Below are 461,373 nucleotides of genomic sequence, written 5' to 3' on the forward strand. Positions count from 1 at the left end.
CAAGAACCTCCTTCAGATAGAGGAGAAGTATTTAAGATCAGATCAGGAAAACGATATCACCAGAAGCTCTACAAACTAAACTGGAGTACGCAGAACATGACTGCAATTCGTCAGAATGGTGTATACATAATTGTTGGCGGAAGCGGTACTGTAGGAAAGATTATTACTCATCAATTGATGGAAAAATATGAAGCAACAGTAGTGTGGATTGGAAGAAGTGAAGTAACCTCAGAAAAGGTGAAAACAGCTATGAAATCGTTTGATAGATGTAAGGGCAATTTAGAATATATGCAAGCAGATGTAACCGATCTGGAAGCCATGCAGGAAACTATAACATCTATAAAACAGAATTACACTACTATAAATGGAGCTGTTTTTTCTGGAATGGTCTTCAACTTTGAAAATTCACTAGATCAAACTACAGAAGAAGAGTTTAGATCTATTTTTGATTTGAAAGCTCAAGGGAGTTGGGTTTTCTATACAGCTCTGAAAAATGAATCCCTTGACTTTATGTGTTATTTTTCATCGGGACAAGCCTATTCTTTTTCAGGCGCATCTAAGCTTTCTGCTTATGCCAGCGGTATTACATATGCTGATAGTTTGGTACACTCGATAAGGAGAGAATCAAAATTTCCAATAGGGATTATCAACTGGGGGTTCTGGAAATCCTCATTAGATACCATTGAAGGTGGTAATGAAGAAATTTTGACCGATAATTTTGAAGCTCTTGAAAATGATGAAGGTTACCAATGCTTCGAACAATTTATAGGAGAACTTTGTAATGAAAGAATTCATCAAGCCCTATGTATGAAAGCATCACCTCCTATTAAGGCATTGATGAATTGTGATCAGGATGAATTTATCTCCTATATGGAAAAATCAGTATTGCCTTCAATACAACTGTCTGCTAAAAACATTGAAATTCCGAAAGAAAAAATTGATAGATTAAAAGACGAAGAAGAAAAAAGCGAACTTGAAGATTGGCTTCTTCAATTGTTATATTGCCAAATAGAACAATTAATAAAGGCAAATTATCAGGAAAAAACACTGAAAATTTCTGACTTACGAAAACGATGTGGAGTCGTGGATAAATATACTTCCTGGTGGGATAATTGCCTTCAAAGGTTTAATCAAAATGGGTATATTCAGTTTAAAAATGGAACTATTAGTTCTCTGAAAAAGACAAATACCAAAGAAGTATGGAACAAATGGGAAGTTGAAAAAGAAAAGCATTTACAAAATCCTGATCGAAAAGCTTGGGTAACCCTTGTGGATAATTGCCTGGAAAAATTACCAGAAATTTTAACTGGCAAAGTTTTGGCAACAGATATTATATTCCCTAATGCTTCGATGGAAAAAGTCGAAGGAGTATATAAAAATAACTTACGATCAGATACCTTCAATGAAATAATAGCCAATGCTGTTGCTACTTACGTACAACAAAAACTGCAATCTAATCCGGAAGCAAAACTTAGAATCCTGGAGATTGGTGCAGGGACAGGAGGAACATCGGCTATTGTTTTTTCAAAATTACAACCCTTTAAAGCGTCTATAGATCAATATTGCTATACAGATCTTTCAAAAGTGTTCTTTTTTCATGCAGAAGAAAAATATTTGCAGGACAATCCATACATACATTGTCAGCGATTGGATATAGAACAACCCATAGAAGATCAGGATATTGAAGCAGGTTCATATGATTTGGTAATTGCAACCAATGTGCTACATGCAACACGTGATATACGGCAAACCTTACGTAATGCTAAAGCTATACTGAATTCAAATGGATATTTGTTTATTAATGAATTAAGTACTCCGGCACTTTTTAACCATCTTACTTTTGGATTACTAGATGGATGGTGGCTTTTTAAGGATGCTGATCTTAGGATGCCCGGAAGCCCTGGAGTAACATCTGCGGGATGGCAGAAGGTTTTAGAAGAAGAAGGTTTCCCTATGGTATTGTTCCCCGCCGAGGAAACACATAATCTAGGGCAACAGATAGTTTTGGCTCAAACTGATGGTGTAATAAGACGTAAAATATCAGTAAAAAAGAAACAGAAAGGACCTTCTACTCCTCCTATTCTTGAAAAAAGCAAACCAGAACAACCTAAAAAGAAGATATCAGATTCAGTACAAAAATCAGGTTTTGCCTCAAAACCATTACAAGATGTTTCAGAATATACTCGAACAGTAATTTTGGATAGTTTATCAAAAACTTTGAAAATTTCTCTTGCGAGTATTGATTCGAATATAGCTTTTTCAGATTATGGAATAGATTCAATTCTAGGGGTAAGTTTTATAAATCAAATTAATGAAGCTCTTTCTATTTTATTAAATACAGCAATTATATTTGAGCACTCTTCGGTAAATCGTTTAGAGAAACATATTGTAAATACGTATCAGGAACAAATAAAACCTCGTATACCCAAGCAACAAGATATTACACCTCTAGAAAATAAAGAGGAAGTGTCAGAGATCCATGAGAATAAAGTTATTGCACCTGTTAACTTAACAGGAAATAGGTTCAATATCAATGAAAAAGCTTTTTTGGGACCATCTTCAGAACAAAGAGAACCAATCCTATCTGAGATTGCAGTGGTAGGAATATCCGGAATGTTCCCTAAAGCAGATAATATTGAAGAATTTTGGCACAATTTGGAGAATGGAATTGATGGTGTGAGCGAGTTTCCTGGTTCTTACCTGGATCAAAGAAATTACTATAGTACTACAAAACAACCCGGTAAAACCCGATGTAAATGGGGAGGAATATTAGAAGAAAGAGATTGTTTTGATCCTTTGTTCTTTAATATTTCTCCGAAAGAAGCAGAATCTATGAATCCGCATCAGAGATTGATTCTTCAGGAAAGCTGGAAAGCAATTGAAAATGCTGGATACAATCCTAAAGATTTTTCTGAAACTCAAACAGGGATTTACATTGGTGCCGAACCTACAGGATATACAGGAGAAACTTTCACAGGATACTCTGATGCTATTATCGCTTCTCGATTATCCTATATTTTAAATTTGAAAGGTCCTTCCTTTGTGGTTAATACTGGTTGTTCTTCTTCTGCAGTAGCTTTGCACTTAGCTTGTGAAAGTTTAAGAAATAAGGAAACGGATTTAGCACTTGCGGGAGGAGTAAACGCTTGTTTGGATCAAAATGTGTTAATCCGACTCGATAAAATTGAGATGTTATCACCAAAAGGTCGTTGTTTTACCTTTGATCAGACTGCCGATGGCACTATAATGTCAGAAGGAATAGGTATGGTAGTATTGAAACGCCTGGAAGATGCAGTAAAATCAGGAGATAAGATTTATGGTGTTATTTCAGGGTCTGGAATTAATCAAGACGGTGCAAGTAATGGTATAACAGCACCCAATGGGGCTGCGCAGGAAAAACTTATAGTAGATATTTATAATAAGTTTAATATCGATCCGGAAAAGATCAATTATGTCGAAGCACATGGTACCGGAACAAAACTCGGTGATCCTGTAGAAACAAATGCTTTGGTAAGAGCTTTTCAAAACTTTACAGAGAAAAAAGAATTTTGCGTAGTTGGTAGCGCTAAGTCTTATGTTGGGCATGCTGCAGCTGCTGCAGGTGTTATTGGACTAATAAAGGTGTTATTGTCTTTGCAAGAGAATAAAATACCTAAGTTGTTAAACTTTAAAACCATCAATCCTCTTATTGAATTTACCGATTCTCCTTTTTATATCAATACAGAAATTATAGATTGGAGTCCATTAGAAGGAATACCCCGAATGGCGGCAATAAACTCTTTTGGACATAGTGGAACCAATGCGCATATAGTTGTAAAAGAATATTTGTACCCTGAAAAACAAAATACAACCAGAAAAAATATTCCGGTTATTATTCCACTTTCTGCGAGGACACCTGAACAGTTATCACAAAAAGCTATTGACTTATTGAGGTTTATTAGTTATCAAAAAGAAAAAGGGCAAATAACCAAAAGGGTAAACTTAACAGAGTTAGCATATACCCTTCAGGTGGGTAGAGAAGCTATGGAAGAACGTTTAGGGTTTGTGGTAAGTTCTATAGAAGAACTAGTCAAAAAACTTAAGGCTTACATTAATAGAGAACGTTCTGTTAAAAATACCTGGATAGGACAGGTTAAGCAAAATAATGAAATTCAAGACTTGTTTAGCGTTGATACAGATCTACAGCAAATTATTGATAAATGGTTTACCGAAAATAAGTTGTCCAGCTTAACAGATCTATGGGTAAAAGGGCTTAAGTTAAATTGGTATAAATTGTACGAAGGAGAAATAGTCAATCGAATTCCTTTACCTTCATACCCTTTTGCTAAAGAAAGGTATTGGCTAAATACGTCAAAAAATGAAGAAAGTATAAAGAAATCAGAAACTTCGGTTTCAATTATACATCCTTTATTACATCAAAATACTTCTGATCTAAGCCAACAATGCTATACAACTGCTTTCAACGGTAAGGAATTTTTCTTAAGAGATCATAAAGTAAATGGACATAAAGTACTACCGGCAGTAGCCTATCTCGAAATGGCTCTGGCAGCAGTTAATCATGCATCAACCATTTATCAAGAAGGATATATAGTTGAACTACAAAATGTAGTTTGGCTAAAACCGCTATATGTTGATGCAAACAAACAGGCTTCTATAAGCTTATTTGACAGTGAGAATAAAAGTAGTACTGAAGAAAAAATTGATTTTGAAATTTATAGCAACGATACAAAAGCACAGCATCAGCAAGAGAAAATACATTGTCAGGGGCAAGCAATTTTCATAAAGGGTGAAATCTCTATCAAAAAGGATATTAATCAGCTTAAAGCACAAATGTGTGAAGGTATTATCGAATCTCATACGGTTTATAGTTCCTTTAAACAGATAGGAATGGATTATGGCCTTTCTCATCAAGGGGTATCGGTTATTTATATGGGAGCAGAACAACTTTTGGCACAACTTAGCTTACCTGTAGAGGCAGAAACCGATCATAATCAATTCACCTTGCATCCCAGTGTAATGGATAGCGCTCTTCAGGCATGTATAGGTTTAATGGTGGATGTAGATAACCTGCCATCCAGACCATTACTACCTTTTGCACTGGAATCTGTACATATAATTTCTAAATGCACTTCCCTAATGTACGTATGGGTACGCTATTCTCAGGGTTGTAAACCCGGAGATAGAGTGATTAAACTAGATCTGGATCTGTGTGATCAAGAAGGAAATGTTTGTGTACAGATACTTGGATTTTCATCTCGGATTTTGGAAGAAAAAATAGATAACACTTCTCAGGGTACATTACATAATCAAAATTTCGATGATAGTTTTTATAGCGATGTAATTGAGAAAGTTTTGAATAATGAAATCTCAGTAGAGGAGGCGGCAAAGCTAAATTGATCTTTGAGATAATAAACAAACATTAAGGGATTTTTTAAGATTACTTCACCTCCCTAAAAGAATAGTTAACAACATGTAATGCGAGAACGAAGCGGTAGTAATGGTTTCTGTTTTGTAATGTTCTTATTTCTAATTAATTAATAAAATTTAAACAAGTGAAATTTGAATTATTAAAAATATATCAGGATGTTTCCAGTGGGAAGCTTACGCAAAAAGAAGCGTTAGAAAAAATCAAAGTTGTAAAGCAGCAAAATGCAGAAGAAACCAGAAGTGTGCTGTTGGCAAAATTTGATTGGACACCAGTTGTATTGGATGTCTCTTCTAACGACGAAATAGAATATGAACAATATCATTTGATTTTATGTGAAATATCACATTTAAAAGAGAAGCATATTAATAGTTCACTTTCGCCAAGTAAGGTTTGGAGTTTCTCGGTAGACCAAAAACAAAACATTTCTGAGAGATTTAGCGAGTATGCTCTTTCCTGTTTTGAATTGATTCAAAATATACTAATCAACAAACCAGAAGGAAAAGTACTGATCCAGTTGGTTGTACCTAATGAAGGAGAGGATATAATTTTAGCGGGGCTTTCCGGATTGTTGAAAACTGCTGCTTTGGAAAACCCGTTACTAGTTCCTCAACTTCTTCTTATTGATCCGAAAGTTCAAGCAAATGATCTTGCATTACAACTGAAGGATAACCAATCCAATCCAGATGATCAATTGATAAAATATGAACAAGATATCCGATATGTTTTAAAGAGAGAAGAAATACATGCCATAGAAGTACACCCCAAAATAGCCTTTAAAGATCAGGGAGTTTATCTGATCACTGGCGGTATGGGAGGTCTAGGTCTTTTATTTACCAAAGAGATTCTTAAACAAACCACACGATCCAGGATTATACTAACAGGGCGTTCTGTATTGACTCCCGAAAAGAAAATACTTTTAGAAGAACTTCCTTCTCGCAACAATGAAGTAGAATACTATCAACTAGAACTAGATAATGCAAAAGAAGTTAATAAAGTTATCTCCGATATTGTTAAAGAAAAAGGAGGATTAAATGGTATTCTGCATTGTGCAGGGATGACTTCTGACAATTTTATAATAAAAAAGACTAGTGAAGAATTTATCAGAGTATTATCTCCCAAAGTAAGGGGGACGTACAATTTGGATCAGTCCAGCAAGGATATAGATCTGGATTTCATGGTATTGTTTTCTTCGGTAGCTTCTCAATTGGGAAATGTTGGCCAGTCTGACTATGCAGCTGCGAATGGTTTTATGGATGAGTTTGCGATATATCGTAATCAAGAAGTTGCAAGGGGACATCGTATAGGGCATACCCTATCTGTCAATTGGCCATTGTGGGAAGAAGGAGGAATGCAAATAAATAGAGAGAATCAAGAAGTATTACGTAAAAAATTTGGAATGTATCCCATGCCTGCAACTACAGGAATAGATGCATTTTATAAAACCTTAGAGTTAGGTTATGGGCAGGCTTTGGTAGTAGAAGGTAACTCAACCCAAATACGAAGAACATTTCTTGAAAATCGAGAAGAGAAAGCAAAACCTGTGTTAGCATCATCACATAATGGACAACAAGTAGTTTCTACAATAAATACTGAAAATCTTCAAGGAAAAACTGAAAAATACTTATGTGATCAATTTGCTATTTCATTAAAACTAGCCTCCCATAAAATAGATCCTAACGCACCTCTTGAAAAGTATGGTATTGACTCTATATTGGCAATGAGTTTGACAGATCAACTGGAAAAGACTTTTGGCTCTTTACCTAAGACGCTATTTTTTGAATATCAAACCATTCATGAGTTAGCAGAATATTTTAGTAAATCACATGCTTCACAGTTATCTAAGCTTTTTATGCTTGGAAAGAAATTTCAGGAAAAAGAAATAGAAAAAACACCTAAGAAAGAGACAGGAAGTAGTAGTAAAATACGATTAAACCGTAGACGTAGAATCGTAACTCCAAAGGGAACAGATAAATTGATTGAATCTGACCCTATAGCGATTGTAGGTTTAAGTGGCCGTTATCCCGAGTCAGAAAATATAGATGCCTACTGGAAGAATCTTCGGGAAGGCAAGGATTGTATTACAGAAGTTCCCAAAGATCGATGGGACTGGCGTGATTATTATAGTGATGATCGTACAGAAGCAGGCCGTCATTATAGTAAATGGGGCGGTTTTATAGCAGGAGTAGATGAATTTGATCCAAGGTTTTTTAATATATCGCCACGTGAAGCAACTTCGATAGATCCCCAGGAGCGTTTGTTTTTAGAACATGTTTGGATGGCAATAGAGGATGCTGGATATACTCGGTCGAGTTTACAGATCCCGCATAAAGATGGATTGCCTGGTCAGGTTGGGGTATATGTTGGGATGATGTATAGTGAGTATCAGTTGTTTGGAGCTGAAGCAAGTATGCAAGGTAATCCGATGTCCTTATCGGGTAGTTATGCAAGTATTGCCAATCGAGTATCGTATTTTCTAAATTTACATGGCCCCAGTATGACGTTGGACACGATGTGTTCTTCCTCATTGACAGCGATCCATTTGGCTTGTCAGGATCTAAAGGAAGGACGTACAGACTTGAGTATTGCAGGAGGGGTTAATGTTAGCGTTCATCCTAATAAATACCTGATGCTAAGTACAGGTCAGTTTATTTCCAGTGAAGGTCACTGCCAGAGTTTTGGAGAAGGTGGAGATGGCTATATTCCCGGAGAAGGAGTAGGTACTGTTATCTTAAAGCGACTTTCCGAAGCAAAAAGAGATGGCAACCATATTTATGGAGTAATAAAAGGTAGTTCCCTTAACCACGGAGGGAAGACCAATGGTTATAGTGTTCCCAATCCTAAGGCCCAGGCAAGTGCTATTCGTCAGGCATTGACAGCATCGGGTACAGACCCTCGACATATTAGTTATATCGAGGCTCATGGTACGGGTACTAAACTAGGGGATCCTATTGAGATATCTGCCCTTACCAAAGCATTTGAGGAAGGTAATGATGTTATTAAGACGGGATATTGCCAGATTGGTTCTGCCAAGTCCAATATAGGACACTGCGAATCTGCCGCAGGTATTGCCGGTTTAACCAAGGTATTGCTACAGATGCGTTACCGCCAGATTGTTCCGTCGTTACATTCAAATCGTTTAAACCCTCATATAGATTTTGATAAAACTCCTTTTATAGTTAACCAGGAACTCCGCGACTGGGATGCTCCTATACTAGATGGTAAGGAATTACCTCGAATAGCAGGTATTTCGTCCTTTGGAGCAGGAGGATCAAATGCTCATTTGATTATAGAAGAATATATAGATTCAGATATACTTTCCTTCAATGGATCAGGATCAGATTTTATGATCCCTTTATCAGCCAAAAAGCCATTGCAATTAGAACAAAAGATAAGAGATCTGCTGGATTTTATCCGTTTTTCGATTGCATCAGGAGATTTCCTTGATCTGGGAGCTATGGCGTATACCTTTCAGGTAGGTCGGGAATCGATGGATGAACGTGTTGGTTTTGTGGCTAGCTCTATCGATGAGTTGACTCAAAAACTAGAATCTTACCTGAAAAGTACAGATAATATAACAGGTATTTATCGCGGTCAGGTAAAACGTGACCAGGACTCACTTACGAGTTATGCGACAGGAGGTTTGGACATCGAACAAATGGTTCAACAATGGATAAAAGATAGAAATTATTTATCTTTAATAGAGGTATGGAGCAAAGGTCAGGATATTGACTGGCAGGAGTTGTATGTAAATACCCATCCCAAACTGATCAGCCTTCCTACCTATCCTTTTGCCAGGGAGCGATACTGGATAGATATAGTAGATACTAAAGCATCTGTAAAGGGTAAGGTTACCTCAGCGCTTCACCCATTGCTACATCGTAATATTTCTGATCTATCATATCAGGTTTATAGTTCAACCTTTAGAGGGGACGAGTTTTATATCTCTGGTTCTCAGGATCGAGAACTTCCAGTATCGGTGTATTTAGAAATGGCTCGGGCTGCGATAGCGGATTCCTTACCGAATAAGGAAAAATCTACTACCATTGAGTTTAGAGATATTGTTTGGACAGGCCCGTTATCTATCCAAAAGGATTTACGAGTAGATATCGCTTTGTTACCTCAAACCAAAGACATTATAGATTTTGAGATCTATGGCCAGGAAGGAGAAGAAGAATTGATCTATTGCCAGGGAAGTAGTATTGTATCTACTGAGTCATCTAAGGCTATTTTGGATATAGCTATGCTTAAGAAGCAAATAGGTAATGAAGGAATAAGAAGTGCTTATGATCTTCCTTTATCAGAGGTTGTGAGTGTATATCACAATAGTACACAATTATTGATACAGTTAACTCTTCCAGAATCATTGCCATTAAGTGAAGAGACATATAGATTACACCCAACGATGCTAGAGAATGCACTTCAGTTGGGAAGTCGATTATTTGCTGGAGATCATCAGAAGGTATTACCTATGGGAATAGCTTCCTTAGAGGTAATTGATAGTTGTACCCGTGAGATGTTTGTTTGGCTTCGTCCTTCAAATCAAGCAGGTACTCTAGATATCGACTTGTGTAACAAACAAGGCGAAGTATGTGTTCAAGTTCGTGGAGTGGGCTATGAGGGAGAAGTTAAAATTCTGGAAGAAGCACTTGTTAGGGAGTACGAAGTATCCGGGGTATCATTACCTCCTAAAGAAGTAGATATGCTACCAAAAGAACTTCCGATTCCCACACGAGTTTTGCATACAACAGATGATACTATTATTTCTTCAAGAGAGGATTTTGATAAAGTATCAGTTTCTAAACCTGCTAATATCTCACTCAAGTCACTTAATGATATAGATTCTGAAGATATACCCCCGAGAGTAACACCCAAAGCACAGTTTACCCTTGACCATACTGCTGGACATGCATTAGAAGTATCTAATGCTTCAAAGGCGATCTCTTCTATAAAATTATATGATAGGAGTCAGGGAGTTTACAGTCTTGATATTGATACAAAAACAGGCAATACACTTTCTAAAGAATTAATAGAAGAATTGGTGCATAGTCTTGATTATGTAAAAACCCTTCCGTTGTTAAAAGTATTGATATTAACAGGCACGGGTGAAACGTTCCTTCAAGGTGATCGGGAGGCTTATAATGAATCTATAACTCAAGGGCTTTACCAATCTATAGTGTCTTTTCCTTATCCAATAATAGCAGAGATGCAGGGAGATGCCATGGGATCAGGTTTCTTACTGGGAGCTTTATGTGATTTTATGGTTTGTAGTGAGGACTCGCGATATGGTTATACAGATATAACAGTTGGATTGTTTCCTGCTAGGAAAGAAGAATCTTTGTTTGGTGAGCGTTTAGGAGATGTGCTTTCCAGAGATTTTTTATATCGTTTTGGAGTATCAACAGGGGCTGCTTTGAAGAAAAGAGGTTGGAGTGTTCCGATTGTTACTTCTAATGAAGTGCACCAATATGTAGAAGATCTAGCCTTATCATTGAGTGAAAAGCCTGTAACTTCTCTTGGATTATTAAAGCAGCATCTTGGTCGTGATCTAGAGAAGCAAGTAGCAGGATTAAAGCAGGTAAATACTTTTAAGGCAGAAGATAAATTCACAGGATCTGATAATGTGGTAACCACCCGATCCAAATACATAGAACTGGAGTCCCCTATAGAGGGAGTGCTCACAATCAGGATAGCTACAGGAGATAAAAACTATAAACTAAAAACCCTTATTTCCGGTTTAGAGGATATTTTAAATCAGTTAGAAAATACATCGGCTTATAAGGTTATTGTACTTAGCAGCGCAGCCAAAGACTTTTTAAGGGTATCTAAATTATCAAATTCAGTATCGTCTATTAAACAACTTCAAAACCTACTGATTAATGCTCCTGTTCCCGTGATTGCAGCTTTTGAAGGAAATGCTACAGATATAGGTTGGTTACTAGGTCAGTGTTGTGATGTGTGTATCTATCATACCGAAGGTATATATTCGGCTTCGGGGCTAGTTGGAGTAGCAGAAATAGGTAGTTTATCACTTCCGTTTTTTGTTCGTGGGTTAGGAGATTACCTGGCTCAGGAGGTATTGCTTACCGGTAGGGAGTATAGTGGTTTGGAGCTACAACAGCAGAGAGGTTCTGTAGTGCTTTCAGCAGATCCGATTATAGAGGCCTTAGATCAGGCTGGATATTGGTCATCGCTACCTATTGAAGTTATACGAGATTGGAAAAAGGCTCAGCAGACGATATTAAGATCAGTATTAGATAAGTTACCAATCTGGATAGAAAGCGAAGAAGTAGGTTCAACCTCATTACCAGAGGTAGTAACAGCAATAGGATTAACATCACAAGTTATAAAAGCTACTGTTCATCCAGAAGGAATAGTGGAGATAAAGATGGAAGACCGAGAGGCCAAGAATATGTTTTCAGATGCCTTTATGGAAGGAATGATAGAGATCTTCGATCATATAGCCGCATCTTCCATATACAAGGTGGTGATCTTAACAGGATATGACAGTTACTTTGCATCTGGTGGTACCAAAGAGAGTCTATTGGCAATCCAGAAAGGTAAGGCTAAATTTACCGATACAAAGATCTTTCAACTGGCACTGGATTGTAATATTCCTGTAATTGCATCAATGCAGGGCCATGGTATTGGAGCAGGATGGTCTATGGGTATGTTTAGTGATTTCCCAATATTAAGTAGAGAAAGTCATTATGTGAGTCCTTATATGAATTACGGATTTACTCCCGGAGCAGGTGCAACACTAATTTTTCCGAAGCGTATAGGTTATGATCTTGCGCGTGGTACATTGCTAACGGGAATAGAATATCCTGGAGAGGAATTAAAGAAAAAAGGAGTATCCTTACCGGTTGTTTCCCGTAGAGAGATTGGAGAGTTTACATTTACATTGGCCAGAGAATTAACGCGCAATACCCGTGATAGTTTAATTGCCTTTAAGCATCAGATGACTCGTGATGTCAAGGGGCATATAGAGGATATATGCGCACGAGAACTGACAATGCATGATGAGACTTTTGTAGGCCGTTTAGATACTCTAGCTCTAATAGAAGATAACTTTAAAACGGCATCAAGTACAAAAAATCAACAACTCATTAAAGAGAAACCAGTTTTATCTTCAGCTAAAAATACACCACAAGGTAAGTACACACTACCTATGGTTATCAATAAGCTCAAATTATTATTGGTCGGGGAGTTACACCTGGAAGAAGACGAAATTGAAGAGGATAGTCAGTTTGTAGATCTGGGGTTAGATTCTATTGTTGGGGTTACCTTTATCCGTAAGATCAATGAACTATATCATATTTCATTACAAGCTACTATCGTTTATAGTTATTCTACACTTTCAGCTTTGAGTGCTTATGTGTTGAAAGAAACTAGGGAACAAGAAAAAGAAGTTGTTGTATCAATTGAGTCATCAGTTTCTACTATTACTTCAACTAACACAGTACTTAGCAATGAAAGGCGATCAAATATACTATCAGATTTAAGACAATTATTAGCCAGGGAGTTACACCTGGAAGAAGAAGAGATTGATGAGGGCAGCCAGTTTGTAGACCTGGGACTGGACTCTATTGTAGGAGTTACTTTTATCCGTAAGATTAATGAAATGTTTGGTGTTTCATTACAGGCAACTATTGTATATAGCTATGCTACATTATCTGCATTAAGTGAGCATATACAACAAGAATTAGGAGTTCAAGTAGAGGAAGTGAGCAGTCCGACTGTTGATTTTCTACAGAAAGAAAAAAGAAGACAGCTAAAACAGATCGTAAGAAAAGAACTTAGCTCGTGGCGAAAAGATACTTCATTGCGCAATACTTCATTAAGAACAGATAAAGGTATTTCAGGAGGCATAGCTATTATTGGTATGTCTGGTCAGTTTCCCAAAGCAGAAAATGTTGATGTATTCTGGCAGAATATAGCTGGAGGTAAGGATTGCATCAGTGAGATACCTGAGGGACGTTGGGATATTGATAAATACTATGAAGATGGAGACGCTGTCCCGGGAAAGACCTATAGCAAATGGATGGGAGCACTGGAGGGGTATGACTTATTTGATCCTATGTTTTTTAATATCTCACCAGTAGAGGCCGAAAGTATGGATCCGCAACAGCGGTTGTTTTTACAATCCTGTTGGCATACTATAGAGCATTCAGGTTACAATCCACATGCATTTTCAGGTAGTAAATGCGGGGTATATGTCGGATGTGCTTATGGGGATTATCAAATGTTATCAAGAGAAGATCAATTAAGTGCTCAAGGTTTTACAGGAGGTTCTACTTCAATTCTGGCGGCTCGTATTTCTTACTTTTTAAATTTACAAGGTCCTTGTATATCAATGGATACAGCCTGTTCTTCTTCATTAGTAGCTATTGCCAATGCATGCGATGCCCTGGTATCGGGTAGTATTGATGCTGCTTTGGCTGGAGGAGTTTACGTAATGGCTGGTCCGGATATGCATATTAAAGCAGCGCAATCCGGTATGCTTTCTCCAGATGGTAAATGCCATACTTTTGATCAGCAGGCCAATGGTTTTGTACCTGGCGAAGGAGTTGGAACGGTTATGCTCAAAAGAATAGAGGATGCCGAAAAAGATGGAGATAATATCCTCGGAGTGATCAGAGGTTGGGGCGTTAACCAGGATGGAAAGACCAATGGTATTACAGCTCCTAACACAGAATCACAAACCTTGTTAGAACAACAGGTATATAATCAGTTCCAAATAGACCCAAATAATATCCAGTTGATAGAGACTCATGGTACTGGTACGAAGTTGGGAGACCCTATCGAAATAGAAGGATTACGTAAGACCTTTAAAAAATATACTCAGGAAAAAGAATATTGTGCCTTGGGTTCAATAAAGAGTAACATAGGACACTGTTTAACCGCAGCCGGAGTAGCAGGGGTTATTAAGGTACTACAATCCTTAAAACATCAGCAGTTACCACCCACTATAAATTTTGAACAGCTAAACGAACATATCAATCTGGATGATAGTCCGTTTTATGTAAACACTAAACTTAGAGACTGGAAGGTTGAAGAAGGTCAGCAACGGCAAGCGGCGATCAGTTCTTTTGGATTTAGTGGTACTAATGCACATTTGGTATTAGAAGAATATGTTCCTGAGCCTAGGATAGCAGATCAAAAATCGGTTCAGGTTGTTAGACAAGATGAAGCACTTATGATCCCGTTATCAGCCCGATCAGAAGAACAGCTACAACAAAAGGCATCTGATCTGTTAAGTTTTGTAAAAGAAAAGAAAGGATCTCTAAGTTTGTTAGAGATATCATATACCCTTCAAGTAGGCAGGGAAGCTATGGAAGAACGTCTTGGACTTATGATAAGTGAGGTGAATCAACTAATAGAAAAACTTCAGGATTACGTCCAGGGTAAAGAGAATATCAATGGTGTATATCGAGGGCAGGTAAAACGAAATAGAGAAGGTCTGCGTATCATCAGCAATGATGATGATATGAAAGAAACCATTATAGATAACTACATAAATCAAAGGAAATTATCGAAATTACTGGATTTATGGGTTAAAGGCCTGGAGTTGGATTGGAACAAACTTTACGGAGACCATAAACCTAATCGTATCAACTTACCATTGTATCCATTTGCCAGAGAACGGTACTGGGTTGATAGTGTTGAAGAAAAGAATAGTTATGCAAATGGGATCACAACATCATCCATTTTACATCCATTATTACATGCAAACACTTCAGACTTTAGTAAGCAGAGTTATAGTGCAACATTTAGCGGAAAAGAATTTTTTCTAAAAGACCATCAGGTTTTTAACCAGAAAGTCCTTCCAGGAGTGGCATATCTCGAAATGGCCCGCACTGCTATCGAAAAATCTATACCTTCACCTATAAAATCTACCATTTTAGAGTTGAACAACATCATTTGGATTCAACCTTTTGCTATAATAGATGAGAAGAAACAAATAAATATCGCCCTGTTTTTAGATGATTCGAATTCTGAACAGTACCCGCAAATAGATTACGAAATCTATAGTCATAATAAAGAAGAAGACATCATACATTTTCAAGGGAAAGCGGTTTTTAGTAATCAAACGATTCTAGAAAAAATAGATATTGATCAACTTAGAGATCAAATGACAGTTGGAAAGTTAGCACAAAACAATATTTATAACGCTTTTGCCCAAATGGGACTTCAATACGGACTCGCACATCAGGGGATACAAGTAATCTACCAAGGGGAAAGACAAGTACTGGCCAACTTAACCTTGCCAGAAACAGCTAAAAATGAACAAAATAATTATCTGTTACATCCTAGTTTAATGGATAGTGCTCTGCAGGCCACTATTGGCTTATTTCAGAATCTGGATCAAATTCCAGAGCAACCATTACTCCCTTTTGCACTAGGGTCTTTACGTATAATCTCTGCTTGTACCCCAGAAATGGTGATCTGGGCACGGTATGCTAAGGATAGTAAACCTGGAGATAAACTTATTAAAGTAGACCTTGATCTATGCGATCAGGAAGGAAATATATGCGTGCAGATTAGAGAGATGGCTTTTCGTGTTATGAAAAATGAGAAAGAGCCAATGAATACAACAACTGGTGATTTATTGAGCATCACTATTAATGGGACATCAACTTTTAATGATGTCTATTATCAAAGCCTTATCCAAAGCGTATTAAATAAAGAGCTTTCTGATGAAGAAGCTGTGGAATTAGTTTAACACTGAATTTTCGAGAAAAATTTGAAAGAAAAGATGAAGGAAAACCTAAAAAAAATATTCCAAGATATTTCCAAAGGAAAACTTACGCAAACTGAAGCATTAGAAAAAATTAAAACTATAAAGTTACAAGAACAAGGTAAAGTTATAGGAACAATGCTCTCTACTCCGGTTTGGAGAAAAGATATGTCAGTATCTGAAGGTGAAATACAATATACTGAGCATCATATCATTTTTTGCGAAATACCTCAGTTAAAGGAAAATGAAATAAAAGAGCTACTTCCAGATTGTCATTTTGTACGTTTATCCTCAGGAGAAGATCAAAGTATTGCCGACCGATATGAACGTCATGCTATGTCGTGTTTTGACTACCTCCAACAGATACTTTCTAATAAACCTCAGGGCAACATATTGATTCAGATAGTCATAGGTAATGACGTAGAACAGGTTGTTTTTATGGGGCTTTCGGGCTTGTTACAAACGGCTACTCTTGAGAATCCAGTACTGAAAGGGCAAATCATACGTACTCAGCTTGATATAGAGGCAAAAGAACTTTCTTTACAGCTTCAAGAAAATGTATCGAGTTTTGATCATCAGGTTAAATATGATCAGAATATCCGTTATGTTTTGAAAAGGGAAGAAATACTGGCGAGTGATGTAAGTCCTAAAATAGCATTCAAAGACCGTGGCGTATATCTTATTACCGGAGGTATGGGAGGTTTAGGTATTTTATTTATCAAAGAAATCCTAAAACAAACCAGTCATTCCAGAGTTATTGTAACCGGTCGTTCTGCATTGACTACAGAGAGAAAAGCAATTCTTGAAGCATTGCCGATACGTAACAATACAATTGAATATCGACAATTGGACTTAAGTAATTTAGAACAGGTAAACCAACTTATAATTACGATATCCAAAGAGTATAAACAATTAAATGGTATTCTCCATTGTGCTGGTATGACCTCTGATAATTTCATTGTTAAAAAGACAAGAGATGAATTTGGTAGTGTACTCATTCCAAAAGTAACAGGTACTTTCAACCTGGATCAGGCTAGTAAGGATATTGACTTAGACTTTTTGGTGTTGTTTTCTTCTGTGGCATCGCAAATAGGCAATGTAGGTCAGGCAGATTATGCAGCGGCTAATGGATTTATGGATCAATTTGCTGTGTACCGAAATCAGTTGGTTCAAAAAGACCAACGACAGGGACACACCTTATCTATCAACTGGCCACTATGGCAAGACGGTGGTATGCAAATAGATCAGGCAAGTCAGGAGGTATTAAAACAAACTATGCAAATACAACCGATGGAAACCATTGTTGGAATGCATGCATTTTATTGTAGTCTGGAATTAAACCAAGATCAGGTCCTGGTAATAAAGGGTGATTTATCTCAATTACATAACAATAAAAAAATAGATCAAAAGATTATAAATTCTCCAATGATTACCAACAACGGTCATAGTGATCTTTTTGAAAAAACTGAAGATTACTTGTGTAAAGAATTCTCTTTACTATTAAAGTTGACTTCTCGTAAGATTGACCCTCAGGAACCATTAGAAAAATATGGTATCGACTCCATACTAGCAATGAAATTTACAAGCCAGTTAGAGGAAACCTTTGGTGCTTTGCCAAAAACACTATTTTTTGAATACCAAACTATTAGAGAGCTTACAGAATACTTTGTGAAATCATATCAGCATCAACTAACCGCGCTTTTTGATTCAACACCAGGTAATAACATTAGTATTGAAAAATTGGCCGATATTAAATCTGAAACCGATGAACGAATAGCGCATAAACTGATTTCTGGTAAACGCTTTAGTCGTTCTCGTTTAACCAATTCTATACACTCAGTTCCTGCAGATTCTGTTGCTATAGTAGGTTTAAGTGGTCGTTACCCGAACTCGGTTGATATAGCTGCATATTGGGATAATCTTAAAGAGGGCAGGGATTGTATTACAGAGATTCCTAAAGACCGCTGGGACTGGCGAGCGTATTACAGCGAAGACCGTAGTAAAAGTGGTTATCATTATAGTAAATGGGGTGGTTTTATAGAAGGAGTAGATGAATTCGATCCAAGATTTTTTAATATTTCTCCCAGAGAAGCCGCATCAATCGATCCCCAGGAGCGTTTATTTTTACAACATAGTTGGATGGCGATTGAGGATGCAGGATATACTCGCTCTAGCCTACAGATACCTCGTAAAGAAGGACTGGCAGGTCAGGTAGGAGTTTATGCAGGTGTGATGTACGGAGAATATAATCTATCCGGAAGCTTGGCCAGTATAGCTAACCGTGTTTCTTATTTTTTAAACCTTCATGGCCCTAGTATGACGTTGGATACGATGTGTTCTTCTTCACTAACTTCAATTCATTTAGCGTGTCAGGATTTAAAGGAAGGCCGTACAGATTTAGGGATTGCAGGTGGAGTTAATGTAAGCATTCACCCGAATAAATACCAGATGCTTAGTTCTGGTCAGTTTATCTCGAGTGCAGGTCATTGCCAGAGTTTTGGAGAAGGAGGGGATGGTTATATTCCTGGCGAAGGAGTCGGAGTTGTGGTTTTAAAAAGATTATCAGAGGCTAAGCGGGATGGGAATCATATCTATGGAGTGATCAAAGGAAGTTCACTTAACCATGGGGGTAAGACCAATGGTTATAGTGTTCCTAATCCTAAGGCTCAGGCGAGTGCTATTACAGAGGCACTTAAAATATCAGATACTGATCCTCGTCATATTAGTTATATAGAAGCTCATGGTACAGGTACAAAGCTTGGGGACCCTATTGAGATAGCCGCATTATCTAAGGCGTTTGAAGGAGATCAAACTGAAAAAGATAAGGGTTATTGTTTACTAGGATCAGCCAAGTCCAATATTGGGCATTGCGAATCAGCAGCAGGTATTGCAGGTTTGACTAAAATAGTGTTACAGATGGCACATGGTCAAATAGTTCCATCGTTACATTCTAAGCGTTTAAATCCTCATATTGATTTTGATAATACTCCCTTTATTGTAAATCAGGAGTTAAGGGATTGGGACCCTCCTGTAGTAAACGGTAATGAATTACTTCGTGTCGCAGGTATTTCCTCATTTGGAGCAGGAGGTTCTAATGCTCATATTATTCTAGAGGAATACATTAATGTAGATCGTCCTGTTCTAAATACTGATCAAGTTATTGATGTAGGAATTGTTTTATCGGCACGTACCTCTGATCAATTGAAACAAAAGGCAGTTGACCTGTTAGGTTACCTTGGTATGTCTGATCAGGAGAGTACTGATATTGACTTGACTTCGATGTCTTATACCTTACAAATAGGTCGGGAGGCGATGGATAAGCGTTTTGGCCTTGTGGTGAGTTCGATAGTTGAGTTGAAAGAAAAACTAGAATCCTATCTTGATGATACGAAAGAAGTAGAAGGAGTGTATCAGGGTGAGGTCAAACGAGATGAAGATTTTTCTGAGTTAGCTGCTGATACAGTGATTCAAGAATGGATATCAGATAAAAAGATAGCTAAGCTATTAGACGTTTGGGTAAAAGGTTATGTTATGGATTGGCGCCAATTGTATGGTGATGTACTTCCTGGACTGATGAGTCTTCCGACATATCCTTTTGCCAGAGAACGTTATTGGACAGCTGTTAGTGATACCGCATCACAGGTAGAAAATAATACAGCAATCTCAGTATTGCATCCTTTAGTGCATAGCAATACTTCAGATCTTAAGAATCATAAATATAGTTCGACTTTTAGAGGTGATGCATTTTTTATCTCGAGTTTATCTACTGGTCATAAGGAAATTTCGGTAGCTGTTTATTTAGAAATGGCTCGTGCAGCAATTGCAGAAGCATTACCCAAAGAAAAGACTCCACATTTTTTGGAGTTTAGTAATACAGTTTGGTCAGGTCCTTTAATTTTTAGAGATGATATAGAAGTGCATATCGTCTTATTTGAGCAAACAGAAGAAAGTGTTTGTTTTGAGGTGTATAGTGATATTGAAGGGAAAGAAGTAATTTATTGTCAGGGAGAGGTTATATTACATAATGAGCTTCCTTTAAAAACATTAGACATCAAGGCTCTTAGAGCTAAAATGAAAAGAAGTGTATTGTCTTCTTCCCGCAAGAACATAGCTTCCATTTTTCAGGGAGATAAGCAATTATTGGCAGAGTTAAGTTTACCAGAAGATTTGCTTTCAGAAGAAGAAGTTTATGTTTTACACCCAGGTATCCTTAAGGAAGTATTACAATCTGGCTTATTGTTATTTTCTCGTACAGCTTTAGAACCTACTGGTATAGATTCTTTACAAATCAAGAGTAGTTGTGTCGCTAATATGTGGGTATGGGCTCGTTATAGTTCTGGTAGAGCAGATGCTTTAGATATCGATTTATGTGATCAAGAAGGTAATGTATGTGTACAGATGTACGGGGTTAGTTACCAGGAAGTGATTCACGACTTTATAGAGGAAACTTTTAGTCAACAGGAAGTAGTAAAACCATCGTTAGATTTAGAAGAAATTCAGCGATCGCCACGAGAACTATCAATACCGATTCCTTCAAAGATAGTATTAGAAAATTCAGAAGTAGAAAAGTTCACAGATAGTATATTAGAAAAACCAACTCAAATTTTATTAGTTACTCCAGATACTTTTGGTATAGAAGAAATGAAAGATTCTGTGTTGGATAAAACAACTACCACTCTTTCTGATATAATACCTTATAATAATCAGAGAGGAGAACTTACCAACGCTTCATTAATTAAGTTATTTGATCACGATAAAGGGTTGTATTCACTAGTTATATCTGCACCTGATAAAAATACGCTTTCTTCAGATTTGATTTCAGAATTGGTAGAAGCATTAGCATATGTAAAGGAGATTTCTTCATTAAAAGTATTGTTATTGCGTGGTGGTAATGTGTTCTTACAAGGAGACAGAACATCTTATAATGAATCAGTAAGATCAGGATTATATCAAGCTATAGCATCTTTTCCTTTTCCGATAATTGCCGAGATGAAAGGATCTGCTATTGGAACTGGATTTCTGATAGGTGGGTTGTGTGATTTTATGATGTGTAGTGAAGAGAGTAAGTATTCTTTTACAAATTATAAGGAAGGATTTTTTCCTGGTCTAGAAGAAGAGTTATGGTTTAAAGAACGATTTGGAAATGCTCTTGCTCATAGCTTTCTATATCAATCTGAAGGATTAACAGGCAAGGCTTTACAAGAACAAGGATGTGGTTGTCCCATTCTTGTATCGGATCAGGTAAGTTCTTTTACAGAGAGTTTTGCATTAGATTTTTGTGAGAAATCAAAGGACGCTCTGCAGCTATTAAAGCAACATTTGGGGCGTAAGCTATTTACATTGACAGAACAACTGGTTGTAGTACCTACAATACAGGTAGAAAGTACAGTAACTACAAAACCACAACTTACCTTTGATTCAAAGTATTTGAAGTTAGAAGCCGATACAGATCATGTATTAACAATTACATTACATACTAGAGAGAAGAACTACTCGCTAGAAAATATTATTTCAGGGTTAAATACTATTTTTACTCAACTAGATAAAGACAATTATTATAAAGTGATTGTTCTAAGTAGTGATATTGCTGATTTTGTTTCAGTATCTGATTTGGAGGGTTCGAAGGAAGTCGTTTTAGAATTTCAGGACTTGATTCTAGAATCTCCGATTCCCATAGTTGCTGTAATAAATTCTAATGCTAAAGATATCGGCTGGTTGATCAGTTTATCTTGTGATGTTTGTATTTACCATGCACAAGGCGAGTATTCTGTATCAGGTCTTATAGAAGTTCCTGAGCTGGCAATGCGATCAGCTATGTTATTTAGTCATCGGTTAGGACGTACTATGAGTAAAGAATTACTGCTGGCAGGTAAAACCTATACTGGTACTGAGTTACAAGATCAGTTAGGTTCATTGATTGTAACAGATGATGTTTTTTCAGAAGCATTAAATCAGGTATCAAGGTGGGTGAAGTTACCTTTAGAAGCTATACGGACTTGGAAAAATGAACAAATTTCAATACAGAAGAAAACGATAGAAGAGTTACCGGTTTGGTTTGAGGAGCAAACAAAAACTTCAGAGTTATTACCGAAAACTATAACAGACATTACTCTTAGCACAAAAGCTATAAAAGCAAAGAGTTATCCAGAAGGTATTGTTGAGGTTACGATGGAAGATCGGGAGGCAAAGAATATGTTTTCAGATGCTTTTATAGCAGGAATGATAGAGGTGTTTATGCATATTGCAGAACACCCTTCTTATAAGGTGGTGGTATTAACAGGTTATGACAATTATTTTGCATCTGGAGGTACCAAGGATAGTTTATTGGCGATCCAGGAAGGGAAAGCTAAATTTACAGATACCAAGATTTTTGAATTAGCTCTAGACTGTAAGATTCCGGTGATCTCGGCGATGCAAGGTCATGGCATTGGAGCAGGTTGGTCTATGGGTATGTTTTCAGATTTTGTTTTGTTTAGTGAAGAGAGTCGTTATGTAAGCCCATATATGAGATATGGATTTACTCCTGGAGCAGGAGCTACTTTGATCTTTCCAGATAAAATAGGATATGATCTTTCTCGGGAGACCTTATTGAGAGGAGTTGAATATTCCGGAAAAGCATTACAAGATAAAGGAATGTTTTTCCCCGTTTTTCTTAGAAAAGAGATCCATTCAGCAGCACTTGTACTAGCTCGACAAATAGTAAGATATTCTCGCAAAAATTTAGTTGCGATCAAAGATCAATTGACAGTGCATCTTAAAAAACGATTGGAAACAACGTATAGTCATGAACTGGCAATGCATGAAAAAACATTTGTAGGAAGACAGGATACTTTACAACAGATTGAGAGTCATTTCTATCAAGATCGTACAATTTCGAAAGAAGCTATTAATGCTACAGAAAAATTACCTTCTGTAAATATTGAAGATACTGTTTCACGTACAGATGTATTACCAGATATTATCTCAGATCTCAAAAAACTACTGGCTAAGGAGTTACATTTATCAGAGGATGAGATTGATGAGAATAGCCAGTTTGTAGATTTGGGGCTGGATTCTATTGTAGGGGTAACCTTTATACGTACCATTAACGAAAAGTATGCCCTTTCTTTACAAGCTACTATTGTGTATAGTTATGCTACACTGGCAGCATTAGGGACTCATATTAAGGAAGCATCAGAAAAACAGGGAATATCTGTAAGTAGATCAGTGACATCAACAATCACAGATATACCCAAAAAAGAACCAGAGGCAAATACTCAAAGTATATTTCCTAATATTCTTTTAGATTTAAAGAAACTACTGGCCAAAGAGCTACATTTATCAGAAGATGAGATTGATGATAATAGTCAGTTTGTAGATTTAGGATTAGATTCGATTGTAGGAGTAACTTTTATACGTACCATTAACGAAAAATATGGGCTTTCACTACAAGCTACCATTGTCTATAGTTATTCAACTCTGAGTGCTCTTAGTGATCATATTCAGGATGAAATAAAACAACAGGGAGTACTTATAACAAACTCTACTGTTGCTACTGATATCCCAGAAAAGGTTTTTCAAAGTGATATTCCAAAAGCAGTTAAAGGTAGACGTCTTACATCTTTACGCAAAGGTTTACAAGGAAATGCTAATCAATTCACAAAATCATCCTCTCGATCACAATCTATTGCAGTTATAGGCATGTCGGGTCAGTTTCCAAACGCAGGTGATGTAGAATCATTTTGGCAGAATATTGCTCAGGGAAAAAATTGTATTCGTGAGATTCCTAAGAAGCGTTGGGATATTGAAAAGTATTATCAGGCAGGAGAGGCTGTTGCAGGCAAGACGTATAGCAAGTGGATGGGAGCTTTAGAAGGCTATGACCTTTTTGATCCAATGTTTTTTAATATATCTCCTATTGAGGCAGAAAGTATGGATCCACAACAGCGATTATTTTTAGAGGCCTGTTGGCATACGATAGAACATGCAGGATATAATCCGCATGTATTTTCGGGTAGTAAATGTGGGGTATATGTAGGATGTGCAGCCGGAGATTATCTTCAGCAATCAAAAAAACATCAATTGAGTGCTCAGGGATTTACTGGTGCTGCCGGTTCTATTTTGGCATCACGAATTTCCTACTTTTTAAATTTACAAGGGCCTTGTGTCTCTATAGATACTGCCTGTTCCTCTTCATTAGTAGCTATTGCTAATGCGTGTGATGCTTTAGTATCTGGTAGTATTGATTCCGCTCTTGCAGGAGGCGTCTATATAATGGCGACACCTTCTATGCATATTATGAGTTCACAATCTGGTATGCTTTCTCCAGATGGTAGATGCCATACTTTTGATCAGCGAGCCAATGGTTTTGTACCAGGCGAAGGAGTTGGAGTGGTGATGCTAAAAAGGTTAGAAGATGCAGAAAAAGACAACGACACTATTTTGGGAGTAGTACAAGGATGGGGTATTAACCAGGATGGAAAGACTAATGGGATTACGGCTCCTAATACAGAATCCCAAATACAATTAGAACAACAAGTGTATGATCAATTTGATGTAGATCCGAATAATATTCAATTGATCGAGACGCATGGTACAGCTACCAAACTGGGAGACCCTATTGAGGTAGAAGGGTTACGTAGGTCTTTTCAAAAATATACCGAAGAAACAGCATATTGTGCCCTGGGATCTGTAAAAAGCAATATTGGTCACTGTTTAACAGCAGCCGGAGTGGCTGGTTTTATTAAAGTGCTACAGGCTATGAAGTACAAACAGTTGCCACCTACTATAAATTTTGAACAACTAAACGAACATATTAACCTGGATGATAGTCCTTTTTACGTAAATACAGAATTAAGAGATTGGGAGGTTAGGGAATCACAACAACGTCAGGCCGCAATCAGTTCTTTTGGATTTAGTGGTACCAATGCGCATTTGGTGATGGGTGAATACGTTTCTCAGAACCAGGAAGCGGTTAAACGACCTGTTCAGGTCATTACACAAAACTCGGATTTTATAGTTCCTTTATCAGCCAAATCTGAAGAACAGTTAAAACAAAAGGCTTCAGATTTATTGGAGTTTATTAAAAAGGAGAAGGGAGAGTTAGATTTGATCGATATGGCGTATACTTTACAGGTAGGTAGAGAAGCGATGGAGGAACGCCTTGGTTTTATGGTGAGGGATATCGATCAACTTACAGAAAAACTTCGAGCTTATAGTGAGGGAGAGGATTCTATTCGTGGTGTCTATTTGGGACAGGTGAAGCGCAATAAAGAAGGTTTACAAATCATTAGTAATGATGATGAGATAAAAGAAACCATTGTAGATAACTATATAAGTCAAAAGAAACTATCGAAATTACTGGATTTATGGGTTAAAGGTCTGGAGTTAGATTGGAACAAACTCTACGGAGACCATAAACCTAAGCGTATTAACTTGCCGTTGTATCCATTTGCGAGAGAGCGGTATTGGATTGAAAAAACGGTTGATGATTATAAAAAAGAGAATAAAAAAGCTCTAGAAGTACTTCATCCATTAGTACATAAAAATACTTCAGACCTTCGTCAGCAAAGCTATAACACCATATTTGATGGTGAAGAATTTTTTATCAGAGAAAATAAGATTCAGGGTGATAACGTCTTACCGGGATTAGCTTGTTTAGAAATGGCTCGAGCAGCTATGATATTGGCAAATGCTCCCCAGGATGAATCTGCAGTAATTGAATTACACCATGTTTTGTTTACAAAACCAATTGTGATTGAAGAAACAAAGGAAGTTAGAATAGCATTGTTTGCAGGTGAGCAAATAGGTGTTGAAATTTATAGTACTGAAGAAGAACAAGAACTATATTTTCAGGGACAAGTTACGTATAGTCATCTAAATGAACCTGCTACACTTGATATTTTGCAACTCAAAGATGAAATGAAACAGATTGCTCTGAAACCTAAAGACATATACACAGATCTATCGAAAAAAGGATATGTGTACGGTTCTACTCTTCAGGGAATCTCAAGTATTTATCGAGGAGATAATCAATTATTAGCAGAAGTAAGCATACCACTTCTAGAAGAAAATGATCAAAAAGAATTTGTACTCTATCCTTCGATCATAGAAGGAGTGATGCAGGCATGTATTGGTTTAGTTACTGATATCGAATCTCTAAGTCAACCATTATTCCCGACCTCATTAGACGCTGTACGTATACTATCTTCCTGTACGAAGGAAATGAATATTTGGGTACGCATTAAAGATATAAAGACGACTAATCACGTACTAGATATTGACCTTATCGACCGGCAAGGGAATATTTGTATAGAAATGAGAGGGCTATTCTTACAGAGTCTTGACGAAATAAACAATACTTCCGAAAATGTAGAAAAAGCGATTGAAGTATACCAAGACAAGTATGATACTGCTGTTCTACAACCAGAAGAAGTATCTCAAAGTTTATTTTTTAAGGAATATTGGAAAGAGCAACCTCTTACTTTAGGTAATTCATTAACTAATAACAAGCAGATTATCATTTTTGCAGATAAAGAGTTTAAAGAGAGTATTGTAAATACCGATAATACTAGTCAGTTTGCAAAAGCAATTTTTGTATTTCAAGAACAGAAATACGAAAAAATTTCTGAAAACTTTTATCACTGCCGCCTCAATAATGTATCAGATATTCAAAAAGTGCTTAAAGATGTAAACGATAAAAGTAATAAGTCTATTGGGCTAATATATACTTGGGCAAAAAATAATAAAGAAAAAGGGATTCATGCATTGTTTAATGTATTTAAAGCCATTAAAAGATTTGATAATCCCGTTGATATTACATTAGTAGGTAACTATGACCCTTTATCTGTAGAAACATGCTGGGATTATTCCTGGATAGGCTTTGAGCGTTCCCTAAAATTGGTATTGCCTAATTCAAAGATATCATTACTTTATACAGATTCATCCGGATGTACGCCTCTGCAATTATTAGATGCCATACAACATCCTGGAGTAATTTGGTATAAAGATCAGCAAAGGTTTGAATTATCGTATAGGCCATTTAATCTTAGTGATACTACAAAAACACCAGTACTCCATAAAAATGGCAGTTATTTAATTACCGGAGGTGTTGGAAAACTAGGGTTTGAGTTGGCGCGTTATTTGGCTAAAGAGTATCAGGCAAAATTGTTACTACTTGGTAGAAGGCCATTAGTCTCTGAAATTCAGGAAAAGATTGATCAATTAAAACAAGAAGGAGCCAAAGAAGTTTACTATTATTCTGTTGATATTAGTAATAGAAAAGCAATAACGTCCTGGGCAAAAAACCTTCCTTTTAATTTATCAGGGATTATTCATGCAGCGGGAGTTGAAGGTTCTGAGGTTTTCTATGAAAAAACAACAAAAAGCATCAATGAGGTACTTCAACCTAAATCTAAGGGAATAATGGTATTAGATGAAATACTAAATGAACAACCTCTGGATTTTGTGTGTTATTTTTCATCATCAGCTGCTATGTTAGGTGATTTTGGATCTTGCGATTATGCAATAGCAAATCGTTTTCTAATGGCTTATGCTTATTATCGTGAGCAGAAAAACCAAAATAATGGAAAATCGGTTGTTATAAACTGGCCTTTTTGGAAAGATGGTGGCATGGGCAAAGGCGATTTTGAGCAAGCTGCATTTTATCTTAAAAGCAGTGGCCAGGAGGTACTCGAAACATCAGAAGGAATAACAATATGGAATGACATTATCCAATCTAATCAAACGCAAACACTGGTACTTAAAGGTAAACCTAAACGTGTTGAACAATTCTTAGATCGTACCTACGCAACTGAACCACTTGATCAATTATCATCGAATATTCAAAACCAACATGCTCACATGGGTAAAGGATGGAAGGCGCAATATCAAGACCTTTCACTACAAGAATGTATTTATGCTGATCTTATCAAGCTTGTATCTACAAGTCTGAAAATACCTTCAGAAAAACTGGACGGGGTGACTAATCTGGCAGATTATGGCTTTGATTCTATTAGTTTAACAACATTTGCAAAAGAACTAAGAACACATTTTTTTATTACAATAACTCCTGCTGTATTCTATAATTATTCGACTATTAAGAAGTTAAGCGATTACTTCGTTCAGGATTATCATAGTCACTTAGAAGAATTTTATAACAAACCACAGAATAAAGTAATTGAGAGGCAACAGGTAGATACGAAAAAACCAGTATTAAAGAAAACCGCAATCCCAAAACGCTTCTTACAAACTAAGTCCAAAGATACGTCATACTTTTCGAGCTCAGCTCAGGAACCTATTGCTATTATAGGGATGTCGGGACGTTTTCCAGGAGCCGATACAGCAGATCAATTATGGGAAATGCTAGAAAAAGGAGAGAGTGGTATTAGCGAGATTCCTTTATCCCGCTGGGATTGGCGTGATTATTTCTCAAAATCGAGAGATTCAGATAATAAAATCAGTACTAATAAAGGAGGTTTTATTAACAATGTGGATGAATTTGATCCTTTGTTTTTTGAAATTACACCTAGAGAAGCAGAAGCTATGGATCCCGGTCAAAGGATGCTTTTAATTGAAGCGTATAAAGCAATTGAAGATGCTCAAATTGATCCTTCATCACTACGGGGAACCCCGGTTGGTGTTTTTGCAGGAATGGAAGAAAGTCAATATAGTTCACTTATTTCTGATGAACAAGGAGTTGGTAATAGTGGCAATGCCATGATATCTTCCAGGTTGTCATACTACCTCGATTTACAAGGGCCTGCAATTGCGACCAATACAGCCTGTTCTTCAGGATTGGTAGCCATGCATCAGGCAATCACGAGTTTACGAAACAGAGAATGTGAATCAGCATTAGTTGCTGGTATCTCTTCTTTGATTTTATCGCCAGAATTCTATGTTAAGATGAGTCAGGCAGGAATGCTCTCACAAGATGGTCAATGCTATAGCTTTGCTAAAAAAGCTAACGGTATTGGTGCTAGTGAAGCAGTTGTAGTGCTTATGCTAAAACCCTTATCAGCAGCCATTGAAGCAGGTAACCCTATTTACGGAACCATTAAAGCCAGTGGTATCAACTTTGACGGGAAAACTAATGGAGTTACCGCACCTAGCGGTAAAAGCCAAGAAGCACTAATCAAAAATGTTTATACCAATTATGATATCAACCCTCGGGACATTTCACATATTATTGCACATGGTACCGGAACAAAATTGGGCGACCCTATTGAACTAAATGCCTTAAATGATGCCTTTAAAAAACTCATTGAAGAGCGACCAGATTCAAAACAAACGACTAATTGTGCGATAACTAGTTGTAAAAGTAACCTGGGGCACACAATGGCCGCTTCAGGATTGGTAAGTGTGGTTAGTCTGTTAAAAGGACTACAGCATAACAAAATACCTGCTACTATTAACTGTGAGGATGAAAATGATTATATAAGCTGGGAGAACAGCCCGTTTTATATTAATAAGATCACCAGAGAATGGAAAAAAGAAGAAGATAAACCTCGTATGGGAGGTATAAGTTCCTTTGGACGTAGTGGTACTAATGCTCATGTAGTCATTGAAGAATATACAACACCAATGACTCCTCAATTTTCTTCTGTTGTGCACCCCAGTGAAGATGCACAAATTATGATTGTTCTATCAGCTAAAACAGAGGAACAACTACTACAAAAAGTTAGTGATCTGTTAACTTTAATAAAAAATCCGGATCAAACTATTGATCTGCTTTCCATAGCTTATTCCTTACAGGTAACCCGGGAAGTTATGGAGATACGCTTAGGGTGTATTGTAAACTCTGTTGAGGAGTTGGTAGATAAACTACAGGCATATCTTAATTCAGAAAAAAATATTGAAAGCTTTTACAGAGGAGAAGCAAAACACTATGATACCTCGATATCCATATTTAATTCAGATACCGATTTACAGGAAACTATTGATAAATGGATAGCGAATAAAAAACTTTCGAAAGTACTCGAATTATGGGTTAAAGGTCTTGAGTTGGATTGGAAGAAACTCTATGGAGAAGTTAAACCTAAATGCATCGGCCTACCCAAATACCCATTTGCCAAAGAGCGATATTGGATCAAAAAAACGACATCAAAGCATGTAATAGAAAATACACCTGTAGCAATTAATAAGAACTATGAAATCATAGAAAATCTTGTTGATCAGATTGAAAATGAATCCATTGCAACAGATCAAGCTATTGGCTTACTAAAGAAATATAGCACATATTAATAAATACTTAAGATAAATTGATTATGCAAAGTATAAATGAAACCATCATACCCTTGTTAAAAGAAGAATCATCTACCATAATAAAAGGTGAAAATGGAATAACCACAATAACTTTTTATAAAGGTGACCAAGCGCACGCATCTATTGCTCTACGTGACCGATTAAAAGAAATTATCCATGGTAATCCTTGGTTGGCAGGACGATTGGTGAAAAATAGGAAACATAAAAATTTACAACTTGCATATCCTTCAGGGGCTATACCAGATGATGTAATAGAACGAATTTTCTATGATAATCCTTCTGATATTAAAATCGGATCTGAAATAAAATATGAAGAATTATTTAACATATCTAAACCAGCAATAGTAAACAAAGGAGTAAAATTAATTAACAAATCTGATCCTGTAACCAAATTAACCATTGTTCCTGATCAACATTCTCAGGGGAAAGGATTTGCCCTTATTTTTTCAATTTCTCATGTGGTAGCTGATGGATATACGTATTATAAAATCTTTAATCAACTGTTTACCGATAAACCAGTAGAACAATTGGAAGCAAAACGAAATCAAGAAGCTGCTGATAGGGTGACTGAAGTTGTGGGCCAAAAATCATTTAAGTTTTTTCATTCTGCACCATTTATTTTAAATTTAGTAAAAGGAGCCATATTTGGCAAAAAGACAAAATGTTATGGGTTTTATGTAGAGTCCGAAAAAATCAATATAGCCAAAAATCAAGCTAAGGAAAATTCATCAGTAGTAGATTATGTTTCAACCAATGATATCCTTACTTCAAGCTTTGCAAAAGTGATTAATTCACGAATTTGTATTATGGCAGTTAATTTGAGAAGCTGGATTAAAGATATTGGTAGTGATGATATCGGAAACTATGCAGGAGGACTTCTGTTCGATGATGATACAAGTTACCATCCAGCTAATATTCGTAAGGCTTTTCAAGCAGGGTTACCTGTTACCGCTAATGTAAAACCCCTTCCCAAATTTTGGGAAGCGTTACGATGTAAACTTGGTTTGATCAGTAGTTGGGCCGATTTTCAAGAAAGCCATGATTTAGAAAAATGTGAACAATTATTTCATATTCCTTTATATGAAGCTAAGAAAGCTTTTCCATTAGACTCTGCAGTAGTGTTCAAAGCCAAACCAGAACAATTGGCAGTTATATATTTTTCGAAAACAGTAGAGCGAAATAAATTTTTGTCGAATTGTGAAATTGATGACACCATCTCATCTAAAATTTTCGATTAAAAAACGCTTACGGGCCTTTTTTCAATAGCATCTTAAAACCTTTTAACCCACTTTATGCATAGCGGGTTTAATCAATAGCCAGTACTATAATGATTGATTTCATAGAATATATAGTTTTAGAATTGAAGAGCAAGAGACTTTCAAAAGCCAATGCTCTGGATCTTATTAAACAATTTAGTCACCATACAGTAAGTTGTGCTAACAAAGATGTCATACATCCTTTGTTACATAAGAATACATCCGATTTAAGCCAGCAAAGTTTTAGTACAATATTTAACGGGAAAGAGCTCTTTCTGAAAGATCATGTGGTTAAAGATCAAAAGGTTTTACCTGGAGTTGCCTATTTAGAAATGGCTCGAATGGCCCTTAGAAAAGCTTTACCTTTTCAAGAAGAATCAATTGTTGAATTGCGCAATATTATATGGGCTCAACCAATTATAGTTCAAGACCCTAAAGAAGTCACTATTGCTTTATTTGCTGATGAAACCGAAATAGGTAATGGACAGATAAATTATGAAGTTTATAGTACAGAACCTGAAACAGGAGAAGGTGTCAAAGAAACGATTCATTGTCAAGGGCAGGCTGTCTATATCAATACTTCAAAACCTGTACGACTAGATATTGATAAGCTCAAGATGAGAATGCAACAAGGAGAGCTAAAATCAACACCTATTTATGCTGTGTATTCAAAATTAGGATTGAATTACGGGCCGACTTATCGAGGTATAAAAACGATATTTCAAGACAATGAACAATTACTGGCACAATTAGAGTTAAATGAGATTGCCGAATCAAATTTTAATGAGTATGTCTTGCATCCAGGTTTGATGGATAGCGCGTTGCAGTCTGCTATTGGCTTATTTGGAGGTTTAGATCAAATCCCCGATAAACCATCATTACCATTTGCTCTGGAGTCGCTAAAGGTTTTTTCTGGTTGTACCGAAGAAATGTTTGCATGGGTTCGATATGCAAAAGGAAATAAATCTACAGATAAAATTACCAAGCTCGATATAGACCTATGTAATCAAGAAGGGGAGGTTGCTATACAAATGAGAGGATTTTCTTCACGTATGCTTAATGAAGATTCGGTGACCAAAGAAGCCACTGTAACAGAAAAAGGAGTCTTATATGGAGCTCCTGTTTGGCAAGTGACAAAAGATATGAAGCCTTTCAGCCAAAATGGAACAGATGTAGTGAAGCACCGATATGTTTTTCTATGTGAAGTTCCCCAGGTAGATACAAAACAACTGGAATCTCTTCTTACTTCCAGTAAAGTGATACCTCTGCAAAATACTCAACAAAAAAATATAGCAGAACGATTTAGCGAATATGCACGAATTTGTTTTGAACAGCTTCGTATTCTGCTAAATGATAAACTTCAGGAAAAAGTGTTCATTCAGATTGTAACCACTAATAAAAGTGAGCAATCTATGTTTACTGGTCTTTCTGCCTTAATTAAGACTGCTACCCTTGAAAATCCTAAGTTAACCGGTCAGGTTATCGTTACTCATCCAGAAATAACAGCAGAAGAACTGATATTACAATTAGAGGAAAATCAAAACAAGACTCAGGATACAATTATAAAATATGAACAAGAAACCCGAAAAGTTCTGCGTTGGAAAGAAATACCGGTAGTGCATAATGAACCCAAGATCGTTTTTAAAGATAATGGGGTATACCTCATTACAGGAGGGTTAGGAAATCTGGGGAGAATACTTGTTAGAGAAATTTTAAAACAAACTCAGAATGCCAAAATCATTGTAACAGGTAGATCTGAACTTACAGAAGAAAAACAAACCTTGATAGATAAAATGGGAGGTAAGGCTGGTCAGCTGTCCTATAAACAATTAGATGTTGTAGATCTTAATAAGGTAAAACAAATCGTTACTTCAATAAAAAAAGAATATAAAGGGATTCATGGTATCATTCATAGTGCAGGAATGATTTCAGATAACTTTATTCTAAAAAAGACATCAGAAGAGTTTAGCAAAGTTCTTGCGCCTAAAGTTTTAGGAACCTATAATTTAGACGAAGCCAGTAAAAATATTGATCTTGATTTTTTGGTTTTATTTTCATCAATATCCTCTATAACCGGCAATGATGGTCAGGCAGATTATGCCACAGCCAATGATTTCATGAATCAGTTTGGGGTTTACCGTAACAAACTGGTTGGAACCAAACAACGATCAGGGAAAACTATGACCATCAATTGGCCCTTATGGGAAGAAGGGGGAATGAAAATTGATCAGTCGAAACAAGAAATGTTAGAACAGAGTACAGGGATGTTGCCTATGTGTACTGAGACTGGTGTGCATGCATTTTATAGAAGTTTTGAGCTAACACAAGATCAATTACTAGTTGTAGAAGGCAATGTAGAAAAATTACATCAGACATTATTTGATGATAACACTTCTGAAACCTCTTTGTCTAGTAGTATTACTTCTGAGAAAAAAGAATCAGTTGTTGAAATGGATGAAGGAAACCTGGAGGAGACAACCCAGAATTATATCAAAAAACAACTTTCTGAATTGTTCAAACTTCCACCTCATAAGATTGACTCACTTGCCCCTTTAGAAAAATATGGTATTGACTCTATCTTGGCAATGAACCTCACCAATCGGTTAGAAAAAACTTTTGGTTCTCTGCCAAAAACACTCTTTTTCGAATATCAAACGATCCATGAGCTTACAGATTACTTTATAAATTCACATCCAGGAAAACTGGCAGCGCTCTTTACTTCTGGATCTAAAAAAAATAGTCTGGAAAAAAATAAGGATATATCTATTGCTTCGCCTATCGGCACACGATCAGAACAGGGAAATTCAAGAGGTATTAAACGTTCACGGAAGATTGAAATTTCTGTTGATAAAAAAAATAATGTTGATACAGATCCCATCGCAATTATAGGTTTAAGTGGTCGCTATCCAAAGGCTACTAATATTGAAGCATACTGGAATAACTTACGTGATAGTAAAGATTGTATTACAGAGGTACCAAAGAATAGATGGGACTGGCAAGAGTATTACAGTCCAGATCGTAGTAAAAGTGGATATCATTATAGTAAATGGGGAGGATTTATTGATGGTGTTGACGAATTTGACCCTTTATTTTTTAATATTTCGCCGCTCGAAGCAGAGATACTGGACCCTCAGGAACGATTATTTTTGCAACATACCTGGATGGCCATAGAAGATGCGGGTTATACCAAAGCCGGTTTGCAAATACCACACAAGTTTGGGCAGCCAGGACAAGTTGGTGTGTATGCAGGAGTTATGTATAGTGAATATCAACTCTATGGGATCGAAGCCAGTAAAAGAGGGCATCGAATAGGAGTGCCCGGAAGCTATGCCAGTATTGCCAATAGAGTATCGTATGTGTTAAATCTTCATGGACCTAGTATGACGGTCGATTCTATGTGTTCCTCATCATTAACAGCAATTCATTTAGCATGTCAGGATCTAAAACAGGGACGAACCAGTTTGGGAATTGCAGGAGGAGTCAATGTTAGTATCCATCCCAATAAATATACGGTGATTAGTGCGGGGCAATATATTTCAAGTGAAGGGCATTGTCAAAGTTTTGGAGAAGGAGGTGAAGGCTACATCCCAGGTGAAGGTGTGGGTGTGGTAGTATTGAAAAAATTATCTGAAGCCGAAAAGGATGGAGATCATATCTACGGTATTATTAATGGTAGTACCCTTAATCATGGAGGTAAGACCAATGGGTATAGTGTACCTAATCCAAAGGCGCAATCTAATCTCATAAGTAATGTATTAAAAGAAACAGACACAGACCCTAGACGTATAAGCTATATAGAAGCACACGGAACGGGAACCAAACTAGGTGATCCTATTGAAATATCAGCCCTAAGTAAGGCATTTAAACAAAGTACATCTGATGTTGGATTTTGTTTACTGGGCTCTGCCAAATCCAATATAGGTCATTGTGAGTCAGCAGCTGGTATTGCCGGACTAACCAAAGTATTACTGCAATTAAAACACCAACAAATAGTTCCATCACTACATTCAAAAAATTTAAATCCTAATATAGATTTTGAAAAGACACCATTTATTGTCAACCAAACATTAAGAGCGTGGGAACAACCCATAATTAATGGTACCCCACAACCTCGGATAGCTGGTGTTTCATCCTTTGGTGCCGGAGGAGCAAATGCACATATTATTGTTCAAGAATATGTAGCTCCGGCAAAAGTAAGCCAGCCTAAGATTTCTATTGATTTAGATTCAAAAGTAATTGTTCCTTTATCAGCCAGAACGCCAGATCAACTTAAACAAAAAGCTCTTGATCTTCTCGATTTCCTTCAGAAAGAAAAAACAAAAAAACAAGAACAGGCTATTGAATCGATTGACCTTACCGAAATGGCATACACGCTACAGGTAGGAAGAGAAACGATGGATATGCGACTTGGTTTTATGGTAAACTCAGTTGAAGAGTTGATCCAAAAGCTTAAAGCATATATTAATGGCGAAAAGAATATTGAAGACACATATCAGGGGCGTACAGATCAAGATAAAGACACTTTATTAGTATTTAATGCAGATGTAGATTTTGAGCAAACTGTAGATAAATGGATTGCTCGAAGAAAACTGCCTAAACTTCTGGATTTATGGGTTAAAGGCTTGAACTTGGATTGGAATAAATTCTATGGAGAGCATAAACCTAAACGTATAAGTTTACCTGTGTACCCTTTTTCTAAGGATAAGTATTGGATCGATGTAAAAATGAATAATCAAAGTATGGTTGATGGAAAAATCACATCGGTACTACATCCTTTACTACATAGTAATACCTCAGACCTTAGCAAACAGAGTTATAGCTCTATCTTTAGTGGCGAAGAGTTTTTTCTTGCCGATCATCAGGTAAAAATTAAAGAAGGTAAGGTAAGCAAGGTATTACCAGCAGTAGCTTACCTCGAAATGGCACGAGTGGCAGTAGAGAAAGCCACTCCTGTTAAAACAAGATCAGGTATTCTGGAACTTCATAACACCGTATGGGCTCAACCACTCGTAGTAGAGAAAGATAAGCAGGTAGAAATAGCTTTGTTTATTAAAGGTGAAAACCAGATTGATTATGAAATTTATAGTAAGGATAATGAGGAGGAAATTATTCACTGCCAGGGAGTAGCTAAGTATAGCACTTATTTTTCACCCGAAAAATTGAGTATAGAACAACTCAAAGGACAAATGAATAGAGGTAGCATGGAAGCAGCTAGCTTATATTCAATATTTAAGTCTATGGGACTTGTTTATGGTCCTGCTTATCAGGGAATCACTAAGATTTATCAAGGAGAAAAACAACTCTTGGTACAATTAAGTTTACCATCAGTTGTTAAAACAAATCAGAACGATTACTTGTTGCATCCGAGTGTAATGGATAGTAGTTTACAAGCTGCTTTTGGTTTGATAGATGATTTGACCACTATTCCTTCACAACCTTCGGTACCTTTTGCTTTAGAGACTATACGAATAATATCTGCTGTTACCGAACACATGTTTGCTTGGGTTCGTTACTCAGAAGGGAGTGTGGCTACCGATACCATTACCAAACTAGATATTGATATATGTGATCAAGAAGGAAATATATGTGTTCAAATGGAAGGACTTTCTTCCAGGCAATTAAGCGAAGATACTATTGATTTAAAAAATAAAGATATCGGAATTTTAATGGCTAAACCTTTATGGAAGAGCTATAAAATGCCTCAGATATCAGAAACTATCGAAGCTGAATTTGCAGAGAAACATATTATTCTGTGTGAAATGTCTGATATAGAAACAAGTCAGTTTGAAACATCAATTCACAATAGCCATTGTATACAACTTGAAGCATCACAAAAAAATATAGCAGAGCGTTATACAGATTATGCTTTAACTTGTTTTGAATATGTTCAAACAATACTAAAGAATAAACCCAAAGAAAAGGTCCTTGTTCAAATTGTAATTACCGATAACAAGGAACAAGCACTTTTTTCAGGATTATCGGGATTACTAAAAACCGCAGCTCAGGAAAACCCTATGCTAACAGGTCAAATGATCCTCACAAAATCAACTATACAGATAAAAGAGCTGGTAGAACAACTTCATAAAGCAGCAACAATACCAGAAGAATCCATTATAAAATATGAGAACAACACCTCATATATTTTACAATGGGATGAAGTAAAAGCAAATAAGGAGAACAGTAAACCTGTATTCAGAAATCAAGGTATTTACTTGATTACCGGAGGCTTCGGTGCTTTAGGAGTATTGTTTGCCAAGGAAATTTTACAACAAGCCAGAGAGACAAAAATCATAGTAACCGGGCGCTCTGAGCTGACAGAGGAAAAGCAGATAATTTTAAATGAATTGCACTCGGGCACTGGTCAGGTTGAATATCAACAGTTAGATCTTAATAGCTTGAAGCAAGTGGAAAAGCTCATAGCTACAATTAAAAAGGAAAACGGGAAGCTTAATGGTATCATCCACAGTGCAGGTATGATATCAGATAACTTTATCCTAAAGAAAACCAATGATGAATTTTGCAAGGTGTTAGCTCCCAAAGTTACAGGGACTTATAATCTGGATCAAGCCAGTAAAGATATAGATCTTGACTTCTTAGTATTGTTTTCATCATTATCAGGTGCGATGGGAAATCTGGGGCAATCGGATTATGCAACAGCAAATGCTTTTATGGATCAGTTTGCCAGATACCGTAACCAATTGGTGGATCAAAAATTAAGACAAGGACATACTCTTTCTATTAATTGGCCATTATGGGAAAGTGGAAATTTGAGTATTGCTCAGAAAAATATTGAAATGCTCTGGCAAGAAACAGGAATATCTCCTATGCAAACTTCATCAGGTATCCAGACTTTATATCGTAGTATGACCTTACAAGGTAATCAGGTTTTGGTGATGGAAGGAAATGTTAAGAAAATGCGCTCAATCTTGCTTCCTAATCAAGCCCATAAGGTAGAACAGCTGTCAGACGTTGCTAGTAATCAAAATGTTGAATCTTCAAAAACCGCTACGGTAGATTCAAATACACTTTTGGATAATACCATAAACTATCTTCGAAAACTGTTTGCAGAGGTTTTAAAAATTAAGACTCAGGAACTCGATCCAAAAGCTCCATTAGAGAATTATGGTATTGATTCTATACTCGCTATGAGGTTAACCAACATACTTGAAAAAACTTTTGGCTCTCTTTCTAAAACGTTGTTTTTTGAGTATCAGAACATAAAAAGCTTAGCAGAATTCTTTGCCAAGACCTATCCTCGAATTATTCAGGAACGTACAGGGATTCAACAAACCGTATCTTCATCAATACAGGATGCAATCAAAAAAGAATCACCGGTTTCTCCAACGTATTCAAGTAATCGTTTCTTTAATACCACAACCAACATTCAGAAAGAAGTTGCTATTGTAGGATTAGGAGGTAAATATCCACTGGCAGAGAATGTGGAAGAATTTTGGGAAAACCTCAAAAATGGTAGAGATTGTATTACAGAAATCCCAAAGGGACGTTGGGATACAGATCGTTTTTTCGATCCTAAACGCAATCAAGTAGGAAAAAGTTATAGTAAATGGGGAGGGTTTATTTCTGATGTTGATAAATTCGATCCGTTGTTTTTTAATATATCACCAAAAGAGGCTGAATTAATTGATCCTCAGGAACGACTTTTTATCCAAACTGCATGGCAGACTATTGAGGATGCCGGGTATAGTAAAGAAAGTATCTCTACACTAGGACGAGTTGGTGTATATGTTGGTGTTATGTATGGGCAATACCAACTCTACGGTGCAGAAGCTATGTTGGCAGGTAATGCTGTGGTTCCGGGCTCATCTTATGCATCAATTGCAAATAGAGTTTCTTACTTTTTAGATCTACATGGACCCAGTATTGCTTTAGATACTATGTGTTCGTCATCTTTAACGGCCATTCATCAGGCTTGTGAAGAAATACGGAAAGGTGAAATAGAAGCAGCCATTGCAGGAGGAGTTAATGTTTCTATACATCCCCATAAATACCTTATGCTAAGCCAGGGTAATTTTGCTGCTAGTGATGGCAGGTGCAGAAGCTTTGGAGAAGGCGGAGATGGATACGTTGCAGGTGAAGGCGTTGGAGCTGTTTTACTCAAATCTTTGGATAAAGCTATCGAGGATGGTGACCATATATATGGTGTAGTGAAATCCAGTGTAATTAACCATGGAGGAAAAACCAACGGTTATTCTGTTCCAAACCCTAATGCACAGGGTGATTTAATTCGGGAATCGCTTAAAAAAGCTAAAATTGATCCTTCGACATTGGGTTATATTGAAACTCATGGTACAGGTACGGCATTAGGAGATCCTATCGAAATTACCGGATTAAATAAAGCTTTTGGAGAATCAATGCTACAAAAACAAGTTTGTCCGATAGGCTCTGTTAAATCAAACATCGGGCATCTGGAATCAGCAGCAGGAATAGCTGCAGTTACTAAAGTATTACTTCAGTTGAAACATAAAAAACTAGTTCCTTCTTTACATGCAACTACATTAAATCCAAATATCAATTTTAAAGAATCACCTTTTTATGTACAACAGGAATTAACACCCTGGAAAGATTATGAAGGACATCCCAGACGTGCCAGCATAAGCTCTTTTGGTGCGGGAGGTTCGAATGCACACCTTATTATAGAAGAATATAATAATAGTAATAACAAGAAAACCGAATCTTACTACAATAGACCACAATCGTTTGTTCTTTCTTCTAGAGATAAAAATACGCTTTTGAGGTATGGTAAGAAGATGGCAGACTTCCTTAGAAGAAACAAAAATATTGAACTAGAGGAGTTGGTATACACTTCACAGATAGGAAGAACACCAATGAATGAACGCCTTGTGATCGTAACTACCAGTATAAATGAGCTTATCGAAAAACTGGACCAATGGTTATCCATACAGGAAACAGAAGATGATACATTATTAAAAAGAAGTGCAGATGAGTTGGAAGGTGTATTTTATGGAAACATTAAGAATGCTTCATCCGACACCGTTACCTTATTGGAAGGAGAGGAAGGCAAAGCTTATCTGAAAGTGATTATGGAAGCCCGTAATCAGGAAAAATTAGCTAAACTATGGATATCAGGAGCAGATATTGATTGGTCTTTGCTCTATCAGAATGTTCGGCCAAAGCGTATTTCTCTTCCAACGTATCCTTTTGCTAAAGAACGATATTGGATTACTAAACCTGTATTTCCTATAGCTACCAATTCATTAGGAATACAAGAAAGTAATGCAGAGAACACATCTGAAGAAGAGAAAAAGAAATTACATTATAGCACCGAATGGATTGAACAGAATCTTGATGTGTCTGAAGAAAAATCTCCCGAAAATGGTTTCATACTAATTCTGGATACCTCAGATGAACTGTTCCTTGCTCTAAAAAAACAATCACATCAATATTCCGAAGGAAACACCTATATTTTGTTAAAACCCGGATCCGTTTTTGAGGAAATAGAACCATCTGTTTTTACTATTGATCTTCAGAAGGAAGAACATTTTAAACAACTTGTAGAGCACCTTAGTATAAAAGGACAGCTTCCTTATCGAATTATTCACAATGGTATAGAAGCAGGTAGTTTAGATAAAAAAGAAAATATAACTCATCAACTCAACAATAGTATGTACACTCTATTTAACCTATGCAAGGTTTTAATAGAACAAAAACATCAGATTCCGCTTCAGATTTTATCAATTTTCTTAGGAGATACAAACTTAACTGTTCCATGCAATGCTGCGCTAGGGAGCTTTTTCAAAACCTTAGCTCTAGAGAACCCTTACTATAAAGGAAAGATTGTTGAGGTTAAGGATAGTAAGCAAATCTCTATAGTAGAGAAGATTCGTATGATTAGGAATGAATTCAGTGATGAAAACTGGAGGAGGAATGAAATTCGTTATGATCTCCGAAAAAATGAACAAACCTATGTTCGTTATGTAAAGGAACTAGCTCAATTTACTAATATTGAGAATAATATAAATCGTATGCCATTAAAGCAGAATGGTGTTTATATTGTATCGGGAGGCTTAGGTGGATTAGGTCTTATTGTTAGCGAGTATTTAGTTAAAAATTATCAGAGTAATTTAGTTCTTTTTGGCAGATCTCCTCTCAAAGCAGCACAAAAGGAAAAACTCGATAGACTTAAAGTTTATGGTTCTAAAATCCTATATCTGCAAGCCGATGCGTCAAAATTAGAAGATGTAGAGACCATTGTAAAAACAGCAAAGACCAATTTTTCACAAATCAACGGAGTGATTCATAGTGCAGGGACTAACCAGGATTCGTTTATTCTCAAAAAATCTAAAGAAGAGATAGATAGAGTATTAGCTCCCAAAATTTATGGGACAATTAATTTGGACTTTGCTACAAGAGACGAAAACTTGGATGTCTTTATCATGTTTTCTTCAATTGCAGGTGTATTGGGTAATATAGGACAATGTGATTATGCTTATGGAAACCATTATCTCAATTCATTTGCAGAAAACAGAGAAGTCTTGGTAAGAGAACAAAAACGCTATGGAAAAACATTAGCTATTAACTGGCCATATTGGGAAGAAGGAGGGATGCATATTTCTAATGAAGAAGTTACTTTGATCCAAAAGGAAACAGGTCTTTGTCCTATACCTGTAACAGAAGGTATACAATTTTTTGAAGAGTTTCTGTTATCCGATATATCTCGGTGTATTCCACTATATGGTTTTCCTTCCAAAATCAAGATGTATATTGATCAGACGGCTAAAAAAGCTGAGAAAAATAAGCAAACTCAAGCTACTACAATAGATACTAATACTCTTTTCGAAAATACAGTAGAATATCTTAAAATATTGATCGGAAAAGAAATTAAACTTGATCCAAACCGAATTGATCCCGAAGAACATTTTGAATCTTTTGGTATCGACTCTATAAGTATTAACCAGATAAATTTGAGCCTTGAAAGAGATTTGGGTGATTTGCCAAAAACGTTGTTTTATGAATATTCTACAATAGAAGAATTGGCTACATATTTAATCCGGGAGGATCACGAGACGTTAATCCAATTTCTGAATATAGAAGATTCGACAAACGTATCAAGTAATCACGTTAAACCACTATATGAAACGAAAATACAGAGAGAACCTATAAGAGAAAGCAAACAGGAAATGAAGAATGTAATTGATACACCAATTGCATATGAGGATTCAGAACCGATAGCCATTATCGGAGTGCATGGAAGCTACCCTCAATCTGAAAATCTAGATTCATATTGGGAAAGCCTGAAACAAGGGAAAGATTTAACAGATCTAGTCCCTAAAAGCCGATGGGATTTTGAAGAATTTTATCATGAAGATCCAGAGAAAGCATCTGAAGGGAAAATTTATGGTAAGTGGGGAGGTTTTATAAGTGATGTCGATAAATTTGATCCTCATTTTTTCAATATCACTCCAGAAGAAGCCAGGATAATGGATCCGCAAGAGCGACTTTTTTTACAATCTGTTTGGGCTACTATAGAAGATGCAGGGTACACAAAAGAAAGCCTGAAAAAACGATACCCTAAAGCCAAAAGTGCAAATGTAGGAGTTTTTGTGGGCGTTACAACAAACACGTATAACTTGTTGGCATCTGAGGAATGGATTAAAGGAAACACGACTCCTAGTGCACACCCTTGGTCGATTGCTAATCGTATATCCTACTTATTCGATTTTAACGGACCTAGTATGCCTGTTGATACAGCTTGTTCATCTTCTTCAGTGGCGATACATCTTGCATGTGAAAGCTTGAAGAAACAGGAGTGCCAGGTTGCTGTTGCTGGTGGTATAAACTTATATTTGCACCCTTCTAAATATCATTCATTATGCAAGAATCGAATGGTATCTCTAGGAGGAAAATGCCATAGTTATGGTAAAGGTGATGATGGTTTTGTTCCTGGTGAAGGAGTAGGATCGGTTTTATTAAAACCACTTAGCAAAGCCATCGAGGATGAAGATCACATATATGGCGTACTTACAGGAAGTGCATTTGATCACAGTGGTAAGTCGAATGGATATTCTGCTCCAAATCCTAATGCCCAAGCAAACTTAATAGAACATACTCTTCAAAAGGCTCAAATCCATCCAGAAACTATCGGTTATGTAGAAGGACATGGTACAGGTACACAGCTGGGAGATAGTCTTGAAATTGTGGCTTTAACCAATGCATTTCAAAAACAGACCGTTCAAAAACAAGTTATTGCTATTGGATCGGTTAAATCTAATATTGGGCATCCCGAGTCTGCGGCAGGAATTGCAGGTGTAACAAAAGTATTGCTGCAAATGAAACATCAACAGCTGGTACCCACAATTAATTCTGATGAAGTAAATCCAAATATTAACTTCAAAGAATCACCATTCTATCTTCAACATAAGCTAACGCCATGGGAATCTCCCTTGGGTTATCCTCGTAGAGCACTTATAAATTCGTTCGGAGCAGGAGGAGTGAATGCATGTTTAATACTAGAAGAATATAGAAAAGTAAAAGAGGTATATTCCAAACAAGGACCACACCTTGTCATATTTTCTGCAAAAAATGAAGAACGTCTTCAGGAATATGCAAATCGAGTACTTAATTATATAGAAAAAGAAGAGCAAGTGAATCTTGCAGATTTATCTTTTACCTTACAAGTTGGCCGGGAAGTGATGTCAGAAAGGTTGGCAATTGTTGCTTCAAACAGAGAAGAGCTTATAATTCGATTGAAAGATTGGAAGCAACAAAATGAACCGAACTATATTTTTTGTGGTAAACTGAATCCTAACCAAAGAAGAAAGAAAACTCTTAATAGAGAAGAGGAGTTTCGTTCTCTATTTGAGAGGAGTGATCTGGATAAACTTGCACAATTATGGGTTGACGGCGTTGAAATAGATTGGGAAAGGTTATATACTCATGATAAACCCAATCGGATATCACTACCCACTTATCCTTTTGCCAAAGAAAGATATTGGGTATCAGATCGAGTAATTGAAGAAAAGAGAACGGTAACCGAACCTGTAAATGCTCAACTACACCCTTTAATTTCATATAATTCATCTACATTAAAAGAAGTTCGTTTTAGTTCATGGTTATCCAATAGCGAGTTTTATGCATCAGATCATCAAGTTAATAAAGAGAAAATCTTTCCAGGTTCAGGTTTTATAGAAATCGCCAATATTTCAGGAAACCTGGCAGGAGAACAAAAGGTTAGCAAAATTAAAGATATTGTGTGGGCTCACCCATTAAGTTTTAAGAAAGGTTCGCAGTTTATTAATACATTATTAAAACCTAATGGTATTGGTACCGAATTTAAAATTACGTCACTTGATGATGAAAATGAACAAATAGTGCATTCTGAAGGGAAGTTATTTTTCCAAAGCGGTAATAAACATTCAGTCGATATTGAAAATATTTCAATACAAAAACTTAAAGAACAATGTCCAGAACCTCAGGATGGTTCATACTACTATACTATTTTTAACCAAGTAGGTTTTAATTATGGCTTAGCATTTAAAACCATTCAGGAATTTTATATCAACGAATCCTTTGCTTTATCTAGGTTGAAATTAACAGATCATTTATTAATCGATTCTGATCAATTCATTCTCCATCCTTGTATTGTTGACGGTGCTTTACAAACTGTTGCTGGATTGATTGGGCAGATGGAATCAGCAACTCCGCATGTACCATTTGCAATTGATGAAATAGAAATATTTCGCTCATTACCTCATACTTGTTATGCCTATGTAGAACACGTAGAAGAAGAGGGCCGGTCTCAGGCAAGTGTCAAAAAGTTCAATATAAAAATTATCAATGAAGCAGGAGATGTTTTAGTTAAGATTAAAAATTTTTATGTGAGAGCATTTAATAAGGTTGATGCTGATCAGGATAATCTACATACCGATCAAGTTATAGAATCTAATAGTATGGCTTTCGAAGTAAGCTCATAATATGGATGGGTTGTGAATTCAACAAAATCATAAAACTGTTGTAATAAAAAAAACACAAAAGGTATCCCAGTCACACAAAGGATTTCTTTTAATAAACATAATTCAATCTTTCTAACAGGAGAAAAGGGTTATGAACTATATATATAATTAAAAACTCACTAAAATTTCCATTATGAAGGCTATTAAAGAAGGTTTAAAAGTATTATCCAGAGGAACTTGTGGTACAGCATTTTGTTCTCTGTTAAATAGCGAGTATGGTGTTCCTAACGAAATAGCAGAGATTGCGGCATCTCCTTTTGCAGGAGGACTATTGAATAGAGGATACCAATGCGGAATGATCGGAGGAGCTGTTTTGGCTGCCGGAGCAGAATCATACCGAAGGAATGAAGACACAGGAGAAGCAATAGCAATGGCTATAACAGCTACACAACATCTGATGGAATCCTTTAAAAAAAGAACAAATACGATAAGTTGCCGTGATATTACAGATATGGATCTTACTGGTAAATTAGCACCTCTAAAAGTATTGTTTACGGGAAAAGCATTTGGTTGTATGAAGCTGGCAGGAAGATGGGCTCCAGAAGCAATTAAATCAGCAGATGAAGGCTTATCGGATGAATCTGTAAGTTTCTGTCCAGGGTCGGTAAGTTGTGCATCTGAGGTGGTCAGAAAAATGGGAGCTACAGAAGAAGAAATGCTTATGGTAGCAGGATACGCCGGAGGTCTTGGTTTAAGCGGAAAAGAATGTGGAGCGCTAAGTGCTGCGATTTGGTATAAAATGGTGGATTGGATAAAAAAGAATCCTGGTAAATCACCATCGTCATTTGATGACCTGGAGACCAAAAAGATGCTGAGAGCGTTTTATGTGCAAACAGATTCTGAAGTATTATGTAGTAAAATTACAAACAAAGAGTTTAAGGATATAGATGATCACTCCGAATATATTAAGAATGGAGGCTGTAAGAAGATCATCGATGCACTTGCTGCACTATAATTTAAAATATAATTGCCATGCTAAAACAAATATTGAACAAGCGAAATATTTATTTCGATCATAACGCAACGACCCATATAGCACCATCTGTAAGAAGTATAATGAACCGGGTATTGAAATCTTATTGGGGAAATCCCTCATCGGGATATTCAAAAGGGAAAATGTCTGCACAAATTATTGAAAAAGCTCGTGAACAAGTTGCTGCCGCGATTGGAGCTCATTCACATGAATTGTATTTTTCTAGTTGTGCAACCGAATCCAATAATGCGTTATTGAAAACAATAAGTACTCATTTCTATCCTGATAAAAACAAAATAATATCTACACCAATTGAGCATCCATCGGTGATTGAAACTCTAGAGTATTTAAAGACCAAAAATATAGATGTTCAATATTGTCCTGTAGATAGTTCTGGCCGTGTATTGCTTAAAGAACTCGAAGCTATGATAGATCATAAGACTTCTATGGTTTGTTGTATGTTGGCAAATAATGAAATCGGAACGATTCAGGATATTAAAAAAATATCTGAAATGGCCAAGGTTAAAGGCGCTTTGGTTTTTTCTGATTGTGTGCAGGCATTAGGCAAAATCCCTATAAACGTGAAGGAACTAGGAGTCGATTATGCTACATTTTCTGCTCATAAGCTCTATGGCCCTAAAGGGATAGGTGCCTGGTATGCCAAAATTAGCTGCCCCTTAGAACCTTATATTCATGGAGGACATCAAGAAGAAGGAATGAGAGCGGGTACAGAATCCATTCATAATATCGCAGGTTTTGGAGAAGCATGCAGGCATGTAAATAAACTTGTATCTCTTTCAATAAAAAATGAGCCTCTTAAAAAAACATTCATTAATGAATTGAAAGCAATAAAAAGTGATGTAATTATTAATTCTCCAATAGATAACTGTTTGACAAATACTATTAATTTAACCTTTCCTGGTATTGGCAGTGGCGACTTAATGAAATCACTGGATTATAAAGGAATTGCAGTTTCTTCTGGCTCTGCATGTAGTACATCATCTAACAAACCTTCTCATGTTTTGAAAGCAATAGGCTTAACAGATGATGCAGCACAGGAATCGATCAGGATAAGCTTTGGATCGAAGACAAAACACAAACATATCAGATACGCTTTAAAGGTGATAAAAGAATATATTGAAGAAATAAAAAGCGAAAAATTAAACGCATCTGTGAAGATCAATAGACCGGATCTCAATTATAATAGATAAAGATATTCACTTGGATAAAAAATAAAATAGTGCATTAAAAATTTTGAATGATTATTTAATGTAAAGAAATGATTAAATTTTTAATGTAATAAAGAAGTGTTTACACTTAGTCTCAATTTTATAACTAATTTGTAACTAAGTGATTATTAAAATTTAAATGTGTAAAAATGTATAAGTCTGAAAAATTTTGGGATAAAAGTGCTACTGGGTATGATAAGGAAGAAATGAAAGATAAGAAGGTGCGAATTAAAATTCTTCAAAAAATCAAAAGGTATCTCAAAAAAGAGGATAATGTTTTGGATTATGGATGTGCCACAGGAATATTAGCCAATGAAATTGCTAGTAATGTTGATAAGGTTTATGGCATTGATATATCATCTGAAATGATCCGAATTGCCCAAAACAAAGCCAATGAGTTACATATTCAAAATGTAGATTATTTGCATACTACAATATTCGATAAAAACTATAAGTCAGGAGATTTTGATATGATATTGGCAGTGTATATGCTTCATTTATTAGAAGATTTGCCCAAGGTTTTGGAAAGAATCTATGAATTGTTAAAACCGGGAGGGATGTTTATTTCTGTAACACCTTGTTTGGGGAAAAGATCTCTTGCTGGTATTGGGCTATCACTTGTTAGTAAAACCGGATTAATCCCAAAACTGAAAACATATACTGTTTCAGAATTAGAAAATTCAATAAAGAATACAGGTTTTGAAATTTTTGAAACCGAATGTTTGCACCGTAGAGGACGGCAACATTTTATTGCAGTAAGAAAGAACTAAAAAGCTTAGTGTTAAGAAAATTATTTAAAAATAAGAACAGATTAAAAATCAAATAAAACGAGGTTCAAATGGAAACAACTATGTACAACGAGTATGGATCATCAAACGTTAGCCAGCTCAAACAAGAAGAAAATGGTATGCAAAAGGGTAATGAATCAGAAACAGCATTTGCTGAGCTGGAACGCGGAGTGCATGCAGCGCTAGAAACTTATTCCAACGTACATCGTGGGAGTGGACACAATTCAATGGTATCTTCTCATCTATATGAGCATGCCAGGGACATTGTTTTAGAGTATATGGGACTTAACAAAGAAAGATATATTGTCATTTTTTGCTCTTCCAAAAGAACAAATGACTTAACATCTCAACTTAAGTCAGGGAGCTATCAATTTCTGACAAGTAAAGAAGTAGGTTTGCCGTTAGGTATAACTGCAGTGGTAGTTGGGAAAAAAGCGTTACCTAAAGGCAGACCATCAGAATGTGGTGGTGGAACAGCCAGACTTGTTGCTGCAGATTGGATAATCTGGAATAACGGGCCAGACAAATTTGAGGCAGGTACTCCAGCCATTGTTAATGTTATTGCGTTTAGCAAGGCACTTCTCTTAATGAAACAATATGGAAAAGATATCTTTAAGAGATTATCTCAAAAGGATCTTAGTGTAAATGAATTGATATATAAGGATGAGTTGGAGAAATACTCTGGACTAGAACTTATGAAGGAACTTAAAAAAACTTTAATAGGACGAGGTATGATTGTACCGACTATGGAAGGTGAGAGACGATTCGTAAATCTGGATAATAGTGCCAGTACACCTACGTTTACCCCAATTTGGAACACATTTCGTGAGGCATTACGTCTACCAGAGAAAAAAAGACAAGAAGTAGTACAAGAAGTAAAAACTATTTGTAGCGAAATCCTCGGGGCACCTCTCGAAAACTATGATATTATTTTTACCAAAAACACTACCGAATCTATCAACCTGGTATCTGAAAATCTGATCAATAATCCTGAAAATAATATTGATCCAGTAGTACTGATTTCTCTGCTGGAGCATTCTTCTAATGATTTGCCATGGCGTATGATTTCCCAAAACTCCCTGATCAGGTTAGGAGTGAATGAAGAAGGTTTTATAGATTTAGTAGAGCTGGAAAAAAATCTACGAGAATATAATCTGGAGTATAAGTATGCAAAGAAGCGTATTAAAATTGTTGCTCTAAGTGGTGCTTCTAATGTTTTAGGGTCATGTCATAATATCAAGGAAGTAAGCTCGATTGTTCATAAATATGGTGCAAAACTTCTGGTAGATGGTGCCCAGGTAGTTGCTCACCTTAAGGTTGATATAGAAAAAGAAGGGATCGATTATATGGCTTTTTCTGCTCATAAAGTATATGCCCCATTTGGTACCGGAGTATTGGTAGTTAAAAAAGGATTACTCAATTATAACCTGAATGAGAAGAAACGTATCCAATTGTCTGGAGAAGAAAATATAGGAGGGATTGCTTCATTGGGTAAAGCGCTTGTGCTTTTACAACGTATTGGTATGGATGTAGTTCATAAAGAAGAACAAGTATTGACTAAACGAATATTAGATGGGATGTCAAAAATACCTGGACTTACCGTTTTTGGGGTAAATGATTCTAAATCCCCTCAATTTAATGATAGGATAGGAGTTATTGTTTTTGAGACAAAAGGAATTTTGCATAACAAGTTAGCAGAAGAGATGTTCAGGAAAGGAGGTATTGGTGTACGATATGGTTGCCATTGTGCCCATTTACTGGTTAAGAAAATAACAGGTATTAGTCCTGTCCTTGAGCAAGTACAACGTGTCGTTTTAACGGTAGCTCCAAAGACCCAATTACCTGGAGTTGTTAGGGTTAGTCTTGGAATAGAAAATACAGAAGAAGATGTAGATATCTTAATTGAGGTATTACATAAACTAATTCAACAAATCAAAGAGAAACCTAGTGGGGCGCAAAAAAAGGCAAACTCCAAAGCAGAAGCCGATTTCCAGAAACAGTTGGATAATTTCTCTCAGGCAGCGGCTCAAAAAGTTTATGCTTAGTTGTTAAGATGAACATTAATATTCATGAATAGGAAATAATAACCTTATCCCAAAACATAATCTGGTTTTGGAGAATTCCTAAATTCCTAGGATTCAAATTTTATTTACAAAAATTTCATTAGATATGCAGAGGCAGGATTTTGTTTACAGATCCCGATAGCCTTATTCATATCAGATCATCATGTCAGTAATTCAATATTCAGGATAGATATCAAGAAAAATAAATGATCTTGAGTAACTATCTGGGAATTGACATTGATAATCGAGACTCAATGTTCTATTGATCAAATGATGGTCGATTCACACAAAAACTTAATTTTTAACCATTTAATAATAGAAAAATATATGCGTATAGCAGGAATTGAAGCAATGAATGTCTTCGGAGGCACAACATTTTTGGACGTAGAAAAACTTGCAGAATATCGTAAATTAGATACATCTCGTTTTAAAAATCTTCTTATGAAGGAGAAAACGGTGGCATTACCCTATGAGGACCCAGTCACTTTTGGAGTAAATGCTGCTAAGCCTCTTATAGATGCGCTTAGCCCGGAAGAAAAAGATCGAATCGAACTGGTAATCTCATGTACAGAATCGTCCTTTGATTTTGGGAAATCAATGAGTACTTATTTTCATGAAATTTTGGGCTTGAACCGTAATTGTCGTTTGTTTGAATTAAAAAATGCATGCTATTCTGGGGTAGCTGGTTTTCAAATGGCAATCAATTTTATCTTGTCTCAAACTTCACCTGGGGCAAAAGCTCTGGTAATTGCTACAGATGTATCTCGCTTTATGATAGAAGAAGGTGGAGATGCACTCACTATGGAATGGTCATTTGCAGAACCTAGTGGAGGCGCTGGAGCGGTTGCTATGCTGGTTAGCGAGAAACCTCATGTGTTTCAGGTAGATATTGGTGCTAATGGCTATTATGGTTATCAGGTTATGGATACTTGTAGACCTACTTCAGATGGTGAAGCCGGAGATTCTGACCTGTCATTACTTTCTTATTTGGACTGTTGTGAGAATTCTTTTTATGAATACCAAAAACGTGTTCCCGAGGCAGATTATGCCAAGACTTTTAGCTACCTAGCCTTTCATACTCCTTTTGGAGGAATGGTCAAAGGAGCACATCGTAATTTAATGCGTAAAGCAGTGAAAGCAAAACCTAAGGAAATAGAAATGGATTTTGAGAATCGAGTAGTTCCCGGGTTGATCTACTGTCAGCGTATTGGTAATATTATGGGAGCGACAGCGATGATGTCACTCGCTAGTACGATTGAGAATGGCAGTTTTGATGCACCACAAAGAGTAGGATGTTTTTCTTATGGGTCAGGCTGTTGTTCTGAGTTTTTTAGCGGTATTGTAGGCGAAAAAAGCAAGGAAAGTATACAGAAATTTAAGATCAAAGAGCAATTTGATAAAAGGTATGAATTAAAAATGGATGAATACGAAAATTTACTGGTAGGAAGCAATGCAGTAAAATTTGGTACACGTAATGTAAAATTGGATACTGATTTTATTTCTCAAGCCAGAAAAACACTTGATAGAGAGACACTTTTTTTAAAAGAGATTAAAGAATTTAAAAGAGAATACGAATGGATATCATAAGTAATGCTACATCATACGAGACTATAAAAACCAGATTTGAAGGGGATATTTGTTTTATTCAAATCGATCGTCCAGAAGCTAAAAATGCAATTAATAATAGACTGATCGAAGAGTTTACAAATGCACTTGATCATTGTGAAGAGTTGGCAAAAATTGTGGTTGTCGAAGGTTCTCCTGAAGTATTTTGTTTTGGAGCAGATTTCAAAGGGATTCAACAAAGTCTTGAAAACGGAACTCTGCACCAGGAACAAAACCCAGAACTAATGTATAATCTATGGCTAAAACTATCCTCAGGCCCATATATTACTATTGCACATGTTAGAGGGAAAGCTAATGCCGGTGGAATGGGTTTTGTTTCTGCCTGCGATATAGTTCTCTGTGAAGAGAAAGCAGTATTCAGTTTGTCAGAACTTCTTTTTGGACTGATGCCTGCGTGTGTTTTGCCTTTTCTGATCCGACGAATAGGATTCTCAAAAGCACATTATATGACATTAATGACTCAACCTATATCGGCAAAGGAAGCATATGACTGGGGATTAGTAGATGCATATGGCGAGAATAGTAAAAATCTGTTGAGAAAACATTTATTACGACTACGCCTGCTTTCTAAGCAGGGAATAGCCAGTTATAAGAGTTACCTGAATAAATTGAATGATTTTCCAGATACTTCTAAATCACATGCTCTTGCAGCAAATATTGAAGTGTTTTCTGATGAAAGCAACCTGAATAAAATTGCAAGATTTGTAAAAACGGGGCAATTCCCTTGGGAAGAAGGGTAAATGCACATGGGGATATAATATCCGGTAAGGTTAGCTATAGAATCGGATTTACTCAAACTATTTAAACCTTTTAAAAACCAAACCCAATTAGTTTTCTGGATGTGATTTTAAATGATTTTGATACATCGTTAACGCTATGAAGAAACCAAATTATTATTAATTTATTTTTTAGAGAGAAGTATGAAGAATTGCTCCAACTTCACCAATAATATTGTAATTAGTATTATCATCTCATTTATAAGTATTACATATGTTTATGGCCAGATTCCCATAGAAAATGATAGCATAGTAGACAGTGAGGATTTTGATATCATTGATATGGAATCTACTATGATTGAAGAAAAAAAAGGCTCTCCCTCATGGGTTTCGGATATGTTTAGTGCAATGCGTTTGGGTATACAATATGGATTTACTTATAAAGTTGAAAAACCGGATAAAATCATGAATAACCGGCTTTCATTTCGACTAGAATATTCTAAATCTTTTATGGATTACCTTTCACTTCATATAGACACAAAAATGTTTGCCTTTCTCAAAAATGATCATAGGATTCGGGATGAAAAGGATATAGTATTTGAAGGAAGAACCAGAGAGGCTTATTTGCAAACTAGTTTTAATAAAACAAGTATCAAAGCCGGAATTCAGATAGTCGTATGGGGAGAATCAGATTATGCAATTGTTACTAATGAAATAGGCCGTTTGGATTACCGGGAACCATTAAGCCTCAATATGGATGACCTTAGGATTGGGCAACCCATGTTAACGGTAGATCAATATTCATCATTTGGATATTGGAGTGCATTTTTTGTGCCTTATCCCGAATTTAACGAACAACCTAGAAAAGGAACAGGGTATTATTATGATCCTTTTGACGGGAAAGTTGAGTATCTAAAGGAAAAACAGAAAGGAAATTTTTTTGAGTATGGTTTACGATGGAGAAAAACCTACGGAAAAAGTGATGTTAGTATTATGGCGGCCAGTTTGATAGATAATCAATATGCTTTACGAATGGTCACTCCTGATCTTATTGCCAAAAGTAAGCATCGGTTTTTTATGACTGGTGTCACCCTAAATCGAGCAATCAATAATTTACTCGTTAAGGGCGAAGTAGCTTTAAAATCCCGAAAAACATATAACAATGCATCGTTTCAGATTATAAAGAAAAATGCTCTGGATGCTTCACTTGGTGTTGATTATTCCCCTAACAGTACTTTTACATTAAGTATGGAAGCAGTAAATTACCATATCATGGATTGGTCTAACCAAATCCAGGGAATGCCTAGAAACAACTACATAATCCTGATGGCCTTGAGCAAACAACTAATGAAAAATGATTTATCTTTTAGTTGGGCTTCTATGTATAACGGGCCTTATACTAATTTTTTTAATGTAGTATCAGCTTCTTACAATTGGAATGACCATATCACTCTAAATTTTGATGCACTCATTCCTATAGTAGACGATAATAGAAGTGGTTTTTACCCGTATCGTGATCAAAAACAAGTTGCTTTTAGGATTTTATATCAGCTTTAATGGCTTATGGTAAATACTACATGATGCTTTCTTGGCTATAAATAAAAAGAAAAACTGAGGCACTATAGATGTATAATATCTAACCAGGTAATCAGAAGGTTTTTAAGATTTTCTATTAATACTAGTTGTACAGAAAATGCAATGGGTTAGGAAACCCTTTCATTAAAATAAAAAAATCAAATGAATAAACAGATTATATGTATGTTCTCTGGCCAGGGTTCTCAATACTACAAAATGGGTAAAGAACTCTATGAACATAATGAACAATTTAGATATTGGATGGATCATTGCGATGAGATGATTTTTCCGTTACTAAATACTTCTTTAGTTGATGTTTTATATAAAGGAAAAAGAAAGAGTGAACCTTTTGACGATATTCTTTATACTAACCCTGCTATATTGAGTATCCAGTACAGTATGTTCAAATTACTGAAAGAGATGGGTGTTCAGCCAGATTTTCTTTTGGGGTATAGTATGGGGGAGCTTCATGCTGCTGTTGTTTCGGGTGCCATTTCTTTAGAGGACGGGATCAGAGTGTCGGTTGATATCGCTAAACTTACTCATGAAAGAACCCAACCTGCAGGTATGTTGGCCATTATGGAATCAAAAACAATAATGACCCGCTACCCAGATCTTTTTCATAACTGTTGGCTTACGGCAGAAAATTTTCAAGAGAACTTTGTTGTGAGCGGTTTACCTCATGCCATACAAAACCTTCATCAAAACCTAAATAAAGAAAATATTATATCACAAATATTACCGGTTAAATATGGATTTCATACTAAGCTTATAGACCCAATTGAAGAAGCTTATACACACATTTTCAGTAATATTAAGGTAGTACCTCCAAAAATTCCGGTGATATCGTCCTTGCAAGCAGGAACAGTTCGGGAACTTAACGGGGATTACGTATGGAAAGCAATCCGTTATCCTGTTAATTTTGAGCAAACCATAGAAAGAATACTAGAAACTGGAGATTATACTTTTATAGATATGGGACCTAGTGGAACTTTATCAACCTTTGTTAAATATATACTTCCTTCAGATTCAGATTCTATTTCACTACAAATGATAAATCAATTTGGAAGTGATCTCAATGTCATTCAAAAGTTAAGAACCTGTTTATGTTAGTAATCTACTGTAATACACATTTTTCAGAAGTGTTTACAGAAAGTATTTTATAAAGAATAATAAGAAAAGGTGCTGTACCCAAGTGGATTAAGGGGAAGGTCTGCAAAACCTTTATTTCAGTGGTTCGAATCCACTCAGCACCTCTTAAGAAATTTTTATCTATATGTTTTGAAGTTCGAAACTATGACTTACACAAATGGCGCTGTACCCAAGTGGTCTAAGGGGAAGGTTCGCAAAGCCTTTATTTCTGTGGTTCGAATCCATTCGGCGCCTCTATAAATGCAAAATAGAGCACATTAATTTACACATCAATGAAATTTGAAAATCTGATAATGAATGTTGGATATACGGATACTGGTTATAGCGGTATAGTACAGGTTGTCATATTAAGAATGACTCATATGTCTATGGTAAACTATAGTTATTTAGTGGTTGACCATATTAATAACCAGGCTGTTATTGTGGATCCGGCCTGGGATATGAGAAAGGTAGAGCAGGCTCTGGAGAATACCAAAACTGTCTTAAGTGGGATTTTACTAACCCATTCTCATCTTGACCATATTCATTTAGCCAAACCACTTGCAGAAAAATACGGTTGTCCCATATGGATGTCAAACGAAGAAATTGCGTATTCTGGTTATTATGCTCCACAATTAGAAGGCATTACTATAACACCATGGTCAGTTGGCCAAATACAGATCGAACCTTTATTTACTCCGGGTCATACACCTGGTGGTATGTGTTATCTAATAGGAAACAGTCTATTTTCTGGGGATACATTATTTGCTGAAGGTTGTGGCTTATGTTTTGACGTGCAGGGAGCACATAAGATGTTTGATAGTATCGAACATCTAAAAAAAAGAATTGCACCAAATACACTCATTTTTCCGGGTCATAGTTATGGTAGATCCCCTGGTCAGGAATTTTCGCAAGTATTGAAGCATAATATATATCTGCAATTTAAAAACAAAAATGATTTTACTGCATACCGTTTAAGAAAGGGACAGAATAAGTTAAACTTTTTTGATTTTCAGTAAGGTAAAATCTCAAACTAAAAAGAAGTGTATAATATTTAAATAAATAATAGAAATTATGTCAAAAGAACATGTTTTTGAAGTAGTAAAAAATGTAATTATAGAAGTGCTTCCGGATATAAAACCGGAGCAGGTTCACATCGAAAAAAATCTACGAGAATTGGGTGCTAATTCAATTGATAGAATGGAGGTAGTTACCATGTCGATGGAAGAATTGGATCTGAAAATACCTTTAATGAGCTTCGCTCAAGTAAGCAATATTCAAGGTATGGTAGACGTATTGGTAGAGAATTATGCAACATCTGTAGAAAGTAATTAATGTCGCTAATAATATTGCCAATAAGAGTATTTAAAACGAATCTAATCATTTTGATTTGTGACTAAAAAAATAGACAATGTTGACAACAAATAAAGTTGGAATTACTGGTATGGGAACAGTTTCTTCGATAGGTAATGATGTTTCTACATTTTGTAACTCCTTAAGGAGTGGAAAATCAGGTGTTAAAAAAACACCTACTATAGAAGAACCAAAAGTATCTGTTGATATTGCTGCTAAGATAGAAGGGTTTTCCTTCTCTGACTTTGTAGATCGTTTTCAAAATGTATCAGAAGAGAAATGCCAACATGCCAAGCGGTTAGGTAGAAGAGCCCCTTTTGGTATCCAAACGTCTATTGTTTCTGCCTTAGAAGCGTGGTTTAGTGCCAGACTACATGATAATAAGCCTTTACCAGAACGAGTAGGGCTGATTGTTGCAGGACAAAACAGTACTCAGAATTATCAATATGACCTAATTTCAAAATTTAGGAAAAATCCAGAATATCTTTCTCCTCGATATGCTCTAGAATTTTTGGAGACCAATCAAGTTGGAGTCTTGAGTGAGTTATTTGATATTAAAGGAGAAGGATTTAGTGTGGGAGGAGCATCTGCTACCGGAAATGTAGGTATTATAAAAGGATATCAACTTGTTCGTGCAGGTTTGGTTGATGCGTGTTTAGTGACCGGTGTTGTTGCTGACCTTTCGCCTATGGATATTCAAGGTTTTATTAACATTGGAGCTATGGGAGGTAAGAAATATTTAGACCAACCAGAAAAAGCTTGCCGTCCTTTTGATTCGCAACATGAAGGTTTTATTTACGGACAAGCCAGTGCCTGTGTAATTCTAGAATCTGAAATAAGTGCTAAAAAAAGAGATGTTCCATTTCTGGCCGAAATCAAAGGTTATGGATTAAACCTTGATAGCAATAGTGCTGCCAATCCAAGTGTAGATGGTGAAGCAAAGGCGATGCTTTCGGCATTAAATCAAGCCGGGTTATCCGTTTCAGATGTTGATTATATAAATACTCATGGAAGCTCTTCTCCCTTGGGAGATAAAACCGAAGCAGAAGCTATTAGCAAAGTTTTTAAAGATCATACTTCTGGTTTGTGGTTAAATTCTACTAAAGGGTTAACAGGGCACTGTTTGTATTCGGCAGGTATGGTAGAGACCATTGCAACAGTAGAACAAATGCGACAAGGGTTTTTACATCCGAATAAAAATCTGGAAATCCCAGTTTGTAACAATTTACAGTTTTGTGGTGCAGAGGCTATGGATTATCAGACCAATGTGACAATGAGTAATTCTTTTGGCTTTGGCGGAATAAATACTTCGATCGTATTAAAAAGAGGAAAAAATTAAGATTTATAAACCTAATATAAAAAAACAAGATAAAAATGAAGAAAACATATGTATTTCCCGGTCAAGGTTCGCAGAGAAAAGGAATGGGAGAGCAACTTTTTGATGAGTTTCCTGCGTTGATAAAGAAAGCAGATAAAATATTGGGATATTCTATTAAAGAACTTTGTTTAGAAGATGCAAATGATCAGTTAAATCAAACACAATATACTCAGCCGGCATTATATGTTGTAAACGCTTTGTCTTATCAGAAGAAAATTAAGGATGGAGAAAAACAACCAGATTTTTTAGCAGGCCATAGTCTTGGTGAGTATAATGCATTGCAAGCAGCGGGTGTGTTTAGTTTTGAAAGCGGCCTTAAACTGGTTAAAAAGAGGGGAGAACTTATGAGCCAGGCCAAAAATGGAGGGATGGCTGCTATTTTAAATTCTTCAGAAGAAAAAATTCAGGAAATACTAAAGGATGCAAATCTAACCACTATTGATATTGCGAACTTAAATGCTTCTTCTCAGATTGTCATTTCTGGTCTAAAAGAAGATATTGAAAAGGCGCATCCATTTTTTGAAAAAGCAGATATCATGTTTATACCTTTAAATACCAGCGGAGCATTTCACTCCCGCTATATGAAAGAAGCAGCTGCCGAATTCGAAGAATTTATAAAGAAAACAAGATTCTATAAGCCAAAAATTGAAGTAATTGCTAATGTTACTGGGAAACCTTATGCACATGGTAATGTAGGTAAACACCTAATAGATCAGTTATCCAACAGTGTAAGGTGGTCCGAAAGCATGACATATTTGTTGCATCAGGGAGAGATGGAGTTTGAAGAACTGGGAGTAGGCGATGTACTGACCAAATTGATTGGGTATATCAAAAGAGATTTTGCAAAAACTGTTAAGGAAAAGACCAGTAAAAAGGCAGAAGTTGATCAAAAAAAGCGCTCTAAAACAATATCCAGCGGTTCAAAGAAAACGACCAAACCGATTAAAAAAAACAAATCGGTAACAAAAGTAGCAAAACAAAAGAAAATATCAGATCCTACTAAGCTTGTAGAGCAATGGAACGAAGTTTACCCGGTAGGAACACCAGTATTCTCAGACTTTTATGAAAATGAACTGGAAACCAGGTCAGAGGCAGTAATATTGTTTGGCCATCGAGCGGCGGTATACATCAAAGGATATAATGGATATTTTGATCTAAGAGAGGTAAAACCTGTTCAAAGCAGTTAAATGAAAAATAAATTAATATTTATTTTTTTAGATGGAGTTGGCTTAGGAGAAAATGTGAAATCCAATCCATTTACCAAAGCTTTTATGCCTACACTGTTTAACCTGGTTGGAGAGAAATTAACCAATACCACAAATGTTGTTAAACAAAATTTCCTGGTGAGAGGAATTGATGCTTGCCTGGGAATTGAAGGAATACCTCAAAGTGCGACGGGACAAACATCTTTATTTACCGGGTATAACGCTCAGGCATTTTTAGGACATCACTTGATGGCATATCCAAATGATCAATTGATTGCAATGATCAATAAAAGATCAATTTTTAAATACGCCAAAGAGAATTATATCAAAAGCATTTTTGCTAATTCCTATACCGATGGATTTTTCAAATCTTTTGATGAGGATTCTTCGAATTATAGCGTAACTACACGCTGCGTATTAGCTGCCAAAAATAATTTTAATACGATGAATGACCTTGTTGAAGGCAGAGCTGTACATTGGGATATTACCAACCTTACTTTACAAGATACGCCCAACAATAAGATACCTTTGATAACTCCATTTATAGCCGGAGAAAATTTAAAGAACTTAACAAATGACTATGATTTGATTTTATATGAATGTTTTTTACCGGATTTAATAGGGCATAGAAAGGATATGAATAAATCCATCATGTTTTTGGAGATGTTTGATGAATTTCTTCGTGGAGTAATTCATGATAAACCAGAAAATATTCATGTTTTAATTACCAGTGATCATGGGAATATTGAAGATCTTTCCTTCGGCGGGCATAGTAAAAATGAGGTTCCTTTTATTTTTATGGGAAAAGAAACACATCATTTTTTAAAAGTGAAAGCTATTGATGAACTATTCGAGACCATATTTTCAAAATTATTTGATACGGCTTCTATTACTAAGTTTGAAAAGATTTGAGAATGCATTCTATAGATATTTTTTTTACATCTTTTAAAGAACCACTAGAGCACAGTCTTTTTTCGGATTATCTATCCTTGCTACCACCAGATTTAAGGAAAAAAAACTCACAATACCTTCGTTGGCAAGATAGACACGCACATTTGTTTGGTCGATTGCTGTTGATTGAGGCATTAAAGAGTTGTGATATAGAAAACAACATTTGGGACCTTATTGCTTATAGTGCACACAAACGACCATATTTAACCTTGAATGGATATGATTTTAATATATCCCATTCTGGAGATTATGTGATTTGTGCAATAGGAAAAAATATCAGGCTTGGTATTGATATTGAAGAACACCGAAGGAGAAACCTAAAAGATTTCAGGAATTTAATGACTGCAGATCAATGGGGTGAGATTAACAATGCAAGTTGCCCGTTAAACGAGTTTTATAAATATTGGACCATTAAAGAAAGTGTGATTAAGGCAGATGGTCGAGGGTTTTATATCCCTCTTAATGAACTTGAAGTAAAGAATAACACTGTTTATTTTGAGGATAAATTATGGTTTGTTAACGATTTTGCATTTACTAAAGGGTATAGTGTAGCATTAGCTACTAATCAATCATCAACATTTAATCTGCAGGCTATCAATTTTTATACCTCTCATATGGTTTAGCTTGATTTATAACATTTACAATTTCAATCTTTTGATCATATTTTAATCTCGCGATAGCCTTTTGTTTTTTTAAGAGATAAATAAGGTAATTATATACAAGAAAACAATGGTAGCGATCGCCTCTGCAATGTGTCACTGGCAGAAGAATCACACTTACAAGTTAGCTTGGCTAACAAATTAATTAAAAACTAATTCAAATTAAATTATAGATTATGGATAAGAACGAAAACGACATTTTTGATTTGATAGCTACTCACGTGGCTGATATCTCATTGGACATAGCTGATGGCCCTATTATACGTTCTTCAATGTTATCTCCTCTTGGAATGGATTCCATTGGTAGAGCAGAACTAATTGCAAGGATGCTCGAAGAACTATCATTGACAGCTTCGGCAAGAGAATTTTACAAAGCCAATAATCTTGGCGAACTTGCAGCGTTATTTGTAAATAAGCTGAAGGAGCAGTGAATCCTGTTAGTTGATCAAGATTAATAATTGAATACTTTTGATCAGAAACCGGAATTGATATTTTTAACTAAAGGCTTTCAAAAGCTTTTAGATATATCTATATGTTTTTTGTTTTCGCTTTGTATTTTTGTGCAAAATTAGAAAGACCAGTTAGTCGTGTTTTTTATTACTTATTGAATATTTATACTTATTAAAAAAAGTTTTATAGGAAAAAAAATAGCTCATGTATTTGATAAAAAGTAAAGTAAGATTGGCAGGTTTGTTATTTATAGCAGGTATGGTTGCAGGGGTTTTTAGTGTAGCACCATCCATTGATTCTACAAAATATTTAACAGAAGCTGCAGCAAATTCTAATAATGTAATCATAGATGCTTTCTTTCAATTTATGATGTCGCTTGCATATTTAGGAATTGCAATTTTATTATACCCTGTAATCAGAAGGTTTGATGGTAGTTTAGCAATCGGCTTTTTTAGTTTTAGGATAATTTCGGCAACACTCGTAATTTTTGGAACCATATTATTATTGTCCATATTAGCATTAAGTCAGGAGTTTGTATATAATTCACCTCAAAGCTCTCCAGATTTAAAAGCATTAGGAAATGTATTCAAAATTATGCGAGATTATATAAATCATGTATTTATGGTTCTGGTTTTATGTATAGGAAATTTTATGTTATATGTTTTATTAGTGAAATCGCGACTAGTGCCTCGTTGGCTTTCGGTTTGGGGGGTATTAGGTACATTGTTGTCTGCAATAGCAAGTATTTTGATTTTATTTCAGGTTATTGAAATTATCACAGCCGAATACTTAATTTTAAATGTTCCGACTGCAATATTAGAATTGATTCTAGGGATATGGCTAATAGTAAATGGGTTTGATAAAAGAGCATGTGCAGAAACGCACTAGTAAAGAAAATATTAGAAAGCACAAAAGACGTATAATAATTTTATAATATATCGCAAGTATATCTTTTTGAATTAGAGTTTTAGCTTTGTGTAAAAAGAATTCTATTTCCTTCGTACTACCAATCCGAAAGTTTTCTTAGAAATTTAAGGTATTGTTTTCTATACGGTATGTACTAAGTGGTAAGAGTCTCTGTTTGTGGAATTAGCTTTTTTTTATCTATCATGGCTACTGTAACCGTTCCTTTTGCAAAAAGTGTATCACCATTATATGCCTTTATTTTTAAACAAGAAGCGGATCCCATAGTCCAGTCTAATTCTCCATGTAAATATACTAATGTCCCAGGGACAACAGGGGTAAAGAATTTAACCTTATATTCTCCAAAAACGCCTATTTTAGCAGAGTTTATCTTATAGTTAATAGGTTGTTGTTGTTCCCAATCCTGATTACTTAATTGCACCAATAAACCACAGGTTTGCCCCATAGCTTCGGTTAATAATACACCTGGAAAAATTGGTAACTCTGGAAAATGCCCTTGAAAAGCGGGCTCTCCAATACCCACAGCTTTTATGGCGATAATAGATTTCCCTTTTTCATACTCTATTACCTGATCGACTAACTGAAAAGGGTATCTATGTGGTAATAATTTTTGTATTTGATAATTCTGTAATACTGCCTTTTTCATTAGTTGTATTTTTTAATAAGTGTTACTACTGTGTACCCTGTTTTATCTATAGTCGCAACAATTGCATTTATAGGAGTTATTTCAATACCTTCTGTTTGAATGGTTCTTTTTATGAAGTATCCTTTTGCTTCTTTTAGTTGCTTATTGAACAATCCTATAGCGTATAAAATACTCGTTAACCCACCAGCATTATCACCGTTTCCATATACCATTTCTGGGAAAAATAATTTAGGTATCTCTCCTAATGTTTTACTAATTTCTGAAGACAATGTAACTCCATCTATATTGTGAGCTCCAGAGCCCACCATGATCATGTCTATATCCGAAATAGTAAGTCCGTTATTGGTGATTAATTCTTGAATTAAGAAAGCTAATAAGTTTTCGTGTGATTGTTCTTTGTAACTTTGTCCTGAAATAACTCCGACTATAATCCCAAAGATTGATTGTTCATTCTCTAAAGCAGTCTCTACTCTTTCTAAAGCTATAGAAACCCCATATTCGTTAGCGATAGGCAATTTGGTTTCTCTGTTTTCCCCTTCTCTAATTGCCTTATGATATTTAGATATTGTTTCTGTCGAACCCACTATGGCGCAATCAACGATACCTTCTTTTAAATGCATAGAAGCAATATCAATAGCTTGAATTGCACTACATGTACCTCCGTTGATAGAAAAATTTGGTCCGGTAATTTTAGTTTGAATTGCCATTTGCGAAGCTGCGGCATTAGCAATTGTATTTGGTGTGCTCATCGGACTTACTAATTCTGGTCCATCATGCTTAGCGACTAGATCAAAAACAAACCCATCTTCAATGTTGGATAATTCGGATCCATCATATAAGCCTACTCGATCTTTATTCAATTCAACGACATCATTTACTTTATTCTGATAGATACATTGAAATGCCAAGTTACAATACATTTTAGTTGCTTTACTAAAATAACGAAACCCTCTTTTCCCTAAGAACCCATCTGGATCATAGGTATCCATTTTGGTTGTCGGCAAATTTTGATCAATTTTATTGTAGAATGTTTCTATCCCACTTCCTAAAGAAGAAACATATCCTAGCCCTACTATTGCAATATCTTTATTACTCATTATTTATTCTAGTTTGTTTAATTGTATTGACTAAAGATTAAGCTACAGATGTTTCCTCCAAAAGCAAATGAGTTACTCATGATATTGGTAATTTTTGTTTGCTTTATATCTTTATTATTTAAGTCTATTGAAATAGGGAAAGACTCATCTGTTTTTTCTGTATTCTTTGTACTTGGAATGATCTGTTCTTGTAATGACAATACTGCCGATATTCCTTCAAAAGCGCTTGCAGCTCCCATACAGTGGCCAATTACCGATTTTAAACAATGAATAGGTATATCTGTCAATTTTTCTCCGAAGACTTTATACATAGCATTAACCTCATGAGAATCGTTGGCTTTTGTTCCTGTTCCGTGAGCACTGATATAGCTAATATCGTCTATAGTTAATCCACTATATTCAAGAGCTTTCTTCATGGCTAAGGCTGCTCCATTTCCATCAGGGTCTGGAGCGGTTGGGTGATAAGCATCACAACTTAATCCGTATCCAGAGATCTCTCCATATATTTTTGCTCCTCTTTCTAATGCATGTTCTAATTCTTCTAAAACCATGATTCCAGCTCCTTCTCCAACTACCATTCCTGATCTGTCTTCTGCAAAAGGTTTGATGTTTTCTTTGGTCATTGCTCCTAATCTGTAAAATATTGTGTAGCAGGATCTTGTAAACGGATCCGAACCTCCGGCCAGCATAACTTTAGAACGTCCTTCTTTAATCATTGAGAAAGCTGTTCCAAAAGCATAATTTCCTGCTGTACATGCTGTTGGGATTACCATATTTGTTCCTCCAAGATTACAAAGTTTAGCGACCATAGAACTCATTTCTATTGGCCTGAAATACGATAACATTTTCTTTGCATCTGTCGATAATTCTTCTTTTTCATTTTGAATACCAAAAGTATCTATAGTACGCTCTACAATGTCTTCTGTTCCGTTAGTAGTTCCTAAGATTATTCCATACCTGTTTGGATAATCTATTTTTTCTGAAAGACCAGCATCTATTAATGCCATTTTAGAAGCTTTATATGCATACTCTACAGATGTACTATATGAAGATATATCTTCTTTACATGTTAATACATCCTCACCAATAACCTCTGCAGATAATGAATTACCTTTAAATCTTGTACTATCCAATTTGGTTAAATGACGTATGCCTGTATTCTTCTCTTTTACGTTTTTCCAGAATTCCTGAATGTTAGATCCGATTGGGCTCACAACACCTAAACCGGTAATTACTACTCTTTTCATAATGCTTTGTTTGAAATTGTAATGTTTTTATTAAGTTGTTATGCGGTCAATCCTCCGTCTATAACAAGAGTATGGCCTGTAATGTAATCGCTAGAAGGAGATGCTAAAAATTTAACAGCATCAGCAACTTCTTTTGATTCTCCCATACGTTTCATAGGAACTATGGTATTTATTTTCTTTTTAGCTAATTCTGGCATGGCATTAACCATTTCTGTTGCAATAAATCCAGGTGCTACAGCATTTATTTGTACGCCAAAAGAAGCAAACTCTCTGGCTAATGTTTTTGTTAATGAGATAATTGCAGCCTTAGAACTAGCATAATTAGCTTGCCCCTGACTTCCTTTTAGCCCAGAAACCGATGAAATATTGATGATTTTTCCTCTCCCTCTTCGAATTGCTTTATTTCCAAAAGCTTTAGTCATATTAAAAACGCCATTTAAGTTAGTATTGATAACATCATTCCAATCTTGTGGTTGCATTCTTAAAAATGCTCTATCTTTTGTAATCCCCGCATTATTTACTAACCCATAAATCTCTCCCATATCTTCTTCAATCTCAGGAATTAATTGTTCTATGTCATCATAATTCCTAACATCTAGTTTATAGCATTTAATTCTTGAATCATTGTTTCCTAAAGTGTTTACTATTTTCTCTGCAGAAGTTTGATTATTATTATAAGTAAAGGCCACTTTTGCGCCCGATTTGTAGAACTTTTCAACTATTGCTTTACCAATTCCTTTACTACCACCTGTTATTAGAAATAATTTGTCTGTTAAGTCGTTTTTCATGCTTTAATTTGAGTTTTAATAATGTTTGGTTAATTGGTCAAACAAATAGGTTGATCCTAGGTCATTTCTTTATAAATTTATCTGCGCTTTCTAATTATACAAGTTCTTTTAACTTAACTTGGCATGCATAAAACCTTGACACATTGCAGATTCATATCCAGCTCCTGAAGCCCATGTTCCAACGAACTTTAATCCTCTTACTGGGGATTTGGATAAGAACCGCATGTTGTCGTTTGGCGAAATTTTATACCCGAAAGCCGAACCTTCTGGAGAATTTGTATATTTTTTGTTCGTTTTTGGCGTAGAACTTTCCTTATAAAGAATATGTCCTTCTAATTTTGGGAAGTATTGGTAAGCACGTCGAATAATACGCTCCTGAATACGCTCTTTTTTTGACAAATATGCTTGTTCTTCTAGTTCGAACCAGTCACTCTTATAATCTAGGACAATGAGTTGGATGGTTCTTCCACACTCAGGATCCATCTTATGGTAATTGGTAACACTTAAACTTAATTTATCGTAACGTTCGTCTGATTCTTTTTCTTCTGGAGTTAATATGTCGCCTTTATCACTTACAAGAATGTACTCTTCTTTGGTAAAACCTAATTCTTCGGGGTCTAGATCTGTAATGATGTAAACACAAAAATGCCCCCATCCAAATTTTAGATTCTGAAGCTTACTTTCGAAAGCTTCTTTTTCAGAAAATTCAGGTAACATTTTCATTACGTTATGTGGAGAACATGTTGCCGTAACGGTTTTGGTAACAAAATGATGTTTTCTGCTATTTACCCGAGTTATTTCACCTTCTTCATTAAGTTCAATTTGATGTACGGTATCTTTAAGAGATACATATCCACCTCTTTCTTTAAACTCTTTTAATAGAACGTTTGAAAGTGATTGTGCTGTACCTAATACATATCCAGGTTTTGTACAAAAAGCAGCATATAAATAGTGTAAAAAGTAAACAGCGTTGGCTTCATTAGCATGTGTCCCTAAATACATTGATATAGCACTTAAAACTTCTATTAAATGTTCATTCTGAAAGTATGATTGGAAATATTGTTTAACTGTAAGATTTTGAAGCTGTCTGGTTTCTGGAAGTAAATTCCTGTTTAATTGATATTCACCTAGAAGCATTCTTACAAACATATAGTTTTGATAACCAATAGTATTGATGTCATGAAAAAAATGATCAAGACTCTCTTTTTCTTCAGGAAATTGTTCATTGAGATATATCTTAATGCCTTTGATGTTTCCAGGAATATGGTAATATTGCCCTTTTACATGAATAGAAAACAGCTCATCAAAATACTTGAAATCTAATTTATCCCAAAGATCTATTCTTTCAAATACATCTCTTAGATTAGCATTTTTACCAAGACCTGTTATTTTGTGTTGGCTACAATCGAATCTATATTTTCGCTTGTTACGCACAAAACTGGTAGCATATCCTCCGGGATAAATATGCCCTTCTACAATAGCGACATTTTTCTTTTTTTCTAATAAGGTAATGCCATATATCAACCCAGTTAAACCAGCACCAATAATAAGTTCGTTGACTTCTTTTGTTTTTACGACTAATTCTTTACTGATCATTTTAATTTCTAATTTATTGGTCTTAGTTTACAGACTATAATTGTTCTGTAATCATATTAGCAATCCTTTTTGGAGTAGTCATCTCTTGTAACCTCTCTTCAGATAATTTTACCTTGAACTTTCTCTCGATCATTACCATGATTTCTAATCCTCTTAATGAATCAACCCCTAATGTATTTGGTAAGTTAACATCTGGAGTAACGTCTGCTACGTCACATTCGGCAATAGGTGCAATAATTTCGGCGATTTCGTTTAATAAGTTTTCCATGATTTCAATTTTATATTTAATTTTCATATTCTATCTTCTGATAATGAAGAAACACTTAAGTTTTGTTTCTTATACCTTAATAGGTAACTGATTAATAATTAGATGACATTATCAGAATCACAAGATGATAGAAGTAATAATGCTAAGAGTTTTTACTAAAAATCTCGTGATATATGTAGTATATGATTTGATTTAAGTTGTAAACTTATTTCTTTTTCAAAATACTTCTTCCCCCTGTTTACAGTGAAATGACGTTTGATACATATTGATTAAAAGATTTATAATTGATTTCATCGGTGATTAATAGTAAACGGATTTGACAAAAGAGCATGTGTAGAAATGCACGAATAAAGAAAATGTAAGAAAGTAAAAAAGATATACATAGGAGTTTTGTAATATATATTCCACATTTTGAATTTGATTTAAGCTTAAACTTTACGCGAAAAAGCATAGAAAATTAACATTTAATAATACGATAGAATGTTGAAGTAAGGTATAATCTTCGGATAAAAAGCTCGATACTAGTCACGACTTTAATACTATTTTGTCTATAAACCTCTATACATACAATATGTATAGAGGTTTTCTTTGTTAGAGTTTATAGTACCAGCTTTTTATATAAATTCAGTATAGATCTTTGATTTTTAGAATAGTAACATGCCAGATGTAGATTCTGCTCTACTAGTTCTTCTAATTTGACAGTATATTTTTTACTTGATACCAGTAAATTTTTTTTAAAAAACAGGATAGAATATTTTTATTTATAATCATTCTTAATAGATTTGCGGCACGTACATTATATTTATTTAGAATAAATAAATATAATTTTCTAAATCTATCAATTATAATAAATGAAAAATCAATTACTTATCATTTTAGCATTGCTATTATCAACCTCTTTTTCTTTTTCACAAAATGGAAGTATAAAAGGTACAACTGTAGATAACACTCAAGCTGTGGTATCAGGAGTTAATATTATCATTAAAAACTCAACTCAAGGAGTACAATCTGATGAAAACGGAGCTTTTGAAATCACAAACGTTGCAGACGGGGATCATATTCTTGTTGTATCCTATTTAGGATTTAAGACAAAAGAAATTCCTTTTACTATATCTAATAATGAAACCAAACAATTTGATGCCATTATCCTATACGAAGGAAATGAAATTTTAGCCGAAATTATAATAGAAGGAGAGCGAAGAAATAAATTTTCAAGAAAAAAAACAGCCTATGTAGCTAAACTACCTTTAAAAGACTTAGAGAATACTCAGGTTTATAGCACAGTTACTACAGATTTGTTAAAATCACAGGTGGTAACAAACTTTGAAGATGCATTAAAAAATGCAGTTGGTGTTGAAAAATTATGGTCTTCTACAGGACGAGGCGGAGATGGAGCCGGATATTATTCTTTACGAGGGTTTTCGGTACAACCTCAATTGGTTAATGGAATACCAGGTCTTACAAACGGAACTATTAATGCAGCGAACATTGAAAGAATTGAAGTGGTAAAAGGCCCTTCTGCGACACTATTTGGTAGTGCCGTAACTTCATACGGAGGACTTATAAATGTTGTTACCAAAAAACCATATATAGGTTTTGGAGGCGAACTTTCTTTTACATCTGGAACCTATGGTTTTAATCAAGTAAGTGGAGATATTAATACACCATTAGATAAGAATAATAACATTTATTTTAGATTGAATACATCTTATGCCACAGAACAGAGTTTTCAAGATGCTGGTTTTAGAAAATCTTTTTTTGTAGCCCCGTCACTATCTTATCGTGTTAATAATAAATTATCCTTTTCGTTTTATGGAGAAATTTCACAGGCAGAACAAACCAATCCTATGTTTTTGTTTTTGAATAGAAGTGCACCGACTCAAGCGAATAACTTAGATGAATTAGGATACAATTATAAATTATCATTTACTAGTAATGAATTAACCTTAGAAAACCCTACGCAGAATTATAGGGTAGAAATGGATTATAAGCTTTCTGATACTTGGCAATCACAAACCGTATTGTCAAAAAGTTCAACATCTACAAAAGGATATTATTCTTATTTGTTTGATTTTGGAGTTTTGGGCAATGATACTTTTTCTCGTTTTATTAGTAAACAAAATTCCAATACTCAAACAACAGATATTCAGCAAAACTTTATAGGAGATTTTAAATTGGGATCAATTAGAAATAGAGTTGTTTTGGGTATCGATTATTTTAACTCGACACAAACCAATAATAGTAGCGGCTTTGCTTTTTATGGAAATATAACTCCTGAGGGAGGTTCTAGTGGGGATAATCCTTTTACACCAAATGTAGAGACTGATATATATACATTATCATCGGCTAGTGTAGATGCCGCACTCGCATCTCAGGGAATCGCTAATATAAAATCTAAATCACATGTATATAGTGCTTATATTTCTGATGTTGTTAATATTCTTCCATCTTTATCGGCTATGGTAGGTTTACGATTAGACGTATTCGATAATGAAGGAGATCTTGCAAACTTTGAAGATGATTATGATCAAACGGCTTTCTCTCCAAAATTTGGGATTTTATATCAACCTATAATGGATAAATTATCTGTATTTGCTAATTATCAAAACGGATTCACTAATGTAGCACCTGCTTTAGTAGGAGATCCGGATGCTGGGCCACAGACGTTACGAACTTTTGATCCAGAGCAGGCTAATCAATTAGAATTTGGTGTTAAGACTAATTTGTTTAATAATCGATTAAATGCTTCGGTGAGTTATTATGATATTAAAGTAAAAGATCGTGTTATTACAGATCCAGCTTCACCTTTCAATAAAATACAAGGAGGAGAAGTAGAAAGTAGTGGTTTTGAAATTGAAGTAAACGCTAGCCCTATTGACGGCCTTAATATTAGAGCAGGCTTTAGTAATAATGATAGTGAAACCACAAAATCTGATAATGCAGAAATATTAAATCGTAGACCATTAGAAGCTGGCCCTGAGACGCTTTATAACTTTTGGACGAGTTATGAATTTCAAAATGGTAAACTAGATGGTTTTGGACTGGGCTTAGGCTTCAACGGTGCGAGTGAGCGCTTTGCAATCAACTATGCATCTACCGGAGAGTTTATTCTTCCGAGTTATACTGTTACTAATGCTTCTATTTTTTATCAGGCTAAAAAATATAGAATTAGCCTAAAATTGAATAATGCATTTAATAAAGAATATTACAAAGGTTGGTCAACTATAACACCCCAATCTCCGAGAGCTATATATGCAAATTTAATATATAAGTTTTAAAATAATCTAATAGAAAACCACTCTAAATATTTTATTTAGAGTGGTTTGGTTTATAAAAATAGAATGATAACAGTTAGTATATTATTAATTTTTTTTGGTAGTTTTTTATTATACCATACCTCAGAAAAGGGACTAATAAGCTATGATTTACCTGCTGAAAAATGGATCCAATTAAACAGAGTCATTTCAAAGGTGATAGCGGTTGTATTTTTATTGACTTCATTGATTATTATCGTTGTCTCTTTTGGAAGAACATCGGGGATACTGTTTTGGCTTTTTTTGATGATGATGATTTTAGGATTAATCATCATTATGGCTCCATTCAAAAAAGTAACATACAAACAGATTTCAGTTTTATTTTTAGGGCTATTAATACTTGAATTAATATTATAAATTATGCCAGCAAATCCAAAATATTTAGATAAATCTCCCTGGCAACAATTTGCTAAAATTTCGGCAGGAATTATAGGAGGCTATATCATTTCTGCATTATTACATATGTGTTTACCACTTTGGTTGCCTAATCCACATGAGATTTTAATTACCTCGATATTTACGTTGTTCATCGTTTGGTGTGCACTTCTAATTGTTCCTTTTTTATTTAAAAATGGATGGAAAGCTTGGTTGCTATATATAGTAATAGCCATAGTATTGTTTGGGATATATTATTTAGGAAATCAAAATAACCCTTTTTTATAATGAGTAAGAGAAATCATAATATATTCTTTAATACACATACTGTGAGCGGTATTGTGATTAGTGTCGCTTTATACATTATATTTTTTGCGGGTGCATTTGCTTTATTTAAAGAAGAAATTGCAATATGGGAAGAAGGAAAATCCATAGGTCATGTTGAAAGAAGTGATATTGATTATGATAGAATATTAAAAACACTTGATGAGCAATATCAATTAACTGGTAGAGATTTACAGCTTAACTTTGGAGAAGATCGTGACCATATTTATGTTTTTATGGGAGCGAGTAAAGACTCGTTGGCATCAGAAAAAGGAAAACAGTCTAATTATTTCTATGTTGATATTAATTCTATCGATACCAAAACGTATCCAGAGCAATATAGTTTGGGAGAGTTTTTATATCGATTACATTTTTTTGCACAACTACCTTCAATTGGGATATATCTAGCTGGTTTTGTAGCATTATTTTTCTTATTTGCTATCGTTACCGGAGTTATTGTTCATTGGAAAAAAATCATTCCTAATTTTTATACATTTAATCCAAAAGCAGTTTTAAAACGTGTTTGGGTAGACGCTCACACTGCTCTTGGAGTAATAGGGTTACCTTTTCAATTCATTTTTGCAGTTACCGGTGCCTATTTTTGTTTAAGTATTTTAGTATTGCTGCCTGCTAATACCTTATATAATAATAATCAGACCAAACTGATGGAGGATTTACGTCCCGAACGAAAAACGTACGAGTGGATTGCTAGAGCAGAAAAAGAAATCCCTAGTTTTAATGCCTTTTCGAAAAAAACAACAAATGATCAGACCGATCTTCACCTAACAAGAGGTATTATAAAAAACTATGGTGGCACCAATATGAAATATGTTTTAATTGGTGAATATGAAGATAATAAACGTTTTATTGGTACGAGTCGCACTGTTCTTGACGTCTTCTCGGGAAAAATAGAAGAACAGAAAAGCCCAGATAAAACAGTTTACTCTGAAGATTTTCAACGTACTATAAGTCGCTTACATTTTGGAGATTATGGTGGGATCCCAATGAAAATTATCTATTTCATTTTAGCAATGATAACGTGTTTTGTTATTATTACCGGAGTTTTAATTTGGATTGAGGCTCGTAATAAAAAGAGCATGACAATTAGCCAAAGATTATATACTGCTAGAGTGGGTCACATTTATTTAGCTATTTGTTTGTCAATGCTTCCTGTAACTGCACTAGCATTTTTATTTGTCAAATTTTCGAATGGCTATTTTGAAGATAAGCAAACTGCGATCTATTACTTCTATTTTATTATATGGTTGATCGCTATTTTCTTTTTTCGATTTAAGAGAGATAATTATGCTACCAATAAATATAGTTTGTTACTTGGAGCCATTTTTGGATTTCTGATCCCGATTAGTAACGGAGTTATATCAGGAAATTGGATATGGAATACGTTTAATCAACATCAATTTGAAATTGTATTGGTTGATGTTCTGTGGGGCATAATTGCTTCAATTTCACTTGTTTTTTACCTTAAGATACAACCAGAAGTAAAAGCACAAAGTTCCTTTGATAAAAATCAGATAGATTATAAAAATATTTCAGCTTTAAAAGCTGAAGAAATTAAAAAAGCTAAAGCAAAACAAAATAGTAGCAATGATATAGAAGCTACTAAATTAGATATAAAAGACGAAAATCATAATTCGATAACCATGAGAACAAAAATTATCATATTGTGGATATTTATTATCCTTGGATTTATATTTCATCACATATATGGATTAGCTAATGTGTTTTTTAAAGAATCGGTGCTTATCGAAGGTTCAACCGGAGAAACACCTTTTTGGGCACATCAGTGGCGTATTTTAATGGAAGGATTGGCCTTCTTATTTGCAGTAATGACTGTGCAAGTATCTAAAAAATGGTTTAGATGGATTTCATTTATTTGGGGAATTATTGTAGCCTTATTTAATGTATATCATGTTATTGAAGCTATTATGCATGAAGCAGCTAACTATTCTGAGATTTTCATATTACTCTTAATGGCAGTTGCGAGTATCTTTCTGGTTATAAATTTAAATAAGTGGAAAAATATTCAAATAGCATAAAATGGTTTCTCAATTTGCAGAAGTAGCAAATGTAGGTGATCAACAATAAAAAAAACCTGGAATTTTTCCAGGTTTTTTTATTCCCGAATTCCTGAATGTAATATAGCCCAAACTGGAGTATATTCTGAACTTGAAGAATTTGTAATTTGTTGTATATCATTTCCATCTATTTTGGTAATAAATAAATCAAAATTATTAGTTGCTATATTAGTAAAGACGATAGCCGAACCGTCGGGAGACCAGGATGATTTAAATCTCCAATACATATTACGATCTTTATAATAATTGTACCTATTGTATGTACTTTGTAGTGTATTGGTTAGATTAATTTGATTTGTACCGGTAATATCCATTCTGTACAGATCTAAATACCCATTTCTATCCGAAAAAAAAGCAATATATTTTCCATCAGGAGATACTGATGGTGCAAAATCATTTCCAGATATATTGTTAGTTAAATTTGTAACTTTTTTACTTTTTAAAGCGATACTGTAGATATCGTTTACACCGTTTTTATTACTATAGAAAATTATATAACGACCATCTGCCGACCATACAGGAATTCTGTTTTCTTCACTCATATTTTTGGTAAGTATTACTTCGTTTTTTCCATTTTTATCGGCTATAAAAATATGAGTGTTTCTTCCAACATTTTTTTCATAAACGATCATATCTCCTTTTGGAGAAAAAACACCATTAGTGTAGTAGCTTGACGAATGACTGAATTTTTTTGTAGAGGTAGTGGTAAGATCATGGATAGCCAGTTTCCAACCACCATAACGATAGGTGTTAAAAAGAATTGTTTTCCCATCTGGTGAAATATCGGGGTTATATTCTCCCATCCCAGATGAATAAGGAATAACTGTTTTTTCGCTAGAATCGTTTGGATCGATACTTAATATAGACCACCCTCTATCATTGCCTTGTTTTCTGGCAAAAAGAATTTTGGATTGAGAATATCCTACAATAGTTATTAAACAGAAAAGAAAGGTTGTTTTAAGTAAATTCATTGATTTTAATTCTCTATTTTTTAAGTAGCAAGTTATCTAACTCTTCAGTATAGGTGTCAATTATTTTATATTGTACATCTATATTCAAACTCTTTAATTTTTTAACTATGTTTTGTTTTACTTGTGATGCATTTTTATCTTTTTTAGTGTAAAACAATCGTATCGGGATTTTTAGTTGTGTCAATAGAGTATATTCTTTATTGTTATAATGCTCCCAATAATTACTAGAGAATAGTGTAAGAGAGGCTGGGGGAGATTCTAAGGCAGTGATATATGTTTGAGCAGGAATACAACCATCTTTATATCCTATAAAATGAATTTTTTGATGTTTTACTTTATAGTTTTTCTTTACGAATTTTAAAAAGTCGTTAAAACCATGATGAATTGGATGACTTAGCCAATCTGGTTCGTTAATAGGAACTTTTGGGACAATAATTATAAAATCATAATTTTTGTGATTCATCCACAGGTTATTTATCGACCAAATCGCTTGATCGTTTTTAGCATCAACAGATGCGAATGCTACTGCTGTATTATATGCTTTGTTGTTATCATAACCTTCGGGAAGTAGTACCGTATATTCAAATGTAATACCATTAAATGCTTTATATCTTTTAAATCCATAGGTCTGTGCAGATAAAAAATTTGTATTTACAAAAAGTGCTACTATGAATATTAAAAATGCTTTCATTTTAAGTTTTTAAGAATGTGAGAACCTTGTTTCACAACAAAATTATAGAAGATGCACTTCTAAAAAAACCGATTTGTGATGAACAGTTGATGATGTGATGGTTGGTTAATTTGGATCATTTTTTTATACCGTATAAAGCAAATTATCACAAAGTTAACGGTCTGTCACAATCTTCTTTCGAAGGGCATATTCCTGTGATAATTTTACATCCGTAAATAAATTATAAAATCATATTTAAAATGTTAAACGGTAAATCTATCAACATGAAAACATTAAAAATTAATCTATGGTTTGTCACTGTTTTACTATTGACAACTTATAGTTATGCGCAGGCTGTGGTAACCACTCCTAAGCGAAGTCCTAGAGCCGAGTTTAGCCAAACTTTTGGTATAACGAAAGTTACTATTGAGTATGGAGCGCCAAAAGTAAAAGTAGCAAGAGGAGACAGAACGGGTAAAGTTTGGGGTCAATTAGTACCTTTTGGATTGCAAAAAATAAATTTTGCTGGTAAAGGAGAAATCCCATGGAGAGCAGGAGCTGATGAGAACACGATTATTACCTTTAGTACAGATGTTAAAGTAGAAGGTAAAGATTTAAAAACCGGAACGTATGGTTTGCATATGATCATTAAAGACGAGAAAAATGTTACAGTGATATTTTCTAAAAACACGAGTTCATGGGGGAGTTTTTGGTATACTCCGAATGAAGATGTTTTGCGGGTGGATGTAGAAATGAGAGACAATGCATTTCATGATGTGTTGAATTATAGTGCAACCAAATTAGATACCAAACAAGCCGAATTTTCTCTAAGTTGGGAAAACAAACAAATCCCCTTTAATGTTAGTGCAGATACGCCAGTATTGGTAACCGATAATCTAAAAGATGAGTTGAGAGGACAATTTGGTTTTGGGTGGAAAGGTAAATTCCAGGCCGCTCAATATCTTACAAGAGTAAACCATGAACCAGAATTGGCATTACAGTGGATAAATGAATCTATTGGAGTGCAGAAAATGTTTCAAAATTTAAGTTTAAAAGCTAATATTCTGTTTCAACAAGGGAAAATAAAAGAAGCTATGCCTCTTTTGGATGAAGCTGCAGACATGGCAAATAATAATCAATTAAATGGATTAGGATATGTACTTATGACTAATAAGCAGTTGGATAAGGCGATATCTTATTTTGAGTTAAATGTAAAACGAAACCCTAAAGATGCAAATGTGTATAATAGTTTGGGTGAAGCATATAAAGCTAAAGGCCAAAACAAAGAAGCCCTTAAAATGTTTAAAAAGTCGAATACGTTAAATCCTCCAAAATTTGTAAAGGATAGTAATGATCAATTTATTAAAGAATTACAAGGAAAATAATTGAATTCTAGAGAATCCAATTTGCTAGAAATTCGTTGATGACAGTGTTATCTAGAGTAGCCGGCAGAAATAATATCTTTTTTGATATCATATTCTTTATTGGCATAGCATAATTTAGAATATCCAATCGAGATCTTATCTGCTGGCTTTATAGTATAAGCTCTTACCATTTCATTTGTGGGATTACCAGGGAAATTAAATGAAGCTTTTACAGCCAAATCAATAGTTTTATCGGTAGTATTTAATAAATACATAGCATCACCGCATTTATTTGCTTCCTTTTCAATTTTTAAAAAGGAAATTGCCTCTTGACCATACAAATCACCATGTGCATCAAAACCACCATTATTGTTATCGTATAGTAAATGGTAAATGTCAATATAGGTTAATTCACTAATATCTTTTGAGTTAGAATTTTCCGAAGCATTTTTTTCATTCTTGCAGCTATGAAATAGTATTAAGAAAGAAGATAAAAAAAAGAAAACTTTTAATTTCATAAAGCGGTAATTTCTATTAAACAAATTTTTATAATAATATATAACTACTTTTAAAAGGAATTTCTAATAACAAATGTATAATTTTTAATTTTGGCGTTTCGTTTTTTAAATCATAAAAACCTTCCTATATCTATAAAAAAGATAGTTTTAGCCGCATTGGCCGTAAGCCTGTTTTTTATTTTAAAAGCGTATACGAATCATTTGATTAATCAATTCAATTATCCGTTTAGCTGGATATTAATTTCTTTAAAAATAGGTATCGCATATTTACTTTGGGTAGGTTTGACACCGCTTGTATATTCTCTGGTAAAAATGCTACAAGATAATAGTACAACTGTTCTATATAAGATTTTAATGTTTACAACAGGTTGTATTGTATTAGCTGTTTTTCATCAAATTTTGAGTTCACGAATAGATGATTTTATAAATTACCTTAATAATGGTTATATGAAATCTTTTTTTGGCCGTAATAGTATAACAGTACTTGTTGTAGGAAGTTTCTCAAGTTTTATAGAATTGCTTGTGATTATTGCTTCTTTTTTAGCTTTGGATTATCAAAAAAAATATATACGAAATCAAAAAGAATTAATTGCGGCACAGTTAAATGCATTACGAATGCAATTGCAACCACATTTTTTGTTTAATACTTTACACTCTATAGCTGCGATGATAGATATTGATACTAAAAATGCACAAAAAATGTTAAGTAAACTAGGTGGTTTATTGCGTAATGTATTAGAATATGATGCAGAACAAATGGTAACGGTTGTCGATGAATTAAACTTTATTAAAAATTATTTAGATTTAGAACAAGTTCGTTATCAAGACAGAGTAACCATAGATTATGATATTTCTGATGATGTTTTGGATATAAAAATTCCGAATATGATTTTTCAGCCTTTAGTAGAAAATGCTGTAAAATACGGGATAATGCCAACGATCGATGATGGTAAAATAGTCATTACAATTAAGCAAGAACATTGTAAAACGTTACAAGAAAATGCTTTGGTTTTGCAAATTACAAATACGTATAATTCTAAAAGTACTATAGAGAAACCAATAGGTACAGGAGTTGGATTAGTGAATATTAGAAAAAGATTGCAGCAATTTTATCAAAATCGTTTTGTGTTTACATCATATTTTCAAACTAAAGAATTATATGTCGCAAGAATCACAATACCAATTATTACATAGTTATGAGATTACGATACATGATTATAGATGATGAATATTTAGCCAGACAGCGTTTAATTAAGTTGTTAGAAAATTTTGAAGATATTACATTGGTTGGAGAGTGTAGAAATGGAAATGAGGCAATAGAAAAAATTACATTAAAAGAACCCGATTTAATCTTTTTAGATATACAAATGCCAGATATGAATGGGTTTAATGTTATTTCTAGATTGCAACATAAGCCTTATGTGATATTTACTACAGCATATGATACTTATGCATTAAAGGCCTTCGAGATAAATGCTGTTGATTACCTTTTAAAACCGTTTGATGAAGAACGACTACATATTACTTTAGACCGAGTTTTTGAGCTTAAAAAAAGAAAAAAAGCATCAAACTTAGAAGATAAGATTAAAAAACTGATCAGTAATTATGAGTCTAAATCTTCTGATTTCTTAAATGAGATTATAATCCATGAAAAAGGCAGAGATGTCGTCATTAGGATAGATGATATCATCTATTTCAAAAGTGATGGTAATTATGTGCAAATTATTACGCAAGACAAAAGGTATCTGCACAGAATAACAATGAATGCTTTATTTGATAGCTTAGATACATTTCAGTTTTTAAGGATTCATCGTTCTCTAATTGTCAATAAAATATATATAAAATCTTGTAAGTATGCCAATAATAATGAGTATCTGTTAAAGCTAAAAAACAATGAAGAACTCATCTCTTCAAGGTCATATAAGCCTTCGATTTCTGATTATTTATCTACATTAGAAACATAATTTTCTTCCTGTTAATAACATTTTTAATAACTCATTTTTATTAATTTAAAAGGAGAAGTTTCTACTCTTATCTTTATAAAAGATAAAAAGGTCTTTTAATAGTGTAATAATGAATTTTTATGATTTTCATATAGTGCTTCAGGAAGTACCAGGGGAAATAAGTATATGTTTTAGTATTTCTGGATGCCCTTTAAGGTGTAAAGGATGTCATTCGCCTTTTTTATGGAAAAAGGGGAGTGGAGAAAAATTAACTAAAAAAAAATATGAAGATATACTCGATAGGTATTCTGGATTTGCCACCTGTGTTGTTTTTATGGGAGGAGAATGGCACAAAAAGGAATTGATAAATTATCTGAAATGTGCTAAAGCCAAAGGATATGAAACCTGTCTTTATACAGGATTAGAAGAAGTAGATGATAAGATTTTAGTTCAATTAACCTGGATTAAAACCGGAAGGTGGAACCAATCTCTGGGAGGATTAGATAGCGAAACCACCAATCAAGAATTTATAGAAGTAAAAACCAATAAACGACTTAATTACTTATTTATTAAAAATTAAAAACTCATGATACGACTTTCAGATGATCAAATAGCAAATAAAATTGATTTTATAACCCATTATTTGGATTCTACAAATGCAGCAGATGGATCCAAAGTAGATGCTAATGCCAATGTGACTTCAAAAAACATTGCGACAATGGAAGCAGAGTTAAATAAAGATATTAATATACAAGTAAATAGAGCCCTGGTAAAACAAAAAATAGCTACTCTGTTTAGCGATGATCTGGCCGAAGAATATTCCAGACAGATAGAATCTCATGAAATTTATGTGCACGATGAGACTTCATTAAAACCATATTGTGTTTCTATAAGTATGTATCCATTCTTATTAGACGGACTCACAAAATTAGGAGGCGAAAGCAAAGCTCCAAAACACCTCGAGAGTTATTGTGGTGAGTTTGTTAACCTTGTCTTCGCAGTAAGTTCTCAGTTCGCCGGGGCATTAGCTACCGTAGAGTTTTTGATGTATTTTGATCATTTTGCTGTTAAAGATCTTGGAGAAGATTATTTACAGACCCACGAAAAACGTATTGCGAATCATTTACAACATGTAGTTTATGCGGTTAATCAACCCGCTGCTGCAAGAGGTTATCAATCCGTATTCTGGAATATTTCTCTATATGATGAAGCCTATTTTAATAGCATGTTTAGTGATTTTGTATTTCCCGATATGACCAAACCAAAATGGGAAAGCGTAAAAAAATTACAAAAATTCTTCATGAAATGGTTTAATAAGGAGCGAAAAAGAGCCGTACTTACTTTTCCTGTAGTTACTGCCGCAATGCTTGTAAAAAATAACGCTCCTGTCGATAGAGAATTTACCGAAATGTGCGCACAAGAATTAAGTGAAGGAAATTCTTTCTTTATTTACCAATCCGAAAATGCAGATAGCTTAGCATCTTGTTGTCGTTTACGAAATGAAATTAGTGATAATACCTTTAGTTATTCTTTAGGTGCAGGAGGGGTAGCAACAGGATCTATAAATGTAATCACTCTTAACATGAATCGGCTGATTCAAAAAAAGACTGATATTGTTGAAGAAGTACAAAAGATTCATAAATACCAGGTTGCTTACAGAAAACTTATAGACGAATATAATGAAGCGGGATTATTGCCTGTTTATCAAGCAGGCTTTATAGCATTAGACAAACAATTTTTAACAGTAGGGATTAATGGTATGGTAGAAGCCGCCGAGAGCCAGGGAATCGAAGCAAGCAATAACACTACATATAAGAATTTTGTGAATACCTATCTAAAAGCAATTTATCAAGAAAATAGAGCAGCAAAAGAAAAATATGGATATATGTTTAACACAGAATTTGTTCCTGCTGAAAATCTGGGGATAAAAAATGCAAAATGGGATAAAGAGGATGGATTATTTGTCCCCAGAGATTGCTATAACTCATATTTCTATGCAGTCGAAGATAATAAAGTAAATTCTCTGGATAAAATAATGTTACATGGTAAAGAAATTATACAATATCTGGATGGCGGCTCTGCACTTCATCTTAACCTTGAAGAGACTCCCAACAAAGACGGATTTATAAAACTAATTCATGCAACAGCTGCTGCAGGATGTAACTATTTCTGTTTTAATATAAGAATTACAATATGTAATGAATGCTCACATATAGATAAGCGCACTTTGTTTGTATGCAATGACTGTGGTTCTCACAATGTAGATCATGCCACCCGGGTAATAGGATATTTAAAACGAGTATCTAATTTTAGTTCTGATCGACAGAGTGAACATCAATTAAGACATTATCATACGCAACATGCGAAACCTAATTTGGTTAATAAAAGAATTGAAGTTTTGACAGAAAAACAACCAGAATATGAAATTGATCGACATGCTTAAAATATAGAAGTTATTAAAACATGATAATTGTCATATTTAGTTCTGATTCCATTAGTGATTTTTGACAGATATATGTATTAGGTTTAATACTATTATTGGTAGCATGATGCTATAGTTCCAATACATATGAATTAACCGGTACTAAACTTAATTCGTTATAATGAAACTACATTCATTTCACATTCCTGTAATGGGAATAGGCTTTACTATTGATACTCCATTAAAAGTTTCTCACCTGGGAATAGATTCTGTTATTTCATTGGTTGATGACATTCTATTAGAAAAACTAAGAAAGATGTATTGTGATACATTCGAAATGCCATATAATGAAATCACAGAAAGTATAGAAGATTTTAGAGCTAAGAGGATTACTTCTTATCTTAATTTGATGAATGATCTTGCAGAAAGAAAGTTTAATCAACTTAAAAATATTACAACAGAATGTAGTAATGAATTGAAACAATATTTCAATATTTTACCAGATACTTCAATACTAAAGCAGCGATTTAAAGGGTTAGCATCCAATGATTTCAATTTTAAAGGGATCAAGGATTTAATAGAAGCCAATTTATCGATGGGCAGTATTGATGTAAATATCATGACCAAAGTTGATAAAGAGAACTATCAAAAAAAAGAGAAACTATCTTCTAAGTACAATGATGCTCATGCAGCACTTAGAGGATATGCCAATAGCGATTTATCTTCATCAGTAATACTTTCTGCAGGAATGAACCCCAGATTGTATAGTTATATGGAAGAGTTTGAAGATTTTTATCCAAACGAGAACGGAGAAATTAAAAAGAAAATAGTTTTAAAAGTAAGTGATTATAGGTCTGCGCTGATACAAGGGAAATTTTTGGCGAAAAAAGGATTGTGGGTTTCAGAATATAGAATCGAATCCGGACTTAATTGCGGGGGTCATGCATTCGCAACAGATGGATATCTTATGGGGCCAATATTAGCTCAGTTTAGAGATCAGAAAGAAGAATTGATTTCTGAAATACATAAGATTATAGCAGAGGTATGGTCTCGTAAAAACCGACATGTTCCGCAATCTCCTTTACCTGTTAAAATCACAGCCCAGGGTGGGGTGGGTACAGCAGAAGAGCATCAGTTTTTATTAGAGCATTACAAGGTAGATTCAGTAGGGTGGGGAACTCCATTTCTTTTGGTACCAGAAGCAACAACAGTCGATAATAGTACATTAGATAAATTAGTAAAAGCCAAAGAAGATGATTTATATCTAAGTGATATCTCTCCTTTGGGAATACCATTTAATAGCCTAAAAGGAAATACAAAAGATCAGGAAAAGTTAACTTTAGTAGAAAAAAACAGGCCTGGTAGCTCATGTCCTAAAAAATTTGTTGCTCTAAATAAAGAATTTACAGAAAAAGGGATATGTACAGCATCACGACAATATCAACATATAAAAATCAAGGAGCTGGATAAAAAAGGTCTTTCTCAGGAAGATTATCAAAGAGAATTTGATCAAATCACAGAAAAATCATGCACCTGTGTTGGTCTGGGAACTTCTGCATTACTGAAATATAACTTAGATACTAAAGTTGAGGGAGAAGGAGTTTCGATATGCCCCGGACCCAATATGGCCTATTTCTCTAAAATTATGAGTTTAAAAGAAATAACAAGCCATATTTATGGAGAATCTGATGAGGTTGTGCGAGCAGATCGACCTAACATGTTCATAAAAGAACTTAACATTTATATAGATTATTTAAAAGATAAGCTTGAAGAAACAAGGCATTCTATAAATGATAAACAGAAAAAATATTTGTCAGTATTTGTCAAAAACTTAAAAGAAGGAGTTTCTTATTATGAAAACATTTTTGGAAGTATAAAAATAGCTTTTGAAAATTCTAAATCTCAAATTTTAAATGATTTGGATAATAGCAAAACGACTTTAAATCAAATAAACTCAGAAATTGATGATTTGTAAATGATATCTAGGTAAAGCTATTATTTTAGATCAAATCCTTTTAAAGAAATTACGGTTCCTTCTACTTCAATTTCCTCAACAAGTTTAGAAATCGTTTTATCTCTAAATTCATTTAATATTTTTTTCTTGAATGGAGATACGGTAGAATGTACAGGACATGGATTTTTATCGCTGCATTTTGATAGCCCTAAAAAACATTTATCAAATTTATGGGTACCATCGATGCAACAGATAACATCCCAAACTGATTTCTCTTTATTTTTTTTATCCAGAAAAAACCCACCCCCAGGACCTTTAGTAGAGGAAACCAACTTATTAGAGGTTAATTGCCTTAATAATTTGGCCAAAAAAGGTTGAGGAGTCTCTAATTCTTCGGCAATTTTTTTTACTCCTATTTTATGAGTCTCATCAGAGTGTATTGCTAGATAAAGGATTGCTCTTATAGCATATTTACAAGCGTTAGATAGCATAATAGCTTTTTTTTAGATCAAATATAATAAAAAAGATCGTTTTGTCTTTTTTGTGACTTTTATCATATTTTTCTTCTTGTAATAGGAGCTATATTTGCCGCATGAAAAGTACGGTAATTCTATTCGTTGCTCTCCTGATGCTTATCAAGCCTCTTTGGCCAGTAGGAGAGTATATCATGAATTATGATTACATCGTAAAAAACCTCTGTATAAATAAAGATAGGCCTAGATTAAAGTGTGATGGTAAATGCTATTTAAAAAAACAATTAGCCAAAGAATCCGACTCAGAAAATAATCCATTCAAAGACAAAAAATCTAAGAATGAGATTCAGCATATTGTTTTTTTTCAACTATTACTTGATTTCGATTTAAAAAATGAACCAGAAAACACAGTTGAGAACAATTATAAAACTACACAAGAAATAATTTCCAAATTACTTATTACAGATATTTCTCCACCTCCAGAGTTTGGGTAATTCAATATGAACTCATTTGTACTTTTTGTTTTAAACAAAAATTTAAGATTTTTTGCCATGATGAATCCTTTTTTGAGAAGCATAGCTATAGCTAGGTTATGAAAAAAAGTAAAAATTAAAGTGAATAAGAAAAATTTGCAGCAAAAAATAAAAGCTTACATGAGTTCAACGAGTGTATGGGTTATAAAGGTATAGTATACCTCAATCATGTGTACACAAACTTATTTATATGTTGAATTATTTCTAAAATATATTCTAATGAAAACCAATATTGGTGTGACCTCTTTGTATAGGATTTTGAGGGCACCGTTTAAAAGGGTAAATATGCTATGGTATATCCTGCTTTTTCAAATTACCCCCGGTTGGGTTAATGCCCAGGAAGAAATCCTAAACAAAGAGCCAGATACTATTATGCCTATCAATCTGGAAGAAGTGATTTTGATATCTGCCAGAAAAGAATTGGATTATCAAAAACAACCCAAACCATTATCGTCGTTAGATGAATACCTGGAGCTTTCACAAAAAGTGAGTATGATAAAACGAGGAGCCTATGCTTGGGAACCTGCGCTAAATAATATGACATCAGAAAGACTTTCTGTTACTATTGATGGGATGCGAATCTTTGGTGCGTGTACAGATAAAATGGACCCTATTACCTCTTATGTAGATGTATCCAACCTTGCTAAAGCCCATGTTGCATCGGGACAACAAGGATCAGAATATGGAAACTGTATAGGAGGCGCAATAGATCTGGAGTTAGATAAAAGCAATTTTAGAGAAACAGGATTCAAAGCAAGTTTAGAAGATGGATTCGAAACCAATAACCAATTAGTGGTTCTGGGGGCAGAAGCCAATTATTCAAATTCTGATTTTTATGTAGATGGAGATATCATTTATCGCAAAGCGGAAAACTATACCGCAGGAAATGGAGAAGAAATCAATTTTTCTCAATATACAAAGTATAATGTTTCTGTTAATGCAGGGTATAAGATTGATAAAAACAAGGTACTTACAGCAACTGCTATTTATGATGAAGCACGAGATGTAGGGTATCCTGCATTACCCATGGATGTTTCTTTGGCACGTGCAATTATTGCATCTATAGGTTTCGAACAAAATACTATAGGTGTATTTAGCGATTGGAAGTCGAAAGTGTACTTTAATAAAGTTACTCATGTGATGGATGATTCTCAAAGACCAGATGTACCTATTCGAATGGATATGCCGGGATGGAGTGATACATATGGGTTTTTCTCTGAAGTGAATTTGAAAACCAAAAAACAACACTTTTTGATGAAATGGGACGGATTTTACAATAAATCTCTTGCAGAAATGACAATGTACCCCAATAATCCCAATGAGAACCCTATGTTTATGCTTACTTGGCCTGATGTACGAACTTGGAATACAGGTTTATATGCTGAAGATAAGATCAGTTTTAAAAAAAGTTCTTTAAAGCTATCTGCGAGATTAGCTGTGCAAAACAATACTATAGCTGATGATTTTGGACTTAACAGTCTCAGAATCTTTTATCCAGAGATGGAAGAATCCAAAACACGTTTTCTTAAAAGTGCTTCGCTGCAATATCATAAACATTTAGAGCCTATTCATATCAATGCTGGACTGTCTTATGGAGAACGAGCACCATCAGTATCAGAAGGATATGGATTTTATCTTTTTAACAGTTTTGATAATCACGATTATATTGGTGACCCTAACTTAAAAAATGAACAATCTATAGAGACTAATGCTAAAATTTCGTTAGAAAAATCCAAATTAAAAATTGCTCTGGAAGGAAATATTTTTCGAATGCCTAATTACATTATTGGTGAGGTAAATGAATCGCTTAGTACTATGACAATTGGTGCTGATGGAGTAAAAATATATGAAAACCTAGAGTATGCCGATTTGATTAATGTGTCTTTGAGTACAGAATACAAAATCATACCAGAACTTGGATGGTCTGCTTCGGTATCCTACCATCAGGGAAAAGATGATACCAATCGCAATTTGCCTTTTATAAGTCCTATATCGTATCGATCCGGGATTCAGTATAATAAAAGGAGTTTTTCAGGAGAAGTTACCATGAAAGGTGCTGGAGATCAAATAAATTTTAATCCAGAATTTGGAGAAGATAAAACATCGGCCTACATCATTTTTTCTCTAACTCTAGGAAAAACCTTTTACCTAAATAACGATGTGGTATATGCCAAGGCAGGTGTAGAAAATATTTTTGATGAATACTATTCAACGTATACAGATTGGAAAAATGTTCCTCGAATGGGGCGTAATTTCTTCATCACATTTTCATACAAAGTCAATTAAAAAAACATAATTAAAAATAAACAAATGAAAACCATAAAATTAATTTTTACAGTAATCATACTTTCAACCATTTTTGTCTCATGTAGTTCTGATGATGACGAAATGATAGTAAATCCTATGGAAGGATTTAACCTGGTAACTTCTTTTGATGCTAACAATCATTCTATAGAATTGTATTCTAAGAAGAACGATTTTAGCATTGGATATAATGAAGTGTACATACGTATTAAAGATATGGCGACAAAAAATTATGTTTCTCTATCCGAAATTTCTTGGATGCCTATGATGCATATGACACAAATGGAACACTCTTGTCCAAAATCTACCTTGACTGTTACCGAAGACAAGACGGTTTCTAAAGGGTTCTTGGTTTTTCAAATGCCAGGCAATGCAGATGAATATTGGGATCTTACCATTACCTATAAAATTAATGGAGAAGAATTCACGACAAAGAAAACCATAGATGTAATATCACCGGCAGATGGTAAGCAAAAAGTAAACACATTCATGGGTAGTGATGGTACTCGCTATATTTTGACTATGACTGGACCGGTAGATCCAAAAGTTGCAGTAAATGATTTTAGTGCGATGCTTTTTAAAATGGAAAATATGATGACTTTTCCTGTAGTAGAAAATTATAAAATTACAGTAGATCCTCGAATGCCTAGTATGGGTAATCATAGCTCGCCAAATAATGAAGATTTGAGCTATGATGGTACATCAAAAATGTACAATGGAAAATTATCACTAACCATGACAGGGTATTGGAAAATTAACTTGAAATTATTAAACGAATCTCAAGAAGTACTAAAAGGAGAAGACGTTACCGCGGATAACCTTGAAAGCAGTTTATTTTTTGAAATTGAGTTTTAAATTTCTCTTTTCTTTTTATGAAATGAGCCATAACAATAGAGTGAATACCAGCCGGGATGTTCAATGGTGAATTCCATATGACAATTAAAAAACAATAAAAAAGAACAGATGAAAGGCCACTCGAAAGAGAGGCCTTTTTTATGATATATAAATGTGCTGTATGGTGAAATAACATAAAAAAGACTTTTTTGTCTTTAATTATGACTTTTGTCATAGTATTCATATTCAAAGACCTCTATTTTTCGCGATGTAATGAATAGTATTGTAAAAGTGGAGTTAAAAGAAAAAATAAACAAAATAAAAGAAGAAAAAAATGCTGTAATCCTTGCACATTATTATCAACGGCCAGAAATACAAGAGGTTGCTGATTATGTTGGAGATAGTTTAGGACTATCCCAAAAAGCAGCAGAAATTGATGCAGATATTATTGTCTTTGCAGGTGTGCACTTTATGGCAGAGACTGCGAAAATCCTTAACCCTGCAAAAAAAGTAGTTTTACCAGATTTAACCGCCGGTTGCTCATTAGCAGATTCCTGCCCTCCCAATGCATTTGGTTCTTTTGTAGCATCATATCCTGATCATATTGTGATTACCTATATCAATTGTTCGGCAGAAATTAAAGCAATGAGTGATTTGGTTTGCACCTCTTCTAATGCACTTAAAATTGTAGAATCGGTACCAAAGGATACCCCTATTATTTTTGCTCCGGATAAGAATCTGGGTAAATACATCATAAAACAAACCGGTAGAGATATGTTGCTTTGGGACGGTAGTTGTATAGTACACGAAGCATTCTGTATCGATAAATTATTGGATTTGTATCAAGACAATCCTGGGTCGGTAATTATAGCACATCCAGAATCTGAAGAGCATATTTTGAAAACCGCAAAGTATATAGGCTCTACTGCCGGAATGATAAACTATGTAAAAGAACATCCAAAAGAGAAATTTATAGTAGCTACAGAGGCAGGTATTTTACATGAAATGAAAAAGGAAGTACCAGATACAATCTTGATTCCGGCTCCGACCGAAGAAGATAACACTTGTGCTTGTAGTGAGTGTAGTTATATGAAGGTGAATACGCTTCAAAAATTGTATGATTGCTTGCTTAATGAAACCCCCGAAATAAATGTAGCCGAAAATGTGAGACAAAAAGCATTAACTCCAATTGTTCGAATGTTAGAACTTTCCAAATAAAAGGATGATGATATCGGTAGATTATTTAGTAATTGGATCAGGTGCAGCTGGATTAACTTTTGCAGTTAAAATAGCAGAAAAATTTAAAGATAAAAAAGTTTGTATAGTCACAAAGGCAGATGATGACGAATCTAATACAAAATATGCCCAGGGAGGTGTAGCTGTTGTATTAGATACCGAAGAAGACTCTTTTCAAAAACATATACAAGATACTTTGATTGCCGGTGATGGTTTATGCAATCCTGAAGTAGTTAAAATGGTCGTTAAAGAAGGTCCCAAAAGACTTAACGATCTAATACAATGGGGTGCTAATTTTGATTTAGATTATAATGGGAATTTAGACCTTGGTAAAGAAGGAGGACATTCTGAATATCGTATTGTTCACCATAAAGATATTACAGGTCGCGAAATAGAAACAGCATTACTAGCTCGTATTCATCAATTGCCAAATGTTAACATATTGAGTCATCATTTTGCGATCGATCTGATCACAGAACACCAATTACAAATACAAGATCACGAAAATATTTCTTGCTATGGAGCTTATGTTCTGAATCAAAAAACAGGAGAAATAAAAACGATAAAAGCTACAGTAACATTATTAGCAACAGGAGGCATTGGCAAAATATATGGTCATACTACTAATCCGGTTATAGCAACAGGTGATGGCATTGCGATGGCATACAGAGCAAAGGCAAGAATTAAAGATATGGAATTTGTTCAGTTTCACCCAACAGCATTATACGAGGATAAAGATGGGCAATCGTTCTTAATATCTGAAGCAGTAAGAGGTTTTGGTGCATATTTACGAAGTAAGAATGGACATAGGTTTATGTTAGATTATGACTCAAGAGGAGAACTTGCTTCCCGAGATATAGTCTCAAAAAGTATAGATAACGAACTTAAAAAATATGGGGATTCTTGTGTTTATTTAGACTGTACACATCTTCAGATAGAGGATTTTAAAAAACATTTCCCCACAATTTATAAAAAATGCACAGCTAATCATATTAATGTAGAAAAAGATTGGATTCCGGTAGTTCCTGCATCTCATTATTTATGTGGCGGTATTGAAGTTGACAAAAATGGAATGACATCTGTTCAGAATTTATTTGCCTGTGGAGAATGTTCCAGAACAGGCTTGCATGGAGCAAACAGGTTAGCTTCAAACTCTTTGTTAGAAGCTTTAGTATATGCGCATAACAGTTACAAATACCTATGTTCTAATGTTGTACAATCGGTTTCAATATCTATTCCTGATTGGAATGACCAGGGAACTCATGTCAATGAAGAACACATTATCATAAAACATAATACCAGGCAATTACAGGCCTTGATGAGAGACTATGTAGGTATTGTACGTAGTAACCACCGTTTGATAAAAGCAAAAGAACATTTGGATTTAATGTATAGAGAAGTAGAAGAACTATATAAGGATTCGAAGATAAACACAGCATTATGTGAATTACGAAACATGATTAATATTGCACACTTGATTATTGGACAATCTTTAGAAAGAAAAGAAAATAAAGGAGGATATTTTAATATAGATAATAGTGCTTTTCCAGAAATTACAGAAATACAGAACCCCCTAATATAGTATGATATGACGAATGAATTAATTAAAAAAAGTATAGCCAAAGGGATTTCCTATACAGCATATGTTGAACTAATGAATCGTCTTGTTGAAGAAGAAAGTACAACAGGAATAGAACAGGTTAAGCAACGTATAGACTTTACCAAATTAAATACAAGTAGAATACGAAGGCTTGATAAGACTCTTGTCATACCAGAGCCATCCAAACAAGTTTTTCGAGATATGAAAGAAAAACAAACCTGGCTTGTTCTTATAGAAAGTTGGTGCGCAGATGGAGCACAAACCATTCCTGTTTTAAATAAAATAGCAGAAGCTTCACCTGCAATTGATTTGAAAATTTTATTACGAGATGATAATCCTGAGTTTATGGATCTTTTTTTAACAAACGGAACACGCTCTATACCTAAACTAGTGATAGTAGATCATAATAGTAACGTTTTAAATACATGGGGTCCAAGATCACAAGTAGCTACTAATATGGTTCTGGCTTACAAAAAGGAAAACGGAAAAATAGATGACACTTTTAAAAAATCTCTACAAGTTTGGTATAATAAAAATAAAGGAGAAGCTATTATTAATGACCTTGTGAATATAGTTGAAGACTCACTTACGTTAGAAAAAGATTTTGATAAATAGATCTTGCTTATTGATAAAAAACTTCCGGAAAATCGTTTTTCCGGAAGTTTTTTAAATGGTATTAATCTTCAACAGAAGACTTTGATCCTTCTACAATCCTCTTTTCCATTTCTATTGCTTTTGGAAATAAAATATTATTCTCTAGATGGATATGTAAATGTAAATCCTTTTCAAATTCTTCTAACATTGAAAAAGTAACATTATAGGTATTACAAGCATCTTCGGGAGGAGTATAATTATTCGATAACCCTGAAATTTTACGAAACCGTACTCCTTCGTTATCGTGTTCCTGCATCATCATCGAAATAGGATTCTCTACAGTTCCAAAATGTGGAGGTTGCACGTTATGATTTTGTTCCAGGTTTTTCACCATTTTTCTAACAAAAGGAAATAGTATAATTTCCTCTTTTTTCATATGTTGTGCAAGTTCACCAGAGGCTTCACTAAATAGAGTATGAATTTCTAGCAACTCTGGATGGCGCCCTCCATGTACTTTGCAGAGTTTTTCTAAATACTGACGTAGTATCGGGATCTTTTCCTCTACATAACGGTGATGTTTCTTTTCTATATAATCTGCTAATAGATCAAGTGGCCAGGATTGATAATCAATAACAATATCATCTTTTTGAGTTAAAACGTCGTTCAAATTCTCTAGAAGGGTTTCAACTTCAATTCCGTTTTTGTTGCAAACCTCTTCCAATGTTCTATCTCCTCTACAGCAAAAATCAATTCCATATTTTGAAAAAACGGTAGCAGTTCGATAATCTTTAGCAACGAATTGCCCTACCTTGGTTTTTATTAGTGTATCCATAATTTATTTATTTAATGTTTTTTTATTTTTTAATGTTAAATCAAATACAAACCAACAAATGGTTACCATACCAATTGCAAAAATGATATCCCCTATAGATCGTAACCATTTTAGGATGATCATTCCCGGATGTTGCATAAACTCGGCAGAACGAGCATACCACATTCCATGTTCTATACTTTCAAGTGCTTGCCATACACCCATAGGTAATAAGCTTAATAGTGCCATAGCTAATAATCCAATATTTAAAGACCAAAAGGAGATTTTTAGTAATTTTTCATTCCAGTGTACATCCCTATAAAGGCTTCTTAGAACAAATAACATTAACCCGATCCCTAAGGTTCCGTATACTCCATATAAAGCAGTATGACTGTGAAGAGGTGTAGTATTTAATCCCTGTACATAATATAATGCAATCGGCGGGTTGATGATAAAACCAAAAATACCTGCCCCAAGAAAATTCCAAAAGGCTACAGCAACCATAAAATATATGGGCCACTTATAATCTTTAAGCCAACGTGTTGCTTTAGACAATTTGTAATTGTGATATGCTTCGTAACCAATAAGTGTAAGAGGTACGATTTCTAGTGCACTAAATGTTGCTCCCAAAGCCATTACAGCAGTAGGAGTTCCTGAAAAATAAATATGATGAAAAGTTCCTAAAATTCCACCAGATAAAAATATTATAGTGGCAAACAATACATTGTGTATTGCTGTTTTTGTTTTTAGAAGTCCTAATCGTACAAATAAAAAGGCGATAACCACAGTAGCAAAAACCTCAAAAAAGCCTTCTACCCATAGATGTACAACCCACCATCTCCAATATTCGGCTATTGCCAGATTGGTTTGTCTACCCCACATAAGTCCTGCTCCGTAGAACATAGCTATGGCAATACAGGATATCAAAAACATGATAATGAGATTTTTTTCTTCGGTTTTTTTCTTCAATACAGGCAATAGTGGTCTGGCCATTAAGGCTAACCATAAAAATAACCCTATAAGTAGAAAAATTTGCCAAAACCGACCCAGATCAACATATTCATACCCCTGATGACCAAACCAAAAGTTTTCTACGAGATTTAGTTTTTGCATTACCCCAAGCCATTGTCCAAACATTGAACCTGCTACAATAATTAAAAGAGCAATAAATAGAAAATTAACACCAAATACTTGAAATTTTGGATCTTTACCAGATATCGAGGGAGCAATATACAATCCTGTTGCTAACCACGCAGTAGCTATCCAAAAGATAGCCAATTGAGTATGCCAGCTACGAGTAACCGAGTAGGGTAGAATCTGATCCAAAGGGATGCCATAAAAGCCATCTCCTTCTACACCATAATGTGCAGTAACAATACCTAACAACATTTGCACAACCATAAGAAGGCTTACTACCCAAAAATATTTTTTTACCAGGTGCATAGAAGGAGTTATTCCTTGTCTTAATAAAGGATCTTCTACTGGAGCAGGAATATGTTCATCTTCTCCCGATTTCACATGATAAAATACCATTATTCCGATAGACATAATCAAAAGAACAATACTCACTCCCGACCAGGTAAATAGACTTTTGGTAGGCACATTACCCACTAATTCTTCTGCAGGCCAGTTATGAGTATAAGAAATATTCTCGTCTGGTCTTTGTGTAACTGTTGCCCAGGTCGCCCAAAAGAAAAATGCATTCATTTTTTGCATGCGTTCTTCATTTTTAATAGTATTTTTTGGGATAGCATAGTCTGATCGTAACTGATCAAATTTGGGATCATCGGTAAACAAACCTTTATAGTAACTGCTTAAATACTGTATTGCCCGAATCCTTTCTTCTGAAATGGTGATCGATTTATTTGTTTCATTATACGTATTAGCTCGTAGGTCTTTTTGTAATCGCACCTTTAAAGCAGCTTGTTGCTCTGCATTTATGAGCTTATAGTTTGCATTAAAATCTCTTTGTGCGTAAATATCTAAGATAAATAGGGCCTCTCGATGAAGCCAGTCTGCTGTCCAATCTGGAGCGACATAAGCACCATGCCCCCAAACTGACCCTATTTCCTGCCCACCAATACTTTGCCAAATATTTTGCCCATCTTTAATCTGAGAATTAGTAAAAATAATATCGCCACTGGGCGAAATAATTTTGTCGGGTATGGGTGGCGCTTTTTGATAAATCTCGTAACCGTAATACCCTAATACACTAAAGGAGAGAAGTAATACTGCTGCAAGTCCCAGCCATAATTTTTTTTCTTTTTTCATGAGATAGTAGTTAAAATTTTAATTCGGACAATTTTATCCTATTTAATAATAAATTTTTTTAGGTTCTTAAATATGAAGCTCCGGATTTGATCCCAAGAGCTAATTCTTCGAGGTTGGTGGATTCCAACATTTTCTTTAATTCTTCTCTTACTGCAGCAAATTTATGATGAACAGGGCATGGATGATCTTCTGAGCATTTATTAAGACCCAGACCACAGCCAATATAAATACTATCCCCATCTATGGCATCAACAATTTCTGCAAGTTGTATGGATGCTATTTTATGTTTTTCTATTTCGAAACCGCCAGTGGCACCTTTTACAGAATTAACTATATTGTTTTTAGCTAGTTTTTGAAGAATCTTTGCAGTAAATGCTTCTGGCGAATTAATTTTGGCAGCGATATCTTTGAGACTTACTCGCTCTCCTTGATAAGATTTTAAGGCGATAAAAATAGCAGCTTTAATTCCGTATTCGCAGGCTTTCGAAAACATTCTATTCAAAAATTGGTTACACTGCAAAATTAGCAATTATTTAATTAGGATAAAAGTATCCGAATTAAATAATTGCAAAACTTTTATACTTAGATTTTAATAAAAGATTAATTAGTCCGAAAATATGATATTTATCATATTTCATGTGCTATAGTAATTCTTATTTTTACAAAATAAAAGACAAAAAAGTCTTTTATTAAAAGTTAAATAGTAAGAATATGAAATCAAAAAAATCATTTGTATTGTTATCTAGTACAGGATTGTTTATAGGCGCCCTATTAATGATCCTATCTGCCTGCTCACAAAATAAGGAAGCAGAGGCAAAGAATTACCTGGGGGCAGAAGGTATTCCTGTAAGTCAGGAAATGATTGCCGAATTAACTTCACCTCCTAATGTTCCCGGACCTACAGGAAGAAGAAAAGCGAAGAAACTCATAGTAAATATGGAGGTCTTAGAAGAAGAAGGAGAGATGGCAGATGGTGTAAAATATGTGTATTGGACATTTGGAGGTTCGGTACCAGGAAGTTTTATAAGAACAAAAGTTGGGGATGAAGTAGAGTTTCACTTAAAAAATCACCCAGATAACAAACTACCCCATAATATAGACTTACACGCCGTAACGGGCCCAGGGGGTGGTGCAACTTCTTCTTTTGTAGCTCCTGGACACGAAGCTCAGTTTTCTTTTAAAGTGCTAAACCCGGGCTTATATGTATACCACTGTGCAACAGCTCCGGTAGGAATGCACATCGCTAATGGGATGTATGGGTTAATACTTGTTGAGCCCGAAGAAGGCCTTCCTCCGGTAGATAAAGAATATTATGTAATGCAAGGGGATTTTTATACCAAAGGAGAGAATGGAGATAGAGGATTGCAGCCTTTTGATATGAAAAAAGCTGTAGATGAAGATGCAGATTATGTGGTTTTTAATGGAAAAGTTGGCTCGTTAACAGGCGATAATGCTATTACAGCAAATGTAGGAGAAACCGTTAGATTATATGTTGGTAATGGGGGACCAAATCTTGTATCATCTTTTCATGTTATTGGTGAAATTTTTGATGTCGTTAGGGTAGAAGGAGGTGATCTTATTAATACCAATGTGCAAACTACTCTGGTTCCTGCAGGAGGTGCAGCTATTGTAGAATTTAAAGTTGATGTTCCGGGAACCTTCATTTTAGTGGATCACTCTATTTTTAGAGCCTTTAATAAAGGTGCTTTAGGAATGCTCAAAGTGCAAGGCGAAGAGAACAAGAAAATCTATTCGGGTAAAGAGGAAGAAGGAGTGTACCAACCCGAAGGAAGTGGAATCCAGGAAATGCCTATTGATAAGGATGTTGTACAAACCGAAGAAACGGCAAAATCACTTCAAGAAAAAATGGAGTTTGGTAAAGCCACCTATATGAGAACTTGTTTTGCATGTCATCAAGCCGAAGGGCAAGGAATTCCTAATGCTTTTCCACCTTTGGCTAAATCAGATTATCTAAATGCTGATCTAAATCGTGCAATTGATATTATTTTACATGGAAAAACAGGAGAAATAACTGTAAATGGTGTAAAATATAATAGTGTGATGACTAAACAGGATTTAACCGATGAAGAAGTGGCCAATGTGCTTACTTATATATATAACAGTTGGGGAAATTCTAAAAAAGAAGTTACACCTTCAACAGTTGCTAGTAGAAGAAACGCACATTAAAAATTGGAATAAATGACAACCTCTCCTTTAAAAATAGTTTTCTTTTTTGCTATGTGTATAGTATGTACATTAAATAGTGTTATAGCACAAACAGAAAATATGGTTACTGTTAAAGGAGGGGTTTATATTCCTTTATATGGAGTTGATTCTACCGCTGTAAAAGTTAATGATTTTTTAATGGATGTTTATCCTGTATCAAATAGTGAGTTTTTAGCATTTGTTAAGAAATATCCACAATGGAAACGTAGTCACGTAAAACGTTTGTTTGCAGATAAGAATTACCTGGTGCTTTGGAAAGATGATAATACGTTAAGTGATCAATTGAAACCTAATTCTCCTATAACAGGTATTTCTTGGTTTGCTGCCAAAAAATATTGTGAGTGTCAGGGAAAAAGACTACCAACTATTGACGAGTGGGAATATGCTGCAATGGCAGATGATAAGACCATAGATGCAAGAAAAAAAGAAACCTATAATCAATATATTTTAGAATGGTATGAAACCCCTAAATCTTTTAACAATAGTATAGGATCTACTTTTAAAAATTACTGGGGTATATATGATTTACATGGATTGGTGTGGGAATGGACACTGGATTTTAATTCTGTATTGATATCGGGAGAATCTAGAAAAGATGTAGATAAAGATAGTAATCTGTTTTGTGGCAGTGCAGCGGTTGGAGCTTCAGATTTAATGAATTATGCAGCGTTTATGCGGTATGCTTTTAGAGGTAGTATGAAAGCAAATTATGCAGTAAAGAATTTGGGATTTCGTTGCGTAAAAGATATTGATATAACTCCTTAGATTCATAAGATAAAACTCAAGTACATAATGTATGTTAAATCATCAAATATGATTAAAATGAATATCATAAAAATTTTACTATTAGGAATAATTATTGTGTTGGGCTCTTGTAATAAAGAAAAAAAACAAGAAGAAGTTGCTGTGTCAGAATCCAGATCCAAAGAACACAATACTTCTATTTCTGAACTTTCGATCTACAATTTACCTGCTATCTGGACCACGCAGGATAATAAAAAAATAGAACTCAAAGAACTAAAAGGAGATGTTCTTGTAATGGTAATGATTTATACCTCCTGTAAAGCAGCCTGCCCAAGATTGGTTGCCGATATGAGAGATATAGAAGCTCAAATTCCAGAATCTAAAAAAGAGAATGTTAAACTCTTATTAGTAAGTATTGACCCAGAGACGGATACCCCCGAGAGGCTTAAAAAATTCTCTATTGAGAACGAAATGGAATCTGATCAATGGCTGTTTCTTAGAGGTACTAAATCAGATACCAGAGAATTTGCAGCAGTTCTGGCTGTTAATTACAAAAAAATATCACCAATGGATTTTTCACACTCTAATATCATAAGCGTTTTTGATCAGGGAGGAGAGCTAGTACATCAACAAGAAGGGTTGGGAGTAAACAATAAGGAAACTGTAGATAAAATTATTGAGCTGGCGCATTAATTAAAAAAGAATATGGTCTTTTACCCCTTACTATTTAAGAATTTTCTGAAAACAAAAAAATAAAAGACTAATTTGTCCGAAAACATGACTTTTATCATATTTATGTCCCCGTCCCATACCTAATTTTGTCTTATATAATCAAAATAATATTTCTCTTAAGAAATGAATTTTTGAACAATAATCTTAAATCTATTAAAATGATTAGACTAGACAAATTGATACTCTTATTTGCTGTTACTTTATTGATAAGTTGCGGAGGAAAAGAAGAAAAAAAGGAAGAACAAATTAAAATAGGAAAAAGTACAACAACTCAAAAAAAAGAAACCAAACCTGTTTCTACCGGCGTTCCTGCATCAAAAAAAGTTGATCTCACAAATAAAGGAGTAGGGCCAATCAAGAGTTTAGTATTAGATGCCACCATCGATGAAAAAATGGCTGCTCAAGGAGCCGAACTTTTTAAGACAAAATGTACTGCTTGTCATAAAACTCATAAGAAGTTTATCGGACCAGCTCCTGTTGACATTTTAAAAAGGAGAACCCCAGAATGGGTGATGAATATGATTCTAGATCCTGAAAAAATGATTAAAGAAGATCCATTGGCTCAAGAGCTATTAAAAGAACATAATGGTTCTCCTATGGCTAATCAAAGCTTAAAAGAGGAAGAAGCCAGAGCTATTTTAGAGTACTTCAGGACATTGAAATAAAAGTAATATACCAAGTGTAGATGATAGCCATACAATAAGAAAATGTCTTAGAGATATTTTAAAAGAAACTATTGTTTAATAGGTAGAAATAACGAAACGAACTACTTGTCCCGATGAAAATCAGGAGCTATGTAAAACCCCATTGATCTATATCAATACTCGTCTGACCATTTAACATAATCAATATAAACGCATGAAAACAACTAAAGTAACTTTTTTGATTTTATTATGCTTTACTTTCTTGTTAAGTTGTAAAACTGAAACAAAGAAAGAACAAGTAGATTCTGCTACTAAAAGCGCAGTTACAGAAGGAACCGAAGAGAAACAAGGACAAGCATTTATCCAGGATGATGAAGCGACTCCTAATGTACTTAATATTGCTATTGGTTCTAAAGATCATACTACATTGGTAGCAGCTGTTCAGGCTGCTGGTTTAGAAAATGCCTTAGTAAATGCAGGACCCTTAATGGTATTCGCTCCTACTAATGAAGCATTTGATGCATTACCAGCCGGAACAGTAGAAAATCTTTTGAAACCAGAAAATAAAGATGCATTAGCGAATATTCTAAAATACCATGTAACGCCTGGTAATTATTCAAAAGATTTTTTGAAAAAATTTAAGAAACTAGGTCAATCCAATGGTGTCGATGTAAAAGTAACTAAAGACGATAGTGATGTTTTTATCGGAGAAGCCAAAATTATAGCAAGTATTCCTGCTGGTAACGGAATAGTACATGTTATTGATAAAGTATTACTTCCTCCATCTAATTAATGAACAAATAAAAACTGATCTGGATCAGCACAGATTTGACCTCTACAACAATAAATATAAACCAGATGAAACAAATATCTAAAATACTCTTTATAACAGCAATACTTAGCTTGATGATAAGTAGTTGTGCCAATGTTAATAAAGATAAAAAAATAACGGATGGAGCTTTGGGCTCTAATGCCGCAGAAAAAGTCTACGTCGCTCCCGGAGAGCATGACGAATTTTATGCATTCGTCTCAGGGGGATTTAGCGGACAATTATCAGTATATGGACTTCCGTCAGGAAGACTATTTAAAGTAATTCCGGTTTTTTCACAAGACGCAGAAAAAGCCTGGGGATATAATGAAGAAACAAAGCCAATGCTCAATACCTCTTATGGTTTTGTTCCTTGGGATGATGCTCACCACCCTGATATATCACAAACCAATGGAGAAGTCGATGGACGGTGGGTTTTTATTAACGGAAACAATACTCCAAGAATTGCAAAAATTGATCTAAGCACTTTCGAGACTACAGAAATAATTGAAGTGCCTAATAGTGCCGGTAATCATAGTTCTTCTTTTGTAACAGAAAATACAGAGTATGTAGTAGCAGGAACTCGTTTTTCTGTGCCCGTGCCACAAGAAGATATCGCTATCAAAGAATATAAAGGAAAATTTAAAGGAGCTGTATCTTTTATTAGTGTAGATCCTGATCATGGAAACATGGAAATGGCTTTTCAGATTTTACTGCCAGGTTTTAATTATGATCTAGCGCATCCAGGTAGAGGAGCTTCACATGGTTGGTTCTTTTTTACTACATATAATACAGAAGAAGCAAATTCTTTATTAGAAGTAAATGCATCTCAAAATGATAAAGACTTCATAGCTGCAATCAATTGGAAAAAAGCAGAAGAATATATTAAACAGGGAAAATTTAAGACGATGCCGGCTAATTATGCACATAATGTATATGATGAGAAAACACACACGGCTACCTCTACAATGAAAAAAGAGGTAAAAGTATTAGATCCTGCAGAATGCCCGGGGTTGGTATACTTTTTACCAACACCAAAATCACCACATGGTTGTGATGTAGACCCATCGGGAGAATATATTGTGGGTAATGGTAAACTTTCGGCCGACCTTACAGTGCACTCGTTTAGTAAGATGATTAAAGCTATAGAAAATAAACAGTTTGATGGTGACGCATACGGAATTCCGATTATTAAATTTGAAGATGCACTGGCAGGTGTTGTTTCTCAAGCTGGTCTAGGACCATTACATACCGAGTTTGATGGTAAAGGAAATGGATATACCACTTTCTTTATTTCTTCCGAAGTAGTAAAATGGAAACTAGGAAGTTGGGAAGTAGTAGACAGAAAACCTACATACTATTCTGTAGGTCACTTGATGATTCCCGGAGGAAACTCTAGAAAACCATTTGGGAAATATGTACTGGCGATGAATAAGATAACCAAAGACCGTTATTTACCAACCGGACCAGAGGTTACGCAATCAGCACAGTTATATGATATCACAGGCGAAAAAATGGAATTACTATTAGATTTCCCAACTATTGGAGAGCCACATTATGCTGCTGGTATCACAGCAGATCTAATAAAACCTCGCTCTAAAAAGATCTATAAGTTAGAAGAAAACGAACATAAGTATGCTATTAAAAATAATGAAAATGTAAGAGTAGAACGTGACGGAAAAGAAGTACACGTATATATGACTATGATTCGAAGCCATTTTACTCCAGATAATATAGAAGGGATTAAAGTAGGAGATAAGGTCTATTTTCATGTCACAAATTTAGAACAAGATTATGATGTACCACATGGAGTGAGTATGATCGGAGCCAATACTTCTGAACTATTAATAATGCCTGGACAAACAGAAACTTTTGTTTGGGAACCTAAGCAAGTAGGAGTCTGGCCATTCTATTGTACCGATTTTTGTTCGGCATTACATCAAGAGATGCAAGGATATGTAAGGGTATCACCAGCATCATCTAATATAGAACTTTCTTGGTCTCTAGGAGAAGATTAATTTCTAATGCTACCAGGAAGGAGATAGATTAGTTATATTTCCAAAAAAGCGAGAGGACAAAACCCCTCTCGCTTTTAAATCAACTTAAAAAGATTGTTATCATGAAGAAGAAATCAAGATTATTAATGCTTGTAGGAGTATTGCTGCCTTTATTTCTGTTTGTATTTCCTCTTTGGAATATTACATTAGAAGCTCCTCAATATCCAACCCCATTAGGAATGGATATCTATATCAATGATTTCGCAGACATGCATCCTCATGATATTAAGAATATCAATTTGATGAATCATTATGTTGGGATGAAATACATTCCCGAATCGATTCCAGAATTCAGGATTTTTCCTATCGTGATTATAATAATGGCTGCTTTAGGTACTGTATTAGCTTTTACAACAAACTATAAATGGTTTTTGGGGTGGTTTATTGTAATGGCTCTTTTAGCTTTGGCAGGAATCTACGATTTTTACCTTTGGGAACACGACTATGGCCATAATTTGGATCCAAAAGCAATAATGAAATTTACTAATCCAGATGGGACTGTTATGGGGTTTCAACCTCCTTTATTCGGAACTAAAGATATTTTAAATTTTAGAGCGCATTCATACCCTCAACTGGGAGCCTATTTTTTAGCTGTAGGAATGGCCTTGACCTTTATTTCTTATTTCGTAGGAAAACGTGAAAAAACTTTAAAAGCCCAATAAAAATGGAAAAACATAACGTTAACAATATCGTCTTTTTTATTTTGATGATCGTGTTTTTTGGCTCGTGTAATGTTCAACCAGAAACAATACACTATGGAGAGGATAATTGTCATTATTGTCGAATGACTATTGTCGATAAAATTCATGGAGCAGAGATTGTAACAAAAAAAGGCAAGGTGTTCAAGTTTGATGCTGTAGAATGTATGGTAAATTATTCTGCAGAGATAGATAAAGAAGAGGTGTCACTTTACCTTTCTAATCACTACGATGCTCCAGAAGAATTAATTGATGCGACACAAGCTACTTTTTTGATAAGTAAAAATATATCGAGTCCCATGGGAGCATTTTTAACTTCATTTGAGAATGAGTCGAGTGCAAAAAAAGTGAAATCTGAAAAAGGAGGAGATGTATTTACCTGGGAAGAACTTTTAAAACACCTAAAACATTAAAATAGGAATATATCTATTAGGTGACTACCAGATAAAAATACCTTATCCCGATGAAGACTAGAAACTGTTCTAATTCTATATTGGTTAGTCTGAACACAAATCTAACCTACAGGGAAAACAAAAAAATAAATAGATGTTTCAAATCAGAAAAATACTATTTCTGGCAATCTTTCTTCTACCCGTATTACTTTTGGGCAAGACTATAAAGGTCTGTAATTCCTGTGAAATAAAGACAATTAAAGAAGGTGTCGCTATAGCCACAGCACTTGATACGGTAGTGATAAAAAAAGGAAAGTATAATGAATTTGATATTGTGATCGATAAACCTTTGACATTATTGGGTGAAAACTATCCCATAATTGATGGAGAACTAAAAGGAGGAATTATAAAAGTGGTTTCTGATAATGTTACTGTAGATGGGTTATTCATTATTAATGTGGGTACTAGTTATACAGAAGATTATGCGGCTGTTCGAGTGGTGAAAAGCCAAAATTTTTTGATACAAAATTTGGTGTTAGAAAAGCTGTTTTTTGGGATTTATATAGAGAAATCAAGAGATGGCAGAATTTTTCATAATAAGATTATAGGTGATGCAGTAGAAGAGTACAATTCGGGTAATGGCATACAACTATGGTATTCTCAAAATATAGATATAGAAAATAACATCATTACACATGTAAGAGACGGGATTTATCTTGAGTTTGCCAATGATTGTAGAATAAAAAATAATATAAGTTCTAATAACTTACGATATGGGTTGCATTTTATGTTTTCTAATAATGATCTGTATGAAAACAATACGTTTGAGAATAATGGGGCAGGTGTTGCTGTAATGTTCTCTAAGAAGATAAAAATGTTGACGAATACGTTTAAAGAAAACTGGGGAACAGCATCCTATGGTCTTTTGTTGAAAGAGATCAATGATGCAGAAATAACAGGGAATATTTTTAAAGAAAATACAATAGGAATTAATATCGAAGGCTCTAATCGAATTAGGTATACCAAAAACAGTTTTATAAAAAACGGTTGGGCTATTAAAGTACGTGGTGCATGTTATACAAATATATTTAGCAATAATAATTTTATGTATAATTCATTTGATGTTTCTTATAACAGTAAACTTAATGATAACAAATTTGATAAGAATTATTGGAGTGGGTATACAGGATATGATTTGGATAAAGACGGTATTGGAGATGTACCCTACAGACCAGTAAAACTATTCTCATATATTGTAAATCGAACCCCAGAAACGATTATCTTAATGAGGAGTTTGTTTATTGATATGATTGATTTTTCTGAAAAAGTTTCCCCTGTATTTACTCCTGATAATTTACTTGATAATTATCCCTTAATGAAAAGCAAGAATGATTAAAATTGATAATTTACATAAGAATTTTGGAAAGAATCAGGTACTTAAAGGAGTCGATCTAGGTATTACTGAAGGTGGGATATTTGCAATACTAGGACCCAATGGATCTGGTAAAACGACATTAATTAAATCTATTCTTGGGATGGTTATCCCAAATAAGGGTAATATTTTTATTGATGACACCCCAATTAAGAAAAGCTGGAAATATCGTCAGCAAATAGATTATTTACCACAGATAGCTAATTTTCCTGCAAACTTAACTGTAAAAGAATTGATTAGGATGATCAAAGATTTACGAAATAAACCCGGCGATGATGCTACATTGATAACCTCTTTTCAATTAACCCCTTTCCTGGATAAAAAACTAAGTAACTTGTCTGGGGGGACAAAACAAAAAGTAAATTTAGTATTAACATTAATGTTTGATAGCCCATTAATCATTCTAGATGAACCTACTACAGGACTTGATCCTATTGCTTTGTTAGAGTTAAAAAAAATAATACAAAAAGAAAAAACAAAAGGAAAAACAATTTTGATTACTTCTCATATCATGAGTTTTGTTGAAGAGGTTGCTGATGAAATTGTTTTTCTTCTTGAAGGTAAAGTGTATTTCAAAGGAAATATTAACACCTTAAAAGAAAAGACGAAGGAAACCGATTTCGAACATGCGATTGCTAATCTGCTAAAAGAAAACAATGCTTAAGATTTTAAAATATAGTTTTTACGACCTTATCCGTAGCCGATGGAGTTATGTATACCTGCTTTTTTATTTAGCATTGGGATTTGTATTATTATTCCTGAATAATGATTTGTCTAAAGCCGTAATCACTTTGATGAATGTGATTATCATTCTTGTTCCTCTTATCGGAACCATTTTTGGAGTAATGTATTATTATAATTCTAAAGAATTTACAGAATTGCTTTTGGCACAACCCATTAAAAGATCATCTATATTTCTTGGGCAATACCTGGGGGTAGCACTTTCTCTTTCTATGAGTTTGATAATAGGGCTAGGGTTACCATTTGCTATGTATGGTCTCTTTCAATCGAATACGATTTGGGAATTTTTATTACTTCTCATTACAGGCACATTTTTGACATTAATTTTTACTGCACTGGCATTTAACATTGCGCTGTATAATGAAAATAAGATAAAAGGATTTAGTTATGCTATTTTACTTTGGTTATTTATGGCAGTAATCTATGACGGTCTTTTTTTAATGTCATTAATCATGTTTGAATCATATCCATTAGATAAATTTTCAATAGGAGTAACCTTATTTAACCCTATTGATTTATCCAGGATTTTGATCTTATTGAAACTTGATATTTCTGCTTTACTAGGATATACTGGTGCTGTTTTTCAGAAATTCTTTGGTACTAATTTAGGAGTAATTTTATCTTGTATTGCACTTTCTATTTGGGTATTTTTACCTACATTCAACATCTATAGAAAATCTAAGAAAAAAGATTTTTAACGCTAGATTTATTGTACTGAAGAGACTGTTGCATGATAAATTCAAAACGAGACACCATGATATCACTCGCCTTTTTTCTATTGGCAGCTGCACTTGGTGTTTTTTTAAGATTTTTATATGTTTTTGATATATCTGTAGACTATAGGTATATTGTACATACTCACTCTCATATTGCATTATTAGGATGGGTGTATATTGGTTTAACAACGTTGCTTTACAAATTGTATTTGAGGAAGAGTAATGTTGGTAAGGGATATAGGAATATTTTCTGGTTTACCCAATTTACTTTATTAGGAATGTTGTTTAGCTTTCCTTTTCAAGGATATGCATTATTCTCGATAACTTTTTCTACACTTTTTCTTTTCGCTTCGTATGGGTTTACCTGGTTTTTTATTAAAAATGTACCCGAGAAGTTTAAGAATACAAAATCCTATAAATGTATAAAGATTTCTTTGTGGTACATGATTATTTCTAGTATTGGCCCCTGGGCATTAGGAGCGATAATGAGTACATTAGGAGCAGATTCTATCTGGTATAGACTAGCCATTTATTTTTATTTACATTTTCAATATAACGGATGGATGATACTAGCCTTATTTGGGTTACTAATTTTTATTCTTGAAGATCAAAAAGTAAGTATCTCTAATAGTGATTTTAATGGCTTCTTCTGGGCAATTAATCTTGGGATTGTTTTAAGTTTTTTCCTTTCGGTATTATGGACTAAACCGGCAAGTATTTATTATATTTTGGGAGGAATAGGTAGCCTACTTCAGGGTATAGCATTTTTGATATTTATTAAACTACTAATGAAATCAAGAATGGTATTGAGTACTGTGTTTTCTGGTTTTCAAAAAAAATTATTGAGAACAGTAGGTATTCTATTACTAGTTAAGTTTTTGCTACAGATAGCTTCTGCTTTTCCATATATTGCAAACCTGGCGACTACTATTGTAGATTTTACCATTGCTTATTTACACTGGACTTTTCTGGGAGTAGTAAGTATTAGTTTATTTGTATTCTTAGACTATTTTAAACTTATTAAGATTCCTAAAAAAGGATATTACATCTATCTTTTTGGGTTTGCTCTCACAGAAGTATTAATTTTTTATAAAGGGGCAGTTATTTGGCTTGATTTTATTTTTTTCGAACACTATTTCGTTGCACTTTCAGTAGCGAGTATTGTGGTCTTGATTGGTATTGGTTCTCTTTTTATCGCCAATTTAAGATTGGTTACAAAAAATGACAACTAGTTTATAGTGTGTTATAGAAGTCAAAGATTTTGAAATTTGATATTATTCTTGAAACCTATTGCTGATTACTTTGTCAATGGTGCTTTTAATCATATCGGCATATTCTTTATCTGCTTCTTCAACTCTATAATTTATATCTGTAGCGTCTACTCCTGTAAAAAATTTGGCAAAAGATAATCCCACCATATACATTCCTTCAATAGAAAGGTGAGTATTATCACTGTTTCCTGCATATAATCGATTATATAAAGCTTTATCTGTAGTAGTGTCATCCAGATATATCTGATATACTACAGATGCTACATCTACAAATTGAATCCCGAGTTCATTGCATAATTTCTTAGTTTCTTTAAGATTTGTTTCGTAAGTGTCTTGACGATTTTTTAGAGACCAAGGGTGATAAATAACGGGGATACTTTTTTCATCCCGAATTAGATCTATAAATATTTTTCCGTAAGCTCTGAAATCTTCAAGATGATCAGAGGGCTCATCTAGCATAGGCTGGAGTACTGTAACAGTATGTTGCTCTTTGATAGCATCAATTTCATAAGTGTCTCCTGGACTATCGGGATTAGGAGGGTTATCATATCCATAATGCCTTTTTAAGGAAGCACCTCCTCTGATAGATTCTACAAAACCATTATTCAAGTTTAGTTCATTGTAAATTTGTTGTAAATGATATTTTACGGCCCCTTTTTTACTTTCACTATCATCACCCCACCTGGGACCAAAAGGATGTGTCAGGCTATTACCAACAAATAAGATATCTGCCGGAGCTTCAAGAAATACTGGTTCTTTAATAGAAATAGTAATGTTTGCCTTAGTTTCTGTATTATCCTTTTCTTTTGCAGTAACGTTTAATATGTATTTTCCTATTGTACCATTATTATACACTATGTTATTCTCCGAGGTACGGGTAAAATTTTCCTCGGGAGTAACTGTATACGTAATAGAATTTCCATCTTTATCTCTATCAGGGCCAAGAGTTATTGTCAAATCTTTATTGATATGAACACTTAAAAACTGATTTGTAATTAGAGGTTCTGCCTCATTATTATCCACTTCTTTGAAAACCAAGTCATCAATAGTCTTTTTTGAGTCTTCTAATATTATGGATGCATTGGCATAAAACTGAACTTTATCATTTTCATAAAACCTGACTTCTAACTTATACTCTCCATATGGGATTTTGGTTAGGGTACCATTAAAAATATGGGTGACATGGTCTATATTAAAATCAAATGTGTTTTGATAAATGTCGTTGGTAATTACTGCAGTTGCTTTTGATATCAAAAATCCAGCATCAAATATAATTTTGTTGTTATGAACAATATCTAATGTTGCTTCATTGATTACTTGTTGAGAATTATCATCGTTACTACACGCAAATGATAAGACAAAGCAAATAGTGAAAAAAGACAATTTTATTTTCATTGTATTTGAACTAGGTTAGTGCTATAAACTAGGAATCTGATTTGGTTCTAATTCAATGATGTATGCATTACTGTCTTCATCTCTTCCGGCAAACCATGTGCTTGTAAATATTATTTTGGTAAAGTCTCTATTTACAGATCCTTTTGTTTCTGCCCAGTAATTTTTACCAGGGAATTTTGCATGATCTCCGTAAGTGTTCGAGATATTTAATATTCTTCCGTCTTGTTTTAATTCTATAGCTATGAGTTTATTTTGTGCCCATCCATTTAGTGGGTTTGCACTTGAATAGGTAGATAATAGTGCCCACCCTGGTTTATTGAAAGCTTTTAAAGAATAATGATTGGCAGCATTAATTGGTTTGTCACCACCAGAATTATATTGGTACAAATGGTTAAACTCTGTTTTTTGATTAGCTTGTATGTCGTACATAAAGATTTGACCTTCATTGTCCTGGTAATCTGCAGCTATGTATACATCATGTCCATTAGGGAGAATTCCTAAATCAGAATGCTCAGAGGTTCTATGCAATTGCACATAAGAAGAAAAATCTCTTGTATAGGCACGTGTTCCTACGCCATTTTGTGTACTAGAAGGAACTATATAATCCCCAGAGGGAGACATACTCACATGATCTGGTTTATCTCCATAATCTGCTTTGTCCAAATAGCCTACAATAGCATTCTCTTGTTGATCATAAACGATTAACCCCAAAAAATAAAGGTCATTACCAACTACTTTTTCTATCATCAAACCTCGATACCTTCCATCTTTAGAGCTGGTTCCTTCGGCTTTTGTCCAGGCAGCTGCTGCATCTGGCCATATCTGTTTTACCGAGGTTAAACTAGTATTACCATTAATAGAAGCAACATTTGTAAGATCTATTATTGTTTTAACTTCATCGGTTACTATATTATGTTCATAAAATTTAAGACCAATTCCGTTCAAATCTGTGTAAATAACTTTATTAGGATCCGTAAGGTGCCAGTCTATTTCACAATCTGAAGCAGGACCTTGTAGTTTTTTATAATGACTTCCGTCTATATTGTATACATGATAAAACCCATCTTCAGCATAAATTAAAATTTTTGTATCATCAATATTAAAAGACTGCTTTCTAGAATATTCATTAACCATAAAGCTTGCGCCAGCACCATCTTGTGATGGATTGGATAATCGTCTTACCGTTGTTTTATAATGAGGGCTTGTATATGATTCGCCGGGTAATAAAACAGTAGGGAAGTTAGGATCAGATTTTGGATCATAGAAATCATAGCCTTCAATTAGATCAAAACTAGTACTTTCTGCTTCTTTTACAGTAATATTAATTTTGGCAGTTATAGGGGTATTTATACCATCTGTAGCAGTCACATTAAGAGTTTCGACACCTACTTGACCAGACGTATATTCAATACTATTTTTTTCTGATGTAAAAGTAATTTTAGAATCTGGGGTTACTGTATATGTTAGTGTGTTGCCAGATGAATTTTTAAGATCTCCCAGAATGATTTTTTTAGATTCATTTTGAATCGCTGTTATGTTTTGATCTTTAAGCCTGTATGAATCGGTATTTCCGTTAATAGGAGTATCATCATCTTTAGAACTACAGGATAAAAGTAAAAGGGCTAATAAAGGGTATATTAATATTTTCATAATTATGGGGGTATGTATGAGTAGGCAAATTATTATTCTAATACTGTAATCTATACCCTGTTTTCAGTGAAATTGATAAACTTCAATTTAATGTAGTTAGTGAAGTCTGAAAAATGTAAGAGGTTTAATACAAATCCATATTTTAGATCCGCCTACAAAATAACTCTTAATGCTTTGCTAAAGTTTAGTTAAGCGAGAAAAAGTACATTAAGAAGAGCAAAAAAGTGCAATACTAATTCTTCTTTAGGGCCATACTTTTGCCCCAGTAATTAATTACGATTTAATTAAAATTTTAACCCTTAAAACCTTTTCTGAAATGAAAAAATTAATGTATTGCTCAATCTTTATTTTATCTCTATTTTCTTTTATTGCTTGTGACAAAGACGAAACTGAATCCGTTGAACCTACAAATGTAATAGAGACTGAAACAAGTATTCTAAACCAATTAGAAACAAACAACCTTAAATCAGAGTCGTCAATTACCCGAGCTTCTTCTATAGATGGTCAATATACTATTAAAGGATGTGATGGTGGTCCTGGTTATGGTTTTTTTACCGTTAGTACAGTAAACGGGAGAGTGCAAGCTAGAGGTCAATTTGATTTCATTTATTTTACTATATACGGAAGATTAAATTCTGAAGGTAATTATGTATTTAACTGGCAGGAATCTGCGCTTGATAATGATCCAAGAACAGGAGTTAAATCAACTCAGGTAGGTATGTATATTAGTGCAGACAGATCAATAACTCGCGGATGGGTGAGAAACATTAGGTTTAATGGAGAAATAGAGATCACAAATCGTTATTGTAAGTAATTCCTAAAAGATTTCTATTATATATAATATGTAAAAGGCACCTTTTTTAAGGTGCCTTTGTGCGTGTATACGTTTCCCTGCTTAAAGAAAACTATAACAATTAGACTTGAAAAACTAGAGTAGTATCATTATCAAAAAACACTTTTGTGTCAGTTCCGAAAAATGAAACTGAGACCTAATAGATATATAAAAACTAAATATTGAAAATGCTCTTCGAAAGAAAAAAATTGATAAATAAAAGAAAAACTCAGGAGAATGTTCCTGGGTTTTTTTGATTTTGGTAGTTGCTTGTGTTTCAGAATTTCTTAAACTTTTGATAAGAATTTTTCATGTATTTCTTCGTTCTTGTATTTAGTTGTACATTAGTCCCACACCTCAAAACCTAAAATTATGTCAGAGTTTTGGCTTTATATAAAGCTGGGTTTTGGTCACGTGCTAGATTGGCATGCTTATGACCATATTTTATTTCTAATTGCGCTAACAGTAGGGTATACTTTTGATAACTGGAAACGTATTTTATTACTGGTTACCATATTTACAATAGGACATACATTGTCTTTATTCCTGGCAGCATATGATGTAGTATCAGTAAATTCGAGATTGGTAGAATTCTTGATTCCTGTAACCATTTTGATTACAGGATTGTTTAATGTATTTACTGTAAAGAATACTTCAAAAAACAGTAAAATAGGAATCTTATACGGAGTAACTCTTTTTTTTGGATTAATTCATGGATTAGGGTTTTCTAGTTATTTTAGAGCAATTAGTAGTAATGTGAATTCTAAAATTTTACCCTTAATTGAGTTTGCATTAGGGGTTGAAGTTGCACAGATTGTTATTGTTTTATTAGTTCTTATAGTTAGCTTTATATTTCAGACCTTTTTTCGATTTTCAAAACGAGATTGGATACTTGTTGTTTCTTCTATTGTAATAGGGATGGTAATCCCCATGCTTATTGCAAATAAAATTTGGTGAATAAGTAGTGATTAAGGTTGTATTTGCCACATCGTAATAATATATTCGTACTTTGATTGTTATCAATACACTAGTCATTCTATTTTATGTCAAAAAAAAAACAACTGAAGTACGATAAAGCCTATCTAAGGATTGCAAGAGAATGGGGAAAGTTATCTCATTGTGAAAGAAAAAAAGTTGGTGCGGTTATTGTAAAGGATAGAATGATTATTTCAGATGGATTTAATGGAACCCCAACAGGTTTTGAGAATCCATGTGAAGACGAAGAAGGATATACAAAGTGGTATGTATTGCATGCAGAAGCAAATGCGATTTCTAAAGTAGCTTCTTCTACTCAATCATGTAGAGGAGCAACATTATATATTACATTATCACCATGTAAGGAGTGTAGTAAATTGATTCACCAGGCAGGAATAAAACGCATAGTGTATCAAATAGGTTATAAAGATGACTCTGGTTTGCAGTTTCTTGCTAAAGCTGGAGTAGAAATAGAACAGATTACGGATTTAGAAGAATAATGGGATATTCAAAAAAATACTTGCCTTTGTTTTTGGGTTTGGCTGTAGGAGCCGGAGTATTTTTGGGGAGTAAACTTGATTTTAGCAACCCTTCGGCAAAGCTATTTTCTTATAACCCCAAAAAAGAAAAACTAAATAGGCTTATTGATTATATAGATTATGAGTATGTAGATGAAATCAATACCGATAGTATTGTAGAAGTTACGGTAAACAGAATATTAGAAAATCTGGATCCTCATTCGATATATATCCCATCAGAAGAACTTGAGGGGATTACAGAAAATATGCAAGGAGATTTTATTGGTATAGGGGTGAGTTATTATCCCTATAGAGATACAATATCTGTAATTAATACCATAAAAGGAGGACCGAGTGAAAAATCGGGAATTAAGGCAGGAGATAGAATATTAATGGCAGATAGTGATACTTTGTATGGAGAACGTTTAATAAGAGATGGATTAGCAAATAGATTAAAAGGAGAGCTAAATAGCCAGGTACAACTTAGAGTATATAGAAAAGGCAAAGGAATATTTGATGTAGTTGTAAAAAGAGGGCGTGTGCCTATACAAAGTGTAGACGCGGTCTATATGTTGGATGATAAATTGGGGTATGTAAAAGTAAATCGTTTTGCAGAAACAACGTACAAAGAATTTAAAACAGCATTAGATAAACTAATAGATGAAGGAGCCGAAAATATGGTGATTGATCTTCGTGATAATGGAGGAGGGTTTATCGCACCGGCGCTAAAAATGGCAGACGAATTTTTGAAGGATGATGTGCTGATTATGTTTACCAAAAATAAAAAAGGAGCTATCGAAAATAACTTTGCTACCAATAAAGGAAGTTTCGAACAAGGAAAAGTTTATGTGTTAATCAACGAAAACTCTGCCTCTGCCAGTGAAATTTTTGCAGGAGCAATTCAAGATAATGATAGAGGAGCTATCGTTGGTAGACGTTCTTACGGAAAAGGTCTCGTGCAAAGAGAAATGGCATTAGGAGATGGTAGTGCAATACGATTAACAATTTCAAGATATTATACACCTACCGGGCGGTCGATACAAAAACCATATACCAACGGAAATAAAGAATATTTTAATGAGTATATGGAGCGATATAAAAATGGAGAATTGCAGAATGCCGATAGTATTCAGGTAGCAGATTCTTTAAAATTTAAAACTCCTGGAGGTAAAATTGTTTATGGAGGTGGAGGTATTATACCAGATATATTTGTTAGTAAAGATACAACACGTGTTGGTGAAACATTAGATTATATGTTACGTTCTGGCCGTATGGGAGGATATGTATTTGAAGAACTAGATAAAAACAGGTCGTATTATAATGATTTATCTGAAAATGAGTTCGATGAAAAAATTAATATAGACGATACTTTTGCTGAAGATTTTTTAAAGTATTCTAGGCAAAGAGGGATAGAAATTGAGTTGAAGAATTATGAAGATCAATTAAAAAAATATTTGAAAGCGATAATGGCGCAACAATTATTTGGAACTGGGGCTTTTGAAAGAATTATAAATAAAGATGATGCAATGATTAATAAAGTATTATCACTTTCTAAAGAAGAATAACTTATATCTAATATATATATGTCAGAATTTGAAGAATATCTAGTAGCTATTGCAATATGCTCTCCACTTTTTTTCTTTATTATAGCAGTTGCTTTTAGGTTGTTAGATAATAGTGCTTCTATTTTTTTAAAGCACGATATATTAGTTGATACCTCTTATGTTTCTGGTGATATAATAAGAGAACATATCCATAGTTCTGAGGATTTAAAACTTAAAAAATCTTTAAAGAAAGCATTGTTGTTTAGAAAACTACATAACTTTTTTATGATCCTAATGGTAATTTCAATTCCACCAGTGATTATCGCCTGCTTCTTTGTATTTTAAATGTAAGTAGTGTTTTATTGCTATTAGAAACTAAGCTTAGCTCCCTCTTTTTTTCTTTTGAATATTTCTAGAAACCAATAAGATTGCCATTAGTAAAACTACACAAGCAGAAGAAAAAACACCAATAAGGGCTGTTTTACTATCACCAATCAATAAATCATCAAAATCTAGATAGGTTATATTATAAATGATTAAACCTGTAGCAATAGTGATTAATAGGTATATAAAATATTTCATTTGTTTTAAAACTAAATAGTGGTTAATAGCTCTTTAATATTTGCCGTAAATAATTTAACTGCAATAGCCAGCAAAATTACTCCAAATATTTTCCGTATCACATTAATTCCTTGCTTACCAAGTACTTTTTCTATTTTTCCAGAGGATTTTAGAACAATATATACAAAGATAATATTAATTAGTATCGCTATTATTATATTAACTGTATGATACTCTGCTCGTAAAGATAAAATCGATGTCATAGTACCTGCTCCTGCAATAAGAGGGAAAGCAAGTGGAACTACAGCTGCAGTTTCGGGAGCGTCATCTCTATATAATTGAATACCTAATATCATTTCTATAGCTAAAAAGAAAATAATGAAAGAACCTGCAACAGCAAAAGAGTTAACATCTATACCAATTAGGCTCAGAATTTCCTTTCCTACAAATAAGAAAAGAATCATTAAAATTGCTGCTACGATAGAAGCCTTTTCGCTTTGTACATGGCCTACTTTTTTACGAAGATCTAAAATAATCGGAATACTTCCTATGATATCTATTACAGCAAATAGAACCATACTCGCAGTCAATATTTCTTTAAGGTCAAAGTTCATAGTAAAATAGTTTCAAAAATTTGAGCAAATATAAATAGACTTTATTAAATAAAGGTATTATAAAAAGGTGAATAAATTGTAAAAAATCTCTTGTATAAGAATTATCTTAGCGCCATGTTTCAATTAGGAAAAACCATAGTTTCTGAGGATATTATTGAAAAAGACTTTGTATGTAATCTCTCTGCATGCAAAGGAATCTGCTGCATTGATGGTGAGGCAGGAGCACCTTTAGAAGAGCCAGAAACGCATAAACTTAAAGAGATATACCCTATTATTAAACCTTATTTGAGAAAAGAAGGTATCGAGGTTATCGAGCATTACGGAACCCATATTAAAACGGCTAACGGAGAATTAGAAACGCCTCTAATTGATGGAGCAGATTGCGCATATGTGATTTTTGATGGAAAAGGGACAGCTATGTGTGCTATCGAAGAAGCATATAATCAAGGCGAAGTTGATTGGAAAAAACCGGTATCTTGTCATTTATACCCAGTTAGAGTGCAAGAGTATACCGAGTTCTCTGCTGTAAATTATCATAAATGGGAAATTTGTGATGATGCCTGTACATTAGGTAAAGAATTTCAAGTACCAATCTATAAATTTGTTAAAGAAGCCTTAATCCGAAAATTTGGAGAAGACTGGTATATAGAACTTGAAAACGTGGCAGCAAAATTGAAAAAATAAACCCCTTCGTTATATTTAAAAATATAAATAACTCTCTTTTTTTGTTCTTTTTTTTGTTAAAAAAAGAGTTTTTTTAGCTTACGGGTTTACCGTAAACAGGTGCATTTTCTCTTCTTTGTTTTTCTGTTGAAAAACCTCGGCTAGCAAGTGAAAAATAAGAGATTTTTGAAGATGATGTTCACATTATCTGTATTTTCTAAAAAACACTTAATATTTTGATTAACAAAGCGTTATGTGTGTTTTTGTGAAAGATCATTTTTGTTACAAAATCACTTCGTGTTGAAAACTTTGTTGAAAACGTTTGTTAACTTTCCGTAGAACTTTTAACCTATTTTTTGATCTTTGTAATACCCTTAGGAAATAAGAAATTCTCAAAAAAAACAGCTAAAAAAAAAAGAATGAGCGCCGTAGAACCTATTTTGCAAGAAAACAAAGATCGATTCGTAATTTTTCCTATCCAACACCACGATATTTGGGAATGGTATAAGAAATCCGAAGCTAGTTTTTGGACAGCAGAAGAGATCGATTTGCATCAGGATATTACGGATTGGGCAACCAAACTTACTGAGGATGAACAATATTTCATCAAACATATTTTAGCATTTTTTGCTGCATCTGACGGTATTGTTAATGAAAATCTTGCAGAAAATTTTATAAACGAAGTACAGTATAGTGAGGCGAAATTTTTCTATGGTTTCCAGATCATGATGGAAAACATTCATTCAGAAACATACTCTTTATTGATCGATACTTATGTAAAGGATGAAAAAGAAAAGGATATACTATTTAATGCATTAGAGAATTTTCCGGCAATTAAGAAAAAAGCAGACTGGGCATTACAATGGATAGAATCTGATTCTTTTGCAGAACGTTTAATTGCATTTGCGGCGGTAGAAGGAATCTTCTTTTCAGGAGCGTTCTGCTCTATATTCTGGTTGAAAAAACGTGGATTAATGCCAGGACTTACATTTTCTAATGAATTAATTTCTAGAGATGAAGGAGTACATTGCGATTTTGCAGTTCATCTTCATAACAAACATTTGATAAATAAAGTGCCAAAAGATAGAATTAGAAAAATACTGATAGACGCATTAGATATCGAAAGAGAGTTTATAACAGAATCTCTTCCGGTAAGTTTGATAGGTATGAATTCTAAGTTAATGACTCAATATTTAGAATTTGTTACCGATAGATTATTGGTAGAATTAGGATGCGAAAAAGAATATGAAACATCAAATCCATTTGATTTTATGGACATGATCTCTTTGCAAGGTAAAACCAATTTCTTTGAGAAAAGGGTTTCAGAATATCAAAAAGCAGGGGTGCTTAATAAAGATACCGAAGACAACAAGATAAGTTTTGATGCAGATTTTTAATCGAAAAGAACATTAATAGTGTAACGTTAATTTCTTAAGATTATCATTCCAACGAAAGTTGGATCCAAAATACTTAAAAATAAAGATATATTCATTCTGAGCTAGTCAAAAACATTTCTTCTGTTTAATTCAGATTAGCTCAGTTTGATAAAGCTTTATAAAAAGCTACACAAAAAAACAAAAAGGGACGAAAGTCATATTATTATTTTTTATTTATAGAATTACTCTGATTTTTGGATGTAGAGATTTCTTTTTAGTATCCAATTTCAAGGAGATGAAATATAATTTTTGACCTTCAAATTATAAAATTAGTAACACGAATTATCATCAACTTCTTCGTTAAGAAGAAAATTTAAAAACCAAAAAAAAATATGTATGTAGTAAAAAGAGATGGGCGTAAAGAACCAATTATGTTCGACAAGATTACCGCAAGGGTAAGAAAATTATGTTATGGACTTAATCCACTAGTTGATCCTGTAAAGGTAGCAATGAGAGTGATAGAAGGGTTGTATGATGGAGTAACGACTAGTGAGTTGGATAATTTGGCTGCAGAAATAGCAGCAACAATGACTATAACACACCCTGATTATGCGAAGCTTGCAGCTCGTATCTCTGTTTCTAATCTACATAAAAATACAAAGAAAACTTTTTCTGAAGTCATTACAGACCTATATGAGTATGTAAACCCAAGAAACGGTAAAAAAGGACCGCTGATAGCCGATGATGTATATGAGGTAATTATGGCTAATAAGGAAAAGCTGGATTCTACTATTATATACAATAGAGATTTTGGCTATGACTATTTTGGTTTTAAAACATTAGAACGATCTTATCTATTAAAAATCAATGGCACAATTGCTGAACGTCCGCAACATATGCTTATGAGAGTTTCTATCGGTATCCATCTTAATGATCTTGATGCTGCTATAGAGACTTATGAATTGATGTCTAAAAAATACTTTACACACGCTACACCAACATTATTTAATTCGGGAACACCAAAACCGCAAATGTCATCTTGTTTCCTTCTGGCGATGAAAGATGATAGTATTGATGGTATTTATGATACACTTAAACAAACAGCAAAAATTTCTCAATCTGCTGGAGGAATAGGATTATCTATACATAATGTACGTGCTACAGGTTCTTATATTGCTGGTACTAATGGAACATCTAACGGTATTGTACCCATGCTACAAGTATATAATGATACAGCTCGTTATGTAGATCAGGGTGGAGGAAAGCGTAAAGGGTCTTTTGCAATATATGTAGAACCATGGCATGCTGATATTTTTGATTTTCTGGATCTGAAAAAGAATCATGGTAAAGAAGAGATGCGTGCACGTGATTTATTTTATGCAATGTGGGTACCGGATTTATTTATGAAACGTGTACAAGAAGATGCAGAATGGACCTTAATGTGTCCTAATGAGTGCCCTGGTTTGTTTGATATACATAGTGATGAGTTTGAAGAAGCTTACCTTCGTTTTGAATCAGAAGGAAAAGGACGAAGAACAATCAAAGCACGTGAACTTTGGGAAAAAATCTTAGAATCTCAGATCGAAACAGGTACACCATATATGTTGTATAAAGATGCTGCAAATCGCAAATCTAATCAACAAAATCTGGGAACTATACGATCATCTAATTTATGTACAGAGATATTAGAATATACCAGCCCAGATGAAGTAGCAGTATGTAACCTGGCATCTATTGCATTGCCAATGTTTGTGAAAAACGGACAGTTTGATCATAAAGAGCTTTTTAAGATTACAAAACGGGTAACTAAGAATCTGAACAGAGTAATTGATCGTAATTACTACCCAGTAAAAGAAGCAGAAAATTCTAATATGCGTCATCGCCCTATTGGATTAGGCGTACAAGGATTGGCTGATGCATTTATCCAATTGCGTTTGCCATTTACCAGTGATGAGGCTAAGAAATTAAACCAAGAGATTTTTGAAACTCTATATTTTGCTGCAGTAACAGCATCTATGGAAGAGGCAAAAGCTGATGGGCCATATCAAACTTATGAAGGTTCTCCAATATCTAAAGGAGATTTTCAATACAACCTATGGGGAATAAAAGATGAGGAATTAAGCGGTCGTTGGGATTGGGCAAAACTTCGTAAGCAAGTACTTAAAAACGGAGTACGTAACTCATTATTAGTTGCACCAATGCCTACAGCATCTACTTCTCAGATTTTAGGAAACAATGAAGCATTCGAACCGTACACAAGTAACATTTATACAAGACGTGTACTCTCTGGAGAGTTTATCGTAGTAAATAAACACTTATTAGAAGATTTAGTGAAATTAGGATTATGGAATGATAACCTTAAGGATGCTATTATGCGTGCAAATGGTTCAGTACAAAATATAGATATCATTCCGCAGGATCTAAAAGAACTGTACAAAACTGTTTGGGAAATGAGTATGAAAGATATTATCGATATGTCTCGTCATAGAGGATATTTTATTGATCAGTCTCAATCTTTAAACTTGTTCTTAGAAGGTGCTACTATGGCTAAGTTAACTTCGATGCATTTTTATGCATGGAAGAGCGGATTAAAAACGGGTATGTATTACCTGAGAACGAAATCTGCAGTAGATGCAATTAAGTTTACGCTTAAAAAGGAAACTAAAGAAGAGCCTAAACCAGAGCAAGTAGCTGTAGCTGCTGCACAAGTAATGGAAGCGCAAGCGACCAAAGAAGAACCAAAACAAGAAGCTGTTGCACCAGAAGGAACAGCTCTTACTCCAGAAGAACTTCGTGCAATCATTGCACAATCTAAAGAAGGCGAAGGAGACGATTGTTTAATGTGTGGGTCTTAGACCTAGATTTATATAGGGCAAAAGGGAAGTTTTCTTAGGATGCTTCCCTTTTTTGTATATTCGAATTTTCTTAGAAATATGATGAATTGGGAGCAACTCCTGTCCTTAAAACGACAAGGAGATAGAAATAAAAGATTACGTAAAGAGCAAGACGAAACCCGGTTAGGTTTTGAAGTCGATTATGATCGCATTATCTTCTCTTCGGCTTTTAGGAGTTTACAGGATAAAACACAGGTTATTCCGTTATCCAAAACCAGCTTTGTGCATACACGATTAACCCATAGCCTCGAAGTATCTGTAGTAGGACGTTCTTTGGGTAGAGTAGTAGGTAAGAAAATCTTAGAGAAACATCCGCATCTTGCTGCTGTTCATGGATATCAGTTTAATGATTTTGGTGCTATCGTTGCTGCCGCTGCATTAGCACATGATATTGGTAATCCACCCTTTGGGCATTCTGGAGAGAAGGCTATAGGAGAATACTTCAAAACAGGAAGCGGTTGTCGATATAAAGATCTGCTTACTTCCAAACAGTATCAGGATCTAATTGATTTTGAAGGTAATGCCAATGGGTTTAAAATTCTTACAGAATCTCGTGAAGGGATAGAAGGAGGTCTTAGGTTGTCCTATGCGACACTAGGAGCGTTTATGAAATACCCTAAAGAGTCTCTACCTAAAAAGCCAACGACACATATTGCTCATAAAAAATTTGGGTACTTTCAGAACGATACTTCTTTTTTTAAAGAGGTAGCAGAAGAAGTAGGGTTATTGCAATATAAGATAGGTGATGAGGTTACATATAGTCGCCATCCATTAACTTTTTTGGTAGAAGCAGCAGACGATATTTGTTATACCATTATCGATTTTGAAGATGGTATTAATCTGGGATTGATAGAAGAAGAATATGCTTTAGAATACTTGATTAAATTGGTGAAGGATACTATCAATACTTCAAAATATAATAAACTCACCACCACAGCAGATCGATTAAGTTATCTTAGAGCACTAGCTATTAATACTTTGATAGGAGAAGCAGCAAGTGTTTTTATCGAACATGAAGAAGCTATATTATCAGGAACTTTTGATATGGCATTAATAGACAAAAGTAAATACGAAGCTCAAATCGATGACATTATAAAAATAAGCATTGCCAAGATTTATCAAAGTCAGGAAGTAACAGAAAAGGAGATTGCAGGATATGAGATTCTTGCTACGCTTTTAGATCGTTATTGCGTAGCTACGGATAACTTTAATAAAGGAGAGAGTTCTAATTATGATAAGTTAATCTTGAGAGCCGAAGGGATGCATTTTGATTATATAAATGCCGATCTCTATACTCGACTTATTGGAATAAGCAACTATGTGGCGAGCCTTACCGATGGTAACGCTTTACTGAAGTTTCAGAAGATTAAAGGATTGCTGATATAAAAAAAAGCACTTAAATAATTATTTAAGTGCTTTTTTTAAATAGCTAGAATTGGTTATTTAATTTTAGTGAAAGTCCATGCCTCTTTAAATGTTTGTCCCTCTTCAGTATATTCAAATTCATATTTTAAAGTAGTTTCTGTAAGCTCTAAAATGGTATTATCAGTAGTAAGACTAATTGCATTACCTAGTTCGTCTAATGTTAATGTTAGAGTGTTTTCTGATAGTTTCCAGGTTCCTTTATCCAAATCGTCGGGAGTGCAATTAACTCCCCCTGCAAAACCCCCATATGTTTGTTCCTCATAAGTGCCATCTGCTTTTATTTCTAGAGTACTTAATAGTTCACAATCATCATTTGGGATGTCAGTAATAGCTACTACATCCCATTTTCCTACGATTAGGTCTTTATTTGTAGGTGTTTCTTGTTTTGAAGCGTCATCATCTTTGGAGCAAGAAATAAAAATTAATGTAATTAGTAAGGTAAATAGGCTTAGTTTTTTCATAGTTGTAAAAAAATGATCATTATTTATTGTTCTTAAATAAGTGTTATAGAAAGAATAATTGTTACCATATCGATCATCTTTTTTTATAAATATAGGTGATCAAAATTCCTTCGTCATTATAAATTAATGTAAGTTCGTTATTAGCGATACCAAATTTTGAAATATCTGTTATGCTTTCTCCTTCATCAGTATATTGTAATGTCAATTGATCACCAGATTCTGACCAGGACCCATTATATTCACCATCACTAACACAATTACCGTTTGCTATAGCAAAAGTTTTTTCAATATATGTTTTGTCAGACTTAAACTCTATTGTTGATGTTTTTTCGCAGTCACTTAGTGTGTTTTCAGGTAAATTACTTTGCTGTTCATGAATTAATTCCCAAGTACCAATTAAATCAGATGTTTTCTCATTAGAAGTGTCATCATCTTTTGAGCAGGAAATAAAAATAGTAGCAAAGACAAGGATAAGTAGATTTAGTTTTTTCATTTCTATAATTTGTAATTTTGGGCGCAAAAAAACTTAGAATTATAGAAATGATAAAATGAAAATGGGCTTTTGTGATGAATACCCTAAAAATAGTGATGAGTTATGAAGTGATTAATTCGATTTTCCTATTTCTAAATGGCTTTATAAATCTTTTATAGACCTCACAGGTCTTGGAGACCTGTGAGGTCTATATGGTTCATTTTAAGAGGCCATTGGTGTAGTAACTATAATCAAATTAAGAATACTCTGATACCGATTAGATATATTCTTTAATCACTTTAAGAATTCCCTGAGTAGAAATCCCACAAATTTCTTGTAATTCCTCAACAGTACCGTGATGAATAAATTGATCAGGAATACCTAGAGTGATGATGGTATTTTTAAAATTATGCTGATTGGCAAAATCGAGTATCGAACTTCCAAAACCACCTTTGATAACTCCATCTTCGACAGTAATAATGGTATTATAGTTCTGCATTATTTGTTTCAGTAGATCAATATCTAAAGGTTTTATAAAACCAAAATGATAGTGACTAATGGTTTCTTCTATAGCCTCAACGGCTTCGGTAATATTATGCGCAATAGTACCTGTAGAAACTAAAGCGATTTTAGAACCTTTTTTTAGGCTGATCGCTTTACCAATTTCTAGTTTTTGCATAGGAACTTCCCAGTCGATAATATGCCCTCTGCCTCTGGGATAGCGTATCGCTATAGGATGATCTAGCCCCAAAGAAGCAGTATACAATAAATGTCGTAACTCGATCTCATTGGCTGGTGCTGCAACAATCATATTAGGGATGCAAGTAAGATAAGCAATATCAAAAATCCCATGGTGTGTTGCACCATCTGCGCCAACAATACCGGCACGATCAATACAAAAAATAACAGGTAAATTTTGTAAAGCTACATCATGGATTACCTGATCATAAGCACGCTGTAAAAAAGTAGAATATATTGTGCAAAAAGGTACTAATCCTTGTGTTGCCATTCCGGCAGCAAGAGTGACTGCATGTTGCTCTGCAATACCGACATCAAAAGCCCGATCTGGCATTTCTTCCATCATGTATTTTAAAGAACTTCCGGTTGGCATTGCAGGTGTTATACCTATAATCTTCTTATTTTTTCTAGCTAGTTCAAGAATAGTAAACCCAAAAACATCCTGATACTTAGGTGGTAATCCTGTATTATCCTTTGAAATTAAATCTCCGGTCGAAGCATCAAATTTACCCGGAGCATGGTATTTTACCTGGTCTTCTTCAGCTTGTTTTAAGCCCTTTCCTTTGGTAGTAATAATATGTAAAAGCTTTGGGCCTTTTGTAGTTTTTAGTTTCTCCAAAGTTTTGAGAAGCATAGGTAGATCATGTCCGTCAATAGGACCAAAGTAATTAAAATTCAATGCTTCGATAATATTATTTTTTCTAGGCCTAACTCCGATCTTGGCTTTAGTAAGGTATTCTTTCAGAGCACCTACACTAGGATCGATACCGATAGCATTATCATTAAGGATAACCAGCATATTGGTGTCGGTTACTCCGGCATGATTAAGCCCTTCAAAAGCCATTCCACTAGCAATAGAAGCATCACCAATTATTGCGACATGCTGTTTTGTGATATCTCCTTTTAATTTGGATGCAATTGCCATACCTAATACAGCCGAAATAGAAGTAGAAGAATGCCCAACCCCAAAAGTATCATAATCACTTTCGCTACGTTTAGGAAACCCGCTTATACCACCCAATTGACGGTTGGTATGAAATATATCTTTTCTTCCTGTAAGGATTTTATGAGGATAAGCCTGATGCCCAACATCCCAAACAAGAAGATCGTTAGGGGTGTCAAAAATATAATGCAGAGCAATAGTGAGCTCGATCACTCCTAAACTTGCTCCGAGATGCCCCTCTTTGGTAGCAACAATATTAATCACAAAATCTCTAAGTTCTTTGGCCAGTTTGGGTAACTGATTAGGAGATAGTTTTCTTAGATCAGATGGATATTTGATATTAGATAGAAATGATTGTTGCATAGCACAAAAGTACTATTTTGTAATGGTTCTTTATATACTTTTTATTTCATTCAGAATACAAATATTTTTATTTAGCTTTACCTAAAATTTAATAATATATGTTAGACCCATTAGATGATTCTTATTTTATGAAGAAAGCACTTCAGGAAGCAGAATTGGCGTATGAGAAGAATGAAGTTCCGGTAGGAGCGGTTATTGTAGTTGCAGATCGAATTATAGCCAGAGCTCATAACCTTACAGAATTATTAAATGATGTTACGGCTCATGCCGAAATGCAAGCAATAACAGCAGCAGCAAATTTTTTAGGAGGCAAATATCTTAAAGAATGTACATTATATGTAACTCTAGAACCCTGCCAGATGTGTGCTGGAGCTTTATATTGGAGCCAGATTAAAAAAATAGTGTATGGTGCAGTTGATGAACGAAGGGGATGTGCTGCAATGGGAACAAAACTTCACCCAAAGACTGAAATTATAGGAGGTGTTTTAGAAGAAGAATGTGGAGAATTGATCACTCGATTTTTTATTGAAAAACGAAACCTTAACTAAATTAAATTTTTATATCAAGGATCAATTAAGAAATAAAAAAAACACTACGATCAGTAGTGCTTTTGAAACTTAGGAGTGTGCGTTCTATCCGTGAATGATACGTACATTAGCTGCAGTAAGCCCTTTTCTTCCTTCTTCTTCATTATACTCTACTTTGTCACCTTCATTTAATGCTTCGCCATCAATTCCTGAAGCATGAACAAAAATGTCTTTTCCTGTTTCGTCGTTGGTAATAAATCCGTAACCTTTTGATTCGTTAAAAAATTTTACTGTTCCTTCCATTGTAATAAGATAATAAGTATTTAAATAATAAAGGTAGTTTTAAATTTTTTATGAATTGTTATCAAAGTATGAATATTTTGAAAATTTATCGGTTGTTATTTTCTGTATTTGCCTCATACTCCCTCATTTTCTTTAGGTTTTCCTCGGTAAGCATGTAGTCTTTAACTTTTTTATTTTTCCATCTGTGATAGATAAAAATAGGCATTAAAATGAAAGAAGAAGCTAATATACCAATCCCAACTAATTTATCACCGGTACTATGATCTCCCGAGTTTTTGAAGTAATATCCAACACATATCAGGATAATAATAGCTATTAAAAGTATTCTAATAATATATTTCATGGGTATAAATGTTTTTTAAGATCCTCTTGTAATAGAAACGTTAGTTTTTAATAGTATTATGATGTATAGACGATAGATTGAGGGTTTATCGTGTAAAATTAATCAACTTTCTGCGATATGCAGTAAGAAGTTTTGATTTTGAAATAAAGCCAAAATATTTACCATTTTTAATCACAGGTAAATTCCAGGCTCCGGTATCCTGAAATTTTTTCATTACTGTTTTTGCATTGTCATGCTCATAAATTATTGCAACCGAGGTTTGAGCCATCAAGGTGTCAACTGTTATTTTGTGATATAAAGTAATATCAAACATAATATCTCTAATATCATCTAATGAAACCATTCCTATAAGATGATCAGATTCGTTAGTAACAGGAAATAGATTTCTGTTTGATTTTGCTACAGCCTCACTTAGAAGTTGTTTTAGGGTGTAATTTGGTTTTACCGGGATAAAATTAGTTTCTATACAGTCTTCGAGATTCATTAGAGTCAAAACGGTTTGATCCTTGTCATGGGTCAATAAATGACCTTGTTTTGCGAGTTCTCGGGTGTAAATATTATGCTCTATTTTATTTTTTGAAATTATAAATGATATTGAAGTCGTAATCATTAAAGGAACAAATAACTCATAACTAGAGGTGATTTCTGCAATAAGAAATATTGAAGTTAGTGGGGCATGTAATACCCCGGCAATAAGCCCAGCCATTCCTAGTAATGTAAAATTGGCTTCAGAAACATGAAACCCCATTCCTAGATTATTAATTACTTTAGATACTACATTGCCCAATGCACTACCCATAACCATTGTTGGGATGAATATCCCTCCAGAACCTCCTGCAGCAAATGTAGCAGTCATGGCAACCGCCTTAAAAATAGTAATACCTGTTAATAAAGCTATGACAATCCATATGTTACTGGTCATAGCGTCAAATGGAGTTTTGCCAATAGCAGTTAGATGATCACCGTGTAATAAACCATTTATAAAGCCAAGACCTTCACCATAGAGTGGGGGGATAAAATATAACATGATTCCGATAGCAAGCCCACCAATTAATAACCGATGAATCTTTTTAGAAAACCGATCAAAAAAATGTAATATTCCAAAATACATCTTAGTAAAGTATATAGAAGCAAATGCGGTTCCGATTCCTAAAATAATGTAAAAGGGAGTGTCGTAGATATCAAATTTTTCTAAAACATTAAATCTAAATAAGACTTCGTCGCCTAAAAAAAAATAGGAGGTAATTATTGAAGATACCGAAGCAAAAAGTAAAGGTAACAAGGAAGTTAATGTAAGGTCTAAACTAAATACTTCTACAGCAAAAACTAGCCCTGCCAAAGGAGATTTGAATACGGCAGAAATAGCACCTGCAGAAGCACAACCGATAAGTAATACTCTTGTTTTTCGATTAACATGAAATAAGGTGCTAAAACTAGAACTTAATGCTGATCCAGAACTAATTGCTGGCCCCAAAAGCCCTACCGAACCACCAAAACCTACTGTTATTGGTGCTAGAATGAGAGGTAAATATCCATGAATAGGTCGTATAACCCCATTTTTTTTTGAAAGCGAATGTAAAATAAGAGGGATCGCTGATTTTACGTCTCTTTTAAATATATATTTTGTGAATATATATACAATTAGTAGACCAATTATTGGGATAATAAAATAAAAAGAAGCTTGCCAGGAGATGATATCACTTTCTAAAACGACCTGGATTAAATGAGTAATATTTTTTAATAATAAGGAAACAAGCCCTGCTGTAAACCCAACAAGAATGCTTAGGATAAGAATAAAGGTTTTGTCAGAAATATGGCGATATCTCCATTTGAGTATCTTATAAAGTAACGTCTTTTTCTTTTGGGGAGACATATGTACTTGACTTAACTAGTTTAAAGGTAATAAAAATCCCGCTCGTGGCGGGATTTTATATTATAAATCAAGTTTTATATTTAATTCCTTGAGCTGTTCGCTATCAATATTAGATGGTGCATCAATCATAATATCTCGCCCACTATTATTTTTCGGAAAAGCAATAAAATCTCGAATTGTTTCCTGACCGCCAAGAATAGCGACTAATCTATCAAACCCAAAAGCAATGCCGCCATGAGGAGGAGCTCCATATTGGAAAGCATCCATTAAAAATCCGAACTGAGCCTTTGCTTCTTCTGGAGTGAATCCTAAATGATCAAACATTAATGCTTGCGTTGCTGCATCATGAATACGGATAGAACCACCTCCAATTTCATTTCCATTTAAAACAAGATCATATGCATTAGCACGAACATCTCCTGGTCTGGTATCCAATAACGCAATATCTTCTGGTTTTGGAGAGGTAAAAGGATGATGCATAGCATGATAACGTTCTGTTTCCTCATCCCATTCTAATAATGGAAAATCAACTACCCATAAAGGAGCAAATTCTTCTGGATTTCTTAATCCTAGTCGTTCGGCAAGTTCCATTCTAAGAGCGCTTAGTTGTGCTCTTACTTTGTTTGTAGGACCAGAAAGTACACAGATTAAATCTCCTGCTTTAGCTCCGGTTGCCTCTGCCCATTTAGCCAGATCATCTTGATCGTAAAACTTATCTACAGAGGATTTATATGTTCCGTCTTCATTGCATTTTACATATACCATTCCTAGTGCACCAACTTGAGGGCGTTTTACCCAATCGATAAGCTTATCAATCTCTTTTCTGGTATATGAAGCTCCACCAGGAACGGCAATACCAACAACCAATTCTGCGGTATTAAATACATTAAACTCTTTGTGTTGAGCAATATCATTAAGCTCACCAAACTTCATCTCAAACCTTATATCTGGTTTATCATTACCATAAGTTCGCATGGCCTCTTCATAGGTCATTCTTGGGAAATCACCAATATTTACTCCTTTTATTTCTGATAGCAAATATCGGGTAAGTCCTTCGAATATGTTTAAAATATCTTCTTGCTCAACAAATGCCATTTCACAATCTATTTGTGTGAATTCAGGTTGTCTGTCTGCTCTTAAGTCTTCATCTCTAAAACATTTTACAATCTGAAAATATTTATCCATTCCACCAACCATAAGTAGTTGCTTAAAAGTTTGTGGTGATTGTGGTAATGCGTAGAATTGTCCTTCATTCATTCTGGATGGAACAACAAAGTCACGAGCTCCTTCGGGGGTGGATTTAATTAAATACGGAGTTTCAACTTCGATAAACCCTTCATTCGAAAGATAATTCCTTACTTGCATCCCTACTTGATGTCTAAACATCAAGCTATTTTTCACAGGATTACGACGTATATCAAGATACCTATATTTCATTCTAATATCTTCTCCTCCATCCGTTTGATCTTCTATAGTAAAGGGAGGGACGATAGATTCATTAAGAATGGTTAATTCATTTACCAGGATTTCAATTTCTCCTGTAGGGATTTTTTGATTTTTTGATTCACGCTCAATTACTGTTCCTTTTACTTGGATAACGAACTCTCGTCCTAAGGTCTTAGCTTTTTTGACCACCGGTGCTGGGGTACGTTCTTCATCAAATATTAATTGAGTGATTCCGTAACGATCTCTAAGATCAACCCATATCATAAATCCTTTATCACGAGTCTTTTGCACCCATCCAGATAAGGTGACTTCTTTTTTGATATCTGAGGCGCGTAGTTCACCACACGAATGACTTCTATACATATGTTATATATTAAGGCTGCAAAAATAAGAAGTTTAACTGTGAACGGGTAATAGATTTTGATTGTTTTGAGAATCTTTAGGTATATTATGAAAATTGTTAATTATAAAACAATTTTGTTAAGAGTTTGAAATATTTAAAATTGCCATGTATTTTATAATATTTTAATTGGTATAGGTGCTATTTTGGTCATTTTTATGCGAACAATTGTTAGTTTTAACATTGTTTTATCAATATCTTTTAATAGATTTAACCAAACATTTAAACAGATCATTATGAAAAAACACAATCATTTTTGCAAAATGAAGATTTTGCTATTACTAATTTTTGTTCCGACTTTGTTGTTGGCTCAGGAGACCATTACGGGAAAAGTGGTCGTTGAGGGCACTGGCGAAGGAGCTCCTTTTATGAATATTATTGAAGAAGGAACAGATAATGGTACCTCTAGTGACATTGATGGTAACTTTAGTATTACCGTAAGTAGTTTGCCAGTAAATTTAAAAGTATTTGCATTAGGATTTGCAGAAAAAACGGTGCCTGTAGCAACTGCAGGAAATATTACGATTCAAGTAGCCGAGTCTACAGAATCATTAGAAGAAGTGGTAGTAACTGGACTAGGTTCATCTATAAAAAGAGCGAACTTAGCTAATGCCGTTTCAACGGTTTCTTCAGAAGAATTAGTTGGAAATACAGGGCAAACTACTGTAGATGGAGCTTTATATGGTAAAGTTACAGGTGTAAATATTACTTCATCTTCAGGTGCACCTGGAGGAGGATTCGCATTGAGATTAAGAGGAGTTTCTTCTATAAACGGTAACAATCAGCCTTTGGTTATTGTAGATGGAGTATATATAAATAATGTAGAAATTCCATCTGGATTACGATTTGCCTCAGGAGGAAACAGAGGGAATGAAGAAAATTCAGGAAATAGACTAGCGGATTTGGATCCTAATGATATTGAAAACATTGAGGTTTTAAAAGGATCTTCTGCAGCTGCTATCTATGGACAACGTGGTAATGCCGGTGTTGTTATTATTACTACCAAAAGAGGAAAAGGTGGTAAAACAAAAATAAGCTTTAGCCAGGATACAGGAGTTAATGTTATTCAAAATAAATTGGGACTAAGACCCTGGACTGCAGCATCTGTAGAATCTACTTTTAATGCAGCAGAAAGAGATAAATATAATGCTACTATAGCTTCTAATGGAGGGCTTTATGATTATGAAGATGAAATTTATGGTAATACAGGTTTTATAACCGATACCAGAATAAATGCTACAGGAGGTAATGAGAAGACCAAGTTTTATGTAGGAGGATCCTATAGAGATGAAGAAGGGATTATCAAAAACACAGGATTTGATAGATTATCGTTAAGAACTAACATAGATCATCGTATTTCTGATGTATTTGATTTTACTTCTACTACAAACTATGTAAGAAGTAATTCTAGTAGAAGTTTTACAGGAAATGAAAACGAAGGAGGATTAAGTTATGGATATACATTAGCATTTACTCGTCCATGGAATAGTTTATATCCTGATGCTGATGGTAACTATCCAAATAACCCTAATTATCCTGGGAATCCAATTTTTGTAAGAGATCAGGCAAAAAATGAAGATTCAAATAACAGAATCATACAAGGATTCAAATTGAATACTAAACTGTTTACCAGAGAGAATAATAGAATTCGACTTATTCTTAATGGAGGGGTTGATTATTTGGCAAATGAAACCTATGTGTATGTGCCAGAAACACACCAAGCTCAAGTTGGAAATCAAGAAGGGTTTGTTGCACAAGGAAAAAACAATTTCACACAGTTCAATGCTCAAGCGATAGCCGTTTGGAACAATACCTCACTTAATGGTGATTTGGATTTGACTACACAATTTGGTATTACTTATTTAAATCAGAAATCTAATTTGGTGAATAGTCGTGGTTCTGATTTAACAGGAGGACAAACCAATGTAGATCAATCGGTAAACCAGGTAATAGACCAATTTTTCTCAAGGGAAAAAGATTTTGGATATTTTGCTCAGGTAGAAGGAAATTATAAAGATCAATTTATAGCGACTTTAGGATATAGATTAGATAAATCTTCAAGAAATGGAGATCCTAATAAGTTATATGGATTTCCAAAAGCTTCTTTGGCAGTAAACATTGCAAATTTAGATTTTTGGAGTGTAGAGGCGGTTAATCAATTTAAAATTAGAGCTGCATATGGAGAAACTGGAAACCCAGCTTCTTTTGGAGCTACATTTACAAGTTTAGGATCTTCAAATACCGGAGGTAATGGAGGAACATCTGTTGCTGGTTTAAAAGGGGATCCAAATGTAGAGCCAGAAACAGCTTCAGAATTTGAGGTTGGTTTTGATCTTGGATTGTTGAATAGCAGAGTTTCTTTAGAGGCTACATATTATCATAAAAACGTGAAAGATCTAATTCTTTCTAGATCACTACCTGCTTCCTCTGGTTTTACTACAGAAACTACAAATTTGGCAGATCTTAAAAATGAAGGTGTAGAATTAGCTTTGAGAGGAGATGTATTTGATGGAGATAATTTCCGTTGGAATACAGGAGTGCAATTTTATTTAAATAGATCGGAAGTTACAAGACTAGATGTTCCTGCATTTGCACAACCCGGAGCTGGTTTTGGTACAGGCTTAGGTACTTTTTATATTGAAGAAGGAAAACCTGTAACACAATTGGTAGGAAATATTAATGGGACATTAACCCAAGTAGGAAACGTAGAGCCTGATTTTCAGATGGCTTTTAATAATCAATTAACGATACTTAAGCAATGGGATGTTTCATTTCTTTTGCAATGGAAAAAGGGTGGTGATAACTTAAACTTATCGAGATTTTTAACAGATTTGGGAGGAACGTCTCCAGATTTAGAAACTGCAGAAGGACAGGCACGTTTGGCTTCAACTGCTGATGCTTTACGATTTGTTGAACCAGCTGGTTATCTAAGATTAAGAGAAGCTGCAATATACTATAGACTTCCTTCAAAAACAGTTAGTAATTGGTTAGGAGAGTCTGTTGAAGGTATAAAACTAGGAGTATCTGCTAGAAATCTGTTTACCATTACAGATTATAGTAGTTATGATCCAGAAGTTTCAGTAAATGGAGGAGCAGGATTATCAAGTGGAATTGAGGTAACTCCATTCCCTAGTTCACAGCAATTTTACTTTCATTTAAATGTTAATTTTTAATACAAGTGCATAATGAAAAATATATTTAAAATTAAAATTAAGATGAAGTATACTATTATCGGAGCACTTTTTGCTTTATTAATAACTTCATGTACTATAGACGAAGTTGTAGACCCAAATGGCCCAAGTGTTGTAGGAGTTACTAATGGTGCATCAAAAAAACAATTAAATGAACTTGCAACAGGAGTAGAATCTACTTCAAGAAATGGATTAGGTGTAGAAGTTACAGCGAGTGGTACTATGGCACGCGAACTTTATTTATTTGATGCTGATCCTAGAAATACAGGAAATTTATTAGGAAAAGATGGAGTATCCCTGGATAATAATTCATTTTATAGTACAGCACAATGGAATGGAAGCTACAGATGTGTCAAAAATGCTAGCCTTTTGATAGAGGCTGTAGCCAATACTAATGCAGTTTCAGAAGAAGAAAAATCTGGATATTTAGGATATGCAAAAACAGTGAAGGCGTATGAATTAATTCAGATCTTAAAATCTTATGGAACCGCTAGAGTAGATATTTCTGATCCGGATAATTTAGGTCCGGTTTTAGGATTTGATGCAACATTAGCTGCAGTGAGAAGTTTATTAGATGAAGCGAATACAGATTTAGGTAACGCAGGAAGCACTTTTGCATTTACTTTAAGTAGTGGATTTGCTGGTTTTGATACACCAAGTACATTTGCTTCATTTAATAGAGCGGTAGCAGCAATAGCAGCTGTTTATGCCGGAGATGGAGGCAGTTCTTTAACATTATTATCGAGTTCATTTTTTAGCCTTACTGCTGGTTTGACTACTGGACCAAAGTACGTCTTTGGATTAGGAGGAGGAAATGACCGTGCCAACCCTGTATTTAGAGTAGCGTCGGTATCTGCAACAGAACCAAACAATGGAGATCAAATTATAGTGCATGATAGCTGGATTAATGATGCAGAAGCAGGAGACACAAGAGTTACTACAAAAACTGCTGTTAGACCAGATCCTAGTGTTCAAGATGGTCTTACAGGGACTCATGAGACTAGATTATATGCTACTAATGTTACGCCAATAGATATTATTAGAAATGAAGAGTTAATCTTAGTATATGCAGAAGCAAGCATATTAGCTAATAATCTTACAGATGCGGTAACTGCATTAGATGTTATTAGGAATGCTGCAGGTTTACCAAATTACTCGGGAGCAGTAACTGCAGATGCTTTAACTACTGAGATGTTGAATCAGAGAAGATATTCTTTATGGGCAGAAAACCATAGAATGTTTGATTTAAGAAGATATAGTTTATCCAATACATTACCTATTGATAGAGCTGGAGATCAGGTATTTAATATACTTCCTATTCCATTATCAGAAAATGAATAACTAATCTTTTAAGATAGTAAAACGCCGCAATTTTTGCGGCGTTTTTTTTTGATAAGACTACACTTCTCCCTGGTTAGGATCAAAATCATCATCCAATTCTTGTTCAGTTTCCGATTTGCCATGTAAACGACGTTCAATAGATAGGTTATATTGCTCGGTAAGCGCATTGAGATTACCAATATAAGTTTCAAATTGGCTAATACCTTTAGTTTTGGCTCTGATAAAAATCCAGTCAAGTACTTCTCGAAGTGCTGCAGTAGTACGTTTTCGTAACTCAGTAATATTAAGATTACTTTGCTCACGTTGCTGTTCTTTAAGCCTAGCTTTAAAGATACTATCAAAAGATTGATGCGCATCTTTCATCTCATTAAAATATTTACGTTGGTGTAATGCGTCTATAGCTGTACCTAATTTAGAATCTTCTTCGACTTCCTCTATAATCTCATCCATTACCCCGCCTTGTTGATTATACGCCATATCATAAATGGCTGTACCGTGTTTGGTAATCGCTTTGTAGACAAGATTAGCTTGATTACGGTCATTTTCATCCCGGGCAAAATCGGCAATGAGTTTTACTCCTCGTTGTACCAGTTTAAGCCCGTTATCACGATACCGGTCCAACATAGCCAGTTCTGGAGTAAGAATACTTCCTCTGTTTTTCTTATATACAGTTTTAAAGCTGTCGTATTCTGATGTAAGTTTATCGATATAGGATGTTAACTCCATTGCGCCCAGATCTTGCTCATTGCTTAATTCTAATAGTGTACGAGTGTATTTAGAGAATTCCCCGTTTTTAAAATTTTCTAGTTTTGGTGCTACTAATAAGTCTTTCATTGTTTTTTGTTTTAAGATTATTGATATATGTATTTTGGTTATTCTCAGCGTTTTTTATATTTCTTATTTAGAATGATTATACAAAACTGGAAAACGCCCTGGGAAATCAGAGACGTTTCCAGTGCAACTGGATATGTTGCCGGAAAACCCGGGGCGATTCCAGTGCTACAAGATATGCTGTCGTAAAATCCGGAAAGATTTCCTATACATCTAGAGTGCTCTCTGGTTTTTAGTATGGGTTTTCTTTTTAACTGGTAGGTCCATTCGATATTTTTGATTAGAATATCTTGCATATTTTATCATTCGCGGTACAATGATAATACATGGTAGTTTCATTTTTCGGAACTGGGATTTTTTTGAAATAAAACATAACTTAACCACTAGAATTATTGGTTGAATTAAATTATATACTGTATAGACTTTATAATGAACTCATAATGATTAATGTTAGAATACAAAGCAAATAATAAGAGTGAAGCCTCATTATTGATTATAATCTGTTTTAAATAAAACAAGATCAGGACTTTTAAGAACTGGCTAAAATAGAATTACTGTTAAAAAGTGACATAATTACTGTCAAAAAGTGAAACCAATTATGGAGAAGGAATTCCTAATTTCGTCGCATAATACAAACTCACTTATATTAAGGATAGTCAGAAGTGAGAAACAAAATTATATTTTCCCCAAACGGCTTTTATACAGAAGTATAGAAGCCGTTTTTGTTTATTTTTTTAAATTATAGACGCTGTTTCGTGCTAACAGAAGTTTTCCTACCGCCTTTTTTAGATTCATTTATCACCAACTAACTAGAAGATATAAGAACTAAACAAAAAAAGTCACGGTATAAGCCGTGACTTTTTTGTGCTTAATTTTATAAAATGTTATGCTGTTGCAGTTACTGCTGGTATTACTGCAACTTTCTTTTTACTAAACCTAATTTTAATACGGTGTACAATAAAGAATAGCACCGGAACAATAATTAAGGTCAGGAATGTGGCTATGATTAGTCCATAAATAACGGTCCAGGCTAGTGGTCCCCAGAAAATTACATTATCACCACCCATATATATTTTTGGATTAAACTCAGAAAATAAAGAGAAAAAATCTATGTTTAACCCTATTGCCAGAGGGATTAATCCTAATACTGTAGTAATTGCAGTTAATAATACTGGTCGTAAACGAGCTCTACCTCCTTTAATGATTACTTTCATTACTTCTTCATTGGGTAATAAATCTTTTTCAGGAACATTAAGTTCTACTTTTTTACGATCTATCAAAAGTTGAGTATAGTCTAGTAGCACTACTCCATTATTTACCACAATTCCGGCTAGTGAAATAATCCCCATCATTGTCATCATTATTACAAATGAAGCTCCGGTAATTAATATTCCTCCAAAAACGCCTATAAAACTTAGGAAAATGGCAATCATGATTATAGTAGGTTTTGAGATTGAGCTAAACTGAAAAATAAGAATTAACATAATAAGTCCAAGCCCAGAAAAGAAAGCACCCATTAAAAATTTCATTTGTTTGTCTTGTTCTTCTATCTGACCTGTGTAATCAATTTCAACACCTTTTGGAGGTTTCGAAAAACTAGCCATTTCGGTTTTGATCTGGGATACAATTGCTCCGGCATCTGTATAACCAGGTTGAAGACCGGAGTATACTGTAACTACTCTTTTGGCTTTTTTATGCTTAATAGCACTAAAAGAAGAAGTGTTTTTTTGCGAAGCTACTGTAGAAACAGGTATCTCTTTTAGTTTTCCTGTAGCTTGATCTCTAAATGTAATATTTTGGTTAAACAGCGCGCTTGTATTATATCGATTAACTTCATTAAATCGAACATAGATATCATAATCTTCTCCTTCTTTTTTATAAACTCCGGCTTTTTCTCCAAAGATTGAACGACGTAATTGATTACCAACCTGGCCGGCAGCCACACCTAATTCACCTGCTTTTTCACGATCTACAACCACTTGCATAGCAGGTTTCCCTTTATTAACATCAATTTTTAATTCCTCAATACCAGGGATGTTTTTTTCATTAATAAAGTTACGCATTTGTTCTGCAATATTGATCAGTTCATCATAATCGGGCCCCTCGATTTCAATATTAATAGGATATCCTGCAGGAGGACCTACTGCATCTTTTTCTACAGAAATAGCAACCCCAGGATAAATTCCTTTTAAGGCATCTTGTACTTTTTGGCGAAGTACTTCAGAATCTTTTCCTTTTCTGAATTTGTATTCTCTCATCACTGCTATGATTTTAGCACGATGTGGCATTTCTGCACTGCTTCCTCCATCGGTTTGCGGATTAAATGCACCTTCTCCTACTTGAGAAACCGCAGTTTCTACCAAGAAATTATGATCTTTTCCTTCTATATATTCCTTACTGTTTAAAACAGCATAAACCCTCTTTTCGATATCAATAGTAATTTCATTGGTTTTTTTGATATCAGTACCCTGTGGATATTCAATATAAACGATAATTTGGTTGGGTTTGTTATCAGGAAAGAATTCAATTTTAGTACGTTGATTCCCAACAGAAGCTCCAAACATTGCAAATACAATAAATAGGAGTAAAAATGTTCCAAAGGTAAATCCATAGACACGCCATCCTTTTAAAGCAAAGGCTAGAAATTTTTGATATTTATTTTCTAACCAGGCCAGAATTCTTTTTTGAAAGAAGTTTGCCGCTTTTTTAAGCACATATTTGTATACCCAGAACATGATTGCAGTAAAGATCATAAGGCTTCCTAAGCCTCTTACAGCTCCTCCAAAGATGAGTATGAAAATACCAATACCTCCTAAAATAGCACTTAAGCGTATCAATTGTTTTACAGAGAGTTCTTTTTCTCCAATTTCCATAAATTGGGAAACCAACATAGAGTTAATAAATATGGCTACAAATAGAGAGGATCCAAGTACTACCGATAATGTAATTGGGAAATAGATCATAAATTGTCCCATTACACCAGGCCACATTCCTAAAGGAACAAATGCTGCTACAGTGGTTAAAGTAGAGATGATTATTGGAAATGCAATTTCACCAATACCCTTTTTGGCAGCTTGTATTCTCGACATGCCTTCTTCTTCCATCAAACGATATACATTTTCTACTACTACAATACCATTATCAACCAACATCCCTAATCCCATAATTAAGGCGAATAGGATCATGGTATTCATGGTATATCCCAAAGCAGATAGGATCATAAACGACATAAACATAGACATAGGAATAGCAAACCCAACAAATAATGCATTTCTAAATCCTAAAAAGAACATTAATACTCCAACCACTAATATGATCCCAAAAATAATATTGTTGACCAGATCATTTACCTGGTTAATAGTTTTCGAAGATTCGTCGTTAGCAATATTGATATTTAAATCTTTTGGAAATACGTCTTTTATAGCATTTGCTATAATCTTATTTATTTTTTCGGCAGCCTCAACCATATTTTTACCAGAGCGTTTTTTAACTTCAAGCATGACTACATTGTTCCCAAAATCTCTGGCATAAGTAGTTTTGTCTTCATCTCTAAAAGTTACTTTGGCAATATCACGCAAATACACTGCACCATCCTGAGATTTAACAACAAAATCATCTAATTGCAAAGGATTATTGATTTCACCTAATATTCTAATAGTACGTCTTTGTCCGTTAGTAATCATATTTCCGGCAGACATAGTAATATTTCCATTACGGATTGCATTAATGATATCATCAAAACTTACTTTGGCAGCCATCATTTTATAGATATCCACAGCAACTTCTACTTCTTTTTCCTGAGCACCTCTGATGTCTACTTTTTTGATTTCGGATAGATCTTCAATTTTATCTTCAAGGTATTCTCCGAATTTTTTTAATTGATCAACTGGGTAATCTCCAGTGATGTTGATGGCCATAATCGGAGTTTCTTCAGAAATACTTAAATCAAAAACATTAGGTTCTACCTTAGCACCATTAAAAGTAGGCCAGTCTTCATTTGCTTTTTCAGAATCGACTTCATCTTTTACCTTTTGCTTAGCTGCCGGTACAGAAAGTTCTTCATCAAACTCTACGGTTATAATGGCATAATCTTCTTGAGAAGTTGAAACAACCTCTACTACATTACTTACATTTTTTAATTTATCCTCTAGTGGATCTACGATTAGGCGTTCTATATCTTCTGCAGTATTCCCGGGATAAGGAACACTAATGTATATTTTGGTTTCATTGATCTCAGGAAAATTTTCTCGTGGCATAGAAAAATATGCCGAAAGCCCCAAAACCAGAAATATCCCAATCATTACATAGATAGTAGTAGGGTTATCTATAGCCCAAGATGATAATTTAAATTCCTTATCTACCTTTTTCTTATTAACTTCTTCCATAGGAGTGTTAGTTTAAAATTTTAACTTTCTGACCATCTTTTACACTTCTTGCACCTTCACTAATTATAGCATCACCACTATTAAGACCTTTGGTAATCTCTATGAGGTCTCCTTGTGTTTTCCCTGTTTGAATGATTACTCTTTTGGCTTCAGCAATATTTTCAGAATTCTTATCCAGAGTAACATAAGTATATTGATCTCCTTCTGCATTTTCAGAAATGATACTTTGTGGGATTAGTATCGCTTTTTCATTAGTGTAATCATTAATTTTTACTTTGGCAGTAAGATTTGGTTTTATGGTTCCTCCATTCGAAGGAATACCAACTTCTACCATAAAAGAACGATTGTTTGGATTGATATAATTTCCTACTTGGCGAATCTTTGTGTTAATTGTCTTTCCAAGAATTGGGAAATACACTTCTACATCTTTTCCTTTAGTGATATTTGGGATATAACGCTCAGGGACTTCTGTTTCGATATACATATCATTTAAATTGACAATGCGTATTAATGCAGACTGTCCGGGAGAGACAACACTTCCCTGTTCTGTAATGACATCATCAATAACACCAGAAAATGGTGCGTTTACAGTTGTTTTTGCTAATTGGCGTTTGATCTGGTTTACCACATTTTGTTGAGCTTCAAAATTTGTTTTAGCTTCCAGATATTGAATTTCCGAACCAATTTTTTGATCCCATAGTCTTTTTTGACGATCAAATGTTGTTTTTGCTAATTGTGCCTGTACTTCTACCTGAGATAATTGTTGGCTTAATCCACCATCATCAATTCTGGCTAATAATTGTCCTTTAGATACTTTTTGTCCTTCTTTAACATAAACTCGGGTTAAGATACCGCCCATTTCGGGATACAGAACTATATTCTTTTTGGTCTCAACATTTCCTTGTAACTCCAGAAAATGATTAAACAAAGTATCTTTGGCCATAATCGTAGTTACCAAAGGAAGTTTTTTTACAGAATCTAAAGAAGCGATTGCCTCGTCTAATTGTTTTAATTGATCAGCAACAGCTTGTTGCTCGGCTACTATCTCGGTTCTTTTTGCACGTAATGCTTGCAGATTACCGTCTTCTATAATTTTATCAATAGACTTTGTATTATTTTGTCCACATGAAATGATAAGAAGTGATATAGATAATATGGTAAGTATCTTTTTCATAATATGGTTAATTATTATTTGGTGTATTTAAAATCGTTTCTAGTTCAGCCTTTTTGTTGATAATGTTAAGCATAGCATTCAATACTTCATTCTGAGAAGAGTATAGCTGTAATTGTGCTTGTCTTAATTCAAAACTAGAGGCAAGGCCTTCTGTGTATTTAATCTGATTTTTTTTCTCTATTCGCTCTGCTAGTGTGAGATTTTGCTTCGAGGTATCATAACTTTCTATCGAAAACTTATAATCACTTATAGCAGTGTCATACTTAAGTTGTATCTCTCGTTGAATTCTCAGAAAATCGGTTCTCGATTGTTCGTCAGCTATTCTGGCCTGTTGTGTTCTGGCACTTCTTTTTAAAGAACTGAAAATCGGAATCTTCAGGCTCGCTCCCAAAATAGAAGATTGAAACCAGCGTTGATCACTATCCAAAAAAGTAAAAGAATTACTATTGGCTTGTGTACCATAATTAACAAAAGCAGACAAAGAGGGGAGTGCCCTACTTTTTTCTAGTTTTAACTCTAACCGCGTTTGTTCGGTAAGAAGGTATGCTAATCTGTAATCTATATTATTTTCTATGTTAAATGGTTTGGCAGTAACAGATTTATCCATGTTTTTTAAAGCAAGACCATCTAAATTATCAGAAAGCACAATATTCGAATCAACAGGAACTCCAAGAGTTAAATTAAACATTTGCATAGCGATTTTTTCTAACCGTTCTGCGTTATTAAACTGATTCTTAATCTGTAATAAAGTGATTTGTAGTTGTTCTACATCTTCTTCTTCGGCCAGACCATTCTCAAAAATCTTCTTTGTTTCCAGATAATTTTTCTCTAGAGTAGCGACATTATTTTTAAGAATCTTTACGCTTTCCTGAGCCACAAGTACACTTCCATATGCGTTAATAACACCTTTACGGACTTCGAGTTGGGTTTTTTCTTCAACATCATTGTTATATTGTAAAAAACTCTTTGCGGCTTGTAAACCAACTAAATAAGAACCATCAAAAATAAGCTGACTTAGAGTTGCTGTTGCCGATGCTTGTTGTTTTGTTCCAAAAACAACAGGAACAAAAGTCCCAGGCTCTCCGCCGGTAACTTCTCCTGGTAATAGCGAAACAGGTTGCTTTAATTGATTTTGATAATCGACCAATGCACTAATTTGAGGAAGACCATCTGCAGTGGTTTCCCATTTTCTTTTAAGTGCTTTTGCTACATCACGTCTTGCATTAATAGATTGATAACTGTTTTCTAAGGCGAATTCTATCGCTTCATCTAGTGTAAAGGAATATGAAGAATTTGCTGGCGGCTGTTGGGCTAATATTGTGGTTGTAAATAACCAACCCAGACAGATTAACCAAAGGTTGTTTCTCATAGATATTACTCTTTTATTAGTAGATTGTTTAAAATTTTTAATCCTTTTTCTGTTGCAATGCCCCTAACATGATATTCCAGATAATCTGCCATAAGCTGAGTTATAGGAAATTTTTGCATCGGAAACATTTCCTGATCCTTTATTCCGATCATTCCATTAAAATATATTCTTGAAATAAATTGGATGTCTATATTTTTTCTAAAAACCTCCTTTTTTATTCCTCTATCCAGGTTTTCAATAACACACTCTTGCATAACCTCAAATTGTTTTGCTTTAAGAGTTTTGTATATCTTCGGATAGTATTTTTGAAGTTGATATTGTGGCGCGGTCTTTTCATTTTTCAGATGATGCATCACAAAGGCTTTAATTGCATATAATTCTTCGATAGGCCCATTTTTTTGATCTACAATAGTGTCTATTCCATTAGAAATAGTACAAAAAAGATGATCTGTAGTTGCCTTTACCAGTGCTGTTTTATTTTGAAAATGCGTGTAAATTGTCTTTTTAGAAATTCCCATCTCGGTAGCAAGATCATCCATAGTAACACTCTTAAAACCCAGGTTCAAAAACATATCATTAGCTTTTTCTATTATTTTGTCTTTCATTAAAAGGGTTCTTTTTTTTTGCCAAATGTACATCCGGAAACTTTAAAAACAATAAAAGTTTCCTGAGTTTCACAAATTTTTAACATTACGCCCAGATTTTGATCAATACAATGTTTTAAATACGAGATTATGATTAGCATTAGTTTTTTAAAAAGTTTCAATTACTTTAGCATAAAAAAATACTGTGCACACAATTTCTGATTATCAGAGGTATTTTTTAGAATATCTATCTAAAAAAACGATAACTAAAGAACCCAAGAATCTTTATGAACCAATATCCTATATTCTTAATCTTGGTGGTAAACGATTGCGGCCGATTTTGGTATTAATGGCTTCCGAAATTTTTGGAGGAGATTACAAAAAAGCTTTAGATGCAGCATTGGCTATAGAGGTTTTTCATAATTTTTCATTAATACATGATGATATAATGGATGATGCACCTCTTAGGAGAGGAAAAGAAACTGTTCATGAAAAATGGGATATAAATACAGGAATTCTTTCTGGAGATGCAATGTTGATTAATGCTTATCAATTGTTTGAAAATTATGAAGGAAATACTTTTAGAGAGCTGGCTAAACTATTTACCAAGACTGCAATAGAAGTATGTGAGGGACAACAATACGATATTGATTTTGAAACCAGAGATGATGTTACTATTCCCGAATATATCCAAATGATAGAATATAAGACGGCGGTTTTAGTTGGCGCAGCGATGAGAATGGGAGCTACCGTTGCTAATGCTCCAGAAGATTGTAGATCCTCAATTTATGATTTTGGAAGATTATTAGGATTAGCATTTCAACTTCAGGATGATTATTTAGATGCTTTTGGGGATCCTAAGACTTTTGGTAAACAAGTAGGAGGGGATATTATTGAGAATAAAAAAACTATTTTGTATCTAAAAGCTTTAGAATTTGCAAGTGAAGAGGAACGCAAGCAATTAAAAGAATTATTTTCTCTTACTCCTAATGACCCATCTCAAAAAATAGATATTATAAAACATCTTTTTGAGACCACCGGAGCAAAAGATAAAACACGATTAGAAATTGAAAAATATACCAATAAAGCATTTTCGGTTTTAGAAACCCTCTCTATTACAGAAGATAAAAAAGCGATATTGAAATCATTTGGAGAAAAATTAATGAATCGAAGTGTCTAACAGATATAGTCTTATTACCGCAAAGCAATTAATAGATGAGGTGTCTAATTTTGATTTGTATCCTCAATTTCTGGCGCAATTACAAAAAGATCTGAATCGTGCAGGGATTGATTATGATATCAAAAGTAAAACACCTCAGGATCTGTTTTCTGAAGTGGCGTACTTGCTTGTTGAAAAATTACAGAATGCTTTTAATGAGTATCTTAATTTGTTGTATGCTGTAGATGTCTCTGAAACTAAGATAAGAAGCCTGGATTCTGAAAATAGTGTTGATATAGCAGAATATGCTGCGTATTTGATTCTAAAGCGAGAGTGGCAAAAGGTTTGGTATAGAAACAAAGGGTGAGATTCTATTGATCAAAAATTTATCTTAGATGTAAAATAGAATGTAGAATAACTAGAAATTTTAAACGTATGAAGTTCTATAGTAGCATTTTCTTATTTTTCGTATTAACCATTAATTATGGTCAGGATATTTCTCAAGATAAAATAAACATTTCTTATGAAGAGTTTTTGAGAGAAGTTGGTAAAAAAGAAAGAGACACTTTGATTAAACAATTATCCAAAAGATATCATTGTTCAGAATATTTCTCAGGGAACATTTACTATTATTATAAAAATGATCAATTAAAATTGATAAAGCATATCTATAAGCAAAACTGGGATAATAGTTTAGAATATTACTATATCGAAAATGATACACTACAGTTATTTACAACATTTACCGAGATTATTCGATCTAATACTCGTTATACCAAGAGCGAAAGAGAAACGTCTTTTTCAATGGAGAAAGTGTTAGATGTTACTGAGAATCGAACATTTTTACAGCAAAATCTTATTGTAATGTGCCATGAAAGGAAGGATATGAAAAAACAATCAGAGTGGGATCAGGATTTTTTTAATACACTTAGTTTTAAAAAAATAGATTGTACTACAGATGTTGAAGATCTACGATATAAATATAGGACACTTCGCAAAGCTGAAAAAAAACTCGTGAAATATGGAGGAAAACCACATAATTGTATTTTTTATTTGTGGTAAGACAATTCTTTAGAAAAATACACTAACAAAAGGAGTGTAGGGGCTTCCGTAGATACTTTTATCGCTATCATAAAGGAGGTCATAACGAATACCAACACTTACATTACCAATACGATAACCACCACCAATGAATAGCGACGGATACCAATAATTTTCTTTCAGGTCCTGTGCGTTTTCAATTTCAAGAGTTCTCGAAACTCCCATTTCCTGAAACTCAAGTGAGAGTCGAATTTCTCGTATTGGGCTATAAAAAGCAAGGACACTTCCTCCATAATTGGTCGCTGTAAAATTGTTAGATTCAATATATCCAAAACTAACTCCCATTCCGACGGCAAATTGTTCATTAAAATTATATAGTCCCGATGGTTCGATTACTCCACTAAAAGTATCATTGCCAAAACCAATTCCCAGATTGCCTCCAAAACTAACATTGGACCAAAAATTATCGTTTTGAGAATAACTTTTTTGTAAGGAAAATAAAATTGAAAGAACTAAGACAAGGATTTTAATATTTTGATGAACATTTACTTTCATTGTTAATTTTATGAAAAATTATAATATAAATATAAATAATTCGATACCTAATATACCGTAATTATTGTATTTTTGTGGCGTTTTATTATTTAAAAGACAGTTGAATACTTACATATGGATAAATATTCATTTTTAAATGCGGCTAATACCGCATTTTTTGCAGATTTATATGATCAATATATACAGAATCCTGATAGTGTAGAACCTAGTTGGAGAGCATTTTTTCAAGGATTTGATTTTGGAGTAGAAAATGCTAATGGTTTAGAAGAAACTATGTATGTTGATCAAGCACCAGGAGAAACTGTTGCTATTCCCCAAAATGTTCAAAAAGAATTTCAGGTAGTTCGATTAATAGACGGATATAGAACTCGAGGGCATTTGTTTACTAAAACAAATCCTGTAAGAGAGCGAAGAAAATATATCCCAACATTGGCTTTAGAAAATTTTGGATTAAGTCAGGCCGATCTTAATACAGTTTTTAATGCAGGAGAAATTATTGGGGTAGGTCCCAATACATTAAGCAATATTATTGTCCACCTAGAACAAATATATTGTGATTCTGTTGGTATCGAATATATGTATATTCGTGACCCAGAAGAACGAGAGTGGATACAGGCTCGGGTTAATTTTAATACCAATAGAACTAAGTTTTCTATAGATCAAAAGAAACATATCCTTAGAAAATTAAATCAGGCAGTTTCATTCGAAAGCTTTTTACATACTAAATATGTTGGCCAAAAAAGATTCTCTCTCGAAGGAGGAGAATCTCTAATTCCTGCTTTAGATGCATTAGTAGAAAAGGCAGCTAATCTAGGGGTAAAAGAATTTGTAATGGGTATGGCTCACCGTGGTCGTTTAAGTACACTTACAAATATTTTTGGAAAAAGTCCAAAAGATATCTTTAGCGAATTTGATGGAAAAGACTACGAGGAAGCAATATTTGATGGGGATGTAAAATATCATTTGGGTTGGACCTCTAAACGAGAATCAGATTCTGGAAAAGCAATTAATATGAATATTGCTCCTAATCCATCACATCTAGAAACAGTAGGTGCTGTAGTAGAAGGAATAACCAGAGCAAAACAAGATACACATTATAAAGAAAATATTTCTCAGGTGTTACCTATAGTGGTTCATGGAGACGCAGCTGTGGCTGGACAAGGACTCGTCTATGAGATTGTTCAAATGGCTCAGCTAGATGGATATAAAACCGGAGGAACTATACATATAATAGTGAACAATCAAATTGGGTTTACGACTAACTATTTGGATGCACGTTCATCAACGTATTGTACCGATGTTGGTAAAGTTACCCTATCACCTGTTTTACATGTAAATGCAGATGATGCAGAAGCAGTTGTTCATGCAACTAATTTTGCATTAGATTTCAGAATGAATTTTGGTCGTGACGTATTTATAGATTTACTCGGATATCGCAAATATGGTCATAATGAAGGAGACGAACCACGCTTTACTCAGCCTAAGCTATATAAAGCTATTGCCAAGCACAAAAATCCGAGAGATATTTATGCAGAAAAATTGATTTCTGAAGGTATTATAGATACAGATCATGTTGCTAAACTTGAAAAAGAATATAAAGCATCCCTCGAAGAAGAGTTAGAAGATTCTCGTAAGCAGGAAAAGACTGTGATAACTCCGTTTATGCAAGATGAATGGGCCGGTTTTGAAAGAATACAAGAAGATAAAATGATGGAAGTAGTTGATACTACGTATCCAAAAGATAAACTTACCGAAATAGCAGAAGTTATTACCAAGCTTCCTTCGGATAAAAAGTTTCTTCGTAAAATAGAAAAAATAGTAAATGACCGACATAAAAGATTCTTTGAAACAGACCAATTAGACTGGGCAATGGGAGAACTATTAGCTTATGGTTCTTTGTTAAAAGAAGGATATGATGTGAGAATGAGTGGGCAAGATGTAGAAAGAGGAACATTCTCGCATAGACATGCTGTTATCAAAGTAGAAGACAGTGAAGAAGAGGTAGTGCTACTAAATAATCTAAAAGGTGATCAGTCAGATTTTTATATCTATAATTCATTATTGTCAGAATACGGAGTTGTAGGATTTGATTATGGGTATGCGATGGCAAGTCCAAAAACGTTAACGATCTGGGAAGCGCAATTTGGAGATTTTAGTAATGGTGCACAGATTATGCTGGATCAATATATTTCTTCTGCAGAGGATAAGTGGAAATTACAAAACGGTTTGGTGATGTTGTTACCACATGGTTATGAAGGGCAGGGGGCAGAACACTCTTCGGCTCGTATGGAACGATATCTTCAACTTTGCGCAAAAGACAATATGTTTGTTGCCGATGTAACAACACCTGCTAATTTGTTTCATTTGCTACGTAGACAAATGAAAGCAAAATACCGTAAACCTTTAATTGTATTTACGCCAAAGAGTTTATTACGTCATCCTAAAGTACATTCTTCTGTAGATGAATTTGTCAATGGCAAGTTTCAAACACTATTAGATGATCCGGATGCAAAAGCTACAGCTGTAAAAACGTTGGTTTTTTGTACAGGCAAATTCTATTATGACTTATTAGAAGAAAAAGAGAAACTAGAAAGAAAAGATATTGCTTTGGTACGAATAGAGCAATTATTTCCTTTGCCAGCAGCAGAGATGGATGCTGTAATCAAAAAATATAAAGCAGATGAGGTGGTTTGGGCACAAGAAGAACCACGTAATATGGGTGCGTTAAGTCATATGTTAATGAATTATGATGAGGCAAAAACATTTAGATTTGCAAGTAGAAGATCATATGGAGCTCCTGCAGCAGGTAGTGCAACCAGATCTAAGAGAAGACATCAACAAGTAATTGATTACGTGTTTGATAAAACAAAAAATAATCAAAGAAGATAAAAATTTAGTAAATAAGTAAGTATAGTTAAAAGTTTCCGAAGGAAATTATACAAAGGATAAATTCAGAATTATGGCTTTAGAAATGAAAGTCCCATCACCGGGAGAATCTATTACAGAAGTAGAAATAGCTCAATGGCTTGTTGAGACTGGTGATTATGTCGAAAAAGATCAGGCAATTGCTGAAGTAGACAGTGATAAAGCAACCTTAGAATTACCCGCTGAAGCAAGTGGAGTTATAACACTTAAGGCAGAAGAGGGTGATGCGGTGGCAGTTGGTCAAGTTGTGTGTCTTATTGATACAGAGGCGGCTAAACCCGAAGGTAATGCAGCAAAATCAACTCCTGCTGAAGAAGCTCCAAAAGTAGAGGAGGAAAAGGAAAAAACTCCGGTAACTCCTGCTAAAACAGAAACTTATGCAACAGGAACTGCTTCTCCAGCAGCTAAAAAAGTACTTGCCGAAAAAGGTATAGATGCTAGCCAAGTAAAGGGGACTGGTAGAGATGGACGCATTACTAAAGCTGATGCATTAGATGCAAAACCAGCTATGGGAACTCCAGGATTAGGAAGTAGAGGAGAGTCACGTAAGAAATTATCAATGCTTCGTCGTAAAGTGGCAGAACGTTTGGTTTCAGTTAAAAATGAAACGGCAATGCTAACCACGTTTAATGAAGTGGATATGCAACCTATTTTTAACCTTCGTAGTCAATACAAAGAAACATTTAAAAGTAAACATGGAGTAAGCTTAGGATTTATGTCTTTCTTTACTCTTGCTTGTGTACGAGCATTGCAGTTATTCCCTGCGGTAAATTCGATGATAGATGGTAAAGAAATGATTTCGTATGATTTTCAGGATATCAGTATTGCAGTTTCTGGTCCTAAAGGGTTAATGGTACCTGTGATTCGTAATGCAGAAAATTTAAGTTTCAGAGGAGTAGAATCTGAGGTAAAACGATTAGCAATTCGAGCACGTGATGGTCAGATTACTGTTGATGAAATGACAGGAGGAACTTTTACCATAACTAATGGTGGTGTTTTTGGTAGTATGTTGTCTACACCAATTATTAACCCGCCACAGAGTGCTATCTTAGGGATGCATAATATTGTAGAGCGTCCAATTGTAAGAGATGGACAAATTGTAGTAGCACCTATTATGTATGTGGCATTATCTTATGATCATAGAATTATCGATGGTAAAGAATCTGTAGGATTCCTTGTAGCGGTAAAAGAAGCATTAGAGAATCCAGAAGAATTACTTATGGATAATAATGTAACTAAGGCTTTAGAGTTATAACTAAAGTATTCTAGTATAAAACAAAAGCGCTTCGTTGATATCAACGAAGCGCTTTTGTTTTGAAAAATTTAAAATAAGAATCTATGGCTTAATTTGTAGCGTCTGTAATATGATTTTTATAGTGTTGCTTTTATTTCTATGTAGTTTGATGCTTTGTAAAAGCTTTAGAAAGAATAGGTATTGCACGATCGATTTCTTGTTTGGTAGTGTTTTTACCTACCGAAAACCGAAATGTCCCTTTGGCGTATTCATAATCAGATAAAGTTGATTTGAGTATGTTAGATAGATTAGTTGTACCAGAATGACAGGCTGAACCCGCAGATAGAGCTATTTCATTTCTTATGCTGAATATAACAGCATTCGCATCAATATTTCTAAAACTAATATTAAGAGTATTGGGTAAAGTTTTTTGTAAATCTCCATTTATAATGGTATCCAGATTTAGGCTGTTTAATTGTTCTAGCAAATAATTTCTCATTATTTGCATTTGTGTTGTGTTTATTTCAAATTCTTGATAAGCAATTTCAGAAGCTTTTCCTAAACCTGCTATATACATCGTATTTTCGGTCCCTGGCCGTTTGTTAAATTCATGACTTGCGCCATGCATTAATTTTTGCAAAGAGGTTCCGTTTTTGATGTATAATGCACCAATACCTTTTGGAGCATAAAATTTGTGACCTGCAATGGTTAATAAATCGACATTTAGATCGGCAACGTTAGTTATCACTTTGCCTATAGATTGTGCAGCATCTGTATGAAAAATGACATTGTGTTTCTTTGCGATTTTACCTATTTCCTGTATCGGTTGTATGCTTCCAATTTCATTATTGGCATGCATAATAGAAATTAAAATAGTTTCTGGTGATATTGCTTTTTCAATTTTATTAATGTCAACAATTCCGTTTTTATCAACATCTACATAAGTAATTTTGAATCCTTGATTTTCTAAGTGCTTACAGACTTCTAGTACAGCAGGATGTTCTATTGATGATGTGATAATATGATTTCCTTTTGTTTTATGGGCCAATGCAGCACCAATAATTGCATAGTTATTTGATTCTGTTCCACCACTGGTGAATATAATTTCTTCGGGAGTGGCTCCTACAAGATTTGCTACTTGTTTACGAGCTTTTTCGATAGCTTCTTTGGCTTTTATTCCTTGGGTATTAATACTAGAAGGGTTTCCATAATGATTAGTTAAAAAAGGAAACATTACATCTACCACTCTAGGGTCGATTGATGTAGAAGCGTTGTAGTCTAAATATATAAATGGTGTGTTCATATTAAGTCATCCTTGTTTTAATAATTATTGATGATATTATGGTTAATACTCCTATTGTAATTATTGTAATATCTACTTCAAAAAATTGAGCCATACCTATTGTTAATAATGCACCAAAAGCATACCCTAAATCTCTCCATAGCCTAAAAACTCCAATACTTTGAGCTCTTTGTTTAGGGTGGGTAAAACTTGCAATAGCAGATAAAAAAGTTGGATATACAATGGCTGTTCCTGCTCCCAGGATTGATGAGAGTGTAAGGAATTGGATTAAAGATGTTGCCCAAAACATTAAAATTAATGCTATGCCTTGTAATGCCATTCCTATAAATAGCATCATTTTTTTATTGTAGTGATCAGATAGTTTTCCGGTTACTAGTTGTCCGATTCCCCATATAGCAGGATATACAGCAACAATGATTGCGATATTTTTTAAACCAAAACCTCTATTGGCCAGGATAATTGGAAGTACTCCCCAGATCATTCCATCGTTTAGGTTATTAATAAACCCTGCTTGTGAGATAGACCCTAAATTATTGTCTTTCCATGTAGTGTCCCAAAAAATGTTTTTAAGAGGTTTTATGTCATTTATTTTTGTTTCTGCTGCAACGTGTTTTGCGGTATCTTTTATAAAAAAAATACTAATCAATAAACCCAATACAACAAAACCAATACCCTGATAAAATGGATACGGGCGTAAACCATATTCAGAAGCGATCCATCCTGTAGTAAATGCAACAAGAGCAATAGAAAAATATCCGAAAGACTCATTAAGCCCCATAGCTAATCCACGGTGTTTTTCTCCTACTAAGTCGATTTTCATTACTACGGTACTAGACCAGGTTAATCCTTGATTAATTCCTAACAATACGTTGGCAAAAATAATCCAGTTCCAATGTTGGGCATGGATTAAGATAAACGGAATAGGAACGGCTATTAACCATCCGATAATTAATAGATTTTTACGTCCTATACTATTTGCTAATACTCCTGTAAAATAATTGGTAAAGGCTTTTACGGCTCCAAAAACAATTATAAATGATAATACTGTAGAGGTGGCAATAATTGAGAATTCTTCTTCTGCTAATTTTGGAAGTATAGTACGTTCTAATCCTACCATTCCTCCAACAAAAGCATTTACAATCAACAAAAGTGTAAATTGCCTCCAGTTTTCTTTCAGTCCTAGTTGTATGTTTTTTTCTTCCATTTGGTTATAATTAACTTGTTGAAAAAGAAGATTAAGAAATGGCACAACGATTTGCACCTGCTTCCAGTTCAATTAAATCTGCTCCTTTTGCACTCCCTTTTATATTTAACTTTACGATTTCTTCATAATTTGGCGGAGTTTCAGGAATTTTTTGCAGTAGGCTATCAATAAAATTTTCTTCATTAAGTTGTAATACATTCACATTGTTATTTATGTCTTCGAGACTATTACATACCATATTATTATCAAATGAAACAGGGTGACTAATATGACCAGGGTAAACAATAAGTGAGTTTTGAAGTGTAACTAATTTTTGTAATGATTGATATAGTAAACTGGCCTTTCGCTTTGCGATTTCTTTTGTAGCTTTTAAGTCTGGTCTTCCGACACCTGTTGTAAATAATGTGTCTCCAGAGAATAAGGATTCATTATTTACTAAGTAAGAATAACTTTCATGTGTATGTCCGGGTGTATGAATTGCTTCTAGTTTGGCATTGCCAAAATTAAGAATAGTACCATCTGTAATTGGCTCGAATTTATACGTTACTATATTTTGATCGGGAAGTAGTAAAATAGCATTGGTCTTTTCGGCTAATTGTTTTCCTCTCGAGAAATGATCTGCATGAATATGAGTATCTATAACATATTTTATTTTCCAATTATTTTGTTCAGCGATATTGGTATAAACCTTAGCATCTATAGAGGCATCAATGATAATTGCTTCTCCATTATTTTCTAGGATATAGGATAGGCAACCTTTTCCTGTTCTACGAATTTGAATGATTGTTGTTTCTCTACTGTCCTTTGTTTGTGCTGTATTCCATGCGGTTGTCCATTCGCGCATTCCTCCTTCTAAAGAGTATGCTTTTATACCTCTTTCTTGAAGTTGTTCTGCAGCTATTAAACTAGTTTTACCTGCACCACAAACGGTTACAACTGGTATGTCTTTTGAAAAATTAATACCTGAAAATAGATTTTTTTCTCCTGCTTTTAGTTTCGTATAGACATCTACAAAATCACTCTCAGGAATTTTCCATTCTTCGCGTTCTTCTTTAGGTCTTACATCTAAAATTTGAATAGGAACCTTGTTTTCTAATAAGGTTCTGAGATCTGCTACTTTGATCGTTTTTGTATTTTTCAAATTCATAGTACTCTTTATTTTAATTAACTGGTAATCCTCTTTGTTTCCATTCTAAAACTTCTTCTTGAAGGCGAATTGCATCATAACCCTTTTCTTGAAGATATTGAACTGCTTCATCTGCAAAAACACATAAAGGGCCTCTACAGTACACTATTATTTGTTGGTTTTTTGGGAGTTGAGTTATGTTGTCTTTGAGGGATTCTATAGGTATAGATTTTGCATTTGCAATTGCTTCTTTTTTAAATTCTTTTTCTGGTCGAACATCTAAGAAGTATAAATCTTCAAGATTATTATTCACCATTATTTCATCGATGTTGATCGAAGATACCGATGCAAATTTCTCTTGTTTAAAGTTTTGTAAAGTTGCCTGTATTTCTAGACTGTTTTGTAAACTAAAACTTTGTAAAGAGTTCCAAAGTGTATATACATTTTTATTAGATAAGGAATAAATCACATAATGCCCATTCTTTGTTGTTTTAAGAAGTTTCACTTTTTTAAGTACTTGTAGATGCTGTGAAGCATTGGCGATTGATACTCCTATCTCGCCTGCAATTTGCTCTACAGAATAATCGTCTTGAGATATAAGATTAAGGATTCGAAGTCTATAAGGATTTGCTAAGGCTTTTGCCACATTAGCAATCTCCTGGTAAATACTGTTTTTAAATTCTTGTTTGTTCATTAGTAATTCAATTATTCAACAAATATATTGAATAATTGAATTAAAACAAATTTTTAATACATTTTTTGATACCCATAAGATTGTAACTGATTGAAAAAGAGGGGTTAGTTAGGGTTTTATACTAGCATTTATAAAACTATTGAGAGATAATTGGGTCGATCGCTAGAGGGCAATTGACTTAATAAAATGATTTCATCGAGAGAACATGTTAATGTATTTTGGGTACTCTATGATTCTCTATTTTAACTGTAATTATAAAATCATTTCAGCATAAGGAAGTATCGTATGGTATCCTTTTTTCTTAAAGTATTCCATTTCTGAAGAATTTCCGGTAACCAAAACAAAATCTCCTCCCCAGCCGCCAAGGCTTTTAATACTATCCGGATAATCAGGAAATAAGGTAGACTTTACAGTGGGAGTTTTAATAATTTTAGAAATAATTTCTTCATGTAAATCTAGTAGTGTATTAAACTCATCTAGAGTAGAACAATCCAATATTTTAGACGTAATTTCGTTTATTGCTACTTCGGCATTATCAAAATCTTTTAATGGTAATGCCTGATAATGTTTAATAGAAGCTTTACTATCCTGCTTTTGGTTTAAATAAATAAAAAAAATATTTTCCTTAAAAGGAGGGTCGAAACTAGCAGCTTTTACTGTAGGATTGCCTTCATTGCGTTTGTATAGAATAGGAGAATCATGCTGCGCACATGCAATATCATACCCACTGCCTCCAAAGCTTTTTTCAAGTAAAGTAAATGCATTTACTTTTGCCCATTGTGCAATGTTATTAATTAAAGTAGAAGAAGATCCAAGTCCCCATTCCTTATGAAACTCTAACCTACTTTCTATACGATATCCTTTCCCAGAAGAAAGAAAATTAGGATTTAATTCTTTTGCGGCGTTAAGAATATCAATAAGAATAGTAGCAATATTATTTTCTTCACTAGTATCTTGGGTTTGTTTAAAAGTATTGTCTTCTAGAGTTAGATTAGTCTCGAACCAACAATGTCCTTCTTCATCAAAGCTTTTCCATATAATTTGAGAAGAATCATTTTCTTCAATTAATAACCATTGCCCCTTTTTGGTAGGTAACGCTAGAGCGCATGCTCCATCTAATACCAAATATTCTGCTGTAAGCAATAATTTGCCATGACTATAAAAGGATTTTTTCATTTTAAGCCCTCAATTTTTCAATCTGTGTTACTACTTCACTATGGGTAACCGCATTTGTTTCAAAATATTTTATAAGTAGTTTTTTTTCGTTTTCTGTAGCTTTAAATTGATTTAATATATTCATCAAATGCATTTTCATATGCCCTTGTTGAATTCCCGTAGTGATCAGTGAGTTTATGGCCGCAAAATTTTGGGCGAGTCCTGCGACAGCTGTTATTTCCATAAGTTTTTTTGCATTAGGTTTTTCGAGAAGCTGCAATGCGAATTTTACTAAAGGGTGAAGAGAAGTTAAACCGCCAACAGTGCCTAGTGCAAGAGGTAATTTAATAGAGAAAGTTAAAATTTCATTTTGTATTTCGGCATGAGTAAGGCTTGTATATTTACCATTTCTTGATGCATAAGCATGTGCTCCTGCTTCTATCGCTCTAAAATCATTTCCTGTAGCTAATACTACTGCATCGATGCCATTCATAATCCCTTTGTTATGTGTTACTGCGCGGTAAGGTTCAACTTCGGCAATACGTACTGCTCTCACAAATTTGTTGGCATATTGCAGAGAAGAAAGTGATGGGGTGTTGGGTAAATCCTTGATATTACAAAATACAGAAGCTTTTACCAAACACTGTGGAACATAATTAGAGAGAATACTCATAACAATCTCAATATCTTTTTCTGTAGCAGAAAAATCATGGTGTTCTTTTGCCTCTGTAGTCATTGTTTTTGCAAACTGCTCCAGGCATGAGTTAATAAAGTTAGCTCCCATAGCATCTACAGTCTCAAAAGTGCAATGCAATTGATAGTAGTCATCAATTTCTGTAGTTTTATCCCGCAGTTCTATGTCAATTACACCACCACCTCGTTTTTCCATATTTTTGGTCATATGGGACACAGAAGCTAATAACTTAGGTTTAATTATAGAGAAAAATTGTTGTAGTTTTTCAGATCTTCCGTTATATGTAAAATGAACCTGTCCAACTTTTATAGTTGATAGTACTTTGGCTTTAAAACCACCTCGTGTTTGCCAAAATTTGGCGGCTTTACTTGCTGCTGCAACTACAGAACTTTCTTCAATAGCCATGGGCAGGGTGTAGCGCTTATTGTTAATAAGAAAATTTGGTGCTACCGAAAAAGGTAGGTAATAATTAGAAATAGTGTTTTCGGTGAATTCATCATGAAGCTGTTGAAGCCCGTCATCAGAATTCCAATAAGTTACTAAAGTATCTACTGCATTTTGATCATCATTAAAATGGTGTTTTGCCAACCATTTGATTTTATCAGCTTTAGAGAGTTTAGAAAACCCAGAAACTACAGGTGCCATTATGTTTGTTATTATTAGTGGCTTCAAATATACCATTCTGTTTTGTCATACGCATAGCTAAATGATTTTAGATATATCGAAAACATTATCCTTGATAAACTGGTATAGATATAAATTGAGAAATAGAGGTTTTTTAATAGTACTATTTTATGCAATAAATTGTTATAAATGATTGTTTTATGAATTTTAAGTTGATTAATAATTGTGCAGAATATGGTTTGAGAATAGTAAAATGAGCACGCAAAATTCTAGGTGTTATTGATAATATGCTAAAAAAAACACCTATGATTTTATGATTTTATTGTATTTAACAGCAATTGTTGTATTTTTCACGGATTTTTTAGTATTCTTGGCGTCAGCAATTTTTAAAAATTATATCATAATGAAAATTACAAAATTGTTTTTTGCAATTACGATTTTTATAAGTCTTGTAACATCTGCACAAGACAAAGCTTTTACTCTACAGGAAATCTGGGGAGGAACTTTTAGGACTCAAGGGTTGCAATCATTACATTCTATGAAAAATGGAACTGAATATTCGGTCATAGAAAAGGATGCAGCTTCTGGAGCAATTAATATTGAAGTGTATTCATACGAAACGGGTGAGAAAGTAAGAACTTTAATAAGTACTGCTTCTATAGATGATCTATCTACGTTTCAAGGGTATTCTTTTAGTAAAGATGAAAATAGAGTTTTACTTTCGAGTGAGCTAGAACAAATATATCGTCGTTCTTCAAAAGGGATTTATCATATTTATGATGTTCCTTCTAAAGGTATTTTTAAAGTTAGCGATAAAAAAATACAATCCCCTATGTTATCACCAGATGGAAATAAGATAGCATACGTTCTGGATAATAATATTTATATGCTAAATTTTGTAACCGGTAAGGAGGTACAATTAACCGATGATGGTAAGAAAAATGAAATTATTAATGGGATTACAGATTGGGTGTATGAAGAAGAATTCTCTTTTGTTAGAGCCTTTGATTGGAGTGCCGATAGTAACAAGATTGCTTTTTTACGATTTGATGAAAGAGAAGTGCCTGAGTTTTCTATGGATGTTTATGGTAAAGATTTATATCAAAAACAAGAAGTTTTTAAGTATCCTAAAGCAGGAGAGAAGAATGCAAAAGTCTCCTTGTTTATAGCAGATATTAGTGCAATGGCATTAGATCAGATTAAACTAGGTGATTATAAAGATTTTTATATCCCTAGAATAGAATGGACAGCAAATCCAGATATTTTGAGTGTACAGGTAATGAACAGACATCAAAATAATCTGGATTTAATTTTTGTAGACGCCAAGACCAAAGAAGCAAAAGTTGTTCTTAATGAAAAAGATGTTGCTTATATAGATGTTACAGACAATCTTACATTCTTAGAAGATAATAGTTTTATATGGACCAGCGAAAAAGATGGATATAATCATATATATCATCATGCAGCAACTGGTGAGTTGGTAAATCAGGTAACCAAAGGTCCCTGGGAAGTAACGAGTTATTATGGTTATAATAAAAAGAATAAAACTATATATTATCAAAGTGTAGAGAACGGGAGTATCAATAGAGATATTTATAGTGTTACTTTGAATGGAAAAGACAAAAAGCGATTAAGTCAAAAAGAAGGAACCAATGACGCAGATTTCAGTGCAGATTTCAGTTTGTATATTAATTATTTTTCTAACGCAACTACTCCTTACGAATATACCCTAAATAATGGCAAGACAGGAAAAGTTGTTCGTGAAATCAAGAACAATAAAGGATTGCTAGAAAAACTAGCGAAATATGATGTGCGACCAAAGGAGTTTTCTACAATAGAAGTTAATGGAGAACAATTAAATACCTGGATGATCAAGCCCAAAGATTTTGATCCAAAAAAGAAGTATCCATTGTTTATGTATCAATATTCTGGCCCAGGATCTCAATCGGTAAAAAATTCATGGCACAGAGCAAATGATTATTGGTATATGATGTTGGCGCAACAGGGATATATTGTTGTTTGTGTTGATGGTAAAGGAACTGGTCTAAAAGGCGCCAAGTTTAAAAAAGCTACTCAAAATGATTTAGGAAACCTAGAGGTTCAGGATCAGATTGCCGCTGCTAAGTATTTTGGAGGATTAGAATATATTGATGCATCCCGAATTGGGATTTGGGGATGGAGTTACGGAGGCTTTATGTCTAGTAATTGTTTATTTAAAGCTCCGGATACCTTTAAAATGGCAATTGCGGTAGCACCAGTAACAAGTTGGAGATTTTATGATACCATTTATACGGAACGATATTTGATGACTCCTCAGGAGAATGCGAAAGGATATGACGATAATTCGCCAATTAATTTTGTGAATGGATTAAAAGGAAAATTCTTATTAGTACATGGTAGTGCAGATGATAATGTGCATGTTCAAAATACAATGCAATTGGTTGAAGCATTGATACAGGCAAATAAAGATTTTGATTGGGCAATTTATCCCGATAAAAACCATGGAATTTACGGTGGTAATACTAGATTACATTTATTCAATAAGATGACTAACTTCATTAAAAACAACTTATAATTAATTAAACAAACGTAATGGCAAATACAGTTAAAGCAGCTCATCAGAAAGAGCTTTTTGGGCATCCGGTGGGATTATACATTTTATTTTTTACAGAAATGTGGGAACGCTTTTCATACTATGGTATGAGAGCAATTTTTGTGTTATATCTAACAGCTAAAACCGTGGATGAAAATGCAGGTTTAGGCTGGTCATCTGGAGAAGCTTTGGCACTGTATGGATGGTATACGATGTTGGTTTATGTAGCATCAATTCCTGGTGGATGGATTGCAGATAAATTTTTGGGGCAAAAAAAATCAGTCTTAGTAGGAGGGATTTTATTGGTTGCCGGACACAGTATTTTGGCTGTTGAAGAAATGTGGGCATGGTATTCTGGTCTTGGATTAATCATAGCAGGAGTAGGAATGCTAAAACCTAATATTTCGACTATGGTAGGAGGTTTGTATAAACAAGGAGATATACGAAGAGATAAAGGATTTACTATTTTTTATATAGGAATTAATGTTGGCGCATTTTTGTCAAGTTTAATCGTAGGATATGTAGGAGAAGTACATGGATGGCATTACGGTTTTGGTCTTGCAGGAATAGGAATGGCATTGGGATTATTACAATACCTATTAGGTCAAAAGTACCTTGCAGGAGTAGGTAACTTTTTAGGAGCTTCTGAAAAAGAAGAGGATAAAGAGGCTATGAAAAAACCATTAACTAAGATCGAAAAAGATAGAATTGTTGTCTTGTTTATTTCATTTCTTTTAGTGATCGTTTTTTGGGGAGCTTTTGAGCAGGCAGGAGGATTAATGAATATCTATGCCAAAGAAAAAACAAATAGAATGTTAATGGGATGGGAAGTTCCTGCTTCATGGTTTCAATCTCTAAATGCCATGTTTATAATTTTCTTAGGAACCACAATCGCTTGGTACTGGGCGAATAGAAAACTAAAAGGAAAAGTTTCGAGTTCTTTATTTAAAATGATTCTGGGACTTATTATTATGGGAACTGGATTCTTTTTCATGACAGCTGCGTCTATGGAGTTTAACTCTAATGGATCTTCTGCAATGTATTGGTTAGTATTAGCATATTTGTTTCATACTATTGGTGAGTTATGCATATCGCCTGTGGCATTGTCGTTTATTACGAAATTAGCTCCGGTTAAATATGGAGCATTAATGATGGGGGTATATTTTGCGATGACAGGTTTCGGAAATAAACTGGCCGGTTTATTAGGAGAATCTGCAGAAAACCTTGGTGAATTTACCATCTTTACAGGGATCGCCGTTTTTTGCGTGATCTTTGGATTACTCGTTATGATTTTTAGAAAAAAATTAGAAGTTTTAACACATGGTGTTGAAGATAAAGAAGGAACTTTACATGAAGAAGCCGAAGGTTTTGAATTAGCAGATAACTCCTAAAATAATATCATGACGGTTCAAGACGATTCAAATGACTTTAGTTTATTAGGTCATAAACCCGCGTTATATGTGTTATTCTTCACAGAAATGTGGGAACGATTTTCGTACTACGGAATGCGTGCAATTTTTGTGCTATTTTTAACTTCTACTTTTGCAGATGGAGGCTGGGAATGGTCTAACGAAAGGGCATTAGCACTTTTAGGAACATATACTTCTTTAGTCTACGTAACTCCTGTTATAGGAGGGTGGATTGCTGATAAATTTACAGGATATCAAAAAGCAGTTGCACTTGGTGCCTTGGTGATGACACTGGGGCATGGTGCAATGGCATTAGAAACAGAGACTACACTGTATATAGGTGTAGGACTTTTAATCATAGGTAATGGTTTATTTAAACCAAATATTACATCGATTGTTAGTGGTCTGTATGATAAGTTTCCCGAAAGGAAAGATGGGGCTTTTACCATTTTCTACATGGGTGTAAACTCTGGTGGATTTATTGGTGTTTTACTTTGTGGTTTCTTAGGTGAGAATTTGAGCTGGGCCTGGGGATTTGGTTTAGCTGGTATTTTTATGATGCTCGGGATGTTACAATTTTGGTTTGGTAGAAGTATTTTTGAGAATGTAGGAGTAGAACCATCCAAAAAAATAGATTTATCAGATGCTATTGAAAACATGCCAGATGAAGTTGAAGAAAAAGTGCCTGCTCATGTACAAAGGGATCGTTACATTGTTGTAGGGGTCTTAGCATTTTTTGTAGTATTCTTCTGGGCATCTTTTGAACAAGCCAGTGGATCTATGACTATTTTTGCAAATAACTTTACGCAACGTGTATTAAGTGGAAGTTCTGCTTCAATATTTAAAATAGTAGACACATTAATAACGATTGTGCCTTTAGGAGTTATCACCTGGGTTTTATTTAAACTGTTTGCACAAACGTTTAAAAAAATATCATTATCCAATATTGTTTTGGGAGTAAGTTTCTTAAGTGTATGGGCAATTGCATTATGGAAACTTTCTGTAATTCTTCCACAGGAAACAACTGAAATTCCGGCATCCTGGTTTTTGATTTTGAACTCATTATTTATTATTACTCTAGCACCCTTATTTTCTAAAGTATGGGAAAGTAAGTATAATCCTTCTGCCACTGTGAAATTTGGACTAGGAATGATATTATTAGGTATAGGGTTCGGAATGCTAGCATGGGGTTCTGCATCGATTCCTCAAGGAGCAAAAACTGCATCAGTTAGTTTAGTATGGTTGGTTGTGGCTTATTTGTTGCATACTATGGGAGAATTATGTTTATCTCCGGTAGGATTATCTTATGTTTCAAAATTAGTACCAGCAAAAAAAATAGGAATAATGTTTGGTCTATGGTATCTGGCTATTGCTATCGGTAACAAATTAGCGGGTTTTGTAGGGAGTTATATTGATGTGATTGTTAATGAATATTCAATGTCTGCTTTCTTTTTAATCTTTACTATAGTTCCGGTAACTGTTGGAGTAATATTAATTTTAATTACTTCAAAAATGAAGAAAATGATGCATGGAGTGCATTAATATGTAATAAAATATATAACTTTACTTGCTTCCCAAAGGCAAATTAATTTTTTAATAAGGAATAATTTTTGTTTCCGACTAGTTATAAAAATTTAAGATTTATGAAAAACCTACTTTTTATTTTTGGATTTCTGCTAAGCTTTTATACTCAAGCACAAGAAATCAAATGGATGTCTATGAATGATGCTTTAGAGGCTCAGAAAAAAGAACCTAAAAAGATCTTTATGGATGTGTATACAGATTGGTGTGGTCCCTGTAAGCTACTGGATAAAAAAACTTTTCATAATAAGGATGTAGTCTCTTATGTAAATAAGAACTACTATGCAGTAAAGTTTAATGCAGAAGGAACAGAAGAAATAAAATACAATGATTTTACCTATACCAATCCAAATTATAATCCGGATAGGAAAGGAAGAAACAGTCAACATTTTTTTGCAAATGCGCTCAAAATAACTGGATATCCTAGCATGGTATTTTTTGATGAAAAAGGAAACCTTATTGCTCCTGTGGTGGGGTATAAAACACCACAACAGTTAGAGATATATCTTAAGATGATCCATAATAACGATTATAAAAAGTTAACCAGTACAGATGCCTGGCAGAAATATGAACGGTCTTTTGTAAGTACTTTCGAAAATTAATACAGATTACTATATTTTTAAAAGGCTCCATTTTGATCATATGATCAAAATGGAGCCTTTTTTATGAATAGAATTAATTATAAAAAATATCTTTATCTGTGGATTTGTGTATTTTGTCTTGTTTTTCTGTCTTTTTATCGTAAATTGGCCATGATAACATTCAAATAGGATGTTTTTTTGTTTTTACGAAAGATTTTTCTTTCAAATTCAAAAATTAAGAATGATTTTGATATTAAGCTTGTATGTAACTAGCTTTTGTATTCATAGAATTATGTCAATTCAAAGAGCATTAGTTTTGATACTAAATAAGGATAGTACAATTAATTGAAGATCCATTCGTTAGTTAATAATAAACCTAAAATAATACCCAAATCTGATTCGAGAAATGAAAATAAAACTAATCTAGCTTAATTCAATTTTAATACCTACTCTATAAATTGTAATCGCTTTTTTGATTTTATTCATACTTTTTTGAATTGTAAACCTACTTATGAAAAGAATACTAGTCATAGCTGTCCCGTCTATGTTGTTTATTGCGCTACTTTTTTCTTTTGTTTCAGCAGAACAACCAGAATTACCTCAAGAATCTCAAGCTATTCAAATATCCCAACCAGCAGAAATTTATTTTCCGAATTCGGATAAAGAACGATTGGCAGATTCTATCCAGGCGTATTTTAACAAGGCAATAGATCAACATCAAATTGTAGGAGCGGCTGTTGCCATTGTAAAATGTGATTCTATTATTTATGTAGATGGTTATGGTAAAAGGAATATCGCTTTAAAAGACAAGATTAATGAAGAAACCATTTTTAGAATCGGTTCGGTTTCTAAAGGTTTTGCTGGTATTCTTACAGGAATTCACGTAGAAGAAGGCTTAATAAATTGGGAAGATAAAATTGTAGATTATGTTCCAGAGTTTCAATTGGCTAGTAAAGAACAAACAAAGAAAGTAACTTTATCTCATGTGTTGTCTCATACTGCAGGTTTACCATACCATAGCTTTACCAATCTTGTAGAAGATGGATTATCTATAACAAGAATTGCAAGCAAATTTAAAGAGGTACGTACTATTGAACAACCGGGTAATATATATAGCTATCAAAATGCTGTTTTTGCATTAAGTGGTAAGGTGATAGAACAAGTTACAGGTCAGTCTTTAAGAGAGGTTATTCAAAATAGAATTTTTGAACCTCTGCAAATGACTACTGCTTCGGCAAGTTATGAAGCTCTTAAAGAATCTGATAATGTGGCACAACCACATCAGCGTATTCGACATGGGTGGCGTCTTAAACGCATTAATAAAAAGTACTATAACAATGCTATAGCTGCAGGAGGAATTAATGCAAGTATAACAGATATGGGCAAGTGGATGAAATTTTTGCTTGGGAATAATCCAGAAGTAATGATGCCTAATACAATGCGTACTGTGTTTAGCCCAAAAATACAAGTAGGAGGAAGAAGACAGTATTATCAAAAGTGGCCAGGGTATTCAAAATCTTCCTATGGTTTAGGGTGGCGTGTACATTCTTTTGTAGATGCTGATTCTAAAGAACCAAGTACTATCGTACATCATGGAGGAAGTGTTAATAACTATAGAAGTGAAATTGCAATTTACCCTAACGAAGATTTAGGAATCTGTGTGCTCTTTAATAGTCAAAATAAATTGGCCAAAGATTGTATACCGACAATCTATAAAATGATACAGGAAATAATGACAACTCAGAAGGATCAATTACTAAAAGAATCTTTAGTATTGCTATAAAGTTTTTAAGAGTTTATTTTAATATAAAAGCTCCCTTTTTGTCTATACGATGAAAAGGGATTTTTTGTTTTTCACAACTGATTTCCCACTGATCGATATAACTTTTGTAATTGCTCGCATCTACAACGATTTGTTTTGGATGCAAACTATCTATTACTCTATCCAGATGAATTTTTGGGGAATTCGACAAAATAATAATATCAGGATAAAAGCTTTTGATATGATAGATTGAAGTACTATCAATAACCATAATCGTTTGTTTTTTATATTGATAGATGTTTTTTAATTGCATAACTGTATCTAAAGTAGCCTGATTCTTAGTAAGATAATTGCCAAATAAAAAATGCTGAGTTTTTACTGCAATAGAATCTTTACTGTATATTCTAAATTGTTGGTTTTCTAAGATCCCTAAAGTAGTATTACGTTGGTTATGAAATACAATTAATTCTTCTAGATTCGAAATAGTATACTTTTCATATGTCAAAACAGAGAACAGTGTAATTATTGATACTCCTAACGCGTACAATTTTTTCCTTTCAAATTTTTTGAACATCATGACCAAAAGAATAATAGTCAGGTATGAGATGATGCACATACTGGTCGAGAAAGGAATATTTTTAATAACAAAACTTTCTTGGTCAGCTATCCATCCAATAATAATATTCATGATGTCAATACAATTACCAAATAAGGCAGCTATAGGTTCAGGGAGAATATTTAGATAAGCGAGTAGAATGACCAAAATACCAAAGCCAAGAATACCTCCCAAAAAAGGAAGAATAATAAGATTAGAAATAAAAAACAAAAGAGGGAACTGATGAAAATATAATAATGTGAGAGGTAATAATCCAAGTTGAGCAGCCATAGTAACTGTAAATATTTCCCAAAGTTTTTTAGAAAGATAAAATCCAGGCTTATATATTTTAAATAATAATGGTTGTATCCAGGCTATCGCAAAGACTGCTAAATAACTTAATTGAAACCCTACCGAAAACAATAGCAAAGGATTAAAACAAATGAGTATAAACAGAGAAATAAACAATGAATTGTAAATACTTGTTTTGGATCTAATTTTTATTCCTATAGCAAGAAAAGAAAACATAGTTACTGCCCTAAGTACTGATGGGGATAACCCCGCGATAATTGCAAAACACCAAAGTGATAAAATAGTGAGAATTAATTTGATTACTTTTCCGTTTTTATGATACCTGTTAAGAGGTTTTAAGATCAAATTTAATAGGAGTAAAATGATTCCGACATGAAGTCCTGACACTGCCAAAATATGAATAGCTCCGGCATCTCTGTAATTATCAAAAACATCTTGACTTATATCTTGTCTTTGCCCCAAAAGCAAAGCATTAATAATAGATAACTGTGTAGAGTTAAAATTGTATTTAGATAGTTTTAAATTACTGGTTTTTCTGATTTGATTTGCTACATAACCCAGAGAATATTCGATTTTATGGTTATCAATGAGTTGATGAGGTAATACAACGATCTTATGAGATATGTATTGAGAGTCTAAATATTTTGAATAATCAAATTGGTATGGATTTAAAGCATGAGGAATAGGTTTTAATGCGGTAAATGTGGTATACGTATTGCCTATATCCAAAACATTTTGTGTGCTATCTTTTGCTACCTGAAGTACTATTTTACCATGTACAGCTTTGCTATCTACAAATTTGGTAGATACAATGTATTTATTATAGTAGGATGAAGGTTTTAATCGTTCTTTAATGTAAAATTGAATCCCTATATCATAGGGTTGCTCTTTTAGATTTATATGATTGCTGTAATGGTTTGAATAGTTCTTTGGGTTGTGGATTTTGACTAAAGCGATTCCGAAAATGATAAAAACAATCGCCGTTATAATAACAAAAGAATGCCCTTTGCTAAACATCCTTTTTGATCGTTTCCATGAAACGCCAAGTATACATATAGAGATTGAGAAACTTAATACTACAATTTCGGGAACAATAGTCAAATGATACCCGATGAGTATGCCAAGTAAGGTCGAAATTGTAATGACTATAAAAGGAATATTAATGAGTTTCACATTAGAGACTTAATAAATGATTATGTTGAGTAATTATTAATTACTCAAAAATGTTCATAGTACAATGATAAGAGACCCTAGTTTCATTTTTCGGAACTGGGATTAATAAGAGAAGTAGAAACAATGCTGTTCAGAAAGGAGAGAGAATTTATTAAGAGAATGATTTATTTACTAAGCAAATACCGTTGGCTATAGAACTCTTCTGGCGCCGGCAAAGCATTTATTCCAGTATTTCTCATCAAGACTAGATATAATAACCCCTCTTGATGTAGATGCATGAATGAACCTAATGACTCCTTTGGTTTCAACGACAAGCCCTACATGAGAAATAACGTTTTTTCTTTTATTGGTTTTAAAAAAAAGTAAATCACCAACGATTACTTTTTTTAATGATATGGCTTTACCTTGGGTAGCCATAGTTCTAGAAGTTCTCGGGAGAATAATATTCTCTTTTTTAAATGAAGTATATACCAAGCCAGAACAATCCATTCCTTTTTTTGTAGTACCACCAAACTTGTACCGGGTACCCCCAAAAGTTTTAGCATAACTCACAATACTTTTAATTTTTTTAGAGTTAGGACTTCTGGTTGTTTTGACCTTAACAGTAGTTCTATTTTTTGAAGATATAACCGCTTTGTTTTTAGAAGAACTTCCACAAGAAGTTAAAGCTGTAATAATTAAAAGATAAAAGATTACTCTTTTCATTAGACTTGGGTTTATAACAAAAATACATGTTTTTAGTCAAAATCTTCAAGAGTTTAAAATTGTTTAAGAGGCTTTCAATTTTTATTATTGTCATAAATAAGTGTTTTATCCTAGTATAAATTATTGTTTCTATCCTAGAATTACGGCTTTTACGGTATTTGTTTAAGGTTATAGAGTAAAAGACAATATAATTTAATATCTTATTAGTAAAATACTTATTAATATTCTTCAGATGAAATTGAAGGTACTTCTATATAGTGCATGTTTTTTAATGCATTTTGCTATTACCTCTTTAACTGCACAAGTTGCTGATAAAGAGGTGAGTTCGGATAGTATAAGAGAAGTTCTAGAAGAATCCTCAAGATCATTTTCAACGCAAACAAATGAAGGAAAAGAAAAGGGAATCTATTTTTTAGAGCTTGCAGAAAAACTGATAAAAAAAGTTAATGACCCCTTGCTTGAGATTCATATTAATAGAAGGAAAATGGATTTTTTTCTGGATAAAAGAGATACTATTAGAGTTGAAGAATATCTAGCCAAAAATCTAAAAATCATTAAACTAATTGACAATAAAAGACAGCTTGGGTTGTATTATGAAGGACTTGGAGTACATAAATCTATGCAAGGAAAAAAAGAAGAGGGGTATCAAGCTTATCTTATTGCAGAACAACTATTAAGGAAGTATGGGAAAACTAAAGATGTGATTGATATCAATTACAATCTTTGTTCACGATATATGATGGTAAAAAGATGGAACGAGGCCATCGAGTATGCATTAAAATCGCTAAATGCAATAAAAAAGACAGGAGTTAAAAAGGATAGAAGGAAGAATTTAAATCTTTTCTTAGCAGAAAGTTATATCAATTTAAAAGAATTTGAAAAAGCAGAACGTTATTTTGATACTATAGAAAAGGAAAAATCTGATTATTCTGGAGATTTGAACTTTGAAGGAAGATTATATTCTAATAAGGGATTGTATTATGAAAAAATTGGAGATTATAAAAATGCAGCGCTGTTTTATAGTCAATCCTTCAATAATCTTTTAGAATACCACAGTCAAAGAACAAGAGAAGTAAGCACCGCACTTGCACTATCTAATCAATTAAACCTGAAAGAAGAAGAAAATAAAAGGATAAAACTAGAAAATGATTTAAAAGCAGAACAATTAAGAAATAGAGGCCATATTATTTTGTTAAGTGTAATAATTATTCTGGGATTAATTCTAATGAGTATAATTCAATACAGAGTCTCTTTATATAAAACGAAAATAAATAAATTACTTCAAAAGAATTATGAAGAATTAATAGAAGCTAATCAAAAAGTAGACGAAGCACTAGAAGCAAAGTCAGAGTTTTTAGATTCGGTTACTCATGAACTTCTTACTCCTTTAAATACAATAAAAGGCACGACATTTTTACTGCAAAAAGAAGAATTGACATCGCATCAGGTAAATCAAATGAAGTTAATCAATTTGTCTAGTGATTATTTATTAAACCTAATTGCCGATGTAATCCACTTAAATGATCTTGAAAAAGGAAAGCTAGAACTAAAAAATGAGAAATTTGACCTAAGAGTGTTATTGAATAACTTAGTAGATTCTTCTGTATTAATGAAGGATAATAATAATAAAATTCATAAAGAAATTGATAGCAATATTCCTGATGATCTAAAAGGAGATGTTCTTAGGGTTTCTCAAATCTTCTTAAATATATTGGATAATGCTTTAAAATTTACGAGAGACGGAGATATTTATGTTGAAGCCTTATTGGTTTCGAAAATAGATAATATAGCAGAAATAGAGTTCTCTATTCGAGATACTGGCATAGGTATGTCTGAAAAGCAGATTAGTAAGGCTTTTGAAGCTTTTCATCAAGGATCAGTTAAAATCAATAGAAAATACGGAGGTACGGGACTAGGGTTGTCGATCGTAAAAAAAACACTGAAATTACAAGGAAGTGATGTTATTTTAAAATCTAAACCAGGAAAAGGGACTTTGGTTTTATTTACCATGAAATTTGATGTTCCTGAACAAGTAATAGAAAAAAATATGTTCTCGGGAAACGGTTATGACGAATCACCAGAAGGAATTAATGTTCTATTGGTTGAAGATAATAAGGTAAATCAATTAATTACAGAAAAGATAATTTCGAATTATGGCTTTTACTGTGATTCTGCTAATGATGGAAAGGAAGCAGTAGATATGGTCAAGAAAAATAAATATTCTATGATCTTGATGGATATTATGATGCCAAAAATGGATGGTTTTGAAGCTACAAAATATATAAAACAATTTGATAAAGGAATACCAATAGTTGCATTAACAGCAATATCCGAGAAATTGAACAGAGAAAAATTTAATGAAGTAGGAATATACACTGTTCTTAATAAACCGGTAGACCCAGAATTGCTTTACGAAACTATTATGGTGTGTTGTGATAAATAGAAAATCAATTTTTTATAGACTCTACAATTAATTTTGCAGTTTTATCATTAGCTCCTCTACCGCCAAGCTTTTTTTCGAGATCATAATACTCCAAAAACATAACTGCTCTTTTATAATCATCAATTATTATAGTAAGCTCTTCTTTAAGCCTTTTAGGATTAAAATCACCTTGTATTAATTCGGTTACAACAGGTTTATCCATAATTAAGTTTACCAAAGAAATATAATCAAGGTTAATAATTCGTTTTGCAATTTGATAAGAAATAGAGTTTCCTTTGTAGCATACAACTTCTGGTACTTTAAATAAGGCAGTCTCCAGGGTTGCAGTACCCGAAGTTACTAAGGCAGCATTACTAAGGCTTAATAGATCATACGTTCGATTCATAATTAAGTGAACTCCTTGTTTTTTAATAAAGGGAGCGTAGAAAGAAGCCTCCTGGCTTGGTGCTCCTGCAATGACAAACTGATAATTCGGGAAATCGTCTACAACAGTAAGCATAACCTCAAGCATTTTACGAATTTCTTGTTTTCTACTTCCCGGAAGTATAGCAATAATAGGTCGATCATCTAAATTGTATTCAGCTTTAAAGGCTTCGGGCATGATTTGCTTATGATCTGCAATAGCATCAATTAATGGATGTCCTACAAATTGAACCGGAAACTCATGTTTATCTTCATAAAAAGATTTTTCGAAAGGTAGAATTACGTACATCATATCCACACATCGTTTGATAGATTTTATTCTTCCTTCTTTCCAGGCCCATATCTGGGGAGAAATATAATAATGTGTTCTGAACCCTTTTTCTTTAGCCCATTCTGCAATACGCAAATTAAACCCCGGATAATCTATAAATACAATCGCATCTGGCTGAAAACTTGTAATATCTCGTTTACAAAGTTTTAGGTTTTTAAGGATAGTAAACAAGTTTAATAAAACCTCTACAAACCCCATAAACGCCAAATCTTTATAGTGCTTTACCATCGATCCACCAACAGCCTGCATAAGATCCCCACCCCAGAATCTAAACTCTGCTTGAGGGTCTTCTTTAAGAATCGATTTCATAAGATTTGCACCGTGTAAATCCCCAGATGCTTCTCCTGCGATGAGGTAGTATTTCATGTGTTTATATTTACTATTTTTCAAAAGTCACATGCTGCTCGCTATTAATCATTCCTTTGGAGTGATAAAGCTTTTAGCATGCTCGTTTCATGTTTTTTAATTTTCTAAAGGGCAGACAAAATATCGAACAACTACAAATTTAATGTTTCCGAAGTATCAAAAACTAACATTTTGGTTATCGATTTTATCTAAAAAATATGATATTATCTTTTTAAGATCACCCAAATTTACTAATTGCAATACAAATAGCCGCAATAAGCGTAGCAAGAAGCACGCCACGAGCTCGATATATATTATTTTTTCTTAAAAAAAGAAAGAAAATAAGTAAATTAGGCATAGCTCCTAGAGCAATTAAGCTTCCTAAAGAGTCATTCTTTGCAGAAGCCTTTATCATTTCAGTAAATGATAATCCTTGAGAGCTTAGTGCAGAAAAAATAAATACACATAAGATAAACCCTATAGTATTCATAAGTAAACCGATTGTAAAACCAATAATAATCTCTTTTTTAATCATGTAGTGACCAATTGTTTAGTTCTTGTATAAAGTGATGAGCGGTAAGATCAAATTGAGTAGGTACTATAGAGATATAGCAGTTATGTAATGCCCATTCATCAGTATCTTCTCCTTTATCTTCGTTAATAAATTCACCAGAAAGCCAGTAATACTCTCTTCCCATAGGGTTTGTTCTCTTGTCAAACTCTTCTACCCAATGGGCATTCGCCTGGCGACATATTTTTACACCTTTTATGTCTTCTTTGGTTAATTTTGGAATATTCACATTAAGAACTACTCCTTTTGGTAACCCGTTTTTGAGGACATTTTCTACAATAATTTTCACATATTTCTTCGAAGGCTCAAAATTTGCATCCATACTATAATCAAGTAATGAAAATCCAATAGCAGGAATTCCTTCAATGCCTGCTTCGACAGCGGCACTCATTGTACCCGAGTAGATTACATTAATTGCTGAGTTCGAGCCATGGTTAATACCACTTACGCATAAATCAGGTTTCCTGTCAAGGATTTCACGGGATGCCATTTTTACGCAATCTACGGGAGTGCCCGAACAACTATATTCTTTTTGTGGAGCATTTTTATTAATAATAACAGGATCACAATAGAGAGTGCTATTAATTGTTATAGCGTGACCCATTCCGCTTTGCGGACTATCTGGGGCAACTACTACAACATCACCAATTTCATTCATAACATCTATAAGTGCACGTATTCCCGGGGCAGTAATCCCATCGTCATTAGTGACTAAAATCAGGGGTCTTTTTTGCGGCATAGCTTAAAATTTTACGACTGTAAAAATACACTTTTTTTATACGAAATAAGAATTCCTAAAAAGTCAATATCTACTAAAATAGTAATGATAAATATTTCATTAAAAAACTATAAAACAAGAAATATGAACAGATGGAATTTTATGAGAATAAAGAGTAAGAAATAATATTAGCTCATTTAAGAAAAATTTAGTATTATTACGTGTTATTGGCACGATTTTTAATGTATTTTGCCTTGAATCCCTAAATTAAATGAGCGTATGAAAAAGAGTTTTTTGATTTTGATGCTTACCGTGATCGTTTCGGCAGCTTCTTGCAGTTTTACCACAAAGGTTGAAAATGATCCTGATAAAGATAAATTGCTAATTGATTTAATAAGTTATGTCTTAGGTAAAGGACATTATGATGCAAAGGATATAAATGATGATTTTTCTAAGGAAGTTTTCTCTGATTATGTTGATGCCTTAGATCCTCTGAAACGATATTTTTATAAAAGTGATATTGAAGAATTTAGGAAGTTTGAAAAACTGATTGATGATGAAATCAGAAATAAAGAAATTACGTTCTTTAATCTAACTTATGATCGTTTGCAACAGCGAATGGCAGAGGCTAGAACGTTACATAAAGAAATTTTGGAACAACCTTTTAACTTCGAGAAAGACGAAAACATCGATACAAATTATGAAAACTTACCTTATGTAGAGAGTAAAAGTCAAATGAAAGATCGTTGGAGATTGCAACTTAAATTTAATGCATTATCCAGCTATTATGATAAAGTTGAAGAGCAAATAGATTCTGTTACCAAAAACAGTAATTATAGTCGTAAAACTTCGATTGTCTTAGAAAAAGAATCTCGTGAAATCACAAAAACTTCACTAAAAGAGTATTTTGAATTTGCAGATGATTTAGAACGAAAAGATTGGTTTTCGATATATATCAATTCTATTGTAGAAGAATTTGATCCTCATACCTATTATTTTGCTCCCCAGGATAAAGATAGATTTGATATTGCAATGTCTGGAAAGTTAGAGGGAATCGGAGCCAGATTACAAAAGAAAAATGATAATGTAAAAATAATAGAGATCATTTCCGGAGGTCCTGCCTGGAGAGGTAATGAAGTTGAAGTAGGGGATCTTATTATGAAAGTAAAGCAGGAAGATGAAGAAGAGCCTGTAAGTATTGTTGGAATGCGCCTTGATGATGCTGTAAGTTTAATTAAGGGCCCAAAAGGCACAAAAGTAATGCTAACAGTAAAAAAGGTTGATGGTACTATCGAGATTATAGAGATTGTTAGGGATGTTGTAGAGCTCGAAGAGACGTATGCAAAATCATCTATTGTTAAAAAGAATGATAAAACATTTGGTGTCGTTAATTTGCCAAAGTTTTATTTTAACATGCAAGATTATAATCAACGTAATGCTGCCAAAGATGTAAAACAAGAAATTATCCGTCTTAAAGAACAAGATATGGATGGTTTGGTAATCGACTTACGAGATAATGGAGGAGGTTCTTTACAAACTGTAGTAGATATTGCAGGATTATTTATTGAAAAAGGTCCGATAGTACAAGTTAGAACAAAAGGAGAATCCCCAGAAGTTTTAAGTGATAAAGACAGAAATATACTTTGGGATGGTCCATTAGTTATTTTAGTAAATGAATTATCTGCTTCTGCTTCAGAAATTTTAGCTGCTGCTATGCAGGATTATAAAAGAGCAATCATTATAGGAAGCAAACAAACCTATGGTAAAGGAACTGTTCAAAATGTAATGGATCTTAATAGATGGATGCGTAGTAATGACTTTGGAGATCTGGGAGCTTTAAAACTAACTACTCAAAAGTTTTATAGAGTAAATGGAGGTTCGACACAATTAGAAGGTGTAAAAAGTGATGTTGTAGTTCCAGATCGTTATAGTTATATTGATATTGGCGAAAAAGACCAGGAAAATCCATTACCATGGGATAAAATAGCTGCTGCTGATTATGATCTTTGGGATGGTTATATCGATTTTGATCAAACGATCAATAACAGTAAAGAAAGAATGTCTAAAAATGATCAATTAAAATTAATTGAAGAAAATGCAAAGTGGGTTAGACAAAAAAGAGATATAAATAAATATTCTTTGCAGTTTAGTAAGTATAAGCTAAATATTGCACTTAACGAGAAACAAGCAGAGCGTTTTGATGCGATTAGTGATTATAAGACTAATTTAACTTTTCAATCTTTACCTTATGAAAAAGAATTGATGAAAAATGATTCGATTCTATCGGAAAAAAGAAAAAGATGGCATGAAAGCCTTAGTAAAGATGTGTATGTAGAAGAGGCAATTAGTGTTCTTGAAGATTTGAAGATTAATAACATTCGAAGATCTAAAAATCCACTTACGGTAAAGAATTAATATATTAATGCCCAAAGCAAAATCAAACTCTTTAAGTATACTGGCGCTCCAAAAATTCAAGAAGAATTTTTGGGGCGTCTTGAGTTTTTATTTTATTGTTCTTTGTGCAATTATAGCAGTTTTTGCTTATGTATTGGCTCCTGATGATTCTCAGAATGCAAATCAGATGCATTTATCTATTCATTCTAAACCTCCCGGGTTTGAAGTTAAAATGCTCACTATTCCTTCCCAGGACATATCCGATCAATCCTTTTTAAGTAAAATCTTTTTTGGAGAAAAAAATACAGATACAGAGATCCCTATCGATCGATATACCATACAAAATAATATAATACAAATCTCTCCTTATAGTGAAGGAGAGGTTATAGAACTGTCAAAAGAAATCAAATTTGAACGCTTCCCCAGAGGATTAACATCGCAAGAAATAACCGATACCTATATAAAAACACAAACCTTTATTCTAGGTACTGATAAATACGGAAGAGACCTGTTAAGTAGAATGCTGGTTGGTATTAGGATTTCATTTTCTATTGGTTTTGTGGCTGTACTAATTTCACTGATTCTCGGGATATCATTAGGGGCTATCGCTGGATATTATGGGGGTAAAGTAGATGCCATGATCATGTGGTTAATAAATGTTACCTGGTCAATACCTACGTTATTATTAGTTATTGCCATTACGTTGGCCTTAGGGAAAGGTTTTTGGCAAGTTTTTATTGCAGTTGGATTAACAATGTGGGTAGAAGTAGCTCGTGTGGTTAGAGGACAGGTATTAAGTGTAAAACAAATGCAATATGTGACTGCTGCAAAAGCATTGGGTTTTACTAATTTTAGAATTATTACAAAACATATACTACCCAATAGTTTAGCACCTGTAATTGTAATTTCTGCAGCAAATTTTGCAGGGGCCATTCTTATCGAAAGTGGTTTGAGTTTTCTAGGGATAGGAGCGCAACCACCAATGCCAAGTTGGGGAGCAATGATCAAAGATCATTATTCTTATATTATCTTAGGTAAAGCATACCTCGCCATTATACCTGGATTAGGTATAATGAGTCTGGTAATGGCATTTATGCTAATAGGAAATGCACTTCGAGATGCATTAGATGTGAAAGGGTAGAGAATAGATAAAAGAAAAATTCTTCAGGAATTTTATTGTTGATAGGTAATACCGTAAGTGAATAACTTCTGCAACCAAATAAAAAAACAAGCCGTCTTATAGCTTGTTTTTTTAATTCATTATATGATAACAAATAGATGTTCTATAGCTTACATGCTATACGTTAAACTTTGATAAATGAAAGAGAACTAGAAAAAAGATTCTAGCCTATTATCAAAACCAAGTACACCTAAATCTGGATTTTGGATATAGGGAGCAAATAAAAAAACTCTTTTACTTCCTCTGAAACGAGTTTTGTCGCAGAACACCAACGTTCCTCCTCCAATTGCGGAAAATGAACTAGCCTTATTTCTCCAGCTTTTCCGAAGTTTGAATACGATGCTAGGAAAAGCCTCTGATCTTCCTTGTAAATTAATATCTTCAAAAAGCTTTACAAAACCTACTGCTTTACTTTCATTGTTTTTTACCTTTTTAAGGTCTTCGAGTAAAGAAGTTATTTTATTAGACAATTCATCATTTTTTTCAATATCATTTTTTTCTGCTAACATTGCAATTTTGGAAGCTATTTGATTAGCTTTAATCATTTTTATAAAACTTTGTTTTTGTTCATTTCCTTCTGGAAAAGTATTAGATAATTTTAATAAGTGTTCCTCATATTTTTGATTGCTATCAAAAACGTAAACTACATTTGACTTAGAATGAAGATAAATCAAATCTTGAGATTTATCTATTTCATCAATTGAGATTGATCTACCGTTTAAAAAATATTCTATAGAGTTTCTTTGTACCGATTCCTCTATGTGATCATTGGTACAGGAAAACAATAATAATGTTGTACTACAGATCAAGTAAATTTTTGTTAATGTTTTCATTAGTATGAATTGAATTTATGCCTACTCTATTTTATTGGTTTTCGACTTCCCCAATTTTGTGTTGTATAATGCATTTAATTAATTCTTTATGATGTTTTGGAGTTAATATACTACATCAAAACAAGTACCTCCTCCTTCGCCATTTACAGGCTTCGAACAACATCGTTCATGAGTTATAAAATCCCCGTCATCTGTAACCTCAATTTGTGTTTTTTCACAATCCAAAAATTCACCTGATCCTTTTGATATTTGTTGATTTTTTTGTTTAATTAGATTCAAATGCTGTGTATACTCTTTTGAATCTAGAAAAATTAATAAGTCACTATAGTGTGTAAAACTCATAGTTTTACTTCCCTCTTCTGTTAAGATTTTCATTGTTAGATCTAAATTCTTAGTATTGATAGCTTCTGATTTTTCACAAGAAATTAATAATGTAATACTACAGATCAAGTAAATTTTTGTTAATGTTTTCATTTGTATGAATTAAGTTTATGCCTACTCTGCTTATTGGTTTTCGACTTCCCCAATTTTGTATTGTATTATGCATTTAATCAACTCAAATATAGAATGTAGAGGATGGATAAAACAAGGAAAGTAAATCAGGATTCAGGAAAACGTACTTTAGATTCAGGGAATTCGTAGTTTAAAATTTAAGATATAATATGTTGATTTTATGACTATTATGTTAGGTTTTCTAAAACCGGAGTGTAACAGTTTTTTATATGCTGCGTCATATAGTTTAAAATTAATCTACGAATGAAAAATGGTATCTTTATAAATTGGGGTGTTGATAGGTATATCATATATACTGTTAGTTTCTTTAGAATATCTCTAAGATATAAGATATAGATTGGTTTAGTTTTTGTTGTATTACTTTATAATGTAACTGGCTTATGAAATCAAATAGTACTATTTTATTCATAATTTTATTTATTGGATATAGTTGTCATTCTCAAAAATATAATGATCTAGATTCGTTGAATTCCTTAACGTTTGATGAGCTTCAGAAGAGACTAATTAAAAATTTTAAAGACCCTACTAAGTCTACTTTTTATGCCAAAATAATTCTGGAAAAAGCAAAAAAGCAAAAAGATACTGCTCAGATTTTAAATGGGTATTCATATTTGTCGATTATTCATAAAGAAGATAGTATTGTGCTTTCTTATGCCGATAGTATCATTAAGATATCTAAAGAGATAGATAATATCCGATTTTTAGGAATAGGGTTTTTAAATAAGGGAGGGTATTATTTTAAAAAAAGAAGATTTAATAAATCGTTAGATAATTTTTTACTTGCCAAGCCATACGCCGATAGTTTTCCCAGACTTAATTATATTGTAGATCACAGTATGGGTATATTAAAAAACCGACTAGGAGAAGATCAGGAAGCTCTTGATATATACAAAAAAAGCTGGGCATATGTCAAAAAAAGAAATTTTAAGAAAACAGATAATAATAACTACTTAATTACTATACATTCTTTGGCAAACAGTTATAACAAAGTTGGTAAATATGATTCAGCTACATTTTATAACAAACTAGGTATTAAAGAGGCATTACGATCAAAGAATGAGCTTAAATATTATCATTTTTTATTAAGTGAAGGGATTAATAATTTTTCTCTTAAAAACTATAATGCTGCATATGATAGTATAACAAAAGTAGTGACAAATTTCAGTCATAAAATGGATACACCGAATCTAATTGTGACTTATTACTATTATGGAAAAATACTATTAAAGAAAGAAAAAATAGATAGCGCCCTAATAAGCTTTAAGAAAGTAGATTCTTTATTTAGTAGTACTGGAGATATTTTTCCGGAAGCTAGAGAATCCTACGAATTTTTAATTGATCATTACAAAGCAAAAAAGGACCATAAAAATCAATTAAAATATATTGAACGACTTTTAAAAGTTGATAGCGTATTAAACACAAACTATAAGTACTTAAGTAGAAAGATAATTCGAGAATATGACACCCCTAAACTAATACAAGAAAAAGAGAGTGCCATATTTGAGCTAGAGGATAAGAATATAATTATAAAAAATAGATTACTAATAGTTTCTATACTTTTAGGGCTAAGCATTTTTGTGTTAACCTATTATTACAGAAAGCAAAAAACACTAAAAAAACGATTTAGTGAACTCATAAATACACTACCCAAAAAAAGTATTAACAGGGAAATAAATAATACTGAATCTATAGGAATATCTAAAGATATTGTAGACTACATTTTGAATAGGTTAGAGGAATTTGAAAATAATGCTGAGTTTTTATGTTCAGGTATTACTATACATGAATTATCAAAGCAATTTAAAACTAACTCAAAATATTTGTCTAAAATTATAAACATCTATAAAAGCAAAAATTTTAGCCTATATATAAATGATTTGAGAATTAGTCATAGTGTTGAAAGACTCAAATCTGATAAAAAATTTAGAAAATATACAATAGAAGCTACCGCTGCCGAAGTTGGGTTTAATACCACACAGGCTTTTTCTAAAGCATTCTATAAAAAAACAGGAATTTATCCATCCTATTTTATTAAAAATTTAGAGAAAACGTATTGTGATTAAAAATAGAAAAGTGTGGTTGTCTTTTTATTTTTTGAGTACGAATTCCCGAAAACGTACCAAGACTTATAATTTTATTGCTTGTTTTTTTAATAGTTATGTAATTTTAATCAGTAATAATTTTAAGGTAAATCAAAATGAAAAAACCAAAATTGAGTATTGAGAAATTTAGAGTAGCAAAATTAAATGACTTATTTTTAATTAGGGGAGGAGATGATGGAACAGTAGGAACAGAAGATATGACTCCAGAATCTTCTATTTTATGTGTTATTGGTATAACGGACCAACCATATGATTAAAGGTTTTAATAAAAATATGGGTACCCAAGTAAAGAAAGTAATGGCATTTATGCTAATAGGAAGTGCACTTCGAGATGCATTAGATGTGAAAGGGTAGAGTATAAAGACCGTGTTGAGCATATAACGCTCAACACGATTTACTATTTTTAATTTTGATTCCCGTTTCTTATAGGGGTACTGCCATCTGGGCATAAACTATTGCATGGAGAAGGAATCATTACTAGCATTCCTCTATAATCTCTGTAAACGCATCTGCAATCATAATTTAGATTACCGCCATTAATTGCTCCCTGTTTACTTTTGTCTAGTTGTTTAACGTTGTTTAATTTTAGAATTTTTTTTATCATAATTCGTTGATTTTAAATGTGAATATATTTCGGATTATTAGTTAATTTAGAATTTAACAACTAATGTATAATCAATTTTATATAAAAAGAGAATATAATTTATATCTGCCCAGAAATAAGAGTTTCCTGTGATATGTCTAAGTCGATCACAGACTGATTTGTAAGCGGATCTATTTGATCCTTTTTCCCTCCAACAACTATTTTTTGTTGGGTTTTGGTAAGTATGATTTTGTTAGAATTTGAAATTTTATTTAGCATTGTTTAACGTTTTAAAATTAGAATAATTTCTCCTATGAATAGATAAAGAACTCTCTTATACGTGCCCAGAAATAAGAGCCTCTTGGGATATGTCTAAGTCAATTACAGGTTCATTTGTAAGCGGATCTATCTGTTTCCTTTTTCCTCCAATAACTGTTTTTTGTTGGGTTTTGGTAAGTATGATTTTGTTAGAATTTGAAATTTTGTTTAGCATTGTTTAACGTTTTAAAATTAAAATGATTTCTCCTATGAATAGATAAAGAACTCTCTTATACGTGCCCAGAAATAAGAGCCTCTTGGGATATGTCTAAGTCAATTACAGGTTCATTTGTAAGCGGATCTACTTTATGCTTTTTTCCTCCTATAACTATTTTTTGTTGGGTCTTGGTAAGTACGATTTTGTTAGAATTTGAAATTTTGTTTAGCATTGTTTAACGTTTTAAAATTAGAATAATTTCTTCTGTGAATAGATAAAGAACTCTCTTATACGTGTCCAGAAATAAGAGCTTCTTGGGATATGTCTAAGTCGATCACAGGCTGATTTGTAAGTGGATCTATTTTTTCCTTTCCTCCTCCAATAACTATTTTTTGTTGGGTTCTTGTAAGTACAAGGCTGTTAGAATTTGAAATTTTGTTTAGCATCGTTTAAAGTTTTAAATTAAAATACTTTCTCTGCAGTTTATAGACATCTGAGTGTTGGTCTGAGCATTCTTTACTTGATAATTTTATTAACTATAAAGTGAGCTCAGTTTCAAAAGTAATGACGAACCCTACAATTAAACACCCTGAAAACAGGGTTTTGGAAATTGACTGGTGATAAAAAAGTGGTAGTAGTATGTTTTATACCAGATTCATTTAAAACTGTATAAAAATAAAGAGACCTCTTTGGGAGATCTCTTTATTTTAAAATTTGAATATAATTTTTTAGAAACAAGGTGGTCCTTGCACCCATGTAGTCCCATTATGATAACAGCAACTTAAAGCAGGGTTACAACCTCTTCTCTTAAAAATAAGGGGAGGTATTCCTCCTACGATGTCTTTTTGTTGTTCTTTAGAAAGACGTTTGGCATGTTTCAATTTTGTGATCTGATTCATATCAATAGGTTTTAAGGTTAAAACTTTTTATTAAGTTTCAAGAGGTTCCCGAACTTCAGAAGCGGTATCTTGATTTTCTGTCATCATACTCATAAAGTAGAAAAACTCACTGTAATTATATTTTTTAGGATATAACGTATTATTAATAAGTGATGCAGGAGTATAGTAGAGGTCATTTTTTTGAGCCCATTCAGATTGTTTTTTCAAAACTTCAAGATGATTTTGGACGTCTTGAGGGATGCCATATTCTTTTATCCATTTACTATGAGTTCTGTCTGCAAACCACTTGTTATACGCAACAATAAACTCATCTGGCCCTTTACTATAATATATTTCTAAAAGGATAAGAGCTATTTGTGTAGCTTTATCATCGGCATCTTCTGTTTTAACATTTAAACGAATACTAATTTGAAGTTTATCTCCCATAGCTTTTAATACACGTGTGTACGCCTCAAAAGCATCTTTACAATATCCGCACATAGGATTGGTAAGACTAATAATTTTAAAGCTAGCATTAGGATTACCTAAAATAATTTCATTTGGGATTGTCGCATTATCTTCGATTTTTTCTGAAATGCTAAGCAAGTGGTTATAAATTTGCCCATCTCTTTTGAAATGATTTAGCTTAAAGTTATCGGCTTTAAATTTTTTATTTTCTTTTACTTTTTCTTTGGTATACAAATAGGCTAAAGCAAATAAGGATGATAACATTATAAAACTAACTACAGCCGAAATATCAATATTAAACGGAATATTAAGAACGGCTATGATAGCTAATCCAAGAGATATAGAACCCATTGCCAAACATACGGCACACCATTTTTTTACAATTAATGCTTGAGAATAAATAGAATATAAAATAAATGGAATTCCTATTAACGATGGGATAAGTAAAATACTATTGAAACCATAAAATAATTGATATAGTGACATAGAACCAAAGAAAACAATTCCTGCATCAGCTAAAGAAAAATTCTTAAAAAGTTTACCACTATTGTTATTTATAACCTCTCCACAGTTTGTATTTCCGACCGATGTACAAAATTGATGCATAGCCTGTGACTGTATTCCTAAACTTTCTCGTACAGCAAAAAAACTGAAAACAACTCCTGTAAATGATAATAGTAAAAAGAGAACTTGATTCATATCCCAGGGCCTTCCGTAAAAAGCAAAAATTAAACTAGCTACTAGTCCGACAAGTAATACGTTTTGAATAAGAGATTGATTAGAAATAAGTTTTTGCTTGGCATTATACTCAACAGCAATTACCTTGGGAATCCAAATTTCTTTAAACTCATTAAAAGTAAATTTCTTTTTTTTAAGGCTGGAGTGTTTAAGTTCTATACTATCACTTTTTTTGATTATCGTAACGATTTCCTCTGCATTTTCTACCGTAATTAATGAAATAAAACTTTTGGGCAGTTGATCCAAAGCATCCATAGGAATCTCTACAGCGATATTGTCAATATCAAAATAATCTAAAGTATCTGTAATGGATTGAAAACTTGGGTAACTGGGGTGTATTTGTAATTGTAGTTCCAGATCCTTTTTGGTATAATTTCCAATTCTGTTTTGGACCAAAACACTTTCTACAATTTTTTCAATAGTATTATTCATGTATATCTTGCTTAGGATTATTAGTATGATATTTTCATTCTTAACGAGAGAAATACCATAAATCGTTTAATTTTTAGAATAAAATTTTCTCTAAAGTAAAGATTTTATTAAGTAAAAAGAGATGTTATAGGCTCAAAAAATATATGGTTAAACCATATTTATGCTGGTTTTGTTTATGATTTATAAAGTTTAAAATACTAATAATCAGTATTTTGTGTTTTATTTTGAATTAACTAAATATGATGGTGTAAATAGTGTTAATCTTTTATAAAGTTTTAAAAAATAGCTTTCTTAATAGCTATAATAGCGTATTAGAATAGTATAAATCCATAATTAGGGAATAGAACTTTTAAAAGAAAATATTAAGTTTATATAAATAATTGATGTGGTATAAGAGGATGAATTTCTATAAATTCACCCTCTTTTTTCTAACTAAAAAAATGGCAACTTTTATATATAGTCTACATTGTTTTTTTAGACAGGGTAGCCACATACATTGTTAATACATCTAGCACCTGCACAACAAGATACGCCATTTTTCCCCTTACTGCATGGAGCACCGCTACATCCACGTTTTCTTCCTCCGTTAATAGATTGTTGTTCCTTTTTGTTTAATGTTTTACCATTGGTAAGATTTAGAATATTTGATAACATAATTAAAATTTAATAAATTAATGTATTCCCCCGAACTTTTATAGACACTCAGGTTATATGTCTCTATGTTTTCACTTATTTGTTTTAAAGTGATATGAGTCTTGTTTAGAGTAATGTAACTACGATAAAGGCCTATTGTCGTGTTGGTGAAATTAGAATGTTATAAACATTATATTGTCCCGATTCTTTGAATAGTCAAGAAATCAGGACAATCTTATATTTTTTTTTGGTGTACTATTTAAATTCATATGAAAGGATTTTTTGATCTTGTTATATATGTTGTTGGATCACAGATATTAATGAGAATCTTAACAAGACACCGATGTGTTGATATAGAGAATAGTAAAAGAGGGTGAATTAAGAATCCATCCTCTTTTTATAAACCAAAAACTAGAGGTTTATGACTCTCTTAGGCCCAATAACCACATAAGTTATTTTGACAAGTAGTACCTCCACAACAAGGTACATTATTTTTACCACTGCTACATGGATTGCCATTACAGTTATTGGCTCTTCCTCCATTAATAGATTGTTGTTCTTTTTTGTTCAATGTCTTGCCATTAGTAAGGTTTAAAATGTTTGATAACATAATTAAAGTTTAATAAATTATTATAGTATTCCCCGAACTTTTATAGACACTCAGGTATATGTCTCTAAAGTTTCACTATTTGTTTTAAAGTAGCAGAATAGATTTTGAGTTATTTTTATCTGATAAAAAATTACCTTTTGTAACGAATCATAAATAAATAGGGGTTTATTAGTATTTTTACAAAAGAGACCTCCTTGCTAGAGGTTTATAATTCTTAATTCCAATAACCACATACATTATTACGACAGGTAGCACCTCCACAGCAATAGGGATCACCATTTCCATTGATTCTACATGCTCTTCCAGCACAGTTAAAGTGCCCTCCGTTAATAGATTGTTGTTCATTTTTGTTCAATGTTTTACCATTGGTGAGATTTAAAATGTTTGATAACATGATTAAATTTTAGAATTAAAATTCCCTGAACTTTTATAGACACTCAGGTATATGTCTCTAAGATTTTACTATTTGTTTTAAGTAACATATAGCTTTCTAATAGTTTTGTAAAACTAGTATGTTATAATTTTTTATGTTTTTTTGGTGTACTATTTAAATTTATATAAAAGGATTTTTTAACCTTAGTATATCTCTTGTTGGATCACAAATATTAACAAGGCACAGATGTGTTGATATAGGGAATAATGAAAGAGAGTGAATTTATAAAAAATCACTCTCTCCTAAATTTCCTCTAACAAGGAAAACTTCATATATAGAGTTGACATATGTTTAGTTTGCACTTAAAAAGTCTACTACAACAAGCACCGTGGCCGTCTACCATGCATGGATCACCTTGGCAATTGACGTTTATTCTTCCTCCATTAATAGATTGTTGTTCATTTTTGTTCAATGTTTTACCATTGGTGAGGTTTAAAATGTTTGCTAACATAAATTAAAGTTTTAAGATTTAATTCCCCGAACTTTTATAGACACTCAGGTATATGTCTCTAAGATTTCACTATTTGTTTTAAAGTAACATATAGCTTTCTAGTATTTTTGTAAAACTAGGATGTTATGGATGTGTGTTATCCCGATTCTTTGAATAGTCAAGAAATCAGGACAATCTTATGAAGTTTTGTAGGATGTTAATTAGATGCTCTACTATTAAAATTCAATAGTATTGTTTTGTTATTTTTGCTTTTTCAAAATGATATGAGAATGAATAGAAAATATCTGTATCCAATGTTGATTATTATAGTCACTATTGGGTTTTATTACTTTGAAGGGTATATTGAAAATAATGATTTTACAGAGAAGAAAACTAAAAACACGACTGATTTAGGCTTTTATTACCTTCCGACATCTACTACAGGAGCTATAATAGTTCATGATTTTTATTCATTATCATATTCTGAAAAACATGAACAGGCAGAATGGGTAGCTTATGAATTAAAAAAAGAACATTTATCTGCAAATGAATTTAAGCGACCTTTTTTTGAAGAAGATAGAAAAGTAAAATCGTCTTCTGCAGATTGGCGCAATTATAAAAAATCTGGATATGATAGAGGGCATTTATGTCCGGCTGGCGATAGGAGATTTACATATCAGGCCTTTGAAGAGACATTTCTTACTTCGAACATTACACCTCAAAATCATGAGTTTAATAGCGGTATCTGGAATTATTTAGAACAAAAAATAAGATATTGGGCCAAAGCGTATGATGGAGTATATATAATAACAGGTGGTATATTATCAGAAGATCTTCCTACAATTGGGTATGAACATATCTCTGTACCTAAACAATTTTATAAAATTGTATTTAATAATTCTTCCACTAATCCAAAAATGATTGCTTTTTTGATACCACATAAAGATACTAAAACACCTTTAAAAAACTTTGTTGTGCCTGTAGACGAAATCGAAAAATTAACAGGGATCGATTTTTTTACATCATTAGAGGATAAAGTAGAGAACCAATTAGAAGCTTCTTCTGCTACCCAAGGATGGAAGTTTTAATATTGATGTTTTTAGTGTTACCACTCATTCACTCGATTAGCGTCTAGTTTAATAAAAATAAAGAGTAAAATTGTAAACCCCCATAAGCTAGACCCTCCATAACTAAAAAAAGGTAAAGGAATACCAATAGTTGGCATTAATCCTGTTACCATGCCTATATTGATAGTAAAATGAATAAATAAGATACCCACTACACTGTAGCCGTATACACGACTAAATTGAGATTTTTGTCTTTCGGCCAGATGGATAAGCCGGATTAATAATAAAACAAAGAGAATTATAATCATAGTTGCACCCAGAAAACCCCATTCTTCACCAACAGTACTAAATATGTAATCGGTACGTTGTTCTGGGACAAAGCCTCCTTTGGTTTGTGTTCCTTCTCTAAATCCTTTACCAATCCAACCACCACTACCAATAGCAATCTGACTTTGATTGGTATTATAACCAATACCTTTTGAGTCAACTTCTTTACCTAAAACAATATTAAATCTATCCCTATGCCTTTGTTCGAATACATGATTAAAGATATAGTTAACCGAAAAACAGAATCCGGCTACTACAATAATAGTAAGAAGATATCTTGAGTATTTCGGTTTTCGTTTTCTATTTCTAATAAGTATAAAAAGCATAACGGCTGCAACCACCAGAACTACCCATATCGGATTAAAAAGCAAGGTAAGAATAAATAATCCTGCGGCAGATGCTCCAACAATTAAATATATAGTGGCTAAACCTTCTCTGTATAATGGAAAGAAAAAAGCAGCATAGACCAATGCACTTCCTGGGTCTGGTTGGGGTATAATAAATATGGCCGGAATTGCAATAATTAAAAAAGCTCTAACCTGATAACCAAGAACTTTTATGTTGGTTTGCATATCACTTAAGAACTTAGCCAGGGCTAATGCCGTACATGCTTTGGCGAACTCCGAAGGTTGTAACCCAGCAGGCCCAATTTGATACCAGGATGTCGCACCATTTATATTTTTTCCAAATACAAAAAGACCTAATAATGATAATAATGATAGTACATAAATCAACCCTGCAAAGCGTTCATAAAATTTTGCTTCTATAGCTTGAGTAATAATAATCAATACTATGCTGAATAAAATCCAATAGGCTTGTCTAACATATGCATGTGAAAAATCAGCTAATGAGAAGGCTTCATTCTCAGAAGAAGCAGAGTAGATGTTTACCCACCCAAAACCAACAAGTAATAAAAATAATAAGACTGTTACCCAATCTATTGCAGCTACACTGGATCTTGCCATTATTGATTAATTTTAAATGGTTCGCCACTGTAGGGTTTGGCATATTCTTCTTCGAGACTGTGTGTGAGAATCCAATCTTCTAAATCAGTTCTAGAGATGACCCCGTTTGTATGTTGTTCTATCATTAGTGAAGCAATTTTTCCCGCATAACGAGCACCCCAATATCCGTTTTCGACAAATACAGCTATTGCTATTTTGGGATTATCTTTTGGAGCAAATGCTACAAAAACAGAATGATCGGTAAGTTGGGTTTTTTTACCATCAATTTTGGTAAAGTTTTCTGCTGTTCCTGTTTTCCCACATATCTCAATACCTTCGACTTGTAAGGATCGTGCAGTACCTTGGGTATATACTTGATACATTCCTTCTACCACAGGTTCAAAATGCTCTTTGTTAATTGTTGTAACCTTAGGAATAGTATAATTTTCGTTTTCTATGGGCTTGCCATCTACTGCTTTTATAATATGCGGAGTAAAATAATGTCCCCTGTTTGCAATCGCAGCAGTCATATTTGCTAACTGTATAGGAGTAGAAAGTACTTCTCCTTGTCCTATAGCATTAGACAATGTAGCAGATGCATACCATTTATAAGTTGGATATTGATAAATCTTATTGTAATATTTTGCGGTTGGCACTTTTCCTCTTTTTCCTGTTGGTAAATCATAACCCAAATAATTCCCTAAGCCAAAACTTTCAACATGTTTTCTCCAGGTTTCCATTCCTTCTTGCGGAGTGTCATACTTTTCAATAATTCTTCTGTATACTGTTGCAAAATATGCATTACAAGAGTTTGCTATGCCTGGAATCATGTTTAGTGGGCTTCTGTGGGAATGACAACCAAGTTTTCTTCCATTTTTTCCATAATAATACCCCATTCTACAAGAAATACTTTCCTGAGTATCAATTACCCCTTCCTGTAATGCTATTAATGCATTAACTGTTTTAAATGGTGACCCCGGAGGGTATTCGGCTTTTAGACCTCTATCAAAAAGTGGTATGGCAATAGTGTCATAAACTAATTTGGTGAAATTCGGAGACCGTTTTCTTCCTACTAATAATTCTGGTTTGTATGTTGGAGCTGTTACCAAAGCCAATATTTCTCCTGTAGAAGGTTCTAGAGCTACAATACCTCCTCGTTTGTTTTGCATAAGCTTTTGTCCATATGCCTGTAGTTTTGAATCCAAAGTTAAGGTAAGATCTTTTCCATTTACAGGAAGAGTATCAAATTTTCCATTTTTATATGGCCCTATATCTCTATTAAACCGATCTTTTTGAATTCGTTTTACTCCTTTGATACCCCTAAGCTCATTCTCATATTGTTTTTCTACACCATCAATACCAATAAGATCTCCAGAGAGGTAATAAGGATCTTCTTTTATTAACCTTTCGTTTACTTCACCAATATACCCTAATACGTTTGCAGCATTAACAGTTTGATAATCCCTTAATGAACGTTTTTGAATATAAAAACCTTCAAATTTCCTCATTTTTTCCTGAAGATAGGCATACTCATCTTTGGTCAATTGTGGTATAACTATAGAAGGTACTCTTGGAGAATAGACTCTAGCTTTTTTAAGCCTTTTTATAAGTTTATCTTTACCGATATTAAGAATAGAACAAAACTCTAAAGTATCAAAAGGTTTTAATTCTCTGGGAATAACCATAACATCGTATGAAGGTTGGTTGGTGACTAGTAACCTTCCATTTCGATCATAAATAGCTCCTCTTTGAGGGTAATCATAAATTACTTTGATCGCATTATCTTCTGATAACGAGGCAAAAGAAGTATTGTATATCTGCAAATAAAACAACCTTGCAACAAAGACAACACCAGTAGTAATAATTATTAGGTAGAGTAGTAATTTTCTCATGAATCATTTCTTCTAAACAATACCAAAACCAGCATGGTAATCACTATTGTAAATAAACTAGAAAATAACGTTTTTTTAATGATTAATAGTATGTGAGAGAAGTTAAAAATTTCTAACGAGAAAAGTACAATATGATGTGTTAAAACCATTAAGATTACATAAGCAAAACGCTCACCAAATCCAACATTGCTTAGTTTTACGGTTTGAAACTCATAACTAAGCCCAAATACCGATCGCAATGCTACTGGACGAAAAAATGCAATAACTGTACATGCGGCGGCATGTACGCCTCCAGAATCACCAAACATATCTATGATCAACCCTAACATAAAACTTACTACAAGAAAAAGCCCTTTATTAATATTAATAGGGGCCATAAGAATAAAAATGATATAGATATAAGGGTTTAGGTATCCTAAAAAATTAATATGGTTTAAGATAAATACCTGAATTAAAACCAAAACAATGAATCTAATGATATGTAGTAAAGTATCCCTGTTCATGATTTAATTCTCTAAGCTTTTAATTTCTTCAATATCCCTACTTTTTATTGCATAAACAAAACCAATATCACTCATGTCGTTAAATAATTTGACATCTATTAAATAATAGCTTTTGTTTTGATTTAATTTATAACTGGCAATTGTTCCTATTCCTATTCCCTTAGGAAAAATAGTTGAGCGACCATGTGTTATAATAGTGTCTCCTTCTCTAAGAATTGCTTGTCGAGGGATAGTCTCTAGCTGAACAATATTTGGATCTTTTCCATTCCAGATTAAAGAACCATACTGGTTAGACTTTTTTAATCCAGCATTAATTCTAGAATTACTGTTAAGAATAGAAATCACTCTACTGTAATTTTTTGAAGTATTCTCTATAATTCCTATAATGCCTTTATCTGTAATAACCCCCATATCGGGTACAATACTATCTTTTTCGCCTTTATTAATCAGGATGTAGTTATCAATTTTGCTATAATCATTTTTAATTACTCTAGCTTTGGTAAAAGTATAAGGTTTATCAAAAGATAGCGTGTCCAGATATTTTGTAGCAACAGAATCTACCCCTAGAGCACTTAGTTGATTACGAAGGTTTTCATTCTCTTCTAGTAATCGCTGATTTTCCTTTTTTAGACCAAAATAGTCACTTACCGAGTGTTGCCAACTGTATAGCGCTCCACTTAAAAAATTGGTAGAACCAACAAATTTACTTCTATGGTAAGAATGTGATTGTATAGTAAAAATTAGTGCTATACATAATAGTAGAAGAAATAGCAGAAAACGTTTATTCTTAATTAAAAAATTAATAATCTGCTGCATGATTTAGAGTATGATGACTTCTTTGGTTAAACGTTCTATGTTAAGCTAAGCCTTACTTAGCAAGTATTAAAGCAGGATAACGTAAAATCAGAAATTTAGGTATATTTCAGGAATGTTTTTTTACAACATTATTTTATCAAAACACTCTTATACCTATTTAGGTTTTTTAGTGTAATCCCTGTACCTCGTACAACTGCTCTTAATGGGTCTTCTGCAATATAGACTGGTAAATCTGTTTTTTGTGATAAACGCTTATCCAATCCACGTAACATAGAACCTCCTCCTGCAAGATATATACCGGTATTATAAATATCTGCTGCAAGTTCTGGAGGAGTTTGCGATAAGGTTTCCATTACAGCATCTTCGATACGTAGAATAGATTTATCAAGTGCTTTAGCCATTTCTCTATAAGAAATCTGAACCTGTTTAGGTTTTCCTGTAAGTAGATCACGACCCTGAACATTCATTTCTTCAGGTGGTAATTCTAAATCTTCTGTGGCAGCACCAATTTGTATTTTTATTTTCTCAGCAGTACGTTCTCCAACATATAAGTTATGTTGTGTACGCATGTAATATATAATATCATTGGTAAATACGTCTCCTGCAATTTTTACCGATTTATCACATACAATTCCTCCTAATGCAATAACTGCAATTTCTGTAGTACCTCCACCTATATCCACTATCATATTTCCTTTAGGTTGCATAATATCTACGCCAATACCAATTGCAGCTGCCATAGGTTCGTGGATAAGGTATACTTCTTTTCCATTTACACGTTCTGCACTTTCTTTTACTGCTCGCATTTCAACTTCGGTAATTCCCGAAGGAATACATATTACCATACGCAAAGCAGGGGCAAATATTTTTTTCTTCAATGCCGGGATATCTTTGATAAACATACTTATCATTTTTTCACTGGCATCAAAGTCTGCAATTACTCCATCCTTAAGTGGGCGAATAGTTTTTATATTCTCATGAGTTTTTCCCTGCATCATGGCAGCCTCCTTTCCGGCTGCAATAATTTTACCAGTCATAATATCTCTGGCTACAATAGAGGGACTATCCACTACTACTTTGTCATTGTGGATCACTAATGTGTTAGCGGTACCTAAATCTATTGCAATCTCTTCGGTAAAGAAGTCAAAAAATCCCATAAAAGTCAAAAAAAGGGGTTAAAATTCAGTAAATGTAATAAAATTAATGTTTAAAATGACGTGTTCCGGTCATAACCATTGCAATTCCGTTATGATCACAGTAATCAATGCTCAATTGATCCTTGATAGAACCTCCTGGTTGGATCACAGCTTTAATACCTGCATTGTCTGCAATTTCTACACAATCTGGAAAAGGAAAAAAAGCATCACTGGCCATAACCGCTCCATTAAGATCAAAATTAAATGCCTTTGCTTTCTCTACAGATTGCTTTAATGCATCTACTCTAGAGGTTTGTCCTGTTCCACTTGCTAATAATTGTTTTCCTTTAGTAAATACTATAGTATTTGATTTGGTGTGTTTACAGATTTTTGATGCAAATAAAAGATCTTCTATTTGCTCTGATGTAGGCGCTACCTTAGTTACGGTCTCCAAATCTGTTTTGGCATCCGTTTTAAGATCTTTGTCCTGAACCAGTGCACCGTTTAAACAAGTACGTACTTGCGTTTTTGGCAAATCGATATCTTTTTGTACTAAAATAATTCTGTTTTTCTTTCCTTTTAGGATCTCTATAGCATCATTACTAAAAGAAGGAGCAATAACAACTTCGCAAAATAGTTTATGAATTTCATCGGCAGTTGCTGAATCAATTTCGCTATTACTAATTAAGATACCTCCAAATGCCGAAACAGGATCACCAGCCAATGCATCAATATACGACTGGAGAACAGTTTCTCTTTGTGCTAAACCACAAGCGTTGTTATGTTTTAAAATTGCAAATGTTGGCGACTCACTTTTAAATTCACTCATCAGGTTTACTGCTGCATCAACATCAAGCAAGTTGTTATATGATAGTTCTTTACCGTGTAGTTTATCAAACATAGTATCAAAATCCCCAAAGAAAAATCCTTTTTGATGCGGATTTTCACCATATCGTAATACCTTACCTTTGGTTTCGCTTATTTTAAGAGAAGCAATTTCATGATCACTATTAAAATAATTAAAAATTGCCGAGTCGTAGTGAGAAGATACATTAAAAGCTTTGGCAGCAAAACGTTTACGATCTGCCAAAGAAATAACTCCGTTTCCTTCAGAAATCACTTGTAAAAATTCTGCATAATCATCAACCGAAGCTACACAGGTTACATCAGAAAAGTTTTTGGCAGCTGCTCTAATTAATGAAATTCCACCGATGTCTATTTTCTCAATAATATCTTGCTCAGGTGCACCAGAAGCTACCGTTTTTTCAAAAGGATATAGGTCTACAATAACAATATCAATTTGAGGGATCTCATATTGCTCAAGTTCTGCAACATCACTATCGTTATTTTGACGATTCAGGATTCCTCCAAAAACTTTTGGGTGCAATGTTTTAACTCTTCCACCTAAGATTGAAGGATAAGACGTAACATCTTCAACAGGGATAACATCAATACCTAAATCTTTAATAAATTTTTCGGTTCCACCCGTAGAATAAATTGTAATATCAAGTTCGTCTAATTTTTTTACGATAGGTGCTAATCCTTCTTTACTGAATACAGAAATTAGTGCAGATTTAGCAGTTTTTGTGTTGCTCATGAGAAAATTTAGTTAGTAAAATGCAAAAATAGCAATTTAGTACCCAATTAGACAATCAATTATGTGTAATTGTTTTCAATAAATTGTAACAAAAATATAAGGAAAACGTCCTATATTTAAATAATTTAAAATCCAGTTCAAAAAATAGAGCATGCTAATCTATCTTAGAGTACTTAAGGAAAGCTTTAATTTTGCTATTAATGCACTTGTAAACAATAAGTTGCGTACATTTCTTTCGCTATTGGGTGTTACTATTGGGATTTTTTCGATTATAGGCGTTCTTGCTGCGGTAGACTCTTTAAAACAAGAAATCAAAGGAAGTATAAGCTCTCTAGATAATAGCACAATTTATCTCATGCGTTTTTCTTTTGGCCCTTCTGATATACCACAATGGAAACGAGAACAATTTCCTGATGTAACTTTTGAGGAATATCAATATATCAATAGATCAATGCCTGATCTTAAAGCAGCCAGTTTTATTTTAAACGTAGCTCCTGAAACAATTAAGTACGAAGATAATAGTATAAGTAATGTAGAGATTGCGCCAGTTACTAATGATTATTATGATATTGAAGAATTACAGGTCGTAAAAGGAAGGTTTTATAATGAGCAAGAATCTGTGGCAGGTGCTCCTGTAATTGTTATAGGAGATGAGATAGCTAATAGCCTGTTTGGTTCTAGTGAACCTATAGGGAAAAAAATACGATTATACGGAAGAAAGCTTACTGTGATAGGAGTACTTCAAAAAGAAGGAGCAGGTCTCTTTGGAAATAGTAAAGATACAGCTGTTATTCTTCCTGTTAATCTGGTTAGAAGGATCTATGGAGATAATAATAAATCGTCTTTTCCTGCCATAATTATTAAGCCAGAATCTAATATTGATATCCCAGAATTTATAGCAGCCTTAAAACAAAAAGTAAGAGCATATCGAGGGTTAAAGCCCGATGAAGGTGATAATTTTTTTGTAAATCAATTACAAGGGTTTACAGATTTTATAGATAACATTACTGGTACAATGTCTACTATTGGAGGTTTTATAGGTATGTTTTCACTTCTGGTAGGAGGTTTTGGAATTGCTAATATTATGTTTGTAAGTGTTAAAGAACGAACAAACCTAATAGGTATACAAAAGGCATTAGGAGCTAAAAAAAGATTTATATTATTTCAGTTTCTGTTTGAAGCAATTATTCTTGCTATTTTTGGTGGATTAATTGGACTCTTATTGGTTTGGTTAATTTCGATATTTGCATCACAGTTTACAGGTGATTTTAAGTTTATACTTTCTAGTTCTAATATGTTTTGGGGAATGTTTTCTTCTACGATAATAGGTCTGATTGCCGGGATTTTACCTGCATTGTCAGCTTCAAAATTAGATCCTGTAGAAGCAATCAGAACAGGGATGTAAGTCTGTCCTAATCGCTTTGGTGGTAGATTAAAATTTCACATAATTTTTTGAATAAAGTTCGTTCGATATAAAATAGATGCTTTTCCTTATTTTACTTCAGCTTAAATTTTAAAATCACTTCATGTGTTCCATTGGTATAGGTATTTATATCAGATGTAATATGCTCATATGCATAGCCAATGCTTAATAGGTTTTCTAAAAAACTAGCGGTAAAAAATGCCGTTATACTTTCGTCTAATCGATAATTTGCTCCTAGTTCTATTCGTTCTTTATATACAATTGAAGTGGTAAGGTCTAAAGATATAGGTGCATTGTTTACGACTTTACCAAGTGCAGAAGGGCGTAATTTAAAATCATTGCTAAGATCAAAATCATATCCAGCACCTAAAAATACCTGCAAATCATCGCTGGCCGAGACAGGATTTAATCCTTCTTTTTCGTACCTGTCATTAGATAGCAGCCCAGGAGCAGAAAGTGATATATAGTACTTCTTGGCTTTTAGATAAAATCCTACACCCACATTAGGATTAAATGTATTTACATTTTGGGTGAATAATGGGTCATCTTCAATTCCTATTTCATTAAGATTTATCTTTAAAAAGGATCCTCCGACTTTAACTCCTGCATAGAGATTTGTTTCTTCGGCAACTTTTATTTTATATGAAAAATCAGCATAAAGATGTGTTTCATCTAACACAAAAACTTTATCACTTACAGCGGTTAATCCAATGCCGATATTTTTACCTATCGGAGAGTTTATATTAAAGTTAAGAGTTTCTGGACCGTCCTTAACTCCAGCCCATTGGCTCCTTACTGCAAATATTGCTTCAAGACTACCATTGGTACCGGCATATGCAGGAGTGATTACATTCATGTTATATCTATACATACTAAAATGTGGGTCTTGTTGGGCGTTACCGGTAAAAGACATGATGGTCGTAAAAACTATATATTTTAAATACTTCATTTTACTTTTATTTTGTTGATTTTGATGGAAATAATAACAGTTAGATTCTTTTTTTTTGAAACTATATAGGATTAATAGTTTATATAGATCCATCCGACAAGAGGAGGTACTTCTTGACTGCCTGTTTCGATAATATAATAATATGCTCCGGCAGGTAATTTGCCATTTCCAACTGCTAAACGGCCATTGGAGATTCCATCCCAATTATTTTGATAATCTTTAGCCTCAAATACTTTAGCGCCTGATCTGCTAAATAGTTGAATAGTATGATTAGGAAAATCTTCAATTCCTTCTATTACCCAGGTATCATTTATCCCATCTCCATTAGGAGAAAACCCTTTATCAAACGTAAGCGTTGTTACTGGAATTTCTTGCTGCGTATTAATCGTGAAATTGGGAGAATCTGTAACTCCGACTCCTGGGTTGCCAGCAATATCAGTTACCCCGGTATTATCCAAAGTGATACTATTTTCTGTATCGGTTATTCCGGTTGTTGGAGTGTATGTAGCTGTAAAAGTGATATTGCCATCGGTAGAACTTACTGTTGTGAGCGTTCCATTAGGTATTGCCAGATCGGCATTAGTAAAACCTGTTACGGCTTCAGAAAAAATAATAGTTATCGTGGCTGTATCGCCTGTTGTTAATTCGTTATCGCTAATTTCTACAATTGCTGTAGGTGGCGTCATATCAATAATAAAGTTAGAAGAATTTGTTGTTCCCGTTCCAGCATTTCCTACACTATCAGTGACTCCTGTATTATCAAGAATGATAATGTTAGTATCATCTTCTACATCGATTGCTGGAGTATAGGTAGCTGTAAAAGTGATATTACCATCGGTAGAAGTAACGGTAGATAATGTTCCATTAGGAATTGTTAAATCCGTATTGTCAAATCCAGATACTGCTTCAGAAAAAGTAACAGTTATTGTAGCAGTTTCACCAATCGTTAATGTAGAATCACTAATGGTTATGGTTGCAGTCGGAGGTGTCGTCTTTTTATTTTCAGTATCCGTAGCTGCACTTCCTGTATTTCCGTTTACATCGGTAAGCGTTACGCTTAATGTAATAGTTCCGTCTCCCAGGTCACTAAGATCTATGTTAGAAATCGTTGCTGTTGCAGAAGCCACTGTTCCGGATCCGGTTACATTGGTTCCTCCTCCAGAACTACTAAAGGTATAATTATAGGTTGCACCTACTTCTGCAGAAGAGAAGGTGTAACTTACTGCATTGTTATTCCCAGCATTGATAGGGCTCTGATCTATTGCAACCGAATATCCTGTTGGAGCAAGGGTGTCTTTGGTTTCTGTATCTGTTGCCGCACTTCCTGTATTTCCATTTACATCAGTAAGCGTAACGCTTAATGTTATTGTGCCGTCTGTTAAACCACTAAGATCTATGCCAGAAATAGTTGCTCCTGCAGAAGCTACGGTGCCAGATCCGGTTACTGTTCCTGCTCCTCCTGAAGTACTAAAGGTATAATTATAGGTTGCACCTACTTCTGCACTACTAAATGTATAGCTTACTGCATTGTCATTCCCGGCATTGATGGGACTTTGATCTATTGCAACCAAATATCCTGTTGGTGCTCCAGTATCTTTGGTTTCGGTATCTGTTGCTGCACTTCCTGTATTTCCATTTACATCAGTTAATGTTACGCTAAGTGTAATGGTTCCATCGGCTAGACCACTAAGATCTATGCCAGAAATAGTTGCTCCTGCAGAAGCTACGGTGCCAGATCCGGTTACTGTTCCTGCTCCTCCTGAAGTACTAAAGGTATAGTTATAGGTAGCACCTACTTCTGCACTGCTAAATGTATAGCTTACTGCATTGTCATTAAGATCACTGATAGGACTCTGATCTATTGCAACCGAATACCCTGTTGGAGCAACGGTTTCTTTAGTTTCGGTATCAGTTGCTGCACTTCCTGTATTTCCATTTACATCAGTTAATGTTACGCTAAGTGTAATGGTTCCATCGGCTAATCCGGTCAGGTCTATTCCTGAAATAGTTGCTCCTGCAGAAGCTACGGTGCCAGATCCGGTTACTGTTCCTGCTCCTCCAGAAGTACTAAAGGTATAATTATAGGTTGCACCTACTTCTGCACTGCTAAATGTATAGCTTACTGCATTGTCATTTCCGGCATTGATGGGACTTTGATCTATTGCAACCGAATACCCTGTTGGAGCAACGGTTTCTTTGGTTTCTGTATCAGTTGCCGCACTTCCTGTATTTCCATTTACATCAGTTAATGTTACGCTAAGTGTAATGGTTCCATCGGCTAATCCGGTCAGGTCTATTCCTGAAATAGTTGCTCCTGCAGAAGCTACGGTGCCAGATCCGGTTACTGTTCCTGCTCCTCCAGAAGTACTAAAGGTATAATTATAGGTTGCACCAACTTCTGCACTGCTAAATGTATAGCTTACTGCATTGTCATTTCCGGCATTTATAGGGCTCTGATTTATTACGACAGAATACCCTGTTGGCGCCACAGTTTCTTTGGTTTCTGTATCGGTTGCTGCACTTCCTGTATTTCCGTTTACATCGGTAAGTGTTACGCTTAATGTAATGGTTCCGTCGGCTAATCCGGTCAGGTCTATTCCTGAAATAGTTGCTCCTGCAGAAGCTACAGTTCCCGATCCGGTTACTGTTCCTGCTCCTCCTGAAGTACTAAAGGTATAATTATAGGTTGCACCTACTTCTGCACTGCTAAATGTATAGCTTACTGCATTGTCATTTCCGGCATTGATGGGACTTTGATTTATTACGACAGAATACCCTGTTGGAGCAACGGTTTCTTTGGTTTCTGTATCGGTTGCTGCACTTCCTGTATTTCCATTTACATCAGTTAATGTTACGCTAAGTGTAATGGTTCCATCGGCTAATCCGGTCAGGTCTATTCCTGAAATAGTTGCTCCTGCAGAAGCTACGGTGCCAGATCCGGTTACTGTTCCTGCTCCTCCAGAAGTACTAAAGGTATAATTATAGGTTGCACCAACTTCTGCACTGCTAAATGTATAGCTTACTGCATTGTCATTTCCGGCATTGATGGGACTTTGATCTATTGCAACCGAATACCCTGTTGGAGCAACGGTTTCTTTGGTTTCTGTATCGGTTGCTGCACTTCCTGTATTTCCGTTTACATCGGTTAATGTTACGCTAAGTGAAATGGTTCCATCGGCTAATCCGGTCAGGTCGATTCCTGAAATAGTTGCTCCTGCAGAAGCTACGGTGCCAGATCCGGTTATAGTTCCGGCGCCCCCAGAAGTACTAAAAGTATAATTATAGGTAGCACCAACTTCTGCACTGCTAAATGTATAGCTTACTGCATTGTCATTTCCGGCGTTGATAGGACTTTGATCTATCGCAACCGAATATCCTGTTGGAGCATCACGATCTACTGTATGGGTCTCTCCGGTATTAAATGCTGCTGGTCCAGAATTAGCTAAATCATCTGCAATGTTAGTAGACCCATTTAAATCTAGACGAATACCTCCTGTGCCAGTGATTGTATTTATAGTTACAGTAACACTTGTTCCTGATGAGGAACTTACACTAGACACTGTTCCTGAGGCTGTTCCTGAGGTAGTCGTTAGAGAAAAATCATCTGTAGAAATATTATTAGCATTTTCATCGAATGAAACTGTATATTGTACTGAAGCAGCATTGATAGCCGGTGTACCTACCAAAGAAATACTTGTCACTACAGGAGGATCGGTATCTGGTACTGGTGCCGAAGCTTCGCCATAAATTGCCGTACCAATACTACTGTTAGATTCATCTTGATATATGTAGATTTGTTTTCCGTCATCAATTTTTAGTACTTCCATCGCTTGAATATCACTATTACCACTATGAATGGTAGCTTGAGCACTTAGCGTGATATTGGTTCCTGTAACTTCACCTTCTCTTGCGTAAATTGGATCGGTACCGCTTGTAGGAGTATACATAGCTATAAATTTATCAGAAGAGGAAGGGGCTAGTCGAACTCCTCCGACGGTTGTGATTAATTGCTGGCGTGTTCCATATCCTGTTATTGTTGTTCCGCTGACCGATCCTACCTGAACATAACCGTTTCCATCGTCATCATCATCATAAGCAACTACAAACTTATCGGATGAAATAGCTACTACATCAACTTGTCTGCAATTAGTTTCGAAAATGTTTGCACTACCTAAAGTAATGGTTGATCCACTAACTGATCCTATAACAGCTCCTCCTTCGGAACCAGCAGTGGTTGCCTGATAAACAATTACAAAAGTACTAGAAGACAATACATCTAGACCGGTCCAAATTGTTGCGTCTGTTAAAAAAGTTGCTGCTGTTCCAAAGGACAGCGTTGCCCCACTTACTGTAATTATTTTTGCTTTTCCGCGATTACTATCCTCGACATCTCGATAGACTACTATATGACTGGTTGAAGACAAAGCTTCCATCTCTATTGCATCAACATCTCCAGGCGCAAAATCAAATGAGCTACCAAAAGAAATAGTACTACCCGATACGGTGCCTATTCTCATTTCTCCTACATCAGAAGCTCCACGTTCATCTTCAAAAGCAACGATAAATTGTGTAGCGCTTATAGCAGAAATAGCAGTATGTGTAGCGCCTACAGTAGCAGCAAATTGTGTACTGCTCCCAAAGCTGATCGCATTTCCGGATAGTGTCCCTACAATAGCTTCTCCTGGCGTACCAGAAGCAGAAGATCTATACGCTATGACAAATTGGGTGGTACTTAGTGCTACTGCAGAGGGTTCTAGAAAAAAATTTGTTCCTGTAAATGTAGTCGCTGTACCGGGAGTAACGGGTGTTGTAGGGGCATAGTAATTTAGTTCGTTTATTTTTTTTGTAATAGCATAGGCATCTATAGGGTCAGATCCCAAGTTTAATTCTGAAAATAGGCTAGAGATATGATGTATAACATAAGGGTTTCCTTCTATAGAGATACTTGGTTTTTTGTTATCTGTAGATGATTCCATAGCAATGCCAAAAAAGCTAAGAACCATCATAGATAAAAGTGTAATTTTTTTCATTAGATAAAGGTTTTAAGAGGTGTATTCGAATTTTCCTTTTTTTTACTATGTGTTTTTTTATTTTTTTATAATTAGGTATGGTCAGCAATTAAAAAAAATGAAGTTTTATATGCATAAATATGGATTCACCCAACCAGAATCTAATTCTCCTACAATATGATTGGTAATAGGGTTATTTTCATTCATTTTTTTGCCAATATCTATGATCGTATTGTAGATTCCAGAGTTATTGGTTTTTATTTTCACAATATCAATATCAGGAGTTATAAAACCTTCTTTAGAACAGAAGTTTTTAAGACCTCGCGGACTTTCAATATTCATTTTTTGTAGTTTTTCTTTTACAACATCCCATTGCCTTTTTTTAAGAGGCCGTAATAGCTCTTTAAATAAAAGCCCGGTTTCGTATCCTTGTAAAGCATAAAGATTTGGAGGTTGTCCAGTGTTTTGTTTGAATTTTTTCACGAATTGCTTATTGATTTTATGTTCAGCATTCGGATTCCATAGCATGGCTCCATATAGGTTTAGTTCGAGGTGTTTTACATCAGTTAGCATATCTGGATATAACATGTTTTCTGCTACTAATAAAGGAATGTCTTTTGTCCACGATTTTGATTTCCATAGATTTAAAAACTCATTTCCTTGTGGCCCTACAAATAAGGCGTGGACATATGCAGGAGCTTCTTTTCTGATTTTATCAAAGATCGATTCGATATCAAGGTGATGTGGATTATTCGTATTGTATGGAATAACGGATTGTAAAACAGTATTACCTCCTGCAGCACTAATACCAGCTTGAAAAGAGGTATGTAGGTGATATCCAGAATTGTATATAGGTGTAATAATCAAACCAGGTTGTTGATATTCCTTTTGCGCCCAATATCCCAATGCATATTGACTTTGATATAATTGATGAGAATTAAAAAATACATTTGGACTGTGATAATCAAAACTCGGTAACATTTCTCCCATATCAAAAAAGAATCCCAGAGCATCTTTCCTATTGTCTATGAGTTGAACCAGATCAGGAAGGGAGCGGTAACTAATCATTCCCGAAACAATGTCAACATTACTAAAGTTGAGTAATTTTTTTGTGGCTTCAATGACCGAGGATATTCCTCCTGAACCTGCAAATTCTGGAATGAGTTCGATATCTGATCTTCTTCCAGGTTTTTGACCAAGACCAAGGTAAAAACCCGTGGCAAGATGTGGAAAAAAATTAGGATAAATACTCGAATATGGTGTTAAAAAGCCAATTTTGATAGGAGTCATAATTCTTCAAGATAGAAGTATGTTGTTTGAAAAAATAGCTCAAACAACATACTTAATTTATATGCAAACTAGATGGTTGTAGTACTACTTAATTTCTAGACGGGAAAAGGCCTTGTATACAAATGCAAGGATTTAATGTAAGGAAAGGCATTCTGTTTTCGTGATATTGACTTCCTCCTGTATTTAGAGTCTCTGCATTACCAGTTATTGCTCCTATAGCACCTGCTATGGGTACATTTGGAGCTTCTGAATTATACCCTGAGATTTCAGCTAAATTACTGCTGTCATAAGGAGCTGCTAATGATACACCACTAGTAGGTGTGTGCGTATCTGCCTGACCACTATTTGCGCTCATTTGTACTGTTATATTAAGACCAGAAGTGTCAATTATATGATTGTGCGATGGTATTTGTAATGTGTTTAACGTAACTACCTCTACTCCTCCTGTTGATCCTAATCGATAATCAGACAAACCAGGCCCGTTACCAAAACCAATAGGTGCACGCCCTCTTAAATCAGGTAAACCAAAAGTTGTACGACCATCTCCGCCAAAAGTAGTTCCTAGAAGTGAAAACAGTGCTGTGTTACTTGATATAGCTATTAAAGCACCAGAGCAAAATGCCCAAGTTCTGGGAGCAAAATTGCAAGCCCAATACACAATCTGCGAAAGATAAAATTCCATAATTTTAATTTTTTTAAGTTAAAGATTCATTAAGATATAATACGACAGCCTTGCTTTTAGTCGTCTGTCTTTTCAAAGAAAACAGAAAGTTAAAAACCAGTCAATACGTATAATTACTTGATTTTGACAGATGTGTTAGCTTAAAATAGCTAGGAAATGCTTATTTAAAATTTGCAATAAATGGGGTAACTCATAAGATTTTTGAGATATAAACTTTTTTACCATAAAAGTTTATTCAGGGGTAATTGGGTAATTAATGAGCGTATTTTGCAATTTAGAATATCCAAGTATAAGTTTTGTATACTAAGATGTTGGATGTAACAATTATTTAAGGAAACATTTGTATGAAGGTAGAATCCGTACCATTGATTAAAAATCGATTAATATTAATGTTTAGAACTTAAATTTAGTTAAAAAATAGTAACAAATCTTACTTTTAAACTATTTTTTTAGCTGTCGTATAATATGCTATAGTAGATAATTAAGCTTATTTCAAATACATGCATTTTTTTTCGTAGTCAATAATTGCTTTTCCTCTTTTAAGGATGTCAGCTCCAATAATGCCATCGACAGGTTCTGCATGATGTGCTATCAATGCTGCATTTACATGGTTAAGATCAAATAAAACAAGAGATATTCTTTTTCTTGACCAGCTTCCGATTTGTATGGTATTTTTTTGTGAAAGTTGTGTTAGCATATCGGTAGCACCTGCTCCAGCAGCTTTTACATCACTATCCTGGGCAAAAAGAGAAAATTTATCTACAGCTTCAAACCCTACACAGGAGTTAGAAGCACCTGTGTCGACTATAAAATTACCCTCTACATCATTTAATATTGCTTTAACTTCAAAATGATTTGTCTTTGTAAAAACTAATTTAATTCTGTGATATTCTTTTTGGTTTAAAAATTTTCGAAGTGTACTCATGCTTTATTTTGAAGAAACTTCGGTAAAAGTAGTATAATTAAAATAAATAAAACAATACCTATTTTATACCAAAAATAGCTTAAAGAATAAGAATGCCCGATCTCGCCATAATATACAAATGAGGCCCAATAATAAGGTGATTTCTGAACATTAGAGATGCTTTCTGTATCCAGATAGTCTAGCTTGGCAAGATGTATCGCTTTTGCCTTGGGAATAGAATGATTAAGATTTTGGTAAAAGTTTTTCATTACTGTAGCAGTAGTTTTGTCATTTACTTTCCATAATGAAAAGAGTATGTTTTCTACTCCGGCATAATGAAAACCTCTGCCAATACTAATAGGACCTTCTCCTTTTGCTAATCTGCCCACACCAGTTTCGCAAGCACTTAGCACTACCAGATTTGCATTAAGCTGTGCTCCGTATAATTGATTAACCAGAATATCCTGATCCCAAAATTGTATAGAGGCTGGTCTAGAAAAACTCCCTGATTCGGCGTGTGTAGACAAATGAATAATATCATGTTCTTTTGCTAATTTAATAAACCGTTGATAAGTTGCTTGTTCGTTTTCTATAAAATCCCCGTTAAAATAGTACTGTATAGATTTGCTTTCGTTTTTTGAAAATGAGAGTTCTTTCTCTGTATTTTCAAAAACAGGGAATACACCCAGAACCGTTTTTTTCTGAGGATTTTTAGGGTTAGATCGCAAATACTTACCAGCCGAAATTTCATAACTTATTTCAGCAGATCGTATTAAAAAAGGCATTTTACTAAAATTTATTGAATTCGTCTTTTTTAATAATAGGGTCTCAAAAGGAATAAAATAAAGAAGACCATCGGGGACGATTAATAGTTTTTTTGGTTGTTTGGGGATTTTTAACACGTTAAAAAGCTCTGCAGCATTTTTTGTGAATTCGGTTATGTCGCTGGTAATCATCGAAGCATTGTCGAAATAATGAACATACTTTTTGATGGTACTTTTAAAATATTCGGGATTTTCTATTTTTTTGATTTCAAAAGAATCTCGGCTGATTATAAATTGATATATGTTTCGGTTTCCATAAAAATATTCAATCAAAGTGGTATGATCTTTTTTTAATTTTTTCTGAAGAGCCGGAATAGAAATATTGTTTTGATGTTGAAGTAGTTTGGGATATGTATGACGAAGTTTTTTGAGTATTTCTTTAAGGACAATAGATGTAGTGTCGTGAGCTGTAGTCCATTTTTGAATTTGATCAATACGAGCACCCTCGCCTTTTAATTTTTCTTTTAAAATTAGAGTCTCATAGGATGTTAATGCTGCATTAAGTCGATTTTTATTTGAGACCAAAGAATCGTTTTTGTATTGAGATAGTATTTTTTTGGATATCAAAGCTTCATTTACAAGAGGAGATTTAGAATGCTCGGCTGCCCGAAATGCTTGTATGCCATATTTTTCCTCTTTTTGGGTTTGGTGAATAGTAAAAAGAAGATCAATATAGGCTTCTGTTCTGTTTCTGTTTTGACTGTGTTGAATGATCCGAGTGTCCTGAAGCGGATATACAATATTTAGCTTTGAGTTTACATCAAAAGCTAAATCAAAGGCAGCTATCGCTAAAAGAGGTTTTTTGGTTTGTTGATAAATATATGCGTGAATATCTAAAGCTTTTAACAGAAGCCTATCTGCGATAAGATACTCTTTAGATGGTAAATCAGTACTTGGCGAATATCCCGGTAGGAGAGCGGTATATATTTCTTTCAGGTTTTTTTGAGTTTCGATAAATTCTGACTTGGATAATAAAATATCGATATAAGCTAATTGCCATTTGACAGTAGTTCTTGCTGATGTATTTTTATTTTTGAGCAATTGAAATCTGGCCTGTGTAATATAATCCTGAGCTTTTTTAAATTCTTTTTTCTCTAAAGCCGTAGCAGCAAGAATCTGATAAGCATTTATTTGATTTGCATTTATTGTAATTACTTTATTAGCAAAAGTTTTTGCTTTGCTATAGTCACCAGAATCCAGGTAATTTGTGGCTGTGTTTGTTAATAAATTGATGTTGTTTGGGTCAATATTTAACCCTTGTTTAAGTATTTCGAGAGCTTTTGGATAATTTCCTTGGTTATGATATACGATAGAAAGATTAGTAATCCCAGAAATAATTTTTGTGGTATCCTTAGATTGCTCAGCCAGATATAAATAGTTTTTTATAGTGGTTTCGGCTTTGGGTAAATCCCCAACTTCTGTATAGATATTCCCAAGTGGTTGTAAGCAATTTTCAATGATATCATAATCGATTAATCCTTTTTCATAATATGTTTTCCAGGCAGTTTCATAATATAAAATAGCTGTTGGTTTGTCGTTAAATCGATTGTTGTAATACCCCAGATTGCAGTGTATGATTACCCAAGCTAACTGATCTGCTTTTGTATGAAGCTGATCTTTTTTTGGAGCAATTATTTTACTTAACCGTAGTGCTTCAGAATTCGATGGTTTTTGTATAAAGTGATCTAATTGATCATATAAAAACGTTGAGGTTTTTGTTTTTTGCTGTGCCTGTACGATTGGATTTCCTAACCACAGAATAACAATACATAGAAATGTTCTAAAACTTCCAAATACCATAGAATTGAATTTGAGAGTTTGGGCTATCAAAATTATAAACATATCTAACTCCCAGACTCGGTCCTATTCTTACAGCCCCCAAATTTATTCCAACAAAAACACCAGTCTGTATATTTGTAAAATCATCTTTTATTTCTTGTGTTTCTGCAACATCAAGATCTTGATTTCGAATAATTTCTGGGGGAGTTGGGCCATTATTTCTAATAATCGTAAAACCTTCTCCTATTGTTTCCTGATCATTTTTACTTGTGATATCCATTTTTAATTGAACACCTGCTCCCATAGCAAAAAAGTTGTTGAAATTATAGCGAAATGATCCAGGAACCGCATAAATAGAAATATTATTGAATGTATTAGCTTCTGAGAATTGAATCAAGCTTTCTGTACCATTTGCATCTATAGAAGTGGTTTCAAAGTTTCGTAGTTTGTCATAAGAAGATGCAGATGCCATTAATTCTGCCTGATAATATCCTCTGTAGGATTTAAAAGGAGATAATGTTGCTCCAACAAAATACTCTTTTTGATTGTCGAGTTCGGGAACCATGATATATCCTGCTTTTGCACCTATAGAAATACCGGGCATAAACCGTGTAGTTGCATAGTTGGTGATAATAGGCTCGTTTTTGTCAAAATATATAGCAGTACGGCTTTTGGTCTTTTTTTTATGAAAGTCTTTGCCAAATTTCATAGAATACTTTACAAATCCTTTGGTCGAGTCTATTTCGGCTACATTCTTTTGTTGGCTTCCGGGAAGATATATTCGATTAAACTGAAAAATGATCTTGTCTTTTTTTAGAATAGTATCGAGACAACTGTAATTAACTTCTCTTTCTTTAGGACAAATTGGGCATTCGGGATACATACCATCAATTTTTAATGTAGATTTATCAAACATTTCTGGAGTGTCTACAGCTAGTTTTATAGTATTGGCAGGGCCTTCTCCGTTGTTTTGAAAACGTACTTTAAATTTGAGACGTTTAAAACGAACTAACCGATAGTTCATTAACCAACCATTAGAAGACATTTTGTTGGGATCATGAGAAGTGACGATTTCCATTTCTGTATCCTTCACGGTGTGGTTGTCAAAATTTTCATCAGGGACATAAATACTTCTTAGTGTAACAATAGCGCTGGTATCTTTGATCATTTCGGGTGTTGTTTTTAGAGTCCTGAAAATGTTTCGTTCTTCACCAGGTTGCATATCATTAAATGCAATTACCTGATAATTGCGATACAATGATTTGGACTCTTCTAATGTAAGTGGAAGGTTTTTTCTTTTGGTAGTGTCCTGAACAAATAATGTTCTATTTTGTAGTGTTGTATGAGTTGCAGAAGCTAATAAAGTATGGTTATCGTTTTGAGAGAGCGTTTCAGAAATAATGGGTAGTGGAATAATCTTTTCCCCATGGTGCAATCGGGTGTCTTCTAGAATAAAATTATCATTTTTAAATTGATTATCATTATAAAATAAGTACAATTTACCACTAGAAATATAGTTATTGGTATTCTTATAACCTGTTATAAATACCATTTCCTGATCAGGAATAGGTTCACGATTTCGTTTCAGAATTAAATCATGATCTTCAATAAAAGGGGAATTAGGGCCTATAGAAGCTTCATCGGATATATCACTCACAGTTATTGATTTAGGCCTACTTGTAGGAGGTTTCCCATTATCATAGTTATTAGTTGTCCAAAGTTTGGCTTTGTATGTTCCGGAAGAAGCATATCGATGTACAGGCTTTTCTTTAAAACTATAATTACCATCACCAAATTCCCAATAGTAGGTGTAAAAAGCTTTGGGAGCACCGGCAATTTGATTTAAAGGTGGCATTTCTGCTCCATAAACTACTTGGTTTCCATTAATTTCATAAGATATAGGTGCGATTCTAGGTATGGTATCGTTGGTTAGTATTTGTCCAATACACAGAAATGGAAATAATACAGTACAGTATAAGATGATGTAGCCCCTCATGATTTGTTATTAGTAGTTACTAAAGATAAGTAAAAAGTTAAATTAGAAATATTAACAAAAATATTCCGGGAGATTACCTCCCGGAATATATACTGGAATTTGCCGTAACCCCCGCTAACTAATTTACATATTCCAGTATGATTTTTGATTTATGGTAACCCATTTATTAATGCTATTAATTCGGCTTCGGTACCTGTGGTCGTAGATCCAATCATTTCTATATGATCTTCAACAATGGTTGCGCCCTGGATTGCATATGTATACGTACCATCCTGAACAGATACAAATATGAAATGTACTTCTAATCCGATAGGAATTTGCCCGTAATGCTCAGAGAATAATTCGGTTTCTTCAATATAGGTATCTAATAATGCTAATGCAGTTGGTTCACCATCATACGATACATATACATTGCAATTCGTATTGTCATATCCTTCAGGAACATCTACATAAATAATCGTTTTTGGCCTTGGGTCATTATACCAACGATCGATATTAGTCCACCCAAAATTATTAATGAAACCAGAATAACCCATTACTCCTGTTCCGTTAGGTCCTTCTCCTTGACCAAGATCAATATTCCCTTCCTCATTTTCTTCCCAAACAACATCGCAATCTATTACATCGCTGTCACAACCATTATCTGCGGCTTTAAATAACCTCATTTCGGGATCAAAATCTTCATTTGGCGAAAAAATCTCAAACGCATTTGCAAGTTGTAGTTGATTTCCATTCTGATTGGCATTTATAAAAAATTCTCCAGCAGATTTTAAAGTTTCAACATTACCATTTGGACGTTTACCATTGGTCGGCATTTTGGTGAGTAGCATTTTGGCTTTATCATAGATTTCTATTAATTCAATAGTAACACTTCCGCTAACGGGATCGCCATTTTGATCTAAAAAACTATTGGGGAGAAAATGTAGCTGTGTACCTTCTTCTCCGTACATATACCCTCCCGATTCAGCATTCATTGCAAAAGTCTGCATTGCTCCTTCACGGTTGTCCTTAATTGCTTTTTGCAACTCTATTCCATCTATGATTCTTTCGATACTAATATCGTTATCATCATTTTTACAGCTTCCTAATAAAAGAATAGCTAAGCCTAAAAGTAAAAAACTCATCATCGCTTTTTTTGCATTCCTACTATTCTTCGCTACTGCAATGGTTCTATTTGATGTTTTCATGATTTTCGAAATTTTATTGTTTACAAGATCAGATCAACAGCTTTGATTTTTTGTTACCCTTATCTTGATAACTTTTTTTAAATTAGTCGCTTATATTCGCTATTTATGGGAAATACCAAATTTCATTCTGATCAGAAATACATTGAAGCTCTTTTGAAGAATGATACAGTAGTCTTAACCGAGATTTATAATAAATTCGCTCCGAAAGTAGTTGGGTATATAAAAAATAATAGTGGAGATGAGTCCAGAGCTCAGGATATTATCCAGGAAACTTTAATCACTATTTATAAACAGGCAAAAGAGAAAGGATTACAACTTACCTGTCCATTTGACGCCTATTTCTTCCTGTTGTGTAAACGTAAATGGTTGAATGAATTAAAAAAGCATTCTAATAATCAGGTAACAATTAATGAAGAGATTGTATCTATAGACGACGAGAGTGTTCGTTTTGCAGAAGAAACCGAGATTTTTAATGCAAAACATGAACTTTTTAAAGAGATGTTTGACCAATTAGGAAAAGCTTGTAGAGAATTATTAAAGGTAACTTTTACTACAAAATCTATGGAAGAAGTGGCTTTAAAACTAGGGCAGTCCTATGGGTACGTTCGTAAGAAAAAGTCTTTATGTATTGGTCAGTTAACAAAACTTGTTCAAGACACTCCTAAGTTTAATAAAATAAAGAATTTGTTATGACCCCAGAAGAAAAATATGAGCTGTTTGATCGGTTCTGTAGCAACGAACTCTCTGCTACCGAAGAAAAAATGTTAACAAAACTAATTAGTGAGGATGCATCTATTGCAGAGGAGTTTAAACTATATCAAGAGTTAAATTCACATCTAGATACACGTTTTACTTCAGAAAAAGAGGAAGAAGCATTAGAAGGTAATTTGAAAACGATTGGAGATTTACACTTTAATAAGAAAGCAACTACAAAAGAAACCAAAGTGATAAGAATGCCCGTTTGGGCATATGCTGCGGCTGCAAGTGTAGCTGTAATTTTTGGCGTATACTTTTTTGGGCAAAGTAGCCCTGTATATAGTGATTTTGCAAATATTCCCGAATTATCAATTACAGAAAGAGGAAGTGCAGAAAAGGATAGTAAGAATGCAGAACATGCCTTTAACTCAGAAGATTATGAGGGAGCAGAAAAGTACCTGTTGATATTATTGTCAAAAGATGAAAATAATGCAGAATATCAATTCTATTATGGGCTATCATTATTAGAACAGGATAAATATGTAGAAACTACTCAGGTTTTAGAAAAACTGTATCAGGGAAACTCTGGATATAAATATAAGGCATTATGGTTTGAAGCATTAAACCAACTGAAACAAAAAAAATATGATCAATGTGCTACATTGTTAGAGAATATGCCCGAAGATGCAGAAGATTACACTAGGGCTCAGGAATTATTGAAAAAAATGTGATGTTTTGTAATCTATTAATTTGTTTTCTGTAAAGCGAATCTTAAAATAGTTTTAGCAAAGAATTTATATCTAGAAGTGAAAAGATACAGTTCTATAACTTAGAATTAAAAGCTGAAAAGTGTTCAATAATAAAAGCAATAGATTGCTGGCTGGTATTAACTCTAATTTAATACTTTTGCGGCATGATACTAACCGATACCCATACTCATATTTATAGTGAAGCCTTTGATGAGGATCAGGATGAAATGATGCAACGTGCTATAAAAAATGGGGTGACACGTTTTTTTGTTCCTGCTATTGATTCTACATATACCAAAGCTATGTATGCAATAGAAACCAAGTATCCAGAACATGTTTTTTTGATGATGGGATTGCACCCTACTCATGTAAAAGAGAATTACAAAGAGGAACTTGTGTTTGTAGAGAATGAACTTAAAAAACGTTCTAATAAGGAGGTCGACAAAAATTTTTATGCAATAGGGGAGATAGGTATAGATTTGTATTGGGATAAAACTTTTTTGAAGGCTCAACAAGAAGCTTTTAAATCTCAAATCCAATTGGCAAAAAAATACAAGTTACCTATAGTAATACATTGTCGCGAAGCTTTTGAAGAAGTTTTTGAAGTGTTAGAATCCGAAAAAAGTGACGACCTATTTGGGATTTTTCATTGTTTTACAGGAACCATAGACGATGCTAATCGAGCTATAGAGTATAATATGAAATTAGGAATAGGAGGTGTCGTTACTTTTAAAAATGGTAAAATAGATAGGTTTTTAGATCAGATTTCATTAGACCATATTGTACTGGAGACAGATGCACCATATTTGGCACCAACCCCGTATCGAGGTAAACGTAACGAAAGTTCTTATTTACTTAATATTTTAGAAAAACTCTCAGATATATATCAAAAACCTATAGAAGAAATAGCTGCAATTACTACTAAAAACTCTAGCGATATATTCGGTATCTAGACCAATAAAATATAATTTAATTTTCGTTCATTTGCTATATGAATACTTCGCCAAACATATTACTCATTTATACCGGAGGAACCATTGGGATGGTCAAAGACTTCAAGACGGGTGCTCTGGTAGCTTTCGATTTCGATGAGCTGTTATTAAACATCCCAGAACTCAAACAATTAGATTGCAATATCAATACCATTAGTTTTGAGAAGCCTATTGATTCTTCTGATATGAATGTTGATCGATGGAAAGAGTTGGGAGATATAATTAATGTTAATTATAAAAAATATGATGGGTTTGTTGTTTTGCATGGAAGTGATACTATGTCCTATACAGCATCTGCGATTAGTTTTATGTTTGAAAACCTGACTAAACCTATTATTTTTACAGGTTCTCAATTACCAATAGGAGATTTGCGAACCGATGCAAAAGAGAATTTGATCACTGCAATTCAGATTTCGGCATTACAAGAAAAAGGAAAACCCGTAATTACAGAGGTAGGACTCTATTTTGAATATAAATTGCTTAGAGCTAATAGAACTACTAAGATTAATGCAGAACATTTTGAAGCATTTCAATCCCTTAACTATCCATCTTTGGTAGAATCTGGAGTGCACCTTAAGATCAATACTTCTTTTTTACTAACATGTAATCGACGAAAAAAGATGGTATATCATACACATTTTGATAATAATGTTGTTGTTGTTAAGATGTTTCCGGGGATTAATGAGAATATTTTGAAGAGTATTTTCTCTTTAGAAGCTATAAAAGGAGTGGTTTTAGAAACATATGGCGCAGGTAATACGACTACAAAAAAATGGTTTATCACTATAATTTCTGATCTTATTCAAAAAGGAATACCTATAGTTAATGTTACACAATGTATAGGTGGAAGTGTAGAAATGGGTAAGTATGATACAAGTATTGCACTAAAAAAAGCAGGTGTTATTTCGGGAAAAGACATTACTACAGAGGCTGCTGTAGCAAAATTGATGTATTTGCTAGGGGAAAAATTACCTCTTAAAGTCCTCAAAACCATTTATGAAACCTCTCTTCGTGGCGAAATGTCAGAAAATTAACGCCTCAAATTTCAATAGTTAACATTTTTTTTGTTATTTGCCCATCCTTATTTTTTTGGGGGAAAACCAAGAGAGGTGGCCGAGTGGTCGAAGGCGCACGCCTGGAAAGTGTGTATACGTCAAAAGCGTATCGAGGGTTCGAATCCCTTCCTCTCTGCATTATTATCAATTTTTTAATAAATTTTATATTATTTTTATATCTTTAACCCTTTAACTAATTAAAATTAAGAATCAGCGCAATGAAAAGATTATTTTCTATTCTGGCAATCGCAGCAGTAATGACTTTTGGAAACTTACAAGCATCTACTGCACCTGCCCAGTTATTAACGGCAAATGTGCAATTATTAATTGCTCCTATAACTAATACGACAACAACTCAAGAAGAAGCAGTATCCGAGGCTACTACAGATGAACTATCTTTTCATCAAAACCTTAAAAGACGTTTTATCGAAGGAGGTCCTCAATTTATGGGTATCGTACTTTTATGTTTGATCTTAGGTCTTGCGATAGCAATTGAAAGAATTATCTTTTTAAATCTTTCTACAACAAATACTAAGAAACTACAACAAAATGTAGAAGATGCGTTAAATAGTGGTGGTATTGAGGCAGCAAAAGAGGTATGTAGAAATACAAAAGGACCTGTTGCATCAATTTATTATCAAGGTCTCGATAGAGCAGACGAAAGTATAGATGCAGCAGAGAAATCAGTTGTGGCATACGGAGGTGTTCAAATGGGACAATTAGAGAAAAATGTATCGTGGATATCATTATTTATCGCTCTTGCTCCAATGCTTGGATTTATGGGAACGGTAATTGGTATGATTACAGCATTTGATAAAATTGCAGCTGCAGATGATATGCAACCTTCTCTTGTAGCAGGTGGTATTAAAGTGGCACTTCTTACTACTGTATTTGGACTTATTGTTGCAATTATTCTTCAAATATTCTATAACTATATCGTTGCAAAAATTGATAGAATTGTAAATGATATGGAAGATGCTTCGATTACTTTAATCGATATTTTGGTAGATTACAAGAAAAAGAAATAATTGATGTTTCTAATAAAAATCTGATTTATAAGATTTTTAATTTACACTTTTATTTAATTACGGATTACGTGTTGTGATCCAAACAAAAAATTATTAGTAACATGAAAATTTCAAAAATATTATCATATATCGTACTGGCTATAGGCGCTATAGGAGCTATTTTACTGTTCTTAATGAGCAATAATTTTGATGGCCTTATGGAAAAATATGGTATTACAGAAACCAAAGACTTTGTTAGAGAAGGAGGGTCGATGGATGTTTTAAAAGAAGCAACATCTTTGGTGAATCCATTATATACTCTTACAGTTATTGTTATTATAGGTGTAATAGCCGTTACTTTGATAGCTGTTTTCTCTTCATTAGCTAAAAACCCTGGAGGTCTTAAAAATACTGCAATCGGTATTGTTGCTTTCCTTATTGTTGTAGGGATTGGTTTTGTTGTGGCAGAAGGAGTAGAAGCTCCTTTAAATGATGGAGGAGTACTTTCTGAAAGTGGCTCTAAATGGGTAGGAACAGGATTGTATACATTTTACTTTTTGGCTGCTATTGCGGTTGGGTTAATGTTCTTTTCTGGTATTAAGAAACTAATTAAGTAAACAATTATGGCAAGAAGAGCAGCACCAGAAGTTAATGCAGGGTCTATGGCAGATATTGCATTCTTACTTCTTATATTTTTCTTGGTTACTACCACGATCGAAACCGATACGGGTATTAGCCGTAAACTCCCTCCTCCTCAAGAGGAAGAAATAGAGCCGCCAGTTCTTAAACAAAAAAATATTTTTGTTGTAGAATTGAATAAGAATAATGATTTATTGGTAGAAGAAGCTCCTATGGAATTGAAAGATCTTAGGGAAGCTGCTATTAAATTCTTAGATAACGGTGGTGGAAGAGGAGAAGAGGCTTGTAGTTACTGTCAAGGAGATAGAGATCCTTCTTCTTCAGATAACCCTACTAAAGCGGTAATCTCTTTAAATAACAATAGAGAGACAAATTACGGTGCATATATAGCAGTTCAAAATGAATTGGTGGCAGCGTATACTACATTGCGTAATAGAGAAGCACAACGTCTTTTTGGTAAGACATTTGAACAAATGGAAGCCGATTTTAAAGATGTGAATTATTCTGGAAGTAAGACTAAACTTAAAGAAGATATCAAAAAGATACAATTTTTGTTTCCTGAAAAACTTTCAGAAGCCGAGCCTAAAAAATAGAAATAACATAAAAACAGAATTCTTATGTCTAAATTTAAAAAGAAAAAGAGTGGTGAATTACCTCCCGTTTCTACGGCATCATTACCGGATATTGTATTTATGTTATTGTTCTTCTTTATGGTTGCAACGGTGATGCGTAAAAATACGCTAATGATAGAAAATAAATTACCTTCTGCAGACCAGATAGAAAAACTAGACAAAAAAAATCTAGTAATGTATATCTATGCAGGAAAACCTAGTTCAAGATATCGTGCAAGTGCAGGTAGCCAAGCTAGAATTCAGCTTAATGATAAATTTGCTGATGTAAGCGAAGTAAAAGCATTTGTATTGGCCGAGAGAGCTGCAAAAAGAGAGGAAGAAGTTCCTTTTTTAATTACAGCTCTTAAAATAGATGGAAATACCAATATGGGTCTTGTAGGCGATATCAAAAAAGAATTAAGAGAAGTTCAGGCGTTAAAGATTAATTATACAACCAAATCTGGTAAAGCTTCAGATAATTTTAAGTAGCATATTGTTATTTATTATTATCGTAGCATAAATGTCTAAATAATATTGTAAATCCTGCCTTCGGGCAGGATTTTTTAGTACTATTCTTTCCGCTATTTTCAAAAAATGGCATAACAATTGTTGCTAATTTTATAGTAGCTGTGATCTATCATTTTATAGCATCAATATCTAACCTTCCAAAGTGATATTGAATACATAAGTAAAATGGTTATAATATGGAATGAACTCTCAAGCCTTATAAAATATACATGATTTACTTTTATTTCTGCTAAGAGATAATATGAGTTATGGAGGTTTTTCTGATGTAATTTCAACTTGTTTTTCTTCTGCATATTTCTTGTCACTTATGATCATAGTTTCTTGATTTTGTAAGTAATTATTAACTAAATATGTTTATTATGGCAAGAAGAGCAGCACCAGAAGTTAATGCAGGATCTATGGCAGATATTGCATTCTTACTTCTTATATTTTTCTTGGTTACTACCACGATCGAAACCGATACGGGTATTAGCCGTAAACTGCCTCCTCCTATAGAGGATATTATAGATCCACCAATTATTAAAGAAAGAAATATTTTTCTTGTTGAATTAAATAAGAATAACGATTTATTGGTAGAAGAAGCTCCTATGGAATTGAAAGATCTTAGGGAAGCTGCTATTAAATTCTTAGATAATGGTGGTGGAAGAGGAGAAGATGCTTGTAGTTACTGTCAAGGAGATAGAGATCCTTCTTCTTCAGATAATCCTACTATAGCAGTAATCTCTCTAAATAACAATAGAGAAACAAATTACTGTGCATATATAGCAGTTCAAAATGAATTGGTGGCAGCGTATACTACATTGCGTAATAGAGAAGCACAACGTCTTTTTGGTAAGACATTTGAACAAATGGAAGCCGATTTTAAAGATGTGAATTATTCTGGAAGTAAGACTAAACTTAAAGAAGATATCAAAAAGATACAATTTTTGTTTCCTGAAAAGCTTTCAGAAGCCGAGCCTAAAAAATAGAAATAATATAAAACAGAATTCTTATGTCTAAATTTAAAAAGAAAAAGAGTAGTGAATTACCTCCCGTTTCTACAGCATCATTACCAGATATTGTATTTATGTTATTGTTCTTCTTTATGGTTGCAACGGTGATGCGTAAAAATACGCTAATGATAGAAAATAAATTACCTTCTGCAGACCAGATAGAAAAACTAGACAAAAAAAATCTAATAATGTATATCTATGCAGGAAAACCTAGCTCGAGATATCGTGCAAGTGCAGGTAGCCAGCCTAGAATCCAGCTTAATGATAAATTTGCTGATGTAAGTGAAATAAAAGCATTTGTATTGGCCGAGAGAGCAGCAAAAAGAGAGGAAGAAGTTCCTTTTTTAATTACAGCTCTTAGAATAGATGGAAATACCAATATGGGTCTTGTAGGCGATATCAAAAAAGAATTAAGAGAAGTTCAGGCGTTAAAGATTAATTATACAACCAAATCTGGTAAAGCTTCAGATAATTTTAAGTAGCACGTTGTTATTTATTATCGTAGCATAAATGTCTAAATAATATTGTAAATCCTGCCTTCGGGCAGGATTTTATATGATTTCGTTTTGTTTTTATGAACTTTCTCTTATTTCTAAAGAAATAGATTTATTTTAGTGATCTATATGAAAAAATTGTTTGTATTCATTGTATGTTATTTGTTTGTGTTTCTTTCTTCAGGACAGGAAACCAAACAAGATTCTACTCAAGAAATAGAGATAGATTCTTTATATCGAGAAGATCAGTTTTATGTAGGTGTAACATTTAACCTACTACTTAATAAACCAACAGGTGTGAGGCAATCTGGTTTTTCTGGAGGACTACATTTGGGATTTATACGAGATATGCCAATTAATAAAAGGCGTAATATTGCTATAGGTCTGGGGCTAGGGTATTCATTAAATGTGTATAATCAGAATTTGTTTATAGGAGAGGAAGAAAATACCGAGCAGAGTATATTTAGTAGTTTAGAAGGTGTCGATTATAGTACTAATAGATTTACTATACATTTGGTAGAAGCTCCTTTTGAGTTTAGATGGCGTACATCTACTCCAGAAACCCATAAGTTTTATAGAATTTATACAGGTGTTAGAATGGGGTACCTCTATTCTTTTAATTCTAATTTTAAACAACCGGGAAACCGAGTGAGACAAACGAAATTGGATGAATTAAATCGATGGAGGATAGGGGCAACATTTACTTTTGGATGGAATACCTTTAATTTTCATTTCTACTATAGTTTGAATACCCTATTCAATAGCGATGCTACAATTCAGGGAGAATCTGTAGGATTGAATACTGCAAAAATTGGATTGATGTTTTATATTTTATAACCAGAAATTTGCTAAAGTAAGCTGCGGAATTACCCCTATTAGAAACCCTAGGATCAATTCTAGATTGCTATGTGCTTTGCAATGTAATCGAGATGTGGCTACCAGTCCGTTAAAAATCATCAGCATAGCTATTAGAATAGTTAAATTAAGCCCAAAATGAATACTTAGTGCCACAGTAAACATCGTGATTCCGCTAATTCCTATCATATGTAAGCTTGCTTTTATGTTAAATAATACCATAAAAATTGCACTTAACGACGAAAACAGAATTCCTAAAAAGAAAAAATATAACTCTGGATAATGATATACATCAATAACCATTTTGATGACCACTATAAGTAAAATAGATTGTAGCAATAGTGGGATTTTACGTTGTTTTACGTTTTCAAGATGTATTGAGGTAATGGTTCCGGTACTTTTTAATAAAAAGAATAATACAATAGGTATTAGGATGGTAAGAATAATTAGCCCAAAAACTTTGGCTCTAATAATTTCGATAGGAATAAATCTTGGAGCTGTACTAAAATAAATTATGGCACCCAAAAGAGGCATCAATAATGGGTGTAAAATATAAGAAACACTTCTAAGAAAAAAATTCATTAAATTTTCTTTCGTAGTCTGGCAACAGGAATATCTAATTGTTCCCTGTATTTGGCTACAGTTCTTCTGGCTATAGGGTACCCTTTCTCTTTAAGGATTTTAGCAAGTTTTTCATCCGTAAGGGGTTTTTTCTTGTCTTCTTCACCTATAGTTATTTCCAGTATTTTTTTAATTTCTCTGGTAGAGACTTCTTCACCTTGATCATTGGTCATGGACTCAGAAAAGAACTCTTTAATAAGTTTTGTCCCATAAGGAGTATCTACATATTTACTATTTGCTACTCTCGAAACGGTACTTACATCCATAGAGATCTCATCAGCAATGTCTTTTAAAATCATTGGCTTAAGATTTCTTTCGTCTCCACTAAGGAAATAACTTTTTTGATAGTGCATTATTGCACTCATGGTAATAAAAAGTGTCTGTTGTCTTTGTTTTACTGCTTCGATAAACCATTTTGCTGCATCTAATTTTTGTTTGATAAACAACACAGCGTCTTTTTGGGATTTAGATTTTTCTTTACTGGCTTTATATCCCTGAAGCATATTGTTGTATTCTCTGGATACATGAAGCTCTGGGGCATTACGACCGTTTAGGGTTAACTCGAGTTCTCCATCTACAATTCTAATTGTAAAGTCGGGAACCACATGTTCGATCAAACGATTGTTTCCAGCATAAGCTCCTCCTGGCTTAGGGTTAAGATGTTCAATTTCATCAATAGCTTCTTTTAACTGTTCCTCGGTAATGTCAAATTTTAATAAAAGTTTATCATAATGCTTTTTGCTAAAATGATCAAAAGCTTTTTTAAGGATTTCTGAAGCTAATTTTATAGGGATAGTAGTTTCTTTTCTGTCTAATTGAATCCAAAGACATTCTTGCAAATTACGAGCACCAACACCCGCTGGGTCCAGCTGGTGAACAATTTGTAAGATGTTTTCTATTTTTTCTTCGGTAGTATATACATTTTGAGTAAAGGCTAAATCATCTAAAATATCTGACAAAGACCTTCTTATATAACCGCTTTCATCAACGCTACCGACAAGAAATTCGGCTATTTCTCTTTCTTCGTCATTAAATCGATATGTATTTAGCTGGTTAACCAAATGTTGATGAAATGATGTTCCAGAGGCGTAGGGAACACTCTTTTCTTCATCATCGGCACTATAATTATTAGAACTAAGCCTGTAACTAGGAATCTCATCATCACTAAGGTATTCATCAACATTGATGTCTGCTTCTATCTTTTCGGTTCCATAATCCTCTTCTGCAGAGTTTTCATTACTAAACGCATCTTCAAATTCATCTGCTTTATCTTTTCCACTATCAAGAGCAGGGTTTTCTTCCATCTCCTGTTTCAAACGTTGTTCGAATGCTTGCGTAGGAAGTTGAATCAACTTCATGAGTTGAATCTGCTGTGGAGAAAGTTTTTGAGAAAGCTTAAAATTTAATTGTTGTTTTAGCATAAAAATTATCAATGTTCTTCTACTCACAAAAATAAACAAAAAACACTGTTTTTAAATAAGTATAAGACGGTTAGTTTATTTACAAAAATGCTATAAAACCATAATTGTAATGATTTTATTTTTGGCTGTAATCAATAAACGGGCCAAAAGTAGTTATAATATGTAATAAACGAGTTTTTTTTAAGACATAAACCAAACAATGTTGTTTGTTTAATGGTAAGATATAAAATGGTTTTGTCTCATTGAGATAGAATTGAGGGATAAAATAAAATATGTACGTCTCTTTTAAATGTTTTTTATTCTGGTGCATACAGAAATCCAAGAAAGGACGTACATAGTGCAAACGCTAAGGAACGAATAACTTGCTTTTAATAGCATAAATCACCAAACCTGTTCTGTTTTTAAGGCTTAGTTTTTCAAAAATAGAATCTCGATATCCTTCGATCGTTTTTGGACTTAAGCACATGTCGTTTGCAATTTCTTTATATGTTTTCTCGGTACAGGCATGTTTAATAAACTCTACTTCCCGATCTTTGAGCACAACGTTGTTTTCTTCTTTAGGGTTTAGGGAGCCCAGAAGTAAATTGGTAACATCTTTTGTGTGGTAAAAACCTGTTTCCTGTACCTGGATAAGCGCGTTCTCCAGGATGCTTTTTTCGGTGTCTTTTAAAAGATATCCTTTTGCACCTGCTCTAAGCATTTTAAGGATCGTATTTTCATCTTCTTCTACAGACAGTGCTAATACCTTAACTTGTGGGTATTGTTCTTTTAATGCTGCCGTAGTTTCAATCCCATTCATAATAGGCATATTGATATCCATAAGTACGATATCAGGGATGTTTTTAGGATCTTTAAATCGGGTAAGTAATTCTTTACCGTTTTTACAGATGTATAAAATTTTAAATTTGGCAAACCCATTAACCAGTCCAGATAATGCCTGGGATAGTAAAATATGGTCTTCTACAATTACTACTGAGTATTTCATGATTGACAATACTTAATTATTTGTGTGAATAGTTTTCTATGCAAAGTTAGTTAACTTCATTGTCTAATGCCATCGAACTTTCTTTTTTATATGGATAGGTTAGTGTTATTGCTGTTCCTTCCCCTTTTTGCGATGTTATTTGTACAATGGCATCGATTAATTTTCCTCTATTTTGCATATTACTTAATCCTATCCCTCTTTTGGTAGGACATTCTATCTGATCAAAACCAACACCATTATCTTTTGCATGGATCACCAATTTATCGGTACCATAATGTACATCAACATCTAGATTTGAAGCTTTAGAATGTTTGATAGTATTGGTAAAGAATTCTTGCAATATCCTAAAGATAATAATCTCTGCCTTATCATCCAGCACTTCTATTTCTTCATTACTGGTGATTGCAGCTTTAATAAACTGCATGCGGTTAAATCGTTCTATTTCTAATGTTATAGCTTCTGTAAGGCTTAAGCTTTTTATAGTATCTGGGTTGATCAATTTTGATAACGATCGCAGTTCTGTAAGACTTTTGGTTATAGTCTCGGTAACCTCTTCTAATTTTGCAGGATCGTCTTGTGCTATATTTACCTGTATTTTGGCCAGCGTGAGTAGCTGGCCAATATTATCATGTAACTCCCAGCTAATGTTGCGCAATGTCTCTTCTCTGATTTCGATCTGGGTCTCGGCAATTGCTTTTTCAAACTTTTTCTCTGATTCCTTTTGTTGTAACAAAAGACTGTTCTTCCTTTTTTGAAAAATTGTAAAAAGAAAAATGATAATTATTACAAGAATAACTAAGATTATAGTTGCGACTAATATTCCTGTTTCTTGTTGCTCCATATAAAACCGATAATAAAACATGAATTCATAACCGCTACCAAAATAAATTTTATAAGAAATAAGTAATTATGCGAATCGGCACTTGCAAAAGAATTGGTAATTATTCTAAAAGGAATTATTCCAATATAATAAAGGAAGAGACCGATGCTTATCCAAAATAGTAAATTCTTGTTTACATAAAGAACTTTTTGAGAGTTTAATATTTCAATAAAATAAAATATAATACTGACTATTAAAAAGACGGCGGCTAATATGTAAGGAACTATTTGATTTTGAGTTAGATAGTTTTGAAAAAAACCATTGATTAGAACTGCTAATAAATAAATAGCAAAGAAAGCCATGACAGTCTTTTTATATATTTTTTTTTCTAAATGATTTCTATATAACAAGAAAAAATATGAAAAAGTTATTACGTTATATATGTTATAAATTACGTAATTGTTGCTTAATATGCCAGAATCTCTTAAATAACCTCCTAATAATTCATTTAAAGCTACATATGTTAAAATAAAAGCAAAATATTTTAATTGAGTATTTTTATATTTAGAGAAAAATAATATTGCAACTATTGCAGAAATATACTCTGAATAGAGTGCTATGTCTCTTAAGGGTATTATTAAACTTTCATAGTTGTTTGCCATATCTTTTTCTTATTATTATGCTATTTATTGCATTTTTCCTTTAGGAGGAGATGAGTTAATTTCATTAGCAATCGTGCTGTTTTCACTAAACATATTTGTATTTATGCTAAAATTAAAGAGACTTGCCTTTTGCATAGAGCTACCATTTGCCGATTGCCCTCGAGAATCTGTCCCAATTTTTTCTTTTAGAAGTTCGACTTTAAAGTCACTACTAAGAGTGTATCCTAGATGCATCGTTTCTTTCCCCACCTGTTTTGAGATCGTAGGAGCAATAAAGATGGTTTGTCTATGTGCATATGCTGTATCACCATCACGCTTATAATCTCTATCGTATGAACCAAAATAAAACCGAAAACCAGAGGGCTTAATCTTAGCTTCTTTAGAAACTCTTTTTATATAATTTAGGTAATTGTATAAACTATCGATGTCATAGAATAAAGATCGGGTAACCTCAAAACTTTTTACATTTGCATGACTTAGCATTGATTCATTTGTCCATTTTACTCGAGTATCAGAATAGTTATCATAAAGTTTTTTTGCTTTTTCAAGAGTAATGATGTTTTTGGGTTTTCTATCATCGATTGTACCTAATTGCTCTTTTAGTTCTGCTATTTCTTGTTTTAATTCTTTAATCTGCTTTAGGTACTTGTCATTATCGTGTTTCTTGTCACAAGAACTTAAACTCACTAGAAGCAATGCTGCTATTGCTACTGTTTTAGTTAGATTGATTAGTTTGTCCATTTTTTTGGTTTATTAAGATGTTTGTTAATGTTTCGGCTCCTGCCGAAAATAGATTAGTTAAATCTTTTGATTTGCATTAATGTGTTTCCCAGAATTAAAAATACTATTATTCTGTAATTTTAAAAAAGTAATGGCATATTTTGTTAAAATAAAAACACGTCAAACCATTGATAATAAGTGTTTTTAGGGTTGTTGTTGGGGTTTTGGAGTATATGCGAATTTTGAAAAAAGGGGGGTTTACCCCTTTCTAAAAAAGGGATTCGACTCTTTTGTGGCTTTAAAAATTCTTCTTGTAAATACCTGCAAAGAGGATGTACTCTGTATAATAGACAAGCACGATTTTTATAAAAAGAATTTTAGAATGATTTTTTTAACAGAAATTCTATTTAATACTCTCTGTTTTTTTAAAACATTGTTTTTATCGAGAATACCTATTGGAAACTGCTTTTCTATGCATTAAAAATCCGGTTATAAAACAGCTATTCATAATAATAGTAAATATACTATTTAGAATAAACAGCGTTGAGGAATCGTTATGATTTGCATAATAATCTCTTACAATACGAAAAGGCATTTTTCCTACATAATAAATCAATAACCCAACACTAATCCAAAACAAGAAATCTTTAGTGATTTCTTGAACATGCTCTGATTTTAATAATTCTGCATAATAAAAAATAATACAGGTCATTAATAGAAATGCACCTAAGAGAAATGGTATGCTCTGCAACTGAATTAGATAATTTTCATAGAATCCACATATAAAAAGAGTAAGTACATAAAGTACCATAAAATATATGATAAAGCGTTTACTGCTTTTTTCTTTGATATGCAGGTGGTACATAAAAAAAAGAAATAAGAAAGTAAGCGTGGTAGATATATTATATAATATTAGATTATTAGAATTAGGAAACCAATGCCTTGTGTTATACCCAATAATATCATTGATAAAAATATAAATCAGAAAAATCGAAAACCATTTTAATAAACCTTTTACCTTATAATTAAACAAAAAAAACAGTCCGGTGAGCGCAGCAATGCATTCGCTACCAAAAGCAATCTTTCTCAAGACTATTAGGAGTTCGATTTTAGTGACCATATTCTGGAGGAGTTGCTCCTAGTTCATTGGCAATAAGACTAAATTTATCATTGTCATTTCTTCTCCCTAAAAAGGATACATCATCTGCCTCACTACGATTTCGTCTAAAATGACTAAACCCATTGTTTTTATCTAATAATTCTACTTTACCATCATTGTTAAGTGTGTATCCTATATGTAAAACATGATTGTCGTATTTTTTTTCTAAGGTAGGAGCAATGAAGATGGTTTGATGTCTTGCGTTTCTGTCATTTCCCGTAGAGGACACATATGTGTCAGGATATAATGCGAAGTAAAAACGTAACCCGGTTGTTTTTACATCTGCTTTTTGTGATAACTCATCGACATATGATAAATAGTTACGTAACTCAGAAATTTCATAAAACATAGATCGTGTGGGGTTAAAAGAGCCATCGTTTGTAACCGAATTAACAACTTCGCTAATTAAATCAGCTCTATCATCATAGGCTTTATATATTCTTTGTGCTTGCTCAAAACTGATGATATTTTTTGGCCTACTTCGATTGGATTTTTCTTGACCTAGTTTTCCTTCTAAATCCTTAACTTTTGTTTCTAAGGTTTCAATTTTTCTTAGATATTCTTCTTCTTCAAGAGTTTCTATAGTTGAGTCCTGTTGGCAGGAATGTAAAAAGAATACGCTAGTAGTTAATGTTAGGAATAAGGCATACCATGTACTGCCGTTCGTTGGTTTTTTCATGACGATTACTTTTGGTTAAAAATTATTATTTTCCAATGTAAGAGTCTTCGTGTTTGGTTTTAAGAATACTCATGATATTGAAAGTTTATTTTAGATACTATATTGATATATAGGGAAATATCTAAAATAGACTTTCAAAAATACAACTATTATCTGATTATAAAATTATTCCTTGTAATGTGTAGAAAAATAAAATACTCTGCCTGGAGAAGAGAAGAAAATAACAAGTTTTATTTTACAATATAAGTTCCATTTTGATATTACTACGTTGATAGGGAGGGTGATCTTCCATAGGAATTTCTTTAAAACCATATTTGCCATAAATATAGATCGCATTTTCTAAAATTCTATTGGAGTATAGCAATAGTTTTTTCCAACCTTGATTTGCAGAAAATTCAATACAAAATTCTAGTAATTGCTGTCCTATTTTTTGACCTTGAAATTTTGGAGAAACAGCCATTTTGCCTAATTCATAAATGCCATCTTCGACTTTAATTAGTGAAAAAGTACCAGCTATGGTATTGTCTGTTTTTGCAAAAAAAATAAACCCGCTTTGATTGATAATGGTATCCTCACATTGTTCTAATAACGCTGCGTCATGTGGTTCTACTACAAAATATTTTTCTAGCCATTCTATATTAAGGGCTGCGAAGTCTTTTGCATATTTTGGGTCAAAAGGAATGATAGAAGTGTTCATTACGATATTAATACTTTAAAATTTATGATTTGCCTTACGGTTTAAATTTTAATGGGTAAGGTCATTATTATATTCTGGATTAAACCAAGCCATATGAATAGGAGTTTCTATACTATGATCGAGATTTTTGATTTTTTGATAATGTTTTCCTTCATTTATAAACCCTAGTTTTTCATAAAATTGAATAGTATTTGTATTATTCTCCCGCACAAATAATTCAACACGAAGGATATGAGGATATGATGTTTTGATCTTTGTTAAAAAGCTAGTGAAAAGTAATTTTCCGAGACCTTGCCCTTGAAAATCAGGGTTAACGACAATGGTAAGATCTGTTAATATATGTCTGAATGCAGAAATATGTATACGATATGCATGAATCTCTGCGATGATTTGATGTTCATATTCTGGATGAGGAATTGCCAATATCAAACCATCAGACATGCTTTTATGTACAAAATCTTGTATGTAATCTAGAGTGATTTCGCTTGATACTCGTATGATCCCACCAGATTGTTTGCCAATTTTTTTGTAAAGCTGATAAATATTTTGAATATCTGATATCTGTACTGCTCTTACTATATGCATTATGAGGTGTACTTTTCTAGTATTTGTTGATGTAATGGTTTTTCTCTTAGTTTGCTTTCGAAATGAGTAACATGATCTGCAAGATTTGTTGATGAGAAGGTTGTTAGTGCTGTTACTTGCTGATCAATTACTTTCCATAACGGAATCATAATTTGATGTGTTTCATTACCCTTTTTTGTTAATTGAAATAGCTTTTTTCTTTTATCAGTTGTATCGATTTTATATTCAACCAACCCTTTTTCCATTAGTTTTTTTAATGCTTGGGTGATTGCAGGTTGTGTATAAAGTAGTTTTTCCTGTATATCAGTTGTTGTAGTATGACCTTGATCTATGATGATTTTAAAAATTGGAAATAGATAAGGGTCAAAATCAATATTACAAGAAGTATATACAATTTGAATTTCTTTCATCACAAATTCACTTAGACGTTTTAACCTGGACCCTAAACCCAGTTCTGCATATTCTTGTAATTTATCCTCCATAAGTATTTATATAAGTACTTATGCAAATATATAAAATATTTTGAATTATTTAAATAATAGGAAGTGGTACGACATTTATAGACCCCGAAAAATCATATTTTGATCTATAATTTCTTCAACTTTTAAACATTTCTTCAGGCGGTAAAGGACATTTGGAGGTATCTAATTTTTGTATTGAGGTGGTACCATTTAATCCTTCTTTATGTAATATCCAGTAATCATTAAAGACAGATTTATAACAGATTTCAATTGTTATTTTTTCTTTTCTTTCATACATCCAGTGTCTTAATCTTAGATCATGTACAAGCTGCATCCAATAGAAACTTTCGTTAGCAGAGATTACAGAGTTGTAAATTCCTCTATTAGAAATCCCAGTACTTATGGAGTCAGGAACTTTGGCTTTGCTAAAAAGATCCCACCAGTCTTTTACGACCTTCCCATTGTATGTAATTCTAACTCCCTCGATTATAGCAGGTCCTGTGCCTTTATTGTGTATAGGAATTTTTAAATATTGTAGTGTTTTATCAGACCAACTTTGATCAAAACCAACGGATAACCTGGGCCAGGCATTTGATTTGGTTTGCTCTAATAAAATATCGGTTTGTTTATTCATGATTGAGGCTTGTCGCATAGAAACGATAAGAGCAGCACCACTTATGATTAATACGGCAATTGCCAGAAGCATTTGCGAATCAAACTTTTTTTTCATTTTCAATAAGACTTATAATATACCTGGAGCAATATAAGAAATTCACAATACTTCATTAACTCCAGGGTGTAATATGTCTTTATCGTTAAGGAACTCTACAAATGTGTAGTACGAGATTTAATACTTAGAGAAATTGATAATTTGTTCAGAATATTCGCCTAATAACAGTCCGATAGAATTTAATGATCCTTCGAGTTCATTAAGATCCAGATTAGCTATCTGTAACGTATCCCTAAAAATTACTTTATCACCAGTTTCGTCTAGTACAAAAGCGCCGTGTATAATATCTCTATTTTTTTGTAATAGACTACGGTATACGACTTCATTTTTATTTTTGATAGTGCAGATATGCTGTTCCATTATTAAAATGGGCGGTGCAACCCCAAGAATCATATTTTTAATTCCTTCGGCTTCTTTGCTGATCATAATAATACCTTCCCTATTGTTTTCATGGGTAATATCATATTTAAGTTGTAGTAAATATTTTTTTACTACCTGATAATGATCTTGCATTAGATGGTTTTTTGATAAATGAATAATTATGTCTGACTGATTTTCTTTAGTGTATCAATATTACAAAAAGTAGCACAAATTTTCTGCAATATCTTTGGCTAAATTAACGAGATAAAAAATAAGAGTGATCATGGGTATGAATGATTTAAGTTAATAATTAGATGTTGTGCTAAAATTTTTAGTATAATCCTCAGTGTTTCTTAGGAAAAGAATAAAATTGTGAAGTATTTCTACTAAAATTAGCTTTTTAATAGAATATTAGCTAATATTGTTAGTGTAAATGTACAATTATTTTTTATAATTGCAAATAAAATTAGCAAAAATGTCTTTTTTCGGAAAAAACATAAAAAAAATACGTGGAGTAAAAGGTTTAAGTCAACAAGCCTTTGCTGAGCTTTTTGACCTAAAACGTGGTACATTAGGCGCATATGAAGAGGGTAGAAGTGAACCAAAAATAGAAACAATTATTAAAATTGCTAATCATTTTAGCATCGCAATAGATGATTTATTAACGAATGAACTTACTGTAAATCAACTTCTAAAGTTTAAAGGGGATCTTACCACTTATGCAGAAGATGTGAAACGAGAGAAATTTGCAATCGTCCCTTGTATAACAGAAAGTACAGCTAATGATTATATTACTTTATATAACACAGAGGGGTTTATTAAAGAATTACCAACCATGCAATTACCAGTAAACCCAACTAAAGAGTTTAGAGGATATACCGTAAGTAATCTCGAGATGACATCACATGATAAAGGTTTTTATCCAAAGGATGTTGTAATAGGAGAAAAGGTTCCCCCAACGGTGATTAAAAAATTAAATAATGGTACACTGGTTTTTGTAGTTGTCGAGAATAAACTAATCTTTAGAAGATTGTATGTTTTAAAAGGAAATGCAGTACTAAGGGCCGATCATAAAAACATTGAAGATTCATCATTTCCTATATCAGACATTAAAGAACTGTGGAGAGTGCGGTATGCATTTTTTAGACGTATACCAGAATTTGGTGACCTGGTTGAAGATAAATTGTTGTTGATAGAGCAGGAACTATTACGAATGAAAGAGAAGCTTAAATAGTTAGTCGTATAATTTGTTTGAATCTGAAAACCTTCTAAATATTCTTTTATTTTTTTAAATGAACATCCACTGTATGTTTTAATTCATAAGAAGAATATTTTAATTTACTTTGAAATTTGCCAAACATGATCTATTAATTCATTGAGTATCAATTAAGTTATGTATTGTATTTGATGTTTAAATTTGGTATCTTGATCTATCCCATGTTATGATGAGTGATAAACAATCTCTTATCTTAATATCTATCCTAGAACAAATAGCTAACAATGTTAGTGTTGTCTGTTAATTTATGCTCTGCATTATATTGGCAAAAACAATGTTCTTTATATCTAAGTTAATCCAATACTGTTATCGCTATTGATGATACTATTTAAGCAGTACCTAATAATATATTAAAGGTTGAGAGAGTCTGGTGAAGTCTTTTTCCAACATAAAATTGAAGATTGGCTAGCTACGACATGCCAGATGTGATAAGAATTTAAAATGTATTTTATGGAGAAGTATGGTATTTCTTGAATAAATACAGCACATCATTTAGTAGTTTTATAAGAGGAGATAATAGTTTAATAGATTTTATATATTGAATGTTTAAAATCAATAACATTTTTTTATCATAAATTTGAGAAATCATAAGAACAAATAATCATCTAATAAAATCTACAGCAAATGGAAAATAAAAACCTCAAGAGTACAGAGTCTCATGGTTCAAATCATCATGGTAATGGTATGGGTGAGTGTCCTTTTATGAATGGTACACTTAAGCAAGGTGCGGGCACAGGAACTTCTAATCGCGATTGGTGGCCAAATCAATTAAACTTAAATATTCTTCGTCAACATTCTTTATTATCAAACCCTTTGGGTGAAGAATTTAATTACAGTAAAGAGTTTAAAACTCTTGATCTTAAAACAATAAAGAAAGATCTTTTTAAACTTATGACCGATTCTCAGGATTGGTGGCCAGCCGATTATGGTCATTATGGTCCTCTTTTTATTCGTATGGCATGGCACAGTGCTGGGACTTATCGAATTGCTGATGGTCGGGGAGGTGCCGGTTCAGGAACTCAACGTTTTGCACCATTAAACAGTTGGCCAGATAATGCCAATCTGGATAAGGCCCGTTTGTTATTATGGCCGATTAAACAGAAATATGGTAAGAAAATTTCATGGGCAGATCTTATGATTCTTGCTGGGAATTGTGCTTTAGAATCTATGGGTTTCAAAACTTTTGGTTTTGGAGGAGGACGTGAAGATGTTTGGGAACCAGAACAAGATATTTATTGGGGTGCCGAGACCGAATGGTTAGGTGATAAACGTTACACTGGTGACCGAGAGTTAGAGAATCCTCTGGGAGCAGTTCAGATGGGATTGATCTATGTAAACCCCGAAGGGCCAAATGGAAATCCTGATCCAATTGCTGCAGCTCGTGACATTCGAGAAACTTTTGGTCGTATGGCGATGAACGATGAAGAAACAGTTGCCCTTATTGCTGGTGGGCATACGTTTGGTAAAACACATGGTGCTGCCGATCCAGATAAATATGTAGAGAGAGAACCGGCCGCTGCGGGTATAGAAGAACAAAACTTGGGTTGGAAAAATAACTTTGGAAGCGGTAATGCAGGAGATACTATTACTAGTGGGTTAGAAGGAGCATGGACCAGTACTCCTACAAAATGGAGTAATAATTTCTTCTGGAATTTATTTGGTTATGAATGGGAATTGACCAAGAGTCCAGCAGGAGCACACCAATGGATACCAAAACACGGAGCTGGTGGTGATAGTGTACCCGATGCACATGACCCTTCTAAACGTCATGCACCAATTATGCTTACCACAGACCTTGCTTTACGAATGGATCCCGCTTATGAGAAAATTTCAAGACGTTTTTATGAAAACCCCGATGAATTTGCAGATGCTTTTGCTCGTGCATGGTATAAATTAACACATCGCGATATGGGACCTATTGCAAGATATCTTGGCCCAGAAGTACCTAAAGAAGAATTAATTTGGCAAGATCCGATCCCAAAAGTTACAGATACATTAATAGATGATCAGGATATTGCCAGTTTAAAAAACAAAATACTTTCTTCGGGACTATCTGTTTCTCAATTAGTATCTACTGCCTGGGCTTCAGCATCCACATTCCGTGGTTCTGATAAGCGTGGTGGTGCAAATGGTGCACGTATTCGCCTTACACCACAAAAGAATTGGGAAGTGAATAATCCGACTCAGTTGGCCAATGTATTAGAGACTTTAGAAAGTATTCAACAAGAATTTAATGGTTCAGCTTCTGGAGATAAGAAAGTTTCATTAGCAGATTTGATAGTTCTGGGTGGGGCTGCAGGAGTAGAGGAGGCAGCAAAGAATGCAGGACATAAGATTGCAGTACCTTTTTCACCAGGGAGAGCAGATGCTTCACAGGAACAAACCGATGTAGAATCGTTCTCTGTTCTGGAGCCGGTTGCCGATGGATTTCGTAACTATAAGAAAACAAAGTCTTCTATCTCTGCAGAAGAAATGTTGATAGATAGAGCTCAGCTATTAACATTAACTGTACCCGAGATGACAATACTTGTTGGTGGTCTTCGAGTGTTGAATACGAATTTTGATCAATCTCAACATGGAGTTTTTACTCAACGTCCCGAAGTGCTTACAAATGATTTCTTTGTCAACTTACTTGATTTAAGCACTACCTGGAAAGCAATTTCTGATGCTCAAGAAGTATTTGAAGGATGTGACCGTACTACAGGAGAAATAAAATGGACAGGTACCCGAGCAGACCTTATATTTGGTTCTAACTCTGAACTACGTGCTCTTGCCGAGGTTTATGCTAGCAAAGATTCTGAAAAGAAATTTGTAGATCAATTTGTTGCAACATGGTGTAAAGTCATGAACCTTGATCGATTCGATTAAACATATTAAACTGTAAAAAGATTAAAACAACAGGTGGCTTGTTGTAAAGCCACCTGTTTGATTCACTAGTTAGGTGACAAAAAATATAGAATCGTACTAGTCACTACTGTTTTTGAAATTTTTTTGATACTGTAAAGAGAGGTTTCGATGCTATATTTTAATCATGATTAATAGATATGTAATACATTATGAAAGATATTTTTAATTTCATTCGATCAGAAGAATTAGGAGAAGTAAAAGCACTTTTAAGTAGTAACCCTGAGGTTGTGAACTCAAAAGACTCCAGAGGTTCTACTCCATTGCTGCTGGCATCTTATTATGGTTTCGAAGATATAACTAAAGAAATTCTAAAATACTCCCCTGATATTGATATAAAAGATGGTGCTGGAAATACAGCACTAATGGGGGTTTGTTTTAAAGGACATTACAATATTGCAAAATTACTTATAACATCTGGAGCAGATGTAAATCAAAAAAATGTTAATGAGGCTACTGCATTAATTTATGCAGCAACTTTTGGTCAAAAAGAAATCATTAAATTATTAGTAGAAAACGGAGCAGATATTTCTGCTAGAGATAACCGTGGATGTACTGCAGAAATGCATGCAAAAAACCAAGGTTTGGAGGTTGCTGGATTATTTAAGCTTGCGTAGTGAAGAGAAACAACGATATAGAAAGTATAAAATCGGTAAATATTAGATCTATTGATTTTAAAAGACAATTGTTAATGTCCTCTGCCATGGTAGCTGTTTTTGAGTCTTTCTTAAAAGAAAGTATCGGAAATGAAGTATTAGTAATAAACACTAATATAGGAATGGAGGTCTATTATTTTTCTAATAATGACTATAGTACATTTATTAGAGAAAGTATCTTATTATATACACTTACTCAGATAGATCATAAAAGACTTAAATTTAAAAATAATCAAAATAGAGAAGAAGTATATCAAAGTTTTTGTCAGGCATTAATTACATTTTCTCAATACCCTCAAATCTTCTTGGCATATGCCAAAAAGTTTATTCATCTTAAAGCAAAAAACAAATCAAGTAGATTTGTGATTCCTATTTTAAACAGTTTTTTTGAAGAAGTACTTAAGGTACTTTCAAAGACAGGTAAAATACCGCATTACGAAAAGATAAAAAAAGCAAAAAATAAATCTCATAAATCCGATCTGGATAAAAGTATTATTGAAAATTTAATTTCTGAAATTTTATTAAAGAAGCATTCTAATTAGTTCTGTTTTAGAATTGAAGTTATTTTGGTAGCATATTTTAAAAGTATCAATACTATAAATATGCGCACAATTGATAACAATCATACGCCTCTTATTTTCTTGTTTCTATAGCTAAATCGATAGCAGTATCTCATGTTTTGAGATTTAGCTGTAAGAAAATGCTATTTTATTGAGATAATGTTTTAATTATTAGACCATGAACAGGGGAAAAACCCCCTTAAAATTACCTGATTAACGTTAACATTTGTAGTATTAAACTTTCATTTTTAGATGGAAAAATGTTAAAATTTCAATGAAAACACCTATTTATCGCCGAAATACATAGTGTTTTGGTGATTACGTAAATATATTACGTTTTTCCCGTATTCGAATATTGAGAATCTGTACTACCTTTATAATGAATTGATTACGAAAAGTTATATCAGTTCAAGAGTAAAAGTAAATTCGTCAAAATGTAAAATAATCTTCTATTGCCCCAGAAGAATGTTTAACACGGTTTAAAAAGATTAAAGATCAAAGAAAAGATCTCTCTTTTAAAATACCAATACTTCTATTACCCCAGAAGTATCCCAAATCTTAAAAATAATGACGAAAATTACTAAACCTACACCAAACAGTACTATATTTAATAGTATACTTCAGATTAAGAATCTTTTTAATAATCTCTTTTCTAAGACTTTAGTTAATGAAAATGATACTAAAGGTACTTTTAAAACAATATATCAGCGATTACTTTTTATAATATCTATCCCTCTTTTATTATCATGTAGTACTGGTGATGACCTAGACGCTGTAGGCATTGAGCCAGAGTTTTCGGCACCAGAGAAGATTGTAAAAGTTAATATTATTTATGTAGAATCTTCAGAAACTTTAGATAAATCATCATATACTCTTAACGAAGCGGAGTTTATAAATTATTTGAATGGAGAATATTTTCACAGATTTGGAATTGGATTAGAATTAGGCGAATCTAAAAGCTTAGTTAATGAAGAGCTTTATGATCTTAGAGATAATGAAGGTTCAGAACCTAGTACATTTTTGATGCAATCTCGAGAATCTTATGATAAAAGTAAAGTAAACATATATATAGTTAAAAGATGTAATATTCTAGGCATCGCAGGGATTGGGAGAGATCAAAGAGTATTGATAACAGATGAAAACCTATTTACTTCGACTGCTCCACATGAAATAGGTCATGCGTTAGGTTTATTTCATAGTCACGAAGCAGAAAATATTATGAATACTGTAAATAAAGATTCTAGACATAATTTTAATGAAACTCAAGAAAAGAAAATAAAGAAACGAATTGATGAAATTAACCTGAATAGTTAAACTAAGCAATTGATAGTTTGATTATAATGAATGATAAAATATATTGTCGATAACAATAAATTCAGATACTGACCATACATAAATAAACCTGTAATTTTTACTAGCAACTTCTTCTTAGCCAGATATAAAAAGGATTTTCATCCTTAAAAATAATAACTGTTTTTTAATAATGGTATAGCGCTAGTGATGAAATTGATTAAGGAAAAACAAAATTTTTAAAGATAAAAAAGAGCTAATGTACAATTCAGTACATTAGCAGTACAGTTCAATTCATTTAGTTTTTTATATAGAACATAGTGTTCCACCTTTGCATTAATAAAATCAATCAATCAATTAATCAAAAAACGAACAGTTATGAATCTAATATCAAGGATTATTGTCGCAAACCTGTTTAAGGTAATACTGTTAATTCTTTCTCTACTCTTTATATCAAATATTAATGCCCAGTCCTATGCCGTAAATTATAATAAAGGCAAAACCACTATTAAGGTTCAGAATGGCATGTTTGATAATTTCTCGATAAATTATGAAGGAGAGATCACACTATCGAATGATGATAGAGATGTTATAGGTATTTCTGATGGTGGTTACCTCGAAATAAAAAAATCTGCTTTTGGTAGTAAACGCCGGATTGTAATCGAATCCGAGGGTAATGGAAAGCTTAATAAAAAGTATTTTGTTGGTTCTTCTAAAAAAGATTTTAATTCTGAAGGTAGAAAATGGCTTGGTGAGATTTTGCCAGAAATTGTAAAAACAACAACTTTAGGAGCAAAAGGTAGAGTAGATCGATTCTATAATCAGGGTGGTGCCAATATGGTATTTAACGAAATAAGAACGTTTGAAAGCGATCATGTAAAATCTACATATTTAAAATTAATATTAGAAAAAAAACTATCTCCTAAAGAGATGGAATCATTATTAAGATTAGCGGGAGAAGAAATAAAATCTGATCATTACCTCGCCGAATTATTAAGATACAAACAACAAAACTTTTTTGCTTCAAACGCTTTAATATCTGCATATATAGAAGCAACAAAAAGTATTGGGTCTGATCACTATGCTACAGTGGTATTAAATACGGCTATCGAAGATGGTAACCTTTCTGATGACCAGATAGGTAAATTATTTAAGATAACAGCAGAAATTGATTCTGATCATTATATGTCTCAGGTGCTTATCAATGTAATGAAGAAACGAGAACTAAATGAAACTAATCTTAATCTTTTAATCGAAAACTCTAAGCAAATTGGATCTGACCATTACAAAGCACAAGTACTAAATAAAGCGTTAGAGCTTCCTGGGATTTCTAGAGGAAATTACAATTCTTTTTTGGCCACATTAGAAGATATTCAATCTGATCATTATATCACTACAGTGCTTTCTAGACTATTGGATAAGAAATTAAATAGTAGTGAATTAAGTGAATTACTTTCACTGGCAGGAAAATCAGTTGGATCTGATCACTATTTGGTACAAGTTCTGACTAAGGCCATTAATAAACAAGGTTTGGATGGAGAGAATATGGATGTCTTTATCCAGGCATTATCCAGTGTTAGTTCTGATCATTATGCTTCTGTAGCTCTAATAAAGTTATCGAGGAAAAACCTAAGTAACAGGCAACTTCTAGAAATTCTTAATAATGCAACGTCTCAAATAAGTTCGGATCATTATTTGTCAGAAATTTTAATAGCTTTTGCTCCGTCGGTTAATAAATCTGGAGATAATGTAAAAGAAGCGTATCGTAACGCTTGTAAAAATATTTCATCAGAAACGTATTTCGGAAGAGCCCTTCGTGCACTAAAGTAACAATACATATTTCATCCTGCCATTAGTCTTTTATATCTCTGTATTATTGACTATTTTGGTAGGATGAAGTCTAGTATAGATCATTATATATACCAACCATCATCAATCGTGAAAAAGTATTTTGCTATCATTTTAGTAGGGTTCGTTCTAGGATTGCTCACGTATAGTTTTTTGGGATTTACCCAAGAAGAAGATAATACAAAACTACTATGGCTATCAGGATTTCTGGGAGTTATTATTATCTATACCAATACGATCTTCAATGAAATATTTAATAAGTTTATTTCCTGGAAAAAATATACGGGACTTCGCCTTTTAACAGGAGTATTATCCAATACGATCATTTCTTTTCTATTCATAAGTCTTGTTTTATATGGATATGCTTTTATAAAAGAAGCACAAGTTTCTTTTATTGAAGATTATAGTGAAATATTACTAAAATTGATTATCCTGATATTTTTTGCTTCTCTGGTGTATACTATTATTTATTTTGCAATACACTCTTATTATCAATATGCAAAAGGTCAAATAGTAGCATTACAATTAGAACGAAAACAAACCGAATTACAATTAACAGCATTAAAATCACAATTAAGCCCTCACTTTTTATTTAATAGTGTAAACACAATATCTTCTTTGTTGTATAGTGATGTAAAAAAAGCAGAATTATTTATTCGAGAACTAGCCAAATCCTACCAGTATATTTTAAACAAATACGAAAACAAATGGTTAACTGTCGAAGAAGAATTACAATTTGTGAATTCTTACCACTTCTTATTGCGTACACGATTTAATGATCGTATTCATTTAGAAATTACATTGCCAGATTGGGTGCTAAAAAGTAAAATCCCACCACTAGCACTTCAAATGTTGATAGAAAATGCTGTAAAACATAATCAAATGACTTCTTCTGAAGTATTAAAAATAGTTATCACCAGCAATGATCATAATATTAACGTATCAAATAACAAGACCATAAAACCTAAAGGAGTAGATTCTTTTAAAATAGGATTAGGCAATATTAGATTAAGGTATGATCTCATTTTTAATAAAACTATCGAGGTAATAGATGAGGAACAGTTTACTGTAAAACTTCCTATTATTTTATAAAGTAAGTTTACCTAAAAACGTTAATGTGAATTCAAATAAATACTAAAGTACAAACAAGTGAATAAGTTATTCATACATAATCCAATATTTAGAATCATTAGCCCTCTTTGTAGTGGTGCTCTGGTGTATCTGCTTATTTTACTGGTTAATAATAATGTGACCCAGTTACAAGAAGAATTTCTTGGGCAAGAATTATATGTATGTATCGGTTTAGCCTATCTTATTCAGGAATATTCTAGAATTTCTTTATTCTTTTTTGAAAAGCTAAAATTTCCAAATTCGTTGGTAGGTAAGATTATACTGCAAATCATTATTTCGGTAATTACTTCTATACTTTTAGTTTCTGGATCGATGTTTCTGTATTTTGATTTAGTGCTAGGGTTTACACCTAATAGTTCTGAGCTTATTGTTTTCAATAGTATCTTTTCGGTGATTACAATAATATACCTTTCGTTATACCTAAGTCATCAGTTTTTGCATAAAATAAATACAGAAATAATGACAAAAGAATTATCTCTGAAAGAGGGGGTAGAACAGGATTTTATTCAATTTAAAAAAGGAATAAATCCTACATTAATGTTTGAAACCTTAGAGTCGCTAATATTGGTCATGAAAAAGGATACTGATAAAGCAGAATTTTTGGTAGATCATTTCTCGGCTGTATACCGATATATCCTTTCCAAAACAATAAAAGAGTTAGTGCCTATTAACGAAGAACTCGATGCTTTGGATCAATTACTACTTTTATTTGAGTATTTGCCATACAGAAAAACGAAATTTATTAAAGAAGAATCCATACATACGTTAGTTGTTCCTGGTAGTCTTTTATCCTGTGCAGAACAGATTATAAGAAGTACAATAGTTTCAAGAGAAACAGAACTTATTGTGACAATGACTCAGGATTCGAAATATGTGTTGTTAAAATATCCGCATCAGGAAAAGATTAGTTATACTATGGATTGCAATAGTATCAAAGATATTCTGGATATGTATCGATTCTATACAGATATACCAATTACTGTTACCAAAGATGATATGTATACTATAATTTATATACCAAAACTTACTATCGATGAAAGTAGCAATAATTGAAGACGAACCTTTAGCAGCAGAAAAATTAGAACGTTACTTGTTAAAATATGATTCTGATATTAAGGTAATAAGTAAACTGGTTTCAATAGAAGAAGCGGCACTTTGGATAGACTCACATCAGGAAGAAGTAGATCTCTTTTTTATGGATGTTCAACTTATAGATGGACTTAGTTTTGAGATTTTTAATAAAGTCAAAGTGAGTAAACCCGTAATCTTTACTACAGCCTTTGATGAGTTTGCGATTGATGCTTTTAAGGTAAATAGTATAGACTATCTTCTAAAGCCAATATTGTTTACAGATCTTTCAAAAGCATTAAAAAAACTAGAGACATTACGATCTCAGTTTTTGGGAGAGATTAATGTTAGTCATGCGGTTAAGAATATGACTAGTAGTACATATAAAAATAGGTTTTTGGTTCGCCTGGGAAATCATATTCATTCAGTTAAGAGCGAGGATATTTCCTTTTTCTTTGCAGAAGGACGAGATGCTTACCTTGTTGCAGAAAACCGAAAAAAATACATGATAGAATATAAACTAGAAACTCTCGAAGAATTATTGGAGCCCAAAAGTTTTTTTAGAGTAAATCGAACTTTTATTGTCAATATCAATACGATACAGGATGTATTGGTTTATTCTAACAGGCGTTTAAAACTTACTTTAAACCAAAATATAGATAAAGAAGTTATTGTTAGCCGTGAGAAAGTTGCAGATTTTAAACAATGGTTTGAGGGAAATTAAAACACAGAAGAATATAAAACTTCCTCAAAAATGAATTTAAGCCATTATTGAGGAAGTAATCTAATATTTTGAATCTTTAAGATAAAGGGGATTAAAACTCTGCATTAAGAGGTGTTCTTGGATAAGGAATCACATCACGAATATTACCCATCCCTGTTACAAAAAGAACAAGACGCTCAAACCCAAGTCCGAAACCACTATGTGTACACGTACCAAAACGACGAGTATCTAAATACCACCATAATTCTTCTTCAGGAATATTAAGAGCAGCCATCTTTTCTTTAAGCACATCCAAACGCTCTTCACGTTGAGAACCACCTACTATTTCTCCAATACCAGGAAATAAAATATCCATTGCTCTTACCGTTTTTCCATCTTCATTAAGTCGCATATAGAACGATTTAATATCTGCAGGGTAATCAAATAGAATCACTGGGCATTTAAAATGTTTTTCGACAAGAAACCTTTCATGTTCACTTTGTAAGTCAGCACCCCATCCATCAATAGGAAATTTGAATTTCTTCTTCTTATTGGGTTTAGAATTTTTAAGAATATCAATGGCTTCGGTATAGCTTACTCGTTTAAAATTGTTCTCTAATATAAACTTTAATTTATCTCGTAATAACATTTCGGCACGTTCTGCCTGAGGTTTTTGTTTATCCTCCTGTACCAGGCGATTTTCTAAAAACTCAAGATCATCCTGGCAGTTATCTAAAATAAACTGGATTACGTATTTAATAAAGTCTTCTGCCAAGTCCATATTGCCATCCAGATCACAGAAAGCGACTTCTGGTTCTACCATCCAGAATTCTGCAAGATGTCTCGATGTATTTGAGTTTTCTGCCCTAAAAGTAGGTCCAAAGGTGTATACCTGACCTAATCCCATAGCATAAGTCTCTGCTTCTAATTGACCAGAAACAGTTAAGTTTGTTTCACCACCAAAAAAATCTTCTTTATAATCAACCTCACCATTCTCATTTTTTGGAATGTTATTAAGATCCATATTGGTTACTTTAAATGCTTCTCCAGCACCCTCGGCATCACTTTTTGTAATTACTGGTGTATGCACATAGTAAAAATCATTTTTTTGAAAATATTCATGTATTGCAAAAGATAATTTTGAGCGCACTCTCATGATAGCCCCAAAGGTATTGGTGCGAACCCTTAAGTGAGCTTGCTCACGTAATTTTTCTAGCGAATGCCGTTTTGGAGATAAAATAGTAAGTTTTAAGTCTTCGGGATCAGCATCCCCTTCGATTTCTACATTAGATATCTGGATCTCTACACGTTGCCCTTTTCCTTGACTTTCGATAAGAGTACCTTCTATCGCAACTGCTGCACCAACATTTATTCTGCTTTGTATAGCAGCATCGATTGTATTATCTTCTAAAACACACTGAATATTATTAATAGTTGATCCATCATTAACCGCTATAAAACGATCATTTCTAAAAGAACGAACCCAACCTTTAACAAGTACAGGCTGTAATAATTTATCACTTTGTAGTACCTCTATTACTTTAGTATGTTTCATCTGTTTTTTTAATATTATTTGTTTTTGGTTTTATAGCTTTCAATACAATTTAGTGAGTATAAAACCAAGGATGTTTGAATTTTGAGGTAGCAAAGATAATTTTTTAATCCGATTGAAGCATAATCTTATGAATTCAAAAAAGATATAGTAATTAAAATATATTTTGATGCTCTTTTGGATACTGGTGAGTTTATACAATCAAAATACCAAAATCTGACGTTTTTTCGAATTATGATTCTACGTAAAAACCGTAATTAGATGTGTTTTTGATTGAAAAATAGACGTATTTGAGAGTTTTTTTGATAAATTATTGCAAAAAAAATAAGTTTTCATTGATGTTTAAAATACTGCGAATCAGTAATTTGAATACTGTTTTGTTGGATTTTACTTGTTTAAATAGTGTTAAAGTTTAAGCTATTTCGGTAAAAAGGGGATTTTTCCCCCCTATTAGGTATTTCAAAATATAAAAAGGGGCAGTATCTTGCATATGCAATTATGACGATTGTGTTTACGTTAAGTTTAGTTCGATAGGTTTTGGGGTAATCTATCTTACAGAAGTCCCGCTAGTTTCTAGCGGGGCTTTTTTTTTGATAATATTATGTGTTTTTTATGTCTTATTTTCTTTATTCTTCCTCGCCTTGAGTTTCTTCAAGTTCTTCATCATTAGGAATGATTTTCAAGGTAGGTTCTTTAAGAGTTTTCTTATTTGCAATACTTCGTTCTAACGAAAGTAATAAGGAAGGAAGGAGTAAAAGATTTGCCAGCATAGCAAATAATAAAGTTGTTGATACCAAGCCTCCAAGTGCCTTGGTTCCCCCAAAACTAGATATCATGAATACCGAAAAACCAAAAAATAAAACAGTTGAGGTATAAAACATACTCACTCCTGTTTCTCGTAATGAAGCAAGAACAGATTTTCTAATCCTCCAATGATTTGATTTTAATTCTTGCCTGTATTTTGCAAGGAAATGTATAGTATCATCTACAGAAATACCAAATGCAATACTAAAAACTAATATTGTAGAAGGTTTTATTGGTACACCAAGATACCCCATAAGGCCTGCAGTCATGAGCAATGGTAATAAATTTGGTATAAGTGATATGACAATCATTTTCCAGGATCGAAACATCCAGGCCATAAAAAGAGCAATCAAGATCACCGCAAGACCTAGAGAAAAAGATAAATTCCATACCAGATATTTAGTTCCTTTCTGAAAAATAAGGGCTTTACCAGTAAAAGAAACGTCATATCTGTCTTTTGGGAAAATTTTCTCTAATTGTGGTTTTAGGGTAGCTTCTATACGCTCCATTTCTTCTGTACCTACATCTTTCATGAAAGTAGTGATTCTTGCGTATTGTCCGGTAGAATCCACATAACTATTCATTACTCCTACTTTAGATTCAAAACTTTTGGCATACGGTAAAATAAAGTTTCGCTCCTGACTGGTAGGTATTTGATAATATTTAGGATTTCCATTATAAAAAGCTTGCTTAGAGTATTTAACCAGATTAACAATAGAAATAGGCTTTGACAATTCAGGAGTTTCTTCGAGAAGCTCCTGTAGTTTTTCCATACGTTTTAATGTAGGTAATTTTAATACTCCTTGTTTTCTCTTGGTGTCTACTAATATTTCTAATGGCATAACACCATCAAATTCTTCTTCAAAAAACTCTATATCCTTATAAAACCCGGCAGATTTGGGCATGTCTTCCAATAGGCTTCCAGAGACTTTTATAGTATAAATACCAATAATGCTAACGATTAGAATAATGACAGAAGAAAAGTAGATTGTTACTCGTCTGGTTTTCACCATCTTTTCCATCCAATCCATTAGCTTCTCAATCCACCCTTTACCCAGGTGTTTTAAGTGTCTTTCTTTGGGTTGGGGCATATAACTATAAATTATAGTGATGACTAGAAGACAAAGTATAAATAGAGCGATTATATTTAAAGAGGCAACAATACCAAATTCTTTAAGTAATTTACTTTCGGTTAGGGCAAAGGTTGCAAATCCTGAAGCAGTAGTTACATTAGTCATTAATGTAGCATTACCCACTTTGGTGATTACCCGTTGAAGAGATTTTGCTTTATTACCGTGTTTTTTTATTTCTTGTTGGTATTTATTTATTAAGAAAATACAATTAGGAATACCAATTACAATTACTAACGGAGGGATAATAGCTGTAAGTACAGTTATTTCATATTCTAAAAGCCCTAAAATTCCAAAAGCCCACATTACTCCAATAATTACAGCAGTCATGGATATAAAAGTGGCTCTTAAGGATCTAAAAAAGAAAAAGAAAATTAATGAAGTAACGAGTAGTGCTGCAAGAATGAAAATTTCTATTTCATCCATTATGTTTTGAGAATTCAAAGTTCTGATATATGGCATACCAGATACTTTTACATCCATCTTGTATTCATTTTCAAAAGCTAAAACAGAAGGAAGTAAAACTTCTTCAATAAACTTTTTTCGCTTTTTGGTGTTTACGATATCCTTTTTGAGATACAGTGCGCTTTGGATGGTTTTTGATTTCGTGCTGTATACAAGTCCTTCATAAAATGGTAACTTATTAAATAACTCGTTTTCGTATTTGGATACTTGTTTTTCAGTATAACTAGAATCCTTAATAAAAGGAACTAACTCAAATCGTGCAGGATTATCTTCTTTTTTTAAAGTTTTAAGATCGGCTATAGAAACAACCAAGTCGATCTCTTCATATTTTTTAAACGAATTATTAAAATCATTCCATGCTTTTAGCTTTTTAGGAGTAAAAAGTGTACTGTCTTTAACAGCCATTACGATTAGATTGCCTTCTTCACCAAATTTTTGAAGGAATTTTTGATATAATATATTTACCTCATGATCATCGGGGAGTAGATTCGCCTCTGAGTGAGAAAACTTCATGTTTTTCCACTGAAAACCTAAAAAAATCGTAATTCCTATTATTGCCAGAAATATTACCGCCCTATTGCGAAGTATAATTCCAGCCAGTGCATTCCAAAACCCGAAACTGAATAATTTTGCCATCCTTTATTTTCCTGCTGCAAATGTAAGGATTGGGGAATTATTATTCAGGTATTTCTGAAAAGAAAATGATTTATTGTGTAAAGACTATAGTTTTAAGTAAAAAGTAAACTTACCCGAAATATTATCCTCAAAACGAGGGAGATGATAGGCGCCATAGCGATAGGCAAAACTAAGCCCAAAACCGGCAAATAATTTGTTGATTTCAAATCCTGATTCTTGATATCCATGTTGCAAAGACGAAAAATTTACCCCTTGATGGTTTTCAAGATTGCTAACATCTCCGATGGCATAGCGAGTTATAAAAACGAGTTCCGGTTTAAACCAATTTGTGATTTTTACAGGTTTAATTCTATGTTTGACCTGTAATGTTGCTAGTCTGTCATTAAAAAACTCACCAAAATACATAGTTTCAAAAGTCCTTCTGCCGGCTACAGAAAATCGTTGAAGCACCGTTTCTTTGGTCGGAGCATTAGGATAAGCGTGATACAAATGTGTGAGTGGGATATCTCCAGAAGCGATATCTGCTTCAAATAAAACACTTGTTTTAGATTGATTAATACGGTTAATGATATATTCTGCCTTTAAACCTATTTTGCTATAAGAGAAATTACTATCAAATACACCCTTGAAACCTTGCGTATATTGTGCTGTAATTTTGGGATATCCATCATGAATTTCTTTATATCGATTAGGAGTTTTTAGAAATTTACTAAACGGACTCCATCTTAATGCTATTGTAGCTTCTGCTGTTTTATATCCCGAAAATAGATTACCGTCATTTAGATATTGATATCCTCCGGTTTGATTTATATTACTTATAGAAAATTGAGTTTCTGAAAGTAGTTTAGGAAATATCTGCTGCTGCAAACTAGTACTCCAGGTTCTGTGCTTGTAATAGAAATCTATATTTACCAAACGAGGCTCGAATAATGAATATACTCTTTTGTCTGTAAGGTAAAGGAAACTACCTACTTCTCTAATATCATCGGTATAATTAAAATTAAACCATGAGTTTGATTTTTTATTTACTAATAAACCTCCTCCTATACCATATTTGGATTTTGAATCTCTAAATCCGTAAACAAAATATCCTTCTAGTCTAAATTGATTAGAGAATTTTGTGTTTGTTAAGCCACCTATTCCTAGCCGCAACCCTTCATAATTATTGTATTTTATAGGGTAAGTGAGATCAAAATTGAAAAATCCTACAGGGTAATATCCAATATTAAAACTTTGGATAACATCAATTCTGCGTTCTATGTTTTGTACTTTTACAATGCTATCTATGACTTGAAACGAGTTTAGATCTTTTTCTGTAATCGCACTAGTACGATATTGATTCCAATATGACTCGGGTCTGTTATTAGCTTCGGGATCTATGCTTATTGTAGCCTGATTTTGTTTAATATCTTGACTAGTATCTAATTTGATATCAAATAAGTCTGTTGTAGAAACTAAAAAATCATTATTTCCAGAAGAACTTTTTTTATCATTCCCTAATCTTCCTACAGAGATTCTCCCTCCAAATAAGCTTACTTTTTGTCTTCCATTTCCTGGTCTTATTGTGATCTCTTGTTTGGTTGGGAACCAGCTTTTTTGTTCAGAGAAATATTTAAAACTATGAGTTGCCATCACGTTAAGTTCGCCTCGTAATTCTATAATAGCTTTTTGAATTCCTAATGATTTTGTATCTATATATAATACGCCTTCTAAACTTGCATAATTTTTAGATTTACGGGGTTGAAAAAGAATGACGTAAGCTGGGTTTTTTCCCTGTACAGTATCGAGAACCTTATAATAATAATTTCTAAGAGCTCTGTTTGATAATGGTCCTATGTATTTATTGTTAAAAATCGTGTAATCTTCATCATAAAGAGAATTAGATTGTATTTTGATCCCAAGTACATTATAAATAGGCTCTTTAAAACCACTCATTCGAGTTGCTAAAACGGTCTCTTTTTCACCGGCATTTTTTCTAAATTGGTGTAAACTTATTTTTTCTGAAAGAAAGGAATGAGCTTTGTTAAATAGATGCTCCATATCGACACTAGTAGTGTCTAGAGTATTTAATTGAGCTTGGTTATCTTCTGTGATTTTTAGTTTGTTATAACTTTTATAACTAAAATTACGTAATATCTTTTTTGGATTATTTTTGTTTTTCCTACGTATGACTTCAATAATAAGTTGAGCTGCAACGTTTTCGGGAGTATCTAATTTTACTGTCTCAAGATTTTCTTCTTTAGTACTGAGTCGTACTTCTATTTTTTCTGAATTTTTGGATGTAATTAAAATAGTCTTTGTTTGATATCCTAGATAGCTTATAGTAAGATTAACAGGGTAGGTATTACATCGTATAACAAACTCGCCCTTAACAGAAGTTAAGGCGTATGAAGAATTACTGGTTTTTATAGTGGCAAATGGCAAGGGTTGATTAGAACTTTCATCAATGACAATACCGTTAATACTAACTTGAGAAATTAAGACAAAGTGTACAAAAAATAATAAACAAAAAATTTTGTTCTGCATTATACCAAATAGGTTCAAAAAAGGCGAAGATACAAAAAAAGCGTTTCTAATAAGAAAACGCTTTATTTATAATTTCTATACATTGGGAAATGTTAAACTGTCATAATTTCTTTTTCTTTATGACTAAGCATTTCATCAACTTTTTTAATGTATGTATCTGTTAATGTTTGAATATCTACTTCAGTGTTTTTTGCCAAATCTTCTGATAGACCTTCTTTTTCTAATTTTTTAATCTCATTATTGGCGTTTTTACGATCATTACGTATACCAACTTTAGAATCTTCTGCTTCAGCTTTTGCTTGTTTCGCAAGATCTTTACGGCGTTCTTCTGTGAGAGGAGGAACACTAATGATAACGCTTTCGCCATTATTCATTGGGTTAAACCCTAAATTAGCTACCTGAATACCTTTCTCAATCTCAGGAATTACAGATTTATCAAAAGGCTGAATTGTAATGGTTCTTGCATCAGGAGTAGTTACATTTCCTACCTGGTTTAACGGAGTAGGAGAGCCATAGTACTCTACCATTACACTGCCTAACATAGCAGGAGATGCTTTACCGGCTCTGATATTGAGTAATTTTTTTTCTAAATGAGTAATTGCTGCTTGCATTGACTCTTTGGTCGAATCTATAATAAAATCTATTTCTTCGTTCATGTTTTAGTTCTTTTCTTCTGACAAATCAAAAAATAAGCCAATATGATTAAAGGTTTACTTGAGTACCTATAGATTCACCAGAAACTACTTTTAGTAAATTTCCGGCTTTATTCATATCAAAGACTATTATAGGTAATTCATTTTCCTGACTTAATGTAAATGCTGTTGTATCCATCACTTTCAGACCTTTTCGTAAAACATCGTCAAATGATATGAAATCAAATTTTGTGGCATCAGCATTTTTTTCTGGATCAGAGGTGTATATTCCATCAACTCTTGTGCCTTTTAGAATAACATCTGCATTAATTTCTATAGCTCTTAGCACTGCGGCAGAATCAGTAGTGAAATATGGATTTCCTGTTCCTCCACCAAATATTACAACTCTTCCTTTTTCGAGATGACGTATTGCTCTTCGACGTATAAAAGGTTCTGCAACTTCATTAATCTTTACTGCAGATTGTAATCGAGTAGGTATTTCGGCATCTTCAAGAGCACTCTGTAGGGCCAGCCCATTAATAACGGTTGCAAGCATGCCCATATGATCTGCTTGAACTCTGTCCATTCCTTTACTGGCACCTGCAACACCTCTAAAAATATTACCTCCACCTATCACAATAGCAACTTGTACGCCTTTTTCTGTAATTTGTTTGATTTCATAGGCATACTCTGCCAATCTTTTAGGATCAATTCCATATTGACGATCACCCATTAGAGCTTCGCCAGATAATTTAAGTAATATTCTTTTATATTCCATTATGAGATTTAACTGTGGTGCAAATATAACGATATTCTTAATTTAGAAAATAGTTTGGATTATAAAGGTGGATTTTTAAGTTAAATAGTCAAATGTTAAAGTTTAAAAACTATTAAAAAAAGGGTGGTTTTCCCCTATAAGAGGTATTGATTCGTGTTGAATTATGTTATAGGTTTGCATCAAGGAAAACAAAAAAGGTGTTGGGGATGATAAATGTTTTTAGAAAGGAAATTGAACGTTTTTAGTATGTAAATACGATGTAAGTGTTTATATAGTATAGGCTAATTGGGGAGTTAGTTTGTATTGGGGGTAAGTTTTGGAAGAAATTCTAAACTTATAAACGTTGGAAACCAGAAAGGAAATATTTTGAAAATGATGAATAAAAAACCGCTTCTATTATAGAAGCGGTTTTTATTTTTTTCAGATACGTCTGAATACTATATGATTTTTGGATTAACCCAAAGCTACTCTTTCAAAAGCAACTACAGATACATCGCCAAGTGTTTTTACATAATCAGCAACACTTTTCTTTTCATCTTTAATGAAATTTTGGTCAAGAAGACATTGTTCCTGATCTAAAGTAGTATTGTCAGAAATAAATCTTTCTAATTTTCCTGGAAGAATTCTATCCCAGATTTGCTCAGGTTTACCTTCTGCTTTAAGCTCTTCTTTCAACTTTTCTTCTGCTTGCGAAATTACATCATCAGTCAATTGAGATCTTGAAATAAATAGAGGAACATTTTTCAATGTTTTTCCTAATCGGCCAAGTTCAATATTCTCTTTTTCGATTGCTGCAATTCTTGCTTGAGTTTCTGAAGCAACATATTCTGGATCAAAATCTTTGTAAGACAATGTTGTCGCTCCCATAGAAGCTACTTGCATAGAGATATCTTTGGCAAGTGTTTCTGCATTATCTATCTCATTTGATAAGCCAGTTAGAGCACCGATTTTATTTCCGTGTATATAGGATCCAACAAAAGGAGCTTCTAGTACTTTAAAATCTCCGATTTCGATTTTTTCTCCAATAACACCAGTTTGTTCAGTAAGTTTTTCCTGAACGGTCATACCATTAAAATCTGAAGCTAAAAATTCTTCTTTAGAAGAAGTGTTAAGAGCTACTTCTGCTAGTTGTTTTGCTAAAGAAACAAAAGAGTCGTTTTTTCCTACGAAATCAGTTTCGCAATTAAGAGAAACGATTACTCCTTTGTTTTTTGAATCATTAACTTTTGCAATAACTGCACCTTCAGAAGATTCTCTATCTGCTCTTTTATCAGCAATTTTTTGTCCTTTTTCTCTAAGGATTTTGATTGCTTTGTCAAAATCTCCTTCAGCCTCAACAAGGGCTTTTTTGCAGTCCATCATTCCGGCACCTGTAGCTTTACGCAATTTACTTACTTCGGCTGCTGTAATATTTGCCATATCTTTAAATATTTAATGTGTAAAATGTATTGTTTGTATAAAAAACAAGTCGTTTAGTTAGTACTGCAAAAGTAAAGAACCAAACGACTTATCAATTTTATATTAAAGTTAAGTTTTATCGCAGAGACATAAACTTAACTTCGAATTTTAATAGATATATAATCTATTTGTTTATTCTTCCTCTTGCTTTGCAGCTTCAGTTACCGGAGCTTCTACTGTAGCTTCAACCTTTGCAGGTGTTTCAACTTTTGCAGGAGCTTCAACCTTTGCAGATGTTTCAGCTTTTACAGGAGCTTCGGCTTTTGCCGGTGCTTCAGCTTTTGAAGGAGCTTCGGCTTTTGCCGGTGCTTCAGCTTTTGCATCTTTTTTAGGAGCTTCTTTTGTTGCTTTTCTTTCGCTTAGTCCTTCTATAACAGCATCACTTACATAAGTCATAACTTTGTCTATAGATTTAGAAGCATCATCATTTGCAGGGATTACATACTGTACCTGACGTGGATCAGAGTTAGTATCAACCATTGCAAAAATAGGAATGTTTAATTTTTGAGCTTCTTTTACCGCGATATGTTCGCGAGTAATATCTACAACAAATAATGCCCCAGGTAGACGAGTCATATCAGAAATAGAACCTAAGTTCTTTTCTAATTTTGCTCTTAAACGATCTACTTGTAAACGTTCTTTTTTAGATAGTGTATTAAAAGTACCGTCTTTCTTCATTCTATCGATAGAAGCCATTTTTTTGACTGCTTTACGAATAGTAACAAAGTTAGTAAGCATACCACCAGGCCATCTTTCTGTAATGTATGGCTGATTAGCTTTACTTGCTTTTTCGGCTACGATTTCTTTAGCTTGTTTTTTAGTCGCAACAAAAAGGATTTTTCTGCCGGACGCTGCTATCTTTTTTAAAGCTTCACTAGCTTCATCAATTTTTGCAGCAGTTTTATATAAGTTAATGATGTGAATGCCATTACGCTCCATATAAATATATGGTGCCATATTTGGATCCCATCTTCTTGTAAGGTGACCAAAGTGTACACCTGCATCAAGTAATTCTTTTACTTCGATATTGTTTGCCATTTTTGTAATAGTTTACGTTCTGTTGAATTAGCAATGCTCAAGTGGCTACTTTTTGTATGGCCTTGTGCATTTAGATGCTAAACTAACCCCTCACGAATTGAGGTAACAACAAATACTGTTTTAATAAATTAACGTTTAGAGAACTGGAATTTCTTACGAGCTTTCTTCTGACCGAATTTTTTACGCTCTACCATTCTTGGATCTCTGGTTAACAAACCTTCTGGTTTTAGGATTGATCTGTTTTCTTCGTCTAATTCACATACCGCTCTTGATATTGCTAAACGAACAGCTTCTGCCTGTCCAGTAATTCCTCCACCATATACATTTACATTTACATCGTATTTGTCCTCATTACTTGTTAAAGTTAAAGGCTGATTTACTTTGTATTGTAAAGTAGCAGTAGTGAAATACTCATTAAGGTCTTTCTTGTTAACCGTAATTTTTCCAGAACCATCCTTAAGATATACTCTGGCTACAGCCGTTTTTCTACGACCAATTTTGTGAATAACTTCCATTACTTAAATTCGTTTAAGTTAACAGTTTTAGGTTGCTGAGCTTCCTGATTGTGATTTGCTCCTGCATATACCTTTAAATTACGGAATAAAGCTGCACCTAGTTTGTTCTTAGGTAACATTCCTTTTACCGCTTTTTCGATTAAACGCTCTGGATTTTTGTCATACAATTCCTGAGCAGTAAGACTTCTTTGCCCTCCAGGGTATCCAGTGTGACGGATATACGATTTATCAGTCCACTTTTTTCCTGTTAAGTTGATTTTCTCGGCATTGGTAATGATAACATTATCACCGCAATCAACGTGTGGGGTAAAGTTAGGCTTGTGTTTTCCTCTTAGTAGTAATGCAACTACAGAAGAAAGACGCCCTAAAGTCTGTCCTTCAGCATCTACATGCAACCATTCTTTTGTAACGGTAGCTTTGTTGGCAGATACTGTTTTGTAACTTAATGTGTCCACACTAATTATTTTTACTTAATTAAACATTCCTTTTCCTATATAAAATAGGGGTGCAAATGTACAATTATATATTTATATAGCAAACAGGTAATAGATATTATTTTTAAAGTATGATGCATTGGTTTTCAGTGATATTGATGTAATAAGGAGTTGTCTTGTTTGTTTTACGCTCCATAATCACCTTCTCCTGTTAATTTTTTACTAAAAAATGGCATAAAGTGTGACAAACTAAAATAATTTCTGTCATCTTAGTTATATCAATCATCAAACTTCTAATCATCATGAAATGTTATACCTATTTATTGGTACTCTTTTTGGTTCCTATTATTTCTACTGCACAAGATTCTACTAGTACAGTTAAAAAACGAATTTACACTACAAAACTACTTAATAATGCCGAAGGATTAACAATAAATGGTTTAATTGATGAACCTGGTTGGGATGTGGTAGAATGGGCTGGTGATTTTATTGAAAATGAGCCTGATGAAAATACACCTCCAAGTCAAAAGACCAAATTCAAGATTGCATATGATCAGAAATTTCTATACGTAGCTTATCGATGTTATGATACCGAGCCGGATAAAATAGAAAAAAGACTATCGAGAAGAGATGGTTTTGCAGGAGATCGTATTACACTTATCTTAGATACATATCACGATAAGAGGACAGCGTTTTCTTTTACTATAACAGCGGCAGGAGTGAAAGGAGATGAGTTCGTTTCGCAAAATGGAGATAATTGGGATAGCAGCTGGAACCCAATATGGTATGCAGCAAGCAATATAGATAATGAAGGGTGGACCGCAGAAATAAAAATACCTTTAAGCCAGGTAAAATTTGGTAAAAGCAAAGAACAGGTATGGGGGCTTCAGGTAAACAGATTGTTTTTTCGAAAAGCTGAGCGATCAGTTTGGCAACGAATCCCTAGAGATGCTCCTGGGTTTATAAGTGAATTTGGAGAGTTGCATGGTTTGATTAATATCGAAGCACAAAAACAATTAGAAATCCAGCCATTTGCAGTAACACAATTTGATACGTATCCCGAGGAAAAAGGAAATCCATTTAGAGATGGTCAAGATTTTAAATTGAATGGAGGGTTAGATGCAAAAATCGGAATCACAAATGATCTAACTTTGGATCTAACGGTAAATCCTGATTTTGGCCAGGTCGAAGCTGATCCTGCCGCTATTGCATTAGATGGGTTTCAGATTTTCTTTAGAGAACAACGACCTTTTTTCGTAGAAAATAAAAATATTTTTGATTACCGTTTTGCCAATAACCAAGATAATTTGTTTTATTCTCGTAGAATAGGAAGAAGCCCACAAGGATCAATTTCGGGAATTGATAATGAATTTATTGATAAGCCTACCAATACTACAATTCTTGGAGCTGCAAAATTTAGCGGAAAAACCAAAGATGGATGGTCTATTGGTATTTTAGAAAGTGTAACTTCTAGAGAGATCGCCAAAATTGAAGATGAAAATGGTAATAAGAGAGAGGCCATTGTAGAGCCTCTAACAAACTATATGGTCGGTAGGGTGCAAAAGGATTTTAATGAACGTAACTCATTTATTGGAGGAATTATAACGGCTACCAACCGAAATCTTGGGGACACCTTTGATATTGATGAGGATGACCCAAATACAGACGAGACATCAGAAGTAGCAGGAACAAGAGAAAATAATCTTAATCTTCTTCGTAAATCAGCATATACAGCAGGGTTGGATTTTAGACATAACTGGAGAGATAGAAAGTATTTTATCGAAGGTAATATTGTAGCTAGTCACGTAGAAGGTTCTGAAGAAGCTATCGAAAAAACCCAGAATTCACTTACGCATCTTTTTCAGAGGGTAGATGCAGATCATGTAGAATTAGATCCCAATAGAACTTCATTAACCGGAACTGGTGGTAAACTTAGAGGAGGGAAATCTGGAGGAGGAAATTGGAGATATGGAGCAGGAGTTTTCTGGCGTTCTCCAGAATTAGAACTGAATGATATTGGTTTTTTACGTCAGGCAGATGATATCAGGCAATTTGCAAATCTTCGTTATCTTTTCTTAAAACCTACCAAGTTTTATAGAAGAGCTAATGTTAGATTTAGTCAATCATCGGCATTTGATTTTGAAGGTAACTATAATCGTATTCAATATGTGTTGGGCGGTAATATAGATTATCAAAATAATTGGTGGACTGAAGTTGAGATGATTCATAAACCTCGTATTTTTACAAATACCGTTCTACGAGGAGGCCCTAGGTGGAGATTTTCTCAAGAAAATATAGGAGTGTTATTTTTTGGATCTGATCAAAGAAAGAAATTTAATTTTACTGTCGGTCATGTAAATTCATGGACAACAGATAATAATTTCTCTTTTAGGCGATATGTATTGAGGCTTAGGTATCAGCCATTTAACTCGTTTAGTATGTCTTTAAACCCAGAGTTTGTAGAGAACCCTAATAAAACACAGTATGTTACAGATGTTGATTTTAATGGTACTCCAAGATATATAACTGCTAAAATCGATCAGAAAACTTTAAGTGCGAGTATACGGTTAAATTATAGTATTAATCCTAATCTTACCATTCAGTATTATGGGCAACCGTTTATATCACGAGGAAGATATACCGATTTTAACTATGTCAATAATGCAGTTGCCAAAAACCTGAATGAGAGAGTAACATTATATGATCAGGATCAGATTTCGTTTGCAGATGATGAGTACTCTATAGATGAGGATAGAGATGGTACTGTGGATTATACTATTAGTAATCCAGATTTCGCATTTGTGCAGTTTCGTTCTAACCTGGTGCTACGCTGGGAATATATTCCTGGATCTGAAATATTTTTGGTTTGGTCACAAGGTGTTACCGGGGATGGAAATCCTTCTGATGATCTCTTTAGAAGTTTAGATAATCAAATTCTGAATCAGCAGCCAGAGAACACATTTTTAATCAAAGCAACATATCGATTTGTGTTATAAAGTTTCTGAAAAAGTTTTTATACAATAAATAATATTAAACGTATTTTGCGACCCTATAGAATGTCGTAATATGAAATGTTTTTATGCTGTATTTACTTTAGTTTTTTTGGTGGCGTGCACTACATCAAAACCTAAAGAAAGAGTTGTTGTAATAAATGAGAAGCCAGAAATATCAAAAAAGGACTCTGTATCTTTCTTCTTAGAGCATTACGAGAAGTTTTTTGCTACTAATTTTAATGTTTCAGAATGCCCTGGTGCAGCTGTTGTTGTGGTTAAAGGTGATACTGTTATTTATAAAAAAGGCTTTGGGGTAAAAGAAATTCATACGCAAGATTCTGTAGATGTAAATACAGTCTTTAGAATTGCAAGCTTATCAAAAGGTGTAACAGCAGTTTTGGCAGGGAATTTAGTAGATCGTGATGAATTACAATGGGATCAAAATGTTAGAGAATCGGTAAAAACATTTAGTTTAAGAAATAGTGAACAGGCAGATCGGCTTAAAGTAAATCATTTATTATCGCATACAACAGGGCTTTACCCTTATACATATACTAAGCTTATACAAAAAGGGTGGTCTTTAGAGCAAATTATCAGAAGTTTTAAAAGAAAAGGAGTTGTATCTAAAGAGGGAGTAGATTACGAATATCAAAATGCAATATTTTCGGTTATTGAAAAAATAATGGAAAACCAAACCGAGAAATCGTTTGAAGCCCTTCTTAAAGAGCGAGTGTTTGCTCCGGCAGGGATGCATACAGCATCAAGTACATATGAGGCAATAGGAAAGAATGATAATGTAGCTCTTCCTCATAAATATAATCATTATTCAAAAAAATATAAGGTTACAGGGATTCATAAAAACTATTATAATGTAGCTGCCGCAGGAGGGATTAATGCATCAATCTCTGATATGGGGGAGTATTTAAAAGTATTGCTTGGATATCGTCCTGATATTATTTCAAAAGAAAGCCTTAGTGATATTTTCAACCCTATTATTTGTACTAGTGATGAAGATACATATGTTAATTTGTGGGACGGGGTAACAGACTCTTATTATGCAATGGGTTGGCGAGTTTTGGATTACAGAGGTAGACGAATACTATATCATGGGGGTAATGTAAATCAATATAAAACCCAATTATTAATTGATCCTGATAATGATATTGGTGTTTGTGTATTGTTTAACGGCCCCAATCCATTTAATGGGCCGGTGATTCCTACTTTTTTAAATTATTATGACTTTTATAAAGAAATAAGTCAAAATCAACAAGTGAAATGATTTTGACTTTTGAGCTTTCTTAACCGTTCGATTAATATTTTTAGTGAGCCTCTAACCAGTCTTTACCCAATCCAAGATCTACATCTAATGGAACTTCTAAAGTGTATGCATTTTCCATTTCGGTTTTGATTAAGACCTTGATCTCTTCCAATTCTGGTTTAAAAACATCGAATACCAATTCATCATGCACCTGTAGTAGCATTTTGGTCTTATAGTTTCCTTCTTTTAGTTTTTTATGAATATTGATCATTGCAATCTTGATAATGTCAGCAGCACTTCCTTGAATAGGGGCATTTACTGCATTTCGTTCGGCTGCACCACGAACAATTGCATTTGCAGAGTTAATGTTTTTTAAATATCGGCGTCTTCCTAAAACCGTTTGTACATAACCATTTTCTCTCGCAAAATCTACCTGTTCACTCATGTAGTTGCGTAGCTTTGGATATGTTTTATAATACGTATCGATTAATTCTTTAGCTTCACTTCGTGAAAGACTGGTTTGGTTACTTAATCCAAAAGCCGAAACACCATAAATAATTCCAAAGTTTACTGTTTTGGCATTACTACGTTGCTCTCTGCTAACCTCTTCTATGGGAACATTAAATACCTTTGCAGCAGTAGAGGCGTGGATATCTTCATTATTTTTAAAAGCCTCTATCATGGTCTCTTCTTTGCTTAAAGCTGCAATGATCCTTAATTCTATTTGAGAATAATCTGCCGCAAGTAGTGTGTGTTCTTCATTTCTGGGAACAAATGCTTTTCTTACTTGTCGCCCTCTTTCTGTACGAATAGGAATGTTCTGTAAATTAGGATTATTAGAGCTTAAACGTCCGGTAGCTGCTACTGTTTGCATATAATCTGTATGAACACGCCCGGTATTTTCGTCAACCTGTGTTGGTAATGCATCAACATAAGTACTTTTTAATTTAGACAAACCACGAAAATCCAATATGTTTTGAATAATCTTATGGTCTTTTGCAAGATAGGATAATACGTCTTCGGCAGTAGAATATTGACCTGTCTTTGTCTTTTTGGGTTTGTCTACCAATTTCATTTTTTCAAATAATATAACACCCAATTGCTTTGGTGAAGCGATGTTAAATTCTTCACCAGCTTCTGTATAGATTTTTTGCTCTAATGTTTTAATATCGTTATCTAGTTCTTCAGAAAGAGATTGTAAAAAACCTTTATCCAGGTTAATTCCTTCGATTTCCATATCAGCTAGAACTCTTAGTAACGGAATTTCAATATCCTTAAATAAAGAAACTGTTTTTGCTTCGGTAAGCTCTGGTGCAAAATGTTCTTTTAGCTGAAAAGTAATATCTGCATCCTCTACAGCGTATTCAGTTTGCTTATCTATTGGTACTTGTCTGAAAGATAGCTGATTTTTACCTTTTTTGCCAATTAATTCAGTAATAGAAACCGGAGTGTAATTAAGATAAGTTTCTGCAAGTACATCCATATTGTGTCTCATGTCTGGATTGATGAGATAATGAGCTAACATCGTATCAAATAGTGTTCCTTTAACTTCGACATTATATTTTGCAAGAACTTTGATGTCATATTTTAGATTTTGACCAATTTTTGTAATATGTTCAGCTTCAAAGAAAGGTCGTAGTTGTTCGATCAATTCTTGTGCTTCGTTACGATCTTCTGGAAAAGGAATGTAAAAACCTTTTCCAGCTTCCCAGGAAAAAGCAATCCCCACCAATTCTGCAATTAATGGATTAAGGCCAGTAGTTTCGGTATCAAAACAAACATGCTCTTGTTTTAATAAGTTTTGAAGAAATAATTTCATTGCCATTCCCGGAGCAATGCTTTGATAAAAATGTTCGGTATTAGCAATAGTTTTTCTGCTAGAAAAAGAAACAGCTTCACCAGATTCCTCGGTTTCACCAAATAATGAAAATTGACCAGCTCCAGCTTGTGTTGTTTTCTTTTTTGCAGTAGAATTACCCGTTGTCTGGGCAGATGTATTAGTTTCTTCTCCCGAAAAAATCTTAATAAACTGATCTGTAAGCCTTCTAAACTCTAATTCTTCAAAAATCGTATGCACTTTTTGAGCATCAGGTTTTGTGAGTTCATAATCATCTGCATTAAAAGTTACATCGCAATCTAAAATAATGGTTGCAAGTTTTTTAGAAAGAAGACCTAATTCTGCATTTGCTTCTACTTTTTCTTTCATTTTACCTTTTAGCTTATCGGTATTAGCTAATAAGCCTTCCATAGAACCGTATTCTGCAAGAAATTTTTTGGCAGTTTTGTCACCAACCCCCGGCAATCCAGGGATATTATCCACAGCATCACCCATCATACCTAGATAATCAATAACCTGCTCTGGTCGTTCTACCTCAAATCTTTTTTGTACCTCTGGTATTCCCCAGATTTCGATTCCATTTCCCATTCTGGCAGGGCGATACATAAAAATGTTTTCAGAAACTAATTGTGCATAATCCTTATCAGGAGTAACCATGTATGTTTGATATCCTTCTTTTTCGGCTTGTTTGGCAATGGTACCAATTAAATCATCTGCTTCTACACCTGCTTTTTCTATGATAGGAATATGCATGGCTTTTAGTATTTCCTGAATTATAGGTACAGCAATTTTAATGGCCTCGGGGGTTTCATCTCGATTAGCCTTGTACTCAGGAAAAATTTCTAATCGATCTTTACTCCCTTGCTTGTCAAATGCAACAGCCAAATGATCAGGTTTTTCTCTCTTAATAACATCGAATAAAGAATTTACAAAACCTAAAATTGCAGATGTATCCTGCCCTTTTGAGTTAATTCTCGGGTTTTTAATAAGTGCATAGTACCCTCGAAAAATAAGAGCGAAAGCATCTAGAAGAAAAAGACGTTTTTGTGACATGATGTGTGTTAAATTTTTAGAAATGCAATATAAAAAGAAGATTAATCAAATTAGCGTCAAAAACTATAATAAATATAAAAAGAAATGCCGCCAAAAACTGACGGCATTTCGCCCCAAAATAAAATTGATAACAATGTATCAACTGCTATAAATACGATAGTAATTTTTATATATAGTATATGATTTTTTTAAATTGTAATTAAGCCCTAAAAAGGAATATGAAACGAAGTTACAAATAAAAATCTTAGTTCTAAAAGAAATTGTTAAGATTTATGCCGGGTAAAGGCATGATTTTAACGCTTTTTGGTCGTAAAATTTATTTATCGTTAATTTTTACTTAAAAAATAGCCGCAAATTAAAAAGGAGGGATAGCTTTGTTTAATAATTAAAATCTTACAACAAATTATGCGTTGGTTAGTCCCTATAATTCTATACATACTTATTGAAACTTATGCATATCAAGCCATTCGTACTATTACCAAAAATCAATGGGTGCAAATAGGATATTTAGTATTGTCATTGCTTATTTTGAGTTATGTGATTTACGTTTTTGCGAACTATGATCGCAGTGTCGGTCCAACCAAATACACATTAAGAGCTAGTGCTCTTTTGTTACTCACTTTGGTGCCTAAATTAATTATGATTTTGTTTTTATTTGGTGAAGACATTATTAGAGTTTGTGTGGCTGGATATAATTATCTTACGAACACTTTTTTTGAAGGTACAGCTACTCAATATTTTCCAGACCGTAGAAAATTTATAAGCCAACTGGCACTTGGTGTTGCTGCAATACCTCTTGGGGGATTGTTACACGGTATTTTTAGAGGGAAATACAATTTTAAAGTGATACGTCATGTGTTGCATTTTGAAGACCTCCCCGCTGCATTTGATGGATTTAGAATTACACAAATTTCAGATATACATTCTGGAAGTTTTGATGATGCTGCCAAGATCGAATATGCAGTGGATTTAATTAATGAACAAGAAACAGATTTATTGTTATTTACCGGAGATATCGTGAATACTGTAGCAGAAGAAATGGATGATTGGATAGGTACTTTTAAACGTATTAAAACACCCAAATATGGTAAATACTCTGTTTTAGGAAATCACGATTATGGAGAATATGTTACCTGGAACACTCAGGAAGAAAAAGATGCAAATTTTGAAGCAATAAAGGAAGTTCATACTAAAATTGATTTTAATCTGTTACTTAATGATAGTACTTTTGTAGAAAAGGATGGTGAGCGTATTGCCGTGATAGGAGTAGAGAATTGGGGGCATAACTTTAAGAAAGCTGGTGATTTAAAAAAGGCTTCTGAAAAAGTGACCAAAGAAGATTTTAAAGTCTTGTTAAGTCATGATCCCTCACATTGGGAATATGAAGTAAAGAAACATTCGGATCATTACCATCTTACATTAAGCGGGCATACCCATGGATTTCAATTTGGGATTGAAATTCCCGGATTTGTACGATGGAGCCCAGTGCAATATGTATATAAACAATGGGCAGGGATGTATGATGAAATGGGAAGGTATCTGAATGTAAATCGAGGTTTTGGATTTCATGCTTTTCCGGGACGAGTTGGTATATGGCCCGAGATTACAGTTATTGAATTGAGAAAAGGATCTAAAGGTAAAGGCGCATAATTCAGAAAGTGTTATATTTACAACTGTTTAATGGCCAATTATTAGAGGCCCAAACATAAAAGTTTTTGAACATGTCAAAGTTTGGAGATATAATAGGTATTGAAGTTCCTGTCTTATTAGACTTTTTTACCGAATGGAACGAACCCTCTCTGGCAATGCATCCTGTGTTAAGGGATGTAGCTGCTGCACTTGGAGATAAAGGGAAAGTTATAAAGATTGATGTAGATAAGAATGAAGAGTTGGCTACTGCTTTACGTATTAAAGGACTTCCTACATTAATGATTTATAAAGAAGGTGAGATGGTTTGGAGACAAAGTGGCGAGCAAGATGCTAATACACTAATCGGTCTCATGAAAGAGTATGTTTAGAACCTAATGGTATCAAAAACATATCCTCTTTTAGAAAAATAGTCTAAGACCTCGGGTAGTACGGCCGTAAGGTTTTTTGAGGCTTTTATACTGTCATGAAAAACAATAATGCTTCCCTGTTGTGTATTTTGGAGCACGTTTTGTAAACATTCTTCTGGTGATATTGTTTGTTCCCAATCTTTTGATAATACATCCCAAAGTATAATGTTATATCCTAACTTTTCTAGTGCTTTAAATTTGGTGCGGCTTATTTGTCCATATGGTGGTCTAAATATTTGCTGTATATCTTTCTTGGGTGAATATTCCTGAATTAGATTTTGACAATCTATAATGTTTTCAATGTACATTTCTAGACTAGTTTTCCAGGCTTTTAAGTGATTCATAGTATGATTGCCTATAGCATGATCCTCTGCTAGAATCTGTCGAAAAACTTCGGGATGTTTTCTAATATTATCACCTATACAAAAAAAAGTTGCTTTGGCATTATATTGATTTAACTGGGTCAAAACAAATTCTGTGACACCTGGTATGGGGCCATCATCAAAAGTTAAATATAGCTTCTTTTCATTATTCGCATAAAAATCCCAAATACAATTTGGGAAAAGCTGTTTGATAACCTTAGGAGTTTTATTTGGAATTATATGCACTATGAGTGTACTAAAAAAGTGAGCCTTATAAAGACTCACTTTTAATAATTAGTTTGCTATACTATCTAAAGAATCTAACGATTTTTCCTGGTTTTGAAACTCTTTAATAAGATCTTCTTCTTGTTGTTTACGTATGGCTTCATCATCACCATCATATTCTTCATCTTCAGAATAGAGTCGAGTAAACAATCTTAGATATTTGTTAAACTCATCTGCTTTTTCTTCTATCATTTCCCGATCCTGATTGATTAGCAATAAATCAACTACACTACGATATCGTTCTACATTAGTTACGATCTCTTCGGCATAACGATATTGATCTTTAAGCTCTAAGCTACCAAAATAGGTGAGTTGCTCCTGGTATTTTTTTGCTAGTTTTATCCATAAGTCTCGAGCTTTTTGTTTTTCTCCTATCTCGTAATATCCAGAAATATAAGGCTCTACCAGAGTGTAATACTCATAGTATTCGATTGGCATTTTGTCCATTGCAAGATCCAAAATTTCTTTGGCTTTATCTTTTTTATCCTCTTGGATTAAAGCCTCTACAAGTCTTGCTAGATTGCTACGATATGTAATTGCATTTTTCCTGGTTTCTGGATCATGATATATATTTGGATCATTACTATTACCCCAATCCCAACTAGTTACGTTTTTATACATGAGATCGGTATCTAATCTACCCATTTCAAAAGGATTTCGAGGATTTACCTTAGTACGAATAGGGACTAATTTAAACGTAACCCCATCTAATTGCAGGTAGTCTTTCATCCATAAGAAATCATCATCTCCATAACTTCCGCCAGTAAAATAAATAGGTCTTTCCCAATTGTTATTAGCGATAATATCCAGCATCAAAAGACGATTTTTGAATAATAAATCCCCATTAAGGTGAATATCAATATAAGGTACAATAAGATCAGCATCTTTTTGAGCTACAATACCATTTCTAAGCACCGCTTCTTTGTCTACAGGAATCCTTATGTGCTTAGTAGGAAATGTATTTACTTTTTTACCACTTTGCAAATCTCCTTTAGTTCGAGGGTCATCTGTTTCTATCCATCTCATCCAGTTTTTGATAAGCATGGTGTCAGAAGTTACAGGTTTGTGATAAATAGCATCGTTATTTCCGAATCGATAGAATTCATGAGTTAATTGAGAGGGGATAGGTTTTCCTTCGTATGCAGCTTTTTTCATTTGGTCTATATACCAATCTGTTGCAAAAAGGCTTGTGTTTACGGTTCTAACATCTGTACGGTAACCTTCGATTTCTTGTGCATACCATAGCGCAAATGTGTCATTATCTCCTATCGTAAATAGTATGGCATCTTTTTGACAAGATTGCAAGTACATTTTTGCCATAGATTGTGCAGTATATCGATTTGAACGATCGTGATCATCCCAGTTTTGTGCTGCTAATAATACTGGTACAGCCAATAAGCAAACAACAGTAACTATAGGAGCAAGTATTTTGGGTTGTAGGTATTTTTTAAGTAAATCAAACAAAGCATATACACCAAACCCTATCCAGATGGCAAATACATAAAATGACCCTACCAGCGCATAATCTCGCTCTCTTGGTTCAAAAGGTCTTTCATTAAGGTAAATTTTTAGTGCTAAACCTGTAAATAAGAAAAAAATGAGCAAAACCCAGAATTTTTTCTTATCTCTTTGTAGCATAAATACAAAACCAATTAACCCTAGTAGTAATGGTAAGAAGTAGTAGGTGTTGCGAGCCTTATTTTTAAGAGCATCACTAGGTAAATTGTCTTGAGACCCTAATCGAATTTCATCAATAAATTTAATACCACTAAGCCAATTTCCTTCTAAATCGGTTAGTTTACCTTGGTTGTCATCTTGTCGGCCAACAAAATTCCACATAAAATAACGCCAGTACATATATCCCATTTGGTAATCAAATAAATATACTACGTTATCCCCAAAAGAGGGTTTTTCTACATTGATATAATTACCAAACGATTGTAAAAATTTATTATAATCATCATTATCCAATTTTCCTGTAGCATATTCTCTTCTAAATTGAGTAACGGCATTAAGTAATTCTTCTTCACCTTGATACTCGGGCTTGATTGTAAATTTAATTGGCCCGGTAAACTCCATATAATTAGCAATATGCTCTGTGCTCCACATTCTTGGTAAAATGGCTTTATGTGCATCATCAAGATTTTGTTTTGCATTTTTCCAATCGTTAACTATAATATATTTTCCGGTTTTAAGATCTTTTTCATATTTCGGTTTGCCATCTTCATATGGATTGTTCTCATCCAGACCGGCATAGATTTCTGTAAATTGAGGCCCATAAAAAAGATGGGTTTCTGGGTATTGTTCTAAGTTATAATATGCCAGAAGCTCTCTTGCGTTATTGGGATTATTTTCATTAATTACAGTTCCGGCATTTGCTCGTATAGGTAACATAACCCAGCTAGAAAATCCTATTAGGATAAACATAACACATAATAACAATGTGTTTAATTGTGGGTAATTTTTTTTACGAGTGTATTTTATACCAAAATAAAAAGCTGCAGCGATTATTAATCCGGCAATAATGGTTCCTGAATTAAAAGGCATACCTATAGAATTAACAAAAAAGACTTCGGCTGCACCAAAGAATTTAAGTGTAGAAGGTAATAGGAGTTTAAAAATAAACAATAATATAGCTACAACAGTGATATTGGCAACAATGAAATTTCTAATAGTAATTTCTTTGTAATTTTTGAAATAATATAATAGCCCTATTGCAGGAATAGAGAGTAATCCCATAAAGTGAACACCGAAAGATAGTCCTACAATAAAAGAGATTAATAGTAGCCATTTATTACCTCTAGAGGTATGCATGTCTCGTTCCCATAATAATCCAAGATAGAAAAGAACAGATAAAATACAGGTGGCCATTGCATATACTTCGGCTTCTACAGCATTAAACCAAAAGCTATCTGTAAAGGAAAAGGCGAGAGCCCCTACCATACCACTACCTAGAATAGCCATTGCTTTACCTTGTGTTAATTCTTCATCTTTAACGATTACTTTTTTGACAAGAATGGTGATCGACCAAAACATAAAAAGGATCGTAAATGCACTTGCAAACGCAGAAGTCATATTTACCATTAATGCAATTTGTGTGGGATTTGATGCAAAAGCAGAAGCAAAAGCTCCAATCATTTGAAACAATGGTGCCCCTGGTGGATGGCCAACTTGTAGTTTTGAAGAGGTGGCAATATATTCTCCTGCATCCCAAAAACTAGCAGTGGGTTCTACCGTCATTGCGTAAACGCATAAAGCGATGGTAAAAACAATCCATCCTAATATTTTATTCCACTTGGTAAAGTTGAATGTGCTCATAAGATTTATTCAGTTATATAACGTGTGGCGAATTTAATAATAAAAATACTTTAACCTTAGTTTTTTTAGGAAACGCTTAACAGAAGTTTATATTTTAGGTATATAACAACTGTTTTGTAGATAGATTATTGATTTAATAGAATAAATTTTAAAAAATGTTTGCAGAGCCAAAAGAAAATTTTAAATTTGCACCCGCAAACACGTATTGGCCTATGGTGTAACTGGCAACACGTCTGGTTTTGGTCCAGAAGAGTCTAGGTTCGAGCCCTAGTAGGCCAACAAAAAAGGAGCAAATTTATTTGCTCCTTTTTTATTTTTAGCAGTATGAAGCTATTAAATTTTAAAAGTGAGCACTGGTCTTTTTGCATGATTTACAACGTCTTCCCCTAAACTTCCGTTAATAAAGTGTGATATTCCTTTTCTGCCATGAGTGCTAATGCCGATCATACCTGCATTGATAGAGTCAGCAAAATTAAGTATTCCTTTTTCTACGGTATTGTCGTTATAGATATTTAAGCTATAGTCCTCTATGGCTAGATTAGAGATCATATTATTCATCTTTTCTTCGGTTTCATAAGTGGTTTTAAATCCATTAGCTGTATTTATCCATACTAAATGAAGTTTTGCTTGAATAGATTTAGAAAAATCGTGTGCTGCTAAAAGACATGGCTTATCTTCATCATCAAAATTTGTAGCATATACAAAGTCATTAATTCCAAAAATATCACAATCTTCTTTGATGACTAATACTGGTTTTTTTGATGTCCTTACCACTTTTTCTGCATTAGAGCCTATAAACAATTCTTCAAAACCAGAGGAGCCATGAGATCCCATAATGATGATATCTATATCATTTTTGGTGCTCGAATTAATAATTCCATGTAATACATCTTCAAAATTTACAGTCTCAATGACGTCAATATCTTTTAAATAGCCCTGATTTAATACTTCTTCAAACTTTTTATGGGTTTGTTTCATAAAAAAAACGGCCTCTGGTGCAGGTCCTGGTGCTCCAGAAGACATTAAATCTGTAAGATGCATAGGGAGTTCTAAAATATGTAACAGATAGATTTTGGCATTATTTTTTTTTGCTATTTGAGCGGCTACTTTTAGTGCACTTTCGGCTTGTTTAGAAAAATCTGTTGGAACTAGTATACTTTTAATCATAATACTGCTTTTTTGAAATATGTTATTCGTTTATCACTTTGAATTTAGAACATATTGATGGTTATATGGTTTAAGTAAGAAGCTGTTTGTATAGTATATCTTAAATTTACGAATAAATTCATTCTTAGCGATATTTTGTATATAAGATATTATTACTATCTTTGCACCGTTGAAATTAAAAAACCAGGATGAGGGGACGAGAAGTCCCCTCTTTTTATCTATTTATGTCATTAAAAGACAAAGTTCAGAATTTATTAGAGGGGGCACTTCAAGAAAATCCGTCCTTATTTCTAATTGAAAGTAAAATTCATCCCGACAATAGTATTGAAATTATTATTGATGGGGATAATGGTGTGAAAGTAGAAGATTGTATCGCTGTGAGCAGGGCAATTGAGCACAATTTAGATAGAGAAGAAGAAGACTTCTCTCTTCAGGTGATGTCTTCTGGCGTTTCTGAAGGCCTGAAACATGTTCGGCAATACAAAAAGAATGTGGGGAGAAAACTTAAGGTAAAAACAACCAAAGAAACGATCGAAGGAGAGCTGATCTCGGCGACCGAAGATGCAGTTGTCTTAACGTGGAAAACACGAGAGCCTAAGCCAGTAGGTAAAGGTAAAGTAACCGTTACTAAAGAAGCTAATATAGCTTATGAAAATATTGTAGAAGCAAAAGTTATGATAACATTTTAATTATAATATATTGATATGGAAAATATCGCATTAATAGAATCATTTTCAGAATTCAAGGATGATAAATTTATAGATCGTGTTACTTTAATGTCGATCTTAGAAGATGTATTTAGGAATGCTCTAAAGAAGAAGTTTGGTAGTGATGACAATTTCGATATCATTATAAATCCTGATAAAGGAGATTTAGAAATTTGGAGAAACCGTATTGTAGTAGGAGATGGCGAAGTTGAAGACGGTAATCAAGAGATATCACTAACTGAAGCACAAAAAATAGAGCCTGATTTTGAGGTAGGTGAAGACGTATCAGAAGAAGTTAAACTCATAGATTTAGGAAGACGTTCTATATTGGCATTGCGCCAGAATTTGATTTCTAAAATCCATGAACACGACAATACTAATATTTATAAACAGTTTAAAGAACTAGAAGGAGAAATTTATACTGCAGAAGTTCATCATATTCGTCATAGAGCGATTATCATGTTGGATGACGAAGGTAATGAGATTATATTGCCTAAGGATAGACAAATACCTTCTGATTTTTTCAGAAAAGGAGAAAATGTACGAGGAGTAATCGAATCTGTAGAGCTTAAAGGTAATAAACCATCTATTGTTATGTCTAGAACATCGCCTCTGTTTTTAGAGAAATTGTTCGAATCAGAAATACCAGAAGTGTTTGATGGGTTAATTACAGTTAAAAAAGTAGTTAGAATACCTGGAGAAAAAGCAAAAGTTGCTGTAGATTCGTATGATGACAGAATTGATCCTGTAGGAGCATGTGTTGGTATGAAAGGTTCTCGTATACATGGTATCGTAAGAGAATTAGGTAATGAAAATATTGATGTTATTAATTATACAAATAATTTACAATTATTTATTACCAGAGCGTTAAGCCCTGCAAAAGTAACTTCTATAAAGATTAATGAAGAGACCAGTCGAGCAGAAGTAATGCTAAGGCCAGAAGAGGTTTCTAAAGCTATTGGTCGAGGAGGTCATAATATTAGGTTAGCTGGGCAACTAACAGGTTATGAGATAGATGTGTTTAGAGAAGGAGTAGAAGAAGATGTAGAACTTACAGAATTTTCTGATGAAATCGACTCATGGATTATTGAAGAATTTTCTAAAATTGGTTTGGATACAGCAAAGAGTATTTTAGAACAGGATATTAGTGATTTAGTAAAGCGAACTGACCTTGAAGAAGAGACGGTAAGCGAAGTGATTAGAATATTAAAATCTGAATTTGAAGATTAATAATCACAATTAATTATATTTGAGCATTAAATAAAAGGCATTTATGGCTGAAGCAGGAACAATGAGACTAAATAAAGTATTACGCGAATTCAATATCTCGCTAGATCGGGCTGTTGACTTTTTGAATTCAAAAGGTCATGAGATAGATGCGCGTCCTACTACGAAAATTTCTTCGGAGATTTATCAGCTCTTGTTTGATGAATTTCAAACGGATAAGAGTAAAAAAGTAGCTTCAAAGGAAGTCGGAGAAGAAAAGAAGAAAGAGAAAGAAGCGTTGCGAGTGCAGATCGAAAATGAACAGGAAGAAAAGCGTAAGCGTGCAGAAGCTCGAGAAGTCGTAAAAGCCAAAGCTCAGTTAAGCGGACCTAAGCAAGTCGGTAAGATTGAATTAGAAGCTGCTAAACAAGAAGATAATACTGCAAAGCCCGAAGAAAAAGCAGTCGAAACTCCTAAGGTAGAAGAGGTAAAAGAAAAGGAAGAAGCAAAAAGCAAAGCTCCAGAAATAGTTTCAAATAGACCTCAGAAAAAAGGAATTAAAATAACGCGACAAGCGCCAAAAGAAATAAAAGAAGAAAAACCTGTAAAGCCTGTAAAGCCTGTTGTGAGTAAAGATAAGCCTGAAACTCCAGCGCCAGAAGTGGAAGCTGAAGTTTCTGTAGAACCAGAAAAGGTTAAAACTCAGTATAAAAAATTAGATGGCCCTAATTTTACAGGTCAGAAAATTGACTTAACTCAGTTTAAAAAACCAGCGAAAAAGAAAGAAGATAAATCTGATAAGAAATCTTCGAATGCAGGTGATGCAGCAAAGAAACGCCGACGAAGAATTAGTAAAGAAGGAGGTGGTGCTCAAGGATCTGGCGGCGGTAGACCAGGAGGTCAGTCTGGTGGTGGTAACCGAGGTGGAAACAGAGGAAGAGGACCTGCAAAAGGTAAACGACCTGCTATTGTAAAAGAAGAGCCAAGTGAAGAAGAAGTACAAAAACAAGTACGAGAAACTCTTGAAAAATTACAAGGAAAATCTAATAAGTCAAAAGCGGCTAAGTATCGTAGAGATAAGAGAGATCAGCACCGTCAGAAAGCAGAAGATGATGTAGCACAACAAGAACAAGAAAGTAAAGTGCTTAAGGTAACAGAATTTGTTACAGCTTCTGAGGTTGCTACAATGATGAATGTGCCAACCACCGATATTATTTCGGCTTGTATGTCATTAGGAATAATGGTGACAATGAATCAGCGTTTAGATGCGGAAACTCTTTCTATTGTAGCAGATGAATTTGGTTATGAGGTTAATTTTGTAACTGCAGATATCGAGGAGTCTATAGAAGAAATTGTAGATGCTCCCGAAGATTTAGAAGAAAGAGCACCAATTGTAACTGTAATGGGACATGTTGATCATGGTAAAACATCTCTACTTGATTATATTCGAGAAGAAAATGTAATAGCTGGTGAGAGTGGTGGGATTACCCAGCACATTGGAGCCTATGGAGTACAGTTAGAAAATGGACAAAAAATAGCATTTTTAGATACACCTGGTCACGAAGCGTTTACCGCAATGCGTGCACGTGGTGCACAAGTAACAGATTTAGCTATTATTGTGATTGCGGCAGATGATGATGTGATGCCACAGACCAAAGAAGCGATTAGTCATGCTCAGGCAGCAGGAGTTCCTATTGTGTTTGCTATTAATAAGGTAGATAGGCAAGAAGCAAATCCTGAAAAGATAAAAGAAAAACTAGCTTCTATGAATTTATTAGTAGAAGATTGGGGAGGAAAAATCCAATCCCATGATATTTCTGCTAAAACTGGATTAGGAGTTAAAGAATTACTTGAAAAAGTACTTCTTGAAGCTGAGATACTAGAGCTTAAAGCAAATCCAGATCGATTAGCGTCGGGTACAGTTGTCGAAGCATTTTTAGATAAAGGGCGTGGTTATGTATCTACTATTTTAGTACAAACAGGTACGCTTAAAATAGGAGATTATGTTCTTGCAGGTAAAAATAGCGGTAAGATTAAGGCGATGCAGGATGAACGAGGAAATAGCGTAAAAGAAGCAGGACCTTCTACACCTGTTTCAATTCTTGGATTAGATGGTGCTCCACAAGCGGGGGATAAGTTTAGTGTGTTAGAAGATGAGCGAGAAGCTAAGGATATTGCTTCAAAACGAGCACAATTACATAGAGAGCAATCTGTACGTACACAACGACATATTACACTAGATGAGATCGGACGTCGAATAGCATTAGGAGATTTTAAAGAACTTAATATTATTCTTAAAGGAGATGTTGATGGTTCTGTAGAGGCATTAACAGATTCGTTCCAGAAATTGTCTACAGAAGAAATTCATGTAAATATCATTCATAAAGCAGTAGGAGCAATTACAGAAAGTGATGTGTTGCTGGCATCTGCATCTGATGCGATTATTATTGGATTTAATGTTAGACCGGCGGGTAATGCCAGACAGGTTGCAGATAAAGAAGAAATTGATATCAGAACATATTCGATTATCTACGATGCTATTAATGATCTTAAAGATGCAATGGAAGGAATGCTTTCTCCGGTAATGAAAGAAGAAGTTACGGGAACTGCAGAAATTAGAGAAACATTTAAGATATCTAAAGTTGGTACAATTGCTGGATGTATGGTTCTTACAGGTAAACTTTTCAGAAATTCTGGCGTACGCTTGATTCGAGAAGGTGTTGTAGTGTATACTGGTGAGTTTGCTTCTTTAAAAAGATTTAAAGATGATGTAAAAGAAGTAGCAAAAGGATATGACTGTGGTCTGCAAATTAAAAACTATAATGATATTAAAGAAGGTGATATAGTAGAGGCTTATCAAGAAGTAGCCGTAAAGAAGAAACTATAAGATCTAGAATAATTTAGTAAATAATAATAAAACCCGATGTGAAAACATCGGGTTTTATTATTTATGAATAAGAAAGAAGAGTCTTTATTTTTTTTCTGGTCTAAATATGAATGCATTAGGGAATTTGGTGTGTACCTCTTTTAATGCTCTGTCAGCTTCAAGTCTTGTGCGATAGTTTCCCATCCATACTTTATAATTAGGTGTTTCCCATTGGATCGACGAGCTCCATTTCGGAAAAGCTTCTTTTGAAGCTCTTATTATTTCATTTGCCTTATTTAAATTACCATAATATAGCTGAATCTTATAGCGGTCACTAAATTCTCCATCTTTTTCCATCTTAGATTTTATGTCAAGAAGCATTTTTATTCGTGGATCTTGATTGATAGTTACAGACGCTTCTGGTTGTGGTAATATATTTACAGGTACAAAATCAGGCTGATTTGGAGTTCCAGGAGTGATATTTGTGGTCTCCTGAGCGGTTAAAGTGCTGGTAATTATAAGGTAAAAACCAAACAGAAAAATATGGTTTGTGGTGTTTAACATTCTCATTACAAATTGATTTGATGCAAAGGTAAAGTTTAATAACTCAAAATCATTAAAAAATATTATTTAGAATTGTTATAAATTAACAGTTAACGGTTCTCTAACATTTCCAAAATCGACTAATTATAGTACTTTTGTCGTCGAATTAAAAGTGCCGGTTTTATATCTTTTTTAAGATATTAATGAAAAAACCATACCAAAATTAAGACGATAATTCTACTTGATAATATGAAACAGGTGAAACACCGAAATTCAGCCTCTAAAATCCTAATCCTAGGAACTGTTTTTTTATTTACTTTTTTTAACCCTGTCTTTGGGCAGGATGAAGCGGCTGTTGATAACGCTGCTGTAACTGAAGCTTCGTCTGGAGGAGATGTAGCTAAGGGAGAAGAGTTGTTTAAATCACTTTGTGCAGCTTGTCATAAGCGTTATAAAAAAGCAGTTGGTCCTGCTCTTTTTGGAGTTGCTGATAAGTATGACAAAGCATGGTTATATTCATGGATAAAGAATAGTGCAGCTATGGTCGCTTCTGGTGATGCTCAAGCTGTTGCTATTTTTGAAGAGTATAATAAGACTGCAATGAATGCTTTTCCGCAGTTAACAGATGGTGATATTGATAATATTTTGGCTTATGTAATGGAGCCTAAGGCTGATCCGCCACCACAAACTATAGGAAAGGAAACTGAGACTACAGGAGGAGGTGTTTCTTCTAATGTGATTTTAGCAATATTGGCATTAGTGTTTTTGATGCTGGTTGTGGTTTTATTCCTTGTTAATAAAACATTAAGAAGCTTTGCAGAGGCTAATAATGTAGAGTTGCCACAAGCAGAGGAAAGAACTCCAATCTGGAAAGCATTTATTCAAAACCAATTCTTGGTTATGGTTACTGCTATTTTCTTGTTGCTTGCGAGTGGTTACTTTGTATATGGATACTTTATGCAGATAGGAGTTGATCAAGGATATCAACCTGTTCAACCCATACACTATTCTCATAAAATTCACGCGGGTGATAATAAGATAGAATGTAAATATTGTCACTCTTCTGCAAGAGTTAGTAAAACATCGGGAATTCCTTCTCTTAATGTTTGTATGAACTGTCATAAGTCTATTAGTGAGGTAGCTGATGCTACTGCGACAGAAGAATACTCTAAAGAATTTTATGATGGTGAGATTCAAAAATTATACAAAGCAGTAGGTTGGGATACTGATACACAAGCATATACTGGTGACACTAAGCCTGTAAAATGGGTTCGTATTCATAACCTTCCTGATTTTGCATACTTTAATCACTCTCAGCACGTAAGTGTTGCAGGAGTAGAATGCCAGACATGTCACGGTCCGGTAGAGGAAATGGAAATTATGTATCAGCATGCTCCGCTTACTATGGGGTGGTGTATTAATTGTCATAGAGAGACCAATGTAAAAGTTGCTGATAATAAGTATTATGAGAAAATTCATAAAGAACTTTCTAAAAAATATGGTGTTGATCAATTGACAGCTGCTCAAATGGGTGGTCTGGAATGTGGTAAATGTCATTATTAATAATAAAACAATTGTTTTTCGTAAACGGAAGAATAGTAAGAAGCTAATATCAATTATATATGTCATCAAACAAGAAATACTGGAAAAGTGTTGAAGAGCTAAACGAAAATAGCTCTATTGTTGAGGCGCTACAACAAAACGAATTCGTTAAGGAGATTCCTACGGATGAGTTTTTAGGTGATAAGTCATCATTAGAAAATTCATCGACTTCTCGTCGTGATTTTCTTAAATATGTAGGTTTTAGTACAGCTGCTGCTTCATTAGCAGCATGTGAAGGCCCTGTTAAAAAATCAATACCTTACGTAGTACAGCCAGATAGAATAGTGCCTGGAGTTGCTAACTATTATGCTACTACAATAGCAGATGGGTATGATTTTGCTAGTGTTTTAATAAAAACCAGAGAAGGTCGACCTATTAAAGTAGAAAATAATAATCTAGCAACATCTAATGGTGATGCAAATGCTAGAGTTCACGCTTCAGTATTATCATTATATGATAGTTCTCGTCTTCAAGGACCTAAAAAAGGGACAGAAGATATTAGTTGGGATGAGCTGGATAAAGAAATAGGCACCAAGTTAAATAGCCTTGGAGGTAAGCAAATTGTTTTATTAACTCAAACATATGCCAGTCCATCTACATCAAAATTGATTTCAGAATTTAGGGCAAAATATCAAAACGTTAAACACGTAGTATACGATGCTATTTCTAACAGTGAGGCTTTGGATGCATATCAAATGATGTATGGAGAAAGAGCTCTTGCAGATTATGATTTTTCTAAGGCAAATACAGTAGTAAGTATTGGTGCTGACTTTTTGGGAGATTGGCAAGGAGGAGGATATGATAGCGGTTATGCTAAAGGACGTATTCCGAAAAACGGAAAAATGTCTAAGCATACCCACTTTGAGGCAAATATGTCTTTAACTGGAGCTAATGCAGATAGAAGAATACAAGCTACTCCGTCACAACAAAAACAAGTGCTTGCTGCACTATACAAATATGTAACGGGATCTGGTTCTAAAGGAGCTTTAGATTCTAAACTGGATGCAGAAGTAGTTAAAGCTGCTAAGCAGATTCAAAAAGCGGGAAGCAATGCTATAGTAGTTACAGGGATTCAGGATGTTGATGCACAATTAGTAGTTTTAGAAATTAATAAAGCAATACAGAGTAAAGCTTTTAATAAAAATACTCCGCGTACAATACGTCAAGGAGATGCTAAAGCAGTTGCTCAATTGGTAAAAGATATGAATGCAGGACGCGTTGGTGGTTTGCTAATTGCTGGTGTTAATCCGGTATATTCATTACCAAATGCAAATGAATTTAAAAGTGGTCTTGAAAAAGTAGATATATCTGTAGCATTTAGTATGCATAATGATGCTACGGCTGAGTTGTGTAACTATATTGCAACAACACCTCACTATTTAGAATCTTGGGGAGATGTTGAGTTAAAAAAAGGAAGCTACAGCTTAATACAACCAACTATTCGACCATTATTTGATGCAAGACAGTTTCAAGAAACATTATTAAAATGGACAGGTAATTCATCTACCTACCTTGATTATATAAAAAGTGCATGGACGGGTATTCTTGGAGGTACTTCCTGGAATCAAGCTCTTCATGATGGGGTATTGGTAAAACCAACACTTCCAAAACAAGAATTAGTAGATGCACTTGAAGCACCAGAAGGAGATGTGGCTGATATAGAAGCTGCTCCAGTGCCAACTTCGGCAGGACCAGATGTTGGTGCTGCATCGAGAAGACTTTCTGTTTCGAAATCAAATGGAATAGAACTTACATTATATACAAAAATAGCATTAGGAGATGGTCAACAGGCTAATAACCCTTGGCTACAAGAAATGCCTGATCCTATTACCAGAGCATCTTGGGATAATTACTTAACAGTTTCTAGAGCAGATGCTGCCGAGCTAGGATTAGCCAACGAAAATGTTGCAAATGGAGCCTTAAATGGGAGCTATGCAAAAGTAATGGTAGGAGAAGCTGAAGTTATTGTTCCGGTAATTATTCAACCAGGACAAGCCAAAGGTTCTGTTGGATTGGCTTTAGGGTATGGTAAGTCTAAAGGGCTTAAAAAAGATATGATAGTAGGAATAAATGCCTACCCTTTATATCAAAACCTTAATGCAGTACAAAACGTTTCAATTACGGCTGCAGAAGGAGTGCATGAGTTTGCTTGTGTACAATTACATAATACATTAATGGGTCGTGGCGATATTGTAAAAGAAACGACTCTCGAAATATTCAATACAAAAGATAAGCACGATTGGAACGCAATTCCTGAAGTGAGTAAAAATCATATAGAATATGAAGTTACTTCTCCAGAAGTTGATCTTTGGGATGAATTTGATCGTTCTGTAGGACATCATTTTAATCTTTCAATAGATTTAAATGCTTGTACAGGATGTGGTGCTTGTGTGATTGCATGTCATGCAGAGAATAATGTACCTGTTGTAGGTAAGTCAGAAATACGTAGATCTCGTGATATGCACTGGTTACGTATTGATCGTTACTATTCTTCTCAAGATAGTTTTGAAGGAGATAACAATAAGAAAGATGCAATAGCAGGTTTAGGAAGTTCCTTATCAGAGTTTGGTGAGATGGAAAATCCATCAGATAATCCTCAGGTAGTATTCCAACCAGTAATGTGTCAGCACTGTAACCATGCTCCATGTGAGACCGTGTGCCCTGTTGCTGCTACATCACATGGTAGACAAGGACAAAACCATATGGCATATAACCGTTGTGTGGGTACAAGATACTGTGCTAACAACTGTCCGTATAAAGTACGTAGGTTTAACTGGTTCTTGTATAACAACAATGATGAGTTTGATTATCACATGAATAATGATTTAGGTAGAATGGTACTTAATCCTGATGTTACTGTACGTTCTAGAGGGGTTATGGAAAAATGTTCTATGTGTATTCAAATGACGCAAAAAACTATTTTGGATGCAAAACGAGATGGTAGAGAAGTTAAGGATGGAGAATTCCAAACAGCTTGTTCTGCAGCTTGTTCATCAGGTGCTATGGTATTTGGTGATGTCAATGATAAAGATAGTGAAGTAGCTAAACTTAAAGAGGATGATCGTATGTATCACTTACTAGAGCATGTTGGGACTAAGCCTAACGTTATGTATCATACCAAAGTAAGAAATACTACGGAAGCTTAATTAACTAATTAAAGAATCAATTCAATTATAAAGGATTATGTCTCATTACGAAGCACCTATAAGAAAACCTTTAGTAACCGGTGATAAAACATACCATGATGTAACTTTGGATGTAGCAGCGGCGGTAGAAGGAAAAGCAAATAAATCTTGGTGGATTGTCTTTTCTATTTCACTTATTGCTTTCCTTTGGGGGATAGGGTGTATTATTTACACAATATCTACAGGGATAGGAACCTGGGGATTAAACAAAACAGTAGGATGGGCTTGGGATATCACCAACTTTGTTTGGTGGGTAGGTATCGGTCACGCCGGAACCTTGATTTCAGCAGTACTACTGTTATTTCGTCAGAAATGGAGAATGGCAATTAACCGTTCTGCAGAAGCGATGACGATTTTTGCCGTTATTCAAGCAGGATTATTCCCGATTATTCACATGGGACGTCCTTGGTTGGCATATTGGGTATTACCAATACCAAACCAGTTTGGATCACTATGGGTAAATTTTAACTCACCATTACTATGGGATGTATTTGCAATCTCTACGTACCTTTCTGTATCACTGGTATTCTGGTGGACTGGATTGCTACCAGATTTTGCAATGATTAGAGACCGAGCGATAACTCCATTTACAAAAAAAATATATGGCCTTCTATCTTTTGGATGGAGTGGAAGAGCAAAAGACTGGCAACGTTTTGAAGAAGTATCTTTAGTACTTGCAGGTTTAGCTACACCATTAGTACTTTCTGTACATACCATTGTATCATTTGATTTTGCTACCTCGGTAATCCCGGGATGGCATACCACGATATTTCCACCATATTTTGTGGCTGGAGCCGTTTTCTCTGGATTCGCTATGGTGAATACGCTGCTTATTATAATGAGAAAAGTATCAAACCTAGAAAACTATATCACCATTTTACATATAGAATTGATGAATATTGTTATCATGATTACTGGTTCTATTGTTGGTGTTGCCTATATAACAGAGCTATTTGTAGCCTGGTATTCTGGAGTTGAATACGAACAATATGCGTTCCTTAACAGAGCAACAGGGCCATATTGGTGGGCATATTGGGCGATGATGACATGTAACGTGTTCTCACCTCAGTTTATGTGGTTCCCAAAATTAAGAAGAAGTATAATGTTCTCTTTCTTTATCTCTATTGTAGTAAACATAGGGATGTGGTTTGAACGTTTTGTGATCATTGTAACATCACTTCATAGAGATTATTTACCATCATCATGGACAATGTTCTCTCCTACCTTTGTAGATATAGGAATATTTATAGGAACAATTGGATTCTTCTTTGTCTTATTCTTATTATACTCTCGTACGTTCCCTGTAATAGCACAGGCAGAAGTGAAATCAATTCTGAAATCTTCTGGAGAAAAATATAAAAAACTAAGAGAAGCCGGAAAAGATCACAGAGATGAGTTACCTAAAGGTAAAGCAGAAGTGGTGAAAGAAAAATCCGCAAAGAAAAAGACCAAAACCAAAGTAGAAGCAAGTGAAGAAGATATCAATAGTCTATTGGGGAACCTGGGGACATTTGATCCGTCAACACAAACTGCTGATGATCTTAAAAAAGTTAACGGTATCGGGCCAGTAATGGAAAAGAAACTTAATGAGATCGGAATATTTACTTTTGACCAAGTAAGTAAAATGACTGAAACTGAATACGATTTATTAGATAATATCACTGGATCTTTCCCTGGTAGAGCACAACGCGATGATTGGGCTGGTCAGGCAGAAAAACTTAAAAATAACTAGAAGTATGGCATCAAAAGTTATACATGCATTATATATAGACGACGATATCCTGATGGATGCTGTCAAGAAAGTTCGTGCAGAGCATTATCATATCGAAGAGGTATATACTCCTTTTCCAGTTCATGGACTAGATAAAGCGATGGGGTTACCTCATACACGATTAGCAATTACATCCTTTATGTATGGTTGTGTTGGACTAACAGTTGCAATTTTGATGATGAATTATATCATGATCGAAGATTGGCCTCAAGATATTGGGGGTAAGCCTAGCTTTAGCTATATCGAAAATATGCCAGCATTTGTTCCGATTATGTTTGAGCTTACCGTGTTCTTTGCAGCCCATTTAATGGTGATTACTTTTTATATGAGAAGTAAATTATGGCCATTTAAAAAAGCCGAAAATCCTGATGTAAGAACTACAGATGATCATTTCTTAATGGAAGTAGATGCAGGAAATCACGATGTTGATCAACTTGCTAGCTTTTTGGGTGATACCGGAGCAGTAGAAATTAAAGTAATAGATAAGGAAGAAGATAACCATTAGTAATAATGAAGAATACTATAAAAATATTAGCAGTGGCAGTAGTGATGATTTGCGTTGTTTCTTGTAAAAAAGATTCAAAACCTAATTATCAATTTATGCCTAATATGTATGAACCTATAAGTTATGAAACTTATGGTGACTACGGTATTTTTCCTGACGGTCAGGAAGCCATGTTACCTGCCGAAGGCTCAATACCAAGAGGATGGATGCCATATGATTTTGAGAATTCACAAGAAGGTTATTTACTTGCTAAGGACACTTTAAAGAATCCAATTCGATATACAAAAGAAAATGAAGATGCCGGAAAAGAATTGTATGACATCTATTGTGCAATTTGCCATGGAGGAAAAGGAGATGGAAAAGGACCTTTGGTACAAAGAGAAAAGATTTTAGGAGTTCCAAGTTATGATGATATTGGTAGAGCAATTACAGAAGGAAGTATTTATCATGTAATGTATTACGGAATCAACTCTATGGGATCGTATGCATCTCAAACTAATGAGCATGAACGTTGGCAGATTGTTCAATATGTACAAAAATTAAAGGCTGACCTCGAAGGGAAAACCCCTCGAATAGATACAGATGCTATTCCTGCTGTTGTAGAGACAAAAGTAGAAGAACAGCATGAATCAACAGAAGATCATAGTAACGCACACTAGTGCACTAGTAAAAAAGTTAAGAATAACGATATTATAAAGATATGTATACGCTATCAAATAGATTAAGATTATTTTCTATCATCCTTATGGTTGTAGGTCTTGTAGGTCTTATTATTGGATTTGGACAAAGACCTGGATCTGTAGAAGAGGTAAAAGAAATGATGGCAGCGCACGACGCTCATGGAGGTGGTCATGGTGAATCACAAGTAGCAGAGAGCAGTCATGGTAAAGGACACGGAGAAGAAGATGCTCATGGAGGAGATGCACACTATGAACATGTATTACACCAATTACAAAATAAGCCTTGGGCTTCATTGTATGTAGCAGCATTCTTCTTTTTTATGATAGCACTTGGAGTATTGGCATTTTATGCAATACAATTTGCATCACAGGCAGGGTGGTCTCCAGTACTTTTTAGAGTAATGGAAGCGATAACAGCATATTTGGTGCCAGGAGGAATTATCCTTTTGGTAATTTTAGCATTATCAGGATTCCATGTTAATCACTTATTTGTATGGGCAGATCCAGAAGTTGTAGCTCATGATGCATTAATCCAAGGAAAATCTGGCTGGTTAAATAGTTGGGGGTTCATTATCAGAGCTGTTATCTTTTTAGGAGGATGGTTACTATATCGTCATTTCGCTGTTAAATATTCAAGAAAACAGGACGAAGATACAGAAGGGAATAAGTGGTATAAAAAGAGCTTTAAGATATCTGCAGGATTCTTAGTGTTTTTTATCTATACAGAATCTATGGCATCTTGGGATTGGATTATGAGTTTTGATCCACACTGGTTCAGTACCTTATTTGGATGGTATGTATTTGCAAGTTTATTTGTTTCTGGTATTACTACGATCGCTTTGATAAGTATTTACCTAAAATCTAAAGGATATTTAGAATTTGTAAATAATAGCCATATTCATGACCTGGCTAAGTTTATGTTTGGGATCAGTATCTTCTGGACATATCTTTGGTTCTCTCAGTTTATGTTGATATGGTATTCTAATATACCAGAAGAGGTGACTTATTTTATTACTCGTATTGAGGATTATAAACTTCCATTTTTTGGAATGTTAGTAATGAATTTTATTTTCCCAATATTGGTATTAATGAATAGTGATTTTAAACGTGTAAACTGGTTTGTTGTAATGGCAGGTATTGTTATTCTTTGTGGTCATTATATCGATGTTTATAACATGGTAATGCCTGCAACAGTTGGCGAATCATGGTTTATAGGTATTAGTGAAATAAGTGCTGTGTCATTGTTTTTAGGACTATTTTTATTCGTAGTCTTTAGAGCATTAACAAAAGCTCCATTATTGCCTAAAGGAAACCCTTATATAGAGGAAAGTAAACATTTCCATTATTAAAATTTGAATTGTAAAAAAAGAAGATAGATAAAAATGACTGTATTCTTAACCTTAGTAGTTATAGCACTTTTTGGAATCACGTTGTGGCAAATGTCAAAGATATTGAAATTGTCTCAAGCTAAAACAGATAACTCTCAAGTAGCAAACGACAAAGACAATAATTTACAAGGTAAGCTTATGCTTGCATTTGTAATATTTCTTTATCTGCTTACCATATATTGTTTTGTACAATATGACTCATATTTTCTTCCAGAATCAGCTTCTGAGCACGGTGTTGATTATGATAGATTAATGTTGATCTCGATGGTATTGATTATGATTGTACAGATCCTTACACAGGGATTGTTACATTTCTTTTCATATAAGTATCGAGGTAAAAAAGAAAATAAAGCATTATTCTTTGCTGATAATGATAAATTAGAATTTATCTGGACCATTATACCGGTTATTGTACTCGCTGGATTAATTATATATGGATTGTTTACATGGACCGATATCATGAATATTGATGAAGAAGATGGAGATCCATTAATTGTTGAGTTATACGCGTATCAATTTGACTGGCGTGCTCGATACTCTGGAGAGGATAATGAATTAGGTAAAGCTAATGTTCGTTATATAGAAGGAATCAACACCTTAGGTCTAGATGTGTCCGATACCTACGGAAAGGATGATAAAATTACTAACGAATTACATTTACCTGTAAATAGAAAGGTTATTTTTAAAATGCGCTCTCAGGATGTATTACATTCTGCATACATGCCATTTTTTAGAGCACAGATGAATGTTGTACCGGGTATGATTACAGAGTTTGCTTATACACCAACTGTTACTTCTGAAGAAATGAGAAACAGTGAGTTTATGGTAGAGAAAGTAACTACGATTAATAAAATCAGAAGAGAAAAAAGCAAGAAACTGGTAGCTGCAGGAGATGAAGCTTTAGAAGAATATACATTCGAATACTATTTGTTGTGTAATAAGATATGTGGAGTATCGCATTATAATATGCAAATGAAGATTATAGTAGAATCTGAAGAAGATTATAAGGCATGGTTAAAAACACAGCCTACCTTTGGAGAGCAATTATCAGCCCAAGCAAGCAACTAAGAAAGAAGAAAATTAATATATTATATTAAAAAGAAATAGCGTTATGTCAGTAACTCAAGGAGATAACCACGATCACGATCACGACGATCACGGACATCATAAAGAAACATTTATTACCAAATATATTTTTAGTCAGGATCACAAGATGATCTCTAAGCAGTACTTGATTACTGGTTTGATTATGGGTATTATTGGTATTGCAATGTCTTTATTGTTTAGAATGCAATTGGCATGGCCAGACCACCAATTTACTATTTATGAAATTTTATTAGGTAAATTTGGTGAGGATGGAGTTATGGATCCGGGGATATACCTGGCTTTGGTAACAATACATGGTACTATAATGGTATTTTTTGTGTTGACAGCAGGATTGAGTGGAACCTTTAGTAACCTTCTTATTCCATTACAGATTGGAGCTCGTGATATGGCCTCTGGATTCTTAAATATGATATCATACTGGTTATTCTTTTTAAGTAGTGTTATTATGGTATTGTCGTTATTTGCAGAAGCAGGACCCGCATCTGCAGGATGGACAATTTACCCTCCGCTAAGTGCATTACCACAAGCTATAGGAGGTTCAGGAACAGGGATGACATTATGGTTAGTTTCTATGGCGATATTTATTGCCTCTTCTTTACTCGGTTCTTTGAATTATGTAGTAACAGTAATCAACTTACGAACCAAAGGAATGTCAATGACTCGTTTACCTTTGACCATATGGGCATTCTTCGTAACAGCTATAATTGGTATTGTTTCGTTTCCGGTATTATTATCAGCAGCATTACTGTTAATTATGGATAGAAGTTTTGGTACTTCTTTCTATTTAAGTGATATTTATATACAAGGAGAAGTACTGCATAACCAAGGTGGTTCGCCAGTTCTTTTTGAACATTTATTCTGGTTCTTAGGACACCCAGAAGTATATATTGTATTACTACCTGCTTTAGGTATTACCTCAGAGATTATAGCTACAAATGCCCGTAAACCTATATTTGGATATCGTGCGATGGTTGCTTCTATTTTAGCAATTGCATTCTTATCTACAATTGTTTGGGGTCACCATATGTTTGTATCTGGTATGAATCCTTTCTTAGGTTCTGTATTTACATTTACAACTTTATTGATTGCTATCCCTTCAGCAGTAAAAGCATTTAATTATATTACCACCCTATGGAAAGGTAACCTGCAGTTTAATCCTGCAATGTTATTCTCAATAGGATTAGTATCAACATTTATTACAGGAGGTCTTACAGGAATTATCCTTGGAGATAGCACATTAGATATTAATGTTCATGATACTTATTTTGTAGTAGCACATTTTCACCTGGTGATGGGAATTTCAGCACTATATGGATTATTCGCAGGAGTATACCATTGGTTCCCTAAGATGTATGGTAAGATGATGAATAAGAACTTAGGATATGTGCATTTTTGGGTTACTGCTATCGGAGCATATGGAGTATTCTTTCCAATGCACTTTGTAGGAATGGCAGGATTACCAAGACGTTACTATACCAATTCTAATTTCCCATATTTTGATGACTTAACAGATACTAATGTATTGATTACAGCTTTTGCTTTTTTAGCAGCTGCAGGACAGTTAGTCTTCTTGTATAATTTTATAAGCTCTATTTTCTACGGAAAGAAGGCAGTTCAGAACCCATGGAAATCGAATACTTTAGAATGGACTACACCAGTGGAGCATATGCATGGTAACTGGCCAGGAGAAATTCCTCATGTACACAGATGGCCTTATGACTATAGTAAGACAAATGAAAATGGAGAATATGTAATTGCAGGGCAGGATTTTGTCTCTCAGATTATTCCATTACAAGAAGGAGAAGAAGAAATGCATCATTAATCTGATGTTTATAAGATATAAAAAAGCCTTTTCATGAAAATGAAAAGGCTTTTTCTTTTCTGATTAATTAACTGGTATTCGAAGTTGATCGGGAACTCTTTTTATTATATTTGTTAATGACGCTCTGGTGTTATATCAATTAAACCAGGATTTAAATAGTAGTAGTAAACTTAATACCGATATAAAGCTATCGGATCGATGATAATGAGATTTTATAAATGAACGAAAACCTTGATCCAACAAACGAAAATTTTTCTAACGAAGATCTGGATATCGAAAGAGCATTACGGCCTCTTGCCTTTGATGATTTTGCTGGTCAGGATCAGGTTCTTGAGAATTTAGAGATTTTTGTTCAGGCAGCAAATTTGAGAGATGAAGCTCTTGATCATACTCTTTTTCATGGCCCTCCCGGTTTAGGGAAAACCACATTAGCCCATATTCTTGCCAACGAATTAGGAGTTGGAATTAAAGTTACTTCGGGACCGGTTTTGGATAAACCCGGAGATCTGGCGGGGCTATTAACAAATCTGGATGATAGAGATGTATTGTTTATAGACGAGATTCACAGATTAAGCCCTATAGTAGAAGAATATTTGTATTCTGCAATGGAAGACTATAAGATCGATATTATGATCGAGAGCGGTCCTAATGCACGTACAGTTCAAATTAATTTGAATCCATTTACTCTGGTTGGAGCCACAACACGCTCAGGATTATTAACGGCACCTATGAGAGCTCGTTTTGGGATTCAGTCCCGATTACAATATTACACGACAGAACTCTTGTCTACCATAGTACAGCGTAGTGCCCATATACTTAATGTTCCAATTTCTATGGAAGCCGCTATCGAAATAGCAGGTAGGAGTAGAGGAACACCTAGAATAGCTAATGCTTTATTGCGTAGAGTGCGTGATTTTGCACAAATTAAAGGAAATGGAAAGATAGATATTGAAATCTCAAAATTCGCCTTAAAAGCACTTAATGTAGATGCTCATGGCTTAGATGAGATGGATAATAAAATATTATTGACTTTGATTGATAAATTTAAAGGAGGCCCAGTAGGATTAACTACAATAGCAACTGCAGTTAGTGAAAGCCCAGAGACTATAGAAGAGGTATACGAGCCTTTCCTGATTCAGCAAGGGTTTATTATGCGTACACCACGAGGTAGAGAAGTAACAGAAGCGGCCTATAAACACCTGGGAAGAGTAAAAGGAGGAATTCAAGGAGGATTATTTTAATAATTTTTTATCGAACATAAACGCATCAGTAATGAACACTTCATTAAAATTTGTAATAGTTGTTTTATCGATGACCATAATTTCGTGTCAAAAAGAAACAAAAAAAACTGTAAAAGTATATGAGAGCTTAGAATATAATATCTACATGGGTGATAAACTTGCGGGATATCAAAAAAGTTTTCAAGGAAAAGATGGAGTATACCATTATGTATATGAATTTAATGACAGGGGAAGAGGGCCTCATATTAATGAAAAAGTTATTCTTAATGATAATGATGTAATAATAAATCATGAGATTTATGGACATAATTATCTAAAAGATACTGTTTCAGAGATTTTTGAAGTTAAAGAAGGAACTGCAAAATGGAAAAGTAGTTCAGAGCAAGGTGAAGCCAAGTTTGATAATAACTCGTTCTTTTCAGCAATAAATGGTTCTTTCGGAATAACAGATTTACTTATCAAAAAGTTACTTTCTTCAGAAAATAAAGAAGTAAATCTATTGCCAAGTGGTTCAATAAAAATAACCAATATTGATAACCACAAAATAAATGATTCAACAGAACTTAGGTTGGTAGAATTTACAGGGCAATCTTTTACACCTTCATACACCTGGATTGATAAAAATGACAGATTTTTTGGATATGTTTCACCTTGGTTTACGTGTATTCAAAAAGGATATGACAGTATTGCAAAGCAATTACAACCAATTCAAAAACAAAAAGAAGAAGAATATTTAAAAAACTTATCTCCATCATTATTTGAAACTCCTTCCAAAAAAATATTGATCAAAAATGTAGGGGTGTTTAATTCTAAAACCGGAAAAATAGAACCTAATCGATTTATTGTGGTTAACGGAAACAAAATTGAACAAGTTTCAACTACCGTAATTACAGAAAGTGATGATACAATGGTTATTGATGGAACTAATAAAACGTTATTACCAGGATTGTTTGATATGCATACACATATTAGTGAGACTGATGGAGTGATGCAATTGGCAGCAGGAGTAACTTCGGTTAGAGATTTAGGCAATTCTTCGGATTTACCAGAGTTAAAGGAAAATTTTGATGTAAATAAATTGGTTGGCCCAAGAATATTAGTGATGAGCGGGTTTATTGATAAAGCTGGACCATATGCAGGACCTACAGGCTCAATTATAAATACTCTTGAAGAAGGAATACAAGCAATTTCTGACTACCATGACAAAGGGTATACACAAATTAAATTATATAGCTCTATCCCTCCAGAATGGGTAAAACCATTAGCTGATAAAGCACATGAACTGGGGATGAGAGTGAGTGGACATATTCCGGCTTTTATGATTGCGGAGCAGGCTATAAAGAGTGGGTATGATGAAATTCAACATGTCAATATGTTGGCTTTGAATTTTCTTTCAGATACGATTGATACTAGACAACCGCTTCGATTTTCAATGGTAGCAGAGCATAACCATAAATTAGATTTTGAATCAAAGAAGTTTAAGGATTTTATAAGATTACTTAAAGAAAAAAATATAGTGATAGATCCAACAGTTTCTATTTTTGATGGTATGTTTACCGTAAAAGCAGGAGAAGCAGATCCTTCTTTTGCTAAAATTTTGGATAGATTACCACTAAGTGTTCAAAGAGGATATTATTCTGGAGGACTTCCTATTCCTGATGGAAAAAAAGATCAATATAAAGCCTCTTATGATAAATTACTGGGCATTGTAAAACAACTTTATGATAATGGAGTTACGATTGTGCCAGGAACAGATTCAATGGCAGGATTTGGACTTCATGCCGAAATGGAAAATTATGTAAAAGCAGGAATTCCAACCTCTGAAGTTTTAAAAATAGCAACTTTGAATTCTGCAAAAATTGCTGGAGTAAATGATAACTTAGGATCGATTGAAGAAGGTAAATTAGCAGATCTAATATTGGTCGATGGCAATCCAGTTAATGATATTAGTGATATCAGAAAGGTAGAGCTTACCATAAAAAATGGAAATATTTATAATCCAGAAAAATTATATGAAGCTATTGGAGTGAAACATTTTAAATAAATAAGAGATAAGAAATTCACATGCTAGATAGACGAATTCCCATAGTCTCTTTTTTTAGAGTTCTTAATAACGCAAGTCGTATTCTTAAAAATCCACTTCCTTTTCACCATGAAAATTTTGAAAAACATGGTGACACTTTTAAAGTTCAATTAGGATTTGGTAAAACCGCTATTTTTACTCGTGATGCTGGTTTTGCTAAACATATGTTGCAAAAACAACATAGACGATATAGTAAATCCGAATTACAAACGAAAGATCTGGCAAAGTATGTAGGAGAAGGATTATTAACTTCTACAGGAGAAAAATGGCTAAAACAAAGACGTTTAATTCAACCTGCTTTTCATAAAAAGAAGCTGGAATCCTTGATAAATACGATTAAAGAGGTAATAGAAGAGGAATTTCTTAAAATCCCTTCTAATGCAACGATTGATATTTTTCCTGTAATGAGTGATTTGGCTTTTAAAGTAGTCGCCAAGTCATTATTTGGCTATACAGATACACAAGGAGATACTATTTCACGATTGCAATATATAACCGAAGCTGCGCAGAAATCATTAGTACAGGAAATAAGACAGCCTTATAAACGATGGTGGTTTTATTTGAGTGGAAAAATTAAGAATACACTCAAGCTAACTCAGGAAGCAAGAGATATTCTTAATACAATTATAGAAGAAAGAAGAAACTCTAATAAAGTGTATAATGACCTGTTAGATATGTTGCTAACATCCAAATATGATGATGGTAGTGTGATGGATAATGAACAGTTGATAGATGAAATTCTAATTCTGTTTGTAGCAGGTCATGAAACTACATCTAACGCATTAACTTTTACAGCTGTATTGCTGGCGCTTCATCCAGAGATTCAGGAACAAGTGTATAAAGAAGTTTCTGAAACTCCAGATGATATATCACCAATGGAACAGATAGCAAAATTTCGATATACAAAACAGTGTATTGAAGAAGCAATGCGGTTATACCCACCAGCTTATTTTTCGGATCGCGTGGCCATAGAAGATGATAATTATCAGGATTTGAAACTAAAAAAAGGAACAACTATCCTGGTTTCTTTTTTTGAAATCCATAGACATAAAGGTTTTTGGAAAAACCCTTCTGCATTTGATCCCGATCGATTTCATTTCGACATAGATAAAAAAGAATATTCTGATTGGTATTTCCCTTTTGGATCAGGACCCAGAATGTGTATTGGTAATAATTTTGCGATGTATGAAATGATTTTGGCTATAAGTACTTTGGTAGGGAAGTATAAAATAAGTACTGATCTTCATAAAGTCGATATTAAACCATTGATTACCTTAAAGCCCGAAAACGCAATGCTTACATTTGTCAATAGATAAGTATATTGTAGTTTATATCTTTAGTTTTATATTTAAGCTAAACTTTTACCTTATACCAATTTGATTATTTAATGACGTATTAAATGAAGAAATTAATGATCTTTCATTTATGTTTTTTGATAAGCTCATCTGTATTTTCGCTACAAGAAGATGAAGCATATCAAAAAGGGGTTGTGGCTTATACTCATTATAATTATAAAGAAGCATTACTTCATTTTAAGCTTGCTTCAAGCTATTTTTTAGAGAAAAATGATATTAGAAGCTATCTAAAATCACAAATGTATATTTCTAATATCGAAATTTATAAAAATAATTTTCCTTCTGCATTAGAAACAATTAATATTTCTATTAAAAACTATACGTCTTCAACAATAAAAAACGATAGTCTATGGGGTGAGTTAATGAACACAAAAGCTGTAATTCATAGAAAAGATGGTTTAACTACAAAAGCATTACAGATAAGCGATGAAATTTTAAAAGAACAATTAAAGAAATCAACTTTACCTAAATATAATCTTGTAAGAACATATACCGTACGAAGTAACATTTTATGGACTATAGGTCGATTTGATGAAGCGATACAATTGATAAAGAAAACATTAAATCTTTCTGAGTATTCGATTTCAGATCTAAATAGAGCAGAATTATTAAATAATTTGGGAAGCGCCTATTTATTGAAAGGAGATTTTAATAAAGCACATAGTTATTATAATAAAGCGTATGAGCTTAAGTTAGAAAACAAGGCTAATTTATATGATCTGGCAATAACAACTTTTAATATAGGGGTTGTAAATGAAGCCTTGGGAGATTATGATAAAGCTATAGAATTTTATCAAAAATCAGCTGCGTACGATCTTAGAAACCAAGGCGAAGAAGTCGGTTTTATTACAGATATTTATACCGCTATTAGTGGTATTTATGCTAAGAAAAATGATTTAGAAAAAGCAGAAGAGTATATCGATAAGGCTTTAAAAAAAGCGATGATTGTCTATGGAGAGAACCATCTTAATACTGCAAATATAAAAGCTTGGTATGTTAGATGTCTAAAGTTAAAAGGAGAGTATGCAATATCTTTAGATTTTGATAAGAAAGCCTTGAGAGTCAGAGAAAAGTCTTATGGAGTTTATAATTGGTTTCCGATACAGAATCTAACATCAATTGCTGATACTTACGTGAAGCTTGCCGACTATGTAGAAGCCGAAAAATACTATAAAGAAGCATTACGAAGAAGTAAAAAAATGGATTCTAAGTTTCAGGAAGCAGAGTGTTACCAGGGTTTGGGCGATATGCATATGAAGCAAAAGAAGTATAGAGAAGCAATAGATTTTTACACTAAGGCATTCATTAATTTTTCGAATCACTTTTATAAAAATCATAGGTATGTCTTAAAAAGTGAGCTATTATTGGCAGAAGCTTTGTTTAAACAAGGAAATCATAAAAAAGCTTTTGCAATAATTCAAAAACATCTTGCCTTGTACACTAAAGGAGAGCATGATTTTCCTTTATTGATAGTAGAAGCGATACATCTTAATAATTGTATCGCTTTAACCCAATATACGAATTCAAAAACAATAAAATCAGTTGAGGAATCGTATAAAAACATGGATTTGATGATCCAAAATATTCGTGAAATCAAAAAGCAATATACGACCGATAGATCTTTGATAAATGTTGGGCGTAAAAATCCAGATTATTTTGATAAAGCAATTGAGATTTGCTATGTTTTGTTTCAAAATACACAACAAAAGAAGTACTTGGAAAAAGCATTTCAGTTTTCAGAAATTAATAGAAATAGTGCATTGGTAAAAGGGATAAAAGATAAACAGTTTAAAAAAATAGCAGGAGTCCCTGATTCTCTATTACAACAGGAGAATATGCTGAAAAGAAAATTGTCCTCTATTAGAACAGCACTACATACTCAAACACATTCATTCAAGATAGATTCTATGATGAGTTTACGATTGAAGTATAGCATGAAGCTTGATGATTTATTACATAAAATTGAAAGAGATTATCCAAGATATTATCAGCTAAAATATGCTGATCACACTATCAAAGTCTCTCAATTACAAAAGGAATATTTGGATATAAATACAACTTTGATTGAGTATTTTGCCGGAGAGGAAAACCTATACATTTTTGCTATAAATAATAACACTATTCACTTTAAGAAGTTTCCAATAATAAAAGATTTGACTAAATCAATTAAGGAACTTAGGAAGCAAATACTTAACCAACAAAACATCAAAGAAAATTCTGAACGAATATTTACAGCTTTGCTGAAAAATTTGAATTTGAAAGAAACTTTGATACTGGTAACAGATAACATACTTAATTATGTTCCATTTGAGGTTTTGCATACTGGAAAAGGATATATGCTTGAAGAGTATGCTATAAGTTATGTGGGGTCTGCAACAGTATTGAAAGCATTAACCGAGAGACCATCAAGAATTACAAAAGAAATGAAATGGCATGGTTTTGCACCAAAATATGAAAATGATAATTCCTTTGCTTCAAGCTATGCTGAAGTTAAGAGTATTTCAAAAATGATGAAAGGTGAAGCGTATTTGGGTAAAGAGGCTTCGGTTAAAAATTTTATTACTGAAGCTGCTAATTCTTCAATATTACATTTGGCTACTCATGCAGAGATTGATAAAAAAAATGCAATGATGAATAAGCTTATATTTTCTGAAAATGGTAATAAGAATATTTTAATGGCATCTGATATTTATGGATTATCAATTCCTTCAGAAATGATTGTGCTTAGTGCTTGTAATACAGGATTCGGAAAATTAGAAAAAGGCGAAGGCGTAATGAGTATGTCCAGAGCTTTTCATTATGCGGGAGCAAAAAGCACAGTAATGAGCTTATGGAAAGTGCCGGATAAAGAAACTTCGGTGATAATGAACTATTTTTATAAAAGCTTGAAAAAAGGATATGCTAAAGATAGAGCATTGCAACAAGCAAAGCTTCAGTATCTCGGTAGTGTAAAAGATAATGCATTAAAACACCCTTTTTATTGGGCCGGATTTGTAGTCTCGGGTAATACAGAGTCTTTGGAGCAGGGTTTTTTACGCTGGTGGATGACGATATTGGTTTTGGTTCCTGTTTTTATTTTTAGAAAAAAACTAATTAAGTTTTTTGAGTAGCTCTTTGGCTTCTTCCTTTTTATATTCACTGTCAGGAATCTTTATTAATAATTCTAATTGCTCTTTGGCTTTGTTAAGCTGATCAACTTTTAGATATGCCATGGCCAGATACCAATGGTTCTTTTCACTAAACGAGTTTTTAATTTCACTTTGTCCTTCCAAAATTATAATTGCTTTTTTAGCCTCATTTAGTTTTAACAAGGCATTTGCCTTATAAAATTGAAGAGTATCGTTTTCTTCAGTTTCTAATACTGTATTGAATGCGTCAAGAGCTTTTTTAAAATTGCCATTTTCATAAGCATTAAAAGCAACAGATATTTTGTTTTTATGTTCATCACTTCTTACCACGGGTTGAAGAATATTCCTGTATGGCTTAAAATAAGTAGCAAATAACTCTTCATTAGACATTGGTTTTTTGGTATTCCAAAAATAGACGGTTCCTAATAGTATAAGAATAGAAGCAGCCGCATACCACCATTTTAAAGTCTTTTTTTTCTTAACATTAGACTCAAGATCAGAAAGCAAATGCCTAAAGTTATCATCATCCTTATGTTCTACTACTTTTTTAAGGTTAGTGTGAAATAGTATTTCATCTCTAAAATTTTGATCAACACTTAATAATGTGTCAAATTCCTGTTGTTCCTCAATTGTTAAGGTACCTTGAATGTATTTTGATATGAGATCCTGGGGTTTCATTGTTTAGGGGGATTAATCATTGCTCTTAATTGCTTAATACATCGGGATTTTTGACTACTCACCACATTAGTATTATCATATCCTTCTTTTTGGGCAATCTCTTCTACTGTTAGTCCTCGATAATAGAACAATATTAACATCTCCTGGCATCGTTTTCCTAATTTATTAAAAAAAGTTCGTAATAGTGTTTGTTCTACAGAAAGATCGACAGGTTCATCAAATGTGATTTTTTCGATGTTATCGTTGGCAATATGAAGTTTTGGTTCTAGTGAAACGGTATTTTTATGCTGTTTATAATGATTGAAAATCATTCGTTTACCGATACCAAATAAATAGGTTTTTAAAGAGCTGTTCACAACTTCCAATTTTCCTTGTATTGCTTGCTTTCTAAGTACTACAAATGCATCTTGATAGATATCGGCCATGGTGTCTTGATCTACACCATATTTTTTTCCAAAATTAAAAAAAGCACTTCTGTGTAAATAATATAATTTACTTATTTCCTTAGGATTACTATGAATTAAAATGTCAATAAGGGATTGATCCACCGAGTATGATTTCTATTCCTCTAAGGTATAAAAAAACATTTTTCTTCCTATAGATGTTAAGATTTGGTTTTTTTCTTCCATAAAGAGTATAAAACATATAAAAGTTAAGAATTATGAATCGCATTTTAAAAAAATTAACGCTTAAGGAAATTACGCTTGAATTCATTCCTTCACTAGGAATATCACTATTAATAGCAGAATCTTTTTACAAATTTGGAAGCTTTGCTTTTGAGTGTATTGCATTTTTAGCAACCTGGTATTTTATGGGTTATGTAATCGATAAACTAAAAATAATTAGTAACGCAATAACCAAAAACAATTAGCATTATGGCAAAAGTGACAAAACCAGCGATAAAAATCAATCCGGTAGTAGTAGGTCAAGTATTTCAACCAATTCAACAACCGGCAGATATAGTTTTAACGAATAGTAAGGTGAAATTACAAGGAGCAAAAATAGAAATCTTTGGATCGGCAAATAATCTGCTCGCCACTTTCGATTCTAAAACATCAAATTTTATAGTACACAAAAGGCTGATGGTTGGAAATCTTGACGTGTTGGATAAATTAAAAGACCTGGAAACGAGAGTGAAAAACCTGGAACCTTAAAAGATACATTATGACATTAAGTATAAGAAATATTTACCAGCAACAAGGCATTTCGTTTCCGGTAATTAGTATAAAACAAAATCATGAAATGCATTTTGGCTTACCAACATCTATAAAAAAAGCACATTCGGTATTTTCTTCAAAGAATGATGGAAATGGATTTAAGTGTGGGTGCAGGAAGAGTAATTCGCTAAAACTTGTGATATTACCGAAGATCTTAACAAAAGAATTTGGAGAAGTTGTTCCCTCCTGGGTTTCTGCAGCAAAAAGAGACTCGAGAACCGGTGCCCAAATACGAACGATAAAAGGTGTTTTAACGCAGAGTAGAATATCAGGTACAGATTTTCCTCTTAAACCATGGCATCATAGTTATGACTGGAACTATTTTGTAAAAACTGATAAACAGTTTTTTTACCTAAATAGCCCGGCAAATGGGAAGTATGATGCTAAAAATCAGATTGCCGTAATGGAATGCGAATGGGATTCTAAATTTGTTCCATTATGGTCATTACCTATGCCTGGCGATCGTATACAAGTTACAGGAAGATGGATCTATGACTGTGGGCATCCTAAAAACGGAAAACACAGATCCGAAATTCACCCTCCAAAAGCAGTAGTTTCTTTTCGGGAAGAGACAGATCTTTTTTCTGGAAATAAAGGACTGTCCAGAGCTAATCAAGCAATCGTTTATATAAATAAAAAAGGGGGATACATCAACCAAAAGATCAATGATCAAAATTATACTTTTGATCTCTACCTGCCGCCAAAACCATCAGATTTTTCAATCCCAAAATTCAAAATAAAGAAAATGATTGCTAGTGCTATTAATCCAATAATTACTCCTTTTCCAAGTGATGATCCAAAATTGTTACGAGTGACGATTCCACTGAAGGGAAAAAATATTCCATCAGAAAATTATGGAGTAATAATTAGTGGGGGATGGTCAGATCCCAAAGGAATAGATGCTAAGCATATTAAAAAAGTAACTGTTGCAGTACGAGAAGCTGTTTTTAAAAAGGATAAAGATCCCGATGGAATAATTCTCAAAAAGGAAGATGAATGGTATCTGTATGTTGGTATTAATGGCCGATGGAGATTGTTTGAAAGTATGGATAAAGGAAAACGCACATTAAATCACAAGGTAGTTCTTCATTTACACAAAACACAACACGTTAAAATATCAACTAATGGATATGAAGCTGATCCTATTCATGATATTCTTGGTAAATCTGTAGGATTGTCCTCAAAAGTAGCGAGTTCGTCTAGCTTAAATTCTCAGGAAAGAAAAACAGCAGGAGAGGGGATTAGAAAAGGGTTTTTAAAGCTAGGAACAGATTTGTTAGAAGGAGGTGATATTGAGAATGATAAAATTGGGATTGTAAATGCTACATTTCCTTCAGGTAAAAGAAGTACTAATAGTATTGTCACTTCGAATCTAGGAGATTATCAAATTACCGTGAATATTACATAACCTAACCTTCTCATATAAAATTTAACGTAATCAATGATCCCATACTCTTATGGATATGGAGACATGCCCTTATGTAATATAAAAATAGAACTATTAATAGTTCAGAATTAAAGCTTAAAAATAATTGGTATTAGATAACACGTAAGCTGAAAAGTGTATAGAGTAAGCAAGAAAATAAAAGATATAATACGTTATGGCCACGATTAGGGAAAAATTTGTAAAAAAGGGGAAATGGAAAACTATAGAAAGCTTTTTTAATGCCAATGGGGTTGCTTTTTTTAAAGCCCCAAACGATGCTTCAATTAAAGTTAGATATGGTGTTGGCTGGTTTGGGAAAGATAGGCAGAAACAAAAGTTAGACGGAAGAACCTACAAAAAACTTCAAGTTGGTAAATGGTCATTGACCAGAGCAAGAATGCAAATAAAAGTAAAAAAGGATACTAATGTGACCTATTATGTTGATGGAGGAGGAGTGGCTCAAAACTCTCCTGAAATTAGATTTTGAATACAACTGAAGTATACTTTCTAAAACCATTTTTTGAGTAGCATAATCTGGATTTAAGTAAACACGGTAGCCGAAAAGTGAATAGAGTAGGCAAAAAACTAATTATTAAATAAAATGGAAAAACTAACAAATCTAAAAATGTATGTAGTAGGGGTATTTTGCATAGTAGCAATTGCTTCTTGTGAGAAGGAACAAGAGGTTATTCCCGAAATTTCAAATAATACCGAAGGCTTTTTGAGCAAAACAGGTAAAAGTGATACCAGGATTGAAGAAAATGCGGAAGTTGTAATTCCAATATTGCATCGTAGTTATAGCGCCGATATAAGTAAAGAAGATGCTGATGCAAGATTCGAAGAAGAAGTTGCAGAATATATGAATAAGAATTCGGTAAATACCAATTATGAGAAAGGTTATAGTACAAGGTGGTATTATAGAATCCGTACAAAGACAGGAGCTCAAAAAAATAATGAAACTGATGGAGATGCTAAGGCTAGTGTGAGGTTTCGAACTAGTAGAGGGATCTATACCCATTCGGTATCTAGTTTAAATAATGCTGGGGATGATCGAGAAAGAGGACAAACAGACTATTATTATTTAAGTGCAAAATACCCGGGACAAGCTATAAGTTGGGTAGAAATTCAATCCGCCAAAATTTCATTAAAAGGAACAGATGGATGGTTTATAACAAATTATGATATCTATGCATACCCATCATATCAAACAGTTTCTGCTACAGGAAGTACTTATTTAAGATCCAGCCCAAATCGATGGTTGGATAACACATTTTTCTGGGGATGGGATACGTATTCTACAGGAGAAAGAGGAACTGGTAGATTAAATTTTTAAAATAACGATATGAAAAATTTAAATATAGAAGGAGTAACAGTCTTAAGCAAAACTGCTCAAAAATCAATAGGAGGTGGGGATATAAGCTTACCTGACCCCATACTTACCTGTTGGCAATGGAAATGGTTATGCGATACAGTTGGCTTTCCGCCATTAACAGGAAGATATTGTCGATGGGTTAAAGTACGAGTACCCTGTAGATAGATATAATCTTGAATGTCTTTAAATGTTCATAGAATACTAATTTAAAATAATAAAAATCATGAAAATTCTTAAACTAAATGGGGTTAAGGTTCTTAGTAAAATTGCTCAAAAAACAATCTTTGCAGGAAGGATCAATAACTGTAAACAAATACTGTGCGCCGGTTTATCGGCAAGAGAATGTGCAGAGATTTGTAGAAACCCATACTAGACTGTGCTAAATTATAGATGTAGTTAGGTCACAGACTAAGGAAAACCAGATTGCCAAAATAGGTATTCTGGTTTTTTGAGATGAATAATAATAAACGTGCTAACTAATACTTTTTTTAGTATTAAAATGTTAGTAGATATAAGATAACTATTTAATATATAAATAATTATGAGAAATCAGATTTTTATACTTGCCATATTGGCAATTATGATATCATCGTGCTCAGGCGATGATGATACAAATCCAAATCCAAATAATAATACTATTATTGGTACATGGATTATAGAAAGTACAACAGAGCAAGGCTACAATATGAATATAGAGGGTGCTCTGATAGGTTGTGATACAAATGCAACAAAGCTAATATTTGACAAAGAGACTATAGTAACTGTAAATTCGATGGTAGTTGTTCAAAATGGGATTAAGTTATGTGTAAGTGGGGACAGTGAAGAAATTACAGATAATACCATAAAATTGATAAAAGGAACCTTTCCTCCTCCCAAGGATATATTTTCATATAAACTACAAGATGATACACTTACTCTTACTGATCAAAATAACGATGATTTTGTATTTAAAAGAGCTAATTAATTTATGTTTTAGTACTACCTTATAATTTGTGAAAAGAATGGTAGAGACCTAAATAAATAATAAGTTATTGATAGCTGTTTTGATTAACAATCATTAAACAAGAAGAAGTAGTTCTAACACTTTTCCCTACATTTTATATTTACGTATTTTTGCAGGAACAAATACGGAATACGTTAATAAACTAAATAATGATTGCTTATAGAAATGAAATTTTACTGACTATTATAGTATTGATATTATTATTTTTTGTGTTACTGATAACAAAAAGTGTAATTAGGAAATTCTCAATATTAAAATCTATAAATGCTAATCGAAGAAAATTGATACGCAATTTAACCAATCTGGTTCATTACCTTATTGCAGGAACAGCTTTGGTGATTATCTGGGGGGTAGAACTTAAACAGTTTAGTGTTTTTATTTCTTCGGTTTTAGCAGTATTGGGGATTGCTTTTTTTGCGCAATGGTCGATCTTGTCGAATCTTACTGCAAGTATTATTTTATTTTTTAGTCACCCGGTTAGGATAGGGGATAGGATACGAGTTTTGGATAAAGATTTTGACTGGACCGGAGAAGTGAAAGATATTACAGGGTTTTATCTTTTTATGATTACAGATCATGGCGAAAACATAACTTTACCTACATCTATGGTGATACAAAAAGGAATCCAAATCATGAATAAACGCAAAGAAGAGCAAATTGACCATAAAGAAGAAGTGTAGTTGAATCCTAAAACCAAATACACTCAACGTATTAAATCCGAGGCAAAACGTCTGGGTTTTCTGTCGTGCGGAATTTCTAAAGCAGAATTTCTGGAACAGGAAGCTCCGCGTTTAGAAAAATGGCTTAACCAGAATATGCATGGCGAAATGCAGTATATGGAGAATCATTTTGATAAACGACTGGACCCTACCAAATTGGTGGATGATTCAAAAAGTGTAATATCCTTATTACTCAATTATTTCCCTTCAGAAAAACAAAAAGACCCCGAAGCTCCCAAACTGTCTAAGTATGCATATGGTACCGATTATCATTTTGTGATTAAAGATAAACTGAAGCAGTTATTACATTTTATTGAAGAAGAAATTGGTGAGGTCCATGGGCGGGCCTTTGTAGATTCTGCACCTGTATTAGATAAAGCGTGGGCAGCAAAAAGTGGATTGGGTTGGATTGGTAAAAATAGCAACCTGTTAACACAACAGGTAGGTTCTTTTTATTTTATTGCAGAGCTTATCATAGATCTTGATTTAGAATATGATACTCCCGTTACAGACCATTGTGGTACGTGTACAGCATGTATCGATGCCTGTCCTACACAAGCGATTGTAGAACCTTATGTGGTAGATGGCAGTAAGTGCATATCGTATTTTACGATAGAGCTTAAAGAAGAGATTCCTAATAGTTATAAAAACCAATTTGATGATTGGATGTTTGGTTGCGATGTGTGTCAGGATGTATGCCCATGGAATCGCTTTTCTAAACCTCACAATGAACCACTTTTTAATCCAAAACCAGAATTACTAGAGATGTCAAAAAAAGACTGGGAAGAAATCACGCAAGAAGTATTCTCAAAAGTGTTCCAAAAATCTGCAGTAAAAAGAACCAAGTTCTCTGGATTGAAAAGAAATATCGATTTTTTATTTAGAGATTAAAAAACGATTAACATGATTCTCTAAAAATAAGTTCGGTAGGGAGAATGATTTCTTTATGAAGACAAGGTTTATTTTCTTTATTTAATTCTATTTCATCTAGTAAAATTTCTGTGGCAACAACTCCCATTTGATGTGCAGGTTGATGTACAGTTGTTAATGTAGGAGAGACAACAGAAGACATAAACCAGTTGCTAAACCCAAAAACAGCTACATCATCGGGGATTTTGATGTTGTTTTCATTAAAATATTTTATTGCACCAATTGCCACAAGATCGGTTATTGTAAAAATAGAATCAACCTCGGGATTTTCCTGTATTAGCTTTTTCGCGTTGTTATATCCATCTTCAAAATCTGTATTGTTATTACACAGATATACCAACGAAGGATCATATGTGATTCCATGATCTTCTAATGCTTCTTTATATCCCTCAAAACGATCGTTAGAAATTTTTGGATTAAGATCACCTCTGAAATGTGATATCTTTTTGTGTCCTTTGGAAATAAGATATGAAACAGCCTCGTATGCTGCTTTTTTATCATCGATACGTACTTTAGAACAAGATATAGAAGGTTCTATTTTATCAAAAAGAACCAAAGGGATATTTCGACTCAGTACTTTTTTCAGGTGAACAAATTCGTTAGTTTTATTAGATAAAGACATTAATATACCGTCTACACGTTTATCAAGTAATAAATTTACTTGCAGTTTTTCAAGAAATAGCTTTTCACTCGACTGTAAAATGATAACCAGATACCCTTTTTTTTCTGCTTCCTCAATGATGCCATCTATTACTTTAGAAAAAAAATGATGTACCGTAGTTGGGATAATAACACCAATCGTTTTTGTTTGTTTAGTTCTTAGATTTACAGCTAATTGATTAGGCGAGTAATTCAGTTTTCTTGCGGTCTGAAGAACCTTTTCCTTGGTGCCTTTATTTACATCGGGATAGTCTTTTAAAGCCTTGGATACAGTTGCTACAGAAATTCCTAATTCATTAGCAATATCTTTTAGAGTAGTAACTTTCATAGACTAAATGTTATATTTATTAAATATACAATTTAAGCTAAAATACAATTAGATCAATAAAATATAAAAATTTGAGAACCTCTTTTGTTAGTGAAAAAGGAACAAAAGGAATGAGAAAAGTACTTTTAGATGGGCTTTTTACCCTAAAGGAATAGTTCTTTCGAAATCGTTTTCGACACTATCGAAAACGATTTCGAACCCCTTGAATCTTAAAGAAAGAATAAATTATCATTATGGTTTTATGAAATTGCAGAGAACTAAATACTTAAAAAATTATGAGAACAAGACTATGTGTTATTCTCTTCTTAGTTTTCGGAATAGGGGATTCCATTGCTCAGGGAGGAAAAAATGTATCAGGAACGATTAAAGATAATAAAGGTGTTCCGGTAATTGGGGTTAATATACTACTCGAAGGAACCAACAGAGGAGCAACATCAGATTTTGATGGAGAATATATAATTAGTAATCTAGAAACCAATGCTACTTATGTTCTAATAATTTCTTCGGTTGGATTTAAGACCGTAAGAGAGGAGATTGTTATGACAGATAACATTGTTAAAGATATTGTCTTAGAAGAAGACTTACTTTCATTAGATGAGATTGTAGTAACCGGATCTTCTAACCCACGAACAAAATTAGAATCCAGTGTAGCAATAACCACAATGGGAGTCAAAGAACTAGAACAAAAAGCTCCACAAAGTACTGCAGATCTACTACAATCAATCCCTGGATTTGTAGTTGAAACTTCGGGAGGAGAGGTAGGAAATAATCTTTTTGCCAGAGGGATTCCATCCGCTGGAGCATATGAATTTGTTCAAATTCAGGAAGATGGACTTCCCGTTTTTGAAGATGGGGCCTTACAATTTGCAAATGCAGATAACTGGTATAGATTAGATGAAACTGTTAAAAGAATGGAAGCTATTCGAGGAGGATCTGCTTCTGTTTTTGCAACGAATTCACCTGGAGGAATTATCAATTTTATCTCTAAAACAGGTCAAAATGAATTAATTGGAAGAGCCAAAATGACCGTAGGAGATTACGGGCTTTTTAGAACAGATCTCAACATTGGAGGAGCAATTGTCGAGGATAAATTACTTTTTAATATAGGAGGCTTTTATAGAGTAGATCAGGGAATTCGAGATCCGGGATTTGAAGCGAACAAAGGAGGGCAGATGAAATTTAACCTTACCTATAAATTTGATGGAGGTTATGCCAGGATTAACTATAAAAAACTGGATGACAGAAACCTGTTTTTACTACCAATACCATTGCGGGGAGATAGCGATGGAAATCCACAAGAATTCGAAGGATTCGATGCCAATTACGGAACATTAGCATCAAGAAATTTTAGTAGACTTCGAGTGCCTCAAATAGGAGGAGGTTTTTTTGAAAGAGATCTAGAAGATGGTGTGAATCCCAATGTAGACGCTATAGGAGGAGAGCTTAAATATCATATCTCTGATGTGGTATCTGTAAAGAACACGTTCAGAAATACAAGCATTGATCTAAATTATAATGCAATTTTTAGTACCGGAGGACCAAATACACAAGCCGATTTTGCTACAGGAACAACACAGTTTCCACTAACCGATGCAGCAAATGCCGAGTATACATATGTAGATACTGGTGCAGCTTTGAACCCAAATACATTGGTAATGCGTGCAGATCACTGGGCAATCGATAAAGACATGTCTAACTTTGCAAACAATCTGGCATTTTCATTTAATTTCGAAAAAATAAATGTCACCCTGGGATATTATTATTCTAATTGGAAATCAAACCAATATTGGAACTGGAGTAATTATCTAGTTGATGTATCTGATAATCCCAGATTGGTAAACCTGGTAGACACCAGTACAGGAGTTTCTAGAACTTATAACGGAATAGAAAGAATTACCTGGTTAGAAAGAGATGCACAAACCAAAGGAAGATTAAATGCTCTTTATATAGATGCAGAAGTTAATTTCACAGATAATCTAACTGCTAATTTTGGGCTTCGTTATGACGATGATAAATATGCTGGATATCGTGATAATGCACGCTTTTTTTCAACAGATTTAGGTTTACTACCTGATAATACTGCCGATGATGCCCTTACCGTTGTAGATGGTAATCCATATACATATTGGAATTATGATGTAGACGAATTATCATATACTACTGCATTAAATTATAAGTTTAGTGATAATATGGCGATCTATGCAAGGCATAGCCATGGATTTAGATCACCCATAGAAGAGTCTTACTACGATAATGCTTCTGATCTAAGTAATATTAAGGTTACCGAGGTTGATCAGTCAGAATTAGGGTTTAAATATTCTTCTTCAAACATAGGTGTTTATGCAAATTTTTTCTATATGAATATGGATAATATTGCCTTTACAGATATTTTGGCAGATGGGACTTCAGAAAATAAATTTGCCGATGTAAACAACATAGGGGTTGAGTTAGAAGCTAATGCTAAATATAAAGCTTTTGCAGTAGAGGCTAATATAACGGTTCAAAAACCAGAGTATGATAATTTTTCTGGAGCTAATGCAGATGGTACAACTTTTAATTATGAAGGAAATAGTGCCAGAAGAATCCCTAATGTATATTTTACACTAAGGCCACAGGTAGAAATCATTAAAGATTTGGGATTATATACGCAATGGTCCCATTTTGGAAAAAAATATCAGGACGAAGCTAATACCACAGAACTCCCAGCTTTTAATGTTTTTAATGCTGGAGCATATTACAAGGTAAAAAAATTACGATTTGGGTTTGATGCTTCTAATCTGTTTAATGAAATAGGATTAACAGAAGGTAACCCAAGAGGAACAACTAATGCTAATGATGATGTCTTTCTGGCAAGACCAATTTTGGGTCGAGCCTATAGACTATCTGTAGCAATAGATTTTTAATTGTTTGGAGCCATAAACTGCTCGTATTGCTCGGGCAGTTTTAAATTAATAACCAGTCACCACCATTTTTAATGAAGAATGTATCCATAAAAATATCCTTGTTTATCAACTATTTTATTTTTGCTATCCTCCTTAATAGTGTAGGAATAGTAATCTTAAAATCTTTAGAGAATTACCATGTTGATGAAATCGAGGCAAGTACTTTAGAATGGTTTAAAGATTTACCGATAGCATTGGTTTCGTTCTTAATTGCTTCTTTTTTACCAAGAATAGGGTATAAGAAAGCAATATTATCGGGATTACTAATTTCTTTTATTGGATGTTTAGGGATGTATTATGGTAATTCTTTCTGGTCGGCAAAACTTCTTTTTGCTGCAATAGGAGTATCCTTTGCTTTGGTAAAAGTTTCGGTATATACCCTTATTGGTATCATTACAGAAACCAAACGAGATCACAATAGTTTAATGAGTATTGTAGAAGGGGTTTTTATGATAGGAATCGCTACGGCCTATTTTCTGTTTCCTGCATTTAATTATGATAATGATCCAGATGCATGGTTACGTGTATATTTGCTTTTGGCGGTATTCATTTTTGTGTCTTTTCTATTATTATTCTTCACCAGATTTGAAGAAGGAAACGAAATTCCGGGCGTAAATCTATTAGATGATGTTAAGCAGATGATGCTTTTGTGCACCAAAATGTTGGTAATTGTATTTGTTGGTAGTGCCTTTTTATTCGTAATGGTAGAACAGGGAGTGATGACTTGGTTACCAACATTTTATAAAAGAGTGTTACAGCTTCCTCCTAATGTAAGCATTATGATGTCTAGCGTTTTTGCAATATCATTGGCTATAGGGAGAATAGGTGCAGGAATTCTATCAAAGCGAATACCTTGGGTTTATATTCTTACAGTATGTATTGGATTAGCAATACTTATGGTGGTTTTTATTTTGCCAAAAACTCTTAATGTTGAGGTACAAGAGATTCAAAAAATTACAGATATACCATGGATAGGATATGCGTTTCCACTTATCGGATTATGTCTTGCCCCAATATATCCTCTAATAAATTCTGCGGTACTAAGTGCTTTACCCAAAAAATTACATAGCCCTATGACTGGTCTTATTGTGGTTTTTTCTGCTTTAGGAGGAACTACAGGATCTACAATAGTAGGCTGGTTATTTAAAAATGTTGGTGCTCAACAAGCATTTTACTATACGATAATGCCAATGACCTTATTGTTATTGACATTACTGGTATTACACAAATTAACAAGAAATAATGTTGATTAACATATATAAAAAGGATGTCTTACACAGTTTACTTCAACAAGAAGATACCGATAAAGACAAGAGGATTACTATTGATGATCAGGGTCCAAAAGAATTTAAAATACATACCATTAATAACGAAATTCATACCATTAAAGGAACCTATCACCTGTCTAATTTGCTTCAGGAATTAAAATTGGCAAAAGAAGACAAAAAAGGGATTATAGAAATTTCCTTAACAGAGATTAAACAACCACCAGGCTTAAGAATTTCTAAAATGATAAAAGAGTACTATTGGGATCGATTAACTAGAAAATTAGATCGAAATGGTATTGAAAAAATCCTATCCGATGATAAAAGGGATATAAAAGAAAAACGATTATACGTTCCTTTTCATGATAAAGAAGCCTATTCTTTTTATCAGGAAGTAACAAAAGGAATAGATCATGTTATATTAGAGACACTACCCCAAAAAATAACACCAGAATTTGTACAATCCATTAATGATAAGCCTGGGATTTTAGGACTAGCATTAACCACTGATAATCATAAGAAAAAAGCTGTCCCGTTTTTGGTGCCGGGAGGAAGATTTAATGAAATGTATGGATGGGATAGCTATTTTATAAATATAGGACTTTTACTAGATGGCAAAAAAGAACTTGCCAAAGGGATGATTGATAATTTTACATATCAAATCAAGAATTATGGTAAAATTCTAAATGCCAATAGAAGTTATTATTTAACAAGAACTCAACCTCCGTTCTATATATCTATGGTTGTAGAGTATTATGAAAAATATAAAGATCAAACACCTATTTCGTGGCTAAAAGAATGTACAAAAACAGCTATTTATGAATATGAAACTGTTTGGATGCAATCTGGAAAAAGATTGGCATCAAATGGATTAAATAGGTTTTATGCAGAAGGAATAGGTATAACAGCAGAAGTTGAAGAAGGACATTATGATTATATATTAGAAAAATATAAGAACGATGATTCGCAATCTATCGAAGAGTTTAGAAAGCTATACCTGTACAGAGAGGTTGATAGAGCAGAATTGGATCAATATTTTTTGCATGATCGAAGCGTAAGAGAAAGTGGGCATGATACTACCTACAGATTAGAAGGGATATGTGCTAATCTAACTACTGTAGATCTTAATACACTATTATATAAATATGAAAAAGATTTGGCATATATCATAAAAACTTTTTTTGATGATGAATTTATATATAAAGAGAGGAAATTAGACTCTGAGTATTGGAATGATATTGCATCTCAACGGGTAGTGCTGATAAATCAATATTTGTGGGATGAAAAAACAGGGAGTTATTTTGATTATAATCTATTAGAGAAAAAGAGAACTCATTTTGAGTCGGCAACCGGATTTTATCCATTATGGGCAAAATTATGTACAGCAGATCAGGCAAAAAGTGTTGTCGAATATTTGATGCCTCGGTTAAAATGTAAATTTGGGATTGCTGGAAGCTCTAAATTTTCTCTTCGGGATGTTCCAAAAGATGCTCCAAAACGACAATGGGACTATCCGTTTGGATGGGCTCCACATCAAATGATTGTTTGGGAAGGATTGCTTAATTATGGGTATCAGGATTTGGCAGAAGAACTTGTCTATAGATGGTTGTGGATGATTACCAAGAATGCAGCAGATTATAATGGTGTAATTCCAGAAAAATTCGATGTAGTTTACGGGACATTTAAAGTAGATGTAGAATATGGTAATGTCGGATCCGATTTTAAATACGTTCCCGATGGTGGCTTTGGATGGATGAACGCTTCTTATCAATTAGGATTAAGTCTTCTGCCTGTAGCATATACGTATAAGTTGAATCAACTTGTAGATCCTGATGAAATATTCGGTAAAACCAATAATTAATTGATAAATCTTTAATAAGATTGTTAAATGGAGGATATTTTTTTTCAATTCTTATTTTTCGCAAAGATTCCTTAGTATTAATTTTTGCATCTCATACAGACTTGTACCTTTGTATATGTATTAGTATCAAAATATCATAACCATTAAATCTGGTGTTATGGTATTTTGATCTTTATTTTTATTAGCACATTTATCTTATTTAGTATGAGTATCGAAAGTAAAAGAAGAGAGGCGTTAGTATATCATGCCAAACCTACCCCGGGTAAAATTAAAGTCGTTCCTACTAAAAAGTATGCAACTCAAAGAGATTTATCTTTAGCATATTCTCCTGGTGTTGCAGAGCCTTGTTTGGAAATCGAAAAGGAAAAGGCAGACGTTTATAAATATACGGCAAAAGGAAATCTGGTTGCTGTAATATCCAATGGTACGGCGGTATTAGGATTAGGAGATATTGGCCCCGAAGCATCAAAACCTGTAATGGAAGGAAAAGGGTTATTATTTAAGATATTTGCCGATATCGATGTGTTTGATATCGAAGTAGATACCAAAGATGTAGATGCTTTTATTGAAACAGTTAAAAATATAGCTCCAACATTTGGAGGAATAAACCTTGAAGATATTAAAGCTCCTGAAGCCTTCGAGATCGAAAGACGATTAAAAGAAGAACTGGATATTCCGGTGATGCATGATGATCAACATGGTACAGCTATAATTTCCGCCGCAGCGTTATTAAATGCATTAGAAATTGCAAATAAAAATATTGAAGAGGTAAGAATTGTGGTTAGTGGTGCCGGTGCAGCAGCAGTATCTTGTACGAGATTGTATAAAGCTTTTGGTGCCAAATCCGAAAATATCGTCATGACCGATAGTAAAGGTGTAATTCGTAAAGATCGGGAAAACCTTACTCCCGAAAAAGCAGAATTTGCCACAGATCGTGATCTAAATGACTTAGAAGATGCAATGCGAGATGCAGATGTATTTATAGGTTTGTCGATGGCTAATCTGGTAACTCCGGATATGTTGGTAACTATGGCAGATAACCCTGTTGTTTTTGCAATGGCAAATCCTGATCCCGAAATAAAATATGACCTGGCGATTAAAGCCCGTAAAGATGTAATCATGGCTACAGGAAGAAGTGATCATCCTAACCAGGTAAATAATGTACTGGGGTTCCCTTTTATTTTTAGAGGTGCTCTGGATGTAAGGGCTACTGCGATTAATGAAGAAATGAAAATGGCAGCTGTAAAAGCGTTAGCCGAACTAGCTAAAGAACCTGTTCCAGAACAAGTAAATATAGCCTATGGTGAAACACGTCTTAATTTTGGTAAAGACTATATCATACCAAAACCTTTTGATCCAAGGCTTATTGCCAAAGTGCCTCCTGCAGTAGCTAAAGCAGCTATTAAGAGTGGTGTGGCAACCGCACCCATTACCGATTGGGAAAAGTATGAAGATGAATTGCTTGAACGAATGGGTAATGATAATAAAATAGTTCGATTGTTACTAGATAGAGCAAAAACAAATCCTAAACGTGTTGTTTTTGCAGAAGCAGACCATCTGGATGTATTAAAAGCGGCTCAGACGGTTAAAGAAGAACGTATTGCTTTTCCGGTTTTATTAGGGCGTAAAGATATCATACTCGAATTAATGAAAGAGATTGATTTTGATCCGACAGGTATTGATATCATAGATCCTAAAGCAGATGAAGAATGTGAGCGTAAAAATAGATATGCCAAACAATATTGGGAAACCAATAAACGTAAAGGAATTACCCTCTATGACGCAGAAAAATTAATGCGCGAACGCAACTATTTTGCTGCCATGATGGTAAATGAAGGAGATGCAGATGCATTGCTTTCGGGGTATTCTAGAAGTTATCCAACTGTGGTTAAACCTATGATGGATTTAATAGGGCTTGCCAAGGGGGCAACTCGTATTGCAACGATGAATGTAATGATGACCGATAAGGGGCCATTGTTTATAAGTGATACCTCCATAAATATCGAGCCTTCTTCAAAAGAATTGGCAAAAATAGCGCAAATGACGGCAAGAACAGTAGAGATGTTTGGGGTAAAACCTGTGATTGCGATGGTTTCATATTCTAATTTTGGATCATCAAAACATCCTACTGCTTCAAAAGTACAGGATGCAGTAGCATATTTGCATAGGTATTACCCTAACCTGGTTGTAGATGGTGGATTACAAATGAATTTTGCATTAAACAGAAAAATGAGAAAGGATAAATTTCCATTTTCTAAGCTTAATGGGCAAAAAGTGAACACATTGGTATTTCCTAATTTAGATTCGGCCAATAGTAATTATAAATTATTAAGTGAAATTAATAATGCAGAATCAATAGGGCCTATTATGATGGGGATGAATAAACCAGCTCATATCCTTCAATTGGGAGCGAGTGTAGAAGAAATGATCAATATGGCAGCAGTTGCTGTTATTGATGCTCAGCAGAAGGAAAAAAGAGATTTGCAATTGTCATTAATGCCTGATGTTGTTTAATCGATTGATTGGTAACTCTTGAGAGTTAAATAAAAATAAATTATATAAGATTAAAAGCTATACTTTGGTAGTATAGCTTTTTGTATTTTGATAAATAAGTAGAAACTACAAGTTTTATAATATATCATTTATGCTTTGTTAGCGTATATTGATGTATTTGTATAAGAACAATATTTAATACGATCGCTTAAATATGATAAAGCAGAAATGTTTTCTGTATTGGATATGAGGAAGGGGCAAGCGTAATAAAAAAAGAACGCCGTTTTTAAAGGGTGTTTTTTTATCCCCTGTATGTAGTAGAATTTTATTACATTTGGTTGCTTAACACTCAACTCTTCTTGAATTTTAATATTCAAGCAAAAATAATTATGATTTTATACTCTGGTGAAATGTTTTTTTAGTAACACCAACGATGTCACTAAAAAAAGATAAGATTAGAGGAAAAACTAACCCCTGATAAAGATCAGGATTTATTTTGCAGTATAGAAACTCAAAAAGAGTACATTAACTTAACAAATGATCACACATATCAAGGGGAGGCTTGTAGAAAAAAATCCTACTGATGTAGTAATAGATTGTGGCGGAGTAGGATATTTATTACATATCTCATTACATACTTTTTCTTTGATTCCCGAGGGAGAAGTGCTACAATTATATACACATCTGCAGGTAAAAGAAGATTCTCATACCTTATTTGGTTTTGCAGAAAAATCAGAAAGAGAAATTTTCAGGCTTTTAATCTCGGTTTCGGGAATAGGAGCAAGTACAGCCAGAACCATGTTATCCTCATTACACCCCGATCAAATTAAAGAAGCAATAGCTTCTAATGACGTAGCTACAATTCAATCTATTAAAGGAATCGGAGCCAAAACTGCCCAACGTGTTATTATAGATCTAAAAGATAAAATACTCAAAGTATATAATATCGACGAAGTTTCAGTGTCACAAAGCAATACTAATAAAGATGAAGCGTTATCTGCTTTAGAAACCCTAGGATTTAATCGAAAAATTGCAGAAAAAGCTATTGATAAAGTTCTAAAACAAAGCCCCAAAGAAACAGTTGAAAATATTATTAAACAGGCACTAAAAAATTTATAAAACATTGAGTTTTTCGAATTACTTACGCGTTGATTTTTTTAGGATATTAGTATGTTTGATAGCACTTTATAGTGGGGTGTTACAGGGTCAGGACAATCAAACTGTTCGGGATTCTACAAGTACTACATTTTCTTTGGGAGCATTGTCTTTACCAGATCCAAATAGTATTGTAACCAAGTATGAATATGATCCGATTACGAATCGATATATCTATCGGGAGAAACTTGGGGATTTTAATGTGAGATATCCTATTTTCTTAACACCATCAGAATACGAAGCATTAGTAGAACAAGAACAACGAAGAGCTTATTTTAAAGAAAAAATTGAAGCTTTTAGTGGTAAAAAAGACGGTAGTGAAGAGAAAAGAAAGAATTTACTTCCTATTTTTTATGTTAATTCTAATTTCTTCGAATCTGTTTTTGGAGGAAATGAAATTGAAATTATTCCTCAGGGATCTGTAGAAATAGATTTAGGACTACTCTATACAAAACAAGATAATCCCGCTTTTTCACCTCGTAACCGAAGTAATTTTACATTCGACTTTGATCAAAGAATCAGTTTAAGTTTGTTGGGTAAAATAGGAACTAGGCTGCAGGTAACAGCTAATTATGACACAGAATCTACTTTCGATTTTCAGAATCAATTAAAATTAGAATATACGCCTACAGAAGATGATATTATCCAAAGTATTGAGGTAGGTAATGTAAGTATGCCATTGAACAGTACATTGATCCAGGGAGCGCAAAGTCTTTTTGGAGTTAAAATGGGACTTCAATTTGGACGAACCACTATTACCGGGGTGTATTCTGAACAGCGCTCTGAAACAAGGTCTGTAAATGTAGAGGGAGGAGGGACCGTAGAAGATTTTGAGCTTTTTGCTTTAGATTATGACGAAAATCGACATTTCTTTTTATCACATTATTTTAGAGATACATATAATACTTCTTTGGCAAGTTATCCTTTTATTAATAATAATATACAGATAACCAGGATCGAAGTATGGGTGACCAATAGAGCAACAAGTGCACAAACCTTGACTAATGCACGTAATATTGTAGCGCTTCAGGATATAGGAGAATCACCAGATACGGGTAATTTTACAATACCCGCTTCTTTGTTTAATACAGGAGCAGGAGCTTTTCCTGATAATAGTAACAATGATCTGGATCCAACAACTATTGGTCCTGCAGGACCTGTTACCGATGCAGTACGGCAAGTACCTACTGTGCAACAAGGATTTATTGGAGCAATAGCTAATTTTAATGAAGGATTTGATTACGCAATTTTAGAAAATGCAAGAAAATTAAATCAAAGTGAGTATACGCTAAATACCCAATTAGGATATATCTCTTTAAATCAGAAATTGAATAATGATGAGGTTTTGGCAGTAGCATATCAGTATACCAGAAATGGAGAGGTTTTTCAGGTTGGTGAATTTGCAAATGATGGAGTAGATGCAACTATAGGAGATAATACAGGAGGGGCTGTAGATGCAGGTTCGAGTCAAAGTTTAGTAGTTAAGATGCTTAAAAGCCCGATTGTTAATGTGACATTACCAATATGGGATTTGATGATGAAGAATATTTATAGTACAGGAGCATTTAGACTAGAGCAAAATGATTTTAGATTAAATATTTTATATTCAAACCCTTCTCCAATTAATTATATTACGGCAGCAGAAGGATCATCGGTAGCACTACCAGATGATGTAGAGCAGACGACATTACTTAAAGTTTTTAATCTGGATCGCCTTAATCCTAATAATGATCCAGTACAAGGAGGAGATGGTTTTTTTGATTATGTGCCAGGGGTTACTATTGATTCACAAAATGGTCGCATTATTTTTACTACGACAGAACCATTTGGAGAGCACTTATTTGATAAACTTGATAATGGACCTGTTGGGGCAGATTATACCAATCCTAATTCGTATAATCCTAATCAGGCAAAATATGTTTTTCGCGATTTATATACACAAACAAAGATTGTAGCAGAACAGAAATCTGCCGATAAAAACTATTTTCAACTAAAAGGAAGGTACAAATCTTCTGGTCAGGATGGAATCCCTTTGGGAGCATTTAATGTTCCTCAAGGTTCTGTAACTGTTACTGCAGGAGGAAGAACTTTGCAGGAAGGGGTAGATTATACAGTGAATTATCAATTGGGAAGAGTAAATATTTTGGATGAAGCATTACTATCTTCTAATACTCCTATCCAGGTTTCTACCGAGAATAACGCTGTTTTTGGTCAGCAAACAAAACGTTTTACAGGATTAAATATAGAGCATAAATTTAGTGACGACTTTATTATAGGAGGAACCTATTTAAATCTGAATGAAAGACCAATTACTCAAAAATCTAATTATGATTTTGAGCCTATTAATAATACAATACTAGGGTTTAATGTAGCGTATTCTACAGAAGTTCCTTTCTTAACCAGGATGGTGAATAAACTCCCTAATATCGATACAGATGTACCTTCTAGTGTTTCGGTTAGAGCAGAAGGAGCTTACCTGATTGCCGGGGCACCAAGAGGAGCTAATTTTGATGGTAAAGTAACCACGTATATAGATGATTTTGAAGGAGCACAAACCAGAATAGATGTAAGTTCACCATTGTCATGGGAGCTCTCTAGTATACCTATTGGTTTTGGTGATCCTAGTAATCCTAATAGTGATGTTGTTGTTGATGGTATAGAATCAGGATATCAAAGAGCAAAATTGTCCTGGTATTCTATTGATCCGATCTTTTATAGTAATGGAAGACCAAGTGGAGTATCTGAACAGGATTTAGCTTCTAACGCTACCAGAAGAGTATTTATTAATGAGATTTTCCCACAAACCGATATAGCGCAAGGGCAAACCTTGGCATTATTTACATTGGATCTTAATTACAGACCTGGGCAAAGAGGACAATATAATTTTAATCCTGCATATGCCCCTGGGAGTTCATTACCACAACCCGATTCAAGAAATAATTTTGGAGGAATTACCAGGCAATTAACATCTACTAATTTTGAGCAAGCTAATGTAGAGTTTATTGAGTTTTGGTTGATGGATCCTTTCGAATATGATGATGTAGATAATCCTGGAGGTACCATTGTATTTAATTTAGGTAATATTAGTGAAGATGTACTTAAAGACGGTAGAAAACAATATGAAAATGGATTGCCTAAAGGAGGTGTTGGTAGTACAATAGATACTGATTATGGTCGTGTTCCTGTAAACCAATCCTTGATCTATGCTTTTGATTCTGATGGTCAGGATAGAGTAGATCAGGATGCTGGATTTGACGGTTTGGGAGATCAGGATGAAAAACAAAAACCAGAATATGCCGCATTCCAATCTTTAGATGACCCTTCGGGAGATAATTATACCTATTTTCTTCAGGCAGGTGGAAGCATCTTAGAACGATATGACAAGTATAATGGTACAGAAGGTAACTCACCGACCAATGTGTCTAATGATGATCGAGGAAATACTACGTTCCCTACTGCAGAAGATGTAAACAGGGATAATACCATGAATACGATTAATAGTTATTACGAGTATGAGATTCCGATTTTTAGAGGAATGGGAGTAGGTAATGATAATGGGACCGGTTATATATCTGATGTTAGAGATATTCCTGTTACTGTGCAGGGAGGCCAAATAAATACAAAATGGGTTCGCTTTAAGATTCCTATATATAACCCAGATAGAGCTATAAATATTAGTGATTTTAGATCTATTCGATTTATGAGAATGTATCTTACTGGTTTTGCAGAACCTACTTTGTTGCGATTTGGTAGTCTTGATTTGGTAAGGGGTGATTATAGAAGATATGTTGTAGAAGGTAATACTGTAAATGATCCAACAAGTGGTATTAATATAACGGGTAATAGTGATGTAATTGTGACCTCGGTAAGTTCTGAAGAGACCGCGAATTATGTGACACCACCCGGAGTTGTGCGAGAACAGTTAAATAACAATAATAATATTATAAGAGATGATGAGCGGTCATTGGCACTTACGGTAAATAATCTACAATCTGGTGATGCTCGTGGGGTGTATAAGAATTTCAATGTTGATATGCGTCAGTATGAAAATCTTGAAATGTTTTTGCATGCAGAATCGCTTCCTGAACCTGCAATTCCAATTCAGGATGGAGATCTAAAAGCTTTTATAAGAATGGGTAATGATTTTACTAATAATTTCTATCAGATAGAATTGCCCTTAACTGTTTCTGATCGAGATGATAGTAGTCAGAATGGAGCATGGCCAGAAAATAATCGATTAAGCCTTCCTTTAGAATTTCTTCAGCAAATAAAATCTAATGTATTAGGGAGTGAAACTCTTAATGCGAATGATCTTAATTTCTTTACAGGTCCTAATAACCTTAGAGTGGGGATTAAGGGTAACCCTAATTTCGGAAATGTGCGAGTGATGATGGTGGGGGTCAAAAATGATAGTGGTAGTGATCAGTCTGGAACAGTTTGGTTTAATGAAATGCGTCTAAGCGACCTTAAAAACAGAGGTGGTTGGGCCGCTGTAGGTAGCCTGGATGCTAATGTTGCGGATTTTGCAAATGTTAGCGCGTCTGGAAGAATTAGTACTATTGGATTCGGAGGGATTGAACAAGGACCTAATGAGCGAAGTAGAGAGGATGTTAAGCAATATGATGTAACTACTAATGTTAATTTGGGACAATTATTGCCTAAAAAATGGGGAATGCAAATACCATTTAATTATAGTCGAGGAGAGGAAATAGTTACTCCTCAGTTTGATAGATTTTATGAAGATTTGGAGCTCGAAGATATTTTAGATAATACACCATCACAACAGAAAAAAGATTCTATTCTCAATGTTAATACTAATTATACCAAAAGACAAAGTTTTAATGTTATTGGACTACGTAAAGAGAGAACAGGAGATGGTAAGCCAATGCCTTATGATGTAGAAAATTTTGCGTTTTCAGGAACTTACAATCAAACAGATCATCGTGATTTTGAGATAGAAAAATCATTAGATCAAAATGTAAGATTGGGAGGAACTTATGATTTTAGTTTTCAGCCAAAAGAAGTAGAACCTTTTAAGAAAGTTAAGTTTTTAGGCAAGAGTAAATATTTTGACCTTATCAAAGATTTTAATGTTAACCTGCTTCCTACGAGCATCTCGGTAAACTCTAATATTAATAGGCAATATAATGAGCAGGTTTTTAGAGATATTACACTGCCTGAAGGAGCTATTAGACAAACATTATATCAACGTAATTTCCTCTTTGATTGGCAATATGGGGTCAACTATAATTTGACCAAGTCTTTAAATTTTAATTTTACTTCTGCTAATAATCGAATTGTTAAAAACTTTATTAATGAAAATAACGAAGTTGATAATACCATAGATGTATGGAGTGGCTTTTTTGATATAGGAGATCCTAATACCCATAGTCAACAGCTTCAGGTTAATTATGAAGTTCCTTTTAAGAAAATACCAGTGTTAAAATTTATACGTGCAACATATGCGTATAATGCAGATTTTCAATGGGTAAAAGGAAGTGAGGCTTTAAAGACTTTGGAGAATATTCCAGATCTGGGAAATACGGTTCAGAATGCTAATGTACATACGTTAAACGGTTCATTAGACATGAATACATTGTATAAATATGCAGGGTTAACCAAAATAAAACCCGGAAGAAAAAGCGCGAAAAAGAAAAATAAGGATTCGAAAGAAGCAAAAGAAGGAGCTCGAGTGCCTGGGAGCCCGCAAAAAAATAAAACTAAAAGAGGTAGAAGTAAGCTAAGTGTTGGTGATAAAGCATATAATACACTCATTGGGTTAGTTACCGCAGTGAAAAAGGTAAATGTAAATTACAAACAAGATAGTGGTATTTTCCTTCCCGGATATACCAGATCCCCAGGGTTTGTGGGGACGCTTAAGCCTACAGTTGGATTTACTTTTGGTAGTCAATCTGATATTCGATATCTCGCTGCACGTAATGGGTGGCTTACTTTATACGACCAATTTAATCAACAATATCAAGAGGTTGAAGGAAAACAACTTAATATACAGGCCTCTCTAGGATTGCTAAAAGGGCTTAAAATTGATATTAGTGCTAATAGAAATTCTTCTGAAACATTTACCGAGAATTATAATGCAGAGAACTTGGTGTATAAACCATTAAGTCCTAGTGTTTTTGGTAATTTTACCATATCGACAGTAATGATCAAGACCGCGTTTAAAAAGAGTGATGAATTTTCATCAGAAGCGTTCGATAAATTTAGAGAAAACAGATTGATTATAGCAAATCGTTTGGCTAGAGAAGATAGTAGGAGTGTTGGTATTGATGAAGATGGTTTCCCTAATGGTTACGGAAGAACAAATCAAGCAGTTTTACTACCGGCGTTCTTGGCAGCTTATACCGGAGGAAACCCAGAAAAAGTTAAAAAAGGAGCTTTTAGAGATATTCCACTACCTAACTGGGATATAAAGTATACAGGTTTAATGAATTTAAAATGGTTTAAGAAACGTTTTAAAAGGTTTTCTGTAGCCCATGGGTATCGAGCTAATTATACGATTAATCAATTTCAAACTAACCTTGAATTTGGTAAGAGTGAATTTGATGAAGCAAATAACTACAGAAACCCAGAGTTGTATTCTAATATTAATTTAACAGAGCAGTTTAGTCCGCTTGTTCGATTGGATATGGAAATGAAAAACTCGATCAAAATCCTTGCAGAATGGAAAAAAGATAGAGCATTATCATTAAGTTTTGATAATAATCTACTTACCGAAATTCAAGGAAATGAATATATCATTGGACTAGGATATAGATTAAAAGATCTTACGTTTGCAACTAAAATATCAGGAAGAAAAAAAGTGATAAAAAGTGATCTTAACCTAAGAGCTGATTTATCACTACGTCAAAATGAAACGCTGATTAGATATCTTGACCTTGATAATACTCAGGTAACTGCAGGACAAGATATTTATGGAATAAAGTTTACAACAGATTATTCATTAAGTAAAAACTTAACTGCGTTATTGTTTTATGACCATACCTTTTCTAAATATTCTATTTCTACCGCATTTCCTCAGACCACAATTAGAGGAGGGTTTACGTTAAGGTATAATTTTGGGAATTAAGATTTTTGTAATTACCTTTTGTTTAAGGCAGTGTAATGTTGTTTTTTCATAATTTTTTATCCGGTTTTCTCAAAATTTAATAAAATAGATTTATTTTCGTCATCATAATATTAACAACATATAAATTTTTTTGAAATGAATACTCCTGGAGATTTAAAATATACCAAAGATCACGAATGGATCAAAGTTGAAGGTGATATTGCAACTATAGGTATTACTGATTTTGCACAAAGTGAATTAGGTGATATTGTTTATGTAGAAGTAGAAACAGTTGGTGAAGAATTAGAAGAACAAGAGGTTTTTGGTACTGTAGAAGCAGTAAAAACGGTATCAGATCTATTCTTACCCTTAACAGGTGAAATTATCGAATTTAATGAAGCTTTGGAGAATGAGCCAGAATTGGTAAATAGTGATCCTTATGGAGCTGGTTGGATGGTAAAAGTTAAAATATCTGATGTTTCGCAAGTTGACGATTTATTACTATCTGCAGATGAATATAAAGAGGTTGTTGGGGCATAATACCCTTTTTACTCTGGTTGTAGTATTAACCTCTTTGGTAACCTGGGCGTCACTGGCAAAATTTATAAACCCGGTTACATTTAAAATAGAAGGGAGTGATAAAATAGGACATTTTATTGCATACTTTACTTTGACTATAGCATGGACTTTGTTTTTCTTTTTTTCAGAAAAAATGAATAAAAATTTAAAACAGAGTTTGATTATTACTTCGATTATATGCATCCTATATGGTGTCTTGATGGAAGTATTACAAGCACTTTTAACAACATATCGTAATTCTGATTGGTATGATGTAGTTGCAAATACGAGTGGTACAATTTTTGCGGTACTTGTTTTTGTAGTGTTTAAAAATAGAATATTAAAATTTAAACAAAATAAGCAGGAAGTCAGGTAGATACAGTCTTGTTTATACTAAAAAGTAGATAACATAAAAGTTAAAAAACTTATTTTTTGTTTTACATTTTAATCTTTAGTTGGAAATTACAAAAGAAATTAGCTATTTTAGCAATCCTATAACGATTATATAATATGGAACCAAAGAAAAATCCAAAAGCAGATTTAACTAAGAAAAGCATCTTATTCCTTCAATTAGGACTTATTTTAGTTCTTTTTATAACATGGCAAGGAATAGAGTGGAAAACCTATGATAGAACCAATATAGATATAGGTCAGGTTAATCTTGATGAGTTGGAAGAAGAAGATGTGCCAATTACACAAAATCTTAATACACCTCCACCTCCACCACCTCCACCACCTGCACCAGAAATTATTGATGTAGTAGAGGATGAAGAAGAAGTAGAGGAAACTATTATCGAATCTACAGAGACAAATCAAGAAGAAGAGATTGTTGAGGTAGAAGAAATTGAAGATACAGATGAAGAAGAAGTAATTGCTGATGTACCATTTGCAGTTATCGAGAATGTGCCAATCTTCCCTGGTTGTGAGAATGCAGGAAACAATGCAGCTAAAAAGAAATGTATGAGTGAAAAGGTTAAGAAGTTTGTTAACCGTAAATTTAATACAGAAATAGGAAGCGAATTAGGTCTTTCAGGTGTTAATAGAATCTATGTGAGATTTAAAATTGATAGAGGTGGTAATATTGTTGGTGTTCAGGCAAGAGCTCCGCATCCAAGATTACAAAAAGAAGCACAAAGAGTAGTTAAGTTATTGCCTAAAATGACTCCAGGAAAACAAAGAGGAAAAGCAGTAGGTGTACTGTATTCTTTACCAATAGTTTTTCAGGTACAGGACTAGAAAGGAATACCTTTATATAAAATATTCGAATCCCGTTTACATTACGTAGACGGGATTCTTTTTTTGGTATGCTTGTTGATTTAGATTAATTGTAACGTTAAAACTAAATATTATGAGTAACAAGCACGATGCTAATGTACAAAAAAGTACATTGGTAAATTTTCAGATTGGACTTATAGCAAGTCTTTTATTTACCTATGTAATGTTTGAGGTGTATACCGCTACACCAATAGTTAATGATAGCGATATTGATCTTACAATTGAAGAACCCGATGTAGATTGGGACGGGATTTACAAAATTTATGAAGAACCCAAGCCTAAAGAAGTTGCAAAGAAATATACTAAAGCTGTAGTGATTCCAGAACAATTTAAAATTATTGATAATGATGCTAAAATAACTGATCCAGATAAGGTGTTTAAAAATAAACCTATCGAATCTACACCAATCGATCCCAGTTCTATTATCGATGCTGATCCTGTTGATGAAGACCCACCTTTTTTTGATTTTGTAAAAGTAGAGTCAGTACCTGTTTTTCCTGGTTGTGAAACATTAGGAACTAATAAAGAAAAAGCAGCTTGTTTTTCTGAGAAAATTAGAAAAATCGTTTCCAAAAAGTTTAATAAGGGATTAGGAGAAAAGTATGGTTTAGCAGGAGTACAAAGAATCTATACTCAGTTTGATGTTGATGCCGATGGAATGATTAAAAATATTCAGGTTAGAGCAACGCATCCAAAATTAAAAAAAGAAGCACAAAGAGTGATTAACTTGTTTCCACAGATGACTCCAGGTAAACAACGAGGTAGAGCTGTAACTGTAAAGTATCAGTTGCCAATTGTTTTTAAAATACAGAACTAAAAATAAAAGCCTGCTGTTATGAACAGCAGGCTTTTCTAATCGATTTTTTTATTTTGTGAGACTGGTGTAAATTGTTTTGCGCATACGTTCTGAGTTAATAAATCCATCGCCATATCCTTTTACATCATAGGTTGCCGTAAGCGAAGTGTCTTTTGTAATGTCTTCTTCAGATTTTCCTGCTTTGATTTCTTTTTGAATACCGTTTGTGATTTCTTTTAGCATTTTCAAAAATGTTTCCAGATCTTTTTTTGTTGCCAATTTTCCGTGTCCAGGAATAATTTTGGTGTCATCATTTGCAATAAGTAATGCTTTTTCTGATGCTTTTATATATCCTTTAATACTTCCGCCAGATTTTAAATCTATATAAGGATACCGTCCATTAAAAAAAGTATCTCCCATGTGTAATACGTTTCCATTTACAAAATAGATAAGAGCATCTCCGTCGGTATGAGCATTGTGTACATGAAACGCTTTTACGTTTTCATCTTTGAAATATAATTGCAACCCTTCGTTAAATGTAATTACGGGTAACGATAGCAGAACAATACTTCCTTTTTCCTTTTGTCCTTTTTCCATTCTGGATCTTACATTTTTTTGAGCAAAGATCGTAGCGCCTTGATTGGCCATATTTTCATTTCCACCAGTATGATCACCATGATAATGTGTGTTGATTACCATAGTAACAGGTTGGTCGCTTATTGCCTTTAGATTAGTGAGAATTTTATCAGATAATCTTGCAAATTGGTCATCAATGATAAACAATCCTTTTTCGTTTTTGAAAACACCAATATTACCTCCTCGACCGGTTAACATATAAATGTGATCAGACAATGGGTCTATGGAGATTTTGACTTCTTTATCTTGTGCATTGGCAACAAAGAAAAGTGTAGATACTACAAGAATCAGTAATTTTTTCATTAGAGATGATTTTATGTGGTTTTTATAATGATTTGTCGTGAATAAAGCACGAAAATTACTCTTGGCTATTAAGGTGATTATCAAAATGTTCTGTGAAAAGAAATTTTGATCAACTCCTGTAATCATTTATTTGTTGTAATAGTAAGTTTGTTAAAAGGTGAATTATAAGTAGTTATAAGTTGTCTAAAATGCTTTTAAGATATATCTTTGCACCACTTTTAAAAAAGCTATTTAGAAAACGTGCAAGATTTGAGCGTGACCCAAACGAATACTATAAAAATCTCGATTGTTCAGGATTTTAAAGAAATTACAAAAATGCGTCTGGCATTAAGTGTGGTTTTTTCTTCTGTTGCAGGATATTTGCTAGGTGTAGAAACAGTTTCCTGGAGTACTCTGATTCTTCTCGCTGTAGGAGGTTATTTTATGGTAGGGGCCTCAAACGCGTATAATCAGATTATAGAAAGAAATTTAGATAAGCTGATGGATCGTACTAAGAATAGGCCTATTCCGTCTGGAAGAATGTCTGTTAATACGGCTTTTGCAATTGCTACATTTTTTACAATTGCAGGAATCTCTGTGTTGTATACGATTAATCCTCAGACAGCAATGTTTGGTGCGATATCTATATTTATATATGTAAGCATATATACACCTTTAAAAACAAAAACACCATTATCTGTTTTTGTTGGTGCTATTCCCGGAGCAATTCCTTTTATGTTAGGATGGGTAGCGGCAACAAATAATTTTGGGATAGAGCCAGGAACATTGTTTATGATTCAATTCTTTTGGCAGTTTCCACATTTTTGGGCTATAGGATGGTTTTTGTTTGATGACTATAAAAAAGGAGGGTTTTTTATGCTTCCAACAGGTAAAAGAGACCAAGGTACTGCCGTGCAGGTTATTATTTATACATTATGGACCGTGGTAACCTCTTTGATACCTGTTTTTGGAGTTACAGGTAAACTTTATCTTACTCCGGTATCAGGAATAATTATTCTGTTTTTAGGAATAATTTTAATTAGATCTGCAGTTCGATTATATAAGGTTAGAGATGCTAAAACAGCAAAACAATTAATGCTAATGAGTGTCTTATATATTACATTATTACAAGTCATTTATGTAGTTGATAAATTTGTTAGAATATGGATTTAACACAAGGAACAACACAAGAAAAAGTTAATAGATCCAAAAAAACCATGATGTGGTTTGCTATGATCAGTATGGCAATGGTATTTGCAGGACTTACTAGTGCTTATGTTGTGAGTAAAAGTAGGAAAGACTGGGGGATAGATCTTGTTTTTCCAAATGCATTTATATACAGTATACTAATAATAGTAGCGAGTAGTGTTACATTTTACTTTGTAAAAATTGCGATTGAGAAAAATAATAGAGGCCAGGCTACAATATTACTGCTCTCTACACTTGCATTAGGAATCATATTTATACTCTTGCAGTTTGAAGGATTTAACGATATTATTAGACAAGGATATCATTTTACAGGTCCGACATCTAATATCGTTACTACATTTATGTTTATCATTGTAGTAACACACCTGGCACATATCATTGGAGGGATATTAGTGCTTTTAGTTGTAATTTATAATCATTTTAAACAAAAATATAAAACAGGTCAAACTCTTGGTTTAGAACTAGGTGCTATGTACTGGCATTTTGTTGATTTTCTGTGGGTTTATCTCTTTTTGTTTTTGTATTTCGTTAAATGATCTTTGATCATTGATTTAATACTATAAAAGAGATTGTTTTAAAGAAAAGCATCTGTGGCAATTAAAAAATAAATTTGAGCAGGTGAAATGATAAAATTGATTATTTTTGTGGAAAATTTAACAATACCAAATTCTTTATATGGAAACAACTGTTACTAAAACAGGTACTGAAGATAAAACCTGGGGAGGTGGCAATCAACCACTCAAGGTAAGTTATGGTAAGATGATGATGTGGTTTTTTATCCTTTCGGATGCACTTACATTCTCTGGTTTTTTAGCCTCTTATGGTTTTTCAAGATTTAAGTTTATAGATTCATGGCCAATAGCCGATGAAGTATTTAATCACTTTCCATTCTTACATGGTGTAGATGCTCCAATGTATTATGTGGCTTTGATGACTTTTATTCTGATTTTTTCTTCAGTAACCATGGTGTTAGCTGTAGATGCAGGACATCATATGAAAAAGAAAAAGGTGATTTTTTATATGTTTCTAACTATAATTGGTGGAGCTATATTCGTAGGGTCACAAGCCTGGGAGTGGAAAAATTTTATCAAAGGAGAATACGGTGCAGTAGAAACCAAAGGAGGACAAATTTTGCAATTTGTAGATGGAGAAGGGCATAGAGTAGGTCTAAAAGATATCGCAATTATCGATTCCCATAAGGATAGGACTCAGCACGAGCGAAAAAATGGAATCTGGTACGAAAAGGAAGGAGCTCTTCCTACCTATACTATCGAAGAAATAAGAACAGGTTTTGCAAAAAGAAAAGATCTTTTGATAAGAACTCAAATCTTAACAGAAAAAGGAGAGAAAACAATCTTGTCAAGAACAGAGTCTTTAAAAAGAATACAGGCAGATGCTATTGGTATTGTAGAAGGGGCAAATCTTGTGCATAATGAATATGGGACTCCGTTATTTGCTAACTTCTTCTTCTTTATCACTGGTTTTCACGGTTTTCACGTGTTTTCTGGAGTCGTTATTAATATCATTATTTTTATCAATGTAATTCTTGGTACTTATGAAAGGAGAAAGAATTATGAAATGGTAGAAAAAGTCGGTTTATACTGGCACTTTGTAGATTTGGTATGGGTATTTGTATTTACATTCTTTTACCTGGTTTAATAAAAATTTAGTAGTTATACAGCATGGCACACGATACAGCACATCACGAATCGAATATAGGAAGAATCTGGAAAGTATTTATTCTATTATCTGTTGTTACAATAGTAGAAGTAATATTAGGGATTATAAAACCTGCGTTTTTAATAGAAACGACTTTAATTAGTATGAAACTATTAAACTGGATTTTTATTATTCTTACAATTTACAAAGCATATTATATCACCTGGGCATTTATGCATATGGAAGGTGAGACTAAAGGCTTAAGAAGATCGGTTGTTTGGACAGGTATTTTCTTAATTTGTTATTTAATATTTATCCTGCTCACAGAAGGAGATTATGTATATGAAGTTTTTAAAGCAGGGCATAAAAGCTGGGATTTTTAATCCTTTAAATATATAAGTTAAAAGCATTGTAAAAAGACGGTTTATTAAGCCGTCTTTTTTTATTTTTGCACAATTGTTTTAAGCTTATTTCAAAACTTTATACCATTTGTTGTTTGAATTTTCTCTTCCAGTAAATTGAAATGATAAACGGTATTAGATGTCGATTTTATAACTATTTGATACTTGTCAAATGAAAAAATTTCTTGTTTTAGGAATCTTATTTGTATTACCATTAGTGGCTTATTTATTTTTTGCTTCTGGAGTACATAATTTCGCCAAACTTCCTGTACTAAATGAGTCTATAGAGGATCTTAAAAATTTTGAGCCCTTAACCAAAAAAGAAGTTAGTTTTTCTGATAAGATTACCGTATTGGGTTTCTTAGGTAAAGATATTCATAACAAACAAGGGAATGCCTTCAACCTAAATCAAAAGATTTATAAAAAAAATTATGGATTTCGGGACTTTCAATTTGTGATGGTTTTACCTTACGGTAGCGAGAATGCTGCAAAGAAACTGTTGGATGAATTAGATAATATTACCGATGTTTCTGAGTGGAACTTTATTTTTGGTACCCCAGAAAGCATAAAAACTTTGTTTAAGAGTTTAAAGGCACCACATCAATTAGATGATAATTTAGCTACGCAGTATGTATATATAATCGATAAAAATGGAGGGCTAAGAGGTAGAGATGGTAGTATAAAAGAAAACGAATCAAAAGTATATGGCTATGATGCAAGTTCTGTTGCTGATTTGTCAAATGTGATGAGTGATGATGTAAAAGTGATTCTTGCAGAATACCGTTTAGCTTTAAAAAAATATAAAGCAGATCGTAAAGAGAAATAAAGAGTAAGCACATGAAAAAAAATTCATACATCGGGATATCGTTTATCATATTGGTTTTTGGAATCATTTTTATACCAAAGATTATGAATAGAATCAAAAGCACTTCGATTGTTAAAAACGATAGGATGAGTGCTAGTAACCCTGTTGCTAATGAAAAACTTAGCTATATAAAACTTAACGGAACACCAAAGAAAGTTCCCGAGTTTGCATTCTTAGATCAAGATAGTATTCTAATTACTAATCATGATTATAAGGGTAAAGTATATATTGCAGAATTTTTCTTTACCAGTTGTCCAACTATTTGTCCTAAGATGAATAAAAATTTGGTGTATCTACAAAATAAATTAAAAGACGATGAGGATTTTGGAGTAGCTTCTTTTACGATCAATCCTAAGTTTGATACCCCAAAAAGGCTTAAGAAGTATGCAGAGAAGTATAAAGTAACAGATCCCGACTGGCATTTTATGACAGGAGATAGAGAAGATATCTATGAGCTGGCCAATGCTGGATTCAATATTTATGCAGCAGAGAATCCCGATGTGCCAGGAGGATTCGAACATAACGGCTACTTTGCTTTAATTGATCAGGAAGGATATATAAGATCGAGATATGATGCGTCGGGCAATCCAATTATTTATTATAGAGGAACAATTGGTGTGAAGGAAAAAGTAGATGAAAACGGAGAAGAAGAACAGATAACAATTTTATTAGAAGATATAAAGAAACTATTAGATAAGAATGAGTAACAACAACCAATCAGATGTAGAAAAAAAATACAATAAATGGATTGTGGTTTTATCGGTTTTTATTCCTCTCGCAGTAGCTGCATTATTTGGAGTTAATTTGAGAAAACTTGGATTCGATGTAAAACCTCTTACTTTTTTGCCACCAATATATGCTACGATTAATGGTTTAACTGCTGTGATTTTACTAGCCGCTTTGTGGGCAATAAAAAATAAGAATATTACATTGCATGGGAAACTCATGAAAACAGCTATTTTATGTTCGGTATTGTTTTTATTGATGTATATCGCGTATCATATGACTAGTGATTCTACTCGATTTGGAGGAGAAGGGATGATACGATACATATACTATTTTATTTTAATCACTCATATAATTCTGTCTATTGTTGTTATTCCTTTTGTATTGATTACTTATGTAAGAGCATTGGCAAAAAAGTTTGATAGGCATAAAAAAATTGCGAGAATTACATTTCCGATTTGGTTATATGTAGCCGTTACAGGAGTGATTGTGTACTTTATGATATCACCATATTATGTTTAGTTTGAGTATATGCGAATAAAAACCTTTTACATATTAATTCTTTTTTTGGTGTTTACTATCCCGGTAGAGGCACAATGCGCAATGTGTAGAGCAGTTCTGGAGAATGAAGAAGGACAGGAAGCAGCAAAAGGAATTAATAATGGGATTGTATATCTAATGATTATACCATATGTTTTAATAGGAGTTGTAGGGTATATTATATATAGAAATAAAAGAAAATCGGCAACTGCAAAAAAGCATAATTAAAGAGTTCTTAATTTTTTAACATTTTCATAACAAGAAAAGATGTAACAAAAATGCCGTTTAGTTAGTCTTATGTAACAAGACGACGCTAACCAATCAATAAATCTTCAGGGGAAAACTGTAAGATTGATCTAAATACTATACCGTATTTTTAGGCTAGTGGGTCTCAGTTTTATCAAGGTATTTTGCCTTACAAATCTTAATCCAGTATTATGATTGAAATAAAAGACTTACATAAATCTTACCAAATGGGAAGCAATTCGCTTCATGTACTTAAAGGAATAGATTTTAGTGTGAAAGAAGGCGAGTTGGTCGCTATAATGGGATCTTCGGGTTCTGGAAAATCTACATTGTTAAACATCTTAGGAATGTTGGATGAGGCAGATAGCGGAAGTTATTTTCTCGATGAAGTTCCTATCAAAGGGTTAAACGAAACCAAAGCAGCGCAGTATCGCAACAAATTTTTAGGATTTGTTTTTCAATCTTTTAATTTGATTAATTACAAGACAGCTCTAGAAAATGTAGCCCTTCCATTATATTATCAACGTAAAAAACGAAAAGAAAGAATTGATAAAGCAATGGATTACCTTGGTAAAGTTGGATTGGCAGAATGGGCGACACACTTACCAAGTGAACTTTCTGGAGGACAAAAACAACGTGTAGCAATTGCCAGAGCATTAGCTGCAGATCCTAAAGTATTATTAGCCGATGAACCCACAGGAGCTTTGGATAGTAAAACTTCTTATGAAGTAATGGATATCATCCAAAGTATTAATGATGAAGGTAAAACCATATTAGTAGTAACTCACGAACCAGATATTGCCGATATGTGTAAACGTATAGTACACCTTAAAGATGGTGTTATTGTAGAAGATAAAGAAGTAGAACAAGTTAGAGCATCTCAATATGTTTGATAGAGATAGATGGGGTGAAATATTTGAAGCTATAGGAAAAAATAAGTTACGTACATTCCTTTCGGGATTTACTGTAGCTTTAGGAATCCTGATCTTTACAATTCTATTAGGACTGGGTAATGGCCTTCTCAATAGTTTTTTAAGCAGTTTTGTGGATGATGCTCAAAATATCATATTCATTCGTGGCGGAAACACATCAAAAGCATACAAAGGCTTTCAGGAAAATAGAAGAATTCAGTTTAAAAATGAAGATTTCGAATTTATAAAAAGCAATTATATAGGCAAAGTTGAGTTTGCTACCCCAAGAATATATAGAAATGGTTCTGCAAAATATAAGAAAGAATCTGGTAGCTATAGTATAAGAGCTGTACACCCAGATCATCAATATCTCGAGAAAACTATAATGATGAACGGTCGATATCTTAATGAATCAGATATTAACGAACGTACCAAGAATATTGTTATTGGAAGATTAGTAGAAAAGGATCTTTTTAAAAATGAAAAGGCCTTAGGTAAAATGCTAAATGTAGATGGGATTGCTTATAAAATAATTGGAGTTTTTCAAGATAGTGGTGGTGATAATGAAGAGCGAATAATCTATATGCCATATAAAACCGTTCAGTTGCTTTATGGAAATAATGATCATATTAATCAGATAAACTTATCTTATAATATGGCTATGAGTACCGAGCAAGCCATCGCATTTTCTAAAAAAATAGAAGAAGATTTTAAAGAAAAATTTAAAGTGGCACCAGATGACCAAAGTGCAATCAGGGTGCGAAGTTTTGCAGAAGATATTAAAGAAACCATGGTTATTCTTGGAGGTATTTATATGATCATATTTGTTGTAGGTATAGGAACCCTAATCTCTGGAGTTATTGGTATCGGTAATATCATGACATTTAGTGTTAAAGAACGTACCAAAGAATTAGGAATCAGAAAAGCACTGGGAGCATCACCAAGATCAATCATAGCTATGGTGCTTCAAGAATCGGTTCTAATAACATCTGTCGCAGGATATCTTGGTTTGATTTTAGGGATTCTTGCGTTAAAACTTATAGGTAATAATCTAGAAGAGTTCTTTATTCTTAATCCTAAAGTTGACACGGGTATTATTATGACTGCCACAATGATATTGATATTTTTTGGACTTTTGGCAGGATATATTCCAGCAAGAAGAGCAGCAAAAATAAAGCCTATAATTGCATTGAGAGATGAATAACTAAAAATCGAATTGGTATGAAATTTATATTTGAAAGAGATACCTGGCAAGAAATTTATGGAGCTATTCGTAAGAATAAAGTAAGAACCATAATTACAGTTATCGGGGTAACCTGGGGAGTGTTTTTATTTGTGTTTCTTTTGGGAATGGCTAAGGGACTGGATAATAGTTTTAGAAGTCAATTTAATGATTTTGCGACCAACACAATGTTTGTTTGGGGGCAACAAACCAGTATACCTAACGAAGGCTTTAAGAGAGGGAGACGAATGCAACTTACATTGAATGATGTCGAAACATTAGAATCTCAGGTTGATGATATTGAATATATCGCTCCTCGTAATGTTACGGGGCAATGGGGAACCCCACCAGGACAATTTGTAAAAGGGTCTAAGTCGGGGGCATTTAAAGTATTTGGGGATTATCCAACGATAGATAAAGTATCGAAGAAAAAAATATTTAAGGGAGGAAGATTTATTAATGAAGAAGATATAAAATATGAACGTAAAGTCTGTGTTATTGGGGAAGATATTTATAAGCAATTCTATGATAAAGATGAAGAAGCAATAGGAGATTTTGTGAGAATAAATGGAATTTATTTCAAAGTAATAGGAGTATATAAACCTACTCAATCTGGATTCGAAGGAGACGATTCTATTTTTCTGCCATTCACAACGTTTCAAACCATTTTTAACCAGGGTGAAAATATATCCTGGATGGTAATCACAGCCAAACCAGATAAGAATATTGTAAATACAGAAGCTACGATAAAAACTACACTTAAAAGAATGCATAATGTACATCCAGATGATACTCAGGCTTTTGGAAGTTTTAATCTAGGTGAAGAAGTAGCAAAAATTAATGGATTTTTGGCCGGTATGCGTTTGATTACCTATATCGTAGGAATAGCTACCCTTATTGCAGGAGTAATAGCGATAGGTAATGTTCTTTTAATTACAGTTAAAGAACGTACCAGAGAGATTGGAGTACGTAGAGCATTGGGAGCAACACCAGCAGAGGTGAGAGGTCAAATCATGTTAGAATCTGTATTGCTTACCTTTTTAGCAGGATTATTAGGTTTTATTTTTGGTACACTGTTACTTTGGGGTATCAATACTGCAATCGGTAATAATGATGATATACCCATTTTAAATCCTACAGTCGATTTCTTTGCGGTAACAGGAGCATTATTGTCAATAGTCTTATTAGGAACAATAATAGGGCTTATCCCAGCACAAAAAGCCGTAAGCATAAAACCAATTGAAGCATTAAGAGAAGAATAAAATAAATAACCAGAATAATCATCAATCCAAATGAAAAAGTTTTTTAAAATTTTATTAATTGTAATTTTTGTGGCCTTACTAGGTTTTTCAGGTAAGTACCTTATAGATTCTAACAGTAAATCACCAATTGTATTTACTACAGAAAAAGCGTTTAAAACCACTATTGAAGAAAAAACAGTAGCTACAGGAAAAGTAGTTCCAGAGGATGAAGTAGCAATCAAACCTCAGATTTCAGGAATTATAGAAAAGATTTATGTTGAAGAAGGAGCAGCAATAAAAACAGGAGATTTAATAGCTAAAGTAAAAGTAGTACCTAATGAGCAATCCTTGAACAGTGCCAGAGGACGTGTTAAAAATGCACAAATTGTTTTAAATAACTCTAAGGTAGAATATGACAGAAATAAAGCGCTTTTTGATAAAGGAGTAATCTCTAGTCAGGATTTTAATAATATAGATCTAAGATATAATCAGGCAAGACAAGATCTTTCGAATGCACAGAGTGATCTTCAGATCATACGTTTAGGTTCTGCAGGTGGTTCTTCTACAGCTAATACTAATATACGAGCAACCGTATCAGGAACGATTCTTGAAATTCCGGTTAAAGAAGGAGACCAGGTGATCGAAAGTAATAACTTTAACGACGGAACCACAATTGCTACAATTGCAGATTTGAACAAAATGATTTTTGAAGGAAAAGTAGATGAAGCAGAGGTGAATAAGCTAAAAATTGATATGCCTTTAAAAGTTAGCCTTGGAGCTATACGAGATAAAGAATTTGATGCAAAACTAAAATTTATTGCGCCAAAAGGAGATGAAGAGCAAGGTGCAGTTCAATTTAAAATTGAAGGTGAAGTTTTTCTTGATAAATCATATTTTATAAGAGCAGGATATAGTGCAAATGCTTCAATTGTTTTAGAAACAAAGAATGATATTCTTGCTGTAAAAGAAGCACTTTTACAATTTGATAAAGAAACAGAAGACCCTTATGTAGAAATACGAACAGGAGATCAGAAATTTGAAAGAAAAGATGTTGAAATAGGTATTTCTGATGGTATTAATGTTGAAATTCTATCAGGAATAACAGAAGAAGATGATATTAAAGTTTGGAATAAAACAGAGCCCATTAAAAAAGAAGATGAAAAAGATTAAAGCCAGCATGTTTTAAAACAATATTTTTGATAGTGGTTAGATAATTAAAAATATTTTTTAAATAATCTGTAACAACATCAATCAAATATATACCTATACCATAGTATGAAAATAATAGTAAAAGATTTAGGCAAGTTCTCATCACAAAAGGACACTATAGATTTTAAACTTATGAGAATTAGAATTTTAATTTTATGTATTACTTTCTTTGGAGTGCTAGAAACTCAGGCGCAAGAAAAGAAATGGACATTACGCGAGTGTGTAGAATATGCTTTAGAAAATAATATTGCAATAAAACAATCGGCATTAGATGTAGAGGCAACAGACATTGATAGGATTGATGCCATAGGAAATTTTCTGCCATCATTAAATGCATCTGCTTCTAATTTTTGGAGATCTGGTTTATCAACAGATCCTATTACCAATGAAAATAAAACACAGACATTTAGAAGTTCTAATTATGGCGTTAGTGCAGGAGTAACCATATTTAGTGGTTTAAGAAATATAAAAAGATTTCAAAGAGCTAAACTTAATAAACTACTTAGTCAATATAACCTTGGTAAGTCTAAAGATGATATTGCATTGTTTGTTGCAAATAGTTATCTGCAAGTACTTTTAAACAAGGAATCTTTAAAAGTAGTAGAGAAACAACATGAGATCACATTAGAACAATTACAACGTACCAAAGATCTGGTAGAAGCAGGGGTATTACCTCAAGGTGACCTTCTCGAAATCGAAGCAACTTCTGCAGACGAATTAACAAGAATTGTACAGGCAGAAAATGCAGTACAGATTGCATTAATTGGATTAGCGCAGCGATTACTGATTAAAAATTATGAAGATTTTGACATTGCAGAACAAGAGTATTTAGTTCCTGGATCAGAGATGTTAGAAAAACCTATTGATCAAGTAATTGCACAGGCCAGAGAATCAAGATATGAAGTACAGATTGCAGAGCAAAATAAACTTATAGCAGAAAAAGATCTTGAAATTGCCAGGGGAGCATATTACCCTACACTAAGCGGTTCTTTTAGATATGATACCAGAGAATCAGGAGCTAAATCTTTTGCGCGTGTTTTGGATGCGAATAATCCTGTATCAACTCAGAGTATCGGTGTTGTAGAAGCAACAGGGCAGAATGTTATTTCTCAAACCCCTAATCTACTTCTTGTAGAACAGGATGCTACACCATTTATCGATCAGTTATATACCAATGATGGTATTTCTTATGGATTATCTCTTCAGGTACCGATTTTTAATGGGTTTTCTGCAAGGAATGCTGTAAAAAGAAATAAGGTTAATGTAAAGCGTACAGAATTTCAATTAGAGCAAGCAGAATTGGATTTGGATAGTAATGTATACCAGGCATATCTCGATGCAAAAGGAGCTGCAGAGGCGTATGAAGCTGCTCAAGTTTCTGTAAAAGCTCAGGAAAGAGCGTATGAATACGCAAAAGATCGATATGATGTAGGACTAACTAATGCGTTTGATTTTAGTCAATCAAAATTTAGATTAGAAAATGCGCAGAGCCAGGAAGTACAAAATAAGTTTGATTTCATTTTTAAATTAAAAGTGCTAGAACTGTATTTCGGAATAAAGATCGCTGATATAAAATTATAGAATAGTAGCATTCGATTTTTTGGCTACTATATAGAAAAAGATTGTATTTTCATAGAATAGAATTAACGTTAAAGTAGGTCATGAATAAAAAAAAATTACTCTTCATTTTAGGTATAGTTGTCATTGTAATTGTACTACTTGTTTATGGTAAGAAAGCTGGATGGTTTGGTGAAAGTGGAAACTTTAGAGAAGTATCGGTTACCAAAATTGACAAAATTGATATTGTAGAAACTGTTTCGGCTACGGGTAAAATACAACCCGAAGTAGAGGTTAAACTTTCTTCAGAAGTATCAGGAGAGATTATCGACTTACCCATCAAAGAAGGCCAACAGGTTCAAAAAGGAGATCTTTTGGTTCGTATAAACCCCGATATTATTCAATCTGGATTAAACAGGTCCCAGGCGGCATTAGAAAATGTAAGAGCTGGATTGCGGCAAGCCGAAGCTAGTTTAAAAGAATCAAAATTAAGCTATGATCGTAATAAGGCGTTATTTGATAAAGGAGTAATTTCTAAAGCAGAGTGGGATAGAGCAATCTCTGCATATGAAGGAGCAGAAGCAGCTAAGCAATCAGCGTATTATAATGTAAGAAGTGCTCAGGCAACTGTTAACGAAGCCAAAGATAATCTAAGCAGAACTACGATTTATGCTCCTATGACAGGTACAATTTCTAAGTTATCTGTAGAATTGGGAGAAAGAGTAGTAGGTACTCAACAAATGGCGGGTACAGAGATCGTACGTGTTGCTGATCTTAGTAATATGGAAGTAGAAGTTGATGTAAATGAAAATGATATCGTTAAAGTTTCAATTGCAGATTCTACAATTGTTGAAGTAGATGCTTATCTAAAGAAACAATTTAAAGGAATAGTTACAGAAATCGCTAATTCTGCAGAAAATGCTGTAAGCGCAGATCAAGTAACTAATTTTAGAGTGAAAGTTAGAATTTTGGAGGAGTCATATGCCGATTTACTAGAAGGGAAGTCAGAAAACTATTCTCCGTTTAGACCAGGTATGACTGCTACGGTCGATGTTATTACAGATAAAAGAAAGGATGTAATAGGCGTTCCTATAAGTTCTATAGTAATTAAAAATGATACTTCTGATGTAAAAAAAATCTCTTCTAAGGATGAGATATCATCAGAAACCAATAAAAAATTCGAATGTGTATTCGTTAAGAATGGCGAAACTGCCAAATTAAGAGTGATAAAAACGGGTATTCAGGATGATAGTAATATTGAGATAACTAGTGGATTGAATGAAGGAGATGAGGTTATAACGGGACCTTATAATGTGGTTACCAAAATACTTAAGACTGGGGATAAAGTAACTACCGAGAAAGAGAAAAAATCTACCAAATAAAAACTAGCAGTAGTTGTATGTACTCATCAAAACTCTATTAGTTAAGACTTCTAAAACTTCGGTAAAACATTTCGTGATAGACATATCTAATTAGATCATTTTTTTTGCCTAATTAGATTATCTTTGCCTAAATTTTTGATAGATGGCTTATATCCTTTGTATAGAAACTTCAACAACTAATTGTTCTGTAGCTTTAGCTAATGACAAAGAGGTAATTGGATTAAAAGAGGATTATGATAGCACATATTCTCATGCAGAACGGTTACATAATTTTATTGATAAAGTTATAAAAGAAGCAGGGTTAACCCCAAAAGATCTTTCTGCGGTTTCGGTTAGTAAAGGTCCCGGTTCATATACAGGATTAAGAATAGGTGTATCGGCAGCAAAAGGGTTATGCTATGCATTAGATATCCCATTAATAGCTGTGCCTACTCTGCACTCATTAGCATTGCAGGTATCACCAGAAAAAGATAGCTATATTGTTCCTATGCTAGATGCTCGAAGAATGGAAGTGTATTCTGCCGTTTTTACTAATACGTATAAGGAAATAAGAAAAACAGAGGCCGAAATTCTTACCGACACTTCTTTTAAAGCACATTTACAGGAGAAAAAAGTATATTTCATAGGAAATGGTGTAGAAAAATTTTCGGCGATTTGTAACGATGCTAATGCTGTATTTGTACAAAACAAATTGCCATCTGCAAATGAGATGGCAATGTTAAGTTATCCTAAATTTTTGAAAAAAGATTTTGAAGATGTTAGTTACCTCGACCCGTATTACTTAAAAGACTTCGTGACGGGCTAGAATCAGAGCTTTTTAATGCATTATATCTAGCTACAAGTCGAATTAAATCTTCTTCTTTTCTCAAACGAATTCTTTCCTTTTTTAAATAATCTTTCAATTCGTTTTCTTTATCATTAAATGCTGCAAGCATTTCTTTTTTGTTCATCGGTAATTCCATGATAACACCAGATTCTTCGAGGTAATATGAGGTAATCATTCTAAGTGTTCCTGGATCAGAAGGGCCACTAATTATCGGACCTGTTTTTTCGGGATCTTTTATTTTGAGTGTAAATTTTTTATAAATACGATACCTGTCGGTTAATTCTACTAATACATAATAGCCATCTCTATTGCTTCCTCGTTGATTTTTGAATTCACAGTAATAGAAATAATCACCATCGATTCGAGCATGAATAGTTGGGCTTTTAACCACTTCGTATAATTTGGATTGCGAACTATATTCTAGAGCATCAGAATAAATGTTATACTTAAGTTTAGCATCAAAAGTTCCTGATTTCTCATCAATAACACTAGATTCTTTATAACGACTCTTCATATAAATACTACCATCATAATCATCATATAAAGAAACTCTGGTAGTAGATGTAAGTAAATTTCGGGGTAATTGTGCAAATAATGCAGACGATGCTATCAAGCATAAAAAAAGTAATATTCTTCTCATAGTTTTTCGATTTAGGTGTGATAAACTTAAAGAAATAACATTTTAAATACAATTAATATGCTTTTTTGATCAAATTTTTACGAATTTCATAATTCAAACATGTGTAGCGTTAAATTATTAGGAATAAAATTGCGATTTTAACAAATAATTCACATAGGCATTTTGCGGTAAAACCGTAATTAATGTAGGATTAAGACTACAATTGAATTGATTGTTAATGGTTTAAAGGTGTTAAAAAATCCATAAAAAACATTTTTTTAACACTTTTAGCATAGCTCAAAATAAAAAGTGGTTAAGCGTTTTTTTGCTACATTACTTAAAATAGTATTACAATGTGTTGTAGAAATTTACTAATTTAATTAGATCCTTTTCTTTCTTTAAACTTAAATTTTCTTTACCAATAAAATCTTTTACTTCTTTTTGATTGTTAGGAAAGATACTTACCGTTTTCTTTTTACTTGAACTAACAGGAAATAGTTTTTCGTCTATTTCTAAATAATAGGCATGTTGATCTGTGAATTTTGCTGGAATATCTTTGTTCATTGGAGTTTTTGCGATTTTGGTATCAATATATTTTTTTTTCAATAGTTTGTATAAACTGATTTTGGCATTACTTGTTAGCTTTATTAAATACCCATTTTTAGTTTTATTATTGCGATATTTGTATTCCTTATAATGATACTCTTTATTTTTAATTCGTACATAGACACTTTTGTTTTTGGTGAGTCCCAGAATTTCAGAAGATTTTAAGGTTTTGCTTACTTCTATTTGATCGTTAAACACATTGTATCTTAAAAACAGTTTTCTAATCTTTTGTTTTGAATTGTTATGAATAATCTCTCCTAATTCAAACTTCTCATTTTCATAAGGAGTCCCTAGCGTCTTGTTTTTATTATCTTTAAAATATTTATGTGCATATAATAAAGGGGTAAAAGAATTTGTTTGGTTCTTACCATTTGATACTACTTGGGCATTAATCGCAAATGCAAACATGAGAGCTATAAAAAATAAAAATATTCTTTTCATAATAAGTGAATTTTGGATTAGTATTGAAATATTATGTTATACTAATTTGAGTCAAAAACTAAGTCAGGTTAAATTAAAATTTAATATAGGTTTCCCCCAGGAGTATTTATTCTAAAGGTAAAATGTCTTTAAATTCTTCAACCGGATATTTACATGAATTATTTACACATAAATAAAACAAAGTTTTGTCTTTAACAAATCTGTTTTTTAATAAGGCAGTATCAGAATCTGATGTACCTCCCGCTATTAGTTTATTTGGAATATAAGTTTGACTTACTTCTTTTAATTTAATTTTTGCTTCTTTACCTATAATAACCAATTCATAAAAGTTAAAAGAAAAATTGAGCATAAGATCTAACCAATTAGAGTACCCCGATGCATAAGACTTGATTTGCGGTTTAATATTATGTAACATTTGTTCACTTATTTCTTTGTAATGAGAACGATCAAGATAATGAGATAGTAGAAATAAGTTCTTAGCCATTATTGAATTAGATGCTGGGATTACATTATCACTGTATTCTATAGTACGTGTAATAAGTTTTGGGTCTTGATCAGAAGTAAAATAGAATATATTCTTGCTTTCATTAAAAAAGTGGTTTAAAGTGTATTGTGTAAGTTGTTCTGATACCTCTAGCCATTCTGGGTCAAATGTGTTTTGATATAAGGTTATAAAAGCTTCAATAACCAGTGCATAATCTTCTAAATACCCATTAATGGTACTTTTGCCGTTTTTGTAGTTATGAAATAAAGATGTATCATTTTTTAACTGAGTGGTTTTGATAAAGTTTGCATTTTTTATAGCAGCATCCAAAAACTTTTTCTCTCCAAAAGCTCTATATGCATCCAGATAACTTTTTAGCATTAAAGCATTCCACGAAGTTAGAGTTTTGTCATCTAATCGTGGTCGAGAGCGTTTTTCACGCTCATGAAGTAAAACTTGTTTCCATTTAGAGATTTTTTTAATCAAGACTTCACTATCAATATTATTTTCACTACAGAACTTTTGATGAGCATCTTTTCTAATTAAAACATAGTTTCCTTTTTCCCAGAAACCATATGAATTTATATTATAATAATCAGCAAAGAGAGTGTAGTCATTATCAGGTACAATTTTTTTTAATTCTTCTTTGGTCCATACATAAAAAGCACCTTCTTCTAGTTCTCCGTCCAGAGTTTTACTATCTGCATCCAGAGACGAATAAAAGGCTCCTTCTTTATTAGTAAGCTCTCTTGCTACAAAATCTAAAGTTTCATAAACCACATCTTTAAACCAGGGATCTTTGGTAACTAAAAAAGCATCAGAATACAGACTTACTAATTGTGCATTATCATATAACATTTTCTCGAAGTGGGGGACATGCCATTTTCCATCTGTAGAATATCGTGCAAACCCTCCTCCAATATGATCATACACCCCGCCATATGATATTTTTGTCAAGGTGTTTTTTACAAAATTTAATAGTGTTTCGTCTTTGGTTTGATGAGCATACCGAAGAAGGAAATGATAATTATTGGGCATCATAAATTTAGGAACTCGTTTTGTACCTCCTTTTTGATGGTCAAAATGAGAACTCCATTCTTTTACAGAAGTCGCTATAAATTCTTTATCAAAATTAATAGCATTAGTGTTTACTTCGATAAGATCTACAGCCTTAATCCCTTGTTCTAGTTTTTCGGCATATTCTATTAGCTTATCGGGTTGTTTTTCATATAAATTTGCAATTTGTTTTAAGGCATCAACCCAATTTCCTTTAGGAAAATAGGTGCCTCCCCAAACAGGCCTTCCGTCGGGTAATACAACCATATTAAGAGGCCAACCACCACTACCGGTCATTAATTGTACTGCACTCATATATACCTGATCTATATCGGGGCGTTCTTCACGATCTACTTTAATATTTACATAATTCGCATTCATGATTTCTGCTACCTTAGGATCTTCAAAGCTTTCATGTTCCATAACATGGCACCAATGGCAAGCTGCGTATCCTATACTTATAATAATAAGCTTGTTTTCTTTTTTAGCTTGTTGTAGTGCTTCTTCTCCCCAAGGTTTCCAATTTACAGGATTGTGAGCATGTTGCAGGAGATATGGACTGGTTTCATAAATAAGATCATTAGTATAAGCGTGTTGTTTCATAGGTGGTTTATTTTGACTTGTGCACGTTGTAAATAATAGCGATGATATAATGATGCATAAATATTTCACCAGAGTCGATTTTAGTAATGTATAAAAATATAAAAAGCATCCCGAATACATCAGAATGCTTTTTATAAAGAAGTAATAAAACTTTTTATTTTACTTCAAAAGAGATTTTTAGGCTTACTCTGAATTCTGTTACATCATTGTCTTTAACCACAACACTTTGATCTGCAACATAAGCAGATCTAATGTTTTTTACAGATTTACTAGCTTGTTTTACAGCATTTCTAGTAGCATCTTCCCAGCTTTTTTCAGAATTTGCTAATACTTCGATAACTTTAATAATCGCCATGTTGTGAGTTTTTTAAATTAAAAAATATAAGAATATCTAAGATACAACAAACTGTTGCTTTTTAGAAAAAATAGCATGTATTCTTTTCCTGGATTTTTCGATATAATTATAAATTTATCGTTAAAAAGCATATTGACATAAAATCATCTTATTTTTTGATGAGTAACCGTTATTCTGCTCCTATTAATTTTTTATATGCATTAGCATCTAATAGATCGTTAATCTCATCTGGATTAGAGATTTCTATTTTAGCAAGCCAACCCTTAGTATAGGGATCAGAATTTACCATTTCCGGATTTGACTCCAGCTCTTCATTAATTTCAATAACAGTACCCGAAACTGGCATAAAAATATCAGAAACGGTTTTAACTGCTTCAATAGATCCCATTACTTCTCCTTCATTAAGTTCTTCATCCAAAGATTCGAGTTCTACATAAACGATATCACCTAACTCACTTTGCGCAAAATCTGTAATACCTATATGGGCAATATTGTTCTCTATTCTGATCCATTCGTGATCTTTACTATACTTTAATTCTTCTGGGATATTCATAGTTTTATTTTTTTATGAAAGGTGTTTTTTTAACTATTGCTTTGATGCGCTTATTTCGAATTTCGATAAAAATGGTACTATCTGCTTTAGCGTGGGGAATAGTTACATAACCAAGTCCTATTCCTTTTTCTAATATAGGTGATTGACTTCCTGAAGTTACTTTTCCGATACACTCATCATTTTCATTATAAATTACATATCCAGCTCTGGGGATACCTTTTTCTATCATTTCAAAGCCAACTAATCTTCGAGTGACTCCTTCTGCTTTTTGTTTTTGTAAAGCTTCAGAATTAATAAAAGGTTTAGTGAATTTTGTAATCCAGCCTAATCCTGCTTCTAATGGAGAAGTGGTGTCATCAATATCATTTCCATACAAGCAGAATCCCATTTCTAATCGTAATGTATCTCTTGCTCCAAGTCCTATAGGCTGAATGTTATCTTCTTTTCCAATTTCGAGAATTGCATTCCAAAGTTGTTCTGCTCCAGAATTAGGAACATAAAGTTCAAAACCTCCTGCGCCTGTATATCCTGTAGCAGAAATGATTACATCTTGTATTCCTGCTATTTCACCCATAACAAAAGTGTAATATGGGATATCAGCAAGTGTTACTTTTGTGAGTTTTTGTAATACCCGGCTTGCAAGTGGTCCTTGTACGGCAAAAAGTGATATTTCATTAGAACGATCAATCATTTCTACATTGTCTGTATTATGACTTTTTATCCAGTTCCAGTCCTTGTCAATATTAGAGGCATTAACTACCAAAAGATATTCTTCATCACCTAGTTTATAGATAATAAGATCATCTACAACACCACCTTTATCATTAGGCATACAAGAATACTGAGCACTCCCAATATTTAATTTAGAGGCATCATTACTACTTATTTTCTGAATTAAATCTAACGCTTTAGGTCCTCTAAGGATAAATTCACCCATATGTGATACATCAAATATACCAACACCTTCTCTTACAGTTTTGTGCTCCTGTACTACAGAGGTGTATTGAAGTGGCATTAAATATCCTGCAAATGGGACCATTTTTGCTCCCAACTCCTGGTGCTTAGCTTCGAGAGCTATACTTATTAGTTCTGTTTCCATATTAGTTTATAGTTATTTCTGTATTCTTTGTATCTTCTTCAAAAACCGAAACAGGTAGGCAACTACACATTAAATTTCGATCTCCATGGGCATCATTTACACGACCTACACTAGGCCAGAATTTATTGCCTTTTATATGAGGTAGCGGAAAAGCTGCTTTGGTTCGGGAATATGGCATATCCCAATTGTCTCGAGCGATAAACTCCATAGTGTGAGGAGCATTTTTTAATACATTTTGCTCTCTAGAGGCAGTTCCGTTTGCTATTTCTTTTATTTCATTTCTGATACTTATCATAGCATCAATAAAGCGATCAAGTTCTTCTATAGTTTCACTTTCTGTGGGTTCTATCATAATAGTTCCTGCAACAGGAAATGATACAGTTGGTGCATGAAATCCGTAATCCATAAGTCTTTTTGCAATATCGGTTACAGTAATATCTTCTTCTTTAAATGCTCTACAATCGATAATAAGCTCATGGGCATTGCGACCTTTTTCTCCGGTAAACAGGATAGGATAATGATCGACGAGTTTTTCTTTTATATAGTTGGCATTTAGAATTGCCATTTTTGTAGCAGAGGTTAATCCTTCGCCACCCATTAATGCGATATATGCATAAGAAATAGAAAGAATACTTGCGCTACCCCAAGGTGCTGCAGAGATAGCTGCTATAGCCTTTTCTCCTCCTGCATTTTTTACTACAGCATTACCCGGTATAAATGGAGCAAGTTCTTTACTTACTGCAATAGGACCCATCCCTGGTCCACCACCACCATGAGGGATACAAAAGGTTTTATGAAGATTAAGGTGACATACGTCTCCACCGATAATTCCAGGGCTAGTTAATCCTAATTGAGCGTTTAGGTTTGCTCCATCCAGATATACTTTTCCTCCATTATCATGAATAATCTCACAGGCTTCTTTAATATTTTCTTCAAAAACACCATGAGTAGATGGATAGGTAACCATTAATGCCATTAAATTATCCTTATGTTTTTCGGCTTTAGCACGCAAGTCATCGATATCGATATCTCCATTTTCTTTACAGGATACAATAACTACTTGTTGACCCGCCATAGTTGCAGTTGCTGGATTGGTACCATGTGCAGAGGATGGGATAAGAGTTATGTTTCTATGCGTTTGATTTTTATCTGCATAATATGCTTTTATAACCATTAAGCCTGCAAGTTCTCCCTGAGCTCCACTATTTGGCTGTAAGGAGGTGGTATATAAACCAGTAATTTCTGCTAACCAAGACGCCAAATGTTCAAACATTTGATGGTATCCTTTTGCTTGATTTGTGGGTACAAAAGGATGAATATTGGCAAGCTCTCCCCACGATAAAGGCATCATCTCTGTAGTTGCGTTAAGTTTCATGGTGCATGAGCCTAAAGCAATCATAGAATGTACTAATGAGAGATCTTTATTTTCTAATCTTTTTAGATATCTAAGCATTTCATGCTCTGCCTGATAAGAATTAAATACAGGGTGTTCTAGATAAGAAGTTTTTCTTTGTAAAGAAGCAGGGATCGCAGTTGCATCAATTTTCCAATCTGTTATCTTTACCGTTTTACCCTTTGCATTAGCAAAGATTTCGATGATATCTTGTAGATCGGCCAATGTAGTTTTTTCGTGCAGTGATATCCCTACATGATTATCCTCAAAATATCTGAAATTGATTTCTTTATCGAGTGCTATTTTTTTAATACGTTCTTTATCTTCTACTTCTATTTTTAAAGTATCAAAAAAATGAATATTCGTTTGTGTATATCCAAGTTTCTCTAATTCCTGATTAAGCTTAGCCGTTGATAAATGGATTTTATTAGCGATCTGAGATAGTCCATCTTTCCCGTGATACACAGCATACATCCCAGCCATTACCGCAAGTAATACCTGTGCGGTACAGATATTTGAGGTAGCTTTTTCTCGTTTAATGTGTTGCTCTCTGGTTTGTAGTGCCATTCGATATGCAGGACGACCATGGCTATCTTCTGTTACTCCAATAATTCTACCAGGAATATGACGTTTATATACCTCTTTTGTAGCGAAATAAGCAGCGTGTGGCCCTCCATATCCTAGGGGTACTCCAAATCTTTGTGAAGTACCTACAACTACATCTACTCCCATTTCGCCTGGTGCAGTAATATGTGTTAATGCCATTAGATCTGATGCTACTGCAATTTTTACTTCATGCTTTTGTGCTTCAGTAATATAAGATGTTGGATCTGTAATTGCGCCATCACTATCGGGATATTGGGTAAGAAGTCCGAAAAGATCTGGGTTTGACATATCAAGTTCGGCGATATCCCCAACAACTACATTAATACCAATAGGTTCTGCACGACCTATGATAAGCTCTATGGTATGCGGAAATGTTTTTTGATCAATAAAAAATGTACTGGCTTGTTTTTTTGCTCTGCTTTTTACACGATATAGAAGTGTCATTGCTTCTGCTGCAGCTGTAGCTTCATCCAAAAGAGAAGCATTAGCTAGTTCCATTCCTGTAAGATCTGTAATCATGGTTTGATAATTGATCAAGGCTTCTAGTCGACCTTGTGCTATCTCTGCCTGATACGGTGTGTAAGCAGTATACCAAGCTGGATTCTCAAGAATATTTCGCTGAATAACTGGCGGTACAATACAGTCGTGATATCCCATTCCTATAAATGAACGGAATACTGTATTGTTTTCCATCATAGATTTGAAATTGGTAAGGAACTCCAATTCTGTTTGAGCTTTTGGTAATGCTAATGGTTCTGTAGAACGAATGTTTTTTGGAACTGTTTCATCAATTAACTGTGTTAATGATGAAACACCAATCACGTTTAGCATTTGACCAATTTCCTTTTTACCTGGGCCTATATGCCTTGGTAGGAATTCTTGTTTAAGTGTACTTAGATCTTTCATCTGTTCTTTTTATTGTTCTTTAACGGTCAGATGGAATTCACCATTCAAAATTTTCGATAAATACAAACTTGGTTTATATGGCTCATTTCATAATATAACTATCCGCTAGATTGTTTTTATTTATACAATGGAAATTTTTTCATCCAGTTATTTACTTCTGTTTTGATAGATAAAATCTTAGCATCATTATCATGGTTTGATAATACTTCATCTATAAAACCAACCATGGTATACATGTCATTTTCTTTCATTCCTCTGGTAGTAATGGCAGATGTTCCTAGTCTCATACCAGATGTTACAAATGGTGATTTATCATCAAAGGGCACCATGTTTTTGTTAATTGTAATATCTGCTTTTATCAATGTGTTTTCTGCTAATTTTCCTGTAATGTCTTTTGATCGCAGATCAATAAGAGCCATATGGTTATCGGTTCCGTTAGAGATAATATCATACCCTCTTTCTATTAAGGCAGCACACATTGCTTTGGCATTTTTTGCTACTTGCTCTACATATACTTTATAGTCATCAGTAAGTGCTTCACCAAATGCAACCGCCTTTGCTGCAATTACATGCTCTAATGGTCCTCCTTGAGTTCCAGGGAAAACAGCCATATCTAAAACATTAGACATCATTTTGATTACTCCTTTTTTGGTAGCGTGGCCCCATGGATTTTCAAAATCTTGCCCCATCATAATCATTCCTCCTCTTGGGCCTCTCAATGTTTTGTGTGTTGTAGTCGTTACAATATGACAATGTTTTATAGGGTCATTTAATAGACCTTTAGCAATTAATCCTGCCGGATGAGAGATATCTGCCAATAATAAAGCTCCTGTCTGATCTGCTATAGCTCTTAATCTTTCATAATCCCAATCACGACTATAGGCAGATGCTCCGCAAACAATTAATTTAGGCTTTTCTCTTTCTGCTGTTTCTGCAACGGTATCCCAATTGATAAGACCTGTTTCTTGTTCTACTCCATAGAAACTTGGTTGATAAAGTTTACCAGAAAAGTTAACCGGTGATCCATGAGTAAGATGACCTCCGTGTGATAGGTCAAAACCTAGTATTTTATCACCTGGATTAAGACAGCCCAGCATTACAGCTGCGTTAGCTTGTGCTCCAGAATGCGGTTGTACATTTACCCATTCTGCTCCAAAGAGTTTTGCAGCTCTATCAATGGCAAGTGTTTCTACCTTATCGACTACTTCACAACCGCCATAATATCTTTTTCCAGGAAGCCCTTCTGCATATTTGTTGGTTAGAGAAGAACCCATGGCCGCCATAACCTGCTTAGATGTAAAGTTTTCTGAGGCAATTAGTTCTATTCCATGTTCTTGACGTTCTGTTTCTTCTGCGATAAGGTTTTTTATCTCATTGTCCTGAATATCTTGTACCATATTTTCTTTTTTTAGCATATTACATCCAATATTGAGCATCGGATTTTAGTTACTGTATTTTTTTTGACATATAAGATTTTTATGAATCAAAAATTAACGGATGCAAATTGTGAAGAATAAAATTGAAAAAATAGTACAAAATTGCAATCGAATATTTGTGTCGATTTAATAAAATGAAAACGGGATAGAATGCTGTTTTGTAGTTTGTAAGGAAATGTTTTAGGTAATTACCTTATTGGCAAATTGTTTAGGGGTAATACCTATTATTTTTTTGAAATGACGGGTAAAATGACTTTGGTCAAAAAAACCAGACTGGTAGGCCACTTCTGTTGCAGATAATCTTTCTGTTAGTAGTTTTTTAGCTTTTTCTATTCTAAGATTCACTAGGTACTGATGCGGAGGAAGTTGATATTGTTTTTTAAAAGATTTGATCAATCCGTATTCTGAAATGCCTGTTAAGTTAGAAAGATCATGTGTCGAAACTTCTTCAAGATAATGGTCGTGTAAATATTCTTTGATTTGCCGTGCAACAATAAGTTTTTCTGAAATTGGTTCATTATTTATTTCAGTATACGCATACCTTTGGATAAGCTCTTTAAGAAAGTCCATAAGTAAACATTCGGACTTTGGATTATGTTGATTGTAAATCAAATTCGGAAATACGGCTTTACCTTTTTTGAATAATACCTTATTGTTTATAATATTTTCTTTAAAAATAGGTAACTCTATAGGCAGATTTAGAGTATCCATAGCCTTTTTCATGATCCCAATAGGAATATACATAGTAAGAAAATTCCATGGGGAATTTTTTACAGGCTTTCCAGTATGTACTTCATAGGGATTGAAAACAAGAATTGAACCAGTAGATAAAATAAAATTAGAAGAATCGTTAGAATAGTCACCAATACCATAATCCATAAAAATTATAGTGTAACTTTCATGAAAATGAGGCTTAAATTGATGTGATGTAAATGACCCCTTAAACAACTCTAAATTATCGAGAGCGTTATTTATAAAATGCTGGACATTATTATGTTTGTTTTTGTCATACATTATCTCAATAATTTACTTTTGAGCGATTTTTTAATCATTCAAAACCCAAAAAAATCCTTGGTATAATTCTTAACTTATGATACTAACAAAAAGTATTTCTATACTTTTTTAAGTAGCTAATATATGTCGGTTTTATAAATTATCTATAATCAATAGTTTGAAATGTATTAAAAAATGTATGTTTTGATGTTTTAGTACTATTATATGGATAATTTAGTATGATTTTGAATAGATAAAAACTATGTTTTAGGTTCTTTATATATAAATATTAACCATTTATAGCTTCTACGTATTCTACTTTGTCTTTTAACATCTCTTTTAGCATATTTTCGATTCCATTTTTTAATGTAAAAGTAGAAGACGGACATCCACTGCAAGCTCCTTGTAAAATTACTTTTACACCTTTGCTCTTCGGATCATAAGAATCAAATAATATGTTACCTCCATCACTAGCTACAGCAGGTTTGATATATTCATCAATAATATTTACAATATCTTTTGAGACATCATCCAGATTTTCAAAATCTAAATCAGACTGTTTTTTTACTTCTTCTTTTGTCACAGCAGCATTTGCAGTTAAAACTTCTTTACCTTGCTCTAGATAACTGCGTATAAAATCTCTGATCTCTGTGGTAATATCGTTCCAATCTGCTAAGTCGTATTTCCCTATAGAAATATAATTTTCATCAATGTATACTTCCTTAACAAACGGAAAATGAAATAACTCTTGTGCCAAGGGTGCTTCGCTGGCATCATCAATATTTTTAAATTCATGCCCTGCAGTGACTAATTTTTTATTAGCAACAAACTTTAATACAGCAGGGTTAGGAGTACTCTCTGCATAAATAGTAATAGGAACTTTTTTTGTGGTTTCGACCTCGGTTTCAGTAATAATAGGTTGACCACTATTTAGGTAATTTTTGATCTGTTGTGCAACTTCTTCCTGCACATCTTGCCATTCTACAATATCATACTTATCTATTGCAACAAAATTTTGTGCAATAAATACCCTTTTTACAAATGGGAGATAAAACAATTGTTGTGCAAGAGGAGCATTTTTGGCCTGATCTATATTCTCAAATTCATAACTAGTATGCTGGGTTAGAAAATAATTGGCTTCAAACTTAACAATACCCGGATTTGAAGTAGGTTCTATTTTTATTTCAAAATTCTTTTCCATGCGCTTTTTTTGCAAATCTACTAAAAAGCAACACGATATTAGTAATGTATGCGTAATGCTAACAATTTTTAACTAATCTTAAATAGATGTGGATAAATAAAGTGCATTATTTTGACTTTTGTTGTTGAATTTGATAATAATTATATAGGCACAAAGAAGAATAAGATTATCGATCAAAAATTTCATCACTAATAATAAGTGATTCATCACAAAATCTTAATTAAACGTTGATTTATAGTGGTAATGCAGCTATGTTTGCACAAAAAATATAATGATCAAGGACAGATTTCTAATGCCTATAATTGGTTAAAAATAATAACCATAAGAGGGAGTACATCCTTTGACTTGTTTTGACTTCAAAAAGTATAGATCTTGTATTCTGACAAAAATTTATATCTTTGGAGCGATTGAAATACAATGATTTATTTAAAAAAATAAGGTGAAGCCTCACAATATAAACTGTTTTTAATAGTTTAGATTGAATTCACAAATTCTATTTAGCCCCTAAATAATAGTGCTCAAATGAACTTAAAAACATTCTATGTAGTAGTATTAGTACTGGTATCTCCATTTGTCTTCTCGCAAGAAGGTATTCCTGTATACTCTGATTATCTCTCTGATAATTTGTACTTAATACATCCTGCAATGGCTGGCGCATCAAATGCTAATAAAATTAGGCTTACTGCCAGAAAGCAATGGTTTGATGTGAATAATGCACCTAATCTACAAACTTTAAATGTTAATTTTAGAACTGGTGAGAAATCTGGTTTAGGAGGAATTGTATATAGAGATGAAAATGGTAGGTTTTCTCAGGCAGGACTGTATGTAACATATGCTTATCACCTTTTGTTTTCGAGAGATAGAACAGATTTAAATATGTTATCTTTTGGTCTTAGTGCTGGTTTGATACAATCTAATGTGGATTTAAGAGGGCTTGATGATCCTTTTGACCCAGATCCTGTAATTCTGGATAGAGTGCAAAAAGATGTATATTATAATGTTGATGTAGGATTATCTTATAACTATTTAGAATGGTATGCCCATATTACTGTTAAAAATATATTACCAACTGTTCGTGATGTTTTTGATAATGATACCCCGATACGAGAATCTAATAATCAACGTAGATATATCTTTTCTTTAGGGTATTTGTTTGGTATTGGTGCTACTCCGTGGAGTTTAGAACCATCTATTATGTATCAAGCCACAGATGAAACTCAAGAAAGTACCATTGATGCTAATTTAAAAGTATATCGAGATTTTAGTTCCAGTACTTTATGGGGAGGAATATCTTACAGACGTAGCCTGGATGGAGCAGAATTTTCTCAGGATGGGACTTCTATAGAAAGCCAGCAATTGCAATACATAACCCCATTTTTGGGAGTTAATTATAAAAAATGGATGGTTGGGTATACTTACAGTTATCAATTAAATTCGGTAGTGCTTAGTAATGGAGGTTTCCACCAAATTACTCTAGGGTACGATTTTGGGAAGCGTAAGGAAAGATGGAATTGTAATTGTCCGGCGGTTAATTCTAAAAACTGATCACAGTATAAAAATATTACGTAAAAGATAAAATAAATGCCTGCATATTTGCAGGCATTTATTTTATTTGGTAAAAGTACCATCAAATTGTAATCTTTGATCTTTTATAGGAACCAAAGAGGACAATTCATATACATTTTTATAACCATATCCATAGAGATTTATAAATGTTGGGATGTTTAATGCTAGAGGAGCCATTTTGGAAGCAAAATTAATAGAATCTCCATCGATATTGTTATTACAATAAATTAAAATACGAGTCTTTTTAGAAGGTATTTTTTTTGCCAGTTTTCCTTCTGTAAAATCAGAAAAATTGATATGAGTTGCTCCCTTAAGGTGTTTTTGTTTGTAAGCACTTTCAGAACGAGTATCTAATAAAATAGTATTCTCATCTGCCATATACTTTAGAAAAGTCTCCAGAGGGATTAATCGTTCTTTTCTATATTCTAAAATTTCTTCAGATATTTCCAGAAAAGAATCATAATCAACATTTGATTTTGATAACTTCTTTTGTTGCTGTGCCTGCATGGACATAGGTATTAGAATTAGTATAATTACTTTAATAACTGTTTTCATCTTGAATGTTTATTTTCTTAGAACACACTATTTTTTATGATTTATTCTTCCCAGGAGAAAGATTTTTTTCTTCCTTGCTTTTTGATAGCATTTAGTAATGCAGCTTCCAGGTTTGTATCATCTTTTTTACTATTTTCTTTGATATACGATACACGCTTTTTATTTAACTCTTTAATTTTTTGTTGTATCTCTTTACGCGTTTTACTTTTTTCTGCGATATATTGCTTTAACTCAGCTTTGGATTTTTCTTTAAGCTCTTTTGGTAATTCGTCTTTTGCTACTTTTTCTACTTCAAAAGCTTCGTCCTCAGCTGCATCGATTAGATCCCAGCTTTTGTTTTTATAGAAACCAGAACTCTTGCTAACGGTTCGACTTACGGCATTAGCAGAACTGTAGGATCTTGCATTACTATCCTGCTCGGCTTGTAATTGTCTTTTTTGAGCACCTTGGTGACCATAATAGATATATGTACCATTTAGTTTATGATTGAGCTTAAGAATAATATCATCATATGGTGTTGCAATATGTACGGTTTCGCGATTATGATCAATTGCACTATATTCTCCAGTTGTAATATCGGCCCCGTGTTTCCACATCGTTTCAATGCCTTGTCTATAATTACCACAAAAAATGGTGTTAATCGTAATATCTTTTTCTAATGCATCTGTTGCTGCATCTTTATAATCAAAGGGCCCTTGGGTAAAAGGTTCGTTACCCGCTATGAAGATTAGTTTTAAATGATCATTATTTTTTTTCCAACCTAATTGATTAATCGAAGTATTGATCACTTTACCACAATATTCGTTTCCTCCGTTAGTTGTAAGTGCAAAAAGTTCTTTAGATATTTCATCTAAATCATCAGAGAACGGTAAGACCTGTCTAATAAACCCTTCTTGAGATGGTAAACCATCATTACCATATTCGTATAATGCTATTTCCAGCTTTATTTTGTTATGACCACATTTTGCATAAGAAAGCTCATTTACGATTTCCCATAGTTGAGCCTTAGCCTGGTCAATAAGCCCATCCATGCTATTACTGGTGTCTAATAGTAAAGCTACTTGTATGTTACGTGTATTAGGATCGGTTTTGGTAGTTTGTATTAGGTGGTTTTTTTCTTTTTGAAATGCGAGATCGGAGTTCGGTTTATTATTTGCGTTACAAGAAATAGTAACAAGTAAACATAACATGCTCCATGTAAAAAATGTCTTCATAGTTTCCTTTTTTAATTTTGGATAAAACTATAGTTAACTTTTTTGATTAAAAATCTATAATGAGGGACTAGTTAATATAAATGAGGGAACTTACTCTTTTGATTAGGGAAGTTTCTTTTTTATTCTAAAAAGCTACCGTAAAACTGTATAATCACGAGATTCGAATTTTATTATCCCATTTAAATGGATTAAGTTTACCTTGATTTAATAGTGTATAATGAAGAAGATTGGCTTGATAATAGTATTTCTTTGGTTCCTTCCTGTATTGGTTTTGGGGCAAGAAAACGCTAGAATGAAACGACCAGAATCGATGAGTATTAAAGGTTCTGTGAAGGAGAAGAGCACCCGAAAAGCAATTAGAGATGTTGATGTGACTGTTCTGGGAAAAGGAACCGTTACAACCGATATTTTTGGTAATTTTAGGATTGAAGCCCGTGTTGGAGATGAGCTTGTAATTGCTCATGATAGTTTTAATACTATACGATATACGATTAAGGATGGCCAAAGAATTGATATTGAAGTACAGGATAATCCACAAGAAGCTAAATCACCTTCAATTTCAAAACAAAAAAGAGAGTCAAGATATCAGGAAAACCTTAGAGCAGCAAAAAGCTCCTTAAAAAAGGATGCCGCTACGAGTATAGAATATATCACCAATGCTTTAGAAACAATACGAGATGATGATCCTTCATCAGACGATAAAAAAGCCGAATTATTTGAGTCGTTAGCTGATATTTATGAGTACTGGAAACAGCCAGATCTTGCAGAGAGTAACTACCTTTTAAGTCTTAAAAATAAATATAACACAGATGTAAAAATTAAATTAGCTAATGCTCAACTAGAAGGAAAAAATTACCAGGCAGCTCTAAATACTTTTGATGAATTACGGCGATCCAGATTGAGTAATACTCAAAAGGCTATTGTTTATGAAGGTCTGGGAGATAGTTATAAAGGGTTGCAAAATTATCCTGATGCTATTACTAATTACAATAAAGCTCTTTCTATAAGCCAGAGAAAAAAGCTGGATGATAAGGTGATTCTGTTAAATTCTAAGTTAGCCGAAGTGCTACAACAAGAGGGGAATATTAGAGATGCCGAGGAATATTTGGATAATTCGGTGCAACTGGCACAACAAAAAGATAAAAAAACATCAGCGAGGCAACGATCTGTTGCAGCAGACTTTTATAATAAGAGTAATAGCTATGGTAAAGAGATACAATTAAGAAAAGAAGCACTCGAGGATATCGAAGAAATTGAGGAAAGTAATGAGAATGAAGGTCCACAGGCAGAGAAAGACAACTCTTTAACTACTCAAGTACAAAATTATAAAATTGCCAGTGCTTTTGCAGCGCAAGAAGCATATGATGAAGCCATACCGTATTTAGAAGAAAGTATTAAAGAGGCAGAATCAAAAAATGATCTTATTGTTCAAAAAGATGCTACCCGAAAACTAGGAGAAGTCTATCGAGAAAAAGGAGAGTTAGAAAAAGCATCAGATGCCTTCAAAGAATATGAGGTAATCATAGATAAGTTATATATTCAAAAAGATCAGGAGATATCGCAGGCAACTCGTTTTAGCAGAGAACTAGCGCAGAGAGCAAATAGAATTACTACATTAGAGAAAGATAGGGAGTTAAATGAAGCAAGATATGAATTGGCATTTGCTTCGCAAGAAATAGCAAATCAACAAAGTATACGACAACAAATTGTAATCTATTTTTTAATTGGGTTAATGGTTCTGTTGCTTCTTGCTGGATATTTGATGTATCGTAATATGAAGCAACAACGGTATGCAAATAATATTTTGGCTTTAAAATCACTACGTTCCCAAATGAATCCACATTTTATTTTTAATGCTTTAAATTCTGTGAATACATTTATAGCAACAAGTGATGAAAGAACAGCAAATCGATATCTTACCGATTTTTCATTATTGATGAGAGCTGTTTTAGAGAATAGTGAAGAAGATTTTATTCCTCTAGAAAAAGAGATAGAACTCTTAAGATTATATGTGCAATTAGAGCATTTTAGGTTTCAGGATAAATTTGAATATACAGTTGAGGTTGATCCAGAAATCGATATTAATGAATATATGATTCCTCCTATGTTATTGCAACCATATGTAGAAAATGCGGTATGGCACGGACTACGATATAAAACTGAAAAGGGACTGTTATCCATACGTTTTCAAAAAGCAACATCAGAGAGTATAGAAATTACAATTACTGATGATGGAATTGGACGTAAAAAGTCTAAAGAACTGAAAACGCAAAATCAAAAACTTCAAAAATCCAGAGGGATGGGTAACATCAAAAAGAGAATTGCCATCCTTAATAAAATGTATAAAGATAAGGTTGATGTGTTTATATCTGATCTTGAAGATAACACAGAAGGAACACAGGTAAAATTAATCCTTAAGAAAGACAAGTAGATGAACTTAACTGCAATTATAGTAGATGATGAAGCTAATAGCCGAGCTATACTTAGAAATTATTTAGGTAAGTATTGCTCATCGGTTACCATTTTGGGAGAGGCAGCCAGTGTAAAAGAAACATTAGTATTGCTAGAATCTTACACCCCTGATATGTTGTTTTTGGATGTAGAAATGCCTTATGGCAATGCATTTGATTTATTAGAGCAAGTGCCCGATCGCACATTCGAAATTGTCTTTGTAACTGCCTATGATCATTATGCGGTAGATGCTCTAAATGCTCAGGCAACCTATTACTTGTTAAAACCTATTGCAATTGATAATCTTATCAAAGCTGTTGATCATGTAAGCTATATCAAACAGCGGGAAACTGCTCTATTGGATACTGTTTTAGTTCCCAAGGTGACAACTGCTGAAGGTAAAATCACTATCCCGCAGCAAGATGGTTTTGAGGTTCTACAGATTTCTGATATTATGTATTGCGAAGCTGATGATAACTATACCAAAATTTACCTGGATAAAGGTCAAAAGTTAGTGAGTAAAACGCTGAAATATTTTGAAGAATCCTTAAATCCACATGGGTTTGTGAGAACTCATAAAAGTTATCTGGTGAATGTGAGCAAAATAACACGATACCGGAAAGGGAAGGGAGGGAGTATTGTACTTTCTTCTGGAAAAGAGTTAGCGGTGTCCTCTTCTAAAAAAGGAACATTATTGAATTATTTTAAATAATTCGAGTTGATAATTATGAGGTTTTGATTTTTTTTGTTAAAATATGCTGAAAAAACAAGTGTTAGTTGTTGTAATTTGTAATATCCACTATTATTAACTACAAAAACTTAAAATAATGAAAAAAAGAGAATCGTTAAAAAAACTATCTCTAGAAAAAATCAAGATTTCTAATCTTGCCTCTAAAGCTATCAAAGGAGGAACAGGTAATCCATCATTACACAGTTGTGCCGGACAAGGTAATAACCCTGGTCAAACTTGTTATACTAATAATTGTGGAGGCACTGGCGGAGGTACTGGTGGTGGTGGAATTAGCGGACCTATTTACTGCTAATCCTCTTTTAAGTTAAAGAAATGAAGATTGTCTAGAAGTAATCTGTTTATTGTCTTTTTGAGAACTAATTTGTTGCTTTATGTCTTATAAAAATGAAGAACATTATTTTTTAGACAATCTTTTTTAAGTTTATATATTTAAAAACTAAAAATCTAAAGCTTTTACAGTTCGTGTAAGAGTATTTTCATGCAAAATGTTCTTTAGTATGTCTGTATTACCATTAGTATATAAAGTATGCTTGCCTATTTTTGGGTTTGGATTTAAAAGATGATTTGCAATCAACACAGCTTTAGTTTGTCGTGCAACCGCTTCTCCCGAATCAATAATTGTAATCTCGTTGGAAAGCATTTTTTTTAGAAGTGGGATTAAGTAGGGGTAATGTGTACATCCAAGGACTAAATGATCTATATTTTTGTTAAGCATTGGGGTAATATAAGAATGAAGTAATGTGTACATTTTATCCGTATCTATCTTGCCCTTTTCAATAAGCTCCACCAGTCCAGTGCCAATGACTTCAATAACTTCAATATTCTGAGTGTACAGATCTGATGTTTTGACAAATAACTCACTAGATAGAGTACCTTTTGTAGCAAGTACACCTACTTTTTTTGTTTTCGTATGAATAGCTGCCGGTTTTATAGCAGGCTCAATGCCAATAATTGGTATGCTGTAAGTGGATCGTAGCGTTTTTATGGCATTTGTAGTCGCAGTATTACATGCAACCACAATGATCTTACAATTTAAATCAAGGAGTTTTTCGGTATTTTTAATGCTTAATGCAGTAATCTCTTCTTTACTACGCTTACCATAAGGAGCATATTTGCTATCAGCCAGAAAGATAGTGTTCTCATGTGGTAATAGAGAAGTGATTTCTTTCCAGATTGTTGTTCCACCAACACCTGAATCAAATATACCAATAGGTCGATTTTGCATAATTACATAATAGTTTACCTCAAAAATAAAAAAACAGTGAGATGTCATCTCACTGTTTTTTTATTTTTATTAAAAGTTTAAAGTAAAACTGTTAGATACCTAAGTCTTTTTTTACATCTGCCATTAGGTTTTTACCATCAGCCATGATTACTCCGGTTCCTGTAGTAGAATCTAATACATATTGAAAACCTTGTGCTCTTGCTACCTTTTGGATAGATGTACGTGCTTGTTCATAGATAGGCTTCATTAATTCGATCTCTTTTTTCTGAAGATCCTGAAGTGCATTTGTTCTATAATCGTTAATGCTTTTCTCTGTAGCTTGTACTTCTTGTTGTCTTTTTAGATTCTCTTCATCCGTCTTAGTTTCAGCTTCCTGAGAATATTTTTTGATAGTGTTTTGTAATTCTAACACCATATTTCTAATTTCTGCATCATAGGTCTTATTCAATTTTTCGATCTCACTTTTTGCAGCTTTAAAAGCAGGCATTGCTTCTACTAGCTCTTGCGACGCAATATGCGCTACTTTAGATTGAGCATTCATAAAACTTGAGGTTCCTATGATAAGTGCAATAGCTACTAGTAATGTTCTAAATTGTTTCATTTGTAAGTATTATTAAAGGGTGTTATAAATTTATAAAATTAATTATTTAATCATTGTCTTTTCTACTATCAGCATCAGACGATGAGTCATTATTTTTTAGGTTTTCTCTTTGAGTTTTTAAAGTTTTAATAGAATCTTTCTTTCTTTTTTGTAATTCTAACAATCGGGCTCTTCTTTCTTCAAACTCTTTCTTTTTTGCAGCTCTTATAGAATCTCTTTGAGCTTTACGCTCTGCAAGAAGTTGTTCTCTTTCTGATAATCTTTTTTGAGCCTCACGTTCTCTGTCAGATACTTCAGTTTCTTGTTCTGCATTTCTTTTTTCAGCTCTTTCCAGAGCTTTCTTATCTTTCTTACTATTAAGTTGTTTTCTTTTTGAAGCCCTATTTATTCTAAGTAATACCTGATCACTTATATCAAATCGATCTGCAGAATAAAGCATTACCAAATCTGCTGATTTATCAAAAACGAAATCATATTTTTTGTTTTTAGCAATTTCTTGAACGGCTACAAAAACTTGATCCTGTACTGGTTGAACCAATCTCTTTTTTTGAATAAAAAGATCTCCATTAGGGCCAAATCGTTTTTGTTGATATTCTAATATTTCTTTTTCTTTAAAAAAGATATCTTCTTCTCTTTCTTCGATTAGCTCTTTGGTTAGTAAGACTCTTTCATTATTAAGGTCTTTACGCATTTCTTCAACTTCTTTAAGTTCTGCTTCTATTTCAACTTTCCATTTTTGAACTTTGGTTTCGAGTTCAGAAGAAGCTTCATTATATTCTGGAACGTTTTCCAGAATATAGCTCATATCAATATAGCCAATCCTAATACCTTTCTGTGCATGTACTGCGTTTGTGAAAAATAGCCAACTGACTGCTGCAACTAGTAAAAGACCCTTTGTTTTCATAACTTTGTGTGTATATAGAAATAATCGTGCCAAAACTAAAATTGTTGTCCTATAATAAAATGGGTTTCCCATCCATTAGCCTGATTTGTTCCCGGAATAGGATCAAAACCATACCCAAAATCTATACCTAATAACCCAAATGCTGGCATAAAGATACGTAAACCTGCTCCAGCAGAACGACTTAATTGGAAAGGGTTAAAACTTTTAAAGCTATCATAAGAGGCTCCACCTTCCAAAAATCCTAGCATATATATTGATGCTGCGGGTTTTAGTGTTATAGGATAACGAAGCTCTAACGAATATTTATTATAAATTGTTGCCCCATCGGCATCAAAATCTTGATTATTAGTTCTACTTTGAGGTGTAATAGATTGATTTGGGTACCCTCTTAACGAAACAACCTCACGACCATCAAGACTTGTAGCTCCTAATCCATCTCCTCCCAGGAAAAAACGTTCAAAAGGAATATTACCTCTATTGTTATTATATGCACCTAAAAAACCGTACTCGGCTTTTGTTTTTAGAACCAAAGGCTTTTTTCCAATATTAACTAAACTTGTGTACCAGGTACCATCAAATTTTAGCTTATAGTATTCTAGCCATTTAAAACGCTCCTGATCGATTTCTCCAATCTCTGTAGCTATTTCAGAGCCTCTTACAAGATCTCTCGAATTACTGCTGTCTAGATTACTTCTTTCTTCTTCTAAAGTATCTCTACGGTCTTTTAATTCACCGTAGTCTACGCCATCAAAAAGAGAGTAAGGTACAGAAAGTTTGGCAACAAGATTAAATTCTGATCCACCTGTTGGGAAAATAGGGTTTACTGTAGTGTTGTTTCTATTGATTCCGATAGTATAGGATAAATCATTAGAAGATCCATTACCAAAAGTAAATAGTCTGGTGTTGTAGTTTTTAAGATTATAATGTCTTACACTAATGGCTTGAGATAATGTAAAGTAGTTATCTGGCCAATTTAATCTTTTGGCTATTCCTATTGACCCTCCAGTAATAAGAAATTTACTATCTCTATCTACTTTACGTGTTCTGTTATTAAGTAAGAACTGGATTGTATGAGAGAATGATGTAGAGAGTTGATATGGTCTTTTCCCTCCTAGCCAAGGTTCTACAAAAGAAAGACTATAGGTTTGAAAAAATCTACTGGCCTGGGCTCTAATTCTAAGCGTTTGACCATCTCCCATGGGTAGGGGACTGTAAGATTCTTTGTTAAAAATGTTACGTATTGAAAAGTTGCTAAAAGCTAATCCCAGAGTTCCTACAAAACCACCTCCGCCAAAACCTCCCTGAAGCTCAATTTGACTAGATCCTTTTTCTACTACAGGGAAATTAATATCAATGGTTCCTGCCTGAGGATTTGCATTTTTAAATTGTGGTTCTAATTGTTCTGGATCAAAAAAACCTAACTGCCCTAATTCACGAACAGTTCGTACTACAAGGTCTTTACTATAACGTTGGCCTGGTCTGGTTCTAAGTGTTCTATAAATTACATGATCATTTGTTTTATCATTTCCGGTAACGGTAATGTGGTCAAAATAGGTCAGTTTTCCTTCACGTATTCTGATTTCAAAATCAAGAGTATCATTATATACTTTTGTTTCTACAGCATCAATAGAAGAAAATAGATATCCGTTATTTTGATATAAGTTGGTAAGATCATTTGCATCGGGCTTACTATTATCAGCAATTTGTTTTTCTAAAAGAACACCATTATACACATCTCCTTTTTTGATAACAAGTTGTCGGGCCAATTCTCGGTCGGTATATACGCTATTACCTAGAAATGTGATATTACCAAAATAATACTTATTCCCTTCTTCAAGATTAAGATTAAGTGATACACTATTGTCATCTTCTATAATCAAACTATCAGAGGTGATACGAGCGTCTCGATATCCTTTTTCTTTATATTTTGTAATGATATTATCTTTATCTTCCTCGTAATCTGCTCGGATATATTTTGATCGTTTCCAGAATCTTAGAAATTTCTTACGCTTGGTATTTTTCATAGCCCTGCGCACCTTTGCATCAGAAAGTTGCTCGTTTCCTTCTATGTTGATTTTATCAACTTTAACCCGATCTCCTTTGTCGATCAGAACTACCATATTTACCTTGTTGCTTACAACGGTATCTTTAATAGGAATGGTGTTGATAGCAACTTTTGTGTTTAGAAATCCGTCTTTTTTATACTTATTAGTAATAAAATTACGAGTTGTGGTTATCAGATTTTCTGTAACCTTTGCACCTTTGGTTAGCCCATTATCTTTAATTAACTCTTCGGATTTACGTTTTTTAATTCCTTGAATACGGGCTTCGTTTAACTCAGGTACTTCCTGTATATTAATTTCGAGATCAGCAACGTCTCCTTCTACATTACTAATGTAGAAGTTAATATCACTAAATAATTCGAGATCCCATAATTTCTTAATGACTTTACTTATTCGATCTCCCGGAAGAAAAATACGTTCTCCTTTTCTAAGACCGGTAAAAGTAATTACTGTATTTTCATTGTAACTGGTAATCCCGGTAACTTTAATATCGCCAATAATATATTCTTTCCCGTTAGCACCAGGTAAATTTTGTGCAGAAAGTGATGTTGATATTAATAAGGCGAGTAACGTAAAATACGTAATAGGTAGTTTTTTTGTCATTTCTTTAACTGAGCTGCTCACTAGTTTTTCCAAATCTTCTTTCTCTTTTTTGATAATTGTATATGGCCTCAAATAAATCGGCTTTTTTAAAGTCCGGCCATAAAATTTCTGTAAAATATAATTCTGCATACGCAATTTGCCATAGTAAAAAATTACTGATACGTTGTTCCCCACTGGTACGTATCAATAAGTCCACATCGGGTAGGTCTTTTGTATACAAATGCTCATTAATGACTGATTCATTTATAAGATGTGGCGAAATTACACCATTTTTAACTTTAATACTTATTTCTTTGATAGTTTTTATGAGCTCTTCTCTACTTCCGTAGCTTAGAGCCAGAGTAAGTGTCATATGTGTATTGGATTTGGTCTTTTCAATAACTTCTAAAAGTTCTACTCTTGCTTTTTTGGGAAGCGACTGCAAGTTTCCAATAGCATTAAGTTTAATATTATTATCCTGAAGTGTTTTGATTTCCTTTTTTAAGGAATTCACCAAAAGTTTCATTAAGGTATCTACTTCAAGTTTTGGTCTATTCCAGTTTTCTGTAGAAAAAGCATATAATGTAAGATATTTAACACCTATCTCTGCACTGCTTTCTACAGCTTCTTTAACTGCTTTAGTTCCGTTTTCGTGGCCAACGGCTCTAAATAGACCTTTCTTTTTGGCCCATCGACCATTGCCATCCATAATAATGGCAACGTGCTGTGGGATATTAGAGTTTAATTGTTTTTTATCAATCATTTTTAGAAAGCACAAAAACATGGTATTCTACCCCAGGTATACGATATTGTTATACCTGTAAATACATACCAGTCATTGTTATTTAAATTACCAAATCCTGTTCCATACCTATCATCAGGATTACTGCCGTCAAGGTTATCAGTAAATGTGTATCTGGCACCTATTTCTGCACCAAACACAAAATTTCTACCTAATGTTTTTTTAATCCCTAAAACCATAGGGATCGCGAAACTCCATTTATCTGCATATGCGTCGATTTGATTATTCGCATCAACAGCTAATGCACCATAATTAAATGTAGTAATTCCTGTATATAGATAAGGGGTAAATTGGGATTCTCCGTCGTAAAGATACCAATCCCAGAAATTAAATTCCATTCCTAGTGATATTTCTTTTACAGAATTGCTAAAACTTAGTCCTCTTTGTTTTCTTCTATCATCTCCTTTATCGTCATTAGCATTGAGTTTGGCATATAAAAATGAAGCTCTAAAAGCATGTCGTTTACTTCGATTCCATTTTCCGATAGCTCCAAAAGCGACATTATTAGGTGAAATATAGTATGTAGATCCTACATCTCCTATATAGTTAGCTCCTCCAGCCATCAAACCTACTTCGTAAGTTTGTGATGTGATTGGTTGTACAAAAAATACAACAATTATAAGTGATGCTAAGTATCTCATAGATTTTCAAAAGTTTGCAAATATAACAATTAACTTTAGTACACAAGAATTTGAGTAAAATAGTATGAATAAAAAACACTTTTTAGTACATTTTATTGTTCAATTGCGTTTATCTTCCCCCCAAAGCATCTTTTTACGCAATGTTTTTAGAAAGCTTTCATCTTGCAGAACTACCATATTAATTTTGAATGGAGCTTTTTTAATGACTACTGTAGCTTCATTTGGTAGTGTGTGTATTCTTGAGTCTAAAGAAATTAAGTAGGTGTCTTCTCTTCCTGTAACCTGTAATTTGATTTCTTGATTATCGGGTATAACAAGGGGTCTTACATTAAGATTATGTGGAGCAATAGGAGTTAACACCATGCTTTCTGCATCAGGCATCATTACCGGGCCACCACAACTTAATGAGTATCCTGTAGAACCGGTAGGAGTAGAAACAATTAAACCATCTGCCCAATATGAAGTAAGAAATTCATTGTTAAGAGTGGTATGTACAGTAATCATAGAAGTTGTATTTCTTCGACTTACTGCAATTTCATTCATTGCAAAGTTTAATACCCCAAACTCTTCTGTTGCAGGTAAAGTTTCTACCGTTACGAGGCTTCTTGAAGAAATATAAAACTTTTTGTCAAGGATGAGTGCTATAGTATCTTTAATTTCTTCTTTTTGAATGGTAGCCAAAAAACCTAATCTTCCGGTATTGATCCCTGCAATTGGGATTCCTAAATCTCGAACATAGGTGATCGTTTTGAGAATAGTGCCGTCTCCTCCAATACTAAAAAAAAGATCATACGATGTATCCAGTTCTTCAAAAGTGCTAAAATGAGAATATGTTTTATCTATTTCATCATGAAGATTTATCAATTCAAGAAAATTTTTCTCAATTACAACTTCTACACCGTTTTTGTCAAGAGTTTCTAATAACTGTTGAATGTAGATTCCAGAATTTTCATGATAGAACTGCCCGTATATACCGATCTTCATTATAATTTGATTTGTGTTGTTAGTATTGGATTAGGCAAACTGTTCTATATATTAAGGTATTTTGCTAAATATTGGGATCTTTCTTTAAGATTTGTCAAAAATGTATCTTCTTGATGCTTTGAAACAATATTGTAGCTGTATCTTCTAAATGTTTGTACGATATTATTAATGTCAGTATCACTAATCTTTAGTGTTATCTGGGCGACATCATTTTTCATATTCGATATAAATAAACCCAATACTTTGGCATTATTTGATTCTACAATTTGCGAAATTTCACTAAAAGAATAATCCAGAACTCCTTTTTCTACTATTAAAATATTACCAGGCTCACTAAGAAACGGGGTTTCGTTAAAAAGATTCATGATATCACCAAGTTCAAAAAAGCCTAAATAACTGTTGTTGTCATCTAGTACTGGCATAATGTTAGAATTGCTCTGTGCGAAAGATTCTAGAATATCCAACCAGTTATCACCTTCTCTTACATAAAACCCTTCAAGGGCATATTGATAAGCATCCAAAGTTTTATCGGTTTCAAAACATCGGATATCTGCTTCAGAAATGCACCCTAAATATATATTCTGTTTTATAACAGGGAAATGGGTATAGGTAAGTTCGTTAAATAGCAGTTGTGCCTCTGTTACTTTGACAGCTACGTCAAGAGGTTCTATTTCATTAACTATGTACAAATTCGTCTTCATAACTTTTTTGGGGCTATATTATGCAAAATAATCAAAAAATATACAATCAAGGCGTTCTCAACTTTGTATTTTTGCTTTTTTAGTAAAAGACATCAAAAACCATGACAAAGTTAAGTGTTAACGTTAATAAAATTGCAACTTTACGTAATTCAAGAGGAGGGAATGCTCCTAATTTAATACAGGTAGCCACCGATATTCAGCATTTTGGAGGAGAAGGAATTACAATTCATCCAAGACCAGATGAGAGACATATACGATATCAAGATGCGTATGATCTAAAGCCAATTGTACATACAGAGTATAATATAGAGGGAAATCCTATTCCTAAGTTTGTAGAGTTGGTATTAGCTGTTAAGCCAACGCAGGTTACTTTGGTTCCTGATGCAGAGGATGCTATAACGAGTAATGCAGGTTGGAATACAAAAAAACATGAAAGTTTTTTGAAAGAAGTAATATCTGAATTTAAGCGTAATGATATTAGAACCTCAATATTTGTAGATCCCATTTCCGAGATGATAGAAGGTGCTGTAAGTACAGGAGCAGATAGAATTGAATTGTATACCGAAGAATTTGCTTCAGAATACGCAAAAGGAAATTTGAAAGCAATACAGCCGTATTCGGATTGTGCTCAACAAGCAATTGATCTTGGGATCGGAGTAAATGCAGGTCATGATCTCTCTTTGGATAATATTAAGTTTTTTAAAGAAAATATCCCTGGACTTCTTGAGGTCTCTATTGGGCATGCTTTGATAAGCGAATCTATATATCTGGGATTAGAGAATGTAGTTAATATGTATTTACATCGTTTAAAGTAAAGCTGTAGATAATGAAGTTACATGCAAATGTTTTTGGCGAAGGGCAACCTTTTATAATCCTTCATGGGTTTTTAGGAACGGGAGATAACTGGAAGACACTTGGGAAGAAAATCTCTGAACAAGGATTTCAGGTTCATTTGGTAGATCAACGAAATCATGGTAGAAGCCCTCATAGTGATGAGTTTAATTATGATATCCTTGCAGGTGATTTAGCGACGTACTGCGAAGAACACCATTTGCAGAACTGTAATATTTTGGGGCACTCTATGGGAGGGAAGACAGTAATGCTTTTCGCATCAAAATACCCTGGTTTGATTGATCATTTAATTGTGGCAGATATAGGGCCGAAATATTATCCATTACATCATCAGGATATTTTAGATGGGTTAAGTGCTTTAGATTTTGAAGTTTTAAAATCCAGAGGAGAAGTGGATCACGAGTTAAGCATGTATGTACCTGATACAGGTGTACGAATGTTTCTTCTTAAAAATCTGTACTGGAAAGATAAGGGAGTTCTCGGGCTGCGAATGAATTTGGAAGCATTGATGAAAAATGCTCACGAAATAGGAGTAGAACTACCAGAACAATATAGTTATTCTGGACATACTCTCTTTCTAAAAGGAGAGCGATCTAATTATATTTTGGAAGAAGATGAACCCGGAATAAAAAAGCAATTCCCTAATTCAAAAATCGGGGAAATTTCAAACGCAGGTCATTGGTTGCATGCCGAAAACCCGATTAATTTTTTGGAAGAAGTGTTAGAATTCGTCAAAAAATAGAGAAAAAATGCTATGTATGCATAATATTTTGATGAATTCGTTGGATAATTAGTATTTTCTTTTAAATTTGGAAAATCAAATTTTAATATAGAACTTATCTAAACTTTTTGTTTACCTACGAATTTTACATTTTGGCCCTTAAATTTTTGTGTCTTTACCATAATATGGCATGGTGATGCTCTCATGAAACCTTTTATTCTAGATTAGCCGCCAAAATTTTTTACTCACAAACAAAAAAGTAGACAAGTTCATTCTAACATAACAAACAATACTAAATTAATTATGAGAAAACTTTTATTATTTATTCTGTTCGTCTCTGTAACTTTGGTTACGTATGCAGGCGGATATAGAGTTAGTGTGCAAGGACAAAGAGCTGTTGCCATGGGGCATACTGGAGTAGCGGTGGTGAATAGTGCTGAGTTGGTATTCTTTAACCCTGCGGGTCTTGTGTACTTAGAAAATAAATTAAACGTAAGTGTTGGTGTAAGTGGGATTTTTACAGATGTAATATATCAAAATCGAGAATTAGGTACTTCTTCAGAAACAGATAGTTCTGTGGGAACTCCTCTTAATTTATATGGCTCTTATAAAGTAAATGACTGGATGTCTATTGGTTTAGGAGTGTATACTCCTTTTGGTAGTGAGGTAGAGTGGCCAACAAACTGGGCTGGTTCTCATTTGGTAAATAATATTGAATTGGCAGCAATTTATATACAGCCAGTAGTTTCGTTTAAGATTTCTGATCAATTTAGTATCGGGGGAGGACCTATTTATGTTACCGGCTCTGTGAATTTTAATCGTAATGCCAGTAGAACAACAACCGATCTAGAAGGTAACCGTTCTAATATTACGGTCGACGATTCTGGAGTTACCAATTGGGGATGGAGTATAGGTGCAATGTTTAATCCTACCGAAGATTTGCATATAGGATTTAGTTATCGTAGTGAGATTATTATGGAAGTCGAAGGAGGAGAAGCTACGTTTTCGAATTTCCCAAATTCTCCTGCAGCACCCGCTAATGGAACTACAACCTTTAATGCAGAGTTGCCATTGCCAGCAGAACTTACTCTAGGGCTTTCATACGAATATGAGAAATGGGTATTTGCATTTGACTATAACAGACAATTCTGGGATGTATATAAATCGTTGGATCTTACTTTTGGTAATGGTTCTAATTCGGTAAACCCACGTAATTATAAGAATTCTTCGGTATACCGACTTGGATTGCAGTATCAGGCAACCGATAAGATCACTCTAAGAGCTGGATATTACCGTGATGAAACTCCGGTGCAACCAGGCTATTTTGCTCCAGAAACTCCTCGTAATGACTCTGATGGATTTACTGGTGGTTTAAGTTTTGCCGTAACATCTAAGTTAGCTATTGATGCTTCATTCTTTTACTTGAGATTTGAAGAGGTAGATGCTTCTTATGATTTTGGTACAAACTCGACTGGTGGTACAGAATCTTTTGGAGGAACATATAAATCCAGTGCATTTGCTCCTGGACTTGGTTTAACTTATAAAATGTAATAAAGATGATGAGGAAAAATATAAAATATTTAGCGATTCTTGCATTAGGAATAATAGCATGTGAACCAGAATTTGATAATCCGATTGACGAGGCAGGAACGTATACAAGTGGAGAAGCCGATTTTAGTAACTATGTAGCATTAGGAAACTCACTTACGGCTGGTTTTGCTGACGGAGCATTATATATAACAGGACAAGAAAATTCATATCCTAATATATTATCCAAGCAATTTGCATTTGCAGGTGGCGGTGATTTTACACAACCATTAATGTCGGATAATACAGGAGGAGCATTGCTAGGAGGAACTCAAATTTTGGATAATAGATTTGTGTTGGTTTTTGATGCAGATGGTAAACCTGTTGGTCCTTCTGTATATACAGGAGCGGCACCAACTACAGAGATATCTAGTGTCTTAGTAGGGCCTTTTAATAATATGGGAGTTCCCGGAGCAAAAAGTTTTCATTTGGGTGTGGCAGGGTATGGTAATGTAGCTGGAGTAGCTGGTGGTTTGGCAAATCCTTACTATGCGAGATTTGCTTCTTCTGCAACAGCAGCGGTGATAGGAGATGCTGTAGCTCAGAATCCTACTTTCTTTAGTTTATGGATTGGAAATAATGATATACTTAGTTATGCTACTTCTGGTGGTGTAGGAATGGATCATAATGTAACGGGAGAACAAAACCCTGAGAATTATGGCCCTAATGATATTACAAATAATACAACATTTGCAGGTGTTTATAGCCAATTAATTGATGCGCTTATTGCAAAAGGAGCTAAAGGAGTATTGTTAAACTTACCAAGTGTAACTTCTATACCATTTTTTACAACGGTTCCTTATGCGCCATTAAGTCCTTTGAATCCAGATTTTGGACCACAAATACCAACGCTTAATGCAACCTATGCAGGATTAAACCTTGCGTTTGCAGGTATTGGTGTTCCAGAAAGAGCAATAGAGTTTTCTACTACCGGAGCAAGTGCCGTGGTCATTAAAGATGAATCGCTTGATGATAAAACAGCACAATTGACTGCCGCTCTAACCCCTACATTTGGAGCAGTAAAAGCAGCCCTTTTTGGTGCACAATACGGTCAGGCAAGACAAGCTACAGCAGAAGATTTGTTAGTACTTACCAGTTCAAGTATTATCGGAAAACTTAATGAAGCTAGGTTTGCAGAATTAGTTGGTTTAGGTTTGTCTCAGGAAGAAGCAGGGCAATTAGCGGTTAATGGCGTTAGTTTTCCTTTAGAGGATAAGTATGTGTTAATACCTGCGGAACAAACGGCTATAGAAAATGCTCGTACAGGATTTAATGCTACTATTGCAGGTCTTGCTACGGCTAAAGGATTAGCGTTTTATGACGCTGCAGCCGATTTAGCACAAGCTGCAAACGGAGGTATTCCTATTGATGGAGGAGTGATTACATCAGAATTTGTTATAGGTGGTGGATTCTCATTAGATGGGGTGCACCCAACACCAAGAGCTCATGCTTTGATAACCAATGGAGTGTTAGATGCTATTAAAGCTACTTATGGAGCTAACCTGCCAAGGGTTAATCCTGCTGATTATGGTACAGTTACCTTAAGTAATGATGTTAATTAAGAAAAATATACTAAACAATGTTTAGGTAAAAGCCTGCTGTTTTTTTTCAGCAGGCTTTTTTTATTGAATGAGATAAAGTTTATATTTGAGGTATGAATTTTATACTTAAACTTATTTTAAATGCATTAGCAGTGCTTCTTCTAGCCAAGATCCTACCAGGAGTAGGAGTCGATAATTATGTTAGTGCATTAATAGTTGCGGCTGTTTTGGCAATTTTGAATACAATTGTAAAGCCTTTACTGATTATTTTAACACTACCAGCTACAATACTTACTTTGGGATTGTTTCTTTTAGTTATTAATGCAGCAATTATTTTATTGGCAGATTATTTTATAGCTGGTTTTAGTGTAAATGGATGGTTGTGGGCGTTGATCTTTAGTGTCTTGTTATCTGTGTTTCAATCAATACTACATTCTATTTTGAAGAAAGACAAAAGTTAATGTAACGCTTGCTGTTTTTCAAGGAGTTAAAAGTTTGTTGTGATCTAAAAAAGTATTACTTTTGCAAGCCAATTTTTAGAGTAAACGTAGAGATAATGAATATTTCAAAAGAGCAATTAGACGAATTAAATGCAGTGGTAACCGTAGATATCGCTAAAGAAGACTATAGTGATAAGGTCGAAAAAATCCTTAGCGATTATCGTAAAAATGCTAACATTCCTGGTTTTAGAAAAGGTCACGTTCCTATGGGACTTGTTAAAAAACAATACGGAAAAGCAGTTTTGGTAGATGAAGTAAATAAACTGTTACAAGATGCATTAAATAAATACCTTACAGAAGAAAAACTTGATGTATTAGGAAATCCATTACCAAAGGAGCAGGAAAACTTTGACTGGGATACCGATAATTACTCTTTCGAATTCGAACTTGGACTAGCTCCAAAATTTGAAGTAAAACTTAATGGTAAAAAAGCGATCACTCACTACAAAATTGTAGCAAATGATGAGATGATCGATAATCAGATCAAAACCATCCAGAAACAATATGGAAAGCTTATATCTAAAGATGTTGTAGAGAAAGATGATTTGGTAGCTGGTTCTTTTGTTAATGAAGAAAAAGAAATTGATAATGCATTTACTGTTTCTTTAGATAAAATTAAAGGTAAAAAGAACCTTGATAAATTTATAGGAGCAAAAGTAGGTGATGTTATCAAGCTAAAAACAAAAGGATTGTTTGCCGATGATCACGATTTGATAAGTGCTTTAAAAATAAATCATGATGAGGCACACGATCTTAATATAGAAGTAGCTTTTACAGTTTCAGAAATAAATACTCAGGAACTTGCAGATTTAGATCAGGAGTTATTCGATAAACTATATGGTGCAGGTGTTATAAAGTCGGTTACCGATCTGAAAGAAAAAATAAAAGAAGATGCCGAACGTCAATTCGAGCAACAGTCAGAACAACAACTACTTAATGATATCACTGAAAATGTTTTAGAGAATACTAAATTTGATCTCCCTAATGAGTTTTTGAAGAAATGGATTAGAGCGACTGGTGAAAAGCCTTTGACAGAAGATGAAGCAAAGGATGAATTTGAAAAAAGCGAAAAAGGATTACGTTATCAATTGATCGAAGGTAAAATAATTAATGATAATAATCTTCAGGTAACTTTTGAAGAATTGAAAGATTTTGCAAAAGAGTTAATTAAAGGTCAGATGGCTCAATTTGGGCAAAATTCTCCAGAAGATAAAGAACTAGAGGATATTGCAGCAAGAATATTATCTAATCAAGAAGAGGTTAAAAGAATCTCTGAACAATTGATGAGTAAAAAGCTACTTAATTACTATAAAGAAAATGCAAAGCTAAAGATAAAAGAGGTTAGTTTTGATGAATTCATAAAAGAAGTTTACAAATAATTAATGTTGTAATTTACTAAGGAATTATACTTATATTTAGGGCGTTAAACTATCTTTAGGTTAACGCCCTTTTTATCAATAAAAATTTCAGAAAAAGAAATATGGATTACGGAAAAGAATTCGAAAAATACGCTACTAAGCATCATGGTATTAATAGTAACTATTATAACCAGATCGTTAGTAGTATGTATCCAACCGGGATGACTCCTAATATCATAGAAGAACGTCAAATGAACATTGCTATTTTTGATGTTTTCTCGAGGTTAATGATGGATCGTATTATATTTTTAGGAACCGGGATTAATGATCAGGTTGCTAATATTGTTCAGGCCCAATTGTTATTTCTCGAAAGTGTAGATTCTTCTAAAGATATTCAGATTTATATCAATTCTCCAGGAGGAAGTGTCTATGCAGGCCTTGGTATTTATGATACAATGCAATTTATCAAACCAGATGTAGCTACTATATGTACAGGTATGGCTGCATCTATGGGAGCTGTATTATTATGTGCAGGACAAAAAGGAAAACGTTCTGGATTACCTCATAGTCGTGTTATGATTCATCAACCATTAGGAGGTGCCCAGGGACAAGCAAGTGATATAGAAATTACTGCACGTGAGATTTTGATATTAAAAGAAGAATTATATAAAATTATTGCCAAACACTCCGGACAAACCTACGATAAAGTTTATGAGGATAGTGATAGAGATTATTGGATGAAAGCAGATAAAGCTCTAGAGTATGGAATGATTGATGAGATTTTGACTAGAGAATGATGTAATTTTTCTTGTTTATTAGGGGATTTTTCCCTTATACTTGTATGTATATACGAAAACAAGAGAAGTTTTTATGAAAATGAAAATAAATAACTATGGCTAAGGAAGATTTAGAATGCTCTTTTTGTGGAAGAAAGAAGCCTGAAACCAATTTACTTATTGCAGGGTTAGATGCCCATATTTGTGATCGATGTATTGTTCAGGCACATGGAATTGTGGTGGAAGAAGCTAAAGATGAAGAAACAGGTGAACTTAGTAGCGAATTAATGTTACGAAAGCCTATGGCTATCAAGAAATTTTTGGATGAGTATGTAATAGGACAGGAGTTTACAAAAAAAGTAATGTCTGTAGCAGTATATAATCATTATAAACGCTTATTGCAACCACAAACAGAAGATGATATTGAGATTCAAAAGAGTAATATCATTATGGTAGGCCAAACGGGTACGGGAAAAACATTAATGGCTAAGACCATTGCCAAAATGCTTAACGTTCCATTAGCTATTGTAGATGCAACTGTACTTACCGAAGCAGGTTATGTGGGTGAAGATGTAGAAAGTATTCTTACACGACTACTTCAGGCTGCAGATTATAATCTTGAGAAAGCACAACGTGGTATTGTATTTATTGATGAGATAGATAAAATAGCTCGTAAAAGTGATAATCCTAGTATTACCAGAGATGTTTCTGGAGAAGGAGTGCAACAAGCTTTACTTAAATTGTTAGAAGGCACTGTAGTAAATGTTCCGCCAAAAGGTGGACGTAAACATCCAGATCAAAAATTTATCGAAGTAGATACCGAAAATATTCTTTTTATTGCAGGTGGCGCCTTCGATGGGATCGAAAAAATGATCCAGAAACGATTAAATATGCAGGCTGTTGGATATAGTGCTTCTAAAAGTGAAGACGCTATAGAGAAAGATAATCTGTTACAATATATTATTCCTAGAGATTTAAAAGATTTTGGATTGATTCCTGAGATTATTGGTAGACTTCCTGTACTTTCTTATATGAATCCTTTGGATGAGGAAACCCTTAGGTCAATTTTAACAGTTCCTAAAAATGCTATAATAAAGCAATATAAGAAGTTGTTTGAAATGGATAATATTGGTTTCTCAATTACCGATGGTGCATTAGAATATATTGTAGAAAAAGCTCTTGAGTATAGATTGGGAGCAAGGGGTCTTAGATCACTTTGCGAAGCAATTTTAACAGATGCAATGTACGAACTGCCAGAAAGTGAAGAAACAGAGTTTAGAGTAACTAAGGATTATGCCGAAAAGAAGCTGAATAAATCTACGATTAAAAAGCTTAAAGCGGTCTCCTAAAGTAAAAGAAAAGAGCTTTACATAAAAAAACACCTTTATAAATTTATAAAGGTGTTTTTTGTTGGTTGATTAGTTGATAATATATTTATTCTGTATATGATATTCGATCCTTATTGTTGGTAATGATATCCTCTGTGTTTTTTAATACAAGATCACTGTTGTTAAGGTGTATTTCTAAACCATTTTGACGAATTAAAGCTTCGTAAAATGTTGCTTTAGAAATTTCACTATAGCAAGTGTCTTCTTCTAATGTGTTTTCTGTTTTTAAAGCCCTTGTAGAAGAAGAAACATCAGTAGTAGTCACATTAGCCGTTTCATTGGCATTAGTAATATGATTTTCGGTTTTGATTTCTTGTGCGTTAATTCCTATGGTTAGCAGTAATAAAGTAATGCAAGATATCGTAGTTTTCATATTTTGGGGCTTTAATATATTTAATAACTATCTGAGGACAAATTTAATATGAAAATGAGAGCCTAAAAAATGATTTGATATTTTTTAGATCAAACGCTTTTTTTGAACGATGAAATACTAATTTTTTTGTTAAAAACGACAATTCTTACATAGTTTTTTTACGGTTTAACCGTAATAATTTATGTTTTTATTTGTGGTTTTTATGGAAAAAAGATCGATTTTGGGAAGACTTAACTATTTCTTAATCAAGGAGAATAGGAACTCACATTATTTAGGGCAATTAGCTCGTCAATATAAGTTCGTTTATTAGAAAGTCTAGGAACTTTATGTTGCCCACCCAGCTTATTATTCTTTTTCAACCAATCATAGAATAGATTTTGTCTTGCAATACGTATATGAAGAATGTTAAGAGTTGTGTTGTTATATCTTTTGGCCTCATAATCACTATTTACCTGTTGCAGATTTTGATCGAGAATATGAGTAAATTCTTTAATGTTTTCGGGATGCTTTTTAAACTCAATGATCCACTCATGTGCACCTTTTTCTCGTTCTTTCATAAAAATTGGCGCTACAGTATAATCTACAATTTCACTATTAGTGATTTTAGTTGTTTTTCTAAGCGCTTCTTCTGCATTTTCGATAATAAGCTCTTCTCCAAAGACATTAATATGATGCTTGGTTCTTCCTGATACCTTGATCCTATATGGATCTATAGAGGTAAATCGAATAGTGTCTCCAATTTTATAGCGCCATAATCCAGCATTAGTTGTAATGATGATTGCATAATTTTTTCCAACCTCTACTTCGCTTAACGGAATCACTTTTTCAGTTTTGGTAGCATAAGTATCCATAGGTATAAACTCATAAAAAATCCCATAGTCTAGCATCAATAGTAACTCAGAAGAATTGTTATGATCCTGGATAGCAAAGAAACCTTCAGAAGCATTATATATTTCGTAATATTTAAAAGAGTTTCTAGGTAAAATTTTGCTGTATTGATCTTTATAGGGTTCAAAACTTACTCCACCGTGAAAATATACTTCGAGATTATTCCAGATGTCGAAGATATTCTCATTTCCTGTCATTTCCAGTACTTGATTAAGTAAAACTAACATCCAGGAAGGAACACCTGCTAAACTAGTTACATTTTCCTGAATGGTCTCATTAACAATAGCCTTCATTTTATGCTCCCAATCACTCATTAATGATACTTCGTTACTAGGAGTAGAGCTAAACTCTGCCCAAAAAGGCATATTGTCTATAATTATTGCAGATAAATCTCCAAAAGAAGTTCCGTTTTCTTTATATAATTCTTTACTACCACCTAGCCTAAGGCTTTTTCCCGTAAAAAGTTTTGATTCCTCATTATTGTTAAGGTACATACATAAGAGGTCTTTACCAGCGGCAAAATGACAATCTTCTAGTGATTCTTCACTAACAGGGATGAATTTACTTTTAGAACTGGTAGTACCACTAGATTTTGCAAACCACTTGATAGGAGTGGGCCAAAAAATATTGTGTTCGCCTAAACGACTTCTTTCGATTATCGATTCATAATCTTCATAAGACCGTATAGGTACTCGTTCTTTAAAAGTTTCATAATTACTTATAGTAGCAAAATCATAGCTTTTCCCAAATTCTGTATTCTTAGCTGTTTCTAATAGCACATGCAGCAACTCAAGCTGAACCTCATTAGGATACTTAAGAAAAAGCTCCATTTGATGAAAGCGTTTTTTTAAGAACCAGCTGGCTATAGAATTAACTAATGGGATTGGCATTTTTTAATGTATATTTAGGCAGAAATAATGTACACCAATTCTTAATATAAAACCGGATACATTATTTTTGTTGTTGTCAATTAGAAACTAAAATAATAAAAATAATCACATTCTTCTTATTAGATTATTATATAACGAAATTTTATGCAATATCAGGGGGTACTAACAAAAATGCAAACAGAAATTAATGATCCTATTCAGTATTATCTGGTTTTCGAATCCGATTTTATTCACATGAACCAATTGTTGGATAAAAAAGTACGAATAGAATTTGTAGGATATCAGTGTCTTGCTTGTGGTGAAAATAAAAAAATATTTAGACAAGGGTATTGTTATGATGATTTTTACAACCAACCTCAAGTCGGAGATTGGGTAATGCGTCCAGAGTTAAGTACTGCCCATTTAGATATTGAGGATAGGGATTTAGAATTTGAGAAAAAGGCACAGCTTCAGCCACATATAGTATATCTGGCTAATTCTAGTAATGTTAAGGTAGGGGTAACCAGAAAATCTCAGGTACCCACAAGATGGATAGATCAAGGAGCTCATGAAGCTATAGAAATTGTTGAAGTTCCTAATCGATATTTGGCAGGTATTACTGAAGTAGCTTTAAAAGAAAAGGTTGCCGATAAAACAAATTGGCGTACCATGCTTAAAAATGAAATAAAAGATGAAGACCTAACCTCTTTTAAAAACAAATTAAAAGATTTTATACCCGATGAGGTAAAAGAGTATTTTGTCGAAAATGGAAAAGAGACTCAACTTCGTTTTCCTGTACTTCAATATCCTAATACTGTAAAAAGTCTTAACCTGGAGAAAACACCAGAATACTCTGGTGTGCTAAAAGGAATTAAAGGGCAATATCTTATTTTTGAAGATAATACAGTCTTTAATGTGAGAAATAACGAAGGATACGTGGTTAGTTTAACAATAACCTAACATGATTCTTTTGTAATTATAATAGCTAATTCTTCTTTTCCGTAGATTTCACATTGTTGTAACGTACTTTTAATGTCATCAATGGTTGTTCTTGGATTTATAAGGCACATCCTAAGTACGACCTGACCTTGCAAAACTGTAGTTACCAGTATTGCTTCTCTAGAATCGACTATTTTTTTAGAAATATTCTGATTGATACGATCTAATTCTTCTTCAGAAAGTTGATGACCAATAGGGTGATATCTAAAGTTAATTATAGCTAATGTAGCTGGCGATGTAATTTCCCAATATGTGCTTTTTCGTAAGATATCTTCAGTTTGTTCGGCAAGATCTATATTGTATTGTATGGCTTTTCTAAAAGATTCGAGGCCAAACGTTTTTAATGACATATAAAACTTTAAAGCACGAAAACGTCGGGTTAATTGAATACCATGATCATAAAAATTAATTTCAGATTCATTGCCTTCTATATCTCTTAGATATTCTGGTTTCTCACTAAATGTACCACTTAACCAATTATGATCTTTAACTAATAAACAACCTATTTCATATGGCTGAAAAAACCACTTGTGTGGATCTACAGTTAGTGAATCTGCTCGTTCGATACCTTTTAAAAGCTTTTTTCCTTTACTTGCCAAAATTGCTGCACCTCCGTATGCTCCATCAACATGCATCCACAAATTTTCTTCCTGGCAGATATTCGCAATTTCATCCATAGGATCTACAGTTCCTGTATTGGTAGTTCCTGCAGATGCTATTATGCAAAACGGTTGAAACCCTTCAAGACGATCTTTGGCAATTACATTTTTTAATTTATTTAAAGAAACTTTAAATTCTAGATCCGTAGGAATAAGTCTGATCTGCTCTTTTTTAAAACCAATTACTTTGATTGCTTTTATGTTTGAAGAATGAGCTTGATCTGATAAGTAGATTATTGCTTTAGAAAAATCTTCTCCGCACTTTACTCTTCTGGCTGTTACCAATGCAGTAAGATTTGCCATCGAACCACCACTGGTAAATATTCCTCCTCCCATTTTTGTCGGAAACCCAAAAATCTTAAGTAACCAGTTCATAACTACTATTTCTAATTCTGCTGCTGCCGGAGATGCAGCCCAACCACCAGAAAATATATTAAAACCTGTGGCGATAGTATCGGCCATTGCACTTATGTAGTTACTAGGGCCAGGTACAAAAGAATATGATTTTGGATGGGATACAATACTGCTGTTCGGAATGACTTGATCCATTACAAAATCCAGAACTTCGTTTGCAGGAGTAGGGTGATCAGGAAGTTCCTCTGTTAATAAAGAATCCATTTCCTCTCTTGAAGCAATAGTTACAGGCTTTTTTGAGTTCTGAGTCTCAAAATGATCCACAATATGGTCTATAATCTTATATCCATAGCGTTGCATTTCTTCTTTTGGCAAGCTTAACTTGGAGTTGAAATCGTCTTTATTCACAGCAATATAATTTTATCAGAATTGCTGACAAATATAAAAACACTTAACAGATAATTACTTGTATAAATGGCTTAAAAAATGGTATTTTGGTATAGCTTACTTCATTCGGTTAAAAAATTGATGCCTTGAAAAATAGAAATAACAACCAAGACTATTCCTATAATCCTAGAAAGTTTAGCTTTTGAATCGCCTGGTTGTTGTGCAATTTTGTTTCCCCATCGACTATAAAAATATAATGTTCCTATTTTTCCTAAGTAAACTCCAAGAAAGAAAAGAAAAAGAGAGATGAGTGGGTTTTGAACTGTGAGTTTAAAAATATATTTGTTTACCAGTGAAATGGCTAAAACCCAGTAAATAATTACAGGAGGGTTTAATATAGCTAAAGAAAAACCAGTAAGGAATTTAGATTTGGATAGTTTTAATTTTTTGGATTTATGTTTAGTATTTACTTTATTCTTAAAAAGTAAGAAATACACGCCAATAGAAAAGAAGAGTATAATGAACGCAATTTGAATCCATTGATTTTCTCGGAAAAAATCAGATAACTCCATACTACTGTGCAATGCAAAAAGAGCTAATAATACTTCGCCAATCCCTGCTGCCAGTGCTATGTAGGATGCGTTTTTAATATTTTCTTTGACAGAGGTATGAATAACAGCCAGATTGACTGCTCCCAAAGGAAGTGCACCTATTACAGCTGTAACAATTCCTAATAAGAGATATAGTACAGATAGTGTCATAAATCCTTAGTAGTTATAAATAAAGTAATCTTACAATTAAATAAAACAATAGAAGCGGCAATTGCCGCTTCTAACCCTAAGTAAATATGATAATTTAAACACATTACTAATTTAATTTTTAAAAATTTCCGTTAACTCCTATCCTCATTTTTTTAATGACTTCTTCATAGTACAGGATTGTCCAGATAATTTTTTCTGTATCGGCATACGGAACTAATTCTTCGATAGTTTCTTTGGTAACTTCTAAATTTTTTTGCGTAGACTCTTTATTATTTCTAAGAATTTTTAGATGTCGTGAATCTTCTTTGATGCCAATATCACTTAGTCTTACACCAGGTTCATTAGTAAGTGATAGAAATGGGAGTATGGTCATGATCTCCTCGACCCGATCTTGATATAGTTTTACGAGTTGACCTTTCTTTAAGGCTTGCAGATCACTAATTGTGTGAAATTTATTGGTCTGATTCCTTTGCGTAAAGAATATGGCTTCATTTGCTTGTTGTGCATAAATTGTACTTATTGCAAGAAAGAAGATTAAGCTTGTTAATAATTTTGACATAATGTTTGTAATATACATTTGATTTTGATTGATTTTGTACAGTAAAATCAGAGCAAACTATTTTATTATTGCATCACCATATAATTGTTTAATGATTTTTTTAACTGAAACTTAGGTACAATAGAGCTTTTGGGGTCATTAAATAAATCATTTACGCCAACAAAGCTTTCGGTAAATCTATTGTATTTTAAAATATCTAAGGCTCCGTTAATTGCTGCATTACTTGTGGTTATACCTTTACCATGAATATTAAAAAAACTATTATCCATCATAAATGCTTTTTGTATTACAGCCAAAGATGTATATGATTTATCAAACTTAACAACATCAGAGAAACCAGATATTTTAGAGTTGTGTATGTATGTTATTGCCGAATTAGATGTAGAAATAGCTGCAGTGGTATGCTGGTAATTGGTTTTATCAGACAAGTTAACAAGAGTTGCATTAGCAATAGTAACATCTGTTATAGCATCTGGTTTAATGTAACCAAGTTCTGTATTGTATCCATCTATTTCGATAGCATATGATCCCTGGGGACTGTTGATGTATGGATGTCTTATAGCAAGAACATTCTTAATTGTCCCTCTAAAACCTTCAGAAATGTGGTAATCATCATCTTGTGCTTTAAGGGAAACCAGATTCTGAATGTTATTTTTTCCTCCGTGAATATTATAAGAATCCTGACCCGAATAACTTACCATAATATCTTTTACGATAGAAGAAGTCCCTAAACCATATAGAGATAATCCATTAGATCCATTGTTTCCAGAAAATTCGATTCTTACAAATCGTAGTATTGTCGTTTCTTCATTTATGTTATTTCCTCCATAAACAGAATACTGAGGGTTGAAATCACCTTCAAGTATACCGCTACCTGAAACTGTATTTACTTTTCCAGACCCAGCAATAATTATACCTCCCCAATCTCCACTGTTTCGAGATTTAGGAGCTTTGCTGGATGTAAAAACGATAGGATAAGCTTTGGATCCTGCTGCAATCAATTTTGAACCTTTAGAAATAATAAGGTTTGCAGGATTTTCATGATCACATCGTATAATTGTTCCTTCTTGAATAGTTAAAGATGCACCATTCGTTACATATACATCACCAGACATCGAATACACAATATCATTTCTTAAATAAGTATGATCCATTATAATATTAGGCAGTTTCTCTTCAGCTTCTGGATAGTCAGTTTTATTAGGTGTAAAATTTGTCCATCCTTTGACCCATCTGTCATTATTTTCATTAAAATCTTGTGCAATAGCTAGATTAGAAATTAGTAGTAGGATAAAAGCTGTTAATAGAGAACATCTTTTTTTCATAATAGTTTATTTTGGGGTTAAACTTTATTTGGAAGAAATTTCTCTCTCCCAATTTTGGGACTACTAAGATATAAGAGTTTTAACAAAAGTGGTTACGTGTTTACCGTAGACTTTGTACGTTAGTCGTTATTTTAACTTAAATTAATAAAATATTATGAGTAAAATTCCTACATGATTATTTTATATTTTGTTGATAATCAAAAAATTAACGAATGTTTATTGGATTTTTGCAAACATTAAACAACTTTATTTAGTGAATTCATTTTTTGTTAAAAAAGGGGTGTTTCCCCCCGTTTTAGAGTGCTATTTATAAGTGGTTTTTCTATTAAAATTTTATTTAAGAACAAAAAAAGACGATATATTACATACAATGAATATGGTTTGTAAGTAAAAAGTATTTTGAAAACCTATTTATAAAAAAAATCAGCTTATTAATTGATTATAAGCTGATTTGGTTTATATGGATAGAAATATCTACTAATATACTGGACTAAAAATTTCCGTTAGCGCCTATTCTAACTTTTTTAATTACTTCTTCAAAATATAAAATACCCCAAATAATCTTTTCTGTATCCGCATAAGGAATAAATTCTGAAATTAAGTTTTTATTACTTTCAGTCATGTCTGTAGTCATCGTATGGTGTTTGTTAAGCGATTTTAAATGATCAGAACTTTCTTTAATACCAATGTCAGACAATTTAACACCAGCTTCATTGGTAAGAGCTAAATAAGGTAGAACAGTTATTATTTCATTAATACGATCTGTATACAATTTAACAAGTTCGCCTTTTTTTAGGTCTTCTAATTCATCTATAGTGTGAAATTTTTTGGTTAATGCCTTTTGCTCAAAAAAAACATTCTTTCTTGTTTGAGCATAATTAAGGTTGATGATAAAAAATACAAAGAAAGCGGTACTAAATAATTTCATTATTGTGATGATTTTAAGTGCATATATTCAAATTTACTGCATTACAGTATAATTTTTCGAATCCTTTAGTGTAAATATTGGTTTTTTTTCATCAAATGGATCAGTAAATAGATCGGCAGCACTTTTAAAATGATTTGTATACATATTATACTTCAACAATTGATCAGTATTTATGGTAGAGCTATATTGTGTCAGGACTGATTTACTGTGTACGTTAAAAACACTATTTTCTAAGGAGAAATACTTTTGAAGATCAGAATATGATTTGTAGGTTTTATCAAATTTTACAACATTAGCAAAACCAGATATACGCATGTTGGTAAGATTGAGTTTAGCTAAATTCTTAGACGAAATTGCAGCAGTAGTATGTTGGTAATTGTTTTGATCGGATAGGTTTACTAAAGTTGCATTTTTGATACGTATGTTTGATAATGCTTCTAGATCGATAAATCCTTCTTTTTTGTCATACCCATCTGCTTCGATAACATAAGAACCACTAATATCACTAATATATGGATGTCTAATTGCAAGAATATTGCTTAATTCTCCATTATATCCTAATGTAAAATCATAATCATCATCTTTTGCTTTGTAAGAGATTAGGTTAGACATGTTCACGTTACCTCCAAAACATTCGAAAGAATCATCTGCCGAATAACTGATCATAACATTGTTTATGATCGAATTACTTCCTAGTGCATAAAGGGATAATCCATTTAACTCTTTGGATTGATTGATTTTTTTTCCTGCATATTCAATTCGAACATACGACATCATGGTTGTTAATTCATTTTCTTGTGTTCCTCCGTACGAAGAATATTGAGGTAGAAAATTCCCTTCTATAGTTTTAGATCCGGCAGGCGAATTAATTGTACCGGATCCGGCAATTATGATACCGCCCCAATCTCCAGCTTTTCTGGATTTTTGGGCATTATTTGATGTAAATACAATTGGAAACCCTTTTGTACCTCTTGCAATTAATTTAGAACCTTTGGTTATTACCAGGCTTGCTTCATTTTCGACATCACATCTAATTATAGTTCCTTCTTGTATTGTTAGAGTAGCATTATTAATTACATAAACATTTCCAGACATTAGATACGTCACATCATTTTTTAAATAAGAGTTACTATCAATAATATTAGGAAGTACTTCTTCGGGATCTGGGTACTCTCTTTGATTAGGGTCAAAATTTGTCCATCCTTTAATCCATCGCATTTGATTGTCATTAATTTCTGTTTGCGAGAATGATAAAAAGGAAAGAGAATAAAAAAGAATTATGGAAATACTCTTCAATTTCATAGCTAGGGGGATTTAGTTTTGTAGTAAAATTATAACTATATACATACTTATATTGTAGGTATAAGATTACTAAATTGTTAACGTATCTTTAACAGGTGTATTGCATCCAAGATTATGTTTTTATCAGTGAAACTCTATTTTGAAAAGTAGCGTAGTAATGTATTCAAAATAAATAGTTGAACTAATCCTGGTTTTTTAGCGGGATCTTAGGTTTAATACCCTGTTTAAGGTAATAATTTCATCTTTGAGAATATCCGGATCTTGTTTTTCTGGTAAATCTAATTCATATTGATGCTCATATACGGTATTGCTTCTAATTATGGATTGCAAGTATATTTTCTGCGCCAATACGCTGGGCAATTATATCAAAATCAAAATAAGGCCTGTCTTCAACAACACTAGTATCTTTTGGGAAGACTAGTTGTTGTAAATCATAGTGATCATGCTCTTTGGTAAAGAGGTTATCGAATCCATAGTAGTAGACAAGGAGTTTATAGGGGAACAATGGCTAGAGTATCTTAACCGTAATAAGATCAGGTATTATATTCTTATCAAAAACAACTTTAAAGTATTCATTCCTCATAAAAACAAAGAGATGAAGTCCAGTCATCTGTTCAATCAACATAAAACTACTGAGTTTATTTTATTACCTCAAGATCGCCTACATCAACGGACAACTTTGTTGTCTCTCGGGATGTAAACTTGGGAATAACACAGGGAAACTTGTCGCGAACCAGTTACAAGGTTGTCCTGTTTTTTTGATTATTCAAAGAATCAGGACAATATAGAGTCAATAGTATTATAGTTTTACAAAAATGCTAGAAAGGGGGGGACGACAATTTTCCTTTTTAAAGGGAAATTTACAATGTTGCGCATACAATTGTTTATCTATCCCGCCTCAATCCTCCCAAAGGGAGGGGAATAAGCTTTCCTTCGGGTCTGGGAGATAGATAAATAAGGTTGGTTTTTTGTTCACTCTAGTATCTGTACTTGCTTTATAATAGAAAATCTATTACATCTTTGAAATACTGCAAATATTACCGTTTCCCTATATTTTTCAATTTTACCATAATGATGCTATACAAAAATTAAAAAACATCAGCATTTATGGTATTTCAACCTGTTTTGTAAAATGGGAAACTGTTTAAAAATCAATGAATTGAATCCTATTGAATAGTCCGGGTTTAAATAATTTTTTAAAACAAACTTAATTTCACACAATCATGAACACACAAAAAATCAGGTCATTTAAAACTCTCGCACTGGGCACAGTTTTACTTTTCGCTTCTTGCCAAAAAGAGAGCGTAGAAGAAAGTGTAACTGATGACGTAACAACATCTAACGGAAAATTGATTGAAAAATATTTTGATGGAGATTTAGTTACTGTCAAAGACATGGGTAACGGAGAATACCTTTACCATGATGACATCATTCTTTCTGAAGAACATATATCGGACACTCCTCAAATTGCTAATCAAAAATTAACATTACTAGATCCTGTTAAAAAATGGCCAAACAACACTGTTGTTTTTGCCCTAAGTAGTAATTTAAGTCTTAAGTTACGTACTAATATACTATTGGCGATGAAAAGATGGAGTAGAAAAACTAATATAAAGTTTAAAAAAAGAACCAATGAGTTGTTCGGTTATGTAACTTTTACACAATCTTCGGATGTATGTTCAACTTGTGGTGCGGCATCTATTGGGTTCAATTTAGGTGGAGGAATTATTAAATTAGGTTATAATGTCGGTGCCAACCTTGTTACTCATGAAATAGGTCATACGCATGGTTTTCTTCATGAACAAGCAAGACCAGAAAGAGACAACTATATTATTATAAAATGGGAAAACATTCGAAGTGGTCAAGAAGATCAATTCAAGATTAAGAATTCAAGAAGATTAACTAGGGCATTTGACATCAATAGTATAATGATGTATCATCAATATGCTTTTTCTAAAAATGGTAAACCAACAATTACGTTACTTAATGGTGAAGGCTATACCGGAGCTCAGGAAACGATATCCCCGTTAGACATTATAGGCACTAATTTAGAATATCCTAAGAGATAATTCTAAATTTTGATGGAAAATCCCTATACACATATAAATCTGTGATGTAAAAATCAATTGGATCATCGTATCCAATAAAATATTATTTTTGAGTATAAGAGGGTACTTGAGAAATCAGGTACACTCTTTTCTATTACATTTATCAATTCTTTGTTTTTGTAGAGTCTTTTTTCTTTTTCTTACCTAAAAATCCTCCTAAGATATTTTTTGCAGTATTTTTTAGTGTTTCTTCGGTGTTGTTATTCGTTTTAGAAGAATCAGTTTGTTTTTTAGAATTTCCTAATAGGTCTGTTAATACTTTTCCACCCTTACCGATAAGCTCTCCTTTTACTTTTTCTTTCTGTTTGTCTACTATTTGTTGCGTGAGTTGCTTTATCGCCATATCTGTATTTAAGCTAACCTTTGGGTTTTTAAAATTACCAGAAAGCCCAATTGGTAGTCCAACAGTCATAGTATTTGCTTCCTTTTGATCAAGTTGTGAGATCAGGTTTCCAACCTCGCTACCTAGATACTTAGCAGGTACATCTAGTTTGATGTTGTAATTCATATTTTGCTCAAAACTATGACTTCCACCAGCAGTAACCTTTATCCCTTGGACATCAAACTCAAAAGGTTTTACATTAATTTTTCCGTCATCAAAGCTTAGATTAGTTTTAATGTCTTTTAGATTTAATTGATCAATTTCTACAAAATTAAGCTGGTTATCTAGTGTAGATAAAAATGGAGTTTTAGTTGTAGATACCTGGGCATTAAGAATCTCGGCAAGTGCTTTACCTTTTAATGAGGTTAAAACAGGAATAAGATTTTCATTAAGATTACCATTCAAGTTGATTTTTGTAGTAAGGTTACCAGTAAGTGCTTTTGCTATCGGGGCTAAACCTTTTATTAATTCTAAATTATTAAAAGACTTTACAATATCTATTTTGCTTAAATCCAAAGCCATATCAAAAGTAGGAACTTTAGACTTAGTAGATACGTTACCATTTAGAGCCATCCCTCCATCAAAAATATTAGAAGTTACGTTTTCTAAATAAGCAGTTTCATCTTTTATTTTTACGGTTCCTTTTGTATTCTGTAATTCTAAGTTATCGTAGAAAACTTTTTTGGTGTCAAAATTTAATGTAGCATCCAGAAAAGAAGGAATTCTCATAGTTTCATCTTCTGTTGTACTTGCGACCTCTTCTTCGGCCTCTTGTTCACTCACCATAAAATCATCTACGGCAAACACATTAGAATTTACATTAAAATCTCCTTTTAGATCTTGTTTTGCAAACAAGAATCCCATTAGGTTTTGTATGGTACCTGTGGCAGCAAGATCTGATCTTCCTGTAGTTGCCTGCATTTTGTCTAATGAAATGGTTTCTGGTGTAAAACTTACATCGGCATTTTCAACTTTTATTTCATTTGGTGTATCAGTAGATGCATATGTAAATTGAGAAATACTGGCAGTACCAGAGCTTTTTATATTTTGATATTGTTCTTTTTCTAAAGATTGCATATCAAAATGAGTTTTGACATCTGCATTAACAATTCCATTTATTTTTTCTTCCAGTTGTAAAGGATATGCCTGATTCAGGTTAGCCAGGTTTAATGTACCTTTTAGCATCATATCTACAATCATGTTTTTAGTTAGGTTTCGCAAACTACCTTTGGCAGCAAAAGAATCCTGATCTATTTTGAAAGTTAAATTGTCAATATTGATATACGTATCATCTACCAATCCGGTTTCATTCTTAATCTTAGTGTCGATATTTATATTTTTAACACCTTTTGGTAAATCAGGATATTTAAAAGAAGCATTACTTGATGCGATCTTGATATCCATTTTTGGGATATAGGTATCATCAGATTTTCCTTTGATGGTTCCATTAATAGAAAAGTCTCCACTAGTTTGTACTCCATCCAGGCTTTTGACATAAGTTTCAGGAATAACGGCAAGGAAATTCTTAAAATCAGACGAAGGAGTTTTAAAACTGAGATCTACATCGGTATATTTTTCGAATAACTGAACATACCCTGCAAATTCGAGAGGTAATCGATTAACCTGAGCTTTATTTTCTTTGAAAGAATAACGCTGATTCTCAAGATCTAATTCTATTTGGGCATCAAGCTGTAATTTGTTTTTGTTTAGATATTTAGTGCCATCTAGATTTAGTGAGGCTTCAGTATTCGTTTTAGTATCTAAGATTATTTTTTCTCCAGAGATCGATCCATCACCGCTATGATTAAGATCGGTCATTGCTAATAGGGTTTTACTTATATCATCTCTAAATAGAATTTTACTATCGTTTATTTCATAATGATCCAAAGCAAAGGTAAAAGCACCACTTTCTTCTTCCGGTTGAGTTTCTGCAGCATCTTCCTGTTTTCTAACAATATCAACATTAGAATTTCCTAATGAATCAGTCTTGATTGCGATATTGGCTTCATCGATTACTATTTTTTGAACACTAATAGGTTCTGAAGCGTTTTTAAATAATTCTTTGATAGACATATCCAGAGCTATTTTTTTAGAATACGCCAGGGTGTCTCCTTCAAAAGGAGTATAATTAATAATCAAAAACTCATCAATAACTACAGATGCTTGTGGAAAACTCCTGATAAGACTAATATCCAAATTTGCAAAGTCTACTTTTGCATGCACATGCTCATTCACCAGGTAACGCACTTTATCCTGAATAGTTCCCTTAAACAAAAAAGGAATCGAGATAATACCGATGATAAATAGTAGTAAAAAAATACCAAGAATTTTGAGGACTTTTTTCATGATAAAATAGCTTTGAGATAAAGAAACGATTTACAAAGATACAATGTTACTTTTTTTAAGTTAACTATTTGTTAGATTTTAAATTTCCAGAGCTAATTCACCACCTTGTTTTAGTTTAAATCGCTTTCTTATAACATACACACATAGGTATAAAATAGGAGTGTCTAGTGCAGCGACCAATATTTTAAACAAAAAACCATTAAGTAATAATATTCCAAAACGATCCCAATCTATAATACCAGCAGAACATAATAACAAAAGAACTGTTAGGGTGTCTATAAATTGAGAAGAAAAAGTAGAGAAATTATTTCGCAACCAAAGATGTTTTCCTTTTGTAACACGTTTCCAGAAATGAAAAATCTGGATATCAATATATTGTGCAAAAAGATAAGCCATCATTGATGCAAATACGGCGATTACTGTAGCACCAAAAACCTGATTGAATATATCATCATCTATAGGAGACCAGGCCGTAGCGGGCACCGAAGCTGAAGTATATACAATGAGTAATGAAAAAAAAGATGCAAAAATACCTGCCGTAACAATTTGATTCGCTTTTCTCTTGCCAAATATTTCACTAATAATATCGGTTATCAAAAAAGTAATAGGATATGGTAGGATTCCTACAGAAATTTCAAAAGTATATATTCCGAAAAAATCCCAATAAAAGAATTTTTGAAAAATAAGATTAGATACTACTAATGATGAAATGAAAAGTGCGCCAAGTATCAGGTATATTCGATAGGCTACGCGTTTGTTTTTTAAATTCAGAGGAGTTTCTGTCAAAATAAAATAATAGTTTACTTAAAAATAAGGCGAAGTGATTTTGTTTTGTTTAATTTGTTCTAAAAATAAGGAGTTCTGGTCAGAATATAAAAAATCCAATCTTGAAAACATCCCGTCTGTTACATATTTCGTTAGGAAGTAATATAGGAAATCGTATGGATTTTCTACAGAATGCTATTAATGATATATATGAATCGATAGGAGATTTGGTTTCGATTTCTGGGGTGTATCAAACTCCAGCCTGGGGATTTAGTAGTGATGATTTTTATAATGCTTGTATTGCGGTACGTACTTTTCTTTCTGAAAATGAAGTGTTAATAATGCTATTAGAAATTGAAAATTCTCTGGGTAGAAATAGAACAGATGGTAAAGGATATGAGGCAAGAACGATTGATCTGGATATTATTTTTTCTTCTGAAGGAAGTATAGAAACCAAAGACTTGATCGTTCCTCATCCTGCAATGCAGGATCGAAAATTTGTATTAGAGCCACTAGCAGAGATTGCAGGGGATATGGTGCATCCAAAATTGAAGCAAACCGTAAAGCAATTGTTAGGTAGCACTTCGGATGCTTCAAAAGTTACTTTGCTTGGGGAGAAAATAGTTAACCCAAAAGAAAAGTATGCCTTGTCCCGCTTTCAATTCCTAACTGTCGAAGGAAATATTGGAGCTGGTAAGACAAGTTTAGCACAACTAATAGCTCAAGAGTTTAATGCAAAACTTATTCTGGAACGTTTTGCAGATAACCCTTTTTTACCAAAGTTTTATGAGGATATGGAGCGTTATGCTTTTCCTCTCGAAATGTCTTTTTTGGCAGATCGTTATCAGCGTTTGCAGGATGATATTGCTCAGTTTGATCTGTTTAAAGATTTTGTGGTGAGTGATTATGATGTATTTAAATCATTGATTTTTGCTAAGGTTACCTTACAATCAGAAGAATTTATGCTGTACAAAAAAGTATTTGACTTGATGTATAGAAATTTGACTAAACCCGGACTATATGTGTATTTATATCAAGATACAGAACGTCTTTTAGAAAATATCAAAAAAAGAGGAAGGGACTATGAGCAAAAAATCCCTGCAGATTATCTGGATAAGATCAATAAGGGGTATTTGCAATTTATAAAATCACAACCAGAATTTAATGTAAGGATAATAGATGTATCTAAACGAGATTTTATAGCAAACCGATCTGATTACATTTCGATTATCGAAGAGATCTCAAAATAATATTATCCTGCTTGATTTAGCTCTTTTGCTACTTTTTGCACTTCATCAAGAACACGTAGCAGATTTCCACTCCATAACTTTTCGATTTGTTCTTCGGTATACCCTCGTTTTACCAGTTCTAGAGTCACATTAAATGTTTCAGAAGCATCACTCCAACCTTCAATTCCACCACCACCATCAAAATCAGAGCTAATCCCTACATGATCAATGCCAATTTTATTAACCATATAATCTATATGATTCACAAAATCCACAACGTCTACAGCCGGAGGAAGATCATCTATTTTCTTTACTTTTTCCCTTCGAATCGTTAGCATTTTCATGTAAAAATCATAGTACTTTTCTTTTTCTTCTGTACCGAGCTTAGTTATTTCTTTTCGATCTATCCAGGTTACTCCCATCGAATCAGCAATCTGCTTGGCTATTTCGACTTCTCTCTCATTTCGTTTTTCAAACTTCTCTGTATTTAAGTAGGAGGTAAAAGCTACGGTTTGAACCACACCACCATTTTCTTTTAACCATTGCAATTGCTCATCGTCCAGATTTCTACTATGATCACATAATGCTCTTGCCGAAGAGTGAGAAGCAATGATCGGAGCTTTGGTAAGCTTTATCATTTGTCGCATAGATTCTTTAGAAGGGTGAGAAACATCTATCATGATCCCTGTTTTATTCATTTCTGCAATAACTTCTTTCCCCAGATTGCTCAAGCCATTATGTAGCCAAATACCATCTGCTTCGCCAGTATTAGAATCACAAAGCTGGCTGTGCCCATTATGAGAAAGTGACATATATCTGGCACCAAGGTCATGAAACTTCTTTACATTACTAATATCGGTTCCTACGGGATATCCATTTTCGATACCAATCATAGCTACTTTTTTTCCTTTTTTATGAATACGACGAACATCATCAGATGTTAAGGCTAATTCAATTTGATCTGGTGCAATTTCTTCTGCTAATTTATGAATAGCCTTAAATTTTGACATTGCAATTTCATATGCTTTTTCATAACCTTTAGTGGTTAGAGAGTCTTGTCCCGTATAAACAATAAACCAGGCAACATCTAATCCGCCCTTTTTCATTTTTGGTAAAGTGATTTGTGAACTAAGATCCTGAGTGTAATTGATAGAGTCTGTAAAGTTTTTTACATTAATATCGCAGTGAGTATCCAGAGTAATGACTTTATTATGAATTTCTTTTGCTTTGGCGATAAGTTGATCCTCTGTAACGGTTGATTGATCTTCTGTAGAAGTATCTTTTTTCATATTTTCTTGTTTGCATGAAATAAGTAAGAGTACAATAGCAGCAAAAATTGAAAAGTTTTTCATAATTAGATGTGATTATGTGTTTTATAGCGTCATAAACTTACAAAAGAAATTCCAGATGATATTTTTAGTAATAAAAACTGCCCGAAAAAAATTCTCAGGCAGTTGGGTTACATTCAAAAAAACTAAACAAATCTTATCTTTTGATAAATTTTCGAGTTACTTGTCCTTCTTTATTATTAATGATTATAAAATAAACACCGTTACTTAGATTACTAACATCGTAAGCCATAGTTTCGTTGTTAGGATCTACTATATCAATTGTTTTTCCTAGAAAATCTGTAATGGTGATTTGTGTTTTTCCTCCATTTTTCGAGAATCCAGGATGTTGGATCGATAAAGAACCAGATGTAATAGGGTTGGGGTAGATTGTTATCTTTTGATTTACTGTATGGGTTTCATTATCAATGAGATCACTATCCGCAGAACCAGAAGTAATTTTTAAATTATCGATAGCCATATCACTTCTGTAACTAGATCCTGTAGTTCCTTTAAGTTGCAATTTTATTGTAGATCCACTATAAGCAGATAAGCTTATGGTCTGAGAACTCCAGCTATTTCCCTGGTTTCCATTCTTGCTCCAGACAGTAGTCCAGTTTACACCATCATTGGTAGATACTCGTACTTCTAAAGTACCCATATTTGATCCGTACATGTGATAATCAAAACTAAGTTGTGCATTTGATTCATTGGTTAAATCTATACAAGGGCTTATTAATAAAGCTACTTTATTAGGATATCCATTTCCGTTGCCAGAAGCTTCAGTAAAGATATAATTGCTACCGTTAGTGGCAGAAGATGGTCCTGTGCTAGATGATGGCGTACCATTGCTATCAACTGTCCAGTTTATATTATCACTGGTTTCTTGTGTCCATTCGCCAACTCCGGATTCAAAACTTTCATTATAAGGAAAACTGGTAATTCCATTACAAGAAGAAGGATTGGTTGTGGTTGCTTTGATTTTGATATTATCAATTGCCAAATCACTTCTCCAGCTAGTTCCCGTAGTTCCCTTAAACTGCAATCTGATCACAGAACCAGAATATCCAGAAAGATTAACAATTGCTTGATTCCAGGTGTCTCCTTTAGCTCCGTTTTGGGACCAAATAGAGGTATAAGATGTTCCATCATTAGTACTTATTAAAACTTCTATAGTTCCTATATCACTTCCTAACATATGGTATCCAAATTCTAGAGACATATTGCTAGCCTGGCTCAAATCTATACATGGACTGTTTAATATTGCTGTTTTGTTAGGGCTTCCGGCTGGTGTTACATTTGTAGATGCCTCTGTGTACAGGTAGAAAGAGCCGTTTTGCGCTGTAGAAGGTCCTGTTCCCGATGAAGGAGTTCCGTTAGCGTCTCTTGTCCACTCGATATCATCCCCTGTGGCATTGGTCCAATCTCCTAATCCAGATTCAAAACTTTCGCTATACGGAAAATTACTAATAGAGGTACATACAGGTGGATTTGTTGGGCTGGTTAAATATGCTCTGTCTGATTCTAATGACGCCACAATAGCATTTTGTTGTTGACTAGAGAATCCTCCGGTGCGACAACTTTTACGAGTGTAAGACATCACGTTGTTTACATCGGGTTGATATTGATCTCCATTAGAGTCTGTTGCTGTTCCGGTATAATTACAGCTAGAATTAACAAGACCACTAAGTCTTGGATCTGCTGGGGTATCGCAGAAAAAATCTCCTGCAGAAGAGCAATTAGTTCGTTGCACAAGTTCTCTTCCATTAGACGTAGAATGTGTGTGCAGGATAGAAAAATAATGTCCTAATTCATGAGAAGAAGTAGAGCCGTTTTGAGAACAAGAAGCATCTAATATTGCTCGGTTTCCGGTTCCCGGAAATTTAGCAAATCCACAGATGGTAGAACTCCCCGAAGTTACTTCAGAAAAGTAAAAAATATTAATAGCTTCGGCAACTTCATATTGTACTAATTGACTATCATTATTTTTATTAAAAGAATTATTCCAGCTAGTCTTGTCAATGTATTTGGTAGGTGCATATTCGTGAAATGAAATATTCATCGGAGCATACGTTGCATTTAGTTCATTCATTACATTTTGAATCTGTGCGCTGGATACTGCAGGAGAGCCTCCGCTCGAGTTACGGGAGACATGATGTTGTATTGGTAATGATACAGGTGTTGCTAAAGCCTTACTACCGTTATCAGTAATAGATTTAAGGCGTTTAAGCATAAAAGTATCGTAGTTTTTAGGCGGTTCTGCACCACAATCCTTTTCTTGAGCAAATCCGAATCGTATTGTTGTTAGCATGGCGAGCGCGAGAAAAACAACTGCTTGTTTCCTTGATTTCATAAGTTTGAGTTTGGTTATTTGTTAATGTTTTTTAATAGTTCTTATTAATAAAGACGTAAAAAAGATAAATAACCCTTATAAAATCATTATTTGTGTTAAAAAGAAAAGGATGAGGCGTTGAGGTTTCGTTTCCGAAAAGTGAATAAAATGTATCGTTGTTTTGTTTCGAAGTCTGCTACATTTTATTAAAAATATCCCAGATCGCAACTCCTGCACTAACCGAAATATTAAGAGAATGCTTACTACCAAACTGAGGAATCTCGATAACAGTATCACTTTCTGACACAACTTGCTGTTGGACACCCTTAACTTCATTACCAAAAATGATTGCGTATTTTTGATTACGCTCTGGAATAAAGTCGTTTAGCATAGTTGCATTTTCTGCCTGTTCGATAGATAAAATATTTACATGCTGTGATTTAAGACCCTGTATAAGCTCTAAAGTGTCTTTTTGATATTCCCAATCTACAGTATCGGTAGCTCCTAGTGCAGTTTTTTGAATATCTTTATGAGGAGGAGTAGCTGTTATACCACAGAGGTATATTTTTTCTATCAAAAATGCATCTGCAGTTCTAAATACAGATCCAATATTGTTTAAACTTCGAATGTTATCCAGGATGATAAGTAAAGGAGTCTTTTCTGATGCTTTAAATTCTTCTACGGTCTTGCGATCGAGTTCGCTATTTTTGAGTTTTCTGCTTCCTTCCATTATCGCAAAAATAGTATTTATCACAAATTCTACGATTGATACTCGATAAAACTTTGAGAATTCTTTGTGTTTTTTGAAACGAACTTTATGGTTAGACAATCATATATTTAAAACAAATTATGAAGTTCCTTATTCAATGTAGTGTAGGCCTCTTTTTATGTTGAGGAAAAATTGTGAATAAAATTGAATAACTCCTAACAGCTATATTTCAAAAAAAATAGAAGAATAGCTACTTTAGCATGATTCATAAAATTATACTTCATTGGCAGCAAAAAACGGAAAAAAAGTAACTCCATTAATGAAACAATACAATGCTATTAAGGCTAAGTATCCTGATGCATTGTTGTTATTTAGAGTAGGGGATTTTTATGAAACTTTTGGAACAGATGCAATTAAAGCTGCGGCTATTTTGAATATTGTTTTAACCAAAAGAGGTAATGGAAGTGAGCAGGAAACAGCATTGGCTGGATTTCCGCATCATTCTTTAAATACGTATTTGCCAAAATTGGTTAAAGCAGGTGAGCGAGTTGCTATCTGTGACCAGTTAGAAGACCCTAAACAGACCAAAACTATTGTTAAGCGAGGGGTGACAGAGCTTGTAACTCCAGGGGTTGCCCTTAATGACGAGGTATTACAGAGCAAAACCAATAACTTTTTATGTGCGTTGCACTATGGAAAAAAAGAATTAGGAGTAGCATTTCTGGATGTTTCTACAGGAGAATTTCTTACCGCTCAGGGTGATGTAGCGCATATGGATAAGTTGATGCAAAACTTTAACCCTAGTGAGGTTCTGATCAGTAAGCCAAAAAAGAAAGGTTTTGAACAAGATTTTGGCCATGACTTTCATACATTCTTTATAGAAGATTGGGTGTTTAAACCTGATTATGCAGATGAGACTGTAAACAAACATTTTGGGACAAAGACATTAAAAGGGTTCGGGATAGATCACTTGCAGGAAGGTATCATAGCGGCAGGTGTAATTCTTCATTACCTTGGCGAAACCCAACATCATAAATTAAAGCATATTACAGGGATTCACCGTATTGCAGAAGATCAGTATATCTGGATGGATCGTTTTACAATACGTAATCTTGAGTTATACCATGCTAATGCAGCAAATGCAGTCACTTTACTTGATGTTATAGATAAAACGATCTCACCTATGGGTGGTCGTACATTAAAACGTTGGTTGGCATTACCACTTAAGAATATTACTGCCATTCAAAAACGTCATGAAGTAGTGCAGTTTTTTTTGAATAATACAACATTACATCAAAAAATTCAGCATCAGATTAAGCAGATAGGAGATATTGAACGATTGATTTCTAAAGTAGCTACCGCAAAAGTAAATCCTCGTGAGGTTATTCAGCTTAAAAACTCTTTGGAAGCAATTGTGCCTATAAAATCACAAGCATCAAATAGTGATAACGAAGCGCTAAAAGTAATAGGAGAAACGCTGAGTGACTGTGAGCTATTACGCAATAAGATTAAAGAGACGTTAAATGAAGAAGCCCCTGTTAATGTGTTGAAAGGAAACACAATTGCTAATGGATATTTAGAAGAATTAGATGAGTTAAGGTCTATTGCTTTTTCAGGAAAAGATTATTTGGATAAAATGCTGGAGCGAGAAACTGAAACTACTGGCATTACTTCTTTAAAAATAGCTTCGAATAATGTATTTGGGTATTATATCGAGGTTCGAAATACTCATAAAGATAAAGTTCCTGATACCTGGATTCGTAAACAAACCTTGGTAAATGCAGAACGTTATATCACAGAAGAGCTTAAGGAATATGAGGCCAAAATTCTTGGAGCCGAAGAAAAAATTCTGGCGCTAGAGCAACAATTATTTGGTGATCTTGTACTCTGGATGAGTGAGTATATCAAACCTGTACAGCTAAATGCTACTTTAATAGGACAACTAGATTGTTTATGTTCTTTTGCTCAGCTTGCTACAGAAAATCAATATGTACGCCCTCTAATCGATGAGTCGCATGATTTAGAAATTAAAAATGGTCGACATCCTGTGATCGAAAAACAATTGCCACCTGGAGAGCAATACATTGCAAATGATGTTCTGTTGGACAGAGATAATCAACAGATCATTATGATTACTGGTCCCAACATGAGTGGTAAATCTGCAATATTGAGACAGACTGCATTAATTGTGTTACTGGCGCAGATGGGATGCTTTGTCCCTGCAGAAGAAGCAAAAATAGGAGTAATTGATAAAATATTTACCAGAGTAGGAGCGAGTGATAATATCTCTATGGGAGAATCTACATTTATGGTAGAGATGAATGAGACTGCCAGTATCTTAAATAATATATCTGATCGTAGTTTAGTATTATTAGATGAGATTGGCCGAGGAACCAGCACCTATGATGGAATATCTATTGCCTGGGCAATTAGTGAATTCTTACACGAGTATCCTGCAAGGCCTAAGACTTTATTTGCTACGCATTATCACGAGTTAAACGAGATGTGCGAGACTTTTGGTCGCATTAAAAATTATAATGTATCGGTAAAAGAATTAAAAGACACTGTTCTTTTCTTACGTAAATTAGTTCCTGGTGGTAGTGAGCATAGCTTTGGGATTCATGTAGCTAAAATGGCAGGAATGCCTCAGCAAGTTTTGCATAGAGCGAATAAGATGCTTAAGAAGCTTGAAAAATCGCATAGCAGCGAAGAGCTTACCGATAAGATTAAGGGGATGCAGGAAGAAGACAAGGTGCAATTGAGCTTCTTTAATTTGGATGATCCTTTATTAGAAGAAATCAAAGAAGAAATTCTGGATATCGATATTGATACGCTTACTCCAGTAGAAGCATTAATGAAGCTTAATGAGATTAAACGTATGTTAACCAGGAAGAAAGCATCGCAGGTGTAAAAAAAATCATTCTTTTTTGTAAAAAGACTTTGGTATTACTAGAATTGTTTTAAATTTGCATCCGCAATAACGAGTTGCGAAGTTCTTAAAACATACTGCGAAAGTAGCTCAGGGGTAGAGCATCACCTTGCCAAGGTGAGGGTCGCGGGTTCAAATCCCGTCTTTCGCTCTGAGATAAAATATATACCAAGCTGAAGTGGTGGAATTGGTAGACACGTTGGACTTAAAATCCAATGGCCTGTAAGGCCGTGCGGGTTCAAGTCCCGCCTTCAGTACTTAACAACCCTCAAAGTCTTTTGATTTTGAGGGTTTTTTGTTTGGATAACTAAGAGGGATGAAAATCAGTTAATCTAAATTGGTTAGAAAAATTTTGTCCCACCCCGTTGAATTATTTAGTAAATAATTATTGCTAAAAAGATATTCAAGTAACACTAGAGCAGTTCCTGAAACTCCACTAAATAAAGTTGGATCAATCTCTTTCGTAATTAAAAAATAATTTTCATCAAATCCATAAGAAACATAGCCGTAAATTCCCCTGCGCTTATCCTTTAAGGAGCCGTGTAGTGTTTTTGTAATCCAATAATCAGTTTTTTTCAAATATTCTTTATTTTTTGTTAACTGAAATAACCTTCCATATAAATGAGCGACTCCAGAAGTCCCATTACAAAATGATGTATCTATTGCAGAAATTATTTTTTTTTGATAAATATCAGAGTCTTTAAGTGACCTATCTATAGTTTTGTTAAGTATCTGTAATCCATAATCAATAATGCTTTTTTCATTAAGAGTATAACCCGCTTTTACCAAAGAAAATCCCATAGTAACATCTCCATATGTCCAAGTAAGTTTTGAATGATCATAACCGTTAATAGGATGAAGATTTTCATCATATAAATGTGAAAACAATTTATTGCCTCCTACAACAGTTAATTCTTTGATTGTATTAATGAGACTAAGAACAATTTCTCTTAAATCAAAAGTAGGATTGAAACGATAAGCAGATGATAAATATGAGATTATACTCGGGATTCCATGTGCTAAACCAATATTGATAACTCTATTTGATGATTTTGAATTAGCATTAATGTCATACTCAGAAAAAGTATCGAACCAAATTTTTCCATACTTTGTTTTACTAGATAAATTTATCACTTTTTCAACTATATTCTTTGTCATCTCTTTATTTCCAGATTCTAAAAAATATACCCCATAACCAATCAAGCCATACATCAAATCATAATGATCACATTGTAGAGTTAATTCTCTTAATCTAGAATCAATAGGGTGTAACAGTTCGTTTTGCTCTTCAAGAATCCCACAATTTTCAAGCCACTTTAGCGACCATGCTAACCCGCAAAGACCATTACTGAAATAATTGGATTGTACAGAGTTTTCTGTTTGTAATATTAATTCCTCGATTAGTCTCCATAATTCTGTCTGAATGTTTTCTTCTTCAGAATATTGTAGATAGTTAGAAAGAAACATTATTTTACCTATCGATCCAAAGTATAATTGGGAATGTTTTTTAAGAATATGTTTTCGAGCTAATAATTCATTTTTGACACCATCAATAATTGTCTTTAATTCATTCATGTTAAAGTTTGTAGCGTGATTTTTAAAAATAATTATTTCTCTCACGAACAGAAATAGAAGAAAACTCTGTTATATATAACGAAATAATAATAAACTTTTTAGTACAATTTTGATATAGGCTATATATCTAAAAAATTGACATATAGCCTATGTTTTTGATAGTTAGAATCTAATTAGGAGGACAACAGGTGTTACATTTAGAATTACAAGTTTTTTTCTTCCCACATTTATCACCAAATGAGGTGAAATCTCCCTCTATCGCATCGCCTCCTGCTCGAATATTAAGCAGCTGCTTGTCATTTAGTGCAGAAATTGTCTTCTTGTTTAAAACTAGCTTTTTTTTCATGATTTAAAAATTTTGAATTAAGAGTGTTGCTAAAGTAGTGATAATTAGATATATATGTATTTATCTGATCAAAAAAATAAAGCTAAAGACAATTTTTTGCTTCAAAAACTTATGGTTTGTTTTTCTTTTAGCGTAAAACAGAGTTTAATAGGTTGACGATATAAGGAGTTTTTTCTTTATATAATTTTGAGTACTTCGGCTCTTTATATGCTCATATCTTTACTTTATTTTTTTCGAATCCTTAATCATATCAACACTTAGAACCGTTCTAAAGCCTAGATGCTCAAGCGAAGAGTCCATACTAGTGGCCATTCGTGCACTATTACGATAACTGGCACAATAAGAATCACTGCATAAAAAAGAACCGCCTTTTATTACTTTTTCCTGCAAAGCAGGATTATTGGGATTATATGGTTTTACAGCACCTTTAGGATTATGAGTTAATCCTTGTTGTTTTAATTGATTGTAATACGTTGTATTGTACCAATCTTGTGTCCATTCCCAAACGTTTCCGGCCATATCATATAGGTTATATGAATTAGGAGGATAGGAACGAACAGGGGCCTTATTTTCATAACCATCTACTTTGGTGTTTTGTAGTGGAAATTCTCCTTCCCATGTATTGGCATGACTACTTAAATCCTTGATGTCATTTCCCCAGAAAAAAATAGTATTTTTTTCTTTACCTCGGGAGGCATATTCCCATTCGGCCTCTGTAGGTAATCTTCTACCTGCCCATTTGCAATACGCCACAGCATCTTCATAAGCAATATGTACAACAGGATATTCGTCTTTTCCTTCAATAGAACTTTCTGGACCCAAAGGATGTTTCCAGCTGGCTCCAATCTTCCATAACCACCATTGAGAATAGTCAAAAAGATTAGCAACACTATTTTTTGTTTTTTTGAAAATAAGCGAACCAGGTTGCAATATAGAATCATGAGGTTTAGGAGCATTGGGAGGTAATTGCTTTTTCATTTCTTCCCAAACAATCTCTCGCTCTGCCACTGTTATATAGTTTGTAGCATCAACAAATTTTTTAAATTGTGCATTTGTGACTTCTGTTATATCCATAAAAAAACCATCTACAGAAACAGGATGAGCAGGAGTTTCATGTTTCATGATCATAGGATCATTTTTTACAACCCCTTGATTGAAACTTCCTCCAGGAATCCAAACCATTCCTTCTGGGATCGCTATTCCTTTTGGTACATCTTTAATGATTTGTGTCTGCTGTTTAGTTGAGGTTTTTTCAACTTTTTTAAGCTCTTGTTCTTTTTTACAACTTGTAATTATTGCAAAAAAGATAAGTAATAGTAGGAACTCTTTTCTATATCTTTTGCAGTATGTATCCCTGTTCATGTAGTAATTGTGTTTTTATATCTAAGTTGTTTTAAGCTGGTGATTCAAATGTAATCTTTTTTAGATCATAAAAAGATAAAGTTTTTAGGATACTCTACAAAACGATAAAAGCTGCTTTTAATCGAAGATTAGTCTTTTAATTAGGCTGTTTTTTTATTTTTTGAAAAGCATAATTATATTTTAGTGTCTAATTCTTAGGGAGTTACTTAAAATATTTCTAATGAAAAAGGAGCTAGACATTTCAGAGATCCGATTAATCATACGCAATCTAATCGCATTTATAGTGGTAGAAGGCAAAGAGTATGTGAGCGATAAAAAAAAGAAAGCATATGTAGCAGGATATGTACAGCTTTTAATAAAAACTATTCATCTTATCGATGATCAGGAAGAACTCTCTATAATAGAAGATATTGCAGAAGATATCTCGACTTATCTCGAATGAAAAAACACCACTACTGATTTTACTATGATCAAAGAGGGCTTTTTTACTACGTTAAGAAAGCTCTCTTTTTTTTAAAGTAATAATAACTTTTATATCTTATGCGTTTTAATATCCAAATCTATAGCGCTGTGAACGAACAAGATTATATTGAACGGTTAAAAAACGAAAATAAGTTACTTCAGGATAAACTGGATAAAATTAATAAGGGGAAACAGAAAAAAAGAAGATTCAGATGGTGGCTCTTAAAAAAATCCAGTACTCCAATTTTTGGCAATCGGCTTAAAAGAAGTATTAGCGCTGCTATTAATGAGTATAAAGAATATAAAACAGTTTCTGTAGATACGGTTTCTGATGTATCTTCTAGTGTGATCTGGCGAGTGACAAGAATTGGATTGTTTGCATTTTTATTTGCCATAGTTCCTTCATTAGTATTGATTTTTCAAACAAAACTATTGATGAATCAAAATAAATTAATTACTAGTCAGAATAATCTTGTAGAAGCAGACCGAAGATCATCATTGGTATTTGTAATGGGTGATGTTCTTACCGATTTAAATGAAGAATTAAAATATAAAGGCTCTGGTAGTCGTAATATAAGTAAAACATTAGAAGCTAGAATAGTTGGTCTGTGTATGGCGATGAAACCATATCGCTATATTGATGATGGAGTGTTAATTGATAAACCAATTAGCCCAGAACGAGGACAACTGCTATTTACGCTTTTAAAAAGTGATTTAGGCCTGGAATCTTCACAAGATATTTTAAATTCTGCAGAGTTTAGATATACGAATCTTAGAAAGGTTAACCTGGGAAGAGGAGTTAATCTTAAATATGCCCGATTAGATTATTCTGATTTAACAGAAGCTCAGATGCCTGCTGCAAATATGGAAAGCTGTGACCTTAAAGAAGTACGAATGAGTAAAATTAATTTATCTGATGGTAACTTAAAAAGAGCACGATTGCATAATGCTAATCTACAACGGGCAGAATTGTTAAGTGTTGATTTTACTAATGCTAATTTGTATGGAGTAGACCTTAGCGGAGCCGATCTCTCTGAAGCGATATTATGGGGGACCAAATTAGAAAATGCAAATTTAACAGATGCAATTTTGGATAATGTTATTGTAGATAGGCAAGACTGGATAACATATATTTCGGATACTTTGGATCTGGAAGGCGCCGGAGATATCGCAAAAAAATATAGGATTAAAAAACAAGGAAAGAAACAGTTTGTTCTGGTTCCCAAAAAATAATACTATTTATCGCTTGTAAAAATTAGGTCATGTACTTTTTTAACAAGCCAATTTCCTGCCGGAAAATATAATGCAAAGAATAAAGCCATCCCTAAACTGAAGTTTTGAGGGTTAAATATCTTATCCAGTATATTATCGGGATATACATAGGATGATTGAAGCCAATATCCTAAAAATTCTAATATTCCCATTGCAACCAATCCATATGCATATTGCTCAAAAAAAGGATATTGCTTTAAGATAATAGAAATAGGTACCATATATAAAATGTAACATGTAATTACTTGCCACCAGTATGTAAATCTGGCAATTTCTACTTCTGCTCCAAAACGATTCATCCCCAACCCCCATAAGAAATAAATAATAACATAAGTTAGGATTAAAGTTTTTGGTGTTTCCTTTAGAGTATCTATATGTTTAGATAATATTCTTTTCATTATGAAGATATATTTGAGCAATCATACGGAAAAACGGCTTTTTGGTAATGCGATGTTTTTCTATTGCACTCTTGCGAATAATTGTTTCTAATTCTTTATTGGTAAAAGCTCGTTGTATAGCAATCAATCCATCCTTTCTTGCCATATCCGAAACCGGAAGTATAAAACGTATTGTTTTAAATATATGATACGCCATTTTACTTCTGTATAATTCACTAAAAATAATATGTTTTACCGTATTAGATTGTAACTTCTTTAAAAAATCGATTAGATTTTCGTTATTAAAATGATACATAAAATGGCTGCTGATCAACAAATCACAATCTGGTAATGCAAAATCCTTATCTAAAATATTAGCGGCGTTAAAGCTAATATGAGTAGGGTCGGGGTTATTTTGCTGCGCATAAGAAATACTTTTAGGATTGCCATCAATTCCTGTAAAGGTGGCTTTTATTTTATGTTTCTTTAGTGTTTTAGAGATATGCATAATACAATCTCCACCACCACAACCAATATCAACAATATGAATTTTTCCTATCGCAGGTTGCGTTTTACAATAATGTAGTATCGCTTTACTTAATTGTCTGTGATTGCCAAAATAAGTGTTTATAAATTTTAAGCTATCTAATGTAGAATTAAGTATTCCTCCAGATAGGGATAAATTGTCTAGTTGTTCAGGTTTATGTAATCGAACTCTAAGGTTCACAATATTATATTAATTAATGATACAGGCGTTTTTAGTCCTTAGAATAATAATAACTTTACAAAAAAAGATGAAAATACTATGTTTAAAGCCGATATTAATGAGATAATTAGGAGGAGACGATCTGTTTTTCCTGCGCAATATAATGGTAAAACTGTATCTAAAGATTTGATTAAGATGTTGTTAGAAAATGCCAATTGGGCTCCAACGCATAAGCTCACACAACCCTGGCGTTTTAAGGTGGTAGAAGGAGATGCCAAAGATCGATTAGGGGTATTTTTATCAGATACATATACCGATATCACTTCTAATGAAGATTTTTCTCCTTTTAAGTATAATAAAATAATCAATAATTGTAAATCTGCTAGTGCGATAGTGGTAATATGTATGCAACGAGATCCAAAAGAGCGTATTCCTGAGTGGGAAGAAGTTGCATCAACTGCAATGGCAGTACAGAATATGTGGCTGACCTGCACGGCAAACGATATTGGTTGCTATTGGAGCAGCCCTAAGTTGATCAACTATATGGGTGATTTTTTTGATTTTGAAGAAGGAGAACGATGTCTAGGTTTCTTTTACCTTGGGTATTATGATGAAGACGAGAAGAATACTTCAAAACGAGAATCAATAGAGGATAAAGTACAATGGATGGAATAAAAAAAACCATCCACATTGTGGATGGTTTTTATAAGTCATACGACTTATTGTATTTTAAAATACGACTACTGCTGAGTCATTTTTTGTGCAAGTGCTTGCATCTTTTCAGAACTAGCAGTCATATAGTCAGTCCATTTTTTAACATCATCACCAGATAATTTACCAGCAATACCAGCAGCTTCTTCTCCAAGTTTTGACCCTTTTGTAGCAAGTCCAGCAAAAGCAGTCATATCTTTGCTTTCTACGATTTTTGCATATTCAGCCATATAAGCTTCATATTTTTCAACGTAAGCCTTTACTTCCTCGTTGTCAAAATTAGGAACACCGTCAACGGCTTCTTCTACTTTTTCTGCAACTTCTTCGGCAGCTTCTTCTACTTTTTCTGCAACTTCTTCAACAGCTTCTCCTGCTGTATCAGCTGCTTCTTCAGCTTTATTAGCAGCATCTTTACAAGAGATTACTGTTAAAAACACTAGAGCTAAAGCTCCTAAAAAAAATTTTTTCATAATAAATAGATATAGTTAATTTTGGTTACTTAACGCCAAATCTAATACTTTATTTTATCTATTCGAAATTTAAGATGGGTAAAAAATACACACTGGTTTTTATTAGTGGGCTATTATATGGGCCTAAGTACCTGTTATACTTGTATATTAGGTGTTTATATAGATAAAGATTTCTTAACGATATATTGTTATAAGCTACTATTTTTCTCGGTTAAGTATTTCCAGTAGCGTTTTGGAAGGTGTTGTTTATGTAATTTGTTGTTTTTACGGGATTTTATGTTCACATTATTGTAGTATGTTCCCCATAGTTTTTGAAACTCGGTTTCGTTTTGAGCGAGTAGTCCTTCTGAAATACGAGTGTTTTTTCGAGAAAACCCTTCGATAGTAACTGTTTCTACAGTATTTAGATCATAGTAGATACCATAATTCCTTTTGATATCATAGATAACCCATTGCTGATCGGCATAGCGATCCTTAAAATGATGAATGATTAGTGGTAAAACATTAAAATCTGGTTCAACAGTGGCGGTGTATATATTATCACTGGTTAATTGAAAACGTACAAATGCTTCCATTCTGTGCTTTTCCCGACCTACCATTCTCGCAACCTGGCTAATTTTTAAAATATCTTTATTGCCAAAATCGATATTCCTATTCTCTTTTTTGGTAAAAATGTTTTGCATATAGCTCAATAATGTATTTTCTACACCTTTGATTTCACTTAAAAATACTTTAAAGAAATCCTGTTGTTCATTACGGGTTGTTTTAGATTTAAACCCTTTCCATACCCTGGATGCTTTATGTTGCTCGGTAATAACCTCTTCTGTTATTGTAAATAGTTGAGTATTGGTTTCTGATTCTTTTCTAATAATGGCATCAGATATTTTTTGATCATATACCATAAAAACACAACTTAAAAATCCTTCAAAACTTCCATCATATAGTAATATCGTTTGCGGATTCATAAGTATTGATATTAAGAGAAAAGACTTAACTGTTGGTTAAAGTATTTTTTATACTTGCTATTAGAGCCTTTTAGGATTTTAGCTTTTAATGTATGGGGATCATGATCTTTGTTGTAAAAGTCCTTAGAATTACAAGTGATAAAATATTGAGCTCTGTTTAGAGCTATACCAATGGCTTTAAGATGAGACCAATCTAAATTTCTAAATTTTCTGGCCTGTAGTATTTTAAATACCGATTGCATACCGATGCCAGGAACCCGGGCCAATATCCTTTTATCTGCTTTGTTAACATCAATAGGAAAGAGATGTAGATTACGTAATGCCCAACTTAACTTTGGGTCAATATCCAAGTCCAGATTTTTGTGGGTGTTGTTTAATATTTCGTTAACAGAAAATCCATAAAAGCGCAATAACCAATCGGTTTGATACAGACGATTTTCTCTAAGAACAGGAACCTCGGTTCCTAATGATGGTAACCTAGAATCTGTCATAACAGGGATATATCCAGAATAATATACTCTACGCATGTTAAATTTTTTGTAGTAATAGGTTGCAGAATACATGATATCCCGATCACTCTCACCAGTTGCTCCTATGATCATTTGTGTACTTTGCCCTGCTGGAGCATATCGAGGAGTACTTTTTATAATTTTACGCTCTGCTTGGTATTGAATGATTTCATTTTTAACCTTTTGCATAGGTTTTATAAAATCCTCATGTTTTTTATCTGGTGCTAAAAGTTTTAAGCCAGATTTGGTAGGGATTTCAATATTCACACTTAATCGATCTGCATATAATCCCGCCTCTCGCATCAATTCATCACTGGCACCGGGAATAGATTTAAGATGAATATACCCATTAAAATTCTCTTCTAACCTCAGTTTTTTTGCTACAGCAACTAATCGCTCCATGGTAAAATCAGAGTTTTTAAATATTCCAGAGCTTAGAAATAACCCTTCGATATAATTTCTTCTGTAAAAATTAATAGTTAGATCAACTACTTCCTGAATTTTGAAAGCAGCTCTTTTAATATCATTACTTTTTCGGGTAATGCAATAGGCACAATCATAAATACAATGATTGGTGAGTAAAATTTTTAATAAGGAAACACAGCGCCCATCTTCTGTATAACTATGACAAATCCCGAAACCTGTATTATTTCCTAATCCTTTTTTAGTATTAGCTCTTTTACCTCCACTACTGGCACATGAAACATCATATTTTGCAGCATCTGCCAAAATGGAGAGTTTTTGACGTATTCGTTCAAACGACATAGATGCATTCTGTAGCGGTTTTTATTTGATTTTTTACAGTTCTTATAATTTCCTCTATATCGGTTAATATTTGATAATCTGTGAATTTAAGAACGGTAATTCCTAGCGAAGAAATAAATAACTTTTTTGGTGCATCTAAATTATAGATATCTGAAAACTCATGTGCGTAGCTGTCAATTTCAATAGCGATTTTTGATGTGCCACAATAAAAGTCAAAATTGTAATTTTTTACAGTTTTGTTTCTAAGAAAATGAAACCCTTTTTCGGTGAGTTTTTGATGAAGTTGGTCGATAGACGTAATAGAACTATCCAGCGAATGTCTAATAATTTTCTCTGATACTTTTTGGTATAAAGGGATGGTTTGTGAAGACATGGTAGATGTATTTAGTTGTAATTTTTCCAAATTTATGGAAATTTTCCATAAATATTAAAATAAAATTATGTTAAAATTGGAAATATTCCAAAATCTTGTATCTTTGCTATTAATTATCCCAGGTCATAGCACCATTTTTATATGATAATACTATTAAAATTTCGATTTTATGGATAATTCAACCAACCAAACCATAAAGCGTTTTAAACAAATTCGCGAGGAAAACCATTATACCCAATCTGATTTTGCCAAGGTTTTGCAGATTAAAAATTCTACAGCAGATATAGAAAGGGGTAAGACCAAGATTTCAGGAAAAGTTGTAGCCAGATTATTACAGGAGTTTAATGTTAACCCCTTGTGGTTGTTTGGCGAGAGTACTCAAAAGAAAATACAATTACACCTGGGAGACGTATCTCCAAAAGTAGTAACTATAGATTCTCAGAATAATGAGAATATAGTTTTGGTAAATGTAAAAGCTGCAGCTGGATATCCTCATAATGTTCAGGATTTAGACTGGTATCAACAATTACCTGCATTTGATATTCCTTTACCAGAGTATCGAAATGCTACATACCGGGGCTTTCAGGTAGAAGGAGATAGTATGTTACCATTGCTTGAACCCAAAGAATGGGTGATTGGTAAAGCTGTAAATAACCTTTCTGAAGTTAGTAATAATACAATTTGTGTAATTGTTTTGGAAGATAGTGTTGTGGTAAAGAAAATTAGAAAAAATGCAGATGCTTCTATAATAACGCTAATCTCTTTAAATTCTGAATACTTACCCTATACGATTCAAACACACCAAATAGTTGAGCTTTGGGAGATAAATAGCAAATTAAGTTTTAATATTGATGCTAATACAGATGCCGCCAGTATGAAACAGTTACAAGAAGCGATGCAGGTATTAACCTCTGAGGTGAGAAGTTTGAAACACTAGTTTATGAATCCGGATTCTTGTGCATGTTTGATAGCTTCATCATAAGAGTGAACAAGTAGAATAGGAGAGACTGTAAAGGAATGTATAATCTTTTTAATTCGCTTTTCTTTTCGACGATGTTTTACGTTTCTTAAATAAATGGACAAAATACGACCGGGATATTGCTCTGCTATTTTGGTATAAATGTCTGCATCTTTTTCTCCACTATCTCCTATAAGAATAAATTTAAAATGTGGATACATCGTTAAAAGGTTTACAATTTCGGACTGCTTATGCGGAACTTTAGGCTTTGGTGTTTTATCAAATGGAGTTCTAAAATCTCTAAGTAGAATTGGGCCTTTTGGAAAATGATGCTTATTAAAAAATGCACTTAAATAATCATATAAATTCCACGGACTATTACTTACATAAAAAAAAGGATTAACAGGTGATCCTTTTGTGCCCAGATGTAATTTTTTACAAAATTTTACCGTGCCTTCTATTGCAGTTCTCTTGTCAAAGTTTTTGAAAAGTGTATTCGCAATAACTCTCCATTTAAATAGTGAAGCAACACCCGTATGTATGATAGTGTCATCGATGTCACTTATAATTGCAAATTCTGCTTGATCTGATGGTACAAGCATTTGGCTTTTAAATATGTTTTTATTGCTTATTTCTTTATGCGTATTTTCCTTTTTGTAAGATACGCTATATGTAATCCAACCATTTTCATCTATATGATTAGAAAGCGCAGGAATATCTAGTTCTAGATTATAATACCCTTCGAGATCTGTATGAGTTTCTATGACTTGTCCATCGGGTAATTGTAGTGCTATCTCGATATTCCTAATTTCATCACTTTCAAGCTGCCTGTAGATATTTCGTAACGTTTTAAAAATGCTTTGATTTGTACTAAAATCAATATTTTCATCTTCGAGAGCTCTTCCTGTTGCACGAAAAATAGAATTTGTGCCATAACCAAGGTAAGTATTGATACGTAAAGCTTTTTTCTTAAACATGAAAATTATAAATTTTAATAATTTGTATAGTTACGTTTGATGCAATTTTATGTATTAGTCGTATTTATTTAATTTTTTTGAAAAATAAATTTATTTATGTCTTTTTTAGAAATCAATATTTCACCAATTACAGCGTATCCATTCTTTAAATGAAATTCTTCTGCCCGAAAATCAAACGTACCTGTCATACTTTTACTATACGTTATATATATCATAAAAATAAACAACCTCGCCCAAAGAGCGAGGTTGTCTTATGTATTAATTTTAAGATTCTTACTTTATAGAAGCTTTAATTGCTTCAATTTCTGCTTTTACTTCAGCTTCTGATCCTTTTAATTCTTTTACATCACGTTTTACTTTCCCTTCTTCAGAAGTTTCTATGGTAACCGTAGCGGTTGCTAACTCACCTTCCATTTTCATACGAACTTCGATTTTCTTTTCAGAATCGTTGTTTGCCGATTGTATCACTTCAATATTGTTAGATGCAACAGCAGTTTCAGAAGTATGTCCTCCTAAAATAGGAGCAATTACTAATCCTATAAGGCATGTTAATTTGATTAAAATGTTCATCGATGGGCCAGAGGTATCTTTAAATGGATCTCCAACAGTATCACCTGTTACTGCAGCTTTATGAGCATCAGAACCTTTATAGGTCATTTCTCCGTTGATTTCGACACCGGCTTCAAATGATTTTTTAGCATTATCCCAAGCACCACCTGCATTGTTTTGGAAAATAGCCCATAACACACCACTCACTGTAACTCCTGCCATATATCCTCCTAGCATTTCTGCAATGGCTTTAGTGTCCATTCCAAAAAGCATTGGAATGAAAGCTATTACTAGTGGAAATCCAATAGTTAATAAACCGGGTAACATCATTTCTTTTAAAGATGCTTTAGTAGAAATAGCTACACATTTATCATATTCTGGTTTTCCAGTTCCTTCCATAATTCCTGGAATGTCTTTAAACTGGCGACGTACTTCTTGTACCATTTCCATAGCAGCTTTTCCTACAGCATTCATTGCTAAAGCAGAGAATACTACTGGCACCATACCTCCAACAAATAACATAGCTAATACAGGTGCTTTGAAAATATTAATTCCGTCAATTCCTGTGAAGGTAACATAAGCGGCAAATAAAGCTAAAGATGTTAGCGCAGCAGAAGCAATAGCAAATCCTTTTCCTGTTGCTGCTGTTGTGTTTCCTACAGAATCTAGTATATCTGTTCGTTCTCTTACTATTGGTTCCTGTTCGCTCATTTCTGCGATCCCACCAGCATTATCAGATATTGGTCCAAAAGCATCAATAGCTAATTGCATAGCTGTGGTAGCCATCATCGCAGAGGCTGCTAGTGCAACTCCATAAAATCCTGCAAAGGCATAAGATGCCCAAATAGCTCCTGCAAATAATAATACAGAAGGGAATGTAGAAATCATCCCGGTTGCTAAACCAGCAATAATGTTTGTTCCAGCACCTGTACTTGATTGTTGTACAATTTTAAGAATAGGTGATTTACCTAATCCAGTATAATATTCGGTTACAGAAGAGATTACTGCTCCAACTAATAAGCCAATTAAAGTTGCATAAAAAACTCTCATTGAAGAGATCTCAATAAGACCTTCACCAAAGAATTCCATTTTCATTGTTTCAGGAAGCATCCATTTACATAATGCAAAACAGGCTACTGCTACTAAAATGATTGATGTCCAGTTACCAATATTAAGTGCTCCCATTACTTGAGCTTCTTTGGCATCATTACTTTTAATTTTGACAAGCATCGTGCCTATTACAGAGATGATAATTCCAACACCTGCAATTGCCATTGGCAATAAGATTGGGCCAATACCTCCAAAAACATCTGTAATAGAACCTCCCATATCTTTGATTACATAGTTACCTAATACCATAGCTGCAAGGACAGTTGCTACATAAGATCCAAATAAATCTGCACCCATACCAGCAACATCACCAACATTATCACCAACATTATCAGCAATGGTAGCAGGGTTACGAGGATCATCTTCTGGGATACCTGCTTCTACTTTACCAACCAAATCTGCTCCTACATCTGCTGCTTTGGTATAAATACCTCCACCAACACGAGCAAATAGTGCAATAGACTCTGCTCCTAAAGAAAACCCGGCTAAGGTTTCTAAAACTACAGTCATTTTATCGGCAGAAGTCCATTCACCTCCCATAAAGACGTTATAAAATATAATAAAGAAAGTTGTTAATCCTAATACCGCTAATCCTGCAACACCAAGTCCCATTACTGTACCACCACCAAAAGAAATTTTAAGCGCATTTGGTAAACTAGTACGGGCTGCTTGGGTAGTTCTAACATTTGTTTTGGTAGCGATTTTCATCCCTATGTTTCCTGCAAAAGCAGAGAATACTGCTCCAAAAATAAAAGCGATCACAATCAACCAGTGTGTTGTATCTACTACTATAGAAACTATAAATAATAAAACACTTACTATTACAACGAATATTGCAAGTAATTTGTATTCTGCATTTAAGAAAGCTAAAGCACCTTCATAAATATGATCCGAAATTTCTTTCATTTTACCATCACCTGCATCTTGTTTCATTACCCAAGATTTTTTGATAAGCATATAAACTAGCCCTAGTAATGCCAAAACAATGGGCATATAAATCATATTCGATTCCATTAAGTATATTTTAAGTTAATTAGTCGCTAAAAGTAGTAAAAATACCCTAAATACGAAAGATAGTTAGAGGGCAATAATTTTAAATAATCGATTGTGCGAAAAATGGAAAAAACTACTGTTTTCGGGGAGTAAATTATGATAATACTGCCTTATATTGTATAAGTTTTAAAAAAATAGGAAGATATATGTTTTTATATTTTTACAGAACTACCTTTTTGATAGTGTTTTACAGTTTGTTTTTTGCAAATTATACAAATGCTCAATATGCATTCGAGGATTATTCTGCTCCGTCCTATAAAACATATAATAAGTGGGAAGAGTATAATAGAATAGACACTAAAGGAACCTATGATTGTACCTTGTCGATAGACCAGTTTTTTGATAATAAAGATAACTTAACTATTCAATTAACTTGGTTTGTTGAACAAATCGATTTTGGTCTGATTCGTATTTTTCGAAATAAGAGAGAGATTCAAAAAATAAAACAACCAGGTTCATTTTCTCCCTTAACCATGAAAGGAGGACTTGTTTTGGTGTCAGATATAAATGGCGATGGATATAAAGATATAAAACTAATACAGCAAGGCACAGGAAATGGAGTGATGGGTATGCTGGTTAAGGTTTTGTATTTATTTCAAAAAAAAGATGTATTATTTCAAAAAATATCTTTTGATGATATGACATTTGAAAAACACAGATCAGAAAGAGATGTTGATGATGATGGTAACTACGAAATCATAACAATGAATCTGGAACAATTCAATGAACATAGTTATTGGGTCTTTAATGTTTTTGAATATGCCGATGGAAATTTAAGAAATGTAAATGATAAAGTAGGGTATCCAATGGTTGTTCAATATACATACAAAAGGAATTATGAAATTACTCAGCATATGAGTACGCTTCAAATGAAAAAGTATAAAAGAGAGTTTCCTTCTGAGTATGATGTAAAATAAAAAGCATGATATTTTTTTTACATAAACATCATGCTTTTTTAGCCCTTAGGATTGATATTTAGTAAATACTAAATAATCCTTTTGGTTTATTTTCAAGTTCGTCAAAACGTTTAATACAGGCCTTGATAATATCTTTAGCCTCATCGATATTACCCCATCCTCCGACATCAACTTTTTTCTCTTCCAAATCTTTGTATACTTGAAAAAAGTGCTCTATCTCTTTTATTAAATGAGGGTTCATTTCTTTTAAATCTGCCAGTCGACTAGCTATAGGGTCAGAAACGGGAACACAGATGATTTTTTCATCAGGACCTTTTTCATCGGTCATATGAAAAACACCAATAGGTTTTACTTCTATTACACAACCAGGAAATGTTGGTTCTGTAACCAATACTAAAACATCCAGAGGGTCTCCGTCTAAGGCTAGAGTTTCGGGGATAAATCCATAATCTGCAGGATACATCATAGAGGAAAAGATCATACGATCGTATCTGATTTTTTTTATATCAAAATCATACTCGTATTTGTTTCTACTTCCTTTTGGTATTTCAATTAGTACGTCAAAGCTTTCTTTAGTAGCTGCGCTCATAATTACATTCTCTTTTTAATGGGCGGCAAATATAGGTATTACAGGGGGTTAGTTAAAATTTATAAAGAAAAATTATTGCTTTTTTAGTTAAATCTTAAAATTGTGATAACCTAAAAGGTTTTTAGATAAAAATACATGGTAACAATACAGAAAAATATAATGATTGTAAGGTGCAAACAATGTTTTGAAAAACCGTGATATAGTAATCTTTTTTAGAAATAAAACCCAAAAGATCCGGTAACTCCAAATTTACGAGCATCAGGATTGTCAAAATAATTTCCTCTAAAATGAAAATCTATTCTGAAAATTTTAAAAATATTCCCTACACCTAAACTATATTCCCAATAAACTTCGTCGTTAGGAGCTCCTACAGATTGTAAAAAGCCTGAAGCATCGAGTGCGATATTTTCATCAGATAATTCTCCCCAAACACCTCTTATACCGACTAACTCTCTAAGGTTAAGTTTTCTTAGTAGCGGAATTCTTGAAAATATTCTACCGTTAAAATTGTGTTCTAAGTGAAGAGAAGTATAAGTGTCTGTAACAAATTCATAATAGTTTAATAATGGAAAAGTATTATATATAGAAAGATAAGTTTGATTTCCTGGGATAACACTTAATAAACCTAGTGGGACTTCGCCAAATGTTTTTCCTATTTCTAATGAGCTGTTTAATACACCAAAACCTCCAATGTTCCATGGTTGTTGATAGAAAAATTGTAGTTTTTGATACTCAAAATCACTTTCGATCAATCCCTTTACACCAACACTATAGTTTAAGAATAAAGTTGAAAAATCACCATCATTTACAACAATTCTATCTACACCATAACCAGTAGTTTTTCTACCAGGTGTATATGTAATTTGCGTTGCTATTTCAGTTTGTTTGATTTGAGTTCGCAATTCATTGGTTTCGGGATCAAGAAAATCTAAGCTGAATAAAGAAGGGTCTGCTGGTTTTAAAGTTCTGTAAGATCCTGTTATTCCTACCGTTAAGTTTTTCTTGGGTTCTATTTGCATAGAAAATGCAGACAGATTGATAGATGTAAGTCTATCATTATCTCCTGTAGCGATAACAGAGGAGGAGGCCAGACTTCTTCCTTCAACATTATTAGTATTGGTTAGACTGGCGCCAAGTTGCTCTACATCTCGTCGGTTTCCGGCAGCTACGATAAGTCTTGATTTTCGATCCACAAGATATTTACCCGAAATTCCATATTTAAACTTATTGTCTTTAAAACCGTAAGCGCCATAACCTTCTATACGCCATCGATCATTAGCAGTAAAATATGTTCTACCACCAGCTCTAAGCCTAAACCCTTCAATATCATTAAATCCAATAGTATTAAAAAGAGGACCAAAATCAAAGCCATTAAACTCTACATATCCCGAAGCTAATATGGTTCCTATATTATAGAGTCGTTTAAAAGCTTTTACCGTCTTAAGAGTATCGAGTAGTTTGTATACTTTTTGTTCATCCTTATTCAGTTTTTCCATTCTGGCATTAGCCCAGAAAGAATCCTCTCTGTTATAGATATCCTGGTCATATGGATCTACCTGACTTTGATAGAATTTTTTATCTTTTTTTATGTCAAATTTATAATTGTCATATAAAGTTGTTCTTTTACCATATACTCCACGTGATTTTTCTTTCTTACTAAAAGCAAAATCAGACTGAAAATAATCTTTGGTAATTAGAAAAATAGAATCATTTAATACATCGAACTCTTGTTCGATATATAAATCTTTTACCCAGTTAATATTGGCACTCTTTGTAACTTCCAGATTTATTTCTTTAATGGCCCAGGTTGTATCATTAACCCAAAAATCTCCTTTAAAAGTCAACTCATTTTTTCTTCTGGGATAATATATAATGTTATAACACCATTTATTATCTATATATGCACTATCTGTTAAGACATAGTTATATACACTAATCCCAGTTCGAGATAATGGACTGGTAAAGCTTTTATCAAAGAATTTTAGATAGTTTTCATAAACGTCATAGTCAGAGTACAGGTCTTTAACAAATGCAATTAAAGTTTGATTATCACTAAATCCAGCATTTTTATTTCCTGCCAGCACTTCTTTCTCTTCATTAATTAGATTATCACCATATACTTTAGAAAGAGCTTCATTAAGAAAGATGGGTAAATAGGTTTTTCCGGTTATTCTTGATGTATCTACATCATCAAAAATAAATTCCATACCGTTAAAAATCCTGCTATTAACCAAAGCACTATCAATAGTATTAAGGTCAAATTCTAATTTTTCATATTTATCATAGGTGTATTGCTTAAACTTTTTAACTCCATTTTCCCGTCGGTTTTTCCAGATTTTTCTTAGAATATCGATCGCGGGATTGTTTTTTTTAGAAGTTTTTCCTTTATAGATAACAACTTCATCCAATGCAGCGGCCTCCTCTTCGAGGGTGATTTCCATCTTATAGGTAACCCGTTTGGTTAGCTTTATAGTTTTGGTTTTAAAACCAATAAATGAAACTTTAACATTAGAATAATTGTTGTCAGATTCCATATAGAACCTACCGTTTTCATCGGTTATAGTTCCTATTGTAGAATTTGCAAATACAATATTAGCAAAAGGAACAGGTTGCTTATTGCTATCATAAACCTGGCCACCAATTTTAGTTTGTGAATAAAGAAATGTACAACTCAATAAAGTAAAAAGTATTCCTAAAATCAAATGTCTCATCTAATACTATATAAGATTAATACTTGCAATAATTAGTGGATCACCTCAATTTTTGGGCCATTTTTATATTTGGTGATGTTCCGAAAATTGATGAAACGCAAAATAAAGGAGTTCATTTTATTTATACATCACTTTTTTAACAGCTTTAACAACATCTTTACTATTAGGTAACCATTCTTCTAATAGTTGTGGAGAATATGGAGTTGGTGTATCTGCGGTGTTGATTTTTATGATAGGTGCATCCAAGTAGTCGAAAATATTGGATTGTACCTGATATGTGATTTCTGAAGAAATATTAGCTAAAGGCCAAGCTTCCTCAAGAATAATTAGTCGATTTGTTTTTTTAACAGAAGTAAATATAGCGTCAAGATCTAAAGGACGAACAGTTCTTAGGTCTATAATCTCACAAGAGATATTTTCTTTAGCGAGTTCATCTGCTGCTTTATACGCTTCTTTAATAATTTTTCCAAATGAAACAATAGTAACATCGTTACCATCTCTCTTTGTTTCTGCTACCCCAAGAGGAATGGTAAACTCACCTTCTGGTACCTCACCTTTATCGCCATACATTTGTTCACTTTCCATAAAGATAACGGGATCGTTATCTCTAATAGCAGATTTTAATAATCCTTTTGCATCTTTTGGATTTGAAGGAACCACTACTTTTAATCCTGGTGTGTTGGCAAACCAATTTTCAAAAGCTTGTGAGTGCGTAGCTCCCAATTGACCTGCAGAAGCAGTAGGGCCTCTAAAAACAATAGGGATATTAAATTGACCACCACTCATTTGGCGCATTTTTGCGGCGTTGTTAATAATTTGATCTATTCCTACCAATGAAAAATTAAACGTCATGAATTCGATAATGGGTCTATTACCATTCATAGCACTACCAACACCGATACCTGAAAAACCTAACTCAGAGATGGGAGTGTCAAGAACCCGATCCGGACCAAACTCGTCCAGCATACCTTTACTTGCTTTATACGCTCCGTTATATTCTGCAACCTCTTCACCCATTAAATATATGGATTCATCTCGTCGCATTTCTTCAGTCATTGCTTCGCAAATCGCTTCTCTGAATTGTATGGTCTTCATGTGCTTGTTTTTATTATTTTTAGTCGACACCGTTTATTTTAATTATTCTGATTTTATTTAAAAAAAATATTTTGTGCCATAACGAAGGCAAAAGTAGCAATTAAAACCCTTTGATAGGGGGAGAATATTGAAAAAATTTATTATGCACGCATAGTAAATTATACTTTTTATTTGTACCTTCGCCTTTATTATTAAATTCTCAAAAAATACATATATAAAATGAAGATATTAGTTTGTATTAGCCATGTGCCAGACACAACTTCCAAAATTAATTTTACGGATGGAGATACTAAGTTTGATACCAATGGAGTGCAATTTGTGATTAATCCTAATGATGAGTTTGGGTTAACTCGTGCAATGTGGTTTAAAGAAAAGCAAGGAGCATCTGTAGATGTTGCAAATGTTGGTGGTCCCGAGACAGAACCTACTTTGCGTAAGGCCTTGGCGATTGGTGCAGATAATGCAATTAGAGTAAATACAGAAGCTACAGATGGTTTTTATGTTGCTCGACAATTAGCAAAAGTTATACAGGATGGTGGTTATGATCTTGTTATTGCCGGTAGAGAGTCTATTGACTATAATGGTGGTATGGTGCCAGGAATGATTTCTGCTCTTACAGGTGCTAATTTTGTAAATACTTGCATCGGTTTAGAAGTCGAAGGAGATACAGCAACAGTGATACGCGAAATTGATGGAGGGAAAGAAACTTCTACCACTAAATTACCTTTAATTGTAGGAGGACAAAAAGGATTGGTAGAAGAAAGTGATTTACGTATTCCGAATATGCGAGGAATTATGATGGCTCGTAAAAAGCCACTTACTGTAGTAGAGCCAATTGAAGCAAATCAAGAAACAAAAGCTGTTCAGTTTCAAAAACCAACTCCAAAAGGAGAAGTAACATTGGTAGATCCGGATAATGTGGATCAATTGGTTGCATTATTGCATAACGAGGCTAAGGTGATTTAATTGAAAACTAAATCATTCTGAACTCTTTTAAAAAATTAACAAAACAATCAAACAATTCCTGAAAACATGCCCAGGAAAAATTAAACAAAATTTTTATGTCAATTTTAGTATATACAGAAAGTGAAGGCCAAAAATTTAAAAAAGCCGCTTTCGAAGTAGCATCTTATGCAAAAGAAGTTGCTGCTATGCTTGGTACAACTGTAACCGCTGTAAGTATTAATGGAGGGGATAGTAGCGAATTAGGAGCGTATGGAGTAGATAAAGTTTTAGAGATAAAAAATGATAAACTATCTACATTTAATGCAAAAGCATATGCAGATGCAATAAAACAAGCAGCAGTACAAGAAGACGCAAAGGTTGTTGTGGTGAGTTCTACAGCAGATAGTAAATTTTTGGCACCTTTACTAGCGGTACACCTTAATGCCGGATATGCATCTAATGTTGTAGGATTGCCAGAGAGCGCTTCTCCTTTTAAAGTGAAACGTACCGCATTTACCAATAAAGCATTTAATGTTACAGAAATACCAACAGATGTTAAAGTAATTGGTTTGTCTAATAATGCTTTTGGTCTTAAAGAAAATGCTGGATCTGCAGCTTCTGAGGCTTTTGAACCATCACTTTCTGATGGTGATTTTGGAGTACAGGTAACCGCTGTAGATAAAGCTACAGATAAAGTTTCTATTGCAGATGCAGAAATTGTAGTATCAGGAGGACGTGGGTTAAAAGGTCCCGAAAATTGGGGAATGATAGAAGAGCTTGCAGATGTGCTTGGCGCAGCTACAGCATGTTCAAAACCAGTAAGTGATATGGGATGGAGACCTCATAGTGAACACGTAGGACAAACCGGAAAACCAGTTGCATCTAACCTATATATTGCTGTTGGAGTTTCTGGAGCTATTCAACACTTGGCAGGAATTAATGCCAGTAAAGTAAAAGTGGTAATTAATAATGATCCTGAGGCCCCTTTCTTTAAAGCAGCAGACTACGGAATAGTAGGAGATGCTTTTGAAGTAGTACCAAAACTTATTGAAAAATTAAAAGAATTTAAGTCGAATAACGCATAATTTTCATAAATTGTGCCCAATTAGGGGTTGTTTGAACCTACGTAGAAGTCCGCATGTTCAAACAACCTTTTTTTATTGAGAGCAATATGAGTTTAGTTCGACTGAACATAAAAGGAATATCATACAGTCAAACCCAAAATGGTGCTTATGCGCTAATTTTAAGTGAGGTGGATGGAGAAAGAAAGTTACCAATTGTTATAGGTGCTTTTGAGGCACAATCTATAGCTATTGCTTTAGAAAAGGAAATCAAACCACCCAGACCACTTACCCATGATCTTTTTAAGAATTTTGCAGATCGGTTTGATATTATAGTAAAGCAAGTAATTATTCATAAACTGGTAGACGGTGTCTTTTATTCCAGTGTTATTTGTGAACGCGATAAAATTGAAGAAATTATAGATGCCAGAACAAGCGATGCAATTGCATTAGCACTACGATTTCAAGCTCCTATATTTACCTATAAAAATATTTTGGATCAGGCTGGTATATATCTTAAAGTAAATCCTAAAAAGGATGATGAGACCGATCCCGAAAATCTCTTAGTAGATGAATTGGTTTCTGATGATGTTGAAATGGTAGGTAAAGAAACAAGTTATAAAGACTTATCTATTGAAGAACTCAATCGAATGCTTGATCAGGCAGTTACTAATGAAGACTATGAATTAGCAGCAAGGATTCGCGATGAAATTTCTAAACGAGGCTAATTTATATGTTAGGGTAAAAGATCTAATCTATTTTAAATGAGTTCAATTTATATGAAGAAAGGAGTACTTACTTTTCTATTATCTCTATTTGTTTTCACTATATTATCAGCACAATCCATAGAGAAAAAATGGACTTTAGAAGAAGTTAATGGAGATACAGAAGAAACTTTTTCCGTTAAAAAAGGAGATTATCTTTCATTAGAACAAGGCCAGTTTTCATATTCTTTTAATGGTGCTTTAGAAACACTACAAGGAGATTATTTACAGCAAAACAGCGTTTTGTTACTTTTCCCCGAGACAGCTCAAGATTCCCTTATACGATATAGAGTTACTACCTTAACTGATTCTACGCTGGTTATTTCAAAAAATAATATTTCATATGCTCTTTCTACCCAGAAAAAAACAGAGCAAGTAGCTCCTGTAGTAGAAGTTAGTCAACTTATACCTAATCAAGGGTTTTCACTTAATAGTTTATCGAGAGGGGTCTTAGGGATGATTGTTCTTCTGATAATTGCATTTTTATTTAGCAGTAACCGAAAAGCTATTAATTGGAAAACAGTTGGATTAGGTGTTGGATTTCAATTACTAATTGCTATTGGAGTTTTAAAAGTACCGTTTGTTCAAACGGTATTTGAATGGGTTGGAAGCCTATTTGTTAGTGTTTTAGACTTTACTAGAGCAGGAAGTAAATTTCTGTTTGAAGGTTTGGTTGTAGATATGGATACCTTTGGTTTTATATTCGCTTTTCAGGTACTACCAACTATTATATTCTTTTCAGCTTTAACTTCCTTATTATTTTATCTAGGTATTATTCAAAAAGTAGTAAAAGGCTTGGCTTGGTTGTTGACCAAAGCACTCAAGATATCTGGAGCAGAAAGTTTAAGTGTTGCTGGTAACATCTTTTTAGGCCAAACAGAAGCACCTCTATTAATTAAAGCGTACTTAGAAAAGATGAATAAGTCTGAAATGCTATTAGTTATGATCGGTGGTATGGCAACTGTTGCTGGAGCTGTATTGGCAGCATATATTGGTTTTTTAGGAGGAGACGATCCGGTTTTACGATTACAATTTGCAAAACACCTATTAGCAGCATCAGTAATGGCAGCTCCTGGAGCCATAGTGATTTCTAAAATACTATTTCCGCAAACGGAAAAAATTAATACAGACGTGCATGTTTCTTCAGAAAAAATAGGATCTAATATTTTAGACGCTATAGCAAACGGAACAACTGAAGGCTTAAGACTAGCTGTAAATGTTGGTGCTATGTTATTAGTGTTTGTAGCCTTTATTGCTATGCTGAATGGTGTATTAAGTTGGATTGGAGACATCACTTCTGTAAACACTTGGATAGCATCAAACACAGCTTACCAAAGCTTATCTCTTGAACTTATTTTAGGTTATCTTTTTGCACCATTAATGTGGATGATTGGAGTCGCCAAAGAAGACATAACTTTAATGGGGCAACTTCTAGGAATTAAATTGGCAGCAAGTGAATTTGTAGGATATATACAATTAGCAGATCTAAAAAACCCAGCCAGTGCACTACATTTTACCTATAATAAATCTGTGATTATGGCTACTTATATGCTATGTGGTTTTGCAAATTTTGCTTCAATCGGAATACAAATAGGAGGTATTGGTTCGTTGGCACCCGGACAACGAAAAACATTGTCTGAATTTGGTATGAAAGCACTGATCGGTGGTACTATAGCATCCCTGTTATCTGCTACAATTGCAGGAATGATAATAGGATAATAGTTTATTCATAATGTATTGTTAAAAACTATTGTACAACAATCCTTAAATCAATAAATTAAAGAGTATCTGGTATGCTATTTTTTGTATATTTGGAAAGCACTTTTAACTTTAAAGATTAACATAAACTGTAAGAGAGAATATGAGGCAATATCTTGATCTTGTGAATCATGTAATTGAAAATGGAAATGCAAAAGAAGATCGAACTGGCACAGGTACAAAAAGCGTTTTTGGTTACCAAATGCGTTTTGATCTTAGTGAAGGATTCCCTATGGTCACTACCAAAAAACTACATCTAAAATCTATAGTCCACGAATTATTATGGTTTTTGAAAGGAGATACCAATATAGGTTATCTTCAGGAGAATGGCGTTCGTATCTGGAACGAATGGGCTGATGATAATGGAGATTTAGGCCCTGTATATGGTCATCAATGGCGTAATTGGGATAATAATGAGATTGACCAGATCAAAGAAATAGTAGAGACGCTTAAAAGCAATCCCGATAGTAGACGTATGTTGGTATCTGCCTGGAACCCAAGTGTTCTGCCAGATACATCAAAATCTTTTTCAGAAAATGTGGCTAACGGTAAGGCGGCATTACCTCCCTGTCATGCTTTTTTTCAATTTTATGTTGCTAATGGCAAGCTGTCGTGTCAACTGTATCAACGTAGCGCAGATATTTTTTTAGGAGTACCATTTAATATAGCTTCTTATGCCTTGTTTACCATGATGATGGCACAGGTCTGTGGCTATGAAGCAGGTGAGTTTATACATACTTTTGGAGATGCTCATATCTATAACAATCATAAAGAACAACTAGAGCTTCAGCTATCTAGAACACCTCGAAAATTACCCAAAATGATACTTAATCCAGAGGTGAAAGATATTTTTGGCTTCGTTTTTGATGATTTCAAGTTAGTAGACTATGATCCGCACTCTCATATAAAGGGAAGGGTTGCAGTTTAAGCCCAAATTTTAAATGAACTACGATGAAAAGAACATTACTTATTTTAACACTTTTGCTTTCGGGAATTTCTTTTTCCCAGGATGCAATAATTTTATCGCAGGAAAATGCGAATGAAAAAGGAATCACACCAATGTGGCCCAAATGTGATCGGTCAAGACAAACCCCTGCACAATGTTTTGATCAAAAATTGAGAAATCATATTATTCAAAATTTTGAGTACCCAGAGATTGCTATGAACGAAGGATTAAGTGGTACAGTAACAGTAGAGTTTATTATAAATAAAAAAGGAAAAGTAGAAGTACTTGAAGTTACAGGAGCACATAGATACTTACAAAGAGAAGCTATTAGAATTATTAGAGCTATTCCTAAGATGAAACCAGGTAAATGGGGAGAGAAACCAATAGCTGTAGCTTATACTGTTCCAATTACGTTTAGAAAACCACAGTAATATAGAGGTTGACATTCTAATTTTAACATTGGATTAACCTTGTTATAGGATAAAAAATAATAAAAATCAGTAAATTTGAGTGTATACGTAAGTCGTATACACTCTTTTTTATGATCATTATAGATAATTTAATAACTTCCTTTTTAAGAACCCGATCAGATACCGAAGAAATTTGTGCACCTCTCCAGATAGAAGATTATGTGATCCAACCTATTGTAGATGTTTCCCCTCCAAAATGGCACTTAGGGCATACTACCTGGTTTTTTGAAGAATTCATTCTGTCAAAATATGTATCAGGTTTTAAACGATTTCACCCAGAGTATGCCTATGTTTTTAATAGTTATTATGAAAGCGTAGGAAAACGAGTAATCCGTACCGATAGAGGAAATCTTTCTAGACCAACCGTAAGTGAGGTATACGAATATAGAGATTATATTACCTCGCACTTACAGACTTTTTTAGAAGAAAATGATGACCCAAAAATCAGAGAGTTGGTAGAGATTGGTATTCATCATGAAAAACAACATCAGGAATTATTGATTACAGACATAAAATTTATATTAGGAAATAACCCGTTGTTTCCTAAGTACAATGATACGTTTTCTGAAAACCCCAGTTTTGATGATGATCAAACTTCTGGATATAGTACTGTAGAAGAAGGTGTGTATGATATTGGTTATGAGGGAAATAAGTTTTGTTATGACAATGAACTTGGCAGACATAAGGTATTTCTAAGAGAATACACCATTGCAAATACACTAGTAACCAATAAAGAATATCTTGAATTTATAGAAGATAAAGGATATAAAAACAGTCTGTTATGGCATGCAGAAGCTTGGGATTGGATACATAAAGATAATATCAAAGCTCCATTATATTGGCATAAAATAGATGGACAATACCATCAGTATACCTTACAAGGATTAAAAACAGTGGATTACACAGCTCCGGTCACTCATATTTCATTCTATGAGGCATTTGCTTTTGCTCAATGGAAAGGAGAGCGGTTACCAACCGAGTTTGAATGGGAAACTGCTCAGTCTCTTTTCAAATGGGGAATACGATGGGAATGGACAGAAAGTGCATACTCACCTTATCCAAACTACAAAAAAGCTCCCGGGGCATTAGGGGAGTACAACGGAAAATTTATGGTAAATCAAAAAGTGCTACGAGGAGGATCTGTAGCTACACCACGAAACCATACAAGACCAACATATCGTAATTTTTTTCACCCAAACCTTAGATGGCAATTTACAGGATTGCGATTAGTGAAGGATAAATAACTCTATTTTTTTTACATGAATTCTAAAGATCAAAAAGTACTGGTTTCTACTTTCGAGAAAGAAGTATGCGAAGGTTTAACTGCGTTTCCCAAATACCTGTCATCTAAATTTTTTTATGACGAAATAGGAGATGAACTCTTTCAGCAGATAATGGCATTGCCAGAATATTATCTTACACGAGCAGAGTATGAAATTTTTGTAACTCACAAATCCGATATTATTCAAAAATTCGATACCGATAAAGAAGGTTTTGACTTAATCGAATTGGGAGCAGGAGATGGAAAAAAAACAAAAGTGTTATTGCAAGAATTACTAAATCAAAACTACGATTTTACGTATAGCCCGATTGATATTAGTGAAAATGCTATTGATGGATTGGTGAAAAACTTAAACCAGGAAATGCCAGAAGTTACTGTGCAAGGACAAATAGGCGAGTATTTTGAAGTCTTAGATCGATTAAAACATATAAGCGATCGTAAAAAAGTAATCATGGTTCTAGGATCTAATATTGGTAATCTATTGCATGCAAGGGCTATTCAGTTTTTGAAAAAATTATACAATGCAATGCATACTGGTGATTTGCTTTTTATAGGATTTGACCAAAAAAAACATCCTCAGAAAGTTTTAGATGCATATAACGACAAATCTGGAGTAACAGCAGCTTTTAATAAGAATGTTTTGGCAAGAATTAATAAAGAACTTAATGGAAATTTTGATCTGGATAAGTTCTTGCATTGGGAGACATATGATCCCGAAAATGGAACTGCTAAAAGTTATTTGGTGAGCAAAGAAAAACAAACTGTCGATATTGATAATTTGTCGTTGCAAGTTCACTTCGAAGCCTGGGAGAGTATTCATACCGAAATTTCTCAGAAATATGATGATGATATTGTAAAGTGGCTGGCAAAAGAATCTGGTTTGAAAATTGTGAAATCTTTTTCAGATCAGAATAACGATTACAAAGATTATCTTATTACAAAAGAAGAATAAAAAACAAAAAAACACCCAGAATATGAAAGCAATTTGGAACGGACAGGTATTAGCAGAAAGTAAGGATACTAAAGTGATAGAGAATAATCACTATTTTCCTCCCGAAGCAATAAAAAAAGAATTTTTTAAATCCAGTGATACACATACCAATTGCCCTTGGAAAGGAGTAGCATCGTATTATACAATCGAGGTAGACGGAAAAGAAAATAAAGATGCGGCATGGTATTACCCAAATACTAGTGATCTGGCAAAGCAAATCAAAGGATATGTTGCTTTTTGGAAAGGTGTTGAAGTTGTGGATTAACACTTTTCAACACCTTGTATAAATTTATAGAGTTATAAATCAATTATACGACAAGTAAACTATTGTCTGCAGCTGCAAAATCGTTCCACTGATATCCGTCAGCTTCGATCTCGTTTGTCCATTCACCATCTACAACATATTTAAATTCAAATTTGTTGTCTTTAGGAAGATCAATGGTTCCTTTAAAGTTTCCGTTTTTCAACTTTTTCAAAATGGTAGCTTCTGTATTCCATTCATTAAATTCTCCGGCTACGCTTACATTATTTGCTTCTTTCGCAGGAACGATAAAAGTAACTTTACAAATAGGTTTAGATTTTAAGTATTGCTTAGTAATCGCCATAATTTATATACTATTAAATATTGGTTAATAAATTTATAACTAAGTTACTATAAAACAATAAAAACGAAAAGAGGGAAACATCAGATTATCAGTAATTTAATCAACACTTAACAATAAGATATTAACGATAACGATATAGTACATCAATTAATTTTTTTACGTCCTCTTTGGTATTATAAAAATGAAGACTAATTCGAATCCCTGGTCCTCGAAGAGAAGTAATTATATGGTGCTTTTTTAAATGCAAATGTAATTTCTGATCACCTTTTATATTAAAAATTGTACTATGCCTTTGGCGTTTTACCACATTTTCTTCTAATACATTTAGTTTGGCAAATTCTGATTTTGCATAATTACCTAATGTGTTCATATGTTCTTCAATAGTCGCAATGCCTATTTTGTTTAGAAAATTCAGAGAATATTGTAGGCTTCCAAAATTGAAGGTGTCCAGATGACCACATTCAAATCTTGCTTGCAAACTTGTGTATGATGGATCATAATTGGTATTAGCAGCAGCATCGATATATGAAGAAGGTGTAATCTGATCTAATACTTTATGGTTAAACAGCATAAATCCATTACCATACCCGCCCAGTAACCATTTATAACCACTACATCCTAAAACATCAATTCCCGAAGCATTAAAATCGAAAGCCCTGGTACCGCAAAACTGTGTAGCATCAGCAATAAAAAGTATATCAGGATGTTTGGCTTTTAATTGGGTAAGGAAATCAAGATCTATTGCAATACCATTAATGTATTGTACCAGGCTAAATGCAAAAATATCAGGCTTATGTTTTTGTATGGCATTTTCAATATTTTGTTCTACTGTAGCATCTATTGTTGCGTAACAAACATTAAATCCTTTACTGGTGACAGCAAAGTTAATAGAAGGATAGTCTTCATCCAGCAATAAGACCTTTTTATTTTTATCTAACCCGCTCAATATTGTATTGAAGCCTAGAGAAAAATTAGGAGTTAATACTACATTGTCATCAGAGCTTCCAAAAAATGTTGCAATAGTTTTGCGCACACTATTTAAAAAATCTCGTTGATGATCTCTAAACAGACTTCCGCCAATAAGAAAATCTAAATCATGTTCCTGTCTAAAATCTAAAAGCGAATCATAAAGTAATCCAGAAGATGCTGTGTTGAGATAGGTATTGTTAGATAAAACAGGAAATTCTTTTCTTAAATTCTTCATAAGTAATTTTAGTGCTTTTTGGTAAAAACTATATCTTTACTTGCCGGTACTAAGTTAGCATTAATATGTTTTCAAAAAAGAAAGAAACAATACAAATTGACCCACAGCAGCGTGAGTTATATGAGCATGCACGTAAGCGCGTTATTCAGAAAAAAAGATTATTTCAACATTTCATCATTTTTTTAGTTGGTTCTGTGTTTTTTGCAATTCTTAACCTGGCATTTGGTTACGGAAAAGAGGTTACATTATTTGGGATAGACTGGTATATTATAGCAATACTATGCTGGGCATTCCTTTTGGTAGTACATTTTTGTAATGTATGGTTGTTTAGTACATTTATGGGGCAAGAGTGGGCAGATCGCCAGATGGAGCGTTTAATTACCAAACAAAAAGAAGAAATTGCTTTACTTCAGAAAGATGTAGATTTAATGTACCCCAAAGAAGAATTGGTTAAAAAGAAAGAAGGATTTATAAAAGGAAAAACATCAGAGATTGTGGGAGAGTTAAAAGAAACAAAGAGTGTGATTACAATGATTGCTGCGGCTGGAGAAAATAACGCCTTAGGTAAAGATAATGACCTGGTTTGGCATTTACCAGATGATTTTAAGCGGTTTAAAAAACTAACGACTGGTCATCATATTATCATGGGGCGTAAAACTTTTGAAACTTTTCCTAAATTACTCCCTAATCGTGTGCATATTGTAATCACCAGAAATACAAACTATCAGGCAGAAGGTGTAATAGTAGTACATAATATACAAGATGCTTTAGAGATAGCCAAAGGAGATACACAACCTTTTATTATAGGAGGTGGTGAGATTTATACTATGGGGATGGGTCATGCAGATTGTATTGAATTAACCAGAGTACATGAATCTTTTGAAGCAGATGCTTTTTTTCCTGAAATTGATACCAAAATCTGGAAATTAGAGAAAGAAGAATTTCATGATATAGACGAAAAGCATAAGTATCCATTTACGTATTTGACGTATATCAAAAAATAATGCGCTCTTTAAAGCTTACATCTCATTTTGAAGAATTACTTTCAGAAAATATAATAGCGATACAGCCATTATCAGGAGGAGATATTAATGAAGTCTGTCTTATACACACAAATCAACAAAAATTTGTTGCCAAAGTTAATAGTGCTTCAGAATTTCCTGGGATGTTTGAGGCAGAAGTCAAAGGTCTTGAAAAACTTAAAGATTCAAACACATTTACCATACCAGATATTATTCATTTTGGTGAATCTGATGATGTTGCTTTTTTGATATTAGAATATATTGATTCTGGAAAACAAGCAGATACTTTTTGGGAAATATTTGGAGAACAACTAGCGGGCCTACACCAACAAAATGATTCTTATTTTGGTTTCGAAAATGACAATTATATCGGGAGTTTACCACAGTATAATACTATATGTGATTCTACATACCAATTCTATGTGACCCAGCGACTACAACCACAATTTGAATTGGCGCGACAAAATGGTTTCTTATTCTCAGATGTAGATACATTTTATAATATGCTTAAAGATGAAATACCAGACGAAAAACCAAGCCTGATTCATGGTGATTTATGGAGTGGTAATTTTATGATTGACATGCAAGGATATCCTTGTCTTATCGATCCGGCGGTTGCATACGCACCCAGAGAAATGGATATAGGTATGATGCATCTTTTTGGAGGTTTTAATTCTAGCGTATTTGATATCTACAATGAAGTTTTTCCGCTTGTAGAGAATTGGAAAGATCGATTATCGATTTGGCAATTATATTACCTTTTGGTTCACCTTAATCTATTTGGGAGTTCATATTACAATAAGGTAAAAAGTATTGTAAAGCGGTATTCATAATAAACTCACCTTACTTTTTTTTAGACGGTTATATAAATTAGGTATAAACAATTTGAATTAATTTTTTTCAGTTCCGAAAAATGAAACTGAGATGTTCTATTATTGCATAGAATATTACATTTTGATCTATAGAATCTCTTACGATTAAAAAAACTTAAACCATTGCCTAACTAATAATTAACTAATCTAAAATGAAAAAACAGCTATTATTTCTTTTAATTATTGTTGTTAATATTAATTGCTATTCACAAATTTCTTTTCAAAAAGGATATTATATCGATAATTCTGGCCAAAAAATTGATTGCCAAATTAAAAATATTGATTGGAAAAATAACCCAACCGAATTTGAATATAGATTATCAGAAGATACAGAACACAAGAAAATTACTATCAAATCTGTTAAAGAGTTTGGGGTTTATGATATATTAAAATATCGTAGACATGTAGTTATGATTGAGAGATCAAGCAATGCAATGAACAAGTTGAGTACTAGTGGAAATCTTACATTTAAAGAAGAAGAAATTTTTTTAAAGGTAGTAATAGAAGGAAAAGCTAGTTTGTACTCATTTGAAGATAAAAACGTGTCCAAGTTTTTTTATAGCGTAGATAATTCTGAAGTTAAGCAACTAATATTTAAAAAATACTTGACCCCAGAAAACAAAATAAATATAAACAATAGATATAGGCAGCAGTTATGGAGTGATTTAAAATGCAAAGGCATTTCAATGAACACTTTTAAAAATGTAGATTATTATAAAAACGAACTAAAAGTTCTTTTTAAGAAATACAATACATGTAACAATTCAGAATCTATCAATTTTGAAAACAAACAGAAAAGAGATTTGTTTAATTTAACCGTTAGACTTGGTTTAAATAGTTCTTCTCTATCCATACGCAATGATGCTTTGTTTTCATCATATAATATGGATTTTGACAATAAATTAGGATTTAGGCTTGGAGTTGAAGCTGAATTCATTTTACCATTTAACAAAAACAAATGGGCCGTACTGGTCGAGCCAAAATATCAATATTATAAATCAGAAAACGAAAGAATTTTAAACCCGAATACTGTTATTGAGCGAACAGAACAGATTAAGGTGGATTACAAGTCTTTAGAAATACCTATTGGAATTAGGCATTATATGTTTTTAAGCGAAAACTCAAAATTATTCATCAATAGCTCTTTTGCATTTGTTTTGAATCTAAACTCAAATATTACTTTTGAACACAGCGAAGATTTAGATATTCAGGCAGGAAGCAATTTAACTTTTGGTTTAGGATACAAATACAATGATAAATATAGTTTGGAATGTAGATATGGATTAAGTCATGATATCTTAAATGATTATGCAGATTGGAGCTCTGATTATAAAACACTGTCTATAATCTTTGGGTATTCTATATTTTAAATAAGACAACTTGTTGCGTTAGGGATAGTAGTAGAAATCCCGAGTATTGTCTTTTTAAGCTATGATACTGAGCTTGGCGAAGTGTTGTCTAGGGGTAGATCATGCGAGGAATTGTAGCGAATAGCCCGCCCGAACGCCCAAAACAAAAAATCTAGTTACTCGTACCAACTTTATCCTTACTTTTGTCAAAATTTTAAATATACAGTATCATATGAACGCATATGTATTTCCTGGTCAAGGAGCTCAATTTTCCGGAATGGGTCTTGATCTATATGAAAACTCAAACATCGCTAAAGAACTTTTTGATAAAGCTAATGATATCTTAGGGTTTGAGATTACCAAAATTATGTTTGAAGGTACAGCAGATGAGTTAAAACAAACTAAAGTAACGCAACCTGCTATCTTTTTGCATTCTGTTATCTTAAGTAAAGTATTAGGAGATAGTTTTAAACCAGATATGGTTGCAGGGCATTCTTTAGGAGAACTTTCTGCTTTAGTTGCTAACGGAACTCTTAATTTTGAAGATGCATTGCGATTGGTATCTAAACGAGCGATAGCGATGCAAAAAGCGTGTGAGTTGAAACCATCTACAATGGCAGCTGTTTTAGGATTAGAAGATGAGGTAGTAGAGCAGGGGTGTGAAGAAATAGATGGAATTGTAGTAGCAGCAAACTATAATTGCCCTGGGCAATTAGTAATCTCTGGCGAAGTAGAAGCTATCGAAAAAGCATGTGAATTGATGAAAGAAAAAGGAGCTCGAAGAGCATTGGTATTACCAGTAGGAGGAGCATTTCATTCACCATTAATGGAACCTGCCAGAGAAGAATTGGCAGCAGCGATTGAAGCGACTACGTTTAATACACCCAATTGCCCTGTGTATCAAAATGTGACGACAGAAGCGGTTACAGATCCAGAAGAAATTAAAAAGAACTTGATCGCACAGCTTACGGCACCTGTAAAATGGACGCAAAGTGTGCAAAATATGATCAAAGATGGCGCAACATCATTTACCGAAGTTGGACCAGGAAAAGTATTATCAGGATTGGTGAAAAAAGTAGATCGATCTATGGAAACTATTTCTGCTTCGATTTAAGAAATATCAACAATATATAATATAAACCTCGCAGAAGATGCTACACTAAGTTCGGCATTAGTCTGTGAGGTTTTTTTATGATCGATATGTGCTGTTTACTACTTTTCGTTTTTAAGACCCAATAGGTCTTTTTCATATTCCTCTAATCTCCAGTCAGCATTTTTCTTGCCGAGTCGAATAGCACGCTGGTAATACATCATAGCTTCTTTTTTGTTTTTTAAAGCACGATAAACATCGCCTAATCCATTAATCGGGCGTGCCGCATTAGGAGATTTATTAGTGAAAAAGACATACAACTCTTTTGCTTTCTCGGGTTGGTTGTGTTTCATATAAAATGCTGCAAAGACACATCCCCAGGTTGTTCTTAGGTTTTCAAGAAAATCGTTAGGTTTAAATTGATTTATAAAAGTGTCAAATGCAGTATAATCATCTTCATCAGAAGCTTTTTTGACGAGATTCCACATGGTACGTTGTGCAATTTTTTCTGGAAAACCAAATTGTTCTGCTCTCTTTTTATAATAGGTAATTACAGTATTCATTCCGCCCGATTTTTTATATTCTTCTAAGGAGTTGAACCGAAGTTCTGGATAATCATGATAATATTGTTTTATACCATGATAAAGGGTGTGGTATGGGGTAGAGCGATGCTCTTCGTTCTGCAGATAGGTATACTCCCATCTTAATGTGTTGGGAGCTTCTGATTCTAGTTTGTTTTTAAGGTATTCGGTGCCTTTTGTTACGACACGTTCATGATTACTGGAAGTAAAAAACAGGAAAGTTTCGAGTTTTTTCTTTGCGCTAAGGATACTATCCAGAGATTTCATTCTGTTTGCAGATATCGGTAAGCTGGTATCATGAATAGGAAAAGGGCTTGCGGCCAGATATCCGCTAAACAGTTCTGGGTTTTTGGTCATCGTTTCAATGACAAAACCACCGGCATATTCCCAACCAAATAGTAATCGTTCTCCAGATGTTCTAAACGTATGATCTACATAAGGAATAATTTCTTGAGCTATAAAATTTAAAAAGGTTTTTGCTCCAGAACTAAAATGACCAAATCGCTTGGGGTACGTATTTGTGATACCCACGGTAATATATTCTGGGGTGAGTTTAAATTTTTTAAAAGATTGTGATACACTTACAGCATGAAGAAAAAGCCGTTGCCCGTCTAATATGTAAACTACAGGATATTTTTTTGAAGAACCATCATAACCCTCAGGTAGAAAGATTTGAATTTTTCTTTCTTCATCCAATATTTTAGAAGGAATCACAACGTTCTTTCCAATAGTATTTTCTGTTATTTGGATTTGTGAGAATGAAAAACAGAAGATAAAACTAAATAGAATACTTAGTAAAAATGGATTTTTAATATTCATAACAATACAATATATCAAATAATAGAAATTACCGTTTGCCTTGTTTCTCAAGTTTGGTTTTGATTTTAGCCAATTGCTCTTCATATTCAGATAGGTATTCGGTATCATATTCTTTGGCTAGTTGTACTGCCTTTTGCTGTGTTTCAAGCGCAAGACCCAGTTGATTGTTTTTTTCTAACGCTTCAGACAAATTATGATATGCCCATGGAGATCGAGGACGATATTGTATTCGTCGTTTAATAACTTGTATAGCTTCTTCGATTCTACCATCTTGTAATAATTTTCTGCCAATAAATCGCAAAGAATTTACACTATTCCATCGTTCGGCTTTTGGAAGAATAGAAAAACCATATGTTGTCGAAAGTTTTTGATGAAAAGAGTCTATATTCTTTAAAGCATTACCAGGTTCTTTTATGATTTCCCTAAATCTTGGAGACCATTTTTCTTTAGGAAAAATCATTTCTATCGAAGAAAGCAGTGCTTTTATAATACATGCATAATGATCTTCATTAGGGATGACTTCGACTTTTAAGTTTAAGTTTTTTGAAGTAAATGGAGACAAGCGCTTTTTCAACTCTTCCATATTCTTGATATAGGGTTTGTCTTTACTAATATCATTTTCAGAGACACCCAGGTAGAATTGCGCTTTACGATTGGGGTTTTTAACAAAACTCTCTTCAAAAGCATCTATGAAGGTGGTGTTGGGCTGATAGCCCATACCAATCATATCTGCGGTAGCAACAGTAATATGCGCCTGAAACAAACCTGGCTCTTTTGCAAAGGTGTGTAGCGGATATACACTACTTCCTGATACGCCAACAATGATTCTGTAATCGGCAGCACGATATTGTTCTTTTAAGTATGGAAATAGTTCTTCTTTAAGATGTTTTGTGAATTTATCTGGATCGGCATTAAATTCGAGTTTATCTCTACTAGACCACATGCCATTGGTATAGACATTTGGAGCATAATGTGTTTCTTCTTCAAAGCTAATTACAATAGCTTCGGGCATACGAGTGACAGAACTTAGATGTCTTATGACCCCAGAGATCATTTGAAAAAACTTAACACCATGAGAACCACTTATCATGACTATAGGATACGTATGGTCTTTTGAAGCTACATGAAAACTCTCGGGAATGAAAATATTCATCACCCTATTTTCATCCAGTATCTTAGAATGAAAAGTAACTTTTTGTGCGTAAGTAATAGGGGAAGATGAGATTTTGGATAACGACGATTCATAAGATTGTTGCGCGTTCCCGATAAAAATAAATGTAAATAAAAGAATTGTAAGTATTAAGAAACTGTTCGTTTTCATAATGTGATTGATGAGGATTTTTATTAATAATTGATTTGTTCTTCATACCAAATCATAATGGTTGATTTATGATTACCAATATTCTTCGATATAGTAGATTTTATCTTTTCTAAATTTTATAAGTGTCATTGTACTCTCGGTTTCATTCTCTTGTAATTCTTCTATAACAATAGCGTTTAATCCAATAATCATATTTACAATTTTGCTTTTCGGAAAATCATTATATCTACCTTTTTTTAAGAATTTTACTGTATTGTTATAAAGCAATTCTCTTGAATATATACCGCCATAGCCTGGATGGTTATATTCAAAATCTGTTGTGTAAAAGCTGTATAGAAAATCTACGTCTGCTACTGTAGATCCTTTTTTGAAGACTTTTTGGTGAGCATTTTTATACTTTTTGAAAATTGATTTTAATTCTTCTTTGGATAAAGGTTTAACTTTCTCATATTCGGCTGCTACAATATCTGTGACTTCTTTCCATCTTGGATCAGTATATAGAGATTTTAAATCGCTATCATTTGTTAGTTGCTTATAGTTAGAAAACTTTCCTTCTTTTACTATTTTAAGTAATTGCAGAAATGCTGCATCGGGTTCTTTTGCCAATGCCCAGGCACATGCTGCATTAAATCGATTAGAAATTTCTTTGTCAGACATGTTTGATTGATTGCCTAATACAGCGAATGCTTCTGTGTATTTTTGTCCCGATGTATAGAATTCTTTAGATTGGTATAAACCCCAGGCTTCTTTTAATAATTTGGAATACGATTCGTTTTCTTGCCCAAATCCCTGGGACATTAAAAAACTCATCAATATAACTACAATTTTACTTCTCATATTTTTGGTAATAACCTGAGTTAAATATAGTGTGTAGTTAAAAAGCTAATCTTAAAATAGTGATGAATTGGGGTAAAAAAACAGTAAAGCGTTTCTTTTTATCGTTGAAGAATTAAAGTAAGTACTTGCTTAAAATTGCACCCATTTTCTGAATGCAGAAGTCGTACTCGAACTAGTGATTACACTTTGTTCAACCCCATCAAGAATAATTAGCAATCTGTTTTTACTATGACTGTCCATTCCTTTGATGTGATTGATATTTACCATTTGGCTTCTGTTAATTCTGAAGAAAACTTTTGGGTCTAACTGATTAGTTAGCGTGCCTATTTTTTGCGTTGCTCTATGTATATTGCCTTTTGTATCTGTAATCTTACAAAAATCTCCATACGCCTCAATTAGGGATATTGTATTGGTATCGATCAACTTGATCCCATTTCCTTTTTTAATCACAAAACGTTTTAGAAACTGTCTTTTTTCGGGAGTCATTAATTCTTTAAGTTCTTTAAAAACATTTTTGTCTACCGAAGGCGAGTTTTTTGGCAATGCAATAAGTGTTTCATATTTGCGAAGTGCTTCAGAAAGTTCTTCTTTCGAATAGGGTTTTAAAATATATGCAATACCATTAGTTTTAAAAGCATCTAATAGAAACGTGTCATAAGCAGTACAGAAAATAATAGGAGAAGATATGGGTATTTGATCAAAGAGATCAAATGCATTGCCATCTAATAATTGAATATCTGAAAGGATTAAATCATAGTGATGTTTAGATAACAAAACAGAGGTTTCATTTACAGATCTGGACCAATCCAAAGTAAGATCTGACTCAAAATACTCAGTAAGATATAGTTCAAGTTTTTCATAAGCCGGAATTTCGTCTTCTAAAATCAGAATATGCATAGGATCAACAATGTCGTTTTAATCTTTTAATGTTAATAGTGGTAGCGAAACCGTAAAATACGCTTTATCTTCTTCAATTGTTACTTCTCTATCAGAAAGCAAAAGATACCGTTTTTTTATATTCTGTAGTCCGCTTCCCGAAGAATGATTAGTTTCTGAAGTGTTTGAGGTATTGTTTTTTACCAGGATATGATCTTCGGTAATCGTGATTTGTGTAGTAATGATTTGATCGCTAGTTGGTTTATTATGTTTTACAACATTTTCAATAACTGTTTGTAGTGCGCCAGTAGGTAAATACTTGTCTTTTGGTAAATTGGTTTCAGGTATTTTAAATTCATAAGAATGCCCAAATCGAGTTTTGATAAGAAAGAAATAGTTTTCGGCTAATTTTATTTCTTCTTCGAGAGAAACAACTTCCTGATCCTTGGTCTGGATGAGATGACGGTACAATGCAGCCAATCGCGCAATATATGCTTTTGCTTTTTGTGGGGAAGTATCAATAAGCGCATCCATAGTATTTAAGCTATTAAACAAAAAATGAGGATCAAATTGCGATCGTAATAACTTGAGTTCTGTTTCCCGTTGTTCTTTTTCAATCTGATTTACTTTTATAAAGTTTTCGTAATACTTCTTACCCATTAATAACCCCAATGGTATGGCAATATCTACAGCAGAATTGTAGTAACTTTTAAAGAGTAAAAGAGGATGCATATTAGAAAAAGTAAAGGGATTACCCGAGGACCAAAACTCAAGAAGAAGAGATCCAAATCCAACTAGAATAACACTTGCTAGTGCCAGCATAAAAAACAGAAGATATTTTTTGTTTTTAACCAGTAACTCTACGATAAGATACTTAAAAAGAAAGAGTAGGATAATAGTTTTTACCCAAAACAGAGGCATGTTTACCAGATATTGTAATAATGCCATATCCAAAATATAGTATCGAGCCATATCCCAGAGGGTAGCCAGAACAAAATAAAAAACCAGAAGTTTATAATCTGATGTATTAAGTTTTAAGTATGTCATAGATTACAAAGATAGTATTCAAACCAAATAGGAGATTTTTACTTTTGAATTGTATTTATTATTTCGCTTTCGCGAAAGCTATTTTTACAGCTAACCCCGTTAATACAGAAGCCATAAACCACTTTTGAACCCTTACCCATAATGGATTTTTTGCAAACCAACCCGCCATTTTTGCTGCCGAAATAACAATAAGAAAATTAATTGAAAAACTAATCATAATCTGCATCATCCCTAATTGAAAACTTTGTCCCAAAATTGATCCGTATTCTGGTTTGATAAATTGTGGAAAAAAGGATAAATAAAACAATGCCATTTTAGGGTTGAGGACATTGGTAAGAAGCCCAATATTAAATAACTTAAAAGGTTTGTCTTCTTTTAAAGAACGATCGGTGTCAAATATTTTAGTACCACCAGATCTAATCGTATTGTAGGCTAAGTATAATAAATAACCAACCCCCAGAAATTTAACAATCACAAAAGCATAAGGTACAGCAAAAAAGATGGCAGTTAACCCAAACGATACCATAAGAATGTGAAACAAAAATCCGCAGATAACTCCAAAAAGCGAAATGATTCCGGCCTGCTTTCCTTGGGATAAGGATCTCGAAATAAGATAGATCATATTAGGTCCGGGAGATAGTACCATTATTAGTGAGGCGAGAGCAAATACAAGAAATTCGTTGATAGGAATCATATATTTTAATTACGGGTTTATAGGGTAAAAGTATTGTTTTTTTCTAAGTTAAAAATCCTATTATGCTGTATTGACACTTAATTTGTATTTGTCGAATGTAAAATCCTTATGGTATTATAATTTATAAATGTAACTGGTTTACAGATATCTGTATTTTTCTGATACGGAAAAACCATAATTTCGCTTTGATTACGATGTTAAAACCGTAAAGAATACTATTTAGAAAACCAACTTTTCCTGTTTCGTAGTACAGTGTACATTTTTAATCTATAGTTATGAATTTGATGGTAAAGCAAATACGATTGATAGAGCGAGTTGATCAACTTATTCGTCTGCAAGCTACGGGCTCACCAGAAGAACTGATCTCTAAATTAGGAATCTCAAAAACCAAATTATACCGCATTATTAATACGATGAAAACTTTAAATGCTCCTATTGAGTATGATATCACGCTGCAAAGTTTTGTGTATGCCGAACCGGTAGGATTTACTTTTGGATTCTATACAAAAAATCAAAAAGCAAAAATCCTTAATGGTTTTGGGAGATAACCAGAAGTATAGATTATATAAAACTAAATACTACATATGAGGCCCAAAATCATAAATCTGCCCCCTCATTTCTTAAAAAAAACATTTTTCCAGTTCCGTTTTTCAGAACTGGGATGTCTTATTATACACAATTTGTTTATTAACTAGGATGTATTGTAAAATTTATAGCATACAATAGATCACAAAATCATTAATATACTATGTCTAAAGAAAATTATGATGTAAAATTAGCTGCATTAGAAACACTACCACAAGAAGAAATAAAGGCACCAACACTTCCTGTTGATGTATTTATTCAAGAAGCCGAAAACTTGTACGTATGGACAGAGGAAGACAAAGAAATATTACTAGCCAAAGGGTTGGATTGGGAGATGTTTGTAGAGGATTTACCTATTAGAACTGGAGCCTGTCGATATGCGCAGGCCATGTGGATGAAAGAACGATATAGCCAGGAAGAAGCCTCCAAAGTTTGGAAAGAAAAATCTCCTAAAGCATACGAGTTTAGAAATGATTTGCTTGCCGATTTGCGCTTTACGTTTCGCAAGAGACCAGACCTTATCACTCGTGTACGAGCTATTGCAGATGGAGAAGGGGATGCAGATATGATCCAGGATTTGATGGATATTAGTGTATTGGGTAAAGCCAATGTACCAGAGCTCGAAAAAACGAAATACGATCTTCGAAACTTAGAACTGGCCGCACAGAAATCAGATACTCTGGCCGAATTACTGACCAAAGCTAACGGAACTACTTTAGATAATTCTAAAGCCAAAGAAATCAGGGATAGAGCCTTTACTCATCTTAAAGAGGCTGTAGATGAAGTTCGGGATACTGGGAAATATGCCTTTAGAAAAGACCCCGAGCGTTATAAAGGATATATTAGTCAATATAAACGTAGATAATCGAGAGCTATAACTAGCCCGCGCCTAAGCTTAAGGTTTCTGCGCAATCATGGAGCCTGATCATACTGCGCGGGATGGTTTTATAGCTCTCGGGAAAGCAGTCGGTATACCGATGGTCGATATAACTAGTGCGAGGAAAAACACAATGACGTGATGAAGATATATAATGTGCCGATGATCGATAAAAATGTTGTGAGGATGATGTTACTTATACCGATGGTTAATACATACCAAGTGTGGATACTGTTTTTATTGTAATAAAAGGAAATGTATTTATTTACATATGAATATGACATCACGGTACAAAGTTTTGTATATGCCGAGCTCGTTGATTTTACTTTTGGGTTCTATACAAAAGATCGAAAAACGAATATTATTAACCCTTTTATAGGGTAGTTAAAATGGTGTTTAACCTGAACTCCAAAATCAGATACTTGGTGCAGAAAACCCTTCTAATTTTATTTAACATAATTTTAACAATTCTTACATTCTCAGGGTAATGGGTCAAACTGGTGCTTTTGAGAAAAAGTGTATTTTTGATATTGATTATCAATAATTTATAAAACAAATAAGCCTCTTTATTGAGGCTTATTTATGTTGTTTGTACTACTTAAAATTGCTTAGAACCTATTAAATAAGGGTTTTGTATTGCTACGTGGGTCAAACTGGTGCTTGGTTATATTTGCAGCTATGAATTGTAAAAATTGTAACCAATCAAATTGTATAAAGAGAGGTAAAAGAAATGGTAAACAACGCTATTTCTGTAGAGATTGTCGTATTTCATTTCAAGATATATATTCTTATAAAGCATATCAAACCACAACAAATACTTTGATTAGAAGTTTACTCAAAGAAAGCTGTGGTGTTTTGAGTATTTCTAGAATTATAGGTATTTCAAAAAATACTGTACTATCCAGAATGCTAGAAATTAGCCTACAAATTAAAGCTCCATGTTTTGATAGATTAGGTTGCAAATTTGAGGTCGATGAATTGTGGAGTTTTATTGGCAGTAAAGACAATGTAACCTGGATTACCTATGCTATAGAAAGAGAAACCAAAAGTGTTGTTGATTTTTTTGTAGGTAGAAAAACAAAAGATACGATCAGACCTTTGATAGATAAATTATTGTTATTGCAACCCAAGAGTATTTATACCGACCGATTAAATATTTATCCGGGATTGATCCCTAAAGAAATTCATAAAGTGTTTCGATATTGTACCAACAGAATAGAGCGTAAGAATTTGACTTTACGTACTCATATTAAAAGAGTATCGAGAAGAACAATTTGTTTTTCTAGAAACAAAATATATCTCATCGCCCATTTACGAATCTATTTTTGGGGATAGTTTTTTATGATTAAGAAAACTACTTCTATCTCGATCTGTTATTGGTGAACTTTACTATTTTAATACTTTGTATTAATGGATTAAGTCACAATGTCTTTTCTCTTTGATCTATTATTTTGTTTTAGTTTCTCCTATAATTACTCCAAAGTTTCCGTCTAATTGATTCTGATTTTTAGAAGGTAGATATACTCTGGATACAAATCCATCCAGATATAATGCATTTTTGCAACCGTTTTGCTTAAAATAGGAAGCAAAATCATAAAAATTTGTTTTCTCTTTAGAGATTGCAAAAAGTAAATTTCCGTTGGGCAAGATTCCTACTCCGTTTCTAATATGAACATTAGAAGATCCTTTTCTAAATTTGGGATGGATTTTTCCGTCAATCAAGAGCATAGGACCTGATTGCGTCGCATATTTGATGTTCTCACTACTTGCAAACATCTTTGTGGTACAAATGACAGGTTTGTTTTTATTGGTTAGATAGAATATCCCATTGGGTTGAAGATAAAAATTACCGTACCCACTTTGGGATGTGTCAATCCTGATTTTGGTTTCTCCATTTTCAATATATAGCCCCTGGGGGGATAGATCTTTATTATACATCCCCCCGTTCATTGCAAAAATCAATTCTTTGTTTTCTTTTTCAAGTTCTGATTTTAAATTTTGAAAGCTTTTGTAATTCGTAGCGTTCTCATTTTTCCAATAGAAATGTAACTCTTGTTGCAATGGATTTATCTCGTAGCTTAAAAATCTGGATTTTTTAACCTGAGTTTCTGATTTGTTAACAAAAAAGAAACTGGTTAATAGTACCAGAGCTCCAAGTATTACTATAGAACCAATGAGTTTTTTCATTACATACTAGTTCTTATATACTTTTCCATCTTTCATTACAAACACTACATTCTCCATAGTGCTTATTTTTTGAGTTGGATCATCATTTACTGCTACAATATCGGCTAAGAAACCGGGAGTAATTTGCCCAATCTGATCTTGCATATTCAGGATTTTGGCGTTGGTGGTCGTTGCACTTTGTATAGTTGCCATTGCAGGCATACCGGCTTCGACCATAAAACCAAACTCTTTTCCGTTTTGTCCGTGTTTAAATACTCCGGCATCAGTACCAAAGGCGATACCTACTCCACGATCATATGCTTTTTTAAATGTATTTTGGATTTTTGGACCGATCTCTAGTGCTTTGGGAACAATAATAGCAGGGTAATACCCATCAATAGCTGCTTTTTCGGTAACTTCTTTTCCGGCAGTAATAGTAGGGACCAAATAGGCATCATGCTGTTTCATTAAATCCATTGTTTTTTCACTCATTAATGTACCGTGCTCAATAGTTTTTACACCACCCAAAATAGCACGTTGCATTCCTTCATCACCATGTGCATGTGCGGCAACGTGAAATCCATAATCTTTTGCAGTTTCACATATCGCCTTAATCTCTTCTACAGTAAACTGGGGGTTAGAACTACTTTTTGCTACACTTAATACGCCACCTGTAGCAGTAATTTTGATGAGATCTGCACCATTTTTATAGCGTTGTCGTACTGCTTTTTTTGCATCTTCGACACTATTTACTACGCCTTCTTTTGGACCGGGATCACCGATTAATGATCTTTTACTGCCGTTAGTAGGATCTGCATGACCGCCAGTGGTAGCCAGAGACTTACCAGCTGTAAATACTCTAGGGCCTTTTATACGCCCGCTTTTAATTGCTTTTTTAAGTGAAATATTTACTCCACTTCCTCCTAAATCTCGCACTGTAGTAAAGCCTGCCATTAGTGTCGTTTTAGCAAACTGAACCGAATTAAAAGCGACATCTGCTTCGCTATCGGTATATTTTTGTAAATACGCCTTTGGATTCGTTTCGCCTTCGAGATGTACGTGCATATCAATCAAGCCAGGCATCACTGTTTTATTTTTAAGATCAATAGTGATGTCATCTTTTTTGCCGGCAACAAAGCCATTTTCGACTTTAATAATTTTATTTCCAGAGATGACAATCGTTTTTTCGGTAAGAACTTTACCTACTTTGGTATCGACTAGTTTTCCGCATTGTAAATAGGTGTTTTGAGCAAAAATAGTCGTGCTTATAAATACAAAAAGTACTGTGTATAGATATTTCATATGTGATAGTGTGAAAAGTTACTATAAATTAAAATTGAGTTTTGAATATACAAAAGGAACAATTTAAAATAAATTGTTGTGATTAAGAGGTTGATTATGATTTCTTTTAGAAATATGGAGTTAGTTTTTATAGACCTCACAGGTTTCACAAACCTGTGAGGTCTTATCGATGACCTTGAATGCGTTAGGGATAGAAGCGGCATCCTTTTTATTATTATTTCGAATAACTTTTCGAAATAATAATAAAAAGATATAGCGAATAGCCTGCCTCGAACGCCAAAATAACTATAAAGATATTACGTTAATAACTCTTCTAGATTTTGTTCTATGTATTGTGGAATAGCATTAATATCGATAATCTCATCAGATAAACCTTTTTTCTTTTCTTGTAATTGTAGTATTTTTTCTTCGATCGTATTTTTAGTAATAAATCGCATGACCATTACATTATTGGTTTGTCCTATACGATGCGCTCTGGCGATCGCTTGCTTTTCAATAAACGGGTTCCACCATGGATCTAATAATACTACATAAGATGCTTTGGTAAGATTTAGTCCAACACCTCCTGCTTTTAATGAAATAAAGAACAAATTGATATCATCATTTTGTTGAAACTCATTTACAATAGCTTCTCGATCCGTACTCTTGGTTTGCCCGGTTAGTGTTAGATAGGAAATGTTATTTGCCGTGCACCACTCCTGATACAGACTAAGATGAGATACAAAAGAACTGAACACAAGTACTTTTTTGTTGGCTTTGACCAGTGTACTTAGGTAATGCGTAACATCCTGAAATTTTCCTGATTGATCTTTTGTATTATCGTCTACAAGTTTAGGATGATTTACAATCTGGCGAAGTTTGGTGAGTGTATTAAGAATATGGATCTTATTTGTCGAAGTTGGATCGATACCCAGCAGTAGATTTCTGGCTGCTGATTTCTGAGATTCGTATTGCTTTTCCTGTTCAGAAAGCATTTCTGTGTATATAGTCTGTTCTGACAATTCGGGCAGATCTTTGGCAACCTGTTCTTTGGTTCTTCTTAATATAAAAGGATCTATTAATGCTTTTAACTCTTTGATACATTCTTGATCCTGGTGTTTTTCTATCGGAATTTTAAAGCGATCCTTGAAAAAAGGATAGCTGCCTAGCATTCCCGGGTTAATAAATTCCATCTGAGACCAAAGATCGGATAATGAGTTTTCTATCGGTGTACCACTCAAAGAAATCTTATGAGTAGTATGTATATTGTTTATAGCCTGAAATATTTTAGACTCTTTGTTTTTGATCTGCTGGCTCTCGTCTGTGATCAGATAGGTGAAATTTACTTTTTCTAAGGCAGAGATGTCTTTTGATACCGTAGTATAGGTGGTAAGAATAATATCGTAAGTCTCTAGATATGGAGTGATTTTTTTACGATCAGAACCTGTGTATTTAACGATATTGAGGTGGGGGGCAAACTTTAATATCTCCTGTGCCCAATTAAATACCAGAGAAGAGGGGAGTACAATCAAAGCTTTGAGATAAGTCTTTACCTCTAGAGGATCACTAAACAATTCTAATCGAATTTTCTCAACCTTTTCATCTATAGGTTCTAGCTGTTCTTTTGCATATACCAACATTGCAATAGTTTGCAAAGTTTTTCCTAATCCCATATCATCTGCTAAGCATGCACCTAATTTGTTGTAATGATGATTGACCAACCATTGTACCCCTTCTTCCTGATAAGGACGCAATGTTGCTTTAAGTTTTGCTGATGGTTCATAATGTTGCCTGGTAACATCTTCTATACTAATTTCTTCTGGCGGAATAATATCCTTTAACAAGATGTAATTACTTTTGGTGATACGTATACTTTTATCTTGTATCTGGCCAAAATCTACAAGTTTTTTATATCGCGTCATCCATTCGTTAGGGATAATAAAAACCTGATCTTCATGAATTGGAAAAAAACGATTATTTTGCTTGATATATGGTGTAAATTTTGAAAAAGGAATTTCCTGACCTCCAATGGTAACGACTCCTTTAATATCAAACCAATCATTCTCTTGTTGACTGCCGATTTCAATGGTATATGGAGCAATATTAACTGTCCTATCATCCAATAGAGGTAGTTTTATCTCAAATCCATCAGCTTCTAATTGGGCTTTGTTCGATTTTAGCCAATTCAGAATTTCAAAAGGATCATCAGAAGCTTTAGTTTCTAATAGTAAATTATTATTTACCTGCAGCCCTTTGGATGTGAGTAGATCAATGATTTCTTGTTCGGCTTCTGGATCACGTTTGGTTTGAATAATCTGAATTTGATCATCATTTTCTAGACGCACATTAGAAACCGTAGTTTTTGCACTATTATAATCAAAAAGAATAGTATTGTATTCAAAACAGACTTTAATCACATAAGTATTCTGGATAAAATCCTGGATGATTTCTATCCCATAAGATGCTATGTTTTTATGTGTAATGATATCAAAACCATGAGTTATAACATCTATGTTTTTGATTATTGGGATGATTACTTTTTCGAGGTAAATTTTGATATGTTTATGGGCAATGGTAATTTTTTCTTTATCAAAAAAGGGTTTTAATTTATTAGCGTTTAGGTTTTCAATTTGATACAGGTATTTATCTAGAATAATCCAGGAAGGCTCATTAAGTAGTATGCTAATATCATTATTTTTAGGAATAATGAGTGTGTCTTTATTTTTTAGAGAAAAAGCATATTCAATACCTTCATCTGTCTTAGTGAATTCGAGAATAGGTTTGAGTATCGTATTACCAATCGATAGTTTATGATTTTCGAAAGGATCTTTTCTTTGAGCATTACTGGTTATTGCATATTGATGTGTAACAATCAAGGAATAGAAAACAGATAATTTTTTATTTATATAATCAAGTACAACTTTTTTTATTTTTGGATCTTTTAATACATCTGAAAAACGTAAACTTTTTCTCCTTTTTACAGGCATAAATTGTTGCTCTAATGTTTTGATTTTTAGATGAGAACATATCTCTAGCAATTGCTCATGAGGAGTGTCCCGAAATTCTATATTGTAGCTTTCCAAAGTTTCGGGGATTGCTTGTTTTTCTACATAACCAAGATGTCCATTAGTTATTGGTACTACATATGCTTCTGGTAAGAGCGGGATTTCAGAAAAATTATGATCAACAAGATTATAACAGATGCAAAGGGAATCCATGAAAAAGGAATAAGTTTAAGAGGTTAAATTAGGTGTTGAAAAGATTAGATTTCTTTTTCTTCTTTCATTTCAAACAAAATCAAAAAACATCAAAGAAATTCTTCTTCAATGTTTTTCGACTTTATCTAATTTTTTTAGTTTTTAAATATTTTAGATTGTGACAGATTTGCCTACAAAATCGATAACAGTACTGGTGATAAAATCAATTTGTTCATCATCTAATTCTGTATGCATTGGTAAAGAAATCACTTCTTTTACCAACTGATTGGTTATAGGGAAATCGGCTTCATTATAGCGTTCATCCTGATATGCTTTTTGACTGTGCAAAGGGATAGGGTAATAAACACCACAAGGAATTCCATTATCATTTAGATGTTTAACCAGAGCATCACGATCTATATCGATCACTCTAAGCGTATATTGATGAAACACATGTGTGTCTTCTTTATCAATTATAACAGGGGTAATAATATGTTCCTGATCGGCAAAAGCTGTTGTATATTTTTTTGCCGCCTCTCGTCGGGCATCATTATAGCGATCCAAGTTAGGAAGTTTTATTCTTAGCACTGCTGCTTGTATAGAATCCAGACGAGAATTTACACCTACAACATCATGATGATATCTCGTATACATTCCGTGGTTTACAATCCCTCTTATGATATGTGCCAAATCATCATCATTAGTAAAGATAGCACCTCCATCTCCATAACATCCTAAATTTTTGGAAGGGAAAAAAGAAGTAGAAGCTACATGGCCGATCGTTCCTGATTTTGAAGTGCTTCCATCTTTAGAATGGTAACTCCCTCCAATACCTTGGGCATTATCTTCGATTACATATAAATCATGCTCTTTGGCAATGGCCATAATGGCATCCATATTGGCAGACTGCCCAAATAGATGTACAGGTACAATAGCTTTTGTCTTAGGAGTAATTGCTTTTTTTATAGCTTCGGGATCAATATTAAAAGAATCTGGCTCTACATCTACTAGTACAGGAGTAAGCTGTAGTAAGGCAATTACTTCTACTGTAGCAGCAAAAGTAAAATCTGCCGTTATTACTTCATCACCAGGTTGTAGACCTAGTCCCATCATGGCAATCTGTAATGCATCTGTACCATTTGCACAAGGAATAACATGTTTTACACCAAGATAATCCTCTAGTTCTTTTTGAAAACTATGTACTTCGGGACCATTAATAAAAGCAGTAGATTGCACAACATCGAGAACAGATGAATCTATGCGTTCTTTGATTTGTTCATATTGACCCTTAAGGTCAACCATTTGTATCTTCTTCATAAATGTTTTATTGTAACCTCACGAAAGTACAAAATATTGATACTATTGCCAATGTAATTTTAGATAAAAGAAATGTATTTTAGCAATTCATAAAAATTATCATTTTTGGGCATTTTATATAACATCTTTATTGCAATATTTAATAGTATACTTCCTATAATAGGGCTATTAAGTCCTAAACTTAAATTGTTTGCTAATGGAAGGAAAACAGTTTTTGAAACTCTTGAGCAGTATTTTCCTTCTCAAGATCGTATAATATGGTTTCATTGTGCATCTTTGGGAGAATATGAGCAAGGTGTTCCTGTAATAGAGGAGTTAAAGAAAAAATATTCGGATCATAAAGTATTAGTTACTTTTTTTTCTCCTTCTGGTTACGAAGCTAAAAAAAATAGTACACTGGCTGATATTATTGTATATCTGCCTATGGATACCAATGCAAATGCTATTCGGTTTATTCAATTGGTAAAACCCGAACTTGCTGTTTTTGTAAAATATGAGTTTTGGCCTAATTACCTAAAAGTATTGCAAAACAAAAATGTTCCAGCAGTATTTATATCTGCTACATTTAGAGAAGATCAGGCATTTTTTAAATGGTATGGCGGTTTTATGAGAAAAACTTTACAAACCGTAGATCATTTTTTTGTTCAGGATAAAATATCACAAACACTAATAGAAAAACAAGGTTTTGCCAACGTTACATTGAGTGGAGATACACGTTTTGATCGTGTGTCACACCAAATAGAAATGGATAATCATGTTGATTTTATTTCAGAATTTATTAACGAGCGACTTTGTATAGTAATGGGAAGCTCATGGCCAGAAGACGAAGAAGTTTTTATAGACTATATAAACGAAGTTTCGGATAAGGTTTGTTTTATTATTGCTCCTCACGAAATAAAAGATAATATCACAAATACATTAAAACGAAAGATCAAAAAGAAAGCTGTTTTATATTCTGAAAAAGAAGGAAAAGTACTGAAAGATCAGCAGGTGTTTATAATGAATACTATCGGATACTTATCTCGGGTATACAGCTACGCAGATATAGCATATGTTGGCGGAGCTATGGGAACAGGAGGGTTGCATAATATTTTAGAACCAGCAACTTTCGGAATCCCTATTGTTATCGGTAAAAATTTTGAAAAATTTAGAGAGGCCAAGCAGCTTCAAAAATTGGCTGGGCTATTTTCGGTTTCAAGTGCTGATGAATTTAACCAGGTACTACATAAACTTGTCGAGGATAAAAAGTTTAGAGAAAAAACAGGAATGATTTCTGGTCACTTTATCAATAGCAATACAGGGGCTACGGCAATGATTATGGCATATTTAATTAAGAAAATTAATTAAAATAAAAAGCTTTAAAATAACAAAGAATCGTTGACTTTTGCTTTTAACTATACGGTAACGGCCTGATTAAAATATCGTCTAAACGGAAGCATTTCTTTATATACAGCAATCACCTTATCCATAAAATCGTCTTTCAGTATATCTTCTTGATTTAGAGGATGAATAACGGCAAATGTTCTATGACGTAGTAAATCAATATATTCATGATCAGAAGAGTATCCTTTGGGAGTAGTTTTTAATTTATCTTTATCTAAATACATCCCTCCAAAAGTCTGTTTAAAGCTTTTTTTGTTTAAAATTTTCACCAGTTCTTCACCATTATAATCAATTGCTTCTCGAATACTGGCAAGCATTTTGTTTTCTGGTCTCCAGTAACCACCAGCTAACTCACATTCGTTAATCCCAATTTGGATATAAAAATCGCCTTGCTTGGTACGTTGATCCAGTCCAGCTGCAAAATGATCTTTATAAACTGGTTTGTTTGGGTGAAAAAGTAAATTGTTATTAATACGATTAATACCTTTTTTACCTGAAGTAGGATAGTAATTTGGATCTATTGCTGCCAATTTCCCATCCAATTCATCTAGCCATTGTATAAATGAATTACGAATAGTTTGATACTGTTTTCTATTAGCATCCATCCATTCTTTATGATTATTGGCCTGTAAATCTTGTAAAAATTGAAAGAGTGTATTAAAATCCATCTTGATCCAAAGAATTAGAACAACCCGTTTAACTCGGCATCGATACGATTTATAATATTACCCAAATCCTCTGGGTTGTCTACAAAATTGATATTGTCTACATCTACAATAAGAAGGTTGCCTTTATCATAATCATGCGCCCAGGCTTCATATCGCTCATTAAGCCTGCTTAGATAATCAATACTAATTGTATTTTCATATTCACGGCCACGTTTGTGGATCTGATTTACCAGGTTAGGAATACTACTTCTAAGATAAATTAGTAAATCAGGACCTTCTACTACATTTTCCATAAGGTCAAAAAGTGATCTGTAGTTTTCAAAATCGCGATTGGTCATAAGCCCCATTGCATGTAAGTTTGGAGCAAAAATGTATGCATCCTCATAGATCGTTCTATCCTGGATGATATCTTTTCCGCTTTCACGAATATCTAATATTTGTCTAAAACGACTATTAAGGAAATAAATCTGAAGGTTGAAAGACCATCGCTCCATTTTATTATAAAAATCCTCTAGATAAGGGTTCTCTAATACATCTTCAAAATGAGCTTCCCATTTATAATGTTTAGCAAGTAATCGGGTCAATGTAGTTTTTCCGGCTCCGATATTTCCAGCTATTGCTATATGCATAGTTGATTGTTTTTCTTGAGGGGTTTTGTAAAAATGTGCGTTAAAGTGTGGGCGTAAATATAGTGGATTTTATGAGTAACATAAAAAGGATGGAAAAGAATTTCGGTAAGATGCATATTTTAAAAACTTAAGTGCTTGCTTAATCAATATAAGTAACGTACAAAAATTGATTTTAGCATACCAGTTTATATCCATATCCTCTTACATTAATAATTTGAATAGATTCGTCTTGTTTTAGTTTTTTGCGAAGTTTGGTGATAAATACATCCATACTTCTACCACTAAAAAAATCATCATCACCCCAAAGTTTTTTAAGAATCATTGAACGATCCAGTACTTGATTTTTGTTTTTGATCAGGTGAAACAGCAGGTGGGCTTCTCTATGTGTAAGTTGTGATGTTTCTTCTTTGTAGGTAAGTAATTGCTTAGGGAAATCGAAAGTATAGGCACCAATGCTAATAATTTCTGCACTCTGTTGTAAGGTAATGCGATGCAATAAATTATTGATTCTTACAATCAATTCTTCCATGCTAAAGGGTTTTTTTAGATAATCATTACCACCAATAGTAAATCCTTCTACGACATCTTGGGTTTGAGACTTAGCTGTAAGAAATATGATAGGAATGGTGCTATCTTCTTGTCGAATTTCTTTGGCGAGCGTAAAACCATCTTTTTTAGGCATCATAACATCCAGAACAAGGAGTTTGGGTTGTACAGATTTATATAAAGCATAGGCTTCTTCGCCATTTTTGGCCAGGTGTACTTTAAAACTTCTGGTCTCCAGGCTCTCCTTAATGATTTGGCCCAGAGATGGTTCATCTTCTGCAAGTAGTATTTCGATTGTCTCAGCCATTAGGTAAAGTAATTTTGAAATTGGTTAACCCTTGATCTAATGATAATTGTATGGTTCCTTTATGTTTTTCAATAATGGTTTTGGTATAAAAAAGACCGATGCCAAAACCTTTAACGTCGTGCGTATTTCCTTTGGGTACACGATAGAATTTTTCGAATATTTTCTCTTTATGAGCTTTAGTTAATCCTGTCCCATTATCTTTAATTTCTATGATGATATGTGGATCTGTATTTATAATACTAATACCCACTGTGTTTCCTCCATATTTAATTGCATTATCAACAATATTATTTATGGCATTTTCAAAGTGAAATACATCTATTTTTCTCCAAATATTCTCATGAGAATTGGTAAAGGTTATATTTTTTTCGGGTGAATTTACCTTATGCTTTTCTGCAATAGTATGAATCAGTTTTATTAAATTCGTTTCTTCCAGATTTAATTGCAATTCATCGCTGTCTAGTGTAGCCGTTTCCAGAATTTTTTCGACCATGGTATTAAGTTTGTTTAATTGACCCGAAGACATTTCGATATACTTTTTTGTCTTTTTCTGATCATTTTCCTGGTTGAAATTTTGAATACCTTCCAGGGCAGCACTTATGGTGGCAATAGGAGTTTTAAATTCGTGTGTGATATTACTTATTAAATCGTTTTTAAGCGCGGCCAGGTGTTTTTGATGATTAATGATTTGAAGTAGATACAATAAGCAACCAATTACCGCAGTCATTAATATAAAAGATAAAAGTATACCAAGCAGGTTTTTCTTCAGAATAGCGATTGTGGTATTGGTGAAAAAAAGTTTTAGAGAGCTATTAGGAGGTAAATACGAAGATTTAGATTGAGTGTATAATTGGTTTTTATCGACTGTTAAAGTATCACATCTATTATTGTGTAATTGCTCTAACTGATTGGTATATTTTAAAGTATAATCAGCAGAAACTTTTTTTCGAACGAGTTCAACCTTTAATAAACTATCTATTTTATTGAGATTCACTTCATCCTGACTTATAGAAATAACAATTTTAGAAGTCAAGGTTTCAAATGGATTTGTATTAGTAGAAACGGTAATAGAATCATGCTCTGATATATTTAGCATAGTCTTAATAGAGTCAGATATTTGTAAAACCTTTATAAACTGTTTTGTAGAATCAATGTTTTTATTTCTATAGAAGGATATTTCTGAAGTTCTGATAGAATCTGATAGATCAGATCTACTAAAATGCTTTTTGGTAGAATCAATTTGTTTTAAAATTTTATCTAGTTGTTTACTCGAGAAATAGTTTGAGTTTTTTGGATTGGATATAAAACCAAAGGTTTGGTTTTTCGCTAATTCTTCGTAATACTGGTCAACAGCGTTGTCCAAACTAATCTGTACTTCATTAACCAATTGTTGTTTGGAAGCCTGATAATTTTTGAAATTCCAGTATATCTGAATCACTAGGGTAACCAGAATAACGGCTGAAATAAAATACAATATGCTCTTATAACGATTCTTTTGCATACTTCAAAAGTAAGGTTCTTATCTTATATAAAACCAATCGGTTAACACACGTTAACACTGGTTAACCTTTTGGTTAGGGTTCAGTTTTCATATTTGTAACGTATTAATCAAAAAAATCTAATCATGGTACGAATTATAATATTGATAGCACTATTTATGGTTGAAAGCTTGTTTGCTCAGGATTTTCAGGGTGTTGTAACGTATAAGACCAATAGAAAAGTGGATCTTAATATGGAAGACTCTAAAATGAATGCAGATATGCAAAAACAACTTCAGGAGATGTTGAAAAAGCAATTTCAAAAAGAGTATGTATTAAATTTTAATACTTCAGAATCGATATACAAAGAAGAAGAAAGTTTAGGAGCACCACAACCAGCCTCTGGGATTCAGGTTGTAATTGCAGGATCTGGAGCATCTAATATTTTGTATAAAAACATTAAAGAAAAACGCTTTGCCAGGAAACAAGATATGATGGGTAAGCTATTTCTGGTTAAAGACAAGCTGGAAAAATTGGATTGGAAGCTCGAAGATAAAACAAAAAAAATAGGGAATTATACATGTTATAAAGCAACGGCAAAACGAATGGGGCAACGTATGCGAAATATGACAATTAGTGTTGATAGTGATGAAGAAATGACAGAGCCTGAAGAAGAAGAAATTACAATTACGGCTTGGTATACACCAGAAATACCAATCTCTCATGGACCCGGAAGTTATTGGGGACTTCCTGGTTTGATATTAGAAATCAATGATGGAGATCAAAGTATACTAAGTACTAAATTGGTGTTGAATTCAAAAAAGAAAACAGATATCAAAGAACCAACAAAAGGTAAGGTAGTTACAGAAGAAAAATTTGAAAAAATAATGGAAAAGAAAATGAAAGAAATGAGAGATAGAATGAATACACGAGGAGGCAGTGGAGATTTCGAAATTCGAATCGGAGGATAAAATTTATATTCTAACCTAACATAATACTAATTAGATAACAGTAACTCTACTCTTCATAAAGAGTTACTGTTTCTATAACTCTGGTTATAGAAATAGATAAAATCATTATAAAATGCATAAAAAATTAGGACTATTGGTGTTCCTTATAGGGATATCCCTGGCATCTACTGCCCAAAAAGTACAAATTACTGGTTTTGTTAAAGATTCATTAGGTGATCCTATTGCAATGGCTAATGTAATTGCATATAAGAAGTTGGATAATGCCATGACTAGTTATGGAATCACGAATGATCAGGGTAGGTACAAAATTTCAGTTCCTAATAATGAAACATATCTGCTAAAAGTGAGTTTTATCGGTCTTACCGCAGAAACAAAATCAATTACAGTAACTACCAAAGATGTAATTTCAGATTTTGAAATGAAATCCGAAGAAAATAGCCTGGACGAAGTAGAAATCGTTTATGAGATGCCAGTAGTAGTAAAAGGAGATACTTTGGTGTATAATACCGATTCTTTTGTGAATGGTACAGAAAAGAAATTGGGAGATGTGTTAGAAAAACTACCAGGAGTCGAGGTTAATGAAAATGGAGAAATTGAAGTCGAAGGTAAAACTGTTTCTAAGGTAATGGTAGAAGGAAAAGACTTTTTTGACGGAGATTCTAAACTGGCAACAGAAAATATCCCTGCCGATGCATTAGACAAGGTTGAAGTGTTACGCAATTATGAAGATGTAGGACAAATGCGCGGGCTACGTAATTCGCAAGATCAGGTAGCGATTAATATCAAATTAAAAGAAGGGAAAAAGAACTTCTGGTTCGGTGATATAACCGCAGGTTCTGGAGTAGGAGAGACAGAACGCTATATCGTAAAACCTAAACTATTTTATTATAGCCCAAAGTACAGTATTAATGTGCTTACAGATATTAATGATATTGGCGAAGTCCCTTTTACGATGAGAGACTATTTTAATTTTACAGGAGGTTTTAGAAATTTAGGCCGTGGGGGTACTACTTTTAGTATCTCTACAGATGATCTGGCCTTTGCCACATTACAAAATAATAGAGCTAATGAAGTTGATACCAAATTTGGTGCGGCAAACTTTAGTCTTACAGCCAATAAAAAACTGGACCTTAGTGGATACGGAATCGCAAGTGATACCAGAGTAGATTTGATCACTAATACACAGAGAGTATATATTGATGATACTTCGGATCCTACAGATAACACGACAGAAGAAACTATTGATAACACCTGGCAACGAAGTAAGTTGGGTTTATTAAAATTAAGCGCAAGTTATAGACCGAATAGCAGTTTTAGAATGGATTATGATATCTTCGGAAAACTTTCCGGGCAAAAGGAAGATGGTGCTTTTCGATCTATAAGATCAACGGTTTCTGAAGATATAAATGAGAAACTTGAAAATACTACATTTTCGATCCAGCAAAATATGAATGCGTACTATACATTAGGTACAAAACATATATTTTCATTAGAAGCACAACATCTATTTCAAAATGAAGATCCTTTTTATAATGCAATACGATCAGAAATTCCTTTTAGAGGAGTTTTTACACAAATAAATGATCCTTTTCTCCCTGATACAGATACTTTTGACCCATTAGAAGAATCTGAAAATTATAGTATTAATCAACAAAAAAAGGTGAAAACAAATAAGCTGGATGCAAAACTGGATTATTATTATGTGTTAAATAAGAAAAGTAACCTCAATTTCACATTAGGAAGTACACTAAGCACTCAAAGTTTTGAATCTAATATTTTTCAGATTTTGGATAATGGAAATCAAAATAACTTTGAAGCTAATGAGTTTACTAACGATGTAAAATATAGTTTTAGTGATCTATATGCTGGTTTGCATTATAAGTTTATTAAAGGGATTTTTACATTTAATCCCGGGGTGAGTGTGCATAATTATAGCTTAAAAGATCAACAATTGGGAACCGAAATAACTCAGAATGAATGGCAGGTGTTACCAGATCTTTTTGTTTTAGCTCAATTAAGGCAAAATGAAAGCTTACGATTTAATTATTCGATAACAGCAGAGTATACAGATGTTAACCGTTTGGCGACTGGGTATGTGTTTAATAATTATAATTCATTATTTCAGGGAAACCGAAATCTGGAAAATTCATTATATGATAATTATTCATTAAACTATTTCAATTTTAATATGTTTAATTATACTAATATTTTTGCTCAAATATCGTATAGCAATCGGCGTAATCCTATTAAGAATACGAGTGTGATTACGGGAATAAATAGAGTAGATACACCTATTAATTCTAACATGGAAGATCAAATACTTTCTGCCAACGGAAATTTTGCTCGCACGTTTGGAAAAATAAAAGGAAACCTGAGAGCAAATATAAGTTGGTCGAGTTTTAATAATATTGTAAATACGCTCCCAAGTGAAAGCGTAAGTTTTACACAAGTGTATAGTACAGAGTGGTCAACCAATTTTAAAAAAGGACCTAATTTTGATTTAGGATATAGTTTTACGGTTAATGATTATGATAATAATGGCGCCAAAAACACATTTTATACCAGTCAACCATTTGCGAGATTAGATTGGTCTTTTGCCAAAGGGTTTTTGATGAAATCATCCTATAGGTATTATGATTATCGCAATACAAAAACGACTCTAAATGAATATAGTTTTTGGGATGCAGATTTGTTTTATCAAAAGCCAAATAGTAAATGGGAGTATAAACTGTCGGTAACCAATATTCTAGATACCAAAAGTATCAATCAAGATAATTTTAATGAATTATATAACAGCACATCGAGTTATGTGATCCAACCTCGTTACTGGATTTTAAGTATAAAATATAATCTGTAATTATAGTATAGATGATTACGACCAATTAGGGGTAATCTAAAAAAAACGTTATGGCAACATATAAAGTATTGGGGTTTTTATTTTTGATAGTGATGATATCTTGTAATCAAAGTCAAAAAAATACGTCTAAAGATGTACAAACGAATTCACAACAAGAGATGGAAGTTACCAAGGCACAAGGCATAATCACCAAGATAAGCTCTAAAAACTTTGAAGATACATACAATACATTAGTCGAAATCATTACCAATAATCCTAACCTGAAGATTATAGCGCAATTAGATCATCAAGCTAATGCTGCATCTGTAGATCTAGAATTGAACCCCACACGAGTAATCATGTTTGGTAATCCTAAATTAGGAACTCCTTTAATGCAGAATTCTCAAATTACTGGATTAGATCTTCCTCAAAAGATTCTAATATGGCAAGATGATAATGGTGTTGTTAATGTTTCGTACAATGATCCCGAGTTTTTAAAACTTCGTCATGAGATTACGGATAAAGAGGATGTCTTAACAATCATTTCCAAAGCTTTAGATAATCTTTCGAAAGGAGCCACAGGAATATAATAATCTACAATACTTGAGTTAGCCCAATATTCAATATAAATGTCTCCAGGAATATATATTATTTATTTCTGGAGGCTAATTTTGTAGTTTTACCTTGATTGGGCCTCCACTAGATACATAACTTCCACCAATTTCATCAATATTAATATCCAATTCGTCTTGTGTGCTAATACTGTTAAGATCTATTTTAAGCTTATCATAAGTATCAATGTTTTTAATATTTACATCGATCTCATCAGTATTGCTTAGTCGAACCGTTATTGATCCATCATCATTAATAGGAAGTAACCCATAGTTTGTTGCGGGAGTATTATTTGCATATGCTTTTGGAAAAATATCTATATCTCTTATTACAATAATAACGAGACAGATAGCGATAATCGTGATTATAGACTTGGTATACGTATCAGTTTTCATAAAGTATAGTTTTTGTTTGCTAAAAAGTACCAATAAAGGTGCCAAAACCTAGCTTTCTTTATATGAAATCTTACACATATTAAGAGATTAGACGAGTAAATGCCTTAAAATCAATACAAAAACCAATAAAAATTACCTAGATTTGCGCTTTTTTAAGCAATAATAGAACCCAAAAACTCGTTTTTTGGGAACAACCTAACCAAACCACAATAATGACTAAACGTACTAGTCGATTGCATTTTCTTGATGCAATTCGGGCATTTGCAATTCTTATGATGCTTCAAGGACATTTTGTACATTCTCTTTTGGGAGATGTATATAGGGACAAAAATAATATTGTATACGCGACCTGGGAATATTTTAGAGGTATGACTGCTCCTACATTTTTTACGATAACAGGCTTTATTTTTACGTATTTACTACTAAAACAAAACACAAAAGGAATAGATAATCCAAGAGTTTTAAAAGGCGTAAAACGTGCTGTTAAAGTTATTTTTTGGGGGTATTTATTGCGAGTAAGCTTTTATGAAGTTTTTACAGGAAGAGTAAACCCTTCGTTTTTCTATGTAGATGTATTACAATGTATAGGTACGTCATTGTTACTATTGATAGGAATATATCTTGTTTTGTGTCGAATTAATGAAACTTGGTTTCAAAATGTAATGTTAAGTATTGGTGTGATTATTTTTCTTCTCCAGCCCATGTATGGTAGCTGTATATTAGAGTTTTTACCACAAACAGTTGCAAATTATTTTACAAATAGAAATGGTTCTATTTTTACATTATTACCCTGGTTTGGATATGTGTGTATTGGCAGTTTTATGGCCAGCCTGTTTTTAAAATACGGAAAACAAAAAATGTTTTACCCTCATGCTATTATCGCACTTTTATTCGTAGGGGTATTATTGGTGTTTTATTCTTCAGCTATACTAATGGTTATTTATAATATAACAGATATTAGTATTTTTAAATCAGTAGCTTATAACAACTTCTTATTTATAAGATTAGGAAATGTGTGTATCCTTTTTTCTGTATTTATTTTGATGAAAAACTATGTTACAAATCAGATGATAACTAAAATAGGAGGGAGAACACTATCAATCTATATAGTTCACTTTTTTGTACTTTACGGAAGTTGGTTCGGACTGGGACTTAGTCGTTTTTTTTATCACAGTTTAACGCCGGGACAAACTTTTATAGGAGCATTATTGTTTATAATTAGTATATGTGCAACAGTTTTGTATTATTATAAATATGAAGAAGAACTGAAGCTTCAAACACATTATATACTTAAGAAAACTATCTTACCAGAAGCTTTTGTGTTATTTAAAAATACAATTATTCGTACATATCGAAACATTAGATATACAAGACGATAGTATTATTATCTTTAGATTGGTTAATTATTTTTTTATTGTATTAAAAATCAGTATCTTATAATGGTTTAATCAATACTCATTTTGTCATGCCAACAATAAAATCATTAAACAAATGGGCTAATGCACATACGTATTATCCGTTAGATTTGTTAAGAATTGCATTAGGAGTTTTCTTATTTATAAAAGGAATAAATTTTATTAGTAATAGCCAGATTCTGGTAGATCTTATTAAACCTGTTCAAAACCTTGCGGGTGCTATGATTATAATTCATTATGTCGCTCCGGCACATTTAATAGGAGGTTTACTTATTTCTTTTGGATTACTTACTCGATGGTCGGTTACGGCACAGCTTCCATTATTAATTGGTGCAGTTCTTATCAATTTTGTGGGAGAGATGAATGTGGCAAACCTTGTTATTGCTAGTATAATTTTGTTATTATGTGTATTTTTCTTGTTCTACGGTTCGGGGAAACATTCTGTAGATTACTATCTAAAGATGGAACAATGAAACAATAAAAACAAAATAAGGAGTGCAGTGCATTTCGAAAATAAAAAAAACCGCTCATTGAGCGGTTTTTTTTATTTTTTTACCATCCCGATAAGCGAGATTTCCCACTATTAGAAGGAATGTCTAAGTATATAGTGTCTATTTTTTTTGAAGCATAAACATTGCTTTTGTATTTAGAAGCTCTTTTTTTATTCTTTTCAATTTGTTTTCTTATTTTTTTCCACTTCTTTTCACTATAAATAGTAGTGTTTTTTGATTGCTGAGCTACATTTTCATTTGCCTCTACCGAGTTAGTAGTATAAGAGGAGGCTTGTTTTTGTAACGTGTTATTAGTAATAGTAATAGGTTTGAAATCAGTTGTGTTACTTTGTCCTATCGATGAATACGATATACATAGTAATAGTACTGTAGTCATAGCAATTTTCATTTTTTTAGATTTTGGGGGGTTAGTAATCATAAGTATAAAATTGAAGTTATTTATATAAGTTTAAATAAGATTAATTTTTATAATCTGAATATTAAATAAATATCTGATCTTCAGTTACTAAGATAGTTATACTAATTCAATTTTGACTACGGAAAAACCGCAATATAGTACAGGGATTTTTCCCCTAAAATGTGCTGAGAAGTACTGTGGTTACTCGTATTTTTTTCTAAATATTAATCGAAAATTTTATTTTATGTTTTATACAAGAAAAATATAAAATATAGAGTTAATCAAGTGGTAATAAGGGATGAAAGCTATTTTGAAATATCGAATAAAAAAACTGATTTTCTTGAAAATAATGCTTTTTTCGAGAAAATCAGCCTGTTTTTTATTTCACAAAATGGTGAAAAACGTCAAATTTTAAACAATATAGAAATAACTATATGTTAATAAAGTGATATAAGGTAATTGAAAAAGTTGCTTTTTTCAGAATATTTTAGACCTAATTATATAGTTTACCAACCCGATAAACGAGATTGACCACTACCTATATTATATGCAGGAATATCTATATATATAGTATCCATAACTTTTGAAGCATAGATTCTGTGTTTTGCATTAGAAGCTCTTCTTTTATTTTTTTTGAGTTGTTTTTTGATTTTTCGCCACTCTTTTTTACTATAAAAATCCTTATCCTTCATTTTTATAGGAGCATGTATCACCAAACGATCTGTCATAACAATTTCATCAGTACTATATTGCTCTTCCTGAATTTGATTATCAATAGTTTTTACCGAAGTCAGATCATTTTCAAAATCCTGACCAAAAGACATACCAAACACTAATAAAAAAGCGATATTGAATGCAAATTTTAATTTCATTTCCCTAAATTTAAATGAATTAATAGCGGTACACTAAAATTCTAAAATAAAACATATCGAAATTATTTTCCCTCCAAATAGATATGTTTATGTACCTCATTATATTAATGTGATAAATGTAATGATAATACTTGATTTCGTAATACGGGAAAACCTCATTTTTTCAGAGCTTCACCTAATTTTTCGATGAATAACTATAAAACCAGATAAAAACTAGATTTTAAAAGCTTTTTTAACAGCTTCTACATAGTCAAGTTTCTCCCAGGTAAATAACTCTACTTCCTTTTCAATTTTACCAGAATACGGACTTTCAAAAACCTTAGTAATCGTTTGTGGTTCTTTACCCATATGACCATAGGCAGCTGTTTCCTGATAGATAGGATTACGTAATTTAAGACGTTTCTCGATAGCAGCTGGACGCATATCGAAGATTTTGCCTACTATTTCTGCAATTTCACCATCAGTTAATCCAAGAGAGCTACTTCCGTAAGTGTCTACAAAAATAGAAGTAGGTTCAACAACACCAATCGCATAAGATACCTGTACCAATACTTCATTCGCTACTCCTGCGGCTACAAGATTTTTGGCTATATGTCTGGATGCATATGCAGCAGAACGATCTACTTTACTTGGATCCTTACCCGAAAAAGCACCTCCACCATGAGCACCTTTACCACCATAAGTGTCTACTATAATTTTTCTTCCGGTAAGACCAGTATCTCCATGAGGACCACCAATCACAAATTTTCCGGTTGGGTTAATGTGATATGTGATCTGATCATTAAATAATTGTTGAATATAACTAGGTAATTGAGCAATTACTCTAGGCATTAAAATAGAAATGATATCATTTTTTATTTTACTTAGCATTACATCATCATTACTATCAAAATCATCATGTTGTGTAGATACTACAATAGCAACAATACGTTGAGGTACATTATCATCATTATATTCGATAGTTACCTGACTTTTAGAATCAGGACGTAAATAAGGGATTTCTACACCTTCACGTCTTAGTTTGGCCAATTCAATTAATATTTTATGAGAAATATCAAGAGCCAAAGGCATGTAATTAGCAGTTTCTTTGGTAGCATATCCAAACATCATTCCTTGGTCACCAGCACCTTGCTCTTCTTTATTCTCACGATCAACTCCTTGATTTATATCTTGCGATTGTTCATGAATAAGAGAGATTACTCCACAAGAATCACCACTAAATTGGTATGCACCTTTGGTGTAACCAATTGTATTGATGACATCTCTTGCTATATGTTGTACATCGAGATATGTTTTTGATTTTACTTCTCCGGCAAGTACTACCTGACCAGTAGTTACAAGCGTTTCGCAGGCTACTTTAGAGTCAGCATCAAAAGCTAAAAAGTTATCTAATAATGCATCACTTATCTGATCTGCTACTTTATCTGGGTGTCCTTCAGATACACTTTCTGAAGTAAATAAATATGCCATTCTTTGTTGTTTTATGAGAAAATATTTAGACGTAATTGCAATGTGAAGCTTTCGACAGAACATCTTAATCGAACTGCTTTAGCATTTTTTATACTGTAAAAAAAATTATTTCAGTATTTGGGTTGCAATCAGTCAAATCTTTCCCCGAAAATATTTTGGCAAAGGTAAAAAAAATGATAATACTTAAAAGCATTTAACGTATCATTAATTTTCTTTAATGAAGATTATTTTTAAGAAGCCAACTTTATTAAAATAATTTTTGAAGGAAAAATGATTTGATTAAAAAATAATTACTAGATTTGTCCCCGAAGTTTCTTATACATATTAGTAAGTTATTAAGAAAGGTGGAGGGAATAGACCCTGTGAAACCTTAGCAACCCTTTGATTTATTAAAGAAGGTGCTACATTCTATCTCAATTAATTGGGAGAAGATAACTCGATACAATTATTATTTCTGTAATTGTCTTTCCTTTCTTTTTAATTTTCTATTTACATACACTATAATTGAGTGTTTGATGTATTTGAATTTTGTTTAAAATTTAAAATAGAAAATTATGAATACACAAAAATTTGCAACAGGAGCTTTGCATGCAGGTCATGATGTATCTGCTAATGGTGGAACAAGAGCGGTGCCAATTTATCAAACAACATCGTATGTTTTTAACAATTCTGATCATGCTGCCAACCTATTTAACTTGTCCGAAACAGGATTTATTTATACGAGATTAAATAACCCAACAAATGATATACTAGAACAACGCCTTGCAGCATTAGAAGGAGGTATTGCGGCAGTAGTAACGTCGTCGGGAACAGCAGCAATCAATACAACTTTGTTAACCTTACTAAAAACAGGTGATCATATAGTAGCATCGAGTAGTTTGTATGGCGGGACATACAACTTGTTAAATGTTACATTGCCTAGATTTGGCATTACAACAACTTTTGTAGATCCTTCAAACCCAAATAATTTTAAAGATGCTGTACAAGAGAATACACGCGCATTTTTTGTAGAATCATTAGGGAACCCAAAGCTAGATGTATTAGACTTAAAAGCAATTTCGTCTGAAGCCAAAACCTATAAAGTACCTTTAATAGTTGATAATACAGTTGCTACACCGGCATTACTTAACCCTATTGAGTATGGGGCTAATATCGTAATTCATTCCCTTACAAAATATATTAGTGGTAATGGAACATCTCTTGGAGGAGCAATTATCGATGCAGGGACTTTTGATTGGTCTAGCGGTAAATTTCCGGAGTTTACAGAGCCTTCACCGGGATACCACGGATTAGTGTATCACGATGCATTAGGACCAGCAGCATTTATTGCAAAAGCAAGAATAGAAGGATTGCGAGATCATGGAGCTGCACTAAGTCCATTTAATGCATTTCAGATTTTACAAGGTTTAGAAACCTTAGAAATCAGAATAAAAAAACATAGCGAAAATGCATTGCAGCTTGCTAAATGGTTAGAAAAACAAGAAGAGGTAAGTTGGGTAAAGTATCCGGGACTCAAAAATGATACATACTATGAGCTAGCTAAAGAATACTTGCCAAAAGGGCAAAGTGGGATCATCACTTTTGGAGTAAAAGGTGGTTTTGACTCTGCTAAAACGGTAGCAGATGAAACAAAAATTTTCTCTTTACTAGCAAATATAGGAGATTCTAAATCTTTAATTATACATCCTGCTAGTACTACGCACCAACAACTAGACCCTGCACAGCAAGAATCTACTGGGGTAACTCAGGATTTGATACGGTTATCAGTTGGACTCGAAGATATTGAGGATCTAAAAGAAGATTTAAAAGAAGCTTTTAATAAAGTAAAAGTTAAAATTTAAAAGATCCAAAAATCGGTATCCTTTTTATAAGGATTTATAATAATGAGGGGTATTAAAATAACCTCAAAGAAATTATAAAGAATGCTTCAAGAATTAGACATCATAAACTATACTACAATAAAGGGAAGATCTATTGATCAGATTCATCTCACATACGAAGTATTTGGGAAACCTCTCTATACGGCACCAATTGTTTTAGTTAACCATGCTCTTACCGGTAATTCTGCTGTATGTGGAGAGCATGGTTGGTGGAACGGCTTAATAGGGAAAGATAAGTGCATTGATACCAATAGATACACCGTTTTGTCTTTTAATATTCCTGGAAATGGATATGATGGAAAAGAAGAAAGCTTAATTGAAGAGTATAAAATATTTAATGCACGAGATATTGCTATTATCTTTTCTGAAGGGCTAAAACTATTGAAAATTGATAAACTATATGCTGTAATTGGAGGATCTGTTGGTGGTGGTATTGCGTGGGAATTAGCAGCTCTTAATCCTAGTTTAATAACCCATTTAATTCCGGTAGCTACAGATTGGAAATCTACAGATTGGTTAAAAGCTAATTGTTTGGTACAAGAACAGATTTTATTGAATTCTAAAGACCCCGTTCGTAATGCCAGGTTACATGCTATGTTGATCTATAGATCCCCAGAATCATTTAAACAAAAATTTAATCGTACTTATAATGATGAAAAAGACATGTATAATATAGAAAGCTGGCTATTGTATCATGGAGAAAAACTAGACGGTAGATTTGCACTTTCTGCCTACAAGGAACTAAATCATATCCTGGCAAATATCGATATAACAGAAGGGCGAGGAGATTTTAATGAAGTAGCCGCATCGATCCAATCCAATATTCATATCATCAGTGTAGATTCTGATGTGTTTTTTACTGCAGCAGAAGATAAGATTACATTTGAAAAGTTGAAAAGAGTAAAACAAAACGTTACTCATAAAATAATTAACTCGGTTCACGGCCATGATGCCTTTTTAATAGAATTTGAACAATTGAATGCATTATTGAAAGATGTGTTTTAAAGAAAAAGAAAAAATGAAAGTTTTAAAATTTGGAGGAAAATCACTTGCTAACGGAAAAGGAATTCATGCAGTGATAGATATAATTGAAGACAAGGTTAAAAATGGAGAAAAGATTACCGTTGTCCTTTCTGCTCGTGGTAATACAACTGATGAGCTTGAAGAAATTCTTGAAAAAGCCGTTAAAGGAAAAAAATATCAGGAGCAGCTAGAAGCGCTTAAAAAGTACCAAATTGCAGATTTTGATAATGCTGATTTTACCAAGGAGTTCGAAACATTAGACAAACTTTTTGAAGGAGTTTCACTTTTAGGAGACTATAGTAAGAGGATAAAAGATCAAATACTATCACAAGGCGAAGTTGTTTCGGCCAAATTGGTAACGCAAATTCTTAAAGAGAAAAACATCAAAGCTAATTTTACCGATAGTAGAACTCTGATCATAACAGATGCCCAATTCGGAGATGCCCAGCCACTCGATAAGTTATCCAAAGAAAATGTAATTAATCATTTTCAAACGTATAATGGTACTACAGTAAATATTGTCACAGGTTTTATAGCATCTAATACCAAAAATGAAACAACCACTTTAGGAAGAAACGGAAGTAATTATACAGCATCATTGCTAGCAAATTATTTAGAAGCAGAGGAGTTACAAAGTTTTACTCATGTAAACGGGATCTATACGGCAAACCCAGACTTAGTACCTGATGCTATAAAAATTGAAAAACTATCATTTACAGAAGCTAATGAATTAGCATATTTTGGGGCTAATATTTTACATGCAAAAACTATAATCCCATTAATTGAAAAGAATATCCCACTTAGGATTTTGAATACTTTTGATCATAAAAATAAAGGAACTTTAATTACATCAGAAGCGAGTGAAAAGGGAATCAAATCTCTTTCGGTTTTAGAGAATGTAGCTCTAATCAATCTTGAAGGAAGAGGACTCTTAGGGAAAGTAGGAGTAGATGCAAGAATATTTAAAGCACTAGCCCATAAAAATATTAGTGTTAGTATTATTTCACAAGGTTCATCAGAGCGCGGAATAGGTTTTGTTGTCGAAGCTGATAAAGCAAAAGAAGCTAAATCTATATTAGAACAAGAATTCGAATCAGATTTTTATAAACGTGATGTTAGTGGGATTTCAATAGAAAAAGATGTCTCTGTGATTTCTATTATTGGTCAGGATCTAAGCACATTTCATAAGCCATACAATGCATTGATTAAGAATCAGGTAATTCCATTATTGTTTAATAATACGGTTACAGGAAAGAATGTGAGTTTGGTAGTGCGAAAAGAACAATTGCATCGCGCCTTAAATGTGATTCATGGTGAGATTTTCGAAATTTCTAAAAAAATCAACATAGCTATATTTGGTCATGGATTAGTAGGAGGTACGTTGATAGATCAAATCTTAAAATCTTCAGAGCAGATCGAAAAACGAAAAAAAATAAACCTCAATATTTTTGCAGTAGCAAATTCTAGAAAAGTACTCTTAGATAAAAACGGAGTAACGCAAAACTGGAAAAATGCTATCGATGAAAAAGGAATTTCATATACGGTCGAAAATGTGATTCGATTTGCAG

General features: G+C 33.5%; 363 protein-coding genes, 6 tRNA genes and 1 riboswitch (2 of these 370 cut by a window edge). Of the genes, 204 read left to right on the plus strand and 165 right to left on the minus strand.

Going from position 1 to position 461,373, the window contains the following annotated elements:
- The 23 genes from DK441_RS14040 to DK441_RS14150 form a co-directional block, all read left to right on the plus strand.
- On the plus strand, positions 1 to 5,397 hold the end of the coding sequence (locus DK441_RS14040) for an SDR family NAD(P)-dependent oxidoreductase (protein WP_160112096.1). Its footprint begins 13,047 nt before the window's first position; 5,397 of the gene's 18,444 nt are visible here — the last part of the coding sequence; its start codon lies off the left edge, out of view; the stop codon is at positions 5,395 to 5,397.
- A 155-nt stretch (positions 5,398 to 5,552) separates the two neighbouring features.
- Entirely contained in the window at positions 5,553 to 16,151 is a 10,599-nt protein-coding gene (locus tag DK441_RS14045) for an SDR family NAD(P)-dependent oxidoreductase (RefSeq protein ID WP_109851289.1), read from the plus strand.
- A gap of 33 nt (positions 16,152 to 16,184) precedes the next feature.
- Positions 16,185 to 30,386: an SDR family NAD(P)-dependent oxidoreductase gene (locus DK441_RS14050; RefSeq protein WP_109851290.1), complete on the plus strand. Its 14,202-nt coding sequence runs from the start codon at positions 16,185 to 16,187 to the stop codon at positions 30,384 to 30,386.
- 23 nt (positions 30,387 to 30,409) lie between these two features.
- On the plus strand, positions 30,410 to 31,645 hold the full coding sequence (locus DK441_RS14055) for a hypothetical protein (RefSeq protein ID WP_109851291.1): 1,236 nt from the start codon (positions 30,410 to 30,412) through the stop codon (positions 31,643 to 31,645).
- A gap of 89 nt (positions 31,646 to 31,734) precedes the next feature.
- A complete protein-coding gene (locus DK441_RS14060) occupies positions 31,735 to 45,615 on the plus strand; it encodes an SDR family NAD(P)-dependent oxidoreductase (protein WP_109851292.1) in 13,881 nt (4,626 codons plus the stop codon).
- A 172-nt stretch (positions 45,616 to 45,787) separates the two neighbouring features.
- Positions 45,788 to 46,609: a C-GCAxxG-C-C family (seleno)protein gene (locus tag DK441_RS14065; RefSeq protein WP_074409439.1), complete on the plus strand. Its 822-nt coding sequence runs from the start codon at positions 45,788 to 45,790 to the stop codon at positions 46,607 to 46,609.
- A 17-nt stretch (positions 46,610 to 46,626) separates the two neighbouring features.
- Positions 46,627 to 47,838 carry a cysteine desulfurase family protein gene (locus DK441_RS14070; protein ID WP_109851293.1) on the plus strand — a complete coding sequence of 404 codons (1,212 nt, stop codon included), beginning with the start codon at positions 46,627 to 46,629 and terminating at the stop codon, positions 47,836 to 47,838.
- A gap of 167 nt (positions 47,839 to 48,005) precedes the next feature.
- Complete coding sequence (locus DK441_RS14075; protein ID WP_109851294.1) at positions 48,006 to 48,626, plus strand: bifunctional 2-polyprenyl-6-hydroxyphenol methylase/3-demethylubiquinol 3-O-methyltransferase UbiG; 621 nt, start codon at positions 48,006 to 48,008, stop codon at positions 48,624 to 48,626.
- A 68-nt stretch (positions 48,627 to 48,694) separates the two neighbouring features.
- Positions 48,695 to 50,689, plus strand: a complete 1,995-nt coding sequence (locus tag DK441_RS14080; protein WP_109851295.1) for an aminotransferase class V-fold PLP-dependent enzyme — start codon at positions 48,695 to 48,697, stop codon at positions 50,687 to 50,689.
- A gap of 345 nt (positions 50,690 to 51,034) precedes the next feature.
- Positions 51,035 to 52,294, plus strand: coding sequence for a hydroxymethylglutaryl-CoA synthase family protein (locus DK441_RS14085; RefSeq protein WP_074409442.1), 1,260 nt, complete (start codon positions 51,035 to 51,037; stop codon positions 52,292 to 52,294).
- Positions 52,282 to 53,073, plus strand: coding sequence for an enoyl-CoA hydratase/isomerase (locus DK441_RS14090; protein ID WP_109851296.1), 792 nt, complete (start codon positions 52,282 to 52,284; stop codon positions 53,071 to 53,073). The genes DK441_RS14085 and DK441_RS14090 overlap by 13 nt, the downstream gene beginning before the upstream one ends.
- A gap of 180 nt (positions 53,074 to 53,253) precedes the next feature.
- Positions 53,254 to 54,606: a DUF1302 family protein gene (locus DK441_RS14095; protein ID WP_109851297.1), complete on the plus strand. Its 1,353-nt coding sequence runs from the start codon at positions 53,254 to 53,256 to the stop codon at positions 54,604 to 54,606.
- A 180-nt stretch (positions 54,607 to 54,786) separates the two neighbouring features.
- Positions 54,787 to 55,737 (plus strand): acyltransferase domain-containing protein, encoded by a 951-nt coding sequence (locus DK441_RS14100; RefSeq protein ID WP_109851298.1) that lies wholly within the window; start codon positions 54,787 to 54,789, stop codon positions 55,735 to 55,737.
- 68 nt (positions 55,738 to 55,805) lie between these two features.
- Positions 55,806 to 55,880, plus strand: a tRNA-Cys gene (locus DK441_RS14105).
- Between the two features lie 55 nt (positions 55,881 to 55,935).
- Positions 55,936 to 56,010: transfer RNA gene (locus DK441_RS14110), tRNA-Cys, on the plus strand.
- 38 nt (positions 56,011 to 56,048) lie between these two features.
- Positions 56,049 to 56,774 carry an MBL fold metallo-hydrolase gene (locus DK441_RS14115; RefSeq protein WP_109851299.1) on the plus strand — a complete coding sequence of 242 codons (726 nt, stop codon included), beginning with the start codon at positions 56,049 to 56,051 and terminating at the stop codon, positions 56,772 to 56,774.
- Positions 56,775 to 56,829: 55 nt separating this feature from the next.
- Positions 56,830 to 57,090, plus strand: a complete 261-nt coding sequence (locus DK441_RS14120; RefSeq protein ID WP_109851300.1) for an acyl carrier protein — start codon at positions 56,830 to 56,832, stop codon at positions 57,088 to 57,090.
- 76 nt (positions 57,091 to 57,166) lie between these two features.
- A complete protein-coding gene (locus tag DK441_RS14125; protein ID WP_200822855.1) occupies positions 57,167 to 58,447 on the plus strand; it encodes a beta-ketoacyl synthase N-terminal-like domain-containing protein in 1,281 nt (426 codons plus the stop codon).
- A gap of 35 nt (positions 58,448 to 58,482) precedes the next feature.
- Positions 58,483 to 59,673 (plus strand): ACP S-malonyltransferase, encoded by a 1,191-nt coding sequence (fabD, locus tag DK441_RS14130; RefSeq protein WP_109851301.1) that lies wholly within the window; start codon positions 58,483 to 58,485, stop codon positions 59,671 to 59,673.
- Complete coding sequence (locus DK441_RS14135; RefSeq protein ID WP_109851302.1) at positions 59,674 to 60,603, plus strand: phosphoglyceromutase; 930 nt, start codon at positions 59,674 to 59,676, stop codon at positions 60,601 to 60,603.
- A 2-nt stretch (positions 60,604 to 60,605) separates the two neighbouring features.
- A complete protein-coding gene (locus tag DK441_RS14140) occupies positions 60,606 to 61,265 on the plus strand; it encodes a 4'-phosphopantetheinyl transferase superfamily protein (RefSeq protein WP_109851303.1) in 660 nt (219 codons plus the stop codon).
- Positions 61,266 to 61,477: 212 nt separating this feature from the next.
- Positions 61,478 to 61,732 (plus strand): phosphopantetheine-binding protein, encoded by a 255-nt coding sequence (locus DK441_RS14145; RefSeq protein ID WP_109851304.1) that lies wholly within the window; start codon positions 61,478 to 61,480, stop codon positions 61,730 to 61,732.
- A 223-nt stretch (positions 61,733 to 61,955) separates the two neighbouring features.
- The gene (locus DK441_RS14150; protein WP_074409452.1) at positions 61,956 to 62,639 is read left to right on the plus strand and encodes a DUF4386 domain-containing protein; all 684 of its coding nucleotides are present in this window, start codon (positions 61,956 to 61,958) and stop codon (positions 62,637 to 62,639) included.
- A 172-nt stretch (positions 62,640 to 62,811) separates the two neighbouring features.
- On the opposite strand, the gene fabZ is transcribed toward DK441_RS14150, so the two are convergent.
- The 6 genes from fabZ to DK441_RS14180 all read right to left on the minus strand — a co-directional run bounded on the left by fabZ (position 62,812) and on the right by DK441_RS14180 (position 68,317).
- Positions 62,812 to 63,321 carry a 3-hydroxyacyl-ACP dehydratase FabZ gene (gene fabZ, locus DK441_RS14155; RefSeq protein WP_109851305.1) on the minus strand — a complete coding sequence of 170 codons (510 nt, stop codon included), beginning with the start codon at positions 63,319 to 63,321 and terminating at the stop codon, positions 62,812 to 62,814.
- Positions 63,321 to 64,418, minus strand: coding sequence for a beta-ketoacyl synthase N-terminal-like domain-containing protein (locus DK441_RS14160; RefSeq protein WP_109851306.1), 1,098 nt, complete (start codon positions 64,416 to 64,418; stop codon positions 63,321 to 63,323). Before DK441_RS14160 ends, fabZ begins: the two co-directional genes overlap by 1 nt.
- A 17-nt stretch (positions 64,419 to 64,435) precedes the next feature.
- On the minus strand, positions 64,436 to 65,665 hold the full coding sequence (locus tag DK441_RS14165; protein ID WP_109851307.1) for a beta-ketoacyl synthase: 1,230 nt from the start codon (positions 65,663 to 65,665) through the stop codon (positions 64,436 to 64,438).
- A 38-nt stretch (positions 65,666 to 65,703) separates the two neighbouring features.
- Positions 65,704 to 66,453 (minus strand): 3-oxoacyl-ACP reductase FabG, encoded by a 750-nt coding sequence (fabG, locus tag DK441_RS14170; protein WP_109851308.1) that lies wholly within the window; start codon positions 66,451 to 66,453, stop codon positions 65,704 to 65,706.
- 108 nt (positions 66,454 to 66,561) lie between these two features.
- Entirely contained in the window at positions 66,562 to 68,049 is a 1,488-nt protein-coding gene (locus DK441_RS14175) for an NAD(P)/FAD-dependent oxidoreductase (RefSeq protein WP_109851309.1), read from the minus strand.
- A gap of 34 nt (positions 68,050 to 68,083) precedes the next feature.
- Positions 68,084 to 68,317 carry an acyl carrier protein gene (locus tag DK441_RS14180; protein ID WP_160112097.1) on the minus strand — a complete coding sequence of 78 codons (234 nt, stop codon included), beginning with the start codon at positions 68,315 to 68,317 and terminating at the stop codon, positions 68,084 to 68,086.
- Between the two features lie 851 nt (positions 68,318 to 69,168).
- On the opposite strand from DK441_RS14180, the gene DK441_RS14185 reads away from it, so the two are divergent.
- The 3 genes from DK441_RS14185 to DK441_RS14200 all read left to right on the plus strand — a co-directional run bounded on the left by DK441_RS14185 (position 69,169) and on the right by DK441_RS14200 (position 74,387).
- Positions 69,169 to 71,595: a TonB-dependent receptor gene (locus DK441_RS14185; RefSeq protein ID WP_109851311.1), complete on the plus strand. Its 2,427-nt coding sequence runs from the start codon at positions 69,169 to 69,171 to the stop codon at positions 71,593 to 71,595.
- Positions 71,596 to 71,991: 396 nt separating this feature from the next.
- A complete protein-coding gene (locus tag DK441_RS14195; RefSeq protein WP_109851313.1) occupies positions 71,992 to 72,294 on the plus strand; it encodes a hypothetical protein in 303 nt (100 codons plus the stop codon).
- Complete coding sequence (locus tag DK441_RS14200; protein WP_109851314.1) at positions 72,294 to 74,387, plus strand: PepSY domain-containing protein; 2,094 nt, start codon at positions 72,294 to 72,296, stop codon at positions 74,385 to 74,387. The genes DK441_RS14195 and DK441_RS14200 overlap by 1 nt, the downstream gene beginning before the upstream one ends.
- Positions 74,388 to 74,464: 77 nt before the next feature.
- Here DK441_RS14200 and DK441_RS14205 read toward each other — a convergent pair whose 3' ends face one another.
- Positions 74,465 to 75,397: a DPP IV N-terminal domain-containing protein gene (locus DK441_RS14205; protein WP_109851315.1), complete on the minus strand. Its 933-nt coding sequence runs from the start codon at positions 75,395 to 75,397 to the stop codon at positions 74,465 to 74,467.
- A 13-nt stretch (positions 75,398 to 75,410) separates the two neighbouring features.
- Positions 75,411 to 76,088 (minus strand): hypothetical protein, encoded by a 678-nt coding sequence (locus DK441_RS14210; protein WP_109851316.1) that lies wholly within the window; start codon positions 76,086 to 76,088, stop codon positions 75,411 to 75,413.
- Positions 76,089 to 76,351: 263 nt separating this feature from the next.
- On the opposite strand from DK441_RS14210, the gene DK441_RS14215 reads away from it, so the two are divergent.
- Complete coding sequence (locus DK441_RS14215; RefSeq protein ID WP_160112098.1) at positions 76,352 to 77,452, plus strand: DUF2911 domain-containing protein; 1,101 nt, start codon at positions 76,352 to 76,354, stop codon at positions 77,450 to 77,452.
- 47 nt (positions 77,453 to 77,499) lie between these two features.
- Here the strand turns inward: DK441_RS14215 and DK441_RS14220 are convergent, their stop codons facing one another.
- Positions 77,500 to 77,949 carry a hypothetical protein gene (locus DK441_RS14220; RefSeq protein ID WP_109851318.1) on the minus strand — a complete coding sequence of 150 codons (450 nt, stop codon included), beginning with the start codon at positions 77,947 to 77,949 and terminating at the stop codon, positions 77,500 to 77,502.
- 90 nt (positions 77,950 to 78,039) lie between these two features.
- Here DK441_RS14220 and DK441_RS14225 point away from each other — a divergent pair, with 90 nt between their 5' ends.
- From DK441_RS14225 to DK441_RS14245, 5 genes are all read left to right on the plus strand, one after another.
- Positions 78,040 to 79,143 carry a sensor histidine kinase gene (locus DK441_RS14225; protein WP_109851319.1) on the plus strand — a complete coding sequence of 368 codons (1,104 nt, stop codon included), beginning with the start codon at positions 78,040 to 78,042 and terminating at the stop codon, positions 79,141 to 79,143.
- Positions 79,144 to 79,145: 2 nt separating this feature from the next.
- Entirely contained in the window at positions 79,146 to 79,913 is a 768-nt protein-coding gene (locus DK441_RS14230; RefSeq protein WP_109851320.1) for a LytTR family DNA-binding domain-containing protein, read from the plus strand.
- Between the two features lie 109 nt (positions 79,914 to 80,022).
- Positions 80,023 to 80,472 (plus strand): anaerobic ribonucleoside-triphosphate reductase activating protein, encoded by a 450-nt coding sequence (gene nrdG / locus DK441_RS14235; protein WP_109851321.1) that lies wholly within the window; start codon positions 80,023 to 80,025, stop codon positions 80,470 to 80,472.
- 6 nt (positions 80,473 to 80,478) lie between these two features.
- Positions 80,479 to 82,335, plus strand: coding sequence for an anaerobic ribonucleoside-triphosphate reductase (gene nrdD / locus DK441_RS14240; protein WP_109851322.1), 1,857 nt, complete (start codon positions 80,479 to 80,481; stop codon positions 82,333 to 82,335).
- 160 nt (positions 82,336 to 82,495) lie between these two features.
- Positions 82,496 to 84,289, plus strand: coding sequence for a hypothetical protein (locus DK441_RS14245; protein WP_109851323.1), 1,794 nt, complete (start codon positions 82,496 to 82,498; stop codon positions 84,287 to 84,289).
- Positions 84,290 to 84,309: 20 nt separating this feature from the next.
- On the opposite strand, the gene DK441_RS14250 is transcribed toward DK441_RS14245, so the two are convergent.
- Positions 84,310 to 84,759, minus strand: coding sequence for an Rrf2 family transcriptional regulator (locus DK441_RS14250; protein ID WP_024772234.1), 450 nt, complete (start codon positions 84,757 to 84,759; stop codon positions 84,310 to 84,312).
- 101 nt (positions 84,760 to 84,860) lie between these two features.
- On the opposite strand from DK441_RS14250, the gene DK441_RS14255 reads away from it, so the two are divergent.
- The 6 genes from DK441_RS14255 to DK441_RS14280 all read left to right on the plus strand — a co-directional run bounded on the left by DK441_RS14255 (position 84,861) and on the right by DK441_RS14280 (position 91,863).
- Positions 84,861 to 85,235, plus strand: a complete 375-nt coding sequence (locus tag DK441_RS14255; RefSeq protein ID WP_082994981.1) for a hypothetical protein — start codon at positions 84,861 to 84,863, stop codon at positions 85,233 to 85,235.
- A 258-nt stretch (positions 85,236 to 85,493) separates the two neighbouring features.
- Complete coding sequence (locus DK441_RS14260) at positions 85,494 to 87,560, plus strand: TonB-dependent receptor (RefSeq protein ID WP_160112099.1); 2,067 nt, start codon at positions 85,494 to 85,496, stop codon at positions 87,558 to 87,560.
- Positions 87,561 to 87,584: 24 nt separating this feature from the next.
- Positions 87,585 to 88,433 carry a hypothetical protein gene (locus tag DK441_RS14265; RefSeq protein ID WP_109851325.1) on the plus strand — a complete coding sequence of 283 codons (849 nt, stop codon included), beginning with the start codon at positions 87,585 to 87,587 and terminating at the stop codon, positions 88,431 to 88,433.
- Between the two features lie 252 nt (positions 88,434 to 88,685).
- Positions 88,686 to 89,630 (plus strand): quinolinate synthase NadA, encoded by a 945-nt coding sequence (gene nadA / locus DK441_RS14270; RefSeq protein ID WP_109851326.1) that lies wholly within the window; start codon positions 88,686 to 88,688, stop codon positions 89,628 to 89,630.
- 7 nt (positions 89,631 to 89,637) lie between these two features.
- Entirely contained in the window at positions 89,638 to 91,230 is a 1,593-nt protein-coding gene (gene nadB / locus DK441_RS14275; protein WP_109851327.1) for an L-aspartate oxidase, read from the plus strand.
- Positions 91,231 to 91,236: 6 nt separating this feature from the next.
- Complete coding sequence (locus DK441_RS14280; RefSeq protein WP_109851328.1) at positions 91,237 to 91,863, plus strand: thioredoxin family protein; 627 nt, start codon at positions 91,237 to 91,239, stop codon at positions 91,861 to 91,863.
- 61 nt (positions 91,864 to 91,924) lie between these two features.
- Here DK441_RS14280 and ric read toward each other — a convergent pair whose 3' ends face one another.
- From ric to DK441_RS14295, 3 genes are read right to left on the minus strand one after another with little or no spacing between them, the layout of a single operon-like run.
- Positions 91,925 to 92,674 carry an iron-sulfur cluster repair di-iron protein gene (gene ric, locus DK441_RS14285; protein ID WP_109851329.1) on the minus strand — a complete coding sequence of 250 codons (750 nt, stop codon included), beginning with the start codon at positions 92,672 to 92,674 and terminating at the stop codon, positions 91,925 to 91,927.
- Positions 92,675 to 92,677: 3 nt separating this feature from the next.
- Entirely contained in the window at positions 92,678 to 94,924 is a 2,247-nt protein-coding gene (locus DK441_RS14290) for a nitric-oxide reductase large subunit (protein ID WP_109851330.1), read from the minus strand.
- A gap of 58 nt (positions 94,925 to 94,982) precedes the next feature.
- Positions 94,983 to 95,417 carry an Rrf2 family transcriptional regulator gene (locus DK441_RS14295; protein ID WP_109851331.1) on the minus strand — a complete coding sequence of 145 codons (435 nt, stop codon included), beginning with the start codon at positions 95,415 to 95,417 and terminating at the stop codon, positions 94,983 to 94,985.
- Positions 95,418 to 95,635: 218 nt separating this feature from the next.
- On the opposite strand from DK441_RS14295, the gene nirK reads away from it, so the two are divergent.
- The 12 genes from nirK (at position 95,636) to DK441_RS14355 (ending at position 107,346) form a co-directional block, all read left to right on the plus strand.
- Complete coding sequence (gene nirK, locus DK441_RS14300) at positions 95,636 to 97,111, plus strand: copper-containing nitrite reductase (RefSeq protein ID WP_109851332.1); 1,476 nt, start codon at positions 95,636 to 95,638, stop codon at positions 97,109 to 97,111.
- 12 nt (positions 97,112 to 97,123) lie between these two features.
- A complete protein-coding gene (locus DK441_RS14305; RefSeq protein WP_370444319.1) occupies positions 97,124 to 97,915 on the plus strand; it encodes a formylglycine-generating enzyme family protein in 792 nt (263 codons plus the stop codon).
- Positions 97,916 to 97,972: 57 nt separating this feature from the next.
- The gene (locus DK441_RS14310) at positions 97,973 to 98,587 is read left to right on the plus strand and encodes an SCO family protein (protein ID WP_109853521.1); all 615 of its coding nucleotides are present in this window, start codon (positions 97,973 to 97,975) and stop codon (positions 98,585 to 98,587) included.
- A 197-nt stretch (positions 98,588 to 98,784) separates the two neighbouring features.
- Complete coding sequence (locus tag DK441_RS14315) at positions 98,785 to 99,291, plus strand: c-type cytochrome (protein ID WP_025666805.1); 507 nt, start codon at positions 98,785 to 98,787, stop codon at positions 99,289 to 99,291.
- A 193-nt stretch (positions 99,292 to 99,484) separates the two neighbouring features.
- The gene (locus tag DK441_RS14320; RefSeq protein ID WP_109851333.1) at positions 99,485 to 100,063 is read left to right on the plus strand and encodes a fasciclin domain-containing protein; all 579 of its coding nucleotides are present in this window, start codon (positions 99,485 to 99,487) and stop codon (positions 100,061 to 100,063) included.
- Positions 100,064 to 100,128: 65 nt separating this feature from the next.
- Positions 100,129 to 102,096 (plus strand): Sec-dependent nitrous-oxide reductase, encoded by a 1,968-nt coding sequence (nosZ, locus tag DK441_RS14325; protein ID WP_109851334.1) that lies wholly within the window; start codon positions 100,129 to 100,131, stop codon positions 102,094 to 102,096.
- Between the two features lie 101 nt (positions 102,097 to 102,197).
- Positions 102,198 to 102,797 carry a hypothetical protein gene (locus DK441_RS14330; protein ID WP_235015766.1) on the plus strand — a complete coding sequence of 200 codons (600 nt, stop codon included), beginning with the start codon at positions 102,198 to 102,200 and terminating at the stop codon, positions 102,795 to 102,797.
- Between the two features lie 2 nt (positions 102,798 to 102,799).
- Positions 102,800 to 103,246: a nitrous oxide reductase accessory protein NosL gene (locus tag DK441_RS14335; RefSeq protein WP_109851335.1), complete on the plus strand. Its 447-nt coding sequence runs from the start codon at positions 102,800 to 102,802 to the stop codon at positions 103,244 to 103,246.
- A gap of 133 nt (positions 103,247 to 103,379) precedes the next feature.
- Entirely contained in the window at positions 103,380 to 104,621 is a 1,242-nt protein-coding gene (locus DK441_RS14340) for a nitrous oxide reductase family maturation protein NosD (protein ID WP_109851336.1), read from the plus strand.
- Positions 104,614 to 105,321: an ABC transporter ATP-binding protein gene (locus DK441_RS14345; protein ID WP_109851337.1), complete on the plus strand. Its 708-nt coding sequence runs from the start codon at positions 104,614 to 104,616 to the stop codon at positions 105,319 to 105,321. The genes DK441_RS14340 and DK441_RS14345 overlap by 8 nt, the downstream gene beginning before the upstream one ends.
- A complete protein-coding gene (locus DK441_RS14350) occupies positions 105,314 to 106,096 on the plus strand; it encodes an ABC transporter permease (protein ID WP_074409484.1) in 783 nt (260 codons plus the stop codon). The genes DK441_RS14345 and DK441_RS14350 overlap by 8 nt, the downstream gene beginning before the upstream one ends.
- A 56-nt stretch (positions 106,097 to 106,152) precedes the next feature.
- Complete coding sequence (locus DK441_RS14355; RefSeq protein ID WP_235015767.1) at positions 106,153 to 107,346, plus strand: hypothetical protein; 1,194 nt, start codon at positions 106,153 to 106,155, stop codon at positions 107,344 to 107,346.
- 42 nt (positions 107,347 to 107,388) lie between these two features.
- Here DK441_RS14355 and DK441_RS14360 read toward each other — a convergent pair whose 3' ends face one another.
- Positions 107,389 to 108,780, minus strand: a complete 1,392-nt coding sequence (locus DK441_RS14360; RefSeq protein ID WP_109851339.1) for a hypothetical protein — start codon at positions 108,778 to 108,780, stop codon at positions 107,389 to 107,391.
- Positions 108,781 to 108,801: 21 nt separating this feature from the next.
- A complete protein-coding gene (locus DK441_RS14365; RefSeq protein ID WP_109851340.1) occupies positions 108,802 to 110,430 on the minus strand; it encodes a hypothetical protein in 1,629 nt (542 codons plus the stop codon).
- 316 nt (positions 110,431 to 110,746) lie between these two features.
- Between DK441_RS14365 and DK441_RS14370 the strand changes: the two genes are divergently transcribed.
- The 5 genes from DK441_RS14370 to DK441_RS14390 all read left to right on the plus strand — a co-directional run bounded on the left by DK441_RS14370 (position 110,747) and on the right by DK441_RS14390 (position 114,644).
- Positions 110,747 to 111,244: a hypothetical protein gene (locus DK441_RS14370; RefSeq protein ID WP_109851341.1), complete on the plus strand. Its 498-nt coding sequence runs from the start codon at positions 110,747 to 110,749 to the stop codon at positions 111,242 to 111,244.
- Between the two features lie 390 nt (positions 111,245 to 111,634).
- Positions 111,635 to 112,219 carry a HupE/UreJ family protein gene (locus DK441_RS14375; protein WP_109851342.1) on the plus strand — a complete coding sequence of 195 codons (585 nt, stop codon included), beginning with the start codon at positions 111,635 to 111,637 and terminating at the stop codon, positions 112,217 to 112,219.
- 86 nt (positions 112,220 to 112,305) lie between these two features.
- A complete protein-coding gene (locus DK441_RS14380; RefSeq protein ID WP_025666817.1) occupies positions 112,306 to 112,737 on the plus strand; it encodes a dCMP deaminase family protein in 432 nt (143 codons plus the stop codon).
- Positions 112,737 to 114,320: a S41 family peptidase gene (locus DK441_RS14385; RefSeq protein WP_109851343.1), complete on the plus strand. Its 1,584-nt coding sequence runs from the start codon at positions 112,737 to 112,739 to the stop codon at positions 114,318 to 114,320. The genes DK441_RS14380 and DK441_RS14385 overlap by 1 nt, the downstream gene beginning before the upstream one ends.
- Positions 114,321 to 114,338: 18 nt before the next feature.
- On the plus strand, positions 114,339 to 114,644 hold the full coding sequence (locus DK441_RS14390; RefSeq protein WP_025666819.1) for a hypothetical protein: 306 nt from the start codon (positions 114,339 to 114,341) through the stop codon (positions 114,642 to 114,644).
- Positions 114,645 to 114,680: 36 nt separating this feature from the next.
- Here the strand turns inward: DK441_RS14390 and DK441_RS14395 are convergent, their stop codons facing one another.
- A complete protein-coding gene (locus DK441_RS14395) occupies positions 114,681 to 114,881 on the minus strand; it encodes a hypothetical protein (protein WP_108807975.1) in 201 nt (66 codons plus the stop codon).
- 11 nt (positions 114,882 to 114,892) lie between these two features.
- On the minus strand, positions 114,893 to 115,474 hold the full coding sequence (locus DK441_RS14400; protein WP_109851344.1) for a MarC family protein: 582 nt from the start codon (positions 115,472 to 115,474) through the stop codon (positions 114,893 to 114,895).
- A gap of 114 nt (positions 115,475 to 115,588) precedes the next feature.
- On the opposite strand from DK441_RS14400, the gene DK441_RS14405 reads away from it, so the two are divergent.
- The 4 genes from DK441_RS14405 to dgt all read left to right on the plus strand — a co-directional run bounded on the left by DK441_RS14405 (position 115,589) and on the right by dgt (position 121,793).
- A complete protein-coding gene (locus tag DK441_RS14405) occupies positions 115,589 to 116,158 on the plus strand; it encodes a DUF3109 family protein (protein ID WP_109851345.1) in 570 nt (189 codons plus the stop codon).
- A 398-nt stretch (positions 116,159 to 116,556) separates the two neighbouring features.
- Complete coding sequence (locus DK441_RS14410) at positions 116,557 to 117,534, plus strand: ribonucleotide-diphosphate reductase subunit beta (protein WP_024772204.1); 978 nt, start codon at positions 116,557 to 116,559, stop codon at positions 117,532 to 117,534.
- A 371-nt stretch (positions 117,535 to 117,905) separates the two neighbouring features.
- Positions 117,906 to 120,368 carry a ribonucleoside-diphosphate reductase subunit alpha gene (locus DK441_RS14415; RefSeq protein WP_109851346.1) on the plus strand — a complete coding sequence of 821 codons (2,463 nt, stop codon included), beginning with the start codon at positions 117,906 to 117,908 and terminating at the stop codon, positions 120,366 to 120,368.
- 81 nt (positions 120,369 to 120,449) lie between these two features.
- Positions 120,450 to 121,793, plus strand: a complete 1,344-nt coding sequence (dgt, locus tag DK441_RS14420; RefSeq protein ID WP_109851347.1) for a dGTP triphosphohydrolase — start codon at positions 120,450 to 120,452, stop codon at positions 121,791 to 121,793.
- A 53-nt stretch (positions 121,794 to 121,846) separates the two neighbouring features.
- On the opposite strand, the gene DK441_RS14425 is transcribed toward dgt, so the two are convergent.
- The 3 genes from DK441_RS14425 to dxs all read right to left on the minus strand — a co-directional run bounded on the left by DK441_RS14425 (position 121,847) and on the right by dxs (position 124,809).
- Positions 121,847 to 122,293 carry a lipocalin family protein gene (locus DK441_RS14425; protein ID WP_109851348.1) on the minus strand — a complete coding sequence of 149 codons (447 nt, stop codon included), beginning with the start codon at positions 122,291 to 122,293 and terminating at the stop codon, positions 121,847 to 121,849.
- Between the two features lie 73 nt (positions 122,294 to 122,366).
- Positions 122,367 to 122,786, minus strand: a complete 420-nt coding sequence (locus DK441_RS14430) for a lipocalin family protein (protein WP_109851349.1) — start codon at positions 122,784 to 122,786, stop codon at positions 122,367 to 122,369.
- Between the two features lie 256 nt (positions 122,787 to 123,042).
- Positions 123,043 to 124,809 carry a 1-deoxy-D-xylulose-5-phosphate synthase gene (gene dxs / locus DK441_RS14435; RefSeq protein ID WP_109851350.1) on the minus strand — a complete coding sequence of 589 codons (1,767 nt, stop codon included), beginning with the start codon at positions 124,807 to 124,809 and terminating at the stop codon, positions 123,043 to 123,045.
- Positions 124,810 to 124,907: 98 nt separating this feature from the next.
- Here dxs and DK441_RS14440 point away from each other — a divergent pair, with 98 nt between their 5' ends.
- Entirely contained in the window at positions 124,908 to 125,357 is a 450-nt protein-coding gene (locus DK441_RS14440) for a nucleoside deaminase (RefSeq protein ID WP_109851351.1), read from the plus strand.
- Between the two features lie 84 nt (positions 125,358 to 125,441).
- On the opposite strand, the gene DK441_RS14445 is transcribed toward DK441_RS14440, so the two are convergent.
- The 4 genes from DK441_RS14445 to aspS form a co-directional block, all read right to left on the minus strand.
- Positions 125,442 to 125,639: a cold-shock protein gene (locus DK441_RS14445; RefSeq protein ID WP_074409501.1), complete on the minus strand. Its 198-nt coding sequence runs from the start codon at positions 125,637 to 125,639 to the stop codon at positions 125,442 to 125,444.
- An 85-nt stretch (positions 125,640 to 125,724) separates the two neighbouring features.
- A complete protein-coding gene (locus DK441_RS14450) occupies positions 125,725 to 125,982 on the minus strand; it encodes a hypothetical protein (RefSeq protein WP_109851352.1) in 258 nt (85 codons plus the stop codon).
- Positions 125,983 to 126,067: 85 nt separating this feature from the next.
- Entirely contained in the window at positions 126,068 to 127,855 is a 1,788-nt protein-coding gene (locus DK441_RS14455) for a chloride channel protein (protein WP_109851353.1), read from the minus strand.
- A gap of 60 nt (positions 127,856 to 127,915) precedes the next feature.
- A complete protein-coding gene (gene aspS / locus DK441_RS14460; RefSeq protein ID WP_109851354.1) occupies positions 127,916 to 129,664 on the minus strand; it encodes an aspartate--tRNA ligase in 1,749 nt (582 codons plus the stop codon).
- Positions 129,665 to 129,937: 273 nt separating this feature from the next.
- Here aspS and DK441_RS14465 point away from each other — a divergent pair, with 273 nt between their 5' ends.
- Entirely contained in the window at positions 129,938 to 132,874 is a 2,937-nt protein-coding gene (locus tag DK441_RS14465) for a SusC/RagA family TonB-linked outer membrane protein (protein ID WP_109851355.1), read from the plus strand.
- A gap of 42 nt (positions 132,875 to 132,916) precedes the next feature.
- Positions 132,917 to 134,233 (plus strand): RagB/SusD family nutrient uptake outer membrane protein, encoded by a 1,317-nt coding sequence (locus DK441_RS14470; protein WP_235015768.1) that lies wholly within the window; start codon positions 132,917 to 132,919, stop codon positions 134,231 to 134,233.
- A 57-nt stretch (positions 134,234 to 134,290) separates the two neighbouring features.
- Here DK441_RS14470 and DK441_RS14475 read toward each other — a convergent pair whose 3' ends face one another.
- The gene (locus tag DK441_RS14475; protein WP_109851357.1) at positions 134,291 to 135,067 is read right to left on the minus strand and encodes a DUF6261 family protein; all 777 of its coding nucleotides are present in this window, start codon (positions 135,065 to 135,067) and stop codon (positions 134,291 to 134,293) included.
- A gap of 27 nt (positions 135,068 to 135,094) precedes the next feature.
- Between DK441_RS14475 and DK441_RS26605 the strand changes: the two genes are divergently transcribed.
- On the plus strand, positions 135,095 to 135,253 hold the full coding sequence (locus DK441_RS26605) for a hypothetical protein (RefSeq protein WP_160112100.1): 159 nt from the start codon (positions 135,095 to 135,097) through the stop codon (positions 135,251 to 135,253).
- A gap of 695 nt (positions 135,254 to 135,948) precedes the next feature.
- Here the strand turns inward: DK441_RS26605 and DK441_RS14480 are convergent.
- From DK441_RS14480 to DK441_RS14495, 4 genes are read right to left on the minus strand one after another with little or no spacing between them, the layout of a single operon-like run.
- Positions 135,949 to 139,449, minus strand: a complete 3,501-nt coding sequence (locus DK441_RS14480) for an efflux RND transporter permease subunit (RefSeq protein ID WP_109851358.1) — start codon at positions 139,447 to 139,449, stop codon at positions 135,949 to 135,951.
- A 7-nt stretch (positions 139,450 to 139,456) separates the two neighbouring features.
- Positions 139,457 to 140,623 carry an efflux RND transporter periplasmic adaptor subunit gene (locus DK441_RS14485; protein ID WP_109851359.1) on the minus strand — a complete coding sequence of 389 codons (1,167 nt, stop codon included), beginning with the start codon at positions 140,621 to 140,623 and terminating at the stop codon, positions 139,457 to 139,459.
- Between the two features lie 7 nt (positions 140,624 to 140,630).
- Positions 140,631 to 141,992, minus strand: a complete 1,362-nt coding sequence (locus tag DK441_RS14490; RefSeq protein ID WP_109851360.1) for a TolC family protein — start codon at positions 141,990 to 141,992, stop codon at positions 140,631 to 140,633.
- 5 nt (positions 141,993 to 141,997) lie between these two features.
- Positions 141,998 to 142,597, minus strand: coding sequence for a TetR/AcrR family transcriptional regulator (locus DK441_RS14495; RefSeq protein ID WP_074409571.1), 600 nt, complete (start codon positions 142,595 to 142,597; stop codon positions 141,998 to 142,000).
- Between the two features lie 184 nt (positions 142,598 to 142,781).
- On the opposite strand from DK441_RS14495, the gene DK441_RS14500 reads away from it, so the two are divergent.
- From DK441_RS14500 to DK441_RS14510, 3 genes are all read left to right on the plus strand, one after another.
- On the plus strand, positions 142,782 to 143,756 hold the full coding sequence (locus DK441_RS14500) for a polyprenyl synthetase family protein (protein WP_109851361.1): 975 nt from the start codon (positions 142,782 to 142,784) through the stop codon (positions 143,754 to 143,756).
- Positions 143,749 to 144,102: a hypothetical protein gene (locus DK441_RS14505; protein ID WP_109851362.1), complete on the plus strand. Its 354-nt coding sequence runs from the start codon at positions 143,749 to 143,751 to the stop codon at positions 144,100 to 144,102. The genes DK441_RS14500 and DK441_RS14505 overlap by 8 nt, the downstream gene beginning before the upstream one ends.
- A 68-nt stretch (positions 144,103 to 144,170) precedes the next feature.
- Positions 144,171 to 144,797, plus strand: a complete 627-nt coding sequence (locus DK441_RS14510) for a hypothetical protein (RefSeq protein ID WP_109851363.1) — start codon at positions 144,171 to 144,173, stop codon at positions 144,795 to 144,797.
- Positions 144,798 to 144,806: 9 nt separating this feature from the next.
- Here the strand turns inward: DK441_RS14510 and DK441_RS14515 are convergent, their stop codons facing one another.
- A complete protein-coding gene (locus DK441_RS14515; protein WP_109851364.1) occupies positions 144,807 to 145,331 on the minus strand; it encodes an alpha-ketoglutarate decarboxylase in 525 nt (174 codons plus the stop codon).
- Positions 145,332 to 145,445: 114 nt separating this feature from the next.
- On the opposite strand from DK441_RS14515, the gene DK441_RS14520 reads away from it, so the two are divergent.
- Both DK441_RS14520 and odhB read left to right on the plus strand, forming a co-directional pair.
- Complete coding sequence (locus DK441_RS14520) at positions 145,446 to 148,220, plus strand: 2-oxoglutarate dehydrogenase E1 component (RefSeq protein WP_109851365.1); 2,775 nt, start codon at positions 145,446 to 145,448, stop codon at positions 148,218 to 148,220.
- 70 nt (positions 148,221 to 148,290) lie between these two features.
- Positions 148,291 to 149,511, plus strand: a complete 1,221-nt coding sequence (odhB, locus tag DK441_RS14525) for a 2-oxoglutarate dehydrogenase complex dihydrolipoyllysine-residue succinyltransferase (RefSeq protein WP_109851366.1) — start codon at positions 148,291 to 148,293, stop codon at positions 149,509 to 149,511.
- 136 nt (positions 149,512 to 149,647) lie between these two features.
- Here the strand turns inward: odhB and DK441_RS14530 are convergent, their stop codons facing one another.
- The 6 genes from DK441_RS14530 to DK441_RS14555 all read right to left on the minus strand — a co-directional run bounded on the left by DK441_RS14530 (position 149,648) and on the right by DK441_RS14555 (position 156,311).
- Positions 149,648 to 150,793, minus strand: a complete 1,146-nt coding sequence (locus DK441_RS14530) for a cysteine desulfurase family protein (RefSeq protein WP_109851367.1) — start codon at positions 150,791 to 150,793, stop codon at positions 149,648 to 149,650.
- Between the two features lies 1 nt (position 150,794).
- Complete coding sequence (locus DK441_RS14535) at positions 150,795 to 151,997, minus strand: MFS transporter (RefSeq protein WP_109851368.1); 1,203 nt, start codon at positions 151,995 to 151,997, stop codon at positions 150,795 to 150,797.
- 31 nt (positions 151,998 to 152,028) lie between these two features.
- Positions 152,029 to 153,144, minus strand: a complete 1,116-nt coding sequence (locus tag DK441_RS14540) for an MBL fold metallo-hydrolase (RefSeq protein WP_109851369.1) — start codon at positions 153,142 to 153,144, stop codon at positions 152,029 to 152,031.
- A gap of 13 nt (positions 153,145 to 153,157) precedes the next feature.
- Entirely contained in the window at positions 153,158 to 153,817 is a 660-nt protein-coding gene (locus tag DK441_RS14545; RefSeq protein WP_109851370.1) for an ArsR family transcriptional regulator, read from the minus strand.
- A gap of 252 nt (positions 153,818 to 154,069) precedes the next feature.
- The gene (locus DK441_RS14550; protein WP_109851371.1) at positions 154,070 to 154,993 is read right to left on the minus strand and encodes a GYDIA family GHMP kinase; all 924 of its coding nucleotides are present in this window, start codon (positions 154,991 to 154,993) and stop codon (positions 154,070 to 154,072) included.
- Position 154,994: 1 nt separating this feature from the next.
- Positions 154,995 to 156,311 (minus strand): hydroxymethylglutaryl-CoA reductase, degradative, encoded by a 1,317-nt coding sequence (locus DK441_RS14555; protein WP_109851372.1) that lies wholly within the window; start codon positions 156,309 to 156,311, stop codon positions 154,995 to 154,997.
- A gap of 382 nt (positions 156,312 to 156,693) precedes the next feature.
- On the opposite strand from DK441_RS14555, the gene DK441_RS14560 reads away from it, so the two are divergent.
- From DK441_RS14560 to DK441_RS14580, 5 genes are all read left to right on the plus strand, one after another.
- Positions 156,694 to 158,865 carry a S9 family peptidase gene (locus DK441_RS14560; protein ID WP_109853523.1) on the plus strand — a complete coding sequence of 724 codons (2,172 nt, stop codon included), beginning with the start codon at positions 156,694 to 156,696 and terminating at the stop codon, positions 158,863 to 158,865.
- Between the two features lie 17 nt (positions 158,866 to 158,882).
- A complete protein-coding gene (locus tag DK441_RS14565) occupies positions 158,883 to 160,274 on the plus strand; it encodes a peptide MFS transporter (RefSeq protein WP_109851373.1) in 1,392 nt (463 codons plus the stop codon).
- Between the two features lie 9 nt (positions 160,275 to 160,283).
- Positions 160,284 to 161,834 (plus strand): peptide MFS transporter, encoded by a 1,551-nt coding sequence (locus DK441_RS14570; protein ID WP_109851374.1) that lies wholly within the window; start codon positions 160,284 to 160,286, stop codon positions 161,832 to 161,834.
- Positions 161,835 to 161,935: 101 nt separating this feature from the next.
- The gene (locus tag DK441_RS14575; RefSeq protein WP_025667583.1) at positions 161,936 to 162,475 is read left to right on the plus strand and encodes a thioredoxin fold domain-containing protein; all 540 of its coding nucleotides are present in this window, start codon (positions 161,936 to 161,938) and stop codon (positions 162,473 to 162,475) included.
- A 490-nt stretch (positions 162,476 to 162,965) separates the two neighbouring features.
- On the plus strand, positions 162,966 to 164,237 hold the full coding sequence (locus tag DK441_RS14580; RefSeq protein WP_109851375.1) for a serine hydrolase: 1,272 nt from the start codon (positions 162,966 to 162,968) through the stop codon (positions 164,235 to 164,237).
- A gap of 13 nt (positions 164,238 to 164,250) precedes the next feature.
- Here the strand turns inward: DK441_RS14580 and DK441_RS14585 are convergent, their stop codons facing one another.
- On the minus strand, positions 164,251 to 166,296 hold the full coding sequence (locus DK441_RS14585) for a ComEC/Rec2 family competence protein (RefSeq protein WP_109851376.1): 2,046 nt from the start codon (positions 166,294 to 166,296) through the stop codon (positions 164,251 to 164,253).
- 189 nt (positions 166,297 to 166,485) lie between these two features.
- Positions 166,486 to 167,001 (minus strand): C40 family peptidase, encoded by a 516-nt coding sequence (locus DK441_RS14590; protein ID WP_109851377.1) that lies wholly within the window; start codon positions 166,999 to 167,001, stop codon positions 166,486 to 166,488.
- A 232-nt stretch (positions 167,002 to 167,233) separates the two neighbouring features.
- Between DK441_RS14590 and DK441_RS14595 the strand changes: the two genes are divergently transcribed.
- A complete protein-coding gene (locus DK441_RS14595) occupies positions 167,234 to 169,444 on the plus strand; it encodes a response regulator (protein ID WP_109851378.1) in 2,211 nt (736 codons plus the stop codon).
- A gap of 4 nt (positions 169,445 to 169,448) precedes the next feature.
- Here the strand turns inward: DK441_RS14595 and lpxB are convergent, their stop codons facing one another.
- The 3 genes from lpxB to surE form a co-directional block, all read right to left on the minus strand.
- On the minus strand, positions 169,449 to 170,564 hold the full coding sequence (lpxB, locus tag DK441_RS14600; RefSeq protein WP_109851379.1) for a lipid-A-disaccharide synthase: 1,116 nt from the start codon (positions 170,562 to 170,564) through the stop codon (positions 169,449 to 169,451).
- 217 nt (positions 170,565 to 170,781) lie between these two features.
- Positions 170,782 to 171,078 carry a hypothetical protein gene (locus tag DK441_RS14605; RefSeq protein WP_109851380.1) on the minus strand — a complete coding sequence of 99 codons (297 nt, stop codon included), beginning with the start codon at positions 171,076 to 171,078 and terminating at the stop codon, positions 170,782 to 170,784.
- The gene (gene surE, locus DK441_RS14610; protein ID WP_109851381.1) at positions 171,071 to 171,853 is read right to left on the minus strand and encodes a 5'/3'-nucleotidase SurE; all 783 of its coding nucleotides are present in this window, start codon (positions 171,851 to 171,853) and stop codon (positions 171,071 to 171,073) included. Before surE ends, DK441_RS14605 begins: the two co-directional genes overlap by 8 nt.
- Before the next feature lie 258 nt (positions 171,854 to 172,111).
- On the opposite strand from surE, the gene DK441_RS14615 reads away from it, so the two are divergent.
- Positions 172,112 to 174,247: a carboxy terminal-processing peptidase gene (locus tag DK441_RS14615; protein ID WP_109851382.1), complete on the plus strand. Its 2,136-nt coding sequence runs from the start codon at positions 172,112 to 172,114 to the stop codon at positions 174,245 to 174,247.
- Positions 174,248 to 174,254: 7 nt separating this feature from the next.
- Positions 174,255 to 175,367, plus strand: coding sequence for an ABC transporter permease (locus DK441_RS14620; protein ID WP_109851383.1), 1,113 nt, complete (start codon positions 174,255 to 174,257; stop codon positions 175,365 to 175,367).
- A gap of 188 nt (positions 175,368 to 175,555) precedes the next feature.
- On the opposite strand, the gene DK441_RS14625 is transcribed toward DK441_RS14620, so the two are convergent.
- Together DK441_RS14625 and DK441_RS14630 are read right to left on the minus strand one after the other, a co-directional pair.
- A complete protein-coding gene (locus tag DK441_RS14625; RefSeq protein WP_109851384.1) occupies positions 175,556 to 176,239 on the minus strand; it encodes a hypothetical protein in 684 nt (227 codons plus the stop codon).
- A gap of 102 nt (positions 176,240 to 176,341) precedes the next feature.
- The gene (locus DK441_RS14630; protein WP_109851385.1) at positions 176,342 to 176,713 is read right to left on the minus strand and encodes a hypothetical protein; all 372 of its coding nucleotides are present in this window, start codon (positions 176,711 to 176,713) and stop codon (positions 176,342 to 176,344) included.
- Between the two features lie 419 nt (positions 176,714 to 177,132).
- Between DK441_RS14630 and DK441_RS14635 the strand changes: the two genes are divergently transcribed.
- Together DK441_RS14635 and DK441_RS26610 are read left to right on the plus strand one after the other, a co-directional pair.
- Complete coding sequence (locus DK441_RS14635) at positions 177,133 to 178,815, plus strand: AraC family transcriptional regulator (RefSeq protein WP_109851386.1); 1,683 nt, start codon at positions 177,133 to 177,135, stop codon at positions 178,813 to 178,815.
- A 134-nt stretch (positions 178,816 to 178,949) separates the two neighbouring features.
- Positions 178,950 to 179,111 (plus strand): hypothetical protein, encoded by a 162-nt coding sequence (locus tag DK441_RS26610; RefSeq protein ID WP_160112101.1) that lies wholly within the window; start codon positions 178,950 to 178,952, stop codon positions 179,109 to 179,111.
- Positions 179,112 to 179,557: 446 nt separating this feature from the next.
- Here the strand turns inward: DK441_RS26610 and DK441_RS26615 are convergent, their stop codons facing one another.
- The 9 genes from DK441_RS26615 to DK441_RS14655 form a co-directional block, all read right to left on the minus strand.
- Positions 179,558 to 179,716 (minus strand): hypothetical protein, encoded by a 159-nt coding sequence (locus DK441_RS26615; RefSeq protein ID WP_160112102.1) that lies wholly within the window; start codon positions 179,714 to 179,716, stop codon positions 179,558 to 179,560.
- A 55-nt stretch (positions 179,717 to 179,771) separates the two neighbouring features.
- Positions 179,772 to 179,930, minus strand: a complete 159-nt coding sequence (locus DK441_RS26620; RefSeq protein ID WP_160112103.1) for a hypothetical protein — start codon at positions 179,928 to 179,930, stop codon at positions 179,772 to 179,774.
- Positions 179,931 to 179,985: 55 nt separating this feature from the next.
- Positions 179,986 to 180,144 (minus strand): hypothetical protein, encoded by a 159-nt coding sequence (locus DK441_RS26625; RefSeq protein WP_160112104.1) that lies wholly within the window; start codon positions 180,142 to 180,144, stop codon positions 179,986 to 179,988.
- 55 nt (positions 180,145 to 180,199) lie between these two features.
- Positions 180,200 to 180,358 carry a hypothetical protein gene (locus tag DK441_RS26630; RefSeq protein ID WP_160112105.1) on the minus strand — a complete coding sequence of 53 codons (159 nt, stop codon included), beginning with the start codon at positions 180,356 to 180,358 and terminating at the stop codon, positions 180,200 to 180,202.
- 282 nt (positions 180,359 to 180,640) lie between these two features.
- On the minus strand, positions 180,641 to 180,811 hold the full coding sequence (locus DK441_RS26635; protein WP_160112106.1) for a hypothetical protein: 171 nt from the start codon (positions 180,809 to 180,811) through the stop codon (positions 180,641 to 180,643).
- Between the two features lie 30 nt (positions 180,812 to 180,841).
- Positions 180,842 to 182,428, minus strand: a complete 1,587-nt coding sequence (locus DK441_RS14645; protein WP_109851388.1) for a vitamin K epoxide reductase family protein — start codon at positions 182,426 to 182,428, stop codon at positions 180,842 to 180,844.
- A 474-nt stretch (positions 182,429 to 182,902) separates the two neighbouring features.
- Entirely contained in the window at positions 182,903 to 183,082 is a 180-nt protein-coding gene (locus DK441_RS14650; protein WP_109851389.1) for a bacteriocin-type signal sequence, read from the minus strand.
- A gap of 409 nt (positions 183,083 to 183,491) precedes the next feature.
- Positions 183,492 to 183,671: a hypothetical protein gene (locus DK441_RS26640; protein ID WP_132066207.1), complete on the minus strand. Its 180-nt coding sequence runs from the start codon at positions 183,669 to 183,671 to the stop codon at positions 183,492 to 183,494.
- Positions 183,672 to 183,885: 214 nt separating this feature from the next.
- On the minus strand, positions 183,886 to 184,065 hold the full coding sequence (locus DK441_RS14655; RefSeq protein WP_109851390.1) for a hypothetical protein: 180 nt from the start codon (positions 184,063 to 184,065) through the stop codon (positions 183,886 to 183,888).
- Between the two features lie 759 nt (positions 184,066 to 184,824).
- On the opposite strand from DK441_RS14655, the gene DK441_RS14660 reads away from it, so the two are divergent.
- Positions 184,825 to 185,622: a DNA/RNA non-specific endonuclease gene (locus DK441_RS14660; RefSeq protein ID WP_109851391.1), complete on the plus strand. Its 798-nt coding sequence runs from the start codon at positions 184,825 to 184,827 to the stop codon at positions 185,620 to 185,622.
- A 17-nt stretch (positions 185,623 to 185,639) separates the two neighbouring features.
- Here DK441_RS14660 and rodA read toward each other — a convergent pair whose 3' ends face one another.
- The 6 genes from rodA to purH form a co-directional block, all read right to left on the minus strand.
- The gene (gene rodA, locus DK441_RS14665) at positions 185,640 to 186,893 is read right to left on the minus strand and encodes a rod shape-determining protein RodA (protein WP_109851392.1); all 1,254 of its coding nucleotides are present in this window, start codon (positions 186,891 to 186,893) and stop codon (positions 185,640 to 185,642) included.
- Entirely contained in the window at positions 186,893 to 188,764 is a 1,872-nt protein-coding gene (gene mrdA / locus DK441_RS14670) for a penicillin-binding protein 2 (protein WP_109851393.1), read from the minus strand. Before mrdA ends, rodA begins: the two co-directional genes overlap by 1 nt.
- Positions 188,761 to 189,267 (minus strand): rod shape-determining protein MreD, encoded by a 507-nt coding sequence (mreD, locus tag DK441_RS14675; protein WP_025668040.1) that lies wholly within the window; start codon positions 189,265 to 189,267, stop codon positions 188,761 to 188,763. Before mreD ends, mrdA begins: the two co-directional genes overlap by 4 nt.
- Positions 189,268 to 189,270: 3 nt before the next feature.
- Positions 189,271 to 190,083, minus strand: a complete 813-nt coding sequence (gene mreC, locus DK441_RS14680) for a rod shape-determining protein MreC (protein ID WP_109851394.1) — start codon at positions 190,081 to 190,083, stop codon at positions 189,271 to 189,273.
- 128 nt (positions 190,084 to 190,211) lie between these two features.
- Complete coding sequence (locus tag DK441_RS14685; protein WP_024772404.1) at positions 190,212 to 191,240, minus strand: rod shape-determining protein; 1,029 nt, start codon at positions 191,238 to 191,240, stop codon at positions 190,212 to 190,214.
- Positions 191,241 to 191,283: 43 nt separating this feature from the next.
- Positions 191,284 to 192,816 carry a bifunctional phosphoribosylaminoimidazolecarboxamide formyltransferase/IMP cyclohydrolase gene (purH, locus tag DK441_RS14690; protein ID WP_109851395.1) on the minus strand — a complete coding sequence of 511 codons (1,533 nt, stop codon included), beginning with the start codon at positions 192,814 to 192,816 and terminating at the stop codon, positions 191,284 to 191,286.
- A 151-nt stretch (positions 192,817 to 192,967) separates the two neighbouring features.
- On the opposite strand from purH, the gene DK441_RS14695 reads away from it, so the two are divergent.
- Positions 192,968 to 194,221 (plus strand): ABC transporter permease, encoded by a 1,254-nt coding sequence (locus DK441_RS14695; protein WP_025668044.1) that lies wholly within the window; start codon positions 192,968 to 192,970, stop codon positions 194,219 to 194,221.
- A gap of 91 nt (positions 194,222 to 194,312) precedes the next feature.
- Here DK441_RS14695 and DK441_RS14700 read toward each other — a convergent pair whose 3' ends face one another.
- The 8 genes from DK441_RS14700 to DK441_RS14735 form a co-directional block, all read right to left on the minus strand.
- Positions 194,313 to 195,188 carry a type IX secretion system membrane protein PorP/SprF gene (locus DK441_RS14700; RefSeq protein ID WP_160112107.1) on the minus strand — a complete coding sequence of 292 codons (876 nt, stop codon included), beginning with the start codon at positions 195,186 to 195,188 and terminating at the stop codon, positions 194,313 to 194,315.
- 71 nt (positions 195,189 to 195,259) lie between these two features.
- Positions 195,260 to 200,218, minus strand: coding sequence for an Ig-like domain-containing protein (locus DK441_RS14705; RefSeq protein ID WP_109851397.1), 4,959 nt, complete (start codon positions 200,216 to 200,218; stop codon positions 195,260 to 195,262).
- Between the two features lie 105 nt (positions 200,219 to 200,323).
- Positions 200,324 to 201,487, minus strand: a complete 1,164-nt coding sequence (locus DK441_RS14710; RefSeq protein WP_109851398.1) for an ABC transporter substrate-binding protein — start codon at positions 201,485 to 201,487, stop codon at positions 200,324 to 200,326.
- Positions 201,488 to 201,575: 88 nt separating this feature from the next.
- Positions 201,576 to 202,169: a phage tail protein gene (locus DK441_RS14715; RefSeq protein ID WP_109851399.1), complete on the minus strand. Its 594-nt coding sequence runs from the start codon at positions 202,167 to 202,169 to the stop codon at positions 201,576 to 201,578.
- Positions 202,170 to 202,656: 487 nt separating this feature from the next.
- Positions 202,657 to 203,094: a retropepsin-like aspartic protease gene (locus DK441_RS14720; RefSeq protein ID WP_025668058.1), complete on the minus strand. Its 438-nt coding sequence runs from the start codon at positions 203,092 to 203,094 to the stop codon at positions 202,657 to 202,659.
- The gene (locus tag DK441_RS14725; RefSeq protein ID WP_160112108.1) at positions 203,091 to 205,697 is read right to left on the minus strand and encodes a CHAT domain-containing protein; all 2,607 of its coding nucleotides are present in this window, start codon (positions 205,695 to 205,697) and stop codon (positions 203,091 to 203,093) included. The genes DK441_RS14720 and DK441_RS14725 overlap by 4 nt, the downstream gene beginning before the upstream one ends.
- A complete protein-coding gene (locus DK441_RS14730; RefSeq protein WP_109851401.1) occupies positions 205,678 to 207,672 on the minus strand; it encodes a PKD domain-containing protein in 1,995 nt (664 codons plus the stop codon). Before DK441_RS14730 ends, DK441_RS14725 begins: the two co-directional genes overlap by 20 nt.
- 149 nt (positions 207,673 to 207,821) lie before the next feature.
- Positions 207,822 to 208,859 (minus strand): hypothetical protein, encoded by a 1,038-nt coding sequence (locus DK441_RS14735; protein WP_109851402.1) that lies wholly within the window; start codon positions 208,857 to 208,859, stop codon positions 207,822 to 207,824.
- Positions 208,860 to 208,964: 105 nt separating this feature from the next.
- On the opposite strand from DK441_RS14735, the gene DK441_RS14740 reads away from it, so the two are divergent.
- The 12 genes from DK441_RS14740 to DK441_RS14795 all read left to right on the plus strand — a co-directional run bounded on the left by DK441_RS14740 (position 208,965) and on the right by DK441_RS14795 (position 217,459).
- Positions 208,965 to 209,552 (plus strand): RNA polymerase sigma factor, encoded by a 588-nt coding sequence (locus DK441_RS14740; RefSeq protein ID WP_109851403.1) that lies wholly within the window; start codon positions 208,965 to 208,967, stop codon positions 209,550 to 209,552.
- Positions 209,549 to 210,286: a hypothetical protein gene (locus DK441_RS14745; protein WP_109851404.1), complete on the plus strand. Its 738-nt coding sequence runs from the start codon at positions 209,549 to 209,551 to the stop codon at positions 210,284 to 210,286. The genes DK441_RS14740 and DK441_RS14745 overlap by 4 nt, the downstream gene beginning before the upstream one ends.
- 182 nt (positions 210,287 to 210,468) lie before the next feature.
- Positions 210,469 to 211,257: a TatD family hydrolase gene (locus DK441_RS14750; protein WP_109851405.1), complete on the plus strand. Its 789-nt coding sequence runs from the start codon at positions 210,469 to 210,471 to the stop codon at positions 211,255 to 211,257.
- Positions 211,258 to 211,295: 38 nt separating this feature from the next.
- Positions 211,296 to 212,330, plus strand: a complete 1,035-nt coding sequence (locus tag DK441_RS14755) for an asparaginase (protein ID WP_109851406.1) — start codon at positions 211,296 to 211,298, stop codon at positions 212,328 to 212,330.
- 69 nt (positions 212,331 to 212,399) lie between these two features.
- A tRNA-Ser gene (locus tag DK441_RS14760) sits at positions 212,400 to 212,487 on the plus strand.
- An 82-nt stretch (positions 212,488 to 212,569) separates the two neighbouring features.
- Entirely contained in the window at positions 212,570 to 213,379 is an 810-nt protein-coding gene (locus DK441_RS14765) for a MotA/TolQ/ExbB proton channel family protein (RefSeq protein ID WP_025668049.1), read from the plus strand.
- Positions 213,380 to 213,480: 101 nt separating this feature from the next.
- Complete coding sequence (locus tag DK441_RS14770; RefSeq protein WP_074409566.1) at positions 213,481 to 213,975, plus strand: hypothetical protein; 495 nt, start codon at positions 213,481 to 213,483, stop codon at positions 213,973 to 213,975.
- A gap of 6 nt (positions 213,976 to 213,981) precedes the next feature.
- The gene (locus DK441_RS14775; protein WP_074409567.1) at positions 213,982 to 214,590 is read left to right on the plus strand and encodes a biopolymer transporter ExbD; all 609 of its coding nucleotides are present in this window, start codon (positions 213,982 to 213,984) and stop codon (positions 214,588 to 214,590) included.
- Positions 214,591 to 214,614: 24 nt separating this feature from the next.
- On the plus strand, positions 214,615 to 215,097 hold the full coding sequence (locus tag DK441_RS14780; RefSeq protein ID WP_034240623.1) for a biopolymer transporter ExbD: 483 nt from the start codon (positions 214,615 to 214,617) through the stop codon (positions 215,095 to 215,097).
- Positions 215,098 to 215,495: 398 nt separating this feature from the next.
- On the plus strand, positions 215,496 to 216,104 hold the full coding sequence (locus DK441_RS14785) for a biopolymer transporter ExbD (protein ID WP_109853524.1): 609 nt from the start codon (positions 215,496 to 215,498) through the stop codon (positions 216,102 to 216,104).
- 23 nt (positions 216,105 to 216,127) lie between these two features.
- Positions 216,128 to 216,610, plus strand: coding sequence for a biopolymer transporter ExbD (locus DK441_RS14790; protein ID WP_109851407.1), 483 nt, complete (start codon positions 216,128 to 216,130; stop codon positions 216,608 to 216,610).
- Positions 216,611 to 216,751: 141 nt separating this feature from the next.
- Positions 216,752 to 217,459 (plus strand): porin family protein, encoded by a 708-nt coding sequence (locus DK441_RS14795; RefSeq protein ID WP_109851408.1) that lies wholly within the window; start codon positions 216,752 to 216,754, stop codon positions 217,457 to 217,459.
- Here DK441_RS14795 and DK441_RS14800 read toward each other — a convergent pair.
- The 13 genes from DK441_RS14800 to DK441_RS14860 form a co-directional block, all read right to left on the minus strand.
- Positions 217,454 to 218,059 carry a hypothetical protein gene (locus DK441_RS14800; RefSeq protein WP_109851409.1) on the minus strand — a complete coding sequence of 202 codons (606 nt, stop codon included), beginning with the start codon at positions 218,057 to 218,059 and terminating at the stop codon, positions 217,454 to 217,456. The two genes, DK441_RS14795 and DK441_RS14800, sit on opposite strands and share 6 nt — an antisense overlap.
- Positions 218,059 to 219,519, minus strand: a complete 1,461-nt coding sequence (gene rpoN, locus DK441_RS14805; protein WP_025666917.1) for an RNA polymerase factor sigma-54 — start codon at positions 219,517 to 219,519, stop codon at positions 218,059 to 218,061. The genes DK441_RS14800 and rpoN overlap by 1 nt, the downstream gene beginning before the upstream one ends.
- Positions 219,520 to 219,865: 346 nt before the next feature.
- Positions 219,866 to 220,507, minus strand: a complete 642-nt coding sequence (locus DK441_RS14810; protein WP_108807944.1) for a response regulator transcription factor — start codon at positions 220,505 to 220,507, stop codon at positions 219,866 to 219,868.
- A 43-nt stretch (positions 220,508 to 220,550) separates the two neighbouring features.
- A complete protein-coding gene (locus tag DK441_RS14815; RefSeq protein WP_109851410.1) occupies positions 220,551 to 221,345 on the minus strand; it encodes a sensor histidine kinase in 795 nt (264 codons plus the stop codon).
- Positions 221,318 to 221,986 (minus strand): hypothetical protein, encoded by a 669-nt coding sequence (locus tag DK441_RS14820; RefSeq protein WP_109851411.1) that lies wholly within the window; start codon positions 221,984 to 221,986, stop codon positions 221,318 to 221,320. Before DK441_RS14820 ends, DK441_RS14815 begins: the two co-directional genes overlap by 28 nt.
- 24 nt (positions 221,987 to 222,010) lie before the next feature.
- The gene (locus DK441_RS14825) at positions 222,011 to 222,727 is read right to left on the minus strand and encodes a hypothetical protein (RefSeq protein WP_109851412.1); all 717 of its coding nucleotides are present in this window, start codon (positions 222,725 to 222,727) and stop codon (positions 222,011 to 222,013) included.
- Positions 222,728 to 223,145: 418 nt separating this feature from the next.
- Positions 223,146 to 223,826 carry a hypothetical protein gene (locus DK441_RS14830; RefSeq protein ID WP_109851413.1) on the minus strand — a complete coding sequence of 227 codons (681 nt, stop codon included), beginning with the start codon at positions 223,824 to 223,826 and terminating at the stop codon, positions 223,146 to 223,148.
- Positions 223,816 to 224,544: a hypothetical protein gene (locus tag DK441_RS14835; protein WP_109851414.1), complete on the minus strand. Its 729-nt coding sequence runs from the start codon at positions 224,542 to 224,544 to the stop codon at positions 223,816 to 223,818. Before DK441_RS14835 ends, DK441_RS14830 begins: the two co-directional genes overlap by 11 nt.
- Before the next feature lie 235 nt (positions 224,545 to 224,779).
- On the minus strand, positions 224,780 to 225,241 hold the full coding sequence (locus DK441_RS14840) for a GNAT family N-acetyltransferase (RefSeq protein WP_109851415.1): 462 nt from the start codon (positions 225,239 to 225,241) through the stop codon (positions 224,780 to 224,782).
- Positions 225,242 to 225,289: 48 nt separating this feature from the next.
- Positions 225,290 to 225,826, minus strand: a complete 537-nt coding sequence (locus DK441_RS14845; RefSeq protein ID WP_109851416.1) for a GNAT family N-acetyltransferase — start codon at positions 225,824 to 225,826, stop codon at positions 225,290 to 225,292.
- Positions 225,826 to 226,308: a MarR family winged helix-turn-helix transcriptional regulator gene (locus tag DK441_RS14850; protein ID WP_109851417.1), complete on the minus strand. Its 483-nt coding sequence runs from the start codon at positions 226,306 to 226,308 to the stop codon at positions 225,826 to 225,828. Before DK441_RS14850 ends, DK441_RS14845 begins: the two co-directional genes overlap by 1 nt.
- A 115-nt stretch (positions 226,309 to 226,423) precedes the next feature.
- Complete coding sequence (locus DK441_RS14855; protein ID WP_109851418.1) at positions 226,424 to 227,017, minus strand: hypothetical protein; 594 nt, start codon at positions 227,015 to 227,017, stop codon at positions 226,424 to 226,426.
- A 117-nt stretch (positions 227,018 to 227,134) separates the two neighbouring features.
- Positions 227,135 to 227,530, minus strand: a complete 396-nt coding sequence (locus tag DK441_RS14860; protein ID WP_025666906.1) for a hypothetical protein — start codon at positions 227,528 to 227,530, stop codon at positions 227,135 to 227,137.
- 322 nt (positions 227,531 to 227,852) lie between these two features.
- On the opposite strand from DK441_RS14860, the gene DK441_RS14865 reads away from it, so the two are divergent.
- From DK441_RS14865 to DK441_RS14905, 9 genes are all read left to right on the plus strand, one after another.
- Positions 227,853 to 228,611 carry a helix-turn-helix domain-containing protein gene (locus DK441_RS14865; RefSeq protein ID WP_025666905.1) on the plus strand — a complete coding sequence of 253 codons (759 nt, stop codon included), beginning with the start codon at positions 227,853 to 227,855 and terminating at the stop codon, positions 228,609 to 228,611.
- A gap of 666 nt (positions 228,612 to 229,277) precedes the next feature.
- The gene (gene katG / locus DK441_RS14870) at positions 229,278 to 231,521 is read left to right on the plus strand and encodes a catalase/peroxidase HPI (protein ID WP_109851419.1); all 2,244 of its coding nucleotides are present in this window, start codon (positions 229,278 to 229,280) and stop codon (positions 231,519 to 231,521) included.
- 188 nt (positions 231,522 to 231,709) lie between these two features.
- A complete protein-coding gene (locus DK441_RS14875; RefSeq protein ID WP_109851420.1) occupies positions 231,710 to 232,174 on the plus strand; it encodes an ankyrin repeat domain-containing protein in 465 nt (154 codons plus the stop codon).
- Positions 232,174 to 232,755, plus strand: coding sequence for a hypothetical protein (locus tag DK441_RS14880; protein ID WP_109851421.1), 582 nt, complete (start codon positions 232,174 to 232,176; stop codon positions 232,753 to 232,755). The genes DK441_RS14875 and DK441_RS14880 overlap by 1 nt, the downstream gene beginning before the upstream one ends.
- A 585-nt stretch (positions 232,756 to 233,340) precedes the next feature.
- Positions 233,341 to 234,087, plus strand: a complete 747-nt coding sequence (locus tag DK441_RS14885) for a matrixin family metalloprotease (protein ID WP_109851422.1) — start codon at positions 233,341 to 233,343, stop codon at positions 234,085 to 234,087.
- Positions 234,088 to 234,441: 354 nt separating this feature from the next.
- Positions 234,442 to 235,893, plus strand: a complete 1,452-nt coding sequence (locus DK441_RS14890) for a hypothetical protein (RefSeq protein ID WP_109851423.1) — start codon at positions 234,442 to 234,444, stop codon at positions 235,891 to 235,893.
- Positions 235,894 to 236,001: 108 nt separating this feature from the next.
- Complete coding sequence (locus DK441_RS14895) at positions 236,002 to 237,003, plus strand: sensor histidine kinase (RefSeq protein WP_160112109.1); 1,002 nt, start codon at positions 236,002 to 236,004, stop codon at positions 237,001 to 237,003.
- A gap of 57 nt (positions 237,004 to 237,060) precedes the next feature.
- The gene (locus tag DK441_RS14900; protein WP_160112110.1) at positions 237,061 to 238,095 is read left to right on the plus strand and encodes a histidine kinase; all 1,035 of its coding nucleotides are present in this window, start codon (positions 237,061 to 237,063) and stop codon (positions 238,093 to 238,095) included.
- Positions 238,076 to 238,834, plus strand: a complete 759-nt coding sequence (locus tag DK441_RS14905) for a LytTR family DNA-binding domain-containing protein (protein WP_109851426.1) — start codon at positions 238,076 to 238,078, stop codon at positions 238,832 to 238,834. Before DK441_RS14900 ends, DK441_RS14905 begins: the two co-directional genes overlap by 20 nt.
- Positions 238,835 to 238,925: 91 nt before the next feature.
- Here the strand turns inward: DK441_RS14905 and asnS are convergent, their stop codons facing one another.
- The 9 genes from asnS to rplM form a co-directional block, all read right to left on the minus strand.
- Positions 238,926 to 240,368: an asparagine--tRNA ligase gene (asnS, locus tag DK441_RS14910; RefSeq protein WP_109851427.1), complete on the minus strand. Its 1,443-nt coding sequence runs from the start codon at positions 240,366 to 240,368 to the stop codon at positions 238,926 to 238,928.
- 623 nt (positions 240,369 to 240,991) lie between these two features.
- Positions 240,992 to 243,400 carry an RND family transporter gene (locus DK441_RS14915; RefSeq protein ID WP_109851428.1) on the minus strand — a complete coding sequence of 803 codons (2,409 nt, stop codon included), beginning with the start codon at positions 243,398 to 243,400 and terminating at the stop codon, positions 240,992 to 240,994.
- Positions 243,401 to 243,484: 84 nt separating this feature from the next.
- A complete protein-coding gene (locus DK441_RS14920; RefSeq protein ID WP_109851429.1) occupies positions 243,485 to 245,926 on the minus strand; it encodes a DUF5686 family protein in 2,442 nt (813 codons plus the stop codon).
- Positions 245,927 to 246,018: 92 nt separating this feature from the next.
- Complete coding sequence (gene frr, locus DK441_RS14925; protein ID WP_074409716.1) at positions 246,019 to 246,582, minus strand: ribosome recycling factor; 564 nt, start codon at positions 246,580 to 246,582, stop codon at positions 246,019 to 246,021.
- A gap of 46 nt (positions 246,583 to 246,628) precedes the next feature.
- Positions 246,629 to 247,336 carry a UMP kinase gene (gene pyrH / locus DK441_RS14930; protein WP_101447028.1) on the minus strand — a complete coding sequence of 236 codons (708 nt, stop codon included), beginning with the start codon at positions 247,334 to 247,336 and terminating at the stop codon, positions 246,629 to 246,631.
- Positions 247,337 to 247,789: 453 nt separating this feature from the next.
- Positions 247,790 to 248,755 carry a translation elongation factor Ts gene (gene tsf, locus DK441_RS14935; protein WP_109851430.1) on the minus strand — a complete coding sequence of 322 codons (966 nt, stop codon included), beginning with the start codon at positions 248,753 to 248,755 and terminating at the stop codon, positions 247,790 to 247,792.
- A 171-nt stretch (positions 248,756 to 248,926) separates the two neighbouring features.
- Positions 248,927 to 249,832, minus strand: a complete 906-nt coding sequence (gene rpsB, locus DK441_RS14940; RefSeq protein WP_235015769.1) for a 30S ribosomal protein S2 — start codon at positions 249,830 to 249,832, stop codon at positions 248,927 to 248,929.
- A gap of 128 nt (positions 249,833 to 249,960) precedes the next feature.
- Positions 249,961 to 250,347 (minus strand): 30S ribosomal protein S9, encoded by a 387-nt coding sequence (rpsI, locus tag DK441_RS14945; RefSeq protein ID WP_109851431.1) that lies wholly within the window; start codon positions 250,345 to 250,347, stop codon positions 249,961 to 249,963.
- Positions 250,347 to 250,802 (minus strand): 50S ribosomal protein L13, encoded by a 456-nt coding sequence (gene rplM / locus DK441_RS14950; protein WP_109851432.1) that lies wholly within the window; start codon positions 250,800 to 250,802, stop codon positions 250,347 to 250,349. The genes rpsI and rplM overlap by 1 nt, the downstream gene beginning before the upstream one ends.
- A 281-nt stretch (positions 250,803 to 251,083) precedes the next feature.
- Between rplM and DK441_RS14955 the strand changes: the two genes are divergently transcribed.
- Entirely contained in the window at positions 251,084 to 253,777 is a 2,694-nt protein-coding gene (locus DK441_RS14955) for a DUF5916 domain-containing protein (RefSeq protein WP_109851433.1), read from the plus strand.
- A 70-nt stretch (positions 253,778 to 253,847) separates the two neighbouring features.
- Entirely contained in the window at positions 253,848 to 255,053 is a 1,206-nt protein-coding gene (locus DK441_RS14960; protein ID WP_109851434.1) for a serine hydrolase, read from the plus strand.
- 40 nt (positions 255,054 to 255,093) lie between these two features.
- On the opposite strand, the gene polA is transcribed toward DK441_RS14960, so the two are convergent.
- Positions 255,094 to 257,925 (minus strand): DNA polymerase I, encoded by a 2,832-nt coding sequence (polA, locus tag DK441_RS14965; RefSeq protein WP_109851435.1) that lies wholly within the window; start codon positions 257,923 to 257,925, stop codon positions 255,094 to 255,096.
- 402 nt (positions 257,926 to 258,327) lie between these two features.
- Here polA and DK441_RS14970 point away from each other — a divergent pair, with 402 nt between their 5' ends.
- Both DK441_RS14970 and DK441_RS14975 read left to right on the plus strand, forming a co-directional pair.
- Positions 258,328 to 259,572, plus strand: a complete 1,245-nt coding sequence (locus tag DK441_RS14970) for a metallophosphoesterase (RefSeq protein WP_109851436.1) — start codon at positions 258,328 to 258,330, stop codon at positions 259,570 to 259,572.
- Positions 259,573 to 259,643: 71 nt separating this feature from the next.
- A complete protein-coding gene (locus DK441_RS14975; RefSeq protein WP_024772315.1) occupies positions 259,644 to 259,940 on the plus strand; it encodes a co-chaperone YbbN in 297 nt (98 codons plus the stop codon).
- Here the strand turns inward: DK441_RS14975 and DK441_RS14980 are convergent.
- Complete coding sequence (locus tag DK441_RS14980; protein WP_109853525.1) at positions 259,937 to 260,587, minus strand: polysaccharide deacetylase family protein; 651 nt, start codon at positions 260,585 to 260,587, stop codon at positions 259,937 to 259,939. The two genes, DK441_RS14975 and DK441_RS14980, sit on opposite strands and share 4 nt — an antisense overlap.
- Before the next feature lie 48 nt (positions 260,588 to 260,635).
- Positions 260,636 to 263,944 carry a DUF2723 domain-containing protein gene (locus DK441_RS14985; protein WP_109851437.1) on the minus strand — a complete coding sequence of 1,103 codons (3,309 nt, stop codon included), beginning with the start codon at positions 263,942 to 263,944 and terminating at the stop codon, positions 260,636 to 260,638.
- A 206-nt stretch (positions 263,945 to 264,150) separates the two neighbouring features.
- On the opposite strand from DK441_RS14985, the gene DK441_RS14990 reads away from it, so the two are divergent.
- Positions 264,151 to 264,223 (plus strand) — tRNA-Gln (locus DK441_RS14990).
- A gap of 54 nt (positions 264,224 to 264,277) precedes the next feature.
- On the opposite strand, the gene DK441_RS14995 is transcribed toward DK441_RS14990, so the two are convergent.
- On the minus strand, positions 264,278 to 265,111 hold the full coding sequence (locus DK441_RS14995; RefSeq protein ID WP_370444320.1) for a universal stress protein: 834 nt from the start codon (positions 265,109 to 265,111) through the stop codon (positions 264,278 to 264,280).
- Positions 265,112 to 265,299: 188 nt separating this feature from the next.
- On the opposite strand from DK441_RS14995, the gene rimP reads away from it, so the two are divergent.
- The 3 genes from rimP to infB are packed head-to-tail and all read left to right on the plus strand — an operon-like array spanning position 265,300 to position 269,911.
- Entirely contained in the window at positions 265,300 to 265,800 is a 501-nt protein-coding gene (gene rimP, locus DK441_RS15000; RefSeq protein ID WP_235015770.1) for a ribosome assembly cofactor RimP, read from the plus strand.
- A 15-nt stretch (positions 265,801 to 265,815) separates the two neighbouring features.
- Positions 265,816 to 267,048, plus strand: a complete 1,233-nt coding sequence (nusA, locus tag DK441_RS15005; RefSeq protein ID WP_074409706.1) for a transcription termination factor NusA — start codon at positions 265,816 to 265,818, stop codon at positions 267,046 to 267,048.
- A 43-nt stretch (positions 267,049 to 267,091) separates the two neighbouring features.
- Complete coding sequence (gene infB / locus DK441_RS15010; RefSeq protein WP_109851438.1) at positions 267,092 to 269,911, plus strand: translation initiation factor IF-2; 2,820 nt, start codon at positions 267,092 to 267,094, stop codon at positions 269,909 to 269,911.
- A gap of 84 nt (positions 269,912 to 269,995) precedes the next feature.
- Here infB and DK441_RS15015 read toward each other — a convergent pair whose 3' ends face one another.
- Positions 269,996 to 270,460: an SPOR domain-containing protein gene (locus DK441_RS15015; RefSeq protein ID WP_160112111.1), complete on the minus strand. Its 465-nt coding sequence runs from the start codon at positions 270,458 to 270,460 to the stop codon at positions 269,996 to 269,998.
- A gap of 222 nt (positions 270,461 to 270,682) precedes the next feature.
- Here DK441_RS15015 and DK441_RS15020 point away from each other — a divergent pair, with 222 nt between their 5' ends.
- From DK441_RS15020 to DK441_RS15075, 12 genes are all read left to right on the plus strand, one after another.
- A complete protein-coding gene (locus DK441_RS15020; RefSeq protein ID WP_109851440.1) occupies positions 270,683 to 271,996 on the plus strand; it encodes a c-type cytochrome in 1,314 nt (437 codons plus the stop codon).
- 59 nt (positions 271,997 to 272,055) lie between these two features.
- Positions 272,056 to 275,181 carry a TAT-variant-translocated molybdopterin oxidoreductase gene (locus DK441_RS15025; RefSeq protein ID WP_109851441.1) on the plus strand — a complete coding sequence of 1,042 codons (3,126 nt, stop codon included), beginning with the start codon at positions 272,056 to 272,058 and terminating at the stop codon, positions 275,179 to 275,181.
- A gap of 34 nt (positions 275,182 to 275,215) precedes the next feature.
- On the plus strand, positions 275,216 to 276,952 hold the full coding sequence (gene nrfD, locus DK441_RS15030; RefSeq protein ID WP_109851442.1) for an NrfD/PsrC family molybdoenzyme membrane anchor subunit: 1,737 nt from the start codon (positions 275,216 to 275,218) through the stop codon (positions 276,950 to 276,952).
- Between the two features lie 4 nt (positions 276,953 to 276,956).
- Entirely contained in the window at positions 276,957 to 277,496 is a 540-nt protein-coding gene (locus tag DK441_RS15035; protein ID WP_074409749.1) for a DUF3341 domain-containing protein, read from the plus strand.
- Positions 277,497 to 277,501: 5 nt separating this feature from the next.
- Entirely contained in the window at positions 277,502 to 278,155 is a 654-nt protein-coding gene (locus DK441_RS15040) for a cytochrome c (RefSeq protein WP_109851443.1), read from the plus strand.
- A 41-nt stretch (positions 278,156 to 278,196) separates the two neighbouring features.
- Complete coding sequence (locus tag DK441_RS15045; protein WP_109851444.1) at positions 278,197 to 279,525, plus strand: quinol:cytochrome C oxidoreductase; 1,329 nt, start codon at positions 278,197 to 278,199, stop codon at positions 279,523 to 279,525.
- 33 nt (positions 279,526 to 279,558) lie between these two features.
- Complete coding sequence (locus tag DK441_RS15050) at positions 279,559 to 280,632, plus strand: cytochrome c oxidase subunit II (RefSeq protein ID WP_074409699.1); 1,074 nt, start codon at positions 279,559 to 279,561, stop codon at positions 280,630 to 280,632.
- A 43-nt stretch (positions 280,633 to 280,675) separates the two neighbouring features.
- On the plus strand, positions 280,676 to 282,493 hold the full coding sequence (locus DK441_RS15055) for a cbb3-type cytochrome c oxidase subunit I (RefSeq protein ID WP_109851445.1): 1,818 nt from the start codon (positions 280,676 to 280,678) through the stop codon (positions 282,491 to 282,493).
- Positions 282,494 to 282,711: 218 nt separating this feature from the next.
- Positions 282,712 to 283,734, plus strand: a complete 1,023-nt coding sequence (gene ruvB / locus DK441_RS15060) for a Holliday junction branch migration DNA helicase RuvB (protein WP_109851446.1) — start codon at positions 282,712 to 282,714, stop codon at positions 283,732 to 283,734.
- Between the two features lie 31 nt (positions 283,735 to 283,765).
- Positions 283,766 to 285,778, plus strand: a complete 2,013-nt coding sequence (locus DK441_RS15065) for an amidohydrolase family protein (RefSeq protein WP_109851447.1) — start codon at positions 283,766 to 283,768, stop codon at positions 285,776 to 285,778.
- A gap of 20 nt (positions 285,779 to 285,798) precedes the next feature.
- Positions 285,799 to 287,133 (plus strand): cytochrome P450, encoded by a 1,335-nt coding sequence (locus tag DK441_RS15070; protein WP_109851448.1) that lies wholly within the window; start codon positions 285,799 to 285,801, stop codon positions 287,131 to 287,133.
- A gap of 83 nt (positions 287,134 to 287,216) precedes the next feature.
- Positions 287,217 to 290,282 carry a CHAT domain-containing protein gene (locus tag DK441_RS15075; protein ID WP_109851449.1) on the plus strand — a complete coding sequence of 1,022 codons (3,066 nt, stop codon included), beginning with the start codon at positions 287,217 to 287,219 and terminating at the stop codon, positions 290,280 to 290,282.
- Here the strand turns inward: DK441_RS15075 and DK441_RS15080 are convergent.
- The gene (locus tag DK441_RS15080) at positions 290,262 to 290,978 is read right to left on the minus strand and encodes a tol-pal system YbgF family protein (RefSeq protein WP_109851450.1); all 717 of its coding nucleotides are present in this window, start codon (positions 290,976 to 290,978) and stop codon (positions 290,262 to 290,264) included. The genes DK441_RS15075 and DK441_RS15080 overlap by 21 nt on opposite strands.
- On the minus strand, positions 290,975 to 291,526 hold the full coding sequence (locus DK441_RS15085) for an RNA polymerase sigma factor (protein WP_109851451.1): 552 nt from the start codon (positions 291,524 to 291,526) through the stop codon (positions 290,975 to 290,977). Before DK441_RS15085 ends, DK441_RS15080 begins: the two co-directional genes overlap by 4 nt.
- A gap of 113 nt (positions 291,527 to 291,639) precedes the next feature.
- On the opposite strand from DK441_RS15085, the gene DK441_RS15090 reads away from it, so the two are divergent.
- The 10 genes from DK441_RS15090 to queG all read left to right on the plus strand — a co-directional run bounded on the left by DK441_RS15090 (position 291,640) and on the right by queG (position 297,606).
- Complete coding sequence (locus DK441_RS15090; protein ID WP_109851452.1) at positions 291,640 to 291,849, plus strand: hypothetical protein; 210 nt, start codon at positions 291,640 to 291,642, stop codon at positions 291,847 to 291,849.
- A 4-nt stretch (positions 291,850 to 291,853) separates the two neighbouring features.
- Positions 291,854 to 292,132 (plus strand): hypothetical protein, encoded by a 279-nt coding sequence (locus tag DK441_RS15095; RefSeq protein ID WP_074409690.1) that lies wholly within the window; start codon positions 291,854 to 291,856, stop codon positions 292,130 to 292,132.
- Between the two features lie 10 nt (positions 292,133 to 292,142).
- A complete protein-coding gene (locus DK441_RS15100) occupies positions 292,143 to 293,603 on the plus strand; it encodes a hypothetical protein (protein WP_109851453.1) in 1,461 nt (486 codons plus the stop codon).
- Positions 293,604 to 293,796: 193 nt separating this feature from the next.
- Positions 293,797 to 294,108, plus strand: a complete 312-nt coding sequence (locus tag DK441_RS15105) for a hypothetical protein (protein WP_109851454.1) — start codon at positions 293,797 to 293,799, stop codon at positions 294,106 to 294,108.
- A 114-nt stretch (positions 294,109 to 294,222) separates the two neighbouring features.
- Positions 294,223 to 294,954, plus strand: a complete 732-nt coding sequence (locus DK441_RS15110; protein WP_109851455.1) for a hypothetical protein — start codon at positions 294,223 to 294,225, stop codon at positions 294,952 to 294,954.
- A gap of 9 nt (positions 294,955 to 294,963) precedes the next feature.
- Positions 294,964 to 295,158, plus strand: coding sequence for a hypothetical protein (locus tag DK441_RS15115; protein ID WP_109851456.1), 195 nt, complete (start codon positions 294,964 to 294,966; stop codon positions 295,156 to 295,158).
- 58 nt (positions 295,159 to 295,216) lie between these two features.
- Positions 295,217 to 295,366 (plus strand): hypothetical protein, encoded by a 150-nt coding sequence (locus tag DK441_RS26645; RefSeq protein ID WP_160112112.1) that lies wholly within the window; start codon positions 295,217 to 295,219, stop codon positions 295,364 to 295,366.
- A gap of 168 nt (positions 295,367 to 295,534) precedes the next feature.
- Positions 295,535 to 295,957, plus strand: coding sequence for a hypothetical protein (locus DK441_RS15120; protein ID WP_109851457.1), 423 nt, complete (start codon positions 295,535 to 295,537; stop codon positions 295,955 to 295,957).
- 320 nt (positions 295,958 to 296,277) lie between these two features.
- Positions 296,278 to 296,676, plus strand: a complete 399-nt coding sequence (locus DK441_RS15125; protein ID WP_235015771.1) for a mechanosensitive ion channel domain-containing protein — start codon at positions 296,278 to 296,280, stop codon at positions 296,674 to 296,676.
- Positions 296,677 to 297,606, plus strand: coding sequence for a tRNA epoxyqueuosine(34) reductase QueG (gene queG / locus DK441_RS15130; RefSeq protein WP_109851459.1), 930 nt, complete (start codon positions 296,677 to 296,679; stop codon positions 297,604 to 297,606). It begins immediately after the preceding gene.
- 7 nt (positions 297,607 to 297,613) lie between these two features.
- Here queG and DK441_RS15135 read toward each other — a convergent pair whose 3' ends face one another.
- On the minus strand, positions 297,614 to 298,633 hold the full coding sequence (locus tag DK441_RS15135) for a LacI family DNA-binding transcriptional regulator (RefSeq protein ID WP_109851460.1): 1,020 nt from the start codon (positions 298,631 to 298,633) through the stop codon (positions 297,614 to 297,616).
- 275 nt (positions 298,634 to 298,908) lie between these two features.
- On the opposite strand from DK441_RS15135, the gene DK441_RS15140 reads away from it, so the two are divergent.
- The 10 genes from DK441_RS15140 (at position 298,909) to DK441_RS15185 (ending at position 318,065) form a co-directional block, all read left to right on the plus strand.
- Positions 298,909 to 301,536 carry a TonB-dependent receptor gene (locus DK441_RS15140; protein ID WP_109851461.1) on the plus strand — a complete coding sequence of 876 codons (2,628 nt, stop codon included), beginning with the start codon at positions 298,909 to 298,911 and terminating at the stop codon, positions 301,534 to 301,536.
- A gap of 71 nt (positions 301,537 to 301,607) precedes the next feature.
- Positions 301,608 to 302,828, plus strand: a complete 1,221-nt coding sequence (locus DK441_RS15145; protein WP_109851462.1) for a sugar MFS transporter — start codon at positions 301,608 to 301,610, stop codon at positions 302,826 to 302,828.
- On the plus strand, positions 302,818 to 304,701 hold the full coding sequence (locus DK441_RS15150) for a trehalase family glycosidase (RefSeq protein ID WP_109851463.1): 1,884 nt from the start codon (positions 302,818 to 302,820) through the stop codon (positions 304,699 to 304,701). The genes DK441_RS15145 and DK441_RS15150 overlap by 11 nt, the downstream gene beginning before the upstream one ends.
- A 204-nt stretch (positions 304,702 to 304,905) precedes the next feature.
- Positions 304,906 to 307,215, plus strand: a complete 2,310-nt coding sequence (locus tag DK441_RS15155; protein ID WP_109851464.1) for an NADP-dependent malic enzyme — start codon at positions 304,906 to 304,908, stop codon at positions 307,213 to 307,215.
- Positions 307,216 to 307,731: 516 nt separating this feature from the next.
- Positions 307,732 to 308,313, plus strand: coding sequence for a Holliday junction branch migration protein RuvA (ruvA, locus tag DK441_RS15160; RefSeq protein WP_024771611.1), 582 nt, complete (start codon positions 307,732 to 307,734; stop codon positions 308,311 to 308,313).
- A 55-nt stretch (positions 308,314 to 308,368) separates the two neighbouring features.
- Positions 308,369 to 315,436, plus strand: coding sequence for a cell surface protein SprA (sprA, locus tag DK441_RS15165; RefSeq protein ID WP_235015772.1), 7,068 nt, complete (start codon positions 308,369 to 308,371; stop codon positions 315,434 to 315,436).
- A 135-nt stretch (positions 315,437 to 315,571) separates the two neighbouring features.
- Complete coding sequence (gene gcvH / locus DK441_RS15170) at positions 315,572 to 315,955, plus strand: glycine cleavage system protein GcvH (RefSeq protein ID WP_074409676.1); 384 nt, start codon at positions 315,572 to 315,574, stop codon at positions 315,953 to 315,955.
- The gene (locus DK441_RS15175; RefSeq protein WP_160112113.1) at positions 315,927 to 316,349 is read left to right on the plus strand and encodes a VanZ family protein; all 423 of its coding nucleotides are present in this window, start codon (positions 315,927 to 315,929) and stop codon (positions 316,347 to 316,349) included. The genes gcvH (DK441_RS15170) and DK441_RS15175 overlap by 29 nt, the downstream gene beginning before the upstream one ends.
- A gap of 134 nt (positions 316,350 to 316,483) precedes the next feature.
- The gene (locus DK441_RS15180; protein WP_109851466.1) at positions 316,484 to 317,209 is read left to right on the plus strand and encodes an energy transducer TonB; all 726 of its coding nucleotides are present in this window, start codon (positions 316,484 to 316,486) and stop codon (positions 317,207 to 317,209) included.
- A 112-nt stretch (positions 317,210 to 317,321) separates the two neighbouring features.
- On the plus strand, positions 317,322 to 318,065 hold the full coding sequence (locus DK441_RS15185; RefSeq protein WP_109851467.1) for an energy transducer TonB: 744 nt from the start codon (positions 317,322 to 317,324) through the stop codon (positions 318,063 to 318,065).
- 48 nt (positions 318,066 to 318,113) lie between these two features.
- On the opposite strand, the gene DK441_RS15190 is transcribed toward DK441_RS15185, so the two are convergent.
- Entirely contained in the window at positions 318,114 to 318,983 is an 870-nt protein-coding gene (locus DK441_RS15190) for an MBL fold metallo-hydrolase (RefSeq protein ID WP_109853529.1), read from the minus strand.
- A gap of 249 nt (positions 318,984 to 319,232) precedes the next feature.
- Here DK441_RS15190 and cyoE point away from each other — a divergent pair, with 249 nt between their 5' ends.
- From cyoE to tsaB, 15 genes are all read left to right on the plus strand, one after another.
- Positions 319,233 to 320,135: a heme o synthase gene (cyoE, locus tag DK441_RS15195; RefSeq protein WP_109853530.1), complete on the plus strand. Its 903-nt coding sequence runs from the start codon at positions 319,233 to 319,235 to the stop codon at positions 320,133 to 320,135.
- A complete protein-coding gene (locus tag DK441_RS15200; RefSeq protein WP_109851468.1) occupies positions 320,126 to 320,707 on the plus strand; it encodes a cytochrome c oxidase subunit 3 in 582 nt (193 codons plus the stop codon). Before cyoE ends, DK441_RS15200 begins: the two co-directional genes overlap by 10 nt.
- Positions 320,708 to 320,846: 139 nt before the next feature.
- Positions 320,847 to 321,830: a cytochrome c oxidase subunit 3 gene (locus DK441_RS15205; RefSeq protein WP_109851469.1), complete on the plus strand. Its 984-nt coding sequence runs from the start codon at positions 320,847 to 320,849 to the stop codon at positions 321,828 to 321,830.
- A gap of 23 nt (positions 321,831 to 321,853) precedes the next feature.
- Positions 321,854 to 322,213, plus strand: coding sequence for a cytochrome C oxidase subunit IV family protein (locus DK441_RS15210; protein WP_109851470.1), 360 nt, complete (start codon positions 321,854 to 321,856; stop codon positions 322,211 to 322,213).
- Between the two features lie 190 nt (positions 322,214 to 322,403).
- Entirely contained in the window at positions 322,404 to 323,057 is a 654-nt protein-coding gene (locus DK441_RS15215) for a hypothetical protein (protein ID WP_109851471.1), read from the plus strand.
- Between the two features lie 11 nt (positions 323,058 to 323,068).
- Complete coding sequence (locus DK441_RS15220; protein ID WP_109851472.1) at positions 323,069 to 323,803, plus strand: SCO family protein; 735 nt, start codon at positions 323,069 to 323,071, stop codon at positions 323,801 to 323,803.
- Positions 323,796 to 324,344 (plus strand): DUF420 domain-containing protein, encoded by a 549-nt coding sequence (locus DK441_RS15225; RefSeq protein ID WP_109851473.1) that lies wholly within the window; start codon positions 323,796 to 323,798, stop codon positions 324,342 to 324,344. The genes DK441_RS15220 and DK441_RS15225 overlap by 8 nt, the downstream gene beginning before the upstream one ends.
- A 9-nt stretch (positions 324,345 to 324,353) precedes the next feature.
- Positions 324,354 to 324,590 (plus strand): hypothetical protein, encoded by a 237-nt coding sequence (locus DK441_RS15230; protein ID WP_109851474.1) that lies wholly within the window; start codon positions 324,354 to 324,356, stop codon positions 324,588 to 324,590.
- Positions 324,591 to 324,799: 209 nt separating this feature from the next.
- Positions 324,800 to 325,501 carry an ABC transporter ATP-binding protein gene (locus tag DK441_RS15235; RefSeq protein WP_109851475.1) on the plus strand — a complete coding sequence of 234 codons (702 nt, stop codon included), beginning with the start codon at positions 324,800 to 324,802 and terminating at the stop codon, positions 325,499 to 325,501.
- Positions 325,494 to 326,723, plus strand: coding sequence for an ABC transporter permease (locus DK441_RS15240; protein ID WP_109851476.1), 1,230 nt, complete (start codon positions 325,494 to 325,496; stop codon positions 326,721 to 326,723). The genes DK441_RS15235 and DK441_RS15240 overlap by 8 nt, the downstream gene beginning before the upstream one ends.
- Positions 326,724 to 326,740: 17 nt before the next feature.
- Entirely contained in the window at positions 326,741 to 328,003 is a 1,263-nt protein-coding gene (locus DK441_RS15245; protein WP_109851477.1) for an ABC transporter permease, read from the plus strand.
- A gap of 30 nt (positions 328,004 to 328,033) precedes the next feature.
- The gene (locus tag DK441_RS15250) at positions 328,034 to 329,152 is read left to right on the plus strand and encodes an efflux RND transporter periplasmic adaptor subunit (RefSeq protein WP_109851478.1); all 1,119 of its coding nucleotides are present in this window, start codon (positions 328,034 to 328,036) and stop codon (positions 329,150 to 329,152) included.
- A 105-nt stretch (positions 329,153 to 329,257) separates the two neighbouring features.
- On the plus strand, positions 329,258 to 330,772 hold the full coding sequence (locus DK441_RS15255) for a TolC family protein (protein WP_235015773.1): 1,515 nt from the start codon (positions 329,258 to 329,260) through the stop codon (positions 330,770 to 330,772).
- A gap of 80 nt (positions 330,773 to 330,852) precedes the next feature.
- Positions 330,853 to 332,130 (plus strand): efflux RND transporter periplasmic adaptor subunit, encoded by a 1,278-nt coding sequence (locus tag DK441_RS15260; RefSeq protein ID WP_109851480.1) that lies wholly within the window; start codon positions 330,853 to 330,855, stop codon positions 332,128 to 332,130.
- 142 nt (positions 332,131 to 332,272) lie between these two features.
- The gene (gene tsaB / locus DK441_RS15265; protein WP_109851481.1) at positions 332,273 to 332,935 is read left to right on the plus strand and encodes a tRNA (adenosine(37)-N6)-threonylcarbamoyltransferase complex dimerization subunit type 1 TsaB; all 663 of its coding nucleotides are present in this window, start codon (positions 332,273 to 332,275) and stop codon (positions 332,933 to 332,935) included.
- Here the strand turns inward: tsaB and DK441_RS15270 are convergent.
- From DK441_RS15270 to DK441_RS15315, 10 genes are all read right to left on the minus strand, one after another.
- Positions 332,889 to 333,596, minus strand: coding sequence for a hypothetical protein (locus tag DK441_RS15270; RefSeq protein ID WP_074409659.1), 708 nt, complete (start codon positions 333,594 to 333,596; stop codon positions 332,889 to 332,891). The genes tsaB and DK441_RS15270 overlap by 47 nt on opposite strands.
- Positions 333,597 to 333,923: 327 nt before the next feature.
- The gene (locus tag DK441_RS15275; protein WP_160112114.1) at positions 333,924 to 334,622 is read right to left on the minus strand and encodes a hypothetical protein; all 699 of its coding nucleotides are present in this window, start codon (positions 334,620 to 334,622) and stop codon (positions 333,924 to 333,926) included.
- A gap of 106 nt (positions 334,623 to 334,728) precedes the next feature.
- On the minus strand, positions 334,729 to 336,765 hold the full coding sequence (locus DK441_RS15280; protein ID WP_109851483.1) for a thioredoxin domain-containing protein: 2,037 nt from the start codon (positions 336,763 to 336,765) through the stop codon (positions 334,729 to 334,731).
- A gap of 154 nt (positions 336,766 to 336,919) precedes the next feature.
- Positions 336,920 to 337,120 (minus strand): dodecin family protein, encoded by a 201-nt coding sequence (locus tag DK441_RS15285; RefSeq protein WP_074409656.1) that lies wholly within the window; start codon positions 337,118 to 337,120, stop codon positions 336,920 to 336,922.
- A 169-nt stretch (positions 337,121 to 337,289) separates the two neighbouring features.
- Complete coding sequence (gene gcvH, locus DK441_RS15290) at positions 337,290 to 337,673, minus strand: glycine cleavage system protein GcvH (RefSeq protein ID WP_109851484.1); 384 nt, start codon at positions 337,671 to 337,673, stop codon at positions 337,290 to 337,292.
- A 4-nt stretch (positions 337,674 to 337,677) separates the two neighbouring features.
- The gene (gcvT, locus tag DK441_RS15295; RefSeq protein WP_109851485.1) at positions 337,678 to 338,772 is read right to left on the minus strand and encodes a glycine cleavage system aminomethyltransferase GcvT; all 1,095 of its coding nucleotides are present in this window, start codon (positions 338,770 to 338,772) and stop codon (positions 337,678 to 337,680) included.
- Between the two features lies 1 nt (position 338,773).
- Positions 338,774 to 341,677: an aminomethyl-transferring glycine dehydrogenase gene (gene gcvP, locus DK441_RS15300; RefSeq protein WP_109851486.1), complete on the minus strand. Its 2,904-nt coding sequence runs from the start codon at positions 341,675 to 341,677 to the stop codon at positions 338,774 to 338,776.
- Between the two features lie 116 nt (positions 341,678 to 341,793).
- Positions 341,794 to 343,092, minus strand: a complete 1,299-nt coding sequence (gene glyA, locus DK441_RS15305; RefSeq protein ID WP_200822856.1) for a serine hydroxymethyltransferase — start codon at positions 343,090 to 343,092, stop codon at positions 341,794 to 341,796.
- 201 nt (positions 343,093 to 343,293) lie between these two features.
- A complete protein-coding gene (locus DK441_RS15310; protein ID WP_109851487.1) occupies positions 343,294 to 344,127 on the minus strand; it encodes an AraC family transcriptional regulator in 834 nt (277 codons plus the stop codon).
- 268 nt (positions 344,128 to 344,395) lie between these two features.
- Positions 344,396 to 345,307 (minus strand): NifU family protein, encoded by a 912-nt coding sequence (locus DK441_RS15315; protein WP_109851488.1) that lies wholly within the window; start codon positions 345,305 to 345,307, stop codon positions 344,396 to 344,398.
- 522 nt (positions 345,308 to 345,829) lie between these two features.
- On the opposite strand from DK441_RS15315, the gene DK441_RS15320 reads away from it, so the two are divergent.
- On the plus strand, positions 345,830 to 346,852 hold the full coding sequence (locus DK441_RS15320) for a type IX secretion system membrane protein PorP/SprF (RefSeq protein WP_109851489.1): 1,023 nt from the start codon (positions 345,830 to 345,832) through the stop codon (positions 346,850 to 346,852).
- 63 nt (positions 346,853 to 346,915) lie between these two features.
- Here the strand turns inward: DK441_RS15320 and DK441_RS15325 are convergent, their stop codons facing one another.
- Entirely contained in the window at positions 346,916 to 347,428 is a 513-nt protein-coding gene (locus DK441_RS15325) for a rhodanese-like domain-containing protein (protein ID WP_074409648.1), read from the minus strand.
- 41 nt (positions 347,429 to 347,469) lie between these two features.
- Positions 347,470 to 348,642, minus strand: coding sequence for a VWA domain-containing protein (locus DK441_RS15330; protein ID WP_109851490.1), 1,173 nt, complete (start codon positions 348,640 to 348,642; stop codon positions 347,470 to 347,472).
- A gap of 217 nt (positions 348,643 to 348,859) precedes the next feature.
- Between DK441_RS15330 and DK441_RS15335 the strand changes: the two genes are divergently transcribed.
- The 3 genes from DK441_RS15335 (at position 348,860) to DK441_RS15345 (ending at position 352,136) form a co-directional block, all read left to right on the plus strand.
- A complete protein-coding gene (locus DK441_RS15335; protein ID WP_109851491.1) occupies positions 348,860 to 351,073 on the plus strand; it encodes a histidine kinase in 2,214 nt (737 codons plus the stop codon).
- Complete coding sequence (locus DK441_RS15340) at positions 351,074 to 351,805, plus strand: LytTR family DNA-binding domain-containing protein (protein ID WP_109851492.1); 732 nt, start codon at positions 351,074 to 351,076, stop codon at positions 351,803 to 351,805.
- A 115-nt stretch (positions 351,806 to 351,920) separates the two neighbouring features.
- Positions 351,921 to 352,136: a hypothetical protein gene (locus DK441_RS15345; protein WP_074409644.1), complete on the plus strand. Its 216-nt coding sequence runs from the start codon at positions 351,921 to 351,923 to the stop codon at positions 352,134 to 352,136.
- A gap of 144 nt (positions 352,137 to 352,280) precedes the next feature.
- On the opposite strand, the gene murI is transcribed toward DK441_RS15345, so the two are convergent.
- The 8 genes from murI to DK441_RS15385 all read right to left on the minus strand — a co-directional run bounded on the left by murI (position 352,281) and on the right by DK441_RS15385 (position 360,347).
- Positions 352,281 to 353,117 carry a glutamate racemase gene (murI, locus tag DK441_RS15350; RefSeq protein WP_370444321.1) on the minus strand — a complete coding sequence of 279 codons (837 nt, stop codon included), beginning with the start codon at positions 353,115 to 353,117 and terminating at the stop codon, positions 352,281 to 352,283.
- A gap of 43 nt (positions 353,118 to 353,160) precedes the next feature.
- Positions 353,161 to 353,670 carry an OmpH family outer membrane protein gene (locus tag DK441_RS15355; protein WP_024771572.1) on the minus strand — a complete coding sequence of 170 codons (510 nt, stop codon included), beginning with the start codon at positions 353,668 to 353,670 and terminating at the stop codon, positions 353,161 to 353,163.
- Between the two features lie 46 nt (positions 353,671 to 353,716).
- Positions 353,717 to 354,574 carry an OmpH family outer membrane protein gene (locus DK441_RS15360; protein WP_109853533.1) on the minus strand — a complete coding sequence of 286 codons (858 nt, stop codon included), beginning with the start codon at positions 354,572 to 354,574 and terminating at the stop codon, positions 353,717 to 353,719.
- A 35-nt stretch (positions 354,575 to 354,609) separates the two neighbouring features.
- Positions 354,610 to 357,240: an outer membrane protein assembly factor gene (locus DK441_RS15365; protein ID WP_200822857.1), complete on the minus strand. Its 2,631-nt coding sequence runs from the start codon at positions 357,238 to 357,240 to the stop codon at positions 354,610 to 354,612.
- Positions 357,241 to 357,244: 4 nt separating this feature from the next.
- On the minus strand, positions 357,245 to 357,982 hold the full coding sequence (locus tag DK441_RS15370; protein ID WP_109851494.1) for an isoprenyl transferase: 738 nt from the start codon (positions 357,980 to 357,982) through the stop codon (positions 357,245 to 357,247).
- 2 nt (positions 357,983 to 357,984) lie between these two features.
- Complete coding sequence (locus DK441_RS15375; RefSeq protein ID WP_109851495.1) at positions 357,985 to 358,662, minus strand: DUF6089 family protein; 678 nt, start codon at positions 358,660 to 358,662, stop codon at positions 357,985 to 357,987.
- Positions 358,663 to 358,761: 99 nt separating this feature from the next.
- Positions 358,762 to 359,646: an NAD kinase gene (locus DK441_RS15380; RefSeq protein ID WP_109851496.1), complete on the minus strand. Its 885-nt coding sequence runs from the start codon at positions 359,644 to 359,646 to the stop codon at positions 358,762 to 358,764.
- Between the two features lie 44 nt (positions 359,647 to 359,690).
- Entirely contained in the window at positions 359,691 to 360,347 is a 657-nt protein-coding gene (locus tag DK441_RS15385) for a CBS domain-containing protein (RefSeq protein ID WP_109851497.1), read from the minus strand.
- 101 nt (positions 360,348 to 360,448) lie between these two features.
- On the opposite strand from DK441_RS15385, the gene DK441_RS15390 reads away from it, so the two are divergent.
- The 8 genes from DK441_RS15390 to clpX all read left to right on the plus strand — a co-directional run bounded on the left by DK441_RS15390 (position 360,449) and on the right by clpX (position 369,031).
- Positions 360,449 to 361,162: a pyridoxine 5'-phosphate synthase gene (locus DK441_RS15390; RefSeq protein WP_109851498.1), complete on the plus strand. Its 714-nt coding sequence runs from the start codon at positions 360,449 to 360,451 to the stop codon at positions 361,160 to 361,162.
- Between the two features lie 11 nt (positions 361,163 to 361,173).
- The gene (locus tag DK441_RS15395; RefSeq protein WP_109851499.1) at positions 361,174 to 361,941 is read left to right on the plus strand and encodes an alpha/beta fold hydrolase; all 768 of its coding nucleotides are present in this window, start codon (positions 361,174 to 361,176) and stop codon (positions 361,939 to 361,941) included.
- Between the two features lie 282 nt (positions 361,942 to 362,223).
- Positions 362,224 to 363,471, plus strand: coding sequence for an OmpP1/FadL family transporter (locus tag DK441_RS15400; RefSeq protein ID WP_109851500.1), 1,248 nt, complete (start codon positions 362,224 to 362,226; stop codon positions 363,469 to 363,471).
- 5 nt (positions 363,472 to 363,476) lie between these two features.
- On the plus strand, positions 363,477 to 365,069 hold the full coding sequence (locus DK441_RS15405; protein ID WP_370444322.1) for a G-D-S-L family lipolytic protein: 1,593 nt from the start codon (positions 363,477 to 363,479) through the stop codon (positions 365,067 to 365,069).
- A 92-nt stretch (positions 365,070 to 365,161) separates the two neighbouring features.
- Positions 365,162 to 365,509 carry a phage holin family protein gene (locus DK441_RS15410; RefSeq protein WP_109851502.1) on the plus strand — a complete coding sequence of 116 codons (348 nt, stop codon included), beginning with the start codon at positions 365,162 to 365,164 and terminating at the stop codon, positions 365,507 to 365,509.
- Positions 365,510 to 365,604: 95 nt separating this feature from the next.
- A complete protein-coding gene (gene tig / locus DK441_RS15415) occupies positions 365,605 to 366,927 on the plus strand; it encodes a trigger factor (RefSeq protein ID WP_109851503.1) in 1,323 nt (440 codons plus the stop codon).
- Positions 366,928 to 367,028: 101 nt separating this feature from the next.
- Positions 367,029 to 367,703: an ATP-dependent Clp endopeptidase proteolytic subunit ClpP gene (clpP, locus tag DK441_RS15420; protein WP_025667217.1), complete on the plus strand. Its 675-nt coding sequence runs from the start codon at positions 367,029 to 367,031 to the stop codon at positions 367,701 to 367,703.
- A 95-nt stretch (positions 367,704 to 367,798) separates the two neighbouring features.
- Positions 367,799 to 369,031 carry an ATP-dependent Clp protease ATP-binding subunit ClpX gene (gene clpX, locus DK441_RS15425; protein WP_109851504.1) on the plus strand — a complete coding sequence of 411 codons (1,233 nt, stop codon included), beginning with the start codon at positions 367,799 to 367,801 and terminating at the stop codon, positions 369,029 to 369,031.
- Between the two features lie 85 nt (positions 369,032 to 369,116).
- On the opposite strand, the gene DK441_RS15430 is transcribed toward clpX, so the two are convergent.
- Together DK441_RS15430 and DK441_RS15435 are read right to left on the minus strand one after the other, a co-directional pair.
- Positions 369,117 to 369,443 carry a hypothetical protein gene (locus tag DK441_RS15430; RefSeq protein WP_109851505.1) on the minus strand — a complete coding sequence of 109 codons (327 nt, stop codon included), beginning with the start codon at positions 369,441 to 369,443 and terminating at the stop codon, positions 369,117 to 369,119.
- A 245-nt stretch (positions 369,444 to 369,688) separates the two neighbouring features.
- Positions 369,689 to 371,221 carry a GH3 auxin-responsive promoter family protein gene (locus tag DK441_RS15435; RefSeq protein ID WP_109851506.1) on the minus strand — a complete coding sequence of 511 codons (1,533 nt, stop codon included), beginning with the start codon at positions 371,219 to 371,221 and terminating at the stop codon, positions 369,689 to 369,691.
- Positions 371,222 to 371,365: 144 nt separating this feature from the next.
- On the opposite strand from DK441_RS15435, the gene DK441_RS15440 reads away from it, so the two are divergent.
- Positions 371,366 to 372,160 (plus strand): DUF2797 domain-containing protein, encoded by a 795-nt coding sequence (locus DK441_RS15440; RefSeq protein WP_109851507.1) that lies wholly within the window; start codon positions 371,366 to 371,368, stop codon positions 372,158 to 372,160.
- Here DK441_RS15440 and DK441_RS15445 read toward each other — a convergent pair.
- From DK441_RS15445 to DK441_RS26650, 7 genes are all read right to left on the minus strand, one after another.
- Complete coding sequence (locus DK441_RS15445) at positions 372,157 to 373,572, minus strand: aspartate aminotransferase family protein (protein WP_109853534.1); 1,416 nt, start codon at positions 373,570 to 373,572, stop codon at positions 372,157 to 372,159. The two genes, DK441_RS15440 and DK441_RS15445, sit on opposite strands and share 4 nt — an antisense overlap.
- Positions 373,573 to 373,721: 149 nt before the next feature.
- Complete coding sequence (locus DK441_RS15450) at positions 373,722 to 374,360, minus strand: LysE family transporter (protein WP_109851508.1); 639 nt, start codon at positions 374,358 to 374,360, stop codon at positions 373,722 to 373,724.
- 118 nt (positions 374,361 to 374,478) lie between these two features.
- Positions 374,479 to 374,919, minus strand: a complete 441-nt coding sequence (locus DK441_RS15455) for a hypothetical protein (protein WP_160112115.1) — start codon at positions 374,917 to 374,919, stop codon at positions 374,479 to 374,481.
- Between the two features lie 65 nt (positions 374,920 to 374,984).
- Complete coding sequence (locus tag DK441_RS15460) at positions 374,985 to 376,244, minus strand: hypothetical protein (RefSeq protein WP_109851510.1); 1,260 nt, start codon at positions 376,242 to 376,244, stop codon at positions 374,985 to 374,987.
- 490 nt (positions 376,245 to 376,734) lie between these two features.
- Positions 376,735 to 377,172, minus strand: a complete 438-nt coding sequence (locus DK441_RS15465; protein ID WP_051575671.1) for a hypothetical protein — start codon at positions 377,170 to 377,172, stop codon at positions 376,735 to 376,737.
- A gap of 33 nt (positions 377,173 to 377,205) precedes the next feature.
- Entirely contained in the window at positions 377,206 to 378,474 is a 1,269-nt protein-coding gene (locus tag DK441_RS15470; RefSeq protein ID WP_160112116.1) for a hypothetical protein, read from the minus strand.
- Between the two features lie 313 nt (positions 378,475 to 378,787).
- Positions 378,788 to 378,979 (minus strand): hypothetical protein, encoded by a 192-nt coding sequence (locus DK441_RS26650; protein ID WP_160112117.1) that lies wholly within the window; start codon positions 378,977 to 378,979, stop codon positions 378,788 to 378,790.
- A gap of 718 nt (positions 378,980 to 379,697) precedes the next feature.
- Between DK441_RS26650 and DK441_RS15480 the strand changes: the two genes are divergently transcribed.
- Positions 379,698 to 380,543, plus strand: a complete 846-nt coding sequence (locus DK441_RS15480; protein WP_109851513.1) for a M12 family metallopeptidase — start codon at positions 379,698 to 379,700, stop codon at positions 380,541 to 380,543.
- Between the two features lie 142 nt (positions 380,544 to 380,685).
- Here DK441_RS15480 and DK441_RS15485 read toward each other — a convergent pair whose 3' ends face one another.
- On the minus strand, positions 380,686 to 383,310 hold the full coding sequence (locus DK441_RS15485; protein ID WP_109851514.1) for an AsmA family protein: 2,625 nt from the start codon (positions 383,308 to 383,310) through the stop codon (positions 380,686 to 380,688).
- A gap of 78 nt (positions 383,311 to 383,388) precedes the next feature.
- Complete coding sequence (locus DK441_RS15490; protein WP_370444323.1) at positions 383,389 to 384,096, minus strand: queuosine precursor transporter; 708 nt, start codon at positions 384,094 to 384,096, stop codon at positions 383,389 to 383,391.
- A 101-nt stretch (positions 384,097 to 384,197) separates the two neighbouring features.
- On the opposite strand from DK441_RS15490, the gene folK reads away from it, so the two are divergent.
- Entirely contained in the window at positions 384,198 to 385,325 is a 1,128-nt protein-coding gene (gene folK / locus DK441_RS15495) for a 2-amino-4-hydroxy-6-hydroxymethyldihydropteridine diphosphokinase (RefSeq protein ID WP_109851515.1), read from the plus strand.
- Between the two features lie 2 nt (positions 385,326 to 385,327).
- On the opposite strand, the gene DK441_RS15500 is transcribed toward folK, so the two are convergent.
- From DK441_RS15500 to DK441_RS15510, 3 genes are all read right to left on the minus strand, one after another.
- Positions 385,328 to 386,656, minus strand: a complete 1,329-nt coding sequence (locus DK441_RS15500) for a dipeptidase (protein ID WP_109851516.1) — start codon at positions 386,654 to 386,656, stop codon at positions 385,328 to 385,330.
- A 133-nt stretch (positions 386,657 to 386,789) separates the two neighbouring features.
- The gene (locus tag DK441_RS15505; protein ID WP_109851517.1) at positions 386,790 to 388,985 is read right to left on the minus strand and encodes a T9SS-dependent choice-of-anchor J family protein; all 2,196 of its coding nucleotides are present in this window, start codon (positions 388,983 to 388,985) and stop codon (positions 386,790 to 386,792) included.
- A gap of 175 nt (positions 388,986 to 389,160) precedes the next feature.
- On the minus strand, positions 389,161 to 389,694 hold the full coding sequence (locus DK441_RS15510) for an RNA methyltransferase (RefSeq protein ID WP_109851518.1): 534 nt from the start codon (positions 389,692 to 389,694) through the stop codon (positions 389,161 to 389,163).
- Positions 389,695 to 389,992: 298 nt separating this feature from the next.
- Between DK441_RS15510 and mutS the strand changes: the two genes are divergently transcribed.
- From mutS to DK441_RS15525, 3 genes are all read left to right on the plus strand, one after another.
- A complete protein-coding gene (mutS, locus tag DK441_RS15515; protein ID WP_109853536.1) occupies positions 389,993 to 392,584 on the plus strand; it encodes a DNA mismatch repair protein MutS in 2,592 nt (863 codons plus the stop codon).
- Between the two features lie 97 nt (positions 392,585 to 392,681).
- Positions 392,682 to 392,753, plus strand: a tRNA-Gly gene (locus tag DK441_RS15520).
- A 21-nt stretch (positions 392,754 to 392,774) separates the two neighbouring features.
- Positions 392,775 to 392,859: transfer RNA gene (locus DK441_RS15525), tRNA-Leu, on the plus strand.
- Positions 392,860 to 392,929: 70 nt separating this feature from the next.
- Here DK441_RS15525 and DK441_RS15530 read toward each other — a convergent pair.
- The 3 genes from DK441_RS15530 to DK441_RS15535 all read right to left on the minus strand — a co-directional run bounded on the left by DK441_RS15530 (position 392,930) and on the right by DK441_RS15535 (position 395,885).
- Complete coding sequence (locus tag DK441_RS15530; protein WP_109851519.1) at positions 392,930 to 394,177, minus strand: lanthionine synthetase LanC family protein; 1,248 nt, start codon at positions 394,175 to 394,177, stop codon at positions 392,930 to 392,932.
- A gap of 169 nt (positions 394,178 to 394,346) precedes the next feature.
- Positions 394,347 to 394,523, minus strand: coding sequence for a class I lanthipeptide (locus DK441_RS27275; RefSeq protein ID WP_200822858.1), 177 nt, complete (start codon positions 394,521 to 394,523; stop codon positions 394,347 to 394,349).
- Positions 394,524 to 394,742: 219 nt separating this feature from the next.
- Positions 394,743 to 395,885, minus strand: coding sequence for a formylglycine-generating enzyme family protein (locus tag DK441_RS15535; RefSeq protein ID WP_109851520.1), 1,143 nt, complete (start codon positions 395,883 to 395,885; stop codon positions 394,743 to 394,745).
- Positions 395,886 to 396,105: 220 nt separating this feature from the next.
- On the opposite strand from DK441_RS15535, the gene DK441_RS15540 reads away from it, so the two are divergent.
- Together DK441_RS15540 and DK441_RS15545 are read left to right on the plus strand one after the other, a co-directional pair.
- Positions 396,106 to 396,327, plus strand: coding sequence for a hypothetical protein (locus DK441_RS15540; protein ID WP_025665186.1), 222 nt, complete (start codon positions 396,106 to 396,108; stop codon positions 396,325 to 396,327).
- A gap of 128 nt (positions 396,328 to 396,455) precedes the next feature.
- Positions 396,456 to 397,580 (plus strand): pentapeptide repeat-containing protein, encoded by a 1,125-nt coding sequence (locus DK441_RS15545; RefSeq protein ID WP_160112118.1) that lies wholly within the window; start codon positions 396,456 to 396,458, stop codon positions 397,578 to 397,580.
- A gap of 2 nt (positions 397,581 to 397,582) precedes the next feature.
- On the opposite strand, the gene DK441_RS15550 is transcribed toward DK441_RS15545, so the two are convergent.
- Both DK441_RS15550 and DK441_RS15555 read right to left on the minus strand, forming a co-directional pair.
- Complete coding sequence (locus DK441_RS15550) at positions 397,583 to 398,017, minus strand: hypothetical protein (RefSeq protein WP_109851522.1); 435 nt, start codon at positions 398,015 to 398,017, stop codon at positions 397,583 to 397,585.
- Positions 397,998 to 398,723 (minus strand): methyltransferase domain-containing protein, encoded by a 726-nt coding sequence (locus tag DK441_RS15555; RefSeq protein WP_109851523.1) that lies wholly within the window; start codon positions 398,721 to 398,723, stop codon positions 397,998 to 398,000. Before DK441_RS15555 ends, DK441_RS15550 begins: the two co-directional genes overlap by 20 nt.
- Positions 398,724 to 398,801: 78 nt before the next feature.
- On the opposite strand from DK441_RS15555, the gene DK441_RS15560 reads away from it, so the two are divergent.
- Complete coding sequence (locus DK441_RS15560) at positions 398,802 to 399,377, plus strand: nitroreductase (protein ID WP_109851524.1); 576 nt, start codon at positions 398,802 to 398,804, stop codon at positions 399,375 to 399,377.
- A 65-nt stretch (positions 399,378 to 399,442) separates the two neighbouring features.
- Here the strand turns inward: DK441_RS15560 and DK441_RS15565 are convergent, their stop codons facing one another.
- The 4 genes from DK441_RS15565 to DK441_RS15580 all read right to left on the minus strand — a co-directional run bounded on the left by DK441_RS15565 (position 399,443) and on the right by DK441_RS15580 (position 402,525).
- A complete protein-coding gene (locus DK441_RS15565; RefSeq protein WP_109851525.1) occupies positions 399,443 to 399,883 on the minus strand; it encodes a hypothetical protein in 441 nt (146 codons plus the stop codon).
- A 188-nt stretch (positions 399,884 to 400,071) separates the two neighbouring features.
- Positions 400,072 to 400,848: a TIGR03915 family putative DNA repair protein gene (locus tag DK441_RS15570; protein WP_109851526.1), complete on the minus strand. Its 777-nt coding sequence runs from the start codon at positions 400,846 to 400,848 to the stop codon at positions 400,072 to 400,074.
- A gap of 11 nt (positions 400,849 to 400,859) precedes the next feature.
- Positions 400,860 to 402,122: a putative DNA modification/repair radical SAM protein gene (locus tag DK441_RS15575; protein ID WP_109851527.1), complete on the minus strand. Its 1,263-nt coding sequence runs from the start codon at positions 402,120 to 402,122 to the stop codon at positions 400,860 to 400,862.
- Positions 402,112 to 402,525 (minus strand): endonuclease domain-containing protein, encoded by a 414-nt coding sequence (locus DK441_RS15580; protein WP_160112119.1) that lies wholly within the window; start codon positions 402,523 to 402,525, stop codon positions 402,112 to 402,114. The genes DK441_RS15575 and DK441_RS15580 overlap by 11 nt, the downstream gene beginning before the upstream one ends.
- A gap of 139 nt (positions 402,526 to 402,664) precedes the next feature.
- On the opposite strand from DK441_RS15580, the gene DK441_RS15585 reads away from it, so the two are divergent.
- Complete coding sequence (locus DK441_RS15585; RefSeq protein ID WP_108807879.1) at positions 402,665 to 403,432, plus strand: LexA family transcriptional regulator; 768 nt, start codon at positions 402,665 to 402,667, stop codon at positions 403,430 to 403,432.
- On the opposite strand, the gene DK441_RS15590 is transcribed toward DK441_RS15585, so the two are convergent.
- Both DK441_RS15590 and DK441_RS15595 read right to left on the minus strand, forming a co-directional pair.
- Positions 403,429 to 404,430 carry an App1 family protein gene (locus DK441_RS15590; protein WP_109851529.1) on the minus strand — a complete coding sequence of 334 codons (1,002 nt, stop codon included), beginning with the start codon at positions 404,428 to 404,430 and terminating at the stop codon, positions 403,429 to 403,431. The genes DK441_RS15585 and DK441_RS15590 overlap by 4 nt on opposite strands.
- 273 nt (positions 404,431 to 404,703) lie before the next feature.
- Positions 404,704 to 407,103, minus strand: coding sequence for a sodium-translocating pyrophosphatase (locus DK441_RS15595; protein WP_109851530.1), 2,400 nt, complete (start codon positions 407,101 to 407,103; stop codon positions 404,704 to 404,706).
- Between the two features lie 185 nt (positions 407,104 to 407,288).
- On the opposite strand from DK441_RS15595, the gene DK441_RS15600 reads away from it, so the two are divergent.
- Positions 407,289 to 408,059: a hypothetical protein gene (locus DK441_RS15600; RefSeq protein ID WP_109851531.1), complete on the plus strand. Its 771-nt coding sequence runs from the start codon at positions 407,289 to 407,291 to the stop codon at positions 408,057 to 408,059.
- Between the two features lie 58 nt (positions 408,060 to 408,117).
- On the opposite strand, the gene DK441_RS15605 is transcribed toward DK441_RS15600, so the two are convergent.
- From DK441_RS15605 to DK441_RS15615, 3 genes are all read right to left on the minus strand, one after another.
- Positions 408,118 to 408,648, minus strand: a complete 531-nt coding sequence (locus DK441_RS15605; protein ID WP_109851532.1) for an inorganic diphosphatase — start codon at positions 408,646 to 408,648, stop codon at positions 408,118 to 408,120.
- A 212-nt stretch (positions 408,649 to 408,860) separates the two neighbouring features.
- Positions 408,861 to 411,359, minus strand: coding sequence for a DUF5686 and carboxypeptidase-like regulatory domain-containing protein (locus DK441_RS15610; RefSeq protein ID WP_109851533.1), 2,499 nt, complete (start codon positions 411,357 to 411,359; stop codon positions 408,861 to 408,863).
- A gap of 117 nt (positions 411,360 to 411,476) precedes the next feature.
- Complete coding sequence (locus DK441_RS15615) at positions 411,477 to 412,484, minus strand: pyruvate dehydrogenase complex E1 component subunit beta (protein WP_255412316.1); 1,008 nt, start codon at positions 412,482 to 412,484, stop codon at positions 411,477 to 411,479.
- A gap of 189 nt (positions 412,485 to 412,673) precedes the next feature.
- On the opposite strand from DK441_RS15615, the gene DK441_RS15620 reads away from it, so the two are divergent.
- From DK441_RS15620 to DK441_RS15660, 9 genes are all read left to right on the plus strand, one after another.
- Entirely contained in the window at positions 412,674 to 413,420 is a 747-nt protein-coding gene (locus DK441_RS15620) for an electron transfer flavoprotein subunit beta/FixA family protein (RefSeq protein ID WP_074409598.1), read from the plus strand.
- A gap of 95 nt (positions 413,421 to 413,515) precedes the next feature.
- On the plus strand, positions 413,516 to 414,484 hold the full coding sequence (locus tag DK441_RS15625; RefSeq protein WP_109851534.1) for an electron transfer flavoprotein subunit alpha/FixB family protein: 969 nt from the start codon (positions 413,516 to 413,518) through the stop codon (positions 414,482 to 414,484).
- A gap of 86 nt (positions 414,485 to 414,570) precedes the next feature.
- Positions 414,571 to 415,188 (plus strand): bifunctional nuclease family protein, encoded by a 618-nt coding sequence (locus DK441_RS15630; protein ID WP_074409596.1) that lies wholly within the window; start codon positions 414,571 to 414,573, stop codon positions 415,186 to 415,188.
- 51 nt (positions 415,189 to 415,239) lie between these two features.
- Complete coding sequence (locus DK441_RS15635; RefSeq protein ID WP_109851535.1) at positions 415,240 to 416,943, plus strand: NupC/NupG family nucleoside CNT transporter; 1,704 nt, start codon at positions 415,240 to 415,242, stop codon at positions 416,941 to 416,943.
- 142 nt (positions 416,944 to 417,085) lie between these two features.
- Entirely contained in the window at positions 417,086 to 417,910 is an 825-nt protein-coding gene (locus DK441_RS15640; protein WP_109851536.1) for a thymidylate synthase, read from the plus strand.
- Positions 417,911 to 417,933: 23 nt separating this feature from the next.
- Positions 417,934 to 418,359 (plus strand): energy transducer TonB, encoded by a 426-nt coding sequence (locus tag DK441_RS15645; RefSeq protein WP_109851537.1) that lies wholly within the window; start codon positions 417,934 to 417,936, stop codon positions 418,357 to 418,359.
- Positions 418,360 to 418,469: 110 nt separating this feature from the next.
- Positions 418,470 to 419,642 (plus strand): ergothioneine biosynthesis protein EgtB, encoded by a 1,173-nt coding sequence (egtB, locus tag DK441_RS15650; RefSeq protein WP_109851538.1) that lies wholly within the window; start codon positions 418,470 to 418,472, stop codon positions 419,640 to 419,642.
- Positions 419,643 to 419,657: 15 nt separating this feature from the next.
- Complete coding sequence (egtD, locus tag DK441_RS15655) at positions 419,658 to 420,632, plus strand: L-histidine N(alpha)-methyltransferase (RefSeq protein ID WP_109851539.1); 975 nt, start codon at positions 419,658 to 419,660, stop codon at positions 420,630 to 420,632.
- Positions 420,633 to 420,654: 22 nt separating this feature from the next.
- Positions 420,655 to 420,936, plus strand: a complete 282-nt coding sequence (locus DK441_RS15660; protein ID WP_109851540.1) for a DUF427 domain-containing protein — start codon at positions 420,655 to 420,657, stop codon at positions 420,934 to 420,936.
- Between the two features lie 43 nt (positions 420,937 to 420,979).
- Here the strand turns inward: DK441_RS15660 and DK441_RS15665 are convergent, their stop codons facing one another.
- Together DK441_RS15665 and DK441_RS15670 are read right to left on the minus strand one after the other, a co-directional pair.
- Positions 420,980 to 421,276, minus strand: a complete 297-nt coding sequence (locus DK441_RS15665; protein WP_074409589.1) for an isoamylase early set domain-containing protein — start codon at positions 421,274 to 421,276, stop codon at positions 420,980 to 420,982.
- 121 nt (positions 421,277 to 421,397) lie between these two features.
- Positions 421,398 to 422,480: an aminotransferase class V-fold PLP-dependent enzyme gene (locus DK441_RS15670; RefSeq protein WP_109851541.1), complete on the minus strand. Its 1,083-nt coding sequence runs from the start codon at positions 422,478 to 422,480 to the stop codon at positions 421,398 to 421,400.
- Between the two features lie 65 nt (positions 422,481 to 422,545).
- On the opposite strand from DK441_RS15670, the gene DK441_RS15675 reads away from it, so the two are divergent.
- From DK441_RS15675 to fabD (DK441_RS15690), 4 genes are all read left to right on the plus strand, one after another.
- On the plus strand, positions 422,546 to 423,484 hold the full coding sequence (locus tag DK441_RS15675; RefSeq protein WP_109851542.1) for a dihydrofolate reductase: 939 nt from the start codon (positions 422,546 to 422,548) through the stop codon (positions 423,482 to 423,484).
- On the plus strand, positions 423,484 to 424,335 hold the full coding sequence (locus DK441_RS15680) for a fructosamine kinase family protein (protein WP_109851543.1): 852 nt from the start codon (positions 423,484 to 423,486) through the stop codon (positions 424,333 to 424,335). The genes DK441_RS15675 and DK441_RS15680 overlap by 1 nt, the downstream gene beginning before the upstream one ends.
- 191 nt (positions 424,336 to 424,526) lie before the next feature.
- On the plus strand, positions 424,527 to 425,744 hold the full coding sequence (locus DK441_RS15685) for an outer membrane beta-barrel protein (RefSeq protein ID WP_109851544.1): 1,218 nt from the start codon (positions 424,527 to 424,529) through the stop codon (positions 425,742 to 425,744).
- Between the two features lie 211 nt (positions 425,745 to 425,955).
- The gene (fabD, locus tag DK441_RS15690) at positions 425,956 to 426,837 is read left to right on the plus strand and encodes an ACP S-malonyltransferase (protein ID WP_109851545.1); all 882 of its coding nucleotides are present in this window, start codon (positions 425,956 to 425,958) and stop codon (positions 426,835 to 426,837) included.
- Between the two features lie 98 nt (positions 426,838 to 426,935).
- Here the strand turns inward: fabD (DK441_RS15690) and DK441_RS15695 are convergent, their stop codons facing one another.
- The 6 genes from DK441_RS15695 to DK441_RS15720 all read right to left on the minus strand — a co-directional run bounded on the left by DK441_RS15695 (position 426,936) and on the right by DK441_RS15720 (position 432,988).
- The gene (locus DK441_RS15695) at positions 426,936 to 428,213 is read right to left on the minus strand and encodes an alpha/beta hydrolase-fold protein (protein WP_160112120.1); all 1,278 of its coding nucleotides are present in this window, start codon (positions 428,211 to 428,213) and stop codon (positions 426,936 to 426,938) included.
- 28 nt (positions 428,214 to 428,241) lie between these two features.
- Positions 428,242 to 429,534, minus strand: coding sequence for an alpha/beta hydrolase (locus DK441_RS15700; protein ID WP_109851547.1), 1,293 nt, complete (start codon positions 429,532 to 429,534; stop codon positions 428,242 to 428,244).
- A 72-nt stretch (positions 429,535 to 429,606) separates the two neighbouring features.
- A complete protein-coding gene (locus DK441_RS15705) occupies positions 429,607 to 430,371 on the minus strand; it encodes a hypothetical protein (protein ID WP_109851548.1) in 765 nt (254 codons plus the stop codon).
- A 129-nt stretch (positions 430,372 to 430,500) separates the two neighbouring features.
- The gene (locus DK441_RS15710) at positions 430,501 to 431,268 is read right to left on the minus strand and encodes a LytTR family DNA-binding domain-containing protein (protein WP_109851549.1); all 768 of its coding nucleotides are present in this window, start codon (positions 431,266 to 431,268) and stop codon (positions 430,501 to 430,503) included.
- 18 nt (positions 431,269 to 431,286) lie between these two features.
- A complete protein-coding gene (locus DK441_RS15715) occupies positions 431,287 to 432,294 on the minus strand; it encodes a sensor histidine kinase (protein WP_109851550.1) in 1,008 nt (335 codons plus the stop codon).
- A gap of 58 nt (positions 432,295 to 432,352) precedes the next feature.
- The gene (locus DK441_RS15720; RefSeq protein WP_109851551.1) at positions 432,353 to 432,988 is read right to left on the minus strand and encodes a LysE family translocator; all 636 of its coding nucleotides are present in this window, start codon (positions 432,986 to 432,988) and stop codon (positions 432,353 to 432,355) included.
- Positions 432,989 to 433,263: 275 nt separating this feature from the next.
- On the opposite strand from DK441_RS15720, the gene DK441_RS15725 reads away from it, so the two are divergent.
- The 3 genes from DK441_RS15725 (at position 433,264) to DK441_RS15735 (ending at position 435,785) form a co-directional block, all read left to right on the plus strand.
- Complete coding sequence (locus DK441_RS15725) at positions 433,264 to 433,536, plus strand: hypothetical protein (protein ID WP_074409577.1); 273 nt, start codon at positions 433,264 to 433,266, stop codon at positions 433,534 to 433,536.
- Positions 433,537 to 433,736: 200 nt separating this feature from the next.
- Positions 433,737 to 434,438, plus strand: a complete 702-nt coding sequence (locus tag DK441_RS15730) for a hypothetical protein (RefSeq protein ID WP_109851552.1) — start codon at positions 433,737 to 433,739, stop codon at positions 434,436 to 434,438.
- 690 nt (positions 434,439 to 435,128) lie between these two features.
- Positions 435,129 to 435,785: an IS1 family transposase gene (locus DK441_RS15735; RefSeq protein ID WP_160112121.1), complete on the plus strand. Its 657-nt coding sequence runs from the start codon at positions 435,129 to 435,131 to the stop codon at positions 435,783 to 435,785.
- Positions 435,786 to 435,896: 111 nt separating this feature from the next.
- Here the strand turns inward: DK441_RS15735 and DK441_RS15740 are convergent, their stop codons facing one another.
- The 4 genes from DK441_RS15740 to DK441_RS15755 all read right to left on the minus strand — a co-directional run bounded on the left by DK441_RS15740 (position 435,897) and on the right by DK441_RS15755 (position 442,411).
- Entirely contained in the window at positions 435,897 to 436,637 is a 741-nt protein-coding gene (locus DK441_RS15740; protein ID WP_109851554.1) for a phosphodiester glycosidase family protein, read from the minus strand.
- A gap of 6 nt (positions 436,638 to 436,643) precedes the next feature.
- Entirely contained in the window at positions 436,644 to 437,918 is a 1,275-nt protein-coding gene (locus tag DK441_RS15745; protein WP_109851555.1) for an amidohydrolase family protein, read from the minus strand.
- A gap of 296 nt (positions 437,919 to 438,214) precedes the next feature.
- On the minus strand, positions 438,215 to 441,115 hold the full coding sequence (locus DK441_RS15750) for a DEAD/DEAH box helicase (RefSeq protein WP_109851556.1): 2,901 nt from the start codon (positions 441,113 to 441,115) through the stop codon (positions 438,215 to 438,217).
- 150 nt (positions 441,116 to 441,265) lie between these two features.
- A complete protein-coding gene (locus tag DK441_RS15755) occupies positions 441,266 to 442,411 on the minus strand; it encodes a DegT/DnrJ/EryC1/StrS aminotransferase family protein (protein ID WP_109851557.1) in 1,146 nt (381 codons plus the stop codon).
- A 105-nt stretch (positions 442,412 to 442,516) separates the two neighbouring features.
- On the opposite strand from DK441_RS15755, the gene DK441_RS15760 reads away from it, so the two are divergent.
- Complete coding sequence (locus tag DK441_RS15760; RefSeq protein WP_109851558.1) at positions 442,517 to 443,758, plus strand: 3-deoxy-D-manno-octulosonic acid transferase; 1,242 nt, start codon at positions 442,517 to 442,519, stop codon at positions 443,756 to 443,758.
- 47 nt (positions 443,759 to 443,805) lie between these two features.
- Here DK441_RS15760 and DK441_RS15765 read toward each other — a convergent pair whose 3' ends face one another.
- The 4 genes from DK441_RS15765 to DK441_RS15780 all read right to left on the minus strand — a co-directional run bounded on the left by DK441_RS15765 (position 443,806) and on the right by DK441_RS15780 (position 447,445).
- A complete protein-coding gene (locus DK441_RS15765) occupies positions 443,806 to 444,462 on the minus strand; it encodes a DUF2461 domain-containing protein (RefSeq protein WP_109851559.1) in 657 nt (218 codons plus the stop codon).
- 14 nt (positions 444,463 to 444,476) lie between these two features.
- Positions 444,477 to 445,091 (minus strand): deoxynucleoside kinase, encoded by a 615-nt coding sequence (locus DK441_RS15770; RefSeq protein WP_024770627.1) that lies wholly within the window; start codon positions 445,089 to 445,091, stop codon positions 444,477 to 444,479.
- A 172-nt stretch (positions 445,092 to 445,263) separates the two neighbouring features.
- A complete protein-coding gene (locus tag DK441_RS15775) occupies positions 445,264 to 445,944 on the minus strand; it encodes a response regulator transcription factor (protein ID WP_109851560.1) in 681 nt (226 codons plus the stop codon).
- Positions 445,937 to 447,445, minus strand: a complete 1,509-nt coding sequence (locus DK441_RS15780; RefSeq protein ID WP_109851561.1) for a sensor histidine kinase KdpD — start codon at positions 447,443 to 447,445, stop codon at positions 445,937 to 445,939. Before DK441_RS15780 ends, DK441_RS15775 begins: the two co-directional genes overlap by 8 nt.
- A gap of 123 nt (positions 447,446 to 447,568) precedes the next feature.
- Here DK441_RS15780 and DK441_RS15785 point away from each other — a divergent pair, with 123 nt between their 5' ends.
- The 3 genes from DK441_RS15785 (at position 447,569) to DK441_RS15795 (ending at position 451,819) form a co-directional block, all read left to right on the plus strand.
- The gene (locus tag DK441_RS15785) at positions 447,569 to 448,393 is read left to right on the plus strand and encodes a GLPGLI family protein (RefSeq protein WP_109851562.1); all 825 of its coding nucleotides are present in this window, start codon (positions 447,569 to 447,571) and stop codon (positions 448,391 to 448,393) included.
- Between the two features lie 112 nt (positions 448,394 to 448,505).
- Positions 448,506 to 451,250 carry a carboxypeptidase-like regulatory domain-containing protein gene (locus DK441_RS15790; RefSeq protein WP_109851563.1) on the plus strand — a complete coding sequence of 915 codons (2,745 nt, stop codon included), beginning with the start codon at positions 448,506 to 448,508 and terminating at the stop codon, positions 451,248 to 451,250.
- Positions 451,251 to 451,300: 50 nt separating this feature from the next.
- Positions 451,301 to 451,819 (plus strand): DUF302 domain-containing protein, encoded by a 519-nt coding sequence (locus DK441_RS15795; RefSeq protein WP_109851564.1) that lies wholly within the window; start codon positions 451,301 to 451,303, stop codon positions 451,817 to 451,819.
- A gap of 75 nt (positions 451,820 to 451,894) precedes the next feature.
- Here the strand turns inward: DK441_RS15795 and DK441_RS15800 are convergent, their stop codons facing one another.
- A complete protein-coding gene (locus tag DK441_RS15800; RefSeq protein WP_109851565.1) occupies positions 451,895 to 452,236 on the minus strand; it encodes a hypothetical protein in 342 nt (113 codons plus the stop codon).
- A gap of 212 nt (positions 452,237 to 452,448) precedes the next feature.
- Between DK441_RS15800 and DK441_RS15805 the strand changes: the two genes are divergently transcribed.
- Together DK441_RS15805 and DK441_RS15810 are read left to right on the plus strand one after the other, a co-directional pair.
- Complete coding sequence (locus DK441_RS15805; RefSeq protein ID WP_109851566.1) at positions 452,449 to 453,615, plus strand: heparan-alpha-glucosaminide N-acetyltransferase domain-containing protein; 1,167 nt, start codon at positions 452,449 to 452,451, stop codon at positions 453,613 to 453,615.
- A gap of 86 nt (positions 453,616 to 453,701) precedes the next feature.
- Positions 453,702 to 454,124 (plus strand): DoxX family protein, encoded by a 423-nt coding sequence (locus DK441_RS15810; protein WP_025665131.1) that lies wholly within the window; start codon positions 453,702 to 453,704, stop codon positions 454,122 to 454,124.
- A gap of 79 nt (positions 454,125 to 454,203) precedes the next feature.
- On the opposite strand, the gene DK441_RS15815 is transcribed toward DK441_RS15810, so the two are convergent.
- From DK441_RS15815 to metK, 3 genes are all read right to left on the minus strand, one after another.
- Complete coding sequence (locus DK441_RS15815; RefSeq protein WP_160112122.1) at positions 454,204 to 454,551, minus strand: hypothetical protein; 348 nt, start codon at positions 454,549 to 454,551, stop codon at positions 454,204 to 454,206.
- A gap of 515 nt (positions 454,552 to 455,066) precedes the next feature.
- The gene (locus DK441_RS15820) at positions 455,067 to 455,432 is read right to left on the minus strand and encodes a hypothetical protein (RefSeq protein ID WP_109851568.1); all 366 of its coding nucleotides are present in this window, start codon (positions 455,430 to 455,432) and stop codon (positions 455,067 to 455,069) included.
- Between the two features lie 213 nt (positions 455,433 to 455,645).
- A complete protein-coding gene (gene metK, locus DK441_RS15825) occupies positions 455,646 to 456,902 on the minus strand; it encodes a methionine adenosyltransferase (protein WP_109851569.1) in 1,257 nt (418 codons plus the stop codon).
- A gap of 329 nt (positions 456,903 to 457,231) precedes the next feature.
- Positions 457,232 to 457,340, plus strand: a riboswitch (SAM riboswitch).
- A 116-nt stretch (positions 457,341 to 457,456) separates the two neighbouring features.
- On the opposite strand from metK, the gene DK441_RS15830 reads away from it, so the two are divergent.
- The 3 genes from DK441_RS15830 to thrA all read left to right on the plus strand — a co-directional run.
- Positions 457,457 to 458,743, plus strand: a complete 1,287-nt coding sequence (locus DK441_RS15830) for an O-acetylhomoserine aminocarboxypropyltransferase/cysteine synthase family protein (RefSeq protein ID WP_109851570.1) — start codon at positions 457,457 to 457,459, stop codon at positions 458,741 to 458,743.
- A gap of 81 nt (positions 458,744 to 458,824) precedes the next feature.
- On the plus strand, positions 458,825 to 459,787 hold the full coding sequence (locus DK441_RS15835) for an alpha/beta fold hydrolase (protein ID WP_109851571.1): 963 nt from the start codon (positions 458,825 to 458,827) through the stop codon (positions 459,785 to 459,787).
- 13 nt (positions 459,788 to 459,800) lie between these two features.
- On the plus strand, positions 459,801 to 461,373 hold the 5' portion of the coding sequence (thrA, locus tag DK441_RS15840; protein ID WP_109853538.1) for a bifunctional aspartate kinase/homoserine dehydrogenase I. The gene runs 842 nt beyond the window's last position; the window shows 1,573 of its 2,415 coding nt (coding positions 1-1,573); its start codon is at positions 459,801 to 459,803; the stop codon falls past the right edge of the window.

The organism is Aquimarina sp. AU58, from assembly GCF_900312745.1.
GTDB classification, from domain to species: Bacteria; Bacteroidota; Bacteroidia; order Flavobacteriales; family Flavobacteriaceae; genus Aquimarina; species Aquimarina spinulae.

Bases quoted from the DNA above. Each gene is read 5' to 3' on its own strand.
- DK441_RS14385 (WP_109851343.1), top strand. From the start codon at position 112,737: ATGGGATATTCAAAAAAATACTTGCCTTTGTTTTTGGGTTTGGCTGTA.
- DK441_RS15585 (WP_108807879.1), top strand. From the start codon at position 402,665: ATGGATAATTCAACCAACCAAACCATAAAGCGTTTTAAACAAATTCGC.
- fabG (WP_109851308.1), bottom strand. From the start codon at position 66,453: ATGAAAAACGACTTAACAGACAAATTATTTCTAATAACAGGTGGTAGT.
- DK441_RS14745 (WP_109851404.1), top strand. From the start codon at position 209,549: ATGACCCCAGAAGAAAAATATGAGCTGTTTGATCGGTTCTGTAGCAAC.
- DK441_RS14405 (WP_109851345.1), top strand. From the start codon at position 115,589: ATGTTTCAATTAGGAAAAACCATAGTTTCTGAGGATATTATTGAAAAA.
- gcvP (WP_109851486.1), bottom strand. From the start codon at position 341,677: ATGAAAGATCTAAGTACACTTAAACAAGAATTCCTACCAAGGCATATA.
- DK441_RS15820 (WP_109851568.1), bottom strand. From the start codon at position 455,432: ATGAAATTAAAATTTGCATTCAATATCGCTTTTTTATTAGTGTTTGGT.
- DK441_RS15035 (WP_074409749.1), top strand. From the start codon at position 276,957: ATGGCATCAAAAGTTATACATGCATTATATATAGACGACGATATCCTG.
- DK441_RS14290 (WP_109851330.1), bottom strand. From the start codon at position 94,924: ATGAAAAAAGAAAAAAAATTATGGCTGGGACTTGCAGCAGTATTACTT.
- DK441_RS14730 (WP_109851401.1), bottom strand. From the start codon at position 207,672: ATGAGGGGCTACATCATCTTATACTGTACTGTATTATTTCCATTTCTG.
- DK441_RS15775 (WP_109851560.1), bottom strand. From the start codon at position 445,944: ATGGCTGAGACAATCGAAATACTACTTGCAGAAGATGAACCATCTCTG.
- DK441_RS14605 (WP_109851380.1), bottom strand. From the start codon at position 171,078: ATGATTAAAAAAGAGATTATTATTGGTTTTACAATCGGTTTACTTATG.
- DK441_RS14400 (WP_109851344.1), bottom strand. From the start codon at position 115,474: ATGAACTTTGACCTTAAAGAAATATTGACTGCGAGTATGGTTCTATTT.
- DK441_RS14540 (WP_109851369.1), bottom strand. From the start codon at position 153,144: ATGAATTTGAAAAATACAAAAACGATCAAAGTAGCAGATCTCAGAACC.
- DK441_RS15400 (WP_109851500.1), top strand. From the start codon at position 362,224: ATGAGAAAACTTTTATTATTTATTCTGTTCGTCTCTGTAACTTTGGTT.
- DK441_RS14625 (WP_109851384.1), bottom strand. From the start codon at position 176,239: ATGAAAACATTAACAAAAATTTACTTGATCTGTAGTACAACATTATTA.
- DK441_RS15410 (WP_109851502.1), top strand. From the start codon at position 365,162: ATGAATTTTATACTTAAACTTATTTTAAATGCATTAGCAGTGCTTCTT.
- DK441_RS15735 (WP_160112121.1), top strand. From the start codon at position 435,129: ATGAATTGTAAAAATTGTAACCAATCAAATTGTATAAAGAGAGGTAAA.
- DK441_RS14905 (WP_109851426.1), top strand. From the start codon at position 238,076: ATGAAAGTAGCAATAATTGAAGACGAACCTTTAGCAGCAGAAAAATTA.
- DK441_RS15040 (WP_109851443.1), top strand. From the start codon at position 277,502: ATGAAGAATACTATAAAAATATTAGCAGTGGCAGTAGTGATGATTTGC.
- DK441_RS14530 (WP_109851367.1), bottom strand. From the start codon at position 150,793: ATGAACACACCATTTATATATTTAGACTACAACGCTTCTACATCAATC.
- DK441_RS14145 (WP_109851304.1), top strand. From the start codon at position 61,478: ATGGATAAGAACGAAAACGACATTTTTGATTTGATAGCTACTCACGTG.
- DK441_RS15740 (WP_109851554.1), bottom strand. From the start codon at position 436,637: ATGAAAAAACTCATTGGTTCTATAGTAATACTTGGAGCTCTGGTACTA.
- DK441_RS14595 (WP_109851378.1), top strand. From the start codon at position 167,234: ATGAAATTGAAGGTACTTCTATATAGTGCATGTTTTTTAATGCATTTT.
- DK441_RS14520 (WP_109851365.1), top strand. From the start codon at position 145,446: ATGGATAAATATTCATTTTTAAATGCGGCTAATACCGCATTTTTTGCA.
- DK441_RS14735 (WP_109851402.1), bottom strand. From the start codon at position 208,859: ATGAAAACATCAAATAGAACCATTGCAGTAGCGAAGAATAGTAGGAAT.
- DK441_RS15250 (WP_109851478.1), top strand. From the start codon at position 328,034: ATGAAAAAGTTTTTTAAAATTTTATTAATTGTAATTTTTGTGGCCTTA.
- DK441_RS14340 (WP_109851336.1), top strand. From the start codon at position 103,380: ATGTTTCAAATCAGAAAAATACTATTTCTGGCAATCTTTCTTCTACCC.
- DK441_RS14920 (WP_109851429.1), bottom strand. From the start codon at position 245,926: ATGCAGAACAAAATTTTTTGTTTATTATTTTTTGTACACTTTGTCTTA.
- DK441_RS15665 (WP_074409589.1), bottom strand. From the start codon at position 421,276: ATGGCGATTACTAAGCAATACTTAAAATCTAAACCTATTTGTAAAGTT.
- DK441_RS14070 (WP_109851293.1), top strand. From the start codon at position 46,627: ATGCTAAAACAAATATTGAACAAGCGAAATATTTATTTCGATCATAAC.
- DK441_RS15360 (WP_109853533.1), bottom strand. From the start codon at position 354,574: ATGAAAACAAAGGGTCTTTTACTAGTTGCAGCAGTCAGTTGGCTATTT.
- DK441_RS15315 (WP_109851488.1), bottom strand. From the start codon at position 345,307: ATGGAAAAGAATTTTGAAATAAAAATAGAACCTACTTCAAATCCGGGT.
- DK441_RS15330 (WP_109851490.1), bottom strand. From the start codon at position 348,642: ATGAAGACATTTTTTACATGGAGCATGTTATGTTTACTTGTTACTATT.
- DK441_RS14335 (WP_109851335.1), top strand. From the start codon at position 102,800: ATGGAAAAACATAACGTTAACAATATCGTCTTTTTTATTTTGATGATC.
- DK441_RS14250 (WP_024772234.1), bottom strand. From the start codon at position 84,759: ATGCTATCTAACGCTTGTAAATATGCTATAAGAGCAATCCTTTATCTA.
- DK441_RS15065 (WP_109851447.1), top strand. From the start codon at position 283,766: ATGAACACTTCATTAAAATTTGTAATAGTTGTTTTATCGATGACCATA.
- DK441_RS14975 (WP_024772315.1), top strand. From the start codon at position 259,644: ATGTCAAAGTTTGGAGATATAATAGGTATTGAAGTTCCTGTCTTATTA.
- ruvA (WP_024771611.1), top strand. From the start codon at position 307,732: ATGATCACACATATCAAGGGGAGGCTTGTAGAAAAAAATCCTACTGAT.
- rimP (WP_235015770.1), top strand. From the start codon at position 265,300: ATGAGGGGACGAGAAGTCCCCTCTTTTTATCTATTTATGTCATTAAAA.
- DK441_RS14890 (WP_109851423.1), top strand. From the start codon at position 234,442: ATGAATCTAATATCAAGGATTATTGTCGCAAACCTGTTTAAGGTAATA.
- DK441_RS14685 (WP_024772404.1), bottom strand. From the start codon at position 191,240: ATGGGATTTTTTGACTTCTTTACCGAAGAGATTGCAATAGATTTAGGT.
- nosZ (WP_109851334.1), top strand. From the start codon at position 100,129: ATGAAACAAATATCTAAAATACTCTTTATAACAGCAATACTTAGCTTG.
- DK441_RS15560 (WP_109851524.1), top strand. From the start codon at position 398,802: ATGTTTAAAGCCGATATTAATGAGATAATTAGGAGGAGACGATCTGTT.
- DK441_RS15460 (WP_109851510.1), bottom strand. From the start codon at position 376,244: ATGAAAAAAAGATGTTCTCTATTAACAGCTTTTATCCTACTACTAATT.
- DK441_RS27275 (WP_200822858.1), bottom strand. From the start codon at position 394,523: ATGAAAAAAAAGCTAGTTTTAAACAAGAAGACAATTTCTGCACTAAAT.
- DK441_RS14495 (WP_074409571.1), bottom strand. From the start codon at position 142,597: ATGAAAGACAAAATAATAGAAAAAGCTAATGATATGTTTTTGAACCTG.
- DK441_RS15015 (WP_160112111.1), bottom strand. From the start codon at position 270,460: ATGAGAATGTTAAACACCACAAACCATATTTTTCTGTTTGGTTTTTAC.
- katG (WP_109851419.1), top strand. From the start codon at position 229,278: ATGGAAAATAAAAACCTCAAGAGTACAGAGTCTCATGGTTCAAATCAT.
- DK441_RS14710 (WP_109851398.1), bottom strand. From the start codon at position 201,487: ATGACTCCTATCAAAATTGGCTTTTTAACACCATATTCGAGTATTTAT.
- DK441_RS14820 (WP_109851411.1), bottom strand. From the start codon at position 221,986: ATGGCAAACAACTATGAAAGTTTAATAATACCCTTAAGAGACATAGCA.
- tig (WP_109851503.1), top strand. From the start codon at position 365,605: ATGAATATTTCAAAAGAGCAATTAGACGAATTAAATGCAGTGGTAACC.
- DK441_RS15245 (WP_109851477.1), top strand. From the start codon at position 326,741: ATGAAATTTATATTTGAAAGAGATACCTGGCAAGAAATTTATGGAGCT.
- DK441_RS14220 (WP_109851318.1), bottom strand. From the start codon at position 77,949: ATGAAATTAAAAGTTTTCTTTTTTTTATCTTCTTTCTTAATACTATTT.
- metK (WP_109851569.1), bottom strand. From the start codon at position 456,902: ATGGCATATTTATTTACTTCAGAAAGTGTATCTGAAGGACACCCAGAT.
- DK441_RS26620 (WP_160112103.1), bottom strand. From the start codon at position 179,930: ATGCTAAACAAAATTTCAAATTCTAACAAAATCATACTTACCAAAACC.
- mreC (WP_109851394.1), bottom strand. From the start codon at position 190,083: ATGCAGCAGATTATTAATTTTTTAATTAAGAATAAACGTTTTCTGCTA.
- DK441_RS14865 (WP_025666905.1), top strand. From the start codon at position 227,853: ATGTCTTTTTTCGGAAAAAACATAAAAAAAATACGTGGAGTAAAAGGT.
- DK441_RS14345 (WP_109851337.1), top strand. From the start codon at position 104,614: ATGATTAAAATTGATAATTTACATAAGAATTTTGGAAAGAATCAGGTA.
- gcvH (WP_109851484.1), bottom strand. From the start codon at position 337,673: ATGAATATCCCAGAAGAATTAAAGTATAGTAAAGATCACGAATGGATC.
- DK441_RS15570 (WP_109851526.1), bottom strand. From the start codon at position 400,848: ATGAATCCGCAAACGATATTACTATATGATGGAAGTTTTGAAGGATTT.
- nadA (WP_109851326.1), top strand. From the start codon at position 88,686: ATGAATAGTATTGTAAAAGTGGAGTTAAAAGAAAAAATAAACAAAATA.
- DK441_RS14570 (WP_109851374.1), top strand. From the start codon at position 160,284: ATGACGGTTCAAGACGATTCAAATGACTTTAGTTTATTAGGTCATAAA.
- DK441_RS15575 (WP_109851527.1), bottom strand. From the start codon at position 402,122: ATGTCGTTTGAACGAATACGTCAAAAACTCTCCATTTTGGCAGATGCT.
- DK441_RS14090 (WP_109851296.1), top strand. From the start codon at position 52,282: ATGGATATCATAAGTAATGCTACATCATACGAGACTATAAAAACCAGA.
- DK441_RS14615 (WP_109851382.1), top strand. From the start codon at position 172,112: ATGAAAAAGAGTTTTTTGATTTTGATGCTTACCGTGATCGTTTCGGCA.
- DK441_RS15120 (WP_109851457.1), top strand. From the start codon at position 295,535: ATGAGAAATCAGATTTTTATACTTGCCATATTGGCAATTATGATATCA.
- DK441_RS15180 (WP_109851466.1), top strand. From the start codon at position 316,484: ATGGAACCAAAGAAAAATCCAAAAGCAGATTTAACTAAGAAAAGCATC.
- tsf (WP_109851430.1), bottom strand. From the start codon at position 248,755: ATGGCAAATATTACAGCAGCCGAAGTAAGTAAATTGCGTAAAGCTACA.
- DK441_RS15605 (WP_109851532.1), bottom strand. From the start codon at position 408,648: ATGAGCGCAGCTACTAAAGAAAGCTTTGACGTACTAATTGAAATACCA.
- DK441_RS15225 (WP_109851473.1), top strand. From the start codon at position 323,796: ATGAGTAACAACAACCAATCAGATGTAGAAAAAAAATACAATAAATGG.
- DK441_RS14320 (WP_109851333.1), top strand. From the start codon at position 99,485: ATGAAAACAACTAAAGTAACTTTTTTGATTTTATTATGCTTTACTTTC.
- ric (WP_109851329.1), bottom strand. From the start codon at position 92,674: ATGGATACACTAATAAAAACCAAGGTAGGGCAATTCGTTGCTAAAGAT.
- clpX (WP_109851504.1), top strand. From the start codon at position 367,799: ATGGCTAAGGAAGATTTAGAATGCTCTTTTTGTGGAAGAAAGAAGCCT.
- DK441_RS15640 (WP_109851536.1), top strand. From the start codon at position 417,086: ATGAGGCAATATCTTGATCTTGTGAATCATGTAATTGAAAATGGAAAT.
- DK441_RS15270 (WP_074409659.1), bottom strand. From the start codon at position 333,596: ATGAGAAGAATATTACTTTTTTTATGCTTGATAGCATCGTCTGCATTA.
- DK441_RS15685 (WP_109851544.1), top strand. From the start codon at position 424,527: ATGAAAAAACAGCTATTATTTCTTTTAATTATTGTTGTTAATATTAAT.
- DK441_RS14825 (WP_109851412.1), bottom strand. From the start codon at position 222,727: ATGGACAAACTAATCAATCTAACTAAAACAGTAGCAATAGCAGCATTG.
- DK441_RS14715 (WP_109851399.1), bottom strand. From the start codon at position 202,169: ATGGAATTTTATCTTTCGCAGATTGTGTATTGGGCTTGCAATTTTGCT.
- rpsB (WP_235015769.1), bottom strand. From the start codon at position 249,832: ATGGCAAACAATATCGAAGTAAAAGAATTACTTGATGCAGGTGTACAC.
- DK441_RS14195 (WP_109851313.1), top strand. From the start codon at position 71,992: ATGCCAGCAAATCCAAAATATTTAGATAAATCTCCCTGGCAACAATTT.
- DK441_RS14265 (WP_109851325.1), top strand. From the start codon at position 87,585: ATGAAAACCATAAAATTAATTTTTACAGTAATCATACTTTCAACCATT.
- DK441_RS14995 (WP_370444320.1), bottom strand. From the start codon at position 265,111: ATGATTAAAAGTATACTAGTTCCAACAGATTTTTCTAAACAAGCCGAA.
- DK441_RS14215 (WP_160112098.1), top strand. From the start codon at position 76,352: ATGAAAACATTAAAAATTAATCTATGGTTTGTCACTGTTTTACTATTG.
- DK441_RS15500 (WP_109851516.1), bottom strand. From the start codon at position 386,656: ATGAAAAACTTTTCAATTTTTGCTGCTATTGTACTCTTACTTATTTCA.
- DK441_RS15610 (WP_109851533.1), bottom strand. From the start codon at position 411,359: ATGAGACATTTGATTTTAGGAATACTTTTTACTTTATTGAGTTGTACA.
- DK441_RS15780 (WP_109851561.1), bottom strand. From the start codon at position 447,445: ATGCAAAAGAATCGTTATAAGAGCATATTGTATTTTATTTCAGCCGTT.
- ruvB (WP_109851446.1), top strand. From the start codon at position 282,712: ATGAACGAAAACCTTGATCCAACAAACGAAAATTTTTCTAACGAAGAT.
- DK441_RS14060 (WP_109851292.1), top strand. From the start codon at position 31,735: ATGATTGATTTCATAGAATATATAGTTTTAGAATTGAAGAGCAAGAGA.
- DK441_RS14470 (WP_235015768.1), top strand. From the start codon at position 132,917: ATGAAGTATACTATTATCGGAGCACTTTTTGCTTTATTAATAACTTCA.
- DK441_RS14490 (WP_109851360.1), bottom strand. From the start codon at position 141,992: ATGAGAAACAACCTTTGGTTAATCTGTCTGGGTTGGTTATTTACAACC.
- DK441_RS15590 (WP_109851529.1), bottom strand. From the start codon at position 404,430: ATGTTTAAGAAAAAAGCTTTACGTATCAATACTTACCTTGGTTATGGC.
- DK441_RS15145 (WP_109851462.1), top strand. From the start codon at position 301,608: ATGAAGAATGTATCCATAAAAATATCCTTGTTTATCAACTATTTTATT.
- DK441_RS14465 (WP_109851355.1), top strand. From the start codon at position 129,938: ATGAAAAAACACAATCATTTTTGCAAAATGAAGATTTTGCTATTACTA.
- DK441_RS15080 (WP_109851450.1), bottom strand. From the start codon at position 290,978: ATGAAACCCCAGGATCTCATATCAAAATACATTCAAGGTACCTTAACA.
- murI (WP_370444321.1), bottom strand. From the start codon at position 353,117: ATGACATCTCACTGTTTTTTTATTTTTGAGGTAAACTATTATGTAATT.
- DK441_RS14050 (WP_109851290.1), top strand. From the start codon at position 16,185: ATGAAGGAAAACCTAAAAAAAATATTCCAAGATATTTCCAAAGGAAAA.
- pyrH (WP_101447028.1), bottom strand. From the start codon at position 247,336: ATGGAATATAAAAGAATATTACTTAAATTATCTGGCGAAGCTCTAATG.
- DK441_RS14165 (WP_109851307.1), bottom strand. From the start codon at position 65,665: ATGAAAAGAGTAGTAATTACCGGTTTAGGTGTTGTGAGCCCAATCGGA.
- nirK (WP_109851332.1), top strand. From the start codon at position 95,636: ATGAAATCAAAAAAATCATTTGTATTGTTATCTAGTACAGGATTGTTT.
- DK441_RS15595 (WP_109851530.1), bottom strand. From the start codon at position 407,103: ATGGAATCGAATATGATTTATATGCCCATTGTTTTGGCATTACTAGGG.
- DK441_RS15670 (WP_109851541.1), bottom strand. From the start codon at position 422,480: ATGAAGAATTTAAGAAAAGAATTTCCTGTTTTATCTAACAATACCTAT.
- DK441_RS14295 (WP_109851331.1), bottom strand. From the start codon at position 95,417: ATGTTTTCGAAAGCCTGCGAATACGGAATTAAAGCTGCTATTTTTATC.
- DK441_RS14375 (WP_109851342.1), top strand. From the start codon at position 111,635: ATGTCAGAGTTTTGGCTTTATATAAAGCTGGGTTTTGGTCACGTGCTA.
- DK441_RS14560 (WP_109853523.1), top strand. From the start codon at position 156,694: ATGAAAATTACAAAATTGTTTTTTGCAATTACGATTTTTATAAGTCTT.
- DK441_RS14575 (WP_025667583.1), top strand. From the start codon at position 161,936: ATGAAAAACCTACTTTTTATTTTTGGATTTCTGCTAAGCTTTTATACT.
- DK441_RS14360 (WP_109851339.1), bottom strand. From the start codon at position 108,780: ATGAAAATAAAATTGTCTTTTTTCACTATTTGCTTTGTCTTATCATTT.
- DK441_RS14210 (WP_109851316.1), bottom strand. From the start codon at position 76,088: ATGAAAGCATTTTTAATATTCATAGTAGCACTTTTTGTAAATACAAAT.
- DK441_RS15830 (WP_109851570.1), top strand. From the start codon at position 457,457: ATGAATACACAAAAATTTGCAACAGGAGCTTTGCATGCAGGTCATGAT.
- DK441_RS14840 (WP_109851415.1), bottom strand. From the start codon at position 225,241: ATGAACACTTCTATCATTCCTTTTGACCCAAAATATGCAAAAGACTTC.
- fabD (WP_109851545.1), top strand. From the start codon at position 425,956: ATGAACGCATATGTATTTCCTGGTCAAGGAGCTCAATTTTCCGGAATG.
- DK441_RS15445 (WP_109853534.1), bottom strand. From the start codon at position 373,572: ATGCAACGCTATGGATATAAGATTATAGACCATATTGTGGATCATTTT.
- DK441_RS14770 (WP_074409566.1), top strand. From the start codon at position 213,481: ATGAAAATTTCAAAAATATTATCATATATCGTACTGGCTATAGGCGCT.
- DK441_RS15730 (WP_109851552.1), top strand. From the start codon at position 433,737: ATGTCTAAAGAAAATTATGATGTAAAATTAGCTGCATTAGAAACACTA.
- rpoN (WP_025666917.1), bottom strand. From the start codon at position 219,519: ATGCTAAAACAACAATTAAATTTTAAGCTTTCTCAAAAACTTTCTCCA.
- DK441_RS15485 (WP_109851514.1), bottom strand. From the start codon at position 383,310: ATGAAAAAAGTCCTCAAAATTCTTGGTATTTTTTTACTACTATTTATC.
- DK441_RS14085 (WP_074409442.1), top strand. From the start codon at position 51,035: ATGCGTATAGCAGGAATTGAAGCAATGAATGTCTTCGGAGGCACAACA.
- DK441_RS14510 (WP_109851363.1), top strand. From the start codon at position 144,171: ATGAAGTTCTATAGTAGCATTTTCTTATTTTTCGTATTAACCATTAAT.
- DK441_RS14280 (WP_109851328.1), top strand. From the start codon at position 91,237: ATGACGAATGAATTAATTAAAAAAAGTATAGCCAAAGGGATTTCCTAT.
- DK441_RS14445 (WP_074409501.1), bottom strand. From the start codon at position 125,639: ATGGAAGGAACAGTAAAATTTTTTAACGAATCAAAAGGTTACGGATTT.
- DK441_RS15260 (WP_109851480.1), top strand. From the start codon at position 330,853: ATGAATAAAAAAAAATTACTCTTCATTTTAGGTATAGTTGTCATTGTA.
- DK441_RS15725 (WP_074409577.1), top strand. From the start codon at position 433,264: ATGAATTTGATGGTAAAGCAAATACGATTGATAGAGCGAGTTGATCAA.
- DK441_RS14535 (WP_109851368.1), bottom strand. From the start codon at position 151,997: ATGGAAGAAAAAAACATACAACTAGGACTGAAAGAAAACTGGAGGCAA.
- DK441_RS15205 (WP_109851469.1), top strand. From the start codon at position 320,847: ATGGAAACAACTGTTACTAAAACAGGTACTGAAGATAAAACCTGGGGA.
- DK441_RS15255 (WP_235015773.1), top strand. From the start codon at position 329,258: ATGAAAATAATAGTAAAAGATTTAGGCAAGTTCTCATCACAAAAGGAC.
- DK441_RS15815 (WP_160112122.1), bottom strand. From the start codon at position 454,551: ATGAAAATTGCTATGACTACAGTACTATTACTATGTATATCGTATTCA.
- DK441_RS14700 (WP_160112107.1), bottom strand. From the start codon at position 195,188: ATGAAGTATTTAAAATATATAGTTTTTACGACCATCATGTCTTTTACC.
- DK441_RS26635 (WP_160112106.1), bottom strand. From the start codon at position 180,811: ATGAATCAGATCACAAAATTGAAACATGCCAAACGTCTTTCTAAAGAA.
- DK441_RS15750 (WP_109851556.1), bottom strand. From the start codon at position 441,115: ATGGATTCCCTTTGCATCTGTTATAATCTTGTTGATCATAATTTTTCT.
- DK441_RS15155 (WP_109851464.1), top strand. From the start codon at position 304,906: ATGAGTATCGAAAGTAAAAGAAGAGAGGCGTTAGTATATCATGCCAAA.
- fabD (WP_109851301.1), top strand. From the start codon at position 58,483: ATGAAGAAAACATATGTATTTCCCGGTCAAGGTTCGCAGAGAAAAGGA.
- dxs (WP_109851350.1), bottom strand. From the start codon at position 124,809: ATGCAACAATCATTTCTATCTAATATCAAATATCCATCTGATCTAAGA.
- surE (WP_109851381.1), bottom strand. From the start codon at position 171,853: ATGCCGCAAAAAAGACCCCTGATTTTAGTCACTAATGACGATGGGATT.
- DK441_RS15175 (WP_160112113.1), top strand. From the start codon at position 315,927: ATGAATATAAAGAGGTTGTTGGGGCATAATACCCTTTTTACTCTGGTT.
- DK441_RS14175 (WP_109851309.1), bottom strand. From the start codon at position 68,049: ATGATCAGTAAAGAATTAGTCGTAAAAACAAAAGAAGTCAACGAACTT.
- DK441_RS15645 (WP_109851537.1), top strand. From the start codon at position 417,934: ATGAAAAGAACATTACTTATTTTAACACTTTTGCTTTCGGGAATTTCT.
- DK441_RS14750 (WP_109851405.1), top strand. From the start codon at position 210,469: ATGATACTAACCGATACCCATACTCATATTTATAGTGAAGCCTTTGAT.
- DK441_RS14985 (WP_109851437.1), bottom strand. From the start codon at position 263,944: ATGAGCACATTCAACTTTACCAAGTGGAATAAAATATTAGGATGGATT.
- asnS (WP_109851427.1), bottom strand. From the start codon at position 240,368: ATGAAACATACTAAAGTAATAGAGGTACTACAAAGTGATAAATTATTA.
- DK441_RS14185 (WP_109851311.1), top strand. From the start codon at position 69,169: ATGAAAAATCAATTACTTATCATTTTAGCATTGCTATTATCAACCTCT.
- DK441_RS14450 (WP_109851352.1), bottom strand. From the start codon at position 125,982: ATGAAATATATTATTAGAATACTTTTAATAGCTATTATTATCCTGATA.
- DK441_RS15380 (WP_109851496.1), bottom strand. From the start codon at position 359,646: ATGAAGATCGGTATATACGGGCAGTTCTATCATGAAAATTCTGGAATC.
- DK441_RS26610 (WP_160112101.1), top strand. From the start codon at position 178,950: ATGAAAAAACCAAAATTGAGTATTGAGAAATTTAGAGTAGCAAAATTA.
- DK441_RS14765 (WP_025668049.1), top strand. From the start codon at position 212,570: ATGAAAAGATTATTTTCTATTCTGGCAATCGCAGCAGTAATGACTTTT.
- clpP (WP_025667217.1), top strand. From the start codon at position 367,029: ATGGATTACGGAAAAGAATTCGAAAAATACGCTACTAAGCATCATGGT.
- DK441_RS14315 (WP_025666805.1), top strand. From the start codon at position 98,785: ATGATTAGACTAGACAAATTGATACTCTTATTTGCTGTTACTTTATTG.
- DK441_RS14785 (WP_109853524.1), top strand. From the start codon at position 215,496: ATGGCAAGAAGAGCAGCACCAGAAGTTAATGCAGGATCTATGGCAGAT.
- DK441_RS14395 (WP_108807975.1), bottom strand. From the start codon at position 114,881: ATGAAATATTTTATATACCTATTAATCACTATTGCTACAGGTTTAATC.
- mreD (WP_025668040.1), bottom strand. From the start codon at position 189,267: ATGAACAGGGATACTTTACTACATATCATTAGATTCATTGTTTTGGTT.
- DK441_RS14455 (WP_109851353.1), bottom strand. From the start codon at position 127,855: ATGTCTCCCCAAAAGAAAAAGACGTTACTTTATAAGATACTCAAATGG.
- DK441_RS26625 (WP_160112104.1), bottom strand. From the start codon at position 180,144: ATGCTAAACAAAATTTCAAATTCTAACAAAATCGTACTTACCAAGACC.
- DK441_RS15715 (WP_109851550.1), bottom strand. From the start codon at position 432,294: ATGACATACTTAAAACTTAATACATCAGATTATAAACTTCTGGTTTTT.
- DK441_RS26630 (WP_160112105.1), bottom strand. From the start codon at position 180,358: ATGCTAAACAAAATTTCAAATTCTAACAGCCTTGTACTTACAAGAACC.
- DK441_RS15660 (WP_109851540.1), top strand. From the start codon at position 420,655: ATGAAAGCAATTTGGAACGGACAGGTATTAGCAGAAAGTAAGGATACT.
- DK441_RS15720 (WP_109851551.1), bottom strand. From the start codon at position 432,988: ATGATTCCTATCAACGAATTTCTTGTATTTGCTCTCGCCTCACTAATA.
- DK441_RS14915 (WP_109851428.1), bottom strand. From the start codon at position 243,400: ATGGCAAAATTATTCAGTTTCGGGTTTTGGAATGCACTGGCTGGAATT.
- DK441_RS15510 (WP_109851518.1), bottom strand. From the start codon at position 389,694: ATGGAAGGAAGCAGAAAACTCAAAAATAGCGAACTCGATCGCAAGACC.
- DK441_RS14875 (WP_109851420.1), top strand. From the start codon at position 231,710: ATGAAAGATATTTTTAATTTCATTCGATCAGAAGAATTAGGAGAAGTA.
- DK441_RS15230 (WP_109851474.1), top strand. From the start codon at position 324,354: ATGCGAATAAAAACCTTTTACATATTAATTCTTTTTTTGGTGTTTACT.
- DK441_RS14885 (WP_109851422.1), top strand. From the start codon at position 233,341: ATGACGAAAATTACTAAACCTACACCAAACAGTACTATATTTAATAGT.
- DK441_RS14970 (WP_109851436.1), top strand. From the start codon at position 258,328: ATGCGTTGGTTAGTCCCTATAATTCTATACATACTTATTGAAACTTAT.
- DK441_RS14830 (WP_109851413.1), bottom strand. From the start codon at position 223,826: ATGGTCACTAAAATCGAACTCCTAATAGTCTTGAGAAAGATTGCTTTT.
- DK441_RS14740 (WP_109851403.1), top strand. From the start codon at position 208,965: ATGGGAAATACCAAATTTCATTCTGATCAGAAATACATTGAAGCTCTT.
- DK441_RS15025 (WP_109851441.1), top strand. From the start codon at position 272,056: ATGTCATCAAACAAGAAATACTGGAAAAGTGTTGAAGAGCTAAACGAA.
- DK441_RS15550 (WP_109851522.1), bottom strand. From the start codon at position 398,017: ATGAAAAGAATATTATCTAAACATATAGATACTCTAAAGGAAACACCA.
- DK441_RS15810 (WP_025665131.1), top strand. From the start codon at position 453,702: ATGCCAACAATAAAATCATTAAACAAATGGGCTAATGCACATACGTAT.
- fabZ (WP_109851305.1), bottom strand. From the start codon at position 63,321: ATGAAAAAGGCAGTATTACAGAATTATCAAATACAAAAATTATTACCA.
- purH (WP_109851395.1), bottom strand. From the start codon at position 192,816: ATGAGCAACACAAAAACTGCTAAATCTGCACTAATTTCTGTATTCAGT.
- DK441_RS15210 (WP_109851470.1), top strand. From the start codon at position 321,854: ATGGCACACGATACAGCACATCACGAATCGAATATAGGAAGAATCTGG.
- DK441_RS14440 (WP_109851351.1), top strand. From the start codon at position 124,908: ATGTTAGACCCATTAGATGATTCTTATTTTATGAAGAAAGCACTTCAG.
- DK441_RS15200 (WP_109851468.1), top strand. From the start codon at position 320,126: ATGGATTTAACACAAGGAACAACACAAGAAAAAGTTAATAGATCCAAA.
- DK441_RS15355 (WP_024771572.1), bottom strand. From the start codon at position 353,670: ATGAAACAATTTAGAACATTACTAGTAGCTATTGCACTTATCATAGGA.
- DK441_RS14480 (WP_109851358.1), bottom strand. From the start codon at position 139,449: ATGGAAGAAGTTAATAAGAAAAAGGTAGATAAGGAATTTAAATTATCA.
- DK441_RS14855 (WP_109851418.1), bottom strand. From the start codon at position 227,017: ATGAAAAAAAAGTTTGATTCGCAAATGCTTCTGGCAATTGCCGTATTA.
- DK441_RS14125 (WP_200822855.1), top strand. From the start codon at position 57,167: ATGTTGACAACAAATAAAGTTGGAATTACTGGTATGGGAACAGTTTCT.
- DK441_RS15635 (WP_109851535.1), top strand. From the start codon at position 415,240: ATGAAGAAAGGAGTACTTACTTTTCTATTATCTCTATTTGTTTTCACT.
- DK441_RS15140 (WP_109851461.1), top strand. From the start codon at position 298,909: ATGAGAACAAGACTATGTGTTATTCTCTTCTTAGTTTTCGGAATAGGG.
- DK441_RS26645 (WP_160112112.1), top strand. From the start codon at position 295,217: ATGAAAATTCTTAAACTAAATGGGGTTAAGGTTCTTAGTAAAATTGCT.
- DK441_RS15625 (WP_109851534.1), top strand. From the start codon at position 413,516: ATGTCAATTTTAGTATATACAGAAAGTGAAGGCCAAAAATTTAAAAAA.
- DK441_RS26605 (WP_160112100.1), top strand. From the start codon at position 135,095: ATGTATTTTGGTTATTCTCAGCGTTTTTTATATTTCTTATTTAGAATG.
- dgt (WP_109851347.1), top strand. From the start codon at position 120,450: ATGAATTGGGAGCAACTCCTGTCCTTAAAACGACAAGGAGATAGAAAT.
- DK441_RS15795 (WP_109851564.1), top strand. From the start codon at position 451,301: ATGGCAACATATAAAGTATTGGGGTTTTTATTTTTGATAGTGATGATA.
- DK441_RS14140 (WP_109851303.1), top strand. From the start codon at position 60,606: ATGCATTCTATAGATATTTTTTTTACATCTTTTAAAGAACCACTAGAG.
- DK441_RS15110 (WP_109851455.1), top strand. From the start codon at position 294,223: ATGGAAAAACTAACAAATCTAAAAATGTATGTAGTAGGGGTATTTTGC.
- DK441_RS15115 (WP_109851456.1), top strand. From the start codon at position 294,964: ATGAAAAATTTAAATATAGAAGGAGTAACAGTCTTAAGCAAAACTGCT.
- DK441_RS26615 (WP_160112102.1), bottom strand. From the start codon at position 179,716: ATGCTAAATAAAATTTCAAATTCTAACAAAATCATACTTACCAAAACC.
- DK441_RS14355 (WP_235015767.1), top strand. From the start codon at position 106,153: ATGATATCACTCGCCTTTTTTCTATTGGCAGCTGCACTTGGTGTTTTT.
- gcvT (WP_109851485.1), bottom strand. From the start codon at position 338,772: ATGGAAACAGAACTAATAAGTATAGCTCTCGAAGCTAAGCACCAGGAG.
- DK441_RS15275 (WP_160112114.1), bottom strand. From the start codon at position 334,622: ATGAAAAGAATATTTTTATTTTTTATAGCTCTCATGTTTGCATTTGCG.
- odhB (WP_109851366.1), top strand. From the start codon at position 148,291: ATGGCTTTAGAAATGAAAGTCCCATCACCGGGAGAATCTATTACAGAA.
- rodA (WP_109851392.1), bottom strand. From the start codon at position 186,893: ATGGCAAGATCCAGTGTAGCTGCAATAGATTGGGTAACAGTCTTATTA.
- DK441_RS15790 (WP_109851563.1), top strand. From the start codon at position 448,506: ATGCATAAAAAATTAGGACTATTGGTGTTCCTTATAGGGATATCCCTG.
- DK441_RS15310 (WP_109851487.1), bottom strand. From the start codon at position 344,127: ATGTATGACAAAAACAAACATAATAATGTCCAGCATTTTATAAATAAC.
- DK441_RS14390 (WP_025666819.1), top strand. From the start codon at position 114,339: ATGTCAGAATTTGAAGAATATCTAGTAGCTATTGCAATATGCTCTCCA.
- frr (WP_074409716.1), bottom strand. From the start codon at position 246,582: ATGAACGAAGAAATAGATTTTATTATAGATTCGACCAAAGAGTCAATG.
- DK441_RS14230 (WP_109851320.1), top strand. From the start codon at position 79,146: ATGAGATTACGATACATGATTATAGATGATGAATATTTAGCCAGACAG.
- DK441_RS14115 (WP_109851299.1), top strand. From the start codon at position 56,049: ATGAAATTTGAAAATCTGATAATGAATGTTGGATATACGGATACTGGT.
- DK441_RS15405 (WP_370444322.1), top strand. From the start codon at position 363,477: ATGATGAGGAAAAATATAAAATATTTAGCGATTCTTGCATTAGGAATA.
- DK441_RS15530 (WP_109851519.1), bottom strand. From the start codon at position 394,177: ATGAATGAATTAAAGACAATTATTGATGGTGTCAAAAATGAATTATTA.
- DK441_RS15340 (WP_109851492.1), top strand. From the start codon at position 351,074: ATGAACTTAACTGCAATTATAGTAGATGATGAAGCTAATAGCCGAGCT.
- gcvH (WP_074409676.1), top strand. From the start codon at position 315,572: ATGAATACTCCTGGAGATTTAAAATATACCAAAGATCACGAATGGATC.
- DK441_RS14075 (WP_109851294.1), top strand. From the start codon at position 48,006: ATGTATAAGTCTGAAAAATTTTGGGATAAAAGTGCTACTGGGTATGAT.
- DK441_RS15395 (WP_109851499.1), top strand. From the start codon at position 361,174: ATGAAGTTACATGCAAATGTTTTTGGCGAAGGGCAACCTTTTATAATC.
- DK441_RS15600 (WP_109851531.1), top strand. From the start codon at position 407,289: ATGTTTTTATATTTTTACAGAACTACCTTTTTGATAGTGTTTTACAGT.
- glyA (WP_200822856.1), bottom strand. From the start codon at position 343,092: ATGCTAAAAAAAGAAAATATGGTACAAGATATTCAGGACAATGAGATA.
- nusA (WP_074409706.1), top strand. From the start codon at position 265,816: ATGGAAAATATCGCATTAATAGAATCATTTTCAGAATTCAAGGATGAT.
- DK441_RS14365 (WP_109851340.1), bottom strand. From the start codon at position 110,430: ATGAAAATATTAATATACCCTTTATTAGCCCTTTTACTTTTATCCTGT.
- DK441_RS14260 (WP_160112099.1), top strand. From the start codon at position 85,494: ATGAAAACCAATATTGGTGTGACCTCTTTGTATAGGATTTTGAGGGCA.
- nrdG (WP_109851321.1), top strand. From the start codon at position 80,023: ATGAATTTTTATGATTTTCATATAGTGCTTCAGGAAGTACCAGGGGAA.
- DK441_RS14430 (WP_109851349.1), bottom strand. From the start codon at position 122,786: ATGAAAAAACTAAATCTACTTATCCTTGTCTTTGCTACTATTTTTATT.
- DK441_RS15375 (WP_109851495.1), bottom strand. From the start codon at position 358,662: ATGAGATACTTAGCATCACTTATAATTGTTGTATTTTTTGTACAACCA.
- DK441_RS15770 (WP_024770627.1), bottom strand. From the start codon at position 445,091: ATGCATATAGCAATAGCTGGAAATATCGGAGCCGGAAAAACTACATTG.
- DK441_RS14095 (WP_109851297.1), top strand. From the start codon at position 53,254: ATGAAGAATTGCTCCAACTTCACCAATAATATTGTAATTAGTATTATC.
- DK441_RS15620 (WP_074409598.1), top strand. From the start codon at position 412,674: ATGAAGATATTAGTTTGTATTAGCCATGTGCCAGACACAACTTCCAAA.
- DK441_RS14800 (WP_109851409.1), bottom strand. From the start codon at position 218,059: ATGAATTTTTTTCTTAGAAGTGTTTCTTATATTTTACACCCATTATTG.
- DK441_RS14650 (WP_109851389.1), bottom strand. From the start codon at position 183,082: ATGTTATCAAATATTCTAAATCTTACCAATGGTAAAACATTAAACAAA.
- DK441_RS15465 (WP_051575671.1), bottom strand. From the start codon at position 377,172: ATGAAATTATTTAGTACCGCTTTCTTTGTATTTTTTATCATCAACCTT.
- DK441_RS15390 (WP_109851498.1), top strand. From the start codon at position 360,449: ATGACAAAGTTAAGTGTTAACGTTAATAAAATTGCAACTTTACGTAAT.
- DK441_RS14135 (WP_109851302.1), top strand. From the start codon at position 59,674: ATGAAAAATAAATTAATATTTATTTTTTTAGATGGAGTTGGCTTAGGA.
- DK441_RS15320 (WP_109851489.1), top strand. From the start codon at position 345,830: ATGAACTTAAAAACATTCTATGTAGTAGTATTAGTACTGGTATCTCCA.
- DK441_RS15755 (WP_109851557.1), bottom strand. From the start codon at position 442,411: ATGAAGAAGATACAAATGGTTGACCTTAAGGGTCAATATGAACAAATC.
- DK441_RS14545 (WP_109851370.1), bottom strand. From the start codon at position 153,817: ATGAACAAACAAGAATTTAAAAACAGTATTTACCAGGAGATTGCTAAT.
- DK441_RS15435 (WP_109851506.1), bottom strand. From the start codon at position 371,221: ATGCCAATCCCATTAGTTAATTCTATAGCCAGCTGGTTCTTAAAAAAA.
- DK441_RS15215 (WP_109851471.1), top strand. From the start codon at position 322,404: ATGAAAAAATTTCTTGTTTTAGGAATCTTATTTGTATTACCATTAGTG.
- DK441_RS15150 (WP_109851463.1), top strand. From the start codon at position 302,818: ATGTTGATTAACATATATAAAAAGGATGTCTTACACAGTTTACTTCAA.
- DK441_RS14655 (WP_109851390.1), bottom strand. From the start codon at position 184,065: ATGTTATCAAACATTTTAAATCTCACCAATGGTAAAACATTGAACAAA.
- DK441_RS15535 (WP_109851520.1), bottom strand. From the start codon at position 395,885: ATGAACAGGGATACATACTGCAAAAGATATAGAAAAGAGTTCCTACTA.
- DK441_RS15765 (WP_109851559.1), bottom strand. From the start codon at position 444,462: ATGGATTTTAATACACTCTTTCAATTTTTACAAGATTTACAGGCCAAT.
- DK441_RS15785 (WP_109851562.1), top strand. From the start codon at position 447,569: ATGGTACGAATTATAATATTGATAGCACTATTTATGGTTGAAAGCTTG.
- DK441_RS15070 (WP_109851448.1), top strand. From the start codon at position 285,799: ATGCTAGATAGACGAATTCCCATAGTCTCTTTTTTTAGAGTTCTTAAT.
- DK441_RS15805 (WP_109851566.1), top strand. From the start codon at position 452,449: ATGACTAAACGTACTAGTCGATTGCATTTTCTTGATGCAATTCGGGCA.
- DK441_RS14815 (WP_109851410.1), bottom strand. From the start codon at position 221,345: ATGGAGCAACAAGAAACAGGAATATTAGTCGCAACTATAATCTTAGTT.
- nadB (WP_109851327.1), top strand. From the start codon at position 89,638: ATGATATCGGTAGATTATTTAGTAATTGGATCAGGTGCAGCTGGATTA.
- mrdA (WP_109851393.1), bottom strand. From the start codon at position 188,764: ATGAGAAAATTACTACTCTACCTAATAATTATTACTACTGGTGTTGTC.
- DK441_RS15075 (WP_109851449.1), top strand. From the start codon at position 287,217: ATGAAGAAATTAATGATCTTTCATTTATGTTTTTTGATAAGCTCATCT.
- DK441_RS14835 (WP_109851414.1), bottom strand. From the start codon at position 224,544: ATGAAAAAACCAACGAACGGCAGTACATGGTATGCCTTATTCCTAACA.
- DK441_RS15020 (WP_109851440.1), top strand. From the start codon at position 270,683: ATGAAACAGGTGAAACACCGAAATTCAGCCTCTAAAATCCTAATCCTA.
- DK441_RS14725 (WP_160112108.1), bottom strand. From the start codon at position 205,697: ATGGTATTTGGAAGTTTTAGAACATTTCTATGTATTGTTATTCTGTGG.
- DK441_RS14695 (WP_025668044.1), top strand. From the start codon at position 192,968: ATGCTAATCTATCTTAGAGTACTTAAGGAAAGCTTTAATTTTGCTATT.
- DK441_RS15135 (WP_109851460.1), bottom strand. From the start codon at position 298,633: ATGAAAGTTACTACTCTAAAAGATATTGCTAATGAATTAGGAATTTCT.
- DK441_RS14180 (WP_160112097.1), bottom strand. From the start codon at position 68,317: ATGGAAAACTTATTAAACGAAATCGCCGAAATTATTGCACCTATTGCC.
- DK441_RS14380 (WP_025666817.1), top strand. From the start codon at position 112,306: ATGTCAAAAAAAAAACAACTGAAGTACGATAAAGCCTATCTAAGGATT.
- DK441_RS14120 (WP_109851300.1), top strand. From the start codon at position 56,830: ATGTCAAAAGAACATGTTTTTGAAGTAGTAAAAAATGTAATTATAGAA.
- DK441_RS15100 (WP_109851453.1), top strand. From the start codon at position 292,143: ATGACATTAAGTATAAGAAATATTTACCAGCAACAAGGCATTTCGTTT.
- DK441_RS14590 (WP_109851377.1), bottom strand. From the start codon at position 167,001: ATGAAAAGAGTAATCTTTTATCTTTTAATTATTACAGCTTTAACTTCT.
- DK441_RS15235 (WP_109851475.1), top strand. From the start codon at position 324,800: ATGATTGAAATAAAAGACTTACATAAATCTTACCAAATGGGAAGCAAT.
- egtB (WP_109851538.1), top strand. From the start codon at position 418,470: ATGATCATTATAGATAATTTAATAACTTCCTTTTTAAGAACCCGATCA.
- DK441_RS15440 (WP_109851507.1), top strand. From the start codon at position 371,366: ATGCAATATCAGGGGGTACTAACAAAAATGCAAACAGAAATTAATGAT.
- DK441_RS14860 (WP_025666906.1), bottom strand. From the start codon at position 227,530: ATGCAAGATCATTATCAGGTAGTAAAAAAATATTTACTACAACTTAAA.
- DK441_RS15565 (WP_109851525.1), bottom strand. From the start codon at position 399,883: ATGAAAAAATTTTTTTTAGGAGCTTTAGCTCTAGTGTTTTTAACAGTA.
- DK441_RS15045 (WP_109851444.1), top strand. From the start codon at position 278,197: ATGTATACGCTATCAAATAGATTAAGATTATTTTCTATCATCCTTATG.
- DK441_RS14550 (WP_109851371.1), bottom strand. From the start codon at position 154,993: ATGAAAAAATCCTTTTATAGTCATGGCAAATTATTGCTTACAGCAGAA.
- DK441_RS14350 (WP_074409484.1), top strand. From the start codon at position 105,314: ATGCTTAAGATTTTAAAATATAGTTTTTACGACCTTATCCGTAGCCGA.
- DK441_RS15710 (WP_109851549.1), bottom strand. From the start codon at position 431,268: ATGCATATTCTGATTTTAGAAGACGAAATTCCGGCTTATGAAAAACTT.
- DK441_RS14850 (WP_109851417.1), bottom strand. From the start codon at position 226,308: ATGGAGGATAAATTACAAGAATATGCAGAACTGGGTTTAGGGTCCAGG.
- DK441_RS14705 (WP_109851397.1), bottom strand. From the start codon at position 200,218: ATGAAAAAAATTACACTTTTATCTATGATGGTTCTTAGCTTTTTTGGC.
- lpxB (WP_109851379.1), bottom strand. From the start codon at position 170,564: ATGAAATACTACCTCATCGCAGGAGAAGCATCTGGGGATTTACACGGT.
- DK441_RS15280 (WP_109851483.1), bottom strand. From the start codon at position 336,765: ATGAAACAACACGCTTATACTAATGATCTTATTTATGAAACCAGTCCA.
- DK441_RS15095 (WP_074409690.1), top strand. From the start codon at position 291,854: ATGGCAAAAGTGACAAAACCAGCGATAAAAATCAATCCGGTAGTAGTA.
- DK441_RS14330 (WP_235015766.1), top strand. From the start codon at position 102,198: ATGAAGAAGAAATCAAGATTATTAATGCTTGTAGGAGTATTGCTGCCT.
- DK441_RS15365 (WP_200822857.1), bottom strand. From the start codon at position 357,240: ATGACAAAAAAACTACCTATTACGTATTTTACGTTACTCGCCTTATTA.
- DK441_RS15285 (WP_074409656.1), bottom strand. From the start codon at position 337,120: ATGGCGATTATTAAAGTTATCGAAGTATTAGCAAATTCTGAAAAAAGC.
- DK441_RS14565 (WP_109851373.1), top strand. From the start codon at position 158,883: ATGGCAAATACAGTTAAAGCAGCTCATCAGAAAGAGCTTTTTGGGCAT.
- DK441_RS15430 (WP_109851505.1), bottom strand. From the start codon at position 369,443: ATGAAAACTACGATATCTTGCATTACTTTATTACTGCTAACCATAGGA.
- DK441_RS15220 (WP_109851472.1), top strand. From the start codon at position 323,069: ATGAAAAAAAATTCATACATCGGGATATCGTTTATCATATTGGTTTTT.
- DK441_RS15055 (WP_109851445.1), top strand. From the start codon at position 280,676: ATGTCAGTAACTCAAGGAGATAACCACGATCACGATCACGACGATCAC.
- DK441_RS14425 (WP_109851348.1), bottom strand. From the start codon at position 122,293: ATGAAAAAACTAAGCCTATTTACCTTACTAATTACATTAATTTTTATT.
- rpsI (WP_109851431.1), bottom strand. From the start codon at position 250,347: ATGGAAGTTATTCACAAAATTGGTCGTAGAAAAACGGCTGTAGCCAGA.
- DK441_RS15345 (WP_074409644.1), top strand. From the start codon at position 351,921: ATGAAAAAAAGAGAATCGTTAAAAAAACTATCTCTAGAAAAAATCAAG.
- DK441_RS14960 (WP_109851434.1), top strand. From the start codon at position 253,848: ATGAAATGTTTTTATGCTGTATTTACTTTAGTTTTTTTGGTGGCGTGC.
- DK441_RS15680 (WP_109851543.1), top strand. From the start codon at position 423,484: ATGCGCTCTTTAAAGCTTACATCTCATTTTGAAGAATTACTTTCAGAA.
- DK441_RS15190 (WP_109853529.1), bottom strand. From the start codon at position 318,983: ATGAAAAAATTACTGATTCTTGTAGTATCTACACTTTTCTTTGTTGCC.
- DK441_RS14475 (WP_109851357.1), bottom strand. From the start codon at position 135,067: ATGAAAGACTTATTAGTAGCACCAAAACTAGAAAATTTTAAAAACGGG.
- DK441_RS15050 (WP_074409699.1), top strand. From the start codon at position 279,559: ATGACTGTATTCTTAACCTTAGTAGTTATAGCACTTTTTGGAATCACG.
- DK441_RS14720 (WP_025668058.1), bottom strand. From the start codon at position 203,094: ATGAGTACACTTCGAAAATTTTTAAACCAAAAAGAATATCACAGAATT.
- tsaB (WP_109851481.1), top strand. From the start codon at position 332,273: ATGGCTTATATCCTTTGTATAGAAACTTCAACAACTAATTGTTCTGTA.
- DK441_RS14055 (WP_109851291.1), top strand. From the start codon at position 30,410: ATGCAAAGTATAAATGAAACCATCATACCCTTGTTAAAAGAAGAATCA.
- DK441_RS14410 (WP_024772204.1), top strand. From the start codon at position 116,557: ATGAGCGCCGTAGAACCTATTTTGCAAGAAAACAAAGATCGATTCGTA.
- DK441_RS14555 (WP_109851372.1), bottom strand. From the start codon at position 156,311: ATGGCACCTGTAGTTTCTGGGTTTTCTAAACTCTCTAAAGCTGATAAA.
- DK441_RS15700 (WP_109851547.1), bottom strand. From the start codon at position 429,534: ATGAAAACGAACAGTTTCTTAATACTTACAATTCTTTTATTTACATTT.
- DK441_RS15450 (WP_109851508.1), bottom strand. From the start codon at position 374,360: ATGACACTATCTGTACTATATCTCTTATTAGGAATTGTTACAGCTGTA.
- DK441_RS14845 (WP_109851416.1), bottom strand. From the start codon at position 225,826: ATGCATATAGTAAGAGCAGTACAGATATCAGATATTCAAAATATTTAT.
- DK441_RS15185 (WP_109851467.1), top strand. From the start codon at position 317,322: ATGAGTAACAAGCACGATGCTAATGTACAAAAAAGTACATTGGTAAAT.
- DK441_RS15325 (WP_074409648.1), bottom strand. From the start codon at position 347,428: ATGAAAACAGTTATTAAAGTAATTATACTAATTCTAATACCTATGTCC.
- DK441_RS15335 (WP_109851491.1), top strand. From the start codon at position 348,860: ATGAAGAAGATTGGCTTGATAATAGTATTTCTTTGGTTCCTTCCTGTA.
- DK441_RS15835 (WP_109851571.1), top strand. From the start codon at position 458,825: ATGCTTCAAGAATTAGACATCATAAACTATACTACAATAAAGGGAAGA.
- DK441_RS15105 (WP_109851454.1), top strand. From the start codon at position 293,797: ATGGCCACGATTAGGGAAAAATTTGTAAAAAAGGGGAAATGGAAAACT.
- DK441_RS15540 (WP_025665186.1), top strand. From the start codon at position 396,106: ATGAAAAAGGAGCTAGACATTTCAGAGATCCGATTAATCATACGCAAT.
- DK441_RS14645 (WP_109851388.1), bottom strand. From the start codon at position 182,428: ATGAATAATACTATTGAAAAAATTGTAGAAAGTGTTTTGGTCCAAAAC.
- DK441_RS14630 (WP_109851385.1), bottom strand. From the start codon at position 176,713: ATGAAAACATTAACAAAAATTTACTTGATCTGTAGTATTACATTATTA.
- nrdD (WP_109851322.1), top strand. From the start codon at position 80,479: ATGATACGACTTTCAGATGATCAAATAGCAAATAAAATTGATTTTATA.
- DK441_RS14370 (WP_109851341.1), top strand. From the start codon at position 110,747: ATGAAAAAATTAATGTATTGCTCAATCTTTATTTTATCTCTATTTTCT.
- DK441_RS15695 (WP_160112120.1), bottom strand. From the start codon at position 428,213: ATGAATATTAAAAATCCATTTTTACTAAGTATTCTATTTAGTTTTATC.
- DK441_RS14310 (WP_109853521.1), top strand. From the start codon at position 97,973: ATGAATATCATAAAAATTTTACTATTAGGAATAATTATTGTGTTGGGC.
- DK441_RS15705 (WP_109851548.1), bottom strand. From the start codon at position 430,371: ATGAGAAGTAAAATTGTAGTTATATTGATGAGTTTTTTAATGTCCCAG.
- egtD (WP_109851539.1), top strand. From the start codon at position 419,658: ATGAATTCTAAAGATCAAAAAGTACTGGTTTCTACTTTCGAGAAAGAA.
- DK441_RS14795 (WP_109851408.1), top strand. From the start codon at position 216,752: ATGAAAAAATTGTTTGTATTCATTGTATGTTATTTGTTTGTGTTTCTT.
- DK441_RS14755 (WP_109851406.1), top strand. From the start codon at position 211,296: ATGAATACTTCGCCAAACATATTACTCATTTATACCGGAGGAACCATT.
- DK441_RS14305 (WP_370444319.1), top strand. From the start codon at position 97,124: ATGACAACCTCTCCTTTAAAAATAGTTTTCTTTTTTGCTATGTGTATA.
- DK441_RS26640 (WP_132066207.1), bottom strand. From the start codon at position 183,671: ATGTTATCAAACATTTTAAACCTTACTAATGGCAAGACATTGAACAAA.
- DK441_RS15385 (WP_109851497.1), bottom strand. From the start codon at position 360,347: ATGAAGACGAATTTGTACATAGTTAATGAAATAGAACCTCTTGACGTA.
- DK441_RS14255 (WP_082994981.1), top strand. From the start codon at position 84,861: ATGAAAAGTACGGTAATTCTATTCGTTGCTCTCCTGATGCTTATCAAG.
- mutS (WP_109853536.1), top strand. From the start codon at position 389,993: ATGAAACAATACAATGCTATTAAGGCTAAGTATCCTGATGCATTGTTG.
- DK441_RS14775 (WP_074409567.1), top strand. From the start codon at position 213,982: ATGGCAAGAAGAGCAGCACCAGAAGTTAATGCAGGGTCTATGGCAGAT.
- DK441_RS15745 (WP_109851555.1), bottom strand. From the start codon at position 437,918: ATGAAATATCTATACACAGTACTTTTTGTATTTATAAGCACGACTATT.
- DK441_RS14485 (WP_109851359.1), bottom strand. From the start codon at position 140,623: ATGAAAAAGATACTTACCATATTATCTATATCACTTCTTATCATTTCA.
- DK441_RS14515 (WP_109851364.1), bottom strand. From the start codon at position 145,331: ATGAAAGTAAATGTTCATCAAAATATTAAAATCCTTGTCTTAGTTCTT.
- DK441_RS15630 (WP_074409596.1), top strand. From the start codon at position 414,571: ATGAGTTTAGTTCGACTGAACATAAAAGGAATATCATACAGTCAAACC.
- DK441_RS15505 (WP_109851517.1), bottom strand. From the start codon at position 388,985: ATGAAATCAAGGAAACAAGCAGTTGTTTTTCTCGCGCTCGCCATGCTA.
- DK441_RS15675 (WP_109851542.1), top strand. From the start codon at position 422,546: ATGTTTTCAAAAAAGAAAGAAACAATACAAATTGACCCACAGCAGCGT.
- DK441_RS15455 (WP_160112115.1), bottom strand. From the start codon at position 374,919: ATGTCAAAATTATTAACAAGCTTAATCTTCTTTCTTGCAATAAGTACA.
- DK441_RS15370 (WP_109851494.1), bottom strand. From the start codon at position 357,982: ATGATTGATAAAAAACAATTAAACTCTAATATCCCACAGCACGTTGCC.
- DK441_RS14580 (WP_109851375.1), top strand. From the start codon at position 162,966: ATGAAAAGAATACTAGTCATAGCTGTCCCGTCTATGTTGTTTATTGCG.
- DK441_RS14205 (WP_109851315.1), bottom strand. From the start codon at position 75,397: ATGAATTTACTTAAAACAACCTTTCTTTTCTGTTTAATAACTATTGTA.
- DK441_RS15240 (WP_109851476.1), top strand. From the start codon at position 325,494: ATGTTTGATAGAGATAGATGGGGTGAAATATTTGAAGCTATAGGAAAA.
- DK441_RS15470 (WP_160112116.1), bottom strand. From the start codon at position 378,474: ATGAAATTGAAGAGTATTTCCATAATTCTTTTTTATTCTCTTTCCTTT.
- DK441_RS14415 (WP_109851346.1), top strand. From the start codon at position 117,906: ATGTATGTAGTAAAAAGAGATGGGCGTAAAGAACCAATTATGTTCGAC.
- DK441_RS14065 (WP_074409439.1), top strand. From the start codon at position 45,788: ATGAAGGCTATTAAAGAAGGTTTAAAAGTATTATCCAGAGGAACTTGT.
- DK441_RS14635 (WP_109851386.1), top strand. From the start codon at position 177,133: ATGAAATCAAATAGTACTATTTTATTCATAATTTTATTTATTGGATAT.
- DK441_RS14660 (WP_109851391.1), top strand. From the start codon at position 184,825: ATGAATAGAAAATATCTGTATCCAATGTTGATTATTATAGTCACTATT.
- aspS (WP_109851354.1), bottom strand. From the start codon at position 129,664: ATGTATAGAAGTCATTCGTGTGGTGAACTACGCGCCTCAGATATCAAA.
- infB (WP_109851438.1), top strand. From the start codon at position 267,092: ATGGCTGAAGCAGGAACAATGAGACTAAATAAAGTATTACGCGAATTC.
- DK441_RS14620 (WP_109851383.1), top strand. From the start codon at position 174,255: ATGCCCAAAGCAAAATCAAACTCTTTAAGTATACTGGCGCTCCAAAAA.
- DK441_RS14955 (WP_109851433.1), top strand. From the start codon at position 251,084: ATGAAATGTTATACCTATTTATTGGTACTCTTTTTGGTTCCTATTATT.
- DK441_RS14100 (WP_109851298.1), top strand. From the start codon at position 54,787: ATGAATAAACAGATTATATGTATGTTCTCTGGCCAGGGTTCTCAATAC.
- DK441_RS14780 (WP_034240623.1), top strand. From the start codon at position 214,615: ATGTCTAAATTTAAAAAGAAAAAGAGTGGTGAATTACCTCCCGTTTCT.
- DK441_RS14200 (WP_109851314.1), top strand. From the start codon at position 72,294: ATGAGTAAGAGAAATCATAATATATTCTTTAATACACATACTGTGAGC.
- DK441_RS14790 (WP_109851407.1), top strand. From the start codon at position 216,128: ATGTCTAAATTTAAAAAGAAAAAGAGTAGTGAATTACCTCCCGTTTCT.
- DK441_RS15480 (WP_109851513.1), top strand. From the start codon at position 379,698: ATGAACACACAAAAAATCAGGTCATTTAAAACTCTCGCACTGGGCACA.
- DK441_RS15090 (WP_109851452.1), top strand. From the start codon at position 291,640: ATGAATCGCATTTTAAAAAAATTAACGCTTAAGGAAATTACGCTTGAA.
- DK441_RS14245 (WP_109851323.1), top strand. From the start codon at position 82,496: ATGAAACTACATTCATTTCACATTCCTGTAATGGGAATAGGCTTTACT.
- DK441_RS15800 (WP_109851565.1), bottom strand. From the start codon at position 452,236: ATGAAAACTGATACGTATACCAAGTCTATAATCACGATTATCGCTATC.
- DK441_RS14150 (WP_074409452.1), top strand. From the start codon at position 61,956: ATGTATTTGATAAAAAGTAAAGTAAGATTGGCAGGTTTGTTATTTATA.
- DK441_RS14080 (WP_109851295.1), top strand. From the start codon at position 48,695: ATGGAAACAACTATGTACAACGAGTATGGATCATCAAACGTTAGCCAG.
- DK441_RS14160 (WP_109851306.1), bottom strand. From the start codon at position 64,418: ATGAGTAATAAAGATATTGCAATAGTAGGGCTAGGATATGTTTCTTCT.